The 455,304-nt window shown below is 66.4% G+C and carries 404 protein-coding genes, 1 tRNA gene and 2 riboswitches (2 of these 407 running past the window's edge); of the genes, 171 read left to right on the plus strand and 234 right to left on the minus strand.

Annotated features, from left to right (window positions below):
• On the minus strand, positions 1-471 hold the 5' end (the start) of the coding sequence (locus AC3ITW_RS18220) for an efflux RND transporter permease subunit (RefSeq protein WP_489389819.1). The gene continues 2,691 nt to the left of window position 1, outside the view; only the first 471 of its 3,162 coding nucleotides appear in the window; its start codon is at positions 469-471; its stop codon lies off the left edge, out of view.
• A 3-nt stretch (positions 472-474) separates the two neighbouring features.
• Positions 475-1,614 carry an efflux RND transporter periplasmic adaptor subunit gene (locus AC3ITW_RS18225; protein WP_012512046.1) on the minus strand — a complete coding sequence of 380 codons (1,140 nt, stop codon included), beginning with the start codon at positions 1,612-1,614 and terminating at the stop codon, positions 475-477.
• A gap of 123 nt (positions 1,615-1,737) precedes the next feature.
• On the opposite strand from AC3ITW_RS18225, the gene AC3ITW_RS18230 reads away from it, so the two are divergent.
• The 3 genes from AC3ITW_RS18230 to AC3ITW_RS18240 all read left to right on the plus strand — a co-directional run bounded on the left by AC3ITW_RS18230 (position 1,738) and on the right by AC3ITW_RS18240 (position 4,577).
• A complete protein-coding gene (locus AC3ITW_RS18230; RefSeq protein WP_006390982.1) occupies positions 1,738-2,418 on the plus strand; it encodes a TetR/AcrR family transcriptional regulator in 681 nt (226 codons plus the stop codon).
• Positions 2,419-2,554: 136 nt separating this feature from the next.
• Positions 2,555-3,202, plus strand: a complete 648-nt coding sequence (locus AC3ITW_RS18235; RefSeq protein WP_006390984.1) for a protein-L-isoaspartate O-methyltransferase family protein — start codon at positions 2,555-2,557, stop codon at positions 3,200-3,202.
• A 16-nt stretch (positions 3,203-3,218) separates the two neighbouring features.
• Complete coding sequence (locus AC3ITW_RS18240; RefSeq protein ID WP_006390986.1) at positions 3,219-4,577, plus strand: TolC family outer membrane protein; 1,359 nt, start codon at positions 3,219-3,221, stop codon at positions 4,575-4,577.
• Positions 4,578-4,677: 100 nt separating this feature from the next.
• Here AC3ITW_RS18240 and AC3ITW_RS18245 read toward each other — a convergent pair whose 3' ends face one another.
• Together AC3ITW_RS18245 and waaA are read right to left on the minus strand one after the other, a co-directional pair.
• A complete protein-coding gene (locus AC3ITW_RS18245; RefSeq protein ID WP_489389820.1) occupies positions 4,678-5,928 on the minus strand; it encodes an amino acid transporter in 1,251 nt (416 codons plus the stop codon).
• A 213-nt stretch (positions 5,929-6,141) separates the two neighbouring features.
• Positions 6,142-7,440 (minus strand): lipid IV(A) 3-deoxy-D-manno-octulosonic acid transferase, encoded by a 1,299-nt coding sequence (waaA, locus tag AC3ITW_RS18250; protein ID WP_012512050.1) that lies wholly within the window; start codon positions 7,438-7,440, stop codon positions 6,142-6,144.
• Between the two features lie 60 nt (positions 7,441-7,500).
• Here waaA and AC3ITW_RS18255 point away from each other — a divergent pair, with 60 nt between their 5' ends.
• Complete coding sequence (locus tag AC3ITW_RS18255; RefSeq protein WP_006390992.1) at positions 7,501-8,418, plus strand: LpxL/LpxP family Kdo(2)-lipid IV(A) lauroyl/palmitoleoyl acyltransferase; 918 nt, start codon at positions 7,501-7,503, stop codon at positions 8,416-8,418.
• A gap of 100 nt (positions 8,419-8,518) precedes the next feature.
• Here AC3ITW_RS18255 and AC3ITW_RS18260 read toward each other — a convergent pair whose 3' ends face one another.
• From AC3ITW_RS18260 to AC3ITW_RS18270, 3 genes are read right to left on the minus strand one after another with little or no spacing between them, the layout of a single operon-like run.
• Positions 8,519-9,850 carry an O-antigen ligase family protein gene (locus AC3ITW_RS18260; protein WP_100435225.1) on the minus strand — a complete coding sequence of 444 codons (1,332 nt, stop codon included), beginning with the start codon at positions 9,848-9,850 and terminating at the stop codon, positions 8,519-8,521.
• A complete protein-coding gene (locus AC3ITW_RS18265; protein WP_489389821.1) occupies positions 9,831-10,946 on the minus strand; it encodes a glycosyltransferase in 1,116 nt (371 codons plus the stop codon). Before AC3ITW_RS18265 ends, AC3ITW_RS18260 begins: the two co-directional genes overlap by 20 nt.
• A 15-nt stretch (positions 10,947-10,961) precedes the next feature.
• Positions 10,962-11,159, minus strand: coding sequence for a zinc-finger domain-containing protein (locus tag AC3ITW_RS18270; protein WP_012512052.1), 198 nt, complete (start codon positions 11,157-11,159; stop codon positions 10,962-10,964).
• Positions 11,160-11,579: 420 nt separating this feature from the next.
• On the opposite strand from AC3ITW_RS18270, the gene AC3ITW_RS18275 reads away from it, so the two are divergent.
• Positions 11,580-14,924: a GH92 family glycosyl hydrolase gene (locus tag AC3ITW_RS18275; RefSeq protein ID WP_489389822.1), complete on the plus strand. Its 3,345-nt coding sequence runs from the start codon at positions 11,580-11,582 to the stop codon at positions 14,922-14,924.
• Entirely contained in the window at positions 14,921-15,658 is a 738-nt protein-coding gene (locus AC3ITW_RS18280; RefSeq protein ID WP_154354826.1) for a basic secretory protein-like protein, read from the plus strand. Before AC3ITW_RS18275 ends, AC3ITW_RS18280 begins: the two co-directional genes overlap by 4 nt.
• 459 nt (positions 15,659-16,117) lie before the next feature.
• Here the strand turns inward: AC3ITW_RS18280 and AC3ITW_RS18285 are convergent, their stop codons facing one another.
• Positions 16,118-18,409: an NADP-dependent malic enzyme gene (locus tag AC3ITW_RS18285; protein ID WP_012512055.1), complete on the minus strand. Its 2,292-nt coding sequence runs from the start codon at positions 18,407-18,409 to the stop codon at positions 16,118-16,120.
• A gap of 230 nt (positions 18,410-18,639) precedes the next feature.
• Complete coding sequence (locus AC3ITW_RS18290; protein WP_489389823.1) at positions 18,640-19,983, minus strand: dicarboxylate/amino acid:cation symporter; 1,344 nt, start codon at positions 19,981-19,983, stop codon at positions 18,640-18,642.
• 332 nt (positions 19,984-20,315) lie between these two features.
• Here AC3ITW_RS18290 and AC3ITW_RS18295 point away from each other — a divergent pair, with 332 nt between their 5' ends.
• The 3 genes from AC3ITW_RS18295 (at position 20,316) to AC3ITW_RS18305 (ending at position 25,662) form a co-directional block, all read left to right on the plus strand.
• A complete protein-coding gene (locus AC3ITW_RS18295) occupies positions 20,316-21,485 on the plus strand; it encodes an OprO/OprP family phosphate-selective porin (protein WP_049421782.1) in 1,170 nt (389 codons plus the stop codon).
• 66 nt (positions 21,486-21,551) lie between these two features.
• Complete coding sequence (locus AC3ITW_RS18300; protein WP_153676083.1) at positions 21,552-24,194, plus strand: hybrid sensor histidine kinase/response regulator; 2,643 nt, start codon at positions 21,552-21,554, stop codon at positions 24,192-24,194.
• Between the two features lie 502 nt (positions 24,195-24,696).
• Positions 24,697-25,662 carry an IS110-like element ISStma4 family transposase gene (locus AC3ITW_RS18305; protein ID WP_012510657.1) on the plus strand — a complete coding sequence of 322 codons (966 nt, stop codon included), beginning with the start codon at positions 24,697-24,699 and terminating at the stop codon, positions 25,660-25,662.
• A 274-nt stretch (positions 25,663-25,936) separates the two neighbouring features.
• Here AC3ITW_RS18305 and AC3ITW_RS18310 read toward each other — a convergent pair whose 3' ends face one another.
• From AC3ITW_RS18310 to AC3ITW_RS18330, 5 genes are all read right to left on the minus strand, one after another.
• Positions 25,937-26,587, minus strand: a complete 651-nt coding sequence (locus AC3ITW_RS18310) for a response regulator (protein ID WP_489389824.1) — start codon at positions 26,585-26,587, stop codon at positions 25,937-25,939.
• Complete coding sequence (locus AC3ITW_RS18315; protein ID WP_157804792.1) at positions 26,556-27,140, minus strand: hypothetical protein; 585 nt, start codon at positions 27,138-27,140, stop codon at positions 26,556-26,558. The genes AC3ITW_RS18310 and AC3ITW_RS18315 overlap by 32 nt, the downstream gene beginning before the upstream one ends.
• A 180-nt stretch (positions 27,141-27,320) precedes the next feature.
• A complete protein-coding gene (locus AC3ITW_RS18320) occupies positions 27,321-28,376 on the minus strand; it encodes an ABC transporter substrate-binding protein (protein WP_100435264.1) in 1,056 nt (351 codons plus the stop codon).
• Positions 28,373-29,764 (minus strand): sensor histidine kinase, encoded by a 1,392-nt coding sequence (locus AC3ITW_RS18325; RefSeq protein WP_100435263.1) that lies wholly within the window; start codon positions 29,762-29,764, stop codon positions 28,373-28,375. Before AC3ITW_RS18325 ends, AC3ITW_RS18320 begins: the two co-directional genes overlap by 4 nt.
• Positions 29,757-30,452: a response regulator transcription factor gene (locus AC3ITW_RS18330; protein ID WP_012512060.1), complete on the minus strand. Its 696-nt coding sequence runs from the start codon at positions 30,450-30,452 to the stop codon at positions 29,757-29,759. The genes AC3ITW_RS18325 and AC3ITW_RS18330 overlap by 8 nt, the downstream gene beginning before the upstream one ends.
• A gap of 276 nt (positions 30,453-30,728) precedes the next feature.
• On the opposite strand from AC3ITW_RS18330, the gene AC3ITW_RS18335 reads away from it, so the two are divergent.
• From AC3ITW_RS18335 to AC3ITW_RS18360, 6 genes are all read left to right on the plus strand, one after another.
• Complete coding sequence (locus AC3ITW_RS18335) at positions 30,729-31,868, plus strand: OprO/OprP family phosphate-selective porin (protein ID WP_032972851.1); 1,140 nt, start codon at positions 30,729-30,731, stop codon at positions 31,866-31,868.
• Between the two features lie 75 nt (positions 31,869-31,943).
• Positions 31,944-33,272, plus strand: a complete 1,329-nt coding sequence (locus AC3ITW_RS18340) for a CitMHS family transporter (RefSeq protein ID WP_100435267.1) — start codon at positions 31,944-31,946, stop codon at positions 33,270-33,272.
• A gap of 24 nt (positions 33,273-33,296) precedes the next feature.
• Positions 33,297-34,037 (plus strand): acetoacetyl-CoA reductase, encoded by a 741-nt coding sequence (gene phbB, locus AC3ITW_RS18345; protein ID WP_100435262.1) that lies wholly within the window; start codon positions 33,297-33,299, stop codon positions 34,035-34,037.
• Between the two features lie 148 nt (positions 34,038-34,185).
• Positions 34,186-34,722, plus strand: a complete 537-nt coding sequence (locus AC3ITW_RS18350; protein WP_100435261.1) for a hypothetical protein — start codon at positions 34,186-34,188, stop codon at positions 34,720-34,722.
• A gap of 137 nt (positions 34,723-34,859) precedes the next feature.
• Positions 34,860-37,157 (plus strand): TonB-dependent receptor, encoded by a 2,298-nt coding sequence (locus tag AC3ITW_RS18355; RefSeq protein WP_489389825.1) that lies wholly within the window; start codon positions 34,860-34,862, stop codon positions 37,155-37,157.
• Between the two features lie 584 nt (positions 37,158-37,741).
• On the plus strand, positions 37,742-38,656 hold the full coding sequence (locus AC3ITW_RS18360; protein ID WP_489389826.1) for an IS110 family RNA-guided transposase: 915 nt from the start codon (positions 37,742-37,744) through the stop codon (positions 38,654-38,656).
• 188 nt (positions 38,657-38,844) lie between these two features.
• On the opposite strand, the gene AC3ITW_RS18365 is transcribed toward AC3ITW_RS18360, so the two are convergent.
• Both AC3ITW_RS18365 and rsgA read right to left on the minus strand, forming a co-directional pair.
• Positions 38,845-40,098, minus strand: coding sequence for a flavohemoglobin expression-modulating QEGLA motif protein (locus AC3ITW_RS18365; RefSeq protein ID WP_012512063.1), 1,254 nt, complete (start codon positions 40,096-40,098; stop codon positions 38,845-38,847).
• Positions 40,099-40,326: 228 nt separating this feature from the next.
• The gene (gene rsgA, locus AC3ITW_RS18370; protein ID WP_489390372.1) at positions 40,327-41,436 is read right to left on the minus strand and encodes a ribosome small subunit-dependent GTPase A; all 1,110 of its coding nucleotides are present in this window, start codon (positions 41,434-41,436) and stop codon (positions 40,327-40,329) included.
• A gap of 114 nt (positions 41,437-41,550) precedes the next feature.
• Between rsgA and AC3ITW_RS18375 the strand changes: the two genes are divergently transcribed.
• The 3 genes from AC3ITW_RS18375 to AC3ITW_RS18385 are packed head-to-tail and all read left to right on the plus strand — an operon-like array spanning position 41,551 to position 44,170.
• A complete protein-coding gene (locus AC3ITW_RS18375; RefSeq protein WP_489389827.1) occupies positions 41,551-42,825 on the plus strand; it encodes a pyridoxal phosphate-dependent aminotransferase in 1,275 nt (424 codons plus the stop codon).
• A 3-nt stretch (positions 42,826-42,828) separates the two neighbouring features.
• On the plus strand, positions 42,829-43,446 hold the full coding sequence (locus AC3ITW_RS18380; protein WP_489389828.1) for an SGNH/GDSL hydrolase family protein: 618 nt from the start codon (positions 42,829-42,831) through the stop codon (positions 43,444-43,446).
• 4 nt (positions 43,447-43,450) lie between these two features.
• A complete protein-coding gene (locus AC3ITW_RS18385; RefSeq protein ID WP_489389829.1) occupies positions 43,451-44,170 on the plus strand; it encodes a methyltransferase domain-containing protein in 720 nt (239 codons plus the stop codon).
• Between the two features lie 145 nt (positions 44,171-44,315).
• Here the strand turns inward: AC3ITW_RS18385 and AC3ITW_RS18390 are convergent, their stop codons facing one another.
• Positions 44,316-45,095: a polysaccharide deacetylase family protein gene (locus AC3ITW_RS18390; RefSeq protein WP_489389830.1), complete on the minus strand. Its 780-nt coding sequence runs from the start codon at positions 45,093-45,095 to the stop codon at positions 44,316-44,318.
• A 59-nt stretch (positions 45,096-45,154) separates the two neighbouring features.
• Between AC3ITW_RS18390 and grxD the strand changes: the two genes are divergently transcribed.
• Positions 45,155-46,081, plus strand: coding sequence for a Grx4 family monothiol glutaredoxin (gene grxD, locus AC3ITW_RS18395; RefSeq protein WP_012512068.1), 927 nt, complete (start codon positions 45,155-45,157; stop codon positions 46,079-46,081).
• A 77-nt stretch (positions 46,082-46,158) separates the two neighbouring features.
• On the opposite strand, the gene AC3ITW_RS18400 is transcribed toward grxD, so the two are convergent.
• Entirely contained in the window at positions 46,159-46,698 is a 540-nt protein-coding gene (locus AC3ITW_RS18400; RefSeq protein ID WP_006384394.1) for a DUF924 family protein, read from the minus strand.
• 43 nt (positions 46,699-46,741) lie between these two features.
• Positions 46,742-47,518, minus strand: a complete 777-nt coding sequence (locus tag AC3ITW_RS18405) for an AMP nucleosidase (protein ID WP_005414446.1) — start codon at positions 47,516-47,518, stop codon at positions 46,742-46,744.
• Between the two features lie 153 nt (positions 47,519-47,671).
• Between AC3ITW_RS18405 and AC3ITW_RS18410 the strand changes: the two genes are divergently transcribed.
• The 5 genes from AC3ITW_RS18410 to AC3ITW_RS18430 all read left to right on the plus strand — a co-directional run bounded on the left by AC3ITW_RS18410 (position 47,672) and on the right by AC3ITW_RS18430 (position 52,449).
• Positions 47,672-49,081, plus strand: coding sequence for an amidohydrolase (locus tag AC3ITW_RS18410; RefSeq protein ID WP_100435257.1), 1,410 nt, complete (start codon positions 47,672-47,674; stop codon positions 49,079-49,081).
• Positions 49,081-50,343: an amidohydrolase family protein gene (locus AC3ITW_RS18415; RefSeq protein ID WP_100435256.1), complete on the plus strand. Its 1,263-nt coding sequence runs from the start codon at positions 49,081-49,083 to the stop codon at positions 50,341-50,343. Before AC3ITW_RS18410 ends, AC3ITW_RS18415 begins: the two co-directional genes overlap by 1 nt.
• 20 nt (positions 50,344-50,363) lie before the next feature.
• Positions 50,364-50,996: a 2-hydroxychromene-2-carboxylate isomerase gene (locus AC3ITW_RS18420; protein WP_100435255.1), complete on the plus strand. Its 633-nt coding sequence runs from the start codon at positions 50,364-50,366 to the stop codon at positions 50,994-50,996.
• A gap of 95 nt (positions 50,997-51,091) precedes the next feature.
• A complete protein-coding gene (locus tag AC3ITW_RS18425; RefSeq protein WP_006384416.1) occupies positions 51,092-52,033 on the plus strand; it encodes a DegV family protein in 942 nt (313 codons plus the stop codon).
• A 77-nt stretch (positions 52,034-52,110) separates the two neighbouring features.
• Entirely contained in the window at positions 52,111-52,449 is a 339-nt protein-coding gene (locus AC3ITW_RS18430) for a hypothetical protein (protein ID WP_012512073.1), read from the plus strand.
• 210 nt (positions 52,450-52,659) lie between these two features.
• On the opposite strand, the gene AC3ITW_RS18435 is transcribed toward AC3ITW_RS18430, so the two are convergent.
• The 4 genes from AC3ITW_RS18435 to AC3ITW_RS18450 form a co-directional block, all read right to left on the minus strand.
• Positions 52,660-54,072, minus strand: coding sequence for an efflux transporter outer membrane subunit (locus tag AC3ITW_RS18435; protein ID WP_100435254.1), 1,413 nt, complete (start codon positions 54,070-54,072; stop codon positions 52,660-52,662).
• Positions 54,069-55,151 (minus strand): HlyD family secretion protein, encoded by a 1,083-nt coding sequence (locus AC3ITW_RS18440; protein ID WP_100435253.1) that lies wholly within the window; start codon positions 55,149-55,151, stop codon positions 54,069-54,071. The genes AC3ITW_RS18435 and AC3ITW_RS18440 overlap by 4 nt, the downstream gene beginning before the upstream one ends.
• 21 nt (positions 55,152-55,172) lie before the next feature.
• A complete protein-coding gene (locus AC3ITW_RS18445; protein WP_100435252.1) occupies positions 55,173-56,702 on the minus strand; it encodes an MFS transporter in 1,530 nt (509 codons plus the stop codon).
• Positions 56,703-56,856: 154 nt separating this feature from the next.
• Entirely contained in the window at positions 56,857-57,774 is a 918-nt protein-coding gene (locus tag AC3ITW_RS18450) for a LysR family transcriptional regulator (RefSeq protein WP_012512076.1), read from the minus strand.
• Positions 57,775-57,915: 141 nt separating this feature from the next.
• On the opposite strand from AC3ITW_RS18450, the gene AC3ITW_RS18455 reads away from it, so the two are divergent.
• Together AC3ITW_RS18455 and AC3ITW_RS18460 are read left to right on the plus strand one after the other, a co-directional pair.
• Positions 57,916-58,362 (plus strand): universal stress protein, encoded by a 447-nt coding sequence (locus tag AC3ITW_RS18455; RefSeq protein WP_088027082.1) that lies wholly within the window; start codon positions 57,916-57,918, stop codon positions 58,360-58,362.
• A 5-nt stretch (positions 58,363-58,367) separates the two neighbouring features.
• On the plus strand, positions 58,368-58,838 hold the full coding sequence (locus AC3ITW_RS18460; RefSeq protein WP_489389831.1) for a hypothetical protein: 471 nt from the start codon (positions 58,368-58,370) through the stop codon (positions 58,836-58,838).
• A gap of 54 nt (positions 58,839-58,892) precedes the next feature.
• On the opposite strand, the gene AC3ITW_RS18465 is transcribed toward AC3ITW_RS18460, so the two are convergent.
• The 5 genes from AC3ITW_RS18465 to frmR form a co-directional block, all read right to left on the minus strand.
• Entirely contained in the window at positions 58,893-60,338 is a 1,446-nt protein-coding gene (locus AC3ITW_RS18465) for a GGDEF domain-containing protein (RefSeq protein WP_012512079.1), read from the minus strand.
• 186 nt (positions 60,339-60,524) lie between these two features.
• Positions 60,525-61,355: an S-formylglutathione hydrolase gene (gene fghA / locus AC3ITW_RS18470; RefSeq protein WP_006384580.1), complete on the minus strand. Its 831-nt coding sequence runs from the start codon at positions 61,353-61,355 to the stop codon at positions 60,525-60,527.
• Between the two features lie 63 nt (positions 61,356-61,418).
• The gene (locus tag AC3ITW_RS18475) at positions 61,419-61,778 is read right to left on the minus strand and encodes a YqcC family protein (protein ID WP_032972183.1); all 360 of its coding nucleotides are present in this window, start codon (positions 61,776-61,778) and stop codon (positions 61,419-61,421) included.
• 8 nt (positions 61,779-61,786) lie between these two features.
• A complete protein-coding gene (locus AC3ITW_RS18480) occupies positions 61,787-62,896 on the minus strand; it encodes an S-(hydroxymethyl)glutathione dehydrogenase/class III alcohol dehydrogenase (protein WP_100435250.1) in 1,110 nt (369 codons plus the stop codon).
• Between the two features lie 57 nt (positions 62,897-62,953).
• Entirely contained in the window at positions 62,954-63,229 is a 276-nt protein-coding gene (gene frmR, locus AC3ITW_RS18485; protein WP_005411009.1) for a formaldehyde-responsive transcriptional repressor FrmR, read from the minus strand.
• Between the two features lie 208 nt (positions 63,230-63,437).
• On the opposite strand from frmR, the gene AC3ITW_RS18490 reads away from it, so the two are divergent.
• Positions 63,438-66,533, plus strand: a complete 3,096-nt coding sequence (locus AC3ITW_RS18490) for a TonB-dependent receptor domain-containing protein (protein WP_006384675.1) — start codon at positions 63,438-63,440, stop codon at positions 66,531-66,533.
• Positions 66,534-66,580: 47 nt separating this feature from the next.
• Here the strand turns inward: AC3ITW_RS18490 and AC3ITW_RS18495 are convergent, their stop codons facing one another.
• A complete protein-coding gene (locus tag AC3ITW_RS18495) occupies positions 66,581-67,486 on the minus strand; it encodes a LysR family transcriptional regulator (protein WP_006384676.1) in 906 nt (301 codons plus the stop codon).
• Between the two features lie 128 nt (positions 67,487-67,614).
• Between AC3ITW_RS18495 and AC3ITW_RS18500 the strand changes: the two genes are divergently transcribed.
• Positions 67,615-68,718: an alkene reductase gene (locus tag AC3ITW_RS18500; protein ID WP_100435266.1), complete on the plus strand. Its 1,104-nt coding sequence runs from the start codon at positions 67,615-67,617 to the stop codon at positions 68,716-68,718.
• Between the two features lie 74 nt (positions 68,719-68,792).
• A complete protein-coding gene (locus AC3ITW_RS18505; protein ID WP_032972188.1) occupies positions 68,793-69,209 on the plus strand; it encodes a VOC family protein in 417 nt (138 codons plus the stop codon).
• 12 nt (positions 69,210-69,221) lie between these two features.
• On the opposite strand, the gene AC3ITW_RS18510 is transcribed toward AC3ITW_RS18505, so the two are convergent.
• Positions 69,222-69,917 (minus strand): DAPG hydrolase family protein, encoded by a 696-nt coding sequence (locus tag AC3ITW_RS18510; RefSeq protein ID WP_006384679.1) that lies wholly within the window; start codon positions 69,915-69,917, stop codon positions 69,222-69,224.
• A gap of 75 nt (positions 69,918-69,992) precedes the next feature.
• Here AC3ITW_RS18510 and AC3ITW_RS18515 point away from each other — a divergent pair, with 75 nt between their 5' ends.
• Complete coding sequence (locus AC3ITW_RS18515) at positions 69,993-70,655, plus strand: TetR/AcrR family transcriptional regulator (RefSeq protein ID WP_032972190.1); 663 nt, start codon at positions 69,993-69,995, stop codon at positions 70,653-70,655.
• Between the two features lie 72 nt (positions 70,656-70,727).
• Here the strand turns inward: AC3ITW_RS18515 and AC3ITW_RS18520 are convergent, their stop codons facing one another.
• Positions 70,728-71,612: a LysR family transcriptional regulator gene (locus tag AC3ITW_RS18520; RefSeq protein WP_006384681.1), complete on the minus strand. Its 885-nt coding sequence runs from the start codon at positions 71,610-71,612 to the stop codon at positions 70,728-70,730.
• 106 nt (positions 71,613-71,718) lie between these two features.
• Between AC3ITW_RS18520 and AC3ITW_RS18525 the strand changes: the two genes are divergently transcribed.
• The 3 genes from AC3ITW_RS18525 (at position 71,719) to AC3ITW_RS18535 (ending at position 74,778) form a co-directional block, all read left to right on the plus strand.
• Positions 71,719-72,777, plus strand: a complete 1,059-nt coding sequence (locus tag AC3ITW_RS18525; protein ID WP_006384682.1) for an NAD(P)-dependent alcohol dehydrogenase — start codon at positions 71,719-71,721, stop codon at positions 72,775-72,777.
• A gap of 116 nt (positions 72,778-72,893) precedes the next feature.
• A complete protein-coding gene (locus AC3ITW_RS18530; protein WP_006384683.1) occupies positions 72,894-74,150 on the plus strand; it encodes an NnrS family protein in 1,257 nt (418 codons plus the stop codon).
• 31 nt (positions 74,151-74,181) lie between these two features.
• A complete protein-coding gene (locus tag AC3ITW_RS18535; RefSeq protein ID WP_032972196.1) occupies positions 74,182-74,778 on the plus strand; it encodes a GrpB family protein in 597 nt (198 codons plus the stop codon).
• A 45-nt stretch (positions 74,779-74,823) separates the two neighbouring features.
• On the opposite strand, the gene AC3ITW_RS18540 is transcribed toward AC3ITW_RS18535, so the two are convergent.
• Complete coding sequence (locus tag AC3ITW_RS18540; protein WP_032972191.1) at positions 74,824-76,188, minus strand: glutamate--cysteine ligase; 1,365 nt, start codon at positions 76,186-76,188, stop codon at positions 74,824-74,826.
• A gap of 152 nt (positions 76,189-76,340) precedes the next feature.
• Between AC3ITW_RS18540 and AC3ITW_RS18545 the strand changes: the two genes are divergently transcribed.
• The 3 genes from AC3ITW_RS18545 to AC3ITW_RS18555 all read left to right on the plus strand — a co-directional run bounded on the left by AC3ITW_RS18545 (position 76,341) and on the right by AC3ITW_RS18555 (position 79,494).
• The gene (locus tag AC3ITW_RS18545; protein ID WP_006384686.1) at positions 76,341-77,045 is read left to right on the plus strand and encodes a VIT1/CCC1 transporter family protein; all 705 of its coding nucleotides are present in this window, start codon (positions 76,341-76,343) and stop codon (positions 77,043-77,045) included.
• Positions 77,042-77,866 (plus strand): helix-turn-helix transcriptional regulator, encoded by an 825-nt coding sequence (locus AC3ITW_RS18550; protein ID WP_006384687.1) that lies wholly within the window; start codon positions 77,042-77,044, stop codon positions 77,864-77,866. The genes AC3ITW_RS18545 and AC3ITW_RS18550 overlap by 4 nt, the downstream gene beginning before the upstream one ends.
• Before the next feature lie 653 nt (positions 77,867-78,519).
• The gene (locus tag AC3ITW_RS18555; protein ID WP_100435249.1) at positions 78,520-79,494 is read left to right on the plus strand and encodes an MBL fold metallo-hydrolase; all 975 of its coding nucleotides are present in this window, start codon (positions 78,520-78,522) and stop codon (positions 79,492-79,494) included.
• A 97-nt stretch (positions 79,495-79,591) separates the two neighbouring features.
• On the opposite strand, the gene yihA is transcribed toward AC3ITW_RS18555, so the two are convergent.
• Positions 79,592-80,194 (minus strand): ribosome biogenesis GTP-binding protein YihA/YsxC, encoded by a 603-nt coding sequence (yihA, locus tag AC3ITW_RS18560; RefSeq protein ID WP_041864681.1) that lies wholly within the window; start codon positions 80,192-80,194, stop codon positions 79,592-79,594.
• A 155-nt stretch (positions 80,195-80,349) separates the two neighbouring features.
• Here yihA and AC3ITW_RS18565 point away from each other — a divergent pair, with 155 nt between their 5' ends.
• The 4 genes from AC3ITW_RS18565 to AC3ITW_RS18580 all read left to right on the plus strand — a co-directional run bounded on the left by AC3ITW_RS18565 (position 80,350) and on the right by AC3ITW_RS18580 (position 83,635).
• The gene (locus tag AC3ITW_RS18565) at positions 80,350-81,150 is read left to right on the plus strand and encodes a c-type cytochrome (protein ID WP_012512095.1); all 801 of its coding nucleotides are present in this window, start codon (positions 80,350-80,352) and stop codon (positions 81,148-81,150) included.
• Positions 81,151-81,256: 106 nt separating this feature from the next.
• Complete coding sequence (locus AC3ITW_RS18570; RefSeq protein WP_100435248.1) at positions 81,257-81,907, plus strand: thiol:disulfide interchange protein DsbA/DsbL; 651 nt, start codon at positions 81,257-81,259, stop codon at positions 81,905-81,907.
• A gap of 106 nt (positions 81,908-82,013) precedes the next feature.
• On the plus strand, positions 82,014-82,844 hold the full coding sequence (locus tag AC3ITW_RS18575; protein WP_100435247.1) for a thiol:disulfide interchange protein DsbA/DsbL: 831 nt from the start codon (positions 82,014-82,016) through the stop codon (positions 82,842-82,844).
• 53 nt (positions 82,845-82,897) lie between these two features.
• The gene (locus tag AC3ITW_RS18580; RefSeq protein WP_012512097.1) at positions 82,898-83,635 is read left to right on the plus strand and encodes an endonuclease/exonuclease/phosphatase family protein; all 738 of its coding nucleotides are present in this window, start codon (positions 82,898-82,900) and stop codon (positions 83,633-83,635) included.
• Positions 83,636-83,821: 186 nt separating this feature from the next.
• On the opposite strand, the gene AC3ITW_RS18585 is transcribed toward AC3ITW_RS18580, so the two are convergent.
• On the minus strand, positions 83,822-84,697 hold the full coding sequence (locus AC3ITW_RS18585; protein ID WP_012512098.1) for an EamA family transporter: 876 nt from the start codon (positions 84,695-84,697) through the stop codon (positions 83,822-83,824).
• Between the two features lie 72 nt (positions 84,698-84,769).
• Between AC3ITW_RS18585 and AC3ITW_RS18590 the strand changes: the two genes are divergently transcribed.
• The 4 genes from AC3ITW_RS18590 (at position 84,770) to AC3ITW_RS18605 (ending at position 88,818) form a co-directional block, all read left to right on the plus strand.
• The gene (locus AC3ITW_RS18590) at positions 84,770-85,252 is read left to right on the plus strand and encodes an Lrp/AsnC family transcriptional regulator (RefSeq protein ID WP_006391525.1); all 483 of its coding nucleotides are present in this window, start codon (positions 84,770-84,772) and stop codon (positions 85,250-85,252) included.
• A 77-nt stretch (positions 85,253-85,329) separates the two neighbouring features.
• The gene (locus AC3ITW_RS18595) at positions 85,330-85,881 is read left to right on the plus strand and encodes a M23 family metallopeptidase (RefSeq protein ID WP_100435246.1); all 552 of its coding nucleotides are present in this window, start codon (positions 85,330-85,332) and stop codon (positions 85,879-85,881) included.
• A gap of 173 nt (positions 85,882-86,054) precedes the next feature.
• On the plus strand, positions 86,055-88,196 hold the full coding sequence (fhuE, locus tag AC3ITW_RS18600; protein ID WP_448672847.1) for a ferric-rhodotorulic acid/ferric-coprogen receptor FhuE: 2,142 nt from the start codon (positions 86,055-86,057) through the stop codon (positions 88,194-88,196).
• Positions 88,197-88,368: 172 nt separating this feature from the next.
• A complete protein-coding gene (locus AC3ITW_RS18605) occupies positions 88,369-88,818 on the plus strand; it encodes a hypothetical protein (protein ID WP_100435244.1) in 450 nt (149 codons plus the stop codon).
• Positions 88,819-88,921: 103 nt separating this feature from the next.
• On the opposite strand, the gene AC3ITW_RS18610 is transcribed toward AC3ITW_RS18605, so the two are convergent.
• Positions 88,922-91,783 carry a TonB-dependent receptor plug domain-containing protein gene (locus AC3ITW_RS18610; RefSeq protein ID WP_012512101.1) on the minus strand — a complete coding sequence of 954 codons (2,862 nt, stop codon included), beginning with the start codon at positions 91,781-91,783 and terminating at the stop codon, positions 88,922-88,924.
• A gap of 98 nt (positions 91,784-91,881) precedes the next feature.
• On the opposite strand from AC3ITW_RS18610, the gene AC3ITW_RS18615 reads away from it, so the two are divergent.
• Positions 91,882-92,487 (plus strand): hypothetical protein, encoded by a 606-nt coding sequence (locus AC3ITW_RS18615; protein ID WP_489389832.1) that lies wholly within the window; start codon positions 91,882-91,884, stop codon positions 92,485-92,487.
• A gap of 9 nt (positions 92,488-92,496) precedes the next feature.
• Here the strand turns inward: AC3ITW_RS18615 and AC3ITW_RS18620 are convergent, their stop codons facing one another.
• Complete coding sequence (locus tag AC3ITW_RS18620) at positions 92,497-92,904, minus strand: ExbD/TolR family protein (RefSeq protein ID WP_489389833.1); 408 nt, start codon at positions 92,902-92,904, stop codon at positions 92,497-92,499.
• Between the two features lie 151 nt (positions 92,905-93,055).
• On the opposite strand from AC3ITW_RS18620, the gene AC3ITW_RS18625 reads away from it, so the two are divergent.
• The 3 genes from AC3ITW_RS18625 to AC3ITW_RS18635 all read left to right on the plus strand — a co-directional run bounded on the left by AC3ITW_RS18625 (position 93,056) and on the right by AC3ITW_RS18635 (position 96,718).
• Positions 93,056-95,041: a transglycosylase SLT domain-containing protein gene (locus AC3ITW_RS18625; RefSeq protein ID WP_100435242.1), complete on the plus strand. Its 1,986-nt coding sequence runs from the start codon at positions 93,056-93,058 to the stop codon at positions 95,039-95,041.
• 105 nt (positions 95,042-95,146) lie between these two features.
• Positions 95,147-95,383 (plus strand): hypothetical protein, encoded by a 237-nt coding sequence (locus AC3ITW_RS18630; RefSeq protein ID WP_006391668.1) that lies wholly within the window; start codon positions 95,147-95,149, stop codon positions 95,381-95,383.
• Between the two features lie 114 nt (positions 95,384-95,497).
• Entirely contained in the window at positions 95,498-96,718 is a 1,221-nt protein-coding gene (locus tag AC3ITW_RS18635) for a multifunctional CCA addition/repair protein (protein WP_485618386.1), read from the plus strand.
• A 69-nt stretch (positions 96,719-96,787) separates the two neighbouring features.
• Here the strand turns inward: AC3ITW_RS18635 and AC3ITW_RS18640 are convergent, their stop codons facing one another.
• The 9 genes from AC3ITW_RS18640 to AC3ITW_RS18680 all read right to left on the minus strand — a co-directional run bounded on the left by AC3ITW_RS18640 (position 96,788) and on the right by AC3ITW_RS18680 (position 107,913).
• Complete coding sequence (locus AC3ITW_RS18640) at positions 96,788-97,222, minus strand: SseB family protein (protein WP_012512104.1); 435 nt, start codon at positions 97,220-97,222, stop codon at positions 96,788-96,790.
• 49 nt (positions 97,223-97,271) lie between these two features.
• Positions 97,272-97,607 carry a hypothetical protein gene (locus tag AC3ITW_RS18645; protein ID WP_012512105.1) on the minus strand — a complete coding sequence of 112 codons (336 nt, stop codon included), beginning with the start codon at positions 97,605-97,607 and terminating at the stop codon, positions 97,272-97,274.
• Positions 97,608-97,610: 3 nt separating this feature from the next.
• Positions 97,611-98,774, minus strand: coding sequence for a S41 family peptidase (locus AC3ITW_RS18650; protein ID WP_079993556.1), 1,164 nt, complete (start codon positions 98,772-98,774; stop codon positions 97,611-97,613).
• Positions 98,775-98,926: 152 nt separating this feature from the next.
• A complete protein-coding gene (locus AC3ITW_RS18655; RefSeq protein ID WP_100435239.1) occupies positions 98,927-101,956 on the minus strand; it encodes an autotransporter family protein in 3,030 nt (1,009 codons plus the stop codon).
• Between the two features lie 309 nt (positions 101,957-102,265).
• A complete protein-coding gene (locus tag AC3ITW_RS18660) occupies positions 102,266-103,333 on the minus strand; it encodes an acyltransferase family protein (protein WP_100469554.1) in 1,068 nt (355 codons plus the stop codon).
• Complete coding sequence (nagA, locus tag AC3ITW_RS18665) at positions 103,333-104,481, minus strand: N-acetylglucosamine-6-phosphate deacetylase (protein WP_489389834.1); 1,149 nt, start codon at positions 104,479-104,481, stop codon at positions 103,333-103,335. The genes AC3ITW_RS18660 and nagA overlap by 1 nt, the downstream gene beginning before the upstream one ends.
• Positions 104,481-105,509 carry an SIS domain-containing protein gene (locus AC3ITW_RS18670; protein ID WP_012512110.1) on the minus strand — a complete coding sequence of 343 codons (1,029 nt, stop codon included), beginning with the start codon at positions 105,507-105,509 and terminating at the stop codon, positions 104,481-104,483. The genes nagA and AC3ITW_RS18670 overlap by 1 nt, the downstream gene beginning before the upstream one ends.
• Positions 105,510-105,516: 7 nt before the next feature.
• A complete protein-coding gene (locus AC3ITW_RS18675; RefSeq protein ID WP_006391719.1) occupies positions 105,517-106,584 on the minus strand; it encodes a LacI family DNA-binding transcriptional regulator in 1,068 nt (355 codons plus the stop codon).
• 39 nt (positions 106,585-106,623) lie between these two features.
• Positions 106,624-107,913 (minus strand): sugar MFS transporter, encoded by a 1,290-nt coding sequence (locus AC3ITW_RS18680; RefSeq protein ID WP_006391721.1) that lies wholly within the window; start codon positions 107,911-107,913, stop codon positions 106,624-106,626.
• 376 nt (positions 107,914-108,289) lie between these two features.
• Between AC3ITW_RS18680 and AC3ITW_RS18685 the strand changes: the two genes are divergently transcribed.
• From AC3ITW_RS18685 to AC3ITW_RS18695, 3 genes are all read left to right on the plus strand, one after another.
• On the plus strand, positions 108,290-109,309 hold the full coding sequence (locus AC3ITW_RS18685; protein WP_012512112.1) for a glucokinase family protein: 1,020 nt from the start codon (positions 108,290-108,292) through the stop codon (positions 109,307-109,309).
• A gap of 143 nt (positions 109,310-109,452) precedes the next feature.
• Positions 109,453-112,161: a TonB-dependent receptor gene (locus tag AC3ITW_RS18690; protein WP_012512113.1), complete on the plus strand. Its 2,709-nt coding sequence runs from the start codon at positions 109,453-109,455 to the stop codon at positions 112,159-112,161.
• 111 nt (positions 112,162-112,272) lie between these two features.
• Positions 112,273-114,630 carry a beta-N-acetylhexosaminidase gene (locus AC3ITW_RS18695; RefSeq protein ID WP_006391724.1) on the plus strand — a complete coding sequence of 786 codons (2,358 nt, stop codon included), beginning with the start codon at positions 112,273-112,275 and terminating at the stop codon, positions 114,628-114,630.
• Between the two features lie 212 nt (positions 114,631-114,842).
• Here the strand turns inward: AC3ITW_RS18695 and AC3ITW_RS18700 are convergent, their stop codons facing one another.
• The gene (locus tag AC3ITW_RS18700; protein WP_012512115.1) at positions 114,843-115,235 is read right to left on the minus strand and encodes a VanZ family protein; all 393 of its coding nucleotides are present in this window, start codon (positions 115,233-115,235) and stop codon (positions 114,843-114,845) included.
• Entirely contained in the window at positions 115,232-116,416 is a 1,185-nt protein-coding gene (locus tag AC3ITW_RS18705) for a class I SAM-dependent methyltransferase (protein ID WP_012512116.1), read from the minus strand. Before AC3ITW_RS18705 ends, AC3ITW_RS18700 begins: the two co-directional genes overlap by 4 nt.
• A 59-nt stretch (positions 116,417-116,475) precedes the next feature.
• Between AC3ITW_RS18705 and AC3ITW_RS18710 the strand changes: the two genes are divergently transcribed.
• A complete protein-coding gene (locus tag AC3ITW_RS18710; protein WP_006391894.1) occupies positions 116,476-117,213 on the plus strand; it encodes a pteridine reductase in 738 nt (245 codons plus the stop codon).
• 80 nt (positions 117,214-117,293) lie between these two features.
• On the opposite strand, the gene folK is transcribed toward AC3ITW_RS18710, so the two are convergent.
• The gene (folK, locus tag AC3ITW_RS18715) at positions 117,294-117,779 is read right to left on the minus strand and encodes a 2-amino-4-hydroxy-6-hydroxymethyldihydropteridine diphosphokinase (RefSeq protein WP_065724673.1); all 486 of its coding nucleotides are present in this window, start codon (positions 117,777-117,779) and stop codon (positions 117,294-117,296) included.
• A 91-nt stretch (positions 117,780-117,870) separates the two neighbouring features.
• Here folK and AC3ITW_RS18720 point away from each other — a divergent pair, with 91 nt between their 5' ends.
• On the plus strand, positions 117,871-118,620 hold the full coding sequence (locus AC3ITW_RS18720) for a proteasome-type protease (RefSeq protein ID WP_489389835.1): 750 nt from the start codon (positions 117,871-117,873) through the stop codon (positions 118,618-118,620).
• Positions 118,621-118,691: 71 nt separating this feature from the next.
• Here the strand turns inward: AC3ITW_RS18720 and AC3ITW_RS18725 are convergent, their stop codons facing one another.
• The 4 genes from AC3ITW_RS18725 to AC3ITW_RS18740 all read right to left on the minus strand — a co-directional run bounded on the left by AC3ITW_RS18725 (position 118,692) and on the right by AC3ITW_RS18740 (position 123,045).
• Positions 118,692-120,203, minus strand: a complete 1,512-nt coding sequence (locus AC3ITW_RS18725) for an ATP-binding response regulator (protein ID WP_012512119.1) — start codon at positions 120,201-120,203, stop codon at positions 118,692-118,694.
• A 4-nt stretch (positions 120,204-120,207) separates the two neighbouring features.
• A complete protein-coding gene (locus AC3ITW_RS18730; RefSeq protein WP_005411057.1) occupies positions 120,208-120,648 on the minus strand; it encodes a response regulator in 441 nt (146 codons plus the stop codon).
• Positions 120,645-122,462 carry a sensor histidine kinase gene (locus tag AC3ITW_RS18735; RefSeq protein WP_006392039.1) on the minus strand — a complete coding sequence of 606 codons (1,818 nt, stop codon included), beginning with the start codon at positions 122,460-122,462 and terminating at the stop codon, positions 120,645-120,647. The genes AC3ITW_RS18730 and AC3ITW_RS18735 overlap by 4 nt, the downstream gene beginning before the upstream one ends.
• Before the next feature lie 199 nt (positions 122,463-122,661).
• Positions 122,662-123,045 carry a BON domain-containing protein gene (locus tag AC3ITW_RS18740; RefSeq protein ID WP_012512120.1) on the minus strand — a complete coding sequence of 128 codons (384 nt, stop codon included), beginning with the start codon at positions 123,043-123,045 and terminating at the stop codon, positions 122,662-122,664.
• Positions 123,046-123,216: 171 nt separating this feature from the next.
• On the opposite strand from AC3ITW_RS18740, the gene AC3ITW_RS18745 reads away from it, so the two are divergent.
• Positions 123,217-124,260: an oxidoreductase gene (locus AC3ITW_RS18745; protein ID WP_012512121.1), complete on the plus strand. Its 1,044-nt coding sequence runs from the start codon at positions 123,217-123,219 to the stop codon at positions 124,258-124,260.
• Positions 124,261-124,595: 335 nt separating this feature from the next.
• Here AC3ITW_RS18745 and gnd read toward each other — a convergent pair whose 3' ends face one another.
• From gnd to AC3ITW_RS18780, 7 genes are all read right to left on the minus strand, one after another.
• Entirely contained in the window at positions 124,596-125,501 is a 906-nt protein-coding gene (gene gnd / locus AC3ITW_RS18750) for a phosphogluconate dehydrogenase (NAD(+)-dependent, decarboxylating) (RefSeq protein ID WP_006470430.1), read from the minus strand.
• A gap of 10 nt (positions 125,502-125,511) precedes the next feature.
• Entirely contained in the window at positions 125,512-126,750 is a 1,239-nt protein-coding gene (locus tag AC3ITW_RS18755; RefSeq protein ID WP_012512122.1) for a hypothetical protein, read from the minus strand.
• Between the two features lie 17 nt (positions 126,751-126,767).
• Positions 126,768-127,370: a DUF2242 domain-containing protein gene (locus tag AC3ITW_RS18760; RefSeq protein WP_006392232.1), complete on the minus strand. Its 603-nt coding sequence runs from the start codon at positions 127,368-127,370 to the stop codon at positions 126,768-126,770.
• 245 nt (positions 127,371-127,615) lie between these two features.
• On the minus strand, positions 127,616-129,793 hold the full coding sequence (locus AC3ITW_RS18765; RefSeq protein ID WP_012512123.1) for a carboxy terminal-processing peptidase: 2,178 nt from the start codon (positions 129,791-129,793) through the stop codon (positions 127,616-127,618).
• 291 nt (positions 129,794-130,084) lie between these two features.
• The gene (gene lipA / locus AC3ITW_RS18770) at positions 130,085-131,095 is read right to left on the minus strand and encodes a lipoyl synthase (RefSeq protein ID WP_006392304.1); all 1,011 of its coding nucleotides are present in this window, start codon (positions 131,093-131,095) and stop codon (positions 130,085-130,087) included.
• Positions 131,096-131,113: 18 nt separating this feature from the next.
• Positions 131,114-131,824, minus strand: coding sequence for a lipoyl(octanoyl) transferase LipB (gene lipB, locus AC3ITW_RS18775; protein WP_012512124.1), 711 nt, complete (start codon positions 131,822-131,824; stop codon positions 131,114-131,116).
• Positions 131,812-132,090: a YbeD family protein gene (locus tag AC3ITW_RS18780; protein WP_012512125.1), complete on the minus strand. Its 279-nt coding sequence runs from the start codon at positions 132,088-132,090 to the stop codon at positions 131,812-131,814. The genes lipB and AC3ITW_RS18780 overlap by 13 nt, the downstream gene beginning before the upstream one ends.
• A 261-nt stretch (positions 132,091-132,351) precedes the next feature.
• Here AC3ITW_RS18780 and AC3ITW_RS18785 point away from each other — a divergent pair, with 261 nt between their 5' ends.
• Complete coding sequence (locus AC3ITW_RS18785) at positions 132,352-133,425, plus strand: lipid A deacylase LpxR family protein (protein WP_012512126.1); 1,074 nt, start codon at positions 132,352-132,354, stop codon at positions 133,423-133,425.
• A gap of 174 nt (positions 133,426-133,599) precedes the next feature.
• On the opposite strand, the gene AC3ITW_RS18790 is transcribed toward AC3ITW_RS18785, so the two are convergent.
• From AC3ITW_RS18790 to AC3ITW_RS18830, 9 genes are all read right to left on the minus strand, one after another.
• The gene (locus AC3ITW_RS18790) at positions 133,600-134,820 is read right to left on the minus strand and encodes a D-alanyl-D-alanine carboxypeptidase family protein (RefSeq protein ID WP_006392399.1); all 1,221 of its coding nucleotides are present in this window, start codon (positions 134,818-134,820) and stop codon (positions 133,600-133,602) included.
• Between the two features lie 100 nt (positions 134,821-134,920).
• Positions 134,921-136,192, minus strand: a complete 1,272-nt coding sequence (locus tag AC3ITW_RS18795; RefSeq protein WP_100435234.1) for a septal ring lytic transglycosylase RlpA family protein — start codon at positions 136,190-136,192, stop codon at positions 134,921-134,923.
• Positions 136,189-137,334: a lytic murein transglycosylase B gene (gene mltB / locus AC3ITW_RS18800; RefSeq protein ID WP_006392401.1), complete on the minus strand. Its 1,146-nt coding sequence runs from the start codon at positions 137,332-137,334 to the stop codon at positions 136,189-136,191. The genes AC3ITW_RS18795 and mltB overlap by 4 nt, the downstream gene beginning before the upstream one ends.
• A 1,068-nt stretch (positions 137,335-138,402) precedes the next feature.
• Positions 138,403-139,458 carry a rod shape-determining protein RodA gene (rodA, locus tag AC3ITW_RS18805; protein WP_232053977.1) on the minus strand — a complete coding sequence of 352 codons (1,056 nt, stop codon included), beginning with the start codon at positions 139,456-139,458 and terminating at the stop codon, positions 138,403-138,405.
• 269 nt (positions 139,459-139,727) lie between these two features.
• On the minus strand, positions 139,728-140,840 hold the full coding sequence (gene rodA / locus AC3ITW_RS18810; RefSeq protein WP_012512130.1) for a rod shape-determining protein RodA: 1,113 nt from the start codon (positions 140,838-140,840) through the stop codon (positions 139,728-139,730).
• Entirely contained in the window at positions 140,837-142,912 is a 2,076-nt protein-coding gene (gene mrdA / locus AC3ITW_RS18815) for a penicillin-binding protein 2 (RefSeq protein WP_012512131.1), read from the minus strand. The genes rodA (AC3ITW_RS18810) and mrdA overlap by 4 nt, the downstream gene beginning before the upstream one ends.
• 3 nt (positions 142,913-142,915) lie before the next feature.
• A complete protein-coding gene (gene mreD / locus AC3ITW_RS18820) occupies positions 142,916-143,401 on the minus strand; it encodes a rod shape-determining protein MreD (protein WP_006392642.1) in 486 nt (161 codons plus the stop codon).
• On the minus strand, positions 143,398-144,621 hold the full coding sequence (gene mreC, locus AC3ITW_RS18825) for a rod shape-determining protein MreC (protein ID WP_012512132.1): 1,224 nt from the start codon (positions 144,619-144,621) through the stop codon (positions 143,398-143,400). The genes mreD and mreC overlap by 4 nt, the downstream gene beginning before the upstream one ends.
• Positions 144,622-144,742: 121 nt before the next feature.
• Complete coding sequence (locus AC3ITW_RS18830) at positions 144,743-145,789, minus strand: rod shape-determining protein (RefSeq protein ID WP_005419402.1); 1,047 nt, start codon at positions 145,787-145,789, stop codon at positions 144,743-144,745.
• Positions 145,790-146,072: 283 nt separating this feature from the next.
• Here AC3ITW_RS18830 and AC3ITW_RS18835 point away from each other — a divergent pair, with 283 nt between their 5' ends.
• Positions 146,073-147,011, plus strand: a complete 939-nt coding sequence (locus AC3ITW_RS18835) for a carbohydrate kinase family protein (protein ID WP_006392776.1) — start codon at positions 146,073-146,075, stop codon at positions 147,009-147,011.
• A 129-nt stretch (positions 147,012-147,140) separates the two neighbouring features.
• Here AC3ITW_RS18835 and AC3ITW_RS18840 read toward each other — a convergent pair whose 3' ends face one another.
• The 5 genes from AC3ITW_RS18840 to ubiE form a co-directional block, all read right to left on the minus strand.
• Positions 147,141-149,114, minus strand: a complete 1,974-nt coding sequence (locus tag AC3ITW_RS18840) for an LTA synthase family protein (RefSeq protein ID WP_012512133.1) — start codon at positions 149,112-149,114, stop codon at positions 147,141-147,143.
• A 285-nt stretch (positions 149,115-149,399) separates the two neighbouring features.
• On the minus strand, positions 149,400-150,032 hold the full coding sequence (locus AC3ITW_RS18845; RefSeq protein ID WP_006392943.1) for an HAD family hydrolase: 633 nt from the start codon (positions 150,030-150,032) through the stop codon (positions 149,400-149,402).
• On the minus strand, positions 150,029-150,760 hold the full coding sequence (locus AC3ITW_RS18850) for a lipoprotein (RefSeq protein ID WP_032972976.1): 732 nt from the start codon (positions 150,758-150,760) through the stop codon (positions 150,029-150,031). The genes AC3ITW_RS18845 and AC3ITW_RS18850 overlap by 4 nt, the downstream gene beginning before the upstream one ends.
• A gap of 124 nt (positions 150,761-150,884) precedes the next feature.
• Positions 150,885-152,813, minus strand: coding sequence for a M1 family metallopeptidase (locus AC3ITW_RS18855; RefSeq protein ID WP_489389836.1), 1,929 nt, complete (start codon positions 152,811-152,813; stop codon positions 150,885-150,887).
• Positions 152,814-152,992: 179 nt separating this feature from the next.
• Positions 152,993-153,754, minus strand: coding sequence for a bifunctional demethylmenaquinone methyltransferase/2-methoxy-6-polyprenyl-1,4-benzoquinol methylase UbiE (gene ubiE, locus AC3ITW_RS18860; protein WP_012512137.1), 762 nt, complete (start codon positions 153,752-153,754; stop codon positions 152,993-152,995).
• 79 nt (positions 153,755-153,833) lie between these two features.
• On the opposite strand from ubiE, the gene AC3ITW_RS18865 reads away from it, so the two are divergent.
• The 4 genes from AC3ITW_RS18865 (at position 153,834) to AC3ITW_RS18880 (ending at position 155,639) form a co-directional block, all read left to right on the plus strand.
• The gene (locus tag AC3ITW_RS18865; RefSeq protein WP_012512138.1) at positions 153,834-154,286 is read left to right on the plus strand and encodes a nucleoside deaminase; all 453 of its coding nucleotides are present in this window, start codon (positions 153,834-153,836) and stop codon (positions 154,284-154,286) included.
• Positions 154,287-154,484: 198 nt separating this feature from the next.
• Positions 154,485-154,742, plus strand: a complete 258-nt coding sequence (locus AC3ITW_RS18870; protein ID WP_006393103.1) for a hypothetical protein — start codon at positions 154,485-154,487, stop codon at positions 154,740-154,742.
• Positions 154,743-154,816: 74 nt separating this feature from the next.
• Entirely contained in the window at positions 154,817-155,143 is a 327-nt protein-coding gene (locus AC3ITW_RS18875; protein WP_006393104.1) for a hypothetical protein, read from the plus strand.
• Positions 155,144-155,216: 73 nt separating this feature from the next.
• Positions 155,217-155,639 carry a low affinity iron permease family protein gene (locus AC3ITW_RS18880; protein ID WP_006393106.1) on the plus strand — a complete coding sequence of 141 codons (423 nt, stop codon included), beginning with the start codon at positions 155,217-155,219 and terminating at the stop codon, positions 155,637-155,639.
• Positions 155,640-155,722: 83 nt separating this feature from the next.
• On the opposite strand, the gene smeF is transcribed toward AC3ITW_RS18880, so the two are convergent.
• From smeF to smeD, 3 genes are all read right to left on the minus strand, one after another.
• Positions 155,723-157,123 carry a multidrug efflux RND transporter outer membrane subunit SmeF gene (gene smeF / locus AC3ITW_RS18885; protein WP_141651044.1) on the minus strand — a complete coding sequence of 467 codons (1,401 nt, stop codon included), beginning with the start codon at positions 157,121-157,123 and terminating at the stop codon, positions 155,723-155,725.
• A gap of 110 nt (positions 157,124-157,233) precedes the next feature.
• On the minus strand, positions 157,234-160,356 hold the full coding sequence (gene smeE / locus AC3ITW_RS18890) for a multidrug efflux RND transporter permease subunit SmeE (RefSeq protein ID WP_100435270.1): 3,123 nt from the start codon (positions 160,354-160,356) through the stop codon (positions 157,234-157,236).
• 12 nt (positions 160,357-160,368) lie between these two features.
• Positions 160,369-161,550, minus strand: a complete 1,182-nt coding sequence (gene smeD / locus AC3ITW_RS18895; protein ID WP_006393237.1) for a multidrug efflux RND transporter periplasmic adaptor subunit SmeD — start codon at positions 161,548-161,550, stop codon at positions 160,369-160,371.
• Between the two features lie 226 nt (positions 161,551-161,776).
• Between smeD and smeT the strand changes: the two genes are divergently transcribed.
• Together smeT and AC3ITW_RS18905 are read left to right on the plus strand one after the other, a co-directional pair.
• Positions 161,777-162,436, plus strand: a complete 660-nt coding sequence (smeT, locus tag AC3ITW_RS18900; RefSeq protein WP_012512143.1) for an efflux transporter SmeDEF transcriptional repressor SmeT — start codon at positions 161,777-161,779, stop codon at positions 162,434-162,436.
• A gap of 45 nt (positions 162,437-162,481) precedes the next feature.
• Complete coding sequence (locus AC3ITW_RS18905) at positions 162,482-163,468, plus strand: Gfo/Idh/MocA family protein (protein WP_012512144.1); 987 nt, start codon at positions 162,482-162,484, stop codon at positions 163,466-163,468.
• Between the two features lie 229 nt (positions 163,469-163,697).
• Here the strand turns inward: AC3ITW_RS18905 and hslU are convergent, their stop codons facing one another.
• The 9 genes from hslU to AC3ITW_RS18950 form a co-directional block, all read right to left on the minus strand.
• On the minus strand, positions 163,698-165,071 hold the full coding sequence (gene hslU, locus AC3ITW_RS18910) for an ATP-dependent protease ATPase subunit HslU (RefSeq protein WP_012512145.1): 1,374 nt from the start codon (positions 165,069-165,071) through the stop codon (positions 163,698-163,700).
• A 106-nt stretch (positions 165,072-165,177) separates the two neighbouring features.
• Complete coding sequence (gene hslV, locus AC3ITW_RS18915; RefSeq protein ID WP_005411093.1) at positions 165,178-165,729, minus strand: ATP-dependent protease subunit HslV; 552 nt, start codon at positions 165,727-165,729, stop codon at positions 165,178-165,180.
• Between the two features lie 173 nt (positions 165,730-165,902).
• Positions 165,903-166,103, minus strand: a complete 201-nt coding sequence (locus AC3ITW_RS18920; RefSeq protein WP_006393300.1) for a DUF3079 domain-containing protein — start codon at positions 166,101-166,103, stop codon at positions 165,903-165,905.
• Between the two features lie 177 nt (positions 166,104-166,280).
• A complete protein-coding gene (gene xerC, locus AC3ITW_RS18925) occupies positions 166,281-167,171 on the minus strand; it encodes a tyrosine recombinase XerC (RefSeq protein WP_012512146.1) in 891 nt (296 codons plus the stop codon).
• Between the two features lie 13 nt (positions 167,172-167,184).
• Positions 167,185-167,859: a DUF484 family protein gene (locus AC3ITW_RS18930; protein WP_006393359.1), complete on the minus strand. Its 675-nt coding sequence runs from the start codon at positions 167,857-167,859 to the stop codon at positions 167,185-167,187.
• Entirely contained in the window at positions 167,856-168,707 is an 852-nt protein-coding gene (dapF, locus tag AC3ITW_RS18935) for a diaminopimelate epimerase (protein WP_006393360.1), read from the minus strand. Before dapF ends, AC3ITW_RS18930 begins: the two co-directional genes overlap by 4 nt.
• Positions 168,700-168,972 carry an LPS translocon maturation chaperone LptM gene (gene lptM, locus AC3ITW_RS18940; RefSeq protein ID WP_012512147.1) on the minus strand — a complete coding sequence of 91 codons (273 nt, stop codon included), beginning with the start codon at positions 168,970-168,972 and terminating at the stop codon, positions 168,700-168,702. Before lptM ends, dapF begins: the two co-directional genes overlap by 8 nt.
• A 128-nt stretch (positions 168,973-169,100) precedes the next feature.
• Positions 169,101-169,523 carry a YbaN family protein gene (locus AC3ITW_RS18945; RefSeq protein ID WP_012512148.1) on the minus strand — a complete coding sequence of 141 codons (423 nt, stop codon included), beginning with the start codon at positions 169,521-169,523 and terminating at the stop codon, positions 169,101-169,103.
• A gap of 55 nt (positions 169,524-169,578) precedes the next feature.
• The gene (locus AC3ITW_RS18950; protein WP_012512149.1) at positions 169,579-171,711 is read right to left on the minus strand and encodes a S9 family peptidase; all 2,133 of its coding nucleotides are present in this window, start codon (positions 171,709-171,711) and stop codon (positions 169,579-169,581) included.
• Positions 171,712-171,908: 197 nt separating this feature from the next.
• Between AC3ITW_RS18950 and AC3ITW_RS18955 the strand changes: the two genes are divergently transcribed.
• On the plus strand, positions 171,909-173,093 hold the full coding sequence (locus AC3ITW_RS18955; RefSeq protein ID WP_100469579.1) for a pyridoxal phosphate-dependent aminotransferase: 1,185 nt from the start codon (positions 171,909-171,911) through the stop codon (positions 173,091-173,093).
• A 119-nt stretch (positions 173,094-173,212) separates the two neighbouring features.
• Here AC3ITW_RS18955 and AC3ITW_RS18960 read toward each other — a convergent pair whose 3' ends face one another.
• Positions 173,213-175,309, minus strand: a complete 2,097-nt coding sequence (locus AC3ITW_RS18960) for a prolyl oligopeptidase family serine peptidase (protein WP_489389837.1) — start codon at positions 175,307-175,309, stop codon at positions 173,213-173,215.
• A 69-nt stretch (positions 175,310-175,378) separates the two neighbouring features.
• On the minus strand, positions 175,379-175,705 hold the full coding sequence (locus AC3ITW_RS18965) for a hypothetical protein (protein WP_006393450.1): 327 nt from the start codon (positions 175,703-175,705) through the stop codon (positions 175,379-175,381).
• Positions 175,706-175,832: 127 nt separating this feature from the next.
• Here AC3ITW_RS18965 and AC3ITW_RS18970 point away from each other — a divergent pair, with 127 nt between their 5' ends.
• The gene (locus AC3ITW_RS18970) at positions 175,833-176,435 is read left to right on the plus strand and encodes a lipocalin family protein (protein ID WP_100469584.1); all 603 of its coding nucleotides are present in this window, start codon (positions 175,833-175,835) and stop codon (positions 176,433-176,435) included.
• Between the two features lie 83 nt (positions 176,436-176,518).
• Here AC3ITW_RS18970 and AC3ITW_RS18975 read toward each other — a convergent pair whose 3' ends face one another.
• From AC3ITW_RS18975 to AC3ITW_RS18985, 3 genes are all read right to left on the minus strand, one after another.
• A complete protein-coding gene (locus AC3ITW_RS18975; protein ID WP_012512152.1) occupies positions 176,519-177,208 on the minus strand; it encodes a methionine ABC transporter permease in 690 nt (229 codons plus the stop codon).
• Complete coding sequence (locus AC3ITW_RS18980) at positions 177,205-178,212, minus strand: methionine ABC transporter ATP-binding protein (protein ID WP_006393468.1); 1,008 nt, start codon at positions 178,210-178,212, stop codon at positions 177,205-177,207. Before AC3ITW_RS18980 ends, AC3ITW_RS18975 begins: the two co-directional genes overlap by 4 nt.
• Before the next feature lie 210 nt (positions 178,213-178,422).
• Positions 178,423-179,319 (minus strand): DMT family transporter, encoded by an 897-nt coding sequence (locus AC3ITW_RS18985; protein ID WP_489389838.1) that lies wholly within the window; start codon positions 179,317-179,319, stop codon positions 178,423-178,425.
• A 151-nt stretch (positions 179,320-179,470) separates the two neighbouring features.
• On the opposite strand from AC3ITW_RS18985, the gene AC3ITW_RS18990 reads away from it, so the two are divergent.
• A complete protein-coding gene (locus tag AC3ITW_RS18990; RefSeq protein ID WP_006393629.1) occupies positions 179,471-179,953 on the plus strand; it encodes a YajQ family cyclic di-GMP-binding protein in 483 nt (160 codons plus the stop codon).
• A 108-nt stretch (positions 179,954-180,061) separates the two neighbouring features.
• On the opposite strand, the gene AC3ITW_RS18995 is transcribed toward AC3ITW_RS18990, so the two are convergent.
• The 3 genes from AC3ITW_RS18995 to AC3ITW_RS19005 form a co-directional block, all read right to left on the minus strand.
• On the minus strand, positions 180,062-181,156 hold the full coding sequence (locus AC3ITW_RS18995; protein WP_238380140.1) for a helix-turn-helix domain-containing protein: 1,095 nt from the start codon (positions 181,154-181,156) through the stop codon (positions 180,062-180,064).
• 209 nt (positions 181,157-181,365) lie between these two features.
• Positions 181,366-182,493 carry an NAD(P)-dependent alcohol dehydrogenase gene (locus AC3ITW_RS19000; RefSeq protein ID WP_006393723.1) on the minus strand — a complete coding sequence of 376 codons (1,128 nt, stop codon included), beginning with the start codon at positions 182,491-182,493 and terminating at the stop codon, positions 181,366-181,368.
• A 17-nt stretch (positions 182,494-182,510) separates the two neighbouring features.
• The gene (locus tag AC3ITW_RS19005; protein WP_154354838.1) at positions 182,511-183,977 is read right to left on the minus strand and encodes a benzaldehyde dehydrogenase; all 1,467 of its coding nucleotides are present in this window, start codon (positions 183,975-183,977) and stop codon (positions 182,511-182,513) included.
• Between the two features lie 194 nt (positions 183,978-184,171).
• Here AC3ITW_RS19005 and AC3ITW_RS19010 point away from each other — a divergent pair, with 194 nt between their 5' ends.
• Positions 184,172-184,738 (plus strand): DUF1415 domain-containing protein, encoded by a 567-nt coding sequence (locus AC3ITW_RS19010; protein ID WP_012512157.1) that lies wholly within the window; start codon positions 184,172-184,174, stop codon positions 184,736-184,738.
• Positions 184,735-185,538 carry an SDR family oxidoreductase gene (locus AC3ITW_RS19015; RefSeq protein ID WP_006394009.1) on the plus strand — a complete coding sequence of 268 codons (804 nt, stop codon included), beginning with the start codon at positions 184,735-184,737 and terminating at the stop codon, positions 185,536-185,538. Before AC3ITW_RS19010 ends, AC3ITW_RS19015 begins: the two co-directional genes overlap by 4 nt.
• 71 nt (positions 185,539-185,609) lie before the next feature.
• Here the strand turns inward: AC3ITW_RS19015 and AC3ITW_RS19020 are convergent, their stop codons facing one another.
• The gene (locus AC3ITW_RS19020) at positions 185,610-187,640 is read right to left on the minus strand and encodes a M3 family metallopeptidase (RefSeq protein ID WP_489389839.1); all 2,031 of its coding nucleotides are present in this window, start codon (positions 187,638-187,640) and stop codon (positions 185,610-185,612) included.
• 170 nt (positions 187,641-187,810) lie between these two features.
• Here AC3ITW_RS19020 and AC3ITW_RS19025 point away from each other — a divergent pair, with 170 nt between their 5' ends.
• Positions 187,811-188,215 (plus strand): hypothetical protein, encoded by a 405-nt coding sequence (locus AC3ITW_RS19025; protein WP_006394184.1) that lies wholly within the window; start codon positions 187,811-187,813, stop codon positions 188,213-188,215.
• Between the two features lie 101 nt (positions 188,216-188,316).
• On the opposite strand, the gene AC3ITW_RS19030 is transcribed toward AC3ITW_RS19025, so the two are convergent.
• Entirely contained in the window at positions 188,317-189,429 is a 1,113-nt protein-coding gene (locus tag AC3ITW_RS19030) for a PLP-dependent cysteine synthase family protein (protein WP_012512159.1), read from the minus strand.
• A gap of 125 nt (positions 189,430-189,554) precedes the next feature.
• Here AC3ITW_RS19030 and gloA point away from each other — a divergent pair, with 125 nt between their 5' ends.
• Together gloA and AC3ITW_RS19040 are read left to right on the plus strand one after the other, a co-directional pair.
• On the plus strand, positions 189,555-190,070 hold the full coding sequence (gloA, locus tag AC3ITW_RS19035) for a lactoylglutathione lyase (RefSeq protein ID WP_006394246.1): 516 nt from the start codon (positions 189,555-189,557) through the stop codon (positions 190,068-190,070).
• 90 nt (positions 190,071-190,160) lie between these two features.
• Positions 190,161-190,589, plus strand: coding sequence for a VOC family protein (locus AC3ITW_RS19040; RefSeq protein ID WP_012512160.1), 429 nt, complete (start codon positions 190,161-190,163; stop codon positions 190,587-190,589).
• Between the two features lie 67 nt (positions 190,590-190,656).
• Here the strand turns inward: AC3ITW_RS19040 and AC3ITW_RS19045 are convergent, their stop codons facing one another.
• Complete coding sequence (locus tag AC3ITW_RS19045) at positions 190,657-191,088, minus strand: CBS domain-containing protein (RefSeq protein WP_012512161.1); 432 nt, start codon at positions 191,086-191,088, stop codon at positions 190,657-190,659.
• A 445-nt stretch (positions 191,089-191,533) separates the two neighbouring features.
• Positions 191,534-193,372, minus strand: coding sequence for a glutamine--fructose-6-phosphate transaminase (isomerizing) (glmS, locus tag AC3ITW_RS19050; RefSeq protein ID WP_012512162.1), 1,839 nt, complete (start codon positions 193,370-193,372; stop codon positions 191,534-191,536).
• A gap of 212 nt (positions 193,373-193,584) precedes the next feature.
• Between glmS and AC3ITW_RS19055 the strand changes: the two genes are divergently transcribed.
• The 7 genes from AC3ITW_RS19055 to AC3ITW_RS19085 all read left to right on the plus strand — a co-directional run bounded on the left by AC3ITW_RS19055 (position 193,585) and on the right by AC3ITW_RS19085 (position 201,374).
• On the plus strand, positions 193,585-194,862 hold the full coding sequence (locus AC3ITW_RS19055; protein ID WP_012512163.1) for an efflux RND transporter periplasmic adaptor subunit: 1,278 nt from the start codon (positions 193,585-193,587) through the stop codon (positions 194,860-194,862).
• 35 nt (positions 194,863-194,897) lie between these two features.
• On the plus strand, positions 194,898-195,623 hold the full coding sequence (locus tag AC3ITW_RS19060) for an ABC transporter ATP-binding protein (protein ID WP_006394322.1): 726 nt from the start codon (positions 194,898-194,900) through the stop codon (positions 195,621-195,623).
• Between the two features lie 10 nt (positions 195,624-195,633).
• Positions 195,634-196,932: an ABC transporter permease gene (locus AC3ITW_RS19065; protein WP_012512164.1), complete on the plus strand. Its 1,299-nt coding sequence runs from the start codon at positions 195,634-195,636 to the stop codon at positions 196,930-196,932.
• A 20-nt stretch (positions 196,933-196,952) separates the two neighbouring features.
• The gene (locus tag AC3ITW_RS19070; RefSeq protein ID WP_012512165.1) at positions 196,953-198,170 is read left to right on the plus strand and encodes an ABC transporter permease; all 1,218 of its coding nucleotides are present in this window, start codon (positions 196,953-196,955) and stop codon (positions 198,168-198,170) included.
• A 1-nt stretch (position 198,171) separates the two neighbouring features.
• Entirely contained in the window at positions 198,172-198,558 is a 387-nt protein-coding gene (locus AC3ITW_RS19075; RefSeq protein ID WP_012512166.1) for a PDZ domain-containing protein, read from the plus strand.
• 120 nt (positions 198,559-198,678) lie between these two features.
• Positions 198,679-200,025 carry a sigma-54-dependent transcriptional regulator gene (locus AC3ITW_RS19080; protein ID WP_012512167.1) on the plus strand — a complete coding sequence of 449 codons (1,347 nt, stop codon included), beginning with the start codon at positions 198,679-198,681 and terminating at the stop codon, positions 200,023-200,025.
• Entirely contained in the window at positions 200,022-201,374 is a 1,353-nt protein-coding gene (locus tag AC3ITW_RS19085) for a sensor histidine kinase (RefSeq protein ID WP_006394396.1), read from the plus strand. Before AC3ITW_RS19080 ends, AC3ITW_RS19085 begins: the two co-directional genes overlap by 4 nt.
• A gap of 47 nt (positions 201,375-201,421) precedes the next feature.
• Here the strand turns inward: AC3ITW_RS19085 and AC3ITW_RS19090 are convergent, their stop codons facing one another.
• Entirely contained in the window at positions 201,422-201,955 is a 534-nt protein-coding gene (locus tag AC3ITW_RS19090) for a GNAT family N-acetyltransferase (protein ID WP_006394398.1), read from the minus strand.
• Positions 201,924-203,291 (minus strand): bifunctional UDP-N-acetylglucosamine diphosphorylase/glucosamine-1-phosphate N-acetyltransferase GlmU, encoded by a 1,368-nt coding sequence (gene glmU / locus AC3ITW_RS19095; RefSeq protein WP_006394399.1) that lies wholly within the window; start codon positions 203,289-203,291, stop codon positions 201,924-201,926. Before glmU ends, AC3ITW_RS19090 begins: the two co-directional genes overlap by 32 nt.
• An 83-nt stretch (positions 203,292-203,374) precedes the next feature.
• Here glmU and AC3ITW_RS19100 point away from each other — a divergent pair, with 83 nt between their 5' ends.
• The gene (locus AC3ITW_RS19100; RefSeq protein ID WP_006394401.1) at positions 203,375-203,758 is read left to right on the plus strand and encodes a GtrA family protein; all 384 of its coding nucleotides are present in this window, start codon (positions 203,375-203,377) and stop codon (positions 203,756-203,758) included.
• Positions 203,759-203,945: 187 nt separating this feature from the next.
• On the opposite strand, the gene AC3ITW_RS19105 is transcribed toward AC3ITW_RS19100, so the two are convergent.
• From AC3ITW_RS19105 to AC3ITW_RS19145, 9 genes are all read right to left on the minus strand, one after another.
• A complete protein-coding gene (locus tag AC3ITW_RS19105; RefSeq protein WP_005411127.1) occupies positions 203,946-204,368 on the minus strand; it encodes a F0F1 ATP synthase subunit epsilon in 423 nt (140 codons plus the stop codon).
• A gap of 113 nt (positions 204,369-204,481) precedes the next feature.
• Positions 204,482-205,888, minus strand: coding sequence for a F0F1 ATP synthase subunit beta (gene atpD, locus AC3ITW_RS19110; RefSeq protein ID WP_006394537.1), 1,407 nt, complete (start codon positions 205,886-205,888; stop codon positions 204,482-204,484).
• 38 nt (positions 205,889-205,926) lie between these two features.
• Positions 205,927-206,790, minus strand: coding sequence for a F0F1 ATP synthase subunit gamma (atpG, locus tag AC3ITW_RS19115; protein WP_006394538.1), 864 nt, complete (start codon positions 206,788-206,790; stop codon positions 205,927-205,929).
• Between the two features lie 78 nt (positions 206,791-206,868).
• Positions 206,869-208,416: a F0F1 ATP synthase subunit alpha gene (gene atpA / locus AC3ITW_RS19120; protein WP_012512168.1), complete on the minus strand. Its 1,548-nt coding sequence runs from the start codon at positions 208,414-208,416 to the stop codon at positions 206,869-206,871.
• 44 nt (positions 208,417-208,460) lie between these two features.
• Complete coding sequence (locus AC3ITW_RS19125; RefSeq protein ID WP_012512169.1) at positions 208,461-208,988, minus strand: F0F1 ATP synthase subunit delta; 528 nt, start codon at positions 208,986-208,988, stop codon at positions 208,461-208,463.
• Between the two features lie 2 nt (positions 208,989-208,990).
• Positions 208,991-209,461 (minus strand): F0F1 ATP synthase subunit B, encoded by a 471-nt coding sequence (locus tag AC3ITW_RS19130; protein WP_012512170.1) that lies wholly within the window; start codon positions 209,459-209,461, stop codon positions 208,991-208,993.
• A gap of 106 nt (positions 209,462-209,567) precedes the next feature.
• Positions 209,568-209,873, minus strand: coding sequence for a F0F1 ATP synthase subunit C (gene atpE / locus AC3ITW_RS19135; RefSeq protein ID WP_005411133.1), 306 nt, complete (start codon positions 209,871-209,873; stop codon positions 209,568-209,570).
• A gap of 73 nt (positions 209,874-209,946) precedes the next feature.
• Entirely contained in the window at positions 209,947-210,747 is an 801-nt protein-coding gene (gene atpB / locus AC3ITW_RS19140) for a F0F1 ATP synthase subunit A (protein WP_006394651.1), read from the minus strand.
• Positions 210,748-210,777: 30 nt separating this feature from the next.
• Complete coding sequence (locus AC3ITW_RS19145; RefSeq protein ID WP_006394654.1) at positions 210,778-211,143, minus strand: hypothetical protein; 366 nt, start codon at positions 211,141-211,143, stop codon at positions 210,778-210,780.
• Between the two features lie 462 nt (positions 211,144-211,605).
• On the opposite strand from AC3ITW_RS19145, the gene AC3ITW_RS19150 reads away from it, so the two are divergent.
• Positions 211,606-212,424, plus strand: a complete 819-nt coding sequence (locus AC3ITW_RS19150) for a hypothetical protein (RefSeq protein WP_012512171.1) — start codon at positions 211,606-211,608, stop codon at positions 212,422-212,424.
• 704 nt (positions 212,425-213,128) lie between these two features.
• On the opposite strand, the gene AC3ITW_RS19155 is transcribed toward AC3ITW_RS19150, so the two are convergent.
• From AC3ITW_RS19155 to AC3ITW_RS19215, 13 genes are read right to left on the minus strand one after another with little or no spacing between them, the layout of a single operon-like run.
• Positions 213,129-213,374, minus strand: a complete 246-nt coding sequence (locus tag AC3ITW_RS19155) for a DUF2274 domain-containing protein (protein ID WP_006378741.1) — start codon at positions 213,372-213,374, stop codon at positions 213,129-213,131.
• The gene (locus tag AC3ITW_RS19160; protein ID WP_016487820.1) at positions 213,371-214,654 is read right to left on the minus strand and encodes a TraB/TrbI/VirB10 family type IV secretion system protein; all 1,284 of its coding nucleotides are present in this window, start codon (positions 214,652-214,654) and stop codon (positions 213,371-213,373) included. Before AC3ITW_RS19160 ends, AC3ITW_RS19155 begins: the two co-directional genes overlap by 4 nt.
• 2 nt (positions 214,655-214,656) lie before the next feature.
• Positions 214,657-215,649, minus strand: a complete 993-nt coding sequence (gene trbG / locus AC3ITW_RS19165; RefSeq protein ID WP_016487821.1) for a P-type conjugative transfer protein TrbG — start codon at positions 215,647-215,649, stop codon at positions 214,657-214,659.
• On the minus strand, positions 215,646-216,350 hold the full coding sequence (gene trbF, locus AC3ITW_RS19170; RefSeq protein ID WP_006378793.1) for a conjugal transfer protein TrbF: 705 nt from the start codon (positions 216,348-216,350) through the stop codon (positions 215,646-215,648). The genes trbG and trbF overlap by 4 nt, the downstream gene beginning before the upstream one ends.
• Before the next feature lie 18 nt (positions 216,351-216,368).
• Positions 216,369-217,736: a P-type conjugative transfer protein TrbL gene (gene trbL / locus AC3ITW_RS19175; RefSeq protein WP_006378795.1), complete on the minus strand. Its 1,368-nt coding sequence runs from the start codon at positions 217,734-217,736 to the stop codon at positions 216,369-216,371.
• The gene (locus tag AC3ITW_RS19180; RefSeq protein ID WP_006378798.1) at positions 217,733-218,059 is read right to left on the minus strand and encodes a hypothetical protein; all 327 of its coding nucleotides are present in this window, start codon (positions 218,057-218,059) and stop codon (positions 217,733-217,735) included. The genes trbL and AC3ITW_RS19180 overlap by 4 nt, the downstream gene beginning before the upstream one ends.
• A gap of 12 nt (positions 218,060-218,071) precedes the next feature.
• Positions 218,072-218,815, minus strand: a complete 744-nt coding sequence (trbJ, locus tag AC3ITW_RS19185) for a P-type conjugative transfer protein TrbJ (protein ID WP_006378800.1) — start codon at positions 218,813-218,815, stop codon at positions 218,072-218,074.
• The gene (trbE, locus tag AC3ITW_RS19190) at positions 218,812-221,262 is read right to left on the minus strand and encodes a conjugal transfer protein TrbE (RefSeq protein ID WP_006378801.1); all 2,451 of its coding nucleotides are present in this window, start codon (positions 221,260-221,262) and stop codon (positions 218,812-218,814) included. The genes trbJ and trbE overlap by 4 nt, the downstream gene beginning before the upstream one ends.
• 12 nt (positions 221,263-221,274) lie before the next feature.
• Positions 221,275-221,544 carry a VirB3 family type IV secretion system protein gene (locus AC3ITW_RS19195; RefSeq protein ID WP_006378802.1) on the minus strand — a complete coding sequence of 90 codons (270 nt, stop codon included), beginning with the start codon at positions 221,542-221,544 and terminating at the stop codon, positions 221,275-221,277.
• Positions 221,541-221,927, minus strand: a complete 387-nt coding sequence (locus AC3ITW_RS19200) for a TrbC/VirB2 family type IV secretion system protein (RefSeq protein WP_006378803.1) — start codon at positions 221,925-221,927, stop codon at positions 221,541-221,543. The genes AC3ITW_RS19195 and AC3ITW_RS19200 overlap by 4 nt, the downstream gene beginning before the upstream one ends.
• Positions 221,914-222,993 carry a P-type conjugative transfer ATPase TrbB gene (trbB, locus tag AC3ITW_RS19205; protein ID WP_022652184.1) on the minus strand — a complete coding sequence of 360 codons (1,080 nt, stop codon included), beginning with the start codon at positions 222,991-222,993 and terminating at the stop codon, positions 221,914-221,916. The genes AC3ITW_RS19200 and trbB overlap by 14 nt, the downstream gene beginning before the upstream one ends.
• Positions 222,990-223,466, minus strand: a complete 477-nt coding sequence (locus AC3ITW_RS19210; protein WP_006378865.1) for a CopG family transcriptional regulator — start codon at positions 223,464-223,466, stop codon at positions 222,990-222,992. The genes trbB and AC3ITW_RS19210 overlap by 4 nt, the downstream gene beginning before the upstream one ends.
• Positions 223,463-225,460, minus strand: coding sequence for a conjugal transfer protein TraG (locus tag AC3ITW_RS19215; protein ID WP_016487822.1), 1,998 nt, complete (start codon positions 225,458-225,460; stop codon positions 223,463-223,465). The genes AC3ITW_RS19210 and AC3ITW_RS19215 overlap by 4 nt, the downstream gene beginning before the upstream one ends.
• Positions 225,461-225,766: 306 nt before the next feature.
• Between AC3ITW_RS19215 and AC3ITW_RS19220 the strand changes: the two genes are divergently transcribed.
• The 3 genes from AC3ITW_RS19220 (at position 225,767) to AC3ITW_RS19230 (ending at position 228,034) form a co-directional block, all read left to right on the plus strand.
• Complete coding sequence (locus tag AC3ITW_RS19220; RefSeq protein ID WP_006378991.1) at positions 225,767-226,672, plus strand: LysR family transcriptional regulator; 906 nt, start codon at positions 225,767-225,769, stop codon at positions 226,670-226,672.
• A 280-nt stretch (positions 226,673-226,952) separates the two neighbouring features.
• Complete coding sequence (locus tag AC3ITW_RS19225) at positions 226,953-227,483, plus strand: SRPBCC family protein (protein WP_016487823.1); 531 nt, start codon at positions 226,953-226,955, stop codon at positions 227,481-227,483.
• A gap of 44 nt (positions 227,484-227,527) precedes the next feature.
• The gene (locus tag AC3ITW_RS19230; RefSeq protein ID WP_006378996.1) at positions 227,528-228,034 is read left to right on the plus strand and encodes a type 1 glutamine amidotransferase family protein; all 507 of its coding nucleotides are present in this window, start codon (positions 227,528-227,530) and stop codon (positions 228,032-228,034) included.
• 335 nt (positions 228,035-228,369) lie between these two features.
• Here AC3ITW_RS19230 and AC3ITW_RS19235 read toward each other — a convergent pair whose 3' ends face one another.
• The 4 genes from AC3ITW_RS19235 to AC3ITW_RS19250 all read right to left on the minus strand — a co-directional run bounded on the left by AC3ITW_RS19235 (position 228,370) and on the right by AC3ITW_RS19250 (position 231,440).
• Positions 228,370-228,687 (minus strand): DMT family transporter, encoded by a 318-nt coding sequence (locus AC3ITW_RS19235; RefSeq protein WP_000539741.1) that lies wholly within the window; start codon positions 228,685-228,687, stop codon positions 228,370-228,372.
• A 58-nt stretch (positions 228,688-228,745) separates the two neighbouring features.
• Positions 228,746-229,009 (minus strand): EexN family lipoprotein, encoded by a 264-nt coding sequence (locus AC3ITW_RS19240; RefSeq protein ID WP_016487824.1) that lies wholly within the window; start codon positions 229,007-229,009, stop codon positions 228,746-228,748.
• A 32-nt stretch (positions 229,010-229,041) separates the two neighbouring features.
• On the minus strand, positions 229,042-229,947 hold the full coding sequence (locus tag AC3ITW_RS19245) for a LysR family transcriptional regulator (protein WP_489389840.1): 906 nt from the start codon (positions 229,945-229,947) through the stop codon (positions 229,042-229,044).
• 89 nt (positions 229,948-230,036) lie between these two features.
• Positions 230,037-231,440: an efflux transporter outer membrane subunit gene (locus tag AC3ITW_RS19250; protein WP_016487825.1), complete on the minus strand. Its 1,404-nt coding sequence runs from the start codon at positions 231,438-231,440 to the stop codon at positions 230,037-230,039.
• Positions 231,441-231,541: 101 nt separating this feature from the next.
• Here AC3ITW_RS19250 and AC3ITW_RS19255 point away from each other — a divergent pair, with 101 nt between their 5' ends.
• The 9 genes from AC3ITW_RS19255 (at position 231,542) to AC3ITW_RS19295 (ending at position 241,230) form a co-directional block, all read left to right on the plus strand.
• Positions 231,542-232,183: a TetR/AcrR family transcriptional regulator gene (locus AC3ITW_RS19255; RefSeq protein ID WP_016487826.1), complete on the plus strand. Its 642-nt coding sequence runs from the start codon at positions 231,542-231,544 to the stop codon at positions 232,181-232,183.
• Between the two features lie 131 nt (positions 232,184-232,314).
• Positions 232,315-233,346, plus strand: coding sequence for an efflux RND transporter periplasmic adaptor subunit (locus AC3ITW_RS19260; RefSeq protein WP_223231736.1), 1,032 nt, complete (start codon positions 232,315-232,317; stop codon positions 233,344-233,346).
• A 24-nt stretch (positions 233,347-233,370) separates the two neighbouring features.
• Positions 233,371-236,475, plus strand: coding sequence for an efflux RND transporter permease subunit (locus tag AC3ITW_RS19265; protein ID WP_016487828.1), 3,105 nt, complete (start codon positions 233,371-233,373; stop codon positions 236,473-236,475).
• 80 nt (positions 236,476-236,555) lie between these two features.
• Entirely contained in the window at positions 236,556-236,903 is a 348-nt protein-coding gene (locus tag AC3ITW_RS19270; RefSeq protein WP_032665245.1) for a DMT family transporter, read from the plus strand.
• A 15-nt stretch (positions 236,904-236,918) separates the two neighbouring features.
• A complete protein-coding gene (locus tag AC3ITW_RS19275) occupies positions 236,919-237,539 on the plus strand; it encodes a DUF3313 family protein (RefSeq protein WP_016487830.1) in 621 nt (206 codons plus the stop codon).
• On the plus strand, positions 237,536-238,693 hold the full coding sequence (locus AC3ITW_RS19280) for an MlaE family ABC transporter permease (protein ID WP_016487831.1): 1,158 nt from the start codon (positions 237,536-237,538) through the stop codon (positions 238,691-238,693). The genes AC3ITW_RS19275 and AC3ITW_RS19280 overlap by 4 nt, the downstream gene beginning before the upstream one ends.
• Entirely contained in the window at positions 238,687-239,511 is an 825-nt protein-coding gene (locus AC3ITW_RS19285) for an ABC transporter ATP-binding protein (protein ID WP_153190658.1), read from the plus strand. Before AC3ITW_RS19280 ends, AC3ITW_RS19285 begins: the two co-directional genes overlap by 7 nt.
• Before the next feature lie 91 nt (positions 239,512-239,602).
• The gene (locus AC3ITW_RS19290) at positions 239,603-240,532 is read left to right on the plus strand and encodes an MlaD family protein (RefSeq protein ID WP_016487833.1); all 930 of its coding nucleotides are present in this window, start codon (positions 239,603-239,605) and stop codon (positions 240,530-240,532) included.
• A 92-nt stretch (positions 240,533-240,624) separates the two neighbouring features.
• On the plus strand, positions 240,625-241,230 hold the full coding sequence (locus AC3ITW_RS19295) for an ABC-type transport auxiliary lipoprotein family protein (protein WP_223231737.1): 606 nt from the start codon (positions 240,625-240,627) through the stop codon (positions 241,228-241,230).
• A 75-nt stretch (positions 241,231-241,305) separates the two neighbouring features.
• Here AC3ITW_RS19295 and AC3ITW_RS19300 read toward each other — a convergent pair whose 3' ends face one another.
• The 9 genes from AC3ITW_RS19300 to AC3ITW_RS19340 all read right to left on the minus strand — a co-directional run bounded on the left by AC3ITW_RS19300 (position 241,306) and on the right by AC3ITW_RS19340 (position 248,755).
• Positions 241,306-243,300 carry a relaxase/mobilization nuclease and DUF3363 domain-containing protein gene (locus AC3ITW_RS19300; RefSeq protein ID WP_016487835.1) on the minus strand — a complete coding sequence of 665 codons (1,995 nt, stop codon included), beginning with the start codon at positions 243,298-243,300 and terminating at the stop codon, positions 241,306-241,308.
• Between the two features lie 448 nt (positions 243,301-243,748).
• On the minus strand, positions 243,749-244,336 hold the full coding sequence (locus AC3ITW_RS19305; protein WP_006379345.1) for a S26 family signal peptidase: 588 nt from the start codon (positions 244,334-244,336) through the stop codon (positions 243,749-243,751).
• A complete protein-coding gene (locus AC3ITW_RS19310; protein WP_006379346.1) occupies positions 244,333-244,890 on the minus strand; it encodes a DUF2840 domain-containing protein in 558 nt (185 codons plus the stop codon). The genes AC3ITW_RS19305 and AC3ITW_RS19310 overlap by 4 nt, the downstream gene beginning before the upstream one ends.
• On the minus strand, positions 244,887-245,150 hold the full coding sequence (locus tag AC3ITW_RS19315) for a hypothetical protein (protein ID WP_022652187.1): 264 nt from the start codon (positions 245,148-245,150) through the stop codon (positions 244,887-244,889). The genes AC3ITW_RS19310 and AC3ITW_RS19315 overlap by 4 nt, the downstream gene beginning before the upstream one ends.
• Positions 245,147-245,785 carry a ParA family partition ATPase gene (gene parA / locus AC3ITW_RS19320; protein WP_003092312.1) on the minus strand — a complete coding sequence of 213 codons (639 nt, stop codon included), beginning with the start codon at positions 245,783-245,785 and terminating at the stop codon, positions 245,147-245,149. Before parA ends, AC3ITW_RS19315 begins: the two co-directional genes overlap by 4 nt.
• Positions 245,786-246,026: 241 nt before the next feature.
• The gene (locus AC3ITW_RS19325; RefSeq protein WP_003092315.1) at positions 246,027-246,884 is read right to left on the minus strand and encodes a replication initiator protein A; all 858 of its coding nucleotides are present in this window, start codon (positions 246,882-246,884) and stop codon (positions 246,027-246,029) included.
• A gap of 14 nt (positions 246,885-246,898) precedes the next feature.
• Positions 246,899-247,183, minus strand: coding sequence for a helix-turn-helix transcriptional regulator (locus AC3ITW_RS19330; RefSeq protein ID WP_001247107.1), 285 nt, complete (start codon positions 247,181-247,183; stop codon positions 246,899-246,901).
• 111 nt (positions 247,184-247,294) lie between these two features.
• Positions 247,295-248,065 carry a DUF2285 domain-containing protein gene (locus AC3ITW_RS19335; RefSeq protein ID WP_006379424.1) on the minus strand — a complete coding sequence of 257 codons (771 nt, stop codon included), beginning with the start codon at positions 248,063-248,065 and terminating at the stop codon, positions 247,295-247,297.
• A 342-nt stretch (positions 248,066-248,407) separates the two neighbouring features.
• Positions 248,408-248,755: a DUF2958 domain-containing protein gene (locus AC3ITW_RS19340; protein WP_016487838.1), complete on the minus strand. Its 348-nt coding sequence runs from the start codon at positions 248,753-248,755 to the stop codon at positions 248,408-248,410.
• A 287-nt stretch (positions 248,756-249,042) separates the two neighbouring features.
• On the opposite strand from AC3ITW_RS19340, the gene AC3ITW_RS19345 reads away from it, so the two are divergent.
• A complete protein-coding gene (locus tag AC3ITW_RS19345) occupies positions 249,043-249,336 on the plus strand; it encodes a helix-turn-helix domain-containing protein (RefSeq protein WP_006379425.1) in 294 nt (97 codons plus the stop codon).
• A gap of 312 nt (positions 249,337-249,648) precedes the next feature.
• Here the strand turns inward: AC3ITW_RS19345 and AC3ITW_RS19350 are convergent, their stop codons facing one another.
• The 4 genes from AC3ITW_RS19350 to AC3ITW_RS19365 all read right to left on the minus strand — a co-directional run bounded on the left by AC3ITW_RS19350 (position 249,649) and on the right by AC3ITW_RS19365 (position 253,982).
• Positions 249,649-249,963, minus strand: coding sequence for a DUF736 domain-containing protein (locus AC3ITW_RS19350; protein ID WP_001273857.1), 315 nt, complete (start codon positions 249,961-249,963; stop codon positions 249,649-249,651).
• Between the two features lie 770 nt (positions 249,964-250,733).
• The gene (locus AC3ITW_RS19355; protein ID WP_016487839.1) at positions 250,734-250,943 is read right to left on the minus strand and encodes a hypothetical protein; all 210 of its coding nucleotides are present in this window, start codon (positions 250,941-250,943) and stop codon (positions 250,734-250,736) included.
• A gap of 61 nt (positions 250,944-251,004) precedes the next feature.
• The gene (locus AC3ITW_RS19360) at positions 251,005-253,074 is read right to left on the minus strand and encodes a ParB/RepB/Spo0J family partition protein (RefSeq protein ID WP_006379606.1); all 2,070 of its coding nucleotides are present in this window, start codon (positions 253,072-253,074) and stop codon (positions 251,005-251,007) included.
• An 80-nt stretch (positions 253,075-253,154) separates the two neighbouring features.
• Positions 253,155-253,982, minus strand: a complete 828-nt coding sequence (locus tag AC3ITW_RS19365; RefSeq protein WP_003092327.1) for a DUF932 domain-containing protein — start codon at positions 253,980-253,982, stop codon at positions 253,155-253,157.
• A 392-nt stretch (positions 253,983-254,374) separates the two neighbouring features.
• Here AC3ITW_RS19365 and AC3ITW_RS19370 point away from each other — a divergent pair, with 392 nt between their 5' ends.
• A complete protein-coding gene (locus AC3ITW_RS19370; protein WP_016487840.1) occupies positions 254,375-256,831 on the plus strand; it encodes an ATP-binding protein in 2,457 nt (818 codons plus the stop codon).
• A gap of 66 nt (positions 256,832-256,897) precedes the next feature.
• Here the strand turns inward: AC3ITW_RS19370 and radC are convergent, their stop codons facing one another.
• The 6 genes from radC to AC3ITW_RS19400 all read right to left on the minus strand — a co-directional run bounded on the left by radC (position 256,898) and on the right by AC3ITW_RS19400 (position 264,561).
• Positions 256,898-257,407: a RadC family protein gene (radC, locus tag AC3ITW_RS19375; protein ID WP_016487841.1), complete on the minus strand. Its 510-nt coding sequence runs from the start codon at positions 257,405-257,407 to the stop codon at positions 256,898-256,900.
• Between the two features lie 351 nt (positions 257,408-257,758).
• The gene (locus tag AC3ITW_RS19380) at positions 257,759-258,823 is read right to left on the minus strand and encodes a PDDEXK nuclease domain-containing protein (protein WP_016487843.1); all 1,065 of its coding nucleotides are present in this window, start codon (positions 258,821-258,823) and stop codon (positions 257,759-257,761) included.
• Positions 258,820-260,019 (minus strand): tyrosine-type recombinase/integrase, encoded by a 1,200-nt coding sequence (locus AC3ITW_RS19385; protein ID WP_014603550.1) that lies wholly within the window; start codon positions 260,017-260,019, stop codon positions 258,820-258,822. Before AC3ITW_RS19385 ends, AC3ITW_RS19380 begins: the two co-directional genes overlap by 4 nt.
• A 229-nt stretch (positions 260,020-260,248) precedes the next feature.
• The gene (gene lpdA, locus AC3ITW_RS19390; RefSeq protein WP_012512172.1) at positions 260,249-262,057 is read right to left on the minus strand and encodes a dihydrolipoyl dehydrogenase; all 1,809 of its coding nucleotides are present in this window, start codon (positions 262,055-262,057) and stop codon (positions 260,249-260,251) included.
• Between the two features lie 108 nt (positions 262,058-262,165).
• Complete coding sequence (gene aceF, locus AC3ITW_RS19395; protein ID WP_012512173.1) at positions 262,166-263,878, minus strand: dihydrolipoyllysine-residue acetyltransferase; 1,713 nt, start codon at positions 263,876-263,878, stop codon at positions 262,166-262,168.
• 167 nt (positions 263,879-264,045) lie between these two features.
• Positions 264,046-264,561, minus strand: coding sequence for a DNA-deoxyinosine glycosylase (locus tag AC3ITW_RS19400; protein ID WP_006394728.1), 516 nt, complete (start codon positions 264,559-264,561; stop codon positions 264,046-264,048).
• A 186-nt stretch (positions 264,562-264,747) separates the two neighbouring features.
• Here AC3ITW_RS19400 and AC3ITW_RS19405 point away from each other — a divergent pair, with 186 nt between their 5' ends.
• The 3 genes from AC3ITW_RS19405 to glpK all read left to right on the plus strand — a co-directional run bounded on the left by AC3ITW_RS19405 (position 264,748) and on the right by glpK (position 268,645).
• On the plus strand, positions 264,748-265,383 hold the full coding sequence (locus AC3ITW_RS19405) for an OmpW/AlkL family protein (RefSeq protein ID WP_012512174.1): 636 nt from the start codon (positions 264,748-264,750) through the stop codon (positions 265,381-265,383).
• Between the two features lie 187 nt (positions 265,384-265,570).
• Complete coding sequence (glpD, locus tag AC3ITW_RS19410) at positions 265,571-267,052, plus strand: glycerol-3-phosphate dehydrogenase (RefSeq protein WP_012512175.1); 1,482 nt, start codon at positions 265,571-265,573, stop codon at positions 267,050-267,052.
• 93 nt (positions 267,053-267,145) lie between these two features.
• A complete protein-coding gene (gene glpK, locus AC3ITW_RS19415; RefSeq protein ID WP_006394869.1) occupies positions 267,146-268,645 on the plus strand; it encodes a glycerol kinase GlpK in 1,500 nt (499 codons plus the stop codon).
• A 69-nt stretch (positions 268,646-268,714) separates the two neighbouring features.
• Here the strand turns inward: glpK and AC3ITW_RS19420 are convergent, their stop codons facing one another.
• Both AC3ITW_RS19420 and AC3ITW_RS19425 read right to left on the minus strand, forming a co-directional pair.
• Positions 268,715-269,509: a MetQ/NlpA family ABC transporter substrate-binding protein gene (locus AC3ITW_RS19420; RefSeq protein ID WP_006394939.1), complete on the minus strand. Its 795-nt coding sequence runs from the start codon at positions 269,507-269,509 to the stop codon at positions 268,715-268,717.
• Positions 269,510-269,535: 26 nt separating this feature from the next.
• On the minus strand, positions 269,536-270,507 hold the full coding sequence (locus tag AC3ITW_RS19425; protein WP_012512177.1) for a helix-turn-helix transcriptional regulator: 972 nt from the start codon (positions 270,505-270,507) through the stop codon (positions 269,536-269,538).
• Positions 270,508-270,586: 79 nt separating this feature from the next.
• On the opposite strand from AC3ITW_RS19425, the gene AC3ITW_RS19430 reads away from it, so the two are divergent.
• Positions 270,587-271,201: a LolA-like protein gene (locus AC3ITW_RS19430; RefSeq protein ID WP_012512178.1), complete on the plus strand. Its 615-nt coding sequence runs from the start codon at positions 270,587-270,589 to the stop codon at positions 271,199-271,201.
• 106 nt (positions 271,202-271,307) lie between these two features.
• Entirely contained in the window at positions 271,308-272,084 is a 777-nt protein-coding gene (locus AC3ITW_RS19435; protein ID WP_012512179.1) for a DUF481 domain-containing protein, read from the plus strand.
• A 115-nt stretch (positions 272,085-272,199) separates the two neighbouring features.
• Here AC3ITW_RS19435 and hemC read toward each other — a convergent pair whose 3' ends face one another.
• The 5 genes from hemC to mdoH all read right to left on the minus strand — a co-directional run bounded on the left by hemC (position 272,200) and on the right by mdoH (position 278,121).
• Positions 272,200-273,111, minus strand: a complete 912-nt coding sequence (gene hemC, locus AC3ITW_RS19440) for a hydroxymethylbilane synthase (RefSeq protein WP_012512180.1) — start codon at positions 273,109-273,111, stop codon at positions 272,200-272,202.
• A gap of 585 nt (positions 273,112-273,696) precedes the next feature.
• Positions 273,697-274,428 carry a LytR/AlgR family response regulator transcription factor gene (locus tag AC3ITW_RS19445; protein ID WP_006395075.1) on the minus strand — a complete coding sequence of 244 codons (732 nt, stop codon included), beginning with the start codon at positions 274,426-274,428 and terminating at the stop codon, positions 273,697-273,699.
• A 10-nt stretch (positions 274,429-274,438) separates the two neighbouring features.
• Positions 274,439-275,482 (minus strand): sensor histidine kinase, encoded by a 1,044-nt coding sequence (locus tag AC3ITW_RS19450; RefSeq protein WP_489389841.1) that lies wholly within the window; start codon positions 275,480-275,482, stop codon positions 274,439-274,441.
• A 3-nt stretch (positions 275,483-275,485) separates the two neighbouring features.
• Positions 275,486-276,145 carry an alpha/beta hydrolase gene (locus tag AC3ITW_RS19455; protein WP_006395138.1) on the minus strand — a complete coding sequence of 220 codons (660 nt, stop codon included), beginning with the start codon at positions 276,143-276,145 and terminating at the stop codon, positions 275,486-275,488.
• Between the two features lie 50 nt (positions 276,146-276,195).
• Entirely contained in the window at positions 276,196-278,121 is a 1,926-nt protein-coding gene (gene mdoH / locus AC3ITW_RS19460; protein ID WP_065724628.1) for a glucans biosynthesis glucosyltransferase MdoH, read from the minus strand.
• Positions 278,122-278,614: 493 nt separating this feature from the next.
• Here mdoH and AC3ITW_RS19465 point away from each other — a divergent pair, with 493 nt between their 5' ends.
• Positions 278,615-280,660 (plus strand): TonB-dependent receptor domain-containing protein, encoded by a 2,046-nt coding sequence (locus tag AC3ITW_RS19465; protein ID WP_065724627.1) that lies wholly within the window; start codon positions 278,615-278,617, stop codon positions 280,658-280,660.
• Between the two features lie 60 nt (positions 280,661-280,720).
• Here AC3ITW_RS19465 and AC3ITW_RS19470 read toward each other — a convergent pair whose 3' ends face one another.
• Positions 280,721-280,891, minus strand: coding sequence for a hypothetical protein (locus tag AC3ITW_RS19470; protein ID WP_169050326.1), 171 nt, complete (start codon positions 280,889-280,891; stop codon positions 280,721-280,723).
• A 217-nt stretch (positions 280,892-281,108) separates the two neighbouring features.
• On the opposite strand from AC3ITW_RS19470, the gene AC3ITW_RS19475 reads away from it, so the two are divergent.
• Positions 281,109-281,495 (plus strand): DUF2628 domain-containing protein, encoded by a 387-nt coding sequence (locus tag AC3ITW_RS19475; protein ID WP_489389842.1) that lies wholly within the window; start codon positions 281,109-281,111, stop codon positions 281,493-281,495.
• Between the two features lie 96 nt (positions 281,496-281,591).
• Here AC3ITW_RS19475 and AC3ITW_RS19480 read toward each other — a convergent pair whose 3' ends face one another.
• The 3 genes from AC3ITW_RS19480 to AC3ITW_RS19490 all read right to left on the minus strand — a co-directional run bounded on the left by AC3ITW_RS19480 (position 281,592) and on the right by AC3ITW_RS19490 (position 286,236).
• Complete coding sequence (locus AC3ITW_RS19480) at positions 281,592-284,123, minus strand: methyl-accepting chemotaxis protein (RefSeq protein ID WP_100435284.1); 2,532 nt, start codon at positions 284,121-284,123, stop codon at positions 281,592-281,594.
• A gap of 209 nt (positions 284,124-284,332) precedes the next feature.
• The gene (locus AC3ITW_RS19485; RefSeq protein WP_006395443.1) at positions 284,333-285,226 is read right to left on the minus strand and encodes an NAD-dependent epimerase/dehydratase family protein; all 894 of its coding nucleotides are present in this window, start codon (positions 285,224-285,226) and stop codon (positions 284,333-284,335) included.
• Between the two features lie 98 nt (positions 285,227-285,324).
• The gene (locus AC3ITW_RS19490; RefSeq protein ID WP_100435285.1) at positions 285,325-286,236 is read right to left on the minus strand and encodes a S41 family peptidase; all 912 of its coding nucleotides are present in this window, start codon (positions 286,234-286,236) and stop codon (positions 285,325-285,327) included.
• A gap of 49 nt (positions 286,237-286,285) precedes the next feature.
• Here AC3ITW_RS19490 and AC3ITW_RS19495 point away from each other — a divergent pair, with 49 nt between their 5' ends.
• Positions 286,286-286,750, plus strand: a complete 465-nt coding sequence (locus tag AC3ITW_RS19495; RefSeq protein WP_006395482.1) for a MarR family winged helix-turn-helix transcriptional regulator — start codon at positions 286,286-286,288, stop codon at positions 286,748-286,750.
• Positions 286,751-286,755: 5 nt separating this feature from the next.
• On the opposite strand, the gene AC3ITW_RS19500 is transcribed toward AC3ITW_RS19495, so the two are convergent.
• Positions 286,756-288,174, minus strand: coding sequence for a DUF4434 domain-containing protein (locus AC3ITW_RS19500; protein WP_229298158.1), 1,419 nt, complete (start codon positions 288,172-288,174; stop codon positions 286,756-286,758).
• Positions 288,175-288,448: 274 nt separating this feature from the next.
• On the opposite strand from AC3ITW_RS19500, the gene AC3ITW_RS19505 reads away from it, so the two are divergent.
• From AC3ITW_RS19505 to AC3ITW_RS19515, 3 genes are all read left to right on the plus strand, one after another.
• On the plus strand, positions 288,449-289,705 hold the full coding sequence (locus tag AC3ITW_RS19505; RefSeq protein ID WP_100435286.1) for a M24 family metallopeptidase: 1,257 nt from the start codon (positions 288,449-288,451) through the stop codon (positions 289,703-289,705).
• Entirely contained in the window at positions 289,698-290,372 is a 675-nt protein-coding gene (locus tag AC3ITW_RS19510; RefSeq protein ID WP_006395489.1) for a CerR family C-terminal domain-containing protein, read from the plus strand. The genes AC3ITW_RS19505 and AC3ITW_RS19510 overlap by 8 nt, the downstream gene beginning before the upstream one ends.
• 136 nt (positions 290,373-290,508) lie before the next feature.
• A complete protein-coding gene (locus AC3ITW_RS19515) occupies positions 290,509-290,808 on the plus strand; it encodes a KGG domain-containing protein (RefSeq protein ID WP_006395495.1) in 300 nt (99 codons plus the stop codon).
• A gap of 11 nt (positions 290,809-290,819) precedes the next feature.
• Here AC3ITW_RS19515 and AC3ITW_RS19520 read toward each other — a convergent pair whose 3' ends face one another.
• Complete coding sequence (locus AC3ITW_RS19520; RefSeq protein ID WP_100435287.1) at positions 290,820-292,292, minus strand: MFS transporter; 1,473 nt, start codon at positions 292,290-292,292, stop codon at positions 290,820-290,822.
• A gap of 125 nt (positions 292,293-292,417) precedes the next feature.
• On the opposite strand from AC3ITW_RS19520, the gene AC3ITW_RS19525 reads away from it, so the two are divergent.
• Positions 292,418-293,038, plus strand: coding sequence for a TetR/AcrR family transcriptional regulator (locus tag AC3ITW_RS19525; RefSeq protein ID WP_100435288.1), 621 nt, complete (start codon positions 292,418-292,420; stop codon positions 293,036-293,038).
• Positions 293,039-293,053: 15 nt separating this feature from the next.
• Here AC3ITW_RS19525 and AC3ITW_RS19530 read toward each other — a convergent pair whose 3' ends face one another.
• Positions 293,054-293,404 (minus strand): VOC family protein, encoded by a 351-nt coding sequence (locus AC3ITW_RS19530; protein ID WP_006395500.1) that lies wholly within the window; start codon positions 293,402-293,404, stop codon positions 293,054-293,056.
• A 105-nt stretch (positions 293,405-293,509) separates the two neighbouring features.
• The gene (locus AC3ITW_RS19535) at positions 293,510-293,710 is read right to left on the minus strand and encodes a hypothetical protein (protein ID WP_006395502.1); all 201 of its coding nucleotides are present in this window, start codon (positions 293,708-293,710) and stop codon (positions 293,510-293,512) included.
• 188 nt (positions 293,711-293,898) lie between these two features.
• Between AC3ITW_RS19535 and AC3ITW_RS19540 the strand changes: the two genes are divergently transcribed.
• The gene (locus AC3ITW_RS19540; RefSeq protein ID WP_489389843.1) at positions 293,899-297,276 is read left to right on the plus strand and encodes an autotransporter domain-containing protein; all 3,378 of its coding nucleotides are present in this window, start codon (positions 293,899-293,901) and stop codon (positions 297,274-297,276) included.
• Between the two features lie 71 nt (positions 297,277-297,347).
• Here AC3ITW_RS19540 and cml read toward each other — a convergent pair whose 3' ends face one another.
• Both cml and AC3ITW_RS19550 read right to left on the minus strand, forming a co-directional pair.
• On the minus strand, positions 297,348-298,535 hold the full coding sequence (gene cml, locus AC3ITW_RS19545) for a CmlA/FloR family chloramphenicol efflux MFS transporter (protein WP_489389844.1): 1,188 nt from the start codon (positions 298,533-298,535) through the stop codon (positions 297,348-297,350).
• 198 nt (positions 298,536-298,733) lie between these two features.
• Positions 298,734-299,639 (minus strand): LysR substrate-binding domain-containing protein, encoded by a 906-nt coding sequence (locus AC3ITW_RS19550; RefSeq protein ID WP_153676092.1) that lies wholly within the window; start codon positions 299,637-299,639, stop codon positions 298,734-298,736.
• 107 nt (positions 299,640-299,746) lie between these two features.
• Here AC3ITW_RS19550 and AC3ITW_RS19555 point away from each other — a divergent pair, with 107 nt between their 5' ends.
• The 3 genes from AC3ITW_RS19555 to AC3ITW_RS19565 are packed head-to-tail and all read left to right on the plus strand — an operon-like array spanning position 299,747 to position 303,422.
• On the plus strand, positions 299,747-301,282 hold the full coding sequence (locus AC3ITW_RS19555; protein WP_238378284.1) for an MFS transporter: 1,536 nt from the start codon (positions 299,747-299,749) through the stop codon (positions 301,280-301,282).
• A complete protein-coding gene (locus tag AC3ITW_RS19560) occupies positions 301,273-301,701 on the plus strand; it encodes a hypothetical protein (protein WP_032973152.1) in 429 nt (142 codons plus the stop codon). The genes AC3ITW_RS19555 and AC3ITW_RS19560 overlap by 10 nt, the downstream gene beginning before the upstream one ends.
• A gap of 11 nt (positions 301,702-301,712) precedes the next feature.
• On the plus strand, positions 301,713-303,422 hold the full coding sequence (locus AC3ITW_RS19565) for a peptidoglycan D,D-transpeptidase FtsI family protein (protein ID WP_489389845.1): 1,710 nt from the start codon (positions 301,713-301,715) through the stop codon (positions 303,420-303,422).
• Between the two features lie 79 nt (positions 303,423-303,501).
• Here AC3ITW_RS19565 and AC3ITW_RS19570 read toward each other — a convergent pair whose 3' ends face one another.
• The gene (locus tag AC3ITW_RS19570) at positions 303,502-303,954 is read right to left on the minus strand and encodes a PA2169 family four-helix-bundle protein (protein ID WP_489389846.1); all 453 of its coding nucleotides are present in this window, start codon (positions 303,952-303,954) and stop codon (positions 303,502-303,504) included.
• A gap of 555 nt (positions 303,955-304,509) precedes the next feature.
• Here AC3ITW_RS19570 and AC3ITW_RS19575 point away from each other — a divergent pair.
• On the plus strand, positions 304,510-307,344 hold the full coding sequence (locus AC3ITW_RS19575) for a TonB-dependent receptor plug domain-containing protein (RefSeq protein WP_489389847.1): 2,835 nt from the start codon (positions 304,510-304,512) through the stop codon (positions 307,342-307,344).
• A 257-nt stretch (positions 307,345-307,601) separates the two neighbouring features.
• Positions 307,602-308,630 (plus strand): helix-turn-helix domain-containing protein, encoded by a 1,029-nt coding sequence (locus tag AC3ITW_RS19580; RefSeq protein ID WP_489389848.1) that lies wholly within the window; start codon positions 307,602-307,604, stop codon positions 308,628-308,630.
• Positions 308,631-308,638: 8 nt separating this feature from the next.
• Here the strand turns inward: AC3ITW_RS19580 and AC3ITW_RS19585 are convergent, their stop codons facing one another.
• Complete coding sequence (locus AC3ITW_RS19585) at positions 308,639-309,574, minus strand: DMT family transporter (protein WP_489389849.1); 936 nt, start codon at positions 309,572-309,574, stop codon at positions 308,639-308,641.
• 7 nt (positions 309,575-309,581) lie between these two features.
• Between AC3ITW_RS19585 and AC3ITW_RS19590 the strand changes: the two genes are divergently transcribed.
• The gene (locus AC3ITW_RS19590; protein ID WP_012512199.1) at positions 309,582-310,385 is read left to right on the plus strand and encodes an AraC family transcriptional regulator; all 804 of its coding nucleotides are present in this window, start codon (positions 309,582-309,584) and stop codon (positions 310,383-310,385) included.
• 86 nt (positions 310,386-310,471) lie between these two features.
• Positions 310,472-311,113 carry a glutathione S-transferase family protein gene (locus AC3ITW_RS19595; RefSeq protein WP_489389850.1) on the plus strand — a complete coding sequence of 214 codons (642 nt, stop codon included), beginning with the start codon at positions 310,472-310,474 and terminating at the stop codon, positions 311,111-311,113.
• 21 nt (positions 311,114-311,134) lie between these two features.
• On the opposite strand, the gene AC3ITW_RS19600 is transcribed toward AC3ITW_RS19595, so the two are convergent.
• Together AC3ITW_RS19600 and AC3ITW_RS19605 are read right to left on the minus strand one after the other, a co-directional pair.
• The gene (locus tag AC3ITW_RS19600) at positions 311,135-311,542 is read right to left on the minus strand and encodes a hypothetical protein (RefSeq protein WP_489389851.1); all 408 of its coding nucleotides are present in this window, start codon (positions 311,540-311,542) and stop codon (positions 311,135-311,137) included.
• 49 nt (positions 311,543-311,591) lie between these two features.
• A complete protein-coding gene (locus tag AC3ITW_RS19605; protein WP_006395620.1) occupies positions 311,592-312,011 on the minus strand; it encodes an H-NS histone family protein in 420 nt (139 codons plus the stop codon).
• Positions 312,012-312,127: 116 nt separating this feature from the next.
• On the opposite strand from AC3ITW_RS19605, the gene AC3ITW_RS19610 reads away from it, so the two are divergent.
• Entirely contained in the window at positions 312,128-312,520 is a 393-nt protein-coding gene (locus AC3ITW_RS19610; RefSeq protein ID WP_489389852.1) for a DoxX family protein, read from the plus strand.
• 24 nt (positions 312,521-312,544) lie between these two features.
• On the opposite strand, the gene AC3ITW_RS19615 is transcribed toward AC3ITW_RS19610, so the two are convergent.
• From AC3ITW_RS19615 to dtd, 6 genes are all read right to left on the minus strand, one after another.
• Positions 312,545-313,231, minus strand: coding sequence for a hypothetical protein (locus AC3ITW_RS19615; RefSeq protein WP_489389853.1), 687 nt, complete (start codon positions 313,229-313,231; stop codon positions 312,545-312,547).
• A gap of 60 nt (positions 313,232-313,291) precedes the next feature.
• Positions 313,292-313,939, minus strand: coding sequence for a hypothetical protein (locus AC3ITW_RS19620; protein ID WP_489389854.1), 648 nt, complete (start codon positions 313,937-313,939; stop codon positions 313,292-313,294).
• An 88-nt stretch (positions 313,940-314,027) separates the two neighbouring features.
• Positions 314,028-314,103: transfer RNA gene (locus AC3ITW_RS19625), tRNA-Ile, on the minus strand.
• Between the two features lie 124 nt (positions 314,104-314,227).
• Positions 314,228-315,628 (minus strand): type II toxin-antitoxin system HipA family toxin YjjJ, encoded by a 1,401-nt coding sequence (gene yjjJ, locus AC3ITW_RS19630; protein ID WP_489389855.1) that lies wholly within the window; start codon positions 315,626-315,628, stop codon positions 314,228-314,230.
• A 257-nt stretch (positions 315,629-315,885) separates the two neighbouring features.
• On the minus strand, positions 315,886-317,742 hold the full coding sequence (gene rpoD / locus AC3ITW_RS19635; RefSeq protein ID WP_065724608.1) for an RNA polymerase sigma factor RpoD: 1,857 nt from the start codon (positions 317,740-317,742) through the stop codon (positions 315,886-315,888).
• A gap of 90 nt (positions 317,743-317,832) precedes the next feature.
• A complete protein-coding gene (gene dtd, locus AC3ITW_RS19640) occupies positions 317,833-318,273 on the minus strand; it encodes a D-aminoacyl-tRNA deacylase (protein ID WP_012512212.1) in 441 nt (146 codons plus the stop codon).
• Positions 318,274-318,334: 61 nt separating this feature from the next.
• Here dtd and AC3ITW_RS19645 point away from each other — a divergent pair, with 61 nt between their 5' ends.
• The 4 genes from AC3ITW_RS19645 to AC3ITW_RS19660 all read left to right on the plus strand — a co-directional run bounded on the left by AC3ITW_RS19645 (position 318,335) and on the right by AC3ITW_RS19660 (position 322,575).
• On the plus strand, positions 318,335-319,255 hold the full coding sequence (locus AC3ITW_RS19645; RefSeq protein ID WP_489389856.1) for a lauroyl acyltransferase: 921 nt from the start codon (positions 318,335-318,337) through the stop codon (positions 319,253-319,255).
• A gap of 75 nt (positions 319,256-319,330) precedes the next feature.
• A complete protein-coding gene (ribA, locus tag AC3ITW_RS19650; RefSeq protein WP_012512214.1) occupies positions 319,331-320,464 on the plus strand; it encodes a GTP cyclohydrolase II RibA in 1,134 nt (377 codons plus the stop codon).
• Between the two features lie 27 nt (positions 320,465-320,491).
• Entirely contained in the window at positions 320,492-321,040 is a 549-nt protein-coding gene (locus tag AC3ITW_RS19655; RefSeq protein WP_489389857.1) for a PH domain-containing protein, read from the plus strand.
• Entirely contained in the window at positions 321,037-322,575 is a 1,539-nt protein-coding gene (locus AC3ITW_RS19660; RefSeq protein ID WP_489389858.1) for a PH domain-containing protein, read from the plus strand. Before AC3ITW_RS19655 ends, AC3ITW_RS19660 begins: the two co-directional genes overlap by 4 nt.
• A 76-nt stretch (positions 322,576-322,651) precedes the next feature.
• Here AC3ITW_RS19660 and AC3ITW_RS19665 read toward each other — a convergent pair whose 3' ends face one another.
• Positions 322,652-323,710, minus strand: a complete 1,059-nt coding sequence (locus AC3ITW_RS19665; RefSeq protein WP_032973195.1) for a CDP-glycerol glycerophosphotransferase family protein — start codon at positions 323,708-323,710, stop codon at positions 322,652-322,654.
• Between AC3ITW_RS19665 and AC3ITW_RS19670 the strand changes: the two genes are divergently transcribed.
• The gene (locus AC3ITW_RS19670; protein WP_489389859.1) at positions 323,709-324,527 is read left to right on the plus strand and encodes a glycosyltransferase family 2 protein; all 819 of its coding nucleotides are present in this window, start codon (positions 323,709-323,711) and stop codon (positions 324,525-324,527) included. The two genes, AC3ITW_RS19665 and AC3ITW_RS19670, sit on opposite strands and share 2 nt — an antisense overlap.
• Before the next feature lie 44 nt (positions 324,528-324,571).
• A complete protein-coding gene (locus AC3ITW_RS19675; RefSeq protein WP_012512219.1) occupies positions 324,572-325,693 on the plus strand; it encodes a glycosyltransferase family 4 protein in 1,122 nt (373 codons plus the stop codon).
• On the opposite strand, the gene AC3ITW_RS19680 is transcribed toward AC3ITW_RS19675, so the two are convergent.
• From AC3ITW_RS19680 to def, 5 genes are all read right to left on the minus strand, one after another.
• Complete coding sequence (locus tag AC3ITW_RS19680; RefSeq protein WP_006395824.1) at positions 325,666-326,955, minus strand: O-antigen ligase family protein; 1,290 nt, start codon at positions 326,953-326,955, stop codon at positions 325,666-325,668. The two genes, AC3ITW_RS19675 and AC3ITW_RS19680, sit on opposite strands and share 28 nt — an antisense overlap.
• Before the next feature lie 117 nt (positions 326,956-327,072).
• Positions 327,073-328,794: a glycosyltransferase family 39 protein gene (locus AC3ITW_RS19685; RefSeq protein ID WP_489389860.1), complete on the minus strand. Its 1,722-nt coding sequence runs from the start codon at positions 328,792-328,794 to the stop codon at positions 327,073-327,075.
• Between the two features lie 23 nt (positions 328,795-328,817).
• Entirely contained in the window at positions 328,818-330,149 is a 1,332-nt protein-coding gene (gene rsmB, locus AC3ITW_RS19690) for a 16S rRNA (cytosine(967)-C(5))-methyltransferase RsmB (protein WP_489389861.1), read from the minus strand.
• 3 nt (positions 330,150-330,152) lie between these two features.
• Positions 330,153-331,076, minus strand: a complete 924-nt coding sequence (gene fmt / locus AC3ITW_RS19695; RefSeq protein WP_006395830.1) for a methionyl-tRNA formyltransferase — start codon at positions 331,074-331,076, stop codon at positions 330,153-330,155.
• 121 nt (positions 331,077-331,197) lie between these two features.
• Positions 331,198-331,710 carry a peptide deformylase gene (gene def, locus AC3ITW_RS19700; protein WP_006395832.1) on the minus strand — a complete coding sequence of 171 codons (513 nt, stop codon included), beginning with the start codon at positions 331,708-331,710 and terminating at the stop codon, positions 331,198-331,200.
• A gap of 126 nt (positions 331,711-331,836) precedes the next feature.
• Between def and AC3ITW_RS19705 the strand changes: the two genes are divergently transcribed.
• The 9 genes from AC3ITW_RS19705 (at position 331,837) to AC3ITW_RS19745 (ending at position 341,423) form a co-directional block, all read left to right on the plus strand.
• Positions 331,837-332,970: a LysM peptidoglycan-binding domain-containing protein gene (locus tag AC3ITW_RS19705; RefSeq protein ID WP_006395834.1), complete on the plus strand. Its 1,134-nt coding sequence runs from the start codon at positions 331,837-331,839 to the stop codon at positions 332,968-332,970.
• Positions 332,971-333,100: 130 nt separating this feature from the next.
• Positions 333,101-334,228: a DNA-processing protein DprA gene (gene dprA, locus AC3ITW_RS19710; RefSeq protein ID WP_012512222.1), complete on the plus strand. Its 1,128-nt coding sequence runs from the start codon at positions 333,101-333,103 to the stop codon at positions 334,226-334,228.
• 43 nt (positions 334,229-334,271) lie between these two features.
• Positions 334,272-334,745, plus strand: coding sequence for a DUF494 family protein (locus AC3ITW_RS19715; protein ID WP_489389862.1), 474 nt, complete (start codon positions 334,272-334,274; stop codon positions 334,743-334,745).
• Positions 334,746-334,784: 39 nt separating this feature from the next.
• Positions 334,785-335,543, plus strand: a complete 759-nt coding sequence (locus tag AC3ITW_RS19720; RefSeq protein WP_100435301.1) for a pilin — start codon at positions 334,785-334,787, stop codon at positions 335,541-335,543.
• A 49-nt stretch (positions 335,544-335,592) separates the two neighbouring features.
• Positions 335,593-336,525 carry an RDD family protein gene (locus tag AC3ITW_RS19725; RefSeq protein WP_489389863.1) on the plus strand — a complete coding sequence of 311 codons (933 nt, stop codon included), beginning with the start codon at positions 335,593-335,595 and terminating at the stop codon, positions 336,523-336,525.
• 192 nt (positions 336,526-336,717) lie between these two features.
• Positions 336,718-339,192 carry a DNA topoisomerase I gene (locus AC3ITW_RS19730; protein ID WP_100435302.1) on the plus strand — a complete coding sequence of 825 codons (2,475 nt, stop codon included), beginning with the start codon at positions 336,718-336,720 and terminating at the stop codon, positions 339,190-339,192.
• Positions 339,193-339,323: 131 nt separating this feature from the next.
• The gene (gene tsaC / locus AC3ITW_RS19735; RefSeq protein ID WP_080103106.1) at positions 339,324-339,914 is read left to right on the plus strand and encodes an L-threonylcarbamoyladenylate synthase type 1 TsaC; all 591 of its coding nucleotides are present in this window, start codon (positions 339,324-339,326) and stop codon (positions 339,912-339,914) included.
• A 43-nt stretch (positions 339,915-339,957) separates the two neighbouring features.
• Positions 339,958-340,647, plus strand: coding sequence for a DUF4124 domain-containing protein (locus AC3ITW_RS19740; protein ID WP_448123463.1), 690 nt, complete (start codon positions 339,958-339,960; stop codon positions 340,645-340,647).
• 35 nt (positions 340,648-340,682) lie between these two features.
• The gene (locus AC3ITW_RS19745) at positions 340,683-341,423 is read left to right on the plus strand and encodes a hypothetical protein (protein WP_100435304.1); all 741 of its coding nucleotides are present in this window, start codon (positions 340,683-340,685) and stop codon (positions 341,421-341,423) included.
• Positions 341,424-341,516: 93 nt separating this feature from the next.
• Here the strand turns inward: AC3ITW_RS19745 and AC3ITW_RS19750 are convergent, their stop codons facing one another.
• Positions 341,517-342,293, minus strand: a complete 777-nt coding sequence (locus AC3ITW_RS19750) for an SDR family oxidoreductase (RefSeq protein ID WP_012512228.1) — start codon at positions 342,291-342,293, stop codon at positions 341,517-341,519.
• Positions 342,294-342,404: 111 nt separating this feature from the next.
• On the opposite strand from AC3ITW_RS19750, the gene AC3ITW_RS19755 reads away from it, so the two are divergent.
• Positions 342,405-342,617: a hypothetical protein gene (locus AC3ITW_RS19755; RefSeq protein ID WP_100435305.1), complete on the plus strand. Its 213-nt coding sequence runs from the start codon at positions 342,405-342,407 to the stop codon at positions 342,615-342,617.
• Between the two features lie 113 nt (positions 342,618-342,730).
• On the opposite strand, the gene sppA is transcribed toward AC3ITW_RS19755, so the two are convergent.
• The 4 genes from sppA to AC3ITW_RS19775 form a co-directional block, all read right to left on the minus strand.
• Positions 342,731-344,653: a signal peptide peptidase SppA gene (gene sppA / locus AC3ITW_RS19760; protein ID WP_100435306.1), complete on the minus strand. Its 1,923-nt coding sequence runs from the start codon at positions 344,651-344,653 to the stop codon at positions 342,731-342,733.
• 116 nt (positions 344,654-344,769) lie between these two features.
• Entirely contained in the window at positions 344,770-346,134 is a 1,365-nt protein-coding gene (locus AC3ITW_RS19765; RefSeq protein WP_006396212.1) for an MATE family efflux transporter, read from the minus strand.
• A gap of 238 nt (positions 346,135-346,372) precedes the next feature.
• Positions 346,373-346,948 carry a DUF3106 domain-containing protein gene (locus tag AC3ITW_RS19770; RefSeq protein ID WP_100435307.1) on the minus strand — a complete coding sequence of 192 codons (576 nt, stop codon included), beginning with the start codon at positions 346,946-346,948 and terminating at the stop codon, positions 346,373-346,375.
• Positions 346,941-347,945 carry a hypothetical protein gene (locus tag AC3ITW_RS19775; RefSeq protein WP_100435308.1) on the minus strand — a complete coding sequence of 335 codons (1,005 nt, stop codon included), beginning with the start codon at positions 347,943-347,945 and terminating at the stop codon, positions 346,941-346,943. Before AC3ITW_RS19775 ends, AC3ITW_RS19770 begins: the two co-directional genes overlap by 8 nt.
• Before the next feature lie 413 nt (positions 347,946-348,358).
• Between AC3ITW_RS19775 and AC3ITW_RS19780 the strand changes: the two genes are divergently transcribed.
• Positions 348,359-350,536 (plus strand): primosomal protein N', encoded by a 2,178-nt coding sequence (locus AC3ITW_RS19780; protein ID WP_100469679.1) that lies wholly within the window; start codon positions 348,359-348,361, stop codon positions 350,534-350,536.
• A gap of 94 nt (positions 350,537-350,630) precedes the next feature.
• On the opposite strand, the gene AC3ITW_RS19785 is transcribed toward AC3ITW_RS19780, so the two are convergent.
• Together AC3ITW_RS19785 and AC3ITW_RS19790 are read right to left on the minus strand one after the other, a co-directional pair.
• Positions 350,631-351,251, minus strand: coding sequence for a glutathione S-transferase family protein (locus AC3ITW_RS19785; protein ID WP_012512234.1), 621 nt, complete (start codon positions 351,249-351,251; stop codon positions 350,631-350,633).
• A 143-nt stretch (positions 351,252-351,394) separates the two neighbouring features.
• Positions 351,395-352,174 (minus strand): NYN domain-containing protein, encoded by a 780-nt coding sequence (locus AC3ITW_RS19790; RefSeq protein WP_012512235.1) that lies wholly within the window; start codon positions 352,172-352,174, stop codon positions 351,395-351,397.
• A 122-nt stretch (positions 352,175-352,296) separates the two neighbouring features.
• Here AC3ITW_RS19790 and AC3ITW_RS19795 point away from each other — a divergent pair, with 122 nt between their 5' ends.
• Positions 352,297-353,577, plus strand: coding sequence for an NAD(P)/FAD-dependent oxidoreductase (locus AC3ITW_RS19795; RefSeq protein WP_100435309.1), 1,281 nt, complete (start codon positions 352,297-352,299; stop codon positions 353,575-353,577).
• 91 nt (positions 353,578-353,668) lie between these two features.
• On the opposite strand, the gene AC3ITW_RS19800 is transcribed toward AC3ITW_RS19795, so the two are convergent.
• The 4 genes from AC3ITW_RS19800 to AC3ITW_RS19815 all read right to left on the minus strand — a co-directional run bounded on the left by AC3ITW_RS19800 (position 353,669) and on the right by AC3ITW_RS19815 (position 355,385).
• Positions 353,669-354,121: a hypothetical protein gene (locus AC3ITW_RS19800; RefSeq protein WP_100469671.1), complete on the minus strand. Its 453-nt coding sequence runs from the start codon at positions 354,119-354,121 to the stop codon at positions 353,669-353,671.
• Positions 354,122-354,125: 4 nt separating this feature from the next.
• Entirely contained in the window at positions 354,126-354,557 is a 432-nt protein-coding gene (locus tag AC3ITW_RS19805) for a nuclear transport factor 2 family protein (RefSeq protein WP_006396224.1), read from the minus strand.
• Positions 354,558-354,626: 69 nt separating this feature from the next.
• Complete coding sequence (locus AC3ITW_RS19810; protein ID WP_006396225.1) at positions 354,627-355,046, minus strand: hypothetical protein; 420 nt, start codon at positions 355,044-355,046, stop codon at positions 354,627-354,629.
• Between the two features lie 72 nt (positions 355,047-355,118).
• Positions 355,119-355,385: a GIY-YIG nuclease family protein gene (locus tag AC3ITW_RS19815; protein WP_012512237.1), complete on the minus strand. Its 267-nt coding sequence runs from the start codon at positions 355,383-355,385 to the stop codon at positions 355,119-355,121.
• Positions 355,386-355,425: 40 nt separating this feature from the next.
• Positions 355,426-355,515, plus strand: a riboswitch (glycine riboswitch).
• Positions 355,516-355,528: 13 nt separating this feature from the next.
• Positions 355,529-355,634: riboswitch (glycine riboswitch) on the plus strand.
• An 82-nt stretch (positions 355,635-355,716) separates the two neighbouring features.
• Between AC3ITW_RS19815 and AC3ITW_RS19820 the strand changes: the two genes are divergently transcribed.
• The 4 genes from AC3ITW_RS19820 (at position 355,717) to AC3ITW_RS19835 (ending at position 363,921) form a co-directional block, all read left to right on the plus strand.
• Positions 355,717-356,334, plus strand: coding sequence for a trimeric intracellular cation channel family protein (locus AC3ITW_RS19820; RefSeq protein WP_012512238.1), 618 nt, complete (start codon positions 355,717-355,719; stop codon positions 356,332-356,334).
• A gap of 284 nt (positions 356,335-356,618) precedes the next feature.
• Positions 356,619-357,785 (plus strand): MdtA/MuxA family multidrug efflux RND transporter periplasmic adaptor subunit, encoded by a 1,167-nt coding sequence (locus AC3ITW_RS19825; protein WP_006396352.1) that lies wholly within the window; start codon positions 356,619-356,621, stop codon positions 357,783-357,785.
• Positions 357,782-360,859 (plus strand): multidrug efflux RND transporter permease subunit, encoded by a 3,078-nt coding sequence (locus AC3ITW_RS19830; protein ID WP_006396355.1) that lies wholly within the window; start codon positions 357,782-357,784, stop codon positions 360,857-360,859. Before AC3ITW_RS19825 ends, AC3ITW_RS19830 begins: the two co-directional genes overlap by 4 nt.
• A complete protein-coding gene (locus tag AC3ITW_RS19835; protein ID WP_180889302.1) occupies positions 360,856-363,921 on the plus strand; it encodes an efflux RND transporter permease subunit in 3,066 nt (1,021 codons plus the stop codon). The genes AC3ITW_RS19830 and AC3ITW_RS19835 overlap by 4 nt, the downstream gene beginning before the upstream one ends.
• A 187-nt stretch (positions 363,922-364,108) precedes the next feature.
• Here AC3ITW_RS19835 and AC3ITW_RS19840 read toward each other — a convergent pair whose 3' ends face one another.
• From AC3ITW_RS19840 to AC3ITW_RS19870, 7 genes are all read right to left on the minus strand, one after another.
• Positions 364,109-365,182: a 3-deoxy-7-phosphoheptulonate synthase gene (locus tag AC3ITW_RS19840; protein WP_489389864.1), complete on the minus strand. Its 1,074-nt coding sequence runs from the start codon at positions 365,180-365,182 to the stop codon at positions 364,109-364,111.
• A gap of 295 nt (positions 365,183-365,477) precedes the next feature.
• Positions 365,478-365,735 carry a hypothetical protein gene (locus AC3ITW_RS19845; RefSeq protein WP_006396514.1) on the minus strand — a complete coding sequence of 86 codons (258 nt, stop codon included), beginning with the start codon at positions 365,733-365,735 and terminating at the stop codon, positions 365,478-365,480.
• A 112-nt stretch (positions 365,736-365,847) separates the two neighbouring features.
• Positions 365,848-366,186 carry a DUF6616 family protein gene (locus tag AC3ITW_RS19850; RefSeq protein ID WP_489389865.1) on the minus strand — a complete coding sequence of 113 codons (339 nt, stop codon included), beginning with the start codon at positions 366,184-366,186 and terminating at the stop codon, positions 365,848-365,850.
• Between the two features lie 62 nt (positions 366,187-366,248).
• On the minus strand, positions 366,249-366,989 hold the full coding sequence (locus AC3ITW_RS19855) for a DNA alkylation repair protein (RefSeq protein WP_489389866.1): 741 nt from the start codon (positions 366,987-366,989) through the stop codon (positions 366,249-366,251).
• Entirely contained in the window at positions 366,986-367,486 is a 501-nt protein-coding gene (locus AC3ITW_RS19860) for a MarR family winged helix-turn-helix transcriptional regulator (protein ID WP_032973275.1), read from the minus strand. The genes AC3ITW_RS19855 and AC3ITW_RS19860 overlap by 4 nt, the downstream gene beginning before the upstream one ends.
• Positions 367,487-367,558: 72 nt before the next feature.
• Positions 367,559-368,857: a sensor histidine kinase gene (locus AC3ITW_RS19865; protein WP_489389867.1), complete on the minus strand. Its 1,299-nt coding sequence runs from the start codon at positions 368,855-368,857 to the stop codon at positions 367,559-367,561.
• 32 nt (positions 368,858-368,889) lie between these two features.
• A complete protein-coding gene (locus AC3ITW_RS19870; RefSeq protein ID WP_065723538.1) occupies positions 368,890-369,597 on the minus strand; it encodes a response regulator transcription factor in 708 nt (235 codons plus the stop codon).
• Positions 369,598-369,671: 74 nt separating this feature from the next.
• On the opposite strand from AC3ITW_RS19870, the gene AC3ITW_RS19875 reads away from it, so the two are divergent.
• Entirely contained in the window at positions 369,672-370,631 is a 960-nt protein-coding gene (locus AC3ITW_RS19875; protein WP_489389868.1) for a retropepsin-like aspartic protease, read from the plus strand.
• A 27-nt stretch (positions 370,632-370,658) separates the two neighbouring features.
• On the opposite strand, the gene AC3ITW_RS19880 is transcribed toward AC3ITW_RS19875, so the two are convergent.
• Both AC3ITW_RS19880 and AC3ITW_RS19885 read right to left on the minus strand, forming a co-directional pair.
• On the minus strand, positions 370,659-371,687 hold the full coding sequence (locus AC3ITW_RS19880; RefSeq protein WP_489389869.1) for an LLM class oxidoreductase: 1,029 nt from the start codon (positions 371,685-371,687) through the stop codon (positions 370,659-370,661).
• A 13-nt stretch (positions 371,688-371,700) separates the two neighbouring features.
• Positions 371,701-372,336 carry a glutathione S-transferase family protein gene (locus AC3ITW_RS19885; protein ID WP_006396593.1) on the minus strand — a complete coding sequence of 212 codons (636 nt, stop codon included), beginning with the start codon at positions 372,334-372,336 and terminating at the stop codon, positions 371,701-371,703.
• 248 nt (positions 372,337-372,584) lie between these two features.
• On the opposite strand from AC3ITW_RS19885, the gene AC3ITW_RS19890 reads away from it, so the two are divergent.
• The gene (locus tag AC3ITW_RS19890) at positions 372,585-373,472 is read left to right on the plus strand and encodes a LysR substrate-binding domain-containing protein (RefSeq protein WP_065723542.1); all 888 of its coding nucleotides are present in this window, start codon (positions 372,585-372,587) and stop codon (positions 373,470-373,472) included.
• Positions 373,473-373,502: 30 nt separating this feature from the next.
• On the opposite strand, the gene AC3ITW_RS19895 is transcribed toward AC3ITW_RS19890, so the two are convergent.
• The 3 genes from AC3ITW_RS19895 to AC3ITW_RS19905 form a co-directional block, all read right to left on the minus strand.
• The gene (locus tag AC3ITW_RS19895) at positions 373,503-374,114 is read right to left on the minus strand and encodes a DUF6445 family protein (RefSeq protein WP_485617926.1); all 612 of its coding nucleotides are present in this window, start codon (positions 374,112-374,114) and stop codon (positions 373,503-373,505) included.
• A gap of 133 nt (positions 374,115-374,247) precedes the next feature.
• Complete coding sequence (groL, locus tag AC3ITW_RS19900) at positions 374,248-375,897, minus strand: chaperonin GroEL (RefSeq protein WP_012512251.1); 1,650 nt, start codon at positions 375,895-375,897, stop codon at positions 374,248-374,250.
• A gap of 81 nt (positions 375,898-375,978) precedes the next feature.
• Positions 375,979-376,266, minus strand: coding sequence for a co-chaperone GroES (locus tag AC3ITW_RS19905; RefSeq protein ID WP_006396661.1), 288 nt, complete (start codon positions 376,264-376,266; stop codon positions 375,979-375,981).
• A 351-nt stretch (positions 376,267-376,617) separates the two neighbouring features.
• Here AC3ITW_RS19905 and AC3ITW_RS19910 point away from each other — a divergent pair, with 351 nt between their 5' ends.
• The 5 genes from AC3ITW_RS19910 (at position 376,618) to AC3ITW_RS19930 (ending at position 384,959) form a co-directional block, all read left to right on the plus strand.
• Positions 376,618-378,408 carry an endonuclease gene (locus AC3ITW_RS19910; RefSeq protein WP_012512252.1) on the plus strand — a complete coding sequence of 597 codons (1,791 nt, stop codon included), beginning with the start codon at positions 376,618-376,620 and terminating at the stop codon, positions 378,406-378,408.
• Between the two features lie 68 nt (positions 378,409-378,476).
• Positions 378,477-378,815: a divalent-cation tolerance protein CutA gene (gene cutA / locus AC3ITW_RS19915; protein ID WP_006396762.1), complete on the plus strand. Its 339-nt coding sequence runs from the start codon at positions 378,477-378,479 to the stop codon at positions 378,813-378,815.
• Positions 378,812-381,196, plus strand: coding sequence for a protein-disulfide reductase DsbD family protein (locus tag AC3ITW_RS19920; RefSeq protein ID WP_489389870.1), 2,385 nt, complete (start codon positions 378,812-378,814; stop codon positions 381,194-381,196). The genes cutA and AC3ITW_RS19920 overlap by 4 nt, the downstream gene beginning before the upstream one ends.
• Complete coding sequence (locus tag AC3ITW_RS19925) at positions 381,193-381,756, plus strand: TlpA family protein disulfide reductase (protein ID WP_012512254.1); 564 nt, start codon at positions 381,193-381,195, stop codon at positions 381,754-381,756. The genes AC3ITW_RS19920 and AC3ITW_RS19925 overlap by 4 nt, the downstream gene beginning before the upstream one ends.
• 680 nt (positions 381,757-382,436) lie before the next feature.
• A complete protein-coding gene (locus AC3ITW_RS19930; protein ID WP_489389871.1) occupies positions 382,437-384,959 on the plus strand; it encodes a PepSY domain-containing protein in 2,523 nt (840 codons plus the stop codon).
• A 78-nt stretch (positions 384,960-385,037) separates the two neighbouring features.
• On the opposite strand, the gene AC3ITW_RS19935 is transcribed toward AC3ITW_RS19930, so the two are convergent.
• Positions 385,038-387,575, minus strand: a complete 2,538-nt coding sequence (locus tag AC3ITW_RS19935) for a methyl-accepting chemotaxis protein (protein WP_489389872.1) — start codon at positions 387,573-387,575, stop codon at positions 385,038-385,040.
• A 203-nt stretch (positions 387,576-387,778) separates the two neighbouring features.
• Here AC3ITW_RS19935 and AC3ITW_RS19940 point away from each other — a divergent pair, with 203 nt between their 5' ends.
• Positions 387,779-388,618, plus strand: coding sequence for an arylamine N-acetyltransferase family protein (locus AC3ITW_RS19940; RefSeq protein WP_489389873.1), 840 nt, complete (start codon positions 387,779-387,781; stop codon positions 388,616-388,618).
• 66 nt (positions 388,619-388,684) lie between these two features.
• Here the strand turns inward: AC3ITW_RS19940 and AC3ITW_RS19945 are convergent, their stop codons facing one another.
• Complete coding sequence (locus AC3ITW_RS19945) at positions 388,685-389,056, minus strand: VOC family protein (protein WP_012512258.1); 372 nt, start codon at positions 389,054-389,056, stop codon at positions 388,685-388,687.
• Positions 389,057-389,138: 82 nt separating this feature from the next.
• Between AC3ITW_RS19945 and AC3ITW_RS19950 the strand changes: the two genes are divergently transcribed.
• A complete protein-coding gene (locus AC3ITW_RS19950; protein WP_100435330.1) occupies positions 389,139-389,855 on the plus strand; it encodes a transporter substrate-binding domain-containing protein in 717 nt (238 codons plus the stop codon).
• Between the two features lie 34 nt (positions 389,856-389,889).
• On the opposite strand, the gene AC3ITW_RS19955 is transcribed toward AC3ITW_RS19950, so the two are convergent.
• Positions 389,890-390,789 carry a LysR substrate-binding domain-containing protein gene (locus tag AC3ITW_RS19955; protein ID WP_006397123.1) on the minus strand — a complete coding sequence of 300 codons (900 nt, stop codon included), beginning with the start codon at positions 390,787-390,789 and terminating at the stop codon, positions 389,890-389,892.
• Positions 390,790-390,887: 98 nt separating this feature from the next.
• On the opposite strand from AC3ITW_RS19955, the gene AC3ITW_RS19960 reads away from it, so the two are divergent.
• Positions 390,888-391,067 carry a hypothetical protein gene (locus AC3ITW_RS19960; RefSeq protein WP_100435331.1) on the plus strand — a complete coding sequence of 60 codons (180 nt, stop codon included), beginning with the start codon at positions 390,888-390,890 and terminating at the stop codon, positions 391,065-391,067.
• Here the strand turns inward: AC3ITW_RS19960 and AC3ITW_RS19965 are convergent.
• A complete protein-coding gene (locus AC3ITW_RS19965) occupies positions 391,064-392,611 on the minus strand; it encodes an alkaline phosphatase (protein WP_100435332.1) in 1,548 nt (515 codons plus the stop codon). The genes AC3ITW_RS19960 and AC3ITW_RS19965 overlap by 4 nt on opposite strands.
• Positions 392,612-392,747: 136 nt before the next feature.
• Positions 392,748-393,497, minus strand: coding sequence for a hypothetical protein (locus tag AC3ITW_RS19970; protein ID WP_012512261.1), 750 nt, complete (start codon positions 393,495-393,497; stop codon positions 392,748-392,750).
• A gap of 175 nt (positions 393,498-393,672) precedes the next feature.
• Between AC3ITW_RS19970 and AC3ITW_RS19975 the strand changes: the two genes are divergently transcribed.
• Entirely contained in the window at positions 393,673-394,410 is a 738-nt protein-coding gene (locus AC3ITW_RS19975; protein ID WP_100435474.1) for a D-alanyl-D-alanine carboxypeptidase family protein, read from the plus strand.
• Between the two features lie 49 nt (positions 394,411-394,459).
• On the opposite strand, the gene AC3ITW_RS19980 is transcribed toward AC3ITW_RS19975, so the two are convergent.
• Together AC3ITW_RS19980 and AC3ITW_RS19985 are read right to left on the minus strand one after the other, a co-directional pair.
• On the minus strand, positions 394,460-395,053 hold the full coding sequence (locus AC3ITW_RS19980) for a TetR/AcrR family transcriptional regulator (RefSeq protein ID WP_100435333.1): 594 nt from the start codon (positions 395,051-395,053) through the stop codon (positions 394,460-394,462).
• 16 nt (positions 395,054-395,069) lie between these two features.
• Positions 395,070-395,666 carry an NAD(P)H-dependent oxidoreductase gene (locus tag AC3ITW_RS19985; RefSeq protein WP_100435334.1) on the minus strand — a complete coding sequence of 199 codons (597 nt, stop codon included), beginning with the start codon at positions 395,664-395,666 and terminating at the stop codon, positions 395,070-395,072.
• Positions 395,667-395,792: 126 nt separating this feature from the next.
• Between AC3ITW_RS19985 and AC3ITW_RS19990 the strand changes: the two genes are divergently transcribed.
• Complete coding sequence (locus AC3ITW_RS19990) at positions 395,793-396,323, plus strand: hypothetical protein (protein ID WP_012512265.1); 531 nt, start codon at positions 395,793-395,795, stop codon at positions 396,321-396,323.
• A 74-nt stretch (positions 396,324-396,397) separates the two neighbouring features.
• Here AC3ITW_RS19990 and AC3ITW_RS19995 read toward each other — a convergent pair whose 3' ends face one another.
• Positions 396,398-397,228: an isocitrate lyase/PEP mutase family protein gene (locus AC3ITW_RS19995; protein ID WP_100435335.1), complete on the minus strand. Its 831-nt coding sequence runs from the start codon at positions 397,226-397,228 to the stop codon at positions 396,398-396,400.
• A 168-nt stretch (positions 397,229-397,396) separates the two neighbouring features.
• Between AC3ITW_RS19995 and AC3ITW_RS20000 the strand changes: the two genes are divergently transcribed.
• The 5 genes from AC3ITW_RS20000 to accC all read left to right on the plus strand — a co-directional run bounded on the left by AC3ITW_RS20000 (position 397,397) and on the right by accC (position 401,234).
• Positions 397,397-398,137 (plus strand): DOPA 4,5-dioxygenase family protein, encoded by a 741-nt coding sequence (locus AC3ITW_RS20000; protein ID WP_012512267.1) that lies wholly within the window; start codon positions 397,397-397,399, stop codon positions 398,135-398,137.
• A 314-nt stretch (positions 398,138-398,451) separates the two neighbouring features.
• Positions 398,452-398,901, plus strand: a complete 450-nt coding sequence (gene aroQ / locus AC3ITW_RS20005; protein ID WP_012512268.1) for a type II 3-dehydroquinate dehydratase — start codon at positions 398,452-398,454, stop codon at positions 398,899-398,901.
• Positions 398,901-399,323, plus strand: a complete 423-nt coding sequence (locus tag AC3ITW_RS20010) for a lysozyme inhibitor LprI family protein (protein WP_012512269.1) — start codon at positions 398,901-398,903, stop codon at positions 399,321-399,323. The genes aroQ and AC3ITW_RS20010 overlap by 1 nt, the downstream gene beginning before the upstream one ends.
• Positions 399,324-399,376: 53 nt before the next feature.
• Positions 399,377-399,856, plus strand: coding sequence for an acetyl-CoA carboxylase biotin carboxyl carrier protein (gene accB, locus AC3ITW_RS20015; RefSeq protein ID WP_006397184.1), 480 nt, complete (start codon positions 399,377-399,379; stop codon positions 399,854-399,856).
• A gap of 10 nt (positions 399,857-399,866) precedes the next feature.
• Positions 399,867-401,234 carry an acetyl-CoA carboxylase biotin carboxylase subunit gene (gene accC, locus AC3ITW_RS20020; RefSeq protein WP_006397186.1) on the plus strand — a complete coding sequence of 456 codons (1,368 nt, stop codon included), beginning with the start codon at positions 399,867-399,869 and terminating at the stop codon, positions 401,232-401,234.
• A gap of 135 nt (positions 401,235-401,369) precedes the next feature.
• Here accC and AC3ITW_RS20025 read toward each other — a convergent pair whose 3' ends face one another.
• Both AC3ITW_RS20025 and AC3ITW_RS20030 read right to left on the minus strand, forming a co-directional pair.
• Complete coding sequence (locus AC3ITW_RS20025; RefSeq protein WP_012512270.1) at positions 401,370-401,744, minus strand: hypothetical protein; 375 nt, start codon at positions 401,742-401,744, stop codon at positions 401,370-401,372.
• Positions 401,741-402,703 carry a hypothetical protein gene (locus tag AC3ITW_RS20030; RefSeq protein ID WP_006397195.1) on the minus strand — a complete coding sequence of 321 codons (963 nt, stop codon included), beginning with the start codon at positions 402,701-402,703 and terminating at the stop codon, positions 401,741-401,743. The genes AC3ITW_RS20025 and AC3ITW_RS20030 overlap by 4 nt, the downstream gene beginning before the upstream one ends.
• Before the next feature lie 164 nt (positions 402,704-402,867).
• On the opposite strand from AC3ITW_RS20030, the gene prmA reads away from it, so the two are divergent.
• The 3 genes from prmA to fis all read left to right on the plus strand — a co-directional run bounded on the left by prmA (position 402,868) and on the right by fis (position 404,989).
• Positions 402,868-403,788, plus strand: a complete 921-nt coding sequence (prmA, locus tag AC3ITW_RS20035) for a 50S ribosomal protein L11 methyltransferase (RefSeq protein WP_012512271.1) — start codon at positions 402,868-402,870, stop codon at positions 403,786-403,788.
• Positions 403,789-403,830: 42 nt separating this feature from the next.
• Positions 403,831-404,598, plus strand: a complete 768-nt coding sequence (locus AC3ITW_RS20040) for a DUF3426 domain-containing protein (RefSeq protein ID WP_489389874.1) — start codon at positions 403,831-403,833, stop codon at positions 404,596-404,598.
• A gap of 115 nt (positions 404,599-404,713) precedes the next feature.
• Positions 404,714-404,989: a DNA-binding transcriptional regulator Fis gene (fis, locus tag AC3ITW_RS20045; protein WP_006397198.1), complete on the plus strand. Its 276-nt coding sequence runs from the start codon at positions 404,714-404,716 to the stop codon at positions 404,987-404,989.
• A 128-nt stretch (positions 404,990-405,117) separates the two neighbouring features.
• On the opposite strand, the gene AC3ITW_RS20050 is transcribed toward fis, so the two are convergent.
• Genes AC3ITW_RS20050 through AC3ITW_RS20080 form a run of 7 tightly spaced genes read right to left on the minus strand, consistent with a single transcriptional unit; the run spans position 405,118 to position 411,593 of the window.
• A complete protein-coding gene (locus tag AC3ITW_RS20050) occupies positions 405,118-406,113 on the minus strand; it encodes a phosphatidate cytidylyltransferase (RefSeq protein ID WP_012512273.1) in 996 nt (331 codons plus the stop codon).
• Positions 406,110-406,739: a lysophospholipid acyltransferase family protein gene (locus AC3ITW_RS20055; protein ID WP_100435475.1), complete on the minus strand. Its 630-nt coding sequence runs from the start codon at positions 406,737-406,739 to the stop codon at positions 406,110-406,112. The genes AC3ITW_RS20050 and AC3ITW_RS20055 overlap by 4 nt, the downstream gene beginning before the upstream one ends.
• A gap of 12 nt (positions 406,740-406,751) precedes the next feature.
• Positions 406,752-407,189, minus strand: coding sequence for a hypothetical protein (locus AC3ITW_RS20060; protein WP_006397202.1), 438 nt, complete (start codon positions 407,187-407,189; stop codon positions 406,752-406,754).
• The gene (locus AC3ITW_RS20065; RefSeq protein ID WP_100435336.1) at positions 407,186-408,520 is read right to left on the minus strand and encodes a phosphatase PAP2/dual specificity phosphatase family protein; all 1,335 of its coding nucleotides are present in this window, start codon (positions 408,518-408,520) and stop codon (positions 407,186-407,188) included. Before AC3ITW_RS20065 ends, AC3ITW_RS20060 begins: the two co-directional genes overlap by 4 nt.
• Positions 408,520-410,271, minus strand: a complete 1,752-nt coding sequence (locus AC3ITW_RS20070; RefSeq protein WP_489389875.1) for a bifunctional alpha/beta hydrolase/class I SAM-dependent methyltransferase — start codon at positions 410,269-410,271, stop codon at positions 408,520-408,522. Before AC3ITW_RS20070 ends, AC3ITW_RS20065 begins: the two co-directional genes overlap by 1 nt.
• 34 nt (positions 410,272-410,305) lie before the next feature.
• Complete coding sequence (locus AC3ITW_RS20075; RefSeq protein WP_012512277.1) at positions 410,306-410,923, minus strand: CDP-alcohol phosphatidyltransferase family protein; 618 nt, start codon at positions 410,921-410,923, stop codon at positions 410,306-410,308.
• Positions 410,924-410,969: 46 nt separating this feature from the next.
• The gene (locus tag AC3ITW_RS20080) at positions 410,970-411,593 is read right to left on the minus strand and encodes a hypothetical protein (RefSeq protein WP_489389876.1); all 624 of its coding nucleotides are present in this window, start codon (positions 411,591-411,593) and stop codon (positions 410,970-410,972) included.
• A 184-nt stretch (positions 411,594-411,777) separates the two neighbouring features.
• Between AC3ITW_RS20080 and purH the strand changes: the two genes are divergently transcribed.
• The 4 genes from purH to purD are packed head-to-tail and all read left to right on the plus strand — an operon-like array spanning position 411,778 to position 416,639.
• Entirely contained in the window at positions 411,778-413,361 is a 1,584-nt protein-coding gene (gene purH / locus AC3ITW_RS20085) for a bifunctional phosphoribosylaminoimidazolecarboxamide formyltransferase/IMP cyclohydrolase (protein ID WP_006397445.1), read from the plus strand.
• Between the two features lie 16 nt (positions 413,362-413,377).
• Positions 413,378-414,247, plus strand: coding sequence for a hypothetical protein (locus tag AC3ITW_RS20090; RefSeq protein WP_006397450.1), 870 nt, complete (start codon positions 413,378-413,380; stop codon positions 414,245-414,247).
• A gap of 14 nt (positions 414,248-414,261) precedes the next feature.
• Positions 414,262-415,293 (plus strand): RhuM family protein, encoded by a 1,032-nt coding sequence (rhuM, locus tag AC3ITW_RS20095; RefSeq protein WP_006397453.1) that lies wholly within the window; start codon positions 414,262-414,264, stop codon positions 415,291-415,293.
• Positions 415,294-415,352: 59 nt separating this feature from the next.
• A complete protein-coding gene (purD, locus tag AC3ITW_RS20100; protein WP_100469742.1) occupies positions 415,353-416,639 on the plus strand; it encodes a phosphoribosylamine--glycine ligase in 1,287 nt (428 codons plus the stop codon).
• Between the two features lie 140 nt (positions 416,640-416,779).
• On the opposite strand, the gene rpoH is transcribed toward purD, so the two are convergent.
• Positions 416,780-417,655, minus strand: a complete 876-nt coding sequence (gene rpoH / locus AC3ITW_RS20105) for an RNA polymerase sigma factor RpoH (protein ID WP_006397457.1) — start codon at positions 417,653-417,655, stop codon at positions 416,780-416,782.
• A gap of 357 nt (positions 417,656-418,012) precedes the next feature.
• On the opposite strand from rpoH, the gene AC3ITW_RS20110 reads away from it, so the two are divergent.
• The 3 genes from AC3ITW_RS20110 to AC3ITW_RS20120 all read left to right on the plus strand — a co-directional run bounded on the left by AC3ITW_RS20110 (position 418,013) and on the right by AC3ITW_RS20120 (position 421,582).
• Positions 418,013-418,405: a BlaI/MecI/CopY family transcriptional regulator gene (locus tag AC3ITW_RS20110; RefSeq protein ID WP_006397459.1), complete on the plus strand. Its 393-nt coding sequence runs from the start codon at positions 418,013-418,015 to the stop codon at positions 418,403-418,405.
• Positions 418,402-419,931, plus strand: a complete 1,530-nt coding sequence (locus AC3ITW_RS20115) for a M56 family metallopeptidase (protein ID WP_489389877.1) — start codon at positions 418,402-418,404, stop codon at positions 419,929-419,931. The genes AC3ITW_RS20110 and AC3ITW_RS20115 overlap by 4 nt, the downstream gene beginning before the upstream one ends.
• Before the next feature lie 130 nt (positions 419,932-420,061).
• Positions 420,062-421,582 (plus strand): serine hydrolase domain-containing protein, encoded by a 1,521-nt coding sequence (locus tag AC3ITW_RS20120; protein ID WP_489389878.1) that lies wholly within the window; start codon positions 420,062-420,064, stop codon positions 421,580-421,582.
• Between the two features lie 52 nt (positions 421,583-421,634).
• On the opposite strand, the gene ung is transcribed toward AC3ITW_RS20120, so the two are convergent.
• From ung to rhlB, 5 genes are all read right to left on the minus strand, one after another.
• On the minus strand, positions 421,635-422,348 hold the full coding sequence (gene ung, locus AC3ITW_RS20125; protein WP_006397704.1) for a uracil-DNA glycosylase: 714 nt from the start codon (positions 422,346-422,348) through the stop codon (positions 421,635-421,637).
• Positions 422,345-423,187, minus strand: a complete 843-nt coding sequence (locus AC3ITW_RS20130; RefSeq protein WP_100469745.1) for a response regulator — start codon at positions 423,185-423,187, stop codon at positions 422,345-422,347. The genes ung and AC3ITW_RS20130 overlap by 4 nt, the downstream gene beginning before the upstream one ends.
• Before the next feature lie 7 nt (positions 423,188-423,194).
• A complete protein-coding gene (gene ftsX / locus AC3ITW_RS20135; RefSeq protein ID WP_012512287.1) occupies positions 423,195-424,142 on the minus strand; it encodes a permease-like cell division protein FtsX in 948 nt (315 codons plus the stop codon).
• Between the two features lie 3 nt (positions 424,143-424,145).
• Positions 424,146-424,832: a cell division ATP-binding protein FtsE gene (gene ftsE / locus AC3ITW_RS20140; RefSeq protein WP_019338976.1), complete on the minus strand. Its 687-nt coding sequence runs from the start codon at positions 424,830-424,832 to the stop codon at positions 424,146-424,148.
• 196 nt (positions 424,833-425,028) lie between these two features.
• Positions 425,029-426,753, minus strand: a complete 1,725-nt coding sequence (gene rhlB, locus AC3ITW_RS20145) for an ATP-dependent RNA helicase RhlB (RefSeq protein ID WP_100435346.1) — start codon at positions 426,751-426,753, stop codon at positions 425,029-425,031.
• Positions 426,754-427,263: 510 nt separating this feature from the next.
• On the opposite strand from rhlB, the gene trxA reads away from it, so the two are divergent.
• The 3 genes from trxA to AC3ITW_RS20160 all read left to right on the plus strand — a co-directional run bounded on the left by trxA (position 427,264) and on the right by AC3ITW_RS20160 (position 431,366).
• On the plus strand, positions 427,264-427,593 hold the full coding sequence (gene trxA / locus AC3ITW_RS20150; RefSeq protein WP_005411275.1) for a thioredoxin: 330 nt from the start codon (positions 427,264-427,266) through the stop codon (positions 427,591-427,593).
• Between the two features lie 232 nt (positions 427,594-427,825).
• Positions 427,826-429,577, plus strand: a complete 1,752-nt coding sequence (rho, locus tag AC3ITW_RS20155; RefSeq protein WP_065723569.1) for a transcription termination factor Rho — start codon at positions 427,826-427,828, stop codon at positions 429,575-429,577.
• A gap of 214 nt (positions 429,578-429,791) precedes the next feature.
• Positions 429,792-431,366 carry a sensor domain-containing diguanylate cyclase gene (locus tag AC3ITW_RS20160; RefSeq protein ID WP_012512290.1) on the plus strand — a complete coding sequence of 525 codons (1,575 nt, stop codon included), beginning with the start codon at positions 429,792-429,794 and terminating at the stop codon, positions 431,364-431,366.
• 34 nt (positions 431,367-431,400) lie between these two features.
• Here AC3ITW_RS20160 and AC3ITW_RS20165 read toward each other — a convergent pair whose 3' ends face one another.
• The 11 genes from AC3ITW_RS20165 to AC3ITW_RS20215 all read right to left on the minus strand — a co-directional run bounded on the left by AC3ITW_RS20165 (position 431,401) and on the right by AC3ITW_RS20215 (position 443,301).
• Positions 431,401-432,288, minus strand: a complete 888-nt coding sequence (locus AC3ITW_RS20165) for an energy transducer TonB (RefSeq protein ID WP_006398039.1) — start codon at positions 432,286-432,288, stop codon at positions 431,401-431,403.
• Between the two features lie 66 nt (positions 432,289-432,354).
• The gene (aceK, locus tag AC3ITW_RS20170) at positions 432,355-434,085 is read right to left on the minus strand and encodes a bifunctional isocitrate dehydrogenase kinase/phosphatase (RefSeq protein WP_032973371.1); all 1,731 of its coding nucleotides are present in this window, start codon (positions 434,083-434,085) and stop codon (positions 432,355-432,357) included.
• A 146-nt stretch (positions 434,086-434,231) separates the two neighbouring features.
• Entirely contained in the window at positions 434,232-434,591 is a 360-nt protein-coding gene (locus AC3ITW_RS20175; protein WP_012512293.1) for a hypothetical protein, read from the minus strand.
• A gap of 53 nt (positions 434,592-434,644) precedes the next feature.
• Positions 434,645-435,061, minus strand: coding sequence for a roadblock/LC7 domain-containing protein (locus AC3ITW_RS20180; protein ID WP_006398057.1), 417 nt, complete (start codon positions 435,059-435,061; stop codon positions 434,645-434,647).
• On the minus strand, positions 435,054-435,602 hold the full coding sequence (locus AC3ITW_RS20185) for a GTP-binding protein (RefSeq protein WP_006398059.1): 549 nt from the start codon (positions 435,600-435,602) through the stop codon (positions 435,054-435,056). The genes AC3ITW_RS20180 and AC3ITW_RS20185 overlap by 8 nt, the downstream gene beginning before the upstream one ends.
• Complete coding sequence (locus AC3ITW_RS20190) at positions 435,595-436,560, minus strand: hypothetical protein (RefSeq protein WP_489389879.1); 966 nt, start codon at positions 436,558-436,560, stop codon at positions 435,595-435,597. Before AC3ITW_RS20190 ends, AC3ITW_RS20185 begins: the two co-directional genes overlap by 8 nt.
• A 315-nt stretch (positions 436,561-436,875) precedes the next feature.
• The gene (locus AC3ITW_RS20195; RefSeq protein WP_489389880.1) at positions 436,876-439,098 is read right to left on the minus strand and encodes an NADP-dependent isocitrate dehydrogenase; all 2,223 of its coding nucleotides are present in this window, start codon (positions 439,096-439,098) and stop codon (positions 436,876-436,878) included.
• 373 nt (positions 439,099-439,471) lie between these two features.
• The gene (locus tag AC3ITW_RS20200) at positions 439,472-439,981 is read right to left on the minus strand and encodes a hypothetical protein (protein ID WP_006398268.1); all 510 of its coding nucleotides are present in this window, start codon (positions 439,979-439,981) and stop codon (positions 439,472-439,474) included.
• Between the two features lie 42 nt (positions 439,982-440,023).
• Positions 440,024-440,317: a LysM peptidoglycan-binding domain-containing protein gene (locus AC3ITW_RS20205; RefSeq protein ID WP_005419771.1), complete on the minus strand. Its 294-nt coding sequence runs from the start codon at positions 440,315-440,317 to the stop codon at positions 440,024-440,026.
• 296 nt (positions 440,318-440,613) lie between these two features.
• Positions 440,614-441,432 (minus strand): NADPH-dependent 7-cyano-7-deazaguanine reductase QueF, encoded by an 819-nt coding sequence (gene queF, locus AC3ITW_RS20210; RefSeq protein WP_100435350.1) that lies wholly within the window; start codon positions 441,430-441,432, stop codon positions 440,614-440,616.
• A 543-nt stretch (positions 441,433-441,975) separates the two neighbouring features.
• Positions 441,976-443,301 carry a M20 family metallopeptidase gene (locus tag AC3ITW_RS20215; protein ID WP_489389881.1) on the minus strand — a complete coding sequence of 442 codons (1,326 nt, stop codon included), beginning with the start codon at positions 443,299-443,301 and terminating at the stop codon, positions 441,976-441,978.
• A 186-nt stretch (positions 443,302-443,487) separates the two neighbouring features.
• Between AC3ITW_RS20215 and AC3ITW_RS20220 the strand changes: the two genes are divergently transcribed.
• The 5 genes from AC3ITW_RS20220 to yccS form a co-directional block, all read left to right on the plus strand.
• Complete coding sequence (locus AC3ITW_RS20220) at positions 443,488-444,732, plus strand: efflux RND transporter periplasmic adaptor subunit (protein ID WP_100435351.1); 1,245 nt, start codon at positions 443,488-443,490, stop codon at positions 444,730-444,732.
• A 74-nt stretch (positions 444,733-444,806) separates the two neighbouring features.
• Entirely contained in the window at positions 444,807-448,040 is a 3,234-nt protein-coding gene (locus AC3ITW_RS20225) for an efflux RND transporter permease subunit (RefSeq protein ID WP_006398468.1), read from the plus strand.
• Positions 448,041-448,071: 31 nt separating this feature from the next.
• Positions 448,072-451,194 (plus strand): efflux RND transporter permease subunit, encoded by a 3,123-nt coding sequence (locus AC3ITW_RS20230; protein WP_100435352.1) that lies wholly within the window; start codon positions 448,072-448,074, stop codon positions 451,192-451,194.
• A 285-nt stretch (positions 451,195-451,479) separates the two neighbouring features.
• Complete coding sequence (locus tag AC3ITW_RS20235) at positions 451,480-453,537, plus strand: TonB-dependent siderophore receptor (protein WP_489389882.1); 2,058 nt, start codon at positions 451,480-451,482, stop codon at positions 453,535-453,537.
• A gap of 162 nt (positions 453,538-453,699) precedes the next feature.
• Positions 453,700-455,304, plus strand: partial view of a YccS family putative transporter gene (gene yccS, locus AC3ITW_RS20240; RefSeq protein ID WP_012512300.1) — the 5' portion only. 573 nt of this gene lie beyond the right edge of the window; only the first 1,605 of its 2,178 coding nucleotides appear in the window; it begins with the start codon at positions 453,700-453,702; its stop codon lies beyond the right edge, outside the window.

Genomic DNA, 455,304 nt, shown 5'->3' on the forward strand with positions numbered 1-455,304 from the left:
CACCGCGTAATCGAAGCCTTCGCCGGTCAGCGCATAGATGTTGCCGAAGGTATCGCCGAACTCATCGTTGTAGAACGGCCCGACGATCTCGCGCGGCAGCGTCGCCTTGATGTCACCCACGCGCTTGCGCACCTGGTACCAGAGGTCGGGAATCTGCTTGGAACGCAGGCTGTCGCGGGCCATGAAGATCACCTGCGACTCGCCCGGGCGCGAGTACGAGCGGATGAACTCGTACTCGCCGGTGTTCATCAGCGCCTTCTCGATCGGCTCGGTCACCTGCCGCGAGACCTGCTCGGCGGTGGCGCCAGGCCACATCGTGCGTACCACCATCGCCTTGAAGGTGAAGGGTGGATCTTCAGACTGGCCCAGGTGCTTGTAGGACCAGGCGCCGATGACGGCGAAGGCCAGCATCGCAAACAGCACCAGCGGGCGATTGCCCAGCGCCCATTCGGAGAGGTTGAAGCGGCGCACGGATCAGTGCCCCTTGCCTGCGGCCGGCGCAGCGGCCGGCGTGGCCGCCGGTGCCAGCACCGGACGATTCTGGCGGTCGACCGGCGTCACCACCTGGCCTTCGCGCAGCAGATGGCCACCGGCAGCCACCACCCAGTCACCCGCGGCCACGCCGGACAGCACCGGCACCGCCTGCGCACCATAGGCACCGACCGTCACCGGGGTGGCCTTCAACGCACCATTGGACGGATTGACCACCCACACGCTGGCCTTGCCATCACTGCCGCGCAGCACCGAGCCGAGCGGCAGCTGCAGGGTACCATTGCGGCCAGCGGCGGCGAACACCCGCGCGCTCTGGCCCAGTTCCACTTCGCTCAAGGCTTCCGGCGCCAGGCTGACCCGCGTGGCATAGGTGCGTGCCTGCGCATCGGCGGCCGGCGCGATCTCGCGCAGGGTGCCCGGCAGCAGCTGGCCCGGGCGGTTCCACAGTTCCACCTGCACCGGCTGCCCGACCTTGTAATCACGGATGTTGCTTTCCGGCAGCGCGATCAGCACTTCGCGGCCACCATCTGCGGCCAGGGTGAACACCGTCTGCCCGGCACTGACCACCTGCCCGGCTTCGGCCTGGCGGCTGGCGATCACGCCGTCGGCCGGCGCGCGCAGCTGCGCGTACTCGGCCTGGTTGCGGGCCACCGCCAGGTTGGCGCGGGCGGCATTGGCCTGGCCCTGCGCGGCCTTGAACGCAGCGGTCTGCTGGTCCAGCGCCGAGCGGCTGACCAGCTGGTCCTCGGCCAGCTTGGCGTAGCGCTTCTGGTCATCGCGGGCGCGTACCAGGTCGGCTTCCGCCGCCGCCAGCTGCGCCTGCGAGGCGGCTGCCTGCGAGGCGTAGTCGGCCACGTCCAGCTCGGCCAGCAGCTGGCCCTTCTTCACGCGTTGCCCAGCGTCGACATGACGCTTGATCAGGTTGCCGCCGACCCGGAACGACAGCGGGCTCTCCTGGCGGGCGCGTACCTCGCCGGGGTAGGCCGCCGGCGCCTGTCCGTCCTGCGTGGTGGGATGTACCACCAGCACCGGAATGGCCGCCACCGGCTCGGCGGCCTGCCTGCCACAAGCCGCCACTACCACCGCCAGCACGCCAACACCCAACCAACGCATGTTCTTCATGAGGTACAAGACCTGAAAAGGGGATCCGGGGGAACGCGCCGGCAACATACTGTTGCGACACGGACATTAGTGAACCAGTCGGTATAGTATAAATATCGAACCGCTTGGTCTAGTATTGTCGTGATGAGTTCTCCCACTTCCCGCAAGCCGTCGGCCAAGCCCGCTGCCAAGGCCGCCGGACCCGGGCGCCCCAAGGACCTCGGCAAGCGCGCGGCGATCCTTGAAGCAGCCAAGGCACTGTTCATCGAACAGGGCTATACCGGCGTGAGCATGGACACCATCGCCGCTCAGGCCGGCGTCTCGAAGCTGACCGTGTACAGCCACTTCGGCGACAAGGAGACCCTGTTCTCCGAGGCCGTGCAGTCAAAATGCATTGAAATGCTGCCTGACGCGCTGTTCGTGGCCGACGCGGACGGACCGTTGCGCGACCAGCTGATCGGCATCGGCCTGGCCTTCTTCGAGTTGATCACCTCCGACGCGGCGATCTCCATCCAGCGCATGATGATGGCGCCGGAAACCGATGAGCGCCTGCGCGAGCTGTTCTGGCAGGCCGGCCCGGAGCGCACCTGCGAGGCCCTGGCCGACTTCCTGCGCGCGCGCGGCGCGCGCGGCGAACTGGACATCCCCGACTATTACCTGGCTGGCCAGCAGTTCCTGACCCTGGTCAAGGGCGAAGTGCACATGCATATGATGTGCGGCATGCCACTGTCACCGGTGGAATGCGACCCTCTCACCCACGTGACCGCCAGCATCGACTTCTTCCTGCGCGCCTACGCGCCAAGAGGGCCCGGGACGGCCGGATAACCAAAACTGAACGAACCGGAGGTCGCGATGACTTCCGGCACTGCGACCCCGGCCACCCGGCAGCTGATGCTCTGGGCGCGCCGCCGGCCTCCGGCACCGGTAAAATGGCCGGCCCACTGCGCTGGATTTGAACCTCATGACGATTGATTACGCCCACGCCCGCGAACTGATGGTGGAACAGCAGATCCGTCCCTGGGACGTGCTGGACATCAAGGTGCTCGACGTCCTGGCCCGCCTGCCGCGCGAGGCCTTCGTCGCCGACGCGCACCGGGCGCTGGCCTACGCCGATGTTGAACTGCCGATCGGCCATGGCCAGAAGATGATGAAGCCGGTCATCGAGGGCCGTACCCTGCAGGCACTGGACCTGCAGCCGGGTGACGAAGTGCTGGAAATCGGCACCGGCAGCGGCTTCCTGTCGGCCTGCATCGGCGCGCTGGCGCGCGACGTGCTGAGCCTGGAGATCGACCCGGAGCTGGCTGCCGCCGCACGTGCGCGCCTGGATGCTTCCGGCCTGGGCACCAACGTCCGCGTGGAAGTGGCCGACGCCCTGGCCTGGCAGACCGAACGCCGCTTTGACGTGATCTGTGTCACTGGTGCCGTCGACGTGGTGCCGTCACAGTTCGCATCGTGGCTGCGTCCAGGTGGTCGCCTGTTCGTGATCCATGGCCGTTCGCCGGCAATGGAGGCCCTGCTGGTCAAGGCCGACGGCAGCAGCGAGTCCCTGTTCGAGACCGATATCGATTACCTGCGCGGTGCCGCCCCGGCACCCCAGTTCCACCTCTGAGTCCAAGGAAGCCGCAATGATCCGCCGATCCCTCGCTGTTGCGCTGGCCACTGCCCTGCTGCCGTTGTCCGCCCATGCCGCCGACCTGCTGCAGGTCTATGAAATGGCGCGCAACGGCGATCCGCAGCTGTCCGCCGCCGAATCGACCCGGCTGGTCGACAAGGAAGGCGCCGTGCAGGCACGTGCCGCCCTGCTGCCGCAGCTCACCGGCCAGGCCCAGCTGACCCGTTCGCGTTCGGAGGCCAATGCCGATGCCAACTCCGGCACGGTCTCCAGCAGGCGCCGCAATTACACGGTCGAGGGCAGCCAGACGCTGTTCAACTGGACCCAGATCAACAACCTGCGTTCGCAGCGCGAACTGAGCAAGGCGGCGGATTTCACCCTGGATTCGGCCAACGACAGCCTGATCGTGCGCACCTCGGCGGCCTACTTCAACGTGCTGGTGGCGATCGAATCGCTGAACGCCGCGCAGACCAATGAAGCGGCCGCGAAGAAGCAGTTCGACTTCGCCGACAAGCGCCTGGAAGTGGGCCTGGCGCCGATCACCGACGTGCACGAAGCACGTGCCCAGTACGACCAGGCACGTGCCAACAGCATCGTTGCGCAGAACACCCTGGCCGATAACTACCAGGCGCTGACCGAACTGACCGGCCAGCCGGTGGTAAACCTGCGCGGCCTGCCGGCGGACTTCCGCCCGGAAGTGCCGGCCAACCGCGGCAACATCGATGAGCTGGTGCACCAGGCCACCACCGGGAATCCGGCACTGAAGGCACAGGAACTGAAGGTCAGCGCTGCCGAGGCCGGCGTGCAGGCCGCACGTGGTGGCCACTACCCGACCCTGTCGCTGGGCGGCAGCTGGGGCAAGAGCGCGACCTGGGGTGACAGCACCGGTGCAGGCTCGTTGTCGCCGGATGCACGCACCAACAGCATCGGGCTGACCCTGAGCGTGCCGATCTTCGCCGGTGGTGCCACCCAGTCCGGCGTGCGCCAGGCGCTGGCCCAGCGCGACATCGCCCAGGACGGCTACGAGCAGCAGAAGCGCGCCCTGGACCGCAACACCCGCAATGCCTACCAGACCCTGGTGCAGGGCATCAGCGAAGTGGAAGCCCGCCGCCTGGCGGTGGTCTCGGCGCAGAGCGCGTACGACGCGTCGCAGGTCGGCCTGGAAGTCGGTACCCGTACCGTGCTGGACGTGATCCAGAACCAGCGCATCCTGTTCTCGGCGCAGCTGGACTATGCGCAGGCCCGCTACACCTTCCTGCAGAACCGCCTGCTGCTGAGCCAGTCGCTGGGCGCGCTGGACGTGGCCGAGCTGCAGGACGTCAACCGTCTGCTGACCCAGGACGCAGGCAACCCGGCAACGACCACGAACTGAGTCGTCGTCCTGCCGGCAACGAAGAAGCCACCCACGAGGGTGGCTTTTTTGTGGACGCCGCATGCGCACGCAATCACGCATGACGCAGAACTACCGCGCATCAGCCGGGCCATGCGCGCAGCTGCAGCACCGCCGACAGCAGGCACAGTGCCGCCGCCAAGGGCGCCAGCACCGGCATCGTCAACGACCATCGTGAGCCGTGCGACACCTCCACGCATTCCCGCGTGCGCAGTGCCCCAAGGCACAGCGCTGCCGTCACCAGCAGGGCGGCCGGGCCAGGCAGCACCGGCAGCCACCCCATCGGCACGCATAGCGCCAACAAGGCCGAGAGCAGAACAACGACCACGGTCGCCAGCGTTTTCCTGGGCCCATGCTTCTCTTTGCATGCCACGGACCACATCCCCATTGCCAGATGTGCGGCCAGCAACACCAGCACCAGTAGCAGCGCCGCCAATCCGGCCATGCCGGCCAAAGGCAGCAGCGGCAGCAGCCACTGCAGTTCCGGATGGCCTTGCAGTGCCACCGACAACGGACGCGGGCTGGCCAGCGCCGGGAATGCGACCAGCCCCGCCTGCAGCGCAGCCAGCAGGATCAACAGCAGCATGGCCAGCAACACCATCGCTGCCAGCACCCTGGATTGCTGCGATACCGTTCGCAGGCGCAGGCCGGGAAAGCCCAGCGCCAGCCCTGCGCTGGCAAACACGCCCAGCAACGACACGCTCGCGGCAAGTACGCCGCCCAGCCCGAAGTGATAGGGCGCGGTTGCCTCTGGCAACCACGGAATCCAATGGGCGTAGTCCACATGCCGCGCCGCCAGCGCCAGCAGCAGCACGCCGATACCGATCTTCACCGTCAGCAGTGCGCAGACCAGCAGTGCGGCACGCCGCGGCGGCAACACCGCGAACATTCCCAACAGCAGCAGGCCTGCTGCCGCCAGCAACGGGCCCGGCAGCCAGCTGTCCGCGCTGATGCCGCGGCTGGCCAGCACCGCATGTAGATGCAGGGCAGCGGACTGCGCGACGCCTGCTGCCGTCGCCACCAGTTCCAGCAGCAGTACGGCGCCCAGCAAGCCGGCGAGGCCCCTGCCCCAGCTTGCAACCAGCAGCCCGTGCAGGCCATCCACGCCTGGCCATTGCTGGCGCACGACCTGCACGCAGCACAGCACCAGTCCGGCAGCCAACGCGGCCAGCAGCAGACTGAGCACGATGGCTGGACCGGCCTGGACAGCGGTGTACTGGCCGACCCGCGCCACCACATTTCCTCCCAGCAGCAGCGTCAGCGCAACCACCGCCAGATGTTCCTTCCCGGGATGCAGTCCGCCGACGCCATCCCTGCTGCTGCCGCCATCCATCGCAAGTCCTCTTGATATGCGCCCACATGCGGGCGACCGCAGGCTGGCAGCCCACGCCAAGAGGCGGTATCAGATTCCGTGCGATCTATGCCGCGATGTGATCGCAGGCACGCTGCCTTCTACGCAAACGGTCCGGCGACGACAGGAATCTGGCCGCTAAGCAGAATTGATGCAGTCGTTCGCGACAGCGAGACCGCGGGCGTAGGCACAACCCTAGCGACGAGGCGGCGGCAGGTGCGGCGCAACCAGCGCCAGCGTGCGCTGCAATGCGCCGCGACCGTTGCTGACCAACGTGCACCCTGCACGCGCCATGTCTTCGCGCGCCTGCGCGCTGTCGAGCAGATGCAGCAGCAGATCACCGACCGCCTGCACGTCCTCGCCGATCAGCAACGCACCGGCCTCGCGCATGCGTCGCGAGATCTCGGCGAAGTTGTGCAGGTGCGGACCGGTTACCGCTGCGGTGCCCATCGCCGCTGGTTCCAGCAGGTTGTGGCCGCCGATCGGCTGCAGGCTGCCGCCGACGAACGCGACCTGTGCGCAGGCATAGAACGGCATCAGCTCGCCCAGGGTGTCGATGACGAACACATCGGTATCGGCATCGGGCCACTGCTTCGCGCGACGGGTCGCCACGTTCCAGCCCTGTTCGCGCGCCAGCGCCTCCACCTTCGGGAAGCGCTCGGGATGCCGTGGCGCCCACAGCAGCAACAGGCCGGGGTGCTGCTGGCGCAGGCGTCGGTGCAGGTCGATCACCGCCTGTTCTTCGCCGTCATGGGTGCTGGCCGCGATCCACACCGGGCGCCCGGCCGCAACCCGCGCATGGAACTGTTCGACAAAGCCCTGTACGTCCGGCGTGGCGATATCGAACTTCAGATTGCCCAGCGCCTGCACCTGTTCCGGCACGGCACCCAGCTGCACGAAGCGCTCGGCATCGTCCTGCGACTGTGCGGCAACGCAGGTGACGGTGCGCAGCGCGCGGCGGATCAGTGCGGCCAGCAAGCGGTAGCCTCGCAACGAGCGCGCGGACAGGCGGGCATTGAGGATATAGACCGGGATGCGACGGTCGCGGCAGCCGAACAGCATGTTCGGCCACAGCTCGGTTTCCAGGATCAGTGCCAGGCTGGGCTGGAAATGGCCGAGGAAGCGGTTGACGCTGCCCGGTACGTCGTACGGCAGGTAGACGTGGTCCAGCGCGTCTCCCCACAGTGCGCGCACGCGCTCCGAACCGGTCGGGGTGATGGTGGTGATGACCCAGCGGATGTCCGGGCGCTGCTGGCGCAGGGCGTTCACCAACGGGGCGGCAGCGTTGACCTCGCCCACCGAGACTGCGTGCAGCCAGACCCTCGGCTGGCCGGTCGGCTGCGGATACGAGGCATAACGCTCGTCCCAGCGCCGGAAGTATTCACGGACCCGGAAACCGCGCCAGACCAGGTGGTACACGGTGATCGGCAGCAGGATGTAGAGCACGGCCGAGTACAGGCCGCGCAGGATCCATTCGACAGGGTCTTTACGCATGCGGCAAGGATACGGGAGCCCCCCGGGAAAGACACGCAGCCGGGTTGGTAGAATGGCGCCATGTCCGATGCCACCACCGCCGTCCGCCCGTCGCTGCGCGATCCCCGCAACTGGCCGATGTTCGCCGCCATGCTCGGCGCCTTCGCCATCGCCCGCCTGCCGTGGATGCTGCAGCGTGCGCTGGGCCGTGGCGTCGGCTGGATCAGCTGGCGCCTGCTCGGCAGCCGCCGCCGCGCCGCCGAAGTCAACCTCAAACTGTGCTTCCCGGAAAAGGACGAGGCCTGGCGACAGCGCCTGGTCCGCGACAGCTTCGACGCACTGGGCGTGGGCGTACTCGAGTGCATCCGCGCCTGGTGGGGCAGCATCGACCGCATCCGCCCGCAGGTGCAGATCGAGGGTCTGGAACATCTGCGGCAGATGCAGGCCGAGGGCCGTGGCGTGCTGCTGGTCTCCGGCCACTTCATGACGCTGGAGATGTGCGGCCGCCTGCTGTGCGACTACGTTGACCTGTCGGGCATGTACCGCAAGCACAAGAATCCGGTATACGAGTGGGCGGTGAAGTTCGGTCGCCTGCGCTATGCCAAGGCGATGTACGCCAACGAGGACATCCGCGCCACGGTGCGCCACCTGAAGAAGGGCGGCTTCCTCTGGTACGCGCCGGACCAGGACATGCGCGGCAAGGACACCGTGTTCGTGCCGTTCTTCGGCCATACCGCATCCACCATTACCGCCACCCACCAGCTGGCACGGATGACCGGCTGTGCGGTGATCCCGTATTTCCACCGCCGCGAAGGCGGGAAGTACTTCCTGAAGATCGGCGCGCCGCTGGAGAATTTTCCCAGCGAGGATGTGGAAGCCGATACCACGCGGGTCAACCAGGCCATCGAAGCGATGGTGCGCGAAGCCCCCGACCAGTACCTGTGGATCCATCGGCGGTTCAAGCGCCAGCCTGGCGGGCGGAGCGATTTCTACAAATAACCGGATGCCGTGGAAGGGCCGGCGTGCTCATGGTAGTCGCCAACCTTGGTTGGCGCCGATGAACCGAGGCCGGTCCCGAAGAGCCAACCAAGGTTGGCAACTACTGCATCGGCGGAGATTCATCCGATTCGCGGGCCAGCAGGCTGCCGGCGAACAATGCGGCCAACAACACGGTCAGTCCACCCCAGAACGCGGAATAGAACGCGAGGTGGGTGTTGAGCGGAAACACCGTGACCGCCAGCGCCAGCATTGCCGGGCGCGCTCGCTCGCGGGCGGCGGTGGGCGCGAAGCGCCACGCACGCCAGGCCTGGGCGACCGCGGCCAACCACAGCAGCAGGCCGAGAACGCCGGTTTCAGCAAGGATTTCCAGCACGATCTGGTGGGCATGCAAGGCCGGAGCATTGCCCCACACCGCAGGGCCCTCCTCAGCCACGCAGTCCGGATAGGCATCGCGGAAGCCACGCGCGCCGACTCCGTTGATCGGATGCGCCTCGATCATGCAGGCGGCGGCTTCCCAGATCCTTGCACGCCCGGACAGCGCTTCGTCGACGCCACGCTCGCCTCCATCCCAGGCCATCGCGGTACGCGCGAAGCGTTCGCGAAGCTGTGGCACGCTGGCGGTCAGCGCGCCCGCTCCGAGAACCGCGAGCAGCGCGAGCAAAGCCAACCGCTTCCAGCCGAACTGGCGCACGCCGCTGTAGGCCAGCACCAGCGCGAAAGTGATCCATGACGCGCGAGAGCCGGCCAGCAGCAGCACGCTGCCCAGCGCCGCCGCTGCCAACACCCAGCCCAGGTTACCGAAGCGGCGCGCTACCGGCAGCAACAGGAACGGCGACAGGCTGGCCAGCACCTGGCCGAACTTCAGGTTGCACGGACCCAGTGCGCCACTGAGGCGGTCAGCCAGCGCGGCCTCGTCGGCCGGACACAACGCGTGGCCGCTCACGGCCAGCTTCAGGTGTTCCAGCGACCAGAACCACGGGCTGGTGCCGGCGGCTGCCTGCACCAGCGCATCCAGCGTCCAGGCAGCGGTGATCAGCGCCAGCCCGCCGAAGGTCAGCCGTCGCCGCTCCGGCGTGGCCACGGCAATCGCCACCAGCCACATGAAGGGCAAATAGCGCAGGCCGGCGGCGGCCTTGGTCCACGACGCCCCCGGATCGATGGCATCGAACGCGGAAAACGCCTGCGGCAGCCAATAGCCGAGGAACAGGATCGAGGTCAGCGCCCACGCCGCCGTGCTCAACAGGTGCGGGCGGCGCTGCAGCCGACGCATGACCATGCGCGCGGCAGCATAGAGCGCGCCAAGTCCGAGCACGGTTTCGGCGATGCCCGGCAACGGCCACATCGCCACGTACGCCAGCACCCACCAGGGCGCCCAGCGCCCGGCGCGGTCGTCGCGCACGATGACGGCAGGATCAGCCAGCGAGGTCGGCATAGAGGCGGAGGGTATCGCGCTGCATGGCCTGCAGGGTAAACGGGATGCGGGTCGGCAAGGACGGCGGCTGCGCCAGCAGGGCCAGCGCGCGTTCACCCAGTGCGCGCGCATCACCGAGCGGCACCGCGCCGCTGGGCTGCAGCTGACGCAGCAGTTCGCCGACGCCGCCATGGTCCCAGCCCAGTACCGCGCGACCGACCGACAACGCCTCGACCACGGTGCGGCCGAATGCTTCGGGCTTGTCCGACAGCTGCAGCACCAGGTCGCTGGCGGCATAGGCCTGGGCGATGCGCGCGGTCGGCGTGCTGATCTGCACCGCGTCGGCGATGCCCAGCGCCGCCGCCTGCCTGCGCAGATCAGCCACGTAGGCTTCGCGGCCGGGTTCGTCGGTGCCCAGCATCCACAGCTGCGCTGCCACACCGGTGGCGCGCACGTCAGCCAGCAGCTGCAGCGCGTGTGCGTGGCCCTTCAGGCGGGTGCCCCGCCCCGGCAGCAGCAGCAGCGGCCCTTCAACCTGGGCCAGCCACGGGTAATCCGCGGCCAGCGCCAGCCGCGGACGGCGATCAGCACGCGCCACGCGCGGGAACTGGCCGACATCGACGCCGCGCGGAATCACCTGCAGCCTCGCTTCGGGAACCGTCGGATAGTGCCGATGCACATAGTCGCGCACAGTGTTGGACACGCAGATCACGCGTTCACCGCTGGTCATCACCGCGCTGTAGCGACTGGGCGAATTCAGGCCGTGCACGGTAGTCACCCAGTGCGGGCGCTGCGCGGCAGGCATGGCACGGATCGCGTACAGGCCCAGCCAGGCCGGCAACCGCGAACGGGCATGCACGATATCCGCACCGACCTCGGTGAACAGGCGACGCAGGGTCGGCAGGTGACGCAGGGTCAGCAGCGACTTGCGGCCGATATCGAGGGTGAGATGCTCGGCACCACTATCGAGCAGCGGCTGTACCAGGCGACCGCCAGCGGACACCACCAGCGCGCGATGGCCGGCAGCCACCAGCGCCGCAGCAATTTCAAGGGTCGAGCGCTCGACACCGCCGGAGTGCAGCGCCGGCAGCAACTGCACCACGGTCAATCGGCGCATCGATCGAAGGCCTGCTTAGTCGGCCAGCACGAACACGGAGCCGCAGTACGCGCACTTCGCTTCGCCGTTGGGCTCGTCTTCGATCGGCAGGTACACGCGCGGATGCGAGTTCCACAGCGCCATTTCCGGCGTCGGGCAGCTCAGCGGCAGATCGCTGCGGTGCACGGTGTAGCGCTTTTCGGCGTTGGCGGGCGCGGTGGCGGTATGGCTCATGGCGGATGTCGATGAACGGGTTGCGAGGCCTGCGATTCTAGCATCCGGGCTGCCCTGACATTGCGCCGCAACAGGTCTTTGCGCGTACCGGGCCGATTCCCTGCGGCCTTGCATGCCGCCTCGGGACGGGGTGCCGGTGGAAATTCCCGACCGATCCTGCAGGTTCATGCCGAAAATCGGCCGACAGCGATATTTCCCGCATTTGGATCGAACTAAATGGCACTTGTCAGGCCGCGATGGCTGTTGCAGGATCGGGCCAGGTCGTAACCCGACCTGCTCAATCCGACCCGATCGCATGGCCCGCCCCCACCGGACCAGCATCGCCTCTACCACTGCCAGCCTGGCGGGCGGAGCGATGCTGCCTGTGGTGTCTGCCGATGCGGGTTCTGCCTGCCGCCTGCCCCTCCGGGAGACCCTTGCATGACCCTGTCCGATCCGCGCCGCGCCCTGCTTCCGCTCGCCCTGGCCCTGGCCTGTGCGACCACTGCGATGCCGGTGCTGGCACAGGGGCTGCAGACCTCGTTCGAGCCCGGTGAGCCAGCTCCGACCCAGACCGCGGGCGCACTGCAGGTCACGATCGGCAACGGCCCTGCAGCGCCCTACACCGCCAAGCGCAACGCCGGCTACAGCGGCCTGCATGCACTGCGCTACAGCAGCGCTGGCGGTAACGCGCGGCGCGAACTGTTCAAGACAGACCTGGCCATCGAGGCCGATACCACGCTGTCGTGGTTGGTGCTGCCGGAAATCGTCGGCAAGGACAGCGTGGCCTCGACCTATGTCTCGCTGGACCTGCTGCTGGACGATGGCAGCAGGGTTTCGGCCGGCACTGCCCGCGACCAGCATGGCGTGGCCATCAGCGCGCGCGCGCAGGGCGATTCGAAGACGCTGTATCCGCAGCAGTGGGCGCGCAAAGCGGTACGCCTGGGCGACGTGGCCGCGCTGAAGGGCCGCCGCGTGGTGGCGATCGAACTGGAAGTGGCCAGTGCCGACGGCGCACCGGTATCCGGCTGGATCGACGATGTGCGCCTCGACGCGCAGCCACACCAGCGACCGCAGCGCGTCTCCGACTGGGTGCTGACCACCCGTGGCACCCAGGCCAACGGCACCTTCTCGCGCGGCAACAATTTCCCGGCCACCGCTGTGCCGCACGGATTCAACTTCTGGACCCCGGTGACCGATGCCGGTGCGCTGAACTGGCTGTACCGCTGGAACGAACAGAACGACGCACAGAACCGGCCGCAGCTGCAGGCGCTTGCGCTGAGCCACCAGCCCAGCCCGTGGATGGGCGACCGCCAGACCTTCCAGGTGATGCCCTCGGCCAGTCGTGGTGTGCCGGAGGCAGACCGCCGCAAGCGCGCACTGTCGTTCGATCGCAGCCATGAAAGCGCGCGCCCGTATCGCTACGACGTGCGCTTCGACAATGGCATCGCGGCCTCGATCGCACCGACCGACCATGCCGCAGTGTTCCGCTTCGACTTCCCCGCAGACGGCAACGCCAACCTGCTGTTCGACAACGTCGATGCACGTGGCGGCCTGACCCTGGACGCTGCGACGCAGACGCTGTCCGGCTACACCGATACCCGCAGCGGCCTGTCCAACGGCGCCAGCCGCATGTACGTGGTGGCCAGCTTCGACAAGCCTTGGCGCAGCAGCGGCCGTCTCGATACAGGCCGCCCCACCGGCTACATCACGTTCGACACCGGCAGCGAGCGCCGGGTGACCATGCGCATCGCCACCTCGCTGATGTCGGTGGAACAGGCGCGGCACAACCTCGCACTGGAAATCGCCACCACCGACACGCTGGAAAGCGTGGCCGGTCGCGCCCAGGATGCATGGGACGCCCGCCTGGCCCGCTTCGATATCGGCAATGCCAGCGACGACCAGAAGACCACGCTGTATTCCAGCCTGTACCGTCTCTACCTGTACCCCAACTCCGGCCACGAGAACGTGGGCAGCGCGGCGGCGCCGGACTGGCGCTACGCCAACCAGGCCAGCGCCAGTGACGACAACACCGACGGCAGCGCGACCCGCAGCTTTGCCGCCGTGCGCGATGGCAAGGTGTTCGTCAACAACGGCTTCTGGGACACCTTCCGCACCACCTGGCCGGCCTATGCGCTGTTCACTCCGGAGGATGCCGGGCAGCTGGTGCAGGGTTTCATCGAGCAGTACCGTGCCGGCGGCTGGATCGCACGCTGGTCGTCGCCGGGCTACGCCGATCTGATGGTCGGCACCAGCTCGGACGTGGCGTTTGCAGATGCGTGGCTGAAAGGCATCGGTGGCTTTGACCCGGCCGAGGCCTATGCCGCCGCACTGAAGAACGCCACGGTGGTACCGCCGGACCGCCATGTCGGCCGCAAGGGCATGGAGCGCTCGACCTTCCGTGGCTACGCCAGCGCTGACGTGCATGAAGGCATGTCGTGGACGATGGAAGGTGCGCTCAACGATTTCGGCATCGCCAACATGGCCGAGGCCCTGGCCAAGCGCGCCACCACGCCCGCCGCACGCGAGCGCTACAGCACCGAGGCCGACTACTTCCGTCACCGCGCCGCCAGCTACGCGACGATGTTCGACCCGGCCGCAGGCTTCTTCCAGGGCCGCAGGGCCGATGGCCGCTGGCGGGTGGACGCCAAGCACTACGACCCGCGCGTGTGGGGCCACGATTACACCGAATCCAATGGCTGGACGTTCGCCTTCACCGCCGCACACGACGGCGAAGGCCTGGCCGCGCTGTACGGTGGCCGCGACAGGCTGGCCGCCAAGCTGGACACCTTCTTCGCCACGCCGGAAACCGCCGACGCGGCGTTCGCCGGCTCCTACGGCGGCACCATCCATGAAATGACCGAAGCACGCGATGTGCGCATGGGCATGTACGCGCACAGCAACCAGCCGGCGCATCACATCCCGTGGATGTACCTGTATGCCGGGCAGCCGTGGAAGACCCAGCAGCACGTGCGCGAGATCCTGTCGCGGCTGTATGTCGGCAGCGAGATCGGCCAGGGTTATCCGGGAGACGAGGACAACGGCGAGACCTCGGCATGGTATGTGCTGGCGTCGCTGGGCCTGTACCCGCTGCGCATGGGCGCGCCGGAGTACGTGATCGGCTCGCCGGCGTTCCAGCATGCGCGGGTGGAACTGCAGGGCGGCGCGGTGCTGACCGTGAACGCGGCCAACAACTCGCGCGAGAACGTCTACGTGCAGTCGCTGAAGATCAACGGCACGCCGTGGACGAAGACCTGGGTGCCGCACGAAGTGATCGCCAAGGGCGCGACCCTGGACTTCGTGATGGGCCCGCAGCCGTCGCGCTGGGGCAGTGGCGTGGACGATGTTCCGCGCTCGTTGACCGCGCGTGGCCAGCGCCCGCAGCTGCTGCACGACCTGCTCGGCAGCGGTACGAAAGCAACGCTGGCCGATGGCCGCGCCCTGCCCGCACTGGTCGATGACGATGCCACCACCACGGTGGGCCTGGGCGGTGGCGCAACCATCGCGCTGAGCGGCCTGACCGACGGCACCCCGACGATGTACACGTTGACCAGTGGCGACGGCAGCATCCGTGGCGGCGAATGGGCACTGGAGGCACGCAACGGCAATGGCGGCTGGACCGTGCTCGACCAGCGTAGTGGTGAGGACTTCGCGTCCGCCCGCCAGACCCGTCCGTTCCGCATCGCCAAGCCTGGCCGCTACAGCGAGTATCGCCTGCGCCTGCTGGCACCGGGTCGGCTGCCGTTGGCGGAGATCGAACTGTTGGCAGCCAGCACCGTACAATGAGTCCTATGCGCTACCGTCTGCTGCCTCTGGCCCTTGTTGCCCTGTCCTTCTCCAGCTTCGGCCAGACCCAGGCGTTCGATACGCAGCTGACCCGCGATGGCGTGACGCTGAACTACCAGGACGCCCGTGGCGCCCTGGCCGCGCCGCAGCGCAAGCGGGTGATCGATACGTTCTTCTTCGCCTATCTGCGCGAACGCGCGGACTTCCATCCGGCGGCGCCGTCGATGGTGCGCATCGTGATCGATCCGGCCTACACCGGCATCGCCTTCGTTGGCGACAAGGAACAGGCGGCGACGATCACCATCAATCCGGGTTGGCTGGCGCAACACCCGAACGACATCGACCTGGTTACCCATGAGGCGATGCACATCGTGCAGGGGTATCCCGGCTACGGCGATGCACGGGTACCGGGCTGGCTGGTGGAAGGCATCGCCGACTACGCCCGCGACCGCTATGGCATGGATAACGCCGCCGCCGGCTGGGCATTGCCGGTCAAGGTCGAGAAGGGGCAGAACGTCGACAGCGGCTACCGGGTCACCGGCGCCTTCCTGAAGTGGGCCGAGACCGAGCATCCGGGCCTGGTACTGGCGCTGGACAAGGCCCTGCGCGATGGTCGCTACACGCCTGCGCTGTGGCAGAAGCAGACCGGCAAGGCGTTGCCGGCACTGTGGGCGCAGTACGCCAAGCCGCGTTCGGATGCGCCGCCGGCGCCAGCACGCCGCGGCAAGCGCTGACGGGTAGCGCCGGGCCATGCCCGGCGGAATGCAGAGCGCCGCGCTGCGCGCTCGCCGGGCATGGCCCGGCGCTACCACATCGCTGCCTCAGCGCGACCGCACGAAGCCGGCGTACAGCGCGAACAGCTGCCGGAAATAACGACGCGTCACTCGATTGCGCATGGCACCCTCGCCGATGGAAAGTTGGTCGGGCCCAGGGCAGGAAGGCCGGTCCGGTCCCTTCCCGCGGCCGGGCCACGTGGGCGTATTGGGCCGCAAAGGCGTTGCAGGGACATGACCGGGCGGCGTAGCGCGTGTGGCACAGGCCGGCGGGCGGTAGAGCCGGCCGCTGGCCGGCTGCAGTGGCGGTGGACATGATTGCGGTTGCCGGCCAGCGGCAGGCACTACCCGTTTCCGCTTTGCGGAAACAGAAACGCGCCCCGCGGGGCGCGTTTCTGCAGCTGTCGCTGGAAAGAAGGCTTACGCCTTCTTTTCCGCTTCCAGCTGCTTGCGGATCTGCGCATCCACCGCGGCAATCGCGGTCATGTTCAGGATCCGGCGCGAGGTCGCGCTGGTGGTCAGGATGTGCACCGGCTTGTTCACGCCCATCAGGATCGGGCCGATCGCCACGCCGTCGGTGAACACGCGCACCAGGTTGTAGGCGATGTTGGCCGCTTCCAGGTTCGGCAGCACGAACAGGTTGGCACGGCCCTGCAGGGTCGAACCCGGCAGCAGTTTCTGGCGCAGCGCTTCATCCCATGCGGTGTCGCCCTGCATCTCGCCATCCACGTTCAGACGCGGGTTGCGCTTGAGCAGCAGCTCGCGCACCTGGCGCATCTTCAGCGCATCCTTCGAGTCGTGGCTGCCGAAGTTGGAGTGCGACAGCAGCGCCACCTTCGGTTCCACGCCGAACAGCTTCATGCGGTAGGCGGCCTGCAGGGTCGCTTCGCACAGCTGCTCGGCGGTCGGATCTTCCTGCACGTGCGTATCGACGAAGAAGAACACGCCCTGCTGGTTGATCACACCGGTCATCGCCGAGGTCGAGGTGACCTTCGATTCCAGCGGCAGCACGCTGCGCACGTAACCCAGCTTCTTGTGGAAACGCCCGACGATGCCGGTCAGCATCGCATCGGCTTCACCACGGGCCACCATCACCGCCGCGATCAGGGTCGGACGCGAACGCATCAGGTTCTTCGCCGCGGCGACGGTCACGCCACGACGGCCGGTCAGGCCGTGGTAGTACTGCCAGTATTCGTTGAAGCGCGGGTCGTCATTGATGTTGGTGACTTCAATGTTCTCGCCGATCTTCAGGCGCAGGCCGAGGCGCTCGATGCGCGACTCGATCACTTCCGGGCGACCGATCAGGATCGGATGCGCCAGGCCGTCGTCGACCACGTTCTGCACCGCCTGCAGCACCACTTCCTCTTCGCCTTCGGCGTAGACCACGCGCTGCTTGTCACTGCGTGCGCGATCGTAGACCGGCTTCATCATCAGGCTGGTGCGATAGACGAACTGGGCCAGCTTGTCGCGGTAGGCGCCCATGTCGGCGATCGGACGGGCGGCCACGCCCGAATCCATCGCAGCCTGCGCCACCGCAGCCGACAGCTCCACCAGCAGGCGGCGGTCGAACGGGCGCGGAATCAGGTATTCGCGGCCGAAGCTCGGGGTCTCGCCGCCATAGGCCGAACCCATGTCGGTGGCCGCACGACGCGCCAGCGCGGCGATCGCGCGCACGCAGGCGATCTTCATTTCCTCGTTGATCGCGGTCGCGCCCACGTCCAGCGCACCACGGAACAGGTACGGGAAGCACAGCACGTTGTTGACCTGGTTCGGGTAGTCCGAACGGCCGGTGCCGATGATCGCGTCCGGGCGCGCCGCGCGCGCCAGCTCCGGCATGATTTCCGGGGTCGGGTTGGCCAGCGCGAAGATCACCGGGTCCGGCGCCATCGTCTTGACCATCTCGGCAGTCAGGATGCCCGGCGCCGACAGGCCCAGGAAGATATCCGCACCGTCGACGATCTCGGCCAGGCTGCGCTTGTCGGTATCGCGCGCATAGCGCTGCTTTTCCGGGTCCAGATCGGTACGGCCGGTGTGGATCACGCCCTCGCGGTCGAAGGCCAGGATGTTTTCCGGCTTCAGGCCCAGCTGTACCAGCATGTTCACGCAGGAAATGCCGGCCGCGCCCATGCCCGTGGTCGCCAGCTTCACTTCCTCGATCTTCTTGCCGGTGATCGCCATGGCGTTGAGCACCGCCGCACCGACGATGATCGCGGTGCCGTGCTGGTCGTCATGGAACACCGGGATCTTCATGCGCTCGCGCAGCTTGCGCTCGACAATGAAGCACTCCGGTGCCTTGATGTCTTCCAGATTGATGCCGCCGAAGGTCGGTTCCAGCGAGGCGATGATGTCGACCAGCTTGTCCGGGTCGGTTTCATCCACTTCGATGTCGAACACATCGATGCCGGCGAACTTCTGGAACAGCACACCCTTGCCTTCCATCACCGGCTTGCCGGCCAGCGCGCCGATGTTGCCCAGGCCCAGCACCGCGGTGCCGTTGGAGATCACCGCCACCAGGTTGCCACGGGCGGTCAGCTCGCTGGCCTGCTGCGGGTCGGCCTTGATCGCTTCACAGGCGTACGCCACGCCCGGCGAATACGCCAGCGACAGGTCGCGCTGGGTCAGCATGGGCTTGGTAGCGGAAACCTTGATCTTTCCCGGCGGGGACATCCGGTGGTAATCGAGGGCGGCCTGTTTGAAATCTTCGTTGGACATCGATGTGGGTTACATGAATGGGCAGAAGGGACAGGGGATGATACCCCCGTTGGAGCGTCTGGACCTGTCGCTATCCTGTCGCAGGCATGCTGCGACCGCACAATTCCGTGCCGTATGCGACGGTACCGCGACACCAGCTTCGGTGCGTCCCATGACAGCCATGGGACGCCTTGAAACGCCGCGGGGCCGTACCACTGTCGTGATCGGCCCCGCGGTACCACACACCTGGATCAGCCCCTGGCCGGCAGCGCCTCGGGCACGGCATCGATCAGCGGCGGCAGTTCGCTTTCGCGGCCATCCAGCGCCAGCTTCAGGCGGTTGCGGTCCAGCGCCCCCTCCCAGCGCGAGACCACCACGGTGGCCACGGCATTGCCGATGAAGTTGGTCAGCGAGCGGCATTCGCTCATGAAGCGGTCCACGCCCAGGATCAGCGCCATGCCGGCCACCGGCACCTCCGGCACCACGGCCAGGGTGGCGGCCAGGGTGATGAAGCCGGCGCCGGTGACGCCGGCCGCGCCCTTGGAGCTGAGCATGGCGACCAGCAGCAGGGCAATCTGATGGCCCAGGGTCAGTTCGGTGTTGGTGGCCTGGGCGATGAACAGCGCGGCCAGGGTCATGTAGATGTTGGTGCCGTCCAGGTTGAACGAGTAGCCGGTCGGGACCACCAGGCCCACCACCGACTTGCTGCAGCCGGCGCGTTCCATCTTCTCCATCAGCGACGGCAGCGCCGACTCCGACGAGGAGGTGCCCAGCACCAGCAGCAGTTCGGCCTTCAGGTAGCGCGCCAGCTTGAACACCGAGAAGCCGCACAGGCGGCAGACCAGGCCCAGGATGACCGCCACGAACAGGAAGGCGGTGAGGTAGAACGAACCCACCAGCCAGGCCAGGTTGATCAGCGAGCCAACGCCGTACTTGCCGATGGTGAAGGCGATTGCGCCGAAGGCACCGATCGGCGCGGCCTTCATCAGGATGTGGACCAGCTTGAACACCGGGGCGACCAGCGCCTCCAGGAAGTTCACGATCGGCTTGCCCTTCTCGCCCACCGATGCCAGCGCGATGCCGAACAGCACGGCCACGAACAGCACCTGCAGGATGTTGCCATCGACGAACGCGCTGAGCAGCGTCTTCGGGATGATGTCCATCAGGAAGCCGACCAGGGTCAGGTCATGCGACTTCTCGACGTAGCTGTGCACCGCGGTCTGGTCCAGCTCGGCCGGGTTGATGTTCATGCCGGCGCCGGGCTGCACCACGTGCGCCACGATCATGCCGACGATCAGCGCCAGCGTGGAGAAGAACAGGAAGTACGCCATCGCCTTGGCGAATACGCGGCCCACCGTGCGCAGGTGGGTCATGCCGGCGATGCCGGTGACGATGGTCAGGAAGATCACCGGTGCGATGATCATCTTCACCAGGTTGATGAAGGCATCGCCGAGCGGCTTCATCTTCTCGCCGATCAACGGTTCGTAGTGGCCGAGGATGGCGCCCAGGACGATCGCCACGATCACCTGGAAGTACAGCTGGCGATAGATCGGCAACGGCTTTGCAGGCACCAGTGCTGCGGTCGGGATGTGCATGGCGGACTCCGGAAGGGGCGTTTTCAGGCACGTACGGCCCCGGGACTGCACGGGAACCGTTACCGTGGAAACTGACCGCAGGCCCTGTGCAGCACGCGCAGGGGGTGCGACCAATGGACGCCTTTGTACGCGCCGGGCACGCTGGCGCAGATAACCTATTGGTACTAGCCCCCCGGTTCAGGTGGCCGCGATGCCTACACTGGCGCCGCACCGCCCGATCACGGGGAGGCCGGTGGCCCGAGCTGAACGGCCGGGCGCGTCATTGCGAAAGTTCCGGCCCTTGCGGCCGTTGTTGTCCTGTCCACACGCAATCTGAGAGAGCCGCACCCAACATGCGCCCGATTCCCACCTTGCTGGCCCTGTCGCTGGCCGCGCTTCCCGCCTTCGCTTCGGCTGCCGATTTCGACAACTGGCCGACCAAGTACGCCTTCGGCGACGGCACCGAGCTGGCCGCTACCGCCAACATCGCCTACGACTACAACGATTTCTCCTCGGGCAGTGGCCTTGAGGACGACGACGCCGTGCGCCGCAAGGAGTTCGGTGCGACGCTGAAGAAGAAGGGCGTCTACGACGCGATGGTCTATTACGACTTCCAGTCCGATACCTGGCTGGACGTGTTCGTGCGCTTCGAAAGCAAGGCCTTCTTCGGCCGCGACATCGGCCGCTTCCGCTTCGGCTACATGAAGACCCCGGTCGGCCTGGACGCGAACACGTCCTCGCGCGCCGGCAGCTTCCTGGAAACCGCGCTGCCGGTGCAGGCCTTCTACGCTGGCCGCCGCACGGGTGTGGAATGGGTGCTTGAGCGCCCGCAGTACCTGCTGCAGGCCGGCGCCTATGGCGGCAAGGACCTGCAGGGTGACAACCCGGGCACCACCCAGGCCGTGCGTGCGGTGTGGACCCCGGTGAAGGCGCCGGGTGACGTGATCCACCTGGGCCTGGCCTACTCGCAGGAAAATCCGCGCGGTTACAGCGATGGCCGCGACGTGCACCACGAGGCCAGCGCGCGCCTGCGCGCACGTCCGGAAGCAGGCCTGACCGACATCCGCTATGTCGATTCCGGCGCGCTGGTCACCGCCGACCAGATCCGCCGCACCGGCCTGGAAGGCATCTGGATCCGCGGCCCGTTCTCGCTGCAGGCCGAAGCCCTGCGCGCCACGGTCACCCGCAATGACGGCAAGCCCGACTACACCGGCAGCGGCCAGTACGCGATGGCCAGCTGGGTGCTGACCGGCGAATCGCGCCCGTACAACGCCGGTGCGGTGGCCAACATCAAGCCGGCCCACGACTACGGCGCAGTGGAACTGGTGGCCCGCTACAGCCGCCTCGACCTCGACGATGGCAGCATCCTCGGCGGCCGCCAGCACGACCTCACTCTGGGTGCGAACTGGTACCTGACCAGCCACTTCAAGTTCCAGGCCAACTACGTCAAGGTCGACGCCAGCCGTCGCGGCGTGCACAGCACGCCGGAGATCTTCGAACTGCGCGCGCAGATGCACTTCTGACCCCTTCCACGTCAGATCCCGGCGGGCGTGCACGCCACGCCCGCCGGCCCTGCGTAGACTGCCGCCATGTACTGGCTCAGCCGCCACCGGATGCTGTTGCTGACCATCGCGGTGATGGTCGGCGGCACCGTGCTGTGTGCGGTCGCCGCCGGCCACTACGCCTGGCGGCGCGCCCTCGGCGAGGAAAGCAGCCAGGTACAACGCCAGCTGCAGTTGTATGGCCAGGGCCTGCAGCAGCGCATCGACCGCTTCGGCACCTTGCCGCAGGTACTGGCACTGGATCCGGATCTGCTGCACGCGCTGCGCGTACCGCCCTCGCCCACCGAACGGCAGCGGCTGAACCTCAAGCTGCAACGCGCCAATGAAGTCACCCGTGCCTCGACCCTGACCCTGGTCGGCCACGATGGCGTGGCGGTGGCGGCGAGCAACTGGGACCAGCCGACCACCAACGTCGGTGAGAACTACAGCTATCGTCCCTATTACCGCCAGGCGCTGGCCCAGGGCCGCGGCCGCTTCTACGGCATCGGCATGACCACCGGTGTGCCCGGCTACTACCTGTCGCAGGCCATCGAGGAAGACGGTAAGCGGCTCGGCGTGGTGGTGATCAAGGTCGAGCTGTCGGCACTGGAGCAGGAGTGGCTGAGCAGCCCTGACGTGGTGCTGGCCAGTGACGACCACGACGTGGTGTTCCTGGCCAACCGTGACAGCTGGCGCTACCGCCTGCTGCGACCGCTGGGCGCCGATGAGCGCCGCGAGATGCTGGACGCCCGCCAGTACGCCGATCGCACCCTGCAGCCACTGCGCGCACGTACCGAGGATGTACTGGCCGATGGCGGCCGCATGGTGCGCCTGCTGGATCCGGCATTGCCGCAGCCGATGCTGTGGCAGAGCCTTGCGCTGCGGGCCGAAGACTGGAACCTGCACCTGCTGCACGACGCCAGTGCCGCCACCGCCGCCGGCCGTGCGGCCGCGCTTACCGGAGGTGCCGCATGGCTGGCGCTGGGCTTCCTGGTGCTGTTCATACAGCAGCGCCGGCGCCTGGCCAAGCATCGCCTGCGCAGCCGCCGCGAGCTGGAAACCCTGCTCAAGCAGCATGCACAGGAACTGCGCACCGCACAGGATGGCCTGCTGCAGGCCGCCACCGATGCCGACAGCGGCCTCAGCCGCAGCCTCGAACACCTGCCGCAGGGCGTGGTGGTGATCGACCGGGACCTGCGTCTGGTCGCATGGAATTCGCGCTACCTGGAACTGTTCCGTTTCCCGCTGGACCTGGTGCGCGTGGGGCGGCCCATCGAGGAACTGTTCCGCTTCAACGCACGCCGTGGCCTGCTCGGTCCCGGCCCGGTCGACGAGGCCATCGAGCGTCGCCTCAACCACCTGCGCAGCGGCCGTCCACACATGCGCGAAAGTGAGAAGGACGACGGTACGGTGCTGGAAATCCGCGGCAACCCGCTGCCCGACGGCGGTTTCGTCACCAGCTACGCCGACATCACCAGCTACAAGAATGCTGCACGCGAACTGCGCTCGCTGGCCGATGCACTGGAACACCGCATCGCCGAACGTACCCACGACCTGGACGAAGCACGCCGCGAGGCCGAACAGGCCAACCGCTACAAGACCCGCTTCGTCGCCTCGGCGGTGCACGACCTGCTGCAACCGCTGAATGCCGCGCGCATGTTCGTCTCGGTGCTGCGCGGCAAGCTGAGCGACCCGGCGCAGCAGCAGACCAGCGACCATATCGATGCCGCGTTGGCGGCGCAGGACGCGATCCTCAACAGCCTGCTGGACATCGCGCGGCTGGAATCGGGCAGCCTGCCGACGCGTGTACAGGCCTTCCGGCTGGGACCGCTGCTGCAGACGCTGGCACGCGAATTCGGCATCGCCGCGCAGTCGCGCGGCCTGGTGGTCGACTGGGTAGATACTGATGCCGTAGTGGTCAGCGATGAGGCACTGCTGCGCCGCATCCTGCAGAACTTCCTGTCCAATGCGCTGCGCTACAGCGAGCGCGGCCGCGTGCTGCTGGGCTGCCGTCGCCGCGAAGGGCTGCTGTGGATCGAAGTGCACGACCAGGGCCCTGGCATTCCCGATGCGCTGCAGGGCGAGATCTTCGAGGAATTCCGCCGCCTGCATGATGGCCAGCAACGCGGTGCCGGCCTCGGCCTGGCGATCGTCGACCGCATCGGCCGCCTGCTCGGCCATCCGATCCGGTTGCGCTCGCAGCTGGGCCAGGGCAGCGTGTTCGCCGTGGGCGTGCCATTCGGCGAGGCCAGCGCGATTCCAGCCACTGCACCACCACCGGTGCTGGTGCAGGAGCCTGCTGCGGACAATCCCCTGCGAGGGCGCCGGGTGTGGGTGATCGACGACGATCCGCACGTGTGCGCGGCCAGCCGCGCGCTGCTGGAGCGCTGGGGCTGCGAGGTGCTGCTGGCCGATGGCCCGCAGGCAGCGCTGCAGTTGGCCACGACGGCAACCGTGCCGGAGCTGGTGCTGCTGGATGTGCGCATGGGTGACCACCACGGCCCGGTGCTGTACGAGACATTGGCAGAGCTGTGGCGGGCCCGCCCGCCGGTGGTGCTGGTCACTGCCGAGCGCGATGCGGGATTGCGTGAGATGGCTGCCGAGCGTGGCTGGGGAATGATGGCCAAGCCGGTGAAACCGCCGGCGCTGCGGGCGCTGATGAGTCAGTTGCTGATCCGGCATCGCGGGTGATTCCAGCCAACGGCGCAGCCCCTCGTGGGTGGAGGCGTAACGCGGTTCATGGGTGAGGCCGGGTAGATGGGCTGCGCAGGGGTCGCTGCAAGTACGTCCCTGTAAGCTCGGTCGCCGCATCCATGCGGCTCACGCCCCTGCGCAGCCCATCTACCCGACCACGGACAAGTTCCGTGCGCGTCCACCCACGGAGAAGAAAAAGAAGATCAAAAGCGGATCGCGCGCTGCGCTTGCTCGTGTAAAGCCGAACCCATGCTCGGCTCTTGTGTCTTGGATCGTGCCCTGATCAGGCACAATCCCCCGGTGACCCGGGAGGCTCCGATGACGCTGCCTCGGCTCTTAAGCCTTCGAGCTTGCAAAGTAGATTCAGCGCGTCGGCGGCCTGACACCGCCATGGAACTTGAACGGTATCTTAGGCCCGCCATCGGGTGAGAGCCTGTACTCACAAGGGCAAGTCTGGCGGCTTCCGATCACGATCGTAAGTTCAAGCTGGAGCGAAATCATGCAATTTATCGGCATCGACGCAGCCAAGGCGACTTTTGACATCGCCCTGCCTCTATCTCACGGCAAGTATCGAACCAAGGCCAAACTCCCCAATACGCCAAAGGGTTTTGATGAGCTTCTGGCCTGGCGCGCCAAACATGCGCCGAACGCGGCGGTAGGTATGGAGGCTACAGGCATCTATCACGAGGCCTTGGCTCAAGCACTGGTGGAAGCGGGGGTAGTGGTTCATGTGGCCAATCCCGCCCGAGTAAAGGCGTTTGGGCAGGCGGAGGGGATGCGGACCAAGACTGACCGCAGCGACGCCAAGCTGATTGCCCGGTTTTTTGAGGCACAACGCTCGGAAAAGCTGTATCCCTACGTTCCACCGACGCCCTCGGAGGTGAAGCTGCGCGCCTTGGTACGGCGTCGAGATGACCTCCAGGAAATGCTGCAGATGGAGCACAACCGCCTGGACGTTGCCGATATCTCGGTCCAGCAAGGGATCAAGGATGTGATCCGGACGTTGGAAGAGCAGATCAAGCAGGTCCAGAAGGCGATTGAGGACCATATCGATAACGATCCGGACCTGCGCCGGCGTCATCAACTGCTTACCAGCATCCCCGGTGTAGGCAACACCAGCAGTGCCCAGCTGTTGGCCATGCTGGGGGATCTAAGCAAATACAGCGACGTGCGCCAGGTGGTTGCCCACGCGGGCCTGAATCCGGCCCAGCGTCAATCAGGAAACTACGAAGGCAAATGCCGGATATCACGCGTCGGCGACGCCAATTTCCGCAAAAAGCTGTACATGCCGGCGCTGACCGGGAAGACCCACAACCCCACACTGAAGTCCTTTGCAGACCGGCTCAGCGCGAAAGGCAAGCCCTTCAAGGTCGTCATGTGCGCAGTGATGCGCAAGCTCATCCATCTGATTTGGGGCGTACTGAGAAGTGGCCGACCCTTTGAGCCTGACGTCGCCCTTGCCTAGGCGAGGGCGACACGGTATCTACAAAAGGCGGCCTGACAGCCTGCTTTTGCTTTTGATCTTTTTTCTTCTCCGTGGGTGGCAGGCCACCGAAATCTGTCAGAGGCCGGTCGGGTTGGGTGCGCGGGGGTGTCAGCCGCATGGATGCGGCTGCCAAGCCTCCAGGGACGGATTCACGGCGTCCCCCGCGCACCCGACCCGACCGGCCCACTCGCGGCTTCTGCTTTCAGCGACCAACCCAAACCCACCCACGAGGGGCTGCGCCGTTGGCTGGAAACTACAACCCGATGCCGGCGTCGCCTTCCGGCTCCAGCGCCTTCACCAGCACTGCGGCCTGTGTGCGGCTGTGGCATTCGAGCTTCTTCAGGATCGCGGTGACATGCACCTTCACCGTGTTTTCCGCCAGCCCCAGCGTGTAGGCGATCTGTTTGTTGAGCAGCCCGTCGGCCAGGCACAGCAGCACGCGGAACTGCTGCGGGGTCAGCTGGGCCAGGCGGCTGGCCAGCAGCGCGTCGGCCTCGGAGCGTTCGGCAGCCATCGCCGGGAACCACAGTCCGCCGTCCAGCACCGCCCGCACGGCCTCACCGATGGTCTCGGCCGGGGCCGACTTCGGGATGAAACCAGCCGCACCGAACTGCTGCGCGCGGCGGATCACACGGGGGTGATCGTTGGACGAGAGGATCACCACCGGGATGTCCGGATGCGAGCCGCGCACGTGCAGCAGCGCGGAAAAGCCGTGCGCGCCGGGCATGGTCAGGTCGAGCAGCACCAGGTCCACGTCCTGATGCGCATCCAGTGCCTCGGCCAACGCGTCGGCACTGGCGACCTCACGCACCTGCGCCAGCGGCAGGCTCTGCCGCAATGACTGCACCACCGCCGAACGCAGCAGCGGGCGGTCATCGGCGATCAGGATGGTGTATTCGCTCATGGGGCAAGTTTGGCATGTCACCAAAGGGAATGCCTTCTTCATTTGCTTCGCCGGCCAGTCGATGCCCCAGAAAGGGCTGCCGCGACTGCTGTGTAGACTCTCTGTAATTAAGAAAATGCGGCATCAACCAGATCGTCAGATACAGGACACCGATCAGTAGGGCTGTTCCAACTTTGCCATACGTACTGCGCATCACCTCGTACAGATCCTCACGCAGGGTTGAAGGAACGCTACCAATGCGCTGAAGATCCAACAATCGCTGCGCCGACCGGACGTCAATCCGCATCCGAGGGTAGTCACCTCTCTCCAGAACCTCTTTTCGATTTACCACAGCCGATCCCCGCTGGACCTCGGAGTACTTCAGGTCCGCTGCCCTGCAGGCAAATCCCGCCAGCGCAGCATTACGTGGAGCCAGGCATTCATCGATCAGGTCCAGCAACTCCGCATATTGAATCGCGTCATAGTCCTGGCTAGCCGCTTTGGCTCGATAGTCACTTCGCTCCAATTGATACGAGATCAGATGATTGATTAGCAAAAGGTACAGGCCGACCATAACCACCGAGGAGCCTATAACTAGAAGGACTCGCCTTACCGCCGTTGTACGGGCCCAGTGAATGCTACGCATGACCCCTGAGCCAATCATTTCCACGTCTTCGAAGTTGTCCTTCAGCCTTCCCAATGATCATTCCTCACACGACTGGAAACAGGATATCGGCGGGAATGGCACCTAGGTTTAGCGCCCTGCCGGCTCCACGCTGCTGCGCCAGGCATCGAGGAACTGGCGGCGCTTGAGCGCGTCCAGGTACACCAGCAGGCCGGGGCCGAGCTGGATCGGGCGGCGGCTGCGGCCGGGTGCATTCGCGCTGCGTGCATTGCCGGTCACGATCGGCATCAGCCGCGCCTCGCGCGACAGCACCTGCTGGCCGCGTGGCGACAGCAGGTAATCGAGGAAGCGCCGCGCTTCTTCCGGGTGCGGGCCGGTACGCGGAATCACCGCGGTACGCAGCACCACCAGCGTGTAATCCTCGGGCTCGACAATGGCCAGCGGTGCGCCGGCATCGACACGTGCCTGCGCGTAGGAGCCGAGCACGTTGTAGACCAGCGACAGCTGGCCGCTGGCCACCTGGTCCAGCAGCACGCCGGTACGTTCCTCGCGCACAACGTCGTTGTCACCGAGCGCGCCCAGCAACGCACCGGCGATGCTGCCACGCTGCGCGTCCTGGGTCGCCAGCAGGTACCCGACGCTGCTGCGCTCGATGTCATAGGTGCCGACCTTTCCGCGCAGCGGCGCGCCCTCCGCGCGTAGCCGGTCCAACAGCTGGCGGCGCGTATGCGGCACCTTCCCCACCGGCAGCGCGCGGGTGTTGTAGACCATCACCACCGGCTCGTAGCTGATCCCGAACGCCTCGTTGCGCCACTGCGCCCAGGCCGGCAGCGCGGCGGTCTGCGCCGAACGGTGCGGCAGTGCATGGCCATCGTTGACCAGCTTGGTCTGCAGGTCCATGCCGCTGGAGATCAGCAGGTCCGGCGACGCAGGTCCAGCGCGGTCATGCAGGTAACGCGCGTACAGGTCCTGGGTGATGATGTCCTCGTACACCACTTCGGTGCCGGGGTGCAGGCGCTGGTAGTCAGCGATGACCACCGCGAACACTTCGATGTCGGTAGTGCCGTGGATGCGCAGCTGCGCAGCAGCGTTTCCCTGCGCGGGGAAACGGCGCACGTCGCCCGGCGCGGCCAGTACCGGCACGGCCAGCAGCAGGGCAACAGCGGCGGCGAACAGGCGGATCATGAACTGCTCCGGGGCAGGCGGATGGTAGCGATCAAGCCGCCCTGCGGACGGTTGCTGAGGTCGATGCGGCCGCCATGGCTGTCGACCACGCGCTTGACGATGGCCAGCCCCAGGCCGGCGCCGCCGGACGGTGCGCCTTCGCCACGGGCAAAACGTTCGAAGACGCGCTCTGCGTCTGCTGCGGCAATGCCGGCGCCATGGTCGGCAATGGTCAGCACCGCCTGCCCGCCTTCCACCGTCAGTGCGATCTGCAAGGGACCATCGCCACCGTACTTCAGCGCGTTGTCGACCAGGTTCTTGATCGCCTCGCGCAGCAACAGCGCATCGCCATGCACCTGCACCGGCTCGGCGGTCATCGCCAGCTGCACACGCGGCGCCGGGCCGGCTTGCGGCAGCGCTTCATGCAGGGCCTGGTGCACGGTCTCGGCCAGGTCCACCGTGGCGAAGCGCTGCAGGTGCGAACGATGGATCACGCTGGCGTCGCTGAGCAGCTGGTTGAGCAGCCGGCTCATATGGGTGGCATTGCGCTCGATCGCCTGCAGGCTGCGGCGCATGTCTTCCGGATCGTCGTCGTCCAACGCCAGCTGCGCCTGTGCACGCAACGCGGCCAGCGGCGTGCGCATCTGGTGCGCGGCCTCGGCCATGAACGCACGCAGTGTCTCGTTGCTGCTGGACAGGCGCTCCATGAAGCGGTTCAAGGCGGCCACCATCTGGTCCATCTCACGCGGCACGCGCGCATCCAGCGGTTTCAGGTCGGACGGCTCGCGGCGCGACAGCTCGCGTTCCACCCGCACCAGCGGCCGGAACGCGCGGTGCACGCCAAACGCCACCAGCGCCAGCAGCAGCCCCGACAGCACGCCGATGGCCAGCAATGCGCGATTGACCAGGTCCTGCGCCACGGCTTCGCGGGCGCGCCGGGTCTGGCCGACCTGGACCTGCACCTCGCCCTGCGCCGAGGCGGCCGCGAAACTGCGGCCGACCACCACGAACCGCACGGTCTCGCCGCTGTAGGCGGCATCGAACAACTGCGGTTGCGTGCCGGGCCGGCGCGGCGGCGCCGGCAGGTCGCCGTAGCCGGTGATCAGGTTGCCGCGGCTGTCGGCGACCCGATAGAACACGCGGTCCTCCGGCGCCATCGCCAGCAGGTCCAGCGCCGCATAAGGCAGGTCGACCTGCCATTGGCCATCAACCAGCGCCACCGAGTCGGCGATGGACAGCGCCGAGGACAGCAGCAGGTGGTCGTAGGAACGATTGGCGGCGCGTTGGCCATAGTCACGCGCGGCGAACAGCAGGGCCACCGCGAACACCGCCAGCAATGCACCGAGATACAGCAGCAACGTGCGCCGCAGCGAGCCTGGTGCGGCGTTCGCGGCGCGCGCGTCAGCCATCGGCGTCGGCGTCGGTGCTGCCGTCACTGGCTTCCAGCAGGTAGCCGACACCGCGCACCGTAGTGATGCGCAACGGCGCAGCAGCCAGTTTTTTTCTCAGGCGACCGATGTACAGCTCGATCGCATTCGGGCCGGCCTCGTCATCGAAGCCGAACAGGCCATTGCCGATTTCGTCCTTGCCAACCACCTGGCCGAGGCGGCCGACCAGAATCTCCAGCAACCGGTACTCGCGGTTGGGCAGTTCGATCGGTTCGCCATCGAGGCTGACGCGGTGCGCGGCATTGTCGAACTGGAACCCGCCGATCTGCACCACCTCACTGGCCTGGCCACGCGCGCGCCGCAGCAGCACGCGGCAACGCGCTTCAAACTCGCGAAAATCGAATGGCTTGCCCAGGTAATCGTCGGCACCGACATCCAGCGCCTGCACCCGATCTTCGATGCCATCGCGCGCGGTCAGCATCAGCACCGGCGTGCTGTCGCCGCGCTCGCGCATGCCGGAAAGCACGCGCAGGCCATCCAGCTTGGGCAGCCCGATATCCAGCACCACCAGGTCGAAGCTCTGGTAGCGCAGCACGCTGGCAGCGGCCAGGCCATCGGCCTGCCAGTCCACGGCGTGCCCACTGCGGCGCATGCGGCGGATGATGGCATCGGCCAGATCCGGATTGTCTTCGACCAGCAGCAGGCGCATGGGCACGGGGGTGGGAGGGGAAACGAATGCTACCGCATGACGCCGGGGCCGCCCGCCGGTCATGGACCGGCGCTACCGGGATACACCGCATGGGTAGCGCCGGGCCGTGCCCGGCGGTCTTTTACGCTGCACCGCACAATCCGTTGACAGGACGATGACAGCTTGCCCGACCCAGACTGCGGCCGCGCACCGTCCGGTGCCCACGATTGCCGCGCGCCTGGCGTGCACCTGGGAGGGTTTGTGGAATTCACGTTTGCCTGGCGGCGTCCTGCCGCCATGATGGCTTTGGCTGCCCTGTCGGCGCCGGCCTTTGCCGCCGAAGACGACCGTCCGGTCACCGCCAGCCTGGGCGGCCGTCTGCACCTGGACTTCGCCACCTTCGACAACGACAACCGCGGCACGCCGAACAAGGACGATACCGAGATCCGCCGCGCCTGGCTGGACGTGTCCGGCAAGTTCTTCGTGGTCGACTACAAGCTGGAAGCCGACTTCTCCGGCGATCGCGTCGAGGCCAAGGACGTGTACCTGGCACGCAGCTTCGGCAAGGCCGGCAAGCTGACCGTCGGCCAGTTCAAGCAGTATTTCTCGCTGGATGACCGCACCAGCTCCAACTACGGCAGCTTCCTGGAGCGCGGCAACGCCGGCACCACGCTGGCGCCGCTGTACCGCCTGGGTGCGTCGTGGCAGGCCAATCCGGGTGACTTCACCTGGGCGGCCAGCATCTACAGCCTGGAAAGCATCGATGCCTGGCAGGTGAAGGGCCGCGCCGCCGGTGGCCGCGTCACCTGGGCCCCCTCGCCCAGCGAGGGCGACGTGCTGCACCTGGGCCTGTCGCTGGCCCGCGAGGCCTACGACAACCCCGGCGCCAACGGCACCCCGGGCCTGAGCATCCGCCCGCGTCCGGCCGGCCATCTCTCTGATGAAAGCCGCCTGACCCTGGTCAACTTCTCCGCCGGCCGCGATACCGACGTCAACAAGTGGTCGCTGGAATACGCGCAGGTGCGCGGCCCGCTGTCATGGCAGGGCGAATTCAGTGGCGCCACCTTCGATGACGGTGCCCAGCGCGGTGACGTGATGGCCGCCTACGGCATGCTCAGCTGGTTCGTCACCGGCGAGAGCCGCGCCTACGACCGCAAGACCGGCCGCTTCGCGCGGGTGAAGGATATCCGCCACAAGGCCGGTGCCTTCGAAGTGGCATTGCGCTACGACCAGATGTGGGGCGCGCAGCACCTCGACGGTGCGCCGGACCTGCGCCGCGGCAGCACCGAAGCCTGGACGCTGGGTGGCAACTGGTACCTGCGCGACAACCTGCGCTTCATGCTCAACGTGATCGAAAGCCGCAACCGCGACCGCCTGGCCGGGGTCACGGTGGACCGCACGCGTGCGGTCACCGGCCGCCTGCAGTACGACTTCTAAGCCCGACATTCCGGGCATGCCGCCCGGGCCCCTTCCACTCCCCCACGTCCTGTTTTCGCAAGGAGTCCGCAGATGATGCTGAGCATCCTCGGCTTTGGCATGGTCATTACGTTCATGTACTTGATCATGAGCAAACGCCTGTCGCCGCTCGTCGCCCTGATCACCATCCCCATCCTGTTCGCGCTGATCGGCGGCTTCGGCGCCGGCCTCGACGAGATGATGCTGGAGGGCATCAAGAAGATCGCGCCGACCGGCGTGATGCTGATGTTCGCCATCCTCTACTTCGGCGTGATGATCGATGCGGGCCTGTTCGATCCGCTGGTGCGGATCATCCTGCGCTTCGTGAAGGGCGATCCGATGAAGATCGTGCTCGGCACCGCGGTGCTGGCGATGCTGATCTCGCTCGATGGTGATGGCTCGACCACCTACATGATCACCGTCTCGGCGATGCTGCCGCTGTACCAGCGGCTGGGCATGAACGCGCTGAACATGACCTGCGTGACCATCCTTGCCGGCGGCGTGATGAACCTGACGCCGTGGGGCGGCCCGACCGCCCGCGCGGCCACCGCGCTGCACGTGGACCCGGCCGATGTGTTCGTGCCGCTGATCCCGTCGATGGTGATCGCCTGCGCCGGCGTGCTGCTGCTGGCCTGGTACCTGGGCCTGAAGGAACGCCGCCGGCTGGGTGTGGTGACCCTGCCCAAGGGTGGCAGCTGGATGGACAACAGCGTTTCCGATGACAGCAATGCGCTGCCGACGGTGGAAGACGCCGAGGACATCAAGCGTCCGAAGCTGCTGTGGGTGAACCTGGCCCTGACCGTGGCGCTGATGACCGCGCTGATCATCGGCATCCTGCCGATGCCGGTACTGTTCATGGTCGGCTTCGCCATCGCCCTGGTGATCAACTACCCGAACCTGGCCGAGCAGCGTCGCCGCGTGGTCAACCACGCCGGCAACGTGCTGTCGGTGGTATCGCTGATCTTCGCCGCAGGCATCTTCACCGGCATCCTCAACAACACCGGCATGGTCGAGGCAATGTCGCACAGCTTCCTGGCGGTGATCCCGGAATCGTGGGGCCCGTACCTGGCGGTGATCACGGCGGTGGCGTCGATGCCGTTCACCTTCTTCATGTCCAACGACGCGTTCTACTTCGGCGTGCTGCCGATCCTGTCCGAGGCCGCCAGCAACTACGGCATCACCCCGGTGGAAATGGCGCGCGCCTCGCTGGCCGGCCAGCCGGTGCACCTGCTCAGCCCGCTGGTGCCGTCCACCTACCTGCTGGTAGGCCTGGCCAAAGTCGAATTCGCCGACCACCAGAAGTTCACCCTGAAGTGGGCCATCGCCATCTCGATGCTGCTGATGATCGGCAGCCTGCTGTTCGGCCTGTACCCGCTCGCTGCCTGACCCTCTACCAAGGAGCCTTCTGCAATGACGCTTCGAATCGCTTACGTCACCAGCGGCATGGGCAGTGTCGGCACTGCCATCTGCCAGAGCCTGGCCCGTGCCGGCCACACTGTGGTTGCTGGCTGTGCACCGAACTCGCCGCGCAAGGCCAACTGGCTGCGCGAGCAGCGCGAACAGGGCTTCGACTTCATCGCCTCCGAAGGCAACGCCACCGACTGGGCCTCGACCAGCGCCGCGTTCGCCAAGGTCCGCGCTGAAGTCGGCGAGGTCGACGTGCTGGTCAACAATTCCGGTGGCAGCCGCGACCTGCTGTTCCGGCAGATGACGGTGGAGGACTGGAATGCGGTGATCGTCTCCAACCTCAACTCGCTGTTCAACCTGACCAAGCAGGTCGTCGACGGCATGGCCACGCGGGGTTGGGGCCGCATCATCAACATCGGCTCGGTCAGCGCCCACAAGGGCCAGATCGGCCAGGTGAACTACGCCACCGCCAAGGCCGCGATGCACGGCTTCAGCCGTGCACTGGCCGCCGAAGTGGCCTCGCGTGGTGTCACCGTCAACACCTTGTCGCCGGGCTATATCGCCAGCCAGGCCATCAGCAGTTTCCCGCCGGACGTGCTGGACCGGCTGGCCGCCTCGGTGCCGGTGCGGCGCCTGGGCCGTCCGGAGGAAGTGGCCGGCCTGTGTGCGTGGCTGGCCTCGGATGAAGCCTCGTACGTGACCGGCGCCGATTATCCGGTCAACGGTGGCCTGTACATGGGCTAAGCCCTCGTCCACGCAGTACGTGGACCGCCTCCCCCACGGAGTGCGCGGGGCCGGTGAACCTTCGCTTGCGAGGGTGATCCGGCCCCTTTTTTCTACCTGTACCCGGTGCGTGCTATACCGACAGCATCCGCGTACCGGGAGTTCGCCCATGCAGCACCTGTGGTGGGGAAGCCTTGCGATCGTGCTGCCTGCACTGTGTGCGGCCGCCGCACCCGACCAGTTGCCGATGGCTGACGACGTGCAGGCTGATCGTCTGCTCGAACTGACCCTCAGCTGGGGCAAACCGTTGCCCCGCGCGGCGCAACTGGAAGACCTTCGCGCCATGCTGCCGGCGACAGCGGCCGTCATCGAAACACCTTATGCATTGCCGGGCATCACGCTGCCACCGGTGGCCCTGTCGCCACCGCTCCAGATCACCGGCGGCGTGGTCCTGCTGCAGGCCGATCACCAGCACGTGCACTCCGTGCGCCTGGATGTCGGGGGCGCCTGCGTTACGCGTCGGCAGATCGTCCAGCGCCAGATCGCGCCAGCGCTCGTGCTTCCTCCTTCAGGCCATGCCCCCGAACAGGCATTGACGCTGAGCTACCCGTCCCCGGACCGATGGATGAGCTACCTCTTCCCCGGATTGCATCACGCGTGCGTCGCGCAGGTGATCCTCAAACCGGCAGATGCACCGCCGCCGTGACAGGAATGTTGCAGGACACGCACCACTGCCCTGCACTGTTCGTTGGTTTTTCGTAAAGAAGGTTTCATGTTCCGTTCGCATAGTGGCCATGCGCCGCGCATCCGTGCCGGTGACCACCCCCAATGCAACGGACCACCATGCAGACCCGACACCTGACGATCGCCGTGACGATCGCGCTCTCCGCCGCCGCCAGCGCCCATGCCGCCTCTGCCGCCGATACCGGCGCCAGCACCGATGCCGCGCTGAGCGCACAGACGTTGGATACTGTCTCCGTGATCGGCCAGGGCGAGACCCGCCAGGTACAGCGCATCACCACGGTGGACAAGCAGGTACTGCCGCCGGGCACGAGCGGCCAGAAGATTCTCGACCGCCTGCCAGGTGTGTCGGTGCAGTCCAACGATGCCTTCGGTGCCAACGAGGAGTCGCAGACCATCAGCCTGCGCGGCTTCGACAAGAGTCGCCTCGGCTACACGCTGGACGGCATCCCGCTGGGTGACAACAGCTACGGCAACTACAACGGCCTGAGCATCGCCCGTGCACTGATCGCCGAGAACCTGGCCGGCGCCGAGCTGTCGCAGGGCATCGGCTCGCTGGGTGTGGCCTCGACCAGCAACCTGGGCGGCACCATCCAGTACTTCTCGATGGACCCCTCCACCGAGTTCGGCGGTCGCGCCAGCGTCACCGTTGGCGACAACAGCCAGCGCCGTGGCTACCTGCGCGTGGATACCGGCGACATCAACGGCTTCTCGGCCTATGTGTCCGGCGTGCACCAGGACCAGGACATGTGGGCCGCGCCGTACCAGAACCAGACCACCCGCCAGTTCAACGCAAAGGCGGTGTGGAACGTCGGCGACCATCGTTTCGGTGCATTCGTCGCGACATCGCGTGCCAGCCAGGCCAACTACGCTTACCTGTCCAAGGACATGCTGGCGCGCGGCCTGGGCTATGACTGGAACATCTACGCGCCGGACTGGGACCGCGCAGTGGCTGCCGCGTACTGCGCGCCGGGCACGCTGGACCGCAGCAAGTGCAAGTTCAGCGGTGGCGTCAACAGCATCGACGATGCGTACTACCAGAGCCGTGCACTGCGTGACGACAACCTGTACTCGATCGATGCCGACCTGCGTCTGGGCGAGCAGGGCCGCCTGAAGCTGCTGGCCTACCACCACGACAACCGTGGCCAGGGCCACTGGTGGGCACCGGGCCAGCCGTCCTACCCCGGCACCGACAAGATGCTGCCGATCTCGATCCGCAGCACCAACTACACGATCAACCGCGACGGCCTGACCGCCGCGCTGTCGTGGACGGTGGGCATCCACGAACTGGAAGCCGGCCTGTGGTACGAGCAGAACGACCATAACGTCTCGCGCAACTTCTACTACATCAGCGGTCCGTTCCTGGACGACCTGTACTTGAAGAACCCGGACCGCCTGCTGTTCAACCAGGACTTCGACATCCGCACGCGCCAGTTCTACGTGCAGGACCGCATGCGCTTCCTGGACCAGCGCCTGACCGTGGACGTGGGCATCAAGAGCCCGAACACCCGCATGCGCGCCACCGCCAACCCGGGCGTGGAAACCAGCATCGCCTCAGGCACGCTGACTGCCAAGGAATCGGTGCTGCCGCAGCTGGGCCTGGGCTTCAAGCTCAACGCCAACAACGAGCTGTTCGCCTCGTATGCCGAAAACATCGCTGCCTTCGTCGGCGGTGGCAGCGGCGGCCCGCTGCAGGTGTCGCCGGAATCGTTCGCGGCCAGCGCCGGCCTGGAGCCGGAGAAGTCGAAGAGCCTGGAAGCCGGTTTCCGTACTTTCGGTGAGAAGTACCAGGCGTCGATCGCGGCCTACAACGTGAAGTTCGACAACCGCCTGCTGTCGCTGAACCCGTGCTCGAGCATCGAAGTCGGCACGCGTCCGGAGTGCGTGACCCGCTTCATCAACGTCGGTTCGGTGAAGAGCCACGGCGCGGAGCTGACCTTCATCCTCAAGCCGATCGACGGCCTGCAGTGGTACAACGCGCTGTCCTGGAACAAGACCACCTACGAGGACGACTACCTGTCCGGCGGCGCGGTGGTGCCGGTGGCCGGCAAGATCACCGTGGATACGCCGCAGCACATGGCGTCCAGTGAGATCAGCTGGAACCGCGATGGCTTCTTCGCCAGCCTGCGTGCCAAGTACACCGGCAAGCGTTACTACACCTACACCAACGACCAGTCAGTGCCTGGCGTGACCACCTTCGACGCCGGTGCGGGCTACGACTTCGGCCCGGGCCTGGGCCTGCGCAATGTGCGGGTGTCGTTGAACGCGACCAACCTGACCAACAAGCGCTACGCCGGCCAGCTGAGCTCGTTCGCACCGACCGATCCGAAGGGCACGCGCTATGCGATCCATGCGAGTGCGCCGCGGCAGCTGTTCATGACGGTGGCGGCGGAGTTCTAAATCGAAAGCGGGCGCTGCGGCGCGTTGATTGTTCCTGCATGGCGTGGGTAGGCAGGCCCATGCAGGACACGCCGTAAACCCATCCATGGGGGCTCGATCGGCGCATCCATGCGCCTCACGGTCCTGCATGGGCCTGCCTACCCACGCTGGACAGTTCCCCGCGCCGGCGCGGAGGCAATTGAAAGCAAGAGCAAAAGCAAAAGCAAAGAGCCGGGCACTGCCCGGCTCTTTGCTTTTCAAGCTCTTCAAACACAATCCCTCTGGTGGATTGCTGGCCGTCTCGCAGGAAATTGTCTGGAGCGGGGGGCTTGCGCTGGCCAGGACCGTCCACGGCATGGATGCCGTGGCCGAGCCTTATCTGATCGGAATCTGGCAGCGTAGGCGTCGAGAGCCGGCGTGGGCCGCCGTGCGAGCCTAGATCTCGACGATCCGTAACCAGGATCGCGACGATCGCCATGTAGCTTGGCGCCCACGCCGGAATCTCCCTTGATCCGCCCGAACAGTTGCTGGAGCGACCACTCGAAGCGATAAGACTGGGCAAGCGGGGGAGCTCTCGACCCTTCCAGACTATACGGAGTCAGGTGATGAACGGGATCGGGATTGATGTCAGCAAGCGTCAGCTGGATATCGGTACGACGGACGGAGAAACCCTGCAGGTCGGCAACAACCGCTCCGGGTTTTCTGAACTGGATGTTTGGCTGAAGAAGCGTCCGACCAGCCAGATCGTGCTTGAAGCCACAGGTGGCTATGAGCAGCCTGTGCTGGATTTCCTGCACAAGGCCGGTCATCCGGTGGTCCGTGCCAATGCCTTGCGCGCCCGGAAACTGGCTCAGGGTCTGGGTCAGATTGCCAAAACCGACCGTTTGGATGCCTACGCGTTGGCGCAGATGGCCGCCCTGGTGAAGCTGCCTCCCTATCAGCCGCTGCAGTCTTGGCAGCAGAAGATGCGGGAGTTCGTTCGGGCACGTCGGCAGGCGATGGACGCCCTGACCATCGCGCGGCAGCAGCAGGAAATGGTGCTTGATCGTGAACTGCGCCGACTACTGCAAGGCAACATCACCCGCCTACAAACGTTGGTTGAGCGTCTGGGCAAGCAGATCGTCGAGCAGGTTGGTCAGCAGCCTCAACTGAAGATGCTGAAGTCGATGAAGGGCGTAGGGCCTGTGCTGCAGGCAGTTCTAGCCAGCTATCTGCCAGAGCTTGGCAGGATCACTGGCAAGCGCATCGCCAGCCTGGTCGGGGTAGCCCCGATGTCCCACGACAGCGGCACGATGAGAGGAAAACGAAGCATCCACGGTGGAAGAGCCGAAATCCGGCAAGTGCTCTACATGGCGGCAATGTCGGCCATGCGGCATGAACCTCGGCTGCGCGATTTTTACCAGTCGCTACGAGCCCGCGGCAAGGAAGGCAAGGTGGCCATCGTGGCAGTGATGCGGAAGATGCTGGTCATCCTCAACGCCCGTGTGCGCGACGCTGAAAGCGGGCTAGTCCCCGCCTGAGGCGAGCCAGGGCGAAAGACCAAAGGCTGCCGGCCAGCGGCCGGCACTACCGTGCCCGTTTACCTGACGGGCCTGAGACTCTCCAGCAACACAGTTGCTACAGGGACGTACTTGCGGCGTGTCCTGGCCAGCGCAAGCCCCCCGCTCTCTCCGATATCAATCAAGACGCCACAAGCCGCCAACGCATTTCATTCCGGCGCCAGCTGGTCCATCCGTATCCGGTTGGCGAACAGCGAGAACGCCAGCATGCCGGCCAGGCCGTTCGCCCGGCTCACCCAGTGCGGCAGCCAACGCGGTGGCTTCAATACACCGGACTCGAACAACGGCGCGAACGCAATCGCGTCGGTCAGGCTCATCTTGCCGGCAAACAACCAGCGGCAGACCTGCAACCGGTCCTCGGCCAGCATGTGGCGGAAGAACGTGTGCACCGACACCAGGCCGCGCAGGTACACCGTGTCCTTGGTGAACGCCAGGCCGCCACTCGGCGGTACCCCACGGAACACGCGCTGCGCCGAAGCGAAACTTTCTTCAGCGTTCTGCCCGGCATCGCAGAAATAGCGGAACACTTCGATGAAATCGGCGCCTTCGCGTGCCATGGCAATCGCTTCAGTACGCAGGCTGATGCGTTTCAGGCGCTCGATGTCGATGCTGCCGGTGATCTGCTCGGCGAAGGTGGCCAGCCCTTCCTGGGTGGCCGTCACCCGCGGCGAGGACAGTGCCAGGCTCGGCAGCACCGGCTGCTCGCGGCCGTTCAGGGCGGTCAGCGAATGCACCAATGCTTCATGGTGGAACAGCTGTGCGCGGTCGTAGGCGCTGAAGCGTGCACTGGTGCGCAGGCGGATGCGGGTCGGGCCGGCGGCGGCCTTGGACACCAGCTCCGGGTCCAGCTGCACCTGGATGATGCGCGATTCAAAGAACGCGTCCAGATCGTTCTGCAGCTGCAGTTGCAGGGCGATGGCCGAGACCGGCACCTGTTCTTCCGGCGCCAGCAGTTCGTGGTCCAGTTCGGCGGCGATCTGGATGAAGTGGCGTGCAGCCTCACGCGTACTTGGGCCATTTCCCGGCAGCGGCTGCTCGGGCGCACCGAAAAGCTGCACCGAGCAACGGTCGACGGCGGCGGTGCCCAGTCCTTCCAGCAGCTGCGCAGCCAGATCCCAGCTCTGCGCTGACTGCCGCACGTAGTGACCCAGTGGATGGCTGTCGTCGCAGTCGGCGGCAATCGCGGCCAGCGCACGACGTTCCTCGCTGAAATCCAGCTTCGGGTAGTCCACCTTCGGCAGTACCGGCTGGCCGCGTGCCACGCTGGCCAGGAACGGTGCCTGCAGCGTCGCCGGCCAGCTGGTCAGGCCCAGCAGGCGGATGCCTCCCACGGCCTCGACCAGGCGCGCATCGAGCGCTGCATGGTGGGCCACGTCACGGTCCAGCGTCGCAGTCGGTTCCATGCGCGGACTATAGCGCCCTGCCCGCACGTTGGTAGGTGCAATGGATCGGGTAGCTGCCAACCTTGGTTGGCATCCGCCGAAGGCGGGCTTCGGATACATCCGTGCCAACCAAGGTTGGCACCTACCAGGAGCGGGCAGTTGGCATCCACCCGAAGCAGGCAGAGGCGGGTTTCATTGCAGGGGTCAGAGCCCATTGCGGTGCAATGGGATCCGACCCCGCGATACCGATCAGCGCCTGCGCGGCTTGCCGGCCGGGCGGAACTGCTGGCCCTTGCCCTTCTTGCCGCCACGTTCCTGCGCGGTTTCGGCCTGGCGGACCGCCAGCTTGGCGGCGGCGGCGGCCACTTCTTCCTTCAGCTTGAAGTAGTTCAGCAGCCGGCTCTCTTCAATCTCGCCAGCCTCGATCGCTGCACGCACGGCACAGCCCGGCTCCTGCTGGTGCTTGCAGTCGTTGAAACGGCACTGTGCGGCCAGCGCTTCGATGTCCGCGAACCCACCCTCGGACAGCGTTTCTTCGCCGGTCGGCTTCAGCTCGCGCATGCCCGGGGTGTCGATCAGGCAGGCGCCGGTCGGCAGCGGCATCAGCGCGCGGTGCGTGGTGGTGTGGCGTCCGCGCGAATCGTTGGCGCGCACCGCGCTGGTCTTCATCCGCTGCTCGCCCAGCAGGGTGTTGGTCAGCGTGGACTTGCCGGCACCGGAGGAACCGACCAGCACCACCGTGCGGCCCGGGCCCAGCCACGGCTGCAGCACCGCCACGCTGTCGGCATCCAGGCCGTTGATCGCATGCAGCGCGATGCCCTGCATCTCCAGCTCTTCCAGCACCGCCAGCGCATCCTCGCTGTACTCGGTCTGGTCGGCCTTGGTCAGCACCACCACCGGTTCTGCACCGCCACCACCGACCAGCAGCAGGTAGCGTTCGATGCGGCGCGGATTGAAGTCGGCATCCAGGCCACAGACGATGAACACCGTATCGATGTTGGCGGCGATCACCTGCTGGTGGTAATGCTCGCCGGCCGCACCGCGCTTGATCGCGGTACGCCGCGGCAGCAGGGCGACGATGCGGATGCCATCGAGCAGCACCCAGTCACCCACCGCTGGCCGTTCATGGCTGGGGAAGCGCGGGCGCTGCCATTCCGGCAGCGACTCGGCCTTGATCGACGCATCCGGGCCATCGGCCACCACGTAGTGGGTGCGGTGCTGTTCGATCACCCTTGCCGGGCGGGCCTGCGGATGTGCGGCCATCGCGGCCTGCCAGTCGGCCTGCTGCGCCGGGCCCGGCCAGGGCCAGCCAATGGTCTGCAGGGCGATGAAATCGGGGGTCTGGGTCATCGCCGCCATTCTACCTGTGCCGGCGCCCTGCCAGCCCAGCAATGACGGGCCCGGAGCCCTTGCCATGCATTGCAGCAATTCCGGTAGGATGGAAGCCCCATGCCTTTTGACGGCCCAGCTCCCATGTCCACCAACTCGCCCAAGCCCCTGGTCATCCGCGAGCGCCTCTCCGAAGTGCGCTACGAAATCCGCGGAGAACTGGCACGGCGAGCGCGGGAGCTGGAAGCGCAGGGCCGCAAGCTGATCAAGCTCAACATCGGCAACCCCGGTGCGTTCGGCTTCCGTGCACCGGAACACCTTCAGCGCGCCATCGCCGATGACATGGGCCGCACCGACCCCTATACCCACCAGCAGGGCCTGCCGGTGGCGCGCGAAGCCATCGCCGCCTACTACGCCCGTCGCGGTGCGCCCGATGCACATCCGGACCGCGTGTTCGTCGGCAACGGCGTCAGCGAGCTGATCGACCTGTCGCTGCGGGCGTTGCTCAATCCGGGCGACGAGGTGCTGGTGCCCTCGCCGGACTACCCGCTGTGGTCGGCCTCGACCATCCTCAACGACGGCCGCCCGGTGTACTACCGCTGCGCCGCCGAGAACGGCTTCCAGCCGGACCCGAGCGAGATCGAGACGCTGGTGTCCTCGCGCACCCGCGCCATCGTGCTGATCAACCCGAACAATCCCAGCGGCGCCAGCTACCCGCGCGAGCTGCTGGAACGCGTGGTCGAGATCGCGCGCCGCCACAACCTGCTGCTGCTGGTCGACGAGATCTACGACCAGATCCTGTACGACGACGCGGTGTTCCAGCCGGTCGCGCCGCTGGCCGGCGACCACCCGTGCCTGACCTTCAGTGGCTTGAGCAAGGTGCACCGCGCCTGCGGCTGGCGCGTGGGCTGGGCCCACCTCAGCGGCGACGATGCGCGCTTGGGTGACTTCCGCGCCGCACTGGACCTGCTCGGTGCGCTGCGCCTGTGCGCCAACGTGCCGGGCCAGTACGCCATCGATGCCGCGGTGAATGGCCCGGACACCATATCCGAGCTGTGCACCCCGGGTGGCCGCCTGTATGAAACCCGCCGCGCGGTGATCGAAGCCTGCGAAGCCAGCGAGCACCTGTCGCTGGTCGCCCCGGCCGGTGCGCTCTATGCGTTCCCGGCCGTGGTCGGCGCCGCCGCCAAGGGCTTCGACGACCACAATTTCGCGCTGGACCTGATGAACAACGAAGGCGTGCTGGTGGTGCCTGGCTCCAGTTTCAACGTGCCCTACCGCCATCATTTCCGCGTGACCCTGCTGCCGGAAGCCTCGGTGATGCGCGATGTGTTCGCGCGCATCGACCGCGTGCTGGCCCGCCGTGCCGAGGACGCGACCAAGGTCGTGCCACTGAAGCCACGCCGCTCGGTCGCCTGAGCCGTGGCGCTGTCCTACCTGGCGCTGGGCGATTCGTACACGATCGGTGAAGCGGTGGCGGTCGAAGGCCGCTGGCCGCACCAGCTGGCCGCCGCCCTGCGCGCGCAGGGCGTGGACCTGGCCGAGCCACAGACCATCGCCACCACCGGCTGGACCACCGATGAGCTCGACGCCGGCATCGACGCAGCCGCGCCGCAGGGCCCGTTCGATTTCGTCAGCCTGCTGATCGGCGTCAACAACCAGTACCGCGGCCGACCGCTGGACGAATACCGCGTCCAGTTCCAGGCGCTGCTGCAACGTGCGATCGGCTTTGCCGGTGGTCTCCCCGAGCGTGTATTGGTGCTGTCCTTCCCCGACTGGGGCGCAACCCCGTTCGGCGCCGGTAGTGGCCGTGACCTGGCCGCGATCGAGATCGAGACCGACGAGTTCAACGCGGCCGCCGAGGTGATCAGCACCCGGCTGGGCGTGGCCTTCGTCGATATCACCGATATCAGCCGCGCGCAGGGCGAAGACCCGACGATGATTGCCGAGGACGGCCTGCATCCTTCGGCGCGGATGTACGCGCTGTGGAGCGCGCGCGCCCTGCCGGTGGTGGCGCACCTGCTTGGCGGCACGGACTGAGGCGATGGACGGCACGCCACGGAACGGCCCGCCCCTGCCCTGCACGCCCCTGACCGCCCCGCAGGCCCGCGCGATCGCCGAGGCGTTCCGCCCAGCACAGGCCTGGGGCAGCCGCCGCGACTACTACTACACCCGCGGCAAGCTCGGCAGCGACCCGTTGTACGACGGCGTGCTGCAGCATCTGCCTGACGACGGGCAGCCGCTGCTGGACCTCGGTTGCGGGCTGGGCCTGTTCGCCCATGTGCTGCGCCAGCGCGGCGGCAGCCAGCGCTATCTGGGGGTGGACGTGGATGCCGGCAAGATCACCCGCGCGCAACGCGCCGCCGCCCACCTGCACGATGTGCACTTCGACTGCCTGGATGTACAGGCGCCGCTGCCGGCGCAGGCCGGGCACGTCCTGCTGCTGGATGTGCTTCAGTACCTGGATGCGGGCCCACAGCAGGCCCTGCTGCGCGCGGCCAGCGCGCAGGTGGCCCACGGCGGCTGCCTGCTGCTGCGTACACCGCTGGCCACCGGCGATGGCCGCGACCGCACCACGCGGGTGGCGGACAGGCTGGCCTGGCTGGTCGGCTGGATGGGCACGCGACCGCGCCACTATCCGGATCCGCAGGTGCTGCAGGCGACATTGATCGAGGCCGGATTGCAGGTGACGTCGCCCCGGCCGCTGCACGGGCGTACCCCCTTCAACAGCTGGCTGCTGGTCGCCAAACGCCCTGCGTTGTAGAGCCGAGCCCATGCTCGGCTGCCCTGCGACGTCTTCCGGTGCTGCGCACCGCCGCCCGAGCATCGGCTCGGGCGCTACAGGATGATCGCCAGCCCTTGTAGAGCCGAGCCCATGCTCGGCTCCCTCAAGCGACCAGAACCCGCGGTTACAGGGTCGGCAGCTGCGCCTTCAACCCACGCTCATCCAGCGCCTGCAGCACGCGCTCGATGATCTCCAGGTTGTGGCCGTGCGCAGCACCTTCATGCAGCAGCACGATGGCACCCGGGCGCAGGTCAGGCAGCAGCCGTGCCAGCACGCCGTCCGGCGTGCAGCCGACCCCGTCGAAGCCGCGCGCGCTCCAGCCCACCCGGACCAGCCCCAATCGCTGCAGCACCGGCGCCACGAACGGATTGGTCATGCCCACCACCGAGCGGTACCAGCGCACCGGCTGGCCACCCAGCGCCTGCAATGCGTGCTGGCAGCCCTCGATCTCGGCGCGCATTGCGGCCGGGCCCAGCCGCCAGAAGCGCGCCTGCGGGTGGCTGTGGCTGTGATTGCCGAGGTCGTGGCCACGTCGCAGGATCTCGGTCACCAGTTCCGGCTGCGCCAGCGCTCGTTCCCCCACCAGGAAGAAGGTTGCACGTGCCTGGTGGCGGTCCAGCAGGTCAAGCACGGCACGGGTTTCCGGGCCAGGACCGTCATCAATGGTGAGCCAGACCGTGTTGCCAGCATCCGGAACCCGGCTCAGCACCGGCGCATAGAAGCGGCTGTTGGGCAGGAACACCGGCACCATGAACAGCGCATGGCTGGCCACCATCAGCGGCAGGCCCCAATACCAACCGGCCAGCCCCCATACCAGGATCACGACCAGCTGCGACGCCACCAGCCAAGGCAGCCAGCGCCAGGGGCGGGCCGGGATGCGATGCAATGTTCCTGTGTTGCTCATCCCCCATGATGCCATGGGGGTTAGAATTGGCGATTCGAATTCCCGGAACCCCGACGTCCATGTCCCTCGATCCCGCCCTGCGTTCGCGCATCGAAACCATCCTCAACGACAACCGCGTCGTGCTGTTCATGAAGGGCCAGCCGTCGATGCCGCAGTGTGGTTTCTCGGCCAAGGCCGTGGGCGCCCTGCAGGACCTCGGCGTCGAGTTCGCCCATGTCAACGTGCTGGCCGACCAGGAAATCCGTGAGGGCATCAAGGCCTATGGCGACTGGCCGACGATCCCGCAGCTGTACATCGACGGCGAACTGGTCGGCGGCAGCGACATCGTGCTGCAGATGGCCGCCAGTGGCGAGCTGAGCAGCGTGCTCGGCCTGGCCGCACCGGACCGCACCCCGCCGAGCATCACCGTCACTCCGGCCGCCGTGGAAATGCTCAAGGGCGCGTTGGCCGACGCCCCGGGCGCCGCCCTGCAGCTGAGCATCGACGCCGGCTTCCAGCCGAACTTCCAGCTGGCCCCGCACGACGAAGGCGCGATCGCCGCCGAGTCCAACGGCCTGCGCGTGCAGTTCGACCTGGCCAGCGCCCGTCGCGCCAATGGCATCACCATCGACTGGGTGGACGACATCCGCGGCAAGGGCCTGGCGATCGACAACCCGAACGCGCCCAAGCCGGTACAGGAAATCAGCGTGCGTGATGCCGACGACCTGGTGCGTGCCGGCAACATCACCCTGGTGGACGTGCGCCCGGCCGACGAGCGCGCCATCGCCGCGGTCGGCGTGCCGTTCAAGAGCTTCGACGGCAACGGCCGCGCCGAGCTGGAAGCCCTGCCCAAGGACACTGCGCTGGCCTTCATGTGCCACCACGGCGGCCGCAGCGCGCAGGCCGCCGAGCAGTTCCGCGCCCTGGGCTTCACCAAGGTGTTCAACGTCACCGGCGGCATCAACGCCTGGTCGGAAGACGTGGACAACGGCGTGCCGAAGTACTGATCGGCACTGAAAAAGGGGACGGAGGGGATTAAGTCGTTTGTGCCTCAAACGACTTAATCCCCTCCGTCCCCTTTTTCTTAGCCGGCGAACCCGCCTTCGGCCAGGTAATCCAGTTCTTCCGGCGTGGGGATGCGGCCCAGCACGGCGTTGCGATGCGGGAAGCGACCGAAGCGGCGGATGATGTCGCGGTGCAGTTCGGCGTACTGCAGGTATTCCTTGTCACCCAGCACGTCGAACATCGCCACCGAGCGGTCCTGGTCCAGCGGATCCTCGGAGTGCTCGAACGGCAGGTAGATGAAGGCGCGCAGCTTGGGCACCAGCTGCAGGTCCAGGCCTTCCTCGATGGCACGCATGGCGTAATGCCGCGCCAGGCCGTCGGTCGCATAGGAATGCGCGGTACCACGGAAGCAGTTGCGCGGGAACTGGTCCAGCAGCAGCATCAGGGCCAGCGCCCCTTCGGCACTGCCCAACCAATGCTCGCGCCCGCGCGAAGCCGCTGCGAAATGCTCATCCAGAAACAACTGGCGGAACTGCGCGTCGAACGCGTCGTCGCGGGCGAACCACTTCGCAGGGCCCGCCTCCTTCCAGAATTCCACCACTTGCGCGGCAACGTCCATTACCTACTCCCAGGCCCGGACGCCCCGCGTCCGGCCTTCATCATCATTCGTCGAAGCGCAGGTGGCGGACCGACTTGCCGTTGCGCCGGATAAGCTTAAGCGCCTCGATGCCGATCTGGATATGGTTTTCCACGAACTGGGAGCTGACCTTGGCATCGGAGGCCTCGGTCTTGACCCCGTCCGGGATCATCGGCTGGTCCGAAACCAGCAGCAGCGCGCCGCTGGGGATGTGGTTGGCGAAGCCGGCGGCGAACACCGTAGCCGTTTCCATGTCGATGGCCATGCAGCGCATTGCCCGCAGCCGCTCCTTGAAGGCCTCGTCGTGCTCCCAGACCCGGCGGTTGGTGGTGTAGACGGTGCCGGTCCAGTAATCGTGGCCGAGGTCGCGGATCATGGTCGAAACCGCACGCTGCAGCGCGAAGGCCGGCAGCGCCGGTACTTCCGGTGGCAGGTAGTCGCCCGAGGTGCCCTCGCCGCGGATCGCCGCGATCGGGAGCACCAGGTCGCCCAGCTGGTTCTTGCGCTTGAGGCCGCCGCACTTGCCCAGGAACAACACCGCCTTGGGCATCACCGCCGACAGCAGGTCCATGATGATCGCGGCATTGGGACTGCCCATGCCGAAGTTGATCATGGTGATGCCATCGATGGTGGCACTGGCCATCGGCCGGTCCAGGCCGATGACCGGCGCACCGGTCAGCTCCGAGAACGTATGCAGGTAGCCGCCGAAGTTGGTCAGCAGGATGTGCTGGCCGAACTGGTCCAGCGGTACGCCGGTATAGCGCGGCAGCCAGTTGTCGACGATTTCCTGCTTGCTCTTCATGGACGGTCCGGTACGGCGGGGGACCGGCTATTTTCGGCCAGCCGGGCGATGCCGTCGAGCAGCCGCACGCCACCATGTGAAGAAGGTCACTTGGCAAGCACGCCACCGCCCGGCTAGCGTCGGCGGCTTGGACTACGCCGCGAGGGGAACTGCATGGCATCGACGTTGTTGCGCGCCGGGGTGGCACTGGCGCTGCTTTCATTGAGCACGGCACCGGCAGTGGGCGCCTCGCGCTTCGTCGCCGATCCCTATCCCAGCACCTACCAGGCGCATCCCGATGCGCCAGTGCTGATCCAGAACGCTACCGTGCTGACTGGCACCGGCCAGCGGCTGGACAACGCCGACGTGCTGCTGCGCGATGGTCGCATCGTCGCGGTCGGCCGCCAGCTGCAGGCCGACCCCGGCATCACCCGCATCGACGCGCAGGGCAAGTGGGTGACCCCGGGCCTGATCGACGTGCACTCGCATCTGGGCGTGTACCCCAGCCCCGGTGTTGGCGCGCACAGCGACGGCAACGAGATGACCGCACCGGTCACCGCCAATGTCTGGGCCGAACACTCGGTGTGGCCGCAGGACCCGGGCTTCGCCACCGCGCTGGCCGGCGGCGTGACCAGCATGCAGGTGCTGCCGGGCTCGGCCAACCTGGTGGGGGGCCGCGGCGTGACCCTCAAGAACGTACCCGCGGTGACCTACCAGGCGATGAAGTTCCCCGGTGCGCCCTGGGGCCTGAAAATGGCCTGCGGTGAGAATCCCAAGCGGGTCTACGGCGAAGGCAAGGGTGTGACCCCGGCCACGCGCATGGGCAACGTGGCCGGCTATCGCGCGGCCTTCATCGATGCCGCCGACTACATCGCCAAGAACAAGCCGAAGCCGGCCAAGCGCAAGGGCTGGTTCGGCAGCGACAAGGGCGACAGCGCCGGTGATGCCGGCGGCAAGCGCGATCTCAAGCTGGACACCCTGGCCGGTGCGATCGAAGGCGACATCCGCGTGCACATCCACTGCTACCGCGCCGACGAGATGGCCACCATGCTCGACCTGGCCAAGGAGTTCGGCTTCAAGGTCGCTGCGTTCCACCATGGCGTGGAGGCCTACAAGCTGGCCGACCGGCTGGCCGCCGACGGCGTCTGCGGCGCGTTGTGGGCCGACTGGTGGGGCTTCAAGATGGAAGCCTTCGACGGTATCCCGGAGAACATCGCGCTGGTCGACCGCCCGAAGAACAGCTGCGCCATCGTCCACTCCGATTCACCCGAGGGCATCCAGCGCCTGAACCAGGAAGCCGCCAAGGTGATGGCCTCCGCGCGACGCGCACGCATGCCGGAGATCACGCCCGAACATGCCATCACCTGGATGACCGCCAACGCCGCCAAGGCGCTGGGCATCGAAGGCCAGACCGGCACCCTGGAGGCCGGCAAGATGGCCGACGTGGTGGTGTGGAATGGCAATCCCTTCAGTTCGTATGCACTGGCCGAACAGGTCTTCGTCGATGGACGGCGCCTGTACGACCGCAGCACGCCGCAAGCGACGCCGCGTTCCGATTTCCAGCTTGGCCAGGAGGTGCGCTGATGGGCGTGTTGAACAAGCGTCGCCGGGCATGGCCCGGCGCTACCTTGGTTGCGCTGTTGTTGATGACAACCGCAGCCTCGGCGCAGGACCTGCTGGTGCGCAACGCGACCGTGCATACGGCCAGCACGCGTGGCAGCCTGCAGAACGCCGATGTGCTGGTGCAGGGCGGCATCATCCGCGCGGTGGGCAACGGCCTGTCGGCGCCGGCCGGCGCCACCGTGGTCGAGGCCAGTGGCCGTCCCCTGACACCGGCACTGTTCGGTGGCATCACCGAGACTGGCATCGAAGAAGTTTCCGGTGAATCGAGCACGGTGGACAGTTCTCTGAAGATCGGCGAGCAACCGCTGCGGCCGGAATTCGAGGTCACCCTCGCCTACAACCCGGCTTCAGTGCTGATTCCGGTAACGCGGCTGGAAGGCATCGGCTTCACTGCATTGGGGGCAGCCACCGGCGGTGGCTTCGTGGCCGGCCAGGGCGGTGTGATGCGACTCGATGGCAGCATCGACCCGATCGGCCCGCGTGCCCTGTTCCTGCGCATCGGCGCGGCAGCCTCCGAACTGACCGGGCATTCGCGCGCCGCGCAATGGATGCTGTTGCAGCAGATGATCGACGAAGCACGCGGACAGGTGGCCGCGGACTCGCCGCACGCGCTGCTGACGCCAGCCGGACGCCGCACGCTCAGTCGCTACCTGGCCGGCCAGGGCCGCATCGTGGTGGAAGTGGACCGTGCCGCCGACATCCGCCAGCTGCTGCGCTGGGCCGCCCGCGAGAAAGTGAAGATTGCCATCGCCGGCGCCAGCGAAGCCTGGCAGGTGGCCCCGGAACTGGCCGCTGCGCACGTGCCGGTGTTCGTCGACGTGCTGGCCAATCTGCCCGCCAGCTTCGACCAGATCGGTGCCACCCTGGAAAACGCTGCGCGCCTGCAGCGTGCCGGCGTAGCGGTCTCCTTCGTGCAGCGCGGCGACGCCACCCACAACGCGCGCAAGATGCGCCAGCTGGCCGGCAACGCGGTGGCCAACGGCCTGCCGTGGGCCGATGGCCTGGCCGGGCTGACCCGGGTGCCTGCACAGGCGTTCGGGGTGGCCGACCAGATCGGCAGCATCGAGCCCGGCAAGCGCGCCGACCTGGTGCTGTGGGAAGGCGATCCGCTGGACGTGGCGCACTATGCCGAGCAGGTCTGGCTGGGCGGCCGTGCGATGCCGATGCGCTCACGGCAGACCGAACTGCGTGACCGCTACCTGCAGCGCAACGCGCAGCCCTGACCGCACACGAGGACACACCGATGGCGACACTGCGCTGGTACTTCGACTTCATCTCTCCGTACTCCTACCTGCACTGGCAGAAGCTGAAGCAGCTGCCGCAGTTCGCGCAGATCCAGACCGTGCCGATCGCCTTCGGTGCGGTGCTGCATCACCTTGGCAATCTCGGTCCGGCGGAGATTCCGGCCAAGCGGCGCTTCATCTACCGCCAGCTGCTGTGGACCGCGCAGGCCGAGGGCACGCCGCTGCGCTTCCCACCGGGCCATCCGTTCAACCCGTTGTCCGCCCTGCGCCTGTGCCTGGCCGCCGGTGCCAGCACGCAGGCGGTGGACGCGCTGTTCGACTGGATCTGGCGCGACGGCAATGCCGCCGACAGCGCCGAGGCGCTGCGCGAGCCCGGCGCCCGGCTGGGCATCGATGATGTCGCCACGGCCATCGCCGAACCGGCGGTCAAGGAGCAGTTGCGGCGCAATACCGAAGCCGCGATCAGCGCCGGCGTGTTCGGTGTGCCGACCCTGGCCATCGACGGGGAGCTGTTCTGGGGCAACGACGCCCACCCGCTGATGGCGGCGGTGCTGGCCGATCCGGGCCTGCTGCGGCAGCCCGAATGGCAGCGACTGGCCACCCTGCCGGTGGCGGTGCAGCGCAGTCGCTGAACAGGGCGTGGCGCGTTTCCCTCGCGCGCCTGCCTGGGATTTGAGATAGATTTCACGTTTCCGAACCTACAACCGCCCTGGAGGGGGAGCCGCGGATGCGCATCGGAATCGTCGTCGACTCGGCCTGCGACCTGCCGCAGGCCTTCATTGCCGAACACAACATCGTGCTGCTGCCGATCACCGTACGCATCGGCGAAGCGGTGCTGGCCGATCATCGCGATGAGCAGGCCACGCTGAGCTTCCTGCACGCGCACGTTGCCGAACACGGTGCTGAAGCGGAAACCATTGCCTTCAGCGTCAACCAGATCCGCGACCTGTTCCTGCAGCAGCTGGTGATCGATTACGACCACGTGTTCTGCATGACCATCACCAAGACCCGCAGCCCGATCCACGACAACGCGCTGCAGGCCAGTTTCGCCATCCTCAACGACTACAAGCCGGTGCGGCAGGCAGCGGGCTACAACTCGCCGTTCGCGCTGCGCGTGCTCGACACCCAGAACCTGTTCGCCGCGCAGGCAGTGACCGCGGTGGAAGCGGTGCGCCTGCGCGACAGCAACGCCAGCGTGCAGCAGATCCGCGAGCGGCTGGAAGAACTGGCCGGCAACGTACACGGCTACATGGTCACCCGCGACCTGTACTACATGCGTGCGCGCGCACGGCACAAGGGCGATCGCAGCGTCGGCCTGCTCAGCGCCGCACTGGGCAGTGCGCTGGACATCAAGCCGGTGCTGCACGGTTACCGCGGCGAGACCGGGCCGGTGGCCAAGATCAAGGGCTTCGACAACGCCGTGCAGAAGCTGTTCGCGGTGGTTGGCCAGCGCGTGCGCGCCGGGCTGATGACACCGACGGTGTGCGTCAGCTACGGCGGTGAGCTGGACGAGCTGCGCACCCTGCCCGGCTATGCACAGCTGAAAGAGGTCTGCGCCACCCATGGCGTGACCGTGTACGAATCGGTGATGAGCCTGACCGGCATGGTCAATGTCGGCAAGGGCGCGGTCACCGTGGGCTTCGCCGATGGGCCGCATCGGTTCGAGTGAGGCCCCAACGCGGCGCGGATCTGCACATCGATTCCACCGCGGTTGTGCCAGTCTTCCCGCACTTCAAGGAGAACTCCATGCCTGCGCAGTACCACATCAGCCTGCCCGACCCGTCCAAGGCCCGCGGCAATGACCCTGACCTGTCCTTCCATTCGCAGGGCGCCGCCGGTTTCGCCGAAGAGCTGCAGGATGCGCTGCGCAATGGCAGCCTGTTCGAGCGCTGGAAGGCCAAGCAGCCTGACCCGGACGCGGTGGAACCGCAGTGGGGCGTGACCGATCCGGATGCCACCGTGACCGGCGAGCAGAAGGACCTGCGCATCAACCTGGTGGCCACCACCCGCATCGACAGTGACGTGTTCAAGCAGCGCCTGCGCCTGCTGGCCGGCAGCCATTGGGAGCTGCGCGACGTACGTTGAGGCAACCGCCCGCCGGGCATGGCCCGGCGCTACCGCCCGCACGTCGTGATCGGCCCGGCGCCGATGGGCGTGCTCTGGTAGATGCCAACCTTGGTTGGCGCTTGCACAAACGGCTGCCAACCAAGGTTGGCAACTACCAAGCCGCAGGGCATGGCCCGGCGCTACCGACACGATGGATAGCGCCGGGCCATGCCCGGCGTTTCCATTTCCCTACCAGCCACCGCCCAGCGCGCGGTACAGCTCCACCCGCGCGATCGCAGCCGTGGCCTGGCTGTTGGCCAGTGCAGCCTGGTTGTCCAGCGCGATGCGCTGGGTGGTCAGCACATCCAGCATGTCGACCACGCCAGCCTGGTACTGCCGGCGCGCCGCGCCCAGTGCGCTCTCGCTCTCTTCCACCGCCACATGCAGCTGCACCGTGCGCTGCTGCTCGGCGGCATAGCCATCGATGGCGTCGTCCACTTCATGCCAGGCCTGCAGCACGGTACGGCGGAACTGCAGCGCCGACTGTTGCTGCTGCAGCCTGCTCAGCGCGAGGTTGGCCTTCAGCCGCCCGCCCTGGAAGATCGGTACGCTGATCGACGGGCCGATGCTGAAGCGGTGCGCGTTCCAGCCATCCAAATCATCCAGCTGCTTGGCCTGGAACCCAGCGTCGCCATTCAAGGTGATGCGCGGCAGGAAACTGGCCTTGGCCACGCCGATGCCGGCCGTTGCCGCGTGCAGTGCCGCTTCGGCACGACGGATGTCCGGGCGACGCTCGGCCAGTTCACTGGGCAACCCCACCACTACGGCCGGCAACGCCGGCCAGTCACGGCGTGCATCCTGCAGCTGCGCGTCCAGCGCCTGCGGCGGCTGCGCCAGCAGGAACGCCAGCGCATTGCGCAGCTGCGATTCACGATGCCGCAGCGGCGCGATGCGTGCCTGCAGCGATGCCACCTGCGCGGACGCGCTGGACACCTGCAGCGTGCTGGCCACGCCCTGTTGCTGGCGTGCCTCGGTCAGGCGCTTCATGTCGAGAGCGATGCTGAGGTTGTCCTCGGTGATCGCCAGCAGCTGCCGCGTCGCGCGCAGCTGCAGGTAATCACGCGCGGTTTCCGCCAGCAGCGCGATGCGCACCGCGTGTGCATCCTCCTCGGCCATCTGCACGCGTGCGTCGGCCGCTTCCACCTGGCGGCGCACACGCCCCCACAGGTCCAGTTCCCAGCTCAGGCCGATGCCGGCCTGGAACAGCCCGTAGTCATCACGGCCGCCGTTGCCGGACGGATCATTCAGGCCCACCTCGCTGTTGCGTGCACGCACGCCACTGGCGCTCGCGCTGACGCTGGGCAGGCGATCGGCGGCGGTGATGCCACGTGCGGCGCGGCTCTGCTGCACGCGGTTGGCGGCCAGCTGCAGGTCCAGGTTGGCCGCGAGCACCTGGCCGGCAAGCTGCGCCAGCAGTGGATCGTCGAAGCCGGCCCACCAGGCCGCGTCCTGGTCGATGGCGTTGCCGGCGACCGCCTCACCCTGCCAGTGGCTGGGCAGTTCCGCCTGCGGGCGTACGAAGTCCGGACCCATCGTGCAGGCAGCCAGGGCCGTGCACAGGCTGGCCGCAACGAAGGTGCGGAACAGGGTGACTGCGCTCATGCACCCTCCCCGCTCTTGTGGCCCGGACTGTGCTGCACGCTCTGCGCGCGGGCGCGGCTGCCCAGGTCAACACTGGCTTCCACCGACATGCCGGCACGCAGCTGGTCCAGCAGTGGCTGGCCCGGTTCCAGCACGATCTTCACCGGAATGCGCTGCACCACCTTGGTGAAGTTGCCGGTGGCGTTTTCCGGTGCGACGGCGGCGAAGGTGACGCCGGTGGCCGGTGCGATGCTGTCGATGTGCCCGCGCAGTGGCTTGCCCGGGAACACGTCCACCTTCAGCTCGACCTGCTGGCCGGCCTGCATGCGGGTCATCTGCGTTTCCTGGAAGTTGGCGACCACGAAGGCGCGCTTCAGCGGTACCACCGCAGCCACCGGCGTACCAGGTGTCAGGTAGGCGCCCACGCGCACGGCGCGGCGGCCGACCATGCCGTCGATCGGCGCGCGCAGCACGGTGTGCGACAGATCCAGTTCGGCGCGCGCCTGCGCCGCTTCTGCACGCTGTACCGCCGCCTGCGCGGCCTGCACGCCAGCGCTGAGGATGTCGGTGCGCTGGCGTGCGGTCGACAGTGCGGCCTGGCCCTGCAGCAGATGCGCACTGGCCACGGCCTGCTTCGACTGCGCCTGCTGGGCGTTCTGCACGGTGCCGGCGCCATCACGGGCCAGTTCGCGGTAACGCTGCTGGTCGGCGCTGGCCAGGGTCAGTTCGGAACGGCTGACATCGACACTGGCCCTGGCCTGTTCAATCAGCGAGTCCTGCTGGGCCAGTGCGGCCTGCGCGTTGGCCAGCTGTGCGCGGGCATTGGCGAGGTCGGCACGGGCCGCCTGCAGGGCCACCTGGTAGTCGCGGTCGTCGATGCGGGCAAGCACGTCGCCCGCCTTCACCGACTGGTTGTCCTCTACTTCCACGGCACTGACGAAGCCGGGAATCTTCGGCGCAACCAGCGTGTAGTCGGCAACGACATAGGCATTGTTGGTGGTCTGGTGACCGCCGTCGCGCAGCAGCAGCCAGGCACCGATGGCCAGGGCCAGCACGCCCAGGCCCAGGCCGGTATTGAGAGTGGTTCGATTGATCGTCATGAGGGGGTTCCTGCGAAAGGTTCAGGCCACGGCACGTGGCGGATGGATGCGGGTGGGCATCCAGGCAATGAGGGGAATGAAGGCCAGCGCCACCAGCGCGACCAGCCAGTACAGGTCGGCCGAGGTCAGCGCCTGCACCTGCGCATGCAGGCGCGCCCCCAGCTGCGGGCCCTCGGCCAGCCACGGCTGCTCGCCAAGGCGGTCGACCAGCACGGTGGAATGGAAATGACGGCGGCCCTGGGCGACGGCATCCAGCACGCCGCTGGCGAGCACGGCAGCAAAGCCCTTGACCGTGTTGAACCACGCCGAGGCGAACGGACCGTCCTGCGGTGCCAGCCCGCCAGTGGCCAGCATCAGCAGCGGCAACACCGCCATCGGCTGGGCGAATACCTGCAGCAGCTGTACCCACAGGAAGTTGTCGCGGATCCAGGCCACATCCAGATGCGAGCCCAGCCAGCAGGCCAAGGCCAGCATCGCCAGGCCGGTGGCCTGCACCCAGCGGCAATCCACTGCACGGATGTTCAGCAACGCCGCCACCAACGGCAGTGCGATCGCTTGTGGCAGCGCCACCCACAGCAGCATCGGTGCGGTCTGCAATGGCCGGTAGCCCTGAACGCTGGCCAGGAAACCGGAGGGAATCGAGATCACCGCCAGCAGCACGAACAGCACGCCGCCCAGGGTCACCAGCGAGTAGCTGAGGTTGCGGTTGGCCAGCAGCTGCAGCTTGAAGAATGGCAGCGGGTGGAACCATTCATTGATCATGAACAGCACCATCAGGCCGGCGCCGCCACCGATCATCAGGGTGATCATCGGCGAGTCGAACCAGTTCAGGCGCGGGCCCTGCACCAGGCCCAGCACCAGCAGCACCAGCGCCGGCAGGCCCAGCGCCAGGCCCACGCCATCGAACTGGGCAAAACGCTCCAGCCGCAGCGGGTCCTGTGGCAGGCCCCAGCTGACCATCGCCATGGCGGCCAGGCAGTACGGCACGATCTGCCAGAACGCCCAGTGCCAGCCCACCTGCTCGACCCAGAACGCGGCCAGCGGCGTGCCCATGCTCGGGCCGAAGGTGGCGGTCAACGCGTAACCCGCCAGGCCATACAGCTTGATGCCCGGCGGCAGGAAGCGCAGTGCCACGCTCATCAGCAGCGGCGGCAGCGCACCACCACACAGCCCCTGCAGCGCGCGCAGCAGCAGGAACACCTGCAGGTTCGGGGCAAGCGGGCAGAGCACGCCCAGCACCATGAAGCCACCAATCATCACCAGCGCGAAGCGGCGCAGCGAGAAGGTGGCGGCACACCACGGGGCGAAGGCCATCGCGCTGACCGACATCGCGCTGTAGAGGGCGACGATCCAGCTGCCGTCGTCGACGCTGAAACCCATCGCACCGCGGATGTCAGCCAGGGCGACCTTGGTGATGTTCTCGTTGAAGCCCGACACCAGCACCGCCAGCAGCACGCCACACAGGCCGACCAGAACGCGGCGGTCGAGCCCGGGGGCGGCGGCAGGACGGGGCGCTGCAGCGGCCGGGACAGCGGCGGCCGGCGTACTCATCGCCGGGCACCGATCCGTGCAGTGCACGGCATATTGGGGGTCATTGGAATGCGCTCAGTGAAACTCCGGGGAGCGCAGTCTAGGGAGACGGTACCCTGCGAAAAATGGCGCGGCCGGCATCCCAGGCGTGCGTCCGGCGCACGCCTGCCGCCAATCAGTGGCGAGCCGCCTCGACCGAATCGCACATGCTCTTGATCGCCCGCCGCAGCCACTGGTGGGCCGGATCGTTGTCCATCCGCGGGTGCCAGGCCTGCACCAGCGCAACGGTACGCACCGGTACCGGCAACGGGAACATGCGCAGCGGCAGGCCCATGTGGGCGATGCGGTCGAGCATCACACTCGGCATCTGCGGCAGCACCAGGTCCGAATCGGCAGCGGCGAAGATCGCACCATGGAAGGTGGGAATCACCACCGCCACCCGCCGCTGCAGGCCCAGCGCTGCCAGCTCCTCGTCGATCGGTCCGTGCGCCAGGCCGCGCCGGGACACCGCGATGTGATCGCAGGCAGCGAAACGTTCGGCGCTGATATCGCCATCGAACAAGGGATGGTCGGCGCGCGCCGCACCCAGCAGCGAGGTGGTGAACAGGTGCTGCACCTTGGTTTCCGGGCTGTGCTTGCCAGCGGTGCTGATGTACAGGTCGATCCGCCCCTGCACCATCGCATCATCATCGGTATCGCCCTCGGGTACGAAGCGCAGCATGCAGCCCGGTGCCTGCTGGCGGAACACCTCGCGCAGCCGCCCACCGTAGCTGCCGATGAACACATCGTTGGCGCGCACGCTGAAGGTCCGTTCCAGGGTTGCCATGTCCACTTCACGGCCGGCATTGAACACGCGGTGCGCCTGCTCGATGACGTCGCGGACCTGCTCGCGCAGTTCCAGCGCGCGCGGGGTGGGGGCCAGGCCGCGGCCGGCGCGCACCAGCACCGGGTCGCCAAGCGCGGTCCGGATCCGGCCGAGGGTACGGCTCATCGCCGGCGCGCTCAGGTTCATCCGCCGCGCGGCGGCGGCCACGCTGCATTCGTCGATCAGCACGTCCAGTGCCAACAACAGGTTCAGGTCCGGCAGGGGCATGACAGTCTCCAGTAAATCAGATGACTCTACGACACTCGTTACCGGCATGGAGTGCGTTTGACGCATTCATTGACTGCCGCGCACGGCATGGGTGCGCGCGGTGACATCGGCGACCATCCCCGTCCTGCAAAGGAGACATCCATGTTCACTACCCTGCTGGTCGCCCTCGACGGTGGCCCCCAGCACGCACGCGTGCTGGACCTGGCCGCCGCCATTGCCGGCCCCCGCAGCCGCCTGCACCTGCTGTGCGTGCTCGACCCCGAATTCGCGCTGGCGGCCGATGCCAGCGACGCCGACCGCATCGAGTACCCGGAAGCCGCCCGCCAGCGCTCGCGGGCCGAAGCGGTGCTGGCCGAAGCCCTGGCCGAGCTGCGCGAGCGCGGCGTCGACGCCATCGCGCAGATTCCCTCGGGTGACCCGGGCGAAGTGATCAGCGAGCAGGCCCGGCGCCTGAAGTGCGATCTGATCGTCATCGGCCACCGCCACCTGTCCCGCCTGGAACGCCTGTTCGAACCCTCGATCGGGCAATGGACCATCGACCACGCGCCCTGTCCCGTGCTGGTGGAAACCCGCGACCCACAACCCTAGCAACCATGGCCTCCCGTTCCCCGTTGTTTCCCACCCGCGTCAACTACCGCGCCTTCGGCCGCCAGTTCGGCCGCGGCGAACAGGCACTGCTGGCGGCGATACGCCAGCTGCACGATCCTGATCAACAGGCCGATGGACTCGCCCAGCTGAGCAGCCTCGGTATTGATCCCGAAGGCTGCGACGCGTTCGTCGGCCTGCTGCCGCTGCTGGCCACGCCTGCCGCTCCGATCGATCTGCTGCCGGCCGGCTCTCCGTTCATTGCCGCCAGCGAACTGGACCTGCTGGTCTGCCTCCTGCGCATCGCACAATGGCGGCATGCCCGCCCGCGCGAAGATGACACGCTGGCACCGCTGCGCCAGCAGCTGGCGCGCTGTGCGATGGCCGTGCAGGCGGCAAACCTGCCGTTGCGCCAGCGCTCGTTGTCACCGGTCGGGCTGAGGTTGCTCGATCCCACTGGCTGGTTGCGGCAGCGCTGACCCGGCCGCGCCGCCCGTGCGCAATCACGCACGGGGACCGGGCACCCGGCGCGCTCAGCAATCCATCCTGCCGTGCGCACTGCCTTCGTCGTCGAGCACGTGCGCATGCAGGATCACCTGGTTGCGACCGGCACGCTTGGCGGCGTACAGGCCGGCATCGGCATCCGCCAGCAACTGATCGGCGCTGGCCAGAGCCGGCGGGTGCAGGTAGCCCACGCCGATGCTGATACTGACCGACCCTTCGGGCAGTGGCAGCGCCGCCACCGCCTCACGCAGGCGCTCGGCCAGCGCCAGCACGCCCGACAGCGGGCTTCCGGGCACGATCACCGCAAATTCCTCGCCGCCGTAACGGGCAACACTGTCACCGGCACGGCCGGCACTGATCTTCAGGACCGTGGCCACGGCCTGCAGGCAGCGGTCCCCGGCCGGATGTCCGTGGCGGTCGTTGAAGACCTTGAAATGGTCGATGTCCAGCAACAGCAGCCCCAGCTCGCTGCCGCTGCGCCGCGCACGGTTCCATTCCGCCAGCAGCAGTGCATCGAACTCGCGCCGGTTGGCCACACCAGTCAGGCCATCCTGCCGAGCGAGCTGGTCCAGCGATGCCTGCCGTTCCATCAGGTCCACCTGCAGCAGGATGCTGCGCACGCCGAAGCCCAGCGTTGCCACCACGAAGCCAGTGACCGCCAGCGGCCGCGCATGGTCGACCACCAGGGTACCGACCACCAGCAGCAGCAATGGCAGGATCATCGGCCCCGCCGCCTGCACCGTTCTGCCCAGCCTCGGGTGCATCACGAACGTCGGCGCAGGCGCCTGGCTCATCGCCAGCAACGCCAGCAGCAGGAACGGCAGGTCGATCAGCAGATCGTTGTAGGCACCGAAGGACTGTTCCGAGGTGTAGTGGTTGATGTAGTACGCCACCATCAGGTAGCCCACCGCGTAGATCGCCAGCGCGCGGAAGAAGTTGCGCCGCTCCGGAACGTCGCCCACCAGCCAGCGCACCACCGCAAACCCGGCAATGCACAGATTCTGGATATCGAACATGCGCTGCATGTTGGACAACGCGTGGTCGTCGATGTCGACGCGCGCGGCGAACGACTGCGCATGCACGAAGAACAGCACGCCCAGCAATGCCGCCATCGCCGCGTCGATCAGGCTGATGCTCAGCCGCTCGCGGCGTGCACGGGCCAGGATGAACACCAGCGGCACGCCGTACAGCACATACAGGAACAGGCTGGCCTGCGGCGTGACATCGGCACGGCCGGCACCGAGCGCATCGATCATGTTGACGGCCATGCCACCCGCCCAGAGCAGCAGCGCCAGGGCGGTGGCGCGCCAGCCGAGCGCGGCACGGTCGCGGCGCGCCCGCCACAGGCAGGCCGCCGCCGCCAGCAACGGGGCGCCCGTGAGGAACCCGAAGGAACCCGCACCGGCCGGACCCGGCCACAGGGCCACGACCAGGCCGTGGCACAGCACATACAGCAGCGCCAGCACTACCGGCATGCATCCCCCGATCCGCAAGGCCGTATGGGCGCACGATAGCCCCGCCCGCGCCACGGCCACGTGATCCAATACGGCAATACGACACTTCGCGTGCCCCGCCATGGGAGTGCCGGCCGCTGGCCGGCAATCCCGGGGAATCACAGGGCTGCAGGTTGCCGGCCAGCGGCCGGCACTACCGGAAAGCCGTCAGCCGTGCAGGGCGCGGGCGTGGTGGGCGATGTGCTCGCCGATGAAACTGGCGATGAAGTAGTAGCTGTGGTCGTAGCCCGGCTGCAGGCGCAGGGTCAGCGGATGGCCGGCGGCATCACAGGCCTGCTGCAGGCGCTGCGGTTGCAGCTGGGTCTGCAGGAATTCATCCGCCTCGCCCTGGTCGACCAGCAACGGCAGGCGCTCAGTGGCCACCGCGACCAGTTCGCTGGCATCCCACTGCGCCCAGTCCGCCGGGTTGTCGCCCAGGTAGGCGTGGAAGGCCTTCTGCCCCCACGGCACGTGGCTGGGCGCAACGATCGGCGAGAACGCCGACACGCTGCGGTAGCGCCCCGGGTTGCGCAGCGCGATCACCAGCGCACCGTGACCGCCCATCGAGTGGCCGCTGATGCCGCGCGCATCGGTGACCGGGAAATTCGCCTCGATCAGTGCCGGCAGTTCCTGCGCCACGTAGTCGTGCATGCGGTAGTGCTTCGCCCACGGTGCACGCGTGGCATTGAGGTAGAACCCCGCCCCCTTGCCCAGGTCATAGCCCTCGGCATCGGCCACGTCATCGCCGCGTGGGCTGGTATCGGGCGCGACGATGATCACGCCATGCTCGGCCGCGTAGCGCTGCGCGCCCGCCTTGGTGATGACGTTCTGCTCGGTGCAGGTCAGCCCGCTCAGCCAGTAAAGCACCGGCAGTTTCTGCGTTTCCGCCTGCGGCGGCAGGTACACGGCGAACTGCATGTCGCAGCCCAGCGTGGTGGAATGATGCCGGTAGACGTCCTGCCAGCCGCCGAAACAGGCGCGGTGTTCAATGCGTTCCATGGTGCTCTCCTGCGCGGCGCGTCAGCGCACGCGTGCTTCTGGTAGATGCCGACCTTGGTCGGCTTATCCACGCGCGGCGTGGATGCCTTTGTTGATCCGTTCATCCAGCTGCGCCAGCAGGCGCAGCAACGATTCGACGCCAGGCTGGCCATCAAGATTGCGCCAGGCCGCCACGGCCACATCGCTGCGCGGCGGCCACTGTCCGGCTGCGCGCGCCTCATGAAGGCGCGGCAGGAATACCTGCGCAAGCCACTGCTCGAACGGCATGCCATCGTCGCTGCCGAAGGCCGAGGTCACCGCACGCGGTGGCCCCACCTCCCCCACTACCCAGCCCAGCGCACGCAACGCCTGCTCGATCGGAGCCACCAGGGCCGCGCGCGGGTCTTCCGCACGCGGCTGGCGCACAGCATCCAGCCAGCCCATGACGCGGCTCAGTAGTGGACCACCGAACGGATCGACTTGCCTTCGTGCATCAGGTCGAACGCTTCGTTGATCTTGTCTAGGTTCATGGTGTGGGTGACGAACGGTGCCAATTCGATATCGCCCTTCATCGCGTCCTCCACCATGCCCGGCAACTGGCTGCGGCCCTTCACGCCGCCGAAGGCAGTGCCCATCCACTTGCGCCCGGTCACCAGCTGGAACGGACGGGTGGAGATCTCCTGGCCGGAACCGGCCACGCCGATCACCACGCTCTGGCCCCAGCCACGGTGCGCGCATTCCAGCGCCGCGCGCATCACGTTGACGTTGCCGATGCACTCGAAGCTGTGGTCCACGCCCCAGGTGGTCATCTCGACGATGACCTGCTGGATCGGCTTGTCGTAGTCCTTCGGGTTGATGCAGTCGGTGGCGCCGAATTCGCGGGCCAGCTCGAACTTGGACGGGTTGGTGTCCACCGCGATGATGCGGCCGGCCTTGGCCTGGCGCGCACCCTGGATCACTGCCAGGCCGATGCCACCCAGGCCGAACACCGCCACGCTGTCGCCTTCCTGCACCTTGGCGGTGTTGTGCACCGCGCCGATGCCGGTGGTGACGCCACAACCGAGCAGGCAGACGTGCTCCGGGTTCGCGTCCGGATTGATCTTCGCCAGCGAGACTTCGGCCACCACGGTGTACTCGCTGAAGGTCGAGCAACCCATGTAGTGGTACAGCGGCTCGCCGTTGTAGCTGAAGCGGCTGGTGCCGTCGGGCATCACGCCCTTGCCCTGGGTGGCACGTACCGACACGCACAGGTTGGTCTTGCCGCTCTTGCAGAACAGGCACTCGCCGCACTCGGCGGTGTACAGCGGAATGACGTGGTCGCCCGGCTTGACGCTGGTCACGCCCTCGCCCACTTCCACCACGATGCCGGCACCTTCATGGCCGAGCACCGCCGGGAACAGGCCTTCCGGATCATCGCCGGACAGGGTGAATGCATCGGTGTGGCAGACACCGGTATGGGTGATCCTGACCAGCACTTCGCCCGCCTTCGGCGGGGCGACGTCGATCTCGACGATCTGCAGCGGCTGGCCGGGACCAAAGGCGACGGCGGCACGGGACTTCATGGTGGACTCTCCAGACATAGGGAAAACGGGATGCACGGCGCGGTGATGCGCCATCGCTTACTTCAGGTACGAGCGGATCAACGCGCTCATGTCGCGCACGCGTTCGGCGCGCTGTTCATCGGAGGCCGCGGGTTGGCCGAACTCCTCGCGCAGATGGGCCTCCATCACTTCGGACATCAGGCCGTTGACCGCACCACGGATGGCGGCGATCTGCTGCAGCACCGGCCCGCAGTCGGCACCGGCTTCCAGCGCGCGGTCCAGCGCATCGCACTGGCCGCGGATGCGGCGCACGCGGGCCAGGACCTTCTTCTTCTCTTCGGGGGAGTGCGGCATGGCGTGCCACCTGGAAACTATACTGGGGGATAGTATACACGCCCTTCCAAACGAGCCCCTCCCCTGCCAGCCCGCGTGCCTGACAACAGGCGTCGCTTAAAGTGAATGAATCGTAAATAGATTCAAATGTTACTTTTTCGTGGCATAGGGTGTCGATTTCGATCCCACGTTAACCCTCCAGTCACATTGGCGTGACCGAGGAGAGATCATGCATCGACCGTTGTTCGTCCGCAGCCCCTTGTCCGTTGCCCTGGGTTCTGCACTGCTGCTGGCCGCCGCTTCGCCAGCCATTGCACAGCAGGCCGCCGCGCAGGAAGAGAAGGCCAATGCCGCCAGCGGCGCCAAAACGCCCGTACAACTGGACCGGATCACGGTCACCGGTTCGCGCATCTACCGCGCAGGCTTCGACACGCTGGAACCGGCGGCGGTGGTCAGCCGCGAATCGATCGAGAACTACGGCGATACCAACCTCATCGATGCGGTGACCCGGATTCCCGGCGTCAGCGCGGGCGTCAGTTCGCGGGGCGACCAGGCCGGCTTCGGTGCCGGCGTCAACTTCGCCAGCAAGTTCGGCCTCGGCAGCAATCGCCTGCTGACCCTGGTCAACGGACGCCGCTTCGTGACCTCCACCCCGCCCACCATCTTTGGTGCCGGCGGCGGCTCCGGCATCCAGGTCGACATGAACGCCATTCCCAGCGTCATGGTGCAACGCATTGAAAGCCTGAGCGTGGGCGGTGCCCCCACCTATGGCTCGGACGCAATCTCCGGCGTCAACAACATCATCCTGCGCGACAAGTTCGATGGCGCCGAAGTCGAGCTCGGCTACGGCAGGACCAGCAAGAACGACAACGAGCGCTACTCCTGGTCGGCCATCTTCGGTACCGACTTCGCTGATGGGCGCGGCCACATCGTGGTGGCCGCCGAGCTGGACAACGCCGACGGCGTGAACGCGCTGCAACGTGATTTCTACCGCCAGGGTTACAGCCTGCAGGCTAACCCGACCGCCGCCAACGCCCGTAACTTCCAGCCTTGGCGCCAGCCGGGCAATGACGGTCGCATCGACGGCAGCATTCCGTTCAACACCGGGCCGGCCGACGGCATTCCCGACCAGGTCTGGATCCGCAACCGGCGCATTGCCAGCATGACCTTCGGTGGCCTGGTGATGCCGGCCACCGGCAGCTACACGCGCAACGGCCTGGGTGACATCCTTGGCTTCGGCCCGAACAAAGACAAACTGTGGCAGTTCAACAACGAGGGCAAGCTGGTCGAGTTCAACCCGGGCATCAGCTACGCGGGCGGCAATGCTTCCGGCGGTGACGGCCTGAACCTGTTCGAGACGGTGCCGTTGATCGCCGACCTCGAACGACGCTCGGTGTTCTCCACCGGCAGCTTCGACTTCACCGACAATGTGCGCGGCTTCTTCGAGCTTTCGCGATACGAAGCGACCGCCCGCGAAACCCTGGATCAGAATGTCTACAACGCCGTCTCCTTCGGCAATGCGCGCCTGGACGGTGGCGGTACAGCCAGCGGCGCGCTGACCTTCAGTGCCAGCAATCCGTTCCTCAGTGCGGAAACCCGCAAGATCCTCGCCGACAACGGTATCACCTCGTTCCGGCTGTCGCGTTCTTCGCGCGACCTGTCGATGAACAACGCCAGCACCGAAACCCGCCTGACCCGTGCGGTGCTTGGCCTGAGCGGTGCGTTCAATGTTGGACAACGCAACTTCAACTGGGAAGCCAGCGTCACCCACGGCCGTGGTGACTTCGACTACCTCGGCACCGGCCTGATCCAGCAGAACTTCATCAATGCGATCAATGTGACCACCGATGCCAGCGGCCGCATCATATGCGATGCCACCCGCCCAGGCACCACGGCCGATGCGAACTGCCGCCCGCTGAACCTGTTCGGCGAAAACCAGGCATCGCGCGAAGCCCTGGACTATGTCTCCACCCGAACCGTGGCCAAGGCGCAGACCCGTCAGACCGTGATCAACACTTCGCTGTCCGGCGGTCTGTTCGATCTTCCCGGTGGTGAGCTTTCCGTTGCAGCCGGCTTCGAACACCGCCGCGAAGAAGGCTCCTTCACCCCCAGCGAGTACCAGCGCCTGGGCCAGGGCCGCTCGGTGCCGACCCAGGCGGCCGAGGGCAAGTACCACACCAACGAAGTGTTCGCCGAAGTGCTGGCGCCACTGTTCAATCCCGACTGGGACCTCCCGGGCCTGCATCGCCTGGACCTGACCGCCAAGTTCCGCCGCGTCGACAATTCCGTCGCCGGCGCGTTCAATGCGTTCACCTACGGCATCCAGTACGAACCGATCGCCGGCCTGCAGCTGCGCGGCAACAAGACCCAGTCACTGCGCGCGCCCTCCATCGCCGAGCTCTACACCACACAACAGCCGGCCTACTACAACATCCCGGAAGTGTGCTCGCTGGACAACATCAGCGGCGGCTCCAATCCGGCGGTGCGTCGCCGCAACTGCCAGGCGTTCTTCGCCGCTTACCCGGGCGCCGATCCGAACACCTTCCGCCAGCAGCCGACCAACACGCTGGGTTCGACCAACGGCAGCACCCGTCTGCAGAACGAAACGGCGAAGTCGTGGACGGCCGGCATCGTGTTCGCACCCGAGTGGATCCCCGGCCTGCGCGTCGCTGCCGACTGGTACGACATCAAGATCAGCAACGTGATCACCTCGCTGAGCGCCAACGACATCATCACCGGTTGCTTCGACAACGCCGACTTCAATGCCGCCAACGTGCCCAATGCCAACCGCTTCTGCGGCCTGGTGACGCGTGATCCGAACACCGGCGTGGCCACCGACATCAAGACCGAGTATGGCAACGGCCCGGTGCTGATGTTCCGCGGCTGGACTGCCGAAGTCGGCTACCGCTGGGACCTGTCGCGCTTCGGCGTGCTGGACCTGGACTTCTACGGCTACATGCCGAAGAACCGTGGCCAGGCCGCGAACCGGGACGTGCCGTTCGTCGAACAGGCGGGCAGCTTCAACGAGCCCAAGCGCCAGTTCCGCTGGACCGCACAGCACCGCATCGGCAACTGGAACTACGGCGTGGCCTCCAACTACACCAGCCGCGCCCAGTACACCATGACCGATACCCCGGAAAGCCGTCAGTACTTCTATCGAGACAGCTGGACCACCTGGGACGCCAACGTCACCTACCGCATCACCGATGCCGCTCGCGTGACGTTGTCGGTGATCAACGTAGGCGACGACATCGGGCCGTTCCCGTATGTGCTGGATTCACTGGGCCGTCGCTACATGGCCAGCCTGCGCTACAACTTCAAGTAGTCCAGGCGCAGCGGTTCCACAGGCGGGGCCCGGTTTCCGGGCCCCGCTCAATCGAACAATCCCTCACCCGCCAGCCGGGTCAGCTCATCCACCACATAGCGCACCTTGGGCCGCAGGTGGCGCGTCGGTGGCCACAGCGCATGGATGTCGATGTGCCGCTGCATGTGCTCGTCCAGCACCGATTGCAGCGCGCCGGAGTCCATATGGCGACGCACCAGTGAAACCGGCATCTGGCAGATACCGAGCCCGGCGATGGCCGCTTCGATCACCGCGTCGCCATCATTGAGTTGATAGGGCGCACTGGGAATGAACGTGCCCTCGTCCTCCTCGCTGCCGATCCGCCACCAGATCGGTTGCCCGTGGCGGAAGCCGACGATGCTGCGGTGCTGCGCCAGTTCCTCCACCGCGCGCGGCACGCCATGCGCCTGCAGGTACGCCGGCGATGCGCAGGTGACCAGGCGCTGGCGCCCCAACCGGCGCGCGACCAGGTGCTCTGCCTGGTGCAGGCCCCCAAAACGGATCAGCAGGTCGATGCCCTCTTCGACCGGATCTACGAAGTGATCGGTGAAGGTCAACGTCAACTGCAGGTCCGGGTACTGCCGGCACAACCGCAGCAGCACCGGCAGCACCACCAGCCGCCCGAACGAGGACGGCATGTCGATGCGCAGCCGCCCGCTGGGCAGGCCGGCCGACCCCAGGCAGGCCTCGGCCGCGGAGATTTCTTCCAGCGCGGCCGCACAGGAGGCGTAGTACGCCTCGCCATCGGTGGTCAGTGCGATGCGCCGCGTAGTGCGATGGAACAGGCGCACCCCCAGCCGCGCTTCCAGCCGGGCGATGGCCTTGCCCACCGCCGAGCGCGAGATGCCCAGCGCGTCTGCCGCCTCGGTGAAGCTGCCCGAGCGTGCGGTAGTGACGAACGTGACCAGGCCATTCAAGGATTCCAGAGGCAGCATCGCTCTCACTCCATTGGGGACAAATAGTCCCGAACCAAGGGAGATCGAAGCGCTTTATGCGCTCGCATGTCAACTCCATCCTGTGTGCATCGCGCCGCTGGCGCCTCCCCCGCACCGAGATGACCGACATGACCGCCGCCCTCTTCCGCCCCTTCAACCTGTCAGGAACCGCTCTGCGCAACCGCATCGCGATGGCCCCGATGACCCGCGCCCGCAACCCCGGCGTCGTAGCCAACGAACTGACCGCGCAGTACTACCGGCAGCGTGCCAGCGCCGGCCTGATCATCAGTGAAGGCACGCCGGTCTCGCCGCAGGGCCAGGGCTACATCGACGTGCCGGGCATCTGGTCGGCCGAACAGGTGGCCGGCTGGAAGCTCGTCACCGAGGCGGTGCATGTCGCGCAGGGCACGATCTTCGCCCAGCTCTGGCACGTCGGCCGCATGTCGCATGCCTCGCTGCAGCCCGGGGGTGGGCAACCGGTCAGCGCCGGTACCCGCCCGGTCGCCAGCGCACCGAAGAACACCTCGTTCGTGTATCTGGACGATGGCAGCCGTGGCCATGCTGATCCCACCCCGGCGCGTGCGCTGGCCACCGAAGAGATCCCGGGCATCATTGCCGACTTCGCACGGGGCGCCGATAACGCGATCGCCGCCGGCTTCGACGGTATCGAACTGCATGCGGCCAACGGCTACCTGTTCGAACAGTTCCTCAACCCGCTCATCAACCAGCGCGAGGACCGCTTCGGTGGCTCGCTGCCCAACCGCGCACGGCTGATCCTGGAGACCGTCGACGCGATGGCCCAGCGCATCGGCGCCCACCGCATCGGCGTGCGCCTGGCACCGAACAACCTCACCTTCGACATGCCGTTCTACCCCGACAACGAAGCCACCTATCTGTACCTGGCCGAGGAACTGGGCAAGCGCGGCCTGGCCTATGTGCACCTCAATGACAACCTGCAGGGCGGCCAGTCAGTGCTGGGCGACGCCTTCCTTCAGCAGTTCAAGCAGGCCTACGCTGGCACGTTGATCCTGGCCGGCGGCATGACCCGCGAGCGTGCCCTGCAACTGGTCGAGGCCGGCATCATCGACCTGGCGGCGTTTGGTCAACCGTTCATCGCCAACCCGGATCTGGTCGAGCGCCTGCAACGCGATGTTGCACTCGCCACGCCCGACCGCAACACCTATTACGGTGGTGGCGAAGCAGGCTACCTCGATTACCCGCGCGCACAGTAGATCCATGCTGCGTGGATGCGGCCGTACCCGCACGGCGGGCGTACACTGCCCGCCCGGATTCGCTGGATGCGCCCATGGATACGCCCACCGCATCATTCATCGTCAATCTCGACGTTCCCGATCTTGCAGTGGCTGAAGGCTTCTACACCGAAGCCTTCGGCCTACGGATCGGCCGCCGCCTCGGCCCGGGCGCCGTGGAACTGCTCGGTGGACCAACGCCGTTGTACCTGCTGCAGAACGAGGCCGGCAGCGCCGCCACCGAGGACGGCGACGTGCGCGATTACGAGCGCCATTGGACGCCGCTGCACCTGGACTGGGTGGTGGATGACATCGAGACCGCACTGGCGCGTGCGGTTTCCGCGGGAGCGACACTCGAGCAGTCCGTGCGCGAGCGACGCTGGGGGCGCATCGCCGTGCTGGCCGATCCGTTCGGCCACGGCTTCTGCCTGATCCAGTTCAGTGGCGAAGGCTACGACGCGCTGGTCGAATGACCGATGCGCCTCTCACCACGGCAACGGCACCGCCTCGCCGTTGGCGCGCTCGCCGTAGTACAGCGATGGCAGCAGACGCGAGAGGAAACTGAACTCGGTGTAGCAGTGCTTGAGCAGGCCCAGGCCAACCGCATCGCTGGCATCATGCTGCGGATCGGTGCTGTCCAGGCCAAGCACGAAGCGGCTGCGCAGCACGCAGCCGAACGGCGTATCGCGTGCCACATGCAGCATCTGCCCGTCACAGGGATCACCGTGCGCATCCAGTCGCACGTGATCACCGAAGCCGATGCGCGCGGCGATCACCGCCGATACATCGCCTGCATCCAGTGCCGCCTGCAGGCGCTCTGGCACCAGCAGCGTGTGCGGGTCATGGAACTTCAAACGCGCCGCCACCGGCGGAATGTCGGCCAGCGATTCCACCGCATGGATGCTGGCGCCGTGGTAGCTGCGTCCGCGCTGCCAGGCCTCGTCCCAGCCGCGGTGCTCGACATGGTCGACCGGATGCCACCAGCGGATGTGCTGGGTGGTCTCGAAGAAGGTGAACCACCAGTCCAGCATGCGGCCCTTGCAACCGTGCAGGTCAGTGCGCACCGCCACCAGCAAGGTGCCGTCTTCGCGGCGCTGGATGCCGGTTTCCAGATGCATCGGCGCCGGGTCGAGCAGATCGTGGTGGTCCAGCCAGGCGCGGGCGTTCACAGCGGTATCCATCGGCGTCTCCTTTGGGTTGGGAGCTTCGACAATACGGAAACGCTATTCGTTTCGCAATTACGCGTATGCGGTAAGATGGGCGCAATGAACAGCACCACCCTGCCCGAGCCCTCAACGCCGACCCGCCGCCGCGGCCGTCCAGCGCGACCAGAAGCCGAGGTCCGCCATGCGGTGCTGCAGGCCACCCTGGAACTGCTGCTGGTCCAGGGGTACGAGGCCACCACCATCGAGGCCGTAGCGGCGCACGCCGGGGTGGCGAAGAAGACTGTGTACCGCCATGCCAGCAACCGCGAAGCGCTGGTCGGGCTGGCGGTGCGCGAGTGGACGGACGGCTTCGCGCCGCAGCTGCAGCGGGACGCGCACGACAGTGACGAGGTACTGCCGCTGCTGCAGGTCATCCTGCAGGCAGTGTGTGCACAGGCGCTTTCGCCGCAGGCGGTGCAGGTGTTCCGCCTGCTGGCGACCGACTTTCCCGGCAAGGACGCGCTGCTGCAGGCCTACCTGGACAACGGCATCGAGCGCTGCCGGGCGCTGCTGGCCGACTGGCTGGCGCGGCAGCAGCAACGTGGGCTGCTGCGCGAGGGAGATGCCGCGTGCATGGCACGGCTGATCCTGGCGATGGCGGTGGCCGAGCCACTACGCGAACGTGTGATCGGCGTGGTGGCCGAGGATGCGCCGGTAGAGGTGCATCTGCGTGAGTGCATGGCGTTGTTGGCGCCGGTGTTGCAGGCGCCGTAGCAGAACCCATCCGCGCATGGCCGATACTGGTGGGTGCCGACCGTTGGCCGGCACTGCATCAGCTACTGCAACTCACTCCCGCAACATATCCACGAACGCGCGCAACGCTGCCGGCATCTGCCGCTGCTTCGGGTAGTACAGCGCGAAACCGGCGAACGGTTCGCTCCAGTCTTCCAGCACCGCCACCATCTGCCCGGAGTCGATGTACGGCCGCGCGGTATCTTCCAGCACATAGGCCAGGCCGATGCCATCGAGCACGGCACTGACCACGGTGCCCTGCTCGCCCAGGGTCAGCCGCCCCGGCACATCGATCTCCAGCGCCTGCCCCTCGCGCTCGAACTGCCACTTGTACAGATGGCCGCTGGCGAAGCGGAAGCGGATGCATTCATGCGCGGCCAGATCGCGCGGGTGCCGGGGCGCGGGGTGTCGCCGCAGGTAGTCCGGCGCGCCGACGATCAGACCACGCAGTGGTGGCCCCATCGGCACCGCCACCATGTCCTCGGGCACGAACTCGTGCAGGCGCACGCCGGCGTCGTAGCCTTCGGCGACGATGTCGACCAGGCCGTCGTTTTCGGTCAGCTCCACCCGAATGTCCGGATGCGCGTGCAGGAAGCGCGCCAGCCGCGGTCCCAGCTGGGTCGGTACCGCCGCGCGGGTGGCGTTGATGCGCAGCAGTCCCGCCGGTGCGGCACGGAACTGGTTCATCTCCTCCAGCGCGTCATGCACCTGGCCCAGCGCCGGCTGCAGGCGCTCCAGCAGGCGCTGGCCGGCCTCGGTCAGGGCCACGCTGCGGGTGGTGCGGTGGAACAGCCCCACGCCCAGCCGCTCTTCCAGCGCGCGGATCGCATAGCTCACCGCCGAAGTCGACAGGGCCAGCTCGGCGCCGGCGCGGCGGAAGCTTCGGTGACGGGCAACCGCCGCGAACGCGGCCAGGTGCGAGAGATTGTCAGTGGCCATGATTGTGCAGTCTGCCTTGATGAATCATGCCGATATCCGGGCTTCTTACCCCGGGTTACGCCGCGTATTGTAAAACGCCTTTCGACAAACCCGCCAAGGATTCCCCATGTCCCTCGCCCGTGGTTACGCCGCCCATACCCATACCGACCCGCTGGTGCCGTTCGAATTCGAGCGCCGCGCCGTCGGCCCGAACGACGTGCGCATCGAGATCCTCTACAGCGGCATCTGCCATTCGGACCTGCACCAGGCCCGTGACGACTGGGGTGGTTCGATCTACCCGATGGTGCCGGGCCACGAGATCATCGGCCGGGTCACCGAAGTCGGCAGCGAGGTCACCCGTTTCAAGGTGGGCGACCACGCCGGCGTCGGCTGCATGGTCGATTCCTGCCGCCATTGCGATGCCTGCGAACACGACCTGGAACAGTACTGCGCCGAAGGCGCGACCTGGACCTACAACGGCCGCGAGCGCGCGGACGGTGCGCCGACCTACGGTGGCTATTCCGACCACGTGGTGGTCGAGCAGCGCTTCGTGGTGAAGGTGTCCGACACCCTTGACCTGAAGGCGGCCGCGCCGCTGCTGTGCGCCGGCATTACCACCTGGTCGCCGCTGCGTCACTGGAAGGTCGGCCCGGGCCAGAAGGTCGGCGTAATCGGCCTCGGTGGCCTCGGCCACATGGGCGTGAAGTTCGCCAAGGCGCTCGGCGCGCACGTGGTGATGATCACCACCACGCCGGAAAAGGGTGCCGATGCCAAGCGCCTGGGCGCCGATGAAGTACTGGTCTCGCGCGATGCCGCGCAGATGAAGGCACACGCCGGCAGCTTCGACTTCCTGCTCAACACCATCCCGGTCGGCCATGACACCAATCCGTACATGGGCCTGCTCAAGCGCGAAGCCACCATGTGCCTGGTCGGCGTGTTGACCGAACTGGACCCGCCGCTGACCGGTGGAAGCGTGATCTTCGGCCGCAAGCACCTGACCGGTTCGGCAATCGGCGGCATGGCCGAAACCCAGGAAATGATGGACTTCTGTGCCGAGCACGGCATCGTCAGCGACGTCGAAGTGATCGACATGAAGGACGTCAACGAAGCCTGGGAGCGCATGGCGAAGAACGATGTGCGCTATCGCTTCGTGATCGACATGGCGACGATGAAGAACGCCGCCTGATCGATCGGCGACTGTGAACGAAGAACCCCGGCACTGCCGGGGTTTCTTGTTTGCGTTGCACGGCCCGTCCGCCGGGCCATGCCCGGCGAGCGAAGCGGTTGCCTGCCTCCTTGGGCATGACGAAGGTCAAGGCCCCCGCCACACGCGGGGCGCAGACTCACTGCATGGCCCGCCTACCCTCCCCTGCGATGCTGATGCGTGCACCGCATCGGCTGCTGTTCTTCATCGGTGCCAGCAACCTGTTGCTGGCGATGCTGTGGTGGACGCTGTGGCTGGGTGCGCTGCGTGGCCTGTGGACGCCACAGCCACCATCGCTGCCACCAGCCTGGCTGCACGCGCTGCTGATGCAGTACCTGGTGCTGCCCAGTTTCATCTTCGGCTTCCTGCTTACCGTGTTTCCGCGCTGGATGAACCAGCCCGAGCTGCCGCGCAGCCGCTATGCACCGGTGGGGCTCGGCCTGTTCGGCGGGCAGGCGCTGCTGATTGCCGCCGCCTGCGGATGGACACCCGGGCTCTGGCCCGGCCTGCTGCTGGCACTGGCCGGCTGGAGCGCCGGATTGATCGTGCTCGGCCACGTACTCAAGGCCGCCGGCCCCAACCGTAACTGGCATGCACGTGCCTGCTTCGCGGCGTTGCTGCTCGGCTGGCTGGGCCTGCTCGCGTTCATGGCCGTAGCCTGCGGCCGTGCCACGCTGATGCCTGTGCATGTGGCGTTGGGAACGTTTGGTTTGTTGCTGCCGATCTATCTCACCGTCGCCCACCGCATGATTCCGTTCTTCGCCAACAACGTGGTGACCGGCTACGTGCCGTGGCGGCCGCTGCGCTGGCTGGCCGTGATGTGGGCGCTGATGCTGTTGCGCCTGTTGTTGATGATCCTGCAGGCCGAGGCCTGGCTATGGCTGGCCGACGCACCGCTGTTGGCGCTGTCGATCCAGGCGCTGTGGCACTGGTGGCCGCGCGGGCCGATGCCCGGCCTGCTTGCCGCGCTGTTCCTGGCGCTGGCGTGGCTGCCGATCAGCTTCGCGTTGTATCTGCTGCAGGACATCGGCCAGATGCTGGGCCATCCGCAACTGCTCGGCCGCGCGCCGCTGCATGCCCTCGCCGTGGGCCTGTTCGGCAGCCTGCTGGTGGCGATGGTGACCCGGGTCACCCAGGGCCATTCCGGCCGACCGCTGGTGATGCCGGCAGTGGCCTGGTTTGCGTTCGTCGCGCTGCAGGCGGTGGCGATCATGCGCATCGCTGCCGAACTGATGCCCGACGCCTATGCGTGGCATTTCGCCGCAGCCATCGGCTGGTTGCTGGCCTTGGCACCGTGGGTGGCGCGGCTGGGCTGGATCTATCTGAGCCCGCGGCGGGATGGCAAGCCGGGCTGACATCACCGCCGGGCATGGCACCATGGTGGGCATGTCCGATATCCCGCTCGATCCCACCGCAATCACCACCTTCGCCGATGGCGACCCTGAGGAGAATCCCTGGGTTCTCGGCGCGCCGCAGCCGGAAGCGCTGCAGGTGGTGCCCTGGTCCACGCTGTGGGCCGACCAGTTCGAGCAGCAGCGCACGCAGCTGCAGGCGACACTCGGCAACACCGCGCTGGGCATTGAACATGTCGGCTCCACCGCGGTGCCGGGCCTGCCGGCCAAACCGGTACTGGACATCGACCTGCTGGTTGCCGATCCCGCCGACGAAGCGGCCTGGCTGCCAGCGCTGCAGGCACTGGGCTACGTGCTGACCATCCGCGAACCCTCGTGGTACCAGCACCGCATGCTGCGACTGGACGTGCCGCGCGTGAACCTGCACGTGTTCGCACCTGGTTGCGCCGAGCACCTCCGCCACTGCTTGTTCCGCGATTGGCTGCGCAGCCATGAAGATGACCGCAGGCGCTATGCACAGGCCAAGCAGGCAGCACTGCAGGGCAATGCCAACGTGCAGGCCTACAACCGCAGCAAGCAGGATGTGGTTCGCGGCATCTACGCGCGCCTGTTCGCAGCGCGCGGGTGGTGACGCAACGGCAGGTGCCGGCCCCGGTTGGCACCCGCCGGAACAGTGTCAGTACGCGAACTCGCGGAACACCGGATCGACGTCGCCGTGCCAGCGGCCATGGAACAGCGCCAGCTTGCGTTCGGCCGGGGTCAGGCCGGACTCGACGATCTCCTGCAGCACGTCCAGAAACTTGCTCTCGTCCTGGCCGTCGGCATTGCGCGCCGCGCGGCGCTTGAGGCCTTCCACGGAAATCTTCACCGCCTCGCGGGCCAGGTCACGCACGCTGCCATTGCGGAACGGCAGGTTCATCGCATGCTTCGGCACGCCGTCACGCAGCGCATGACGCTCGGCCAGGGTGAAGTCACGCACCAGGTCCCAGGCGGCATCCAGAGCGGTGTCGTCGTACAGCAGGCCGACCCAGAACGCCGGCAGCGCGCACAGGCGGCTCCACGGGCCACCATCGGCGCCGCGCATTTCCAGGTACTTCTTCAGGCGCACTTCCGGGAACGCGGTGGTCATATGGTCCGACCAGTCGCGCATGGTCGGCAGCGCGCCCGGCAGCACCGGCAGCTTGGCCTGCATGAAATCGCGGAAGCTCTGCCCGCTGGCGTCGTGGTAGATGCCATCGCGGTAGGAGAAATACATCGGCACGTCGAGCAGGTAATCGACATAGCGCTCGTAACCGAAGCCATCCTCGAACACGAAGTCGAGCATGCCGGTGCGGTCGGCGTCGGTGTCGGTCCAGATGTGCGAGCGGTAGCTCAGGTAGCCGTTGGGCTTGCCTTCGGTGAACGGCGAATCGGCGAACAGCGCGGTGGCGATCGGCTGCAGCGCCAGCGACACGCGGAACTTCTTCACCATGTCCGCTTCGGTGGCGTAATCCAGGTTCACCTGCACCGTGCAGGTGCGGGTCATCATGTCCAGGCCCAGCGAGCCGACCTTGGGCATGTACGAACGCATGATCTTGTAGCGGCCCTTCGGCATCCACGGCATCTCGTCGCGCTTCCACTTCGGCTGGAAGCCCATACCGAGGAAGCCCAGCTGCAGTTCACCGGCCACCTGCGCCACCTCGTTGAGGTGGGTGCCGGTTTCCACGCAGGTCTGGTGGATGGTCTCCAGCGCCGCGCCGGACAGTTCCAGCTGGCCGGCCGGTTCCAGCGTCACCGAGGCGCCATCGCGCAGCAGGGCGATGGTATTGCCGTTCTCCTGCACAGGTGCCCAGCCGAACCGCACCAGGCCATTGAGCAGCGCTTCGATCCCGCGCTCGCCTTCGAAGGTCGGTGGACGCAGGTCATCCAGGCGGAACCCGAACTTCTCGTGCTCGGTACCGATGCGCCACTGCGCGCGGGGCTTCTCGCCGGAGGCGATCTCCGCCACCAGCTGCGAGCGGTCGGTAATGGGCGTATCGGCGACGTGGCTGGGGCTCGACAAGGGGAGGACTCGCTGGACAGTGGCAGGGGATGTGGGGCTGGGAGCCTTGCATCGCAAGGGCGCACTATAGCGTGGCGGCCCGTTGCGTCATGCGACGGTGACGGGTTTCAGCATCCTACCGACGCCCTCTTGACCCTCGTACACTCGAAGCCATGAGCCGCCATTCACGACACCCTGAGCTGCACCGCGCCGACCGTGTCGGCTGGCTGCGTGCCGCCGTGCTGGGGGCAAACGACGGCATCGTATCAGTGGCCGGCCTGGTCGTCGGCGTGGCCGCCAGCGGCGCTTCGGCCAGCACGATCCTCGCCACCGGCATAGCCGGCACCGTAGCGGGTGCGATGTCGATGGCTGCCGGTGAGTATGTCTCCGTGCAGACCCAGGCCGACACCGAAAACGCCGACCTGGCCATGGAGAAGCGTGAACTGCACGAAGACCCGCACAGCGAGCTGGAAGAGCTGGCGGCGATCTACCGTCACCGCGGACTGGAACCGGCGCTTGCGCGGCAGGTTGCCGAGCAGCTTACCGCCCACGATGCACTGGGCGCTCACGCCCGCGACGAGCTGGGCATCACCGAAGAACTGCGCGCACGCCCGCTGCAGGCGGCGATGGCCTCGGCCGGCGCCTTCACCTGCGGCGCCGCGCTGCCGGTGCTGACCGCGCTGCTGGCACCGGCCAACAAGGTGGCGATGATGACCACGGCCAGCACCCTGCTCGGCCTGTGCCTGACCGGCGCAATGGCCGCCCGGGCCGGCGGTGCTTCGCCTGCACGCGGTGCGATCCGGGTAATGTTCTGGGGCGCGCTGGCAATGGCCGCCGCTGCCGGTGTCGGCAGACTGCTGGGAGCCCACGTGTCATGACCGCGATGCTGCCACCGGCCGTCGCCCTGCTGGCGGAGATGGCCAGCCTGGCCGGCTGCGACCGCGCCGAAGGCTATGCCTGCATCACTGCGCGCCGCGAACACGGCGCCAGTTCGGTGGAAATCCCACAGCCGCAGTTCGCAATCCTGCTGGAAGGCCGCAAGCAGGTACGCACCGCGCACCAGTCGCTGGACTTCATCCCCGGCGACATCCTGCTGCTGACCCAGCGCTGCCGCATCGATGTGGTCAACACACCCGACCCGGGGACCGGCCGCTACCTCAGTGCCATCGTACCGCTGTGTGCCGAAGTACTGGCCGCGGCGCGCACGCTGTGGAGCGAAGCGCTGCCCAGCGCCGGCCCGGTGATGGGGCGGTTGCCATTGACCGAGCATGGCGCGGTGCTGCGACAGTGGCGGCAATCGCTGCAGGACGGCCGTTACAGCGACGCACGGCTGGCCCTGGCCTCGCTGGTACTGACCCTGTGCCGGCAGGGCCATGGCAACCTGCTGCTGCCGCAGGCACCGAGCCTGGGTGAACAGATCCGCGATCGCATCGCCGCCGAACCGGCCCGCGACTGGCAATCACGCGATGTGGAAGAGCAGTTCGCGCTGAGCGGCGCGACCCTGCGCCGTCGGCTGGCGGCCGAGCGCACCAGCCTGCGGCAGTTGTTGACCGAGGCGCGGCTGGCACATGGAATGACGTTGCTGTACACGACGGATCTGCCGCTGAAGACCGTGGCCGCACGCGCGGGCTACCGGTCTGCGGCGAGCTTCAGCAAGCGCTTCGCCGAGCAGTACGGGCTGGCTCCTACAGACATTTGAGGGTGTTCGGCAGGGCTGCGCCCTGCACCCGCAGAGGCAACGGCAACGGCCGAAGCAACAGCAACAGCATGCATTCCGTGGGATAGGGGGGCGGTATCGGAGTGCGGGGACGCCGCAAGTACGTCCCTGTAGGCTTGGCAGCCGCATCCATGCGGCTGACACCCCGCACTCCGATACCGCCCCACCTTCGACAGGTTCACTCGGCTGTTGGTAGGTGTCGACCTTGGTCGACACATCTGTCAGATATCGAATGAAATTCTGGGGTCATATCCGTTTTCCTGCGGAAAACGGATATGACCCCCAAGAGCATTTCCAACAGATCGCAGAAAACTGTCGAAGGCGGGGTGGGTCCGGTTGCGGGAGTGTCCGCGGCATGGATGCCGCGGCCAAGCCCCCATGGACGGGTTTACGGCGTCTCCCGCAACCGGACCCACCCCGCCATCCCACGGATAGCCCGCTGTTGCTTCGGCCGTTGCTGTTGCTTCGGCCGTTGCTGTTGCTTCGGTCGTTGCCGTTGCCTCTGCGGGTGCAGGGCGCAGCCCTGCAGACACCCCTTCCATGAGCATTCCGCGTAGTGGTTTGAGCGCCGCGCACACACCGGCCACGGCACGCTATGCAGCAACGGAATTGCCCGTCATCCACCGAGAACCGCCATGACCCTGCGTCCCCTGCCGCTGCACCACGCCCTGCTGTTGGCCCTGTCATCCCTGCCACTGGCCGCGCTGGCCGAAACCACGTCGCCTGCCCCCACCCAGCAGGTCCCAGGCGTCTACCACCAGCGCGTCGGGGCGCTGCAGGTCACCGCCCTGTTCGATGGCGTGGTCGCGCTGGGTCGGCAGGAAGTGGTGGACGTGCCGCCGACGCTGGTCAGCCGCTTGCTGGAAGGCCGTTACGTGCCCGAAGACAAGAAAGGCCTGCAGACCGCGATCAACGCTTTCCTGGTGCGCCAGGGCAATCACCTGACCCTGGTCGATACCGGTACCGCACAGTGCTTCGGCCCCGGACTGGGCCAGGTGCTGGGCAATCTGCGTGCTTCCGGCGTCGACCCGGCCGAGGTGGATGACGTGCTGCTGACCCATGCCCATCCGGATCACCTGTGTGGCGTACTCGACGCGCAGGGCAAGCCGGCCTACCCGAACGCCACGGTGTGGCTGTCCAAGGCCGATGCCGGTTACTGGCTCAACCCGGCCAGCGAGGCCAGTGCACCGCAAGGCGTACGCTTCGCCTTCCCACTGGCACGCAACGCGGTGGCGCCGTACCAGGCCAGCGGCCACCTGCGCACGTTCAGCCCCGGCGATGCCCTGCCCGGTGGCGCGGTGGCGATGGATACCCATGGCCATACCCCGGGCCATGTCTCCTACCGGTTCGACAGCCTGGGCCAGTCGCTACTGGTGTGGGGCGATGTGCTGCACTTCCACGCGGTGCAGTTCGCGCACCCGGAGGCCGCGTTCGAGGCCGATTCGGACCGCAAGGCGGCCATCGCCAGCCGCCGCAGCCTGCTGCAGCAGGCCACCGCCAACGGCTGGTGGGTGGCAGGTGCGCACCTGCCGTTCCCCGGCCTGGGCCATGTGCGTGGCGAGGGCAAGGCCTATGCGTGGGTGCCGGCGGAGTATTCGCCGTTGAAATGAGGTGCCACCGGGCCTGGTGGCGTTGCCGGCCAGCGGCCGGCACTACCGGGCATCAGAGCGGTAGCGCCCGGCCGCCAGCCGGGCGACCGAAAATGCCTTATTCCAGCCCCAACCAGCCGCCGATGATGCCGCGGGCTTCGTCCACACCGGTGCGGGCGGCGCCGGAGAACACCTGCACGCTGACCGTATCACCGAAGGAGGAGTGCAGTTCCTTGCGCACCTTCTGCAGGGTCTGCATCTGCTGGCTGCGGCTCAGCTTGTCGGCCTTGGTCAGCAACGCATGCGCCGGCAGGCCACGCTGCACGGCATAGGCCAGCATCTGCCGGTCGTAGTCCTTCAGCGGGTGGCGGATATCCATCACCACCACCAGGCCCCTCAGCGCATTGCGGGTGCGGAAGTAGCGGTCGATGAAGGCCTGCCAGTGCGCCTGCAGGTCCAGCGGCACCTTGGCGTAGCCGTAACCGGGCAGATCGACCAGATGGGCTTCCGGGGTCACCTGGAAGAACACCAGCTGCTGGGTGCGGCCAGGGGTCTTGGAGACACGGGCCAGGCTGTTCTGCCGGGTCAATGCGTTGAGGGCACTGGACTTGCCGGCGTTGGAGCGGCCCGCAAAGGCCACTTCGGCCCCCTCATCGGGCGGCAGCTGCCCCATGTTGTGGGCAGAGAGGTGGTATTGGGCGCGTTCGATGAGCAATGACATGTGCATAGGATCGCATGTTGCGGCACCGCGCGCCCGGCCCAGGGCCCTCCGCCGGGAAAATGCTGCACTGCTGCGTTGACCGTGCGCGGAAACGGCGTTGATAATCCGGGCGATGCCGTGGCTGCCGCCCGGCCCGGTCCATACGGAGCTTTAGCATGCGCCACGCTCGCGTTCTTGCCGTATCCGCCCTTGCCACTGCCGTAGTCGTTGCCGCCGCTGCGTTCGCGCAGACCACGTTGACCCCGCTGCCCGACAACGGGCCGATCAACACCGCCTCGCTGGAGGTCGATTTCAGCAAGACCCACTGGGGCGATGCCAAGGCCGGCCAGACCAAGGCCTCGGCCTGCGCGGCCTGCCATGGCGCCGACGGCAACTCCACGGTGGAGATGTACCCGTCCATCGCCGGCCAGAGCGAACGCTACGTGGCCCAGCAGATGGCCCTGATCGCCAACGGCCAGCGCAGTTCCGGTGCGGCGGTGGCGATGGTGCCGTTCGTGCAGAACCTCACCCCGCAGGACATGCGCGACATCGGCGCGTTCTTCGCCACGCAGAAAGCCACCGCCGGCATCGCCGACGACACGGCGGTTACCGAAGGCCCCTACAAGGGCATGAAGTTCTACGAGATCGGCCAGCAGCTGTACCGCGGCGGCGACGCCAAGCGTGGCCTGCCGGCCTGCATGGCCTGCCACGGCCCCAGCGGCGCTGGCAATCCGGGCCCGGCCTACCCGCATATCGGTGGCCAGCACGCCAGCTATGTCGCGCGGCGCCTGCAGGAATACCAGGCCGGGCAGACCCACGAAACCGACAAGGCGCACTTCCAGATCATGGCCACGGTCGCGCAGAAGCTGAGCGAGCAGGAGGTGCAGGCGCTGTCCAGCTACCTGCAGGGCCTGCACAACAAGGCCGATGACGTGGCTGCCGCGCCTGTACCGGCACAACCGGTCGCCGCCCCCTGACCACCATTGGTCGGCCCGGGCCGCCACCACGGCCTGCGCCTGCGGTATGTTTCCTTCACGCCGGCGACCGCGCCGGCGTTGCTTTTTTCAACGGAGATGCGTGTCGATGAGGTTGATTTCCCGCCTGCTGTTGTCTTTGCTGGTGCTGCTGCCGCTGGTAGCCTGCGCCGCCACCCCCGCCAATGCCCCGCTGGTTGAAGGCAAGGATTACGAGCGCATCGCCCAGCCGGGCCCGTTCCAGCCGCTGGCCGGCAAGATCGAGGTGGTCGAAGTCTTTGGCTACACCTGCCCACACTGCGCCCATTTCGAGCCGCAGCTGGAAGCCTGGGCGGCCAAGCTGCCGGCCGACGTGCGCTTCACCCCGGTCCCGGCCGCATTCGGTGGCGCCTGGGATGCCTGGGCGCTGGCCTACTACGCCGCCGACCAGGTAGGCGTGGCCAAGCGCAGCCACGCGGCCGTGTTCAAGGCCCTGCATCAGGATGGCTCGCTGCCGATGCAGAACGTCTCGGCCGATGAGCTCGCCAACTTCTACAAGGCCTATGGCGTGACCCCGGACCGCTACATCCAGGCCCTGCGCAGCGATGCGGTGCAGAAGAAGGTCGACGCGGCCCGCGCCTTCGCCCAGCGCACCAAGATTCCGGGCACCCCGGCGATCATCATCAACGGCCAGTACCTGGTGCGTGGCAACAGTTTCGACGACCAGCTGCGCATCGCCTCGGCGCTGATCGCCCAGGCCCGCGCCGCCCGCGGCCGCTGAACCAATACACACCATCGACACGGCGCTGTCGCCGCCGCATGTCATCATTTCCCTCTGGCCGGCACTGGTTGCCGGCCCCACCTATCCAGATGCTGGAGACGTTTCCATGAAGATCCGTTACGCCCTCGCACTCGCAGCGCTGCTGCCGATCCTGGCCGCCTGCAAGGCCGACGATGGCAGCACCAACACCACCGCCGCCCCGGCTGAGCCGACCGCCGCTCCGGCCACCACCGAGCCGGCTGCGCCTGCCGCTGGCGCCGAAGGCGCCGCCCCGGCCGCTGCCGAAGGCGAGAAGGCCGCGGCTGAAGCCGCCCCTGCCGCTGCACCGGCCCCGACCACCACCGCACTGACCGGCCCGGCCCCGGTGGAAGGCGCCGACTACCAGGTGATCCCGAACGGCCAGCCGTTCCAGCCGGCCGCCGGCAAGATCGAAGTGACCGAAATCTTCGGCTACGTCTGCCCGGCCTGCGCCGCGTTCCAGCCGCTGGTCGGCCCGTGGAAGGCCGGCCTGCCGAGCGACGTGAACTTCGTCTACGTGCCGGCCATGTTCGGCGGCACCTGGGATGACTACGCCCGTGCCTTCTACGCCGCGCAGACCCTGGCCGTGCAGGAAAAGACCCACGAGGCGCTGTACGCCGCCATCCACTCGCAGAAGACCCTGAAGGGCGAGCGCGGCCGTGACTCGGTGGACGACATCGCCAAGTTCTACGGCGCCTACGGCGTGGATCCGAAGCAGTTCGCCGCCACCATGGGCAGCTTCGCGGTGAATGCCAAGACCAACTCGGCCAAGCAGTTCGCCCAGCGCAGCCAGATCAGCGGCACCCCGTCGATCATCGTCAACGGCAAGTACCTGGTGAAGGGCAAGAGCTTCCCGGACATGCTGCGCATCGCCGACCACCTGATCGCCCGCGAGCGCGGCGCGGCCCAGGCTCACTGATCCAAGAGAAGCTGTTCCCGGCCGTGACTTCCCCCCACACACGGACCCTGCGCTTGCTGACGGCCAACATCCAGGCCGGCTCAAGTACCCGCCGCTACAGTGACTATGTGACCCGCAGCTGGTCACATGCGCTGCCGGCGGGTCGCAAGCGCAGCAGTCTTGACGCGATCGCCACCTTGGCGCGCGAACACGACATCGTCGGCCTGCAGGAGGCCGACCCGGGCAGCCTGCGCTCGGGCTTCACCAACCAGACCCACTACCTGGCCCAGCGCGCCGGCTTCAACTACTGGAGCCACCAGCCGAACCGGCGCATGGGCGGGGTCGCCTCCAGCGCCAATGGCCTGCTGAGCAAACTGGAACCGGTGGAAGTACAGGACCACGCCCTGCCCGGCCGTATCGGCGGGCGCGGCGTACTGCTGGCCAAGTTCGGGGATGGCGAGGATGGCCTGGCGGTGGCGGTGGCCCATCTGTCGCTGGGGGCGGGTTCGCGGATGTCGCAGCTGGGCTTCATCGCCGAGCTGCTGTCCGACCACCCCAATGCCGTACTGATGGGCGACTTCAACTGCCTGGCCGAACGCCCGGAAATGCAGGTGCTGTACCAGAAGACCCGGCTGCAGCCACCCGGCTGCATCGTGCCGACCTTCCCCAGCTGGCGCCCCGACCGCGCCATCGACCACATCCTGGTCAGCAGCGGACTGCAGACCCGCACCGTGGAAGCCGTACCGGCGGCGTTCTCCGATCACCTCGCGCTGGCGATGGCGATCGACGTACCGGCCAACGCCCTGCGCTGACGCGCTGCCGCTGCGCTCGCCGGGCATGGCCCGGCGCTACCGACCCTGGTAGGGGCCAACCTTGGTTGGCGCGCCGCTCTGGTGGGTGCGGACCACTGCCCTGGTGGGTGCCAACCTTGGTTGGCACGCTGCCCTGGTGGGTGCGGACCGTTGGTCCGCACGCTCTCCGCCGGGCATGGCCCGGCGCTATCCCGCCTGCACCACCGGCACCTTCAGCCGCCGCGCGGTCATCGTGCTGCCCACCGAGGCCAGCACCGTGCAGCCGATCGCCAGCCACTGCAGCCCATGCAGGTGCTCGTGCAGCAGCAGCATCGCCCACAGCGCGGCCACCGCCGGCTCCATGCTGATCAGGATGCCGAAGGTCTCCTTCGGCAGGCGCTTGAGCGCCATCATCTCCAGCGACATCGGGATCGCGCTGGACACCAACGCCACCAGCAGGCCAGCAGCCAGGATCTTCGGATCAAGCAGCGCGGCACCAGCATGCACCACGCCCACCGGTACCACCACCAGCGACGCGGCCAGCAGGCCCAGCGACACCGAATGCCCGGCGTGCAGGTGGCCGGCACGCTTGCCGAACACGATGTACAGGCCCCAGCACGCCGCCGCACCCATGGCATACAGCACGCCTGCCGGATCCAGCGCCGGGCCGCCACCGATCGGCAACAGCAACAGCAGCCCCACCGCCGCGCAGCCCACCCACAGGAAGTCGATCGGTCGTCGTGATGACAGCATCGCCACCGTCAGCGGGCCGGTGAACTCGATGGCCACCGCGATGCCGAAGGGGATCGTGCGCAGGGCCATGTAGAACAGCAGGTTCATCAGGCCCAGGGTGAGCCCGTAGCGCAGGATGGTGATCGCATCCACGCGGCTGGTCTTCCAGCGCCACGGCCGCCAGAACAGCAGCAGCAACAGCGCCGAGAAGCCCACCCGCAGTGCGCTGGTGCCCTGCGCGCCGATCAGCGGGAACAGGTGTTTGGCGTAAGACGTGCCGATGGCCAGCGAAGTAACCGAACCCAGCACTGCCAGCGCCGGCAACATCGGCGCGAATCGTGAAGTCTGCATGCGCAAAGTCTATTGCGCCGGCGCCGAGCACTTGGCTCAATTGACAGCCCGTTCGTGCAACTTCTGCTCGCCATGGCCACCGCCCCCGTGCTCGACAGCTTCGACCGCGCCATCCTCGACCTGCTACAGCGGGACAACACCCTACCGCAACGCGAAATCGCCGAGGCCGTGCACCTGTCCACTCCAGCGGTGCAGCGCCGGATCAAGCGCCTGCAGGACAGCGGTGTGATCGCGGCCAATGTGGCCGTGGTCGCTGCGGCGAAGGTCGGACGACCGCTGACCATCATCGTCGAGGTGCGCGTGGTCAGCGAGCAGCGCGAACGCGTGGCGCCGTTCAAGCGTCGCGTGCAGGACGACCCGGCCGTGCAGCAGTGCTATTCGATCACCGGTGACGGCGATTTCCTGCTGCTGCTTTCGGCGGCGTCGATGGAAGAATACGAAGCGATTACCGAGCGCTTGTTCGGCGGCGACGACAATATCGAGCGCTTCCGCACCTCGGTGGCACTGGGCACGTTGAAGCGGAGTTTCGAGGTTCCGCTGGTACCGGTTCTGTAGAGCCGAGCCAGACTCGACTGCCTTTTGACCGCAAAGCTGAAGCAGTCGAGCATGGCTCGACTCTACACTCCGAAACCATGAGTACCCCCCCCTCTCCTGCCCACCGCCTGCGCCGCTGGCTGCTGCGCGGCCTGTGGCTGGCCATTGCCGTTGTTGCCGCGATGGCGCTGTGGAACAGCCCGTGGGCGGCCACGCCGCGAATGCTCTGGTCGCTGACACGGATGCCGGCTGCCACCGAACTGCCGGTGCCGGTGGAGGGTGTACGCCCCCGGCAGATTGCCGACACCTTCGGCGCGCCGCGAGGCCGTGACCGCTCCCACGCCGGTATCGACATCTTCGCCAAGCGCGGCACGCCGGTGCGCAGCGTCACTGCCGGCGTCATCGCGGATGTCAGCGAACGCGGCCTCGGTGGCCGCCAGGTCTGGGTGATCGGGCCCGGGCGCGAGCGCTACTACTACGCGCATCTGGAAGACTGGGCAGAGGGCCTGGCGCGCGGCCAGGTGGTCCAGGCCGGTGACCTTCTAGGCCACGTCGGCGACAGCGGCAACGCCAAGGGCACGCCGCCGCACCTGCACTGGGGCATCTACGGCACGAACGGCCCCCGCGACCCGTTGCCGCTGCTGCGCTGACCGCCATTGCGCCCCCGCGGATCGATCCGTTCATGATTTGTAAATAGGAATTGTTCGTATTACCATTTCTTTCGTTTCCGGTGGTGCCAGGACGGCCTGCCCGCCCTTCCCCTACCCGTAGCGCCTCGCCTTCTGGATGCCGGCCGAACGCGCGTGCTCGTCCAGGATCCCCCATGAACCGTCCCGCCTTCCGTACCCTGCAGCCGCAGCGGCTGTCCATTGCCGTGTTCGCTGCTCTCTGCTCCGTGGCCCCGACCGCCTTCGCCGACACCACCGCCGACCCGACCACGCTCGACAAGGTGGTGGTCAAGGGCGAACGCGCCGAAGGCTACTCGGTACGCCGCACCTCGGCTGGCACCCGCTTCGATCTGGCACCGCGTGAGATCCCGCAGTCGGTCAGCATCATCAGCCACCAGCGCATCGAAGATCAGAAGCTGGACGACATCATCGACGTGCTGGCCAACACCACCGGCGTGACCAGCACCCAGTCCGACAGCGAGCGCACCGAGTTCTATGCGCGCGGCTTCTACATCGATGCCTACCAGTTCGACGGCCTGCCGACGCAGATGGTGCAGAACTGGAGCTACGGCGATTCCGGCCTGGACCTGGCGCTGTATGACCGCGTGGAGGTGGTTCGCGGCGCCACCGGCCTGCTCAGCGGCGCCGGCAATCCATCCGCATCGGTGAACCTGATCCGCAAGCACGCCGACAGCGCCGAACTGGCCGGCAGTGTGTCGATGAACGTCGGCAGCTGGGGCCGCACCCGCACCACCGTCGACGTGGGCAGCGCGCTCAATGCCAGCGGCACCGTCCGTGGCCGCGTGATCGGCAGCTATCTGGATACCGATTCGCAGGTCGACCGCTACAACCAGCGCAAGAGGCTGGGCTATGCCGTCATCGATGCCGACCTCACTCCGGACACGCAGCTGAGCGTGGGCTACGACTACCAGCACAAGAAGGCCACCGCACCAACCTGGGGCGGCTTCCCCATGTGGTTCTCCGATGGCACCCCCACCAACTATCCGACCTCGTTCAATCCGTCGCCGGACTGGACCTTCTGGGACACCACCAGCAAGCGCGCGTTCGCCACCCTGCAGCACGCCTTCGGCAACGGCTGGAAGTTCAAGATCGGCGCGACCCATGACCGGACCGATGCCGACGACAAGCTGTTCTACCCGTTCTACGGCGGCGGCTTCAACAAGACCACCGGAGCCGGCGTACTGCCGATGGCCGGCTACTACAAGACCCACCGCAAGGTGGACGGCGTCGATGGTTACGTCGACGGTCCGTTCCAGCTGCTTGGCCGCGAGCACCAGTTCATGGCGGGCCTGAGCTACAACAAGCGCGAGTACGTGAACACCGGCGATTTCCAGTCGGCCTGGGCGCCGCTGGACAACTACCTCAGCTGGACCGGGAGTTTCCCGGAACCGAACTGGGCGGCAACGCTGCCGACGCAGAGCCAGGGCACCATCAAGCAGAAGGCCGCCTACGCCGCCACGCGCCTGTCGTTGGCCGATCCGCTCAAGCTGATCCTCGGCGCGCGCTACACCGACTGGAGCCTTGACGGCACCGAAGGTGCAACCATCAGCCGCTTCAGCCACAAGGTGACCACGCCCTATGCCGGCCTGGTGTTCGACATCAATGACACCTGGTCGACCTACGCCAGCTACACCGAGATCTTCCAGCCGCAGACCTATCGCAACCAGCAGGGCCGCTACCTCGATCCGGTGGACGGCAAAAGCTACGAAGTGGGCGTCAAGGGCGCATGGTTCGACAACCGCCTGAACGCCTCGCTGGCGGTGTTCCGTATCGAGCAGGACAATGTCGCCCAGCAGACCGGTGGCTTCGTCGATGGTTCGGCCAACGAGTACGCCTACGTTGCCGCGCGCGGCACGGTCAGCCGCGGCGTGGAGTTCGAACTGAACGGTGAACTGGCACCGGGCTGGAATGCCACCTTCGGCGCCTCCCGCTACGTGGCCAAGGACATCAATGGCAACGACATCAACACCCAGCTGCCGCAGACCGCGATCAAGGCCTACACCAGCTACACCCCGCAGTCGCTGGACGCGCTGACCTTCGGCGGCGGCGTGAACTGGCAGAACGGCATCTACTACACCGACCCGGTGTACGGCCGCTTCAACCAGGATGCCTACGCCTTGGTCGGCGCCTTCGTGCGCTACCGCATCGCGCCGCAGTTCAGCGTGCAGGCCAACCTCAACAACCTGCTGGACAAGAAGTACTACGCGCAGATCTACGGCTACGGCGGCTATGGCGAGGGCCGCAACGGCTCGCTGACGTTCACCTGGTCGTTCTGATCCAACCGGGTTCTGTAGAGTCGAGCCATGCTCGACTCGATCACACGGGGTAGTCGAGCACGGCTCGACGCCACAACGGGGGCGCTCAGCGCCCCCGTTGTGGCGCTGCCCTTGCAGGTGTAGCGTCGCGCAGACGGATACCTCGCGCCTTCCCCCTCAAGGACGACCGGCCATGAGCACCCGCACGAAACTCGGTCTCTCGCTCGTGGCCCTGTTCTCTTCGCTGCCGCTGATGGTCGCTACAGGCAATGGCTACTTCATCCTGCTTCTGCTGATCGGCCTGCCCGCAGCGATCCTGTTCTGGTTCGATCTGGGCCGTGAACTGCGCGCCATCCCCACTCCCAGCCGAACCCAGCGCACGCTTGGCTTGGCGATGGGCGTTCCACAGGTGCTTTTCGGGCTGTTGTGCGCGGGTATCGGCATGGTCCTGGTGATCTGGATCCTGTACAACCTGCTGGTCCAAACGCTGCCACAGTTCCGCATTCCCTCACTGCCCGCCTTCGCGGTCGGGCCGATGATGATCGTGGTCGGATTGGGATGGGCGCGCACCGCCTTCCGCCGAGCAACCCTTGAGCAGGATGGCTTCGAACAGGATGACCCGGAACAGGACATTCCGGATTGATCACCCTTGTAGAGTCGAGCCATGCTCGACTCCATCACACAGGACAATCGAGCATGGCTCGACCGTGCAACGGCGCCGGGCAGAGCCCGGCGCCGCTCTCACATCAGAAACGCAGGTCCGCGCGCAGATACCAGTAGCGGCCACGCGGGATGTCATAGGTCGAAGCGTCGTAGCCGTTCAACGAGCACGACAGGCAGATCGGCGGATCCTTGTCGAACACGTTGTTCAGGCCAGCGGTCAGCTGCAGCCCCTTCATCCAGTCGATCTTGTAGCCCACCTGCATGTCGTGGAAGGTGGTGGCCGAGAGCGTATTGGTACCGGCGGCCTGGTTGCTGCACACCGGGAACGCAGCGGCATCTCCACAGTTCTCGGTCAGCTCGGAGATGTGGCGCACCGTCCAGTTGGCGCTCCAGCGGTCCAGCGTCCAGCCGATGCTGGCATTGCTGGTCCATTCCGGAATCGAGCTGTCGGCCACTTCCACGCCCGGCTTCTGCGGCTGCTTCTGGCCAGCCGCGCCGGTGGCCTCATAGCGGCCGACGAAGGTGTTCTTCCAGCCCAGCTTGAACTGGCCGATGGACGACTGCGGCAACGTCCAGAACAGATCCACGTCCCAGCCGTCGGTCTTGATGGAACCGAGGTTGGTCAGGCGATTGTTGAAGCTGCTGACCGCACCGGTATTGGCACGGGTGATGCCCTCGCAGTAAATCGGGTCCAACGTATCCACGCACAGGTCCAGCTGGGTCTGTGCGTTGATTGCCTGGATCGCACCGTCGATGGCATGACGGTAGAAGGTCACTTCCACGTCGAAGCGTTCCGACCACGAGGTGTTGTTGCCGAACCACGGGCTCCAGACGAAGCCGGCACTGAAGCTGCGCGAACGCTCCGGGTCCAGCTCGCGGTTGCCGCCGGTGGTCACCGAGATCTGCGAGTTGGCCTGCTGGAAGCCGGCCGGCACGCCCAGCGCAGCGCAGTTGGCCGCACTGCCGCGCGGCGGCGTACCGCCCAGGCCCACCGAGCATGGATCGAACAGCTGCAGGTCGGCACGCGCCGCCGAGCCATACAGTTCGCCGATCGACGGCGCGCGGAAGCCTTCCGCATAGGTCGTGCGCAGCACGAAGTCGTCGGTCACCTGCCAGCGCAGGCCGTACTTGGGCGTGAACTCGCCGCCAAAAGTGGAATAGTCCGAATAGCGCCCGGCCAGGCTCAGGTCCAGCTTCTTGCCGAACGAGGAGTCGGCGAAGATCGGTACGCTCAGTTCCAGGTAAGCCTCGTTGACGTCATACGAACCCGAGGTCGGCTGCGATGGCACGCCGTTGTAATGGCCGGCCACGGTCAATGGATCCGGCTGGTACGAACCCTCGTACTTGCGGTACTCGAAACCGGTGGCGAACGACACTGGGCCGGCCGGCAGCGAGAACAGTTCGCTGGACAGGTTGGCGGTGAACAGGCTCAGTTCGTTCTGGCTGCGGTCACGCACCACCGGCTGGATCCACTTCAGCATGTCCGGCGTGATCGAACCGACGCCGCCGAAGATGTTCAGCGGCACGCACCCCGGCGTCGCCGCACAGATAGCAGGATCGCCCAGCGCCATGTTGACGTTGTAGATGTTGTAGCTGCCGTAGTTGGTCTGTTCGGCCTTGTTCTTGCTGTACATGCCGTTGACGTCCCAGTACCAGCTGCGATCAGCGGCATGGAAGTCACCGACCAGACCGGTGGCGAAGTACGTGGTATCCACCTTCTGCTCGAACACGCGCGCACCGCCTTCCACCGGGCGGCGACCGATCAGTGCCATGTTGCCCGAGGACACCAGATCGAAGCCGAACGGGTTGTACGGATTCAAGCGCGAGACCACGATGTTGTCGGCCAGCGGATTGCCGGTGGCGCCATCAGGACCGAAGAACAGTGGCTCCGGCCCGGCCTGATTGGTCGACTCGCGGCGGTTGCCCAGTGCCTTGACGTACCACTGCACGTTGTCGGTGATGTCGAAGCGGAACTGACCGAACAGGCCCTTCCGTTCCGACGGTGTCAGCACCATGTTGTATTCGGCGAAATTGAAGCGGTCGGCACTGGTGAAGCAGTGGTAGTCATCGCTGCGATTGCAGCCAGCACTACCGTCATAGCGCGGATTGCTGGCGCCGGTGTTCGGCACGATGTCCTGCACCGCTCCCGTGTTGGGATCGGTGAAGCGGAAGCGCCCCTGCGGAATGCCGCCGCTGCCGAATGCCAGGCCGGTGCCCGGAATCGGGAAGCGCGACTGCTCGCGATCCTTGGCGAACACCGGGTCCTGCTTGGTCCAGCTGGCGCCGAGGAACAGGCTGTAGCGGTCACCGCTCTTGCCCCAGGCCAGGTCAACGCCCTTCTGCGTGCCGTCGCCCTTGCTGTACTCACCGTAGTTCAAGGTCACCTGGCCACCGTCGAAATCGCGGCGGGTGATGATGTTGACTACGCCGGCGATGGCGTCGGAACCGTACAGCGATGAAGCGCCATCTTCCAGCACTTCGATGCGTTCGACGATGGCCAGCGGAATGGTATTGAGGTCGGTGGCCGAGCCCACGCCGGACGCGGACGACTCATTGACCCAACGGATGCCATCGACCAGCACGAGTACGCGCTTGGCACCGAGGTGGCGCAGATCGACCTGCGCCGAGCCGGCGCCTACACCGCTGCCATCGGGCGGGAAGCCGAAGTTGCCGGACGAATTGAACTTGGCATTGAGCGCCGAACCAGAGCCGGTGAGCTGCTGCAGCACTTCGCCGATCGAGGTCAGGCCGGTGCGTTCGATGTCGCCGCGGGTCAGGGTCTGGATCGGTACCTGGCCTTCGACTTCAGCGCGCTTGATGCGGGTACCGGTCACTTCCACCGCATCGAGGTTGGTGGTGGATTGTGCAGCGGCACCCAGTGGTGCCAGGGCCGTCACGCACAGCGCGACGGCAACCGCCAACGGGCGGTGATGCAGGTGAATCATTCGCTCTCTCTCCAAAGGAATGTCGGGACATGGACTGCCGCGCTCCCCCCTGCATGGCGGCAGCGTCTCCTTTGTAAACAAGTGGTAAAAGTCGCGGCGTGATGATCGACACTCTTTCACGCGGATTTGACGCATTTAGCGGCGGATTACGTCAGATAGCTGCAGGTTATGACCGGGCGATACTGTTCACAACAGGCAGCCTTGATGCCGGCTGCGACAGCGCGCGCCGACAGCTGCCGCATTCATGGAAAAGGTCTTTGCCGGACCGTTTCAGGAATAGTTTGAAATTCCTTCTTTCAGAAGGCGCCGCTAATCGATCCAGCGCAGACTCGCACCTCCAGCCATTCGCGGGAGGGTCGATCATGAAAGCGGTGAGTGCGGTGCTGGGTGTCACGACGGTGATGACGCTGCTTCTTTCCCCGGCAGGTGAATCGAGAGCAGGCGGCCTGATCGAGTGCAACAACTGCCCCTCTCCCAGCGATGCGGCCTTGGCCTCGGGAGAAGGATTGACGGTTGTGGTGGATTTCGAAAGAGCCGAGCTGACTGCTTTCGACGTTGAACATGAGCCCAAGGCCAAAAAGTGGCGAGCACATCCAACCCCTGTTCCAGCGCAGATTGAAACGGCCTTTCTGCGGATTCTGGATGCGACGCTGTCAGCAGGGGAAGCGCCGCTCATGCAGCAATCACCGCATGAGCGGCAGTGAGACAACGCCCTATCGCACGAACGCGATGCGCTCCACGCCAGTGGTTTCGGCCGCAGCCAATATCCGGGCCATGCCTTCGTACTCGGCCGCCGGATCGGTGGCGATGCGCAGCTCCGGCAGGTTGCCGGCATGCTCGCCCGCCTGCACCTGCAGGCGCGCCTGCAGATCGCCGATGGCCATTGGCTGGCCATTCCAGCTGAGCTGGTTGGACGCATCCAGGCGCAGCTCGATCGGCGGTGGCGGTTCGGGACGGTCGACCACGCGATCGGTGGCCTGCGGCAACTGCACGGCAATCGGCCGAGCCACGATCGGCGCGGTCACGATGAAGATGATCAACAGCACCAGCATCACATCCACCAGTGGCGTGACATTGATCTCCGCCAGCGGGCCGCTTCTTCCTGCGCTACTGAACGCCATGTGCCGCTCCCTGCAGCCGGGCCGTTCGCCCAAGCCCGACACTACGTCGCCCGCAGACCCGCGAGGCAGTGCCCGCAGCATGAGCATTCAGCTGCCGTTGCCGGCCCACCGCGTGCACGCGATGCGAACCTGAATTCAGCCACTGCCCGCTATGCTGGTCGCCATGACCCGACGCTCTTCAACTGCCCTGTCCCTGCTGCCCTTGGCCACCACGCTGCTGATCGGCTGCGCCAATGCCCAGTCCCTCGACGCCCAGAACGCGCAGCTGAAGGCCGCGATCGCTGCCGCCGAACGCGGCCAGTTCGATCCCGGCCAAGCCGCCGCACTCAGCCGCCATCCGGCATACGGCTGGCTGGAGTACGCCAACCTGCGCCGCAACATCGACACCGTCGATACCGCGCAGGCGCAGGCCTTCCTCAAGCGCTATGACGGCCAAGCCGTGGCCAATACCTTCCGCAGTGTGTGGCTGCCCTCGGTCGCACGCCGCCAGGATTGGCCGACCCTGCTGGCCAACTGGACGCCCACCGACAACGCCGGCCTGCGCTGTGCGCAGCTGACCGCACGCCAGGTGACAGGCAAGGTCGATCCACAGTGGATCAGTGAAGCGCAGGACCTGTGGCGCAAGAACGGCAAGTCGCTGCCGGACGGCTGTGATGCCGTTTTCGCCGTGCTGCAGGCGCAGGGTGGTCTGAGCGACGCTCTGCGCTGGGAACGCATCGATGCCGCCGCCGACGCGCAACAGCCGGCCGTGATGCGCAGCGCCGCACGCGGCCTGCCCGCCACCGACCTGGCACTGGCCAGCAATTACGCTGCTTTTGTCGACAAGCCCAATGCCAGCGCGTTGAACTGGCCGCGCAACGAGCGCAGCCGGCGCATCGCTACCGACGGCTTGGCCAAGCTGGCCAAGGCCGACCCCGGCGCCACCGAACAGCAACTGCCGCAGTACGCCCAGGCGCTGGGCCTGAGTGCCGAGCAACGCGGCCAGGTGCTGTACCAGATCGCGCTGTGGACGGTGGCCTCCTACCTGCCCGATTCGGCGCGCCGCCTCAACGCGGTACCCGAATCGGCGTACGACGAACGCCTGCACGAATGGCGCGTGCGCGAAGCGATGTCGCGCGGTGACTGGCCGGCGGCGCTGACCGCGATCCGCAAGATGGCCAGCAAGCAGCGCAGTGATCCGCGCTGGCGCTACTTCGAAGGGCGCATGCTGGAGAAGACCGGCCAGGCGCAGCAGGCGCAGGCGCTGTTCCGCGAAGCTGCTCGCGCACCAACCTTCCACGGTTTCCTCGCGGCCGACAAGCTGCAGCAGGGATACACGCTGTGCCCCTGGAAGCCGAACGACAGCGCGCAGGCACAAGCCACGATCGCACGCGATCCGGCCATCCAGCGCGCGATGGCGCTGTACCAGATCGACCGCGCCGGCTGGGCCGTGGCCGAGTGGAACAGCGCGCTGTCGCGCTTCGATGACACCCAGCGCCGCCTTGCCGTGCGCGTGGCGCAGGACAACGGCTGGTTCGACCGCGCCGTGTTCGCACTCGGCAAGCAGCCGCAGGAACAGCGCCTGTACGACCTGCGTTTCCCGCTGCACCACGACGCCACCATCCGCCGCGAATCGGCACGCAACGCGATCGATCCGGCCTGGGTGGCGGCGGAGATCCGCGCCGAGAGCACCTTCACCCCGCGTGCGCGCTCGCCTGCCAATGCCATGGGCCTGATGCAGGTGCTGCCGGCCACCGGTGCCGGCGTGGCCAAGTCGATCGGCCTGACCGGCTACGGCGGTGCCGACAGCCTGTATGACCCGGACACCAACATCGCCATCGGTACCGCCTACCTGCGCCAGTTGATGAACAAGTACGACGGCCTGCCCTACGTGACCATCGCCGCCTACAACGCCGGCCCGACCCCGACCGCGCGTTGGCAGAGCCAGCGCCCGGGTTACGACCCCGACCTGTGGATCGAGACCATCAGCTACAAGGAAACCCGCGAGTATGTGGCACGCGTGCTGGCCTTCAGCGTGATCTACGACTGGCGCCTCAATGGCGATGCATTGCCGCTGAGCGACCGCCTGATGGGCCGCCTGGTGGACAAGCGCAAGAGCTTCAGCTGCGCCGCCAACGCTGACCAGGGCGGCGACTGATTGCAACACGGTCGTGCCGGCCGCTGGCCGGCATCCGCCATTGCCCAAGAGTTGCCGGCCAGCGGCCGGCACTACCCGACATCCATTTCCCGGGGAGGGGAAACGATGAGCCTGCTGGTCTGGATCGGGATGTTCACCGCCTGGAGCCTGTTTGCCACCTGGGTACTACGCTGGGGTGGCGCGGCCTGGATGGAAGGCTGGAAGTCGCTGGCCTTCGTCGACAGCTGGGGCAGCCTGTGGGACGAAGCGCAGATCAAGCTGTACTTCCTCTGCCTGTGGATCGTCTACGGCCTGTGGTTCGTGGCCGGCCTGTTCGTGCCGGAGTGGCGCGGCCTGCCGTGATGCCGCTGCGTCGGTAGTGCCGGCCGCTGGCCGGCAACCGCTATTTGCCCAGGGGTTGCCGGCCAGCGGCCGGCACTACCGATGCTCATGCTCCTACCATGCGATCATCCCCCCATGAAGATCTATCTTGTCGGCGGCGCCGTACGCGACCGCCTGCTGCAACGCCCTGCCGGTGACCGTGACTGGGTGGTGGTCGGTGCCACGCCCGCGCAGATGGAAGTGCAGGGCTTTACTGCGGTGGGCCGCGATTTCCCGGTGTTCCTGCACCCGAAGACCGGCGAGGAGTACGCGCTGGCACGCACCGAGCGCAAATCCGGCCGCGGCTATCGCGGCTTCGTGGTCGACGCCGATCCGGCGGTGACGCTGGAAGAAGACCTGCAGCGCCGCGACTTCACCATCAACGCGATTGCCTGCGACGAAGACACCGGCACGCTGGTCGACCCCTATGGCGGCGTGCGCGATATTGAACAGCGCGTGCTGCGCCACGTCGGTCCTGCGTTCGTGGAAGATCCGCTGCGCGTGCTGCGCGCGGCGCGCTTCATGGCGCGCTTCGCGCCACTGGGCTTCACGGTCGCGCCGGAGACAATGGACCTGATGCGCAATGTTGCTGCCAGCGGCGAGCTGGATGCGCTGGTGCCCGAGCGCGTCTGGCAGGAGCTGCGCAAGGCGCTGGTCAGCGCACAGCCCTCGGCCTTCCTGCGCACGCTGCACGACGCGCATGCACTGGGCCCGATCCTGCCCGAACTGGAAGCGCTGTATGGCGTACCGCAGCGTGCCGAATTCCACCCGGAAGTCGACACCGGCATCCACCAGGAAATGGTCAGCGACATGGCCGCGAAGCTGGCACCGGGCGACGACCTGGTCGGCTTCGCCGCGCTGACCCACGATCTTGGCAAGGGCCTGACTCCGCCGGAAGAATGGCCGCGCCACATCATGCACGAGCAGCGTGGCATCAAGCCGTTGAAGGAACTGTGCGCACGGCTGAGGGTTCCCACCGAGCACCAGCAGCTGGCCGAGGCCGTCTGTCGCGAGCATTTGAACGTGCACCGCATCGACGAACTGCGCGACGCCACCGTGCTGGAGCTGTTGGGACGATGCGATGCGCTGCGCCGACCGGAGCGCGTGGCCCGCATCGCGCTGTGCTGCGAAGCCGACAAGCGCGGTCGGCTTGGATTCGAGGACAGCGACTACCCGCAGGGCGAGACGCTCAAGCGCCTGCATCAGGCGGCGCTGTCAGTGCAGGCACGGGATCTGGATACGACGCACCTTAAGGGTCCCGCCATCGGCGAAGCGCTGGCCAAGGCACGGGTGAAAGCCATCGCCGCCGCCCGTTGATCCGCAGCGGCTGCGCGCACTGCCATGGGTAGTGCCGGCCGCTGGCCGGCACTCAGACAACCCCTGTATTCAGTGCGCCATGCCGCGGGTGATCGCCGCCGCACGCTGCTTCAGCTGGGCCACGGCATCGGGAATCATCTCCATGCCCACGTCCAGGCCCGGGTTCAGCACCAGGCCGACGCCGTCGCCGATACCGGCCAGCAGCGCGTGCACCGCGATCGGCATTGCATGAGCAAACTGCGGCAGCTGCTCATGCCATAGGCCAGCACGCTCGGGCGCGGTGAACACCGCGAACATCGCCTCGCCGCTCTCGCTGGTCAGCACCAGCGGCGAGATGCTCTCATCCCAGGCACCGTCTTCGCCGATGGCCTTGTCCAGCAACACGAACGCCGTCGAGGTCAGCAGGCCATCGAGGAACTGCGACGCGGTCAGCGTGCCGTCCTGGGCCTGCAGCAGGCGCACCTCGAGGTCGTTGAGGGGTTCGAACGGGGTGTCGTGGTCCATGGTCGGTTCCGGTACGTGATTGCAGGACAGACTTTAACAGCCCCGGCCCTCAACCGATGAACCCGTGCCGCCACAGCCAGCCCGAGAGGGCCAGACCGACCACCACCACCAGCATCAGTGGCAGGCCGAAGCGATGCCGCCACGGGATCGGTACCCCGCCCAGCTGCTGGTCCATGGTGTCGGTGTCCAGCACCCAGCCGTACCCGCACCGGCTGCAGGCCAGCTCGTAACGGCGCTGGTAGGTGAAACCGAACAGCAGGTCGATGCGCGCCATCCTGTAGCGCAGCTGGGGCGCGAACTCGGTTTCCGTCTGGCAACGCAGGCAGTGATGGGCTTCGGTTGGGCCGACGGTCACCACCCGTTCGTGCTGGCCGATCAGGATCATCGATCAGCTGCCCTGGCAGGCGGGTTGGGCCAGCAGCCAGGCTTGGGCGGCGGCAAGGGTGGCCGGTCCGCTGGGGGTAGCCTGATCCGGCTGCATCCTGCCACCGTCGCCCTGGCCGTTACGGTCGGTCATGACGTTGTGGGTCAACAGCAAGGTGGTACCGTCCACCAGCGTCGTCGGTCGATTGCCGGTAGAAAAGCCCGCGCTCGGCTGGCCGAAACTACGACTCCCTGGTTGCCCTCGAAACGCGAGTGCCACTGCTTCGCCGGAGCTGGCAGTGCCTGCCCCCATCACCACCGCCACCGGTGCCGTGCCCACACGCAGCCGATACGCGCCCTGTCGTGAACGCAGCATCGATGCATTGCCTTGCACGACTTCACCTTCCGCCTGCCGCCACCACAGCAATCCATTGGCACTACGGAAAGCGCCGATCAACGCCCCCTGCGTATCCGGTGTTCCATGCAGCAATGGCAACAAACCAAACAACATCGGCCACATGTTGCCGCCACCATTGCTGCTTACATCCACTACCCAGCCGCACCGCGTGCCGTCATCCAGGCCAGCGATACGCTCCTGCAACGCCAGCGCGTAGACCTTGCGTGCTTCATAACGTTCCGGTTCGCTGCGCTGCTGGTCTTCCACGAAGGGGCTCACCCGCAGCACGCCGATGCGGGGATTGGCGTGCCTGGGCGCAGCGAGGGCGGTCGCCTGACCGGCATTCAAGCGCTGGGCACGTTCGGAGCGCTGACGCTGCTCGCTGGGCGAAAACCAGCGGCCGTGGCCTCCGCTGCTACGTGCGGCGGTCTCATCCAGAACACGGCGCTGTTGCGCGCGGTCATCGCCTGCGGCGGTCAGGCGCGCGCGCACGTCATTCCAATCTACGCGGTCGCGGTACAGGGACTGGGTTTCCAGCAGCTGCAGCATCTGTTCACGTGCTTCGGGCGAGGGCAACTCCACCGTTTCCTCTGCGACTGCGACAGAAGATGAAAGCAACAGCGTGGCAAGCAGGGGGGCGCGCACGCTCATGAGATCCAGCATCGACGACTCCTTGTCATGTATCGAAGTCGCAGGATAGCCGGGGCGGGACCGATCTCGCCACGCGCCAGTGTGCTGTAGAGCCGAGCCCATGCTCGGGTTGGGGGGATTGCGACTGAAGCAGCCGAGCATGGCTCGGCTCTACAGATGTCCCCGACCGGCAGGGTTCGTGTCGACCAAGGTCGACACCTACCAGAGCAGGTTCATGGCGTCGGCGGAATAGGTGCCGACCAAGGTCGGCACCTACCAGAGCGCGGGGAGGCGCCGCCGGGCGTGGCCCGGCGCTACCAGTCCGCGCGCAGGCCGATGTTGCCTTCGATGATGCGGCGCTTCTCGTTGCGGTCGCCGCCCAGTTCGCGCGCGTAATCGGCCACGGCATAGGCGCTGATGGTGCGGTTGAAGCGCCCGACCACGCCTACACCGGCTTCCAGCGAACGCGAGCGCTGCGAATTGATGATCACGTCATCATCGAAGCGGATGCGATCCTCACCGGAACGGCCATGCCAGTAGTTGAGCTTGAAATACGGCTGCCAGCCGTTGTCGGCCAACTGGTAATCGCCGGCCAGGCGCAGGCCAACACGACCGGTCCAGGCATTGTCATTGTCGAAGCGCACGCTCGATACATCATCACGCCGGTCATCCAGCGAGGTGCGTTGCCAGATCACCTGTACCTGCGGTTCCAGCCACCATGCGGACTGACCGAAGTGCAGCAACGGCTTGCCCGCTTCCACCGACACGCTGGTGCCATCGCCCTTGATCCCGAAGCCGAGCCCACGCGATGAGCGAGCGCGCCCGTCGTAGCGGCTCTGCATCGCCACCGCATCGATGTAGCCACCACTGCTGTCGGTGAACGTCCAGTACAGGCCCACGTGTTTGTCATCCAGGCGGTTCTGCCCCACCTGTACGTTCTCCCAGCCCAGCGCCAGGCCGGTGGTCTTGCCCTGCGCGCGGGTGCGGCCGACGAACACGCCGATCTGATTGCGATGGCTGTCATTGGCCGCGGCCCACACATCGAGGCCTGCCTGCAGGCCCATCACATCGCCATCAAAGCCCGGCTGCGCATCACCCTTCCAGTGGATCTCGCTGCTCTGCCCCACCAGACGGCCCCAGGCAGTGCGGAATGCGCCCTGGTTGTACAGCAGGCGTTGTTCGCCTTGCCGCTCGTGGAACGTGCCGAGGCTGGCCAGCGAGGTCTCGCGCAGCAGCGGCGGCACCACGGCATAGGTGGCGGTCTCCACGCGGTACAGCGGTACCACTGTGCCCTCGGCGGGGCGTGCACCCGGCGTCGGCGGCGTCCCGATACCCGGCAGGCTGCCACCCGCAACCGGCACGTCCGGCACCGCCGGATCGCTGGGCGGGGCGACAGGCGCCGGTTCAGGCGGTGGCGGTGGTGGCGCGGTCTCGCCGGCGGTCAGATCGGGATCAGTGGCACCCTCGGGTGGCGGTGGCGGCGCAGGGGTAATGGGTGGCGGCGGTGCCACCGGGGGTGTCGGTGGCGGTGGCGTGGTGTTGACACCGATTCCGTTGGGCGCCGGTGCCGGCCCGGCCACCACGGTCGAGCGCAGGTACCAGTTCTCGCCGCTGCCGGAACTGACACCGCCCTTGAACAGGAAATACTCATAGGCACCAGCAGCCACTGGCGCGAACAGCGAGAAAGCACCGGGTGAGGTCGTCGCACCATTCAGGGCCTGCACCACCAGGATGCCGTCGGCCAGCGTGGCCGCTCCACTGCCTCCAGCATTGAGGACACCGATGCCCGTCGTGCCAGTGGCGGTACCGCCATCGATCACCAGTCGATCACTGGTGGAATTATCCGCCCCCAACACCGTACGCAGGTACAGCCCGCCACCGTCACCGCGGTAGTTGCCGCGGACGGTAAATACATCACCGGCGCCGGTACCTGTCAGATCGATGCGCCCGGCATTGACCATCTCCACCAGTGCGCCACTGTTGAACGGACGGACGGCATGGCCGCCACTGCCCGCGTAGACAGTGCTGGTGTCATCCACCGTGAGCGTGCCGGTGCCGGTTCCGCTGTCACCCAGCACCAGATCGCCATCGAAGGTCAGCTCGGTGCTGTTGGCCAGACTGATCGTCTCCCAGTTCTGGAAGCGCCCCACGCCAGCGGTTTTGACGTTGTTGAAGTTGAGCTGATCGATGCCGCTGCCACCGTCGAACAGCGGCACCGCACCAAGGTTGGCGTGATTGAGGCTGCCGAGATTGGCCACGTCATTGTCCGGGCCCATGTCGATCGCGCCGTAGACGATGCCGCCACCTCTCCAGTTGAAGATGTCGTTGCCGGTGCTGAGCAGTACCTGGCCGCGCACGGTGCCATCGGTGATGGTCACGCTGTCGGCACCACCACTGACACTGATATTGCCGCCGATGTAGGCCGTACCCGAGATGATGATGGTGTCGGTGTCGAAGCCGGTGACCACGTTGCCCTCAACGATGCCGCCGGACTGATCCCACAGATTCTTGTCCAGCTTCATGTTGACGCGGCCGACGCGGCCAGCGGTCATCCAGGCCTGGTCGCCATCCTCGAACGCACCGATGATGCGGCCACCGCTCATGCGGAAGGTATCGATGTTGTCGCCCTGCTGCAGCGCGCCGATCGTGCCGCCACTCATGACGAAATCATCGCGGCCGCTGCCCTGCACCACCACACCGGTGACGGTGCCGCCGGTGACGGTCACCTGGTCATCACCGGTGCCCTGGTCGACGCTGTCGATCGTACCGTCGCTGAGCTGCAGCACATCGTTGCCATCACCCTGCAGGACACCTCCGGCGATGCTGCCGGCCTGCATCTCGAGGCGATCGTTGCCGGCATCGAACTGCACGCCTGTGCGGCCACTGATGGTTCCGCGGTTGATCAACACGCTGTTACCGCCACCGACGAACTGCAGGGCGATGGTGTTGCCGGTGCTGATGCTGCCAAGGTTCTCGACGCGGCTGCCGCCCCCAAGCTGCACGGCCACACCGCCCACTGAACTGATCGCGCCCTGGTTTGACAGCAGGTGCCCGCCGGCACCGACCAGCGCGATGGCCGATCCACCACCATTCTGCTGCAACTGGGCACCATTGGCGACGTTGACGGTGATTCCGGCCACGCCACTGGCAGTGATGGGAACGGTCTGCGGATTCGGTGCGTTGGCATCACAGGTGACCGTCTGGCCGGCGGTCGGTGCCGGGTTGTTGCAGCCCGCCCAGGCGACGCTGGCGGTCGTCAGAAGCAGGGACGGAACGGCGAGGGCCTGCAACACGGAAACAGCAAGGCGGCGCGGGCGGAACGCACGCGGAACGGCACGGGACATGGGGCACTCCTGGTCGGGAAATCAGGAATTGCGTATGTGCGGCACTGCGCTTGCAGTCTGCCGTGTGGTGAACCGTTTGGCAGGTGAACTTTCGTGCGGGAAATCACAGTTCAGATGTGAAATCGCCCGCCCCTCACGCCGATGTGATGTGGCTGAAATCGTTCATTCTTTCGGCATTCGGTAATCGCGTGCAAAGCATCCACGCATGGCGTGGATCTACTGATCCATCGCGCCCTGCCCGATTGATCCACGCCACGTGCAATGAAGCGCATCGCCAGTAGTTCCACGCCATGCGTGGATTAGGCGCCATCAGATCTTCAGATAGATCTTCCGCCGGTCCAGCCACCACGCCACGCCCCACCACAGTGCGACGAACACCAGCGCCTGCAGCATCGACGCCAGCTCCAGCGTCTGCGGCATCGCGGTGGCCAACTGCTGCCAGATCCAGCCCCAGGCGCCGGTGGCCATCAACACCACCGACATCACCGATGCCCCGAGATACGCGGTGATCGCATTGACCCCGAAGCGCCGGCCGAGTGCCGGCCAGCCCTTCTGGTCAATCAGTACGTAGCCCAGCCACAGCGCCAGCGCCGCAAGGCCGCCGGTCCACAGCACGTAGCTGGGCGTCCACAGCTGCTTGTTCAACGGCAGTACCACGGCCAGCAGCAAGCCCAGCACGGCAGCAACCGCGCCCAGCCCAGCCAACGCAGCAGTGCGCCGGTTGCGCAGCAGGCCACCCGCCAGCAGGCCAAGCACCGTGCTGGCCAACGCGCCCAGCGTGCTCAGCAGCCCTTCCGGGTCATGGCCGAGCCCGGTATCGGCGTGCCATTGATAGATCCACGGTGCGAACAGCGCGGTATCCAGACGACTGGCCGGATTGGTCCACGGCGCAAGGTCACCGATGCCGAGCAGCAGTACGGTGTACCCCACCAACAGCACGATCAGCGCACCGACCTGCACGCGCGGCAGCGCATACACCGCGAGCACGCCCACCAGCGCCGCGCATACCGCGATCCGCTGCAGTACGCCCCATATGCGGAAGTGATGGGTATCCAGCGCCCACCAGATCAGCAGGTGCAGCAGCGCACCGGCCACCAGGATGCGCAGTGCGCGCTCCAGAACGCCGCGCGCCAGCGCGGGTCGTAAGGCCACGTCCAGCGCGCGTGGCGCCACGCTGAACGCCATCGACACGCCGACCAGGAACAGGAAGAACGGGAACACCAGGTCGGTGGGCGTGCAGCCGTGCCATTCCGAATGACGCAGCGGCGCGAACACCGCACTCCAATCACCCGGGTTGTTGACCAGCAGCATTGCCGCCACGGTGATGCCGCGCAGGGCATCGATCGAGCCCAGCCGGCGTGGCGGCGAACTGTTCATCAGGCGGCCTCGTACTGTCCGGCAATCCAGGTGCCACGTACCCGCAGGGCATCGTCCAGCAGCACCAGGTCGGCCTGGTAGCCCTCGGCGATATGACCCAGGCGATCGTCAACGTTGAGGAACTGCGCCGGATAGGTCGAGGCCATGCGCGCGGCTTCGGCCAGCGGCTGGCCGAGGAGCTGCACGGTGTTGCGCACGGCAGTGGCCATGTCCAGCGCCGAACCGGCCAGCGAACCGGCCGCATTGCGCACCACGCCATCGATGGCGGTGATGGTTTCGCCGTACAGCACGTAACTGGGATCGTCGGCACCGACCGGCGGCATCGCATCGGTGACCAGCAGCAGGCGGCCGCGCGGCTTGGCCGCCAGCGCCACGCGCAGGCTGGCCGGATGCACATGCACACCATCAACGATGATGCCGATCCAGCTGTCGCGGTCTTCCAGCGCAGCGCCGACCGCGCCGGGCTCACGGCCCTGCAACGGCGACATCGCGTTGTACAGGTGGGTGAAGCCGCGCACGCCGGCATCCAGGCCGGCGCGGATCTCTTCATAGGTGCCTGCGGTGTGGCCGGCGGCAACGATCACGCCGCGCTCGACCAGCGCGCGAATGGTCTCCAGCGGCACGCGTTCCGGTGCCAGCGTCAGCAGGGTCACGCCGTTGTCCAGCGATGCGGCCAGCGCGATCTCTGCTTCGTCGGGCAAGCGGAACTTGCTGGCATCGTGCGTGCCCTTGCGGGCCGGCGCGATGTACGGTCCTTCCAGATGGATGCCGATCACCCCTGGTACACCCTGCGCGATCGCCTCGCGCATCGCATCGATGGCTTCACGCATCACGCCCACGTCATCGCTGATCAGCGTCGGCAGCATCGCGGTGGTACCGAAGCGGCGGTGCGCCTGCGCGATGGTCCGCAGCGACGCCACGTCCGGCGTGTTGTTGAACAGCGCGCCGCCGCCACCATTGACCTGCACATCGATGAAGCCAGGCAGCAGCCAGCCACCGCCCAGATCAACCTGCTCGGCGGCCTGGCCCAGCTGCGGCGCTGCATCGGGCAGCAACGCGCTGATGCGGCCGTGCTCGATCACCACCGCCAGATCATCGCGGAATTCGTCGCCGGCAAGGACGCGGGCATTGCGCAGGACCGTTGCCATCACACCGTCTCCGTGACCTTGTTCAGGTGCGGCGGCAAGTCCGGGTTGAAGCCACGACGCAGCGCCAGCGCGTTGATCGCGCGGTAGAAGCTCTGCACGGTCAGCAGCGGTGCGCACAGCGGATGCGGCGCGGCCGCTACCGGCAGGTTGCCACCGGCACCGGCCATCCACACCTGTGCACCGCGCGCGGTGAATTCCTCGACGACGGCACGGGTGCCGGCGCCGGTTTCATCCGGCTGGGCAAAGGCCAGCACCGGGAAACCGCGGTCGACCAGCGCCATCGGGCCATGCTTCACTTCAGCCGAGCTGTAGGCTTCGGCATGCAGGCTGCAGGTTTCCTTGAACTTCAGTGCGGCTTCCTGCGCCGCGCCCAGGCCCAGGCCACGGCCGAGCACGAACAGGTTGGTCGCCTCGACCAGGCCCTCGGTCACCGGCGTCCAGTCGCACTGCCAGGCCTCGCGCATCGCATCCGGCAGCAGATCCAGCGCATTACGCAGGCTGCTGTCCTGCTTCCAGTACGCGGCCAGCTGCAGCAATGCGGCCAGCGAAGCCAGGTAGCTCTTGGTCGCCGCCACACTCTTCTCGGCACCGGCATGCAGCGGAATGACCGTATCGGCCAGCTGCGCCAGCGGCGAATCCTCGACGTTGACCAGTGCGATCACGCGCGCGCCGGCGGCCTTGGCAGCTTCCGCGTTGCGCAGCAGGTCCGGGCTCTTGCCCGACTGCGAGATGACGATGAACAGCGCGCCACGCAGCTGCAGCGGTGCGGCATAGACCGAACCCACCGACGGCGAAGCCGATGCGACCACCAGGCCCAGCTGGGTTTCCAGCAGGTACTTGCCATAGGTGGCGGCATGGTCGGAGCTGCCGCGTGCGCAGGTGACCACGAACGGCGGCGGCGCGGCGCGCAGGCTGGCAGCCAGGGTTTCCATGGTGGCGTGGTTGCGCGAGAACTGGCGCGCGACCACGTCGGCCGCTTCAGCGGCTTCGGCGAACATCAGGGTGGACGTGGGGTCTGACAGCGACATGGCAGGCTCAGGCAGGATCGGAAGGAAGGGGGCGTGCGCCGGCCGGGCGCATTGGCGCGGTCGAACCGCGCACCACCAGCTGCGGCACGAAGCCCTGGTTGTGCAGCGGTGCCGGCGCGTCGTCGTAGGCGTCGCTGCGCAGCTGTGCGATCAGCAGGCGCGCGGCATGGCGGGCGATGTCTTCGGTGGCCTGCTTGGCGGTGGTCAGCGGCGGCCACGACTGGCGCGAGAACGGGCTGTCCTCGAAACCGGCAATCGACAGGTCGTAGGGCACGTTCATGCCGGCCGACTTCGCGGCGGCCAGCACGCCGGCGGCGATTTCGTCGTTGGAACCGAAGATGGCCGTGGGCGGTTCGCGCAGCGCCAGCAGGCGGCGCGCACCACGGAAACCATCGTCGAAGGTGTAGTCGCCCTGCACCACCAGGTGCTTGTCCACGGTCATGCCGTAGTCCTTCAGCGCAGCTTCGTAACCGGCGTAGCGCTCACCCGAGGAACGGTGCGAGATGCCGCCCCAGAGGAAGCCGATGCGCTGGTGGCCCAGCTGGATCAGGTGCTCGGTGATCTCATAGGCGGCCTCGCGGTCGTCCACGAACACGCAGGCGCCGTCGGCCGGGTCTTCGGTGGCCGCGATGATCCGCACCAGTTTGATGCCGCGCGCGGTCAGCGCCTGGATCAGGTCACGACGCTCGGACATCGGCGCGGTCAGTACCAGACCGGCCAGGCGCGAACGCTGCACCCAATCGGCCAGCTCGTCGGCCAGCAGCGGCGAGCTGGAATCGCAGGGATGGATCTGCAGGCCGAAACCGGTCTCGCGGCACGCGGCCAGCACGCCGTTCTGCACGCCGATGATGTGGTACGGGTTCGGGTTGTCGTAGACCAGCCCGATCACGAAGGTGGTGCCACTGCGCAGGTTGCGCGCCGACGGATCGGGCTCGTAGTCCAGCTCGGCGATGGCACGCAGTACCCGCGCGCGGGTGGCCTGCATCACCGAAGGTTCGTTGTTGATCACCCGCGAGACCGTCTTCAACGAGACCTTGGCCTTCTCCGCAACGTCCTTGATGGTCGCTCTGCGCATCGGTTTCCCCTGGGGTTGGCTGCCGTCCATCATCGCCGATCAGACCTTGTCCTGCGGCAGGCCGGCGCGATGGCCGATCACCGAATAGAACAGGATGTACAGGTAGCAGGGCACCATCAGCAGCACGAACACCAGCTGGAAGTCGATGTGCTGCTTGAGCACGGCGAACAGCTGCGGAATGATCGCGCCACCGGCAATGCCCATCACCAGCAGCGCCGAGCCGGTCTCGGTGAAACGGCCCAGGCCGCGAATCGCCAGCGGGAAGATTGCCGGCCACATCATGGCGTTGGCGAAGCCCAGCAGGGCCACGAAGGCCACCGACACATAACCGTGGGTGGCCCAGGCACCGAGGCAGAACACCACGCCCAGCACCGCCGAAATGGTCAGGTAGCGCGACTGCGACACGACCTTGGGGATCAGCAGCAGGCCGACCACGTAGCCCACCAGCATCGCGCCGAGGGTGAGCGAGGTGAACATCTTGGTCTGGTCCAGCGGCAGGTCGAAACCATGGCCGTAGGTGCCGATCGCATCACCGGCCATCACCTCAACGCCCACGTAGACGAACAGGCACAGTACGCCCAGCCACAGGTGCGGGAACTGGAAGATGCTGCGGCGCTCGGCGGCACCGGCAGCCACCGGCGTGGCGTTGGCCTCGGAGGACTTGATTTCCGGCAGCGGCGAGAACAGCACGGCCACCGCCAGCACCACCAGCAGGCCGGCCATGGCCAGGTACGGCGCGTGGATCTTGGCGGCGAATTCGTTGAGCAGCTGCGCCTTGGTGGCTTCGTCCGCAGCGGCCACCGTGGCCGACAGGTCACCGATGCCATGCAGCACCACGGTACCGATCAACACCGGAGCGAGCATGCCGGCGATCTTGTTGCAGATGCCCATCAGCGCGATGCGCCGCGCCGCGGTCTCGATCGGGCCGAGGATGGAGATGTAGGGATTGATCGCGGTCTGCAGCAGGGCCAGGCCACTGCCGATCACGAACAGGCCGCCGAGCGCACCCGGGTACCAGCGCTGGGTGGCGAATTCACCGAACAACGCGGCACCACCGGCCATCACCAGCAGGCTCAGGCTCAGGCCCTTCTTCATGCCGGTACGGCGCAGGATCCACGACGCCGGCAGGGCTAGGAAGAAGTAGGACAGGTAGAACACCATCAGCACCAGGAAGGCGCCGACCTCGCTGAGTTCGAAGGCCAACTTGACGAAGGTGATCAGCGGGCCGTTGAGCCAGGTGAAGAAGCCGATCAGGAAGAACAACACGCCAACGATGGCGATGGAGGTGGCCACGTTCGGGCGCGCGCTTGCAGCGGGGACGGCGGACATCAGGAGGGCTCCTGCGGCGACGGCCGCAGAACGCGGCGTCGGAGAGTGGCTGGGAACAACGTTGTCACATTCTTTCGATGGACAGCTGCGGTTTGTCAACTTCCACGCACGCCTCCGCAAACCTCGTGCTGCACTGCGCAACCCCTCAACAGCGACCCGCGCTGAATGCGCACCAGCCCTTGAGCCCCATGCTGCAACGGTTCCCGCGTGAAAGCAGCACTCACGCCATGTAAACGTTTACTGCATGTCGCATTCGTTGCGACGCAGCAACGAAAGTGTCACGAACTCGTTGACATCGTTGTCAACGCGGTTACAGACTCCGCCCCAATCGCCGCCCCCGATCCTGGGTCCGGCCCCACCTGCTGCAGGAGCCCGCGTGACCGCCAGCCACCCCGCCCCGGCCCATGTCCTGTCCCGAGTCGCGCCCTCGTTCCTGGCCGCCGACGTCGGTGGCACCCATGTGCGCGTTGCCCGGGTCCAGGCCAGCGGTGACGCTGCCCATCCGGTGCAGGTGCTGGAGTACCGCAAGTACCGCAACGCCGACCATGCCGGCCTCAGCGCGATCCTGTCCGACTTCCTCGGCGAAGGCTCGCGGCCCACGCACTGCGTGGTCGCCAGCGCCGGCTATGCCCGCGAGGATGGCACGGTGATCACTGCCAACCTGCCATGGCCGCTGTCGGCGCGCCAGGTGGAGGCCGACGTCGGCCTGCAGCGGGTCTACATCGTCAACGACTTCGAAGCCGTGGCCTACGCCGCCGCGCAGGTTGACGCCAGTGGCGTGCTGCACCTGTGCGGGCCGGACACCGCCGCCCGAGGCCCGACCCTGGTGGTCGGCCCCGGCACGGGTCTGGGTGCCGCGCTGTGGATTCCCACCGCGCACGGACCGGTTGTGCTGCCCACCGAAGCCGGCCAGCCCACCCTGGCGGCCAGCACCGAACTGGAAATGGCCATCGTCCGCCACATGCAGCGCGACCGCGCGCACGTGTCGATCGAACATGCGATCTCCGGCCCGGGCCTGATGAACCTGTACCGCGCGGTGTGTGCGCTGCAGGACCAGGCGCCGACCCTGGCCAGCCCCGACGCGGTCACAGCCGCGGCCATGGCCGATACCGATGCGCACGCGCGCCAGGCGCTGGATGTGTTCTGCGGCCTGCTCGGCAGCACCATCGGCGACATGGCCCTGTTCTACGGCGCCCATGGCGGCGTCTACCTGGCCGGCGGCATCCTGCCGCAGATCCGCGAATACCTGCGCGGCAGCACTTTCGTCGAACGCTACCTGCAGAAGGGGCCGATGGGCGAAGCGCTGGCACGCATCCCGGTGAAGGTGGTCGAACACGGCCAGCTGGGCGTGGTCGGCGCTGCCAGCTGGTACCTGCAGCAGCAGTCCGCCGCCTGACACCGCAACAGGCTTCAACGCAATCGCAGCACGCAGTACGTGGCACGCCAACGCACGGGACTTCGCCGCCGCCCCGCGCATGTCATCGCAACCGTAATCGAACACCGCCGCCGGCATCCATTCGAGTGATGAGGAGAGACATCATGAACACCCGCAAGACCCTGCTTTCGGCCGCCATCGTCAGCTGCATCGCCTTCAGTGCGCATGCGCAGCAAGCCGCCCAGAACGCCACCGACCTGGACACCGTGCAGGTCACCGGTATCCGTGGTTCGATGGAAAAGTCGCTGGACACCAAGCGCGAATCCAATGCGCGCGTGGAAGTGGTCACTGCCGAGGACGTGGGCAAGCTGCCCGCGCACAACGTCGCCGACACCCTGCAGCGCCTGCCCGGCGTCAACATCAGCTCGTCCAGCGCCGATGAAGGCGGCTTCGACGAAGCCGACCGTGTCAGCCTGCGTGGTACCAGCCCGAGCCTGACCCAGACCCTGATCAACGGCCACACCGTCGGTTCGGCCGACTGGTTCGTGCTCAGCCAGGGCAACAACGTCGGCCGCAGCGTCAGCTACTCGCTGCTGCCGTCGGAACTGGTGCGCTCGGTGGAAGTGAACAAGTCCTCGCAGGCCAAGCTGCAGGACGGCGGCACCACCGGTACCGTCAACATCCTCACCCGCAAGCCGCTGGAATTCTCCAAGCAGTTCACTGCGGAAGGCTCGATCGGCATGGTGCGTTCGGACCAGGCCAAGTCGAATGACCCGCAGCTGTCGGCGCTGTTCAACTACAAGAATGACGAAGGCAACTTCGGCGTGATGGTGCAGGCCTTCAGCCAGAAGCGCGAACTGCGCCGCGAAGCGCAGGAAGTGCCGGGCGGCTTCTTCCAGATCGATCCCAACGGCACCGTTGCCAAGTCCAACCCGGACCTGGCGGGCGTGTACGCGCCGGGCCTGCTCGGCTCGACCCTGTTCGAACAGACCCGCGAGCGCAAGGGCGGCCTGGTCTCGCTGCAGTTCAAGCCGTTGGACAACCTGACCCTGGGCCTGGAAGGTTTCAGCTCGGAACTGAAGGCCAACAACTACAACCGCAACTTCATGCTGTGGGGCGGCCGCATCCTCAACGACCGCACTGTTGAAGATGCCAACGGCAACAAGACTCTGATCCCCGGCCAGGCACCGAATCCGGGTTACGTGGTCAAGGATGGCGTGCTGACCAATGCCACTTTTGCCGGCCAGGCCGATCGCGATTACGCGGTCTACGACATGATCTACCGCGAGTCGAAGGCCAAGACCAACTACATCACCTTCGATGCCGACTGGCAGATCAACGACAACCTGGGCATGAAGTTCCAGGCCGGCAACACCAAGGGCACTGGCGATACGCCGCGCCAGTACATCGCCGAGGTCAACCTGGCCCGCGGTGGCGGTGCCAACTGGTCGACCCACGGCAACGGCTCGCCGATCGACTGGAACGTTGGTGGCAACATCAGCCCGGGCGGGGTGACCGATTTCGGTACCTGGGGCAACCAGCAGGTCACCGCGATCGACAAGGAGAAGTGGGCCACGGTCGACTTCAACCAGTACTTCAGCAATGCCGGCGTCCTCAACTCGCTCGACTTCGGTGCCCGTTTCGGCGACCACAAGCGTGAAGCGAAGTCGCCGGAAGGCGCAACCCCCGGCGCAATCTGGAATGCCCTGAAGAACGGCGCGACCGCCAACTTCCCGGGTGGCTTCGCCAACGGCATCGGTGGCAGCTTCCCGCGCGACCTGTGGTACTTCACGCCGGGCGCGTTGAAGGATGCGGTGACCAACAACTCCACCTGGCTGTCCGGCAATGACGGTCCGACCGGCCGCCACAATTACGGCGCCGAGTGGAAGGTGTCGGAGAAGAACTTCGCCGCCTACGTGCAGGCCAACCTCAGCGGCGACCGCTGGAGCGGCAATGTCGGCCTGCGCTACGTCAACATCAAGCAGGACATCGACACCTACGCCGCAGCCACCGGTTCGACCGTGCCGGACGTGAGCAGCCTGTTCGGTGCCTGGACCCGCCAGGCCTTCGACAACAAGCACAACCGCGTGCTGCCCAGCGCCAACCTGAAGTTCGACCTGCGCGATGACCTGGTGCTGCGCTTCGCTGCGTCGCAGACCCAGACCCTGCCCGACTTCTCGGCGCTGGGCGCCTCGTCCTACGGTTCGGACCTGAACCGGACCGGCGGCGGCGGCAACCCGAAGCTGAAGCCGGTGGTGTCGACCAACTTCGACGCCAACCTGGAGTGGTACTTCATGCCGCGCGGCATGCTGTCGGTCGGTGCCTACTCCATGCGCCTGAAGGACTACGTGGCCTTCAGCACCGAGAAGGAAATGCTGTTCAGCGAGCTGACCAACCGCCTCGAGGAATACAACATTTCGCGGCCGAGGAACGCCGACGGCAAGGTACGCGGCATCGAAGTGGCCTATGAGCAGCCGATCGGCGAGTACTTCGGCGTCAATGCCAACTACACCTACGCCGATGGCAGCACCGAACATACCTGGGCCGACGGCAGCGACAACCTGCTGGGCACTTCGAAGAACACCTACAACGTGGGTGCCTACTTCGAGAACGACACCTTCGGTGCACGCCTCAGCTACACCCGCCGTTCGTCGTTCCTGATCGGCCTGTCCGGTGCCAACCCGTACTACCAGGATGACTTCGGCACGCTGTCGGCATCGCTGAGCTACAAGGCCACCGACTGGCTGAGCATCAGCCTGGATGGCCTGAACCTCAACAACCCGACCTACAAGTACTACCAGACCGCGGCCATCCCGACCTCGTTCTACAGCAACGGTCGCCAGTACTACCTCAACTTCCGCTTCAAGTACTGATCCAGCGGCGGCAACATCGCCGAGTCGTGCACGCACGCCGGGCCTGGGTCATTCCGGGCCCGGCGTTTTTCATGTATAGCGTTCATCGCACCGTTCCAAGGAGTCGTTCCGATGGTCAAGCCTTCCCGCGCCCGGATGCGCAGCGCAGTGCTGCTGGGCAGCCTGCTCGCTCTGCTGCCGGCACTGCCGGCACTCGCCGCCGATCCCACGCCTGCCGCTGAAGCACCCGGCCCGCAGCTGCGCGCCGGCAGCCTGATGCTGATTCCCGCCCCCAGCAATGTGCAGGCCGGCCAGGGCAGCGGCATCACCGTTCGCGCCGATACCGTGCTGCAGGCCGAAGGCGAAGTCGCGCAGCGCGTCGCCGCCCAGTTCGCCGACCTGCTGGCCCGCAGTGGTGGCCCGCGCCTGGTCCTGGCCAAGGGCAAGGCTGCAGCCAAGACCGGCAGCATCCGCTTCCAGATCGTGCCCACCTTCCGCGACAGCGGCGAAAGCTACACGCTGGAGAGCACCGCGCAGGGCGTGGTGATCCAGGCCGGCAACGAGACAGGTCTTTTCTACGGCGCGACCACCCTGGCCCAGCTCGCCACCGGCGGCAGCAACGGCGTGCTGCCGGCAGTGCAGATCCAGGACGCGCCGCGCTTCAGCTGGCGCGGCTTCATGCTCGACTCGGCGCGGCATTTCCAGAGCCTGGACGAGATCAAGCGCGTGCTCGATGCAATGGCCGCGCACAAGCTCAATACCTTCCATTGGCATCTCACCGATGACCAGGGCTGGCGCATGGAGATCAAGCGCTACCCGAAGCTGACCGAAGTGGGCAGCTGCCGCCTGCCGGCCGGCGACGGTGGCATCGATCCGGTCAGTGGCCAGGAACATCCGTACTGCGGCTTCTACACGCAGGAGCAGATCCGCGAGGTGATCGCCTACGCCGCCAAACTGCATATCCAGGTGATTCCGGAAATCGACGTGCCCGGCCATGCGACCGCTGCGATCGCCGCTTATCCCGAACTGGGCACCATCGATACACCACTGAAGCCGCTCAGCGAATGGGGCGTGTTCCCCAACCTGTTCAACGTCGAAGACAGCACGGTGACCTTCCTCGAGAACGTGCTGGAAGAAGTGATCGAACTGTTCCCCGCCAAGTACGTGCACGTGGGTGGCGACGAGGCGGTCAAGGACCAGTGGGAAGCTTCGAAGCAGGTGCAGCAGCGCATGCATGCGCTGGGCATCAAGGATGAAATGGCCATGCAGAGCCACATCATCAAGCGCCTGGAGACGTTCCTGGAGGAGCACGACCGGCGCCTGATCGGCTGGGACGAGATCCTCGAAGGCGGGCTGCCGCCGCAGGCCACGGTGATGTCATGGCAGGGCACCGAAGGTGGTCTGGCTGCAGCCAGTGCCGGCCATGACGTGATCATGTCGCCGGTCGGCTACCTGTACCTGGACTACCTGCAGACCGCCTCGCCGAACGAGCCGCCGGGTCGTCCGACCCAGGTCAACCTCGGCAAACTCTACAACTTCGAACCGGTACCGACCGAGCTGGCGGCCGACAAGCGCGGGCACATCCTCGGCCTGCAGGCCAACATGTTCACCGAGCACACGCGCAGCTATGCGCGCCTGCAGCACAACCTGTTCCCGCGCCTGGCCGCTGTGGCCGAGACCGGTTGGAGCACGCCGGAGCGTCGTGATTTCCGCGATTTCCTCGCACGCCTGCCGGCACAGCTGCAGCGCTACCGTGCCTGGGGCCTGGCCTACGCGCAGACCCCGTTCGAAGTGGGCGTGGACTACACCGACAGCCGCGCGGCCAACACGGTGACTCTGTCGCTGGCCAACCCGCTGGGCTATGAAGTGCGCTACAGCACCGACGGACAGCCAGTGACCGCGCAGTCGCCGCTGTACCAGCAGCCGCTGACCACGCAGCTGCCCGCCAACGTGCAGGCCGCCGCGTTCTACCAGGGCCAGATTCTGGCCGCGAGGCCGACGGTCGCGGACTTCAGCGCACAATCGCTGCTCAGCCGCCGCAGCGATGAACTGCTCAGCTGCGTGGGCAAGAAGGGGTTGGTGCTGCGCCTGGAAGACGATGGCCCGCGCGAAGGCAACCGTGCGGTATTCAACGTCGACATCTTCCAGCCGTGCTGGCGCTGGCCGCAGGCGCAGCTGGACGGCATCGGCAGCGTGGAAGTGCGTGCCGGCCGCATTCCGTACTACTTCCAGCTGGCCCACGACGAGCCCAAGCGCCGCTTCGAGAAGGCCAAGCGTGCGCACGGCGAGATGCAGGTGCGTCGCGGAGACTGCAGCGGCAGGGTGCTGGCCGAAGTCCCATTGCCGGCCAAGCCGGATGCCGATGGCTTCGTGACCCTGCGCGCCACGCTGCCGAAGGGGACCCAGGGCAGCGCTGACCTGTGCATCAACTTCACCGGCGATACGCGCCCGGCGATGTGGGTGCTGGATGAGGTCACGCTGGGGAAGTAACGGCAGGTCTGTCCTGGTGGGTGCCGACCTTGGTCGGCACCTCAGGCAGTTCATCCACGCGCGGCGTGGATCTACTGAAATCCCATCCACGCGCGGCGTGGATCTACTGAAATTCCATCCAGGCGCGGCGTGGATCTACTGTAGAGCCGAGCCCATGCTCGGCTGCTTTTCAACCGGAAAGCCGAGCATGGGCTCGGCTCTACAGCACGCCTTTACCCGCGCCAGCGCAGCAGCAGGTCGCGCAGCGGGGTCAGCGCGGTGACCATACCGGCCAACACGCCGATCGTATTGGCGATGGCATCCATCGGGTCGGCCATGCGATTGCTGGTCAGCGCGCCCTGCGCGAACTCGATACCGATGCCCATCAGTACCAGGCCCACGCCCACCCACAGCAGCGGGCGGCCGCGACGGAACAGCTGCACCGCGCTGCCGGCGAGGATGAAATAGGCGAGGAAGTGCTCGCCCTTGTCGCTGTTTTCCGGCAGCGGAATCGGCGGCGGCGGGATCAGGCAGACCACGATCACCAACAGCACCGCCAGCGCCCACAGCACGGCCCACAGGCGCGGCCGCTGCAGCGGCTTGATCACTGGCAACGCGTGGCTCACAGGCGCCAGCTCAGGTCACCCAGCTCGAACGCCGGCTCGAAATCGACGTCGCGCTGCAGGCCGATGGCCTGGAAGCGCTCGCCCATCTCGGTCGGCAGGGTCAGCTTCTTCACCTGGTCACGCAGCTGGATGCGCCCCACTTCATCGGTGCGTTCCTCGGCCAGCAGCAGCACCTGGTCCAGGCCGTTGCCAAGCAGGAAACTGGCCTGGCTGCAGTAACCGGCCAGCTCGAAACCGGCGTGCATGCCGGCCTCGGCCATCGCGGTGAAATCCACCGACGCCGTGATGTCCTGCAGGCCCGGCCAGCGGTAGATCTCGTTGTGCACGTGCTGGCGATAGAACGCGCGCACGGTGCCGTCATCGCGATCTTCCATGTAGAACTCGCCACGGTTGTAGCCGTAGTCGACGAACAGCATCGCGCCACGCTGCAGGCCACCGGCCACCGCCTGCAGCCAGTACGGCAGCTGCGGCAGCACTTCGGAGCGGTAGCCCTCGGCAAAAGGCTTTTCCAGGTAGCGTTCAAGATGGCGCACCGCACCGTTGAGCAGGACGTCGGCCGGCTGCGCACCGCGGATGAAGTTGCCATCGCCATCGAGCTCGACGGTTTCCTCGTAGACCTCGCCGTCCCTGATCAGGAAGCGTGGGGTCGGCAGCGCGTCGATCACCTCGTTGGCGAACACCACGCCCTCCCAATCCTCTTCAAACGGGCGGTCGACCCAGTCCACGCGCGCGGCCAGCTCCGCCGGCAGGTTCTGCTGCAGGCGCTGCTGCTGGCGCTCGCGCAGGTCCGCACTGGGTTCGAGGATGGCGTAGCGCGCCGGCAGTGCGTCCAGCTCGGCCAGGCGCAGCAGCACCGCTTCGGCGAAGGCGCCGGTGCCGCCGCCCAGCTCCAGCATGCGCGCCTGAGCGCCCAACTGGGCGAACACCGGGGCCAGCGCATTGGCCACGCTGCCGGCGAACAGGCTGCCGAGCTCGGGCGCGGTGGTGAAATCGCCGCTGCCGCCGAACTTGCTGGCGCCGGCGCTGTAATAGCCCCAGCCGGGGGCATACAGGCACAGCTCCATGAACCGCGAGAACGGCATCGCCCCGCCCTGCGCAAGGATTTCAGCGCGCAGGGCGGCGGCCAGCTGGTCGCTGTGGGCCAGGGCATCGGCTTCGGGCAGAGGGAACGTGGGCTGCATGGCGTCTTCGAATGCGGTGACAATGGTGCACAGGATAGCCGAGCCTTGGAGGACCCTCGATGAGCGACACCACCCCCGTGGTCCTGATCACCGGCAGCGCGCGCCGGATCGGTGCGGCCATTGCCCGCCAGTTCCATGCCTGTGGCTGGTCGGTGGTGCTGCATGCCAACACCTCCAGCGCCGAGCTGCAGCAGGCCGCGTTCGATTTCGACAACGTGCGCCCCGGCAGCGTGCTGGCGCTGCAGGCCGACCTGCGTGACGCCGATGCCCTGACCGATCTGGTGGAACAGGCCGTGACCCACTTCGGCCGCCTGGATGCGCTGGTCAACAACGCCTCCAACTTCTTCCCTACCCCGCTGGGCCAGGTCACCGCCGAGGCGATGGACGAGCTGTATGCAGTCAACGCACGGGCACCACTGCTGCTGTCACAGGCGGCAGCTCCGTACCTGCGCCGCCAGCACGGCTGCATCGTCAACCTGACCGACCTGCACGGCACCGACCCCATGCGCGACCACATCGCCTACACGATGGCCAAGGCCGCGCTGGAGATGGCCACCCGCTCGCTGGCGCTGGAACTGGCGCCGAAGGTGCGGGTCAACGCAGTGGCCCCCGGCGCGATCCTGTGGCCGGAACAGGGCAAGGACGATTTCGCCCGCGAGGCGCTGCTGGCGCGCACGCCGCTGGCGCGGATCGGCACCGTGGAAGAGATCGCCGAGGCGGTGTACTGGCTGGTGGCCGATGCCAGCTTCGTCACCGGCCATACCCTGCGCGTGGATGGCGGGCGTACGGTCAGCTGACGATCCGCCGGGCATGGCCCGGCGCTACCGGGTCACGTAGATCCGTAGCGCCGGGCCATGCCCGGCGAGCCCAGCGGCCATCATTCGAGGTCCACGACCTCGAACGCTTCGCCAAACTGCCTGTGCGCACGCCACAGCGTGGCCAGGTCCTGGCCGCTGACCGGGTCGATGAAGTCCGGCGCAATGTCGGCCAGCGGCTTCAGTACGAAGGCGTGCTTCAGCTCCGGACGCGGGATGCGCAGGTGGCCAGGGCCCTCCACCACCAGGTCGCCGTAGAACACCACATCGATGTCCAGGGTCCGGTCGGAGAAGCGCGGGCCACTGCGGTCACGCCCGTGCGCGTCTTCCAGCGCATGCAGCCAGTCGTCCAGTTCCTGCAGCGGCAGCTCGGTCTCGATCGCCACCGCATTGTTGAGGAAGGCCGGGCCATCGAAGCCGACCGCAGCGGTACGGTAGGCGGGTGACACCTGCAGCGCGCCGAAGCGCTCGCGCAGGGCCGTCACCGCGGCGTGGAGGTAGCGGCGGGGCTGGACGTTGCTGCCCAGGCTCAGGAGCACGGTGGTCATGCGGTTCAGGTGACGGCACTTGGGGGGCGTGGACATGCCGTCGTCACGGCGGCCTGCCTACAATCCGGGACGCACATGATAGGGCACCGACATGACCTATTGCGTTGGAATCGAGGTGGACGAGGGCCTGGTCTTCGCCGCCGACACCCGGACCAATGCCTCGCTGGACGATGTGCGCGTGCACCGCAAGCTGCACGTGTTCGATTACCCCGGCCAGGCAGCCTACGTACTGATGGCGGCTGGCAACCTGGCCACCACCCAGCTGCTGGTGTCGCGCCTGGTCCGCGACGCCGACGAGCGGCGTACGCCCAACCTGCGTGACATGGCCCACCTGTTCGAGGCCGCAGCCTACGTTGGCCAGTTGCTGGTCGACAGCCAGGTCAAGACCGAGCACAGCGAGCACGGCCATGACGGGGTCAACACCCAGGCCACGCTGATCTTCGGCGGCCAGGTTGCCGGTGAACGCCCAGGGTTGTACATGGTCTACCCGTTGGGCAACGCCATCGCCGCCTCGCCGGAGACGCCCTACCTGCAGATCGGCGAATCCAAGTACGGCAAGCCGATCCTCGACCGCATCCTCAGCCCGGCAACACGTCTGGAAGATGCCGCACGCACGGCCATCGTCTCGCTGGACTCCACCATCCGCTCCAACCTGTCGGTGGGCCTGCCGATCGACCTGGCGCTGCTGCGCGATGGCGAACTGCGCATCGGCCAGCAGCTGCGGCTGGGTGCGGATTCAGCGCTGTATGCCGACATCCACCAGAACTGGTCGCGACGGCTGGAGCAGGCGGTGGACAGCCTGCCGCGGTTTCCGTGGGAAACCACGGATCGCCCGGTCTGACCTGCCGCCGGGCATGGCCCGGCGCTACCCACAACCTTCGGTAGCGCCGGGCCATGCCCGGCGAGGCGCAGTCAGCCCAGCGCTTCGGCCACCGCGCGGAACACCTGCTGCATCTGCAGCGGCTTGCGCAGCACGTGCACTTCCACGCCAGCGGGGAATGCATCGGCCGATACATCCACCGTTGCGTCTTCCAGCACCAGCGCCGGGCCGCGATAGCCCAGTACAGCCATCTCGCCCAGCAGCTGGCTGGCCGGCAGCAGCTTGGAACCGGCGTCGGCGATCACCAGTGCCGGCAACGCCTCCTGCTGCATCCAGCGCAGCGCCGCCGGACCATCGGATGCCAACTGCAGCTGATAGCCCTGGCTGGACAGCGCATTACCGAGCAGCGACAGGCGGGTGGCTTCGCCATCGACCACCAGGATCGACTGGCCACTGCCCAGCGCCACCAGCTGCTCGATCGGCTCGCTGCCATCAATGGCCTCGTGCATCGGCAGTCGCAGTTCAAAACACGTTCCCTGCCCCGGCTGGCTGCTGACGTGGATGCTGCCGCCGGCACCTTCAACGATGCGCTTGCAGGAAATCAGGCCCAGGCCGGTGCCATCGGCCTTGGTGGTGAAGAACGGGTTGAACAGGTGCGAGAGCGTGTCCGCATCCATGCCGATGCCCTCATCGACCACACGGATCTGCATCCAGTCCACGCCATCGCGCTGGCCGGCATGGCTGGCGGTCAGGCTCAGCCGGCCACCGTTGGGCATCGCCTGGATCGCGTTGAGCGCCAGATTCAACATCACCTGCTGCAACTCGGTGTAATTGGCATCGACCACCAGGCCCTGGTCCTGCACCTGCAGTTCCAGACGCACGGCATCGGGCACGTTGCTGCGCAACAGCAGTGCCACCGCATCGAACAGGCCATCGATCTCGATGCGTTCACTCGGCTTGCGCGAGCCACGCACGAACGACAGCATGGATTCGGCCATCTCGTGGCCACGACGGCCGCACTCGGCGATGACATCGGCCAGGTGGTGCAGCTGTGGATCGTCGGTACGGGCCTTCAGTAGGTCCGGCATGATCAGCAGCGGCTGCAGGATGTTGCGCAGGTCATGGCTGAGGCCGGCGGCGAGCAGCGACAGGCTCTCCAGCCGCTGCGCGCGCATCAGCTCGGTTTCCACGCGTGCGCGTTCAACCGCACTGCGCGCCTCGCGGATCGCGCGCGCCACCGCCGACGGCAGGCGCGCCGGCAGGTGCTTGATGATGTAGTCGTTGGCACCCTTCTGCAGCGCCGCCACCGCGTTCTCCTCACCCATGGTGCCGGAGACGAAGATGAAGGGCACTTCCGGTGAGGTCTCGCGCACGATGCGCAGTGCATCGTCACCGGAGAATCCCGGCATGCTCAGGTCGGACAGCACGATGTCCGGCACGAACGCAGCCAGCGCCTGGCGCAGCTCGACCTCGCTCTCGACACGCTCGAAACGGGCTTCCAGGCCCGCATCGAGCATCTGTTCGGACATCAGCTCGGCATCTTCCGGGGAATCTTCCACCAGCAGGATGCGCAGCGCCCCCAGGGCGGGACCGGTCAGGGGCATGGGCTCACTCGAGTTCCGGTGCCTGGTTGATCAACGCCCAGAACTTGCCCAGGGTCTGCACCGCGCCAAAGAACTGGTCCACGTCCACCGGCTTGACCACGTAGGCGTTCACGCCCATGTCCCAGCTGCGGGCGAGGTCGCTTTCCTCGCGCGAGGACGACAGGATCACCACCGGCAGGCGCTTGAGTTCTTCGTGCTCGCGGATCTGCCGCAGCACTTCCAGGCCATCCATGCGCGGCATCTTGATGTCCAGCAGCAACACCGCCGGCAGGCCTTCCTCACGGTTGGCGAAGGCGCCGCGGCGCAGCAGGTAATCCATCACTTCCACGCCGTCTTCGACGTGCACGATGGGATTGGCCAGACGCGCCTCTTCCAGAGCGTCGATTGCCATTTCGGCATCGGCCGGGCTGTCTTCGGCGAGAAGGATGGTGCGCAGAGTCGTCATGCAGAGGGACCTTGTTTGTCCGCGTCGATCGCGGGAGGCAGGTAGAAGTGGAAGGTGGCGCCGACGTCAGGCTCGGCTTCTGCCCAGATACGGCCGCCATGGCGGGTCAGCACGCGGCGCACGCTGGCCAGGCCGATGCCGGTACCCGGGTAGTCGCTGGCCTTGTGCAGGCGCTGGAACACACCGAACAGTTTGGCGGCGTACGCCATGTCAAAGCCTGCACCATTGTCGCTGACCGTGAACTGATGGCCACCGTCGGGCTGCAGCTGGTAGTCAACGCGGATCTTTGCCGGCTCGCGGTTGCCCGAGTACTTCACCGCGTTGCCGAGCAGGTTCAGCCAGACCTGGCGGATCATGTTTTCATCGCCGACCACGATCGGCAGCGGTGCGATGCTCCACTCCACCTGATGCGCATGGCCGCTGTTTTCGGCCTCGGCCTGCAGGTTGGAATCGAGCATGGCACGGGTATCGGCCACCAGCGACTGCATGTCCACCGCCTGCTGGCGCATCGCCACGCGCCCCAGGCGCGAGTAGACCAGCAGGTCGTCGATCAGGGCTGCCATGCGCCGCGCCGAACTGGAGATCACTTCAAGGTAATGGCGGCTCTTGTCGTCGGCCTGTTCACCCAGATGGCGCGACAGCTTGTCGGAGAAACCGGCAACATGGCGCAGCGGCGCACGCAGGTCATGCGAGACCGAATAGCTGAACGCCTCCAGTTCGCGATTGACCTCAGATACCTGTGCCACCTTGCCTTCCAGCTGGCGGTTCAGCTCTTCCACGCGCAGCTGCACGGCCCGCTGCACGGTAACGTCACTGACGGTCATCAGCACCACTTCGTCATCGGTATCGGGCAGTGGCATGCGCCGGGCGTTGAGCAGCATGTAGCGCACCATGCCATCGGCGGCGCGCTGTTCGTGCTCGAAGTCCCACAGTTCGCGGCCACGCAGCAGCACATCGGACAGGCGCTGGCGCATGACCGGATCCCGCCAGGCGCCATCACCGACCGATTCCAGCAGCAGGCCATCGGCCCGCTCATCCTGCAACCCGTACAGCTCAGCGAATGCAGGATTGTGCAGCTGTACGCGCAACTCACGATCCAGCAGCACGATCGGCTCACGCACGGTCTGCAGTACCGACGCAGCGCGCGCGGCCGAGCGCTGCGATTGCCGTTCGGCGTGCAGGCGGCGGCCGATCTGACGCTGCAACAACCACAGCACCAGGCCCAGCAGGGCCAGCTGCACCACCAGCGAGCTCCAGGAAACAAACTCGGTCTGCCTGCGCTGGCGTGCGGCCTGCTCGGCGCGAAGTGCCAGCAACTTTTCCTCGCTGGCCTGCAGTTCCTCAACCAGGCCACGGATCGGGTAACGCGTGCTCAGGTCCTGCACCAGTTCGCGCTGGTCGCTGTTCGGTTCGGACTTGGCCAGTTCGCGCGCCACCGCCAGGCGCCCGTCCAGCATCGACTCGATGCGGCCAATGCGGATCAGCTGTTCGGGATTATCGCGGGTCATGCGGCCGAGCTGGGCCAGGCGGCCCGGTATTTCATTCGCTTTGGCCATGCGTTCACGCAGGCCCGGTGCGTCCACACCCTTGGACAGCGTCAGCGCAGCCGATTCGACATCGCGGACATCGGCCTGCAGCTGTTGCAGGGCCACGCCCACGGCCTGGGTGTGGTTGACCCAGGCCATCGCTTGTTCGTTGTCCTGCTGCAGTTTGCGCAGGGTCAACCACGGCACCACGATGATCGCGGCAGCCGCCAGCGCCAGGGCCGGCAATCGCCAGCGATCCCAGACGTCGTCACTGAAAACCTGCGCCATAGTTCCTCGTCAGCACGGCCGCGGAGCATAGGCCGATACCGGCCCGGCTGCGGCGGAACGGGCAATATAGCGCAGGCGGTCACAACTCTGGAGTTTCCAGCCGGGTTGGCTGAACGGGTTCGGAATCCGGTGCTGTAGAGCCGAGCATGGGCTCGGCTCTACATAGCAGCGGGCGCCCCACGCGGGGCGCCCACCGGGTTCAGCGCTTGGCGGCCGCGCTGACCTTCAATGCGGCGGCATCGACGCGGGTCACGCCCTTGATGCCCTTGGCGGTGGTGACCGCCTTGTCTTTCTCGGCCTGGGTGGCCACGGCACCGCTCAGGCTGACCACGCCATTCACCGTTTCCACCTTGATTTCGGTGCCCGGGACGTTGCTGCTGGCCAGCAGGTCGGCCTTCACCTTGGTGGTGATCCAGCTGTCGGTCACCGGCTCGTTGGAATCATGGCGGTCGGCGTGGGTGGCCGGATGGGTGCTGGTCGGCGGGCTCTTCGCGGCCGGATCCTTGGCGAATGCAGCCGAGGAGGACAGCGCCAGGCCCAGCGTCAGGGCGGAAGCGATCAGCGTGCGGGTGGTATTGCTCATCGTGTCGTACTCCTTCGGGATGTGCTGCCAGTCTGGACACACCGGCGTAGAGCAGGCGTGGCGTTACGGTCATGCCGCCGTGAATCGAAGCGTTTCCAACGGCAACGGTTCAGTTTTGGCCTGCCATGCCCCGTCGTTTACCCTGCCCTTCCCCACTGCCGGAGCTCTGCCATGCGCCCCGACCTGCAACTGGCCCTGATCGGCTACGGCCTCGCCGGCCGTGTCTTCCATGCGCCACTGATCCAGCACACGCCCGGCCTGGTGCTGCACAGCATCGTCAGTTCGCAGCGCGACACCCTGTTGCGCGCGTTCAGCGACGTGCACGTGCGTGCCACGCCGCAGGAAGTGTTCGACGATCCTGCAGTGGATGCGGTAGTGATTGCCACACCGAACGAACAGCACGCGCCGCTGGCCATCGCGGCGTTGGCCGCGGGCAAGCACGTGCTGGTCGACAAGCCGTTCGCGCTGGATGTCGCTGAAGCCGAAGCGGTGCTGGCTGCGGCACGTGATGCCGGACGCATCGCCACCGTGTTCCAGAACCGGCGCTTCGATGCCGATTTCCTCACCCTGCAGGCGCTGCTGGCCGAAGGTACGCTCGGCGACGTGGCCGAGTGCCATGCGCACTTCGACCGCTACCGGCCACAGGTGCGCGAGCGCTGGCGCGAGCAGGATGGCCCCGGCAGTGGCCTGTGGTACGACCTCGGCCCGCACCTGCTGGACCAGATGCTGGAGCTGTTCGGCTGGCCACAGTCGATCGATGCCGATCTGGCCGTGCAGCGCGAAGGTGGCAGCGGCATCGATTACTTCCACGCGGTGCTGCACTACCCGCGGCATCGCGCGATCGTGCATGCCGGTTCGCTGGTTGCGGCGCAGACACCACACTTCAGCGTGCATGGCAGCAAAGCCAGTTGGATCAAGCACGGCCTGGACGTGCAGGAAGCGCAGCTGCGGCGTGGGGTTGCGCCGGGGGCGCCAGGCTGGGGCATCGATCCGCGGCATGGTGAGCTGGTGCACTGCGATGCGGAGGACAACGTACAGCGCAGTACCGTCGACAACCTGCCCGGTGACTACCGGCGGCTGTATGCGCAGTTCGCTGCGGCGATGCACGGTGACGGCGAAGCGACGGTCAGTCCGATGCAGGCGCTGCAGCTGATGCGGTTGCTGCAGGCGGGGATGGACAGCGCGCGCGAAGGGCGGCGGGTTCAGTTGGGGTGACCGGCAGGGCTGCGCCCTGCACCTGCCGAATCAACGGCAACGGCAACGTCAAAAGCGGGCATTCCGTGGGATGGCGGGGTGGGTCCGGTTGCGGGGGACGCCGTGAATCCGTCCATGGAGGCTCGGTCGCCGCATCCATGCGGCTCACGCCCCCGCAACCGGACCCACCCCGCCTTCGACAGTTTCAAGCCGCTGTTGGTAGGTGTCGACCTTGGTCGACACATCGACGTGGAAACCATCGGAGACGGCTTTTGTAGAGTCGAGCCATGCTCGACTGGCTTCATGGGGTCGGACCCCTTCGGCAACGCCGAAGGGGTCCGACCCCACCGCGGTGCTTACGATTTCTTGATGGCGTGGCCGCCGAACTCGTTGCGCATCGCCGACAGCAGGCGGTCGGTGAACGAATTCGATTCGCGCGAGCGCAGGCGTTCCAGCAGCGACAGGGTGATCACCGGTGCCGGTACATCCAGTGCGATCGCTTCGGCAACCGTCCAGCGGCCTTCGCCGGAGTCTTCCACGTACGGTGCAATGCCATCCAACGACGGATTGCGCTTTAGGGCTTCGGTGCTCAGGTCCAGCAGCCACGAGCGCACCACGCTGCCGTGGCGCCACACCTCGGCCACCTGGGCCAGGTCCAGCTCCATTTCCTGCTTGCGCTCCATCAGTGCGAAGCCTTCGGCGTAGGCCTGCATCATTCCGTACTCGATGCCGTTGTGGACCATCTTGGTGAAGTGGCCGGCGCCAGACGGGCCGACACGCGCCCAGCCGCGATCCTCGGCCGGGGCCAGGGTGCGCAGCAGCGGCGCGATCTGCTCGACCACCGAGGCCTCGCCACCGACCATCAGGCTGTAGCCTTCCTGCAGGCCCCACACGCCACCGCTGGTGCCGCAGTCGACATAGCCCAGGTCGTCCTCGGCCAGCGCCTTCGCGCGGCGGATCGAGTCCTGGTAGTTGGAGTTGCCGCCATCAATGACGATGTCACCCTCGGCCAGGTGCGGGGTCAGCTGGCCCAGGGTCTGGTCGACGGTTTCGCCGGCCGGCACCATCAGCCACACCACGCGCGGCACCGGCAGCGCGGCAACTGCGGCGGCCAGCGAATCAACCACCTCCAGGCCGGCCTCGGCGGCGCGCTGTCGGGCGCCTTCGCCCGGGTCGTAGCCGACCACGCGGTGGCCGCCGCGATGCAGGCGCTGGGCCATGTTGGCGCCCATGCGGCCGAGGCCGATCATTGCAATATCCATTGTTTCACCTTCAGTTGGGGTCTAGGGTCAGGCTGCCTGGCCTGCCGGTAGCCGCGCAGTGGCGCAGCTGCGCCTCGCGCCAACGCCGGTAGAGCGTGGTATGCAGATTGTGCACCGCCAGGTCGATCGAAAACGGCGTTCGCGGGTTGCGATCGAGCAGGCGGGCGATGTGGTAGCCGATGGGACGTATACCGCGTGGATGCACATAGATCACGAACTGCTGGTAGAACGGATCGTCCAGCAGCTGGTCCATGCGTGCCAGCGTGGCGTGGTAGCGCGGTTCCAGCCGTGCACGAAGGTCCGGGTCGCGCTCGAACAACAGACGCTCGAAGTAGCGCCGGCCGACGCGCGGAATGCGCTGGGCCAGCGTCCAAAGTTCAACATTGCGCTGGTCGTACCAGGCCAGGCCGCCATGCTCAGCCAGTGCCTGCGCGGCGCCCTCGCCCACCTCGACCACGACGAAGTTCTCGGCCTGGTTGCTCAGGTCATCCAGCGTGCCCTTGTCGTACACGTGCTCGATGAAACCGGGCACGCCGACGAAGGCCTGCCGTCCCATCGCCGAGGTGCGCACCGCCTTGCCATCAGCGAAGAAATCACCCGCGTGGGCACCGAGCAGGATGCTGTCGGTCTCGTGCAGGGCGAGGAAGGTGCCGATCGACAGTTCATCTGCTGCGAACTCAGTATCGAACGCGGCATCACCATAAAGCTCTCGTTGCGTGGCCAGCTGCGCGACCTGGCGGCCGACCCCGCATTCGGCACGCACGGCACCGCCGTAGAAGGCCTGCAGTGCATGGCTGTTGCCCGCCTCGGGAACATAGCCGCGGCCGAAACTGCGCGTGCGCTGCCAGCCTTGGGCGCGTGGGCCCTGCAGGCCGAAGCCGATCCAGCCCAGCTGCGGGCCGGAAAATCGGAAGCGGGTATTGGCCTGCAATGCCGAGGTCGCACGTTGTGTGGCTGCGCCCAGCTGGAACGCATAGGCACAGACCGTGGCCGGATCATCCAGCAGCCGCTGCAGCAAGGCCTGGCGCGTTGCAGCGGGCATGTCTGCCGGCCAGCGCACGCGCAGATCGCCGGCGGCCTGCGCCTCGGCCAGCGACGCGCGCGTACACACCGCGCCGCCGTGCTCCTGCGGCGTACTGAGCGCGACTTCATCGAAACGCCAGCCCAGCCGCTGCAGCAGCCCCTGCGTGCAGTCGGCGGCTGTGGCCGCCATGCCCAGCACAGGCGCAAGCATCAGGGCCGCGCCCATCAACCCGCCGTGCACGTTCAGCCCTGGTCCGTGCGGGCCGGTGCGGGCTCGGGAGCTGCAGCGGGTGGTGGCGGCGGCAACGGCGATGGCGTGCCCGCAGCCGCCGGCAGGTACTGTTGCAGGCGCTGGAAGAAGCGGCGATAGAACTCGGCATCGGTGACCGTGCTGCTGGCCACTTTCACCAGCGAGTCGTCATTGCTGCCGAACGGCAGCGACACCGAGCCCAGCGCACCGACACCAACACTGGCCGAGGTTGGGCTCTTCTTCAACGCATAGCGGTCCTGCACCGCGCTGACGAACACCAACGCCTGGCTGCCGCGTGGCGCGCAGGAGATGCGCAGCACCAGCTGTTCGTGGTCATCCTCGCGCGGCTGGAAGTTCTTGTTGCCTTCCACCTGCGTATCGTCGGAACGGGCGATTGCATAGCCTTGGCTGAGCAGGGTGCGCCGCGCCGCTTCGCAGGCATCAGCCGGCCGACCATCGACCGTGCGCGAGAAGGTATCGCCGGAATCAAAGGATTCGCGCAGCACGGTGCTGTCGGCGGCACGACCACCGCAGGCCGACAGGACCAGAGCGCTGGCGAGGGCTACGGCAGCACTGGAAAAACGAGAGGCCCGCATGGGTACTCCTGCGAGGACAGTACCGCCAAGGGTAGTCCCGCGCCCGTGTGCAGCAGGTCGAAAGTGCGCCCGCCAGCCCCCGTCGTTGCAGCCTGTTCATGCGCCGGTAGCGCCGGGCCATGCCCGGCGGAAGCGCGCGATCCACTTCGCTCGCCGGGCACGGCCCGGCGCTACCGTGAACGAGGTCCCCAGACAGAAAGGGGCCGGCAATGCCGGCCCCTCGGCTATCACATGCCGTCGCCGGCTCAGTCCGCCCAGCGACCAGCGCCGGTGGACTGCGGCAGCACCTGCGCCGACAGCGGGCGGTCATTGGCCAGCAGGTTCACCGCATCGGCCAGGATCGAGGCCGACTCGCGCAGCAGCGGATCCGGACGCTTCTCGGCAGCCTTCTCGCGGGCGGCATCCTTCACGATGTCGCGCTCGTTGCCAGTCAGGCCGTCGTCGTTGCTGTCATCGGCCAGCGGGTCCAGGGCCAGGCCCAGTTCCTTGCGCATCGCCTGGCGCTCCTTGCGCTGGGTGTCCTGGCGCTCACGCTCGGCGCGGCGGGTGGCCTCGTTGAGCGAGATGTACTTCTTCGCGGCCTCGGTGCGGAACTGCTGCACGTCCTCGTTCCACCACTGGAATTCCTTGTCGGCGGCAATGCGCGCGTCATGGCGGGTTTCCAGCTTCGGCAGCAGCGGCGCGAAGTTGCCGTACTGGGTGTGCGGCACGGCAGCAATGCGGGTCCACGGCAGGGCGTTGTCGTAGGTGCTCTCGCCGAATTCGGTGGCATCGACGCTGGCCGGGAACGCCAGGTCGGGCACCACACCCTTGTGCTGGGTGCTGCTGCCGCTGATGCGGAAGAACTGGGCGATGGTCAGCTTGACCTGGCCGAAGCGCTGGGTTTCGCCACTCGGCCAACGGTCGAGATCGACGATGTTCTGCACGGTGCCCTTGCCGAAGCTGGTTTCACCGATCACCAGGCCACGACCGTAGTCCTGGATGGCGCCGGCGAAAATCTCGGAGGCCGAGGCCGAGCCACGGTTGATCAACACCGCCAGCGGACCGTCCCAGGCCACGCCCTGGTTGCGGTCACTGTTGACGGTGATGCGGCCACCGGATTCACGCACCTGCACCACCGGGCCCTGCTCGATGAACAGACCGGTCAGTTCAATTGCTTCGTCCAGCGAACCACCGCCGTTGTTGCGCAGGTCCAGTACCACGCCGTCCAGCTTGTCGTTCTTGAAGCCGGCCAGCAGCTTGGCCACGTCACGGGTCGCCGAAGCGTAGTCGGCGGCGTTGCGACGACGACCTTCGAAGTCCTGGTAGAAGGTCGGCAGCTTGATCACGCCGACCTTGCGTGCCGGCTCGCCGTTGGCAGCCGGGATGCTCATGGTCTCGCCCTTGGCGGCCTGTTCGGCCAGGCGCACCTTCTGCCGGGTCAGCACCAGGGTGTGATGCTTGCCGTCGGCACCTTCGGCCGCCGGAATGAATTCCAGCTTGACCTCGGTGTCCTTGGCGCCGCGGATCTTGGCCACGACATCGTCGATGCGCCAGCCGATCACGTCCTCGATCAGGCCGGACTTGCCCTGGCCGACGCCAACGATGCGGTCACCCGGCTTCAGCGTGCCGTCCACCGCCGCCGGACCACCGGCGATGATCTCGCGAATCACCACCACGTCGTCCTGGCGCTGCAGCTGCGCGCCAATGCCTTCCAGCGACAGCGACATCGCCTGGTTGAAGTTCTCGGCGGTGCGCGGGGTGAAGTAGTCGGTATGCGGATCGACCGCGCTGGTGTACGAATTCATGAAGAACTGGAAGACGTCTTCGCCCTTCAGTTCGTTGACCGATTTCTGCAGCGTCGCATAGCGCTTGTCCAGCGTCTTGCGGATGTCGTCGGGCTTCTTGCCGGCCAACTTCAGGCGCAGCCAATCGTTCTTGACCGACTTGCGCCACAGCTCGTCCAGTTCGGCGCTGCTGGCCGCCCACGGCACCTTCTTGCGGTCGTATTCGAAGCGCTCGTCGGCGGTGAAGTCCGGTTCCTGCTTGAGCAGCTTGCGCGCATAGGCCACGCGTTCGCCGACCCGCTGCTTGTACACGGCGAATACCTGGAACGCCGGCTCCAGCTCGCCGCCACGTATGGCCGAAGAAATGTTGGCTTCGAACGGCGCGAAGCGCGCCACGTCGGCCTGGGTGAAGTACTGCTTGCCGCCGTCCAGCGTTTCCAGATAGCGCTTGAACACGTCCTTGGAGGTGGCCTCGTCCAGCGCGCGCGGGCGGTAGGCATAACGACTGTCGGACAACAGGCCGTACACCAGCTTGGAGGTGGTCACCTGATCGGCGGTGGCCGCAGCAGGCAATGCGGGCGAGTCGGCCTTGGCCGCCAACGCCAGCGGCGCGACCAGCGCCAGGGCCATCAGGAATGCGGGGGCTTTGAATTTCATTGACGTGCTCGAAGGCGCCTTGCCAAGGGGGAGACTGCGGGGTGTTCAGACACCGCGACAGTGCCGAAAGTTGCCGGGTTTGTCATCCGGCCGCGTTCGGTGGAAAACCAGCCTAGCGGGGCCGGTGTAGCAAATTGTGAATGCAGGCGAAGGCGTGCGGACCAACGGTCCGCACCCACCACCAACGGTGGGCGCGCCCATCGGTAGCGGTGGGCCACCGATCGGTAGCGCCGGGCCATGCCCGGCGGCTCTTTCCCGCTGCGCTCGCCGGGCATGGCCCGGCGCTACCGATCAGGAGACGCCGGCGCCCTTGGCCTGCACGTCGGCGTGGTACGACGAGCGCACCATCGGGCCGGAGGCCACGTGGCTGAAGCCCAGCTCGTAGCCGTAGTCTTCCAGCGCCTTGTAGTCCTCGGGGGTCCAGTACTTCAGCACCGGGTGGTGGTGCGCGGTCGGCTGCAGGTACTGGCCGATGGTGATCATGTCCACGTCGTGCGCGCGCAGGTCGCGCATGGTGGCCTTGATCTGTTCGAACTCTTCGCCCAGGCCCAGCATGATGCCGCTCTTGGTCGGCACCTCCGGGTGCTGCGCCTTGAAGTTCTTCAGCAGGTTCAGCGACCACTGGTAGTCCGCGCCCGGGCGTACGTTGCGGTACAGGTCCGGCACGGTCTCGATGTTGTGGTTGAACACATCCGGCGGGTTCTGCGCCAGGATCTCCAGCGCGCGCTCCATGCGGCCCTTGCCACGGAAATCCGGGGTCAGCACTTCGATGCGGGTGCCCGGCGACTTCTCGCGGATGGCGCTGATGCAGTCGACGAAGTGCTGGGCACCGCCGTCGCGCAGGTCATCGCGGTCGACGCTGGTCACCACCACGTACTTCAGGCCCATGTCGGCCACGGTCTGGCCGAGGCTGGCCGGTTCGTTGGCATCCGGCGGCTTCGGGCGGCCATGGGCGACGTCGCAGAACGAGCAGCGACGGGTGCAGACTTCGCCGAGGATCATGAACGTTGCCGTGCCGTGGCCGAAGCACTCGTGGATGTTCGGGCAACTGGCTTCCTCGCACACCGTCACCAGGCGGTTCTCGCGCAGCTTGGCCTTCAGGTTCTGCACCGCATTGCCCGAGGGAATGCGCACGCGGATCCACGACGGCTTGCGCAGCACCGGCGCGTCGGCGAACTGCACCGGCGAGCGGTTGATCTTGTCACCGCCCAGCTGCTTGACTCCGGCCTGCAACGGCGCGGCGGACGGAGAATCGCCCTGCACGATCTGCAGGGGAATGGAACGGGCGGTGGATTCAGTCATGGCAGTTCCGGGTGGCGGTCAGGCGGCCGCAGAAAAATCAGGCAGTTCGGGCGTGTGCTGCAGCAGCAGGCCGAACTGGCGGGCCAGGTGGTCCAGCAGCACCGGCTTGACGGCATCCATCCCGGAGGGGCCACCCAAGTCTACCACCGAGGTCACCTGCAACCCCTGATAGCCACAGGGGTTGATACGGTGGAAGGGTTCCAGGTCCATGGCCACGTTGAAGGCCAGGCCATGGAAGGTGCAGCCACGGCGCACGCGGATGCCGAGCGCGGCGATCTTGGCGTTACCGACATAGACGCCGGGGGCGCCCTCGCGGCGCTCAGCGCCGATGTTCCATTCGGCGAGCGTGTCGATGATCGCCTGTTCGATGCGGCACACGTAGTCGCGCACGCCGATGCCCAGCCGCGGCAGGCGCAGCAGCGGGTAGACCACGATCTGGCCGGGGCCGTGGTAGGTCACCTGGCCACCACGATCCACGTGCAGCACCGGGATCTCACCGGGCGCCAGCACGTGCTCATCCTTGCCAGCCTGGCCGAGAGTGAACACCGGATCGTGCTCGACCACCCACAGCTCGTCGGCATCGGCGTCGCTGCGCTGGTCGGTGAAGCGCTGCATGGCACGCCACACCGGCTCATAGGGCTGGCGACCGAGATCACGGACCACCGCCGGGCGCGGCGCGCGGTGTTCCGGGGCGGCTTCGGCCGGGCAGCTGTCGGCTACAGCGTCCACTTCACTTCCGGGTGGTCGCGCAGTGCCTGGTGCGCCAGATCGTACTGTTCGCGGCTCTCGGCCTTGAACACCATGCGCACAGACACGTACTTGCCGTTGGTCGAATGCTTCCAGCTGATGCGTTCATTGACCACATCGATACCGGCAGCCAGCAGCAGGCGGGGAAGCTCATGTTCCAGGCCGCGGTTGGCCGGGCCCATCGCGCTGAGCTCGAACTGGCCGGGGAACTGGAAGCCGTGGTCGGGGTTGTCGGACTTGATTTCCATGCCCCCATTATCGGGCCGCAAGGCAACAAACCCAAGAGTATTCATCGAAGTCAGCAGACCCACCAATGAGTCGCTGCGTTGCACCTGAACAGGCGTTCAGCATTGGCCATTGCCCGCGCAGGCGCCGCAGGGCAGTACAGGATTGTCTTCACGAGACAATGTCGTTTTCGGAACAGACAAGTGATTCGAACGCGCTCGTTCCATCACGCCCGCACGAGTACCGTGTCGCGGCAGATAACGACAGACAGAAAAAACCTCCTCATGAGCCCCCCTTCCCAACGCCGCCTCACGGCCCTCGGGCTGTCCGGCCTGCTGGCCGCTGCCCTCCCCCTTGCCGCCCAGGCGGCCGAACAATGTGGCCCGGACGCGATGCGCGACCACCCGCCGCAGATCAATTTCCGCGTCGACAACGACCTGTTCGGTGGCCGCCACCAGGACCAGGGCTATACCAACGGTGCGCTGTTGACCCTGGTCTCGCCCAACCTGGTCGATTACACCGATGACCCGTGCCTGCCGCGCATGGCGCGCTGGGTGAACCAGTACCTGGAAGGACTGCATCCGGGCAAGTTCGAACAGCAGAACATGATCTTCAGCATCGGCCAGGGCATTTTCACCCCGACTGATTTCAGCCGCAGGGACCTGATCGAGGACGACCGCCCTTACGCCGGCGTACTGATCGCAAACTTCGGTTTCAATGCGCGCAGCGGCGACCGTCTGCAGACCACCCAGCTGACGCTGGGCGTGGTCGGCCCGTGGGCACAGGGCAAGCAGGTGCAGAATGCGGTGCACGAAGTACTGGGCGACGAGAAATTCAAGGGCTGGGACAACCAGCTGCACAACGAACCGCTGTTCATGCTGACCCATGAGCGCATGCGCCGCTGGCCGGGCGATGCCAGCATCAATGCCGACGGTTGGGGTTGGGACGCGATCAGCCACTACGGCGGGTCGATCGGCAACCTGGAAACCAAGGCCAACCTCGGCGGTGAAGTGCGCTTCGGCTGGAAGCTGCCGGACGACTTCGGCAGCACGCCGCTGCGCCCGGCCGGTGAGAATACTGCGCCGACCCGCAGCGGCCGTCCCAATGGCTGGTCCTGGCACCTGTTCGCGACCTCGGACGCTGCCTGGGTGATCCGCGACATCACGCTGGATGGCAACACGTTCCGCAGCAGTCACAGCGTGGACAAGCGTCATGTGGTGGCCTACGGCGGCTACGGCGTGGCCGTGATGTACGGACGCTGGAAGTTCGCCGCAGCGCGCTATCACAGCACGCGCGAGTTCAACGGCCAGCGCGAGGCGCCCGTGTTCGGCAGCTTCACCATCAGCCGCTCGCTGTAAGTAGGTGCCGACCGTTGGTCGGCACACCGGGGCCGGCATATCCGGATGGGTTCATGAGGAACCGGCCAGCGGCCGGCACTACCCACATCCGGCAGGATTCATGCGCAAGCGGCATCCCGAAACGGAAAAGGCCGGCATTTGCCGGCCTTTTCCTTCACCACGCCGGGGCGTGGATCATTCCGATTCCCACCACATCCAGAAGCTGTCCCACAGGCGCTTGAAGAAGCCGGCCTGTTCGACGGCAGCCACCGCCACCAGCGGCGCTTCGGCCACCAGCTTGCCATCCAGCATCACCTTCACGGTGCCGATCTGCTGGCCGGCGGTGAACGGCGCTTCCAGCGTCTTGGGCACGTCGATGCTCGGCTTCAGGTCGTTGTAGCGACCGCGCGGCACGCTCACCAGCATCGGCTGGGCCACGCCCAGCTGCACCTTGTCGGTGGTGCCCTTCCAGACCTTGTGCTCGGCCACGGCCTTGCCCGGCTCGTACAGGCGATGGGTCTCGAAGAAGCGGAAGCCCCAGTTCAACAGGGCCAGGCTGTCATCGGCACGCTGCTTTTCCGACTGGCCGCCCAGCACCACGGCCACCAGGCGCTGGTCACCACGCTGGGCAGAACTCATCAGGCAGTAACCGGCTTCCGAGGTGTGGCCGGTCTTGATGCCGTCCACGCTGCCATCGCGCCACAGCAGCAGGTTGCGGTTCGGCTGCTTGATGTTGCCGACCTGGAATTCCTTGATCTTGTTGTACGCGTAGGTTTCCGGGTAATCGCGCACCATCGCGCGGCCCAGCAGTGCCAGATCGTAGGCGCTGCTGTGGTGGCCCGGGGCGGTCAGGCCATGGGCATTCACGAAGTGCGAATTCTTCATGCCGATCTTGGCCGCGTAGCTGTTCATCAGCGAAGCAAAAGCTTCTTCGCTGCCTGCCACGTGCTCGGCCAGGGCGATCGCGGCGTCGTTGCCGGACTGGATCGCCATGCCCTTTTCCATGTCTTCCAGGCGTGCAGTCTGGTTGACCGGGAAGCCGCTGTAGCTGCCATCGGTACCCGCGCCACCTTCGCGCCAGGCGCGCTCGCTCATCATCACCTGGTCGTCCGGACGGACCTTGCCGTTCTTGACCTCGGCGGCGATCACGTAGGACGTCATCACCTTGGTGATGCTGGCCGGGGCCAGCTGTTCGTTGATGTTTTCACCAGCCAGCACCTGGCCGGTGGCGTAATCCATCAGCACCCAGGCTTTGGACACGCTGGGCGCGGGTGCCGGCGGGGTGGCGACGGTGGCCGGGGCAGCAGCGGCGGCGGCAGGCGTCGGCGTGGCCGGGGTCGGCAGCGGCGTCTGGGCGGAGGCCAGGCCCACCACCAGGGTGGCGGCCAGGGCGGTGGCGGCGGAACGGAAATTCATTGGACAGCAGGCTCCAGGGGACGGCCGGGAATGGAGGGTGGAACGTAACGGCCATTGTAAGGCCGGGGGAGCATGGGCCGGCAGCACCGGCCCGGGCGGATCAATCCTTGACGATCTGCGGCGAACCCAGGCCCAGACCGGCGATACGGCCGGCAAGTTCCGCGGCACTGGCATGGTCGCTGGCGGGAACGCGCAGGCGGAACAGGGTGCGGCCACCGGCGGCGATGTCGCTGATGGTCGCGCCGACGATACCGGCGGCGTTGAGCTGGCCCATCGCGCGGTTGGCATTGTCGCGGCTGGAGAAACTGGCGACCTGCACCATCACCGCGCCCACTACCTGCTGCGACAGGCTGGGTGCCGCTGGCGTGGTGCGGACCGGCGCCGGCGCAACAGCGCGCGGCGTGGTGCTGGCAGCGACCGCCTGTGCCGGCGCGGTGCCGCGCACCGGCGGCGCACTCGGCGGCAGGCTGCTGACCGCCACGTCCGGCACGGTGCTGGCCACGCCCTGGGTGGTGGCCGGCTGGCCACGCGCCGGCATGCCATCGGCAGGCAGGCCCTTGACCAGGCGATCGATGTCGCTGTCGGCGGCGGCACGTGCGGCCGGTACCGGCCGCGCACTGGCCACCGCAGTTGCCGCAGCGGCCGCTTCCGCAGCACGACGTTCGCGACGCGACGGTTTCTGCGCCATCAGGTTGCTTTCGCCCGGCTGCAGCGCGCGCACTTCGACGTTGCCGGTGCCGCGCTGGGTGATGCCCAGGCGCACGGCGGCGGCATAACTGAGATCGACCACGCGACCATCATGGAACGGACCACGATCGTTGACGCGCACGATCACCGATTCGCCGTTGTCCAGGTTGGTCACTCGGGCGAAGCTGGGCAGCGGCAGCGTCTTGTGCGCGGCGGTGAACTGGTACATGTCGTAGACCTCGCGGTTGGAGGTCAGGCGGCCATGGAACTTGGCACCGTAGTACGACGCGGTACCGCGTTCGACATAGTTGCGGGTATCGTCGAGCACCTTGTAGGACTTGCCCAGCACCACGTACGGGGTCTTGTTGCCGATCGCCGAGCGATCTTCCGCGGTCACTTCCGGCTCGGGGATGCAGGCCACGTTGGGAATGTAGTCCGGCGTGCTGTCACGCACGCCCGGCTTGTACAGGCCGCCGGCAGTGTAGTTGCCGCGGGTATTGAGGTCTTCCTTGGCGGCCGCATACGGCGAGCCCTCCGGGCAATGCGCCGGGCGTGAGCCACGGCCCTGCACCAGCGTACCGCCGGACTTGCCGCCATGGCCGGCCGTGGCCGGCTTCTTCGGCGCGCTGCTGCAGGCAGCCAGCGCGAGGACGATCAAGCCTGGGACCAGCCATCTGATGTTCATGCCGGGGGCAGCTCCTGTCCGGCGATGGCCTGGGACAACTGGAACACGGCCATCGCATACATCTTCGAGAGGTTGTAGCGGGTGATCGCATAGTAGTTCTGGAAGCCCAGCCAGTACTGCTTGCCGGTGCTGCCTTCCAGGGTGATCGGGGTGGCGGTGGCACCCGGCTGCACCGGTGCATTCGGCTGGTAGCCGCGCTGCGCCAGATCGGCCAGCGACCAGGTGGGCATCCACTCGGTCGGGTTGAATTCCTCGCGCCCAGCGGCCAGCGTTGCGGGCACGGCGACCTGGCCGCCACGCACCCAGCCGCCCTTCTTCACGAAGTAATTGGCGATGGACGAGAACACGTCGTCATAGCTGGTGAACAGGTCGCGGCGGCCATCACCGTTTCCGTCCACGGCGTAATCCAGATAGCTGGACGGCATGAACTGGCCCATGCCCATCGCGCCGGCATAGCTGCCCTTGAGCGTGGTGATGTCCAGTTTCTCTTCGCGGCCCAGTTCGAACAGTTTGGCCAGTTCATCGCGGAAGAACAGTTCGCGGCGCACTTCGCGCTCCAGCTTGGCCGGATCACCACTGCGCGGGTAATAGAACGCCAGCGTGTACAGCGCATCGAGCACGCGATGGTTGCCGGCATTCTTTCCGTAGCTGGTTTCCACGCCGATGATTGCCACGATCACTTCGGCCGGCACCCCGGTGCGCTGCTGCACGCGATCCAGTTCGGCACGGTGCTGGGCCAGGAACGCGCGGCCGCCATCGATGCGCGCCTTGCTGATGAACATCGGCCGATATTCGTTCCACGGCTTGACCCGTTCGGCCGGGCGCGACATGGCGGCGATGATCGGCTGGCGCACCTGAGCCTGGTCGAGCACGTTGCTGATCTGCTCCGGTTTCAGGCCATAGCGCTTGGCGGTATCGGCAACGAAGCGGGCACGCGCGACCTCGAACGGGACCGGGGTGAGGTCGACCGGCGGCGCGGTAGCAGCGGCGGCCTCAGGCGCGGCCTCGGCCGGGCCATGGGCCTTGGCGGCAGGCTGGCGCGGCGTACTGCTGGCCTGGGGCGAAGACGGTGGGGACTTCGGCTGGGTCGCGCAGGCGACCAGGCCGAGGGTGAGCATGCAGGCCAGAGTGCGTCGAATCATCGTCGCAGGTTAGCAGGTCATGGATGAATTAAAACCCCTAACACCATGAATCACAACGATTTGCATGCGAGCAGCGGGAAATGTGAAGGCCTCGTGATCCCGTTTCCCCATTCAGATAGAGGTTGCCGGTTGCGTCCCCATCCCCGCAGACGCAACCGGCGACCGGATCCGGTCGGTACCTGCGCGGCTGCCGCTCCCCAGTGGCAGTACCCCGCGCTCCCTGTACCCGTTGGACCAGTACTGCTTTCCCGCCCGACGCCCCCTCGCGCTGCAACGATTGACGGCGCGCCGTGCCGAACGGGCCGTCATTGTGCAGGCCGATTACGACAAGTCCATTGATCAGGATCAACGCGCTGTAAAAGTGTGAACCAGCTAACGCTTTTTACGGACTTTGGTCGTCGGGCGTGCTGTCGTGCATCGTGGTGAGAACGCTTCCACAACGAGCGTTGCGCAGAGTCAGGAAGTTTCCGGCCAACGGCGCGGCCCCTCGTGTGTGGTCGCGAAAAGCGGCTCATGTAATTGGGGCGGGCGCGGTGGGTTCGCGGGACACGCCGTAAACCCGTCCCTGGGGGCTCGATGGCGCCATCCATGGCGCCAACGGTCCCGCGAACCCACCGCGCCCGCCCCCTGACAGTTTCCGTGCGCGTCCACCCACGGAGAAGAAAGAGAAGATCAAAAGCAAAAGCGGCCTGGCGGGGCGCTTCATTGCCTTGTGTGGAGCCGAAGGCAGCGGCAGGAGCCGCTGCCAACGTCGCCCACGGCGACGGCCCGAAGGGTGCCGGTCAGGACGACCGGCATAGCCATGCTCGGTTCACGAGCAAGCGCAGCGCCGCGACCCGCTTTTGATCTTCTCTTTCTTCTCCGTGGGTGGCAGACCGCCAAAATCTGTCAGAGGCCGGTCGGGTTGGGTACGCGGGGGTGTCAGCCGCATGGATGCGGCTGCCAAGCCTCCAGGGACGGATTCACGGCGTCCCCCGCGTACCCAACCCGACCGGCCCACCCGCGGCTTCTGCTTTCCGCGACCACCCAGACACCACCCACGAGGGGCTGCGCCGTTCGCTGGAAACCCTATCCCCCGTGCACGGGCCGGTGCCCACGTACCGCCATCACCAGGCCGATGCCGGCCAGCAGCGAGACCGCTGATGTCCCGCCATAACTGATCAACGGCATCGGAATGCCCACCACCGGCAGCAGGCCGGAAATCATTCCACCGTTCACCAGCACGTAGACGAAGAACGCCAGCCCCAGGCTGCCGGCCAACAACCGTGCATGGGTGTCGCGCGCCTGCACCGCGATCCACAGGCAGCGCCCGACCACAAATAGATAGAGTGCGAACACTGTCGCCACGCCGATCCAACCGAACTCCTCGGCGAGCACTGAAAATGCGAAGTCGGTCGTGTACTCGGGCAGGAAATCCAGTGTGGCCTGGGTGCCCTGCCCCCAGCCGCGCCCCTGCCAGCCACCCGAACCGATCGCGATGCGCGACTGCAGGATGTTCCAGCCGGTGCCGAGCGGGTCCGCCGTCGGGTCGAGGAAGGTCAGCACGCGATCCTTCTGGTACTGCCGCAGCAGTCCGAACCACGCCAGCGGCGCGGCCACCGCCAGCCCCGCCACACCCGCCGCCACCCAGCCCCAATGCAAGCCGGCCAGCAATAACGCGAATACGCCGCTGGCGGTCACCAGCGTGGCGGTGCCGAGGTTGGGCTGCATCAGGATCAGAACCGCTGGCACGCCAATCAGCACCGCGGCGGTGAGTACCGTGCGTGGCGAGGGCGGCAACGGCTGCCGATGCAGGTACCAGGCCATCATCAACGGCAGGCTGAGCTTGAGCAGTTCGGACGGCTGCAGATAGAACACGCCCAGGTTGAGCCAGCGCTGCCCGTACTTGCCGGTGCCAATCACATATACCGCCATCAGCGGCAGCATCGACAGCGCGTACAGCGCCGGCGTCCATGCGCGCAGGCGCAGCAGCGAGACCCGCGACAGCAACCACATCGCCACCAGGCCACCGGCAAAGCGCGCCGCCTGCCCCGTTACCGGACCGGACACGCTGTGCAGCACTGCCAGGCCGGCGGCCATCAGGATCAACAGCGCGATCAGCAACGGCAGATCGATCGTGCGCATCGCCTCACGGCAGCCGCCAAGCATTCGTTTCCATTCCACGCGGGCCACGGTAGCAACGCGCCCTTGCGTGAAGCTGTCAGGCTGCTTCTGTATTTGTAGAGTCGAGCCATGCTCGACTGCCTTTCGTACAGTGTATGCAGGCCCTGAGCCGAGCATGGCTCGGCTCTACAGAAATCAGAAGCGGTCGAGCAAGCTCGACTCTACGGGAAGGCGAAGGCAGGTAGCGCCGGGCCATGCCCGGCGGCGGCTCGCGAAGCGCGCAGCCGGTGTTACCCGTAGCCGCCGTGTACCGGATTGTGGCTGCGTACCGCCATCACCAAGCCGAAGCCGGCCAGCAGCGAAACCGCCGACGTACCGCCGTAGCTGATCAGCGGCATCGGCACGCCCACCACCGGCAGCAGTCCGGAAATCATCCCGCCGTTGACCAGCACGTAGACGAAGAACGCCAGCCCGGTGGCACCGGCCAGCAGCCGCGAATAGGAATCGCGCGACTGGCTGGCGATCCACAGGCAGCGACCGATCACCACCAGGTACAGCGCCAGCACGGTGGCCACGCCGATCCAGCCGAATTCCTCGCTCAGTACCGAGAACGCGAAGTCGGTGGTCTGCTCGGGAATGAAGTTCAGGTGCGACTGCGAGCCCTCGCCCCAGCCCTTGCCATCGAAGCCGCCAGAACCGATCGCGATCTTCGACTGGATGATGTTCCAGCCAGCACCCAGCGCATCCATCTCCGGGTCCAGGAACATCATGATGCGGTCCTTCTGGTAGGGCCGCAGCAGCCAGAACCAGGCCACCGGTGCGACCGCGGCCACACCACCCACACCCAGGCCAACCCACCACCACGGCAAGCCGGCCAGCAGCAGCACGAACACGCCGCTGGCAGCGATCAGCACGCCGGTGCCGAAGTCGGGCTGCAGCATCACCAGGCCGGTCGGCACACCTATGATGACCAGGGACACGAGCACGGTATTGAAGCGCGGCGGCAGCGGCATCTTGTGCAGGTACCAGGCCACCATCATCGGCAGGCTGACCTTCAGCAGTTCGGCCGGCTGCAGATAGAAGAATTTCAGGTCCAGCCACTGCCGACCGTACTTGCCTGTGCCAAGCACGAACACTGCCAGCAGCGGAATCATCGAGATCGCATAGATCATCGGCGTGGCCGAGCGGATACGCAGTATCGGTACCCGCGAGATGCCCCACAGCGCGGCCATGCCCACCGCGAAACGCGCGCCCTGGGCCATCACCAGGCTGTCGCCGCCCGCGCTCTTGAGTGTCGCCAGACCGATCACCATCAACGCGCCCAGCGCCAGGCACAACACCCAGTCCAGCGTGCTGAAGAAGCGGCGCAGCATGTCGCCGGCCCAGCGCAGGAATACTTTCATCGCGCGGGCTCCGCGGCGGTCGGGCGTGGTGTGACCGGCAGTGCGGCGGCAGCCGGCGTACCCGGCTGTGGTGCAGGTACCGGCTCCGGCGCAGGCACGCCGACCAGCACCTGGTGTTCACCCACCTGTGCGGCGGCGAGGTCGCCCGCCTGGCGCGCGCCCACATCTTCGTTGTCGAATGCGGTCGCACCGATGGCAGTGGTGCCACGTTCGCTGTCCAGCGGCTGCATGCCTTCAGGCATCTTGCCCAGCAGATAGGCATCAAACACCTTGCGGGCGATTGGTGCGGCCGCCGCACCGCCGTAACCACCACCTTCCACCGCGATCGCCAGCGCGATCACCGGCTGATCGACCGGCGCGAAACCGACAAACAGCGCGCGGTGGCGCAGGTGCATCGGCAGGCTCTTCGGGTTCACTGCGGCGGTGCCCTTGCGGCTGACGACCTGCGCGGTACCGGTCTTGCCTGCCATCGTATAGGGTGCGCCGGCCGCCATCCGCGCAGCGCTGCCGCCGGGCAGCATGGTGGCCATCATGCCTTCGCGCACCGCCTGCAGATTGTTCGGGTTCGGGCTGACCGGCTTGCTCTCGCCCGGGTCGGTGGCCATCCAGTCATGGTCGAAACCTGCACGTTGCTGGATCACCAGGTGCGGCGTGCGCAGCTGCCCGTTGGCCAGCCCACTGACACCCCGTGCCAGCTGCAACGGAGTGACCTTCCAGTCGCCCTGGCCGATGCTGATGTTGACCGTGTCGCCGGGGTACCACGCTTCCTTGCGGCTCTTCCGCTTGTACGCCGGAGACGGCAGGATGCCCCCGATCTCGCCGGTCAGGTCGATGCCGGTCGGCTGGCCGAAGCCGTAGTACTCCATGTAATGGTCGAAGCGCTCGATGCCCAGGTCCAGCGCCAGCTTGTAGTAGTAGGTGTTGACCGACTGCGCGATGGACTTGCGCAGGTCGGTCCAGCCATGGCCGCCGCGGTGCGAGTCACCCCAGCCACGCGAGGTGCCGGGCAGGTAGAACATGCCGGTGGACAGCACTTTGTCTTCGGGCCGGCGCACGCCCGAATCGAGGCCGGCCAGGCCGATCAGCGGCTTCAGGGTAGAACCGGGAGCGACGCCACCCAGCACCAGGCGGTTGAACTGAGGCCGTGATGGGTTGTCGTTCAGCGCCTTGAAGTCGGCATGGGAAATACCGTTGACGAACAGGTTGGGGTCGTAGGACGGCAGGCTGACCATTGCCAGCACCTCTCCGGTGCGCGGGTCCATCGCCACGGCCGAGCCTTCCTGTTCGCCGAAGGCGGCCACCATTGCGCGCTGCAGGTCGGCATCGATCGACAACCGCAGGTCGGCGCCGGACTGCGCGGCGACGCGGCCGATGGTACGGATCGCACGGCCCTGTACGTTGGTCTCGACCTGTTCGTAGCCGACCTTGCCGCGCAGCTGCTGCTCGTAATAGCGCTCCAACCCGGACTTGCCGATGTGGGTCAGGGCTGCATTGCCCTCGCCGAGGATTTCCAGATCCTTTTCATCGACGCGGCCGACGTAGCCGATGATGTGCGCGAACAGGTCACCGTACGGGTAGCGCCGGGTCAGATAGGGTTCCAGCTCGACGCCGGGGAAACGCCAGCGATCGACCGCGAAGCGCGCCATCTCCTCGTCGCTCATGCGCAGCTTCAGCGTGACCGGCAGGAACTTGCGGCGCGCCTTGCGCGACTTGTCGAATGCTTCCAGCTCTTCCGGGCTGATGCTGATGATCTTCGCCAGCCCTTCCAGGGTGGCATCCATGTCCTTGACCTTGTCCGGGGTCACGTCCAGGCGGAAGGCCGGCACGTTCTCGGCCAGCAGGCGGCCGTTGCGGTCGTAGATCATGCCGCGCCCGGGCACTACCGGCCGTGGCTTGATGCGGTTGGCTTCCGAGCGGGTGGCGTAGACGTCGTGGTCCAGCACCTGCAGCTTGAAGTACCAGCCGCCCAGGCCCAGCAGGCAGACCAGCACGCCAAGGAAACCCAGCGCCGCGCGGCGGCGGAACTGCTCGGCTTCGGCGTGCGGGTTCTTGACCTGGCGGCGCGGAATCATGGCTCAGCGCCCGCGCTTGCCGAAACGCACCGCGTCCAGCAGCACGAACACCAGCGGCCACAGGCCCATGCCCAGCAGCGGCGCCCACCAGTACGACCACGGCAGGGTCGGCTCATCCACCACGATGTGGACCAGCGCGCTGACGATGCGGTCGTTGAACAGCAGGCCGCCAATGGCGAGCATCTGCTGCGACATCGGGAAGAAGCGGATGCGGGCGCGGAAGCGCTGGAGGATGAAGGCCAGCATCACCAGCCGCAGCGCCTGTTCTCCCAGCACGCCGCCGTACAGCAGATCGGCGATGACGCCACTGGCGAAGGCGATGCCCAGGCCGACGCGCTCGGGCGCTTCGATCACCCAGTACGCCAGCACCAGCGCCAGCCAGTACGGACGCAGCGGCTGCAGCAGCGCCGGCAACGGCAGCAGGCCCAGCAGCAGGGCCACTACCAGGCTGGCCGGCAGCACCCAGGGGTTGTCGCGCAGGCGGCTCATCGCTGGGCCTCCGGCGTGGTCGGTTGCCGGCCAGCGGCCGGCACTACCGGAGCGCTGGCTGGAGTGGAGCCCCCTTGTTGTTCAAGGGGGCGCGCCGCAGGCGCGGGGTTAAGGAAAGATGCGGGGGCAGCATTCCTCGTCGCAGACGGGGATTGCTGCCGGCCAGCGGCCGGCACTACCGTGGAGCTGGCTGGAGATGCCGGGGCCACCGTCGGCGACGCGGACGGAGCCGGTGACCGGCCCACAGTCGGTGCAGGCGTTGCAGGTGCGGGTGCCGGCGTGGTGGTGGCCGGTGCGGTTGCCGCCGGCACAGTTCCGCCCGCCGCCGGGCCACCCGGGGCGGTCTCTTCCAGCTGCAGGCGCAGTTCCGGCGGAATGCGGATCGCCGCACCCGGGCGCAGCAGCAGCACGTCGCGGCCACGGTCGAGCTGTGCCGCCGGCTTCAGTTCGCCGACCAGGAAGGCATGGGTGTCGTCCGGGCGCAGGCCGGTGATGGTGCCGACCGGGAAGCCTGCCGGGAAACGGCCGCCGAGGCCGGAGGTGACGATCTCGTCGCCCACTTCCACGCCGGCGCTGAGCGGGATGTCGCGCAGTTCCAGCTTGTCACCGCGGCCATAGACGATCAGGCGAACGCCGTTGCGGGCCACGGTGACCGGTACCGCATGGTCGGGGTCGGTCAGCAGCAGCACCGTTGAGGTGCTGCCGGTGACGCTGATCACCTGGCCCATCAGGCCCCCGACATCGATCACGGCCTGGCCGACGTGCACGCCTTCGCGGCTGCCCGCATCCAGCACCAGGCGCTGCTTCACCGGGTCCAGGTCGATGTCCAGGATCGGCGCCAGCTGCACGTCCAGGCCACTGCGCTCGGCTACGTTCAGCAGCTCGCGCAGCTGGGCGTTGTCCAGCGCGGCGGTCTGCAACCGGGTCAGGCGGGCGTTGGCCAGCAGCAGCTGGTTGCGCAGTTCGCGGTTCTCGGTCACCAACTGGCTGTGGCTGGCTGCAGAGTCCTTGACCTGGTTGCCGAGCTTGCCGGGCAGGCCGGCCAGTGCCCACACCGGCTGCACCAGACTGTTGGCCTGCCCGCGCAGGCGCGCCAGCCAGCCGGCCTGGTCGTCAAGCACGATCAGGGTGATGGCCAGCGCGAGGTAAGCCAGCAGCCGCAGCGGGCTGGCGGCATCACCGGATCGGGAAGCGACGGGAGGTCCGGCGTAGGGCGGCACGGCAACGATTCAACTGGCAGAAGGCGGAGGGGAAACACGCGGACGCCCCGCCGGTGCCGACCCACCATCATGGCGGGCCGCACCCCGGTGGGGCGCTGCGGGCGCAGGCAGCCGGGACGGCTTACTCCGGCGCAAAGAACTCGTTGCCGTGCATGTCGACCAGCTCCAGTGCACGGCCACCACCGCGGGCCACGCAGGTCAGCGGGTCATCGGCCACCTGCACGTGCAGGCCGGTTTCCTCGGAGATCAGGCGGTCCAGGTCACGCAGCAGGGCGCCACCACCGGTCAGCACGATGCCGCGCTCGGCGACGTCGGCGCACAGTTCCGGCGGGGTCTGCTCCAGCGCCAGCTTGACCGCGCTGACGATGCCCGAAAGCGGTTCGTGCAGGGCTTCGAGCACTTCGTTGGAGCTGATCTTGATCATCTTCGGCACGCCCTCGGCGAGGTTGCGGCCGGAGATTTCCATCTCGATCACTTCCGCCTGCGGGTAGGCGCAGCCCAGTTCGACCTTGATGCGCTCGGCGGTGGCTTCACCGATCAGCATGCCGTGGTTGCGGCGCACGTAGTTGGTGATCGACTCGTCGAAGCGGTCGCCGCCGATACGGACCGAGGCCGAGTAGACGATGCCGTTGAGCGAGATCACCGCCACTTCGGTGGTGCCGCCGCCGATGTCGATGACCATCGAGCCACGGGCTTCGGTGACCGGCATGCCGGCGCCGATCGCGGCGGCCATCGGCTCTTCGATCAGGAACACGTCACGGGCGCCGGCTTCCTCGGCCGATTCCTTGATCGCGCGGCGCTCGACCTGGGTCGAGCCGGCCGGCACGCAGACCAGCACGCGCGGGCTCGGGCGCAGCACGCGCGACTTGTGCACCTTCTTGATGAAGTGCTTGAGCATCGCCTCGGTATAGGTGAAGTCGGCGATGACGCCGTCCTTCATCGGGCGGATGGTGGTGATGTGGCCCGGGGTACGGCCCAGCATCTGCTTGGCCTCGGCGCCGACGGCTGCCACCGAGCGTGTACCACCGATGGCGCGATCCTGACGCACTGCGACCACCGACGGCTCGTTCAGCACGATCCCCTGCCCGCGCACGTAGATGAGGGTGTTGGCCGTGCCCAGGTCGATGGACAGGTCGTTGGAGAACATGCCACGGAGTTTCTTGAACATCTGAGGAAGGAGTCCTGAGGGGTGTCGTGCCCGCCGCGGGATGGCGAAAAAATGGGCAGAAATCGAGGCCGACAAGCCTAGCAACCCGCCTGCCGCCGAGCAAGGAAAAAACTAGCTGAACCCGCGCCTTGACAGGCTTTCGGCCCGATCGGGCATCACCCGGTTCTGGCCCTGAGCGGCACCAGCGGGTAACCTTTGCGCCGTCGGGCGCCCAAGGGCGCCGTTTGCTTGCCTGCTGAACCGGGCCGGCCCACCCCAAAATTCACCGCATAGGCTTACATCGATGTCCGCTCTGATCTGTGGTTCTCTTGCCTTCGACACCATCATGGTGTTCCCGGACCAGTTCAAGAATCACATCCTGCCGGACAAGGTGCACATCCTGAACGTGTCCTTCCTGGTGCCGCGCATGCGCCGCGAGTTCGGTGGCTGCGCCGGCAACATCGCCTACAACCTGCACCTGCTGGGCGGCCAGCCGATCCCGATGGGCACCGTCGGTTCGGACTTCGGCCCGTACCGCGAGTATTTCGAAGGCCTGGGCATCGACCTGACCCGCGTGCGCGTGATCGATGAGCTGTTCACCCCGCAGGCGTTCATCACCACCGACCATGACAACAACCAGATCACCGCCTTCCATCCAGGCGCGATGATGCGTTCCTACGAGAACCACGTGCGTGGCGTGCCCGGCGTGACCCTCGGCCTGGTCGGCCCGGACGGTCGCGAAGGCATGATCCAGAACGCGCAGGAATTCCACGAAGACGGCATCCCGTTCATCTTCGACCCGGGCCAGGCCATGCCGCTGTTCAACGGACCGGAGCTGCGCGCCTTCATCGACCAGGCCGACTACGTGGTGGTCAACGACTACGAGTCGAACCTGCTGCAGGAACGCACCGGTTGGGACGAGAAGGAGATCGTCAGCCGGGTCAAGGCCTACATCACCACCCGTGGCCCGAAGGGCGCGGTCATCCACACCCCGGAAAAGAGCTACGACATCCCGCCGGCGCACGAGCGCCGCGTGGTCGACCCGACCGGTTGTGGCGACGCCTTCCGCGCCGGCCTGATCTACGGCATCCAGAAGGGCTACGACTGGCTGACCATCGGCCGCATGGGCAACCTGATGGGCGCGCTGAAGGTGGAGCACCCGGGCACCCAGAACCAGCGTTTCACCTTCGAAGAGTTCAACGAGCAGTTCAAGCAGCAGTTCGGTTACGCGTTGAACGCGTAAGCGAATTGCCCGCGCGACAGCGGAGATTCCGGTAGCGCCGGGCCATGCCCGGCGGCTTTCCAATCAGATATTGCCGGACGTCGCCCGCGCTGTGCGCTCGCCGGGCATGGCCCGGCGCTACCTTCCGGCTCAGGGCTTGGCTTTCTCCGGCAACCGGTACAGCTCTTTCTCGTAAGCCAGCGTGCCCCACATGGCATAGGCATGTGCGCGCCGTGCCAGCTCCGGCCGCAGTGGGTGTGGCTGCAGCTGATCGGTCGCCGGGTCGTAGCGGAATCCCTGCGCCGGCTTGTCCGGCTGCAGGATGGCGACGTCGTTGCCCTCCATCCATGCCAGGTTGCGGTCGTACTGCATCAGCGCGCGGCCCGGTTGCAGCCGCCGCATGTCGGTCAGGTCCTGGCCCACCAGCGGCGTGGGGTCGGCGATGCCCAGCAGCGACAGCAGCGTCGGCGCCAGATCGATCTGGCTGACGATGCGGGTATCCCGCCGCGGTTCGATGCCGCCGCCAAGGATCAAGCCCGGGATATGGAAGTTGGCGATGGGCACCATGTCCTTGCCGAACACGCGCGAGTCATGGTCGGCCACCACCAGGAACACGGTGTTTTCCCAGTACGGTGAGGCCATCGCCTTGCGGAAGAATTCTCCCAGCGCGTGATCGGCGTACTTGGCTGCATTGTCGCGGGTCTGCTTGGGCTGCTCGTACAGTTCGATGCGGCCGTCCGGGAACTCGAACGGATCATGGTTGCTGGAGGTGAACACCAGGCCGAAGAACGGCTTGCCCTGCGCATTCAACTGCTGGAACTGCTCATCGGCGCGGTTGAACAGATCCTCGTCCGATGCCCCCCATGATCCGACGAACGTCGGCGTGCGGTAGTCCTTGCGATCCACGATGCGGGTGAAGCCATTGGCGAGGAAGAACTCGCGCATGTTGTCGAAGTGACTTTCGCCGCCGTAGTAGAAGCCGGTGTCGTAGCCATGCCGGCCCAGTACATCGGCCAGGGTGAAGAAGCGTTGGCGGCTGGCCGGCAACTTGACTACCGATTCGGCCGGGGTCGGCGGGAAGCCGGTCAGCACCGCTTCGATCCCGCGCACCGAACGCGTACCGGTGGCATACAGCCGCTCGAACGCCCAGCCCTGCTTGCTCAGGCGGTCGTAATGCGGCGACAGCGGCCTCCCGCCAAGGCTGCCGATGAACTGTGCACCGAGGCTTTCTTCCAGCACGATCACCAGGTTGCGCGGCTTGCCCTGGTGCAGCGGTGGACGCAATGCCAGGCTCGGCAGCGCCTCGGACACGTACGCCGTGGCAGGCAGGCCACTGGTCGCGTGCAGCTCGTCGACCACCTGCGCCAGCGGCAGCTCGCCATAGATGCGCGAGGTCTCGCTGCGGGCGGCCAGCTGGCGCGCCGCATAGCCGACGGTGTACAGCGAGTTGAGTGGCAGCACGTTGACGGTGGGGTCGGTGGAGAACGCCACCAGCGCCGGATTCAACGGCCGATGGCCGAGGCTCGAACGCACACCCATCGCCGCCAGCAGCAGCACCAGCACCGCCAGCGGCAATCGCCACAGCCACCCGGCTTCGGCCACGGCCGCCGGGCGGGTTTCCACCCAGCGACGCGAGCCACGCAACAGCGCCCAGCACAGCACGATCACGGCGACCACTTCGATCACCACCGCCAGCAGATGCCCCCGCAGCAGCGTCATTCCGACTTCTTCGGGGTAGATCAGATACTCAAGGAACAAGCGATTGGGCCGCAGGCCGTACTCGGCCATGAAGCTTGGCGTGGCCAGTTCCATGAACACCAGCAGCACGCTTGCCACGATCAGCCACCCGCGCAGGACATGCCTCCAGGCGCGGCCCAACCGTCCTTCGACCGGCAACAGCAGCGACAGCACTGCCGGGATGCCAAAGAGCAGGCACAGCGTGGACACGTCCACACGCAGTCCCTGCAGGAAAATCGTGGACCAACCGTCGGCAGCACTGACCCGCGCGGCATGCCACAGCGCCAGCCCCAGCCGCGACAGCGACAGGGCCACCAGGCCAAACAGGAAGAAGGCGGCGATCGGACACAGACGCCGGTACAACGACAGCAGCACAGCTCGAGGCATGAAAGGAATCCTGGAATGGAACAACGGAGACCCTCGCCGCGTCCCTGGCAGCGGGCTACATCGACCAACGTGTTACCTGACACCATCGCCAGCGCCCGATCAGGCCACGACAGTCGTCGGCAGCGGTTCCCCAACCGCCCCCGGCCTCAGCTCCGGCCGGGCATCCCGCCAGACACAGTCCAGCGCAGTGATCGCGCACAATACACTGTGATGACCGTCTACTTCGACGGCTTTCGACATCTGAACCCTTTCCCCCTGCCCGCCATGGCGCGCAGAGGGCGCCCCCTAGCGCTGCCAGTGCTCCAGCACCGCCGCACAATCGGCCAGGTGCCAGCAGGCCATGTCCGGCCACGGGTTGTCCGGGGCATTGACCAGCAGGGTGCGCGTGCCCGCGGCGCGGCCGCATTCCAGGTCGAAGCGGTAATCGCCCACCATCACCACCTGCGCCGGATCCACCTGCCAGCGCTGCAGGAAGTACTGCAGGCCGTCCGGCGAGGGCTTGGGCTCGGCTTCGTCGCGGCCGATGATGTCCTCTTCGGCAAACACATCGCCCAGCCCGATCGCCTGCAGCGTGACCTGGGCCAGGTTGCGCACGTTGCGGGTGAGGATGCCCAGCCGGCAACCGGCGCCCTGCAGCGCACGCACCAGCGCCACCGCGCCCGTCGCCGGCACGGAGGCCGCGGCCAGTTCACGCTCGTGGGCCAGCAGCCAGGCATGCTTGGCACTGGCCTCTGCAGCGGGCAGAGCAGCCAGGTGGGTGAGGATGTCGTCCCGCGCCGGAATCGCCAGTTCGCGCTTGATCCGCGCGAAATCATGCATCGCCACGGTCAACGTGCCATCCATGTCGAACACCCAGTGCCGGATTGCCGACAACGCCGGTACTGCCCTGGCGTCCACCACGGGTACCGCCAGGGTCATCGCCACCACGCCGGCATGCGGCTGGCGTCGATGCCACCGGTCTCGAACACCGCAGTACGGGTGCCACCGGCCTTGACCGGGAACTCGATGCTGATCGACTTGCCCTTGGCTGCCAGCTTCCACAGCGCTTTCTGGTCAGTGATGAACAGGGCGATGGCTTCATCGGTCTTCGGCCGCCAGGCGGCCATGGAAATCGGCTTGCCGTCGTCCACGGTCACCTTCACCGTGCACTGCGGGCAACGGAAATCGCCGGCCTGCAGCACCAGGTAGGCATGCCGCTTCCACTCCGGATGATCGCGGAACACCAACTGCACCGGCTTGGCACCGCTGCCATCCACGTCCACCCGTTCCTTGCTGTAAATCTGTGCCGAGACCTGGTTGCCCTTGCTGCCGACCGGGATCTGGTTGTACTGCCACAGCCCCTGCATGCGGCGCAGGTCGCGCGCGGCATCGCCCTTGGCCTTTACTTCGTCGAAGCCAGCCGCGATGCGTTCGGCGGCGGCGGTGTCCTTGTACTGGTCCAGCAGCGAGGCACCATGTAGGCGCGCACGCTCCCAGTCCTGCGCGGCCACGGCCATGTCGTACTGCTTGGCCACGTCCTCGGCCTTGGCTTCCTTCTGTGCCTGCACGGCGGCCGCGGCGGCTTCCTGCGCCTTGCGCTCTTCCTCGGGGTTGCTGCAGGCAGCCAGAGCCAGGGTGCAGGCGGTGAGCAGGATCAGTCGTTTCATGGCGGAGGTCCTTCGTGTTTTCGCATTTCTGTAGAGTCGAGCCATGCTCGACTGGCGCTTCAACAGCAGTCGAGCATGGCTCGACTCTACAAAAAAAGCGCCGGGGGTTGCCCGGCGCTTCTGCTTACTTGGCTTCAGCCTTGGACAGCATGTCCTGCACCGAGCCGGTGGTGATCGGGTGGTAACCCGGCTTGGCCTTCTCGAAGGCCTGCTTGGCCAGCTCCAGACCCTTCGGGGTCTTCACCAGTTCGGCGTAGATCGGCAGGATCAGCTTGCGACGGCCGACGCGCTCGATGAATGCTGCGGCGCCTTCATTGGCCTGCTCGTAGCCGCTGCGGATCGCCAGCGGATACCAGCGCATGGCGATCTCGCCATTCGGGGTACCGGTGAAGTGGAACGCCTTGTCCAGCGTGGCCAGCTTGTCCAGCGGCTGGGTCGCGCCCAGGCCGTCGATGAAGCGCACCCATTCCTGCGTGCTCCAGTCGGCGATGACCTGGCTGCTCGGCACGGTGCCGGCGCTGGCAAAGGCGATGCCTGCGGTATCGACGCTGCTGAAGTTGCGCGACTGCGCCTTGGCCGCGAACGCCGGGATGCCCGGCTCGTCCAGCCACGCCTTCAGTTCGGCATCGGTCACTGCCGACGGATTCTTCGGCAGCAGGTTCTTCTTCAGATACTCCACGAACTGGTCGGTGTTCGCGCTCTGGAAGGCGTGGTCATCGAACCAGCCACGCAGGAACGGATCGAAGGTCTCGCGGCCGAAGCGCTGTTCCAGGAACTCCAGGAACCACGAACCCTTGACGTAGGCGACCTGGCTCAGGGCTTCGTCAGGGTCACGCTCGTTCAGCGGCGGCAGCGCCAGCGCCTGGTCGGCCGGGCTCATGTCCTTCACTTCGGCCAGCAGATCGGTCTGGTCGATCTGCTTCTCCATCTCGGCCATCTCCTTGCCGTACAGGGCTTCGGTGATGCGGCCCTGGACGTAGGTGGTGAAGCCTTCATTGAGCCAGATGTCCTTCCAGCTGGCGTTGGTCACCAGGTTGCCCGACCAGCTGTGCGCCAGTTCGTGGGCCACCAGCGAGACCAGCGACTTGTCGCCGACGATCACGGTCGGGGTGGCGAAGGTCAGGCGCGGGTTCTCCATGCCGCCGAACGGGAACGACGGCGGCAGCACCAGCATGTCGTAGCGGCCCCAGCGGTATTCGCCGTACAGCTTCTCGGCGGCACCGATCATCTTCTCGGTGTCTTCGAATTCCTTGGCGGCCTTGTTGACCATGGTCGGCTCGGCCCAGACGCCGGAGCGGCCGGAGATCGGCTCGAACACCAGGTCACCGGCAGCGATGGCCAGCAGGTAGGACGGAATCGGCTGCGGCATCTTGAAGGTGTAGTCACCGTCACGCGCGGCCTTCGGATCGTTGTCAGCGCTCATCAGCACCATCACGTCCGGGCGCGAGACCACGTGCGCGCTGTAGGTGAAGCGCACGCTCGGGGTGTCCTGCAGCGGCACCCAGGAACGGGCGTGGATGGCCTGCGACTGGCTGAACATGAAGGGCAGCTTCTTGCCCTCGGTCATCGACGGCGCCAGCCACTGCAGGCCCGAGGCGGTCGGTGCGGTGTGGTAGGTCACTTCCACCTTGGCCGGCTGCGCCGGGGTCTCGATGGTCAGCTTGCTGCCGAACACCTTGTCGACCGGGGCGAGCACGAACTGCAGCGGGCTGCGCGCGCCATCGGCGGCGATCGCCTCGACCTTGGACACGCTCAGCTCGCGGGTGTCGAGCACCAGCTGCTTGGCGTCCTTCTGTTTCCACTCCAGGGTGTAAGTGGCGGTGCCGCCGATCTGCTTCTGGTCGAAGTCCAGCTTCAGGTCCAGCGCGATGTCCTTGATGACGACCTTGTCCGGCTCGGCATAGGAGCTTTCGTCGTGGCTGCGGTTTTCGGCGTTCACGGGAGCGGCGGGGGCCTTTTCGGCAGTCGGGGCGGCGGCGGGCGCGGCCGCCTCCTGGGAGCAGCCGGCGGCCAGGGCCACGGCCAGCGGAAGGAGCATCAGCGGATTACGCATGAATCGGGACCGTTACGGGGATCAGACCCCCAATGGTACCTCCCTCCGGCCCCGCAGGCGTTGCGCGGTGCGGGGTAATGGCGGGCGGGGCCGCCTGCTCGCCGGGCATGGCCCGGCGCTACCGGGGGTGCCGGGACGTTGCGTGGTAGCGCCGGGCCATGCCCGGCGACCTTCAAGGCTTAAAGCTTGTAGCCGGAATGGATCGAGACGATGCCGCCGGTCAGGTTCTTGTAGTGGCAACGCTCGAAACCGGCCTGCCCCATCATCGCCTTCAGCTCTTCCTGCGGCGGGTGCTTGCGGATGCTCTCGGCCAGGTACTGGTAGCTGTCCGAATCGTTGGCGAACAGCTTGCCCAGCTTCGGCAGGATCTTGAACGAATGGAAGTCGTAGATCGGCTTGAACCAGTCGGCGGTGACTTCGGAGAACTCCAGCACGCGGGCCTGGCCGCCGACCTTCAGCACGCGGTACATCTCGCGCAGGCCGGCGTCCTTGTCGGTCACGTTGCGCAGGCCAAAGGCAATGGTCACCAGGTCGAAGCTGTTGTCCGGGAACGGCAGGGCTTCGGCGTTGCACTGCACGTAGTCCAGGCCGAGCACCAGGCCGCGGTTGGTCAGGCGGTCGCGGCCGACCGACAGCATGCCGGCGTTGATGTCGCCCAGCACCACCGAACCTTCGACGCCGACGCGCTCTTTCAGCAGCGCGGCGATGTCACCGGTGCCGCCGGCCAGATCGAGCACGCGGTCACCCGGCTTCACCTGCGCAGTGGCGACGTAGTAGCGCTTCCACGCCCGGTGCACGCCCATGCTCATCAGGTCGTTCATCAGGTCGTAGTTGCGCGCGACCGACGTGAACACCTGGCCGACCAGCTTCTGCTTGTCCTTGGCGGCGACGTCGCGGAACCCGAAATGGGTGGTACCGGATTTGTAGGGGGATTCGCTCATGCCCCGATTATCGCACCGCCGGGGGCCATCGGCACCCCCTGCCCGTATCATGGCGGGCCATGACTTACCGGAGCCCCGCATGATCACCACGCCCGACTACCAGGCCCTGCTGCAGACCGCCATCGCCGAAGCCCGCCAGGGCCTGGCCGAGGGTGGCGTGCCGATCGGCGCGGCGCTGTACCACAACGACGGCCGTCTGCTTGGCTGCGGCCACAACCGCCGCGTGCAGGAAAGCGACCCGTCAGTGCATGGCGAGACCGATGCCTTCCGCAAGGCCGGCCGCCAGCGCCGTTACCAGGACACCATCATGGTCACCACCCTGGCGCCGTGCTGGTACTGCTCGGGCCTGGTGCGCCAGTTCAACATCGGCACCGTGGTGGTCGGCGAATCGCGCACCTTCCAGGGCGGCATCGACTGGCTGCGCGAAAACGGCGTCAAGGTGATCGACCTGGACAGCCAGGAATGCGTGGACCTGCTGGGCGGCTTCATTGCGCAGCACCCGGAGATCTGGAACGAAGACATCGGTGAATGAACACCGCGCAGCCTCCTGTTGAACCCGCTTAATGAACGCTTCAGTGCCGGCACATCCTTGTGCCGGCAGCGTTTGCGGCAATCGCCGTGAACCGGTGCACAGTCAGTTGCCCTGCATGCACACGCGCCGGTAACACCCCAGCCCGCCATCGCACCTAGGGTGGAATGACCGGGGCCCCTTTCCCCGGCGGAGCCAGCCATGTGCGCGCTCGCCCTACGCTCCACGCCCGACCCGGCCCTTGCCGGCATCCGCGACCGATTGACGCAGCAGTTCGCGCTGCATCGACGCACCGCGCCGTTCTGGACCGCTTACCAGGGATTGCAGCAGGAAGTGATCCACGCCCACCCGCGTGATCATGTCCGGCTGTGCAACGCCATGGCCGACATCGCCGAAGACCTCGGTGCAGTGACCCACGCGCAGCTGCTCGATGGCAACACCGGCTGCACGCCGCGCTGACGCGGCATGCACCGGCGCATACGCCACACTGCGATGAACCCCCACTCCCGTCCACCTCAACCGATTGGATCGACATGCACGCTGAAGTTCCCACCATTCCCCCGGTCATCAATGTCGATGCCGAGCTTGATCACTGGCGCCGCCAGCATGCCGACGGCGCACTACCGCACAACTCGTTCGGTTCGTACGTGCCGTGGATCAAGTTCGCCTGCGATTCGCTGATCACCCAGCCGCGCGCAAGCAATGCCCAGCGCGACGAGATGTTCCAGACCCAGTACGCGCTGCAGATCATGCCGCGGCTGAGCGAGTCCCAGGCCCGCGAGTTCGTCGACCGCTGCTGGCAGCATGTCTACCAGACCAGCCCGGTGCGGCTGCAGGACGCTCCGCGCCTGCGCGCCTGAGCCGATCCACGGCTGCACGGCCCCTGCACGGGCCACTGCCGATCATCCTCGTCATCTGAGTAGGACGACGACGATGAAAGCAAGAAACCTGTTCAATACGATCGCCAAGAAGGCTGCGGCCGCCACCGGTTCGCCGTGGACCTTCCTGGCTGCGGTGATGATCGTGGTGATATGGGGCATCAGCGGGCCCGTGTTTGGATTCAACGACACCTGGCAGCTGGTGATCAACACCGGCACCACGATCATCACCTTCCTGATGGTGTTCCTGATCCAGCACACGCAGAACGCCGATACCGCGGCGATGCAGATCAAGCTGGACGAACTGATCCGGGCGACGGCCGAAGCCAACAACGAGCTTCTGGACCTGGAGGAATTGGACGAAGAGCGCCTGGAGGAGATCCGCGCCGAATACGAGCAGATGGCGCGCGAGGCCGGTGACGCACTGGCGCGCGTACGCGCCTGCCATGCAGCGCGGCGCGACGATGAAGCGGTGTAGCAGGTCCTGAAATGACAATGCCGGCCAGCGGCCGGCACTACCATCGATCATCAAGGTAGAGCCGGCCGCTGGCCGGCTGTCCTTCAGCTGCGTTCGTGCCAGCCGCCGCCCAGCACCTTGTACAGGGTGATGCGGTTGGACTGCTGGGCCAGCTGCGCCTGCAGCTGCGTCTGCTGCGCGTTGTAGGCGGTACGACGCGCGTCGAGCAGGGTCACGAAGCTGTCCAGGCCAGCGTCATAGCGTGCCTGCGACAGGCGGTTGGCCTGCTCGGCAGCCTCGACCAGGCGCTGCTGCGAAGCGACCTGTTCATCCAGGCTGACATTCAGCGCCAGTGCGTCGGCGGTCTCGCGGAAGCCCACCTGGATCGCTTTCTCGTACTGCGCCAGCGCAATGTCACGATCGGCATTGGCGATGGCCAGGTTCGCGCGCAGCTTGCCGCCCTGGAAGATCGGCAGCGTGATCTTCGGCAGGAAGCTCCATACACGGGTGCCACTGTCGAACAGGTTGGACAGTTCGTTCGAACCGCTGCCGATGCTGCCGGTCAGCGAGATGCTCGGGAAGAACGCCGCGCGCGCCGCACCGATGCTGGCGTTGGCGGCCAGCAGCTGATGCTCGGCGGACATGATGTCCGGGCGTTGCAGCAGCACGTCGCTGGGCAGCCCGGCCGGCGGCGGCGCCAGTGCCAGCAGGCTCGGCGCGACAGCGTCGGGCAGCAGCGCCGGGTCGAGCTGGCCACCGGCCAGCAGCGCCAGCGCGTTGCGGTCCTGGGCCAGCTGGCCACGCAGGCGCGCGGCATCGGTGCGTGCGGTTTCGACCAGGGTGCGGGTCTGGGTCAGCTCCAGTGCCGAACTGCCACCGCGTTCGTGGCGGGCCTCGGCCAGGCGCAGCGAATCCTCGTAGGTCTTCAGCGTCGCTTCGGCGATCTTCAACCGCTGCGCGTCCGCCCCGTAGGTCAACCACGCGGTGGCGGTCTCGGCCACCAGGCTCAGCTGCGCGTTGCGACGGTTCGCAGCCACGGCGAAGTACTGCTGCAGGGCGGCCTCGCTGAGATTGCGCACGCGACCGAACAGGTCCAGCTCGAACTCGGCTACGCCAACACCGGCAGTGAACTGCTCGGTGACGCCAGCGTCCGTACCACGGCGATCCATCTGGCCGGTAACGGCCACGCCCGGCACGCGATCAGCGCGCTGCACGCGGTACTGGCCACGCGCACGTTCAACATTGAGCACCGCCACACGCAGGTCGCGGTTGTTCTGCAGGGACTGGTCGATCACCTGCTGCAGGCGCGCATCGGTGAAGAAGTCGCGCCAGCCGACGGCGGCGACGTCAGCCACCTGGCCCTGCGCGGCCTCGGCCGGCCACTGCGCCGGAATGGCAGGCGCAACGGCGGTGTCCTTCGGCACCAGGGTGGAGCAGCCGGCGAGCGCGAGCACGGCGGCAATGGAAAGAAACAGGGATGCACTTTTCATGGGAATGACTTCCATCGGTACTGCCGGATGGCAGGAGGTAGTGCCGGCCGCTGGCCGGCAACCTCGTTGGATTCACATCACGCGAGCAGTAGGTGCCGGCCAGCGGCCGGCACTACCGTTTCAGGTCACGTCGTGGACTTGCGCTTGAACACGCGCTGCACCACGACGAAGAACAGCGGCACGAAGAACACGCCGAGCACGGTGCCGACGACCATGCCGCCGAGCACGCCGGTGCCGATCGCCTGCTTGGCGCCGGAACCGGCACCGGTGGAGATCGCCAGCGGCAACACGCCCATGCCGAAGGCCAGCGAGGTCATGATGATCGGACGCAGGCGGTCACGGACCGCATGCATCGTCGCTTCGATCAGCCCCGCGCCCTTCTCCAGATGCTCCTTGGCGAATTCGACGATCAGGATCGCGTTCTTGCTGGTCAGGCCCACCGTGGTCAGCATCGCCACCTGGAAGTAGATGTCGCGCTCCATGCCGCGGAAGGTATTGGCCAGCACTGCACCGAGGATGCCCAGCGGCGCCACCAGCAGCACCGAAGTCGGCACGCTCCAGCTTTCATACAGGGCGGCAAGGCACAGGAACACGATCATCAGCGACAGCGTGTACAGCAGCGGCGTCTGCGAACCGGCCTGGCGTTCCTGGTAGGACATCGCCGTCCACTCGACACCGAAGCCCTGCGGCAGCTGCTTGGCCAGCTGTTCGATCTCGGCCATCGCATCACCCGAGGCCACGCCCGGCGCCGGCTCACCCTGGATCTCGGTGGCCGACACGCCGTTGTAGCGCTCCAGGCGCGGCGAACCGTAGTCCCAGCGCTTGCTGGCGAAGGCGCTGAACGGAACCATCTCGCCCTTGTCGTTCTTCACCGACCAGAGATCAAAGTCCTCCGGCACCATGCGGAACGCCTGGTCGGCCTGCACGAACACGCGCTTGACGCGGCCGCGATCGACGAAGTCATCGATGTACGAGCTGCCCCACGCGGTGGCCAGGGTGGTGTTGATCTGGTCGATCGACAGCCCCAGCGACGTCGCCTTGGCCACATCGATATCGATGCGGAACTGCGGCGTGTCTTCCTGGCCGTTCGGACGCACGTTGGCCAGCTTGCTGCTCTGGGCGGCCAGGCCCAGCAGCTGGTTGCGCGCCGCCACCAGGGCTTCATGGCCCTGGCCGCTGTTGTCCTTCAGGAAGAAGGTGTAACCCGAGGCGGTGCCCAGTTCTGGAATGGCCGGCGGCGGGAAGGCGAAGATGAAGGCATCCTTGATCTGGCCCAGTGCTGCCATCGCGCGGCCGGTGATCGGCATCACGCCGTTGTCGGCATCACGGTCCTTCCAGTCCTTCAGCTTGACGAAGGCCATGCCCGCGTTCTGGCCCATGCCGGCGAAGCTGAAGCCCTGCACCGAGAACACCGACTCGACCGCGTCCTTCTCGTTTTCCATGAAGTGCTTTTCAAGCGCGGCGATCGACTCCAGCGTGCGCTCCTGGGTGGCACCGACCGGTGCCTGCACCAGCGCCATCAGCACGCCCTGGTCTTCATTGGGCAGGAACGAGCTGGGCAGGCGCACGAACAGCACGCCCATCAGCAGGAACAGTGCGGCGACGATGCCCATGAACCGCCACGGGCGATGCAGGATGCCGCGCACGCCACGCTGGTAGCTCTCGCTGGTGCGGTCGAAGCCACGGTTGAAGCCATTGAAGAAGCGGCCCGACCAGCCCTTGTGTGCAACGTGGTGCTCGCCCTTCTTCAGCGGCTTGAGCATGGTGGCGCACAGTGCCGGGGTCAGCACGATCGCGACCAGCACGGACAATGCCATCGCCGAAACGATCGTGGCCGAGAACTGCCGGTAGATCACACCGGTGGAGCCGCTCATGAAGGCCATCGGCACGAACACCGCCGACAACACCAGACCGATACCCACCAGTGCGCCGGTGATCTGGCCCATCGACTTGCGGGTGGCCTCCAGCGGCGATAGTCCTTCTTCGGACATGATGCGCTCGACGTTCTCCACCACCACGATGGCATCGTCCACCAGCAGGCCAATGGCCAGCACCATCGCGAACATGGTCAGCATGTTCACCGAGAAGCCCAGCACCGACAGCACGCCGAAGGTACCCAGCAGCACCACCGGCACGGCGATGGTCGGGATCAGGGTGGCGCGGAAGTTCTGCAGGAACAGGTACATCACCACGAACACCAGCACGATCGCTTCAAGCAGGGTCTGCACCACGCCCTTGATCGACACGCGCACGAACGGAGTGGTGTCGTACGGGATCTCGGCCTTCAGGCCGGCCGGGAAGAAACCTTCCAGTTCCTTCAGGGTTGCATCGACACCGGCAGCGGTATCCAGCGCGTTGGCGCCGGTGGCCAGGGTAACGGCCAGGCCGCTGGCCGGCTGGCCGTTGTAGCGGGTGACGAAATCGTAGGACTCGGCGCCCAGCTCGACGCGGGCGACATCGCCCAGGCGCAGTTCGGCACCGTCCTGCGCGCCGCGCACGATGATGTTGCGGAACTGTTCCGGGGTCTGCAGGCGCGACTGCGCATTGATGGTGGCGTTGAGCTGCTGGCCCTTCACCGACGGCGCACCGCCCAGCTGGCCAATGGCCACCTGCGCGTTCTGGGCCTTGATCGCGGCAGTCACTTCCGGCACCGACAGGCCATAGGTATGCAGCTTGTTCGGGTCCAGCCAGATGCGCATGGCGTACTTGCCACCGAAGACCTGGATGTTGCCCACGCCCGGCACGCGGCTCAGACGGTCAACGACGTTGGAACCGACGTAGTCGGCGATGTCGTTGGCATCCATGCTGCCGTCTTCGGACACGAAGGCGATGACGTTCAGGAAGCCCGAGCTGGACTTGGCCACGTTGATGCCCTGCCGCTGCACTTCCTGCGGCAGCAGCGGCATGGCCAGCTGCAGCTTGTTCTGCACCTGCACCTGGGCGATGTCCGGGTTGGTTCCGCTCTCGAAGGTCAGGGTGATGGTGGCCTGGCCATTGGACGAGCTGTTGGAGGAGAAGTAGATCAGGCCATCCAGGCCCTTCATGTTCTGCTCGATGATCTGCGTCACCGAGTCTTCGACCACCTTGGCCGAAGCACCCGGATAGCTGGCGCTGATTTCCACCGCCGGCGGTGCGACGTTGGGGTACATCGAGATCGGCAGCTTGAACAGGGCCAGGCCGCCGGCGAGCATGATGATGATCGCGATGACCCACGCGAAGATGGGTCGATCGATGAAGAAACGTGCCATGGGGTTCTCCGCTTACTTCGCGCCTGCGGCCGCAGCTGCAGGTTGGGCGGCAGCCGGCTTGGCCGGAGCGGCACCCTGTTCGGTGACGTTCACGGGCATGCCCGGGCCGATCTTCTGCAGGCCTTCGACGATGACCTTGTCGCCGGCCTTCAGGCCGTCCTCGACCAGCCATTTGTCGCCAACCGTGCGGCTGACCTTGACCGGGCGCGCTTCGACCTTGTTGTCCTTGCCGACCACCATGGCGCTGGTGTCGCCCTTCGGATCACGGGCGATGCCCTGCATCGGCACCAGCACCGCATCACTGCGCACGCCGCCGCCGATCACGGCGCGCACGTACATGCCGGGCATCAGCAGGCCATCGGGATTGTCGACCTTGACCCGCAGCCCGAAGCTGCCGGTGGCCGGATCGACGCTGACTTCGGAGAACTCCAGCGTGCCCTTGTGGGCGAATTCGCTGCCGTCTTCCATCAGGATGCTGACCGGGGTCTGCTGGTTGTCCTGCAGGCGGCCGGCGGCCAGTTCGCGGCGCAGCTGCAGCAGCTCGGCCGAGGACTGGGTGAGGTCGACGTAGATCGGGTCCAGCTGCTGCACGGTGGCCAGCGCGGTGGCCTGGCCGGCGCTGACCAGCGCGCCCTGGGTGACGCTGGACTTGCCGATGCGGCCGCTGATCGGCGCGGTGATGCGCGCGTAGCCGAGGGTGACGTTGGCCGCATCCAGCGATGCCTTGGCGGCACCGACGTCTGCTTCGGCCTGCTTCTGCGCAGCCACGGCGTTTTCCAGATCCTGCTGGCTGACCGCGTCGACCTTGGCCAGCTCGGTGATGCGCTTGGCGCTCAGGCGGGCGGCATTGGCAGTGGCTTCGGCACGGGCCAGCTGCGCGCGGGCGCTGTTGGCCTGGGCGCGATAGCTGGCGTCCTCGATCTGGTACAGCGGCTCGCCGGCCTTGACCATTCCGCCTTCGGTGAACAAGCGCTTGGCGACGATGCCATTGACCTGCGGGCGCACTTCGGCGACCAGGAACGCATTGGTACGACCCGGCAGTTCGCGGGTCAGGCCCACGGTTTCGGACTTCAGCGTTACCACGGTGACATCGCCCGGGCCCTGCTCGGGGGCCTGGGGTTGGCCGCCACAGGCAGCCACGGTCGCGGCGATCGCCAGCGACAGTGCAAAGGGTCGGATTCGGCTCAGCAACATGACGGAAAGGCTCTTGAAGGAAAGGGTCTCAGCCAGCGCTGATACGGCGGACCCTCCACCAGAACTAGTGAAGACCGTGCGAACAGCGCCCACCCGATGCGGCGTGGGGGCCGGACTGGCCTGCCACGCACACGACGGCAATGATGGGAACGAAATATACATACATGCGTGTTTGTTTGTAAACAGGTACAATTCAGCCACGTTTCACCCGCACTCGTACCTACCCATGGCCCGCAAGACCAAAGAGGACACCCAGGCAACCCGGGAAGGCATCCTTGACGCCGCCGAAGCCTGCTTCCATGAACACGGCGTGGCCCGTACCACGCTGGAGATGATCGGTGCCCGTGCCGGCTATACCCGTGGCGCGGTCTACTGGCACTTCAAGAACAAGAGCGAGGTGCTGACCGCGATCGTCGAGCGCGTGCACCTGCCTTTCATGCAGGAACTGGAGCGCACCTCCACCGACCAGCGCGACACCCCGGTGCACGACCTGCGCGCGGTGATGATCCATTCGTTCATCGAGCTGTCCGAGGACGAGCGCCTGCGCAAGACCATGGAGATCATGCTGCGCAGCGATGCCTCCGCCGATACCAAGGTACTGACCGAACTGCAGCAGGCTGGCTTCCGCGATGCGCTGGACCGGATGGAGCGCGCCCTGCGCCGTGCGCAGGACCTGGGCCAGCTGCGCGAAGGTGCCGACCCGAAGATCGCCGCACGCATGCTGCATGCCACGGTACTGGGCGTGCTGCACGGGGCGATGGTCGAACCGGACCTGATGGACCTCAAGCGCGATGGCATGCTGGCACTGGACATGACCCTGGCCGCCTACGTGAAGGAAGGCGTGTTCGTGCCGGGCACGGTGCCCGAACCCCTGCCGGAAGCGTGAGCGGCGTTGCTGCCGCCACTACGGCCCCCATCTGAGGACGGCCCCATGATCCTGGACAATGTGGTGTGGGGTTTCATCGGTTGCGGCAGCGTCACCGAGAAGAAGAGCGGCCCCGCTCTGGCCGGCACGCCCGGCTCACGGGTGGCCGCGGTGATGCGCCGCAATGCGGCACTGGCCGAAGACTACGCACGGCGCCATGCGATTCCCTGCTGGTACACGGAGGCCGATGCGCTCATCGCCGATCCGGAAGTGAACGCGGTGTACGTCGCAACGCCACCCTCGACGCACATGCAGTACGCGTTGCAGGCGATTGCCGCGGGCAAGCCGGTCTACATCGAGAAGCCGATGGCCATGGACCATGACCAGTGCCAACGCATCATGGAGGCCAGCGCACGCAGCAGCGTGCCGGTGTTCGTGGCCTATTACCGCCGCGCCCTGCCCCGCTTCGAGAAGGTGAAGCAGCTGCTGGACAGCGGCGCGATCGGTGAACCGCGCAGCGTGCGCGCCACCCTGCATCGACCGCATTCGGCGAACGCTGCGTCGCCGGACTTCTGGCGGACCAATCCAGCAATCTCCGGCGGCGGCCTGTTCGTTGATCTGGGCTCGCACACCCTGGACCTGCTCGATCATCTGCTCGGGCCTTTGACCGATGTGCGTGGCCTGGCCAGTTCGCAGGCAGGCGCGTATGCCGCCGAGGACAGCGTCTCGATGTGCTTCCGTGCCGGTCGCGGGGTGCATGGCATCGCGCAGTGGAGTTTCTGCGCGTTCCGCCGCCAGGATGAGGTCGAGATCACCGGCGACCAAGGTCAGCTGCGCTTTGCCACCTTCGAGGATGTTCCGGTAGTGCTGGAGACCGGGGCCGGCGTGCAGGCGTTCGACATCCCGAACCCGCCGTCGATCCAGCAGCCGTTGATCGCCACTCTGGTGGATGAGCTGCGCGGCAACGGCCACTCGCCGTCGAACGGCGCCAGCGCCGCCCGTACCAATGCGGTGATGGACCAGGTGCTGCAGGCCTACCGAACGCAACGGTAGCGCCGGGTTGACCGCGCCCAGGTAGCGACGGGCCATGCCCGGCGAGCACGCAGCGCGACCTGCGTCGGGTAACACCAACATCGGGCCGAACAGCCGCCGGGCATGGCCCGGCGCTACCGGAAGCCCAACGAAAAGGCCGCCTTGCGGCGGCCTTCTGTGTTGCAGCGGCCGGGGTCAGAGCCCTCGCCACGGCGAGGGATCCGACCCCATCGGATAGCGGCCTTCTGCGTTACAGGATGTAGCGGCTCAGGTCCGGATCCTGCACCAGCTCGCCCAGGTGCGTATCGACGTAGGCGCTGTCGATCACCAGGGTCTCGCCATCACGGTCCGGCGCTTCGTAGCTGAGCGAATCCAGCAGCCGCTCCAGCACGGTGTGCAGGCGGCGGGCACCGATGTTCTCCTGGCGTTCGTTCACCTGGAAAGCGATCTCGGCCAGGCGATCGATGGCATCGGCGGTGAAACTGACCTTGACGCCCTCGGTGGCCAGCAGCGCTTCGTACTGCTTGGTCAGCGCGGCCTTCGGCTCGGTCAGGATGCGCACGAAGTCGTTCTTGCTCAGCGCACCCAGCTCGACGCGGATCGGGAAACGACCCTGCAGCTCGGGAATCAGGTCGCTGGGCTTGGCCAGATGGAATGCGCCGGAGGCAATGAACAGGATGTGGTCGGTCTTGATCGTGCCGTACTTGGTGGACACGTTGGAACCTTCCACCAGTGGCAGCAGGTCGCGCTGCACGCCTTCGCGCGAGACGTCGCCACCACCCACGTTGTCACCACGCTTGGCGACCTTGTCGATCTCGTCGATGAAGACGATGCCGTGCTGCTCGCAGGCTTCGATCGCCGCGGTACGGATGTCGTCCTCGTTGACCAGCTTGCCGGCTTCTTCTTCGATCAGCAGCGGACGCGCGGCCTTGATGGCCAGCGTGCGCTTGTGCGCCTTGGCGCCGCCGCCGAGGTTGGCGAACATCGACTTCAGCTGCTGGCCCATTTCCTCCATGCCCGGCGGGGTCATGATGTCCATGCTGACGTTGGCGGCCAGGTCCAGCTCGATCTCGCGATCGTCCAACTCGCCATTGCGCAGCATCTTGCGGAACTTGATGCGGGTCTCGTTGTCCTGTGCCGACGGCTCGTTGCGCGCCACTTCCGGATCGAAACCGATGCCGCCACTACGACGCGGCAGCAGCGCATCGAGGATGCGGTCTTCGGCGCGTTCTTCGGCCTGGGTACGCACGCGCACCTTGGCCTGTTCGCGGTAAAGCTTCACTGCGGTATCGGCCAGGTCACGGATGATCTGCTCGACGTCCTTGCCGACGTAGCCGACTTCGGTGAAGCGGGTTGCTTCGACCTTGACGAACGGCGCGTTGGCCAGCGTGGCCAGGCGGCGTGCGATCTCGGTCTTGCCGACGCCGGTCGGGCCGATCATCAGGATGTTCTTCGGCATCACTTCATTGCGCAGCTCAGGCACCAGCTGCATGCGGCGCCAGCGGTTGCGCAGGGCGATGGCCACCGCACGCTTGGCGTCGTGCTGGCCCACGATATGCCGGTCCAGCTCCTGCACGATCTCGCGCGGGGTCATGGTGGCGGAGGAAACTTCGATCTTCGACATGGATGTGCTCACGAATTCGTTGTCTACGATGCCGGAACCGAACGGCCCCGGACGGTAGCGCCGGGCCATGCCCGGCGAATCTGGAATGTCTGTGACGGGTTCCCCGTCACAACTCCTCGACCACCACGTTGCGGTTGGTATAGATGCAGATGTCGCCGGCAATGCCGATCGCTTCACTGGCGATGGTGCGCGCATCCAGTTCGGTGTGCGCCATCAGCGCGCGGGCGGCCGACAGTGCATAGGAACCACCGGAACCGATGGCGATGATGCCGTCCTCCGGCTCGATCACATCACCGGTGCCGCTGATGATCAGCGAGGTTTCCTTGTCGGCCACCGCCAGCAGGGCTTCGAGCTTGCCCAGACGGCGCTCGGTGCGCCAATCCTTGGCCAGCTCGACCGCAGCGCGCTGCAGCTGGCCGTGCTTTTCCAGCTTGGCCTCGAACAGCTCGAACAGGGTGAAGGCATCGGCGGCGGCACCGGCGAAGCCGGCCAGCACCTGGCCGTCACGGCCAAGGCGGCGCACCTTGCGCGCATTGCCCTTCATCACGGTGTGGCCCAGCGTGACCTGGCCGTCGCCGGCAATGGCCACATGCTCGCCGCGACGGACGCAGACGATGGTGGTGGCGTGGAAAACGTTGGGATTCTGACTGGGGTCCATGCGGCCTCCGATAGCTGTTCACGGGAGATGGGGACAGCGCCGGGTGCGATCAAGCCTGTGCGGATGGCTGCCGTTCAGCGCTTGGCCGCGCCCCATCGACAGGAGGGCGCCTTTCTGACGAGCGCATCGCAATGCGCGCGGATCCCACCGCCCGAACGTGGAACACCTGCCGTTCAGCGTTTTGCCTGCGACGGCCGATCCGGATTCGGCTCGATGCCCCAGGCGATGTACCAGTCCTCGCCCTGCGTCTCGATCGGATGCTGGGTGCGGCCGGAACCATTGCCGCAGGCCAGCGCATCAGCCGCGCAGTAGCGGTCGCAGCCCCAGCAGATGCGCTCGGGGTGTTTGGGGTGCAGCGGGATGGGCTTCGCCATGGCAGGCGGTTTCCTCGTGGCCTGCGGCCACGGTGCGCCGGTTGCGCCCGCCCTGCCCTGATCCAGATCAAGGGCGGTCTATTCCGGTAGCGCCGGGCCGTGCCCGGCGAGCACGCAGCGCGGACCGCGTCGCATGCACGGGAAATGGATCACACAGCCGCCGGGCATGGCCCGGCGCTACCCCTCCTTGTCGTCCTTGCTGCGGCGCTTGGCGCGTGGATGCGCGGCGTCGTAGACCTTGGCCAGGTGCTGGAAATCAAGGTGGGTATAGATCTGGGTGGTGGCGATGTCGGCGTGGCCGAGCAGCTCCTGCACGCCGCGCAGGTCGCCGGAGGATTCCAGGATATGGCTGGCGAAACTGTGCCGCAGCATGTGCGGATGCACGTGCTTGAACAGGCCCTGGCGCTGCGCCAGCTGGCGGATGCGGATCTGTACCGCGCGTTGGCTGATCGGCCCGTTGCGGCCGGGAAACACCGGCATTGCCGGGCCACCACCACTTTCCGCACGCCATGCCTGCAGCGCTTCGCGCGCCGGCCGGCCGAACGGCACCCGGCGCTGGCGATTGCCCTTGCCCATCACGTTGACCAGGCCGCTGGCAAAATCCAGGTCGCGCCAGGTCAACGCACACACTTCGCTCAGGCGCAGGCCGGAGGAATAGAACAGTTCCAGCAACGCACGATCACGACGGCCGAGTTCACCCTCGGGCTCCAGTTCAACCAGCTGCACGGCTTCATCGGCATCGAGCACCTGCGGCAGCCGGCGTGGCGCGCGTGGCGCCTTCAGCGTCGCCGCCGGATTGACCTCGATACGGCCGTGCTTGAGCAGCCAGGCATAGAAGCTGCGGCAGGCGGACAAGCGGCGCTGCAGGCTCTTGGCCGACAGTCCGCGGCGGTGTTCGTCGGCAACGAACTGGCGCAGCGTTTCGGCATCGAGTGCTTCCACCGCCATGCCACGCGGCTCGGCCCACACCGACAGCGCGTCCAGGTCACGGCGGTAGGCATCGAGCGTATGCGCCGACATCCGCCGCTCCACCTGCAGGTGCTGCAGGAAGGCCTGTACCGCGCTCATCGTCGTGCCCTGCTCAGCCCGGGAAGCGCTTCAGGCCGGTGACCAGCGCATCGCCCATCATGCGCAGGAACAGCGTGCCCATGCCCGGGTAGAAGCGGTTCGGGTCATGACTGCCGACCGCGATCAGGCCTACGCCCGGCAGTGGCAGCAATGCGGTGGTCTGCACTTCTTCGCTGCGTACGCCATACAGCACGGCGTTCTTTTCCGGCTGCAGGCGGCCACAGATCGGCTCGCCGTCCTTCAGGCAATCGCGGAACGGACCGAGCTGCGCATCATCGGCGGCGATCACCTGCAGCCAGTCGGCCTGTTCCAGTCCTGCCACCGGCGTGTGCACCACCAACCGCACCAGGTCGCCGGCGAAGTCTTCCTGCAGCGAGGCGGCCATCGCACGCAGGGTGTCGGCGGCGTTGTCCTGCTTCATCAGCGCCAGGGTCAGCTGGTGCGTACGCACCGCCAGACGCTCGTTGACCTGTGCGGTTGCGCCCAGATCGGCCAAGCGTCGCGCCAGCTCGCGGTTCTTCTCGCGCAGCACTTCCAGCTGGTAGCTGGCCAGCGACGCGGTCGGGCCGTCATCGCGGGGCACCACCAGGGTCAGGGCCAGGTCCGGGAACTGCTTGAGGAAGCCGGGATGACGCCGCAACCAGGCAGCAACTTCGTGGGCCCCGAGCTTGTCGACGGTTTCGGTCATGCGATCCACTCCCCTTCGAAGACGAATGCGGTCGGGCCGGCCATTACCACCGGCTGGCCATCGCCCGGCCACTGGATGCGGAGGTCACCACCGGGCAGGCTGATGCGCGCATCGCGCTGCAGGCGGCCACGCTGCATCAGGGTCACCGCAGCGGCACAGGCACCGCTGCCGCAGGCCAGGGTTTCGCCAACGCCGCGCTCGAACACGCGCAGGCGTGCATGCGCGGGGTTCATCACCTGGGCGAAGCCCACGTTCACCGAACGCGGGAACGACGCATGCTGCTGCAGCAGCGAACCGACGCGCTCGACCGGTGCGGCATCGATCAGGCCGACTTCAATCACCGCGTGCGGATTGCCCATCGACACGGCGGCAAAACGCACGGTCTCGCCCTGCAGCGGCAGCAGGTATTCCTCGCGCGGATGGGCGAAACCCACCAACGGCACGTTGGCCGGCTCGAACGCGGGCACACCCATGGTCACCGCGTAGTGGCCATCGCCCAGCACCTTCACTTGGTGGCTGGCCAGCGGGCTGTCGATGACGAACGCATCGCCCTGTGCACTGCCCTCGCGCACCAGCCAGGCGGCGATGCAGCGCGCGCCGTTGCCACACTGTTCGGAATTGGAACCATCGGCATTCCAGATCCGGTACGAAGCCACCGAGCCTTCCGCACGCGGCGCTTCGATGGTCAGGATCTGATCGCAGCCGACACCGGTGTGGCGATCGGCCAGGCGCGCGGCCAGCTCGGGCGTAGGTGGCACGGTGCCGTCACGCAGGTCGATCACTACGAAATCATTGCCTGCGCCATGCATCTTGCTGAAGCGCAGGGCCTTGGAACCGGCCTTACTCATTCCCGCTGCCCACCTTCTTCGCGGGCGCAGGCGCCGGCTGGGTCGTCGGCGCGGCCGGGTCCACGGTCGTGGCCGGGGTGCCGGTGCCCTGGGTCTCCGCCGGAGTCGCCTCGTTGGCGGGCTCGGCAACCGGTTCGACCAGTTCTTCCACCGGCACCGGCTTCTGCGGCAGTACCAGCGGGCCCTTGTTGCCGCAGGCGGCGAGGAGCAGCAGCGAAGCCGCTGCCAGCGGAATCAGGATGGCGTTTCGATGGGGGATCTTCATGCCCCGAGTATAGCCATTGGCGGCTGAGCGGTTGGTGCAGGGTGCCGTGCCGCGCATCCGCCGGGCATGGCCCGGCGCTACCGCAACCGGGCCCGCTGGTAGCGCCGGGTCATGCCCGGCGAGGGACGCTATTCGGGTGGTGGCAGCGGCCGGGTCCACAACCAGATCGCCACCACGGTCATGCTGCCGATCGAGAACCACTTCACCCAGGCGATCGGCACGCACCACAGCATGATGCCGGCGCACACCGCCATGGTGATCGTGGCCATCCACTTGCCATAGCGGCTGACCGCGCCATGCGCCTGCCAGTTGGCGATGGCCGGGCCGAAGCGCGGATGTTGCAGCAACCAGTTGTGCAGGCGCTCGGAACCACGCGAGGCAGCCCAGGCCGAGATCAGGATGAATACGGTGGTCGGCAGGCCTGGCACGAAGATGCCGACGATGCCGGTGCCGAGGCTGACGTACGCCAGCAGCCACCAGGCCCAGCGGAAACGTACCGGCCGGACCGGCGCGGACGATGCTTTGGCAACAGGTGGGTCGGGCTGGCTCATCGCACAAGGATACCCAGAGCGGTGGCGGCGGCGATATCACCGCCGCCACCGTGCGTCATTCCGCCGCAGCGGCGCCGGCCGGGCCCTGGATACCCAGCTGCTGCAGCACGAAAGCGTATGACTCGGACAGCTCACGGTAGCGCTGGAAGCGCCCCGACTTGCCACCGTGACCGGCTTCCATGTTGGTGCGGAACAGGATCGGAAGATGGCCGGTGTTGTCGTCACGCAGCTTGGCCACCCACTTGGCCGGCTCCCAGTACTGCACCTGCGAATCCCACAGGCCGGTGCCCACGAACAGCGCCGGGTAGGCCTGCTTCTTCACGTTGTCATAGGGCGAGTAGGACAGCATGTAGTCGTAGTACGGCTTCTGCTCCGGGTTGCCCCACTCGTCGTACTCGTTGGTGGTCAGCGGAATGGTCGGGTCGAGCATGGTGGTGACCACGTCGACGAACGGCACCTGCGCCACCATCACCCGGTAGTCCTGCGGCGCCTGGTTGGCCACCGCGCCCATCAGCAGGCCTCCGGCACTGCCACCGGAGGCGGCCACGCGATCTTTCGCCGCCCAACCCTGTGCCACCAGGCCACGGGTGACGTCGATGAAATCGTTGAAGGTGTTCTGCTTGTGCAGCAGCTTGCCGGTCTCGTACCAGTCACGGCCCATTTCCTGGCCGCCGCGGATATGCGCAATGGCATACACCACGCCGCGATCGAGCAGGCTCACCGCGGTCTGGTTGAAGTACGGGTCCATCGACATGCCGTAGCTGCCGTAGGCGTACTGGAACAGCGCGCCCTTGCCATCCTTCTGGTAGCCCTTGCGGTAGACCAGCGACACCGGCACCTTGACCCCGTCACGTGCGGTGATCCACACACGGTCGGTTTCGTACTTCGATACGTCATAGCCGATCACCGGCTGCTGCTTCAGCTGACGGCGCTCGCCTGTGGCAGTGTTCAGCTCGAACACCGTGGTCGGGGTGGTCATCGAGGTGTAGACGTAACGAAGCCACGGTGTATCGGCCTCGGTGTTGTCGCCCAGGCCCATGGAATACGCCGGCTCATCAGCCTTCACGTAATCGCTGCGGCCATCCTTGAACAGCAGGCGGATGCGCTCCAGGCCTTCGGAACGTTCGGCGATGGCGGTGTAGGTATCGAACAGTTCGAAGCCTTCGATGAACACCGCGGCGTCGTGCGCGATCCAGTCCTGCCACTGCGAACGCGAGGTCGCATCGGTGGGCGCGGTGACCAGCTTGAAGTTCTTCGCACCGTCGTTGGTGCGGATCACCCAGCGGCCATCGTAGTGGTCGGCGTCATACTCGACATCGCGCTGGCGCGGCGCAAGCACGGTGAAGGTGGTCGGATCACCGGCCGGTGCGTAGCGCTCTTCCGAGGACACGGTGCTGTGCACGCCGATGGTGATGAAGCGGTCGTCGCGGGTGCGGCCGAGGCCCATGTAGAAACTGTCGTCCTTCTCTTCGTAGACGACGGTGTCGGCGCTGGCCGGGGTGCCCAGCACGTGCTTCTTCACGCGCACGGTCAACAGCGTTTCCGGATCATTTTCGACGTACAGCACGGTGCGGTTGTCGTCGGCCCAGACCAGATCACCGGAGCTGCCGCTGATCACATCGGGCAGCACCTGGCCGGTGCGCAGGTCCTTGAAGCGAATGGTGTACTGGCGGCGGCCGACGTCATCATCGGCCCAGGCCAACAGCTGGTTGTCCTGGCTGACCTCCATCGAGCCGACACTGAAGTAACCCTTGCCGGCGGCCAGTGCATTGACGTCGAGCAGGATCTCTTCGGGCGCTTCCATCGCACCCTTGCGGCGCGCATGGATGGGGTAGTCCTGGCCGGTCTCGTAGCGGCTGTAGTACCAGTAGCCGCGCTCACGCGCCGGCACGCTGGAATCGTCCTGCTTGATGCGGCCGACGATCTCCTTGTACAGGGAGTCTTCCAGTGGCTTCAGCGGTGCCAGCAGCTGGTCGGCATAGGCATTCTCGGCCTGCAGGTAGGCCAGCATGTCCTTGTTCTCGCGCTTGTCGTCGCGCAGCCAGTAATAGTCGTCGTTGCGGGTCGCGCCGAACGGCGCCTTGACCACGTGCGGATGCTTGGCGGCATCCGGCGGAACGGGCGGAGTGGCTGCGGTAGCGGTGGTGGTCATCAGGCTGGCAAGCAACAGGCAGAGGGTGGATTTCATGAGATAAGGCTCCTGGTGCATCAATGCAATGGTCTTCGACGGGGTCAGATCCCTTTTCCCGAAAAGGGATCTGACCCCAATACCGGCAATGCGGCAACCCTGCGGATCGTCATGGGTCGCGCGCGGCCCTCCTCCGGGCCAGAGCCCTTTTGCACGCAAAAGGGATCCGACCCCGGCACGCGGCGTACCATGGCGGCATGAGTACCCTGCCCCACACGCCGGGCTACAGCCGGCGCAGCCATGAAATCGCCCCGTTCCACGTGATGTCCCTGCTGGCCCGCGCACAGGCGCTGGAACAGGCCGGCCATGATGTGATCCACCTGGAGATCGGCGAACCGGACTTCACCACCGCCGAACCGGTCGTACGCGCCGGCCAGGCCGCACTGGCCGCCGGCCACACCCGCTATACCGCCGCGCGCGGCCTGCCGGCCCTGCGCCAGGCGATCAGCGGCTTCTATCGCAGCCACTATGGGCTGGACATCGATCCCGAACGCATCCTGGTCACGCCCGGCGGTTCCGGGGCGCTGCTGCTGGCCAGCAGCCTGCTGGTCGATCCCGGCCGCCACTGGCTGCTGGCCGACCCCGGCTACCCCTGCAACCGCCACTTCCTGCGCCTGGTGGAAGGCGGCGCGCAGCTGGTGCCGGTCGGCCCGGACACCGCCTACCAGCTCACTCCATCGCTGGTGGAACAGCACTGGAATGCCGACAGTGTCGGCGCGCTGGTGGCCTCACCCGCCAACCCGACCGGCACCGTACTCTCCGCCGACGAACTGGCGGCGCTGTCGAAGGCCCTGCAGGCGCGTGGCGGCCATCTGGTAGTGGACGAGATCTACCACGGCCTGACCTACGGCCTGGATGCGCCCAGCGTGCTGCAGGTGGATGACAACGCGTTCGTGTTGAACAGCTTCTCCAAGTATTTCGGCATGACCGGTTGGCGACTGGGCTGGCTGGTGGCGCCGCCGGCGGCGGTGCCCGATCTGGAGAAGCTGGCGCAGAACCTGTACATCAGCGCGTCCAGCATCGCCCAGCACGCTGCGCTGGCCTGCTTCAGCGCGGAATCGATGGCGATCTTCGAGCAGCGCCGGCAGGCCTTCCAGCAGCGCCGCGACTTCCTGCTGCCGGCCCTGCGCGAGCTCGGCTTCCGCATCGACGTGGAGCCGCAGGGCGCGTTCTACCTGTACGCCGACGTCAGTGCATTCACCGATGACGCGCAGGCGTTCTGCAACCACTTCCTGGAAACCGAGCACGTGGCGTTCACCCCGGGCCTGGATTTCGGCTTCCACCGTGCCAACCAGCATGTGCGGCTGGCCTACACCCAGGAAGTGCCGCGGTTGCAGGAAGCGGTGGCGCGGATTGCGCGCGGGTTGAAACGATTCCGGTAGCGCCGGGCCATGCCCGGCGGCATATTGCCGCGCTCCGCGCTCGCCGGGCATGGCTCGGCGCTACCGTTCAACGAACGCCCAAAGAAAAACGCCGCCCGAAGGCGGCGTTTTTCATTCCATCACTTACCGCCCAACCGCTCCCACAGGAAGCTGTAGGCCAGCGCCGACATGTGCGCTGCCTGCGCATTGTTGGCCGCACCGCCGTGGCCACCTTCGATGTTCTCGTAGTAGGTCACGTCCTTGCCGGCGTCGATCATCTTCGCTGCCATCTTGCGGGCGTGGCCCGGGTGCACGCGATCATCGCGGGTGGAGGTGGTGAACAGCACCGGCGGGTAGGTCTTCTTCGCGTCGAACAGATGGTACGGCGAGAAGGTCTTGATGAACTCCCAGTCGCTGGTGTCCGGGTTGCCGTACTCGGCCATCCACGAGGCACCCGCCAGCAGGTGGCTGTAGCGCTTCATGTCCAGCAGCGGTACCTGCACCACCACCGCACCGAACAGCTCCGGGTACTGGGTCAGCATGTTGCCGGTGAGCAGGCCACCGTTGCTGCCACCCTGCACACCCAGGTGCTTGGCCGAGGTGATCTTGCGGGTGACCAGGTCCTGCGCCACGGCGGCCATGTCTTCATAAGCCTTGTGACGGTTCTGCTTCAGCGCCGCCTGGTGCCAGCGCGGGCCGTACTCGCCACCGCCACGGATGTTGGCGACCACGTACACGCCGCCCTTCTCCAGCCAGGCGCGGCCCATGCCACCGGAGTAGTTCGGGGTCAGCGAGATCTCGAAGCCACCGTAGCCGTACAGCAGGGTCGGGTTGGAACCGTCCAGCTTCATCGCCTTGTCGTGCACCACGAAGTACGGCACGCGGGTGCCATCCTTGCTGGTAGCGAAGTGCTGTTCGATCACCTTGTCCTTGGCATCGAAGAAGGCCGGCATGGTCTTGAGCACTTCCGGTGCCTTGCCGATCTCGGCCAGTGCCAGCGTGGTCGGGGTCAGGTAGTCGGTGGCGGTCAACCACACCGCATCACTGTCGTTGCTGTCCACTGCTGCCACGCCGAGGGTACCGAACGCCGGTGCACCGACGAACGCGCTCTTCTGCCAGCCCTTCGCGCCCGGAGTCAACACCGACAAGCGGTTCTTGACGTCGTCCAGCACGTTCAGTACCAGGTGGTTCCGGGTCCACGAAGCGCTGGCCAGCGAAGTGGTCGCGGTCGGAGTGAACAGCACCTCGAAATCGCGTTTGCCGGCCAGGAAGTCATCCAGCTTGGTCGCCAGCAGCGAACCGGAGGCATAAGTCTTGCCGCCCACGGTCCAAGCGTCACGCAGCTCCAGGGTCAGCCATTGCTTGTGCAGGCCCTTCTCGGCCGAGTTCGGCGCGTCGATCTTGGTCAGCGTGCCGTCGTCGCTGCGCAGGTAGATCTCGTTGTTGTAGAAGGCCAGCGTGCGGCTGACCAGGTTGCGCTCGAAGCCCGGGGTGTCATCGTGCATCGCCGCGATGTACATGTCTTCCGGCTTGCCTTCGTACACCACGCTGGCCGAAGCCATCGGCGTGCCGCGCTTCCACAGCTTGGCCACGCGCGGGTAGCCGGAGGTGGTCATCGAGCCGGCACCGAAGTCGGTGTAGACGAACACGGTGTCGCGATCGATCCAGTTCAGGCCGCCCTTCGATTCCGGACGGAAGAAGCCGTCCTTGATCCAGGACTTGTTGGACAGGTCGAACTCACGGGTGACATCGGCATCGGCGCCGCCGCGCGACAGCGCGATCAGGCAGCGGCTGTAGTCCGGGCGCAGGCAGTCGGCACCGTGCCAGACCCAGTTCTCACCCTCGGCCTTGTTCAACGCGTCCAGGTCGAGCACGGTTTCCCACAGCGGCGAGGCCTTGCGGTATTCGGCCAGCGTGGTGCGCCGCCACAGGCCGCGCTCGTGCTGCTTGTCCTTCCAGAAGTTGTAGTAGTAGTCGCCGATCTTCTGCACGCCGGGGATCTTGGCGTCGGAGTCGAGCACCTCGCGGATGCTGGTTTCCATCTGCTTGAAGGCAGGGGTCTGTGCCAGGCGCCCTTCGGACTTGGCGTTCTGTTCCTTGACCCAGGACAGCGGCTTGTCGCCGGTCACGTCCTCCAGCCAGGCGTAGCGATCGGTTTCTTCAGCGGCCACGGCGGTCCCCACCGAGGCAGCGGTCATCATGCCGGCCAGCAGGCAGGCGGAAGCGAGTCGTGACATTGCAGCTCCAGGCAGTCATAAGCCCAGGAACGCTAGCACGGAACATCGCGGCCGCCCCCGTGTCGAAGGTCAGGCCGTGGCCGTCGAGCCGCGCCGGCCTCGAGGCGTCCCGCCGCTGCGACGTCGCGCCTGTCCACCGGTACGACGTGCCAGCCGCAGCCACGACAGGCGTGGCAACGGGAAGCGCAGCAGTGCCCACCAGGCCACCAGCGGCATGCCTACCAGCCACATCGGCAGCCAGCCCAGCCAGGCGCTGCTGCCGCGCGCGGCCGGCCAGACCAGTACCAGCGCCAGGCCGGCCAGGGCCAACTGCTGCACGCTGCGCAGCAGGCGCGGGTCGGCACGCTCGAGGATGACGCGTTCAGTTGCAGGGCGACGGACGGAACGTGCGTTCATGGGGCTTCTCCGGTAGACAATGCAACACAGCTTGGGCAAGCCCCTTCTCACAGGTTGCGACACCATTGACGGATCGCGTGCACACAGTCGACCATGCGCGTGCAAGCCCACTGGAGCACGCTCCCGCATGACCTCGATCCGCCCGCTCTGCGCCGTGCTGCTGGCCCTGTCCCTGGCGGGCCCCGCCATGGCCACCAGTGAGCCGCCGTCGCCCCGTGCCAGCGCAGCGCGCGCTTCCGCCCTGGACGAACCGATCGACCTGAAGCGTTTCATGGGCACCTGGTACGTGATCGGCCGCGTGCCGAACTTCATCGAACGCGGCCATGTCGCCAGCGTCAACCAGTACGAATTGCGCGACGAACACAAGGTCGGCATCACCTACCGCTACCGCGATGGCTTCGGCGAACCCCTGCAGGAAGTCCGCGCCCGTGCCAGCGTCGACCCGGACAGCGGCAACCACGGCTGGCGCACCTGGTTCTATCGCGTGGTGCCTACCCATTCGCGCGTGCTGGAAGTCGCCCAGGACTACTCATGGGCGCTGATCGGCTACCCGGGCCGCGAGATGGCCTGGATCTTCTCGCGTACGCCGGACATGGACAAAGCCCTGTACAAGGAGCTGGCCGAGCGCCTGCGTGACGAGTACGGGGTGAACACCGACAAGCTCAAGCGCGTGCCGCAGCATCCCGAGCAGGTCGGCAAGCTGGGCTACGAAGTGCCGAACGAGCGTTGAGATGGCGCCGCTGGGCATGGCCCGGCGCTACCTGCCACATGACCCTTCCGGTAGCGCCGGGCCATGCCCGGCGGATTCACCGATTATTTGCGGCTGTAATGCGTGACCAGGCGGTCGCCGAGCATCTGCAGCAGCTGCACCAGCACCAACAGCACCACCACGGTGACCAGGGCCACGTCGGTACGGTTGCGCTGGTAGCCTTCGCGCAGCGCCAGGTCGCCCAGGCCGCCCGAACCGATCGCGCCGCCCATGGCGGTGAAGCCGACCAGGGCGACGGTGGTGACCGTGGCGGCGGCAATCAGGCCCGGCCGCGCTTCGGGCAGCAGTACCCGGCTGACCAGTTGCCAGGTGGTGGCGCCCATCGACTGTGCTGCCTCGACCACGCCGCGGTCTACTTCACGCAGCGCGGTCTCGACCAGCCGCGCATAGAACGGTGCCGCACCGATGACCAGTGCGGGCAGCGTGCCGAGCACACCGATCGACTGGCCCATCAGCCACAGCGACACCGGGATCAGCACCACCATCAGGATGATGAACGGTACCGAGCGCAGCAAGTTCACCACCAACGCCAGCACGCCGTAGGCAAAGGGCCGGCGCTTCAGCTGCGGCGCCCCGAACACATACAACAACACGCCCATCGGCAACCCAATGGCCAGAGTCAGCGGCAGAGAACCGGCCATCATCAGCAGCGTCTCGATGGTCGCCTTGCCGATATCCACCCATTTGTCCGCATCCAGGTGGCGGAAGAAACCTTCAGCAGTGGCGGCGATCATCGACGCAGTTCCTCAACGTGCACGCCGGCGGCCACGAATGCGGCCTGCGCGGCGGACTGGTCACCGCCCACCAGGGCGACCACCAGCTGGCCATACGGGGTGTCCTTGATCCGGTCGATACGGCCGGACAGGATGTTGTAATCGACCCCGGTCTGGCGCGCGACGCTGCCGAGCAGGGGTTCATAGGTGTCGCCGCCGAGGAAGGTCAGACGCACGATGCGACCGCCGACGACGTCGAAATCGCGGTGCAGCGCGCCTTCATCCACATGCTCCGATTCGCTGACGAAACGGCGCGTGGTCGGGTGCTGCGGATGCAGGAACACCCGGGTGACCGGCCCGGTCTCGACCATCTGACCGGCATCAAGCACGGCCACGCGATCGCAGACACGGCGGATCACGTCCATCTCGTGGGTGATCAGCACGATGGTGAGGCCCAGCTCTCGGTTGATCTTCGACAGCAGTGACAACACCGAAGCGGTGGTCTGCGGGTCGAGCGCACTGGTCGCCTCGTCGCACAGCAGGATCTGCGGGCGGGTCGCCAGCGCACGGGCGATACCGACGCGCTGCTTCTGGCCACCGGACAACTGAGCCGGGTATTTCTGCGCATGCGCTTCCAGGCCGACGGTCTGCAGCAGCTCGGCCACGCGCGCGTCGATCTCCGCCTTCGGCGTACCGGCCAGTTCCAGCGGGAAGGCGACGTTGCCCGCCACCGTGCGCGAAGACAGCAGGTTGAAGTGCTGGAAGATCATGCCGATGCGCCTGCGCAGCGCGCGCAGGCCGTCCGGGTCCAGCGCGGTGACATCCTCGCCGCCGATCAACAGCCGTCCACCGCTGGGCTCTTCCAGGCGGTTGATCATGCGGATCAGGGTCGACTTGCCGGCACCGGAATGGCCAATGATGCCGAACACCTCACCGGCCTCGATGGTCAGGTCCAGCGGTTGCAGCGCGCTGACCTCGCGGCCGGCAACGGCATAGGATTTGTGCAGGCGCTGGAACTCGATCACGGGCGTGACTCACCGGCTGGGTGGCGGAAGGGGGCGTGCAGCCTACCAGCGTGGGGGCTTGCGCGCCCGCGCCATGGGCCAGAATGTTATTCCTTTTGGTTCTAAGGCGTAATTGCCGGCGATGACGTTGGGGTCAGAGCCCCTGCGGGGATCCGACCCCGGGGTCGGATCCCCGCAGGGGCTCTGACCCCATTCCCCGGCCCAACGGACTCAGGGATGATCCAGCGGCTTCGGCGGCTCCTGTCGGTTCACCCGCTCGCGATGCAGCAGGTAAAGGCCGGAGGCGACAATGATCGCCGCTCCCACCCAGGTATAGCCATCCGGCAGCTGGCCCCAGAAGGCCAGATCCCAGCCGATCACCCAGACCAGGCCGCTGTACTCCAGCGGCGCGATCATCGAGGCCTCGCCCAGCTGGAACGCCTTGGTCAGGGCAATCTGGCCCAGCGCCCCAGCCAGTCCCATGCCGGCGATCAGCGGCGCATGCGCCAGCTGCAGTGGCACCCAGCCCGGAATCGCCAGTAAGCCGGCGCCGATGGCCATGATCACCAGGAACCAGACCACCATCGACTGCGAGGTATCGGTGCGGGTGAGCAGGCTGACCGTGATCGCCGCCACGGCATACGCGGTGGCCGCGGCCAGCACCATCAGACCCGGCACCGAAATGAAGCCGTCCACGCCCGGCCGCAGCACCACCAGCACGCCGACCAGGCCGATGCCGATGGCCACCCAGCGCCGCGGGCCAACCCGCTCACCCAGCAACGGCACCGACAGCGCGGCGATCAGCAGTGGGGCAACGAAATAGATGGTGTAGGCGGTGGACAGCGGCAGGTCACGCAGGGCGAACACGAAGCAGCCGATCATCGCCATGCCCAGCCCACCACGCAGCAGGTGCAGGCCCCAGCGGCGCGGGATCAGCGAGCGCGGGCCGGCGCTGACCAGCACCCAGACCAGCACGAACGGCAGCGAGGCCGCGCCACGCAGGAAGGTCACTTCCAGAGTCGGATAGCTGGCCGACAGCTGTTTCATGCCAGCATCCATCAGCGAGAAACAGGCGACCGCCGCAACCATCCAGGTCACCGCGCGCGAGGGAGAGCGTTGCAGGTTCATGGCCCATTATCGCCCGCCCGTTGCTCTTATGTAGCGCCGAGCCATGCTCGGCGGCTTTGTGTAGAGCATTCGAGCATGGCTCGACCCTACAAAACGGGCATGCAGCCGGCGCGATAGAATGGCCGCCACTGAATTCTGCGGAGCCTCGCCCATGCCTTCCTTCGACGTCGTGTCCGAAGTCGACACCCACGAGCTGACCAACGCCATCGACCAGGCCAACCGCGAGCTCGCCACCCGCTTCGATTTCAAGGGTGTGGATGCCAAGTTCGAGCGCGAGGGCGATGTGATCAACCAGACTGCGCCGACCGAGTTCCAGCTCAAGCAGATGAACGACATCCTGCGCGCGCGCCTGGCCGCGCGCGGCATCGACGTGCTCAGCCTGGAATTCGGCGATATCGAAACCAACCTGGCGCAGGCCCGGCAGAAGATCACCGTCAAGCAGGGCATCGAGCAGAAGATCGCCAAGAAGATCGCTGCGGCACTGAAGGATGCCAAGCTGAAGGTGGAAAGCCAGATCAACGGCGACAAGCTGCGCGTGCAGGGCAAGAAGCGCGACGACCTGCAGGACGCCATCGCGGTGCTGAAGGCCGGCAAGTTCGAGCTGCCGCTGCAGTTCAACAACTTCCGCGATTGATGGATTTCGCCGGGCTGGGCCCGGCGCTACCGGGTGGCGCGCGACTGATGACCCGGCGCGCCCCGGGCTGCAACGGTAGCGCCGGGCCATGCCCGGCGGACTGCGCGATCAATCGCGCAGCAGCTTGTACAGCGTGGTGCGCGAGATACCCAGCTGGCGTGCGGCCAGGCTGAGATTGCCGTCTGTGGCCTGTGCCGCACGGCGTGCCGCCTCGCGCTGCTGGTCACGCAGCAGCAGCGCCCCCGGGTTTGTCGGCGCACTCCGCTGCGCGCCGCGCCGCAATGCACCTCGCGGTGCCTGCAGATGCTGCAGGTAGACCGCACTGCCCTCGCCCAGCCGGACCCGATGCGGCGCACCTGGTTGCAGCAGGCGACGTCGTTGCGCCGCACTGGCACCGGCAAACAGCACCTCCAGGCTCAGCAACGGCAGCAGCCCGCGCCGTGGCAGACCCAACAGGCGCCTTGCAACGCGGTTGGCCGCGCGCAGCTGGCCGTCCTCCTGCACCGCCAGCAGCCCCTGCAGCGGTGACACCAGCCAGCGTGGATCATGCTGCACGGCCAGCAGGTGCACGTCGGTGAGGGCATGGAACAGGCGGTTCTCGCTGGCCAGCGCGGCCTGCCGGAAATAGCCCTGCAGCAAGGACGGATCGCGCTCGCCCAGGCCGGTGATGTCGATCACCCCGAAGATCTTGCCGTCGAGATCGTGCAGCGGCTCGCTCAGGCAGAACACCGGGGCGAAACGCTGCAGGTAGTGCTCGTTGCCACGCACCAGCGCCGGCAGGTCGTCGGCCAGGCTGACCGCCGGTGCCGTGGTGCCGATTTCGCTCTCGCCCAGCCGCCGCCCAACCTGGATCGGCCTTAACAGTGGCGCGTCTTCCAGGCCGTGCGCCTGCTGCGCGACCACCATGCCGTCGCGGTTGGCGCAGAACATCGTCCAGCCCCGTCCGCCGAACGCGGCCCAGAGTTGTTCCAGCTCCGGCTGCACGCAACGCGCCAGGCGTCGGTCATCGGGATGGGACAAATGGCGGCCATCGCCCAGCAGCGGCCGGTAGTCCGGCTCCTGCCCCGGCCGCAGGCCGGCCGCACGCGAGCGCTGCCAGGACTGCTGCAACGGCAAGGGCAGCACGCCCAGTGACTGTGCATCGCCCTCGGCGAAGGCCGCCCGGGCGGCCACCAACTGCTGTTGTCCCAGTGCGGAAGCCATCATGGATGCAGAGTACACCCGCGCTCGCCATGCCCGCGTTACGCCACGGCAACGGAACGTTTCCGCCAGGAACTCATGCCCCAATCAAACACGGGGGGTCAGAGCCGTTTTCCTCTGGAAATCGGATCCGACCCCATCGCATGTCCAACAGTTCGCGGAGACCTGTCCAAGGCCGGGTGCCGGGCGCAACCGTGCACCCCACCCTGACCTTACGCCGCGATTCGCAGGATCGGCTTCAGCGTAATACCCCGGGTGCTGTCTTCGGCGGCCTGGTTGATCTGTTCCAGCGGATAGAACTTCACCAGCTTGTCGAACGGGAAACGGCCCTGCTGGAACAGTGTCACCAGCTGCGGAATGAACACCTGCGGCACGCTGTCGCCCTCGACGATGCCGCGGATGCTGCGACCGCCGAGCAGCAGGTTGTTCACATCGAAGCTGGCGGTGGTGCCCAGCTTCGGCGCACCGACCACGCCCATCATGCCAAGCCCGCCGAGCGCTTCGATGCCGGCGGAGAGCACTTCCGGGCGACCGGTCGATTCCAGCGCAAAATCAGCGCCGCCGCCGGTGATCGCACGCACGGCCTCGACCACATCGGTCTCGCGGCTGTTGATCACGTGGGTGGCCCCCAGTTCCAGCGCCAACTCCAGGCGCGACGGCACCACATCGATGGCGATGATGGTGGTGGCGCCAGCCACCTTGGCCGCCATCACCGCGCTCAGGCCGACTGCACCGGCACCGTAACTGGCGAAGCTGCTGCCGGACCGCACCTGCAGCGAGTTGAGCACCGCACCCGCGCCGGTCTGGATGCCGCAGCCCAACGGACCGAGCAGTTCCAGCGGTGCATCGTCCGGCACCTTGATCGCATTGATCTCGCGTGCAAGTGCGTAGGTGGCGAACGAGGACTGTGCGAAGAAGTGGTCGTGCAGCGACTGGCCCTGCGCATCGGTGATCGCGGTATGGCCGTGGCCATCGTCGCCACCGAAGTTGAGCGCAAAGAAGTCACGGCAATACGCGCCGTGGCCACCGCGGCAGGGATTGCAGTGACCACAGGCACCGTAGGTCAGCACCACATGATCTCCGGCCTTCAGTTCCTTGACGTTGGGCCCGACCGCTTCAACGATGCCGGCACCTTCGTGGCCAAGTACCGCCGGCAACGGCACCGGGTAGTACTGGTCGCGCACGATCAGGTCGGTATGGCACAGGCCCGTGGCCACCACCTTCACCAGCACCTCGTCGTCCTGCGGGCCGCGCAGCGTGGCCTGCTCGATGACGAAAGGCTGTTCCTTGCCGCGCACCACGGCGGCGGTGATCTCACGGGTTGCAGTGTCGATGTTCATACGTGGATCCTCCTGGATCAGATCGGGTAGGCGGGCGCTTCGCCCTTGACGGTCAGCCACTGCCACTGGGTGAATTCTTCGCCGTTGGCCGGGCCACCGATGCTGGTGCCGTTGCCGGACGCACCCACGCCACCAAAGGGATTGATCACTTCGTCGTTCACGGTCTGATCGTTGATGTGCAGCAGGCCGGTGCGCAGGCGTTCGCCGATCTTCAGCGCGCGGCCGACATTGCTGGAGATGATCGCCATCGACAGTCCGTACTCGCTGTCGTTTGCCAGGCGCACGGCTTCGTTGTCATCGTCGAACGGCACCACCACCGCTACCGGTGCGAAGATTTCTTCGTTGAATGCCGGATTGTCGGCCGCGACGTTGCCAAGCACGGTCGGTGCAAAGAACAGGTCCCGGTGCGTACCGCCCGCTTCCAGCGTGGCGCCGGCCTGTACCGCCTGCTCGACCACGCGCAAGGCGTGGTCGCGCTGGCCGGCGTTGATCAGCGGGCCTATTGCTACGTCCTCGCGTGCAGGATCGCCCACCTTGAGCGCGTTGGCCTTGGCCACCAGCTTCTGCAGGAACGCGCCGTGGATCTTCCGGTGCACCAGCACGCGGCCGGTCGCCATGCAGATCTGGCCCTGGTGCAGGTAGACGCCCCACGCGGTGTTGGCCACTGCCAGATCGAGGTCGGCATCGTCCAGAATGATCAGCGAGTTCTTCCCACCCAGTTCCAGCGAGACCTTCTTCAGGTGCTTGCCCGCGGCCTCGCCCACCTTGCGCCCGGCCGCCGTGGAGCCAGTGAACTGGATCATCGCCACGTTCGGATCGCTGGTCAGTGCAGCACCGGCCGCACCGTCACCCGGCAGCATGTGCAGCACGCCCGCCGGCAGGCCGGCCTGCTCGAACAAGCGCGCGATCACCGCGCCACCACACACCGCCGTGCGCGGATCGGGCTTGAGTACCACGGCATTGCCGAGTGCAATCGCCGGGGCCACCGCGCGCATCGCCAGGTACAGCGGGAAATTGAACGGCGAAATGATCCCCACCACGCCCAGCGGCCGGCGCCGTGCCAGGTTCAGCCGGCCCGGTTCGGAGGGCAGGATCTCGCCGACGCTGCGCGACGGCAGTGCGGCGGCTTCATGCAGCGCCTTGATCGTCACCTTGGCCTCGAAGCCGGCCTTGAGGCGGGTCGAGCCGCTTTCGCGGACCAACCAGTCGATGAGGGTGTCGATGTTCTCCTCGGCCAGCCGCGCAGCCTTGCGCAGCACCTCGGCGCGCTGTTCATAGGGTGCGGCGGCCCACGCCTGTTGTGCCTGCGCAGCGGTAGCCGCCGAACGCGCCACCTGCGCCGGGTCCGCCAGACCGATCTCACCGAGCGACTGACCGGTAGCCGGTTCGATCACCGGCTGCCGCTGCACAGCGGCCTGCCAGTGCCCATCGAAGAAGGCGCCGGCCCAGAGGGCGTCCGGCAGCCACGGGGAAGGTGCAGTCATGTGGAGTCCTCCTGTGTCGTGCGTCCATTCCACGCCCGTAGGCCGTGACGGGCAATCGGCCATCCGCCGGTAGCCTGCAAGGGATTGAATCAACGGGGATTTACAGCATCGCCACTGTCCAGTTCCTGCACAGTGAACAGCGCGGCAGCGGCACACTGCCTACAATGTCCGCCCCGCCAGCCGACGTGCCCGCCATGACCGATACCTCCCTGCCCACCGATGACCCGATCGCCGCCACCCGCCTGTGGCTGGAGCGCATCGTCATCGGCCTGAACCTGTGCCCGTTCGCCAAAGCGGTGTACGTGAAGGACCAGGTGCGCATCGTGCTCAGCGACGCCACCACGCCCGAGGCGCTGGTGGAACAGCTGGCCGAGGAGCTGGTGCTGTTGCGCGATACCCCGGCCGAGCAGATCGACACCACCCTGATCGTGCATCCGCAGGTGCTGACCGACTTCCTCGACTACAACGACTTCCTCGACAACGCCGACGCAGCGATCGAGGCACTGGACCTGCAGGGCATCCTGCAGGTGGCCAGCTTCCATCCGGACTATCAGTTCGATGGCGTGGCCGCTGACGACGCCAGCAACTACACCAACCGCGCGCCCTTCCCTACCCTGCACCTGCTGCGCGAAGACAGCGTGGCACGCGCGGTGGAGGTCTATCCGGATCCGGACGTGATCGTCGAACGCAACATCCAGACCCTGGACCGCATCGGCGTGGAAGGCTGGCACCGTCGCCTGCGCGGTGACGACCTGTCGTGAGCACGGTACCGCCGATTGCCGCATGGCCGGCCGCGCCGCTGTCGGGCAAGGTAGTGCTGGTCACCGGCGGTGCCAACGGCATCGGCCGCGGTATTGCCCAGGCCGTGCTCGGTGCCGGTGGCCGCGTGCTGATCGGCGACCTGGACACCGAGGCCGGCGAAGCGTGCCTGGCGGAATGGCAGCGTGGCGACGATGCCGCGTTCCAACCGTTGGACATCACAGATGAAGCCAGCGTGCGCGCTTTCATCGCCGTGGCCCTGCAGCATTTCGGTCGCATCGATGGGCTGGTCAACAACGCTGGCATCGCCGGCCCGCACGGTACGTTGCTGCAGGACATGGACTGGGACGAATGGCAGCGCCGCCTTTCGTCGCTGCATGGTGCGTTCCTGTGCAGCAAGCATGCGCTGCCGGCACTGTCGGCGAATGCTGCCGGCACAATCATCAACATCGCCTCGACCCGCGCGTGGCAATCCGAATCACATAGCGAAGCCTATGCCGCAGCCAAGGGTGGACTGGTCGCCTTCACCCACGCGCTGGCGATCAGCAGCGGGCCGGCGGTGCGGGTGAACAGCATCAGCCCCGGCTGGATCGGCACCTCTGACTGGCAGGCGCCCTCACGCCGACACGCGCCGCAGTACTCGGCCGAAGACCATGCACAGCATCCAGTGGGGCGTGTTGGACGCCCCGGGGACATCGGCGCCCTGGCGGTGTACCTGCTGTCGTCGTTGTCCGGTTTCACTACTGGCCAGGACTTCGTCGTGGACGGCGGCATGACCCGGAAGATGATCTACGCCGAATAGAAAAAGGGGACGGAGGGGATTAAGTCGTTTGTGCACAAACGACTTAATCCCCTCCGTCCCCTTTTTTGCGCTTACGCCATGCCCGAATGGCGCAGCAGCGCGTCGATCTGCGGTGCGCGGCCACGGAAGGCCTTGAAGTTCTCCGCCGCCGGGCGGCTGCCACCACGCGACAGGATCTCATCGCGGAAGCGCGCGCCGGTTTCAGCCAGCGCCTGCGGCTCCTCCTCGAACGCCGCATAGGCATCGGCGCTCAGCACCTCGGCCCACTTGTAGCTGTAGTAACCGGCTCCGTAGCCGCCGGCGAAGATGTGGCTGAACTGATGCGGGAAGCGGTTCCAGACCGGCGGGTGGTTCACCGCCACTTCCGCGCGCACACGATCGAGCAGTGCCAGAACGCTGTCCTGCGCCGGCTCGAACTGGCTGTGCAGCAGCATGTCGAACAGGCCGAACTCCAGCTGGCGAACGGTCGCCATGCCGCTATGGAAATTGCGCGCGGCCAGCATGCGCTCGTACAGCGCGCGCGGCAGCGGCTCACCCGTTTCCACATGCGCGGTCATGCCCTGCAGGTGGTCCCATTCCCAGCAGAAGTTCTCCATGAACTGGCTGGGCAGCTCCACCGCGTCCCATTCCACGCCGTTGATGCCAGCCACACCCAGTTCGCCGATGCGGGTCAGCAGCTGATGCAGGCCGTGGCCCATTTCATGGAACAGGGTGGTCACTTCGTTGTGGCTGAAGGTGGCCGGCTTGCCATTGGCACCACGGCCGAAGTTGCACACCAGGTAGACCAGCGGCGTCTGTACGCTGCCGTCGGCACGCTCGCGACGGTTGCGGCAATCATCCATCCACGCGCCACCGCGCTTGCCTTCGCGCGCGTACAGATCCAGGTAGAACTGGCCCACCAGCGCGCCCTGCGCATCGACCAGGCGGAAGAAGCGCACATCCTCGTGCCAGACCGGCGCGCTGTCTTCCTGTACGCGCAGGCCGTACAGCTGTTCGATCACCGAGAACAGGCCGCCCAGCACCTTGGGCTCGGTGAAGTACTGCTTCACTTCCTGCTCGGAATAGCTGTAGCGCGCCTGCTTGAGGCGGTCGGCGGCGAATGCCAGGTCCCAGGCCTGCAGGCTGTCGATGCCGAGCTGTTCGCGTGCGAACTGCTCCAGTTCGGCGCGGTCCTTGGCCGCGAACGGCTTGGCGCGTGTAGCCAGGTCACGCAGGAAACCAAGCACCTCGGCCGGGTCCTGCGCCATCTTGGTCGCTACCGAATAATCACCATACGAGCCGAAACCGAGCAGCGCGGCCAGTTCAGCGCGCAGGGCCAGGATCCGGTCGATGTTGCCGCTGTTGTCCAATGCATCGTCGCCGAACTCGGACGCACGCTGCGCGCTGGCGCGATACAGGATCTCGCGCAGATCGCGATCTTCAGCCCAGGTCTGCACCGGCTGGTAGCACGGCATCTGCAGAGTCAGTTTCCAGCCGGTCTTGCCGTCTTTCTCTGCTGCGGCATGCGCGGCGGCCTTCACGTCAGCGGGTACGCCGGCCAGACGGTTTTCATCCTCGACGATCAGCGACCACGCATCGGTGGCGTCGAGCACGTTCTGCGAGAACTTCGCCGACAGCGCCGACAGCTCTTCCTTGATCGCGGCGAAACGCTGCTGCGCCTCGGGTGCCAGCTCAGCGCCACCCAGGCGGAAATCGCGCAGCGTGTTGTCCAGCACCTTGCGCTGGGCCTCGTCAAAGTGCGCCGCCTCGGCGCTGGCAGCCAGGGTCTGGTACTGCCGGTACAACGCCAGGTTCTGGCCCAGCGCACTGGCGAAACGGGTCACCCGTGGCAGGTTGCTGTTGTAGGCCTCGCGCAGTTCCGGGGTGTTGACCACGCCCTGCAGGTGGCCGACCAGGCCCCAGGCACGCCACAGGCGCTCGGTGGCATCGTCCAGCGGGGCAACGAAGGTCTCCCAGCGCACCGGCTGCACCTGCTCGGCCGTGCTGACGGCGGCTTCGGCCTCGGCCAGCAGCACGTCCAGCGCCGGCGCCACGTGCTCGGGGCGGATCGCCTCGAAGCGCGGCAGGCCGGAAAAATCGAGCAGGGGGTTGGCAACGGTCACGGCAGATCTCCAGGGTACGGGCCCGACAGGCGGGCAGCACGGTAGATATGGCGCTGCCGGGCGTGGCTGACAAGGGGGCGCCGCCCGGTATTCACGTCGGCCTTACGGTCGCGGTTCGAAGCTCTGGCTGCGGGGGAGTCCGCAGCAGTAGGTACCCAACGAGGCCCCACATGGAAGGTCTGGCTGCAGTTGCATCCGCCTCATCGGCGCGGTCGCTGGCGTTGTCCGCCAGCGCGGCCGAGCTGTCCTGGATCGCCGCGCTGTGCGATGCCGGCGACGACGCCCCGCGCCACCTGCAACAGCTGCAGGCCGTGCTGCAGCAGGGTGGCACCTTCAACGATGCCCAGGAGTGGTACCCGTTCGAGGTGATCGAACGCGGCGCCAGCCAGCTGCGGCTGGGCCATGAGCGCGAGTTCGTGATCTGCGTGCTGCTGTGGCTGCAGGCACTGGCCCAGGGCCGGGCCAGCGGCCTGGACCCAAGCCTGCACCTGGATGATCGCGCGATGGACATCGAGGCATTGCCCGATGCGCTGCGCGATGCAGTGCTGGATGCGTTCACCGCAGCGGGGTACTGATCGGGGTGCGACACACCGCCGCGCTCGCCGGGCATGGCCCGGCGCTACCCTTTCAGCACGATCGGTAGCGCCGGGCCATGCCCGGCGGAAATGCCGACCGGCTACAGTGCTTCCAAGCTGCACCACGGCAGTTGCGGCAGGCCCTGCCCGGCTACCGCAGCAGCCAGCTGCGCGTCGGCCCCCTGCACATCGATACCCTGCCGTGCATACCACGCCGGGTCGTAGTAGCTCTGCGCATAGCGCTCGCCGCTGTCGCACAGGATGCTGACGATGCTGCCCTGGTGGCCGGCCTCGCGCATCCACTGCGCGGCCTGCAGCACGCCGATGAAATTGGTACCGGTGGAGCCACCCACGCGTCGACCGAGCTGGCGACTGACATGGCGCATCGCGGCCAGGCTCAGTGCATCGGGCACCTTCACCATCGCATCCACACTGGTCGGAATGAAGCTCGGTTCCACCCGCGGCCGGCCGATGCCTTCCACGCGCGAACCGCCGCTGCAGGTCAGGCCACGCCAGTCCTGCTGGCCGGCCACGGCAGCCTGATAGCCATCGAAGAACACCGACACTTCCGGGTCCGCGCAGAGGATGCGGGTGTCATGCCGGCGGTAGCTGACATAGCGGCCCAGCGTGGCCGCGGTACCGCCGGTGCCGGGGCTGCACACGATCCACTCCGGAACCGGGCTGGGCTCTTCGGCCATCTGCTTGAAGATGGATTCGGCGATGTTGTTGTTGGCGCGCCAGTCGGTGGCACGCTCGGCGTAGGTGAACTGGTCCATGAAGTGGCCGCCGGTGTCGCGGGCGAGCTTTTCCGAATCACAGTTGAGGTCACAGGCACGCTCGACCAGATGGCAGCGGCCACCATGGAACTCGATCGCGGCAATCTTCTCCGGCGAGGTCGTGGCCGGAATCACCGCGATGAATGGCAGGCCCAGCAGGCGCGCGAAATAGGCTTCGGACACCGCGGTCGAGCCGCTGGATGCCTCGATCACCGGCCGCCCCTCGCGCAACCAGCCGTTGGTCAACGCATACAGGAACAGCGAGCGGGCCAGCCGGTGCTTGAGGCTGCCGGTGGGATGGCTCGATTCATCCTTCAGGTACACATCGATGCCATCGAACCCGGGCAGCGCCAACGGGATCAGGTGGGTATCGGCGGAACGGTTGAAATCGGCTTCGATCTTGCGGATGGCGGCGGCCACCCATTCACGCTGCGACATGGCGGGCAATGGTCATCAGGACGGAACGGTGCGATCCAGCCATTGTACGTCGCGGTGCCGTCAGGTGGCGGCCGGTAGAATAAGCACATCCGGCCGGCAACGGCCCTGTCTGAAGGACCTCCCCCATGACCATTCCCGCCCTGCGCGATGTCCCCGGCGTCGCCGCCCAGGCTCCGGCCGAAACCACCGGCTTCGTGTTCAACCACACCATGCTGCGGGTGAAGGACATCACCGCCTCGCTGGACTTCTACACGCGCGTGCTGGGCTACCAGCTGATCGACAAGCGCGACTTCGCCGAAGCCCAGTTCAGCCTGTACTTCCTGGCCTACGTACCGGCCGGCGCCGTGGTACCCGAGGATGACGACGCCCGCCGCGTGTGGATGGCCGGCCTGCCGGGCGTGCTGGAGCTGACCCACAACCACGGTACCGAGAGCCAGGACGGCGCGGTCTACCACGACGGCAACAGCGACCCGCGCGGCTTCGGCCACATCTGCGTGTCGGTGCCGGACATCGAGGCCGCCTGCCAGCGCTTCGAGGATCTGGGCGTGACCTTCCAGAAGCGCCTGACCGACGGTCGCATGAAGAACCTGGCCTTCATCAAGGACCCGGACGGCTACTGGGTCGAGATCATCGCCAACTGATAAAAAGGGGACGGAGGGGATTAAGTCGTTTCTGGCACTATTAGCCGGAAGCGACTTAATCCCCTCCGTCCCCTTTTTTGCGAGGTTGGTATGGAAACGATGGAACTGCACCGCGGGCGACTGATCGACCACATCCAGCTGGTCGTACGCGACCTGGCCGCCAGCCGGCGCTTCTACCAGGCGGTGTTCGATACGATCGGCATCCCGATCGCCGGCGAAGGCGATGATTACTTCTGGGCCGACGAGCTGTTCATTTCCAGCGCCAGCAGCGAAGCCGCCGCCGGCCAGCTGACCGGCCGCCACCACCTGGCGTTCCAGGCGCGCGACAGCGCCACCGTCGATGCCTTCCACACGGCGGCCATCGCCGCCGGAGGCAAGGACAACGGCGCACCCGGCGAGCGCCCTTACCATCCCGGCTACTACGGCGCCTTTGTGCTCGATCCGGATGGCAACAACATCGAAGTGGTCTATCACGGTCCGGCGAACTACAGCGCCGATTCGGTGAAGGTCACTTTCTGATATCACCAAAGCCGTGAACGAAGAAGCCGGGCAATGCCCGGCTTCTCTGCATCCAAGGGTCCAGCCCTCAGTGGGCGGCCATGTAGATGTCCTGCAGCACGGCCTTTTCCAGTTCCAGCTCACCCAGCAGGTTCTTCACGATGTCGCCCAGGCTGAGGATGCCCACCAGCAGGGTACCTTCGGTGACCATCAGATGACGGCGCCGCGAGTACGTCATCAACGACATGGCCTGCTTCAGGGTGGCCTCCGGCGCAATGCCTTCCAGACCGGTGGACGGCAGGCTGGAGATCACCCGTCGGCCGGCCTGCGGGCCGTCGTCGGCCAGGGTACGCACGATGTCCTTCTCGGAAATGATGCCAACCGGGGCATCGTCCTTCGTCACCACCAGCGCAGCGATCTTGTTCGCGCTCATCTTGTGGGCGGCGGCACCGATGGTGTCTTCGGCGTCGATGGTGATGACAGCTTCTTTCTTGGATTGCAGGAGTTCGCGGACGTTCATTCTTGTTTCCTGGTGCAGGTCACTAAGTCAAAAAGTGTGCTCTTCCGATGCGCCCCCTCCCCGGGAACAGACCTTTCAGTGCACGTCTGGCGCACCCGGCTGCCGCTTGGAATGGATCGGCAGACATCGTGCTGCAACGCGAACGAGGTGGGTTCAACGGCTCAACCCGACCCTCGGTCAAAGTGATTCTACGACTGCGACCATCGGTCACTACCGGCATCGATAGGACAGTTCATCGTGGGAACCAACTGACGATCCAGAGAATGGCACCGCGGCTGAAACCGCCGCTGAATACAGGCGATGTCGCGCATTAAAGATTGATTGCCGGCTGCCGACAGCGGACAGAACACCCGGCGGCTGTCCCACTTGGCACGCCCCCCCGGCGCAAACGAAAGGGGCCCACGTGGGGCCCCTTCGCATGCAGCATCCAATGGACCCGACGGGGTTATTCCACCGTCACGCTCTTGGCCAGGTTGCGCGGCTTGTCCACGTCGGTGCCACGCGCCAGTGCGGTGTGATATGCCAGCAGCTGCACCGGGATGGTGTGCACGATCGGGCTGAGCACGCCGGCATGGCGCGGCGTGCGGATCACATGCACGCCCTCGGACTCGTTGAAGTTGCTGTCCTGGTCGGCAAACACAAACAGTTCGCCGCCACGGGCGCGCACTTCCTGCATGTTCGACTTCACCTTTTCCAGCAGGCTGTCGTTGGGCGCGATCACCACCACCGGCATGTCCTCGTCCACCAGCGCCAGCGGGCCATGCTTCAGCTCACCCGCCGGATAGGCCTCGGCGTGGATATAGGAGATTTCCTTGAGCTTGAGCGCGCCTTCCAGCGCGATCGGGTAATGCAGGCCACGGCCCAGGAACAGCGCACTGCTCTTGCGCGCGAAACGCTCGGCCCAGGCAGCGATCTGCGGCTCCATGTTCAGCGCGTGCTGCACGCTGCCCGGCAGGAAGCGCAACTGCTCCAGGTAGTCCGCTTCCTGCGCCGCGTCGATGCGGCCATGCAGCTTGCCCAGCACTACGGTCAGCTGGAACAGCGCGGCCAGCTGGGTGGTGAAGGCCTTGGTCGAGGCCACGCCGATCTCGGCGCCGGCGCGGGTGTAGCAGACCAGTTCGCTGGCGCGCGGGATCGCACTCTCCGGCACGTTGCAGATCGACAGCGTGTGCTTGTGGCCCAGCGACTTGGCGTACTTCAGCGCCTCCATCGTATCCAGCGTTTCGCCGGACTGGGAAATGGTGACGATCAGGTGCTTCGGGTTCGCATAGGCGGCGCGGTAGCGGTACTCGCTGGCAATCTCCACGCTGCACGGCAGGCCGGCAATGGCTTCGATCCAGTAACGCGCGGTCAGGCCGGCGTAGTAGCTGGTGCCGCAGGCGATGATCTGCACGCCTTCGATGCCCGACAGCACGGCCTCGGCATTCTTGCCGAACAGCTCGGCCGGGAAACCACCGGCGTCGATTGCCGCCTCGATGGTATCGCCCAGTGCGCGCGGCTGTTCGTGGATTTCCTTCTGCATGAAGTGGCGGTACGGGCCCAGCTCCAGCGACGCCAGCGACACGTCGGACAGGTGCACGTCACGCTCGACCGGCTGGTCATGCTCATCGAAGATGCGCACGCCGTCGCGGCGGATTTCGGCGGTGTCGCCCTCTTCCAGGAAGATCACCTTGCGGGTGGCCGACAGCACCGCCGAAACGTCGGACGCGACGAAGTTCTCACCCTCGCCCAGACCGATCAGCAGCGGGCAGCCCATCCGCGCGCACACGAAGCGTTCCGGCTCGGCGCGGCTGACCACGGCTAGCGCGTAGGCGCCGGTCAGTTCCTTCACGGTGCGCTGCAGCGCCACCAGCAGGTCATCGCCATCCTTCAGGTGATGGTGGATCAGGTGCGCGATGACTTCGGTATCGGTCTGCGATTCGAAGCTGTAGCCCAGCGCACGCAGCTTCTCGCGCTGCTCCTCGTGGTTCTCGATGATGCCGTTGTGGACCAGCGCCACGCCGTGGCTGATGTGCGGATGCGCATTGGCCTCGGTGACACCGCCATGGGTCGCCCAGCGGGTGTGGCCGATGCCCAGCACTGCATTGAAGCCCTCGGCCTCGGCCGCAGTGGCCATTTCCGAAACGCGACCGGTGCGGCGCACGCGGCGTACATCCCGGTGCTCACCCTGGTCGATCACCGCTATACCGGAGGAATCGTAACCACGGTACTCAAGCCGCTTCAGGCCTTCGATCAGCACCGGCACTACGTCGCGATCAGCGATCGCACCTACGATTCCACACATGTCAGGCGTTTCCTTGAAGACGATCGGCGCATTCTAGCCTGCGCGTCCAGCGTCGCCCTCCTGTCCGCTTAATGAAAGTGTCCGGAAAGGTGTCCGCGGACACGCGGACACTTTTCGCACCCATCCAAACCATTGAACTGAAAGGAAATAAAGTTGGCATGCATCGTGCTTGTATCGGGTACCACCCAGGCACCACCGACAGGCACGCATCGATGATCCGCGACACCTCCGCACAGGACCAGATCGTTTCCTCCGCCCCGGCAGGCACCACCCGCGCCTCCTGGCAGCGCTACCGCTGGCCGGCGCTGGGCGCCATCGCACTGCTGGCCGGCATTGGCTGGGCGGTACATGCCTGGTCCAATGCCAGCCGCTCCTTCGACAGCAGCCGCGTGCGCATCGCCGAAGTGAAGCGTGGCGACCTGGTCCGCGACATTGCTGCCGACGGCCGCGTGATCGCCGCCAACAGCCCGATCCTGTATGCCATCTCGGCCGGTACCGTGGACCTGAAGGTGGTCGCCGGCGACGTGGTCAAGAAGGGCCAGGAACTGGCAGTCATCGACAGCCCGGAACTGCGCAGCAAGCTGGCCCAGGAACAGGCCACCCTGGCCGGCCTGGAGGCGGAGTCGAGCCGCGCCGCACTGGACGCCACCCTGGCCCGCGCCAAGTCGCGCAAGGAAACCGATCAGGCCACCATTGAACGGCAGGCCGCCGACCGTGATCTGCAGCGCTACCAGCGCGGCTATGACGGCGGCGCGGTGCCGCAGATCGACCTGGCCAAGGCCAAGGACTCGCTGAAGAAGGCCGACATCACCCTGGCCAACGCCACCACCGATGCACACCTGCAGAGCCAGGGCGCGGACCTGGACGCCCGCAACAAGCGTCTGCTGGCCGATCGCCAGAAGGCCGTGGTGGCCGAGGTGCAGCGCCAGGTCGATGCGCTGACCCTGCGCGCACCGTTCGACGGCCAGGTCGGCCAGGTGCAGGCCATCCAGTCCACCAACCTGGCCGCCAACGCGCCGGTGCTGGGCGTGGTCGACCTGTCCAAGTTCGAAGTCGAGATCAAGGTGCCGGAGAGCTTCGCCCGCGACCTGGCGATCGGCATGCCGGCGCAGCTGACCGGCGGCAACGGCAAGCCGTTCCCGGGCGAGATCAGCGCGGTGTCGCCGGAAGTGGTCAACGGCGAGGTCAATGCCCGCGTGCGCTTCGCCAGCGCGCAGCCGGAAGGCCTGCGCCAGAGCCAGCGGATGTCGGTGCGCGTGCTGCTCGATACCCGCAAGGACGTGCTGAAGGTCGAGCGCGGCCCGTTCGTCGAACAGGGCAACGGCATCGCCTACGTGATGGATGGCCGCACCGCAGTGCGCCGCCCGGTGGAACTGGGCGTCAGCAGCCTGGGCGAAGTGGAAATCAAGTCGGGCGTGCAGCCGGGCGACCGCATCGTGGTCTCCGGCAGCGACCTGTTCAAGGACGCCGAACGCGTCTCCGTCAACTGATACCTGATACCTGAATCCTGGAGAGAGGACACCCCATGTACATGCTCGAAATGCGTTCGGTCGCCAAAGTCTTCCGCACCGAACAGGTGGAAACCCACGCACTGCGCTCACTGGAACTGCAGGTCAAGGAAGGCGAGTTCGTCGCCGTCACCGGCCCGTCCGGCTCCGGCAAGACCACCTTCCTCAACATCGCCGGCCTGCTGGAAACCTTCACCAGCGGCACCTACATGCTCGACGGCCAGGATGTGAGCAAGCTCGGCGACGATGCGCGCAGCCGCCTGCGCAACCAGAAGATCGGCTTCATCTTCCAGGGCTTCAACCTGATCCCCGACCTGAACCTGTTCGACAACGTCGACGTGCCGCTGCGCTATCGGAAGATGAGTGCCAACGAGCGCCGCGAGCGCATCGAGAAGGCACTGAGCCAGGTCGGCCTCGGCTCGCGCATGAAGCACTACCCGAACGAATTGTCCGGCGGCCAGCAGCAGCGCGCGGCCATCGCCCGTGCACTGGCCGGCAGCCCGCGCCTGCTGCTGGCCGACGAACCGACCGGCAACCTGGACACGCAGATGGCTCGCGGCGTGATGGAACTGCTGGAGGAGATCAACGCTGCCGGCACCACCATCGTGATGGTCACGCACGATCCGGAACTGGCCGCACGCGCGCAGCGCAACGTGCACATCGTCGACGGCCAGGTGACCGACCTGGTGCGGGAGCCGGTGCTGGCCACCCCCCCGCGCCACATCGTCGCCGTCAACGAGTGAGGGCCCGACCATGTTCGCCTACTACGCCCGATTGGCGGTGCGCAGCTTCCGCCGCAACAAGATACTGACCGCGCTGATGGTGGTTGCCATCGCGCTGGGCATCGGCGCCTCGATGACCACCCTGACCGTGTTCCATGTGCTGTCGGGCGACCCGATTCCCGGCAAGAGCGACCGCCTGTTCTATGTCCAGCTGGATGCGGCGACCGGTGCCTATGTCGCTGGCGAGGAACCGGAAACCCAACTGACCCGATTCGATGGTGAAGCGCTGCTGCGCGAAGCCAAGGGTGAACGCCAAGCGCTGATGAGCGGCGGCGGCGGCACCATCGAACCCGACAGCAGCACCCTCAAGCCCTTCAGCATTGATACCCGCTGGACGTCGGCCGACTTCTTCCCGATGTTCGAAGTGCCGATGCAGTACGGCCGCCCGTGGAGCCGCGAGGACGACGAAGCCAGGGCGCGCGTGGTGGTCATCTCCAAGGCGCTCAACGACAAGCTGTTCCAGGGCGCCAACAGCGTGGGCCGCGATCTGCGCATGGAAGGCCAGAGCTACCGCATCGTCGGTGTGATGAAGGAGTGGAGTCCCGAGCCGCACTTCTACGACCTGACCACCGGCAGCTACGGCAAGGACGAAGACCTGCTGCTGCCGATCTCCACCTCCTTCGACCTCAAGCTGGGCAACAACGGCAACATGAACTGCTTCGGCGAAAACCCCGACGGCAACAGCTACTCGCTCAATGCACCGTGCGCCTGGCTGCAGTACTGGGTGGAACTGGACCCGGCCAAGGCCGCCGACTATCGCCGCTACCTGGAAAACTACTCGACCCAGCAGCGAGAAGCCGGCCGTTTCAAGCACCCGCCGAACGTGCGCCTGCGCACGGTGATGGAATGGCTGGACTTCAACGGTGCGGTGCCCAGCGACGTGCGTCTGCAGCTGTGGCTGGCCCTGGGCTTCCTTGGCGTCTGCCTGGTCAACACGGTGGGCCTGCTGCTGGCCAAGTTCCTGCGCCGCAGCGGTGAGATCGGTGTGCGCCGTGCCCTCGGTGCCAGTCGTGGCCAGATCTTCCTGCAGTGCCTGGTGGAAGCCGGCGCGGTCGGCGTGGTCGGTGGCCTGCTTGGCATCGGACTGGCCCTGCTCGGCCTGTTCGCGGTGCGCCAGCAACCGGTGGAGTACGCCAAGCTGGCCCATCTGGACGGCAACATGCTGCTGCTCGCACTGGGCCTGACCCTGTTCGCCAGCCTCGCCGCCGGATTCCTGCCCGCCTGGCGCGCCATGCAGGTCACTCCGGCCATCCAGCTCAAGTCGCAGTAAGTACGAGAACGAGGACTCCCATGGACATCCGCCCCATCCTCAGCACCCTGCGCCGGCACAAGACCGCGGCCGCCCTGATCGTGCTGGAAGTCGCGCTGACCTGCGCCATCGTCTGCAACGCGCTGTTCCTGGTCAGCCAGCGCGTCGACAAGATCAGCATGCCCAGTGGCATCGCCGAGAACGAACTGGTGATGCTGCGGGTCAGCGGCATCGGCGAGCAGACCAACGCCATGGCCCGCACCCGCGAAGACCTGGCCTCGCTGCGCGCCATTCCCGGCGTCACCAGCGCCACCATCATCAACCAGGTTCCGTTCCGCAATGGGTCCTCCAGCAGCAGCATCTCGCGTGTGCTCGACCAGGAGCGCCCGACCACGAATGCCTCGATGTACACCCTGTCCGAAGGTGGATTGGGAACCATGGGCATCAACCTGATCGCGGGTCGTGACTTCCTGCCCAGCGAGTACAAGGACATGAAGGAGGCGACCAAGGGCGGCGCCAAGGAACAGGCGATTCCGGTGATCTTCACCCAGGCCACGGCCGCCAAGATGGAACCCAACGGCAGCGCGCTGAACAAGACCTACTACATGGGCAAGCAGCCCCTGAATGTGGTCGGCATCGTCGACACCCTCAGCACGCCCAATGGGTGGAGTGACAACTGGACCAACTCGATGCTGCTGCCGCTGCGCCGCAGCTTCGATGAAGGTGGCACCTATGTGCTGCGCACCGACCCTGCGCGCCGCGAGGAAGTGCTCAACGCCGGCGCCACTGCACTGGAGCGCAATGATCCCAACAGGCTGATGCGCGACAAGCTGACCTATGAAGACCAGCGCAAGGACTTCTTCAAGAACGACCGCGCGATGGTTGGCCTCCTGATCACGGTCAGCATCTCGTTGCTGGTGGTCACTGCACTGGGCATCATCGGCTTGGCCAGCTTCTGGGTGCAGCAGCGCAGCAAGCAGATCGGCATCCGCCGCGCACTGGGCGCCACCCGTGGGCAGATTCTGCGCTACTTCCAGACCGAGAACTTCCTGCTGGCCACGCTGGGCATCGTGCTGGGCATGCTCGCCGCCTATGCGATCAACCTTGCACTGATGAACATGTACGAGCTGCCACGCATGCCGCTGTACTACCTGCCGCTGGGCGCGCTGCTGCTGTGGGTGCTGGGCCAGATCGCGGTGTTCGGGCCGGCCCGGCGTGCTGCAGCCGTCCCGCCGGCGGTCGCCACCCGGGGCGCGTGAGATGCGCGCCCGCTGGATGCTGCTGGTGATGCTCCTGCCGCTGCCGGCTCTGGCTGGCGGTGGCAACTCGCAGACGCTGGAATGGCGCCAGGATGATGCACGGCTGGCACTGCGCTCGACCGAGGGCCAGGTGCATGTGGACGCCGCCAGCCCAGAGGCCCGCTTCGGCGTGCGCAGCGGCGATCGCATCCTGCGCGTGGACGACACTGCGGTGCGCCGGGTCGAGCACCTTGCCGGCGCCCTGCGCCACGCCACCGGCCCCACCGTCTATCTGTTGCTGCGCCGCGACAGGCGCGAAATGACAGTCCCGGTGAATGCGGCTGCCTGGCGCCTGGCGCTGGTCGCTCCGCCTCCACCGGCACCACCCCCTCCGCCAGCGCGGCGCTGACCCCGCCTGCCCCTGCGGCCACGGGTTTGGCTATGCTTGATGGGTGGCGCCGGGCTCTCCCGGTGCGTGGACACGATCGGCTCCATCGGCGCCGCCCATCCCTTTCTGCAGAACCGCTTGATGCCTTCGATCCTGATCATCGACGACAACGCCAGTGTAGGCACCGCACTGGATGTGCTGTTCTCCCTGCACGACATCGACACCCTGCAGGCGCAGAGCCCGACCGAGGGGCTGGCGCTGCTGGAATCGCAGGCGGTCGACCTGGTCATCCAGGACATGAACTTCAGCGAGGACACAACCTCCGGGGAAGAAGGTGAGGCCTTGTTCGCGCAGATCCGCGCACGCCATCCGGACCTGCCGGTGATCCTGCTCACCGCCTGGACCCACCTGAGCAGCGCGGTGGACCTGGTCAAGGCCGGTGCCGCCGACTACCTGGCCAAGCCGTGGGACGACCGCAAGCTGCTGACCACCGTCAACAACCTGCTGGAACTGTCCGAGGCGCGTCGCGAACTGGACCGGCGCCGCAGCCGTGAACTGCGTCAGCGCAATGCGCTGGAAGAGAAGTACGACCTGTGCGGCGCGGTCTTTGCCGATCCGGCCAGCGAGCGCGTCATTGCCCTGGCCTGCCAGGTCGCGCGCTCGGAACTGCCGGTGCTGATCACCGGCCCCAATGGTGCGGGCAAGGAAAAGATCGCGCAGATCATCCAGGCCAATTCGCTGGTGGCCAAAGGACCGTTCATCACGGTCAACTGCGGTGCGCTGCCGTCGGAACTGATCGAGGCCGAACTGTTCGGTGCCGAGGCCGGTGCCTACACCGGCGCCAACAAGGCACGCGAAGGCAAGTTCGAAGCCGCCGATGGTGGCACCCTGTTCCTGGATGAGATCGGCAACCTGTCGCTGGGCGGGCAGATGAAACTGCTGCGCGTGCTCGAAACCGGCCGCTTCGAGCGGCTGGGCTCCAACCGCGAACGCCAGGTCAAGGTACGCGTGGTCAGTGCGACCAACGCCGACCTGCCAGCGATGATCCGCGAGGGCAGCTTCCGCGAAGACCTCTATTACCGCCTCAATACGGTGGAACTGGTGCTGCCGCCGCTGGCCGAGCGCGCGGGCGACATCGTGCCGCTGGCCGAGCGCTTCCTGACCGCTGGCAAGCCGCTGTCCAGTGCTGCCACCGCTGCCCTGCAGCGGCACCCCTGGCCGGGCAACGTGCGCGAGCTGCGCAACGTGATCCAGCGCGCCGAACTGCTGGCCACCGGCAACCGCATCGAAGTAGCTGATCTCAACCTGCCGCGTGCAGCCGCCGCTCCGCGCCCGGCGCCCAGCGTGGGCAATGATCCCGACCGCGCGCGCATCGAAGACGTACTGGCGCGCAACCACGGCGTCATCGCGCAGGCCGCCGCCGAACTCGGCCTGAGCCGGCAGGCGCTGTACCGGCGGATGGATCGCCACGGCATCCCACGCGAATGAAACGGCGCTCGTTCACCTTCCGCCTGTTCCTGCGCCTGCTGCCGGTGCTGGCGCTGGCCGCCGCCTTGCCATGGCTGCTGGCGTACTGGATGGACCATGGCTGGGTGGTTACCACGGTGTCGGCGCTGGTCCTGCTGTCGCTGATGTGGTGGACCCTGCGTCGCGCCACCGCGCCGGTACGTTCGCTGATGCGCGCCCTGTCCGGCACCACCAGCAGCTACCGCGATGGCGAGTACAACTTCGGCGTGTACTGGCCCGGCAACGATGAACTGGGTGACCTGGTAGAAGCCCACCGCGAGCTGGGTGATGTGCTGCGCGCGCAGCGACAGGGCCTGGTGCAGCGCGAGCTGCTGCTGGACACCATGGTGCAGAACACGCCGGTGGCAATGCTGCTGATCGCTTCCGGTGGCGATGGCATCGCCCGCGTGGTGTTTTCCAACCTGGCCGCGCGCAAGCTGCTGCACGGCGGCTGGAAGCTGGAAGGCCAGCGCCTGGAAGAGGTGCTGGAACAGGTGCCGGTGGAGCTGCGCGATGCCATCGCCCGTGGCGGCGACAGCCTGTTCGCAGTACACGCCGAGGGAGAGGATGGTGATGAGGACGACGAGCAGGTCTACCACCTGTCGCGGCGCGCCTTCCAGCTCAACGGCCGACCGCATGACCTGCTGCTGGTGCGTCTGCTGACCGCCGAGCTGCGGCGCCAGGAAGTGCAGACCTGGAAGAAGGTGATCCGGGTGATCAGCCACGAGCTCAACAACTCGCTGGCGCCGATCGCATCGCTGGCCCATTCCGGCGGTGTGCTGGTGCAGCGCGAACGCTTTGATCGGCTGCCGGAGATCTTCACCACCATCGAAGACCGTGCGCGCCACCTGGAAGGTTTCATCCGCGGCTATGCGCGCTTTGCCAAGCTGCCGCAACCGCAGTTGCAGACCGTGCACTGGGCACCGTTCCTGTCCAGCATGCGCCAACAGATTCCGTTCGGCATGGAGCACGAGCCGGACGAGGAACTGAGCAGCCGCATCGACATCGCACAGTTCGGGCAGGCGCTGTTGAACCTGCTGAAGAACGCACATGAAGCCTGCGCCGAGGCTGATCCGCCGAACGACGATGTGCAGGTGCAGCTGACGCGGTTGCCGCAGTGGCTGCGCCTGGACGTACTCGACCGTGGCAAGGGCATGAACGAGCAGGTGCTGCAGAACGCGTTGATGCCGTTCTATTCGACCAAGCGCAACGGCACCGGATTGGGCCTGGCCTTGACCCGCGAGATCGTGGAAGCGCATGGCGGCCGGGTATCACTGCAGAATCGCGGCGATGGCGGGTTGTGCGTGTCGATCCTGTTGCCGGTGGGTTGAGCGGGAAGATCCACGCCATGCGCGGATGTGCCGACCAAGGCCGGCAGCTACCAGACGCGCCGCATCACCACCCGCAGGTTCATCGGGAACCCCAGCGCGGCCTCTTCGGCCATCACCGCGCGCAGGCCATCGTTCCACTCCGCCTGCGGCACTACCGCGAACCCTTCGCTGGCATAGAAGGCCGCATTCCACGGCACGTCGGACAGCGTGGTCAGCACCGCGGCTGCGTAGCCCCCGCCCCTCGCCTGCGCCATTGCGTGGCGCAGCAATGCACGGCCGTGGCCACGCCGCGCGTGCGTGGGATCCACGTCCATCTGCAGCACATGGAACTCACCGCACAGTTCGCCGGCCAGCAGGTAACCCGCAACGCCACCATCAGCTGCATCGACCACCCACAACTGACCGCGCTGCAAGCCCTCCTGCAGGGTCTGCAGGTCCAGCCCATGGCCGGCGAACACCGTGTAGGCCGGATGACCTTTCAGCAGTTCGCCGGCACGTTGCTCAATGGCAGGCAGCGCACCGAGCTCTTCGGCGCGCGCTGCACGTGGCTCAGGACTTCTTGAGCGGGCGCTTCCAGCCATCGATGGTTTCCTGTCGTGCACGTGCCAGGGTCAGCTTGCCATCCGGGGCGTCGCGGGTGATGACCGAACCGGCGGCAATCGTCGCGCTGTCGCCAATGGTCACCGGTGCTACCAGCGAACTGTTGGAACCGATGAAAGCGTTGTCGCCGATGGTGGTGGTCGACTTGTTGACGCCGTCGTAGTTGCAGGTGATGGTGCCGGCACCAATGTTCACCTTGCTGCCGATCACCGCGTCGCCCAGGTAGGTCAGGTGGTTGGCCTTGCTGCCCACTCCCAGGGTGACCTTCTTGGTCTCGACGAAGTTGCCCACGTGCACGCCGTCGGCCAGCACGGTACCGGGGCGCAGGCGGGCGAACGGCCCTACCTGCGCAGCACCTTCGGTGATCACGCCTTCCAGGTCGCAGTGCGCACGCACTTCGGTGCCCGGGCCGAGATTGACGTCCTTCAGCCGGTTGAACGGTCCAATGGTCACGCCATCGCCCAGCACGATGTTGCCCTCGAGCACGACGTCAACATCGATCAGCACGTCGTTGCCGACACTGACAGTACCGCGGATGTCCAGGCGCGCCGGATCACGCACGCGCGCACCCTGCGCGCACAAAGCGCGCACGGCGCGGCGCTGCCAGGCGCGCTCCAGCTGCGACAGCTGCCAGGGATCGTTTGCACCTTCGGCTTCCTGTGCATCAGCCACCAGCGCCATCTCGGCCGGGGTGTACTCATGCGCGGCGAAGGCGAACACGTCGGTGAGGTAGTACTCGCCCTGTGCATTGCTGTTCGACAGCTGCGACAGCCAACGGCGCAGCGCGGTGGATTCGGCGGCGATGATGCCGGTATTGATCGTGCGTACGCGCAGCTGGTCGTCGTTGGCGTCCTTCTGCTCGACGATCGAGCCGACCTTGCCCTCGGCGTCGCGCAGCACGCGGCCATATCCGGTCGGATCATCCATCTCGGCCACCAGCACGGCCAGCCGACCGGGCTGCGCCAACAGGTCACGCAGGGTCTGTGCGCGGATCAGCGGCACGTCGCCGTACAGCACCAGCACCTGTGCGGCATCGGGCACCTGCGGCATCGCCTGGGCGACCGCATGGCCGGTGCCCAGCTGCTGCGCCTGCTCGGCCCACTGCAGGTCGGGCTGGCCGGCGAAGTGCTGGCGCACCGCTTCACCACCATGGCCATAGACCACATGGATCGCCGCCGGTTCCAGTTCGCGGGCGGCCGCGATCACGTGCGCCAGCATCGGCTGGCCGGCGATCGGCTGCAGCACCTTCGGCAGCACCGATTTCATGCGCTTGCCGGCGCCGGCGGCGAGGATGATGACGTGCAGGGGTTGGGTCATGGGAGCGGCAATCCGTGGTTCGTTGCCCGTGATTCTAGAGCGTAGGCCGTTAACATGGATGTCCTCCTGCCTTCACCACGCCCATGACCCTCGTCCGCCAGGGAAGCACCTACCTCGTCATCGGGCTCATGCAGCTGCTGGTTGACTGGCTGGTGTTCGTTGTCACCACCGCGCTGGGGTTGCCGATAGTACCGGCCAACGTCGCCGGACGCCTGGCCGGGATGCTGCTGGGCTTCTGGCTCAACGGCCGTTACACCTTTGCCGAGGCAGGCACGCACAAACTGGGCTGGAGGCGCTTCGCGCGCTTCTTCGGGCTGTGGCTGCTGTTGACCGTGGCCAGCACACTGCTGGTAAGCCTGGTCGACCACACACTGGGCCTGCAGTACACCTGGCTGGCCAAGCCACTGGTGGAAGGCGGGCTGGCCGGCGCGTCCTTCCTGCTGATGCGCTACGTGGTGTATCGCTGACGCGGCGCAGGGATCGGGATCGGTAGAGTCGACTGTCAGTCGACTGCTCTTCCATCAGACCGCGAAAATCCCGCGCTGCGCGCGATAGTCGACTGACAGTCGACTCTACCCAGTCGGCCCTGCCCCACCAGCCAAACAAAAACGCCGGCGCAGGGCCGGCGTTCTCGTGGATGCAGCGCGAGAAACCTCAGTGCTTGAGGGTCTTGCGCAGGCGCTCCAGCGCCTGCAGCTGGACAACAGCTTCAGCCAGCTTCTGCTGGGCTTCGGCCACTTCCATCGCTTCGCCGCGATTGGCCAGGATGCGCTCGGCTTCTTCCTTGGCCTTGCGGACCGAGGCTTCGTCGATGTCCTGTGCGCGGATCGCGGTGTCGGCCAGCACGGTCACGACCTGCGGCTGCACTTCCAGGATGCCGCCGGAAATGGCGAAATCCAGCTGCTCGCCGTTCGGCGTGGTCACCACCACCTTGCCCGGCTTCAGGCGGGTGATCAGCGGCGCGTGCTTGGGCGCGATGCCCAGTTCGCCCAGCTCACCGGTGGCCACGACCAGGGTCGCTTCACCACGGAAGATTTCCTGCTCGGCGCTGACGATGTCGCAACGGATGGTGCTCATGGAACTCTCTTCGCTAGGGGGCGGGTGTTACCAACCGCAGGGGTTTCCGCAGCGGTGGGCGCAGGCCCACCCCGTGTCACGGATGGGACAGGCCGAAGCCTGTCCCCGCCGCATCAGGCCTTCTCGGCCATCTTCTTGGCCTTCTCGACCGCTTCTTCGATGCTGCCGACCATGTAGAACGCCTGCTCCGGCAGGTGGTCGTACTCGCCATCGACGATGGCCTTGAAGCCACGGATGGTGTCCTTCAGCGACACGTACTTGCCCGGCGAGCCGGTGAACACTTCGGCCACGTGGAACGGCTGGCTGAAGAAGCGTTCGATCTTGCGTGCGCGCGACACGGCCTGCTTGTCTTCTTCGGACAGTTCGTCCATGCCCAGGATGGCGATGATGTCCTTCAGTTCCTTGTACTTCTGCAGGGTCTGCTGGACGCGCTGGGCGGTGTCGTAGTGCTCGTGGCCGATGACCAGCGGGTCCATCTGGCGGCTGGTGGAATCCAGCGGGTCGACTGCCGGGTAGATACCCAGCGAGGCGATCGAACGCGACAGGGTCACGGTCGAATCCAGGTGGGCGAAGGTGGTCGCCGGCGACGGATCGGTCAAGTCATCCGCGGGAACGTAGACGGCCTGGATCGAGGTGATCGAACCGTTCTTGGTCGAGGTGATGCGCTCCTGCAGGACGCCCATTTCCTCGGCCAGGGTCGGCTGGTAACCCACTGCCGACGGCATGCGGCCCAGCAGTGCCGACACTTCGGTACCGGCCAGGGTGTAGCGGTAGATGTTGTCGACGAACAGCAGCACGTCCTTGCCCTTGCCGTTCTCGTCCTTCTCGTCGCGGAAGTACTCGGCCATGGTCAGGCCGGTCAGCGCAACGCGCAGACGGTTGCCCGGCGGCTCGTTCATCTGGCCGTACACCATCGCGACCTTGTCCAGGACGTTGGAGTCCTTCATCTCGTGGTAGAAGTCGTTGCCCTCACGGGTACGCTCACCCACGCCGGCGAACACGGACAGACCGCTGTGCGCCTTGGCGATGTTGTTGATCAGTTCCATCATGTTGACGGTCTTGCCGACGCCGGCGCCGCCGAACAGGCCGACCTTGCCGCCCTTGGCGAACGGGCACATCAGGTCGATGACCTTGATGCCGGTTTCCAGCAGCTCGGTGGCCGGGGACTGGTCTTCGTACGACGGCGCGTCGCGGTGGATTTCCCAGCTGTCGCTGGCGGCCACCGGGCCGGCTTCGTCGATCGGACGGCCAAGCACGTCCATGATGCGGCCCAGGGTACCGGCGCCGACCGGCACCGAGATGCCACGGCCGGTGTTGACCGCAACCAGGTTGCGCTTCAGGCCATCGGTGGAACCCAGCGCGATGCAACGGACCACGCCGTCGCCCAGCTGCTGCTGGACTTCAAGGGTGATCTCGGTGTTTTCCACCTTCAGTGCGTCATACACCTTCGGCACCGACTCACGCGGGAATTCGACGTCGACGACGGCGCCGATGATCTGAACGATCTTGCCCTGACTCATTGCTGCATCCTCTAAATGTGTGCTTTGAACGAACGCGGTCAGACTGCTGCCGCGCCGCCGACGATTTCGGAAATTTCCTGGGTGATCGCTGCCTGGCGCGCCTTGTTGTAGACGAGCTGCAGATCGCCGATCAGCTTGTTGGCGTTGTCGCTGGCCGACTTCATCGCGACCATGCGTGCGGCATGTTCGGACGCGACGTTCTCCAGCAGCGCCTGGTACACCAGCGATTCGATGTAACGCGTCATCACGTGCTCGAGCACGGTCGCGGCATCGGGTTCGTACAGGTAGTCCCAGTCGTGATGGGCGACCTGCTTCTCGGCGGCCGGCAACGGCAACAGCTGATCGAAGCTGGCCTTCTGCGTCATCGTATTGATGAAGCGGTTGTAGACCAGGTACACGCGATCGATCTTGCCTTCGGTGAAGGCATCGAGCATGACCTTGATCACGCCGATCAGCGATTCCAGCTTCGGCACGTCACCGATGTGGGTCACGCTGCCGACCATGTTGACCTTGACCCGGCGGAAGAAGGTCGACGCCTTCTGGCCGATCGTCACCATGTCCACTTCGGCACCCTTGTCCTGCCAGGCCTTGGCTTCACCCAGGAGCTTGCGGAACAGGTTGTTGTTGAGGCCGCCAGCCAGGCCGCGATCGGAAGAGATCACGATGAAACCGACCCGCTTGACCTGCTCGCGCTCGACCAGGAACGGATGCTGGTAGTCGGTACTGGCCTGCGCCAGGTGGCCGATCACCTGCTTCATCGCCTGCGCGTACGGACGCGAGGTCTTCATCCGATCCTGCGCCTTGCGGATCTTGGAGGCCGAGACCATTTCCAGGGCGCGCGTCACCTTGCGGGTGTTCTGCACGCTCTTGATCTTGGTTTTGATTTCGCGTCCGCTTGCCATCTTTGATTCCCGTAGAGCGGGGCTCTGCCCCACTGCATTCAACGGTGTGGCGGGGCCAGGCCCCGCCACACGTTCGTCTTACCAGCTGCCGGTGGTCTTGAACTCGGCGATGCCCTTCTTGAAGGCACCTTCGATGTCGTTGTCCCAACCGCCGGTGGCGTTGACCTTGTTGATCAGCTCGCCCTGGGTGTTGGCGAAGTGGGCGTGCAGGCCTTCTTCGAACGCCAGCAGCTTGTTGACCGGCACGTCGTCGAGGTAGCCCTCGTTGACGGCGTAGATCGACAGCGCCTGGTTGGCGATCGACATCGGCGCGTACTGCTTCTGCTTCATCAGCTCGGTGACGCGCTGGCCACGCTCCAGCTGCTTGCGGGTCGCTTCGTCCAGGTCCGAGGCGAACTGCGCGAACGCAGCCAGCTCACGGTACTGGGCCAGCGAGATGCGGATGCCGCCCGACAGCTTCTTGATGATCTTGGTCTGGGCCGAGCCACCGACGCGCGACACCGAGATACCGGCGTTCACGGCCGGGCGGATGCCGGCGTTGAACAGGTCGGTTTCCAGGAAGATCTGGCCGTCGGTGATCGAGATCACGTTGGTCGGAACGAACGCGGAAACGTCGCCCGCCTGGGTTTCGATGATCGGCAGCGCGGTCAGCGAACCGGTCTTGCCGGTGACCTTGCCTTCGGTGAACTTCTCGACGTACTCCTCGGACACGCGGGCAGCGCGCTCGAGCAGACGGGAGTGCAGGTAGAACACGTCACCCGGGTAGGCTTCACGGCCCGGCGGGCGCTTCAGCAGCAGCGAGATCTGGCGGTAGGCAACGGCCTGCTTGGACAGATCGTCGTACACGATCAGCGCGTCTTCGCCGCGGTCCATGAAGTACTCACCCATGGTGCAGCCCGAGTAGGCGCTGATGTACTGCATGGCAGCCGATTCGGAAGCAGTGGCGGCAACCACGACGGTGTGTGCCAGCGCGCCGTTCTCTTCAAGCTTGCGCACGATGTTGGCGATGGTCGAAGCCTTCTGGCCGATCGCAACGTACACGCACTTGATGCCGGTGCCCTTCTGGTTGATCACCGCATCGATGGCCATCGCGGTCTTGCCGGTCTGGCGGTCGCCGATGATCAGCTCACGCTGGCCACGGCCGATCGGGATCATCGAGTCGACCGACTTGTAACCGGTCTGCACCGGCTGGTCGACCGACTTGCGCCAGATCACGCCCGGTGCAACGCGCTCCACCGGAGCGGTCAGGTCGGTACCCAGCGGGCCCTTGCCATCGATCGGCTCGCCCAGGGCATTGACGACGCGGCCCAGCAGTTCCGGACCAACCGGCACTTCCAGGATGCGGCCGGTGGTCTTGGCAACGTCGCCTTCGCGCAGGTGCTCGTAGCCGCCCAGGACCACGGCGCCGACCGAGTCGCGCTCCAGGTTCAGGGCCAGGGCGAAGCTGTTGTTCGGCAGTTCGATCATTTCGCCCTGCATCACGTCGGCCAGACCGAAGATGCGCACGATGCCGTCGGACACGCTGGTCACGGTGCCTTCGTTGCGCGATTCCGCGGCCAGCTTGACCTTCTCGATGCGGTTCTTGATCAGTTCGCTGATTTCGGAGGGGTTGAGCGTGGTTGCCATCGTCAAGTCCTAGTGCCGGCAGCGGGGCCGGACGTTAAATGAATTCAGTTAGCGAGCGCGGTCTGCAGACGGGCCAGCTTGCCCTTCAGCGAACCATCGATGACCACGTCACCGGCGTCGATCACGGCGCCACCGATCAGCGAGGCGTCGACCGCGGTGGTCACTTCGACCTCGCGGTTGAAGCGCTTGCGCAGCGCGGTCTTGATCGCGTCCAGTTCACCGGCCGAGAGTTCGGCGGCAGAGGTCACGTTGGCCTTGACCACGTGCTCGGCATCGGCGCGCAGGGCGTCGAACATGCCGGAGATTTCCGGCAGCAGCGGCAGACGATGCGATTCGGCCAGGATGGCCAGGAAGCGCGAGTAGGTCTCGCCGTGGGTCACCGGCGCCAGCAGGGCGACGGCGTCGTCACGGCCCAGCTCCGGGTTGGCGAGCAGGGCCGCCACGCGCGGGTCGGCGGCGACGTGGGCGGAGAACGCGAGGGCGTCCGACCACGGCGCGAACGCGCCTTCGTCGCGCGCGGTCGCGAACGCGGCGCGGGCGTACGGGCGGGCAAGCGTGAGGGCCTGGCTCATACTTAGATCTCCGAGGCCAGCTCGTCGAGCAGCGCCTTGTGGGCGTTGGCGTCGATTTCGCGCTTGAGCAGCTTTTCGGCACCGGTCACGGCCAGCGCGGACACCTGCTTGCGCAGATCTTCACGGGCACGATTGGCGGCGGCGTCGATCTCAGCCTGGGCCAGATCCTTCTGACGGGTGGCTTCGGTGATCGCTTCGGTACGGGCAGCATCAACGATCTGGTTGGCACGCGCGTGGGCCTGATCGATGATCTCGTTGGCCTTGGTGCGGGCTTCCTTCAGCGCTTCGTTGACCTTCTCCTGCGCCTGGGCCAGATCTTTCTGGCTGCGGTCGGCAGCAGCGAGGCCTTCAGCAATCTTCTGCTGGCGCTCTTCGATCGCGTTCATCAGCGGCGGCCAGATCTTGGTCGCGATGATCCAGATGAGACCAGCGAAGGCGAGCGCCTGCGCAAGAAGGGTGAAATTGATATTCATGGTTAGCTCGATCGCTGGTTTCGGGGTGGACGCGCCGCCGAAGCGGCGCATCCGGCCTTCATCCGAAACCGGGTGCATCAGCACCCGGTCGTCTCAAACCGCTGTATCAGCCGGCCAGAGCCTTGGTGACGGCGCCAGCAAAGGCAGCCGACAGCGGGTTGGCGAAGGCCAGCAGCAGGCCGACGGCGACCGAGATGATGAACGCGGCGTCGATCAGGCCAGCGGTGATGAACATGCGCACCTGCAGGACCGGGATCAGTTCCGGCTGGCGGGCGGCCGACTCCAGGAACTTACCAGCCATGATGGCCAGACCCAGACCGGCGCCCAGCGCGGCCAGGCCGATCATGATGCCGACGGCAAGGGCGGTGGAGCTCTGAATCTGCGCGAAGTTGGTCAGGACGGCGAAGTACATGGTTATCTCCAGGAACTTAAGTTGCTAAGGGTGATGAAACGGATGAAGGTTGAAACGCGTTGAAGCTTGAAACTCAGTGAGCGTCTTCCGACAGGCTCAGGTACACGATCGACAGCATCATGAAGATGAAGGCCTGCAGCGGGATCACCAGCAGGTGGAACAGCATCCAGCCGAGGCCGAACGCACCACCGGCAATGGCACCGAAGAAACCGGCACCACCCAGCACCCAGATCAGCAGGAACACGATTTCGCCGCCGAACATGTTGCCGAACAGTCGCATCGCCAGAGAAATCGGCTTGCTCAGCCACTCGACGATGTTGAGGATCAGGTTGAACGGCATCATCCACTTGCCGAACGGCGCCGTCAGGAATTCCTTGATGAAGCCGAGCAGGCCCTTGGACTTCAGCGCGAAGAACAGCATCAGGAAGAACACGCTGAAGGCCATGCCCAGGGTGGCATTGACGTCAGCGGTCGGCACCGGCTTCCAGTAGTGGACGCCCGCCCATTCCAGCGGCTTGGCGATGAAATCGGCCGGGATCATCTTCAGCAGATTCATCATCAGGATCCAGAAGAAGATCGTGATGGCGATCGGCGTCACCAGCTTGCTCTTGCCGTGGTAGGTGTCCTTGGCCTGGCGGTCGACGAACTCCAGGCAGATCTCGACGAAAGCCTGCCACTTGCCCGGCACGCCGGCGGTGGCCTTGCGGGTTCCCAGCCAGAACGCGACAACAATCACCAGGCCCATCAGGACCGCGGTGAGGAAGGTGTCGACGTGGATGTGCCAGAACATACCCTCACCCTTGCCGACCGGCGCGGTCAGGTTGTGCAGGTGATGCTGGATGTAGCTGGTAGGGGTTAGAGCCTCGCCCGCCATGTGTCCGGAACCTTAGTTAATTGAATTCTGTCAACGCCTGGCCATGGCCAGGACCTGGAACATCAGACCGACGGCGATACCGGCCAACAGCGCCAATGCAGGCAGCTTGAAGACCAGGAACCCCACCAGCAGGACGCCGAATACCACCACCCACTTGGCGACGATCGCAATGATCAGGCGAGCCATCGCCGATCCTGCGGCCAGTGCCCCACCGCCCAGTGCCATCCGTGCCGCAACCCAGCCACCGGCCGAAATGGCCACACCGGACGCCAGCGCGCCGAGGGCATACTTCGGACCAACCAGCAGGAAGGCCAGGGCCAGGACAGCCACTGCGGCCAGCGGGTAGACCGCGGCGCGCAGCATCAGTCGCCGACCCGCATCAACGGAGTTCAGCACAGGACGTCCCGCGTGGTTGCAAGTGGAAGGCTGAGGCGACTACAGCAAGGGGGGCCTCATCGAGCCGCCAAATTATAGCAATGGGACAATTTGCGAGACAACCGCTGCCTGTTCATCCCGGGAAGCCGCAAGTTGCGGTAGCGCTTACATTTTTGCGTGCCACCCGGGGGACAATGACGTCCGCGCGATGTTGCAGCGCAGCATTGAACTTTGGTCGCAGGCCACGGAACTTTCGCCGCAGCGTGCCGGTCCGATCTTTCGACCTGCCTGCAGCAACCTCGTCGACGCTTCGCCCCGCAGGTCCCACGATGGCCCCGAAGCCCCGCTCCGGGGCCATCTTTTTTGCATCGTCGCGACAGCGCTGAACCGTGCACATGCCGTGGACCATACGTTCACGGATGGTGGACGGCGCCGTCCGGCACAGTGGTCTTCATTCTGATGAACCACTGCAAGGACTCTTCGATGCGCCCCGTACCCACCCTGCTCGCCCTTTCTCTGCTCGCCGCCGGCGCTTCGTTCGCCACAGCCGCCCACGCCGCTGAAGGCGATGACCGCTTCGCCCTGCGCCTGGGTGCGATGAACATCGACTCGGACAACACCCTTCGCGGCAAGACCAACGTCGCCGGCCAGGACATCGGTTTCTCCGAGGACTTCAAGCTGGGGGGCAAGGAATGGGAGCCGCGCATCGACGGCATGTTCCGCATCAGCAACCGCCAGCGCCTGCTGTTCAACTACTTCAAGTACGACAAGGACCGCCGCGAGACCCTTGGCCAGGACATTTCCTTCGGTGACGTCAACGTGCCGTCCGGCAGCTTCGTCAAGGGCGAGCTGAAGTACCAGGTCGCCAGCCTGGTCTATGACTACTCGGTGGTGGACACCGATACCTTCGACCTCGGCCTGCAGCTGGGTGCCGAGTACGCCAAGGTCAGCAGCAAGGCCTACGCCGATCTGGGTACCGTCTATGAGGGACAGTTCCTCAACGAGAAGACCGACGGCGTCGCTCCGGTGGTTGGTGCGCGCCTGAGCTTCACGCCGTCGGAGAAGTGGATGATCACGCTGCAGGGCCAGTACCTCAACACCCGCTGGGGCAGCTTCGATGACTACAAGGGCGACTTGAGCCGCGCCAACGCCATCGTCGATTACCGCTTCACGAAGAACTTCGGTGTGTTCGCTGGCTACGACTGGTTCAAGCTCGACGCGGACAAGAAGGGCAGCGACGGCACCATCGGCCTGAAGCAGGAGTTCAAGGGCCCTGTGGCCGGCGTCAGCTTCGTGTTCTGATCCCCCGCCCCTTCCACGGCACTCTCTCTCCTGGCGCGGCCTCCGGAACATCGGGGCCGCGCTTTTTCTTTGCATCGTCGAGCAGAGAAGTAGGTTGGTCGAGCGCTGGGGGGAGAGGGGCTTGCGTGCGAATGTCCCCCGGCGCCGGCCTGCGGCCGTCACCTCCTCCTTTACTTCGCACGCAAGCCCCTCTCCCCCCGCGTGTCAGGCATCCACGCGGCCTTTGCAGTGGCAGTGGCTCTACTTTCCGCAAGCCGAGCCGCTGCGCGGGTGGCAGGCATTTCGACAAAGTAAAGGAGGAGGCGACCGCCGCAGGCGGGCGACGGGGGACATTTGTCGAAATGCCTGCCACCCGCGCAGTGGCCCGGACCCTCGCGATGACAACAGCCGAAGACCTCCCCGCAGCCAACAAAAAAGTGCCGGTGTCAAGTCTTTCGCGCAAATCAAGAAGGACTTGAAACCGTATATGGGACAGTAGGTTAGCTCCTTTCGGGGCCGCTTAGAAGAAGAGCGGCGTTGTCGGCTAGGAGCGACATAGGAGCGTTGGGAGAGAAAGCCGCATCGCACTGTGTAGTGCTGGATTGCCGAGGAACGGCGGGCCTGTCGCATCATCATAGCCCAACAGGCTCGGCGGCATCCAGAATGAAGAACGCGCAGCCTGGGCTGCGCGTTCGATGGATGCCGTTGAATAGCATGCGGTGCAATCATGGCGGCTTCGGTGGTGTGCTGCGGGTCGCCGTGCCCTTCCTGAATCCTCGATCCCCCGCCATGAACGCTTCCAGCATATGCGGGATCAGCGTCGCCGCATCAACGGCCTCGCCATACGCCTGCGCGTGTAGCGCGGCGTAGCGGTCGAGGTCGGCTTTCAAGCTGGTCGGGCAAACGAAAGTCAGCTTGGTGCTCTCGGTCTTCGGCAGCGGGCCGAGCCGCAGCTTCTTGGTCGTGCTCATCGTGAAGTCCCCCGGTTGAAGAACAGCGGCTGGTACCGCCGCAGCACCAGATCCCGGTTGACGATGATGCGAACCGGCAGGCCCGGCCGTTGCGTTAAGGTCGGCTGGATGTTGAGGTTGCGCCGGGTCATCTCCTGGCCGACCTGATTGATGCTGTCCTGCGCGCTGTCGCGCCCAGCGATGATGACGCGATCACCATCCTGCCGGTTCTCCGGCGCGGCCAGCTCGGCACCGACGCCCAGCAGCGTGGTGAGTGCCGCACCGGCAAAGATGCGGCCCCAGTGGTAGTCCACATCGTCCTCCAGCCCGGCATAGCCGGCTGGGTCGGTGCCGGCCAGGTTGTCGAGCGTGAGCGAAGACGTGTCCGGCAGGATGATCCGGTTCCAGACGACTTGAACGCGGCTCTGCCCGTAGCTGACCTGGCTGTTGTATTTGCCCAGGATGCGCGAACCCTGCGGAATCAGCAGGAAGCGCCCGGAGGCTGTGTCATAGACCGGCTCCGTCACCGTGGCGATCACGTCGCCGGGCAAGTCCGACTTAATCCCCGTCACCAAGGCACCTGCGACCACCGTTCCGGCCATGACCTGATACGGCGAAGTTGGCAGGGTCAGATTGCCGGAATTACGGGTTTCAGTGGAGCCACCTTTCAAGAAAGCCTCTTTATGGTCTTGCCGGTTTTGCACCGCTGTCGGGTCAGCAGGCTGGGCCGCCGTGGAGACCGGCCCGGCCGCCAGCGGGTCAAACACCGCATTGGCGGCGAAGCCCGGCGCAGCGGCCACCTGTGTCTGCGCCACCGGCGCCGCATTCTGCCCTCCCGAGCGGAAGAACACGGACGAGGCCGCGGCCGCTTCGGCTTCTTTGCGCAGAGCATCGTTCGGGTCGTGGCCGGGGGCCGCGTAGGCGGCCGTCGCCGGCTGCTGCGACTTCACGATGGCCGGGCCAAGATCGCCCGGCAGCGGCGGCCCCAGTTCGGGAACGGCAGGCGGCAACGCCGGCGGCAGCTTGGAGTAGTCCGTCGGCAGCGCATCCAGTCCTTCAGACTTCGAGACACGATCGACGTTGTAAAGCTCGGTCTGCTCGCCCGCACCGCGCCGCTGAGGTTGCAGCGACCACATCACCGCGCCGAGCACGGCCACCGCCAGGACGCCGGCGAGGATGGCCAGCGTGCGCCGATTCAGGCGCGTGACCGGGCGCGGCTGGGCGCGAAGCGCGACCGCCTCGGGAGCGATCTTGCCCGCCGCCTGCGGCGCGGCAAGGTCGGGAGTGTCATCCTGGCTCATGGTCAGTTCCTCCGCGCAACGCCATCGGTGCGCTCGATCCGCACCACGTCGCCGCCGTCGCCGCCCAGCCGCAGTTCGGCCGCGCCGAACAGGCGATCCACGACGTAGTACGGCGCGCGGAAACGGTAGTTCACCAATTGCCCGTCGCCCTGCGCGCCGATGACAAACAGCGGCGGCAACTCGCCCTGGGCGATGCCCGCCGGAAACTGGATATAGACCTTCTCTCCATCATCGAAGGCGCGTAGCGGCTTCCACGGCGGGTTGCTGCCCGATACCGCGTAGCGGAAGCGGATCTTGTCCAGCGACAGGCCCGTATCGACAGGCGTTGTCGCCTGCGCAGCCTGCGCCTGGCGCTGCAACGCGAGCATCCGGTCTTTCGGGTAGTCCCAGGATACCGACGCCATCCATGCCTTCTCGGTCGAGGTCAGCTCCAGCAGGTAGGTGCGCCGACTGGTGGTGATGACGAGATTGGTTTTCAGGCCGGAACGGATGGGCTTGACCAGCACATTGACGCGCAGATCGGCCCCGCCGCCGCTGGACGTGTCGCCCACGATCCAGCGCACGGTATCGCCGGCGGCGACCGTCACCAGTTCCTCGCCCGGTTGAAGCGAAACCACCGTCACGCGCCCCGGCGACGCATAGACCTGATAAAGCGCGCCATCGGTGAACGGCCACACCTGAATCGCGTTGACGTAGCCCTCACGGGTAGGCGCGATACGCGCTTCTGCATTGGCACGGGAAACGCGCACCTTTTCGTCGGCCGGCTCCGGCGCAACGGGGGCCTCATCGAGTTCCGGCAGCGGCTTCAACTGCGCCGGCAGCGCCAGCGGTTCAGGGACGGCGACGACTTCGACGGGCTTGGGCGGTTCGGGCAATGGCTGGGCCAGCACCGGCTCGTCGAGCGAGATGGACGGCGGCGGCTTGCCCTGCGAGGCGCAGCCCGCGAGGGCCAGCAGCGTCAAAGGAAAAACGTAAAGGCAGAAACGAAGTTTCATGGTTTGGCTCCTTCGGAAGAATCCAGTTCGCGGCTCCATGACAGGCCGTTGACGTAGATACCCAATGGGTTCTTGCGCAAGCGCTGTTCAGTACGCGGGGTTTGCAGGACGGTCGAAAGCACGGCGTTCCAGCGTTCGGTGCCGGCGGGCGCACCGTTGACATAGCGCTGCTCTGTCCAGCGCACGTTGAAAGACGTGTCGCTGGCGCGAACCACGCTGGTGATTTGCACCGTTACCGATTCCTTGCCGATGCGGGCGAATGGGTCATTGGTGCGGGCGTAGTCGTTGAGCACCGCCGCGCCCTTGTCGGTGGTGTAGTCGTAGGCATCGAGCCAGTTCTGCCGCACCACGATGGGGTCGATGGACAGCGAGCGAACCAGCGTCACGAAGCGCGCCAGGTGGTGCGCGATCTGCGCGTCGCCGGGCCGATACGGCGTAGCGGCCTTACCTACAGCGCGCACCTGCCCGGCCTGATCGACCTCGATGACATAGGGCGTCACGATGGACTGCGCCGAGCGCCACACCAGGCCGCCGGCCATCAACAGCGCGAGCACTAGGCAGCCGAAGGCCATCAGGCGCCAATTCTTCGCCTGCACGCGGGCGGAGCCGATACGGTCGTCCCACACCTGGGCGGCGGCTTGATACGGGGTGGCAGGCTGCGGCGTATCGGCGTAGCGCACCTGCGGTCGTTTGAATCGCATGGGTGTTCTCCTTGAAGGTTAGGTATCGGAATCCCGCAGGCTCGGGCCTTGCCCGGAGCCGCCGCCGTCGCCCCCGCGCAGCGTGTGGGCGGCAGTGGTCGCGGCATGGGTAGCCTGCTGGCGGCGGTGCATCCGCTTGGCCCAGGCCGGTTGCTCTTGCTTCTGCGAGCCTGCGGTGCCGTCTGCGGTCTGGCCGCGGCCAGCACCGTCGCTGCCGGCTTCTGTGCCGTTCCAGCCAGCGCGGAAGGAGTCGGCCACCTTCTGCCCAACAGCGGAAGCACCAGAGGTGACGCTGCGGCCTGCGGCTTGTGCGCCGGTCTTGGCGACATTGCCGAGGCCAGCCGCCGCGCCCTTGGCACCGCCGCCGGCCGCAGCGGAACCGGCCTGGAACGCCGATCGGGCACTGCCGGCCGCCGAAGTCGCGGCACGCGCGCCGGCACCGGCCAGCTTTGCGGCCGCCGGGGCCATTCGTGCCCCAGCCATGACGGCGCCGCCCACTCCCGTTGCGGCGGCTCCGATGGCAACGCCGGTGCCGACAGCCCCGACCGCAGCACCAGCCATCGCGCCCGCACCAAGCTGTGGCGCACCGGACACCAGGCCGGTGGCGATACCGGGGCCGAAAATGCCCAGCGCCAGCAGCGCGAGCGAGGCCAGCATCACGACCAGCGCGTGGTCGATTGATGGTTCGTCGGGATGTACCTGGAACTCGGCAAACAGCCCGGAACCAATGCCGACGATGACGGCCAGCACCAAGACCTTGATGCCTGACGACACCACGTTGCCTAGCACCTTTTCCGCGAGGAACGAGGTCTTGTTCCAGAGTGCAAACGGGATCAAGACGAAGCCGGCGAGCGTAGTCAGTTTGAACTCGATCAGCGTGATGAAAAGCTGTACGGCCAGCACGAAGAAGCAGAGGATCACCACCAGCCAGGCGATGAACAGAACCACGATAGGGTCGATGTTCACGAACACCTCGGGGAACCCAGCCATGTCCCCGATCTGTTCCAGAATCGGCGCGGCTGCGTCGATGCCGGTCTTCGCCAGCCGGCCCGGCTGAAGAAAGTTCTCCATCGTGATGGCCGAGCCGGTAGCGGTGATTCCCAAGCCGGCGAACGAGCGGAACACGATGCTCGCCAGCCAGTTGAAGTTGCCGATGATGTAGGCGAACGCGCCGACATAGAGCACCTTGCGCAGCAGCTTGGCGATCACGTCGTCGCCCTGGCCGGTGGCGTGGCTCATGGCCCAATACAGGCCAGCGATCGTCATGTCGATGACGATGAGCGTGGCGGTGAGAAATGCCACTTCGCCCTGCAATAAGCCGAAGCCCGAGTCGATGTAGCGCGAGAACGTATCGAGGAAACGGTCGATGATGGTCACGTCGTTCATGGCGAATCCTCGGGCGGAGTGAGCGGAACGGCGCCCTCTGGCAATTCATCTGCGGGCGTATCGAAGCTCGGCGGAATCGGCGGGAGTTCAGCCAGCGAGTTGTATTCATCCGGCCCGGTATGGCCGGCGAAGAAGCGCCGCCGGAAGGCTTCGGCGGCGGCGCGGCAGGCATCCTCGCCCATGGCCTGCCGGTCGACCGCGCATTGCCCGCGCAACGCCTTGAGCCGCACCGGATCTGCGGCCAGGGCGTCGGCCAGGTTCTCGGCCGGCTGCTGGCCGCACGCGGTCAGCAGCACGGCCAGCAGGACGGAAGCGCATCGCATGGCCGCCTCCGGTCAGTTGTTGTAGAAGTTGACGGACTGCGGCGTGTACGGCGTGCCGGTGCCGAGGAAGCGCCGCCGCACTTCGCGGGCGCGCTCCATAGCCGCCGCTTGCCGCGCCAGTTCCAGCGAAGCGGCCCGGTCTTGCGTGATCTGGAGCTGCTGCGCCTGGATCGACTGCTTGGCCTGCAAAGCCAGGAGCTGGTTCGTCGCCTGCATCGCTTGCAGCGCGCCGGTGGCCGACTGGCTCTGGCTCACGAGGTCGGCCAGCGCGCTTTCGTCTTGGGCGAGGTTCTGCGACACCTGCGCCTGCATCCGCATCGCGGTGTGCAGGCCGTTCAAGGTGTTCTGCCAGCGTTCGCGGGCATCCTGTGCCATGCGGTCGCCGCTGATGGTGGAGGCGTACTGTTCCGGGTACAGGCGGGCGAACGTGGCATCCATGCTCTGCACGTCGTAGGCCAAGCCGCGCGCCTCGGCGATCAGGCGCTCGGTGGTGGCGAGCGTCGAGCGCAGGCGGTTGACGATGTTGAAGTCGAGATTTGCCAGGTTCCTGGCCTGGTTCATCAACATCTGCGCCTCGTTCTGGAGCTGGTTGATCTGGTTGTTGATCTGTTCCAGCGTGCGCACGGCGGTCAGCGTGTTCTGCACGAAGTTGGACGGGTCGAACACCGTCAGCGCGGATGCGGGCTGCACGGCCAACAGCGATACCGACAGCACAGCAGCGAGTGAGACAGAGAGCAAACGGGGCTTGGTCATCATGGCGAAACCTCCAGCGGTTGAGAAGCGAGAAAGGAAGCTGCCGCCGGAGCGGACGGCAGCAGGTCGGCGGCCCAGCCGAGGCCGCGATGGCGCAGCCACGCGCCGGCGAAGCCGGGAGCGCCGGCCTGCGTCAGCACGCGGTCAATGTCGCGTTGGTCTTGAGGGGTGGATGCGCTCGCGAATGCGAGCGCGACAGGCCCCAGGTCGAGGTCGAACAGGCGATTGCCGAGGCGCGACTGGTAGTAGTAATCGCGCTTGGGCTGGGCGGTCGCCACGATCTCAATCTGGCGGCTGCTCAAGCCGAAGCCTTCGTAGATCGTGCGAATCTGCGGCTCGGTGGCCTGCGGGTTAGGTAAGAAGATCCTGCTCGCGCAGCTTTCGATGATGGCTGGCGCGATGGTCGAGTCCTTGATGTCGGCCAGCGACTGCGTGGCGAAGATGACGCTGACGTTCTTTTTTCTGAGCGTCTTGAGCCATTGCCGGATGCGGGCCGCGAAGGACGGCTCATTGAGGAACAGCCACGCTTCATCGAGGATCAACAGCGTGGGCGCGCCGTCGAAACGTTCGTCGAAGCGGGCGAACAGGTAGCGCAGCACCGCTTGCACGGCGGCCGGGCTGTGCATCAGTTCTTCCATCTCGAAGCCCTGCACGTCGGCCATGCCCAGCCGGTCGTGGTCAGCGTCCAGCAGCTTGCCGTGTGCGCCGCCCAGCACATAGGGCGCGAGCGCTTGGCGCAGCGCGTTAAACTGCAATAACACCGACAAGCCGGTCATGGTGCGCTGCTCCACCGGCGCACCGGCAAGGCTTCTCAGCGCCGACCAGATGGCAGCCTTCTCGTCCGGGCCGACCGTCACGCCTTCGTGCAGCAGCCGGCCCTCCACCCATTCGGCGGCCCAGGTGCGGTAGCCCTCGTGGGCAATTCGCGCGAGTGGCTGGAAGGCGATGCCGCCATCGGCGCCGAGGTCATAGTGCTCACCGCCAAGGCCGAAGATGGTGGCGCGCATCGAGCGGCCCATGTCGAAGGCGAAGATCCGCGAGCCGAAGTAGCGCCGGAACTGCATGGCCAAGATGGCGAGCAGCACCGACTTGCCCATGCCGGTCGGCCCGGCGACAAGGGTGTGCCCCACGTCGCCGATGTGCGTCACCAGCCGGAACGGCGTCGCGCCATCGGTGCGGGTGACGATCAGCGGCGGGCCATCGAGGTGTTCGTTCTTCTCCGGCCCAGCCCATACCGCTGACATCGGCATCATGTGCGCCAGGTTCAGCGTCGAAACGATGGGCTGACGCACGTTCGCGTATGCGTTGCCGGGGACGGACGACAGCCAGGCATCGACTGCGTTGAGGGTTTCGGGGATGGTCACGAAACCCCGGCCCTGGATGACGCGCTCCACCATGCGCAGCTTCTCGTCGGCCACGGCCGGGTCGGCGTCGAGCACCGTCACCGTGGCGGTGAGGTAGCCGAAGGCGACTTGATCGCTGCCCAGCTCCTGCAAGGCGGCATCGGCGTCGGCGGCCTTGTTGCTGGCATCGGTATCGACCAGCGGGCTTTCCTGCTGAAAGATCGTTTCGCGCAGCAGCGCGATGACGTTCTTGCGCTTGGCGAACCATTGGCGCCGCAAGCGCCCCAATTCCCGTTCCGCCTCGGCTTTGTCCAGGCACAGGAAGCGCGTACTCCAGCGATACGCAAAGCCCAGGCGGTTGAGGTCGTCCAAGATCCCCGGCCAGGTCGAGGTCGGGAAGCCTCGTACCGACACCACGCGCAGGTGCTGATCGCCCAGCATGGGCGCCAGGCCGCCGACCAGCGCGGCATCGGCAAGCAGTGCGTCGATATGGAACGGCACGTCGGGCACGCCGACGCGATAGCGCCGGGTGGAGACTGTGGCATGCAGGTAGGTCAGCGTCTGGCTATCGTCCAGCCAGGCAATCTCCGGCATCACACCATCGAGCAGGTCGAACACGCGATCGGTCTCTGCCACGAAGGAATCAAGCCGACCACGCCAGTCCACACCCTCAGTGGGCCGGTTCTCGTACAGCATCCCAGCCGCACGGGCGCGAGACTCTTGCGGCGGTAGGTGTTGCAACGTGAAGTGATAGACGCTCTCGAAATGGCCATCCGACTCCTCGAACGCCGCGCGTCGCTCCTCATCCACCAGCCAGGACAGTGGTTCGGGAAAGGAGGATTGCGGATAGCTCGATGCCCGCATCCGCTCGGCCTCGATATAGAAGGCCCAGCCAGACCCGGTACGGCGAAGCGCGTTGTTCTGCCGCGCCGACGTGGCAATCAGCTCGCCCTGTGTCGCACTGTCCAAGTCGGGGCCGCGAAACTGGAACGTGCGTTGAAACGAACCATCTTTGTTCAGCACAACGCCCGGCGCGACCAGCCCGGCCCAGGGCAGCCAGTCGGCAAGCAAGGCCGGGCGCTGACGATATTCGGCAAGGTTCAGCATGGCGTCCTCCCCTCACACGTCCAGAAGCGGGCGGTGTTTGATATGCCGCGCGAAGACCTGCATGAACTGCGGATCGACGCGCGCACCCCATACGGCCAGCGAGTGGCCGACGATCCAGAGCACCACGCCGGGAATCCACAGTTGCAGGCCCAGCCCGACGGCGGCGGCCAGCGTGCCGTTGGCAATTGCCACGGTGCGCGGCGCGCCGCCCAGCAGGATTGGCTCGGTCAGCGAGCGATGCAGCGGCACCTCGAAGCCTGGAAGGTCGCTGGCCGTACTCATACGACGGCCCCGCCGGAGAACGAGAAGAACGACAGGAAGAACGAGGAAGCGGCGAACGCGATGCTCAACCCGAACACGATCTGGATCAGCTTGCGAAAGCCGCCGCTGGTGTCGCCGAAGGCCAGCGCCAGGCCCGTGGCGATGATGATGATGACCGCGACGATGCGTGCCACCGGCCCCTGGATCGACTCCAGAATCGACTGCAAGGGCCCCTCCCACGGCATCGAGGAACCGGCGGCTTGCGCCGTTCCGGCCAGCAACAGCAGCAGCGCGGCCAGCAGCAGCCCCTGCCTCGCAGGGCGGGTGAGGCTGCGCAGCCGCGCCAGGCCGGACAGGCGAGGAAGCGGATTTACGGAAAAGCGGAAAGAATCAACGTGCGTCATGGCAGTTCTCCAAGTTGGTTGGGGGACGGGAATGTGCAGCGGCGTCGGCTGCGAGAGGAACCGGCGTCAGCTCGGGAAACGGCGTTTCCAGTGCGTCCGCCAGGCGATAGCCGGTGCCGTCGAAGCCGACGACACGGGCGATGGTTTCGACGTGGCGCTTGCGGCCGCGTCCGGCGATGTTGATGACGACGTTGACCGCCTCGGCGATCAGCGCCCGCGGCGGATTCACAGCGACTTCGAGAATCAACTGTTCGAGGCGCAGCAACGCGCCCAGCGCGGAGCCGGCATGGATGGTCGCAATGCCGCCGGGGTGGCCGGTGCCCCACACTTTGATGAGGTCGAGGGCTTCGCCGCCGCGCACCTCGCCGACGATCACGCGGTCAGGCCGCAGGCGCATCGTGGCCCGCACCAGCTCGGTCATGGTGACGACGCCGGCGCGGGTGCGCAGCGGCACATGGTCGCGGGCCGCGCATTGCAGCTCGATGGTGTCTTCGAGCACCAGCACGCGGTCGCCTGTGGCGGCGATCTCGGCCAGCAGCGCGTTCGCCAGCGTGGTCTTGCCGGTGCTGGTGCCGCCGGCGATTAGGATGTTCTGCCGCTCGCGCACGGCGCGGCGCAGGAACTCGGCCTGCCCGGCGGTCAGGATGCCGTCGGCCACGTAGCGATCCAGGCCGATGATGCTCACGGCCCGCTTGCGTAGCGCGAAGGCTGGCCCCGGGGCGGCCGGAGGCAGGATGCCCTCGAAACGCTCGCCGGTTTCCGGCAACTCGGCGGTCAAGAGCGGCTGGCCGCGATGCACCTCCGCGCCGACATGCGCGGCGACCAGGCGGATGATGCGTTCACCATCGGCCTCGGGCATCTCCACGCCCAGCGGCGAGCGACCCGACGACAGCCGATCCACCCACAGGGTGCGATCGGGGTTGAGCATGATTTCCACCACATCCGGGTCTTCGAGCGCAGCGGCGATCAGCGGCCCCATTGCAGTGCGCAGCATCTGGATGCGGCGATCCTGGGACGCTGCTGCGGATGAGCGAGGTTCGGGCTGGATCTGTGGAACGGCACTCATGACGCACGCTCCGCAGTTCGTTCATGGGCGGAGGCCATCGCTGCTGCGTCATCCATCTGCATCGGATCGGGGTGCAGTTCCTCCACCACGTCGCGCACCAGACTGCGGCCACGCAGAAGGTGGCGACCCAACTGTTCGACGAACTGCTCGAAGCGCACCTTGCCCTGGGCGCGTGCCGCATCCTGATGGGCTTCGGGCACCGGCGTGCTGACGGTCAGGAAGTAGCGGATGAACAGCGCCAGCGTTTCGATCTGGATGTTCTGGTCGCGCTCCAGGCGTTCGGTCTGCCGCGACAGTCGATCCAACCGCTTGGCAATGGCGGCCTCGCGCTGGTCGCCAGCATCGGGCGACAGCCAGGACGCCAAGGCCGCTGCGACGATGGACGACTTGGACACGCCTTTCTTGGCGGCCAGTTCGTCCAGGCGCTGGGCGTGCTCGGGCTGGATGAAAAGATTGAGGCGGTATTGGCTCATAGGTCGATTCCGTCGTTGGGGTCGAGGGAAGCCAGCCGGGCCGTGCGCTGCATGGCCGGGTCGAGCTGGCCGGGAAGCGGCAGCGCCAGGTCGTCGTCATCGAGCAGCGCCAGGTCGTTCGCATGTGCGTCCGGCTCGGGGTCGTAGGCGACGGTTTCGGAGAGTTCGGGCTGGCGGCGTGGGCCGCCGTCATCGGTGCCGCCCAGGCCATCGGCGGATGCCGAGGCCGGCGCCGCAGGTACGGCCGGGATCGCCAAGCCGCTCCAGTCGTCGGGGCGGGCTGGCGGCGCGTCGGCGTACCTCCCGGCTACGAGCGCGGGCGGTGGCAGGACGCGATTCTTGAAATTGGCGTCGGCGTAGTAGCGCAGCTTCTTCGCGCGGATCGGGGCGACGCTGGACACCATGACCACGGCGTCATCAGGTGGAAGCTGCATCACCTCGCCGGGCGTCAACAGCGGCCGTGCAGTTTCCTGACGCGACACCATCAGGTGCCCCAGCCACGGAGCGAGCCGGTGGCCGGCGTAGTTGCGCTGCGCGCGAAGCTCGGTGGCGGTGCCGAGGGTTTCTGAAATCCTTTTCGCCGTCCTTTCGTCGTTGGTGGCGAAAGTCACCCGGACATGGCAGTTGTCGAGGATGGAATGGTTCTGCCCATACGCCTTGTCGATCTGGTTCAGGCTTTGAGCGATGAGAAAGCTGCGGATGCCGTACCCGGCCATGAAGGCAAGCGCGGACTCGAAAAAATCGAGGCGGCCCAGCGCCGGAAACTCGTCCAGCATCAGCAGCAGCTTGTGCCGGCGCGCGATGCCATCGCTGCCGTCGAGCGATTCGGTCAGCCGCCGCCCGATCTGGTTCAAGATGAGCCGGATCAGCGGCTTGGTGCGGCTTATGTCGGAGGGCGGCACCACCAGATAGAGCGATACCGGGTGCTCGGCGGAAATCAGGTCGGCGATGCGCCAATCGCAGCGCGATGTGACTTCGGCCACGGTCGGGTCGCGGTACAGGCCGAGAAACGACATGGCGGTGGAGAGCACGCCCGATCGCTCGTTGTCCGACTTGTTAAGCACTTCGCGGGCAGCGGATGCGACAACCGGGTGAGGCGCATCGCCCAGGTGCTTCGTCGTCATCATCCGGTGCAGCGTCAGCTCGAACGGACACGCCGGGTCGCTGAGGAAGTTGGCGACGCCGCGCAGCGTCTTGTCCTCGCCTGCGTACAGCACATGCAGGATGGCGCCGACCAACAGCGCGTGACTGGTCTTTTCCCAATGGTTCCGGCGTTCGAGTGCGCCATCGGGATCGACAAGAATGTCGGCCACGTTCTGCACGTCGCGCACTTCGTGCGCGCCGCGCCTCACTTCCAGCAGCGGGTTGTAGGCTGCCGACTGCGCATCCGTGGGGTTGAACAGGAGGCAGTGGCTAAACCGCGAACGCCAGCCTGCGGTGAGCGTCCAGTTCTCGCCTTTGATGTCGTGAACGACGACGGATGCGGGCCAACTCAACAAGGTGGGAACGACCAGGCCCACACCCTTGCCCGAGCGCGTTGGTGCGAAGGTCAGGACGTGTTCCGGGCCTTCATGGCGGAGGTACTGGCCGCGATGCAGCCCGAGGAAAACCCCGTCGGGCTGGATCAGCCCAGCTTTGCGTATGTCTTCCGCATCGGCCCAGCGTGCCGAACCGTAGGTGGTGACAAGGCGCGCTTGCCGCGAGCGCCACACCGACATGGCGATGGCGACCACCACGGCCACCAGACCACTTCCACCCGCGATGGCCCCGCCGATATCGAAGACGTGCGGCGCGTAGGCATCAAAGAAGAACCACCACTCGAACAGCCGCCAAGGGTGATAGACCGGGGTTCCAAAGAAGTCGAACCATGGCGAGCCAAGGCGTAGTTGATAGCCCAGGGCGGCGGCTGTCCATTGCGTTGCACCCCACACGCCGGCGATCACGATGCCGAATACGGCGGCGATCTGCCCGAACAGTACGCCCTGAGCTTGCATTGACTGGCCTCCGATTTCCCTGCACTGATTCCTCGTTCAAAAGCGGCACAGGAACGTGCCGCATAGAGCGAGGATCGGTGCCGCGTGGGTGCCCGTCAAAGACCGTTTTGAGCACAACGGTCGAGGGAAAAGAAAGAATGAGCGGCGGGGCGAGTCGAAGACAAACGCCGCAAACTAAAGCACCCTATGGCGCATTTGGAGTTTCCAAGAGGTTGCCCAGAAAAAAATTCTCGCTGGGTCTCGCTCCCCTCATGAGCAGAATCTAGATATCATGGGAAAGAATTATTTATTGAAATCTGGATAAGAATGAAAGATATCAAGAGCATGGATCTCAACTTACTCAAGGCGCTGGACGTATTGTTGGACGAACGCAACGTGACACGGGCGGCAGCACGTCTTGGACTAACCCAACCGGCCTTGAGCGGCATGCTTGCGCGGCTGCGTGAAAGCTTCGGCGACCCGCTGTTCGCGCGTGCGCAGCGGGGCATCGTTCCGACGCAGCGGGCGCTAGACATAGGGATATCTGTCAAACAGGTGCTAGCGGAAATCGACGCGCTGCTCCAGCCACCTTCTTTCGACCCGGCCACCGCACAACTGACCTTCTCCATCGCCGCGACGGACTATGCGCTGCGTGCCATTGCTGTCCCATTTCTATCGGCACTCAAACAGCACGCACCGCGCGTTCGAGTCTCATTAGTGCCAGTCGAGAGCGGACTGCTACAGAACCAGCTTGAGCGCGGTCAAATCGATCTAGCCCTCCTGACGCCAGAGATCACTCCGCCAAATCTGCATGCCCGAGAGCTATTCAAGGAGCACTACGTGTGTGTCCTGCGGGAAGACCATCCAGCGGCTATGGGGCGCAAGCTGACAGTTAAGCAGTTCTGTGCTCTCGACCATGCGCTTGTTTCCTACGATGGTGGAGGTTTCCGCGGCGTCACCGACGATGCGCTAGAACAGTTGGGCAAACAACGAAGCGTCACACTGTCGGTCAAGAGCTTTCTGATCTTGCCAGACATCCTGCGTGCCAGTGACATGGTCGCGATCTTGCCGAGCCGCTTGGTCGCCGGTATGGACAAGCTGGCTATCTCCCTGCCGCCGATGAAGATACCGGGGTTCACCAAGACGGCTGCTTGGCACGAACGCACCCATCACGATCCAGCACATCGCTGGATACGAGCACTGCTGTTCACTTCCTGTGCTAACAACAAGTAGGCAAGATGGCTCTCATCGTCATGCTCAGCACAACTCTGCCTCGCACTACAAATATGCAATCAGCCGGCTCAATTGGAGACGGACCCTTTCGTAGCACCGCTGCGAGATAGCCTTGTCGGCGGATGGCAGAACCTAGACGCTGATATCAAATTATATGATTTCAAAAATAAAAAATTAGGATTTCACTTATTTCACAGGGAGGCTCATGATTGCTCTATGACCACTTGAATGACGCAGCCACCCCTGTTGCGTCATTGACATTTTGTGAAGGAGCTTCGATATGAGCAAGCAACAGAACGCCATCCTCTGGCCCGAAGGCTACACGCCGGGCTTTACTGAGAATTTCGCCTCTAATGAGATCATCGCCGCCGGCTTGAGCGCGGCCGACGTATGGCCGCTACTCGTCACACCATCGCTGTGGCCAAGCTACTACGCCAACTCGGCTAACGTGCGCTTTCATGGCGGCAAAGGCCCGGTACTGGCCGACGGCGATCGATTTTATTTCGAGACCTTCGGCTTCCCGGTAGAGGGGCAGTGCAACGAGTACGTGGCACCTGCGGATGGGCAACCCGGCCGCGTGGCCTGGCACGGCTGGTCCGGCGAGGAAGGCACAGATACGCGCCTGGATGTGCATCACGCCTGGCTGGTCGAGAACCTGGACGGCGGGCGCGTGCGCATCCTCACGCAGGAAACGCAGAAGGGCAAGCCGGCCGAGGAGCTGCACAACGCCAAACCCAACCCGATGATCAACGGCCATCAGGACTGGCTCGACAGCTTGGTCGAGACAGCGCGCAAAGCCAAGCAGGCGTAATGGTCGCTGGCCGCTTGATCCCAAGCGTCTGAACTGAGAAAACCATGATGGGAACTCCCCTCGAGATTCTGCTGGTTTTGACTTCGCAGGCAACGATGGGCGACGACCCGCGCCTGACCGGCGTGTGGTTCGAGGAACAGTCCACCCCGTACTACGCCTTGGTCGATGCAGGTGCCAATGTGGATATTGCGTCAATCGCCGGCGGCGAGATTCCGGTGGATCCTCATTCCATAGCGAGCGAAGGCATGAACCCGCCGAGCGTGGAATGCTTCCTCGATGACAAGGTGTCGATGGACAAGCTCGAAGGCTCGCTGAAGATCGACAGCATCGCCCCGGAAGGGGGTGCGGTGATGTTCCTGCCCGGCGGCCATGGCACCATGTGGGACTTACCCGGAGCGGGGCGCTCGTCAATCTGCTGTCGGGCGCTTGGGCTGACGGCAGGGTGGTCGCGGCGGCCTGCCACGGCCGAGCCGGACTGGTTAATGTCAAGGAAGCGAATGGCCAGCCGCTGGTTGCCGGCCGTCGCGTCAGCCCCTTTGCCAAACGCATGAGCCGCGAGACTGGGCTACCTGTGGCAGTGAGTTGGGGCATCGACGATCCGCGAATGGCCGAGCACGTGATCGCTGGCAGGTAGATGGGTTTGGTGATTCTTGGCCGCGCCATGCTAGCCAACCCACACTCTTTCTCCACCTTTGCAGGAGCTGAAGGTGGAGCACCCGGAATGGCTGCTCCACCGCCTTACGCGCACTGGCTCGAACTCTCCCGAGGCTGCGGCAAGCTCACCACATATAACGACTAGGAGGAGGTGACCGTGCGAGTTCCCAGAACCCGATCCAGTCTGTGTCGCAGGGTGTCCCAGTGACTACGCTATCAAAGGAGCTAGTACTCAACTCGATAACTTGAGCGTGATAACGCCCAGGATGATCAGCGCCACGCCAAGGTATCGCATCAGGGAGGTTGGGTCGCCATAGAAATGAATTCCGACTAAGAACGTTCCCGCCGCTCCGATACCCGTCCACACCGCATAAGCAGTCCCAATCGGTATCTGACGCTGAGCAAGCCATAGGAAGGCGCCGCTAATTGTCATGAAAGAGACGGCTACTGCGACCCCACTCCAACGCGATGTTGGCTCTTGCGCCATTTTCAGCCCGACCGGCCATCCGATTTCAAACAATCCAGCCAAAACAAGATAGATCCAGCCCATTGCAATTCTCCTTCAAGTTTTTCATATCCGGCATACATACTCCAGCGTGACCACCAGCTTAGAACTTCGGCGGCTCTTTAGGTGTGGTGTAGGGCACATCGCCATCTTCGTAAAAGCGCTTTCGCGTAGCCTCGGCAACCCGGTTACATAGTTGGTCGCCCAGCATAGGACGATCCAACTTGCATTGCTGGCGCAACTTTTTCAGCCGCTCAGGATTGAGCGCTAATTCATCGACCGTCGGAAGGTTGCCTTTATCTGGTTTCCCGGATGGGCTGCAGGCTGCCAGTGTCGAGGAAAGCAATATGAGAGCAATCTTCTTCATGGTTAAGTTTCCTTGGGAGATTGTGTGATGGTTTACCGCCGACTTTTGGCGTCTGGAGATTTGATCGAATGAACGCGTTCCATGAAGCGAGTCAGTATTTCTGACGGCTCGCTGGCCGGTCGTAGCAGATAGGTCGTGAGCATGGGCGAACCTCCAGTCAGCGGCCGTGCGACCACACCCTGTTCCCTGCTGGCAGTAATATGCGCACCTCCTGTGAGGCCTAGTGCAAGTCCCGCCGAAACCAGGACCATCATTAGATCGCTGGAAGTCACGCGTTCGGCAATTAGAGGCTCAATGTCCACGCGACGTAGCACCCGTTCAACTTGCCGAGCATGGCCCTCACACGCCACCGCGTCGCAGAGCACCAGCGGATACCGCAACAGCTCTTCCAGGGGAATCTGTTTGTGGGATAGCAAGGGGTGCCGTGCGGGCACAGCTACCATCAGAGGGTCACTCCACACCGGCACGGCGATGATGCCTTCGCCGACTTCATCCGATTGAGCGAAGCCGAGATCGTACAGTTCGCCACACAATCCCTTGATTTGCTGTGACAAAGGCACTTCGAAGAAGCGAACTTCCACTTCCGGCTCTTCCTGCCGGCAGAGCGCCAACAACGCAGGCAGGCGCGATGGCGTGATTCCATCAGACAATGCAAAACGTAGCTGGCAATGAAAGCCATTGGCTGCGGCGTTCACACTGTCGCGCGCCTGCTGCAAAGCTGCGAAGACACGGGGTACGCTCTCAAAGAAGAGTCTGCCTGCACGAGTCAAGCGGGTGCTCCGAGTGGTTCTCGCAAATAGCGCTACGCCCAACTCCTCTTCAAGCTCTTTGATGGCGCGCGACAGCGGCGATGTCTCGATGTGGAGGCGCTCTGCGGCTCGGGCAAAGTGCAGTTCCTCTGCCACCGCTAGAAAGTAGCGCAGATGCCGAATTTCCATGTTCGCATTCCTCCTCACTTAGGCCTCACCACCTTCGCCTTGCGCCACGCTATCTAGCCTTCGCAAGCTGCTCCAGCAAGCTTCCCCGATCAAACAGGTGGGCCGGATAGTGCTTTTGCCAGCACACCCCATTGCACGGCTGTCTCGGCCCGCGTGCGGATCAGCGAAGCCTGCGCTGACATCACCCCCGCCTCAGCCTCGGCCACCACCGTGGCGTCCACTTGTCCCGCCTCAAACAGACGGCGGCTGCGATCGAGCTGACGCTCCGCGACTGCGACCCCCTCGGTCTGATGCTCCAGTGCGGCGTGCTGCGTATGCCAACCGAGGTATGCGTTCTCTACGTCCTGCAATGCACTCAACAAAGTGCGCTCGAACTCCGCGCGCGCAGCTCGGCTGCGCGCCTCTCCGGTCTCGATGCCGGCACGGATCGCGCCACCATCGAAGATCGGCAACGAAACCCCGGCCCCAAGTGAAAAAATGTTGCCGGTAATGCGCGTCCCCGCACTCTCAACGCGCTGCCGTCCGCCGCTCAGGTCCAACACCAGCTTAGGGAAGCGTTCGCCTTCGGCTGCGTTCCAGCGCGCGGTTTCGGCTGCGAACTTCGCTTCGGCGGCGCGCACGTCGGGCCGCTCACTCAGCAGGTCCGCAGGTATGCGTGTCGGTGTCCAATTGGGGGCGGCGAGTGAAGCAAGAGTCGGAGAAGCTGCAGACGCTCCGGGCGTTTGTCCCGCTAGTACATCAAGTGCATGCGTCGCCTCGCCGCGCGCACGCCGAAGTTGCTCTTGCTCCACACGCAGTGCGACGACGCCGGAGCGGGTTCGCTCGATGTCGAAGCCGGTAGCTTGTCCGGCCTCGAACTTCCGTTGTGTCAGCAAGACGAGTCGCTCGGCGGATGCCAGCCGCGCCGTGGCGAGCGCTTCGAGTTCACTGGCTTGGCGCTGCTGCACAGCCGCCGACACTGTTTCAAACGCGACCTGCCAACGCGTGGCAACCCACGCTTGTTCGGCTGCCACCGCATCCAGGCGCGCACCTTCTGCTGCCTGCGAAAGCCGCCCCGACAGGTCTGCCTCCCACGATGCAGACAACGTGGCGCGGCCATCATTGCCGATCGCAACGTTCTCTGAATAGTCGCGTCCTCGAGTTGCCTGCGTGCCCGCGGACAACGAGGGGAGCAGGGAGGCCCGTGCTCGCCGCGTGGCGGCCGAGGCCTCGTCGACGCGCGCGCGCGCAATCGACAGTTCGGTGTTGCGCTCCAGCGCCGCCCGGACTAGGACATTGAGCTGTGGATCGCCGTAGGCCGTCCACCAGTCGACGGGAAGAGTACGGCGGGATGATTTGTCCAGGATGCCTTCACCTCCCTCTTCATTTGAGAAATGGGCCGGTACATCCAGGCGAGGCGGATCGGCAGAGTGCGGAGCATGGCTGCAAGCCGCAAGAAGCATTAGCGGCGAAATCATGGCCATGAGGCGATAGCGTTCAAGAATTTGAGACATGGCAGGTCCTTGCATTCCGAAAAAGTCTTGACGGACTGTTTTACGCCTTCTACTATACCGTCTGGACTGTATATGACTCAAGCTTTTTTTGGAGCACGACCATGCCGCCTCGCGCGAAAACAAAGTTGCCCCCCCCGTCCACCGCCCATAGCAGCACCGATGCGCAGCCCGTTCTCCAGCAAGGAGCCCAGCTAACTCGCGAGCGCATCCTGCAGGCCGCTCGCGAACTGGTGCTGGAGGAAGGCGCCAGTCGTCTGACGCTGGACGCCGTCGTCGTGCGGGCCGGGTTGAGCAAAGGGGCGTTTCTCTATCATTTCAAGACCAAACGCGATTTGTTCGTGACACTGATCGACGAGATGATCCGGGCGTTCGACGCGGTACAAGCCAATCACGAGCGCAGGTTTGCCGGAGACCCGGACCCCTGGCTGTCGAGCCAGGTGGAAGCGATACCCGACGACGAGATGCAGAAGATGGGCGCAGCGCTGCTCGCGGCAGCTGCGGAAGATCCAACACTTCTCGACCCACTGCGCGAGTGGTATCGCGTGCAGTACGAACGCGTGCGTCGATCCCCGCGTGGCACCGAGACCGCGGCACTCATCATGCTGGCATTGGATGGCGCCCTGTTCGCCGATCTCCTGGGTCTGCCGATACTCGCACCCGCAGAGCGGCGGCATTTCTTTCGGGCGCTCCAGGATCTCGCCTCGGGCCATCTCGAACTGATCCCTGCGAAAGGACACCCATGAGTCGCGTCCGTAGAGCTTTCATGACCGCGTGCGCACTGCGCTCCTTGACGGTTGCTTGCACACTATTCATTTCGACCCTGGTCTCAGGGTGCGGAAACTCGCAATCCACCGTATCCGAGCCTCCGCGCGCAGTGAAGCTCGCCGCCGCGCAGTCGGATCTTCCGCATAGCTCCCGCATCGAATTGACTGGCTCGGCGCGAGCAACCGAGCGCAGCATCCTAGGATTTGAAACAGGAGGACGGATCGCCAAGTTGAACGTCGACGTGGGTGAACGGTTCGCCCGCGGTCAAGTCATGGCAGAACTTGATGCGGAACCTGACCGGCTTCGCGTGACGCAAGCGCAAGCATCCCTGGCGGCCGCCGAAGCCGGCCTGATGGATCGACGTGTACAGACAGATCAACAGCGCCGGTTGCTCGAAAGCGAAGTCATCTCCCCTGCTGCGTTCGAGAGCGCCAAGGCGCAGCTAGCGGTCGCAGAGGGCCAAGCGCGCACTGCCAAGGCAGCGCTTGGCCTGGCCGAACGAGCACAACGTGGCACGATGATCGTCGCTCCTTTCGATGGTGTCGTGGCGGAAAAGCTGGCTTTGGCGTTCACCGACATTGCTGCTGGTGCGCCGGTATTTCAGGTCGACGGTGTGCGCAGTGGCACTGAGATCATCGCGAACGCGTCTACTACACAGGCACCTCACATAGATGTCGGCCAACGCGCAGAACTGTTCTGGAGCGGAGCCGAACAACCAATCCGAGCGGTGGTACGTCGTGTCGGTCTGCGCGCCGAAAATGGCTCGCTCCTACCCGTGGTGCTAGTGCCTGAAGATAACGCGCAAGCGCGCGCACTTCGGCCAGGTATTCCCGTACAGGTCGTGCTCGACGCACCTGCGGCGACCTCCAAGACCTCTCGGCCCGAGACTGTATCCGTCCCTTATGCCTCGCTGGTGCTCGGCACGAAGCCGGGTGAGGCTTCCGTCTTCGTCTACACCCCTGCAGATAAGAAGGTGCACCGTCGCGCGGTGCGCTTCACGCCGGCACAGGAAGGAGACAGCGCGCGCGTCCTCGCTGGACTTAAGCCCGGCGAGACGGTGGTTGCCGCCGGAGGCGGATGGCTCACCGATGGACAGCCAGTGACACCACTGGAAGCCACCACTCAATTGACCAAGCGCTAACGCGATCCACCAGGTTACTTCATCATGAAGATCACCGAGATGGCGCTGCGCGCCAGTCGACTTACCTACTTTGTAGCGCTTATCATTTTCGTCGCCGGCATCGCGACCTTCCTGAATTTTCCTTCTCAGGAGGAGCCGACTGTCACGGTCCGCGATGCGATGGTCACGGCGTTGAACCCGGGGCTGCCCGCCGAACGCGTTGAGCAACTCATTGCCCGGCCGATCGAGGAGCGCTTGCGCGAACTGGCAGAGGTCAAGCGCGTGACGAGCACCGTGCGCGCAGGCAGCGCCATGATCCAGGTCACGATCTGGGACCGCTACACCGACTTGGCACCGATCTGGCAGCGCGTCCGGGCCAAGGTCGCCGATTCGAAGGATGCCTTACCACAGGGCACGATGGGGCCTTTCGTCGACGAAGACTTCGGCCGCGTCGCGGTTGCCTCGATTGCGGTCACTGCACCAGGTTACTCCATGAGCGAGATGCGCGTCGCGCTCAAGCAGATGCGCGACCGCCTGTACACCGTGCCTGGTATTGAGCGCATCACTTTCTACGGCCTGCAGGAAGAGCGCGTCTATCTCGAGTTCGATCGGCCTAGGCTTGCGCGATTGGAGCTGACACCACAGGGGGTGATCGACCAACTCGTCAAACAGAACGTCGTCGCTTCGGGTGGACAAATTGTCGTCGGCGGCATCAATGCAACCTTGGCGGTCAGTGGCGAAGTGAGTGACGCTCCCTCCCTGCGAGCAATGCCGATCGCGCTGCCGCGACCGCAAAGTAGTACGGCGCCCATGCCGACGATCGCATTGGGTGAACTGGCGCAGGTGAGTGTGCGGCCAGCCGATCCGCCGGAGTCTGCCGCCATCTACAAAGGCCAGCCCGCGGTCGTCATGGCGGTTTCGATGGCCTCTGGTCAAAACGTGGAGCAGTTCGGAAAAGCGCTCAAAGCACGGGTTGCAGACCAGGAGAAGCTGCTGCCGGCGGGTTTCGATCTGTCATACGTCACTTTCCAGGCCGATGTCGTCAAGCACGAGATGGGCAAAATGAACCACGTCATGATGGAGACGATCATCGTCGTCCTCGGTGTCGTCGTGCTATTCCTCGGTTGGCGAACCGGGATCATCGTGGGCATGATCGTGCCGTTGACGATCCTCAGTGCACTCATCGTCATGCGCGCGATGAACATCGAGCTTCAGAACGTCTCGATGGGCGCCATCATCATTGCGCTCGGCTTGTTGGTGGACAACGGCATTGTGATTGCCGAAGACATCGAACGCCGCCTAGCCGGTGGCGAAGATCGTAAGCATGCCTGCCTCGAGGCGGGCCGCACGCTCGCCATTCCGCTGCTCACGTCCTCGCTCGTGATCGTGATCGTGTTCTCGCCGTTCTTTTTTGGCCAGAACGCCACGAGCGAGTATCTGCACAATCTCGTGGTCGTGCTGGCACTGACGTTGTTCGCATCGTGGCTGCTGTGCCTGACTGTCACGCCCCTGTTGTGCTACCACTTCGCCAAACCCCACCACAAGCAGGAGCATGGCGACGCGTATGACACCCGCTTCTACCGTGGCTACCGGCGCGTACTGGAGTGGGTTCTCCACCATAAGGCGGTCTATGTAGCGTCGATGATCGCGGCGCTTGCCATTGCGCTGTATGGCTTCACCACCCTGCCTTACGATTTCATGCCCAAGTCCGACCGGCTTCAGTTCCAGATTCCGGTGCAGCTCGCCCCAGGTACGGATTCGCGCGAAACGCTCGCACGCGTGAAGCAGATCAGTAGTTGGCTGGGCGACAAGAACATCAATCCAGAAGTCTCCGATCACATCGGCTACGTCGCCGATGGTGGACCTCGCTTCATCCTTAGCCTGAATCCACCGCTGCCGGCATCGAACATCGCGTACTTCGTTGTCACACTGAAGCCGAAGAGCGACATCGACGCTGTCCTCGCCCGAACCCGCAGCTACTTTGCGCACGCACATGGCGACGTGCGCGCCGAGCCCAAGCGCTTCTCGCTCGGTGCGACCGAATCAGGGACCGCCATCTATCGTGTCAGCGGTCCGGATGAGGAGGTATTGTTGGAGGCTGCGTCCAAAATCGAAGCAGCACTGCGCAAGCTGCCCGGAACCATCAACGTCAAGAACGATTGGGATACGCGCATTGGCCGCATCGACGTAAAGGTTGACCAGGACCGCGCGCGTCGGGCGGGCGTAACGACTGAAGACATCGCTGGCGGGCTGGATGTCCGCTACAGCGGCCGATCGATCTCGGTGATTCGCGACGGTGACACCTCCGTTCCGATCGTCCTGCGCAGCATCGTAAGCGAGCGTCGCAGCACGGCAGACGTAGGCGCGACGCTCATCTATCCCAGCAACGGCGGTCCGGCGGTGACGCTGGCCCAGGTCGCAGACGTATCGCTCGCGAGCGAGCCATCGGTCATCCAACGGCGCAATCTCATCCGCACGATCACCGTGCAAGGACAGAACACCTCCTACACCGCCCAGGAGATCGTCAACCGCCTGGTGCCTAGCGTCGCTGCCTTGGACCTGCCCGCGGGCTACTCGGTCGAACTTGGCGGCGAGATCGAGGAAGCTGCCGAATCGAACGCCGCGCTGTCGACCTACATGCCCCTCGCATTTCTGGCGATGCTGATGCTGTTCGTATGGCAGTTCAATTCCTTCCGCAAGCTCGGTGTGATCCTCGCGACGATCCCTTTCACGCTTATCGGCGTGGTATTGGCTCTGAAGCTAACCGGCACACCTTTCAGCTTCATGGCGACCTTCGGCGTACTGGCCTTGTTCGGGATCATTGTCAACAACGCCGTGCTGTTGCTGGAACGCATCGACCAGGGCTTAGCGGAAGGCCTGCCGCGCCATGAAGCCTTGGTTGGGGCCGCGATACAACGACTTCGTCCAATCGTGATGACCAAGGTCACCTGCATTTCGGGACTGGTGCCACTCATGCTCTTCTCCGGACCGTTATGGACAGGGATGGCGATCGCGATGATCGGTGGGCTGGCGCTCGGAACGCTGGTGACGTTGGGCTTGATTCCGTTGCTTTACGAAGTCCTGTTTGGAATCAAGCGAATTGGGCCGTGGAGCCTGAGTGCCGCCACCGCGCATGGAGATCGCTCATGAGTCTCTTGCGGACCGCCTCGTGCTGCGCATTCTCAGAATTCGTATGTACCCACGCTTCATCCGTATGTCTCGCTAGGCTTATGCGATTCAGCATCCATCCGCTGATCTGGAAATCCTGGTCGATTGTCATTGCCGCAGGGGTTCTAGGAGCGGGCTATCCATTGGGCCTGCGGGCCATCACGGCGGGCGGTCCGACGCGCTGGGTCGGCCTCTGTGTGGCAGTGACGTGCATGGCGGCCAGCGGCGCACTTTTGTGGCTCGCGCTCAAGCGGATTCCGATCAGCGCGGCCTCTGCAGCCTGGGCAGGAATCGGGCTACTTGGAAACTTGGGTATCGGCGCCCTCTTGCTAGGCGATCTCGCATCAGTGACGCGCTGGTCTGGCACCGCCCTCATCGCAGCAGGCATTGCCTGTCTTAGTTTCGTTTGATCAAGGAGACCCATTATGAAGAGCAAAACTGCATTGATCCGCGGCGGCATTTTTTTTTGCGTAGCAGCCGCGCTCTCTGGATGCGCGACCAACAGCATGACGCGCTCCGGATTTCTCGGCGACTACGAGAAGTTATCGCCGACACGATACGAGAACGTACTGATGTACCGCGCAGCGGGATTCGAGCCCAAGCGTTATGCCGCTGTCGTGGTGGAAGATGCGCAGATCAAGACCGCCTCGGGTCGCATCGATGGGCTCGATGACGCGCAGCAGCGTGAAGTGCTAGACCATGTGACGAGCGAACTGAAACGCCAGGAAGGCAAAAGTCCCGCCACCCCAGGTGGCACGGGACAGGTTCGGGTGCGTGTAGCGGTCACCGAACTGCAGACACCGAATCGGGCAGTCAATGCAATGACGACCCTGCTGGTTGGACCCGTGACGACGGGCGGTGCCAGCCTAGAGTTCGAAGCAGTCGATGTAAGTACGGGACGACGCGTTGCTGCCGCCAGTTGCTTCGAGCGCGGCAACGTCATTAAAGAGTTCGCCGGTTCGTACACATTGCTGGGTCATGCCAAAGCGGCGATCACGAACTGCATCGAGCGCATCGACAGCGCTTGGCGGGACACGCAGCCATGAGCAACGCTTCACAGGCTTGGCTCCGGCAGGATGCCATGGTCGGCGGTGATCACAAATGGCTGGCGGGTGGCGACTGGACGATAGAGCACTACGCCAGTCTGGCAAAATCCGTGTCCGCCGCCCGCATCAGCCATGCCGAGGGGTACGCCACTCCCTTGCTCGACTGGACGCAAGTCCAGAGACTGGACACCGCCGGCGCGGCTCTGCTGGTGGAAATTCTCGGGCCAGACTCGATACTCGACCGGCCGGAGGCAGCTCCAAATCTGTCCCCGGATCGCCTCGCCCTAATGAAAGCGCTTGCCGCCGCTGCTACCGCTCAGCAGAAGACGGACAAAGCAGCGGTGAGCGGGAATCCTCTGCTCCGCGGTCTGGGACGCATAGGCCTGACCGTGGAACAGGGCTGTCGTGCGTGTCTTGGTCTGGCCGGGTTCGTGGGTCAGATCATCGAAACATGGAGCCGTACCGTTCGTCACCCGCGTCGCTGGCGCACGACCTCGGTGATCGCTCAAATCCAGCGGTCAGCGGTGGACGCCATTCCCATCGTGGCGCTACTGAGCTTCATGGTAGGAATGGTGGTGGCGTTCCTGGGCGCAACGGTGCTGGCCAACTTCGGTGCGAGCATCTTCTCGGTGCATCTGGTCGCCTTCTCGTTCATGCGCGAGTTCGGAGTGCTGCTCCCGGCCATATTGATTGCAGGCCGTACCGCAAGCGCGTATACCGCCCAAATCGGTTCGATGAAGGCAAATGAAGAGATCGATGCGCTTCGCTCCAACGCGCTCGACCCCATCGAGTTGCTGGTGCTGCCACGCGTGCTGGCGCTTCTTGTGTCCTTGCCACTGCTCACATTAGTAGGCATCTTGGCTGGCATTGTGGGCGGCGCCACTGTATGCGCACTGAGCTTGGAGATTCCTCCTGCACAGTTCCTTGCCATCGTGCAGGAAAAAATCGAGGTGCGCCATTTTCTTGTCGGAATGAGCAAGTCCCCGCTCTTCGCGGTGATGATCGCCGCTATCGGCTGCCATGAAGGGTTCAAGGTCGCCGGTAGCGCTGAGTCGGTAGGCGACCACACGACTTCTAGTGTTGTGCAATCAATCTTCATGGTGATCCTGATCGATGCCATCGCTGCACTGTTCTTCATGGAGATGGGCTGGTGAGCGCGGTGAAGGAAGACACCGACAACGGTGTGCGACACGCTATTGAAGTGCGCGGCCTAGACAACAGGTTTGGAACCCAGCAGGTCCATCAGGACCTGGACCTGGACGTGCGACGCGGGGAAATCCTTGGCGTGGTGGGAGGATCAGGCACCGGGAAATCCGTGCTCTTGCGTAGCATCGTCGGGCTGCAGAAGCCGCATTCGGGCGTGGTCCGTATCGGGGGGCGCGACCTACTGCGAGCCCAATGGCTTGCACGCGCGCGTATGGAGCGAAGGTTCGGCATTCTGTTCCAGAAGGGCGCGTTGTATTCATCGCTGACCGTCTTGGAGAACGTCGCTCTTCCTTTAATCGAGCATGTCGGTCTGGCGCGGCCTCTTGCCGAGCGTTTGGCAAGAAGCAAGCTGGGCTTGGTGGGGTTGCCTGCCGGAGCGGGAGACAAATATCCGGCCTCGTTGTCCGGAGGCATGGTGAAACGAGCAGCACTGGCGAGAGCCTTGGCGCTTGATGCGAACATCCTGTTTCTTGACGAACCCACCGCAGGACTGGATCCAATCGGGGCTGCATCTTTCGACCAATTGATTCTGACCCTGCGCAATGCACTGGGTCTCACGGTGTTTCTGGTAACCCACGACCTCGATACGCTGTACACCATATGCGACCGTGTCGCGGTCCTGGCGAACCAGAAGGTACTCATCAACGACGGCATCGAGGCAGTCGAGCGATTCAAGCACCCGTGGATACAGGAATACTTTCACGGCCCCCGTGGCCGTGCGGCCGCACAGGCCACTGGTGCTTCCAGCCAAGAGACGCAGCCATGAAACCCTTCCGCATCTGCATCATTCTTCCGTCGCGCACGCATTGGGCTGGGCGCACGCAATATTTACACTCTGAAAACGAGGTGGTCTGATCATGGAGCCACGTGCCCATCATGTATTCATTGGTCTGTTCGTCGTGCTGCTCGGTGCGATTGGTATCGGCTTCGCGCTCTGGCTCAGCGACACACGTTCCGACCACGATTACCAGTATTACCGGATCATGTTCGATGAGCCAGTGACCGGGCTTACGCCCGGCAGCCAGGTTCAGTACAGCGGAATCACGATTGGCGAAGTCGTTGCACTTTCTCTTTCGCCGCCTGACCCAAGGCGGGCGATAGCGCGCGTGCGTATCAATGCCACCATCCCGGTCCGGCAGGATACCCGCGCTGAATTGGTCATCACGGGAATTACCGGCAACGCGGTGATCGAGTTGAGCGACGGTGGGCCAAACGTGCCATTGCTGGATCGGAAAGAGGACGAGGAACCGTTGATCCTCGCGCCACGTTCGGCGATGGCATCCCTGGTCTCCGGCGAGGGTAACAGCATGACGACACTCAACGGCATCTTGCTGCGCACGCAGGAGTTACTGTCGAAGGAGAATTTGGCTCTTGTGCACCGCAGTCTAGTGAATCTCGAACAGACTACGGGCGCGGTCGCTGACCAGAGGGCCGAGATCGCGACGTTAATCAGCAATCTGACCGAAGCAAGCAGAGAATCGACAGCTGCCGTGCGCCAAGCAAATAGCACTCTTCGCGATGCCAACCTGCTACTAAATAACGATGGTAAGCAAATCATGGTGAACACGCGTGATGCAACGGCATCCCTCGAACGCGCCGCTTTCAGGGTTGAGACGCTACTGCAAAACAATCAGGAATCGCTGAACCAAGGCATGGCCGCCACAGGCCCTGCCATGCACGAACTCCAGCAGGCGCTGGCCAATCTAAACACCGTGCTGCGCCGACTGGATCGCAATCCGGCGCAATACCTGCTCGGTGGAGAGAACATTGAGGAAACCAAGCCGTGAACACTTCCGCCAGGATGATTCCCGTCGCTGCCGCGACTATGACGCTAGTACTCGGCTTGTCCGCGTGCAGTGTGCTTCCCAAAACAGCTCCAATGGTCACCTACAAACTGCCCGACTATCACATCGCCCAGGCGGAGAGTACGCCACGCGCCGTTCCTGGACCTGGGGCGCTGCGCGTCTACGCCCCTGAGAGTAGTCGCGTCCTGGATTCGGAGCGGCTTTTCATTGCGCAGCCCGATGGTCGCTTGTCGGCTTGGCAAGGAGTGCGTTGGGCCGACCCCGCACCGGTGCTGCTACGCGACCGAATCGTCGAAGCCTTCATGCGCGATGGGCGGTCGACTTCGGTGATTACCGATAGCACGCCAATGAGCGCCGATATGGAGTTGCGCAGTACGCTACGGGCGTTCCAGCTCGAATACCGCGGCACTGAAGCGATCGCCGCGGTTCGGGTTCGGCTCGATGTGCAACTGGTCGATCCGGCCAAACGGACTGCTATTGCCAGTAGACGCTTCGAAGCAATCCAAGCTACAGGCAGCAAGCGAGAGGCAGATGTGGTGAGCGCGTTCGGTGTCGCGACGGACGTGTTGGCCGGGCAGATCGTTGAATGGGCAGTTCAGGTCGGGGCAGCGCGTTTGCGAGTTGCACCGGAATCGGCAAGCAACCATGCACCCACAGCGTCGGCGATAAGCACAGACTAGTCGCCTTAACGGAGCACAGAAGCTAGGGCCAGAACGCTGCTCGACACCTTAACTCGGTACGACAGCCTACGGCCCCTATCCAATCCCAGGACCTCGTTGCCGTCCAACCTCCCATGACACACCGCCGCCGCGTACAGTCGCGGCGATCTGCTGCCCCAGTCGTGGCTCGATTATCGGCCGCCAAGGCACCAGACTGAACCCCATGCCGTCATCGAGCAGCGCATAGCGACCGCTGGCGAGAATGACCGAGCGCCGGTAGATGCCGGCTACGCGCTGCCCGTCTGTGACGTGCCGATGCTCCAACCCACTATCGGCGGCAATGTGCTGGGCGGCCTGCGCCAGCTCCCGATTGCGCAGCGTTTCCAGCAGATTCCGGGAGAGAATCACCCGCTGCCCACGCCGCTGGGCCAGCCCCTGTTCTTCGAGGAAGTCGGCGCGCTGCTGCAAGGCTTGCTTGGCATCGCCACCAAAGCCCAGGTCGCCCAATCCCCGGCCGCCGCCGATCAGTTGCTGGTCGAGCCAGGTGGCGCCGATCACGCGGGCCTGCCGCTCGATCGGCAGGTGAGATTTCAGGTCCACGGCCACGCCGCCCAGTCGCTGCGCATCGTACTGGCGCCCACGCTCGGATAGGTCGTCCGGCACTTTCCATAGCCCTTCCGCCACGCGCTCCACGATGCCGGCCCGGCGCAGGGCTTCCAGCCGTCGGACGTGGGCCGCGACGACTTCCTGCGGGTCGCGGCCGGGCTTGGCTCGGCCTTGCTCGATCGCCAGGTGATGATCGGTACGGTACAGGCCATCGCTCGCCAGTGCGGCGATGTTCTTGTCCGCCGCCCGTACCTCGGCGGAACCACGCACCTCCACCACCGCGCCGGTGGGGTAGCTCGCCAGTTCGTCGCGGGCGTTCAAAGCGACGTAGTGGGCCTTGCCGTCCACGCCGTCGATGACCAGATAGCCGCGGTCGTGCAGCTCGTCGGCCAGCCCCTTGGCGGCCACGCGGCCGACGAGGGTACGGCCGTCGTCGGCCGGCTCGAATACCGCCAGCTCGCGCGGCTGGCCGCTCATGGCGCGCTGCATGGTGCGGATGATGTCGCCACGCTCGCCCAGGGCACGCAGGGTCTTCTCAGCGTCGGCATGGATGGCCCAGGTGCTGGGCTGCACCTCGTCGGCCAGGCCGAGCCGCTGCAAGCGTTGCAGCCGGCCGATCAGTAGCAGGCGCTGGCGTTGCAACGTCGGTTCGTTGAAGCGTTCGATCCGCACCCGGTCATCCTCGCCGACCTCGCGCTGCAACGTGCGGTCGAGGCTCGTCCACCGCTCTTGCTTCACCTCGCGCTGCCAGGTCTGCTGGATCTCCAGTTCGGTGCGCGGCCCCAGCCATTCCGTCGCCAGCTCGGCGGCGCGATGGCGGAAGCCGTGGGCGATGTAGTCGCCCGCGATGACGAGGTCTCTGCCGGTATCGTCGCGTCCGCGCACGATCAGGTGCGTGTGCGGGTTGTCGGTGTTCCAGTGATCGACCGCCACCCAATCCAGCCGCGTTCCCAGGTCGGCCTCCATGCGGTTCATCAGGTGCCGGGTGTAGGTGCGCAGGTCGTCCAGCTCGGCTCCGTCTTCCGGGGAAACAATGAAACGGAAATGGTGTCGGTCGTCCTGGCAGCGTTCCTTGAAGGCATCGAGGTCGGCATGGTCGGTCTGCGGCCCGTAGGCACGGCCCGGCTCGCCGTCCCGGCCGGCACCGTCGCGCTCGATGTAGCGCAGGTGCTTGGCGAGCGACTGCGGGCTGGCGTTGCGCTGGTTGACCAGCAGCGTCTTGACGGTCACGCGCCGTGACATGGGTGTCAGCTTTGCACCTGCGAAGCGCGCTGCCGTATGGCCGCGCCCAAGCCGTGAGCCGGGCCGCTGGCCCGCGTGCTGGCCGCTCCCGCCAGCGACAGGACGGCGCACCGCCGACTTGCCGCCGCTGGCTTTGCCAGCCCGCTTGAGCACCTTGGAAACGAAGCTCTGGCCCTGGCCTTTGCCTCGGTTCTTCGGCGCGCCAGGGCGCACCCGGAAATCGTCGTCGCGGCGGTCGGTCATGGCAGCGCCCCTGGCAAGCTCCGGCGTCTCCGGGCGTGCGAAGCACGCGGACATGCCTGCATTGGCGCGGGCCTCGCGCCCCACGCGGCACGGCGGCAAAGCCGCTCCGTGCCGCGCCACCCCCATGTGCAGACAGGCCTTCGACGCGGCCCGGTGCCGCGTCCTTTTGTCTTGCCTTCCGCCTTTGCCCCTCGCTCCCGCTCCGGGCATCGGCGGCCCGGCGGCGCTGCTGCACCAGCAGCCAGCCCGCCGGCGAACACGCCAATGGCCGCAGGCCAGGCGCGTTCGAGGCAAGACGCCTGCACGTTGGACGGCTGCGCCGAAGGCAGCGCGAAGTGCGGTGCGAATGCACCCGCACTGCACGTGCGATGACAAGGCGACGAACAGTAGAACGACATGCCCGATGGCACGATGAGAGGCGCGGCAAAGTGCAGCGAATCGGCGGCCATCATGGACGTGTCTCCAGCCAGATCGGATGCGCAACGCCGATCGCGGTGGATGCACTGACCGGCCCGAAATAGCGGCTGTCGAACGACGCTGGGTTGGTCACGCTCAAGAGGAACAGTTCGCCCGGTTCGAGACGGCGGCAAAGCTGCAAGGATGGCAGCGGTCGGCCCTGCCGGTCGGCAGGCAGGGCGGCGGCCACCGGCACGCCGTCGATGCGAACCTGGCCGGCGACGATGCAGACGTGTTGTGGCGCGACTGCGCCCACACGTTTGAGCAGCGGAACGCGGGTCGGTAGGTAACTGCGCTGCGCAGCCAGCATGGCGGCCCTGTCGGGCAGCGGCACCAGCACGATGCTGTCCACGGACAGCGGACGTGGCCGCGAGGCGGTGCGCGGGTCGAACGGTTCGATGCGATACCAACCGACCGCCACGCTGTCGGACGGGTTGTAGGCCATTCGCGGCAGGGGCTGCACGAACGCAGCCCAGGCCAGCGCAGCGAGGCCGACGGTGGCGAAGCCTGCCAGCACGAGGCGAGTGCGCAGGCGCGAGCGAGGATGCGGCACGGGGCCGGTCGTGGAAATCGTGGTCATGGCAATGCCCTCCCTGCCAGCCAGGCGGCGTGCCGTTCTGTGGTGTATGTGGGTAACGCCGAGCGCGCTGCGAGCCGGTTCGCGAGCGTGCGCCAGTACGCGGGCGATGTGTCTGCGGCTGCGATGCCCAGCGCCTCGATGTCGTCGATGCGTTCCAGCACGGCGCGAACGTTGGCATCGCCTTCGGCGTGCAACAGCAGACGCGCGCCCGGCTGCACGCCGGGGATGCGTTGCACGGCGTCCAGCGGCGTGGCGGTCTGCATCACCATGAGCTGCCAGCGGATCGTGCCGTAGTCGTTGGCCTGCCAACGGATGCGGCACAGAACCGCGTTCGGCAGGAACACGGCGCAGCGCCGCCAGCGGTCGAGCTGGAGCGTGCGCGCCGGTTCGCCGAAGCGCAGGTAGAGCTTGAAGCGGGGTTCGATGTAGGTCAGCGCCACGCGCGTCAGCGGCACGTTGCCGGCCTGGCCGGCGAGTGTCGAAGGCGCCGGCGGCGGTGCAGCCGTGGGCGCACTTGCTTTGGGGGTGTGGGCGGTCGAAGCGGATGCGTTCACGGCGTGCCCTCCGGGGGAAACTCCCGCTCCAGCAGGCTGCGCAGCAGTTCGGCTACGGTCACGCCTCGCGTGAAGGCCGACACCTTGATGCGCGCCCGCATGGCGGGCGTGATGTCAAGCGTCAGTCGAGCGGTGTAGAGGTCGCCTTTCTGCAAGGCATCTGCGTCGCCCTGGCGAATCCACGCTTCGGCGTGCGGATTCGCTGGGGGACGTACACCGATGCCGACGCGCTTGCTGCGTGGTGATGGCTTTCCAGTCATGTCGGCCACCGCAGCAGTTCGTCGGTGAGCGCGGCGATCTCGCGGGCAGCGGCGCTGTCGGGCGCGGTTTCGCGGGCGAGCCGGCCAGCGGCTACGCTGTCGGCAAAGACGATGCGCTGGTGGATCTCCGAGCGCAGCGCGGGCAGCGGCTGTTCGGCCAGCGATTGCCGTGCCTCCCTGCCGATGATGGTGGTGCTGACGCGCCGGTTGATGACGAAGGCCGCGCGTAGCGCTGGCCGGAACACCTGTGCTTCGCGGATCAGTGCGACCATCTCGGCAGAAGCCCATACGTCGTAGGGGCTGGGCTGCACGGGGATCAGCACGCGCTCGGCCGCCAGCAGCGCGGAGCGCGCGAGGGCGGCGATGCGCGGCGGGCCGTCGATGATGATGTGATCGGCCCGCCTGGCGAGTTCTGGCGCTTCCTGATGCAGCGTTTCGCGGGCAAGGCCCACGGCGCTGAACAGACGGGGCAGGCCCTGCTGGCTACGCCGCTGCGTCCAGTCGAGCGATGACCCCTGCGGGTCGGCATCCAGCAGGATGACATGCAGGCCGCGCATCGCCAGTTCGCCGGCGATGTGCGTGGCGAGCGTGGTCTTGCCGACGCCGCCTTTCTGGTTGAGAAACGCGAAGATCATGGCGCGGCCCTCCGAGCTGGAAAGCCGGCCTGGGCGTGCCATTTCGTGGTTGTCCACCGAAACGGCGCGCTTCTACTAAAAGTTATGTATTTCTTGTTAGGTAAGTTAGAGGGAACGCAAACCCGCGCCGTTGTTGGCTTTCCGGCGTTTTCGTACTCCTGATAGCACGAGGGTCGTACTCCTGATAGCACGATACCCGGTACTCCTGATAGCACGAGGCCGTCCACAGGTTCTCCCGCAGTTATCCCCGTGCCGCGTGCGGCACGGGCCGGAAGGTCAGCAGCTCGGTGTTGTCGTCCGGCATCCGCTCGATGCCGAGGACGTAGCCGGGCAACGACTGCCGCGCCACCAGGGCGCGCACGTCGTAGGCGAAGTCCGAGAAGCGGGCCGCGCTGCCGGATTTGCGGTACAGGTGTCGGAAGTCGAATTGCCAGCCGTGCTCCTGCCGCCCGCCATGCTTGCGCACCAGGCGGTACAGCCAGCGTTCGATACCGCCTTTCAAGCGGAAATAGGCCGGGTCGATGGTCAGCACCAGGGCGGCGTCGAGCACGCCGGCATAGAACCAGTCCGGCAAGATCAGCTCGATGCCCAGCGGGGTGCCGCTGGCGTCGGCGAGTTCCTTCCACTCGTTGATCCACGAGAAGCGATGCAAGCGCCTTCCCGTGGTTTCGCGGATGGACGTGGCCACCGTGGTCGATTGCAGCCGGTCGAGGGCGGCCTTCAGGCGCTGGTAGTCGTTGAGGGACGTGCCGCGCCCGATGAAGCGCAAAATCTCGTAAGGCGTGGCGCGTATCCAGCGCGACGGGCGCAGGCCCGCGTCGCGCGCCTCCACGATCTGCGAGGCGGCCCATATCAGCACGTCGGCATCCCATATCGTTGCGATGCCGTGCTCCTGCGTGCCTTCCACGCGAATGGTGACGTTCCCGCTGCGGAAGTCGATCGGCGCCGTGCGCCGCGACTTGGCAAGCGAGAAGAACGGAAAGGCCATCAAGTCCTGGGAATCGCGTGGCGCCATGTCGCCCGGCAGCGCTCGGAACAGATCGAGCTGTTCGCGCTGCGGCAAGGCTTGCCCTGGCGGGCTGGACATGGCGAAGGCCACCCACGCGCCGACGATCAGCGGCCATCACGGTAGTCGCCCGCGTGGCGCTCGGCGTATTCGGGATCGGACGTGGCCTCGTAGCTGCGCTGGTCGGCCCAGGCATCGAGGTCGGACACCGCGTACATGACGCGGCGGCCGAACTTGCGGAACTTGGGGCCGCCGCCGATCACCCGCTGCTTCTCCAGCGTGCGCGGCGACAGCCGCAGGTAGTCGGCGGCTTCGTCGTTTGTCAGGTAGCGTTGAGGCTGCGAGGTCGCAGTGACGGCAGCGGCGGCAGGCCGCGAGGGAGCAGGTCGCATGGGATGTACCTCCATCAAGCCCGGCCACACCACGCGGCCGGATAGAGGCACTCTCAAGAAAGCAAGGCTTCTTGCTAAGGGACGATTCGCACGGGTCGAGAAACGTCCCCCCTAATGCGACGGGAACATTGGAAGCTGCGCTAGTCGGCGGTAGCCGCCGTGCATCAGCTCATCGCCGCGGCGTACCAGCCGCCGCACGCGGGCACGCAATGCACTGTCTTTGTGCCAGTCGGCCGCGACGGCATCCGCGCCGAACAGACCTTCGGCCACTTCGCGCAAAGAGGCTCCCGCGAGGGTCGCGTCGAGCGCTTGCAAGGTATGCAGTTCCAGCAGCGCGGCGGGCGTGGGGCGAGAGCGGGCTGTTGCCACAGGCGCGGCCACGGTTGCGGCAGATAGCGCATCCAGCTTCGCAGCGAGCGTGCGGTAGCGCGCACAGGGCGTGGCGCAGGCGCGTGTGGCGTAGAGATAGGCCGAGCCATCTTCTAGGTCGGGTGCGAGTGCGAGCCGAACGCAGCAGCCTGGCCAATGCGATACAAGCACCAGGCGCTTGCCGTCGTGGGTCAGTTGCTTGCGCCCAGGAATGCGCCAGAACTCGAAGGTATGCGCATCGGGTGGTGGGTCGGCGTCGGGGTATAGCTGCACCACGCCGTCGTGATCGGGGAACCAAGCAGGATGTGCATCGCGCGCATCCAGGCCGGGATCTTCCAGCAGGCGCAGGCCCCAGGCCTGCGCCGCATCTGGCTTGCGACGCCGGCGTAGCCAGTCGCGCCGGTAGCTTGCATTCCTGCGCAAATACTCCCAAGCCAGCGCTGGGCCATCGAGGTGCAGCGTGTAGAGATACGCGGCCGTGGGATACCAGTGTTGGCTGCTGCGGTCAGTCATGGCGAAACCTCCCTGTTTCTGGGAACGTCGCCACAATTCCGCTGTGCGGGAGCTATCGAATCGCCATCAAGTGGTCATCAAACTCGGGTTACGCTTTAACTGCTGGTGTCAAGACAGATTCGCTCCAGTGCATTGCCGAAATCGTCTAAATGCGACGACTGCACCGCCCGGAAATGGGGTGCAGCATTGAACACCGTGCCGAATCTCGCGCCTGGCATCATGACTGTTTTGGTCAGGAGCGCACCACCCTGGTGCAAGCATGCGGATCAAGACTTGCCAGGTCTTGGCTAAGACCGAAATAGTCACAATGCGATACTTTTTGCCTGGTCGCGCTGGAATGCGTCAATCGGTGATCGAACCGTTTTCCTGAGCCAGTCGAACGTATTCCGACAGCGGCCGCGTCGGCTGGAAGTACCGATCTCGTATCACGGGCTGCTTGAGCGGCCCGACGATGGACGCCAGATCGGACAGCTTCACCGTCGCCAGGGCAGGCATCCCGATCCCGAGGTCGATCAGGCCGTAGGCCGTATCGCCATCGGTCGGATCGAGCGCGGCCAATAGCCAGGTCGCATGTGCGTCCGGTGTGAACAGGCGCACCACGGGCAGCGGGTCACATTCCTGGCCTGCGGCGCGGGTGAGGCCGTGGGCCAGTAGGTGCACCCGGTCTTCCTCGGTGACAAGCGTGGTCAAGGCCGCGCCCCTTCCACGAACACACGCAATCGCCGAGGCGCATCTGTGCCTGCGGACGGATGCACGTATGCGCAAGCGCACGAAGCCGCAAAAGCGGAGAGGCACGAAGGCGTATTGGTGGAAGTCAGGAAAGACACGGACGCGGTTCCCTGGGTCTGAGGAAATCCGCAGATGCGGATCTCCGTAAAAGCACGGAAAAGGAAAACATCACCACCAAATGAACACTATAGATTGTAGTCCTATAGGGCGCAATGGGCTGTCATCTTGGTTTTTTGGGGAAACCATAGGTGGCAGCGAAGAACTCATTGGCAGCGGCGATTCGGACGGTAAGGAAGGCGCGTGGTTTGAGCCAGGAAGCGTTCTCCAACGTGTCCAGTCGCACCTACATGAGCACGCTGGAGCGCGACCTGAAAAGCCCAACCATCCAGAAGCTGGCCGATCTGTGCGAGGTCATGGAAGTGCATCCGCTCACGCTGCTCACATTGGCTTATGCCGGTGACAGCACCCGCGAAGCTGATGAATTGCTGGCACAGGTGCGCCAGGAACTCAGGGCGATATTGGAAGAGCCCGACACGCCGTAGCGCGTTGGCGTGTGGTACTGAATTGCAGCAAGCGGAGCGCGCAGCGCCGCAGGCGCGAAGGCGTGAGGGATTGAAGCCGGATGGCCGTGACGGCTTGCCGGCACGGGGCGAAGCCCGAAAGCCCGGCGGCGCTTACAGCGCCGACACGCCACACACCGCTCGTTGACACGGATTGCGAGCCACAAGGCACGCATGCAGGCCCGCGGTGACGGGCGTATCCAGCACGCGGCAGCAGCAGAAATCCTGCGCGTGCGGTGCTGCGATCAGCAGCATCGCGCCCCGCCGCAGTGGGCGGGACGCGGTAAGCGGCTGTCAGGCCGCCTTCGGCTTGTTGCGCGACCAGATCAGGTCGTGCGTGCCGTCCTCGTTCTCGATCAGGCGGGCATAGACCGTCGCCGGGAACGAAGGGTCGTCGATGGATACGGACAGGTATTCCCGCCCGGCCTCGCTGGTCTTCTTCCACGCTGCGCCGACTTCGTGGCCAGCCGCTTGCAGGTGGAAGTCGGGGGCGTTCTCGGTGTCGCCCTTGTCGTTGGGAACCAGCTTGACCTTGACGTTGAGCGTCAGGGTGCGAAGCGTGCCGGTGAAGCCGTCTTTCTCTGCGGTGAAGGTGCCGATGTTAGCCATGATGTTTCTCCTTTCGGGTTGAACAAGGTCGCGCCAGTGCGTCCTTGTTGTGATCCGGCCGGCGGGGGATGGGCTGGTCGCACCGCGCAGCGGTCGCAACAACGTGGAGAACCTGGAAGCGAAAAGAATTTGTCCCGCGAGGAATGCGCGCAGCGCAGGGGAAATTGTTTTCGCTGCAAGGTTGCGGCCATGAAGCCCAAGGCGCAGCCGCGCCACCGCCAGGATTCACAACAAGACAAGGACGCACAGGCCGCCCGCTCCCGAATGGAGACGTGGCCAACTCGGCATCCCCGCGTGACGGCTGCACCGGCTTGCGCCCTGACGCGGGCCAGGTCAATGCCCCGACGACAAGGCCAGAGCGCCCCTGCCGCAGCTCACGGCCACATACTGAGGCGTGGTGTGGAAGCTCCATAGAAGCGAGGCTGGGCGGCGTGTCGGTGAACCGTCTTTCGTGACGTACAGACAACGAACCGCCAGCGTCGGGGACGGCACGCTTTCGTGCAACCTGCCGCAGCAAGCCGGGGCGTAGCCACACCAGCCCCGCCCATTGCGGCGGGGCTCGGTCGAATCGTTGGCGGCGCGATGCGCCGCCACACTTGCTGGCTTCGTGGATTTCGCGCACGAGCGCCCTTGTGCGTGGCCCCATCGCCGCCGACCGAAGGCGGCGATGGGGCTTTTTTTTAGCAGTGAAACCGGGCGCGGCCACCGCCGCGCCCGGAGTTTTCGACCACCGGCCCCAAGGCGGCACGGCTTGGGGCCGGTGCGGCTCGTTATTTCTTGGTTTCGATGATCCACCACACGGCGCGCGGCAAGGCGCGGCCCGTGAGGGGATGCAGATCGGTCAGGTCGGCGCGGGCCGTCCAGCCACGCGGCGGACGGTAGCCGCGCACGTCGCCGTCGCCGTGCCAGCGGCGGGCGCGCACCGTGCCGGAGGCATAGGTCGCAGCCATACGGGGGCGGTTTGCGGGTTGGTGGGTCATGGCAGGCATCCTCAATATGAAGCGCCCCGGCCGGAACCGGGGCGCTATCTACGGTGCGAAGTCACGCGGCCAAAGCCTCGGCCTGCGGCTGGACATCCGCCACGGCGGCCGCTTCTTCCTGTGCTTCGGCTTCGCCATCCGCCGGCGCGTCCTGCCCGGCCTGCTGCGGGCCTTCGGTGCGGAAGATGGCGGGCATCCAGCCGGTGCCAGCGGCGAGCCGTTCGGCTTCGCTGGCAATGTCGCCCTTCTTCAACTTCGCCAGTCGGGTGACGTGCGAGGGCGCGAACCCGCCAACGGCTTCCAGAATCGCGGCCTTCGGCACATGCCGGAAGTAACCCTCATTGGTGGGCTGCCACCACGCGGCCATATCCAGCCCCACGGCCTGCGCCAGTTCCGCGCCGGGCTGGTGCGGCGTGGCGCGAGGCGTCACCACGTCCACCGTGGAAGCTAAGCACACGGCCAGCAGCCGCACCAGTTCATCCTGTGATTTCGCCAGCAGCGCGGCGAACAGTTCGGCGCTGTCCTCCGGCAAGGTTTCGCCTGCCACCTGTTGCAGTTCGCGCAGCGCCACGGCGGCGGGTGATTCCGGCCAGTCCGGGGCCATGCCTTCCAGCCGGTCTTGCACCGTGAGGCGCACGCCCAGCGGCAGGTCGTGGCCGTAGTGGCTTTCCTGCAAGACGGTCTGCACCATGCCATGCACCACGGCGGCCAGCGCGGCTTGCGGATGCCGGGCCACTTCGATTTGCAGCGCGGCGGTACGGTGCGCGCTCAACCGCTGCGCCAGTCGGTCGGACATGGTGGCGGTCTTGGGCTGCTCGTCGTCCTCGCCTTCGTCCTCGTTTGCGGCTTCGCCTTCGCTGCCGAAACCCTGCCGCAGTCGTTCCAGCGTGCGCAGCGCCTTGGCTTCGGCTTCGCGCAGCAGCCCGCGATGAATCGCGGCCTGCCCGTCGCGGTCGATGGTGACGATGGCACCGGCTGCGGCCTTCACATTGGCCGCATAGTCCAGCAAGCCTTCTTCCAGCGCCTGCAACTGCTCGCCCAGGCGTTCGCCTTCTTCCTGCAAGGCATCGGCCTTTTCTTCGTCTTCGTCGTCCAGCGCGGCATCCACGGCTTCGGCCAGTTCGTGCAGCTTGGTTTGCAGCTTCTCGATGCGCTGCGCGTCGCGCTTGTTCGGACTGCGGCGTTCCCTTGGCGCACGCTGGAAGGCTTGCAGATCGGCATGGGTCATGCCCGGCGTGGCATCCACCCACGCCCAGCCCTCGGCCTGCACCTTGGCGGCGATACCTGCCAGCTTGTCCTGCGCCAGCCGTTCCAGCAGTGCGGCATCGGTCAGATACACGCCTTTGTCGCCCTCCGCGAACAGGTCGCGGCGGATGCCACCGCCTTCCTGCTCGTAGCCGTCCAGCCCGACAAAGCGCACCAGCGGATGCCGGTAGGCGTCGATTTCGCGTTCGGTCAGACGGTCGCGCAGGTTGTGCGGGCTGCGCTGCCATGTCGGCGCATCGTAGAACGCGGCTTCCTGCGCGGCGTGGTCGTCGGTGATGGCAAGGGCCATCAACTGGTCAAGGCTCACGGCCTCGGCGCGATAGTCGGCCAGCAGGCGCGGCGAGACGTTGGCGAGTTTCAAGCGGCGCTGCACCACCAGCGGCGTGACGGAAAAATCCGCTGCGATATCCTCGATGCTGCGGCCTTCGGCCACCAGCGCGGCGAACGCCTCGAACTGGTCGGCGGGGTGCATGGCTTCGCGCTGCACGTTCTCGGTCAGGCTGGCCGTGCGTGCGGTGCCATCGGCCACCTGCAGGCAAGGCACCTCCCATTCCTTGCTGATGCGGTGCTTCTTCGCCAGCAGCTTCAACGCTGCGAGGCGACGGCCACCGGCCACGACTTCGTAATGCTCGCCGTCGGCGGCGGCAATCACGATGAGGTTTTGCAGCAGGCCGACACGCTGGATGCTGGCGGCGAGTTCGGGAATGGACATGCGCGGGGTCTTGCGCACGTTGCGGCCAGTGGGGCGCGACACCAGCCGCGACAGCGGAACCAGAATCAGGTTCTTGGTCGGGTCAGCGGCTTCCAGCGGGATAGCGGCGGCGGTGTTGATGGCGCGGGCTTCGGTTTGGGTAACGGCGTTCATGGTGATAACTCCTATCGGTTCAGGAATGCAGCAGCGAAGAAAGCGACAAGGGCTGCTGCCTGCCCCTGCCGCGTGGGGATTCAGGCTTTCAACTGGCGCATGCCATCGGCCAGCAGCCAGAGGGCGCGATTCAGTCGGATGTTTTGGTCGATGCCCTGCACCGGGCGGGTTTGCTGTCGGCGCCCGTTGGCGCTGCGGCCACGCAGCCCGCCTTGGGTCAGGTTTTCTTGGGTGCGGTTGAACACGCTCCACAGGTCGGGGCGGCGGTCGTCGAAGCGGCGCGGCATCAGGATTTGCGATTCCGTGATGGGCGCGGGCTTGTCGGGGTCGTCGTACTTGAGGGCGAGCGCGGCGCGGGCGAACACTTCGGATTCGCCATCGTCCAAGGTGATGCCGCGCATGGCATCGCGCGATTCCTTCACCCGATCGAAACCGCTCAAGACTTCGTAAGCGCCCTCAATGACCAGACCGGCCACGTCGCCTTTATGGGGCACTCGCACATCGGCCACGGTGTTGCCGCAAACAAGGCCATTGCTGCACACGAACCGGAACATTCCGGCCAGCATCTGATAGCTGCTGGTGCCGTCGTGCGAGTTCAGCAGCACGATTTCGTTGGCCTCCGCGCCGTTGATCTGGCTGGCATGGCGCAAGCGAATCATGTGTTTGGTGTGCTCGCGCTTGCCTTCGTCGCGCACGCGGGTTTGCGTCACCATGAAAGGCTGGAAGCCTTCTTTGCGAAGCTCGGTCAGCACGGCGGCGGTGGGGATATAGGCGTACCGCTGCGAACGGCTCTCGTGCGGGGCATCCGCGAAGATGGACGGGGCCACGCGGTGAATCTGGTCGTCGGACAGCGGGTAATCGCTGCGCAGCGAGGGGGAGCGGAAAGCGAAACGGGATGCGAGTTGCATGGTCTTTCTCCTGACAAAAGAGGTTTGCTGTTCACACCGCACACCGGATTTCTAGATTCGGAGCCCAGCCTTTCGGCTGTTTGGTGCGGTCGGCACGAGGAACCCGGTTGGCCCTGTTGCCACCGTCTTTCCTGAGTTCATCGCCCGCGGCCAAAGGAGCGCGCGGACGGGGGCCGTCAAGGAGCCAAGCGCAGGGTGGGTGCGGCCCGCAGGCGCAGCCGAGGACACGGCCCTGCGCGCCTTGACGGCACACGGGCGCGGGCTACGGTCGCGGGTAAGGTGATGAAGTCAGGGGAGACGGCTGGACAAGGCAACGGCCATCCCTTTGTGCTGACCGCACGCAAGCGAAGCGCGCAGGCCCGAAGCTGGAAGCCGGGCCGTAGGCGTCAGCGATGCGGAAGGCTGGCGAAGCCAGTCCCGCCAGGGATGAGCGACTAGCGAACCTGGAGCAGCGCGATCCGCGAAGCGGAGACGCAAGAGGACTCTTCGTTTACCATTTGTTTCGCAAGCTAATGATGGGAAAGCAAGAACACGGAGATCTAGAGATGATTGTCTGCATCAACCGCCTCAAACAGTTCGGAATCTTCAGCGACTTCAATGGAACGAAGATCCAAAAGTTCGGCCGGTACAACCTGGTCTATGGTTGGAATGGAACAGGCAAGTCAACGTTATCGAATCTATTCTCTTGCTTTGAGCTTCGCTCGATGGTTCCCCGCTTCAGCACGGGCCAATTTTCAGTAGTTCTGGAGGATGGCTCAACGATCACGGAATCCACACTCCACTCATCCCAATTGAATATTCATGTTTTCAATCAACGCTTCGTGCATGAGAACATTGATTGGGACAAATCCGTAAAGAGCATCCTTCTTATTGCGAAAGAGAAGATTGATGACTTGCAGAAGCTGGAGAAGCTGAAGAGCGAGCTTCAGTCGAAAAAGAAGGCTCACGACGACAAGCAAAGCGATATCAAGAAGCAGCGTGAGGCATTAGAGAAGTTCCTGACCAATGCTGCCAAGAAAATGAAGCTTGGACTTCAGGCGATTGATACGAGCGACAGTTATTACTTGAATTACGACCGCCGCAAGCTCTCCAACTTCATACAGAATAACGGCGAGACAATTATCAAGGCGGAGTCGGTTCTTCCAGATGAGAGGGTTATCGACCTTACGAATGCCGCCAAGCCAGATCAGCTTCCAAGCATTGCTTTCGCCTCAACGGCCATTGAGCCGGACTACTTTAAGAAAGCGGCGGGCCGCATCAGAGATTTGATTGGGACTACGGCGGTCAATCAAGCAATCCAGCGGCTTACCGATAACCCGGACATCCGCGAATGGGTTCAAGCAGGCTTGGAAATCCATAAAAACCACGACTCGCAATCCTGCGAGTTCTGCGGCTCTCCGTTCGCCCAGCTTCGTGCCGAGGCGCTTGCTGCCCACTTCAGCAAGGAGTTCACGGAGTTTCAGAGCCGACTTCAGAATGCGGCGACATGGATTGAATCTCAAGGCGCTCCAGCTAATCAGTTTCCCGCATCGACCGAGTTTTATAAAGAACTATCGGCCGAGGCAGAAAAGCTTCAAAAGGACTACGCAACTGCTGCTGAAAAGATCGACCAGCAAATGGACGCCTGGCGGGAAGCCCTGAAGGCCAAGATCACAGACCCTGGGAAGACAGACATTCAGATCTCGGATGTGGTTGAAGACGATGTCACCAATTTCAATGACATCCTGAAGTCGATTGTTGCTCTCGTTGGAAAGCACAACAATAAGACTTCAAATTTCAAATCTGAGACCTCAAAAAGCAAGGTGGCACTGGAGCTTCACTTTGCTGCGGCTGAGGTGCAAGAGTTTGACTATGCTGGAAGTGAGAAGAAGTGCAATGACCTTGAGTCAGAAGCAAAGAACGACCATAAGGAAATTGAAAAAATTAGTCTAGAGGTCGGAGCCATAGAAGCGGCGCTCTCGAATGAAACGGTCGGGGCAAAGGAGTTCAATGACATCCTGCATCGCTTCATTGGCCGCTCTGAGCTTTGCCTGAACTTCAATCAGAAGAAGAAAGGCTATGAGATCATCAGAAACGGGGTTGGTGAGCACGATGGGAATTTGAGCGAAGGTGAGAAGACTGCGATTGCATTTGTCTATTTCATCACGAAGCTCAAAGAAAATGGAAATAACATCAAGGATACGATCGTCGTCGTTGACGATCCGGTCTCAAGCTTTGATTCTAATCACTTGTTTCACGCCTACTCGTTTTTGAGAACGCAATGCACTGAAGCCAAGCAACTTTTTGTGCTGACTCACAACTTCACTTACTTTAAGCTAGTGAGAGACTGGTTCACTGGCACCAATAGGAATCGAGTCAAAAAAGGCAACGCCGAGAATTGCTTCTTTTATCGCCTGGATGCGCCACCTGGCTCCCCTCGTCACTCCCTACTTGTGGATGCCGACGACTCACTCAAGAACTACGGTTCCGAGTACCACTATATCTTCAAGAAGCTTTACGAATATAGGGCGCACACGACACTCAATCGAGATGAGGCGTTCTTGACCGCCAACCTCGCCCGAAAGCTTGTTGAATCGTTTTTTACCTTCAAATATCCAAGGCGGCGAAGCGACATTAGTCAATTGATGGAGGCTGGCCTAAAAGATTGCACCATCACGACACCAGAGCTTAAAGAAAAAATCTACCGCTTTATCAATAAGTATTCACATAGCGACGTTATTGAGATAACAGAGGAATCCGCAGAAAACTTGGCAGGCGAAAGCCACAGCGTCATCGGGAACATCTTCCAGTGGCTGGAAGAGGTGGACAAGAAACATTACGACGAGATGATTCAGGTTGCGACGGCCTGAGCATCAGGCCGCGAGGGCCATAGCTATGCCACCAGGCGCAGCAAAAAGGGGCCGAAGCCCCTTGGGCTAGATCAGCCCATGCTCGGCGAACGATGCCGTTTCGTTGCCCGCAACGATGATGTGATCGAGCACGCGCACGTCCACCAGACCCAACGCTTCCTTGAGCCGCTGGGTCAGCGCCCGGTCAGCCGCGCTCGGCTCGGGGTTTCCGCTCGGATGGTTGTGCGAAACGACGACCGCCGCCGCATTGAGCCGCAGCGCCTCCTTGACCACTTCGCGCGGATACACCGACGCACCGTCAATAGTGCCGTGGAACATCTCCCTGTATTCGATCAGACGATGGCGCGTATCCATGAACAGCACTACGAACACCTCATGCTCGAAGCTGGCCAACTTTGTACGCAAGTATTCCTTGACCGCCGCCGGCGAAGTGAACTCTGCTCCGCGCTGCATTTTCCGGTCAATGACCTGGCGCGCAGCTTCCAGAATGTCGTCGGCCGATGCCGGTAGATAGCGCCCGTGCGCGTCGCGCACCAGCAGACAGGAATCGAACGAGGGAAAGGACAGTTGCGACATGATCGTGCTCCGGTTGCTCGGGCGGAATTGCCCGGAACCGGCGGCAGCACGGCGCAGCGCAAGCAGTCAGGGGTCGCAGACGGCCGCCAGGACGCAAGCGCGCATGGCGCGCGCCGCCCTTGACGGCGAGAACGCCGTGATACGGTGAAGGGAACAGCAAGACCGCCCACACCCGCCCACTGCACAGAGTCGATTTTTGGCAAGCGGAGCGCGCAGGCCCGGATCAACGAGCCGGGACGGAGGCGTCAGTGATGGAAGCCCGACAGGGGCGAGACTCGCGCAGCGAAGCTCGATGCGCAGCACGACAGCGCGACGGCGGCACGCCGGGACGCCCGACTGCTTGGGACAGGACTACTCGTTGTCCGTCTTGCGCTGCTCGATTTGCAACTGCGCCCGTTGCGTTGCCTGTTGCAGCCGCTCCACCAGCACGCCCCTCGGCGGCAAGGCGGTCAGATACTCGGCAACGTGGATGCCGGACTTGTCCAGCTCCAGCAATTCGATCTGCTCGCGCTTCTTGCCGGTGCAAAGGATGATCCCGAGCGGCGAGGCTTCCTCCGGCTCCCGTTCGTGCTTGTCTAGCCACCGAAGGTAAAGCTCCATCTGCCCTTTGTAGGCCGCCTTGAAGTCACCTACCTTCAACTCCACCGCAACCAGCCGCCGCAGCTTGCGGTTGTAGAACAGAAGGTCAAGGTGGAAATCCTCGTCGTCGATCGGAATGCGCTTCTGCCGGGCGACGAATGAGAAGCCCGCGCCCAGCTCCAGCAGGAAGGACTCCATTTCACGGATGATCGCCGCTTCCAAGTCGCCTTCCTGCCAAGTGTCCCGCAGGCCCAGGAAGTCGAGGATGTACGGGTCGCGCATGACCAGGGCCGGCGACATGCGCTGCGCATCGCGCAGGGTCGCCAACTCCTGCGCTATGGTTTCTTCCGGCTTTTGGGAAAGCGCCGTGCGCTCGTACAGCATCGAGTCGATACGCTCGCGCAGCGTCCGCACGCTCCAGCGTTGGGTGCTGGCCATCTGTGCGTAGTAGTCCCGCTGGAGCGGGTCTTTCAGCGGCATCAGGGCGATGAAGTGCGTCCAGCTCAATTCTCGTATCAGTGATACGAGAATTCGCTCGTCGGGGAAGGTGGCGGCGAACTGCACCATGCGGCGCAAGTTCTGCTCTGCAAAGCTGCTGCCGTACTCCTCCACCAACTGCGCAGCCAAGGTGGGCAGAACTTCCTTGCCGTAGGCGCCCCGGCGCCTGTCCAAGACCTGCGTGTGGATGCGTTGGCCGATGCGCCAGTAGAGCATCGTAAGCTCGCTATTCACCGTCGAGGCGGCGCGCTTGCGCGCCGCCTCGATCAGTGCCCGAATGTCGCCCAGCAGCGCCGCGGGCGCTGCGAGCGATGCTGCTGATGGCCGGCGCCCGTTCATGCCACCGCCTCCGCAAGCTGCCGCGCGCCCGTGATGGCTTGGCGGCGGCTGGCCACCAGCTCGGCCGCCTCGCGCACCGGCTTGTCCTCGGTGTGGACGTAGTGCATGAACATCGCCACGGTCTTGTGGCCCGTCAGCTTCATTCCCACTTTGGTCGGCACACCGGAATTGGCAATGTCGGTGGTCGAGCGATGACGGATGCCGTGCGTGCCTACGTGCGGCACGCTGGCGGCCTTGAGCGTCCGGCACCAGCCGCCATAGTGCTCGCCAAAGGTCAGGTGCTTGGCCGGGTCGTTCGGCGACGGCAGGACGTAAGGGCAGCCTTCCAGACGCGGCGCCGTCGAAAGCAGCCGATAGGCTTCCTCGCTCATGGGCTTGGAAATGCCGCCAACCTTGCTGTCGGGCCACACCACGCGCCGGTTCTCGAAGTCCAGCCAGCTCCATTCGAGCGGGCAGATTTCGGAGCGCCGCGCCGCAAACTCGAATTGCAGCCGGATCGCCAACGGGATGACGTAGTTCTCCAGCCCCTCCGCCTCCAGTTTCTCCAACTGGCGGAAGATCCGCACCATTTCCTCGTCCACGATGAGCCGGGTTTCCTTGCCCGGCGGGTACATCGGGACGTGGCGGCACGGATTCGTACCGTCCGGGCGGAAGCCCCAGACTTCGGCCAAGTTGAACATCTTGCGCAGCACGCCGAAGGTCTTGTTGGCCTCGGTCGGCTTGTAGGCCAGCTTTTCCATGAGCCCCGCAATGTCGGGCCGCTTCACGTCATGCACCTTCTTGCGGCCCAGCAGCGGGATGATGTTGCGGTCGATGACGCCCTGGTAGCCGTCCTGCGTGCTGACCTTGTTGCGCTTCTTGGAGTAGTCCTCCATGAACTTTTTGCACAACTCGGCCATCGTGGGCGCCTTGCGCGCCTCGGCCTTGGCACCGCCGGGATCACCACCCCGGCGAACCTCGGCCAGCCAGTCCTGCGCTTTGACCCGCGCCTGTTCGACGGTTAGCTCCCCGTAGAGTCCCAGCGAGGGCTTGCGGGGCTGGCCAGAGTTCGTGCGGTACTGGAGCATGAACACCCGGCGTCCCGTCGGGGTAATCTTGCAAAGGAAGCCGGGCACGACGGTATCCCGTAGTTCGATGTCCTTCGCCTGGGGTTGCGCCGACTCTACGGCGGTCTTGGTGAGCTTGATCTTTGCCATGATGACTCCTTGGAACGACCCGGATTCCAGGAGCCAGATAGGAGCGGCGCGAGGGAGAACCGGGTCAAGTTTCAGAAAGCACCGGCATATGATGGACGCGCGTAAGCTATTGATAAACCTGTTGTATCGGGCTACGTCGCAGTCCAGCGAACTACCGGGCTGGAGTCATCGTGAAACAAAAAAACCCCGGCAGAGGCCGGGGCTTTTCGTTCGGAACGGCGCGGGCGCCTTACTTCTTCTTCGGCATGTACAGATCGGTGATCGTGCCGTCGTAGATTTCCGAGGCCATCGCCACCGATTCGCTCAGCGTCGGGTGGGCATGGATGGTGTGGCCGATGTCTTCGGCTTCGGCACCCATCTCGATGGCCAAGCCGATTTCGGCCAGCAGGTCACCGGCATGCACGCCAACGATGGCACCACCGATGATGCGGTGGGACTCTTCGTCGAAGATCAGCTTGGTAAAGCCCTCGGTGCGGCCGATGCCGATAGCGCGGCCGCTGGCGGCCCACGGGAACTTGGCCACGCCGACCTTCAGGCCCTTGGCCTTGGCTTCGGTCTCGGTCACGCCGACCCAGGCGATTTCCGGGTTGGTGTAGGCCACCGACGGGATCACGCGGGCCACCCATTCCTTCTTGTGGCCGGCAGCCACTTCGGCGGCCAGCTTGCCCTCGTGCGTGGCCTTGTGGGCCAGCATCGGGTTGCCGACGATATCGCCGATGGCAAAGATATGCGGCACGTTGGTGCGCATCTGGCGATCCACCGGGATGAAGCCACGGTCGGTGACCTGCACGCCGGCCTTCTCGGCATCGATCTTCTTGCCGTTCGGCGAGCGGCCAACAGCCACCAGCACGCGGTCGAAGGTGCCCTGCGCCAGCGCGGGCGACTGGCCTTCCTCGGCGGCTTCGAAGGTCACGGTGATGCCCTTGGCATCGGCGCTGACGCCGGAGGCCTTGGTCTTCAGGTGCACGTCGATGCCCTGCTTCTTCAGGCGGTCAGCCAGCGGCTTGACCAGGTCCTTGTCGGCGCCCGGCATCAGCTGGTCCATGAACTCGACCACGGTGACCTTGCTGCCCAGCGCGCCATACACGGTGGCCATTTCCAGGCCGATGATGCCGCCGCCGACAACCAGCAGCGAACCCGGCACTTCGGCCAGTTCCAGCGCGTCGGTGGAATCCATCACGCGCTTGTCGTCCCACGGGAAGTTCGGCAGCTTCACTGCCTGCGAACCGGCGGCGATGATGCACTTCTGGAAGCGCAGCAGCTGGGTGCTGCCGTCAGCCGCGGTGATTTCCAGCTCGTTGGCAGAGACAAACTTGCCGACGCCCTGCACGCTGCGGACCTTGCGCTGCTTGGCCATGCCGGCCAGGCCCTTGGTCAGCTGGTTGACGACCTTTTCCTTGTACTGGCGCAGCTTGTCCAGGGTGATGGTCGGCTTGCCGAACTCGACACCGAAATCACCGGCGTGGGCCACTTCGTCGATGACCGCTGCAGCGTGCAGCAGCGCCTTGGACGGAATGCAGCCCACGTTGAGGCAGACGCCGCCGAGGCTGGCGTAGCGCTCGACCAGCACCGTATCCAGGCCGACGTCGGCGGCGCGGAAGGCAGCGGTGTAGCCGCCCGGGCCGGAGCCCAGCACGACCATTTCGCATTCGATGTCGGCCTGCTTGCCGCTGGACAGCGCCGGCTTCGGCGCAGCAGGTTCAGCCGGGGCGCGGTGCGACGGGGTCACCGGCGGCTTGCTGGCCGGAGCGGCCGCTGCCGGGGCCGGCGCGGCGGCCTTGGCCGGGGCTTCGGCGGCACCTTCGGCGTCCAGCACCACGACCACGGCGCCTTCGGACAGGGTGTCGCCCAGCTTGACCTTGATTTCCTTGACCACGCCGGTGGCCGAGGACGGCACTTCCAGGGTGGCCTTGTCCGACTCCAGGGTCACCAGACCCTGATCCTTCTTCACCGTGTCGCCGACGGCGACCAACACTTCGATCACCGGCACATCACTGTAATCGCCGATGTCGGGAACCTTGACTTCAATCGTGGCCATGGTGGGTTTTCCTCGTGCCCGCCCGGCGGCGCCGGCGGGCTGTGTCACTGCATCTGTTCACGCGGCCGCGCAGGGGCGGCGGCCGCACGGTGGGGGCGAAGCGGTGCCTTACAGCAGCACGCGGCGCATGTCGGCCAGTACCTGCGACAGGTACGTGGTGAAGCGTGCGGCCAGGGCGCCGTCGATGACGCGGTGGTCGTAGCTCAGCGACAGCGGCAGCATCAGCTTCGGTGCGAATTCCTTGCCGTTCCAGACCGGCTGGATGGACGACTTGGAGACGCCGAGGATGGCCACTTCCGGTGCATTGACGATCGGGGTGAACGCGGTGCCGCCGATGCCGCCCAGCGAGCTGATCGAGAAGCAGCCGCCGCTCATGTCGGCCGGGCCCAGCTTGCCGTCGCGCGCCTTCTTGGCCAGTTCGCCGGTTTCCTGCGCGATCTGCACCACGCCCTTCTTGTCCACGTCGCGGATGACCGGCACGACCAGACCGTTCGGGGTGTCGGCGGCGAAGCCGATGTTGAAGTACTTCTTCAGGGTCAGGTTCTCGCCGCTGGCATCGAGCGAGGCGTTGAACTCCGGGAACTTCTTCAGCGCCGCGGCACTGGCCTTGATCAGGAAGGCGAGCATGGTCAGCTTGATGCCGGCCTTCTCGTTTTCCTTGTTCAGCGCCACGCGCAGGCCTTCCAGGTCGGTGATGTCGGCCTGTTCGAACTGGGTGACGTGCGGGATCATCGCCCAGTTGCGGGCCAGGTTCGCGCCGGAAATCTTCTTGATGCGCGACAACGGCTGCACTTCAACGTCGCCGAACTTGCTGAAGTCGACCTTCGGCCACGGCAGCAGGTTCAGGCCACCCCCGGCAGCGACAGCAGCACCGCCGGCAGCCGGCACGCCGCCGCTGAGTGCGGCCTTGACGAACTTCTGCACGTCACCCTTGGTGATGCGGCCACCCTTCTCAGTGCCGTTGATCTGCAGCAGGTCCACGCCCAGTTCGCGGGCGAACACACGCACCGCCGGGGTGGCATACGGCACCTTGGCCGGCAGCACGCCATCGGCGTTGAACTGCACCGGCGGGCTGGTCGGGGTACCGGCCGAGGCGATCTCGCGGGCCGCCAGCTTGTCCGGCTGCGCCGGCACAGCGACCGGCTCGACCTTGGTGGCGGTCTCGGCGGCAGCCGGAGCGGCAGCAGCGGCTGCCTTGGTCGGCGCCGGCACGGCAGCGCCCTCGGCCTCGATGATGGCGACCACATTGCCCTGCGACAGATTGTCGCCGACCTTGACCTTCAGTTCCTTGACCACGCCAGCCACCGACGACGGCACTTCCATGGTGGCCTTGTCGCTTTCCAGCGTGACCAGGCCCTGGTCCTTCTTGACCGTGTCGCCGACGGCGACCAGCACTTCAATGACCGGAATGCCGGAATAGTCGCCGATATCCGGCACCAGCGCTTCAACCGCACCACCGCTGGCAGCCGGAGCGGCCGGCGCAGCTGCGGCCGGGGCCGGCGTGCTCTGGGTGGCAGCGGCCGGCGCTGCGGCCTTGGCCGGTGCCGGGGCGGCAGCAGCCGGCTTGGCAGCCTCGCCTTCAGCCACTTCGATCAGCGCCACGACCTTGCCCTCGGACAGGGTGTCACCGACCTTGACCTTGATCTCCTTGACCACGCCGGCCACGGCCGACGGCACTTCCATGGTCGCCTTGTCGCTTTCCAGCGTCACCAGGCCCTGGTCCTTCTTGACCGTGTCGCCGACGGCGACAAGCACCTCGATTACCGGGATATCGCTGTAGTCACCGATATCGGGGACAAGTGCTTCCTTGATTTCGGCCATGGGGATAACTCCGGCAATCTGGTGTAGGGAAACGTCTATTGTGCGGCCAGCGGGGGCCAGCGCCAACCGTTACAGGTGTTTTCAGTACGCACGCAGCCGGGACACGCTGTTGCCCATGGGTTGCGGCTGCATCCAGTCGGTAGCGTATTGTCCGGACGATGTCCGCTTCATGTCGCCAGTGCGTCGGCCACCGGCTGCCAGGCCAGGCGCAGGCGCGGCAACGACCACGCGGCATTGGCCGGGCTGGTGGATGGCAGCGCCAGCAGCGTCGGCGGGGCTTCCAGGCGGGGCAACACCCAGCGCTGGAATGCCTGCAGCGACGCACCACCGTTGCAGCCGATCAGCTCCAGCTCAGGAAGCGAAGCGATCAGTGCCGGCAGCGCATTGGGCACTTCCGTGCCGCGCACGATATCCGCATCCAGGCTGCCGCGCCGCTCGCACTGGCCGATCACATCCCACAGGCCGACCTTTGCCGCCGCCAGGGCCTGCAGCCGTTGTGGGTAGGCCAGTCCTGCGTCAAAGCCGCAGATATCGGCCAGCAGCGGCCAGAAACGATTGCGTGGATGGGCGTAGTAGCGCTGCTCCTGCAATGACGCAACGCCGGGCATCGAGCCCAGCAGCAGCACCCTGCAATCCGCCTTCACCTGCGCTTGCAGGCCGATGCACAACGTTGCTTCGCTCACATCTTCTCCAACTGCATGAATGCCACTGATGGTCGGAAAGCCCATGAAAACAGGCTTTCCGCTCCAGTCGCTGAACAAGGAAAACTATTTTTTAACGCGCGTCGGATTCGATTCATGTTGGGGCGACTACGGTGTGCTCGCCCCGCAACCGGGGGCCCAAAACAAGAAACATTAGGAGATACCCCCATGCGCTCCATCCGTATCCTGAGTCTCGCCCTGCTGACCTCCGCCGCATTCGCGCCGGCCGCTTTCGCCCAGGACAGCAGCACCACCGATACCGCTTCGGGCAAGCATTTTGCCGTGGTTGGCGGCGTCGCGCTGCTGCAGCCGAAGAACGATCCGATCGACGGCATCAAGAAGGTCGATGGCGGCCCGGCGCCGACCGTCAGCTTCAGCTACTACATCAACGACAACTGGGCCGTTGAACTGTGGGGCGCCGCCGACAAGTTCGACCACAAGGTGAAGGGCCCGAACAACGCCCGCCTGGGCAACGTCGAGCAGCAGCCGGTCGCACTGAGCGGTCAGTACCACTTCGGCCAGGCCGACAACGTGTTCCGTCCGTTCGTGGGCGTGGGCTACTACCAGTCCAGCTTCAGCAATGAAACGCTGGCTGACGGCAGCAGCTCCGACATCCGCCTCAAGGATGCGAAGGGCGTGATCGGCACCATCGGCGTGGACATGAACATCAATTCCACCTGGTTCGCCCGTGCCGACGCCCGCTACATGCGCTCGCGCCCGGACGTGAAGGTCGGCGGCGAGAAGATCGGCGAAGCCAAGATGGATCCGTGGACCGTCGGCTTCGGCATCGGCGCCCGCTTCTGATCCAGGCAGTAACTGCTTCATTGATGTAACGCGACGGGCCCTGCGGGGCCCGTCGTCGTTTCCGTCACCCGCGTTCTGTAGAGTCGACTGTCAGTCGACTGCTTTTTCGATAGCCGAGCATGGCTCGGCTCTACAAGAGCAGTCGACTGACAGTCGACTCTACATACACACAGGATGCGGAGGCGCGATGCACGACGTCGACCTGCTGGTGATCGGTGGTGGCATCAACGGTGCCGGCATCGCCCGTGATGCCAGCGGTCGTGGCCTGCGCGTGCTGCTGTGCGAGCAGCACGACCTCGCTGCGCATACCTCCAGCGCCAGCAGCAAGCTGATCCACGGTGGCCTGCGCTACCTGGAACAGCGCGAGTTCGGCTTGGTACGCAAGGCCTTGGGCGAACGCGAGGTTGTTCGCCGACAGGCTCCTTACCTGGTCCGGCCACTGCGTTTCGTGCTGCCCTGGGAACCGCACCTGCGCCCACGCTGGCTGCTGCGCATGGGCTTGTGGCTGTACGACCACCTGGGGCCGCGCAGCCCGGCCTTCCCCGCATCGGGCGCACTGGATCTGCATCAGGACCCGCTGGGCGCACAGCTCTCGCCATCGCTGCGACAGGCGTTCAGCTATGCCGACGCACAGGTCGATGATGCGCGCCTGGTCGTCCTCAATGCGCTGGATGCCGCGCAACGCGGTGCACAGGTACGGGTCCACAGCCGCTGCGTCGACCTGCGCGCCGAACAAGGCCGCTGGCACGTGACGCTGGAAACAGCCGACGGCCAGCAGCAGGCGGTGATCGCCCGTGCCGTGGTCAATGCCGCCGGTCCGTGGGCAGGCGGCCTGTTGGATCGGATGCAGCCGCGCAGCGCCGGCCCTGCCCTGCGCCTGGTGCAGGGCAGCCACATCGTGCTGCGCCGCGCCTGGCCTGACGACAGTGCCTGCCTGCTGCAGCAGCCCGATGGCCGCGTAGTGTTCCTGCTGCCGTTCGCCCACGACCACCTGCTGGTGGGTACCACCGACACCGACTACCGCGGCGACCCGGCGCGCTGCAACGTGCTGCCTTCCGAGGTCGCCTACCTGTGCGAGGCGGCCAACCGCTATCTGCGCGAACCGATCAGCGCGGCAGATGTGGTCTGGCAGTTCGCCGGCGTGCGTCCGCTGCTGGCCGACCCCGACCCGCGCGCGGCGAAGCTGAGCCGCGACTACCGCCTGCAGCTGCAGGTGGATCCGGCACCGGCTTTGCACATACTGGGAGGGAAACTGACAACCTACCGGGTGCTGGCCGAGGAAGCGCTGGAGCTGCTGCGCCCTGCCCTGTCACAGATGGGAGCGGCATGGACCGCAACGGGAGAACCGCTACCGGGCAGTGACTGGGGTGACGCCGGGCAGGCATGCTCGCGACTGATCGCTTTGGCGCCGTGGTTGCCAGCGGACATCGCGCGGCGCTGGGCCGAAGCCTACGGCAGCCGCAGCGTGGCGTTGCTGGAGGGTGCGCAGAGCATGGCCGATCTGGGCGAGGCATTCGGTGCTGGCCTGCATGCACGCGAAGTGGCGTTCCTGCGCGAGCATGAGTGGGCGCATAGCGCCGAGGATGTCCTGTGGCGGCGGAGCAAGCTGGGCCTGCGGCTGGATGCCGCGCAGGCGGCGCGGCTGCAGGCGTGGATGACGCAACGGTAGCGCCGGGCCATGCCCGGCGGATCACGGTGACGCCGGGCATGGCCCGGCGCTACCGATGCATTAGGATTTCCCAATCGCTACCGGAGACGCTGCATGACGCCCCGCTACGTGCTGGCCATCGACCAGGGCACCACCAGTTCGCGCGCGATCCTGTTCGACCGTGCCGGCGACATCGTCGGCAGCGCGCAGCGCGAGTTCGCGCAGATCTTCCCGCAGCCGGGCTGGGTCGAACATGACCCGCGCGAGATCCTCACCAGCGTCTATGCCACGCTGACCGAACTGCTCAGCCGCGGGCAGATCGACCCGCGCCACATCGCCGCACTGGGCATCACCAACCAGCGCGAAACCACCGTGGTCTGGGACCGCGCGACCGGCCAGCCGATCCACAACGCCATCGTCTGGCAGTCGCGGCAGAGCCACGCCATCTGCGAACGGCTGAAGTCCGAAGGACATGAGGCGCTGGTCCGTGAGCGCACCGGCCTGCTGATCGATGCCTATTTCTCCGCCACCAAAGTGCGGTGGATCCTCGACCACGTAGAGGGCGCGCAGCAGCGTGCCGAGCGCGGCGAGCTGCTGTTCGGCACCATCGACAGCTGGCTGGTCTGGAACCTGAGCGGTGGCCAGGCGCACGTGACCGACTACAGCAATGCCGCGCGCACCCTGCTGTTCAACATCCACACGCTGGACTGGGACGACGACCTGCTGGCGCTTCTGGACATCCCGCGCGCGATGCTGCCGCAGGTACGCGACTCCAGTTCGGTGTACGCGCACACCCGGCCGCAGTTCTTCTTCGACCATCCGATTCCGATCGCCGGCATCGCCGGTGACCAGCAGGCGGCGCTGTTCGGCCAGGCCTGCTTCCAGCCGGGCATGGTCAAGAATACCTATGGCACCGGCTGCTTCATGCTGATGCACACCGGCGCGCAGGCGGTACGCTCGCGCAATGGCCTGCTGACCACCATCGCCTGGGGCCTGGACGGGCGCGTGGAGTACGCGTTGGAGGGGTCGATCTTCGTCGCCGGTTCCGTGGTGCAGTGGCTGCGCGATGGACTGCGCATGATCGAGCGCGCCGGCGACAGCCAGGCGCTGGCCGTGCAGGTGCCCGACAGTGGTGGCGTGTACCTGGTGCCGGCGTTTGTCGGCCTGGGTGCACCCTACTGGCGCAGTGACGTACGCGGGGCGATGTTCGGCCTGACCCGTGGCACCCACAAGGCCCACTTCGTGCGCGCGGCACTGGAGGCGATGGCCTACCAGACCCGCGACGTGCTTGATGCGATGCAGTCCGATGCCGGCATCGCGCTGACCGAACTGCGCGCCGACGGCGGTGCGATCGGCAACGACTTCCTGGCCGGGTTCCAGGCCGACATCCTCGGCGTACCGCTGCTGCGGCCGCGGCTGACCGAAACAACCGCCCTGGGTGCGGCCTATCTGGCCGGGCTGGCGGTGGGGTTCTGGACCAGCCGCGAACAGATCGCCGCGCAGTGGGGGCTGGACCGGCGCTTCGAGCCGCAGATGGAAGTGGCCCGGCGCGAGAAACTGTATGCGGGATGGCAGCAGGCCGTGGCGGCCACCCTCGCCTTCCACGTGGATTGAGGGCGGTAGCGCCGGGCCATGCCCGGCGAACACCCATTCCGCCGGGCATGGCCCGGCGCTACCCCAACATCAGAACGCCGGCAGCACCGCGCCCTTGTACTTGGACTCGATGAATGCCTTCACCTGCGGGCTGGTCAGGGCCTTGGCCAGCTTCTGCACGCGGGCGTCGTCCTTGTTGTCCGGGCGTGCGACCAGGAAGTTCACGTACGGCGAATCCTTGCTCTCGATCGCCAGTGCATCCTTGGTCGGGTTGAGGCCGGCATCCAGCGCGTAGTTGGTGTTGATCAGGGCCAGGTCGACCTGGTCCAGCACGCGCGGCAGCATCGCCGAATCCAGCTCACGGAACTTCAGCTTCTTCGGGTTGGCGGTGATGTCGCGCTGGGTCGACAGTGCGTTGGCCGGGTCCTTCAGCTCGATCACACCAGCCTTGTGCAGCAGGATCAGCGCGCGGCTGTTGTTGCTCGGGTCGTTCGGGATCACCACGTCGGCGCCTTCGCGCAGCTCGGCCAGCGACTTGATCTTGCGCGAGTACGCGCCGAACGGCTCGATGTGCACGCCGATCACCTTCACCAGATCGCTCTTGCGATCGCGGTTGTAGGCATCCAGGTACGGCTCGGTCTGGAAGTAGTTGGCATCCACCTGCTTCTGCACCAGCTGGTCGTTGGGCTGCACGTAGTCATTGAACACGCGCACGTCCAGGTCCACGCCTTCCTGCTTGAGGATCGGCTTGACCACCTCAAGGATCTCGGCGTGCGGCACGGCCGTGGCGGCCACCACCAGCTTCTGCGAAGGCTCGCCGGACTTGCCGCAGGCGGTCAGGGCCAAGGCAGCGGCGAGCAGGGGCAGCAACAGGGTCTTCTTCATGGGCAAAAGGGTTCTCGGGGGGAGGGTCAGGAGTTGTCGTAGTTGCTCAGGGCAAGCTCAAGCAGCGCCTTGGCCTGCTCGCGCAGCATCACCGGTTCGACGATCTCGGCATCCGAGCCGTAGTGCAGCACGTCCATCAGCAGTTCGCGGGAGACGCTGTACGGTACCTTCAGCTCATAGCGGCCGTCGGCCAGGAAACGGCCCTGCTGCTTGGAGTGCCAGTGTTCGTCGGCCACCCAGCGAGCGGCCTTGGCGCTGAACAGGATGGTCGCCCAGCCCTTCGGTGCACCGGAGAAGATGCCGTAGCTGGCGCCGAGCTGTTCGTCGAGCTCGCTGTCGGCAACGTCGCGGGCGGTGTTGTCGACTACCCGCGCCTTGTGGATGCGGTCCACGGCGAAGCTGCGCAGGGCCTCGCGGTCGTGGTCCCAGGCATCCAGGTACCAGTTGTCGCGATAGTGGGTCAGGCGCTGCGGCGAAACGGTGCGCTTGGTCGGCTCGTCGGTAGAGCGTGCGCGGTACTCGAACGCCAGCTGGCGGCGCTCCAGCACGGCCGAGGCCACGCTGCGGAAGCTGCCCTCGTCGAACTTGCGGCCACGGTGCGGGATCACCCGCACACGGTCCACCGGCCAGTTGGAGACGCCGGCCTGGGCCGCCAGCAGGCTCTCGATGCGCTGTTGCAGCGGTGCCAGCACCGAGGACAGCACGCCGCCGCCGGTCCGTGCCAGCAGGTGCTGCGAGGCCAGCAGGGCGTGCAGCTCCTCCGAGCTCAGCCACAGGCCGGGCAGCTCGAAGCGGTCACTCTCGTCGGCCTGGTAACGGAAGCCGGCCTCGCCGTCGCCCTCGATCGGTGCCATCAGCGCATCGCGCAGGAAGGCCAGATCGCGGTAGACGGTGGCACGGGAACAACCGAGCTTGTCCTGCAGGGTCGCCACCGTCACCGGATAGCGCGCGGACTTGAGCAGACGATGCAGGGCGGTGATGCGTTCGTATCGGTCCATACCCCCGATTATGTCCGAGTCGCGGGTCTTGTGTGGGACGTTTGGGCTATCGTGGGCGCCCCGCCCCATGGAACACCCGATGCGCCGGTTGCCTGCCCTGCCCCTGCTGGCCTGCCTGCTGCTGGCCGCCTGCGATCGCGCACCGGCTCCGGCCGGCACTGAAGCCGCCGTCCCAGCCGCCGTCCCTGCCTCCGATCCGGCGCAGGCCGTGCTGGCGGCCAGCCAGCGCTTCGCCGCCCTGCGCAGCTTCCATGCCGAACTGGAGGTTCTGGGCGCGCCGCAGCCGGTACGCAGCGCCATGGACTTCGTTGCCCCCGACCGATTCCGGCTGCAGACCGCGGCCGGGCCGCAGACGATCATCGGCGACACCATGTTCCTGCAGGCCGACGGCGGGGTCCGCCAGGTCCCGACCCCGCCGGGCCTGCTCGAGCAATGGCGCAACCCGCTGCCGGCCGATGCCCTGCCCGCCGACCTGCAGGCCGAAGACCTCGGCGGCCAGTCGCTGGATGGAGTCGAAACCCGTCACTACCGGTTGCGCGGCACCCAGCCCGGCGAACGCCTGGAGTACTGGGTGGACGCACAGGGCCTGCCACGGCAGATCGTACGCAGCGGCAGCAGCAACGGCCGCAGTTTCCAGCTGCGCCTGCGCTATTCGCGCTTCAACGACCCGGCATTGCGCGTCGATCTACCCTGAATGGGCGGTGGCAGGAACGTTTCCTGAAGCGGGTTTTGGATCGATTCGGACCGCCATCACGCTTCCAGTATCATCACCGGCTGTCAACCGCTTCGGAGAAGCCCCGATGTCCCTGCGTGTGTCCCTGCTGATCCCCCTGCTGCTGTGCGCGCCGCTTGCGTATGCGCAGGATGCCTCCGAACTGGCGGCGATGTCTTCGCCGTGGAGCGGCAGCGGCGGCGAGCTCGGCTTCGCCTCGGCACGCGGCAACAGCAGCACCGAGAGCTTCAACGGCCGCCTGCGCCTGCGCTATACCGACGGCGACTGGGTGCACAGCATGGACCTGGCTGGCCTGCGTTCCAGCTCCAAGGTGACCGAGACCCGCGACGACGGCTCCACCAGCCGCCGCAACAACACCACCGCCAACCGCTACACCGGCAGTGCCGGCAGTGCGCTGCAGCTGGGCGAGCACCGCCAGCTGACCGCGACGGTGCGTACCGAGCGTGACGACTTCGCCACCTACGACCGCCAGAGTTCGTTCGGTCTGGGTTACGGCACCCGCCTGTGGAACACCGAGCGCTTCTCGTTCGACGCGCAGATCGGCCCTGGTGTGCGCCGCACCCACAGCACCGAGGACGACCGCACCCGCACCGGCATGATCGGCCGCGGCCTGTTCGACATGAAGTACTCGCTGACCGACAACACCGACCTGGTCAACACCCTGCTGGTCGAATCGGGTTCGTACAACACCTTCGGCCAGAACGACTTCGGCGTCTCGGTGAGCATGAACGAACATCTGGCGCTGAAGGCCGGCTGGCAGGCGCGTTACAACAGCGACGTAGCCGCAGACAAGCGCAAGACCGATACGCTGACCACGATGAACGTGGTCTACAAGTTCAAATAAGAAACGGGCGCCAAAGGCGCCCGTTCTTCTTTCGGTAGTGCCGGCCGCTGGCCGGCAACTGCATTCAATCGGGGCACGAGGTTGCCGGCCAGCGGCCGGCACTACCTGCGATGCCTCAGACGTTCAGCAGTTCGCCGGCACCGGCATCCAGCAGCATCTTCGCCACGCGCTGGCCCAGTACTTCCGGGTCACTGGCCGGGCCGACGGCCTCGGCGCGCACCGCGCGGCCATCACTGGCACTGCCCACCAGTCCCTGCAGGTGCAGATCCTGCCCCTGCCACTGCGCGATCGCCGCCACCGGCACGTGGCAGCTGCCATGCAACGCACGGTTCATCGCCCGCTCGGCTTCGACGCAGGCACGGGTCGCCGCGTCATCCAGGCCGGCGAACAGCGCCATCAAGCGCGCATTGCTGCCATCACATTCCACCGCAACCGCGCCCTGTGCCGGCGCCGGCAGCCACTGCGGCGGTTGCAGGCGGGCAACGATGCGCTCGCCCAGCCCCAGCCGTTCCAGCCCGGCCACGGCCAGCACGATGGCGTCGTAGCCGCCGTTGTCGAGCTTGGCCAGGCGGGTGTTGACGTTGCCACGCAGGTCCAGCAGCTGCAGGTCCGGTCGCAGCGCGCGCAGCTGCGCCTGCCGACGCAGCGACGATGTGCCAACCCGCGCACCGATCGGCAGCGCATCCAGCGAGGCGTACAGGTTGGAAACGAAGCCATCGGCCGGATCGTGGCGGGTCAGCATCGCCGGCAGCGCGAAGGGTTCGTCCAGCTCCATCGGCACGTCCTTCAGCGAATGCACGGCGCAGTCGGCCTCGCCACGCAGCATCGCCAGCTCCAGCTCCTTCAGGAACAGGCCCTTGCCACCGATGGCGGCCAGCGAACGATCGAGCACCTCGTCACCGCGGGTGCTCATCGGCACCAGTTCCACATGCAGGCCGGGGTGGGCCTGGCGCAGGCGATCGGCGACGTGTTCGCTCTGCCAGAGGGCGAGCGGGCTCTTGCGGGTGGCGATGCGGACGGTTTCCATCCGGTCATTATCGCGCCTTCGGCGCGGATACGGCCAACGGCGGAGCCCCTCGTGGATGACCGTCGTGAAAGCAACAGCCGCGCTTGGCCGGGTGGGTGGGTCGCGCAGGGGACGCTGCAAGTACGTCCTTGTAAGCTCGTAGGCGCCATCCATGGCGCCTGCGCCCCTGCGCAACCCACCCACCCGGCCCCTGACAGTTTCCGTGTGCGCCAGCCACGGAAGATCAAAAAAAAGAGCAGAAGCAGAAGCAACTGCCGACGGCTTCCGGGGTCAGATCCCTTTTCCGCAGGAAAAGGGATCTGACCCCTCTTCCCAAGCCGATAACAACAATGCTTTTGCTGTCCGATGCAGTGGAGAACGAGAGGGTGGGGCCGGGGTGGGGTTGCGGGACCGTTGGCGCCATGGATGGCGCCATCGAGCCCCCATGGATGGGTTTACGGCGTGTCCCGCCACCCCACCCCGGCCCGACCCAGCACGTAAGAACAACGAGCCGACCAACCTGCTGTTGATGTTGATGTTGCTGTTGATGTTGATGTTGCTTCAGACGTTGCTCGTCAGCAGTCGCGGCCGCAGGCCGCGCGGAACCTACAAATGCCGCAGTTCTTGCTTCAGCGTCGCCACGCAGCGGCGGCTGACTTCCAGCGGTTGCTTGCCATGCCGCAGCACCGCCTGCACCTGCCCACCCGTGCCACGGCGCAGCTCGACCAGTTCGTGGCGCGCCACCAGGCAGTTGCGATGGATGCGGATGAAGCGGCTGGCGAACTCTTCTTCCAGCGACTTCAACGACTCCTCGATCAGGTCCTCGCCGCGCGCGTGGTGCACCACCACGTACTTCTCTTCGGCCTGCAGGTAATGGATGTCGTCCAGCGGAATCAAGCGCAGGCTGCCGCGCAGGCGCGCGCACAGCATGCTGCGGGCCTGCTGCCCGCGGTGGTCCTGCGGCTGGCCATCACGGCCGGCCAGGAACGTGCGTGCACGTGCGATCGCTGCCGCCAACCGCTCGGCACGAACCGGCTTCATCAGGTAATCAATCGCGGCCGCCTCGAACGCCGACAGCGCATGCGCATCGTAAGCAGTGCAGAACACCACCGCCGGGCGCGGCTCGAAGCTGGCCAGGTGGCGGGCGGCTTCCAGGCCATCCAGCCCGGGCATCGCGATATCCAGCAGGACCAGGTCCGGCTGCAGTTCCGCGCACGCGTGCAGGGCCTGCTCGCCGTTGCCGGCCTCGGCCACCACATCCACGCCGTCCTGCGCTGCCAGCAGGCTGCGCAGGCGCTCGCGTGCCAGCGGTTCGTCATCGGCGATGACTACCCTCACGGTCGTCCCCTCACTGGATCGGCACTGTCACCTGGCAGGCATAGTAGCCCTCGCTCCAGCCGGCCGTCATCCGCGCGGTGCTGCCGAAGCGCCAGGCAAGGCGATGGCCGATGCTGTGCTGGGCATGACCCGCGCCCCGCGCCAGGGCCAGTCCCGGGGCCTGCGGGTCGGGCGCCGGATTGCGCACACGGATCTGCAGCTCATTGCCCTCGCGGACGAGCTGCAGTTCGATGGTGCCGCCCTCGGGCAGGCGCGAGATGCCGTGCAGCACGGCATTCTCCACCAGCGGCTGCAGTACCAGCCTCGGCAATGGCAGGTCCCAGGGCAGCGGCTCGTCGCGCTGCCAGTGCACCTGCAGGCGTTCGCCCAGGCGCAGCGATTCAATCGACAGGTAGCGCTCGGCCAGCTCACATTCGTCGCGCAGGGTGGAATCGCCTTCGCCCGCACCCAAGGCTGCGCGGAACAGATCGGACAGGTCGAGCACCGCGCGCTCGGCCACTTCCGGGTCGCGATGCAGCAGGCTGGCGATCAGGTTCATGCTGTTGAACAGGAAATGCGGGCGGATCCGTGCCTGCAGCGCATCGGCCTGCGCGCGCGCGTTGGCCTGCACCTGTGCGGCCCAGCGATCACTCACATAGAAGTAGCGCAGGGCCAGCGCGGTAATCAGTGCGGTGGTTGCGGCACTGCCGAGGGTGAAGCGCCAGAAGCTGATGCCGCTGGCGAAGTTGTCCCCCAGCACCGCATACAGGGCGTGGACGATGCCGGCACAGACCACCGCGATCAGCGCCGCCAACGCAATCGCCGCGACCGCGCCCAGCATCTGCGGCAGCTTCGACAGCGCCTGCCGCAGCAGGCACAGGCTGGCGGTTACCGCCAGCGCCAGCCACAGCGCGAAGCCACTGGCCGACAGCAGTTCGCCAAAGGTCCAGTGGCGGCTGCCGTCGGGCGCCAGGGCCAGCACCACCACCACCAGCTCGGCCAAGCCGAGCATCGCCGCCAGCCGTGGCAGGCGGCACAGTTCCGGCATCCACGGCGGTGTGCTGGCCGGAGGCATGGCTCAGGCGGCGCCCAGGCGTTCCTGCAGCCAGTCACCCAGCGCCTGGATTTCTTCGGCGCAGACCTGGTGGGCCATCGGGTAGCTATGCCATTCCACCACCAGGCCCAGCGACTGCAGTGCCTGCGCGCTGTGCGCAGCCACTGCCTGCGGAATCACCGGATCGGCGCTGCCGTGGGCCATGAACACCGGCACCTGCACGGCACCTTCAATACGCTTGGCGGTCTCGGCTTCGGGCAGGTAGGTGGAGAGCGCGATCAGGCCGGCCAGCGGCGCGGTACGTGACAGCGCGGCGGTGAGGATGACGGCACCGCCCTGCGAGAAACCGGCCAGGAAGATCTTCTCCGGTGCGATGCCGCGTTCGATCTCACGGGCGATCAGCGCATCGAGCTGCAGCACCGATTCCTGCACGCCGGTCATGTCGGCACGCGATCGGAAATCCATGCCGACGATGTCGTACCAGCCGCGCATCGGCACGCCGTTGTTGATCGTGATCGGCCGCACCGGTGCATGCGGGAACACGAAACGCAGCGCCGGCCAGTGCGGGCGTACCAGTTCCGGCACGATCGGCGCGAAGTCATGGCCATCGGCACCAAGGCCATGCAGCCAGATCACCGACCACTGCGGCGAAGCGCCGGTTTCCTGTTCCACCGATTGCAGCATGATGCGGCTCCTCCAAGTTCGAGCCGCATTATGCCGCTGCCGCGGGGCGATCAGTACAGCGGCGGTTGCTCGGCCGCTTCCCGGCGCAACTGGGCAGCGCGCACCAGTACCGGCGGCGGGATGTTCTCTTCGGGGATGTCGAGCAGGCCGAGGCGATGCAGGAAGGCACCCGGGCCACGCGAGGACGTAAGTGCCACCACCGGAATGGCCAGCACCATGCCGATCACCACCGGTGCCATCCACGCCGCCAGCGACGGCGACACCGCCCACGCCAGCACGCCCATGAAGGCACCGAACACGCCCAGGCCACCGTAGCCGCGGATCAGCGCCATCCAGGATATGCCGCCGTCGTCGCGCTGCTGGGCGTCCCAGCCCGAATCGCGACCGGACAGCACTTCGGCCACGCCACGCGACTGCACGTACATCACCACCGGCGCCATCAGTGCGGCCAACACGGTCTCCACCAGCATCGACACGAATGCACGGATCGCGCCGCCGCAGCCGCGCCGGTCGACCGGGTCCAGCAGCATCGCCAGGTACCCCAGCACCTTGGGCATCAGCAGCACCGCCATGGTCGCGGCGAACAGGCGTACCACCTGTTCCTCGTCCTGGGCGCGCCAGTACACGCTGGGCGACAGGTGCAGCAGGGCGTTGAAGTCGATGCCCTCCTGGAACAACGGGATGGCGATGCCGATCAGCATCAGCATCGCCCACATCGGCGCGGTGAAGTAATGGCCGATGCCGATCAGCATGTGCACGCGGCTGATCCAGTGCAGGCCGCGGCTGCCCACCACCTTGCCGTGCTGCAGGTTGCCCTGGCACCAGCGGCGGTCGCGCACCAGCATGTCGGTCAGGGTCGGCGGACCTTCCTCATAGCTGCCGCCCAGGTACGGCACCATGTGCGCAGCCCAGCCACCCCGACGCATCAGCGCCGCTTCGACGAAGTCGTGGCTGAGCACATGGCCCCCGAACGGCTTGCGTCCCGGCAGCGCCGGCAGGCCGGCCTGATCGGCGAAGGCGCGCGTGCGGATGATCGCGTTGTGGCCCCAGTAGTTGCTCTCGGCGCCGTGCCACCAGGCCACGCCGCGGGCGATCACCGGACCGTACACGCGGCCGCCGAACTGCTGCATGCGGGCAAACAGGGTGCGGCCACCGATCACCGAGGGCAGGGTCTGGATCAGGCCAACGTCGGCGTTGTGTTCCATGCCGGCCACCAGGCGCACGATGCTGTCGCCGGTCATCAGGCTGTCGGCATCCAGGATCAGCATCTGCGGGTAGGCGCCGCCAAAGCGGCGCACCCAGTCGGCGATGTTGCCGGCCTTGCGCGCGCCGTTGTCACTGCGGCGACGATAGAACAGCCGCCGCTGGCCGTCGGGCACGCGCTCACGCAGCTCGGCGAACACCTGCTCCTCGGCCCGTGCAATGTCCTCGCGGCGGGTATCGCTGAGCACGAAGAAGTCGAAACGTTCCAGCTGCCCGGTGGCCGCCACCGATTCGTAGATCGCCTGCAGGCCGGCCAGCAGCCGGCGCGGATCTTCGTTGTAGGTCGGCATCAGCAGCGCGGTGCGGCTGTGCACGGTCGGCAGCGGTTTGTCCGGGTCGATGCCGAGGCGGTAGCCACGGTCGAACACGGCGGTCAGGAAGCCGGCCACGGCGCTGGCGAAGGACAGCGCGATCCAGGCGAACAGGCCTACGAACAGCACCAGCAGGCACGCTTCCAGCACGCTGATGCCGTTGCCCGACAACACCCGCCACATCATGCGCGTGGCCACGGTGGTCATCACCGCGGTGCCGCCGAGGATGTACAGCCGGCGCAGGCCGATCATGCGCGGCGAGGTGCGATGCCTGCGGACTTTCAGCTCGCCTTCGCGCAGGGTCTGCTCGGGCATCTGCAGCGGCGATTCAGCAGGCAGCAGCGCCCAGCCGGCGTCAAGCCGGGGCGTATCCGCTTCCGCGTGGATGGTCTGCACCCCCATCGCCGCCTACTCCGCGCAGTCGGCACGGCCGGCCATCCCGGCCGGGCTGCATGCACGAAGGTTCCCGGCGCGCCTTCCCGGCGCCCGCACTTGTCCTGGCTGTGCCGGCCTGTGGCCGCACAGTCGATGTCTGTCACTACCGGAACCCACACGATCTCCAACGGGGCGGAATCGAAAATGCGGCGCCAGTCTAGGGCGCTGGATGTAAGCCGCGCGCGAAGGTGTACGCCGGGATTTACCCCCATTCAGCAAACAGCAGGCGATCTCCGGGCGGGACAGCCGGATGTCGCTTGATCGCCCCAGGTACTGGATCGTAACAAACGCGAACGGTTATCATTTCATTAACCAGGCAGGTCACCGTCCTCACACGGTCGAGACCCACCCAGCTGCGCCGGTCCAATCCGCGCGCCCAACGACCCATGGAAGGGGGCTGCCTGCTGTCTGCGTGCGCCTGCTGCTTCCACCGGGTCTCCCTCCTCCGATGGAAGCCGTCATGTCCCTGTCGTCCCACCTCCGTAGCGCGCGCCTGTCGCGTACCCGCCTGGCCACTGCCCTGTCTGCCGCCTGCCTGCTAGCCCTGCCCGGCCTGGCCGCCGCCGAAGCCAGCGCCGATGCCTCCACCAAGGACCTGGATACCGTGGTGGTCACCGCCTCGGGCAACCAGCAATGGATCAAGGATGCCCCGGCCAGCATCAGCGTGATCAGCCGCGAGGACATCGCGCGCCAGCCGGTGCATGACCTGGCCACCCTGCTCAGCCGCGTTCCGGGCGTGACCGGTGGCCTCAGCGCCGTTGGCGAGCAGTCCAAGATCAAGCTGCGCGGCATGCCGTCCAACTACACGCTGGTGCTGGTGGACGGCAAGCGGATGGGCAGTTCGGCCTCGACCAACTATCGCCCCGATCTGGGCCGCCAGGATCTGAACTGGATCTCGCCCGACCAGATCGAGCGCATCGAAGTGGTCCGCGGGCCGATGTCGTCGCTGTACGGCTCCGACGCCATGGGCGGCGTGATCAACATCATCACCCGCCGCATCGGCGACGAATGGAACGGCAGCGCCACCCACAGCTACACCCGCCCGGGTGACGGCAAGCGCGGCGACACCCAGCAGATCGGCGCGACCTTCTCCGGCCCGCTCGGCGAGCGTTTCGGCCTGCGCATCGGTGCAAACAGCATGCGCCGCGATTCGGACCAGTCCAATGGCGGCGTCTACGGCAATGCCTATGCCGGCGAGAAGGACCGCAATGTCGACGCACTGCTGCAGTGGAAGCTCAGCGACGCGCAGGAACTGTCGCTGGAAGCCGGCCACGGCGTGCAGCAGTCCTTCATCGATGCCTCGCTGGAAAAGCAGGACGAAGGCGCCTGGGGTGCCAGTGAACTCAAGCGCAGTTCGCTGGCGCTCAACCACGATGGCAAGTGGAGCTTCGGCAACTCGAAGATCAGCGCGTACTGGACCGAGTACAAGAATGACATCGGCGCCACCGGCCGCTCCGAGGCGACCGACACGATCATCGAAGGCAGCCTGACCACACCGTTCACCCTGGGCGTTGAACACCAGTTCGCCGTGGGTGGCCAGTGGAAGCGCCAGGAACTGACCAACACCGATACCATCGGCCGCGCGCCGATCGACTACGCCGGCAACGCGGTCAACGGCTCCGACCTGCAGGTGGATACCTGGGCGCTGTTCGTCGAGGACGAGCTGAAGCTGCACCGCACGCTGGCCCTGACCCTGGGCGCGCGCCTGGACCACCATGAGAAGTTCGGCGGCCACGTCAGCCCACGTGCGTACCTGGTCTGGCATCCGGCCGAACAGTGGACGATCCGCGGTGGCGTCTCCAAGGGCTTCCGTGCGCCCAGCCTGACCGAGAACTCGCCCAGCGCTGCCACCCAGTCCGGCGGCCGTGGCTGCACCTCGCTGATCCCGCTGGGCTATACCCGCGGCGGCTGCTACATGGCCGGCAACCCGGACCTGGATCCGGAAACCAGCACCAACCGCGAGATCGGCATCAGCTTCGACAACGACCTGGTCGATGCCGGCCTGACCTACTTCCATACTGACTTCAGGAACAAGATCGAATACGCACCGCTGGGCAAGTTCAACGGCATCTGGTGGACGCGCATGAGCAACGTGCAGCGCGCGCGTACCAGCGGCATGGAAGGCAACCTGAACTTCCGCTTCGGCGAGCACTGGCGCTGGCGCACCTCGGCGACCTGGATGAAGGAAGCCAAGAACCTGACCACCGGCAGGAACCTGATCGATACCCCGGAGTTCTCGGGCTACTCGTCGCTGGACTGGACGCCCAACACGACGTTCTCCAGCAGCCTGTCGGCGCAGTACACCGGCAAGCAGACCGGCACGGCGACGACCTTCCTCAAGGCCTACACCCTGTATGACCTGACCGCCGCCTGGAACGTCAACGAGGTACTGACCCTGCGTGGTGGCGTCAGCAACCTGGCCGACAAGAAGCTGTACGCGGAGGGCTCCACCGACTACTTCGTGGCCGGGCGCAGCTACTTCCTGAGCATGACCGCGCGCTTCTGACCGGCGACGCGCGCCGCGATCGCGCTGGCGGCTGGCCAGCGCGATCGGCGGTGTTGCGGGTTACTCGCTTTCCAGCGCGGCCGGTGCCGCGTTCTGCGTGGCCGCCGTGCGCGCACGGTCCATTGCCACCGCCAGTTGCTGGCGTGCGAGCAGTTGTTGTGCCTGCACCACTTCAGGTGTCGGCAGGAGCACCGGTCCCGGTGCGTTTTCCGGTGTAGCAGGTGTGGTCATGCAACCTCCATGGACATCCCGCCGATGCCCGGATCCAGCTGGGGCGGCGGCGGAACTGCGCACCCTATCCTAAAAACAAGGCGGGTGGGTGACGGTGCGGCGCCCCGCCGCAGGCCCATACATGCCGGACGCGTCACATTTTTGACGGCCAAGGGTAGTTTCCTGAACCGGCGGCCTCGTATCATGTAATCGTTTTCCTACAAGGACGTAATCGTCAATGAACGCAGTCGACCTCACCCGCTTCAGCCCGAAGTGGCAGTTCCGCTTCAACTTCTTCCAGCGGCACGGCGCTCCCAAAGAGCCGGGATTCAAGCAGGCCTGGAAGGCGCTCTCCTTCGGCGACCGCCTGAAGATCAACATCAATTTCTTCGCGTTCTTCTTCGGCTTCATCTACCTGCTCATCCTGGGCATGTGGCGCAAGGCGCTGGTGGTGATCGGCATCGGCATCGTGCTGGGCATCGTCTCCCTGTTCCTGCCGGACGTCGTCGCGCGTCCACTGTTCATTGCCATGAACTTCCTGGTCGCCGCCAGCACCAACTACAGCTACTACCTGGAGCAGGTGAAGGGCAAAGCCAGCTGGAACCCCTTCGAAGGCATGTTCTGAGCGATTGCGGTTGCCGGACCCGGTTCCGGCATGCCAGCAAGCTGAAACAAGGACGCCCGGCCTTTGCCGGGCGTCCTCATTTGTGCGGGCTGTGGCTCAGGCCGCGTAGCGTGCCACGGCTACCGGCTCGGCCTGCAGACGGAAGCGCGATACTGCCACCGCCAGCTGTTCGGCCTGCTCTTCCATCGCGCGTGCAGCAGCACTGGCTTCCTCCACCAGCGCAGCGTTCTGCTGGGTGGTCTCGTCCATCTGCACTACGGTCTGGTTGACCTGCTCGATGCCCGCCGACTGCTCGCGTGACGCCGCCGAGATCTCGGCCATGATCTCGTTCACTCGACCGACCTGGCCGACGATTTCCTGCATGGTGCGGCCCGCACCGTGCACCAGCTGCGCACCGGCACCGACCTGTGCCACCGAGACGTCGATCAGCTCCTTGATCTCCTTGGCCGCGCCTGCCGAGCGCTGGGCCAACGCACGCACTTCGCTGGCGACCACGGCGAAGCCACGGCCCTGCTCACCGGCGCGCGCCGCTTCCACTGCCGCGTTCAGTGCCAGGATATTGGTCTGGAACGCGATGCCATCGATCACCGAAATGATCTCGGCAATGCGCTGCGAGGAGGCCTCGATCTGTTCCATGGTCTGCACCACCTGGCTGACCACCTGCCCACCCTCACTGGCGACACCTGCTGCGGAGCCGGCCAGGGTGTTGGCCTGAAGCGCGTGGTCGGCATTTTGGCGCACGGTGGAGGTCAGTTCTTCCATCGAAGCGGCGGTTTCTTCCAGGTTGGCGGCCTGCTGCTCGGTGCGACGCGACAGGTCACTGTTGCCGGCGGCAATCTCACCGGCGGCCAGGCGGATGCTGGCGGCCGACTGCTGGATCTGGCCGACGATCCGGGTCAGCTGCTGCACGGTACTGTTGGCATCGTCGCGCATCACTGCGAACACGCCGTGGAAGTCGCCCTGCATGCGCGCGCTGAGGTCACCAGCGGCGATCGCGCGCAGCAGCGTCGACAGCTCGGCCAGGTTGTGGTCGCTGACCTCCATCATGGTGTTGAGGGTTTCGACCATGCGGCGGAAATCGTGGTCGAAGCGCAGGGCGTCGCCGCGCACCGCGAAGTCACCGGCAGCGGCTGCAGCAGCCAGCTGCTGGATCTGATCGTTGATCGCCGCCAGATTGCTCTTGGTGGTGGCCATCGCGGCGCTGAACACTGACTTCTCGCCCGGCAATGCTTCCATGTCCACGCTGAGGTCGCCCACTGCGTAGCGCTGCATCACCTCGACCAGGCGCTGGGTGACCGCATTGCTGGAGGCCACCAGCTGGTTGCTGTCGGCCACCATGCGGCCGTACTCGCCCGGGAACGCAGAAGCGTCCATGCGGTAGCTGAGCTCGCCGGCATCGTGGCGACGCGCCATTTCGGACTGCGCGGCCATCACCGACTGCAGCTGGCCGCGCATGCCCTGCATCGCCTCCAGCAGGCGCCCCACTTCGTCATTGCTGCGCGTGGGCAGCGCACTGTCCAGCTTGCCGGCGGCGACGTCAGAGGCCACGCGCACCGCTTCGGCCAGCGGGCGGATCGCCAACCGGCGCAGCAGGACGTAGACACCTGCGCTAAGGGTCAATGCGGCCACCACACCGACCAGCAGGGTCAGCCACAGCAGCTGGCGCGCCTCTGCCACGATCACCGCATGCGGCATCACCACGCCCAGCGCGAAGCGCTGCGGGGCATCGCCCACGCGCAGCGGCACGTACACACGCACGTTGCCGGCCGCGTCCGGGGTGAAAGCTTCGAAGCGACGGTCGGCGGCGATGTCGGCCAGCATGCTGCGGGTCAGTGCATCGCTGCGCGGCTTGCCGATTTCAGCGGCATTGGCCGAGGCCAGCACCACGCCATGGGGTGAGAGCAGCTCGACGCGGCCGGCGCCCATCGGCGTCAGCGTGGCGAGGTGCTTCTGCAGCGCGGCCAGCGAGAAGTCGACGGTAAACACGCCGAGGAACGTACCGTTTTCGACGATCGGCGTGCTCAGCGTGCTCATCAGCACCTGCTGGCCGCCGATGTCATAGGCATAAGGCTCGCTCACCTTCGCCAGCTTGTCGCGGCTGGGCACCATGTACCAGTCGCCGGAGCCGCTGGCGGTCTCGGTGTAGTCGGTCATCGTCGACTGCTGCGGCTTGCCATCGTGCCAGGCCCAGTAGCTCATGTAACGACCGGTGGCATCGTGCGCCTCGGTGTCGACGAATTCGGCATCCTTGCCATCAAACGCATCGGCTTCCCACATGGTGCTCTTGCCCAGCCATTCAGGATGGGTACGCAGCTGTTCGCCGAGCACGGCGGCCAGGCTGGCGCGGTCGGGCGCGTCACCACGCGCACGCTGGGCCAGCACGGCCTCGACCATGGCATCGTTGCTGGCGAAAGCCGTGCCAAGGTCGGCCGCGACCTGGCGTGCCTCGGCGGTGGCTTCGCTGGCCATGGTCTGGCGCGAGGCATTGACCAGGCTGGCGCTGGCCTGGCGATAGATCAGGAACGCGGTCAGGCCGAAGCACAGCAGCGCGATCACGGCGGTGCCGAGCATCAGCTTGTGGGCGATGCTGCCCGGGCGGCGGGCGGCGACGGAGCGGGAAGAAGGCATGGAAGGATCCGCAAGGCAGTTCAGGACGACCGGCACCGCGAGGGCACCGCGCAGGCGCGCGATCCATCGCGCAGGCCACCGGTCGCCGGGCCGGACCCAGCGCAGGAAGCGCACCGGGTTAGCGGCCGCCCGCCAACGAGGTTGAGGTGGCCCGCCCGCACATTCCTGAACGCACTCAGGAACAGCTCAGCAAGCTGTCAGCTGCCGCCTCACTCGGCCACGCGGTCCTTGATCCACTGCGCCCTCGGCAACACCTCGATGCTGCCGACGGCATACTGCTGCAGCACGTCATCGGGGCCGAAGCGCGGTTGCCAGCCCAGCAGGCTGCGGATGCGGGCGCTGTCGTAGACGCGGTCGATGCTCAGCGGCAACGGCCAGCCGCGGCGTTCGAACTCGGCCAGCAACTGCGGCGCACGCCGGGCCAGCACCCTGCGCGGTTGGGTCGCCAGCTCAAGGCAATCCTCGCGCAGGAACGGTGTGGGTGCGCAGGCAATGTAGCGCGCGAAGGCAGCGCCCTCATCGTGCAGCAGCGCGGCATGCGCACTGGCGACATCCCGTGCGTCGATGCCGCGATGCAGGCGGAACATCGCCATACGCTCGGGCGGCTCCGGAAAGCAGCGACCCATGCGCAGTACACGCACACTGAAGTCCGCGCTCGCCGCCGCTTCGGCCAGCGCCTCAGCCTGCAGCTTGCTGCGGTGGTAGATGGTGCGTGGCAGCGGCTCGGTGTCTTCATCGATCCAGCGGCACCCACCAGCCACCACCGCATGGCCGTACAGCGCGGTGGTACTGGTCAGCACGAAGCGACGGGCACCGGCCTCCCGGGCCGCCGCCAACAGGTGCCGGGTCGCATCCACGTTGATCTGCTGGAACACTGCATCCGGCACCAGGCCCACGTGCGGCGCATGCAGGGCGGCGGTGTGGATCACCGCGTCGACACCCTGCACCGCGCGTACGACCGCCTGATGATCGGTGACATCGGCGATGATGCGCGTCGTTGCGAACGGGCTGCGATCCAGCCCCACCACTTCATGGGCAGCGGCCAGGGCGCCGAAGATCGCACGCCCGATCCGCCCGGAACTGCCGGTCAACAGAATCTTCATTGAGTCCATTCACTCGAAGCGCCCGGGAACTACCGGGATGTTTCGATTCTAGGCACGCCGCATGTCGTCTGCGATAGGGCACGGTTGCAATTGTGCGTTCATCTTGACGATGTCGACGTGGCCAGCAACTGCCGTGCGACGAACAGTGGATCGTCTCCGCCGGCGACATCAGGCGTGACCCCGGCGCGTTCCCAGTTGCCGCCGGTACGGAGATTGATTGGTTGCCGGTCCGGAATGCTGATCTGATAGCCATCCGGCAGCAGCACAGGATCATCGAACATATGTGCGGCACCGCCACTGCGGCTGCCAACAATGCGCGCGCGACCCAGCGCCTGCAACGAATAGGCGACGTATTCGGCAGCCGAGCCGGTACGGCGGTCGATCAGTACCACCAGCGGCTTCAGGTACGCCGGCAGGCTCGCCGGTGGCAACGGCACCGGCGTACGTCGGCCACGCTGATCCAGTGCCTGCACCTGGGTGATGTTCGCCTCCAGCAAGGTACGCACCAGCAGGTCGGCGCTGCCGTCATCACCACCGCCGTTCTGGCGCAGGTCCAGCACCAGGCCATCGGTGTCGGCCAGCAGGGTGAAGGCAGCCTCCAGCTTCGGACGGGCCAGATCGAGCGGATAGAAGGTACTCAGCCGCAGGTAACCGATATTGCCCTCCAGCACCTTCACCTCGCGCACGCCGGCACCGTTGGCGCGGGCGTCGGCGCGCCAGGCCATCAGCCAGTCGTCCTGTCCGGCGTGGGCATCCACCCGCTCGACGTGGAAATGGCCATCGAATACGTCCAGGTCCTGGTTCAGGCGCGCGCTGAAGGCCTTCGGATCCGCACAGGTATCGGCGTAGCGCTGTTCGTTCGACCAACCACGCAGGGCATCGGCGATGCGGGCACCTTCCACCGCGTCCAGGTACTGCGCCTGTATCGCCGTGGCCGCCGCCTGCAGCACCGCATCCTGTGCCGGGCAGGAGGCTGCAAGCAGTGCGCCAAGCATCCACGAAACCGCCATGCCCCACCCCGCATTGATGATATGTAAGTGCTTATATATCATCGCGACCATGGATCTCCAACATGCCACCCTGGGCACCCTGCTGCGTGCCCTGCTCGATCAGCTTGACCCGGCCGTCGAGCAGGCCTATCGCGATCTGCAACTGGACTACCGACCCCGCTACACCCCGGTACTGCGCACGCTGGTGGCGCAGGGGCCCTGCCGGATCAAGGACCTGGCACTGGCCTGCGGGCTCAGCCATTCCGCACTCAGCCAGACGGTTTCAGCGATGGTGCGCGACGGCTGGCTGCACTCCGCCGTTGGCGAAGACAGCCGCGAGCGCATCCTGCAGCTGAGCCCGCATGCACTGCAGGCGCTGCCGGCGCTGCAGGCGCAGTGGCAGGCGACGGCGCGCGCGGCACGCAGCCTGGACATCGATCTCGGGCAGTCGTTGGAGCAGGTGCTCCGCGACACACTGCAAGCGCTTGAGCAGCGGCCCTTCGCGCAGCGCCTGCGCGATGGGCGCGTGCGCTGACGCGCTTACTGCTCCGCCGCCATCTCGATCTCACTGAGGAAGGTCCAGCTGCCATTGGCCCACCGAAGCTCCAGCGTGCGGCACTGCGCGGCCAGCGGCGCAGCGTTGCCCAGCACGTATTCCTCTTCGGTCGAACCGCTCAGCCCGGCCTGGGTGAATGGCGCCGACAGCATGCCGATCTTCACGGCGGCGGCGCCCGGCTCGGCACACATCACCTCCACGGCTGTCGGCGTGACGATGCCCCACCCCGGGCGGGTCATCGTATGCAGGCCGATCCAGTCCACCCGCCGGCGCTGGCCAAGATCGATGGTGATGGCGACGTTGCCATGCACGCCCACCCAGCCGGCATCCATCGGATTGCGCGGGTCGCCAACCCGGCGATCGAACAGCTCGTGGCCTGTGCTGTCGGGATAGTTCGCATCCGGCGCCACGCTGTAGCTGTAGGTGGTATGCACCGGATCGACGACGTATGAGGCACCCAGGCCGTACAACCCGCGGTAAGTGTTCATCATCCGTGGCGCTTCGGCATGGCCCTGGCCAGGGCCAACCACCTCGGACATGTGGAACTGGCTGAGCCAGGCAACGCGCTTGCCAGCCGAACGTGCACTCCACAACTGCTGGTTGATGCGCTGCACCGAGGCAGACCGGTAGGCGCCGGACAGCCCGTTGCCGGTATCCAGGAACAACGGACTGCCATGGTTGAACAGTTCGATGTCAGCCCACAGACCGCTGGCACCCAGCGCCGCCGACAGCGCCTGGTAATACGCCTCGGTGGAATGTCCCGGACGATCCCACTGGAACAACCTGGCATGCGAGGCCGCACCGATGCCGTCCTGCCATATCTGCACGTCCACGCCGGTGGCCGTGCGGAACTTCGCCGCAGCGCTGGCCACATTGGCCGGATCGATGCTGGATGACGCCAGGTAGGGCGCGACCATCACTGGCCTGGATGGCGTACTGGCTTTGAGGGCAGCAACGATCGCGCGGTAGAAGGACGCGCGGTCGGCAGGTACCTGTGCAGGCTCATCGGTGATGTACCAACCCGCGAAGGCCGGATGCGAACCGTACTGCTGGCCCAGCTGGGCCAGCGACTGCGCTGCATCCTGCGCCACCGCCGTCGCGTTCTGGCCCTGCCAGAAGGTGGCGCATTGCCCCGAGCTGTAGGTGGTGCCGACCACGACCTCCATGCCGCGCGCCGCCGCAGCATCGAGCACTGTGCCGAGTTTGCCGGGGAATCCAGCGATCCATTCGAAATCCTGCGCGCCGCTGGCGCATCCCACGCCAGCGCGCGTGGCACGGGTCTGGCCGAGGATGATCGTGTCGTTGCCCAGGTCCTGCAGCTCGTCCAGGAACAGCGGCAACTGCGCGGCCGGCAGCTGCTCATCGCTGGCCGAATAGCCAACGTGGACGAAGCTGCCGGTCAAAAGGTTACTGCCTGCATGGGCCGGCGCGGCACATGCGAGCAATACGATCAATCCAATCCTGTTCATTCTGTACGTCCCTGTCGTGGCCAAGTGAGTGGCGTCGTTGCCCATCCTAGCAACAGCGGCCGGCACCCCGCCGCGATCACCGGCACGGCTGCGCAATCGCCTACTTCCGCTGCGCCCGCGGCAGCGCGCGCCCAACGCCATTTCAAGCGGTTGATTCATTCAGCTGCGTGATCGAGCCTGCGCGCACCTTCCCCTTGGAGTTCCTCTCATGCGCACGCCACCGGCACCACTGAGCCTGGACGAACGCAACCGCCGCTGGGCCCTGGCCCGCGACATCATGGCCAGTGAGCAGCTCGATGCGCTGGTCGTGCATGGCGATCGGGAAGCCGCCGCCCCCGCCGGCTTTTCCCCGGACTGCTATTTCACCAACGATCGCCCAGGCTCGATCGTGGTATTCGTCGGCGACGAGCCGCCACGGGTATTCACCTTCGCCTCGTTGATGATCGCCGACCACCTCCAGGCCGGCCTGCGCGGCGACCTGCAATGGATCGCGCCCGAGCAGCTGTGGGTAGGAAAGTCCGGTCAGGAAGTCGGCCGCTGGCTGCAGCACTGTGGCCTGCACAACGCCCGTATCGGCGTGCTCGGGCTGGAACCATACCCGCCGTTCTACTTCGATGGTGCCATGCCTGCCCGCACCCTGCAGGGCATGCAGGCCGCAGTACCGGCGGCGCAGTTCGTACCGGTCTACCGTGCGTTCTTCCAGCGCGCCTCGGTGAAGAGCCAGGAAGAACTGGCACTGATCGCTCATGCTGCCTGGATCGGCGAATCCATGAGCGAGGCACTACGCGCCACCGCCCGCCCGGGGGCCTCCGAAGCCGAGCTGGTCGCCGCAGTCACCGCCACCTGCTTCGCGCTGGGCGGCTACACCGCCGAAGTACTGCTTGGCTCCGGGCCCGAGTATGTCGGCTGGGGGCCGCCCGCCTGGCAGTACCGTGCACAGGCGCCGCGCGTGCTGCGCGATGGCGACCTGGTGCTGTCGGAGATCTTCGCGCTGTATGGGCTGATGGAAACGCAGCATCAGGCTGCCGTCGCGATCGGCGAAGTACACGATGACATCCATCGCGCCGCTTCCGTGGCACGGACCAGCTATGAAGCCGGCCTGTCCACACTGCGTGTGGGCAACACCTTCGGCGATGTCGTCGATGCGATGGAAGCACCGCTGCTGGAAGCAGGAGGCTGGCATGTGCACCCGCTGGTCCACAGCCTCAATCCCTACGGGCCCGTTGGCTTCGGCCGTGCGCCAGGCATCGAGGTGTTGCCGGAGGCCGCGCGCTATGCGCACATCACGCCACTGCCGACGGTGGGGCGCGAGCTCCCGTTGCAGGCCGGCATGTGCTTCGCCTTCGAACCCAACTGCGCGTTCGGCCGGCACATGGCCAACATCGGCGGCACGGTCATCGTCGGCGAGCACGCCGGCGTAGCCCTCAACGACAACTCCACCTGGTTGATGCAGGCCGATGCCTGAGTTCATCGCGCACCTGCAGACACCGGCGCGACGGCGGGCGGCTGAGACACGCAGCGAACAGACCCGGACCCGGTTGCTGCAGGCTGGACTGCAGTTGTTCAGTGCACTGGGAGTGGAAGGCGTGCGCACCCGTCAACTGGTGGATATTGCAGGCTGCAGCCAATCCGCCATTCCCTACCACTTCGGCGGCAAGCTGGAACTGTATGCCGCCGTACTCAGGCGCGCCGCACAGGCCATCGCTGAACAGCTGCCGCTGCCCGCGGTACCACCCGCCGGTCCACGCCAGGCCGCACAGCAGCTGCAGCGGCTGATGCGGGCATTCGTGCACGCGCTGCTGGCTGCACCCGATGCAAGTGCGCGGACCCTGTTGCTGGCCCGCGAGCAGATCCAGCCGACGGCCGCGTTCGCCCGTGTCCACCATGAGCTGTTCGGGCCTCTGCATGCGGCATTGGCCGAATGCGTCGCTCATCTTCGAGGCGCCGATGCATCCAGCATGGAGACGGTGCTGCGTACCCACGCACTGCTCGGCCAGGCGATCGTCTTTGCTGTCTCGCACGGCGCCCTGCAGGCGCGGCTTGGAGAAACGGCAGCGGCAGCCGACGTGGAGACAATTGCAGCCATCGTCGGCGGTATGGCTCTGGCCGCAGCCCGGGCGGCGCCAGCCTGAATGGCCATCGCCGTCAACCGGATGCGCAGGCCAGGTGAAGGTGGCCTCGAGAATGGCGACCTGGACTTAGCGTGCCATGCCCAAGGATGGGCACCGTCGCCGACTGCGGCGACGCCCACGCAACGGGAGACGTCACATGGCTGACCAGCAACACGGCACCTCCAGTCGGGGTTTCGCCTCGATGGACCAGGGCAAGCAGCGTGAGATCGCTGCCAAGGGTGGACGCGCTGCGCATGCGTCCGGCAACGCACATGAGTTCAGTCCCGCTGAAGCGCGCGTCGCAGGTCGCAAAGGCGGCGAAGCGATCAGCCGTGATCGACAGCACATGGCTGCGATCGGTCGCGAAGGCGGGCATGCGCGCCACGCCAATACGCGGCAGCAGCAGCAAAGCGAGTCCACGACAACGGCAGATGACCCGAAGCGTCAGCAAGGATGAGTAGCCCGTAGTCAGGCCTGCAACCGCCGCCGATGCAGGCCGATGGCCGCCAGCAGCGCCATGGCACCCGCCACGGCCATCGCCCAGCCGAAGCCACTGGCCATCGCGCTGCGGTACCAGGCCAGTATCTGCGGCGTGGACACCATCGAGGTGGGCCGCAGGATCAGCGCGCGCGCCTGCTCGGCTACCCCTGACTGCCCTGCGGCTCGCGCGGAGCTGGCGAACTGCTGCACCGCGCGCACACTCATCAGGCTGCCCAGCAAAGCGATTCCCAGGCTCATGCCAGCTTGGCGCAATGCGTTCATCGTGGCCGAGGCAATACCCGCGCGCTCGGGCGGTACGCTGGCCATGACCGCCATGCCGGTGGCCGGCACCGCCAGGCCCATTCCAACCCCAAGCAGCATCAGCAGCGCATTGGCGCGCCCCTGCGACGTATCCGGTTCGAACGTCGTCATCGCCAACAGCGCCACCCCGGTCAGGACATAGCCCAACACCAGTGCGGTGGCCAGGCCGATATGGGTGACCAGCCGGCCGAACAGCAGCGACACCGCGCCCATCAGCAGGAACTGCGGGACCAGCTGCGTCCCCGCCAGCACCGCCTCATGGCCCTGTGCCTGCTGGAAGAACAGCGAGAGGAAGAACAGGCTGGCATAGGCGGTGAAGCCCAGCACGAACGAAGCCAGGTTGAGCATGCCGAAGCGCCGGCTGGCGAACAGGTCCAAGGGCAGCAGAGGGCGCGCCACACGACGTTCGACGACGCCAAACGCCATCAGCCCGGCAATGGCGATACCCAGGGCCAGCAGTGTCCCTGGCACCATCAGTCCGTGTTCGCCGATCGCGATCAGGCCGTAGCTGAGCGCGCCCAGGGCAACGATGCTGAGCATCTGCCCGGCCGGATCCAGTGCAGCGTGCTGCGGATGCCGCCGTTCTGGAATGGCCCAGGCCCCCAGCACGAGCGCCAGCAGGCCCAGCGGCAGGTTGATCAGGAAGATGCTCGGCCAACCGGCACGCTGCACCAGCACGCCACCGAGCATGGGTCCCAGTACCAGGGCCAGCGCACTGAACGCCGACCAGCCACCGATCGCGCGCGCGCGCTGGCGCGGATCAGGAAATGCATGACTGAGGATCGGCATCGCGCTGGGAATCAACAGCGCACCCGCGACGCCCTGCACCGCGCGCCCGACCACCAGCATCGACAGGCTGCCGGCGCAGGCGCAGAGCAACGAGCCCAGGGTGAAGGTCGCCACGCTGAGCAGCCACATCCGCCGATGGCCATAGCGGTCACCGAGCGGACCGGCCGACAGCATCAGCGCTGACAGCGCGATCGCATAGGCGTTGATCACCCACTGCAGGCCGGCCATGTCGGTCCGCAATGCCAGCTGCAGGGTCGGCAGGGCGACGTTGACGATGCTGATGTCCAGCGAGGCGAGGAACGTGCCGAGATAGGCCGCCAGCACCAGGGCCGGCCGTTGGAAGCGATGCATGTACGGATCCCGCGGAGGATGTGCGCGCATCGTAGCCACTGACTGACCGTCGGTCAATGACTGACGGTCAGTCGCCTGCACAGGGCAGCTAGAATGGTGGCCGCCGCACCCGGATCACGCCCACCATGCAGACCCCAGCTGTCGCCAGGCCCCGCACCAAGCCCGCCGAAACCCGCCAGGAAGAACTGATGGACGCCGCGCAGGCGCTGTTCCTGTCGCAGGGCGTGGAAGCAACCACCATCAGCGACATCGTCGCTGCCGCCGACGTGGCCAAGGGCACCTTCTACACCTACTTCGCCTCGCGCACCGAAATCCTGCAGGCGCTGGCGCAGCGCTATACGCGGCAGTTCATGGAGGAGGTCGACCTGGCCGTGCAGCAGCAGCCCGCCAATGATGGCGTGGCGCGCCTGCGTGCCTGGATCCGCGCCAACATCGAGCTCTACGTGCGTACCCACGCGCTGCATGATGTGGTGTTCGCCAACCACCACCATCACCAGCGCGGCAATGCCGAACGCAATGCGATCCAGCTGCAGCTGCGGGAGATCCTCGAAGCGGGCATCACCAACGGCCTGTGGCAGTTGCCGGCACCGCAGGTCACCGCATCGTTGATCTATGCCGGCGTGCACGGCGCCACCGACGACCTGATCGCTGCACCGGCACCGGATGCCGATGCCTTCATCGCCGCCGTGCAGGCCGATTGCCTGCGCATGGTCGGCGTGCAACCGACCGGTGCCAAACGGCGCTGACGGACTTTCTGCCGCTCAGGTGTGGGCGAGGATGTTCAACAACCGCCCGAACGGGTCGCGGACGAAGAAGCGGCGCACGCCCCAGGGTTCATCGGCGGGGCCGTACTCCAGCGCAATGCCGGCCGCGTGCATGCGATCCAGCACCTCCTGCAGGTTGTCCACTTCGATCGACAGGTCCGGCACCGGGGTTCCGGCGCCGCCTTCGCTGGCGAAGCTGACCTGTGCCAGCGCACTGCCCTGGCCGCCATGGGTGATGATCCAGCCGTGGTCCATCAGCACCGGCATCCCAAGCAACTCGCCATAGAAAGCGGCCGCGCGCGATGGATCGGGCGTGGCAATGTTTGCGACGACGCGTTTGACGGCCATGACACGCTTCCGTTGGAAAGGACGCGTCGAGACTGCCCGACCTTGCACCCAAACAGAAGAGCCCCGTCGGTGACGGGGCCCCACGCACGGCTCAAACGGCGCGACTCACACGCCCATGCACAGGTCGACCACGCAGGTGTTGTACGCCTGCTGGCATTCACCGGCGTCGGCACCACTGGCCAGGCACATCTGATACGCCCGCCAGCACGGCTTGTCGCAGGGCTCGACCGGTCCTGCCACCGCCACCGAACCGGTACATGCCAGCGCGAACACCGCTACTGCGATCATTTTCCTGAAAGCACGCATCGACATCACTCCTTGATAAGCCTGGTGAGCCCAGGCCGGCTCACGGTAGCGAGGCGGCCGAGAGATGGAGTGAACGCTCACGTCACGAAACATTAATCTGTTCATTAAATTTCCTTCACATCACTGGGGGTGATCGTCGCACTGCGGGGTTAACGGCCTTGTTGTCCGTCAATCAAGGAAGTTGTCTGATGAATCACCCGCTGTATGGCCGTTCGTCCCACTCCCGTTCCCCGCGCAGCCGCTTGGCGCTGGCAGTTGCCAGTTGCCTGTTGTTGGCTGCTGCCACGCCCGCCACCGCCAGCGCATCACTCGACACCTGGCAGCAACAGCGCCAGTTGCAGGCAGCTTGGGCGCAACCGGCCACTTCGGCGATCCCTTCCTCAACGGCTCAGTTTCCGGTTGCAGCACCCACAGCGGCAACCAGCACCACGGCGACCCTCGGCAATCCGGGCGACCCGGCCAGTTGGCGCACGGACGAATTCAACGCCGACTGGGGTTTGGCTGCGACCAACGCCGACCATGCCTATGCGCGTGGCCTGACCGGTACCGGCATCCGCCTGGGCGTTTTCGACAGTGGCACAGGCCTGGACCACCCGGAGTTCGCCGGCAAGAACCATCGCAGCCTGCCTCTGGCCGATGTGCTTGCCGATGGCAGCCTGTGCGACCGCGAGGTACTCGACGGCCCGGATGCCTGCTTCACCAGCGACGGCAACCAGGTTGCTATCGATTACACCCTGATTGATCCGGCCTACAGAGACCTGCTCAATCGAAACGGCTACTTCGAGGGTCCGGGCTACAACGTGCACGGCACCCATGTATCCGGAACCATCGCCGCCAACCGCGATGGCAATGGAATGCACGGCGTCGCGTTCGGCGCTGACCTCACCGTAGCCCGCCTGTTTGCCAACAGCGTGAACTACCTGACCGTCGTCGAGCGGGATGGCGGACTGTACCTGGACAGTAAGTCGGTTGCCGCGCTGGGAGCCTCCGATTCGATCTTCCCGCAGCTGTACGCACAGCTCAACGAACAGCACGTACGCGCAGTCAACCATAGTTGGGGCCTGACCAACGAACCGGACACCGCCGAGAAACTCGACTTCTATCTGTCGCATCCGGATCTTGCGGACAGCCTCGGCGCGATAGCAGAAGGCTCACGTGCCCGCGGCCTGATCCAGGTATGGGCTGCGGGAAACACCGACTCGGTCAATCCCTCACCAGAGCAGGCACCGATAGCAGGCATGTATGCATCGATGCCACGCGCCTTCACTGACATCGAGCCGTACTGGTTGGCCGTAGTCAACGTCAACCAGGCCCTGGAGCTGAGCAATCGCTCGATGCGCTGCGGCCTGGCCGCAAACTGGTGCCTGGCCGCGCCGGGTTCGAACATCAATTCGACCGTCTATGGCGAAGACTCGGTCATTGATGCCATCCCCCGCGAGGACAATGGCAATGTGATCCTCGAGGTCTCCGGTCAGGCCCCAACTTATGCCTACGGGAACCTGAGCGGCACCTCCATGGCGGCACCCCATGTAACCGGCGCGCTGGGCCTGCTGTTCGAGCGCTTCCCCTATCTGGACAGCGCGCAGGTCCGCGACGTGCTGTTGACCACCGCGCGCGATCTTGGCGCACCAGGCATCGATGAGATCTATGGCTGGGGCCTGATGGACCTGCGCAAGGCCATCGAAGGCTACGGCTCGCTGCGCGTGGATACCAACGTGGTGATGAACCAGAAGGCCGGTGGCCTGAAGGTGTGGGAAGGCGACGCCTGGGATGACTGGACCAACGACATCGGCGGCGCTGGCAAGCTGACCAAGTCCGGCATCGGCTGGCTGCGCCTGAGTGGCGACAACAGCTTCAACGGCGCGGTGCTGCAGGACGGCACGTTGGAATTGAACGGCACCAACACACTCACGTCAGCGGTCGAGGTCCAGGGTGGCCAGTTCCTGCTCAACGGTTCGCTGGTTTCCACCGCCTTGAACACCACTGGAGGCGTGAGCACGGTCAGCAGCAGCGGCCTGCTGAAGGACAGCAACCTGACCGTCGATGGCGGCGTGGTGTCCTTCAACGGCACGCAGACCGGCGGCACCACCACGGTCGGTTCGAACGGCCTGTTGAAGGGCATCGGCACACTGGGCAACACCCGTGTGGACGGCATCATCGCGCCCGGCAATTCGATCGGCACGCTGACCATCAACGGCAACTACGTGCAGGGTGCAACCGGCGTCTATGCCGCCGAACTTGCCCCGGGCGGCCGCAGTGACCAGTTGCACGTAACCGGCACCGCCACTCTCGGCGGTACCCTGGTCGCACTGCCGGAGCCGGGTACCTACTACCTCGGCGAGCAGTTCAATTTCATCCGCGCCGACGGCGGTGTCAGCGGCCAGTTCGCGAAAACCGATTTCAGCGCGTTCTCGCCGTTCCTGCAGTTCAGCCTGGCCTACGGTGCCAATGGCACCCGCATCGACGTGGCACGCGGCGCCTCTCTGGCCAGTGCTGCTGCCACGCCGAACCAACGCGCAGTGGCCACCAGCGCCGATGGACTGGCGATCAACCAGGGCCTGCCCAAGCCGCTGACCCAACTGTTCCCGCAACAGGTAGGTGGCGTGCTCGACGGTCTCAGCGGCGAACTGCATCCGGCCACGGCACTGGCCCTGGTCGAGGGCAGCCGCTACGTGCGTGATGCCGCGCTGTCGCGCCGTGCCGGTACCACCGCGCCAGGTGCCGACGCGGGCGATGCCACCGGCGCCTGGGTGCAGGCACTCGGCGGCAACAGCAAGCTGGATGGCAACAGCAACACCGCCCGCACCGAAGCCAACAGCAACGGCCTGTTGATCGGCATCGACCGCGAGTTCTCCGGCTGGCAGGTCGGCGTGCTGGCCGGTACCGGCCGTACCGACGTGAAGCAGCAGGAGCGTCGTGCCAAGTCGAAGATCGACAACACACACTTCGGCGCCTACGCCAGCCACAACTGGGGCGGCTTCGGCCTGCGCGGCGGTGTGGCCTGGAGCAAGCACGAGGTGAAGAGCACGCGCGACGTGACGTTCGCTGGCTTCAGCGACAGCCTGAGCGCACGCTACGACGCCCGCACCCGCCAGGCCTTCATCGAAGCCGGTTACCGCTTCGGTGGTCCGGAAGCCGGGCTGGAACCGTACCTGCAGGTTGCGCGCGTGGAAGTGGACCTCAAGCGCATCAACGAACGCGGTGGTGCGGCCGCCCTGCAGGGCAAGGTGGACGACACCGCAACCACGATCGCTACCGCTGGCCTGCGCTTCGACAAGGGCCTGAAGGCCTCGTTCCAGCAGGACAGCTGGCTGCACCTGCGCGGTGGCGTGGGCTATCGTCGCGCCTCTGGCGACCGCAGCCAGGTGGCCAACCTGGCTTTCGCCAACAGCAGCAGCACCTTCGCGGTCGAGGGCGCACCAATTGCCGACAACGCCGTGGTGGCCGAGCTGGGCCTGTCGGCATGGCTGACCCCGCGGCAGCAGTTGGAGCTGGGTTACAGCGGCCAGTTCGGCAGTGAAAGCCGCGACCATGGTGCCAATGCACGCTGGTCGGTCCGCTTCTAGTTCAAGGCACGTGTTCTCTTGATGGATTGGGGCGGCCTTGCGGCCGCCCCTTTTTTGTCCGCCGCCGGCCGCTATGCGCCACGTGGCAGGCAGCTTGCGGCCAGCAGGCTGGCCAGCGGCAACAGCAGCCCATAGGCCACCAGCGGCCACACCGTGTCTCCCGGCAGCAGCACGGTGGCCAACGTCCCCACGCCGGCAACGATCACGCTCTGCAGGGCGTAGTAGAGCGCCACCGCCATCCCCGAGGCATCGGCGAAATCACGCAATGCACCGTTGGCAGCCACCGATACCACCATCACCAGGCCCACTGCGATGCCCCACATCGGCAGCACCACGCTGGCGAACGACGGTGGCGACAGCGTCGCCAGCGCCATCAACAGCGCGCCGCCGATCATCACCCACAGCCCACGCAGGAAGGTCCCGCGCACCTGCCAGCGGGCGATGAAGCGCTTCGCCAGCCGCGCGCTGAGAATCATCACCAGCGCCACCGTTGCGAACGCCAGACTGAAGGACAGCGGCGAGTACTGCATGCGTCCGACCAGGATGCGCGGGGCGATCGAGAAGAACACGAAGAAGGTGCCCATGCCCGCACTGAACCCCAGCGTGTACACCCAGAAGCTGGCGCTGCGGAGGATGCGCTGCAGCACCGGGCCTGGCGCGTCGCTGCGCGGCGAGCGGGTCTCCTGCCAATGGCGTTGCGCGCGCAGGCCGGCGATCAGGCCGAGCACGCCCAGCAATGCGAAGATTGCACGCCAGCCGAATGCGCCTGCCACCAACGCACCAAGGATCGGACCGAGCGCGGGCACGAAGGCCAGCATCGAGGCAAACAGCCCATACAGCGAAGCACCCTCCGGCGTATCGGCATAGACATCACGCACGGTGGCGAAGGTCGCCACCAGCGCCGCCGATGCACCGATCGCCTGCACGGTACGCCAGGCCAGGAACGCCGCACCGCTGCTGGACGCCGCCAGCGCCAACGACGCGGCGGTGAACAGCAACGCCCCCAGCAACAGCACCGGCCGTCGCCCGATGCGGTCGGACAGTGGGCCGAACACCAACTGGCCCACGCCGAGCGCCAGCAGGTAGGCACTGAGCGTCAGTTGCACCAGCACCGGCGAGGTGCCCAGCGCGCGTGGCATTGCAGGAACCACAGGCAGGTAGATATCCATGGCCAGCGAGGCCAGGAGATCGAAGGGGGCCATCAGCGCGATGGCCGACGGCAGGGAATGGGCCCAACGTGGGGCCTGTCGATTGAACATGGGGAGCCTCCGCCCAGAGTGAATCCGGCGGTGATCCATCCACTTCGCGTGCATCGCAGGGATGATCACCGCAACAACGTCTGCATCGTTGTTGCGGCTCAGCGAACTGTCTGCGGACCGTTCCCGTTGTTCATGGCGCCATCGAATACCTGTACAGGTGGCGCAAGTGTAGCAACCACCGGCAAGCGGCCGCAGCGGTCAGCCCAGCGGCAGCATGTCGATGCGCCTGCATGGCGTCTGTTTCACCTGTTCGATCAGGCGCCGCACCACCGACGAGGTCTCGGCCTGGCGGTACTGCACGGCAATGGTCGAAACGATGGTCGGCCCGGCCAGCGGCAGATAGACCATGCCCGGCAGCACCAGCGTGCGTTGCAGCACCGATGGCACGATCGCCACCGAACCGACACCGACGGAAACCTCGGCCAGCACCGCTGCCAGATGGCCGGGCTGCGAACGGATGCGTGGAATGAAGCCGCCCCGTCGCGCGACCTCCATCGCGCCGGCCGGCTGTTCCGGCATCACGAACCCTTCCCTGGCCAGCGCCGCCGGTTGCACCGGACTCCGCGCCTGCGCCAGCGGATGGGTTTCCGGCAAGGCCACGCAGAACTGGTCCTCGACCAGGGTGTGTTCACCGAAACTGTCGGGCACATCCATCGGCGGCCGGCAGAACACCACGTCCACCCGGCCTTGCTGCAGCAGCTCCGGCAGCACGCCCATCGGCCATTCGCTCACCTGCAGGTCAACGCCGGGATAGCGGTCGCGGAACCGGCTCAGCTGGTCCTGCAGCGCGCCGGCATACAACGCCGAGCCCACATAACCGATCTCGATCTTGCCGATCTCGCCGCGGCCAGCCCGCCGGCCCACGGTTTCGGCCTGCTCGAACCGGCGCAGCACGTCACGTGCTTCGGCCAGGAACACCTCGCCGGCCGAGGTCAGCGCCGCCTCCCGACGTCCGCGCTCGAACAGGCGGGTCCCGAGCCGGCGCTCGATGTCCTGGATCTGCACGCTCAGGGTCGGCGTGGCGATCCCCAGGCGCAGCGCTGCACGACCGAAGTGCAACTCCTCGGCCAAGGTGACGAAGTACTCCAGGTGACGGCGTTCCATGGGCGGCGCTTTGTTAGGCAAAACCTAACGTACTGGGAAAACACCGAGAATGAAACAAACACCGATCGCTGCTGGAATGCCTGTCCTCTCCCTCTTGCGAGCGACCGGTGCCGCCCTCCCCCACCCCTTCCCCCGTGCCACGCAGGCTGCCCGACCGGGTCCTGCTGGTGGCCTCGCTGGGCTGCACGATGACCGTGCTCGAGACCAATGCAGTGGCGGTAGCCCTGCCCGGCATCGCGCGTGACCTGCATGCCGGGTTCGCGGATATCGAGTGGGTGATCAGCGCCTACATCCTGTCATTCACTTCGCTGCTGCTGCCGGCCGGTGCCATCGCCGACCGTTGCGGCCGCCGCCGCGTGCTGCTGATCGGCATCACCGTGTTCGCCCTCACCTCTTTGCTGTGCGCGTTGGCGCCGACCGCAGCATCGCTCTACCTCGCACGGGCGCTGCAGGGCGTGGGTGCCGCATTCCTGCTGGCGCCGTCGCTGTCGATCATCGGCCACACCTTCCACGAGGGGGCCGCCAAGGACAACGCGTGGGCATTCTGGGGCACGGCGATGGGCATGATGATGGTGCTCTCGCCGTTGATCGGTGGCGCGCTTTCCACACTGTGGGGCTGGCGCGCGGTGTTCATCGCAATCCTGCCGTTCCTCGCCCTGCTCGGCTACGGCGCGCTGCGCTGGATACCGGAATCCTCCGACAGCGTGCTCCGCCCGCTCGACCCGCCCGGCATCGCCACCTTCAGCCTGGCGATCTTCGGCATCGTGCTGTTCCTGGTGGAAGGCCTGGCGCAGGGCTGGGGCGCTGCAACGGCGTTGACCGGGCTGGCCCTGGCCTTCGTCATGGCGACCGCCTTCGTCATCGTTGAGCGGGCACGGCCGCATCCCATGGTGGATCTCGGACTGCTGGCCAGCCCGCGCTTTGTCGGCGCGCTCATCGCCATGGTCGGCTACTCGGTAAGCGCCCAGGTGATGGCCTCGATGCTGCCGCAGTATCTGCAGAATGGCATGGGGCTGGGCGCGTTGGCCGCCGGTGTCGGCATGCTGCCGTTTGCTGCGGCGATGCTGCTGTTCCCTGCGATCGGCCGGCGGCTGGGCCGCCACCTGACGAGCCCAGCCGTGCTGGCCATCGGCCTGTCGATCACCGCCGCCGGCAACGCCGTGGCCGGCCTCGCCGCGTGGCAGCAACGGCCATGGCTGGCATTGCTCGCGATGGTTGTGATCGGTGCCGGTGGCGGCATCCTCAATGGCGAGACCTCCAAGGCCATCATTGGTGCGGCACCGCGCGACCGCGCCGGCATGGCCTCCGGCATCAGCGCCACCACGCGCTTCGTCGGCATCCTGCTGGGCTTCACCATCCTTTCCAGCGCACTGAGCCTGGGCATCCGCGAGGCGTTGGCCGCGGCGGTGCCACCCGACGACGTGCGGCCGATGGCCGATGCGATCGCCACCGGTACATTCGCCGGCACTCACACCGCGACGTTCGCACAGGCGATCTACAGCCACGGGTTCGCCAGCGCCCTGTGGACCTCGGCCATCGCCGCAACGCTGGCCAGCCTGGCGGTGGCACTGCTGGGACGCCCACAGCAGAGCCCCGCAGCACGCGCCTCTGCTTCACGCCGGGAGCCACACACATGCGACTGAACCTTCCACTGATCCTGCTTCTGATCGCACTGCCGGCCACCGATGCGCTGGCGGTGCCAGCCCCGCCCCTCGGTACACCGCCGCGCGATGCACTGCTCAAGCAGATCGACATGGGCATGGCCAATGCCGTGGCGTGGGAATACGCGTTCAATGCCGTTGCGTCCTGCGATGTCGCTCGGCTGGACCACGCGCTGCGCGAGCTGCATGGCAACCACCCCGTGCAGATCCAACCGATGCTGGACGCCGGCTACACCGCAACCTATCGCTCGGCCGAGCCCTATCCCCGCCTGCAGGACCGGCTGGCAGCACTGCGCGATGCCGAAATCACCTGCATGGCCATTGCCAACAGTCGCAGCCATGCCAGCGTCGTCGACAGCGCCGCTGCGCTGCTGGCGTACATCGCCGATCAGCCGCTGTAGCGACGCGATCGATGTCCAGCGGTGTACGCAACAGGAGCCTTTCCCCACGTGCAGCACGCGGCCATGATTTCCGCCGCCGCTACCGCCTGACCTGCGCAGCACTGGTCGCGATGGGCGGCCTGCTGCTGGCACGCGCGGCCGATGTACAGATCATCCACCATCGTTTCTACCTGCGGCAAGCCGAAGCGCGGATGCTTCGGCACCATCCCCTGCGTGCCCATCGCGGCACGCTCTACGATCGCCATGGCACCGTCATCGCCGGGTCAGCGCCGGTGGCTTCGCTGTGGATCGACCCCAGGGAATTCTTCGATGCATCCGGGGCGGTCGAAGCACTGGCAACGGCACTGGACGCTGATGCCACCGCGCTGGCCCGCCTGCTCGCGCGCGACCGAAAGCGGCGCTTCGTCTACCTGCCCGGCTTCCGCCGGGGTGATCCAACGAGCTTCGAAGCTCTGCTCGCCAGGGCTCCCGCCGGAGTGCACCTGCAGCGGGAGTTCAAGCGCTTTTACCCGCAGTCGGATCTGTTCGCGCAGGTCATCGGCATCACCGATATCGAAGGCCGTGGTGTGGAAGGACTGGAACGGATGTTCGAGGCGCGATTGGCGGGCCGGGCGGGCTACCGCGACGTCATCATCGACCGCAAGGGCCGCCCGGTGGAGCTGCGCGACCGCGGCCGTCCTGCGCGCGCCGGCGAGGACATCGTGTTGTCGCTCGACAGCCGCATGCAGTACACCCTCCATGCAGGCCTGGGGCCGGCGGCCCAACGCCACGGCGCTGCGGCCGCCAGCGTGGTCGTGCTGGAAGTCGGTAGTGGCCAGGTCCTGGCGATGGTCAACTGGCCCACGTACAACAGCAACAATCCCGGCGCGGGGCCGATCGACGCCCACCGCAACCGCGCCGTCACCGATGTATTCGAGCCCGGCAGCACGGTGAAGCCATTCACGGTGGCTGCGGCGCTCGATGCCGGCGTGATCACCACAACCAGCACGTTCAACACCCACCCCGGCTGGATCCGCAACGGACGCTTCACCACTCGCGACTACCGGGACCTGGGTGTACTGGATACCACCGAGGTACTGAAAAAAAGTTCAAACGTCGGCATTTCGTTGATCTCACGTCGCCTCAGCAGCGACCAGCTTCACGACATGTTCGCGGCCTTGGGGGCCGGGCACCCGACCGGTAGCGGCTTTCCCGGAGAGCGCAGCGGTACGCTGGCCGATACGCACGCCTGGAGCGGCACCAGCAAGCAGACCATGGCCTATGGCTACGGCCTGTCGATGACCACGCTGCAGCTGGCCAATGCCTACGCCACACTGGCCAACCACGGCATGCGCGTACAACCAACGTTCGAGCTCGGGCCCTCACCGGTCCGCACACGGGCGATGCCTGCACATGTTGCCGAGCAGGTACTGTCGATGTTGGCAACCACCTCTGGGCCGGGCGGCACTGCGACCCGTGCGCGCATCATCGGCTACCCGATCGCGGGGAAAACCGGCACCGCGCGCAAGGCCAGTGCCGGCGGCTATGCACGCCGCTACACATCGCTGTTCGCCGGCCTCGTTCCCGCAGACCATCCGCGCTATGCGGTCGCCGTGGTTGTTGACGATCCGGATGCGCGGCTGGGGGGCTATGGCGGCGGCACCGTCGCTGCACCGATCTTCAGCGAGCTGATCGGCCGCGTGCTGCATTTGACGGACATCGCACCTGAAACGCGGGATTGAGCCGCCTGCTGCAAAGATGGCCGGAGCGGCAATGCCGCCCCGGCCGTGACGGCCCCGGGGAGAAGGCCGCCAGTGAGCGTCAGGCCACCTTCATGGCGTGCTTGCGGGCGCGCATGACGTTGTGGCATTCCTGCACTTCCGGAAGTAGCTGGGTCACTTCCTGGCGCACGGCCGGCGGCAGCTCGTTGTCCTTCAGCACGTCCTTGAACGCGCCAAGCAGGCGATCTTCGGATTCTTCCAGTTCGGCCACATAGCCGTAATTGGTGTCGCCAAACGCGGCACGCACCTTGCCGTAGAACTGCTGCATCGAACCGACCATGGTGCCGTGCTCGGCCGGCTTGCCGCCGCTGGCAGCAACCGAGCTGCTCAACGCCGAGACGATACGACCCTTGACGCCGGCGATGCGGGTGAACAATGCCGACAGCTCGGCATCCTTCACCTTGGTCGCGGCTTCTTCATAGAACGACTTGCCGTCGCGGGCGATCTCGATCAGGTCGTTGAGGCGATGTTCAATGGTGGACTGGGTGCTCATGGAGTCGCTCCTGTGTGCTCGAAAGTCTGTGGGGAATGGCAGCGCGATTGCGTTGCCTTCGACCCCACTGTGGCGGGTGTGCCGTGGCTGTCGGGTGAGTACGGATTGATGTGCACATCACCACATTCAACGCGCGCTGACTTCTTCATGCGCAGGCTCATTTCCATTCACGGTGAATGAGCGAATCGACGTCGATTCACCAGGGCGCGATGATGATGATCAACGCGACCAGCAGCACGATCGCCAGTACAAGCAGCAGTACATGCCTCTGCCGCCAACTGGGTTTTGGCTTTCCAGGGGTATTCACTACGCGTCTCCTTCGATCTGCAAAAGGTGCGCAGACACACTGATGCAAAGCAGCATGTGGACGCGTAGAGATTTCGTGCAGGGCCCGTGCATGAATGCAGGATCCCGCGCGCGACGATAACGCGTCCATAACGTAATCAGGATGTAAACGGAGTGTTAGGTTCCTTCCGATTCCGCACAGCGGAGTTTCAGATCGGTTTCCACGCAGCCATGCACGAAACCCATTCAACTGGATTTGGAGAGAGCCAAATGCATTACAAGTACACCCTGCTTTCACTGGCAGTGGGCACCGCCCTGGCGGCCACCTGGTCGCCGGCCGCACATGCCCAGGATGGCAGCGAGAAAACACCGAAGAACCTCGATCGCATCCAGGTCACCGGCTCGGCCATCCGCAGCGTCGACATCGAGACGCAGCAGCCCATCATCGCCATCACCCGCGCGATGATCGAACAGCAGGGCTTCACCACCATTGCCGACCTGCTGCAGAACCTCACCTCCACTGGCGCCCCGACCATTTCGCGTGCGCGCGCACTGGCTTCCGGCGAGAACGTCGGTGGCTACTACGTGAACATCCGCAACCTGGGCGCCACCCGCTCGCTGGTACTGGTCAACGGCAAGCGCCTGGGCGCCACCACCGGCGGCTACCAGGATCTCAGCCAGATCCCGATGAGCGCGGTAGAGCGCATCGACGTACTGAAGGACGGCGCCTCTGCGCTGTACGGCTCGGATGCGATCGCCGGCGTGGTCAACATCATCACCCGCAAGAACTACGAAGGCCTGGAAGTGTCCATGCAGCATGGACAGTTCAGCCAGGGCGACGGCAAGGACAGCACCTTCTCGCTGGTCACCGGTGCACGTGGTGAACGCGGCGGTTACACGCTCGCGCTGGAGTACCAGAAGTCGGACCCGGTGTTTGCCCGCGACCGTGAGTTCTCCCGGTACGGTGGTGCTGGCCCCAACTACCCCGGCGCGGACTGGAGCAACATCAGCCAGAACGGTTCGTGGTGCGATCCGGCCCTGTACAAGTGCAACACCGGTGATGCGGTGTTCAAGACGCTCAATCGTGGCGGCAACCCGAAGAACCCGAACGACTACCATCCGATCACGCCGGCCGAGTTCGCCAACGGCAGCGAGCAGATGCACCTGCAGACCGGCATCGAGCGTCGCTCGCTGTTCCTCAGCACGGACTACGCGCTGACCGAGCAGATCAAGTTCACTGCCGATATCGGCTACAACGAACGCACCACCGACCAGCAGATTGCAGGTTACCCGTACCAGTCGACCAAGTTCGGTACGCCGCTGGATGCGGCCAGCGTGTTCAATCCCATCGACCACAGCATCGCGTTCAATCGCCGCCTGTGGGAGGTGCCTCGCACCACCGAAAGCAAGCTGAAGTCCCTGCGCGTCGCGCCCAGCCTGTCCGGCTACTTCGAGCTGGGAAGCAAGGCGTACGACTGGGAAGTCGGCGCGCTGTTCAACCGCAATGAAGTTACTAAAACGGGCCGTGGCGACATGAGCCTGATCGCTTCCCGGCAGGCGTTGGGGCCCTCCTACCTCGACGCCAATGGTGTGGCCCGCTGTGGTACGGCGGCATCGCCGGTCTCGGGCTGCCTGGCTTGGAATCCTCTGCTGCCGTTCGGGGTCGCGGGGGCTGGCTCTCTCTCCGATCCCGAGCTGCAGCGCTTCCTGTTCCCGACGTTCAACGATACCGGCATCACCAAGACCCGCAGCTACTTCGCCAACATCTCAGGACCGGTGATCGAACTTCCCGCCGGCGACCTGTCCGTCGCCCTGGGCTACCAGTACCGCAAGGAAGAGGGCCGCTTCGTGCCCGACGCCTTCGCGCAGTCGCGGCAGAGCACGGCGCTGGGTGCCTCCACCACCGCCGGTGATTACAGCCTCAACGAGTTCTTCGCCGAAGTAAACGTGCCGGTGCTGCGTGACCTGCCGTTCGCCAGGGAGCTGACCGTGAACCTGGCCACGCGCTATTCCGACTACAGCAACTTCGGCAGCACCACCAATTCCAAAGCCAGCTTCGCCTGGCGCCCGATCGAAGAGCTGATGATCCGCGGTACCTTCGCCGAAGGCTTCCGCGCACCGAGCATCTCCGATCTGTACGGCGGCCTGGGCACCAGCTTCGAGACGTATGTCGATCCCTGCGGTACCGGCGCCACCAACAGTGTCAACGGCAATGCCGCCTGCAACGCGGCGGGCGTACCGCTGGGCTACCAGCAGCTGAACCAGAGCCTGAAGCCCTGTGCCAGCTATCCCTGTGCCACCCCCGACGAGTTCACCACCGGCTCCAATCCGAAGCTGCGCCCGGAGGAGTCCAAGAGCAAGACGGTGGGCGTGGTCTGGAGCCCGCGCTGGGTCGATGGCCTGGACATCAACCTCGACTGGTACAGCTACAAGATCACCAACATGATCATCCAGGACAGCGTCGACCGCATCCTGCGTGACTGCTACGTGCTGGGTAATGCCTCGCGCTGCGGAAGCGTAAAGCGCGCCGGTGATGGCCACATCACCAGCATGTTCTACGGCCTCGCCAACCTGGGCTCGATGGAGACCGAAGGCTGGGATCTGGGCATCCGCTATCGCCTGCCCGAGTTCTCCTTTGGCCGGTTCACCATCGACCTGCAGAACAGCTACGTCTCCAAGTACGACGAGCAGAACCAGAACTCGGCTGGCGACACGATCATGATGGGCCGGATCGGCCAGCCGGGCATTTCCCGACTGCGCTCGAACCTGGGCGTGAATTGGCAGCTCGGCAACTTCAGCACCCAGTACACCGTGCGCTACTTCTCCGGCATGGTTGAAAACTGCGTGCCGAACCGGCCCTGCACCCTGCCCGACCGCTACGCTTACGGCGAGCCGGATGCGCTGCGCAAGGTGGGTTCGAACACCTTCCACGACATCCAGGTCAGCTACAAGCTGCCGTGGGATGGCACGGTGGCCTTGGGCTCGAACAACGTATTCAACCACCAGGGCCCGATCATGTTCTCCAAGCCCTCCAGCTCGTTCCCCTACTACGGCGGCTTCGACATCGGCCGCACCGTGTACGTGAAGTACTCGCAGCGCTTCTGATCGACAGGTACGTGCTCGTGGCCGGCGGAGGGGGAGTCCGCCGGCCACGATGCACACAACCTCCACTCGATCTCCATCGTTCTTCGACGGAATCTCCAAGGTTCCCGGCAACACTGATGTCATGACGGCATGGGAGCAGGACCGCATGGATCGCCACGCGCCTCGACACTGCACGCCCGTCTCCAGGTTCACCACTGAACGCGACGGTGTGGCCCGGTCCCGATCCTCCGGACGTGCCGCCGCAAGGGAAGTACGAGATGACGACGGCAGTTCGCACTGGCCTGACCGACCTGGTCACTGACGCGCAGCGGTACCTGCGCAGGATTCTCCCCGGGCTCGCCTCTGCGGTGCACCCGCTTGCCTCATCACATGCCATTCCACGCGCGATGTCCTCGCGCTACCACCTTGCCGAGCTGATGCTGTATGGGGAAACCCCTGCGATGCTTGCCGTGGCCCGCGAGCCCAGCGAGTCCAGCAGCCGCGTCATCCAGGACGTCCGCTGCCTGCGCGCTGCGGCAAATGCACTGGTCCTGTATGTCTCTCCCTATCTCACCCCGACCCAGCGGCGGTTCCTGGTGGAGGCCCATATCGACTTCGTGGTTCCGCATGCCCAGCTGTTCGCGCCCAGCCTGGCCATTGAGTTCCGCGACGCGCCCGATCACGAGAAGAAGGCCATCTCGCTGCTGCCCTCGGCACAGGCCGTGTTGATCCACGCGTTGTTGTCGGGGCAGCCGCGATGGTGGTCTCCCCGCGAGATCAGTGCGGCCGCCGGCTACACCTCCATGACAGCATCGCGCCTCTCTGCCGAACTGGTCGAACGCGGCCTGGTCGAACGCTCCACCGGTGGCCGCGAGCGCTTCCTGAAGCTGGCCGGCAACCGCGACGAGGTCTGGGCCCGGGCACAGCCATTCCTGCGTTCACCGGTGCTGAAAGAGGTGGATGTCTGTTGGGAACAGACCGCCGATGTGCTCCGCGGTGCCGGCCATCCGGCACCCGTGGCCGGTACCGATGCCCTCCTTGCCGATCCCACGCAGGCGGCCAGCACCACCCGTGCCCTGCACATCGAAACCTGGAGGGTACTGGGCGCACTGCCGGCGCCGGGGCCCACCTGCGCACAGAATGCCCGGTTGCAGATCTGGGCATATCCGCCCGCGTTCACCAGCATCGACGATGCGGTTGACCCGTTGTCGCTGTATCTCAGCCTGCAGGGCAAACGAGGCCACGATGTGGATGCGCTGGAGTTGCGGGTGCAGCAGGCGCTGTGCGGATCGGTGCACGTTGCGTGATCACGGCGCTACGCCTGCGCCGCCGCGCGCTTGGCAGCGTACTCAGCGAACACCACGCCGGACACCGCCAGCAGGCCACCGCCCAGTACCCAACCACTGAGCGATTCGCCCAGCAGCATCACCGCCAACGCTGCGGTGACGATCGGCACCAAATTGAAGAAGCCGGAAACACGCGCTGCGCCCAGCCGGGAAAGGCCGGTCATCCAGGTAAGCGGCGCGAGAATGGATGCACAGACCGCCGCGAAGCCGATACAGCCGACCGCCGTCAGGTTGTCCACCCCGGTCCCGATCAGCAGCTGCAACGGTAGCAGGATCAGCGACGCCGCCGTGGCCTGCAGGAACAGTGACTCCAGCACCGACAGCGGGATCTTCCAGCGTTGCATCAGCACGTTGTAGGCGGCGAAGGCCAACGCGCCGACCAGCATGATCGCATCACCGCGGTTCAGGCCCTGCGTAGCCAACCGCGCCAGGTCGCCCTGGGACACCACCGCAACCACGCCGATGCTGGAGATCACCGCTCCGAGGATGGAGGTGCCACGTACCGGATGGCCCATGAACACGCGTGACAGCGCCAACGCGATCAGCGGGATCAGGGCCTGGATCACCCCCATGTTGGTAGCCGAGGTGAAGTGTGCCGCGTAGTAGGCCAGGCACTGGTACATCACGCCGCCCAGGCACCCCAGCACCAGGAAGCGGCCGAGGTTTGCACGTACGGTCGGCAGATTCTGGCGCAGGCGTGGCAGGGCAAACGGCAGCAGCAGGATGGCGGCCACCAGCCAGCGGAAGAAGCCGATGTCGATCGGGCCCACTGAACCGGAGGCAAGCTTGGTGACGATGGTGTTCGCGCCCCATAGCAGGCACGCAAGGATCGGGAAGAGATAGTTCAAGACGGCAGCTGTACGCAGGGGAATGGCCAGCGTACGCTTGGCGCATATCGAGGACATCCCGAAAATGCGCCATTCCGCCTCTCGCTTGCGGCAACCGCTTGAGCCGATCCCCACCTTCAGCCAGCTGCCCGGCCCGATCTACTTCCGGCAGGGCGCAATGGAGCCCACCAACTGGGGCACGCACAGTCATCCGTGGGGACAGTTCAACTTCGTCGCACAGGGCGTCATGGAGATGAAGATCGATGGTGAGTGGATGGTATCTCCGCCCCATTACGCCATCTGGATTCCACCCGGCATGGCCCACTACTCACGCAACCGGTCGGCACTGGCCTATCGTTCGGCCTACCTTTCACCCGCGTTGTCACGCAGGTTGCCCGTGCGTTGCCATGCGTTGGAGGTGAGTCCATTGCTGCGTGAGCTGCTGCACGAACTGGCGCAACAGGGCGTGACTGATCCGAAGACACCCGCGCAGAAGCGCATGGCCGCGGTGGTGATCGATCAGATCGTCAATGCCGCGGTGCTGCCCAGCTTCCTGCCGGTCGCCAGCAGTGATGTGCTGAAGCAGGTGATGGTGCATGTGGAGAAGCACCTGAGCGCCGCCGAATCGGTGGCCGATATTGCGCGCCGGCACCACATGAGTGTGCGCAAGCTGGAGCGCCTGGCACGCAGTGAACTGGGCATGTCGCTTGGCGACTGGCGTGGGCGGGTGAAGTTCGTGCGCGCCACCGAGGCGCTGTGCACGCGCCGACCGATCAGCCGGATCGCCGAAGAGCTGGGCTATTCAGGAGTCAGTGCGTTTGCAGAAATGTTCAAGCGGCACGCGCAGTGCACGCCGGATCAGTACCGGAAGCTGCATCGGGTTGGGTGAGGGCTCGAATCGGGCGATGTCGATTTCCCGCCCCGTCGTTCGTCGGAACAGGAAAGGCAGGCCCTTCGACCTGCAGGAGTGCCACGATGTGCCCGATCCTCACCGCCTTCGCCACTTCCCCGGACCGCGGCCAGGGCCTGGCCCGTGACATGCGCGTGCGCTGGGCGCTGGAGGAGCTGGGCGTGCCCTACGACGTGCAGCTGCTCGGCTTTGCCGAGCTGAAGCAGCCCGCGCACCTGGCCCGCAACCCCTTCGGGCAGATCCCCACCTGGCAGGACGGCGGCCAGATCCTTTTCGAATCCGGCGCGATCGCCCTGCACCTGGCTGAGCAGCATCCCGGTCTGTTGCCGACCGATCCGGATGCGCGCATGCGCGCGATCATGTGGGTGTTCGCTGCATTGAATACGGTGGAGCCGCCCATCGTCGAGCGCTCGATGGCCTGGGTGCTGGAGCGCGAACAGCCCTGGTATGCACAGCGCCTGCCGATGCTCGATGAGCGTGTGCGTATGCGGCTGGCGCAGCTGTCGGCGTGGCTGGGCAAAGCCCTGTGGCTTGACGACGACTTCAGCGTGGGCGACCTGATGATGGTCTCGGTGCTGCTGCGCCTGAAGAGCAGCGGCCTGCTCGACGAATACCCGCAGGTGGTGGCCTATGTGGGCTGTGCAACGCAGCGCCCCGCCTACCAGCGTGCGTTCGCTGCGCAGCTGGCGGTGTTCCAGAACGCCTGACGCTACGCCCGTGGGCAGCCCTCAGTGCAGACTGCGCCGGCATGCGGCCTGCACCAGCATCAGCTGCGCCACCAGGATCAGCATCGCGCAACCTGACAGCAGCCACGGGTCGATATACCACTGCGCGTTGAAGCTGAAATCTCCGGCGGAAATGCGCTTCCAGCCGTTGAAGTGCTGCATCGCCGCGACCACGAACGCGAAGCCCCCTGCGGTGTACGACAACCAGGGCACGATGAGACCGCCCGGTCGCGCGAACAGCATCAGCATGCCCAGCACGCCGATGACCGTGCGCTGCACGCGGCAGTACGGGCAGACATAGGCCATCCCAGTCCATTCCACCGCCCAGGCCAGCAGGCTGACCAGCACGGCCGCGCCTGCGGCTGTGTACAGGACTTTCGGCGTGATCGTCATGCCACCCTCGTGTGCCATCCCGTGCTCCTTGGTTGAAAGACCCGGGCAGGGTAGCAGTGCCGCAGCCTCATCCCTTCTTGATGACGGTCCGCTTGCCGATGGTGCTGGTCTTGCCAGCGGTCGGCCTGGCCAAGCCAGGAATCAGGAAATCGGTGGCCTTGTGGCCCATCGACACCTTGGACGCCAACCAGCGCGGCATGCGCCCGCGACCGGTCCAGGTCAGGCGCTTGTATTCCGGGTCGCGATACTTGGGCGCGACTTTGCCGGATTTACGGCGGGCGGATTTGCGGGCGGGCGCAGGTGTTTCCGAGGCTTCGCCACCGAAGAGTTCTTCGAGGGTGTAACCGGCTTCGGCCGCGGCGGCCTTCAACATCCGCCGTACCGCACTGGCCGGACGGCGGCTGGAAATCAGCTGTTTCCGCTGTTCAGCGGCAACCACCAAGGCGCCCAGCTCCCGAAGGCTGAGCGATTCAATATCAATCGTCATGGGAGAAAGGTCTCCTGCGGACGGCCAGCTGTCAAGGCGTTGCCCTTGGCGTAGACACGGGCTTCACTGCCGGTGGGCTCCGATCGCCTTCGCCGGCCATCTCCGAGGACACCGACGTGAGCCACTCATCCCATTCGCTCGCTTACCTGCTTGCACGCATCCTGCTGATGGCGCTGTTCCTCATCTCCGGCCTGGGCAAGCTCGGTGATCTCAGCGGCACCCAGGGCTACATGGAAGCGATGGGCGTGCCCGGCATCCTGCTCTGGCCCACCATCGCCTTCGAGATCGGCAGCGGACTGTGCATCCTGTTCGGCTTCCAGACCCGGCTGGTGTCGATCGTGCTGGTGGGTTTCAGCCTGGTCACCGCTTTCATCTTCCATCACAACTTCGCCGACCAGACCCAACAGATCATGTTCCTGAAGAACCTGGGGCTGGCCGGTGGCTTCCTGCTGCTGGCCTGCACCGGGGCCGGGCGGTACAGCATTGATGGCAAGGGGCGGCGCGGGTAAGCGCCGATCGGCGACCCGCACGTGCTAGCGCCGAAGTTCAGCCTCCGGCGCCAATGTGTGGATCACCTTGCCCTGCGCATCGAGGAACTCGATCGCGCCGTAGCCTTCCGCAGTGACAGTCAGCCGCAGTCGCGTGCGGTCTGCCTTGTCGTTCAAGGCAATGGCCGGCGTGCCGTCAGGCCCGACCACCAGACCGATGCGGGTCGGTGCTTGCACCCCAGGAATCAGCTTGTTGCCCAATGCAGGCTCACGGATCAGTTTCGGCGCCTGGTTGATCGAAAAACTCACCGCACCATCGGGTGATACCCGCCAGCCGATCGCATCCATCGCCGGATGGTCCAGCGCAAGCACCGCCATGCCGCCGTCGACATCGGCGGTGCCGAAGCCACCGCGTTCGCTGCCTTGGTCGTCGTACAGCACCATGCCGGCCACATTGAAGGCGCGCTTGTACTGCAGGCCATCGATGATCGGTGCCGGTGTCTTTCCGGACAGCGTCATGCGGATCACCCCCGTGTCATCGACGATATCGATGCGCCGTGCGGTGATGCGCTCGTGGTCCGGTGTTTGCACGCGCGTCTGTGGTGCCTTGTCGACGATCAGGCGCTGCAGGGTTTCAACGGAAGGGCGCTTGGGAGATTCGGAAGGCTCTGCAGCGGCAGGCAATGCAGCGACGGCGGTCAGGGCGACGAACATGCGGGCACTGGGTTTCATGCGGGCTCCTGAACGTGCGGATCGGTGGAAGCCGCATCATGCCACCCTTGCAGCGCCCTCTCATGAGGGAGGCGGAGTTTCCGGCAGCTGAAACCCCTGTGCCAGGGCGAATGCACGTGACGCGCGCCAGTACGCCTCAGGCGGCCTCTGCAGTTCGGGCCGGCTCCAGTAGTCATTGATGTGCAGCACGCTCATCACGTCGACCCATGCAGCGCGCGCATCGTGAACGCACATGCGCCAGCGATGATGCGGCGGAAAGTACGCGTAGTACTCAAGCGCCTGCCGCTGTGCCTGCTCTTCGTCAATCCCTGCCTGATGGATCAACGTCCACGCATGCATATGGCGCGCGTGCGCAAGCGCACCGAGATACTCATCCTCATCCAGCAAGGGAATCGGCTCGCCGCGCGCCAGGCACAGCGCGTCCGATTCGGTGTCGTACTCCAGCGACGGCTGCAACAGTTCCGGGTTCTGGTGCCAGTACCCTTCGCCCAGCACATGCAGCATCGCCCAATGCCAGGGCTCGTCGTGGAAGAGCAGTTCGTGCTCGTATTCGTGGCCGGCGGTCTGGTCGGGATAACGTTCGCGTGCCTGTTCGATTGCCAGCGCTTCGGGAATCTGGCCGTAGCGCACCAGGCACCAGGCGAACAGATGCCGGCTGTCTTCGATTTCAGTGGTGAAGTCTTCCACCGGGGCGCGGGTGTCGGGCATGTTCGATCCTTGCGTGTGGATCAGATGTTGCCTTGAAGGCAGTGCGCGCGGGGAAGAGGAGACCAGCAGCCGATCATGCACGCTGAATTGGTGGGCCCACCAGGATTCGAACCTGGAACCAAGGGATTATGAGTCCCCTGCTCTAACCGTTGAGCTATAGGCCCGGCGCAGCGTCACAGTGTAGTGGAGCCTGCGCTCAACCGGCTACCCGCCGGCGCCAAGACACACTGAAAAACCCTCAGCCATCGCTGCGCAACGCCACGCGCCTAGGCTTGCGCAACAGCTGGCTCACCCAAACCGCTCGCCCATCTCCCGCACCCGCTCGGCGTTCGCCCCCGCCAATGACCGCATTGCTGGCGACTGGATCCGCCCGTCAACAGCCACACACTGCCAGAATGCTTCAGCCACCGGTGCCGCCCAGCGCAGATGCTGCAGATCACCACTGCCCAGCGGCGCGACCGGCGACAGCGGCTCGTCCGCGCGCAACACGCCCAGCTTTGACGGCGCCAGCGACATCGGCAGCATGTCGTAGACCGGCGCCAATGGCAGCGGGCCGCGATCAATGAAGTGGAAGGCGATGTTGCCGTGGTGCATGTCGCTGTTGCCGATCAGCCGCCCGAACGCGTGGCGTCGGCCCATCGCCTGCACGGTGTCGGCCGTCAGCCAGCCTTGATCACGCAGTTCGGCGCCTGCAACCGGCCACGCTGGGGTGACCTCGCCGGTGAACGCTGACGATAGCGACAGCAGCGAGACCAGGCCTCGCCGCCCCAGCAGATCGGGCGTGCGGTCGAAGCGCTCGATTTCCAGGAAGGTGTGCGTGGGCGACTGCAGCAGTTCGCTGGACGCCGCGGCTTGTCCGGACTCGCGCAGGGCCTCAAGCGCCAGATGTTCGCAGACCAGCAGATCGCTCCAACGCTGGGCGGCGGCGCCTTCATCGGGTTGCGCGAACTTGACCAGGACCGAGCGGCGCCTGCCGTAGGCCTCTACGGTGGCGGTGAACTTGGGTTGCTCGCCACCCGGCGAGGAGCCCACGTCCTCTCCGTCCAGCGCAGCACGCGCACGCTCGCGATAATGTGCAAGACGATCGTCGGCCGCAACCCGATCGATCGGCACCTGCAACGTCTCCATCGCCGCCTCCACGGCGGCGGTACCGAGCAGCAGATCGCCCGCTTCAGTCCCGCCAGCGGTTACCAGGACCATCAACACATCGTCCGGTTGCCAGCTCTTGAGGTCCTTCGGCAGGCCGAGCGCCTGCGCACGGCCATGGGCGAAGCTGCGACCAAGAAAGCCCTGCGGTCGCAGGTCATCCAGGTACCACGGCAAGTCAGGAAAGAAGGCGGCAACGTCACCTTCGGGCGCGCGTCGCAGGTTCGGACAGTCAGGCCCGGCATCGACGTGGAAGCCGCCTCCTACCAGCGCAATTACCCGCCCCAGCTCCTCCAGCGTCGCATCTTCGCGCAGCCGGTACAGCGGCCATTCGCTGCCGACCCGGGTGGGCCGCCGCAGCGCATAGGCGGTTGCCCGGGTGCTGCCCATGCGCACCACCTGCGGGCCACTGGCGGCCACCAGCCGGCTGAGCGCCATCCGGTCCACCCCCAGACGCTCGGCCAGCGCCGCGGCAGGTAGCGGCTGGCCGGGGGCCAGCTGAGCGATCAGATCCGGTACCTGTGGGCGTTGAGCGCGTGGCATGTGCATTACGTAATACGAAATTTGTTACGTAATTAGCATCAAAAAAGCGGGACTGCAAGCGCGGCCGTGCACCTATGAGCTTGAAAATAATGGGCATATTCACGAAGAGCCAGCTTCGACGCGGGCCTTTGTTACATTATTTGTTACGTAATTATAAGTCTCAGCCAAGCAAAGGCTCGGCTTTACAGGGATGTGGTGGGCAAAGAAAAACCCCGCCGAAGCGGGGTTTCTCTCAAGGCTTCAACAGTCGCTGGAAATCAGTCGATATCCAGGAAGCTGCGCAGCTGCTCCGAGCGGCTCGGGTGACGCAGCTTGCGCAGGGCCTTCGCTTCGATCTGGCGGATGCGCTCGCGGGTCACGTCGAACTGCTTGCCGACTTCCTCGAGGGTGTGGTCGGTGTTCATGTCGATGCCGAAGCGCATGCGCAGCACCTTGGCTTCACGCGGGGTGAGGCCGGCCAGCACGTCGCGCACGGTTTCAGACAGATTGATGTTGGTGGTGTTCTCGATCGGGGACTCCACGTTGGTGTCCTCGATGAAGTCGCCCAGATGGGAATCCTCGTCGTCGCCGATCGGGGTTTCCATCGAGATCGGCTCCTTGGCGATCTTCATCACCTTGCGGATCTTGTCTTCCGGCATGTCCATTTCCTTGGCCAGCTCCTCCGGCGTAGCCTCGCGGCCGTACTGCTGGAGCATCTGGCGGGAAATGCGGTTCAACTTGTTGATCGTTTCGATCATGTGCACCGGGATACGGATGGTGCGCGCCTGATCGGCGATCGAACGGGTGATGGCCTGGCGGATCCACCAGGTCGCATACGTGGAGAACTTGTAGCCACGACGGTATTCGAACTTGTCCACCGCCTTCATCAGGCCGATGTTGCCTTCCTGGATCAGGTCGAGGAACTGCAGGCCGCGGTTGGTGTACTTCTTGGCGATCGAGATCACCAGGCGCAGGTTGGCCTCGACCATTTCCTTCTTGGCCTTGCGCGCCTTGGCTTCGCCGTAGGCCATGGCACGGCTGAGTTCCTTCAGATCGTCCAGGTCCAGCTGGGTCAGCTTCTCGATGTCGATCGTCGCCTGCTGTTCGGCGATGATCTGGTCCTTCACTTCGCGCAGGGCCGAAGACCACTTCTGCTTGCGCTTCAGTGCGTCTTCCACCCACTCCAGGTTGGTCTGGTTGCCTTCCCAGGAGCGGATGAAGTCCTTGCGCGGCATGCGTGCGGTGACGGTCGCCAGGTTCAGCACGCGGCGCTCATGGGCCTTGATGCCGGCCATGGTGTCGCGCAGCTGCTTGGTCAGCACGTCGGTCAGCGGCAGCGGCAGCTTCAGAGTGACGAACACCGCCGACATCTCCTCGCGGAGCTTCAGCAGGCTCTTCTTGTCGCCCTTGGCCACAGCCTTCTTGAACGCATTGAAGGCATCGCTCAGCGCCTGCATGCGCGCGGCGACTTCCTCCGGGTCCGGACCGGTCGGTGCGGCTTCTTCATCGCCGCCGTCGACATCATCGTCCTCTTCCTCTTCCTCGTCAGCGTCGGCGTCGTCACCGTCATCGGAGGCAGCGGGCGCGGCCGGGGCGGCCACTTCTTCAGCCAGGTCGTTGAAGCCGACGATCACTTCGGCCAGGCGCTTCTTGCCTTCCTTGTGGGCTTCGTAATCGTTCAACAGCGATTCGACCGACACCGGGAACTGGCCCAGTGCGGCCTGCACCTGCGAAAGGCCTTCCTCGATGCGCTTGGCGATGGCGATTTCGCCTTCGCGGGTCAGCAGCTCGACGGTGCCCATTTCGCGCATGTACATGCGCACCGGGTCGGTGGTACGGCCACCTTCGGTGTCGAGTGCGCTCAGCGCGGCGGCAGCTTCTTCGGCCGCGGTGTCATCGACTTCGCGGTTACCGGTGTTGCCGTCATTGAGAAGCAGGGTTTCCACATCCGGCGCAACTTCATGGACATCAATGCCCATGCCGTTGATCATGCCGATGATGTCTTCGATCTGTTCCGGGTCGACCATATCGTCCGGCAGATGGTCATTGACTTCGGCGTAGGTCAGGTAGCCCTGTTCCAGGCCCTTGCTGATCAGTTGCTTGATTTCGGATTGGGCAGGACGTTCGTTGGCCATGTAGTGCTCGCGCCACCGGCTAGGGAGAAATAGGGAACGTAGCATTATACCAGCCCGGGGCCCCGCCTGCCGGGCGGTGGTCCCGCAGGCTCAGGGCCTGAGAAGGAAGGTCACGGGACCGTCATTGACCAGGCTGACGACCATATGGGCACCAAATCGGCCCGTTTCCACCCCCGGCGCGTGATTTTCACGACAGATCTCGACAAATCGATTGAACCCCTGTTCAGCCTCTGCCGGCGGAGCGGCGCTGGTGAAACTCGGGCGCATGCCCGAACGGGTATCTGCGGCCAGGGTGAACTGACTGACCAGCAGCAGCCCGCCACCGGTGTCGCGCAATGATCTGTTCATCTTTCCGGCCTCGTCGGCGAACACCCGATAGCCCAGCAGGCGCTCGGCCATCCGCTGCAGCTGGGCCTCGGTATCGCCCGGCTCCATCCCCACCAGCGCCAGCAGGCCGGGGCCGATCTGCCCCACCACTTCATCATCCACATGGACGGCGGCCTGGCTGGCACGTTGGATCAGGACGAGCATCTGCGGGCTTCCAATGAACGGGCGGGCCACGATAGCAGCGCCCTTGGCTAAACTGGCACCGATGAATCCGCAACGCAAAGCCCGGCTGGTCTACCGCGCCACCACCCTGTTCGCCCGCCTGCCCTGGCCACTGCTGCGGGGATTCGCGCGCGCCCTGGCGTGGGCGTGGATCAATCTCAACGCCCGCGAGAGCCGCGTCACCCGGCGCAACCTGGAACTGGCCTATCCGGAACTGGACCGCACCGCGCGCGACCAGCTGCACCGCGAGCTGCTGCGCTCCACCGCCCTGCAGGCCATCGAGACCCTGCGCCTGTGGAGCCAGGAACCCGCCGACAACCTGCGCCTGCACCTGAAACAGCGCCATGGCGAGGCCCTGTACGACGCAGCGCTGGCCAGTGGCAAGGGCGTGATCGTGGCCGCGCCGCACTTCGGCAACTGGGAGCTGCTGAACCAGTGGCTGGCCTCGCGCGGGCAGATCGCCATCGTCTACAAGCCGCCGGAGGACGAGGCCAGCGACGCCTTCCTGCAGATCGTTCGCGGCGGCCAGAACGTGCAGCAGGTGCGCGCCGAAGGCCCGGCCGTGCGCCAGCTGTTCAAGGTACTCAAGGACGGCGGTGCCACCGGCATCCTGCCCGACCAGCAGCCCAAGGCCGGCGATGGCGTGTTCGTGCCGTTCTTCGGTGTGCAGGCACTGACCATGACCCTGGTCAACCGCCTGGCCGAGCGCACCGGGGCCACCGTGCTGTACGGCTGGTGCGAGCGGATCGGCCCGGACATGGAATTCGCCCTGCACATCGAGCCGACCGACCCGGCCGTGGCCGACCCGGACCCGCAGGTGGCCGCCACCGCGCTCAACGCCGGCATCGAGCGGATCGCCCGCCGGGACCCGGCGCAGTACCAGTGGACCTACAAGCGCTATACCCTGCGACCACCGGGCAGCGACGAGGAAGACCCGTATGCGACCGAAGAGCATCCGCACTGAAAGCAGCTCCCGCCGGCCTGCGACAGACCGCCGCAGCACGTTGAATACGACGCTGGCGCCCCCATAGAGACACCGATGTCTGCCTCCCCCGGTCCTGCCATGTCTGCTTCTTCCCTGTTCGGCGATCCGGCCGCGATCCGCTGCGAGCGCGCGGTGGCCGAACTGCGTGCCGGTCGCCCGGTCCTGCTCCACGATGGCCAGGGCCAGCGCCTGGCGGTAATCGCCTTGGACAGCGCCACGGCCAGCAGCTTCGCCGCCTTCGCCAGTGCCGCCCGCGAGCGGCATTACCTGTTCCTGACCGCCACCCGCGCCCGCGTGCTTGGCGTGGAGGCCCCGCAAGGTGCGCGCCTGCCGCTGGCCGGTGTTGCCTTCGACGCCCTGCCCTCGTTGGGCTACCTGCGCGAGCCGGGCCCGATGCCGGACGGCTGGAGCGCCGGTGACGCCTTCGATGCCGGCGCTGTTGAACTGGCCCGGCTTGGCCTGCTGCTGCCGGCGATGGTGGCGGTGCGCCTGGACGCCGATGACCGCACCTTCGATGGCGCGGCCGAAGTCGCGCTGTGCGACCTGGCTGAAGGCGCGGCGCATGCCGCCCACGATTACGAACTGGTGGCACGTTCACCGGTGCCGCTGCGCGACGTCGGCATGACCACCTTCGCGGTGTTCCGCGGCGGCGTGGCCCAGCGCGACCAGGTGGCGATCATCGTCGGCGAACCGGACCTGTCAGCCGTGGTCCCGGTGCGGGTGCATTCCTCTTGCCTGACCGGCGACCTGTTCGGTTCACTCAAGTGCGACTGCGGCGACCAGCTGCGGCGTGGCCTGCGCAAGCTGAAGGAACTGGGCGGCGGCGTGCTGCTGTACCTGGACCAGGAAGGCCGTGGCACCGGCATCGCCGCGAAGATGCGTGCTTACGGCTACCAGCACGACGGCCTGGACACCATCGACGCCGATGCACAGCTGGGCTTTGGTGCCGACGAACGCCGCTACGGCAGCGCGGTGGCAATGCTGCGGGGCCTGGGCATCGCGCGCGTGGCCCTGCTCAGCAACAACCCGACCAAGGCGCAGCGCCTGCGCAACGCCGGCATCGAGGTGCTGGACTGTATCCCGGTCACCGGCGAGATCACCGCCGAGAACGAACACTACCTGCGTACCAAGGCCGATCGTGCCGGCCACATGCTGGATGTCGACGCGCTGATCCAGGCTGCCCAGTAATACGGCCGACCTGCTACCGTCTGCGCGATGCGGCCGTCGCCGCCATCGCCTGCCCTGCTGCCTGACGGAGCCCGCGTGACCGAAGCCTCGATACCTGCACTGCTCACCTCTGACTGGCAGGCGCTGCCAGCACGCGCCGCGCGCCTGGCAGCACTGGAAGGCGCGTTCGGCGGCCTGTTCGTGCCAGGCCTTCCGCTCGCAGCGGCCTGGTGGTTCTTCGATCTGCCCGCCGGCCTGTGGGGCGCTGCGGCCGGGCTGCTGGTGGGCATCGTGTTCGGCGCCTGGCTCGGCCGCCGGCGCCTGACCCGCACCCGCTGGCGCCTGGATGCGCAGGGACTGGGCCTGCGCCGCGATCTGATGTGGCAGCTGGAAACGCGCATTCCCATTTCGCGCGTACAGCACCTGGACCTGCGCCGTGGTCCGCTGGAGCGCCGTGCCGGGTTGGCCACGCTGATCGTGCACACCGCCGGCACCCGCATGAGCGCGGTCACGGTGAGCGGCCTGGACGAGGCCGATGCCGAGCGCCTGCGCGACACCCTCTCGCACCAGCTCGACCAGGACGCCGACGCCCTGTGAGCCAGCCGCCCCCCCTGCCCGCGTCGCTGCCCAACGGTGGCGAGGATCATCGCCTGCACCCGTGGTCGTGGCTGTTCGTGCTGCTGATGCAGCTGCGCCACTACTTCCTGCCGCTGGTGGCGCTGCTGGTGTTCGGCCAGCGCGGTGACCGCGATCCGATGTGGGCCCAGCTCATTCCGCTGTCGGCGATTGCCGTGCTGGTGCTGGTGTCGGTGCTGCAGTACCTCAGCTACCGCTACCGCATCGGCAGCGATGCGATCACCGTGCGCAGCGGCCTGCTCGCGCGCAACCGGCGCGAGATTCCGTTCGCCCGCATTCACAACGTGGAAGTGCGGCAGAACCCGCTGCACCGCCTGTTCGGCGTGGCCGAGCTGCGCCTGGAATCGGCCGGCGGCGTGCGTCCGGAAGCGGAGATGCGGGTACTGAAGCTGGACCAGGCACTGGCCTTGGAACGGCTGGTGCGCCAACGCGGGCAGGCGCCACAGGCTGACGACATGGCCACATCAGGGCAGGTGGCCGACGCTGACAGCGAACACGTGTTGCTGCGCCTGTCGAGCTGGGACGTGGTGCGCATGGGGCTGCTCTCCAACCGCGGTTGGGCGCTGGCGATCGCCGCGTTCGGCGTGCTGTTCCAGACCGTGCCGCGGCCGGTGATGGACGACGCCCTCCAGCGCGGCGGCCGCGAGGCCTTCGGCTATGCCAGCCACCTGCACCCCGGCGTGGCCGGCGCCTTCCTGCTGCTGGCCGCGGCCTTGCTGCTGGGGTGGCTGGCACTGCGTGCGCTGTCGGTGGTGCTGACCCTGCTGCGCTACCACGGCTTCACCCTCAGTGAGCAGGAGCGCCGCCTGACCGTATCGGCCGGCCTGCTCAGCCGCACCCGCAGCAGCGTGGCGCGGCGCCGCATCCAGGCCTGGACACTGCGCGAAAGCACCCTGCATCGCTGGTTCGGCCTGCGCCAGCTGCGCATCGACAGCGCCGCTGGCGGGCCCTCGCGCGATGAGGACCGCGCCCTGCGCGAACTGGCGCCGCTGGCGTCCCGTACGCGTTGCGAGCAGCTGGTGCAGCACCTGCTGCCGCAGCTGCAGTGGCCGCCGCTGCAGTGGCAGGCCATTCCGCAGCGTGGCTGGTGGCGGTTGTGCCTGGGCGCGCTGCTGGTGGTGCCCCTGCTGGCCGTGGCCGGGTACTGGCGCTGGGGGCCCTGGGGCCTGGTAGTGCTGGCCTGGCTGCCGGTGGCACTGCTGGTCGCGCACCGGCAGATGGCGCGCATGGGCTGGTACCTGGACGATCATTACGTCGCGGTGCGCGGCGGCTGGTGGAAGCGCTGGTGGCGCTGGGCCGAACTGGACAAGGTGCAGGGCCTGCGCCTGCAGCGTTCGCCGCTGGACAAGCTGCTGGGCACCAGCAGCCTGCAACTGGACACCGCCGGTGCGCATGGCGACGTGGCGCTGACCCTGCACCACCTGCCGCGCGCGCAGGCGCAGCAGGTGATGGAGCAGTTGGCTGCGGCGCTGGCACGGCGCAAGCTGCGCTGGTAAGCACTACAGGTAGTGCCGGCCGCTGGCCGGCAACTGCAGACATTTCCCGGGTTGCCGGCCAGCGGCCGGCACTACCTCAACGCTGCGACGGGCCCCAATACCCCAGGTCCTTGCGGATCTGCAGATCGCGCAGCCAGGTGCCGAACGGCTTGCGCCGCAGCGCGCCCATTTCGCCGGACAGGAAATCCTCGGTAGCGGTGATCACCCGCTCGCTGGACAGGCCATCGCGATACGGGTGGATGGCATCGGCGTAGCGCACGATCTCCGCCTGCAGCGCGGCGTCCGGATGCAGCGCGCGCTGCAGCATTGCCGGCAGCTGCGCCGCATCGTCGAAGTCAATCATGTGCGGTTTGGGCACGCGGTTGCGGAAGGTCACCACCGGCTTGTGCTGGACGATGAACTCCGAAACGATCGACGAGGTATCCGACACCAGCACATCGGCAGCACGCTGCGCGGCCATCACCTGCTCAGGCTCGATGAAACGGGCATTGGCACCGGCCAGCGCGCGGTAGCGCTCGAACAGCTCCGGCGGGCACTTCGGGTGCAGGGTCAGCAGCCAGTAGCGCTCACCGGCGGCGATGTCGGCGGCAATGTGAGCATGCAGGTGCGGGGCCGCGCTGAGCCGCTCGGTGAAGGTCGAACCGAACAGGATCACCGGGCGCTCGCCCGCCGGCGCGCGCAGCGCAGCGCTCTCGCCGCCATCGTCGCGGAACAGCGGGTCCAGCTTCGGCCAACCGGTCTCTGCTACCGCGAAATGGCCCTGCAGGGCGGCGATCTCGCGGAACGGCGCGGTGGTGGCCGGGCCCTGGGTGCAGTACAGGTCAAACATGCCGCGCACCCGGAAGTGGCCGCGCGCACTGTCCCGCTTCTCCACATTGAACCCATGGAACAGCTGCACCTTGGCCCCCGAAAGGAAGGTCGGCACCCAGTTGGCGGCGCTGAATACCGCCCGCGGGCGCATCGCCAGGGCCTGCTTCAAGCCGACGTTCGGCACGCCCGGCAGGGCACCGCCCGCGGCGCCGCCTTCGAACCAGGCTGCCACCTCCTGCCCGGAGGCGTGCAAGGCCTGCGCCAACGGGGCGAGAATAGGCAGCGCATAACGCTCCGTCGCAAACAACAGGTACCCGGCCATCATGTCCTCCACGACCGCTCCCACCGAACGGCCTCGCATCTCGGCCTGCATTATCGCGTTCAACGAGGCCGGGCGCATCGGCGACTGCCTGGCCTCGCTGTCCTTCTGCGATGAGATCGTGGTGGTGGACTCGTATTCCAGCGACGCCACCGTGGCCATCGCCGAGGCCGCCGGCGCCCGCGTGCTGCAGCGCACGTTCGAGGGCTTCCGCAGCCAGAAGGCGTTCTGCGTCGAGCAGGCCAGCCACGACTGGGTGCTGTGCCTGGATGCCGACGAACGCATCAGCCCGGAACTGCGTGCGGCCATCGAACAGGCCCGTGACGGTGGCTTCAGCGGCCATACCGGCTATCGCTTCGCCCGCCTGTCGGAATACTTCGGCAGGTTCCTGCGCCATGGCAACGCCTACCCGGACCGGGTAATGCGCCTGTTCGACCGCCGCCAGGGCGGCTGGCGCGGCAAGCGCGAGATCCACGAGGCGGCCAGCGTCGACGGCAGCGTCGCTACCCTGCAGGGCGACCTGATCCACTACCCCTACCGCTCATTGCAGCAGCAGCTGGCCAAGACCGAGAAGTACGCGCGGATGATGGCCGAGCACGAATTCGCGCGCGGCAAGCGGGCCACCTTGAGCAAGCTGGTGCTGGCGCCGGCCTGGCGGTTCTGGCGCGGCTTCCTGTTCCGCGGCGGCTTCCGCGACGGCTGGCATGGCCTGGTCTACGCCTATGTTCGCGCCAATTACGTGCGACAGAAGACCATCATGCTGTGGATGCTGGGCAACGGTCAGGCGGTGGCCGACCCCGTGGTCCGTCCGGACCGGCCCTGAGCCGGCTGTGTCACACTGCCCGCGCGTTGCCTGAAGATTCCCCCATGAAAATCCTGTACACCAACTTCCACTATGGCGACGGTGGCGGCCACACCACGTACATCGTGTCGCTTGCGCGTGCCCTGCATGGCCAGCACACGCTCCACGTCGCCGCGCCCGCCGACAGCCGCCTGCTGCGTACCGTTGCCGAGGAAGGCATCGCCACCGCCGTGCCGATGGCCTTCGGCAGCGGCCTGCCAACCCTGCCGCAGCAGCTGGCCGAACAGCGCGCGCTGCGCCGGCGGGTCCGCGACGAAGGCATCGATCTGGTCCACGTCAACGGCGCGCGCGATCATCGCTTCGTGATGCAGGGCCTGCTCGGCATGCGTCGCCCGCCGATCGTGCTGACCAAGCACAACAGCAAGCCCACCAATACGCTGGGCAATGCCTTCCGTGCGCGCTGGGCCACCGACCGCGTGATCGCGGTGTCAGCCGACACCAAACGCCTGCTGGAACAGGGGCCGTACCGGCGCTGCCCGATCGACGTGGTCCGCAACGGTGTCGATCTGGAGCGCTACTCGCCGCTGCCCGCCGGAAGCGGCCACGCACTTCGCCAGCAATGGACGCGGGACCCGCTGGCGCTGGTGCTGGTCAGCAACGCCGGTACCGACGACTACAAAGGCTGGATCGACCTGGCTCAGGCCATCGTCCTGCTCCCCGACGCGGTCCGGCCCCATGTGCACATGGCGGTTGCCGGCCATCTGCCCAGCGCACAGCAGCGCGAACAGGTGCAGGCCCTGGGTGAGGTCGCCGCGCAGGTGCACTTCACCGGCCTGCTGGGTGATACCCGCGCGCTGATCGCCGCCGGTGATGCTGGCTTCGTGCTGTCCAACGACATCGAGACGATTTCCTTCGCCTGCCGCGAGATGATGGCCAGCGGCAAGCCGATGCTGGTCAGTGACTACGCCGGCCTGCCGGAGAACATCGAGCAGGGCGTGGACGGCTGGGTCGTACCCACCCGCGATGTCGCTGCGATCGCAGCGCAGGTGCAGGCAATGTACGAACAGCGGCACGCCCTGCCGACGATGGGCATGGCCGCGCGTCGCCATGCGCAGGCCGAATTCGGCCTGCAGACCTTCGCCGAGGCCACATTGGCCAGCTACGAGGCGGTGCTGGCGGCGTCCTGAGTTCCACTGCGCGGTTCGGACAGGGCCAGCAGCAGGGCCACCCAGGCGGCGTAGAACGAGGCGGTGCGCATGTCACGCAGCATCATCTCGGTGACGCCGAAGACGGCAAACGCCACGCAGATGCTCAGGCCCGCCGCAGCATGCAACCGCGATCGTTCATCACCACGCCACAGGCGTGGCAGGAACACCAGGGCGGGCGCCAGGTACACCAGCACCAGGCCCAGCCCACCCAGCACACCGTAGGTGGCCAGGAAGTACAGCAGGTCGTTGTGGGTCTCGCCGAAGTCACGCGCGACCATCGCCGAGACCTTGCCCTCGGCGGCCAGCCGCTCCAGCTCCCTGCGGAAACGATCGCCGCCACCGACACCGAACACGGGCTGCTCGCGGATCATGTAACCCGCCGCGGTCCACAGCTGCAGGCGGATGCAGACCGAGGTGTCGGCCAGATGGTCGGCACTGCAGTCGCCATACTCGTTGACACCGGCATCGATGCGATCACGCAGCGCGCCATCATGGGTGGCCATGACCCCCACGCCGGCCGCCAGCACCAGGCCCAGCAGGATCTTCATGCGGCCCAGCCGACGGCCCATCACCAGCAGCCCGATCAGCAGGAAGCAGGGAATCGCCAGCAGGCCGCCACGGGTCTGGGTCCACAGGAATGCGATCAGGCCGAGGATACCGGTAAGCAGCTTCAGCGTTGCCTCGATCCTGGTGAAACGGGTCACCGGCAGGCCCAGCGACAACAGGCTCAGCACACCGAACAGCAGGGTCAGATCGCCGTAGGTCACCGCGTTGAACTGCTGGGTCGCAGGCCGCACGCCGGTTTCCAGCGCCAGCCAGCCGATGATCGCCGCTGCCGACCACACCGCCGGCAAGGTTCCCAGCAAAGCGCGGGAGAGAATCGCGCGCGGCACCCGCAATGCAGCGAACAGGATCATCAGCATCGACAGCAGCCGCGCCGCCTTCTCCACTTCCGAGCCCTTCCAGATGCCGTGAACCGCCAGGCTGGTCAACACGCCGATCAACATCACCGCCATGCCCGCAGCCATCCAGCCATAACGCCTGGCTGAGCCGGGCAGCAGGGCCGGCGATGCCGAAGGCGTCAACAGCAGGATGATCGACAACAGGATCGCCAGGTAGAAGCCGGCGCTGCCGCCCTCCATGGTGATCATCAACAGCGTCGGCAACGCACCCAGCACCAAGGTGTAGGCGCCAGCCAGAAGGCCGGTGGTGCGGGTGTTGGGCGGGGAAAGCGGGATCACGTGATGCGGTCGGCGGGTCGGTAGCGGAAAACCGGCACGGTGCCGGGAGCGGTGCCCATTCTAGGCCAGAGCGCCCTGCCGGTTGCCGCATTCCCGCCCTGTTTATGCTTCATTCGTTCAGTCCTCATCGGGCGGGCCCTGCAGGCGATACTCACGCGCCAGCTCCGCCCTCGTCGGCGTGCACGAGCCAACCACCGCCCCGGCGGGGACCAGCCACCAGCGGCGACGATTGGAGATACCGGCCACCGCGGCCCGCGAACGGTCGACGCACCCCTGCAGCGCGTCTTCATTCACCAGCAGCCAGCGACGATGCGGCGCCAGTCGCTGCCAGCGCACGGCGGCCTGCAACTGCGCGTGCCAGCGGTCCTCGAAGCCGAAGGTCGCCGCCGGGCGATCGGCCATCAGCAGATTCTGCTCCTTCCAGGCCACCAGCCCCAGTTGCGCCTCCGGACCGATGCGCACACCGACCTCGCGCATCAGACCGCGCGCGGAGCTTGAATCGTTCAGCAGCGGGTAGCCGATCAGGCTGTACAGCACCCAAGCCACGGTCAGGGTCGAAACCAGAGCGAGATGGGCACGACGTCGCCCGAACACCCACACGCTCAGTGCCGCCCAGATCCCCATCGCCAGCACCGCCCATGCCAGCGCATCGGTGGTACCGGTCAGCAGCCCGCGATCCAGGGCCAGGCGCAGCTCGTAGCCCGGCCCGCCCAGCAGCGCCAGCGCCCCGACCAGCGCCAGGCCTGCCGCCAACAACACGGTGAACACGCCAAGCACGGCCTGCACATCGCGCCGTCTCAGCAGCCCGGGCAGCAACGGCGCCAGCGCCAGGCAGAACATCGGCAATGCCGGCAGGATGTAGACATCGCGCTTGCCATGGGGAATCGAGAAGAACAGCACGACCAGCAACCACCAGGCCAGCGGCAGCAGGTAACGTGGATCACGCCGCCGCAGGCGCCGGCGCCAGGCGGGAATCGCCCATGGCAGCGCCAGGAATGCCGGGATCCACATCGACGGCATCACACCGAAGAAGTACCACCATGGCTGGTGATGGTCCCAGGACTGCGTGTAGCGACGCGCCGTCTGCCGGAACAGGATGTCGTCAATGTAGGCACGGTACTCGTCCGAGCCGGTGCCCAGCCCGGCCAGCAGCATCGGCACCAGCCACAACGACACCGCCAGCAGGAAGGCCAGCGGCGCCAGCCAGAAGCGCCCATCGCGCGCGTGCAGGGACACACGGGGCCAATGCAGGGCCGAGGCAATGGCGGCCGGCACGATCATCAGCAACGCCAACACACCCACGCCCTTGGTGATCACCCCGATGCCGGCGAAGAACCAGCCCAGCCACCACCAGCGCCAGGCCGGGCCCAGCAGCAGGTGGCGCAGCAGGCCATAGTTGGCCAGGGTGATGAACAGCATCACCAGCGGATCGATCTGCGCCTTCTTCGCCTGGAAGGTGAAGTGCAGTGCGAACAGCAGGGCCCAGCCCGCGTACAGCCCGACCTGCCGCGTCCACAGGCGGCGGCCGAGATCGACCACGCACCACAGCGTGCCCAGCGCGGCCAGCAGCGAAGGCAGCAGGAACGCCACCCGCCAGTGGCCGACCAGGCCGTACAGCGTGGCCTGCCACCACATCAGCATCGGCGGCTTGTCCGCGTACAGTTCGGTGCCGCGATGCGGGAACAACCAGTCACCACTGTCGACCATCTGCCTGGCCACCAGCGCGAAACGTGGCTCATCCGATGGCCACGGATCACGGAGGCCCAGGCCAGCCCCCAGCACCAGCAGGGCCATCACCACCAACAACCACGTCTGGCGCGACGCGTGGGTTTTCAGCATGGGACTCGAAACGGCAGCGGGGGTCAGGCTGTTTTTAGCAGACGCGCGTAGAAGAAACCGTCAGCGTCGTTTTCACCCGGCAGCCGCTGGCGTGCAACCCCTTCGCAATCCACGCCGAACGCGTCGCCGAGCGGCTGCGCCACGGCATCCGGATGCCACTTCAGGAACGCGCGCACCTGATCGATGTTCTCGGCGCGCAGGATCGAACAGGTGGCATACAGCAGCACGCCGCCCGGGCGCAGCATCGACCAGCAGGCTTCCAGCAAGCGCGCCTGCACGCCGACCAGCGCGTCGATGTCCTCGGCACGGCGGTGGAACATCACATCCGGCTGGCGGCGGATCACGCCGGTGGCCGAGCACGGCGCATCCAGCAGGATCGCGTCGAACGGCACGCCATCCCACCATGAACCGGGATCACTGGCATCTGCGGCCAGGGTCTGTACGTGCTCACCCACGCCGGTGCGGATGTAGGTATCGCGTGCGCGCGCCAGGCGGCGGGCATCGATATCCAGTGCCAGCAGGCGCAGGCTCGGATCGCGTTCAAGCAGATGCGCGGACTTGCCGCCGGGTGCCGCGCAGGCATCCAGCACGCGCGCACCAGACGCCGGCGCCAGGGCATCGGCCGCGCATTGCGCCGACAGGTCCTGCACCGACAACGCGCCTTCGGCGAACCCCGGCAGCTGGTTCACCGCAACGGGAACCGCCAGCCGCAACGCATCTGTACTGAGCGTACTTGCTTCGGCAGCGATGCCGGCTTCGGCCAGCGCTGCCAGTGCCTTGTCACGGCCGCCCTGCTGGCGGTTGGCGCGCAGCCACAGGGGCGCCGGTTGCAGGCTGGCGCTGAAGATCGCGTCGGCCTGTGCCGGCCAATCGCGTTCCACCGCATCGGCCAACCATTCCGGGAAGGCGTCGCGTGCGGGCTGCTCCGGGAAACCCTCGCGCTGTGCGCGGCGCAGGATTGCGTTGACCAGGCCGGCCTGGCGCTCGCGGCCCAGCGCGCGCGCGGCATCGACCGTGGCCGACAGTGCCGCATGCGCAGGCAGCTCCAGCACGTCCAGCTGGGCGAACCCGACCATCAGCAGCGTGCGCAGGTCGGCATCGCGGGCCGACAGCGGCTTCTGCATCCAGCCCTGCAGGGCAGCGTCATAGGTGCTGCGACGGCGCAGGACCGCGAAACACAGCGCTTCCAGCAGTGCGCGGTCGCGGCTGTCAGCCAGCTTGGGCAGCGCCCAGGCCAGTTCGGCCTTCAGCGAACGGCCACGGGTGAACACCTGTGCCAGCACGCGTGCGGCCAGCATGCGCGTGGCCGCGCCCGGCGCCGCCTTGGCGACGGAGAAATCGTTCTGCTTCGACACCGCTTATGCCCCCACGCGCAGGTCGCGGCGGGCGTTGAGGTAGTCGGCGGCGGTGATCGCCTTGCCACCCTCACGCTGCAGCACGCGCAGGCGCAGCGCGCCCTGGCCGCAGGCGATGTCGATACCGTCGCGGCTGGCCGCCAGCACCGTGCCCGGCGCCTGGCCATGGGCCAGATCCAGCGCCACTGCGCCATGGATGCGCACGCGTTCGCCAGCCAGGCTCGCCTCGGCGATCGGCCACGGGTTGAACGCGCGCACGGTGCGCGCCAGCGCGCCGGCATCCAGTACCCAGTCCAGCCGGGCCTCGGCCTTGTCCAGCTTGTGCGCGTAGGTCACGCCCTGCTCCGGCTGCGGCCGCGCGACCGGCTTGATGCCCGCGCGCAGCAGGCCCAGGCCATCAGACAGCACCTGCGCGCCGAGTTCGGCCAGCTTGTCGTGCAGCTGCCCACCGGTATCGGTGGTGGCGATCGGGAGCTCCTGGTGCAGCAGCACCGGGCCGGTATCCAGGCCAGCCTCCATCTGCATCAGGCACACGCCGGTCTTCGTATCGCCGGCCTGGATCGCACGCTGGATCGGCGCGGCACCGCGCCAGCGCGGCAGCAGCGAGGCATGCACGTTCCAGCAGCCATGGGTCGGAATGGCCAGCACCGCCTTGGGCAGGATCAGGCCGTAGGCCACCACCACCATCAGATCCGGTTGCAGGTCGCGCAGCTGCTGCTGGGCGGCCTCGTCCTTCAACGACTCGGGCTGGTAGACCGGAATGCCACGGGCCACGGCTTCAAGCTTGACCGGCGACGGCGCCAGGCCACGGCCACGGCCGGCGGGGCGATCAGGCTGGGTGTAGACAGCGACGACCTCGTGATGGCGCGCGGCCGCGCGCAGCGACGACACCGCGAATTCCGGCGTACCGGCAAAGACAATCCTCATGGCTACCCCACTTGCAGGATGGATTCGTGCAGGAAAGAAAAACGGCGCCGTCGGCCGGCGCCGTACAGCCCGCGCGTGCCGCGCAGGCACGGGCCACCCCAAGGGCGGCCCGGATTGGCGATCACGCCACGTGCTTGCGCTGCTTGGCCAGCTTCTTGCGCACCATCTCGCGCTTGAGCGGCGACAGATAGTCGATGAACAGCTTGCCGTCCAGGTGGTCCATCTCGTGCTGGATGCAGGTGGCCAGCACTTCGCCGGCCTCCAGCTCCTGCTGCTGGCCATCACGGTCCAGGTACTTCACGGTGATGGTGTCGGCGCGGGTCACGTCGGCGAAGATGCCCGGCACCGACAGGCAGCCTTCCTGGTACACCCGGCCCCCGTCCTTGGCGACGATTTCCGGGTTGATGAACACATGCGGTTCATTCTTTTCTTCACTGACATCGATGACCATGAAGCGCTTGTGCACGTCCACCTGGGTGGCGGCCAGGCCGATGCCCGGTGCGTCGTACATGGTCTGGAACATGTTGTCGACCAGTTCCTGGAAGGCCGGCGTGGTGACTTCGGCAGCGTCGATCAACGCAGCCTTGGTACGCAGGCGCGGATCGGGGAACTCGAGAATGGGGAGAAGAGCCATGGCAGTTTCCGGATTGGGGGCCGGCACGCCGGCATACGTCGCAGATTCTAGCTGCAACGCTTGCCTTGCGCCCCGGTTTCTGGACTATAGTGCGCGGACCTGTTGGGGAATCAGGGCTTCACACCTATGTTGCTTCGTTTTCGTACGGTCGTCGCCGCGGCGATGCTGACCGTGGCTGCCTATGCTACCGCCGTGGAAGTGAATGGCGGGCACCCGGACACCTATGTGGTCCGAAAAGGGGATACGTTGTGGGATATCGCCGCACGTTTCCTGCAGAAGCCGTGGCTGTGGCCGGAGATCTGGCAGGCCAATCCGCAGATCGCCAATCCGCACCTGATCTATCCCGGTGACGTGCTCAGCCTGGCCTATCTGGACCGGGTGACCGTGGCAGCCCAGCCCGGCCCGCGCCAGGAGGCTCCGATCGACGCCATTCCGCTGGCCCAGGTCGAGCCGTTCCTGAAGCAGCTGAGCGTGGTCGACAGCATCGAGCAGCTGCCCCAGGTGGTCAGCCTGGAAGACAGCCGCCTGCGCGTTTCCGGCGGCGATACCGCCTACGTGCGGCTGGCTGACGCCCAGCTGGGCCAGCGCTGGGCCGTGGTCCGCCCGACGGTACGCTATGCACAGCCCAAGCCGACCGAGGACCTGTCTGCCAATGGCGACGTCACCCCGGGCAGCGGCAACCTGTGGAAAGCCTACAGCGCACCGAACGCGCGTCGCGGCGTGCTCGGCTACGAGCTGGCCCAGCTTGCCACCGGCACCATCACCCGGGTTGCCGACGGCAAGGTCGAGGCCTCCACCCTGGTGCTGGACAAGAACGTGGGCGGCCGCGAAGTGCGTGTCGGCGACCGACTGGTCCCGATCGAGGCGAAACCGTACGACCTGCAGTTCGTGCCGCATGTACCGGCTGCGGGTGTCGAAGGCGTCGATGTGCGCGTGCTGGCTGTCACCGACATGTTCACCGCCGGGGGCCCGCGCGACGTGATCGCGATTTCGGCCGGTCGTGCCCAGGGCGTGGACAACGGCACGGTGTTCTCGCTGTGGCGGCCGGGCCGCCATGTGGCGCACCGCATGAAGTACCCGACCTCGTCACGCATGGACGACTCGCTCAGCAGCGGCGCCGGCCGGGTCTCGCTGCCAGACGAATATGCTGCGCACGCGATGGTGTTCCGTACCTTCGACAACGTCAGCTACGCGCTGGTGATGCAGGGTGTGAAGCCGGTGCGCGTGGGTTACAACGCCCTGCACCCGGACGCGAAGTAACCAGTCCCGGGTTGCCCGGCCACTGCAGGTAGTGCCGGCCGCTGGCCGGCAGACACCTCCGGCAAAGTCTGACAGCCACATGCGAAGGCGCCCTAGGGCGCCTTTGTTGTATGCACTCGATAGTGGGGGGATGACCAACCAAGCTGACGAGGCGCTGCTGCGCCTGTTGATGGCAGGCGGCGCGCTGGCGCCACGGCGGGCCCTGCTGCAGGCCGCAGGCAGCGCGGAGATTGCGATCGCGCAGGGCGCCGCGAACTGGCGCGCGCACGGCTGCACGCCGGAACAGTGCGCGGCACTGGAGCGCCCCGATACGCGGACCTGGGCGACGGGCCTGCGCTGGCTGCAGGGCGACAGCCAGCATCTGCTGGCCTTCAGCGATCCGGCCTTTCCTCCGTCCCTGCTGGACGTCCCCAACCCGCCGCTGGCACTGTTCGTGGCCGGCGACCCCAGCCTGGCCTGGCGCCCGTCGGTGGCGCTGGTCGGCAGCCGCTCGCCGACACCGGGCGGACGCGCGCTGGCAGCCCGGTTTGCCGGCTGCTTCGTCGAAGCCGGGCTGGCGGTGACCAGCGGGCTGGCCGCGGGTATCGACGCCGCCGCCCACCTGGCCGCGCTGGAGGCCGGCGGTTGCACCGTGGCAGTGATCGGCACCGGCCCCGACCGGGCCTACCCGGACAGCCATGCCCGGCTGCAGGCGCGGATCGCCGCCGAAGGCGCGGTGCTCAGCGAGTACCTGCCAGGCACACCGGCTCGTCCAGGCCACTTCCCTGCGCGCAACCGGCTGGTGGCCGGGCTGGCGCTGGCCACGGTGGTGGTCGAAGCAGCGCAACGCTCCGGCGCACTGATCACGGCCCGCCTGGCCGCCGAGGCCGGACGCGAGGTCTGCGCCCTGCCCGGCTCGGTGCTCAACCCACGCGCGGCGGGTTGCCACCGCCTCATCCGTGAAGGTGCCGCGCTGGTCGAGCGCCCCGAGGAAGTGCTGGAGCTGCTGGCCCCGGCCCTGCGCCAACAGCTGCCGGGCTTGCAATCGCGGCTGGCCACCCCCACTGAACAGGCACCGCCGGCGCTCCTGCCGGCGCGCTGGGCCGACGACCCTGACTACCAGTGCTTGTGGCGGGCCCTGGACCACAACCCAAGCGGTATGGATTCACTGATCACGCGCTGTGGATTGACGGCGTCACAGGTGTCCTCCATGCTGCTGGCCATGGAACTGGCGGGAATCGTGGTGTGCGTACACGGCCGCTACTGTCGAACTCCCTAGTTTCTTCACCTCCACAGCGTCGCGCGACGCAGGCCGAGGGGCAATGAAAGAGAGCATCCTGGACGTACTGCTGTACCTGTTTGAACACTATTTCAGCGAAGATGCGGACCTGATCCGTGACCGCGATTCGCTGCAGAACGGCCTGATCCAGGCCGGTTTCAGCCCAACCGAGATCAACAAGGCGTTCGACTGGCTCGACGCCCTGGCCGCGCAGCGGCCGAGCGTGGCCCAGGCGAGGATCGATGGCCCCGTGCGCGTCTATCACGGTCCCGAGCTGGACAAGCTGGACGTGGAATGCCGTGGTTTCCTGCTGTACCTGGAACAGCACGGCATCCTCGACGCCGACCAGCGCGAGCTGGTGCTGGACCGGGCCATGGCCCTGGACCAGGACGAACTGGACCTGGATGACCTGAAATGGGTCGTGCTGATGGTGCTGTTCAACCAGCCCGGTTCCGAAGCGGCCTATGCCTGGATGGAAACGCAGATGTTCATGGACGAGCCAGAACCCCTGCACTGACCGTACACTTGGGGGCATAGCGCATTCAGGAGCGTCCCCGTGAGCGAGTGGTTCCACGCAGAAGGCAACCGGCAGCAAGGCCCGCTGCCGGCGGAACAGTTGGTCGAGTTGTTCCGCAACAACCAGATCTCCCTGGACACCCTGGTCTGGCGCGACGGGCTGCCGCAATGGCAGCCGTTGCGCACGGTCGTCGACGAACTCGGCCTGATCGTACCGGCACTGGATGTCGCTGCGGCCGCCGCCGAACCCGAGCCGGAAGCGGAGGCGACAGCGCCGCCTCCGCCGCAGCCGCCCGTGCTGCCGCCGTCCACACCCTATGCCACCAGCACGGCGACGACGGCCCTGCCGCCTCCGAAAAAGAAACTCTCCGGCTGCGCGCTCACCGCCATCATCGGCGGCGGCCTGCTGCTGGTCCTTGTGCCGATCATTGCGATCCTTGCCGCGATCGCCCTGCCGGCCTACAACGACTACACCCTGCGTGCCAAGGTCGCTGGCGCGGTGACCGTGCTGCAACCGCTGAAGGACCAGGTCCAGCATTTCGCCGATGACGAAGGTCGTTGCCCGGGCGCCAACGACGCCGGCTTCCCGGCACCTGGCGACTTCGCCCATGCCGGCCTGTCGGCGGTGAACATCGGCCGCTTCAACAACGGCCATTGCGGTATCGAAGCCACCCTGGCCGTGCCCGGCAAGAGCATCGACGGCGACCTGCTGTGGCTGGAATACGACCGCGACAGCGGCCGCTGGGAATGCACCGGCGAAAGCGACGACAAGTACCTGCCGCCGTCGTGCCGCGGTTGAGCCGCACGCACGCCAGCCCCTCCAAGGACGACCCAACAGGGAACATGCAATGACTGAGTGGTATTACGCCGAAGGACAGCAACGCCAGGGCCCTCTGCCGGTCCAGGAGATCCGCCAGCGCTTCCAGCGCGGCCAACTGAACCTGGAAACCCTGGTCTGGCATGAAGGCATGGCGCAGTGGGCTGCGCTGCGCCAGGTGGTCGACGAGCTCGGACTGCAGACGCTGGCCGATGCCAGCACTGCCACCGGCAGTGGCGGTTTCGACCTGCGCGGCGACTATGCCGCCATCGACAACGGCACCGCGCCGCTGCCCGGCACCGGCGCCATCAGCAGCTCGCCGTACAACGCGCCGGCCGCCGCCGGTACCGCCGGCCATGTACAGCCAGTGATGGGCGGCGAAGTGATCTACGCCGGTTTCTGGAAGCGCGTAGCGGCCTACATGATCGACTACTTCGTGCTGGTCATCCCGGGCAGCATCATCGGTGCCATCCTCGGCGTGGTCCTCGGCGCCAGCATGGGTGCGGTCGGCAGTGGCGAATCGTCCATCGAAATCGTCGCGCAGCTGGCCAGTGCGTTGATCAACCTCGGCATCGGCATGGCCTACTACACCTGGTTCCATGCCTCGCGGGGCGGTGCCACACTGGGCAAGATGGCGGTCGGCATCAAGGTCGTGCGCGGCAACGGCGAGCGCCTGACCAAGGCCCGCGCCTTCGGTCGCTACTGGGCCATGCTGCTGAGCAGCTTCACCCTCGGCATCGGCTTCCTGATGGCAGCGTTCACCGAGCGCAAGCAGGGCCTGCACGACATGATCTGCGACACCCTGGTGGTCGACCGCTGGGCCTATACCGACCAGCCGCAGCTGCAGCGTCGGGAACTGGGCACGGTCACCATCCTGGTCCTGGTCCTGACCGCCCTGCTGTCGCTGGCGGGCCTGGTCCTGCTGGTGGCAGCGGTCGGCTTCATCGCCAAGATGGCCTCATGAACGACCATCCTCACGCCTCGCTGCTTGACATGGGCTGGCCGGGCGTGATTCCTCTAATAAGGTGAAACCTGAACGCCCGGCACACTACCGGGCGTTCAGTTTATGGATTTGCCCGTGGCCGCTTCACTAATGCGGCCGTTTGCTCCACCCTAGCGGCCCCTTCCCCCGGTCCGCCCACAGACCTTTCCTGACATGCCCAAGCACCTGCTCATCGTCGAATCGCCGGCCAAGGCCAAGACGATCAACAAATACCTCGGCAAGGACTACACCGTCCTGGCCTCGTATGGGCATGTGCGTGACCTGATTCCGAAGGAAGGCGCAGTCGACCCGGACAACGGGTTCGCCATGCACTACGACGTGATCGACAAGAACGAAAAGCATGTCGATGCGATCGCCAAGGCCGCCAAGAGCGCCGACGACATCCTGCTGGCGACCGACCCGGATCGCGAGGGTGAGGCGATCAGCTGGCACATCGCCGAGATCCTGAAGGAACGCGGGCTGGTCAAGGACAAGCCGATGCAGCGCGTGGTCTTCACCGAGATCACCCCGCGCGCCATCAAGGAAGCGATCAGCCAGCCGCGCGCGATCGCCAGCGACCTGGTCGATGCCCAGCAGGCGCGCCGCGCGCTGGATTACCTGGTCGGTTTCAACCTGTCGCCGGTGCTGTGGCGCAAGGTACAGCGCGGTTTGTCCGCCGGCCGCGTGCAGAGCCCGGCGCTGCGCATGATCGTCGAGCGCGAGGAGGAGATCGAAGCCTTCATCGCCCGCGAGTACTGGTCGATCGCCGCCGAGTGCGCGCATCCCTCGCAGCACTTCAACGCCAAGCTGATCAAGCTGGACGGGCAGAAGTTCGAGCAGTTCACCGTCACCGATGGCGACACCGCCGAGGCGGCCCGCCTGCGCATCCAGCAGGCCGCGCAGGGTGCGCTGCACGTCACCGACGTGGCCAGCAAGGAGCGCAAGCGTCGCCCGGCACCGCCGTTCACCACCTCCACGCTGCAGCAGGAAGCCTCGCGCAAGCTCGGCTTCACCACCCGCAAGACCATGCAGGTGGCGCAGAAGCTGTACGAAGGCGTGGCCATCGGTGACGAAGGCACCGTCGGCCTGATCTCGTACATGCGTACCGACTCGGTGAACCTGTCGCAGGATGCACTGACCGAGATCCGCGACGTGATCGCCCGTGACTACGGCATCGCCTCGCTGCCGGATCAGCCCAACACCTACCAGACCAAGTCGAAGAACGCCCAGGAAGCGCACGAAGCGGTGCGCCCGACCTCGGCACTGCGCACCCCTGCGCAGGTCGCGCGCTACCTGACCGATGACGAGCGCAAGCTGTACGAACTGATCTGGAAGCGTGCGGTGGCCTGCCAGATGATCCCGGCCACGCTCAACACCGTCAGCGTCGATCTGTCGGCCGGCAGCGAGCACGTGTTCCGCGCCAGCGGCACCACCGTGGTGGTGCCCGGCTTCCTGGCCGTGTACGAAGAAGGCAAGGACAACAAGAGCGCCGAGGACGAGGACGAAGGCCGCAAGCTGCCGGCGATGAAGCCCGGCGACCGCGTGCCGCTGGAGCGCATCCTGGCCGACCAGCACTTCACCCAGCCGCCGCCGCGCTTCACCGAAGCGGCGCTGGTGAAGGCGCTGGAAGAGTACGGCATCGGTCGTCCCTCGACCTACGCTTCGATCATCCAGACCCTGCTGTTCCGCAAGTACGTGGAAATGGAAGGCCGCAGCTTCCGCCCGTCCGATGTCGGCCGCGCGGTATCCAAGTTCCTGTCCAGCCACTTCACCCAGTACGTCGACTACGACTTCACCGCCAAGCTCGAGGACGAGCTCGATGCCGTCTCGCGTGGCGAGGAAGAGTGGATTCCGCTGATGTCGCGCTTCTGGGGACCGTTCAAGGAACTGGTCGAAGACAAGAAGGAATCGGTCGACCGCGCCGAGGCCAGCGGCGCACGCGAACTGGGCACCGACCCGAAGACCGGCAAGCCGGTCAGCGTGCGCCTGGGCCGTTTCGGGCCGTACGCGGCCATCGGCAGCACCGCCGAGGACGCCGAGGAGAAGCCCAAGTTCGCCTCGCTTCGTCCGGGCCAGTCGATGCACACCATCACCCTGGAAGACGCGCTGGAGCTGTTCCTGATGCCGCGCGCACTGGGTGAGGACAAGGGCGAAGACGTCAGCGTCGGCATCGGTCGTTTCGGCCCGTTCGCCAAGCGCGGCAGCACCTATGCCTCGCTGAAGAAGGAAGATGACCCGTACACCATTGACCTGGCCCGCGCCGTGTTCCTGATCGAAGAGAAGGAAGAGATCGCGCGCAACCGGATCATCAAGGAGTTCGAGGGCAGCGACATCCAGGTGCTGAACGGCCGCTTCGGCCCGTACATCAGCGACGGCAGGATGAACGGCAAGATCCCCAAGGATCGCGAACCGGCGTCGCTGACCCTGACCGAAGTACAGCAGCTGATGGAAGAAACCGGCAAGCCGGTGCGCAAGGGCTTCGGCAAGAAGGCCGCGGCCAAGAAGGCACCTGCGAAGAAGGCAGCGGTGAAGAAGGAGGCGGCACCGAAGAAGGCCGCCGCCAAGAAGGCCCCCGCCAAGAAAGCGGTGAAGAAGGCTGCTGCGAAGAAGGCGCCGGCCAAGAAGGCCGTCAAGAAGGCCGCGAAGTAGATCCACGCCCTGCGTGGATGAGGGATAGTGCCGGCCGCTGGCCGGCAACCCCCAGAAGCATCAGATGCCGGCCAGCGGCCGGCACTACCAGGGTGCCTGGTTCCACCCTATCTGCACGCAGCGGGGGGATAATGAAGGCCCACGCCGGGCCGGTCGCCGCCATGAAAGAACTCACCCTGGACTCCGCTGTCGCCTCGCTCCGCGCAGGCGGCGTGATTGCCTATCCGACCGAAGCGGTCTGGGGCCTGGGCTGCGATCCCTCGCACGAAGCCGCCGTGCACATGGTGCTGCGGCTGAAGCAGCGCCCGATCGAGAAAGGCATGATCCTGGTCGCCGCCGAGCTGGCGCAGCTGGAAGGCTGGGTGCGCCTGCAGGCATTGCCCGATGCCCGCCAGCGCGCGGTGCTGGCCAGCTGGCCCGGCGCCAACACCTGGATCCTGCCTGCCGGCCCACGCGCCCAACCGTGGATTACCGGCGAGCACAGCGGCATTGCCGTGCGCATCAGTGCCCACCCGCTGGTGGCCGCGCTATGCCGCGCCTGGGGTGGCCCGCTGGTGTCCACCAGCGCCAACCTGGCCGGCGAGCCACCGGCACGCAGCCGCGAGGAGCTCGACCCACGCCTGCTGCGCCTGCTCGACGGCATCCTCGATGGCGAGACCGGCGGCCTGGCCCAGCCGACGCCGATCCGCGACGCGCTCAGCGGCAACGTGCTGCGCTCCTGAGCCGGCGATTGCACAGCCACCGACAATCGCGCACCCTGCCGCCATGAACCTGCTGCGAGCCACCTTGGGCCTGTGCCTGCTGCTGCCTTGGACCGCGCCGGCCGCCGAGGACGTGCGCGTATACCGCTGCGTGGCCAGCAACGGTGCCGTGGCGCTGCAGGACACGCCCTGCAACAGCGGCCGCCAGGAAGTGCGCGACCTTCAGCGTCCGCGCGATCCTGCGCCGCGTGTGGTGCGCAGTGACGCCACGCCATTGCCGCCCAGCGAAACCCCGGTCATCCGCGAGCGCGAAGTACGCCACGTCTACATCCAGCCGCCGCAGCCGATGTACGAGTGCGTGGCCGAGGATGGCCGGCGCTATACCAGCGACAACAACGACGGCAATCCGCGCTGGGTCCCGTTGTGGACCAGTGTCTGGCTGCCGCATGGGCATCGTGGCCCGGCCTATCCCGGACCGCGCCCGGCCTTCGGTACACCGGTCGGGACCCCCATCGGTGAAGGCGCGGGTTATCGTCCGCCCTCGGTGGGCATGGGGGTACAGGTTCCGGCCGGCAGCGTCCTGGTGCGCGACAGCTGCCATGCGCTGCCACCGCAGGAAGTCTGCGCGCGCCTGCGTGACCGCCGCTGGGAACTGGACCGCCGCTACAACAGCGCGCTGCAGAGCGAGCGTACGGCCATCAGCAACGAACAGCGCGGCATCGACGCACGCGTGTCGCGCGACTGCCGGCGCTGAGCGCCAACCACCCTCGCAGCCTGTACGCTGTGTGCATGAAAAGAGTGATCTGGCTGGCCCTGGTGCTGCTGCCCGGCAGCGCACTGGCCGAAGAAGGCGTGATCTACCGTTGCACTTCCGGCAGCAGTGACGTCCCTACCCTGCAACGCACCCCCTGCCCCGCCGGCAGCAAACAGCAGGTGCTGCGCGTGCCCGATCCGTCCAGCACGCAACCGGCGGCGGTTGCAGCGTCCCCTGCACCTGCACCGGCCCTCATCGAAGCGCCCACGCTCGCAGCGTCCGACCCCATCGCGGCGCCTGAGGCCACAGCAGCCCCGCGGCGCGCCGACGAAGGGCGCACGATCATGGAAGCGGGCATGGTCGAACGCGAAGGCGGCGACCTGATTCTCGACAGCGCCACCTTGCGCCGCGATGCTGATGCCCAGGCCGCCAAGGACGCGTCATCCAAACCACCACCGCCATCGATCTTCCAGTGCAACGACAACCAGGGAAGTGGCTACCTGCATGAGTATGAGGCTTCACCCGGGCGTTGCGAACTGTTGACGGTGCAGGGTCTTGGCGGCGTCACGCCGGTGAATGCGGCCAGCTGCGAAGTGGTACGCGACCGCTGCGAGGAACTGCCTGAAGCGCAGCGTTGCGGTGGCTGGCAGCAGCGCTTCCGCGATGCGCGAGGCCGCGAGCGTTTCGCCGCACCGGAGAACCGCGACGGTGCACGCAGCGAGCGCGAGCGGCTGCAGGGCGTGCTGGAGGCCAGCAACTGTCCTGTGCCGGGGTGACGGCCACCCGGTAGTGCCGGCCGCTGGCCGGCAACTGCAATCATCTGAAGATCCTGCGGTTGCCGGCCAGCGGCCGGCACTACCACCTCATGATCAGAACCCGTAGCGCAGGAAACCACCATCCACCGCGATGCACTCGCCGGTGACATAGCTGGCGGCCGGCAGGCACAGGAAGCCCACGGCCGCAGCCACTTCCTCCGGCTCCCCGATGCGGCGCATCGGCGTACGGTTGATCACTTCCTCGTAGTAATCCGGGTCCGACAGCGGGCCGGACGTACGCCGCGTGCGGATGTACCAAGGCGCCACCGCATTGACCCGGATGCCATCCTCGGCCCACTCGACGGCCAGGTTGCGGGTCATCTGGTGCATCGCCGCCTTGCTCATGCCGTAGACCACGCCGCTGCGCACATGGGTCAGGCCGGACACGCTGCCGACGTTGACGATGGATGACGAGGCATGGCGTGCCAGCAGCGGGTGCGCGTAGCGCGACAGTTCGAACGCAGAGAACAGGTTGGTCTCGAAGATGTTGCGCCACTCGTCCTCGGAATACTCGGTAGCCGCTTTGCTGATGTTGCCGCCGGCGTTGTTGACCAGGATGTGCAGGCCATCGCTATGGTCTTCCACCCAGTCCAGGATCTGCCGGCGGTCTTCGTCATCGGAAACATCGGCAGCCAGCGCGTGCACCTGCATCTGCGGATACACATCCAGCAGCTCGTCGCGCGCGGTCTCCAGCATGTCAATATCGCGCCCGACGATCATCAGGTCGGCACCGAAGCCAGCCAGTTCATGCGCGATCGCAAGGCCGATGCCGGCGCTGGCGCCGGTGATCAGGGCGGTCTGGCCGTCCAGGCGCCACCGTTGCTGGGTCATGTGTCCTCCGGGGCCGCGCCCGCTGTGTTTCGATGCGGCAAGGATACGCGCTCACGGCAGCTCCCTGCCCGGAATGCGACACTGCACGCACGCCCACTGCGGAGAGCCGCCATGCGCATCCTGATCGTGTCCACGTCCCTGCTGGCCGCCGTGCTGCTGGCGGCGTGCCAACGGCCGCCGACGCCCAACCCGGAGAAGCCACCGGCTCCGCAGGCAATAACCCGTGCGATGCATGAGCCGCTGGACCGCGCCAAGAGCGCGCATAAGGCCGTGGAGGATGCTGCAGCACGCGAGCAGAAGGCCGAGGCCGACGCGACGCAATGACCTGTGGGGTCAGAGCCCTTTGCGGAGCAAAGGGATCCGACCCCATGAACGAGAACGCCCGGCCAGGGCCGGGCGTACTCAGTAGATCCACACCATGCGTGGATGGCTTCCGATCAGAACCCGCAGAAGCAGTACGCCAGTGCCTTCACCGGCGCACCGTTGCCCTTGTCGCGGGCCGCGTTCTCGACGAAGCGCAGCTGCGTATCCACTTCCGGCATCGCACGCGCCAGCATCATCCGCGCCATGCCCGAGTCGGACAGCATCCAGGCACCGGCACGGCTGCCAGCGAAGCCGCTGACGAACTGCGCGAACGGCGTTGCCGCCTTCTCGATGTAACGTACGCGATAGGCATCGGCCTTGCCCAGCTTGGCACGGCTGGCGGCATCGGCCACCGCATCCTTCAGGCCACCGAAGGCGTCGACCAGGCCACGTTCCTTGGCCTGCGCACCGCTCCACACGCGGCCACGGGCCACTTCGTCGACCGCCTCGACCGGCTTCTTGCGGGCGTCGGCAACGCGACCGGTGAAGTCGGCGTAACCCTTGTTGATCACCGACTGGATGACCTGGCCCACCGCCGGGTCCATCGGGCGGGTGACGTCGAAGGCACCGGCGAAGCGGGTCGTGCCGACGCCGTCGGTGTGCACGCCGATCTTGTCCAGCGCGCGGCTGAAGTTCGGCACCATGCCGAAGATGCCGATCGAACCGGTGATGGTCGACGGATCGGCGTAGATGCGGTCGGCATTCATGCTGATCCAGTAACCACCGGAGGCGGCCAGGTCGCCCATCGACACCACCACCGGCTTGCCGGCAGCCTGCAGGGCCACCACTTCGCGACGGATCTGCTCGGAGGCGAACACCTCACCACCCGGCGAATTGACGCGCAGCACCACGGACTTCACGTTCTCATCGTCACGCGCGGCACGCAGCAGTGCCGAGGTCGACTCGCCACCGATGCGGCCGGCCGGCAGGTCGCCACCGCTGATCTCGCCGGCGGCCACCACCACCGCCACCTGCGGACGCGAGTCCACCGGGTTGCGGCGCGCATCGAGCTGGCCCAGGTAGCTGCCGAAGTCGACGTTGCGGAAACCACCGTCGGCATCGTCGTCAGCCACGCCGCGCTCGATCATCAGATCCTCGAACTCCTCGCGGGTCTTCAGCGAGGTCACCAGCTTCTGCTGCAGGGCGAACTTGGCCAGGTCGCCACCGGCGGCGGAGATGCCTTCCGGCAGCGTGTCGATGCCGGCGGCCAGCTGTGCCGGATCCAGGCGGCGGGCCTTGGCGATGTCGCCCAGGTAGCGCTGCCACACGTCGTTCATCCAGAACAGATCGGCTTCCTTGGATGCCGGCGAAGCGGCGTCGAGCACGTACGGCTCGGCGGCGGACTTGTACTCGCCCACCTTGAACAGGTGCACGTCCACGCCCAGCTTGTCCTGCAGGCCGGTGCGGAAGTACTGGCGGTAGCGGCCCAGGCCCTCGAGCACCACCGACCCCATCGGGTCCAGGTAGACCTCATCGGCCTGCGCGGCCAGCAGGTACTGCGCCTGGCCCATGCTCTCGCTGTAAGCCACCAGCTGCTTGCCGGATGCACGCAGGTCCTGCAGCGCAGCGGCCACTTCACGCAGCGACGCGAAGCCCGACGGCTGCAGCTTGTCCAGCTCCAGCACCACGCGCTCGATCTTCTTGTCTTCCTTGGCCGACTCGATCACCCGCAGCAGGTCACGCAGCTGGATCTCTTCGGCACCGTTGTCGCCCACCGCTTTGGCCAGTGCGCGGCTGACCGGGTCAGCGCTGAACTGCTCGACCAGGCGGCCTTCCGGCGCGATCACCAGGGTGGTGCGGTCCTGCAGCGATTTGCTGGCACCGGCACCCATGCCGGCGGCGATGACGAACATCACCAGCAGCAGGAACAGCAGGCCGAAGAACACCAGGTTGAGGATCAACCGGCGGGTGAAATTCATGACGTCCCACAGCCCGATGAAGAAACTGGCGACGGGGTTGCGACGCGCCGGGGGCAGCGGGGGCACGGGTTGATTCATGGAACGCTCCGGGAGGCTTCTTGCCGTAGTGCCAGCATAGCCGGTGCCGCGTGATGCGGCATCGGACACAAGTCAGGGGATCGCCCGCCACGGGTCGCCGGGGCGGGCGGGACGGATCAGGACAGGCTGGACTGGCCGATGCGCAGGCTGCTGCGGCGCAGGCGCCAGCCCATCAGGATCGCCGCCGCGGTGAGACCGACGATCAGGCCGATCCACATGCCCTGCGGGCCCATGCCCAGCCCCAGGCCAAGCCCGGCGCCGAGCGGCATGCCCAGACCCCAGTACGCGAACATGGCGATGAACATCGGCACGCGGGTGTCCTTCAGGCCGCGCAGCGCACCCGCCGACAGCACCTGGATGCCATCCGGGAACTGGAAGGTAGCCGCGTACAGCAGCAGGGTCGAAGCCAGCCCGGCCACTGCCAGGTCGTTGGTGTAGACACCGACGATGGCGTCATGGCCGAACAGCAGCACCGCCGCCGACAGGGTCTGCGTACCCATGATGATCGCGTAGCCGGCCCAGGCCGCACGGCGTACGCCGAAGCCATCGCCACGGCCGACCGCATGGCCGACACGCACGGTGGTGGCCTCGGCCACGCCCATCGGGATCATGAAGCACAGCTGCGCGACGTTGATCGCGATCTGGTGTGCGGCCGCTTCATTGGCACCCAGACGGCCGATCAGCAGCGCGGTGACGATGAACAGACCACCTTCCATCAGCACGGTGATGCCGATCGGCAGGCCGGTGCGCAGCAGGTCCCAGATCGCCGGCCAGCGCGGCCCTTCGAAGTGCGAGAACAGCTGCAGGTGGGCGAAGCGCTTGGTGAACCACAGGTAGGTGGCGAAGGCGATCGCCTGCAGCCACATCATCACCGCCGAGGCGATGCCGAGGCCTTCGGCACCCATTTCCGGGAAGCCGAGCTTGCCGTTGGCCAGCACGTAACCCATTGGTGCCAGCACCAGCAGGCCGCCGAAGCCGATCAGCATGGTCGGCAGGGTCCAGTGCATGCCCTCGCTGAGGTAGCGCATGCAGAAGTACAGGGTCAGTGCCGGGCCACCCCAGCGCACCGCATGCAGGAACGCGGTCGCCCCCGGCACGATGTCCGGCGCGATGCCGAACGCAGGCAGCAACGGCGGCACTACGGTGAGGAAGGTGAACATGATCAGGCCCAGGCCCAGCGCCAACCACAGCGCCTGGCGGAACAGCGGGCCGATCTCGCGTTCACGGCCAGCGCCATGCAGCTGCGACACCGAGGCGGTGAGCGAGATCAGGGTACCGATCGGGATCAACATCGGCAGCCACAAGAGCGCCGTGCCGATGGTCACCGCGGCCAGGGTCGCTGTGGCGTGGTGGCCGGCAATGACGTTGTCGACGAAGGAGATCAGACCGGTGGAGACATGCCCGAGCACAAGCGGCAGGGCGAGCAGACCGGTGGCGCCGACTTCCTTGCTGAAGCGCGGCGTGGAGGTTGCAGTAGACATAAGGTGCTTGACGCGAACTGCGGTTGCGCGCGAAGGGCACAGGCACCGGGTTGCGGCCGGTCATCTTACGCGCGCAGCGCGCGCATTCCCATGACATGGCGTGAATGCTGGGTTCCGGCAGGCCCCGGCATCACGCGTTGCGATCGCGTTACGAACAGAAAAAGGGGACGGAGGGAATTAAGTCGTTTCAAGCCCGACTGTGCCGAATACGACTTAATCCCCTCCGTCCCTTTTCTTTCTACTGCCCAGCCTGGCGCTTGAGCCAGGTGTCGCGCTCGGCGGTTGGCACGGCGAGGAAGGCGCTGCGCACCGCGTCGCGTTCCTGCGGCGGCGTGCGCTGCGCGACCAGGGTCAGCTGGGCCAGCTGCGCCGGGCTGAGCTGGCGCAGCACGGCCAGCGCGGCCTCGCGCTGTTCCGGCGGCACGAAGCCAAACAGACCATGCAGCTTGGGGAATTCCAGGCCCAGCTGCGGGCCCAGCCGCCAGCCTTCGCGGAATGCCTGGTCCTGCGCCTGGAACTGCTGGCGCAGGCGCTGCTGCTGATCGGCCGGCAGCGCACTGAAACGCGCCGCAGCCTGGCGGATACGCTCACGCTCACCTTCCGGCAACGCCCGCCACGCCGCGTAGTCGGCACGGCGCTGGCGCTGCTGCTGGGCATCCAGGTGGGCAAACGTCGACGGTGCCGCGGCGGGCGTCGGCGCCACCGTCGGAATCCCAGGCGACGGCGGTGGCAGCGGCACGTTGACGGTCTGCGGCGTGGCCGACAGCGACAGCGGCAGGGCCAGCAGCAGGCTGGCGAACACGGTCTTATTCATCGGCAGCAGCGGTTTCCAGCGTGGCGCTGGCCGGCTCCGGCCGGCTCGGCTTGGATTGCGATTCGTCCACCGGCAGCGGGCCGCCAGCGGCCGTCCACGCATACAGGTCGGCATCGGCCACCAGCGGATAGTCGCGGTCGGCCAACATCGTGGCGTCGTCGGCAGCCTGGGCCGGGGGCGCATCCGGCGCGGCGTTGACCTTGCTCGGCGGCAGCGCCTCCACCGTGACCGGACCGGCATCGCCCACCACGCCTTCCGGCAGCGGTGCATCGCTACCCAGCGCACGGCCCTGCCAATGGCGCCAGCCCAGCGCGGCGGCCAGCAGCACCGACACGGTCAGCAACAGGATCAGCGGACCGCGCCAGCGCGGCTTGGCGTTCGCACGGCGGCGCTTTCCATTGGTGGCGGCACGCTCGTCCCGCTGCGGTGCGCGCCAGCTGGAGGCCGGAGTTTCATTGTTGGCGGCCGGTGCGGCCGGTTGTTGCAGCTGCTGCAGGCGCTTGGCCGGCAGGTCGCGGATGCGCAGCTGTACCTGCTCGGCCAGCTGCCGCCAGGCCGAGGCATCGGGCTGGCCGTGGGCATCGCGCGGACAGGCATCGGCCAGCAACTGCTGGTAACCGGCCTCGTCCTGGTCGAGCACGCGCATGGCAATGCCCTCCTCCAGGCTGCCGCCCACCCGCAGCAACAGCGCCAGCCGCGGCAGCGGCCCCATCTCACCCAGCGCGGCCAACGGTGGCGCCCACTGTCCGCCCAGCGGTTCGCGCAGCGCCTGACGCTGGCCCAGCAGGGTCCAGAAGCGGGTCGGCCACTGCGCCATCGGCAGGTCGCTGGCGACGGCGGCAAAGGCGCGCATCACCGCCACCAGGGTCTGTTCGGCACGGGCGGCTTCGCCGCACTGCAGTTCAGCCACCACCAGGGCACGGCGTTCGACGCCACGCAGGAACGCCGACAGCGCGCCGGCCGCGGTCGAGGAAACAGGGGCGGGCACAGCCGTCATCGGTCACTCCAAAGGTCTGCCGGCATGATAGCGGCAGGCCATCGACGCCCGGCAGGACTTGCGCCCGCAGGTACTTCGTGCTGCAGGTTGTGCACAGCACCACGGCCCTCGCACGGGAAACTGCGGCATCCAGCTGAATTCACTCTGTTTCAGCAATGTTTCACACTTAAGTTATTGATTTTGATTGCTTTTGAAGTGTGGCGATTTTTTGACCAACCCAAGCGTGAGGCCGTCGCCATCGGCCTCCTGCGCGCCCGCCGACCGTTAACGCACAGTCTTATCCACAGAACATGTGGATAAGACTGAATCTCCAATGGACACCGATATTTAGGTGACATTTATGATTCAACGGGCGTCGCCCGGTCGCCCTCGCGCCTGCCATCCGCGTGCGCATGGCCCGTTACACTGCCCCGATGCTTTCACCGATTCCGACCCTGCAGGTCGCCCTGCCCGTCCCGTTGCCCCGCCTGTTCGACTACCTGTCGCCGGAGGGCGAGGCCCCCGCGGTGGCGGTCGGCTGCCGCCTGAGGGTGCCATTCGGCAACCGCGAGCTGGTCGGCGTGGTGGCCGGCCACGGCCAGACCGACGACGGCCAGGGCCTGCGCCAGGCGCTGGCCTGGTGCGACCCGCAGCCGCTGCTGCAGGGCGAGCTGTGGCAGAGCCTGCAATGGCTGGCGCGCTATACCCACGCGCCGCTGGGCGAGGTGCTGAGCACCGCCCTGCCCGGCCCGCTGCGCCATGGTGAAGCCCTGCCCGACACCCACCACTGGGGCTGGCAGCTGACCGCCGAAGGACGCCTGCAGCGCGGCAAGCTGCGCGCTGGCAGCCGCCCGCGGCAACTGGCCGAACTGCTGGCCGAGGCCACCGTGGACGAAGACGTGCTGGGTGAACGCATGCAGGACTGGCGCACCGTCGCGCGCAGCCTGGCCAAGCGTGAGCTGGCCGAGCGCGTCGCCCTGAGTGTGGCCCCGCAGCACGCGCAACCGCTGCCCGGCCCCACCCTCAACCCGGACCAGGCCGAAGCCGTGGCCGCGATCAACGCCGTCGAGGGTTTCCAGCCGTTCCTGCTGGATGGCGTGACCGGCAGCGGCAAGACCGAGGTCTACCTGCGGGCGATCATCCATTGCCTGGCACAGGGCAGGCAGGCGCTGGTGCTGGTGCCGGAAATCGGCCTGACCCCGCAGACCCTGGCACGCTTCCGCGGCCGCCTCGGCATCGCCGTGCATGCGTTGCATTCGGGCTTGAACGACAACGAGCGCGCACGCGTCTGGGCGGCCGCCTCACGTGGTGAAGCACGGGTCATCGTCGGCACCCGCTCGGCAGTGTTCACGCCGCTGCCGCAGGCCGGTCTGTTGATCGTCGACGAGGAACACGACGGCAGCTACAAGCAGCAGGATGGCATCCGCTACCACGCGCGCGATTTCGCTCTGGTGCGGGCCAAGGCATTGGGCATCCCGGTGCTGCTGGGCAGCGCCACGCCGTCGCTGGAAACCCTGCACAACGCCTATGCCGGGCGCTACACCCACCTGCGCCTGAAGCAGCGTGCCGGCGATGCGCGGCCACCGCGCGTGCGCATCCTGGATGTACGCAAGCGGCCGCTGCATGACGGTCTGTCGGCCGACGTACTGGCCGGCATCGGCGAACACCTGCAGCGTGGCCAGCAGGTGCTGGTGTTCAAGAACCGCCGTGGCTACGCGCCGGTGCTGCTGTGCCACGACTGCGGCTGGACCGCGCCCTGCAACCGCTGCGATGCACCGATGACCGTGCATGGCGGCGGCCGTCGCCTGCAGTGCCATCACTGCGGTGCGCGGCAACCGGCACCGCTGGCCTGCCCGGCCTGCGGCAGCCTGGCGCTGCAGCCGCAGGGTATCGGCACCGAACGCCTGGAAGAGCACCTCACCGCGGCCTTCGCCGATTTCCCGGTGGTGCGCATCGACCGCGGCACCACCTCGCGACGCGACGCGCTGGAACAGCAGCTGGCGAAACTGGGTGACCAGCCCGGCATCCTGGTCGGCACGCAGATCCTGGCCAAGGGCCACGATCTACCCAAGCTCACCTTGGTCGTGGTGGTGGGCATCGACGAAGGGCTGTTCTCGGCTGACTTCCGTGCCAGTGAAAAACTGGCGCAGCAGTTGATCCAGGTGGCCGGACGCGCGGGACGCGCGCGTGATCCCGGCGAAGTCTGGCTGCAGACCCACCATCCCGGGCATCCGTTGCTGGAAACGCTGGTGAGCGGCGGCTACCACCCGTTCGCGCAGGCCGAGTTGAACCAGCGCGAAGCGGCCGGATTCCCCCCGTTCGCGCACCTGGCGTTGATGCGTGCCGAAGCCCAGCAGGTCGAGCATGCCAATGCCTTCCTGCTGGCCGCGCGGCAGTTGTTGGGTGAACAGAACGCGGTCGAGGCCTACGGGCCGATGCCGGCGCCGATGCCGCGGCGTGCCGGCTACCAGCGCACCCAGCTGCTGCTTTCGGCGCTGCAGCGGCCGCCGTTGCATGGGGTGCTTTCGCAGTTGGTGCCGCAGCTGTACGCGCTGCCGGAAGCACGCAAGGTGCGCTGGTCGCTGGATGTGGATCCGACGGACCTGTATTAAGGGCACGCGCAGAACCCGCCGGGGGGGCCGACCCCGATGGCCTGGGGTCGGATCCCTTTTCGCAGAAAAGGGCTCTGACCCCGAACGCCTTCGCTTACGTCAGCGGCGACATCACGCCGCGCTGGTAGGCCGGCCGCTCGCGCAGGCGGGCGTACCAGTCGGCCAGGTGTGGCAGTTCCGGGCGCTGGATCGGCAGTTCGAACCAGGCATAGATCAGCGAGCCCAGCGGGATGTCACCCATCGCGAACGTCTCGCCCGACAGCCACGGCTGTTTGGCCAACGTGGCGTCGGCCATCGCCAGGTAGTCGCCGGCGCGCACGATGGCGGCATTGATCCGCGCTTCGTCGCGGTCAGCCGGGGCGGTGCGCATGATGCCCCAGATCAGGTCACTGTAGATCGGCGCCATCCGCGAAGTGCTCCAGTCCATCCACTTCTCGGCCTGGGCGCGTTCCATCGGGTCCTCGGCGTACAGCGTGCCCAGCGCGTAACGCGCGCTCAGGTAGCGCACGATGGCGTTCGATTCCCACAGCGGCAGGCCATGGTCCTCGATCACCGGCACCAGGCTGTTGGGATTCATCGCCTGGTACTCCGGTGTCTGCGTGCCGCCATGGCTGCCACCGACTTCGATGGATTCATACGGCAGGCCGATCTCCTCGGCACACCACAGCACCTTGCGGACGTTGCTGGAATTGCGACGGCCCCAGATCTTCAACATGCGGGTTTTCCTTGCTGGCAATGCGAGCGGCAACGATACGCCTGATCGGAGTGGGTATGTGGGTGGCGGATGTGGAATCGGGCATCTGGGGCTTGCCGGCCAGCGGCCGGCACTACCGGTTCTTCTTTGGCCAGCAGCCGGAGCTACCTGTTCTTTTTCGGCAGCGCGCGCACGTAGGAGGACTTGCCGTCCTTCTTCAGCTCGAACAGGCCAATCGCTGCCAGCAGGTCACTGAGCTTGCCGTAGCCATAGTTGCGCGGGTCGAACGAGGCCTGGTTGCCGATCTGGCTGCCGACCGGGCCCAGGTGCGACCAGCCATCCTCGCCCTCGGCCGAGGACACCGCACGCCGCAGCATCTTCACCAGCCGCGTATCGCTGCGCATTTCCGCGCCGCTCTTGCGCGGTCGGGCATCGTCATTGGCCACCGGTTCGTTCGGTGCCTGCTCGTTCGATGATTGCTCGACGTCCTGCACGCTGGCATGGGTCTGGCCCAGCGCTTCCAGATAGGTGAACTTCGAGCAGGCGTTGACGAACGGTTCCGGCGTTTTCTTTTCACCGAAGCCATAGACCTTCACGCCATCGGTCAGCAGGCGCATCACCATCGGGGTGAAATCGGCATCGCTGGACACAATGGCAAAACCATCGAGGTTGCGCGCGTACAACAGGTCCATGGCATCGATCACCATCGCCATGTCCGAGGCGTTCTTGCCCTTGCTGTAGGCGAACTGCTGGATCGGGCGGATCGCGTACTCGTGCAGCACCGCCTCCCATCCCTTCAACCGTGGGCTCTTCCAGTTGCCATAGGCGCGGCGCACGTTGGCCACGCCGTAGCGGGCGACTTCAGCCAGGACCTCGTCGATCTTCGAGGCCGGCGCGTTGTCGGCATCGATCAACAGGGCGATGCGCTTTTCCGGTTCGCTCATGGATTCCTCGCGGGCGGTTGCCTGAACCCGAGTATCGCCGATCCGCGCGGGCGCTGACGTGACAACCGCCTGCCGTGCGAAGATGCCAAGCGCTTCCCCCATGCCCCCACTGGAGTGAGTCGATGAGTCGCGAGCGCGTTCCCCACCTGGTTGTTGTCGGCGGCGGTTTTGCCGGTCTCTGGGCCACCCGTGCCCTGGCCCGCGAGCGCATACGCATCACCCTGGTCGACCGCCGCAACCACCATCTGTTCCAGCCGCTGCTCTACCAGGTGGCCACCGCCGGCCTGTCCGCCCCGGATATCGCCGCACCGCTGCGCCACATCCTTGGCCACCAGCGCAATGTGGAAGTGCGCCTCGGCGAAGTGGTCACCATCGACAAGCAGGCCCGGCAGATCCGCATGGCCGATGGCAGCACGCTGGACTACGACACTCTGCTGCTGGCCACGGGTGCCACCCACGCCTACTTCGGCAACGACCAGTGGGCCGATGATGCCCCCGGCCTGAAGACGCTGGACGATGCCATCGCGCTGCGCCGCAAGCTGCTGCTGGCGTTCGAACGTGCCGAGGCCGAACCGGACCCGGCGAAGAAGGCCGCGTGGCTGAGCTTCGCCGTGGTCGGCGGCGGCCCCACCGGTGTCGAACTGGCCGGCACCCTGGCCGAAATCGCGCGGCATACGCTGCGCAACGAGTTCCGCCATATCGATCCGGCCAGCGCCAAGGTGCGGCTGGTCGAAGCCGGCCCGCGCGTGTTGTCTTCGTTCCCGGAAGTGCTTTCGCTGAAGGCACGGCGGCAGCTGGAAAAGCTGGGCGTGGAAGTGTTGACCGGTACCCCGGTGAGCGACATCGACAGCCAGGGTTTCAAGCTCGGTGATCAGTTCGTGCCGGCCCGCACCGTGGTCTGGGCCGCCGGCGTGGCCGCTTCACCGCTGGCGCGCACACTGGACGTGCCGCTGGACCGCGCCGGACGCGTGCAGGTGCAACCCGACCTCACCCTGCCTGACCACCCGGAACTGTTCGTGGCCGGCGATCTGGCCGCGCTGAACCAGGCCAACGGCAAGCCGGTGCCTGGCGTGGCACCCGCCGCCAAGCAGATGGGCAAGTACGTGGCCGAGGTGATCCGCGCGCGCCTGCACGGCAAGGCCGCACCGGGGCCGTTCAAGTACGCCGACTTCGGCAACCTGGCCACCATCGGCCGCATGGCCGCGATCGTGCACCTGGGCAGGCTGCAACTCTCGGGCGTCCTCGCCTGGTGGTTCTGGCTGGCCGCACACGTGTTCTTCCTGATCGGTTTCCGCAACCGCGTCGTGGTGCTGCTGAACTGGGCGGTGGCGTACTGGAGCTACCAGCGCAGCGCGCGCATCATCTTCGGTGACGACCAGGAAGACCGGCGACCCCGACGGTAGTGCCGGCCGCTGGCCGGCTGCTGCGCGGTCGGATCCCTTTCCGCAGGAAAGGGCTCTGACTCCGTCAACATCATCCACGCATGGCGTGGATCTACCGGTTCATCGGGCCGCCCGGCACCCGCTGTTTCGACCAGGTGCGGCAGAAATCCTCCTTCCTCGCGGTGTCGGCAATCTGCGTGCTACTCCAATGCCGGGTGATCCAGATTGTCAGTGCGGTACTGCTGAGATGCCAGCGCAGCATGTCGTGCCTTGGCTGCCGCATCAGGTGGCGGCGTGCAACCCAGAACGCTTCGCGCTCGACATCAGTCGCCTTCTTCAACGCCTCAGGATCGAAGAACCGCGTCGTGAAGCTCCATGGATTCATCGGCTGGAATCCCGTGCGCTGCTCACTGCTGCATGCAGCCACACCACTGGGCGCACGGTCTGCCGGCTGCGGCCGGCCTTCCACCAGCGCCAGCCCGAGCAGGTACAGCAGGCCAGGCAGCAGCGCGATACCGGCGACCAGTACGACGACGGAGATCCATGCTTTGCCGGCGGCACGCATCGCTCTACAGCGCCTTCGGCTTCGGATACCACAGTGCGTTGACGATGACCCAGCGCTGGTCGAAGCGCCCCATGTGGAAGTAGTCGACGAACCACGGGGTTTCCAGCCGCACCGAGGCCGCGTTGCCGGTCACGTCCAGCACCGTGCAGCGGCGGTTCCATTGATCCTTCGGGGTCTTCAGCGCGCCCTGCTTCGTCAACGAGACCAGCTCTTCCTTCGACATGCGGCGCAGGCCCAGTCGTTCGTCGGGTGTATCGCCGAGGACCGCGCGCTTGGCCAGGTCCGGGTGCAGGGAGCGGGCGACGCGTTGCGGGTCGGCCTCCAGCTGGCCGTCGACGTAATCGTGGCAGGTGGCTTCGATGGCCGCGATCGTGGCCGGGTCGGCGGCGGGGCTTGTCGCACCAGCAACAGCGAGCAACATGGCAAGCGTGGACATCCTGGTCTCCAAGGCTGGGGCGGGATGATCATGGCATGGGCGGCGTACTTACCCACGCGTGGCGCGGATCTATTGCATCAGGCCCATTTCGTCGACGCCCAGCTGCATGTACATGAACGCGGCCGCTTCGTCGGTCATCGGCTGGCCCTTCGGGAAACTGTCGAGCCAGGCGGTGATGCGCGCATGCCGATGCTTCAGTGCATCGGCCATCGCGCGCTTTTCCGCGTCGGTGGCACGTTCCTGCATCTCGTCGCGCAGCAGGTCATCGCCGATGCCCCATTTTTCGGCCAGCGGAATCAGGTCGACCAGATCGGGCGGCACCCGGTCACGGCGCAGGTGGATGGGGTCAGCAGTGGCCGGGCCACGCTGCGCGGCCAGCTCTGCGGCGGTTCCGATCTGCCCGTGCTGCAGTGGCGGCGAGGTCGGCGCCTGGGCGCAGGCCGGCAAGGTCATGCAGGTGGTGAACAGCAGCATCCAGCAGGTCTTCATCGGACCAATCCTATGTCCATGGCTGTGGCGATCATGGCATGGGCGGCGTCTCCATCCACGCAAGGCGTGGATCTACAGGACCGGTGCCTGCAGCCAGGCCAGTTTGCGTTCGCGCGGCTGCTGCTTGAGCTGCCATTCGGCGCGCGAGGCGGCGGCCCGGTCCGGGTACTCGCGCACGGCCAGTACGCGCAGCGGCGGCCGCGCCCGGGTGTAACGCGCACCCTTCCCGGCCTGGTGGGCAGCGAAACGCGCGTCCACGTCGGTGCTGATGCCGGCGTAATAGCTGCCATCGCGGCATTCGAGCAGGTACAGGAACCACGGGCGCAGGGACGAGGCCATGGCCGGATTATGCCGTGTTGCACTGCAGCGGATATACTGGCGCCCGAATGCAGGAGAGAGGCGCCGCGCTGGCGCCCGCCGAAGGCGCAGGCTCCCATGATCGCTCAGGCCGGTGGGCTGGAATCCCACCAACCATGCATTCGACTCGCCGAGCTGGAGAGAGGTCACCGGGCATGCCCGGCACGATCCGCCGAAGGGGCACGCGGCCCATGCCGCTGAACTCTCAGGCAAAAGGACAGCGGGAGCGGCACCGGTCATCGTCATCCCGTCATTGCGCAGGCAGTGGCGGTACACGCGCATGGCCGGCCCCACCGCGCCCGGAGCCTGTCCCATGCTGCTGTCCATCATCTACCTGATCGCCATTTCCGCCGAAGCCATGACCGGCGCGCTGTCCGCCGGCCGCCGCCGCATGGACCTGTTCGGTGTGATCATGATCGCCTGCGTTACCGCCCTCGGCGGCGGATCACTGCGCGACATCCTGCTCGGTCACTATCCGCTGGGCTGGGTGAAGCATCCCGAGTACCTGGGCTTCACCGTGTGTGCGGCGCTGATCGCCACCTGGGTCGCACGCTGGATGCACCACTTCCGACGCACCTTCCTGGTGCTCGATGGACTGGGCCTGATCGCCTTCACCCTGATCGGCTGTTCGATCGCACGTGAGGCCGGCCATGCCATGCCGATCGTGCTGATTGCCGGCATGCTGACCGGCGCCTTCGGCGGCGTGCTGCGCGACATCCTCTGCAACGAGGTGCCGCTGATCTTCCAGAAGGAGCTGTACGCGATCATCGCGCTGCTGACCGGCGCGGCCTACCTGTTGCTGCTGCACTGGGGTGTGGCCGACGCTACCGCGATCCTGTGCTGCCTGGGCGGCGGCTTCGCGCTGCGCCTGCTGGCGATCCATTACCGCTGGGAAATGCCGAAGTTCGTGTACCACGACGAAGTGCATTGATTGTTTGACGGTAGTGCCGGCCGCTGGCCGGCAACACGGCACACGCCCTCAGATTCCAGCAGGTTGCCGGCCAGCGGCCGGCACTACCGAATGCGTTGCATGACCATGGTCATGCGGCATTGACCGGGGTGATTGGCTACCATTGTCGCCCCGTCGCTGCTGCGACGGCATCCAGCCACGCCGCGCCCGCGGCCCCGCCAGACACTCCCTCCCCGCTGCCCGTGATGCCGTGAACGCACCGACGGGCCCGCATGTCCCTGCGCGCGCAGGGCGCAGGATGCCCCATGTCTGTCGCCGAAAATTCCCGTTTCCGTCGTGCCCGCCTGTTGTGGGCGGTGCTGGCCATTGCCCTCGCCGCCCTTCTGGCGTGGTGGCTGTGGCCCCGGAATGGCGCCGGCAGCAGCGACGATGCGCCGGGCAAGACGGTGCCGGTACGCGTGGCGCGTGCCAGCGCCGAGCCGCTGGTGCTGCGCCTGAAGGCGGTCGGTACGGTCACCCCGCTGCACAGCGTGGTGGTACGCAGCCGCGTGGATGGCGAACTGCTGCGGCTGCATTTCCAGGAAGGCCAGCAGGTGAAGGCCGGCGATCTGCTGGCGCAGATCGACCCGCGCCCGTATGAAGTGAAGCTGGCACAGGCCCAGGGTACCCAGCAGCAGAATCTGGCCGAGCTGGAGAACGCCGAACGCCAGCTGCAGCGCTACCGCGAACTGCAGAAGCAGAACTACGTGTCCGGGCAGGAATTGAGCGACCAGCAGAGCAAGGTGCGCCAGCTGCAGGGCCGCCGCCTCAGCGATCAGGCGTCTGTTGACGAGGCACGCCTGCAGCTGCAGTACACCCGCATTACCGCACCGGTCAGTGGCCGCGTCGGCTTGCGCCGGCTGGATGTGGGCAACCTGGTGCGTGCCAGCGATGCCGAAGGCTTGGTGACGCTGGCACAGACCGCACCGATCAGCGTGCTGTTCACCGTGCCCGAACCCGAGCTGCCGGCGCTGCTCGATGCCGTGCAGGCGCAACCGGCACTGGCGGTGGAAACCTGGGACCGCGAAGAACGCCGGCAGCTGGCCCGCGGCTCGCTGTCCAGCGTCGACAACCGCATCGATACCACCACCGGCACGTTGAAACTGCGTGCGCACTTCGACAACCACGATCTGGCGCTGTTCCCCAACCAGTTCGTCAACGTCCGCCTGCAGCTGGGCGAGCAGCCCGCGCTGCTGATTCCCGATGCCGCCGTGCAGTTCGGCAGCCAGGGCAACTACGTGCATATCGTCGACAAGGACAGCAAGGCACAACGCCGCACCGTGGTGCTCGGTCCGGCCGATGATGGACGCGTGGCCGTGCGCTCCGGGCTGGCCGCAGGGGACAAGGTGGTGATCGAAGGCATCGACGGGCTGGAAGACGGCACGGCGGTGGAGATCATCACCGAGGAGGCCGCGACCAAGGCCGGCGCATGAACCTCTCGCGCTCGTTCATCCTGCGCCCGGTCGCAACGACTCTCCTGATGGTGGCGCTGCTGCTGTCCGGCGTGCTGGCCTATCGCCTGCTGCCGGTGGCGGCGCTGCCGCAGGTCGATTACCCGATCATCCAGATCACCACGCTGTATCCGGGGGCCAGCCCCGAACTGACCACACGCACCATCACCGCACCGCTGGAGCGCCAGCTCGGCCAGATTCCCGGCCTGAAACAACTGTCGTCGACCAGTTCCGGTGGCGCCTCGGTCATTACCCTGCAGTTCGGGCTGGAGGTGTCGCTGGGTGTGGCCGAGCAGGACGTGCAGGCCGCCATCAACGCGGCGGGCAGCTTCCTGCCCGGGGACCTGCCGGTGCCGCCGGTGTACCGCAAGGTCAACCCGGCCGACACCCCCATCCTGACCTTGGCGGTGACCTCGCAAGGCCTGTCGCTGCCGCAGGTGCACGATCTGGTGGATACGCGCATCGCCCAGCGCCTGGCGCAGTTGCCCGGCGTCGGCCTGGTCAGCCTGGCCGGTGGCCAGCGCCCGGCGGTGCGCATCCAGGTCAATCCAGCGGCGCTGGCCGCCAACAACCTGGGCATGGACCACATCCGCACCGCCATCGCCGCCGCCAACGTCAACCTGCCCAAGGGCAGTTTCGATGGCCCGATCCGCGCGGTGATGCTCGATGCCAACGATCAGATGCGCAGCGTGGATGAGTACCGTGCCCTGATACTGGCCTGGCGCGACGGCGCGCCGCTGCGGCTGGGCGATGTAGCCACCATTACCGATGGCGCCGAGAACCGCCAGTTGGCTGCGTGGAGCGGTACCACGCCGGCAGTGCTGGTGAACATCCAGCGCCAGCCCGGCGCCAACGTGATCGCCGTGGTCGAGCAGGTGCGTACGCTGCTGCCGCAGCTGCAGGCCACGCTGCCCGCCGGCGTGCAGATGAATGTACTGAGCGACCGCACCGAATCGATCCGCGCGTCGGTGCGCGGCGTGCAGAAAGAACTGGTACTGGCCATCGGCCTGGTGGTGCTGGTCACCTGGGTGTTCCTGCGCAATCTGCCGGCCACACTGATTCCCAGCGTTGCAGTGCCGCTGTCGCTGGTCGGCACCTTCGCGGTGATGCTGCTGGCCGGCTATTCGCTCAACAACCTCACGCTGATGGCGCTGACCATCGCCACCGGCTTCGTGGTGGACGATGCCATCGTGATGCTGGAGAACATCGCCCGCCATCTGGAGGAAGGCGAAAGCCCCCGCGATGCAGCGCTGAAAGGCGCAGCCGAGATCGGCTTCACCCTGGTGTCGCTGACTGTTTCGCTGATCGCGGTGCTGATCCCGCTGCTGTTCATGGCCGACCTGGTGGGTGCACTGTTCCATGAGTTCGCAGTGACACTGGCTGTAGCCATCGGCATTTCGCTGGTGGTCTCGCTGACGCTGACGCCGATGCTATGCGCGCGGTTCCTGAAGCCGCACGCGAAGACTGCACATGCGCCCGATGTCTTCGACCGCGTCATCGGCCTCTACGACCGCCAGCTGCGCTGGGTGCTGCAGCGCCAGCCGCTGATGTTGCTGGCCACCGTTGCCACCCTCGCACTGACCGTGGCGCTGTACTTCGCCGTGCCCAAGGGTTTCTTCCCGGTGCAGGATGCCGGCCTGGTGCAGGGCATCAGCGAAGCGCCGCAGGCGATCTCGTTCCAGGCCATGCGCGAGCGCCAGCAGGCGCTGGCGGCGGCCATCGAAGCCGACGAGGCGGTGGCCAGCGTCTCGTCCTACATCGGCGTGGACGGCAACAATGCCACGCTCAATACCGGCCGCCTGCTGATCGAGCTGAAACCGCACGGCGACCGCGATGGCGCCGCCGTGGTGATGGCGCGCCTGCAACAGCGCGTGTCGAAGATCCCCGGCATCACCCTGTACCTGCAGCCGGTACAGGAGCTGGGCATCGAGGACCGCATCAGCCGCACCCAGTACCAGTTCACCCTGACCACGCCGGATCTTGAAACACTGGAACGCTGGACCCCGAAGCTGCTGCAGGCGCTACGCCAGCAACCTGCACTGCGCGATGTCGCCAGCGATCTGCAGATGCAGGGCCGGCAGGCGCGCGTGGCGATCGACCGCGATGCGGCGGCGCGCCTGGGCGTGAGCGTGGAAGCAGTAGCCGATGCGCTGTACGACGCCTATGGGCAGCGCCAGATTTCGACCATCTTCACCCAGGCCAGCCAGTACCGGGTGGTGCTGGAGGCCGATCCTTCACGACAGCCCGGGCCGGAGGCGATCACGGGCCTGCGTGTGCGCAGCAGCAGTGGGCAGACCGTGCCGCTGGGTGCGGTGGCGCGGGTAGAGGTGGGTCCGTCCGCACTGCTACGCAATCACGTGGGCCAGTTCCCGGCGGCCACGCTGTCGTTCAACCTTGCCCCGGGCGCTTCGCTGGGCGAAGCGGTGGAGGCTGTGCACGCCGCGCGCGCACAGGTGAACCTGCCGCAGAGCATCGAACTTCGCCTGCAGGGTGCCGCAGCGGCCTTCAGCAGCTCGCTGTCGTCCACACTGTGGCTGATCCTGGCTGCGGTGGTGGTGATGTACATCGTGCTGGGCGTGCTCTACGAGAGCTTCATCCACCCCATCACCATCCTCTCCACCCTGCCCTCGGCCACCGTCGGTGCGCTGGCGGCACTGTGGGTAAGCGGACGCAGCCTGGACCTGATCGCGGTGATCGGCATCGTGCTGCTGATCGGCCTGGTGAAGAAGAACGCGATCATGATGATCGACTTCGCGCTGGACGCGCAGCGCACACGCGGCATGTCACCGCGCGAGGCGATCCATCAGGCCGCGCTGCTGCGTTTCCGGCCGATCCTGATGACCACGCTGGCCGCGCTGTTCGGCGCAGTGCCGCTGATGCTGGCCAGTGGTTCCGGCGCGGAGCTGCGGCAACCACTCGGCTGGGTGATGGTGGGCGGGCTGCTGGTCAGCCAGGTACTGACCCTGTTCACCACGCCGGTGATCTACCTGGCCTTTGATCGCCTGCAGCGTGGCCGTGCGACGTCCCCGGTGGCCGTTGACGAGGCGCGCGCGTGACCCCCATCGCGCGCCTGGCGCAGGCCTGCGTGCAGCGCCCGGTAGCGACGATCCTGCTGGCGGTGGCGCTGGTGCTGGCCGGCCTGCTGGCATTGCGCCTGTTGCCGGTGGCGCCGCTGCCACAGGTCGATTACCCGGCCATTGAAGTCAGTGCCAGCCTGCCCGGCGCCTCGCCCGAGTCGATGGCAGCCACCGTCGCCACGCCGCTGGAGCGCGCACTGGGCAGCCTGCCCGGCATCTCACGCATCGACTCGGCCAGCACCCAGGGCCAGACCCAGATCGAACTGAAGTTCGTACTCGGCCGCGACATCGATGAGGCAGCGCGTGAAGTGCAGGCCGCCATCAATCTTGCACGCGGGCAGTTGCCCAGTGGCATGCCCGGCATGCCGCAGTACCGCAAGGTCAATCCCTCACAGGCACCGATCCTGGCGCTGGCACTGACCTCGGACACGCGTTCGCCAGGCCAGCTGTATGACCTGGCCTCCACCGTGCTGGCGCAGAAGCTGTCGCAGGTGCCGGGCGTGGGCGAAGTGCAGGTGGGCGGCAGCGCCTTGCCCGCCGTGCGTGTATCGCTGGACCCGAATGCACTGAACCATGCAGGCCTGGCGCTGGAGGACGTGGCCCAGGCCATCGGCCGCGCCAACGCCATGCGCCCGCTGGGTGCCGTGGGCGATGACCGCCAGCAGTGGCAGCTGGAAGCGCCGCTGCAGCTGCGCCAGGCCGCGCAGTACCGCGAACTGGCATTGAAGGTCAGCGACGACCGCACGCTGCGGCTGGGCGATGTCGCCGCCGTTGCCGATGGCGTGGAAGACCGTTACGCCAGCGGCTTCCACAACGAACGCCCCGCCGTGCTGCTGATCGTCAGCCGCCAACCCGGCGCCAACATCATCGCCACCGTTGATGCCATCCAGGCGCAGCTACCGCAACTGCATGCGCTGTTGCCCTCCAGCGTGGACATGCGGCTGGTGATGGACCGCTCGCCGGTGATCCGCGCCACCCTGCACGAAGCAGAGCTCACGCTGGTGCTGGCGATCGTGCTGGTGGTGCTGGTGGTGCTCGGCTTCCTCGGCCACTGGCGTGCAGCGTTGGTGCCCAGCGTGGCGATTCCGGTGGTGCTGTTCGGCACGCTGGCGCTGATAGCGCTGATGGGCTTCTCACTCAATACGCTTTCATTGATGGCGCTGATCGTCGCCGCCGTGCTGGTGGTGGACGATGCCATCGTGGTGCTGGAGAACATCGCCCGCCATCGCGAACTGGGCGCCGACCGCTGGCAGGCGGCAGTACGGGGTGCATCGGAAGTCGGTGCCACGCTGCTGTCGATGAACGTTGCACTGGCCGTGGTGTTCGTCTCCATCCTGTTCCTGGACGACTTCGTCGAACGCCTGTTCCGCGAATTCTCGTTGACCCTGGTGGCGGCCATGACGGTCTCCGTGCTGGTCGCGCTGAGCCTGGTGCCGATGCTGTGTGCACGATTGTTCGTGGATGCCGCGCAGCAACCCTCGCGCTGGCAGCGGGGCAGCAATGCGCTATTCGAACGTGTGCGCAGCGCCTACCTGCGCACGCTTCAGGCCAGCCTGCGCCGGCTGCGCTGGCCGTTGCTGGCCTTCGTTGCAGTCATCGCGCTTAACACGTGGCTGTTCCAGCAGGTGCCCAAGGGCATCGTGCCCAAGCAGGACACCGCGCAGCTGCGCGGCTTCGCGCGCGGCGATGACGGCCTGTCCTTCCAGGCCATGCAACCGAAGATCGATGCGTACAGGAAGCTGTTGCTGTCCGATCCGGCCATCGAGGACATCATCGGCTACATCGGTGGCAGCAACGGGGTCAACAACGCCTTCATCATGATCAAGATGAAGCCGCTGGCCGAGCGCAAGGTGTCCAGCCAGCAGGTGATCGACCGCCTGCGCGCGCGGCTGCCCAAGCTGCCCGGCGGCAATCTCTATCTGTGGGTGGACCAGGACATCCGCCTGGAGGGCGCAGGCAGCAGTGGCAAGTACGAGTTCCAGCTGCTGTCGGCCGATACCGCGCCGCTGCGCGAATGGGCGCCAAAGGTGGCGGCCGCGCTGCGTGGCCTGCCCGAACTGGTGGACGTGGAAGCACAGGGCGAAGCAGGCATGCGCCAGGTGATGCTGGACATCGACCGCGAAGCAGCCGCGCGCCACGGCGTCGACCTGCGCACGGTGGCCAACATGCTCAACAACTCCTTCAGCCAGCGCCAGGTCGCCACGCTGTACGACAGCCTCAACCAGTACCGCGTGGTGATGGAGCTGGACCCGAAGCACACCCAGGACCCGGGCACGCTGTCACGACTGCAGGTGATCGATGGCAACGGCCAGCGCATTCCGCTGTCGAGCATCGCCAGCTGGCGCTATGGCATGGCACCGGACCGGGTGTACCACAGCGAGCAGTTCGCCTCGATCTGGATCGAGTTCGCGCTGGCACCCGGGGTGGGCCTGGAACAGGCCACGCAGGCGATCGATGGTGCGATGTCGAAACTGATGCTGCCACGTTCGGTACAGGGAAAACTGTCCGGCGAAGCCGGCGGCCTGGAGCAGCTGCGCTCGCGCCAGCTGTGGCTGGTGCTGGGCGCCACGCTGGCGGTCTACCTGGTGCTGGGCATCCTCTACGAGAGCTTCCTGCAGCCGCTGGTGATCCTGTCCACGCTGCCCTCGGCCGGCATCGGCGCACTGCTGGCGCTGTGGCTGTTCGGCAACGAACTGAACCTGATCGCGTTGCTGGGGTTGTTCCTGCTGGTGGGCGTGGTGATGAAGAACACCATCCTGCTGGTGGACTTCGCGCTGGCCGGCGAGCGGCGCGGGCTGAGCGCGCAGGATTCAGTGATGGAAGCCGCGCGGTTGCGCCTGCGGCCGATCCTGATGACCTCGCTGGCGGCGCTGCTGGGCACGCTGCCGCTGATGCTGGCCAACGGCGAAGGCTGGGAACTCCGGCAACCGCTGGGGATCGCCATTGTGGGCGGGTTGCTGGTCAGCCAGTGGCTGACGCTGTACACCACCCCGGCGATGTATCTGGCGTTGGCGAGGCTGCGCGCGAAAAAGGCCATGTAGCGTCAATCGAGCATGGCTCGACGCTACAAAAGCCGGCATCACCACCCCGGCGATGTACCTGGCGCTGTCGCTCATGCGCAGCGCCAGGCGCATCGCCGGTGCGGACGGGCCGGTCTCCAACTCCGACCGGCCCTGATCGCGGCCGCACCCCCGCAGGCGCTGGCCGCCATCCACACACGTGCCGCACTCAGGCGGCTTCGGACACCTTTACGTCGCGACGGGCGCGCGCGGCCGCAGCCAGTCGCTCCAGCACCGTCACGGTGGTGTCCCAGTCGATGCAGCCATCGGTGATGCTCTGCCCATAGACCAGCGGCTGGCCTTCCACCAGTTCCTGGCGGCCACCGACCAGATGGCTCTCGATCATCACGCCAACGATGCGCTGTTCACCGTCTTCCAGCTGAACGGCGATGTCGTCGATCACCTTCGGCTGGTTCTCCGGGTTCTTCAGGCTGTTGGCATGGCTGGCGTCGATCATCAGACGCGTCGGCAGCTTGGACTTGGCCAGCACCTGGCAAGCCTCGGCAACGCTGCCCGCGTCGTAGTTCGGCTGCTTGCCGCCGCGCAGGATCACATGGCAATCCGGGTTGCCGGTGGTCGACACGATGGCGGTGCCACCCTGCTTGGTGACCGACAGGAAGTGATGCGGGTTGGACGCCGCACCCACGGCATCGGCCGCAATCTTCACGTTGCCATCGGTGCCGTTCTTGAAGCCGACCGGGCACGACAGCCCCGAGGCCAGCTCGCGATGCACCTGGCTTTCGGTGGTGCGTGCGCCGATCGCGCCCCATGCCACCAGGTCGGCGATGTACTGCGGCGAGATCACGTCAAGGAACTCGACACCGGCAGGCAGGCCAAGCTTGTTGATGTCGCGCAGCAGGCCGCGGGCGATGCGCAGGCCCTTGTCGATCTTGAAGCTGCCGTCCAGGTCCGGATCGTTGATCAAGCCCTTCCAGCCCACCGTGGTGCGCGGCTTCTCGAAGTACACGCGCATGACGATTTCCAGTTCGCCGGCCAGTGCGTCGCGCAGCGGCTTCAGGCGCTGGGCGTATTCAATGGCAGCGTTCGGGTCATGGATCGAGCACGGGCCCACCACCACTGCCAGGCGGTCGTCGCGGCCGTGCAGGATCTGGTGCAGGGCCGCGCGCGAGGCGCTGACGGTGTCGGAGGCTTCATCGTCACAGGGCAGCATCGCCAGCAGCTGGGCAGGCGGTGTCAGCGGTTCGATGGTGCGGATACGCAGGTCGTCGGTGTGCGGGGGCATTGCAGGAGATCTCCGGAACGTTGGGGGTCCCCAGCGTGGCGGCATGAAAAAAGCCGCCAGGTTCGCTGGCGGCTTTCGGGAATGCGTCTGAAGCTTTCTTCAGGGTGAGCGCAGTCCTTCCTCCGCCAGTGGCTTCGGAAAGTAATACCAGTAAAAGCTGGTGGGGGCTGCGTTCATGGGATCTATTGATAGCACAGCTTTTGCGCAGTGCAAAATGTTTCATCCGCAACTGGGGATGCGGTTCAGCGATGGGCCCGCCTGGGACGACTACGCGGCGGAACGCATGCAAAGTCGCTCATCTGCCATGCACTTCCACGTCCAGCAGCAGGCCTTCATGGATGTCCGCCCAGCGCTCCAGCACGCGGTCCAGCTCCTGCCTGGCTTCGTCCAGCTGCTCGGGGTTGAGCAGGGAGCGCGCGGTGTAGAGATCGGAGACCAGCTGCCGCAGGGTCGCTTCCGGAATGGCCACCGACGGCCCCTCCTGCCCCGGCAACTGCAACGCCGGGCTGTCACCAAGAGGGCCGAACAGCGTGACCTGGAGCTTGCTCTGCATGATCAACTTCCCTGCGGACGGACATGGGCAATGCACTGTTTACCGTGTCTGGGTGACAGGCGCATGTGCCATCCATGCCGTGGGCTGGGCTATGCGAGCGCTCTTCGCGCCGCTACAACGCAGCCAGATCAGCCAGATGCTGGGCCATGTCGTCCACCGCGCCCACCGCCTGGGTGGTGGTGAAGTAGTCGTGCCAGCCGGTGGCGGCGATGCCCGCCACCAGCGCGTCGGTCTCCTCGCGGCTGGCGCAGCACCAGACTGCATAGAACTGCTCACCACTGCCGTGCGGTACGCCCGTGGCAATGCGGCCCATCGCCAGCGGCGTGATGCGGGCTGGATCGAACTGCTGCATACCGGCGCCGATGCGGGCGAAGAAGGCATTCCGCTGCTCGGGCGGGAGTGTGGTCCAGGCAGGTGTGGCGGTATAGAGCTCAATGAAGGTGTGGGACATGAGGTTCTTCCTTGAGGTTTACGAGGTTGCGGGGTTGCGGGGTTGCCGGCCAGCGGCCGGCACTACCGGAACGAGCGCAGTGCGCGCTTGCGGATGTAGGCGTTGGCGGCGCTGTCGTGTTCGCGCTGCCAGCGTGTGCAGAGATCACGCAGCCACTGTGGCTGCGTCTTGCCAGCATCGTTGAGCCAGTTGCCAACCGAATCCTGCACATAGCGTTCGGGATCGTCGGCGAGTGCTTCCAGCACCGGCAACGCATGTTCCGGATGCTGCTTGAACAGCGCGATATGCGTGGCCCAGACGCCACGCGGGCGCAGCGCCTCGCAGGCAAAGCGACGCAGGTACGGCGATGCGTCCAGCGTCCACGGCTGGAGGTGCTCAAGCGCCTGCATCGGCGCAGCAACGATGTCGGCACGCAATGCCAGCCACGCCCATTCGCGCACGCCGAAGTGCGGGTCATCGGCCAGCGGTCGCATCGCCTGCAGCTTCGTTGCCAGCGTTGTAGAGGCATCGCTGCCGATCAGATAGCAGGCCCAGCCACGCACGGTGTCGGAGCTGTGAGCCTGCCAGAGCGCAGGCGCGCCCTGCCCCGCCCCGCGCAGCAGCTGTGCGGCCAAATCCATGCGCTGGGTGATGCCCTTGTCCGCAGCGTCGCGCATGCGTTGCAGCACCTCCGGTGCAAGCGCGGGGGCTACCACCTGCAGCAGCGCAGCGAAGTCCACTGCAAGGCACTCGGCCAGATGGGTCGTCGCGACGCTGCCACTGTTGAGCGCACACAGGCGCTCTGCGGCGATGGCACCGCTCATGCCGCAGTCTGACGCCCGGCGTCGGTGTGCTGCCAGACCTTGTGCAGCAACTGCGAAAGCTGCCGCTGTTCACTCGCCTCCAGGCCATTGAACAGTCCACCGATCCATTGCGTGTGCTGGTCGAACAATGACTCGGCCAGGCGCGCGCCCTTTGCGGTCAGCACGATCTGCAGGCGGCGACCATCCTCGGCATCGCTGCGACGCTGCAGCAGGCCTTCGCGCTGCAGGCCATCGAGCAGGCCGCTGATGGTGGCGCGGGTGACGCCTGCACGCTCGGCAAGTTCATGCGGCGGCAGCGTGCCACCGGCACCGTGCAGCAGGAACAGCACGATGAAGCGCCCCTCGCTGAGACCCTGTGGCGCCAGACGTGTGGCGCAGTCGCGATCGATCGACGATGACAGCGACAGCAGCTGGAAGCACAGGTGCAGCTGCGCGACGTTGGCATGGCCTCGTCGCTGTGCCTCGTCCAGCAAGGCATGGTGCTTGGCTTCGATCATCATTCATATCCATATACTTAGGCGCCTAATTATAAATCAGGAAGATGATGTCCAGTCAATCGACATGCGATGTCAGGAGGCCGATCCCAGCACCAGGCGTGCGATCAATCCCCCTCCGTCACGCTGCAGCAGCTGCAGTTCACCCGCATGCCGTCGTGCCACGTTGGCGGCGACGGCCAGACCGAGGCCGGTCCCGCCGGTGGCACGACTGCGCGAGCTTTCGCTGCGCTGGAAGGGTTGCAGCAGGCGCACGCGATCGGCCTCGGCGATGCCCGGTCCGCGATCCATCACGTCCAGCTGCACGCGATTACCTACCATGGCAACCCGCAGGTGCACGGCACCGGCATAGCGAGCGGCGTTGTCGATGAGGTTGTCGATGGCCCGCCGCAGCAGGAGCGCATCCCCCTGCCACGGCAGCACGTCCGGTCCCTCTGCAGAGATATCGACACCGCGCAGCAAGGCGCTCTGCACGCATTCCTCCAGCAACGCGGCCACGTCCAGTGCTCGCAACTCCAGCGGTTGCAGCTCCCCGCGCGCGTAATCGAGCACCTGCTCGATCATCGTGTCCATGCGCTCGATGTCGGCCACCATCCGCGCTGCCTGTGGCGGCGGTGCAAACTCCGCACGCAGGCGCAGGCCGGTCAGCGGCGTGCGCAGGTCGTGCGCCACGGCCGCCAGCATGCGGGTCATGTCCTGCGCCTGGTCGCGCAGGCGCTCACGACCGCTGCTGATCGCTGCGGCCAGCACCTGCACCTCGCGTGGGCCATCGTCCGGCAGCGGCGTCCCGTCCTGCAGGTCAACCCGCGCACTGGCTTCGGCCAGCCGGCGCAGGGGCCGTCCGATGCGGAGCGACGCCCAGGCCGCCAGCGGTGCCAACAGCACCGTGCCGGCCAACAGTGCAAGCAGAACCTGACCGCGCCAGGCCGCCAGATCACTGTGATCGCTGCCGACCACCTGCCAGCGATCATCGGCCTGGCGCACACCCAGCTCGAACGGCGGCCACTGCATGGCGGTCAGCAGGGCAGCCTGTGACGTCAGCACCCCGGCACGCCCTGAAGCATCCAGCACCGTGCCGCCCTCGATGACCTGCACATCGGGGGCCTTGCCCTGCCCGGTCCAGACCAGGCGCACGTGATCCACCGGTACACCCAGCTGCAAGGCGGCCAGCTCCGTCAGCCAATCGCTGCTGCGGCCTTCCGGTGCCGAACTGACGACGGATAGATGCAGCCCCAGCGGCGCCGCCGCCTGTTCCCCCCGCAGCACCTGCAGGGCCTGGTCCAGGCGCATCGGCGGCGGCGCCGGTCGTGGCATCCAGCCCACCACCGCGACGCTGACCAGGGTGGCCAGCAGCAGGCTGGTGAGGGCCAGCATCGCGATCCAGCGCGCAGTGGACCAACGGGCACTCACAGCACCTGGACCTCGGCATCGAAGCGATAGCCCTCGCCACGCAATGTCTGTACCAGGGCTTCAGCGCCGGGCGCGGCCTGCCCCAGCTTGCGACGCAGGCGGCTGATTGCCAGGTCGATGGCACGATCCACGCTGTCGCTCGGCTCGCTGCGGCTCAGCTGCAGCAGCTGCTCGCGCGCCAACACCCGCCCTGGACGTTCGGCCAGCACCAGCAGAAGAGAGAACTCACCACGGCTCAGTACCAGCTCCGCTCCATCCGGTGCGATCAGGCGGCGCTGTTCGGGCAGCAGCCGCCAGCCGGCGAAGCGCAGCTCACTCGCCACCTGGGTGCGCAGCTTGTCCTGCCGACGCAGCAGCGCACGCACCCTTGCCAGCAGCTCACGCGGATCGAACGGCTTGGCCAGGTAATCATCCGCGCCCATTTCCAGACCGATCACCCGGTCCGGGGCACTGCCCATCGCCGACAGCATCAGGATCGGGATGGCCCGTGCCTGCAGCCGGCGGCAGACCGACAGGCCATCCTCGCCGGGCATCATCCAGTCGAGGATGATCACGTCCGGACGTTCGGCCTGCAGCAGCATATCCAACGCCATGGCACCGGCCGCCACGCGCACCTGGTAGCCATGCAGCAGCAGGCAGTCGGCGATGGCGTCTCGGATGCTGGCGTCGTCATCGACGACGATGACCCGGGCGGGAGCGTTCATGTGCTCAGTATCAGCCAGCTGTGTATCAGGACGGTATCAACGCCGATATTCCCGCGATACGCCCGTGCCCGCCAATGGTCTCTCCACCCTCACTGCGGAGACATCCCGTGCGCCTCACCCTGCTTCCCCTGCTTGCTGCCTCGCTGCCTGCGCTGGCGGCCGATGCTCCCGAACACGTACTGCCGATGTGGATGCAGGGGGGGCATCCAGCCGTGGCTGTCTCGCTGGACGGGCGTGCCGAACCACTGCGTTTCGTGGTCGACAGTGCGGCCGGTGCAACCCTGGTGGATGACCGTGTGGCCCGGCGCTATGGCCTGGAAGACACCGATGCGGCGGTTTCGCATGCCCAGGGTGCCAGCGCAAACGCGGCCGCGCTGCGGAGGATGCGCGCCACGTCCTGGCGGCTGGGCAGCTGGCAGCTGCAGGCCAGCGGCACGCAGGCCGACCTGTCCTCGTTGGCGAAGGATGATGAAGCGGCCATTGATGGCCTGGTCGGCAACGACCTGACCGGGCGCTGGGACACGCGTTGGGACTTCGGCCGTGGCGAGCTTGCCTTGTGGACGCCGGGGCGTCTCGCGCTGGATGGAAACGGCTGCCAGGCCAATGCCCTGCCCGATCGCAGTGCCGGCCTGCGCCAGTTCGGCTTCATCACGCTGGCGCTGGGCGAGACCGGTGTGGAAGCCATCGCCGTGGTCGATACCGGCGCGGCGCAGACCGTGCTCAATGCCGAAGCCGCCCGTGCGCTGGGCGTGCGCACCGACGGCAGCGACATCCGCGTGCGGGTACGAGAGAAGGGCACCGAGGGCCTGGGCGGCGGGAAGCAGGCCACCTGGCTGTACACCCTGCCGAGCATGACCAGCGCTGGCTGGCGGCATCCACCGATGGAAGTCCGGATCAGTGAACTGCCCGTGTTCAAGGCGATCGGCCTCGAGACACGACCCGCGCTGATTCTCGGCGCCGACGCCATGCAGGGTGGACAGGTGGACATCAGCGCCGGGGCGTCACGCATCTGCCTGCGCCGGCCGGACCGCTGAGCGCCGGCCGACGCCATTCCTACTGTGCTACCAGTCCATCACCCGCGGCGCCGGCCCCGGGTGCGACGGGAACAATGGCAGCACCTCTTCGGCCAGTTCCTGCAGCACCTCATCTGCGGGCCGCTCGGCGAACTGGATGCCCAGCGCGGCGTGGTTGACGCCTGCCCGCTGCCAGGCCTGCAGCAGGTCGATCAGGCCCTTGCGGCCGGTGCGCAGAGTATAGCCCCCCTGCAGCGGCGTGCGTGGATGATCCGGGTCATCCACCAGGTCGATCCATTCGTTGGTCACGTGCGGGCGGAAGCCGCCGTCCGGGATCAGCGCGCGCCACGCGCGGATCTTCGCGGCCAGCCGTTGCGGACCGGCATCGTCATGGGTGGCCTCGGGATAGGTCAACCAGCCATCGGCATGCTGGCCGATCCACTCCAGCGGCTGGCGTGCGCCACCGGTGACAACCAGCGGAATGCGGCCACTGACCGTGGGCGGCAGCAACTGCACGCCCTGCTCGGCCCAGGCATGCGTCATCCGCCCGTCCGCGCCCGGCTGCAGCCAACGCCGCATCTCACCCATCGCGCTGGCGAAGCGCTCACCGCGCGCCGCGTGCTCCAGTCCGTAGGCGGGAAACTCCAGCGGACGATCACCGGAAGCAACGCCCATCACCAGGCGCCCACCGGACAGCTGATCGATCGACGCTGCGGCCTTGGCCAGATCGATCGGGTGGCGCAGCGGCAACACCACGCTGCCGGTGGCCAGCGCTACGCGCTGCGTGCGCGCCGCCAGCCATGCAAGGTAAGTGAACGGGTCGAACAGCTGCCCCGCATCTCCGAACATCGGGTCGTACAGCGGCACATCACGCACCCACACCGCAGCAAAGCCGTGGCGGTCGATGTCCTCCACCAGCCGCGCCTGGCCCTGCAGCACGGCCATGTCACCCTGATAGAAGCGCAATGGCAGGTAGATGCCCAGGGTCAGTGCATCGGCGCGGAACATGCGCTGGTAGCCCGGGTGCGTGGCAAAGGCCGGGGCCGACGCACCCGGCATCACGATGGCGTCGTTCATGAGCGTCGTCTCCTTACGGGCCGGTGGCCGGTTCGGGCAGCTGCACGCCGCGCTGTACCGCAGGGCGTGCGGCAACGCGCGCGTACCACGCGCTCAGATGGCGATGCTGCGAGATATCGATATCGATGATGTGGGCGATATGCAGCCAGCCGAAGTGGGCGATGTCGGCGATCGAGTACTGGTCACCGGCCAGCCACTCGCGCCCGTGCAGGCGCTGGTCGAGCACGGCGAACAGATCGTCGCTCAACCTTCGATAGCGTTCGATTGCGGCCATGTCGGGCCGTTGTGCGAAGTACTCGAAGTGCACGCGCTGGCCGAGGATCGGGCCGACGCTGGCGGCATGGAACATCAACCAGGTCAATGCCTGCCAGCGTGCAGACGGCTCGGAAGGCAACAACGCGTTGCCCTGCTCAGCCAGGTACATCAGGATCGCCGCGGATTCGAAAATGACGATGCCACGCGCGCGATCCTCCAGCACCGGGATGCGGCCATGCGGATTGAGCCGCAGGAATTCGGGATGTCGGTGCTCGCCTTCGTCGATGCGGACGTGATGCAGGCGATACGGCAGGCCCAGTTCTTCCAGCGCGATGGTGGCCTTGAAGCCATTGGGCGAGCTGTCGGTGTACAGGTGCAGCGAAGGTTCGTTCATGGGGTTCCTGGACGGCAGGGAGCGACGGCACGCGCCAGCCTTCGATGCACGAGGGCCGACGATGCGGAAACAGGCGCTGCAGCAGCCGTGCAGGCAGTCTAGGAAAAGCCGGCGTGGCGTGGAAACGATGTCTTCTGCACGGGGAGTTGAGCCTGGCTCAACTTGCGAGGCAGGTGCGCGACAGCCTGCGCCACGGCCGATATGCTGTCGCCGCGCGGTGGATGCCGGCGAAGCAACGGGAGAATGGAATGGGTGCGGTCTTGCCGCTGCTGGGCCTGCGGGCCTTTGTTGAAACCGGCCGCCACGGCAGCCTGACCGCTGCCGCCGAAGCGATGGGTGTGACACCCGGCGCAATCAGCCAGCAGCTGCGGCAGCTGCAGGAACGCCTGGGCGTGAACCTGTTCGATCGCACCCGTCATGGCGTGGTGCTCAGCGCGGCGGGCGCGCGCGTGTACCCGGAACTGCTGCTGGCTTTCGAGCAGATCGCACAGAGCCTGCAGACACTCGAACGCTGGGAAACGCGGCGCACGCTGCGTATCAGCGCCGCACCCAGTTTCGCCGCGCAATGGCTGGCGCCACGCCTGGGCGAATTCAGCGCGCTGCAACCGCAGGTGGACGTGCAGCTCGATGCCAGCCCGGCGCTGGCCGACCTGCGCCGCGATGGCGTGGACATCGCGATCCGCCACGGGCTGGGGCGCTACCCCGGCCTGCATGCCGAGCATCTGCTGGCGCCGGTGCTGCTGCCAGTGGCCAGCCCTGCGCTGCTTTCCAGCGCCCCCGCCGTGGGCACCGTGCAGGATTGCCTGCAGCTGCCGCTGCTGCAGGATGCCGATCGCAGCGACTGGCGACTGTGGTTCCAGGCACTGGGTCTGGCAACCGATGATCGACTTGAGCGCGGCCCTGCTTTTGACGACGACCTGTTGCTGATCCGTGCGGCGGTGGCCGGGCAAGGCATCGCGCTGGTACGCGACATCCATGCGGCCGAAGAACTGGCCAATGGGCACCTGCAGGTGGTGATCGACCAGCCATGGCCGCAGGCCTTCGCCTACTACGCAGTGACGCGCGCCGATGCAGATGGCAATCCGGCGCTGCCTGCCTTCCTGGCGTGGTTGCGCGCAGCGCTGCAGGGCCACTAGATCCACGCCATGCGTGGATGATTCCCCCGCTTACCGCGCCTGCTCGAAGAACATCAGGTACACCAGCCGGCCGTTGTCCGGACGGTCACCGAATGCCGGACCGGCGGTGTGCCAGAACCAGGGCCGCAGCAGCACCAGGCGGTTGAAGCGCATCGGGATGCGCATCGTCATCTCCCACTGGCTGTCGTGGCTGCTGTCGCGCTCGATGATGTCGCGGTGCATGTCGCCGCCACTGGCATAGCCCAACGCGGCCAGCTCGCTGGCGTCCAGGGCCATCCGTTCGGTGTTGGTGCGGCGATGACGGAAGAACTCGGTGCCGCCCTCGCAGTGCTCTGGTGCGCTCAGGTAGAGAATGCCGGACCAGTGCGAGTGATCGGTGTGCACTTTCGCGCGGCCGACATCCCCGGCCAGGGTCAGACGGAATTTGCCATGCGACTGCAGTGGGTTGACCGGTCGCAACGGTTCATTGACCAGCCGCGACGCAGCTTCGGACAGGCCGTCCAGCTCCAGCCGCTCCAGTGAGTTGCGACCGGGGAATGCACCTTCCTGCGCCGGGTAGGTCAGGCCCAGTGCCGCCTGGCGCAGCCCCTGCGCATCGGCCGGGGAGAGGAAGTCGTCAACGACAATGAACGAGGTAGGCATGGTCACCGAGCGTAGCGATGCGCTGCCGTGGCGGCAACCTGGCAACGAAAAACCCCGCCTTGCGGCGGGGTTCTTCAGTGCAGCAGGGAAGCGTGCCGACCAGGGTCGGCAGCTACCGGTGCAGGCGCGGACCTTAGAAGTCCATGCCGCCCATGCCACCCATGCCGCCCATGCCACCGGCGCCACCCATGGCCGGCTCGTCCTTCTTCGGAGCTTCGGCAACCATGGCTTCGGTGGTGATCATCAGGCCAGCGATCGAAGCTGCGTTCTGCAGCGCCGAACGGGTCACCTTGGTCGGGTCCAGGATGCCGAACTGCAGCATGTCACCGAACTCGCCGGTGGCGGCGTTGTAGCCGAAGCTGCCGGTGCCTTCCTTGACCTTGTTGACGATGACCGACGGCTCTTCGCCGGCGTTGGCGACGATCTCGCGCAGCGGGGCTTCCATCGCGCGCAGGGCGATCTGGATGCCGTGGTTCTGGTCTTCGTTGGCACCCTTCAGACCAGCCAGCGCGGAGACCGCACGGACCAGGGCAACGCCGCCGCCCGGGACCACGCCTTCTTCAACGGCTGCACGGGTGGCGTGCAGGGCGTCGTCGACGCGGTCCTTCTTTTCCTTCATTTCGATTTCGGTCGAGGCACCGACCTTGATCACGGCAACGCCGCCGGCCAGCTTGGCCACGCGTTCCTGCAGCTTCTCGCGGTCGTAATCCGAGGAGGTGTCCTGGATCTGGGTCTTGATCTGCGCAACGCGCGAATCGACCGCAGCCTTGTCACCCACGCCATCGATGATGGTGGTGTTTTCCTTGGAGACCTGCACCTTCTTGGCGCGGCCGAGATCCTTGATGGTGGCCTTTTCCAGCGACAGGCCCACTTCTTCGGAGATCACGGTGCCGCCGGTCAGCACGGCCATGTCTTCCAGCATCGCCTTGCGACGGTCGCCGAAGCCCGGAGCCTTGACGGCCACGACCTTGACGATGCCACGGATGGTGTTGACCACCAGGGTCGCCAGCGCTTCGCCTTCGACTTCTTCAGCGACGATCAGCAGCGGCTTGCCGGCCTTGGCGACGCCTTCCAGCACCGGCAGCAGGTCACGGACGTTGGAGATCTTCTTGTCGTGCAGCAGGATGAACGGGTCATCCAGATCAGCGGTCTGCGACTGCTGGTTGTTGATGAAGTACGGGGACAGGTAGCCGCGGTCGAACTGCATGCCCTTGACCACGTCCAGCTCGTTGTCCAGGCCCGAGCCCTCTTCAACGGTGATCACGCCTTCCTTGCCGACTTCCTTCATCGCGTCAGCGATGATCTGGCCGATCGACTCGTCCGAGTTGGCCGAGATGGTGCCGACCTGGGCGATCGCCTTGTCGTCAGCGGTCGGCTTGGAGATGCTCTTCAGCTCGTTGACGGCGGCCACGACGGCCTTGTCGATACCGCGCTTGAGGTCCATCGGGTTCATGCCGGCGGCAACAGCCTTGGCACCTTCGCGGATCAGGGCCTGGGCCAGCACGGTGGCGGTGGTGGTGCCGTCGCCAGCGTCGTCGTTGGTGCGGGAAGCAACTTCCTTCACCATCTGCGCGCCCATGTTCTCGAACTTGTCAGCCAGTTCGATTTCCTTGGCGACGGAGACGCCGTCCTTGGTGATGGTCGGAGCGCCGAAGCTCTTTTCCAGCACGACGTTGCGGCCCTTCGGGCCCAGGGTGGCCTTGACGGCATTGGCGAGAACGTTGACGCCGCGCACCATGCGCGAACGGGCGTCTTCACCGAAACGAATATCCTTGGCAGCCATTGCGATTACCTCGATGTTTGCGCCGGGCCGGGCCCGGCGACGAAAAGGGATGTCTTACAGAAAAGCAGGTCGCGCCGAGGCTCAGCCGATGACGGCGAGCACGTCGTCTTCGCGCAGGACCTTGTACTCGACGCCTTCGCTCTTGTACGAGCTGCCGGCGTACTGGCCGTAGATGACCTTGTCACCAACCTTCAGGGACGGCGCACGCACGCTGCCGTTGTCCAGCGGCTTGCCCGGGCCCACGGCCACGACTTCACCCTTGGTGGACTTTTCCTTGGCCGAATCCGGAATGACGATGCCACCGGCGGAGATTTCGTCGGCTTCGATCGGCTTGACCACAACGCGGTCGTGCAGCGGCTTGATGCTCATGAGAGACCTCTTAAGTTATTGATTGGTCTAAAAAAGTCCGGCGATGTTAGCAGTCACACCAGGCGAGTGCCAGCAACGCGCGTGAAAAAGCCCGACAAGTCGGGAGCACGACAGAGATGGAGACCTCCACAGGCCTTTCAAGGGCCGATCCCGAAATTTTTCTCCGGGCCCGGAAACCTCCTTCCCTGCGTGGACGCCTGTATAGGGATGCAGCGCCGCAAGCCAAGGGGGGAATAGGTGACATTTGGTGACCAATGTCCCACTGTCAGATATCTGACGTTCATTTACGACAAAGTGTCACTGGATCGGCCTTAGGCTCGGCCGCGCATTCCCAATCACAAGGAGTAGTCGATGCGATTGCTGTCCCCGCTTGCCGCTGCCTGCCTGCTTGCACTGGCCGCCGCGCCGGCCCAGGCCGAGGTCTTCATCAACGAACTGCACTACGACGACAGCACCGCCGCCGGCGACGTCGGCGAAGCGATCGAGGTCGTGGCCACAGCCGGTGAGGATCTGTCCGGCTACCGCCTGTACCTCTACAACGGCAGCAATCCGTCGGCGGCCGTGGTCTACGCCAACAACCCCGTGCCTGCCGGTACCGCTGCAGGCTGCGGCAGCGCCAGCATCGCCGTGGTCACCTACCCGACCAACGGCCTGCAGAACGGCCCGAACGATGGCATTGCCCTGGTCGACGCCAGCGGCAAGGTGGTCCAGTTCCTCAGCTACGAGGGCGCCATCACCGCGTCCGGCGGCCCCGCGGCCGGCATGACCAGCCAGAACATTCCGGTGGCCGAGACCAACAGCACGGCCCCGGGCACCTCGCTGCAGCTGACCGGCAGTGGCAGCCAGTACGCCCACTTCACCTGGGCCGAGTCGGCCAGGCAGACCTTCGGCAGCTGCAACAACGGCCAGACCTTCAGCGGTGGCGGCACCCCGGGCCCGAACACGCCGCCGTCGGTGTCCACCACCACCCCGGCCCAGGGCAGCAGCACCTTCCCCGCCGCCGCCGACCTGGAAGTGGTGTTCAGCGAGACCGTGAACCTGGCCAGCGGCGCGTTCGCCCTGAGCTGCGGCACTTCCGGCAGCGTGCCGCTGACCTTCCCGTCCAGCGGCCGCAGCGTGAAGCTGTCCACCAACACTGCACTGGTGGCCGGTGAAGCCTGCCGCTTCGACATCCGCGCCGCGCGCATCACCGACCTGCAGGGCGCACACCCGGCCGCCGACAGCCGCATCGCCTTCACCGTGGCCAGCACCGGTGGCAATCCGGACCCGGGCAACCCGGGCGTGCCGGCCGGTTACTACTCCAAGGTCAACACCAGCAGCCCCAGCCAGCTGCGCTGCTCGCTGCACGCCACCATCAAGGGCCACACCGCCTACCCGTACAGCGGCTCGGGCACCAGCACCTGGACCATCCTGGAGATCGCCGACGAGGATCCGAACAACAGCGGCAGGATCCTGGATGCGTACCGCAACCGCAGCTACGCCAAGGTGACCGATCGCGCCGGCAGCGGCGGCGGCCTGAAGTACAACCGTGAGCATACCTGGCCGAACTCGCTGGGCTTTGCCAGCACCACCGGCGACAAGGGCCTGCCGTACGCCCCGTACACCGACACCCACATGCTGTACCTGACTGACGCACAGTGGAACGCCGACCGCGGCAACAAGCCGTTCGGCAAGTGCGACGCCAACTGCGGCGAGCGTGCCACCGAGGCCAACAACGGCCAGGGCGGCGGCAGCGGTGGCTATCCGGGCAACTCGAACTGGGTACGCACCCCGGACGGCAACGGCGGCACCTTTGAAGTATGGGGTGCACGCAAGGGCGACATGGCGCGTGCGGTGCTGTACATGGCCATCCGCTACGAAGGCGGCAAGGATGCGGCCACCGGCCAGTCCGAGCCGGACCTGGAGCTGACCGACGACCGCAGCAAGATCGTCAAGACCAGCAGCTCGCCGGCCTACATGGGCCTGCTGTCGACGCTGATCGACTGGCACCTGGCCGACCCGCCGAGTGCTGCGGAACGCGCCCGCAACGACGTGGTCTACAGCTTCCAGGGCAACCGCAACCCGTTCATCGACCACCCCGAGTGGGCCACCCCGGCCCTGTTCACCTCGGCCAAGCCGGCCACCTGCCAGCTGGCCAACTGACCGCGCAACGCAGCGGTCCACTGCCGCCGCCGGGCCCTGACCCGGCGGCGGCCCTATACTCGACGGTCATGTCGACCGTCGATCCCGTCCTGCTGCTGTTGACCACCTGCCCGGACCGGGCCAGTGCCGAGCGCATCGCGCACGCGCTGGTTGGCGAGCGCCTGGCCGCGTGCGTCACACGACTGGAGGGCGCGCAGTCGACCTACCGCTGGCAGGGCGAAGTCACCACCGACACCGAACTGCAGCTGCTGGTGAAGACCACCGCGAGCCGCGTCGATGACGCAATCGCCCGGATCGTCGAACTGCATCCGTATGAACTCCCGGAGTGCATCGCGGTCGAAACCCGGGCCGGCCTGCCGGCGTATCTGGACTGGATCCGGGCACAGACCCGGGAGGACACTGATTGAAGACTTTGTTTGCGCGTGGCGCCGCCCTGTGCGCCCTGTTGTGGCTCTCGCTGCCGGCCTTCGCGCTGGATGAGAAGGACCTGCTGCCGGTGGACCAGGCGTTCGCGCTGACCGCGACCGCCCCCGAACGCGGCCAGGTGCAGCTGCAGTTCAAGATCGCGCCGGGCTACTACCTGTATCGCCACCGCACCAGCGTCAAGGCCGACCCGGCCTTCAACGCCGGCGCGCTGCAGATGCCCAAGGGCGACAAGCACCACGACGATTTCTTCGGCGAGGTTGAAACCTATCGCGAGCGGCTGCAGGCCACCCTGCCCGGCGCACCGACCGATGCAGCCGGCACCATCAGCCTGGAAGTGCGTTACCAGGGCTGCGCCGACGCCGGTGTCTGCTATCCGCCGCAGAAGCGCGTGGTGCAGGTCACCCTGCCCGGCGGCGGTGCACAGGCGGCGGCCCCGGCCGCACGCCCCGGTGCGGCCAGCCCGTTCAACAACCCGCTGGCCGGTGCCGGCAACAGCGGCGGCCTGCGCCTGCCGGGTGCAGCCAGCAACAGCCAGGCGCTGCCACTGCCGTCGGAGCAGGCATTCGGCTTCGATGCCATTGCCAGCGATGGCAACACCCTGCTGCTGCGCTTCAGCCCGGCGCCGGGCTACTACCTGTATCGCGACCGCACCTCGCTGAAACTCGAAGGCAGCGCCGGCGTGCTGGCCGACAAGCCGCGATGGCCGGCCGCACAGTCGCATCGCGACGAGCACTTCGGCGATGTCTCGGTGTACTTCAACCAGGTGGAGGTGCCGCTGCCGCTGCGCCGTTCTGTCGCCGACGCGGTCGACAGCACCCTGGTAGTGACCTTCCAGGGTTGCCAGACCGATGGCATCTGCTACCCGCCGATGACGCGCCGGGTGAAGCTGTCGATCCCGGCCGGCAGGATCAACGCCAGCGCCGACCAAGCGCCGCCGCGCAGCGAGGTGATCAGCCCGTTGCCGACCGCTACCAATGCTCCGCGCGAGGCTGCCAATGGCGCGCCGCTGCGCCTGCTGCCGACCGTGCCCAATACGGATGCAACGGCCCCGGTCGCAGCAGGTGACGGCGCTGCCAGCAGTGAATTCGCCGCCGATGCACAGGGTGACAACGCACTGCGCACGCGCCCGCCGGCGACCACGCCGAACCCGGACCGCTCGTTCCTGTGGGTCCTGCTGCTGGCCCTGGCCGGCGGCCTAGTGCTGAACCTGATGCCGTGTGTGCTGCCGATCCTGTCGCTGAAGGTGCTCGGCCTGGCACAGAGCGGTGAAAGCCCGCAGCGCGCGCGCAGCCATGCGCTCTGGTACACGCTGGGCGTGCTGGTCGCGTTCGCGGTGATCGGTGCGTTGATGGTCGGCCTGCGCGCGATCGGCAACGCGGTCGGCATCGGCTTCCAGCTGCAGCACCCGGGCGTGGTGGCCGCACTGGCCTACGTCATGTTCGCAGTGGGCCTGAGCCTGTCCGGGGTGTTCACCCTCGGCGGTGGCCTCGGCAACCTCGGCCAGTCGCTGGCCAGCCGCAGCGGCCCGGCCGGAGACTTCTTCACCGGTGCGCTGGCCTGCGTGGTCGGCAGCGCCTGCGTCGGCCCGTTCATGGGCGGCGCGGTGGCCTATGCATTCATCGCAACGCCGCTGCAGGCGATGACTGTGTTCCTGTTCCTCGGCCTCGGCCTGGCCCTGCCGTTCCTGCTGATCGGCTTCGTGCCGGCGCTGGCACGCCGCCTGCCCAAGCCGGGCCCGTGGATGGAAACGCTCAAGCACGTGCTGGCTTTCCCGATGTATGCCACCGCGCTGTGGCTGCTGTGGGTGCTGGGCAAGCAGCGCGGCGTGGACGGCATGTCGCTGGTGCTGGGTGGCCTGCTGCTGTTCGCTTTCGGCCTGTGGCTGTTCGAACGCAACCGTTGGACCGGCCCGCGTGCCGTTGCCCTGCTGGGCGTGCTGCTGGCCATCGCCGCACTGGTGCCGGCCTGGGGCGTCACCCAGTTGGCGCCGCCAGCGCGCGCCGCACAGGCGGCCACCGACAACGTGGTCGAGTACTCGCCGCAGCTGCTGGACCGCCTGCGCGCCGACAAGCGCGTGGTGTTCGTCAACATGACCGCCGACTGGTGCGTGAGCTGCAAGGCCAACGAGCGCGCGGTGCTGTCGCGGCCGGAGTTCAAGGAACTGCTCAAGCGCACCAATGCGGTGTACATGCGCGGTGACTACACCAATGTCGATCCGCAGATCACCACCTTCCTGGAAGAGCACAAGGCCGTGGGCGTGCCGCTGTACGTGGTGTATGGCCCCGGCGCGCCGCCGACCGTGCTGCCGACCCTGCTGACCCAGGCGGTGGTCGAGGAAGCGCTGCTGCGCACCGCACGATGAAATGGCAACGGCCAGCGCTGCTGTGGACAGCGGTGCTGGCCGCCGGCCTCGGCCTGTGGGCCGGGTACCGGCTGGCACCAACGCCGACTGCACCTGCCGCAGCGCCGGTCGCTTCCCCTGCCGCCCCCGCGACGCCTGCGCTGCAGGTGGGTGACCCACTGCCTGTTCTGACGCTGCCGGATCTCGAGGGCCGACCGCTCGACCTGCACCAGCACTTCGCCGGTCGCCCGCTGCTGATCAATGTCTGGGCCAGCTGGTGCGCCCCCTGCGTGGAAGAGATGCCGGAGCTGGCACGCTTTGCCCATACCCAGGGCAGCGAAGGCGTGCAGGTGCTGGGCCTGGCATTGGATACGCCGGAAGACGTGCGCCGCTTCCTGCAGCAGGTACCGGTGGACTACCCGATCGTGATCGAGACCCCGGGCCCGCGCGACGCCAGCGTGCAGCTGGGCAATACGCAGGGACTGCTGCCCTACAGCGTGCTGTTCGATGCGCAGGGGCGATTGCAGAAGGCGAAGCTGGGACCGTTCGCCCACGGCGAGATCGACAGCTGGGTGAAGTGAGGGTTCGGCAGGGTTGCACCCTGCACCTGCCGAGGCCACAGCAACAGCCAAAGCGGCCCTGCAGTGCTGAGAATTGGGCGGGGCGGTGTGAGGCTGCAGGACACGCCGTAAACCCGTCCATGGGGGCTCGATGGCGCCATCCATGGCGCCAACGGTCCTGCAGCCCCACACCGCCCCACCCCCGACAGATTCCCGGTGCTTTTCGGTAGGTGTCGACCTTGGTCGACACATCCGTCAGATATCGAATGAAATTCTGGGGTCAGATCCCCAAGAGCATTTCCAACAGATCGCGGAAATCTGTCGAAGGCGGGGTGGGTCCGGTTGTGGGGGCGTGAGCCGCATGGGCCCGAGGCATGCCTCGGGCGGGTTGGGCAGGACGCCCAACCCCGGTCTTGTCGTGTGCGCAGGACAGCGCACACGAGCAAGCGGCGACCGAGCTTACATGGACGTACTTGCAGCGGCCCCCGCAACCGGCCCCACCCCGGCCTCCCCCAGGAAACCCGCTTCTGCTTCGGCTGTTGCACTTGCCGTGGCTTGAAGGCCTCTGCAGGTGCCGGGCGCCGCCCGGCCGATACCCCCCTGCTTGACCACAGCCGGAGCGCCACGGAGAATTCCGCGACTAATTCTCATTTGCTGTTGCGCAGGATGCGGGCGGCAGCCTTCCAGGCCCTCCTCCTTCGATGTTCAAGAACGTCCTGTTCCAACTGCACTGGCTGCTGGGCATCACCGCTGGTGCCGTACTGGCCGTGATGGGCCTCAGCGGCGCCGTGCTGTCCTTCGAGGACGAACTGCTGCGTGCCGCCAATCCCGGCTTCGCCGCGATCGCCGAGCACCATGCCGATGGCCAGCCACCGCTGGCGTTGAGCGAGCTGATGCCTTTGCTCCAGGCCGGCAGTGAGCGTCCCCTGCAGCGCCTGCGGATCGACGCCACCGGCCAGCGGCCCTCGGTGGCGCGGTTTGCCGGAGGCAAGGAACACTGGGTGTACTTCGATCCGTACAGCGGTGAGCGCTTCAGTGCCCTGCGCGGTCAGGCCTTCTTCGACTTCATCGAAGACCTGCATCGGCACCTCGCTGCCGGCGAGCGGGGCAAATGGATCACCGGCAGCTGTGCGATCGCGCTACTGTTCTTCACCCTCTCCGGTCTCTACCTGCGCTGGCCCCGGCGCTGGTGGCACTGGCGCAGCTGGTTGGCGGTGGAGTGGAAGCGCAGCGGCCGTGGCTTCCTGTGGAGCCTGCACTCGGTGGTCGGCACCTGGGTGCTGCTGATCTACCTGATGAGTGCGTTGACCGGCCTGTGGTGGTCGTTCGACTGGTACCGCAGTGCCGCCAACACGCTGCTGGGCGTGACTCCGGCTGCGAAGCTCAAGGTTGCCGCCGACGCGGCACTGGACCTGGATCGCATCGAGGCCACGCTGTATGCATTACCGGGCGCGCGCAACGGGTACATCGACCTGCGCCTGCCGGAGAAGCCCGGGCAACCGCTCAATGTGCGCGTGATGGCCGGTGATCCGGCGCAGCGCGGCGGCCACCACGATCGCGCACATGACCTGCTGCAGCTGGACCCGGCCAGCGGTGCGATCCTCGATGCCCGCCCGTATGCAGGCCAGGGCGCCGGTGGACAGCTGGCCACCAGCGTGTTCGCGCTGCACTCGGGCAGCTACTTCGGCGTGCCCGGGCGCGTGGTGGTGATGCTCAGCAGCCTGGGCATGAGCCTGTTCTTCATCACCGGCTGGATGCTCTACCTGGACCGCCGCCGCAGCCAACGCACCGCGCGTGGGCTTCGCCAGTCGCTGCCGGTAACCACTGGCGATGGCAGCAACACACCCTGGCTTGTGGCGCACGCCAGCCAGAGCGGGCTGGGCGAGCAGCTGGCCTGGCGCGCAGCCGCGCAGCTGCAGGCCGCCGGGCACACGGTGCAGGTGTTGCCATTGGCTCGCGTTGACGCCACGCAGCTGGGGCGTACTGCGCATGCCCTGCTCGTGCTGAGCACTTTCGGCGACGGCGAACCACCGGATGCGGCGCGACGCGCTTCGCGGCTGCTGCTCGCACAGCGCGTGGACCTGTCGGGCCTGCAGTTCGGCCTGCTCGCATTGGGTGATCGCCAGTACCCGCACTACTGCGGTTTCGGCCGCCAGGTCGATGCCTGGCTGATCGGCAACGGCGCGCGCCCGCTGTTCGAGCGCATCGATGTCGATGCCGCCTCGGTACCGTCCCTGCGCCAGTGGCAGCAGCAGCTGGGCGCGTTGACCGGCATCACCACCGATGACAGCGTGCTGCCGGCTGCCACGCAGATGCATGACTGGCGCCTGCTCAGCCGCGACCGTCTCAATCCTGGCAGTATCGGTGGCGCGATCTGGCGTATCCGTCTTGCCGCGCCCACCGAGGTGCAGTGGCAGGCCGGTGACATTCTGCATCTCGCACCCCGCCACCATGCAGGGCACGCCAGTGCGGTGCTGAAGGCGCATGGGCTGGATCCACTGCAACCGCTGCTGGTGGAGGGCAACCCGCGCACGCTGTTGGCCCTGGCCAGCGAGCGCGAGCTGCCCGATGCGGACGCCGCGCTGGCGGTGCAGGATGCCTGCTTGTGGCTGCGCGGACTGCCGTTGCTGCCGGGCCGCGAGTATTCGATCGCCTCGTGCACCGATGACGGCGCAGTGGAACTGGTGGTGCGCCTGGTACATGACGCAGCCGGTCGTGCCGGACTGGGTTCGGGGTGGCTGTCACTGCATGCACCGATCGGCGCCAGCATCATCGCCCGCGTGCACCGCAATCCCGGATTCCATCGCGTGCCGGGCGCGCCGATGCTGCTGATCGGCAACGGCACCGGCATCGCTGGCCTGCGCAGCCTGTTGCGCGAAGCCTCGCATGCCGGCGAGCACGGGCATTGGCTGCTGTTTGGCGAACGCCAGCGCGCGCATGACTTCCTGTTTTCCGAGGAAATCGAGGCCTGGCAGGCCGATGGCCATCTGTCGCGGGTGGACCTGGCGTTCTCGCGCGATGGCGACGGTGGCTACGTGCAGGACCGACTGCACGCCGCAGCCGATGCGCTGCGCGACTGGATGCAACGTGGCGCGGTGATCCATGTCTGCGGTTCGCTGCAGGGCATGGCCGAAGGCGTGGACCAGGTACTGCGCGCTGCGCTGGGTGATGAGGCAGTGGAGACGCTGTTGGAAAGCGGGCGCTACCGGCGCGACGTGTATTGAGCCATCTCGCCGGGCATGGCCCGGCGCTACCGTTTCAATCTGCCTCGGGTAGCGCCGGGCCATGCCCGGCGACCGCGGTCATGCCGCGCGCGCTGTCTGCCGCACCGGCTGCAGCTGGAACGCCCCCACCGCCTCGGCCAAGGCATGCACCTGCGCCTGCATCTGTGCGGTCGAAGCGCCGGCCTCTTCCACCAGGCTGGCGTTGCGCTGGGTGCTGGCCTCCATCTGCACGATGGTCTGGTTCACCTGCGCGATGCCGGCATGCTGGTCCTGCGACGCGTTGCGGATGCCGGCCAGCAGGTCAGCCAGCTGCTGCACGCTGCCGACAATCTCGCCCATCGTGGTGCCAGCCTGTTCAGCCTGCTGGTTGCCTTGCCCGACACGCGCCACCGAATCCTCGATCAGCCCCTTGATCTGCTTGGCCGCCTCGGCGCTGCGCTGTGCCAGCAGGCGCACTTCGGCGGCCACTACAGCGAAGCTGCGACCCTGCTCTCCGGCGCGCGCCGCTTCCACCGCCGCATTGAGCGCAAGGATATTGGTCTGGAAGGCGATGCCATCGATCAACTGGGTGATGTCACCGATGCGTCGCGAGGCTTCGCTGATGCCGTGCATGGTCGCCACCACCTGGCCGACGGCCTCACCACCTCGTCGTGCCACCGTCGCTGCGCCCTGCACCAGTGCATCGGCGCGGCCTGCGGCGTCGGCGTTGCGGCCGACCGTGTCGGTCAGCTCATGCATCGACGCTGCGGTCTCTTCAAGGTTGGCCGCCTGCTGCTCGGTGCGCTGTGACAGATCGTGGTGACCGGCAACAATCTCGCCAACACCCGTATCCAGACTGGACGTAGCCTGCTGGATGCGGGTGACAATGCGGCCCAGCTGCGCCACGGTGGCATTGGCATCGTCGCGCATGCGTGCGAACACGCCCTGCAGATCGCCCTCCATGCGCACGCTGAGGTCACCGCGTGCCAGCGCGGCCAGCAATGCCTGCAGATCGCCGAGGTTGGTTTCGAAGGTCGCCAGAAGCCGGTTGATGCTGGTCGACAGCGTACGCACGAAGCCTTGCTTGCCGTCCAGCGCGATGCGCCCGTGCAGGTCACCATGTGCAGCGGCATCGACCAGTGCCGCGACCTCGGTTTCCAGCAGGGTTTCCAGCGCCCGGCTGCGCCATTCCACCGCAACACCGAGGAAATGGCCCTCGTCGATGATGGCGTTGGCGATCAACTGGTAGCGCACGCCGGCGTGGCCGATCTCGCGCTCCTCGCGCTGGCGCACGCCGGCCAGGCTGGCCAACGCCGGATGCAGGCGCACCGCATCGCTGCCCACCAGCTCCTCGGCCTGCAGATCCAGCAGCTGCAGCAGCGCAGGGTTGGCATAAGCCACCTGGCCTTCGGCATCGACCACCATCAGGCCGGTCTGTGCGCTGTCCAATGCCTGTCGCACGCGGGTATTGCCGCGCGCTACCGCACGCTCGGTTTCGATACGCGCGCGCAGGCGCTGCTGCATGTCGACCAGGCGCTGGGCCAGCTGGCCGATTTCATCGTTGGCGTTGTAGACGCGCAGTGTGGTGTCCAAGCGGTCGTCGGCAATGTCGCTGGCGAAGCGCAGGGTGTCCTGGATCGGCTGGCGTACCGCGCGCAGCACCAGTACCAGACTGGTGATCAGCACACCGGCAACCAGCAGCAGGGTCAGTGCGAACAGCACGCTCATGGTGCGTGCCCCGGACTGCTGGCGCGCCTGTGCCTTTCCCAGCGCGGCGACCTGGGCCTGCTGGAAGGCGGCCAGCGCCGGTGCGACGCTGGCCGCAGTGTCCAGCAGCGACTGCGCTTCCACATCCAGGCCGACGCGGGCCGCGGTGTAGCCCAGCAGCGCGACCTGATAGTTGTCCATGCCGGTGCGCACGGCTTCCTGCACATCGGTGGGCAGGCCCACCAGTGCGAGGTCGAACGGCAGCTTCTCCTCGCTGGCACGGTCGGCATGCACGGAATCGCCATCAAGCAGCAGCAGTGCTTCCTGTCGGCGCATCTTCTGCAGGGACAGCGCCAACGACGGCCGCTGCAGCGCATCCACCTGCGCCTGCAGGGTGTCAGCGGCCTGCTGCAGCTGCGCAGCGAGGCCGGCATCGCCACGACCCATCTCATCGACGCGCTCGAACAGGGCGGCCACACCCTGCGAGAAGGCGCCGGCGGCTTCGGTCAGCGCCTGCAGCGCCTTGCGCCGTCCGGCATCCATCGGTATCGCGCGCAGCGCCTGCAGATCGGCCTGCAGCGCCTTCTGCGTCGCCAGCAACTGCGCGCGGTCGGCATCGTCGAAACTGCGTGCATACTGAGTCTGCAGACGACGCGCCTCGGCCACCCGCGTGGCAAGGCTCGCGGCCAGATCGCTGCCGTGCTGGTAGCTGGCCTGGCTGTGCGCTGCCTGCGTGCTGGCATGGCCGGTCCAGGCGTAGACGGCGGCGATCGCGATCAGGCCCAGGCCACAGACCCACAGGGTCGCCTTGAGCTTGTTGGCCACGCTGAGCCGGTGCGGCTGCAGCCACAGCAGCAGGCCGGGGGACGCCGAGCGCAACGCGGCAAGCCGCATGCGCAGGGACCGGAGGTGGGGAACAACGGCCGACATGACAGACTCCAGGCGGAAGGACGCACCTATATCGGCTGGATATGGAGCAACTTTAGGGCTTTTTTGGTTCAGTCCCACCGATTGCTGGCGGACGCGGCCTTTGTACCCGGCATAGGCGACGGGGGGATGACACCCGCGCAGTGCTTGACCTCAACCCCGGTTGGGGGAGCACAGTGGACCTCCCTCCCCCGACTGGTGCCCGCATGACGACGCTCGATGTCACCCGCTACCTGCAGCGGCTTCAGCTGGATGCGCCACCGCCGTTGACACTGGCCGGCCTGACCCTGCTGCAGCAGCGCCACAACGCACTGCTGCCGTTCGAGACCCTCAGCTGCCTGCTGCGCGATGCCGTGCCGATCGACCTGGACAGCGTGCAGCGCAAGCTGCTGGACGAACGCCGCGGCGGCTATTGCTTCGAGTTGAATGGCGGCCTGCTGGCGCTGCTGCAAGCGCTGGGCTTCGATGCGCGGCCACTGAGCGCGCGCGTGCTGCTGGCGGCAAAGGACGGCGAGCTGACGGCGCGCACCCACCTGCTGCTGCGCGTGCAGGTGGAGGGGGATGACTGGCTGGTGGACGCCGGCTTCGGCAGCCTGACCCCGACCATACCTCTGCGCCTGCACGATGCGCAGCCACAGGCCACACCGCACGAGCGCTATCTGCTGCAGCGGCTGCCCAACGACGGAGATTTCGTGCTCTCTGCCGAATCCAACGAGGGCTGGCGGGCGATGTATCGCTTCGACCTGCAGGCGCCGGCGCCGATCGACAACGTGGTGGGCAACTGGTACGTGTGCACCCATCCGGATTCGAGCTTCCCCGGCCAGCTGCGCGCGTCGCTGACCGGACCGGACTGGCGCCGCACCATCGGTAGCGGCAACTACACCGAATACCGGCCCGGGCAGGCACCGGACAAGCGTCCGCTGCATGATGTTGGCGACGTGCGCGAGGTGTTGCAGCAGCGCTTTAGCATGCAGCTGCCGGACGACCCGCGGCTGGACCCGGCGATCAACGATTGGTTGCAGCGCTCGCGTGCCGCGACGCTGTAGAGCCGAGCCTACGCTCGGCTGAGGCCTTTTCGCGATTGCCAACAGCAGCCGAGCATAGGCTCGGCTCTACAGAATCCTGTGCGCCTGCAACGCAATGCGGTTGCCTTCGCTGTCGCGGATCTCGGCCACGCGCCAGTCGCCGGCATCGGCGGGGCCGAAACGTAGTTCGGCTCCAGCCTGCAATGCTCGCTCGAGGCTGGCATCAAGGTCATCGACCCCGATGTAGATGCGCGCGCCCTGTTCTGACGGCCGGTAGTCCGCCCCCTGCACCAGCGCCATGCTGGCCCCTGCCGCTTCATCGGCGAATGGCAGGTAGGCCATCCGGCAATCGTGCAGCAGGATCGGTTCGTCCACCTGCACCTGCAACCACTGCTGGTAGAAGGTGATGGCACGGGCCAGGTCACTGGACGGGATCTCGACATGCAGGATCGGGTTCATCCGCGCAGGATAACCGGACGCTGACATCGCCTGCGCAGCAGCACTGGCATGCTGGACGCCCCCCTGTTCCGCGGAGCCCTGCATGTCCCTGGCCGATCATCGAAGCACACTGGCACCGCAGGGTTTCCTGCGCGTGGCGATCAACCTGGGCAATCCGGTGCTGGCGCAGGGCGATGCACGCTCACCGCGCGGCCCCTCGCTGGAACTGGCCACAGCGTTGGCGCAGCGGATCGGCGTGCAGGCACGTTTCACCTGCCACGACGCAGCGGCGTCGGTAGTCGCCGCAGCAACCGAAGATGCCTGGGACCTGGCCTTCCTGGCCATTGATCCGGCGCGGGCCGACCGCATCGCCTTCAGTGCCCCATACGTGGAGATCGAAGGCACCTACCTGGTGCGCGAGGACAGCCCTGCGCAACAGGTGGCCGACCTGGACCGCGACGGCCTGCGCATCGCGGTGGGGCGTGGTGCGGCCTACGACCTGTTCCTCAGCCGCGAGCTGCGCCACGCCATGATCGAGCGAGCGGACACTTCGGCGGCCGCCATCACCCTGTTCGATCAGCAGCGTCTGGATGCCGCCGCCGGTGTACGCCAACCGCTGCAAGCATGGGTGCAGATGCATCCCGACCACCGCGTGCTGGCCGACCGTTTCACCGCGATCCAGCAGGCGGTGGCGGCGCCAGCCTCACGCCCCGCCGACGCGCTGCAGGCGTTGTTCGAGGAGGTGGAAGCGATCAAGGCAGGCCCATTGCTGGCTGAAGCATTCGCCCGCGCCGGACAGGCGGTCACGCTGGTGCGATGACTGTAGAGCACAAGCAGTCGAACATGGCTCGACGCTACAAATGCGCGTCTGCCATGTGCCGCACGTGCTCGGCGGCCTGCGCATGCAACCAGTCGCGGAAGGCGAGAAAACCACGATGACTGGCAGAGCGCTGCGGGTACACCAGCCAGTGCGGCCAGGCGGTCTTCAGGCGCTGGCTGGACAGCGCGACCAGCTGGCCGGAGTCGAGCAGCAAGCGCGCCCGGGTCACACGTCCCAGCGCCACGCCCACGCCATCCAGTGCGGCGCGATGATGCGCTTCCGAATCATCCAGCACCGCTACGAAGCGCGGCGGTGGGCTCTGCCCGCTCAAGGCGAACCACGCGCCCCACGCGCCGTCGGGATCACCCAGCAGTGGCCACTGGGTCAGCGGCACACGGTCGATACCGCCCATGCGTTCGATCAGCGCCGGGCTGGCCATCGGCAGCAGCCACTCGTCAAACAAGGGCTCCACCACCAGCCCCGGCCAGTGCCCGCTGCCCAGCCGCAACGCCGCATCGAACTGCCGCTGCCGCTCGAAATCGATCAGGCGTTCACTCGACTGCAGGTTGATCTCGATCTGCGGGTGCGCAGCGACGAAATGTCCCAGCCGCGGCACCAGCCACGCCGAGGCCATGGATGGCACCGCGCTGATCGTCAGCACGTGCTCGGCACGCGCCGCATAGGGCTGGAAGGCGTCATTGATCGCATCCAGATGCGGACCGACCTGGTCGAGCAGGCGCTGCCCTTCCAGGGTGAGGGTGACGCCACGTGGCTGGCGGATCAGCAGCGGCTGCCCGAGTCGCTCCTCCAGCTGGCGCATCTGGTGGCTGAGTGCGCTGACGGTCAGGTTCATCGACGCCGCGGCACGCGACAGGTTGCCCAGCCGGGCGGCAGCCACGAAACCCTGCAGGGCATGGAGGGGTGGGCGGGACATCAGGCTTGAATTCCTCTCAAGGCAAGCTTGCGGAAATGTCGCTTTTTGCCCGCCCATGCTGCCCGTATCGTGCAATCCACTCAAGTGGAGGTACGCACATGAACATCTTCAGCGGCCTGTTGTTCCTGCATGGCCACGTGACCAACGCCGAGCTGGCGCGGCAGCTGGCCTGCCCACCCCCGTCCCCCAGCACCACCCCCGGTAGTGCCGGCCGCTGGCCGGCAACCTCGTCGACCGGGAAACCTGCAGCTGCCAGCCAGCGGCCGGCGCACCCCTAGCGCTGCAGCGCTTCCTGCACCGCCGCAGCCACGTCGGTGTTGTCGATGTAACTGCCGTCATTCCAGCGCACATGCTGGCGGTAGCCCGCATCGACACCACGCACGCGCTTGCCCAGCAGTTCCGCACCTGCGCCCTTGGCCCAGAGCGGCACCAGTGCATTGGAGTGGTTGCCGGTGGGCCGGAAGCTCATTCCTGGCATGTGCCCGCGGCCGTTGTTGCGCACCGGTTCGAAGGCCACGCTCTGTGCATCCGGGCCCATCGGCATGCTGTTGTCGTGGTCGGTGGTGACGATCAGCAGGGTGTGTTCCCAGCCACCGTTGCGTTCGATCCACTCGATCACTGCCGTCACCGCGTCGTTGAACTCTACGGTTTCTTCGATCAGCCGGCCGTTCTGCGGCTGGTCGCTGCACTGCCCGTAATGCCATTCGGTGCCACAGGCGCTGGTGTGCGCGGCCCAGTCGGTAGCGCCACCTTCAACCATCAGGAACAGGCCCTTGGATGAACGCTGCTGCAGGAACCGCAACGCACCGCGGGTCATGCTCGCAAGATCCGGCACGCTGTCGATCTTCCTCACACCGGAAGGCGTGGTCGCATCCTTGCCCACCACCTGCAGCTGCCGCGCCTGCTGCAGCGTGTTGGCCACGCGCGGCACGCCGATCAGCGGCCGGTCAGCCGGCAGCCGTCCCTGCGCCAGTGCAGCGAATTCCTCCTTGCTGCGGATCAGGCGCCACGGTCCCGCCGGATTGCCGCCAATGGAGGTGCCGGCTTGCAGCTGCTGCCAATCCTGCTGCGACACCCATTCCCACGGGTTCGCGCAGCCCTCGGCCTTCGCCGCACCCGCATCCCCGCCGCAGGCACGGCCATCAACGCTGTAGCCGGGACCACCGGTGCCCATCACCAGGTCCATGTGGCCCTGCGCCAGCATCTGATGGGCGATGGCGTGGTAGTTGTTGCGCGACTCGTTCTGCGCAGCGAACGCGGCCGGCGTGGCATGTGCGAACGGCACCGAGGTGACCACGCCGGTGGCCATGCCCAGGCGCTTGGCACGCAGCGTGTTGAACTCGACCGCGTTGCCGTCATTGTTGTAGTTGATGGCGTTGTTGTAGGTCTTGATGCCCGAGGACAACGCCGTGCCCGCCGCTGCACTGTCGGTGGCGACCGCGGCCAAGTAGTGGTAGCCGGAGAACGGCAGGTCCTGCGCCGGCACCGGGGAGTCATCCCACGCTTTGGCCGCGTCGTAGCCCAGGGTCTGTGCGTTGTCGCGGGTCGGCTGGCTGCTGGCGTTCAACGGGAAGGTCGCCACCGCCAGGCGCTGCGGAAAGTCCGCATACGGTGCGCCTTCGCGGCTGCCGTACTGCCAGTAGGCCGCCGCATCCCAGGTACCCCAGCCGGCACCGTCATTGATCATCACGATCACGTTGTGCGGGCGGGCTTCGGCAGGGGGAACAGCATCGGCGCGCAGATTCGGCTGGCAGCCGCTCAGGGTGGCCAGTACGGCCAGGATCGACGGGCACAGCCAACGTCGCGCAACGGGTCGGGTCATGGTCTCCTGCAGACGGATCAGCGACGGATCGCGCCGCTTTTGTAACGTTATAGCATTGCTATGTTGCAGGAGTATGCGGGTGCCACCGCGGCAGCGCCCAAGGGGCCGGACCCGCCGTCGGATCCGGCCGACGGCCTCAGGATGCCGTGTCCTGCGGCAACGTCAGCGAGCTGCCATCAACGAACACCACGGCTTCCGGCGTCCATACCACCGTGTACTTGCTCTCGTCCAGGCTGGCCAGCTTGCGGTCATTGCTCTTGGTCTGCGCGAAGCGCACCGAACGGCTGCCCTGCCAGATCACGCTCTGGCCGGCCGGAATGGTCACGTCATTGGTGATGGCGAATCCGGAAATTTCCTCGCCGAACAAGTCGCGTACCGACACATAGCCCTTCACGCCGGCGATGTCCTTGCCGGTGTTGTTCTGATACCCGAAATCCACGACCAGCAGTTCGTCAGTGGTGATGCCGTGCGAACGCTGCACTTCGATGTCCTTGGACACCACGGTGACGGTGACCGCCTCGCGCAGCGGCTTCATCGCGGCTTCGCGACGCGCTTCAAGTTCCGCCTTCAACGCGGCCTGGCGCGCTTCCTCGGCCTTGCGCTCTTCGATGAAGCGGCGCTGCTCTTCCACGGCCTTGCCCAGCGTCATGCCCGCTGGAATACCCTGGCCTTCCTTGCCGCCGAACACACCGGCCATCTTCGAGGTCAGGGTCACACGCACGATGTAGGCGGCGGCCAACTGCTGTTCTTCAGGGGTGAGCTTCTCCAGCTCGGGCTTGATCGTGGCCAACTGGTCCACGTCCTGCGGAATCACCGTGTTCTTCGGGTTGGCGCATGCCACCAGCATCAGGCAGGCCAGGCCGGTGACGATCAGACGCTTCTTCATGGATGTCCCTTCGCTACTGAAAAATCGGGCTTTCCGGCCCGGCGGAGGCGCAACGTTACCGTACTTGCTGGCACATTCGTACGGGTCGACGCACAGGCAAGATTCATGCCGGAAGCCGATCCACACACCCGTGATCCGCTATCCTCGTGCGGCGTTCCCGTACAGCCCTCCCGACATGCCAGCACCGCCGACCGCGCTCTCCTCCATCACCATCGAAGCCAGTACCTTCGAGGTGATCCATCAGGACAACGCCGGGGTCGCACGGCAGCCGGCGTCGCTGACCAAGCTGATGACCGCCTACGCAGCGTATGCGTGCCTCGAAGAAGGGGGTCGCACGTGGGACGAGGCGGTCACCATTGCCGCCGATGACGTGCACGCGGTGGCCGATGATGAAACGCGGATGGGCCTGGTGCCCGGCGAAAAGGTCAGCCTGGCACGCTTGCTGGAGGGGTTGATGATCGTCTCCGGCAATGATGCGGCGCTGGCCATCGCGCGCCATCTGGATGGATCACAGTCTGCATTCCTGGACCGCATGAACCGGCACGCACGCCAGCTCGGCCTGCGCAGCACCTGGTTCGCCAGCGTCTCCGGCATCACCACGCCGCACCATGCGTCCAGTGCGCGCGACATGGCAGTGCTGGCGGCCTGCCTGCTGAACGATCATCCGCAGATACTGTCGATCACCGCGCAGCGCGCGTTCGCGCACGGCAGCTTCAACCGCAACAACCAGAACGCGTTGCTTGGCGAAGACGGCGTGGATGGATTGAAGACCGGTTACACCCAGGCCGCAGGCTTCTGCCTGGCCGCCACCGCATGCCGGGCAGTGCCGGGGCGGGACCAGCCGGTACGCCTGATTACCGTGGTGTTGGGGTCTGGAAGCCGCGACGCACGCGACGCACTGGTGCGCGATTAGTTGGCGGCAGGATTCGCCGCGCTGGCCGACGGCTGACCGCTCGCGCGGCTCAGCGCCGCTTGACCGTCGCCACGATCAGCCGCTGAAGCTCGGCCTCGGCACCGGCCTTGTCCAGCGCGCCGGCAGCCACGCCCTCTGAAAGAGTTTCAGCCGCACCGAGAATCGCCCAGCGTCCCGCTACCGGTACGCTGCCATCGGCGGCGAACGGGCCCAGCCAGGCGTCGCAGTTGTCAATGAAGTCCTGCTGGTAACGCCGCCGCACCTCGTGCAGTTCCGGTGCGCCGACCAGCGCTGCAAGGATGCCCTGCACTTCACTGCCCTGGCTGAGGATGCAGTCGATGTAGCCCGAGGCGATGGCCGCCGCACGATCGGTGAGTTGCGCCCTGGCGCGGCCGATGCGCTCGTTGAACACCACCGTCTGCCGGCCGTCGTAGTCGTCATAGAGCGCGGCCAGCAGACCATTGCGGGTCACGAAGTGATCGTAGGCCACCGGCTTGGTCACGCCTGCGGTCTCGGCCAGCCGCCCCAGCGTCAGCGCGTCGGTACCTTCGTCGCCAACCAGCGCCCAGGCCACATCCAGCAACTGGCGGGCGCGTTGCTCGCGGGTCAATCGGCGGCGCGTGGGAGCGGCGTTGGCAGGCATCGGCGGAACACAGCGATCAGTGCATCGGAGTGCCGATTTTACGGCCGATCTCCCCTGCCGACTGCAGGTGCGCTTCGGCCGCACCAGAATCGGCGTCCAGCAGCAGGTCAGACGACAGCACGCGCGCGCCGCAGTAGTCGAAGATGCCCATGTCGATCTGCGCCTTCATCGCCGCGTCGTAGCCGCGCCGTTCGATCATGTCCGCGCCCGCGCCGCCGATGCCGACCAGGTGCACGCGCAACCGCTGCAGCTTCTTCTGTACCTTACCGTCGGCACCGTCCTGGTAGGCCCAGCCCTGGGTGAACACACGATCGATCCATCCCTTCAGCAGCGCGGGGAATGACCACCAGTACAGCGGGTAGACCAGTACCAGTGTGTCGGTGGCGTCCAGCCGCGCCTGCTCGGAGGCGACGTCGGCCGGAACTGCGCCGGTGCCACGGAACAGCGCCTGGTCCTGTGGGTTGAAGCGTGGATCGAAACCTTCGGCCATCAGGTCGGCGTGGGTCACGGTGTTGGCGGCATCCGCCGCGGTGATGGCTTCGCCGATGCGCTTGGCGATGGCATGGGTCAACGAGCCGGATTCAGGATGGGCGGTAACGATGAGGCTGTGCATGGGGGATGTCCGGAATTCACTAACTACCAATAGTAAGTAGTGGCGGCCGGGATACCAGCGCCATGCGTGGGACGCTGTTTCCGCATCCGCCGTATAGTGCGGCGCTTCCCCCAGAGACAGCCGAGAATGGATCGACGCCTGCTTCTCCCTCTGCTGGCCCTGCTGCTGTCGGTCGTGCTGCCATCGGCCTTCGCAGGCGAACTCAGCCCCAGTGATTCAAAGGCATTGCGTCAGGACGTGCAGGCGATGCTGGATGCGTTCGGCCGCGGCGATGCGGAGCTGATCATCGCGCGCACCCACCCCAGCCTGAAGCAGCTGGCCGGCGGCGATGACGCCTATGCACGGATGACCCGCGATACCGTGAAGGAACTGCGCAAGTCGGTCACCGTCATCAGCGACGAAGCCGGCATGCCCGGCCGCACCTACGCCGCTGGCGACGAAGAGGTCAGCTTCGTGCCACGCCAGTCACTGTTGCGCGTGCGCGAGTCGCCGATACGCAGCACCTCGTTCATGGTCGCTGTACGCCGCGTGGGAACTGCGGACTGGCGTTATCTCGATGGCACCGCGCTGCTGGACAACCCCGGGCTGCTGCGGCAACTGCTGCCGGCGCTGGAGCCGGAAGTGTCCATGCCCAAGGGCGGGATGGAGGCGCTGTAGTCACGGCCTCATCCGTCCACGCATGGCGTGAATCTACTGCCAGTCAGTTCACCTGGGCCTGCACCGGGGTGCCGTCAGCGGCGGAACAACGCGTTCAACGCCGCGCCCGAGGCCGCCTGCTGCAGGCCATCGAAGCGGCCGTCCTGCACGATCGGCTGGGTGGCCTGCATCAAGCCACCCCACGCCGCACGCGCCAGCGCACCGCCGAGGCTGACCCGGCGCACGCCAAGTGCGGCGATGTCCTGCAGGCTCAGCGGCGTCGGCCCACCGACCAGCAGGTTCACCGGCTTCGAGCCCGCAGCGGCGACCACCGTACTGATCTGTTCGCGCGTACTGATGCCTGGTGCATACAGCACATCGGCACCCGCTTCGGCATAGGCGCGCAGCCGCTGCAGTGTGTCCTGCAGATCGGGCACGCCGACGAAGAAGTTCTCCGCCCGGCCGACCAGCAGCACCTCGCCGCCGGCACGGTCGATGGCCGCGCGCGCTGCACGCAGGCGCTGGACCGCCTCGTCGATCGGCCTCAACGGCGCATCGGCCACGCCACTGGCGTCCTCGATCGACAACGCGGCGACGCCGGTATCGATTGCCGCCGCCACGGCCTCCTCCACCGCGCGCGGTGTGGCGCCAAAGCCATCACCGAAATCGGCGTTCAACGGCAATGGCGTCGCCGCCACCATCAGCCGCAGATGTTCCAGCGTGGCCTGCAGCGAAACCGCGCCGTCCGACCGCCCCTCGCTCCAGGCACAGCCGGCGCTGGTCGTGGCCAGCGCCTGGAAGCCCTGCCGCTGCAGGTAGCGGGCGCTGCCCACATCCCACGGATTGGGCAGCACGAAACAACCCTGTGCATGCAGTTGGCGGAAGGTCGCGCGCTTGCGCCGGGTGTCGGCATCGGGCGAGGTCATGACGGGCTCCAGGGCGGCAGACCTGCACCCTAGCCCGCCGATCGGCCGCGCTCAATGACATCGCGGGTGAACGGGCATGAGGTGATGCTGCCTGCTTATTGGACGCTGCCGAGGCAGGTGCCTGAGCGTGCTTGCCTGCCCCCGCCGCACGCTGCCATGGAGCCCTTCATGCACCCGGACCCACAGACTTCCGCTACCGACGCCTTGTTCGATGCCGACGACGACGCCCAGTGGGCCGACCTGCTCTCGCCCACGCGCCGGCGGCTGATCGCCTCGGCCGGGCTGGCCGCCGGTGGCCTGGCCAGCGCTACCGCTGCCGCCGCGCCGCCGCGCGCCGAGGCCGCTGTGAACACGACCGAGCCGGGCCGCCCCGGTTTCCGCGCCCTTGTTCCGCCCGCGCCCCAGGGCCGCAGCCCCTGGGGCGAGGCCACGGCCAGCGAGCCGACGCCGCGTCCGGCCAGCGTGCGCCCCGGCGAGGCCACCCTGCCGGCCACCCCGCGTGCCTACACCGACATCAAGAGCTATCACGCGCATATCTACTTCGATGAAGACAGTTTCGAGAAAGCCGCACTGCTGCGACGCTGGGCCGCCGAACGCTTCCCGGTGGAGCTGGGCAACTGGAACCTGGAGCCGCGCGGCCCGCACGTCACGCCCTCGTTCTACTTCGGCTTCACCAACGACCTGCTGCCGGTACTGGTGCCGTGGCTGCAGCTCAACAGCCTGGGCCTGACGATCCTGATCCATCCCAATACTGGCGATGGCCGCGCTGACCACCTCCATTACGCGTTGTGGGTGAACCGCGCACAGCCGGTGAACGCCTACAACTGGCCGGCGCCGAAGCCGGGCGAGCAGGAGCCGCTGGAAGAAGTGTTTCCGAACGTGGTGCCGACGGTGCCGCTGGAGACGTGAGGGGTGCCAGATGGCTCAGTGATGGGCGCGTAGCTTGATGCACACGGAACTCCCACATCCACGCATGGCGTGGATCTACGGCATCACAGCCCATCGCAGCGTCAGCCATCGCCCACCCTGACGCCATCGTCGGTCTACGTGCACGCATCCCCCGCCTGCACGGCGTTCAGCGCGCCTTGATCCAGCGCCCGCCATACGGCCACAAGCCCTTCGGCAGATTTCAAACGTTAGATTGAAACGCGCCAAACTTCGCCGAACTGGACAGCATCCGCCGGTTCCGCCAGACTGCCGCCCTTTCCCGTCTTCCGGATCCCATGGCGAAGCTGCTGGTCCTGCACGGCCCCAACCTCAACCTGCTCGGCACCCGCGAGCCGGAGGTCTACGGCCACACCACGCTGGCCGACATCGACCAGGCGCTGGCCGCCCAGGCGTCCACTGCCGGGCACGCGGTGGAGAGCCTGCAGTCCAACGCCGAGCACGTCCTGGTGGACCGCGTGCAGGCCGCGCGCAATGACGGAACCGCTTTCATCCTGATCAATCCGGCCGCCTTCACCCACACCTCGGTGGCCCTGCGCGATGCGCTGGCAGCGGTGGCGGTGCCGTTCATCGAGATCCACCTGTCCAACCCGCATACCCGCGAACCGTTCCGCCAGCACAGCTACTTCAGTGACAAGGCCGTGGGCGTGGTCTGTGGCTTCGGTGCCGACAGCTATCGCTATGCGATGGATGCAGCGCTGGCACGCGTGCGGGTGGCCGGCGCGTGATGATGCTGCCGCGCGTGCTTGCCAGCGTCGTGCTGTGGGCCGGCATCTGCGGCGCGGCCACGGCGTTCGACCGCAAGGACGAAGGCATCGACTGTGCGCACCCGACCACCACGATGGAGAGCGACCTGTGCGCCTCGGACGTAGCGGCGGCTGCAGACGCTGAACTCAATACCGTGTACGCCCAGGCGCGCCAGCAGCTGCGCACGCCGGACCACGGTGGCAGCTGCAGCTACTGCGGCGAGGCCGAACAGCAGCTGGTGCTGGCCCAGCGTGCCTGGATGCAGCTGCGCGACCACGACTGCAACGCCGTCTATGCACTCAATTCCGATGGCACGGCGCGCAACGGCGCACAGATGCGCTGCCTGACCACCCTCGCGCGCGACCGTACGCGGCAGCTGCGCGAGTTCTACGAACTGCTTTGACCCGAGCGCGACGCGCTTCCCACCACACTGACATCAAGAGCAAAGAGGCCACCATGGATCTCCGCAAAATCAAGAAGCTGATCGACCTGCTGGAAGAGTCGAACCTGGCCGAAATCGAAATCAAGGAAGGCGAAGAGTCGGTGCGCCTGTCGCGTGCCCCGGTGGCCGGCTATGCCGCACCTATGCCGGCACCGGTGTATGCCGCCCCGGCCGCCCCCGCACCGCAGGCGATGCCGATGCAGTCGCCGACCGAAGCCTCCACCGGCGGCACCGCCAAGCCGGGCCCGGCGCTGCCGGAAGGCCACGTGCTGCGCTCGCCGATGGTCGGCACCTTCTATGCCTCGGCCGCCCCGGACAAGCCGGCCTTCGTCAGCGTTGGCCAGCAGGTCAAGGAAGGCGAAACCCTGGCCATCATCGAAGCGATGAAGATGTTCAACCCGATCGAGGCCGACAAGTCCGGCACCATCGTCGCCATCCTCGGCGAGAACGGCCAGCCGGTGGAGTTCGACCAGCCGCTGTTCGTGATCGGCTGAGGGGCACGCCATGCTCGACAAAGTCGTCATTGCCAACCGAGGGGAAATCGCGCTGCGCATCCTGCGCGCGTGCCATACCCTGGGCATCCGCACGGTGGCCGTGCATTCCACGGTCGACCGCAACCTCAAGCACGTGGCCATGGCCGACGAGTCGGTCTGCATCGGCCCGGCGCCGTCGCCGCAGAGCTACCTCAACATCCCGGCGCTGATCGCCGCGGCTGAAGTCACCGACGCCCAGGCCATCCACCCGGGCTACGGCTTCCTGTCGGAGAACGCCGACTTCGCCGAGCGCGTGGAAGAGTCAGGCTTCATCTTCATCGGCCCCAAGGCGGACACCATCCGCATGATGGGCGACAAGGTCGAAGCCATCCGCGCAATGAAGTCCGCCGGCGTGCCGTGCGTGCCCGGCTCGGGCGGCCCGCTGGGCGATGACATCGTCGCCAACACCAAGATCGCCCGTGAGATCGGCTACCCGGTCATCATCAAGGCGGCCGGTGGCGGTGGTGGCCGCGGCATGCGCGTGGTGCACGCCGAAGCCTCGCTGAAGACCTCCATCGAAACCACCAAGAGCGAGGCCAAGGCCGCGTTCGGCAATGGTGAGGTCTACATGGAGAAGTTCCTGGAGAACCCGCGCCACGTGGAGATCCAGGTGCTGGCCGACGGCCAGGGCAATGCCATCCACCTGGGTGAGCGCGACTGCTCGATGCAGCGCCGCCACCAGAAGGTGGTGGAAGAAGCACCGGCGCCGGGTATCAGCGCCGAACAGCGCGAGCAGATCGGCAAGGTGTGTACCGAGGCCTGCGTGCGCATCGGCTACCGCGGCGCCGGCACGTTCGAGTTCCTGTACGAGGACGGCCGCTTCTACTTCATCGAAATGAACACCCGCATCCAGGTGGAGCATCCGGTCACCGAAATGGTCACCGGCATCGACCTGGTGGCTGAGCAGCTGAAGATCGCCGCCGGCCAGAAGCTGTCGATCAAGCAGAGCGACGTGGTGCTGACCGGCCATGCCATCGAGTGCCGCATCAACGCCGAAGATGCTGAAACCTTCGTGCCGAGCCCGGGCACCATCACCGGCTTCCATCCGCCGGGCGGCCCCGGCGTGCGCGTGGACACCCACATCTACAGTGGCTACCGCGTGCCGTCGAACTACGACTCGATGATCGGCAAGCTGATCGTGCACGGCCCGGACCGCGAGACCGCCATCGCCCGCATGCGGGTGGCACTGAGCGAAATGGTGGTGGACGGCATCAAGACCAACATCGCGCTGCAGCAGCGGATCATGCGCGACAAGGGCTTCCAGGCCGGTGGGCAGAACATCCACTACCTGGAAAAGCGCCTTGCCGAACGCAAGAACAAGCCGATCGCGTTGACCTGATCGGCGCCAGGTGCTGGACATGAAAAGGGCGGGGATATCCCCGCCCTTTTCTGTTTCTCTTCCGGTAGCGCCGGGGCCATGCCCGGCGAAATGGCAACGAAGCGCGAGGCCGCCGGGCATGGCCCGGCGCTACCTTCAGTGCGCGTCGGCCGCCGTCGCCGGAATCTGCGATTTCGCCAACGGGCGGACACCATTGGGCGAGGTCGGGTCGACGATCACCATGGTCTCGGTCGAGCCGTCGGGCCACACCACCTGGAAGGTGCTGCCGGCCGGCAGCGAGGCGAACGGCATGCCGCTCTGCGCGCGATACACCGCTGCGACCTGGCTGGCGCCCGCGCGGCGCACGTCTTCCTGCGCCTTCACCGTGGTCAGCTCCACCTTTGATAGATGCCGGTAACGATCTTCATAGGTGTCGATCATCAACAGGCCAACCGCACCGGCCGAATAGGCCACGAACAGCGCCACCCAGAACCAGAATTTGGCCCCATGCAGGAATCGACGGTAATTCATTGCCCGTCCCTCTTTCCAACCAATCGCTTGATCCATTGCCTCATCTTCCCCGCACCTTGCCGCGAAACCGCAGCGTCATACACGAAATCCCGGAAATCCTGCGTTCCATCCTGCGAACAGATCCCTCCGTTCGCACAAAAGCTGTTGACCAGCACGCTGTCTGCTCCACACGGTAGACCGAGTTCGCAGGCCGCAAGCCGCCATGCCAGTTCACTGAGCTGTTCGCCGGCCACCAGGCCGTTCAGCGCGCGATCGCCCGAGGCGCGCACGCCCATGCCCGGCGCGATGGCCATGAATGCCTCCGGATCGCGCGAAGTGCGCACCCGCTCGACCAGGTCGCGGCGGTACTCGGGGCTGTCCTGCAGCGGCTCGCCTTCGGCGAACAATGCTGCCTCGGCCGCAAGGTTGCCCTGCACAGCCGCCTTGCGGCGCTCGGCCAGCACCAGCGGCGGCCCCAGCTTGTCGCCGGGCACGAAGCCACCGCAGCGCTGCGCGACACGTTCGCGTGCCTGCACCATCGCCGGCGCGGCGGTCAGCCCCGATCCGGCCAGCACGTTGTTGTCCAGGCGGTAGCCGCCCGGGTCGACCGCATACTGTGCGCAGTAGTCATAGACCCTGCTGAGCATCCAGCGCGCCTCGTGGTTGCCTTCATCGGCCTGCACGCGCAGGCGCTGCGCGTAGGCATACAGATCGGTGGCATCTTCGATATCGGCACGGAGATCCAGTGGCAGGCCTGAAGGCAGCGCGTTGCCGCGCTCGAAGGCCGCCAGCCGGCGCGCCAGTGCTTCCGGCATCACCTGCAACGCTGCTGCGCTGCCATCGGCGACCGCGACGCCCGGCAGGTCTGCCTCCACCGTGGACGGCGCCACATGGCCGCTGGCCCGATACCCGGCCACGCCCAGCACGGCCACCGCCGGCAGCACGAGCAACCAGGTTTTCAGGGTCGGAGCAAAGGCCATTGGCGGCGGTGGAGCATCACGGCGCACAGGAAAGCACGGAGTTTAGCAAGGCCCAGCAGGCCTGTCTGAACCGGCGTCGTTCATCCCAGGTCGGCATCTCAGGCAATACGGAGACGCCCCGATGGTCTAGCATGGCCCCCTTTCCCGCGATTGCCCCCACTGCCATGCCGTTCCTGGAACTGACCCTGCGCTGCACCGAAGCGACCCAGCCCCGCTATGAAAACGCGCTGGAGGACGTCGGCGCACTGGCCGTGACCCTGCTTGATGCCGAGGCCGATACCAGCAACGAGCAGGCCATTCTCGAGCCGGGCGTGGGCGAAACGCCTCTGTGGGACACCCTGGTGCTGAGCGCGTTGTTCCCCGCCGACAGCAATGCGCTGTTGCTGCTGGCTGCACTGGAAGCGTTCGATCCGGAACTGGACTGGAGCGGCGGCAGCTTCCGCGCGGTCGAGGACGAGGACTGGGAACGCGCCTGGCTGGACCAGTTCCAGCCGATGGATTTCGGCAGCCGGACCTGGATCGTGCCATGGAACCATGAACTTCCGGAGGCCGCGCAGGCCGCCGATGCCGCCGTGGTGCGACTGGATCCGGGCCTGGCGTTCGGTTCGGGCACCCACCCGACCACCGCGCTGTGCCTGCGCTGGCTGGACCAGTTGGCCGTGGATGGCCTGCTGCAGGGCCAGCGCGTGCTCGACTTCGGCTGTGGCTCGGGCATCCTCGCGCTGGCCGCACTGAAGCTGGGCGCGGCTGAGGCGATCGGCGTCGACAACGACCCGCAGGCACTGGTGGCGACCGCCGACAACGCCGAGCGCAATGGCGAACAGGCACGCATGCACGTGTACCTGCCACAGGACGAACCCGTCGCGACCTATCCGGTCGTGGTCGCCAACATTCTTGCGTCGGCGCTGGATGCGCTGGCCGAACTGCTGGCCGCGCGCGTCGCTGCCGGCGGTCGCATCGCCCTGTCGGGCATCCTGCACGGCCAGGAAGGCGAACTGCTGCAGCGCTATGCGCCGTGGTTCGACGACCTGCAGGCGACCCAGGATGGCGACTGGATGCGCATCACCGGCGTGCGCCGCGCCTGATCGTGGTTGAATGACCGCTGGATCCGAGCCCGCGCCCTGAGCATGTCCGAGCCGAACCCACCGCGCCGTCCGCTGGCCACCTTCCTGCGTCCCACGTCGGAAGGTAATGCCGCGCCTGCGACCGAAGCGCACACGCCGGACGCAGCCGCGCCGGTGCCCATTGCTGCAGCACCGGCTGAATCTATCGACCCTGTATCGCAACAGGCAGCGATGAAGCACCACCACGATGACACTGTCATTGCCGATGAGGCAGTGCGCATCGAGCCCGTACCGGCCGCGGTACAGGCAACCGCCGTTGCCAGCGACGCGCCCAGCTTCCTCGGTGCCGCACGCGCGCGCAGGCTGCCGACGCCGCGCTGGCACTGGCTGCTGGTCGCCGGGCTGGCCCTGCTGCTGGTCCTGCAAAGCGTGCTTGCCGATCGCGCGCGACTGGCCGCCGACGCCGGCAATCGTGCGTGGCTCGGGGCGCTGTGTGGCGTCCTGCGCTGCACCCTGCCCGCCTGGCATGAACCGACCGCGTTCACCATGACCAGCCGCGAGATCCGGCCGCTGCCCAACCAGGCGGGTGTCCTGCAGGTGCAGGCCAGCATCCGCAACGATGCACGCTGGGCGCAGGCCTGGCCGGCACTGCGCCTGTCGCTGTCCGATGCGGATGGCCGGGTGATCGGCAGCGCAGTGTTCACGCCGGCGCAGTATCTGGGTGAAGACCCCGGTGCCGCCCTGCTGGAACCGGGACAGAGCGCGCGTATTGCCTTCCGTGTACAGGAGCCGGCTGCATCCACCGTCGCATTCACCTTCGACTTCCTGTGACCAGGATGGACACGACTGGCCGTGGCAGGTCGGGCACGCTCGCGCTAGACTGACCGCCACCACCTCGTCCGGCCGCGCGCTCCGCGCGCACGGGCCAACCGAATCGGGAACCCCCTTGAACGCTGTCCTTTCTCGTCCTGACAACAGTCGTGGCGCTGCCCGGCCACCGCTGCGTGAACATGTCGCCCAGTCCGTGCGCCGTTACCTGCGTGACCTTGATGGCTGCGACGCGGACGATGTCTACGAGATCGTGCTGCGCGAGATGGAGATCCCGCTGTTCGTGGAAGTGCTCAACCACTGCGAAGGCAACCAGAGCCGGGCTGCAGCGATGCTGGGCATCCACCGCGCCACCCTGCGCAAGAAGCTGAAGGAATACGGCATCAGCGCGTAAGCGCGCACGAGGGTCGTGCCGGCCGCTGGCCGGCAACCCCATGAACGATGGCAGGATGTTGCAGTTGCCGGCCAGCGGCCGGCACTACCGGTAGATCCACGTCATGCGTGGATGACGGCCCAGCGGCATCAACCGCCGCCGCCCGCCTTCCAGTAGTACCGCACCACGTGGAAGAACACCGGCGCCGCGAAGCACACTGAATCCAGCCGGTCGAGCATGCCACCATGGCCCTCGATCATGTGGCCCCAGTCCTTGATGCCACGGTCGCGCTTGATTGCCGACATCACCAGGCCGCCCCAGAATCCCATCAGGTTGATCAGCAGCGACAGGCCGAACGCCTGCAGCGGCGTGAACGGGGTGATCCACCACAGCGCCGCGCCCAGCGCGCTGGCACTCAGCACGCCGCCCACGAAGCCCTCCACCGTCTTCGACGGCGACAGTTTCGGTGCAATCAGGCGCCTGCCCAGCAGCTTGCCCCAGATGTACTGCAGCACGTCCGAGGACTGCACCACGATCACCAGGAAGGCGAACAGCAGCACGTTGCGCGCCGGGTCGTAACCGGGCACACGCAGGTTCAGCAGCAACGGCACGTGCGAAATGCAGAACACGCAGATCATCAGGCCCCACTGCACCTTGGAGGTACGTTCCAGGTAGTGGGTGGTGTCGCCGCCGATGGTGGCCAGGATCGGCAGGAACAGGAACGCGTAGACCGGGATCAGCAGCGTGTACATGCCGTACCAGTCGATCCACACCAGGTAGTACTGCCACGGCAGCACGATGTAGAAGGCGGCAAGCAACGCGTAATAGTCACCTGACCGCGTGGGTGCCAGGGTAATGAACTCGCGCAGTGCGAACAGCGAGATGATCGCGAACAGCACGATCACCCCGGCACGCCCGAAGAACAGCGCCAGCCCGACCACGATCGCCATCACCCACCACGCGCGGATACGCGAGACCAGGTTGGCGATCACCGCGCTGGGCGCGCCGCGCTGGCGCCACCGCAATGTCTCGGCCACCAGCGTGGCCAACACCAGCACCGCACCGACGCCAGCGAACAGCAGACTGGTTTGCTGGCCGACGCTCTGCGTAGCCAGGTCACCAGACACATCGATCAGGAAGCTCATGCCCTGCCCCCGTTCGGCGCCAGGTCCAGCAGCGCCTGCCTGCTGCGTGCCAGGAAGGCGGCCTTGTCCTCATCGGCCCGCAGCCGTAGCGGCGTACCGAAGGTGGCCGTACACAGCAATGGCAGCGGCAGGAAACGGCCCTTGGGCATCACCCGCTTCAGGTTGTCGATCCACACCGGTACGAACTCCAGCTCCGGCCGTTGCCGTGCCAGGTGATAGATGCCGCTCTTGAACGGCAGCAGCGGCTCGTCGCCGATGTTGCGCGTACCTTCTGGAAACAGGATCAACGAACAGCCCTCGTCCACCGCATCACGCAGTACCTGCAGCGGATCCTGATGGCGGTTGCCCGCCTCGCGTTCCACCAGTACGCCATTGAACACCGCATCGATCAGGTACCTGCGCAGGCCATCGCGCTGCCAGTACTCGGCGGCAGCCACCGGCCGCACCTGCCGCCGCAGTGCCGGCGGCATCGACGACCAGATCAGCACGAAGTCGCCGTGGCTGGCATGGTTGCCGTAGTACACGCGATGCTCGCTGGACGGCGCACAGCCGACCCACAGCGCGCGTGCACCGGTCACCACATGGATGGCCGCACTGCAGGCCCGGGCGATCAACTCAGCAAACATCATCGTCTCCCCTCAGGTCTGCGGCCACAGCACGGCCAGCAGCAGCGCGGCAAACTGCAGCAGCGTTGCCGCGAACTGGCGTACCAGCAGACGGCGCATGCCCATCCAGCGTGCGTCCCAGCCGCGTAGCGGCGCCTGCGCGTCCAGCCTGCGCAGGCCGGCCGTGTGCAGCGCCTGATCCACCCGTTGCGCGGCCTGCTCACCCTGCAGCGCTTCCTGCTGCAACAGCCGCAACAGGCTGGCATCGAGCTGCACACGCACCGCGTAGTACGCCTGCAGTACGCCGGCAACCACACTCAGCAACAGCAGGCCGGCAGCGACCATCGCCAGCCCAGGCTCGATGCCCAACAGCAGAAGCGCCACCAGCAGCAGGCCCAGCGACAATGCCGCAGGCAGGCGTCCCTGGCGCAGCAGCAGGTGCATCATCGGCAGATCGGGTCCGGCACTCATGCTGTTCTCTCCTGCGTGGCGGCGGCCGCGATTGCCTGCAGATGAACCTCGTGCAGCACGATGGACGGCCGCACCGCGCGCACCATCGCCACGGCATCGACCACGTTGCACGCACGACCACTGCGCAGCAACCAGGTCGCCACGCTGGCCGCACTGCGCGAATAACCCAACGCACAGCAGACCAGCACCGGCCCGTGCGTGCGCAGGCGCTCGATGGCATCGGCAGCGTCGCGCAGCTGCGCGGGGGTCGCCACCACCAGGTCCAGCATCGGCACGCCGGCATACGCTGCACCCGGCGCGCAGCAGGAAAGCTCGGCACAGGTATCGACCACGCCCCGCAGCGGCGCCGGCAGCGCGGTACACGGCAGGCGTCCCAGCCAGACCTCATCGGTCACCTGGACCGGCTGCGGCGCGCGTCGCGTCCACAGCCGTGAATTGATCCAGGCGGCGGCAAGATACGGCGCCAGCAACCAGCGCGCAGCCATCGTCAGCCGGCCATCGCTGCGCTTCTGGAAAACGGCCGTGCCCAGCCCCGCAAAGGCCAGCGCGACCAGCAACAGTGACACTACCGGCCACAACAGCCAGAGCGCGGCACCGCGCAGCATCACCACCGGCACCAGCAGCAGGCCGGCGCCAATCGCGTAGAGCGCTGCCAATCGCCAACGCCGGGGGTCGCGAGCGGTCTGCCAGGCGCGCAGCGGCGGCGTGCCCTGCTCCGGCCACAGCCACACGCACAGCCAGCCGGCCAGCAGCCCGGTGGGAATATCGATGAAGTGATGCTGGAAGGTGGTCAGCACCGAGATGCCGATCAGCAGTGCCCAGACGTGCAGCACCCCGCGCCAGGCGCCATGCAGGTACTGCGCGAACTTCACCCACAGCACGATCAGCAGCACGATGTGCAGCGAGGGCGCCTGGTTGAACGGCTTGTCAAAGCCCAGCAGCACATCGAACAACCAGCCGAACACACCATCGATCTCGGGCCGCTGGAAGCTGAAGCGCAGCGGCCACAGCAGGAAGCAGGCCACGGCGATCAGCTGCGCACTGAGCAGGCGCAGCGCATGCCGGTCCAGTTCCAGCCGGCGCCTGCACAGGAAGAACGAGACCGCATAGAACAGGTCGATCGACCAGTACGGCACGATCGTCCACGGCACGAACGGAATCTGCGTTTCCCAGCCGAACGCCATCACCGGCAGTTCGGCATGGCGCCCGGCCATCCAGTTGGCAAAACCATAGCTGGCGAAGAAGAACGGCCCCAGCAGGGCCAGCCACAGCAGGGCGCGTCGCCAGGGACGCGCCTCGCTGGCCAGTGGGGTCGCTGCCAGCGTCGCCATCACGCGATCCGGCGCGCCAGCGACACGGTGAAGATGCCGAAGTCGTCGATGCGCTGTGCAACCTTCTGGAAGCCGGCCAGGCGCACCAGCTCATCCATCTCGTGCTGGGTGCGACGGCGCATCACCCATGCCACGCCATCGCGATGGCTGGTCAGCGCGCGCGCGATGAACTCCAGCTGCGGATGCCACGGCTGGCCGGTGTAGGCCAGGTAGCCGCCGACCGGCACCGTCGCGGCAATCCCCTGCAGCGATCGCAGCACCGCATCGTTGTCCGGGAACAATTCATACAGCCCCGAAACCACCGCCAGCGTGGGTGCGGGGTCCACGGTCGCCAGCTGCGCGGGATCGAACGCATCGCCCTGTTCGAAGCGGGCAATGTCGGTCGCGCCGAGGCGCTCGATCAGCGCCTTGCCCTGGGTCACGTTCAGATCGCTGAAATCGCGCAGCACGATGCGGTCCGCACGCTGCTCGCCCGTTCCCAGCGCTTCCAGCACATAGCGGCCATGGCCGGCGGCCACGTCCAGCACGCGTACCGGCGCGCCCTGCCCGCGCAGGCGCTGGGCGGCATCGCGCAGCAGCTCCTGCAGGTGCTTGCCACGCACGCGGATGCCGCGCCAGCCGATCGCATCCAGGTAGTTGCGGTCGACCATGCGCCCCAGCGGGCCCTTGCCGCGCGCTTCGTCGCGGTAGATGTAGTCGAGCGTGCTGCCCGAATCGAAACCGGTCTCCAGGCCCAGCGCGATGCCTTCAGACAGCGTGCCACCGAAGCGCAGGCCACCACGCACCACACGCCAGCGCAGGTCGGCCAGGCTGTTGCGCTCTGGCGGCCAGGCCAGGATCTCCGATTCCTCGAAGGTCGGCCCATGCCGATGCGCATCACGCCGTGACAGTTCGCGCAGCGGCTCGGCAAAGCGCGCCTGGATGAAGCTGCGGATGCGCGCCAGTGCCGGCGCGCGATCACGTTCGCCCAGCGTGTCATGGAAGAAGCCCGGTAGGTGCACGCGCTCCTTGATCGGGCTGGACAGGCGCTCGTAGAAGCGGTCCTGCTGGCCACGGTGCACCACGAAATCCGAGCCGGAGACCAGCAGCTGCACCGGCACGCTGATCGCCTGCGCATCGGACACGATGCGGTCGGCCGCCTCGTACAGGCCCAGCAGCACACGCACCGAGATCGGCCGGGTGATCAGCGGATCGGTGCGGTAGCTTTCCACCCGTGCCGGATCGTGCGTGAGCCACTGCGGCTTGACGTAGCTGTTGACGAAGAAGTTGCCGCGCAGCTTCTGCATCAGCGTCAGCCCAGCACGAGCGAACGGCACGTACAGCTTCACCTTGAACGCCGGCGATGCCATCACCAGCGCACGCAGGCGCGGTGCGTAATCGTGCACCCAGGTCGCGGCGACCACCGCACCCACGCTCTGCGCGATCACCACGATGTCCTCCACCGCGATGCCGTGCTCAGCGCCGATGTGGGCAATGAAGCTGTCCAGATCACGCACCAGCGCCGGGAAGCCCGGTGCATCGCCACGCGCGCCGGGCGAACGGCCATTACCGCGTGCATCCCAGGCGAAGAAGGCGGTGTCGGGCAGATCCAGCTCATCGACCAGGTGGGTGACCCGCCCGGAGTGCTCGTGGCCGCGGTGCAGCAGCACGATGGCCTTGGTGGCCGGCGTTGCAGTGGTGCCCGCCCAGTACCGGTAGAACAGCGGTACCTGGTCGAAGCTGTGGAATTCCCGTTCCTGCGCCTGACGCATGCAATCTCCTGATTGTCTTCTTGTATCTGCTTGATTAGTTCGGCGAAACCGCCGCTTCCCGCAGTCCGCGACGGACGCGATTGATCATCGTCAGCACGCACAGCACCGCCATGGCCGCGGCCACGCCAGTGACCGTCATCGCGCCAACCCACTCAAACGCCAGCAGCAGGCCCAGCACGCCGATGACGAACGCGCGGTCGCTCTTGCCCATCGGGCCGTCATAGCGGCGGTTGGCACCGACCATCAGCCCCAGCACGCCGGCGTACTCGCTCAGGGCCGCCGTCCAGGCCAGCAGCCACAGCGCTTCCGGGCGCACGCCCGGCACGCTGAGCAGGCTCAGGTACAGCGCCGCGTCGGCGATAACGTCACACAGCTCGTTCAGATAGGCGCCCAGCCGCGACTGCTGGCCGAACTCGCGGGCCAGCATGCCATCCACGGCGTTGAGTGCCATGCGCAGGAGCATCCACAGCGGCAGCAGCAGGTACAGCAGGGGCTGGGCCGGCGCGCAGCACCACACGGCGGCAGCCACCAGCAGCGAGACCACGGCGGCGGCCACGGTCACCGTATTGGCGGTGATCCCCATGCGGTACAAACCGCGTACGGCTGGACGCAACAGGTCCTGGAAACGTCCTTTCAATGCATAGATCGACATGATCCGTACCCGCTGATCCTTGGCAGTGCGGGCACAGCCTACCCCATCAAATACGGGTACCGGCAAGTTCCGCCGGGCCCAGCCAGTCCTGCCATGGCAGCTGCGGATCGATATGGCAGCGCGACCAGACCGCGTCATGGCTGCGCTGCATGGCATTGCGCACCGCCTGCACGGCCCGCTCCCGCGCCCCAACATCGGCGAACCCCGCCTGCAGCGCCAGCAGCCGGTACACACCGCCGGGCGAGCGCTGGAAGTGGATGATGCCGCCGGCAGGCAGCACGATGGCGCCCTCATCCAGGTCATCGGCGTACAGATACAGCTCGAACGGGTCCAGCCAGCACTGCGCGTGCATTGCCTGCAGCAGTTCGGCCACGCCCGGCGCGCGCCGGTAGGGCGCGATGGCATCGCCATACCAGCACTTGTTGTCGTCCAGGTAGACCTTGAACTCCAGCCGCCGCCAGCGCCGGCGTTCACGGCGCTGCACGTCCCAGGACAGGATCTCAGCCTGCTCACCCCAGCGCTCGGCGGCTTCAGCCTGCAGCGTCGGTACATCGGCCGAGCCGCACCAGCCCGCGACCTGGCCACAACGCGCGTGGCGCACATAGCGGGCCAGGAACAGCAGCGCCCCTTCGGCATCGAGGGCGGCCTGCAGGCGCTTGGCGACGGTCATGGGACGGCATCCTGCACACGGGGACAGGCGGCACCGTGCCGTGCCCGGCGGTGGCTGACAAGCCCGCGAATCGTGCCCATCACGGTCAAGCCGGCCTTGAACGCGGCGAATCTGCTCCTGCGGCACCCGCCACCGGCCCCCACCGCCTACAATATCGGCCCCGCTCCGCTGCCGATTCTGTCCCATGACTGCTGATCTGTTGCCCGTCCGCCGGGCCCTCCTCTCCGTTTCCGACAAGACCGGTCTGGTCGAGCTGGCCACTGCGCTGGCGGCACGCGGCGTGGAGCTGCTGTCCACCGGCGGCACCGCCAAGGCGATCCGCGATGCGGGCCTGGCCGTGAAGGACGTGGCCGACGTCACCGGCTTCCCGGAAATGATGGACGGCCGGGTCAAGACTCTGCACCCGATGGTGCATGGCGGCCTGCTGGGCCGTTCGGGCCTGGATGATGCGGTCATGGCCGAGCACGGCATCGGTGCCATCGACCTGCTGGTGCTGAACCTGTACCCGTTCGAGTCGGTCACCGCCAAGGCCGACTGCAGCCTGGCCGACGCGGTCGAGAACATCGACATCGGCGGCCCGGCCATGCTGCGTTCGGCGGCCAAGAACTTCGCCCGCGTGGCAGTGGCCACCGACCCATCGCAGTACGCCGAACTGCTGGCCTCGCTGGAGGCCAACAACGGCCAGCTGACGGCCGCCACCCGCTTCGCGTTCTCGGTGGCCGCGTTCAACCGCGTCGCCCAGTACGACGCCGCGATCAGCAACTACCTGTCGGCCGTCACCGCCACCGACGACGCCGTGCCGGTGCGTGCCGAGTACCCGGCGCAGATGAATTCCACCTTCGTGAAGGTGATGGACCTGCGCTACGGCGAAAATCCGCACCAGAGCGGCGCGTTCTACCGCGACCTGTACCCGGTGCCGGGCACGCTGGCCACCTTCCAGCAGCTGCAGGGCAAGGAGCTGAGCTACAACAACCTGGCCGATGCCGATGCGGCGTGGGAATGCGTGCGCCAGTTCGACGCGCCGGCCTGTGTCATCGTCAAGCACGCCAACCCGTGCGGCGTGGCCGTCGGTGCCGGCAACGGCGATGCCTATGAGCTGGCCTACGCCACCGACCCCACCAGTGCCTTCGGCGGCATCATCGCCTTCAACAAGCCGCTGGATGCAGCTACCGCCAAGGTGATCCTGGACCGCCAGTTCGTCGAAGTGCTGATCGCCCCGGACTACGAGCCGGCCGCGCTGGAATACGCGCAGAAGAAGGCCAACGTGCGCGTGCTGCGCATCCCGCACGGCGACGGCCTGAACAACTTCGACAACAAGCGCGTGGGTTCCGGCCTGCTGCTGCAGTCCTCGGACAACCGCGGCATGACCCGCGACGAACTGAAGGTGGTCAGCAAGCTGGCGCCGACCGACAAGCAGTTCACCGATCTGCTGTTTGCCTGGAAGGTCGCCAAGTTCGTGAAGTCCAACGCGATCGTCTATGCCAAGGACAACCGCACCATCGGTGTCGGCGCCGGCCAGATGAGCCGCGTGTATTCGGCCCGCATCGCCGGCATCAAGGCAGCCGACGCGAACCTGGTGGTGGAAGGTTCGGTGATGGCCTCCGATGCGTTCTTCCCGTTCCGCGACGGCATCGATGCCGCGGCTGCTGCCGGCATCAAGGCGGTGATCCAGCCGGGCGGTTCGATGCGCGATGCCGAAGTGATCGCCGCCGCCGACGAACATGGCCTAGCCATGGTGTTCACCGGCGTGCGCCACTTCCGCCATTGATCCTGGAGCGACACGGATGTCCACAGTTTCGATGAAATCGCTGGCCGCCCTCGCCCTCGCGGGTGCGGCCATGCTGGCCGGCTGCAAGCCTGCTGCCGAGCCCGGCGCGGGCCCGAAGGCAGATGCGCCGGCGGCGGCCCCCGCCTCACCGGCGCAGCATGTCAGCCGCACCGCACGACTGCAGGCTTTCCTGGTCCAGCGCTACGGCAGCAACGCCACGCTCTCCGCTGAATGGCGCGGCCGCTGGACCGACGATGGCGACACCCATGCGGTGGACTGGCAGGTCTGCGCGGAACAACCGGTGGTGAGCGGGGACAGCTGGCGGCAGTTGTTGGCCGTGTGCGGTGCGCTGGTTGATGGCGCGCATATCGACCCGGGAACCATCGAGTTCTTCGTGCTGCGCCCCAAAGGCGATGGCTTCGAGGTGACCAGCGAACTGACCGGCGGGCGCTTCGGCAGCGGCGGCCAGCCCGGCACCGCCAGCGTCATTCGCGCCGGCAGCGACTTCTATGGTTTCCGCGTCGAGGACGGCTGGTTCGGGCAGGGTTTCTCGCTGCTCTCGCAGTCGCTGATCCTGCCGGGCCCGAACGGCCTGGTTGCCAGTGGCAGCGTGCGCAGCCATATCGACAATGATGCCCAGTACGAGTGCGACGCCAGCACCGACCCCGACACGGCCAACGACTGCCGCACCCGCCGTTTCAGCATCGATTTCGCACTGCGTTTCGACGACAGCGACCGCAGCGCGCGGGTCTGGCCGCTGCTGATCGAAGAAACCGGCACCACCTGCGGTGGCAAGCAGGTCCGGCAGGAACACCGCTTCACCCTGGACCCGAAGACCTGGGCCTATTCCTTCCCCGAAGCGCTGCGACGCGAAGGCTGCGAGTGAGGTAATCGACCAGCATGAATAGCTTCCTCGGCGAACTGATCCTCTACCGCACCGACGACGGTCGGACGGAGGTCCACCTGCGCGCTGCGGAGGGGACGGTGTGGATGACCCAGGGCGAGATGGCCGAACTGTTTGATACGACCAAACAGAACATCAGCCTGCATGTGCGGAGAATCCTGGAGGAAGGCGAGCTTGCCGCCGATTCAGTTGTCAAGTTTGACTTGACTACTGCTGCCGATGGCAAGCGATACAGGACGCAGCTTTATCGACTTGAACTGATCCTGGCAGTCGGATTCCGGGTGCGGTCACCACGCGGTCGCCAGTTCCGACGCTGGGCAGGCTCAGCACTGGCCGAGTACCTGCTCAAGGGCTTCCTGCTCAACGATGAAAGGCTGAAGGATGCCGAGCGCGCTGACTACTTCAAGGAACTGCTGCGTCGCATCCGCGATATCCGCAGCTCCGAGAAGCGCTTCTACCAGACGCTGCGCGACCTGTTCAAAGCTACCAGCAGCGACTATGACGGTACGGCACAGACGGCCAAAGCGTTCTTCGCCACGATCCAGAACAAGCTTGTCTACGCTGTCACCGGTCGCACCGCCGCGCAGTTGATCGTCGAACGTGCCGATCCGGACTCGGCGACCCTCGGCCTGACCCACTGGAGTGGTGACCGCATCAGGAAGTCCGATGCCTTGGTCTCCAAGAACTATCTGGCGCAACCAGAGCTGGAACAACTCAACCGCTTGGTAACCATGTTCCTGGATTTCGCCGAGGACCGCGCCGAGCGTCGCGTCGAGATGCGGATGTCGGACTGGATTGCTCAGACGGATCGGTTCCTGGACTTCAATGAGCGCGCAATTCTGGAGGGCGCGGGGCAGGTCTCGCACCAACAGATGGCGACAGTCATTGCCGAGCGCTACCGCCAGTTCGACGAACAGCGCCGCAGTGGTGACCGAATCGTGTCCGAGCAGGAAGTAGATGAGGATCTCCGCCAGCTCGAAGCAGAAGCAAAAGCACTCATCGCTGCAGCACCGAAGCGCGAGGATTGAGCAGTACCCCTCCCCCACCACCGTTTTCCTTCCTGATTCCCAGTTCGGATACTTCCCAAATGAAGAAGATTCTTGTCATCGGCTCTGGCGGCCGCGAACACGCCCTGGCATGGAAGCTGGCCCAGTCCTCCCGTGTCACCGAAGTGATCGTGGCGCCCGGCAACGCCGGCACCGCCAGCGAAGACAAGTGCCGCAACGCGGCAGTGAAGGTGACCGATATCGACGGCCTCCTGGCGTTGGCGCAGGCCGAAGGCGTAGCGCTGACCGTGGTCGGCCCGGAAGTGCCGCTGGTGGCCGGCGTGGTCGACCGCTTCCGCGCTGCCGGCCTGCGCATCTTCGGGCCGACGGCTGCCGCCGCGCAGCTGGAAGGCAGCAAGGCCTACGCCAAGGACTTCCTGGCCCGCCACAACATCCCCACCGCGTTCTACGCCGTGCATACCGAGGTAGACGCCGCGCTGGCCTACATCCGCGAGAAGGGCGCACCGATCGTGGTCAAGGCCGATGGCCTGGCCGCCGGCAAGGGCGTGATCGTGGCGATGACCCAGGTCGAAGCCGAAGACGCTGTGCGTGACATGCTCTCGGGCAACGCATTCGGCGATGCCGGTGCCCGCGTGGTGATCGAGGAATTCCTCGACGGCGAGGAGGCCAGCTTCATTTCGATGGTGGACGGCGTGCATGCGCTGCCGATGGCCACCTCACAGGACCACAAGCGCGTCGGCGACGGCGACACCGGCCCGAACACCGGCGGCATGGGCGCCTATTCGCCGGCCCCGGTGGTCACGCCGGAGGTGCACGCCCGTGTGATGCGCGAGGTGGTGAACCCGACCGTGCAGGGCATGATTGCCGACGGTATCCCGTTCACCGGTTTCCTCTACGCCGGCCTGATGATCGATGCCAGCGGCGCGCCGAAGGTGATCGAATTCAACGTGCGCTTCGGCGACCCGGAAACCCAGCCGGTGATGCTGCGCCTGCAGTCGGATCTGGTGGAGCTGGTGGAAGCCGCCATCGATGGCCGGCTGGACCAGGTGGAAGCGCAGTGGGACCCGCGGCCGTCGCTCGGCGTGGTGCTGGCCGCGAAGCCGTACCCGGAATCTCCGATCACCGGTGATGTGATCTCCGGCCTGGACGACGTACCTGCCAGTGCCAAGGTGTTCCATGCCGGCACCACGCTGGACGCGCAGGGCCAGGTAGTCAGTGCGGGCGGTCGCGTGCTGTGCGTGGCCGCACTGGGCAACAGCGTGCGCGATGCGCAGGCCAACGCCTATGCCGGCGTGGCCAAGGTCAGCTGGGCCAACGAATTCCACCGCAACGACATCGGTTGGCGCGCGATCGCACGCGAGGGGTGAGGCCCACGCGATATCAGAGCAGCCACGCATGGCGTGGCTCTACTGGAATCAGCAGTAGATCCACGCCATGCGTGGATGAGCCCAACAAACGAGAAAGGCCCAGCGCTGCCGGGCCTTTCTTCGTTCCAACGCCACCCCGCTTACGCGGTGAACAGCGCCTTCATCTTCTTCAGCGCATTGGCTTCAACCTGGCGGATACGCTCGGCCGACACACCGTACTCGTCGGCCAGCTCCTGCAGCGTCACCTTGCTGTCGGCATCCAGCCAGCGGCGGCGGATGATGTCACGCGAACGCGCATCCAGCTCGGCCAAGCCTTCGCGCAGCAGCTGCATCTGGTTGTCTTCGCTGTCGGCACGCTCGTAGGCCATCGACGGGTCTTCGTCATTGGCCACGAGATAAGCGGCCGGCGACGGCGGCGCGTGCTCGTTGTCCTCGTCGGTCGGCGCATCGAAACCGATATCGCGACCGGACAGGCGCGACTCCATTTCCATGACCTCGCGCTCGGACACGTTCAGATCCTTGGCCACCGCGCTGACTTCGGCCGCGTTCATCCAGCCCAGGCGCGTCTTCGACTTGCGCAGGTTGAAGAACAGCTTGCGCTGCGCCTTGGTGGTAGCGACCTTGACGATGCGCCAGTTCTTCAGGATGAACTCGTGCATCTCGGCACGGATCCAGTGCACCGCGAAGGAGACCAGGCGCACGCCCATTTCCGGGTCGAAGCGCTTGACCGCCTTCATCAGGCCGATGTTGCCTTCCTGGATCAGGTCGCCCAGCGCAAGGCCGTAGCCGTTGTAACCGCGGGCCACGTGCACCACGAAGCGCAGGTGCGAATGCACCAGCTCGCGGGCGGCGTCCAGATCGTTGCCGTCGCGGAAGCGACGGGCCAGGTCCTGTTCGTCATCGACCGACAACACCGGGATCTGGTGCACGGCACCGATGTAGGCGTCCAGCGAACCGAGCGCACTGGGAATCGGGAGATTGTTTGCCACAAGGGCAGTAGAGGTGTTCTGGCTCATAGGCACCCATCTTAGCAGTCCGGGATTTGGACTGCTAAAGGAGGAAAAAGTTCCAGCATCCTATTGATGCAACACTGGTCCCAAACAGAGCCCTACCGTAGCGCGATTTGATGACAGTGGCGAGCACGCTTTTCGGGATTCACAATCCCTTGGAATTCAATCAATTACCCATCGGAAACCGGCGATTTCCGGTCAAGCGGAGCTGAACGGGCCGTCCTGGAGGTCCATTCAGGCCAGGAGACGTTGCCGGGTGTTCAGGCCCGAAGGCTGAGGGTCGCTCCTTTACTACTAAGAAACCCGTTGACAGCCACCCGGCGACATGCTCCGATGCATCAACTAATTCATACGTAGAAGCGCATGGCCCGCCCTGTCTCGCAGAATCCCACCCCCGCCGAGCAGGCCATCCTGGACATCCTCTGGGACAAGGGCGAAGCGTCCGTGCGCGATGTGGCGGATGTGCTCGGCCAACACAAGCCGGTCGCGTACACCACGGTGCTGACCATGTTCAACGTGCTGGCGAAGAAAGGCTTTGTCAGTCATCGCCAGGAAGGTCGCGCCTACATCTATCACGCCACGCTCAGCCGCGAGCAGGCCCGCCGGCAAGCGCTCGACCATCTGCTGCATCAGTTCTTCGACGGCTCACCGAACGTGTTGGCACAGCACCTGGTGGACGAACGCGAAATCGACCGCAACGAACTGCAGGCACTGCAGCAGCGCGTCAGCGATGCCAGGGCCGGGAGGAAGGAATGAACCTCATCGACCTGGCGATGGCATTGGGCGTACGACAGTTGCTGTTGTCCGCAATCGTGCTGCTGCCCGCGCTGTGGCTGGCACGGCGGCGGGCCCTCAGTGCCGAACAACGTTCCTGGCTGCTGACCGCAGCGATGGCAGCGGCCTTGCTGCTGCCGCTCAGCGCCTTCCTGCCAGGCTGGTCGACCACCCTGCCCGTACCGGCACCGCCCGCGGCCGCGTTCCACCCCATGCCCGGCGAAGGGGCAACAGCGGAAGAAGCCATCTTCGAAGCCGGACGACAGCCCGACATCTACTACGTCGAACTGCCGAAGACCCTGCCGACACTGCTTGCACTGCTGTGGCTGCTGGGCACCCTGTGGCTGGGCATGCGCCTGCTGGACGCGATGCTGCACGCACGCCGGCTGCGGCGGCTGGCGCAACCGGCGACCGCCGGACTGCGCGCGGTCCTGGCCGACATCGTGCCCGCCCACGTGACGATCGCCACCTGCGCCGTCGACGGGCCGATGGTCGTCGGCCTGTGGCACCCGCAGATCCTCCTGCCCCGCCCCTTGCTGGCACGCCTGGACAACAACGTGCTGCGCGACATCGTCCGCCACGAGGTTGCACACCTGCAACGGCGCGACCTGTGGACAAGCACGCTGCTGCGGGCGGGAACAGCGCTGTTCTGGTGGAATCCGCTCCTGCACCTTGCCCAGGCACGCCTGGCGGTACTGCGCGAGATGGCCTGTGATGCACGCGCTGCGATGCAGGCACGCGAACCGCTGGACTATGCAGGTTCGCTGCTGGCCAGCGTCGAACAGCTGCAGGCCCTGCGCGAGGAGGCGCCGACGCTTGCACTGGGTATGTTCAGTGCGCGCAGCCAGCTGGCGCAGCGCATTGATCAGCTGGTGGACGCCGGGCCACCCACACCCCGGCACCGCAGCCTGTTGGTGCTGGGCCTGCTGCTTCTGCTGGCCTGCACCGGCACCGCCGTGGCTATCTCACCACGGCTCGCCCCATCACCGGCTGCGAGCGCCTCCGATACGCGCGTCATCAAGCTGTTCCAGGCCGCCAGCACGCATGACGTCGCGCAGGTCCGTCTGTTGGCGGCGGCCGGCGTCGATCTTGATGCACGCGTGCTCGGTGATGGCACGGCGCTGATCCAGGCCATCCGTGCACGCGATCCGGCGATGGTCGACACGCTGCTGCAACTGGGCGCCGACCCTGATCGTGCCGCACTGGGCGAAGGCAATCCGTTGATCGTCGCTTCCGCGCTGGGCCTGCAACCCATCGTCGAGCAACTTGTGCAGGCTGGTGCCGACGTCAACCGGGTCGTGACCTATGACGAGACGCCACTGATAAATGCCTCGCGCGAAGGGCACCTGGTCACCGTGCAGTTCCTGCTCGCGCACGGCGCCGACATCAACCTGGGCGTGGAAGCCGACGGCTGGCTGGGGCGCTGGCGGACACCGCTGAACCAGGCTGGCAACGCGGCCGTGCGCGATTACCTGCTGGCGCAGGGCGCCCGCCGCGAACGACGCTGACGCCTCCGCCGCATCACCTCCTGCACTGCGGCGGTAACCCGTTCCACCCGCAACGACCGGACGCGACAGGCGTGCGTGGCAACGCGTGCGCCGATCCCGCCCCTCTTCCACTCCTGCAAGGATGTCGATGATGAACCGCCTGTTGCTGTGTTCACTGCTGGTCTGCCTGACCCCGTTCCACGTGATGGCCACTGACGCCAGCGCTGAAGACGCTGCGCGCTTTGCGCAGGCAATGGCCCATGGCCTGCGCCCCAGCACCGCGCAGCTGGGCGCCGCGCTGCCGCAGTGGTCGATCGAAGAACGCCTGACCCACTACAAGGTACCGGGTGCCGCCATTGCGGTGATCCGCGATGGCAAGGTGGTGTACGCCGCCGGATACGGCCTGCGCCAGGCCGGCACGCGCGACGCGGTGGATGCCGATACCGTGTTCTCGGTCGGCTCGGTCAGCAAAATGGGCACTGCGGCAACCACCCTGAAGCTGGTTGCTGCCGGCAAGGTCTCGCTGGAGGAGAACATCGACCATCGCCTGCGCCGCTGGCACCTGCCTGCCGATTCGCAGGGACAGCACCCGCCGATCAACCTGCGCATGCTGCTCTCGCACACTGCCGGCTTCAACGTGCATGGCTTCCAGGACTACCAGCCCGCCGAACGCCTTCCGACCTTGCTGCAGACACTGGATGGACTGGCGCCTGCAAAGAATGAGCCGGTACGCCTGATCCACGCACCCGGCCAGCAGGTCGACTATTCCGGTGGCGGCTACACGGTGGTGCAGCTGGCGATCGAAGATCTGACCGGCAGAGCATTCGCTGAGGTCGCACAACGCGAGATGTTCTCGCCACTGGGCATGTCGCGCAGCACGTATCAGAATCCCTTGCCTGCCGGCTACGGCAACGTTGCCCATGCGCACGACAACAAGGGCCTGCCGGAGGCCCTGCCACGCGGCTGGCAGAGCTTTCCAGAACAGGCGGCGTCGGGGCTGTGGACCAGCGCCAATGACATGGGCCTGTTCGTTGCGGCCTTGCTGCGCAGCATCCGTACCGAGGATGGATGGCTGCCGCAGTCGTTGGCCCTGCAGATGGTCAGCGAAGTGGCACCGGCCGGCCGGGGACTGGGGCCGGAGCTGGCCGGCTACGGCGCCGCCCGGCGCTTCTTCCATAACGGCAGCAACGACAGCTACCACGCCGGTATCGAGGGATATCCGGAAAGCGGCGACGGCTTCGTCATCCTGACCAATGGTGACAACGGGCCAGCGCTTCGCGCAGAAATCCGCAACGCCCTGTCCGATGTGCTCGGCCACAACGCCAAACCACTCATCCGCACATTGGACCCAGCGTTTCTGCGGGACAGCTATCCTCGCTTCAGCGGCCGGTTTGTCCTCGACGATGCGTTGCCGATGGATGTCCGCGGCGGACTGGCCGACTGGTTCGAGGCCCAGACGCTGGACGTGCAGGCGAATGAAGGTGGGCTGGAACTGCGCCTGCCAGGGCGAGACAAGGCCATCGCACTTCAGCCCGTGACGCCGGTGCGCTTCCTGGCCGGCAGCGCAGGTGCGGAACTGCTGTTCCATCGCGGAGGCGACGGTACGGTACAGGCCCTCAGCGTGCTGGCCGATGGTGCGCGTGCGTACTACCGCCGCGACAAAACCCACTGAATCTGCACCGCTCCTCCCTGTGGCATAGGCCGGGCGCGGGCCCGGCTTACGCTCAGAGCGCCGAACGCGGCGGCAGCGACCAGTCGATCGGGGCCTGCCCGCGACGCTGCAGGTACTCGTTGGCCATCGAGAAATGGCGGCAGCCGAGGAAGCCGCGATGGGCCGACAGCGGCGACGGGTGCGGCGACTTCAGCACGCGATGGCGGCGGGTATCGATGACCTTGCCCTTCTGCTGCGCATAGGCGCCCCACAGCATGAACACCAGCCCTTCGCGCTCACGGTTGAGCACGTCCACCACGTGGTCGGTGAAGCCTTCCCAGCCGCGCCCCTGATGGGCGCCGGCCTTGCCCTCTTCCACCGTCAGCACGGCATTGAGCAGCAGTACGCCACGCTGCGCCCACGGAATCAGGCAGCCATGGTCCGGGCGCGGGATACCGAGATCGCTCTCGATCTCCTTGTAGATGTTCAGCAGCGACGGCGGCACCGGCACGCCCGGCGGCACCGAGAAGCTCAACCCATGGGCCTGGCCACGGCCGTGGTACGGGTCCTGGCCGAGGATGACCACCTTCGCCTGTTCGAACGGCGTGGCATCGAACGCGGCGAAGATCTGCGGGCCGGGCGGGAACACCGCCGCGCCACTGGCCTTGCGCTGGCGCAGGAAGCTGGACAGCTCGCGCATCTGCGGCTGCAGCAGGTAATCGCCGACATGCTGCTTCCAGCTCGGTTCCAGCTGGATCGTCGGGGTGTCGGCTACTTCATCCATCATCGAATCAGGGGTCCATCGTTCAATCGGGCCAGCCGCAGCTGGAACAGCACCTTGGTGACCAGCAGCCGTTCTTCGATCGGCTTGAGCACCAGGTCGTTGGCGCCGGACTGCAGCAGCCCGGTCTGGTTGTGCGGATTGCCATCGCCGGTCATCACCAGCACCGGCAGGCGGCGCTTGCCGTAGCCGAAGTCCACGCGCACGCGCTGCACCACGTCGCGGCCGCTCAGTTCACCCTTCAGGGTGACGTCGGTCAGCACCAGGTCGATGCGGTGGCGGCTGCGGCCCAGCGACTCGGCGGTGAGCAGGGTGAACGCCTCTTCGGCGCTGACCACGTGCAGCACATTCAACTGCTGGCGCTCCAGCATGCGCTTGGTGGCCTCGGCCACCACGCGGCTGTCCTCGATATAGAGGATGGTGGCGCCGGGAATGGTCTGCGGCTGCACATAGCCGCGGATGAAGGTCGCCAGTGCCTCATGGCCGAGCGATTTGTCGAAATAGTCGGTGACGTACTCGGTGAAGCGGCGCTGCTCCAGGTGCTGCTGGGCGTCGCCGGAGACCACGATCACCGGTACATAGGCCTGGCCAGCCGCTTCGCGGATCATCCGCGCCAATGCCAGGCCGTCGCCATCACGCAGGGTCAGCGAGGTGGTCACCAGGTCCACCGGACCCTGCGCCAGCGCCTGCTGCGATTCCTCGATGCTGTCGCAGCCGATCACCTCCACGCCGGGCAGGTCACGCCTCAGCACGTCGGCGATCAGCTTGCGTACCAGCTTCGAGCCATCGACCACCATCACCCGCGTCGCGGGCCCCTCAAGGTGCTTCAACGCTTGCGGTTGCATGCCGGCCTCAGGTGTCGGTCGGTCGGGTCTGGCGCAGGAAATGGCCGGTCACCAGCCACGCTCCCAGCCAGCCCAGCAGCAGCGTGCCGAGCAGGACCAGGCCGCCATGCAGCAGGTCCAGGCCGTGCAGCACGAACGGGCTGCCGTAGCTGCGCGAGAGTTCGGCCAGCGGCATGCGCAGCGCAGCACCGGCGGCGGCGATCAGGGCCAGCGCCACCGCGCCGGCGCCCAGGCCATACCAGGCGCCCAGGTACAGGAACGGACGGCGGATGAAGCCATCGCTGGCACCCAGCAGCTGCAGCACGCCGATCTCTTCACGGCGGGCCTGGATGTCCAGGCGCACGGTGTTGCCGACCACCAATGCGGCACCGACGCCAAGCAGCACCGACAGCACCTGCACCAGCCGCGCGCCAAAGGCGAGCCAGGCATCCAGGCGCTGGCGCCACAGCGCGTCGTGTTGCACCAGGTCGGCCTCGGGCAGGCTTTCCAGCGCGCGCGCCAGGCGCGCATCGTCCTTGCCCTGGCCGGGAGTGATCACCAGCAGCGACGGCAGCGGGTTGTCGTTGAGCGCATCGATCGCCTCGCCGAGGCCGGCATCGCGCAGTTCCTGCAGGCCCTGCTCGGGCGTACGCACGTTCACTTCGGCAACGTCGTCGCGGTCGCGCAGCTGCCCGGCCAGGCGCAGCGCGCCGGGGCCATCGACATTGCCCTTCAGGAATACGTTGATGTCGCGCGACTGCTGCACGCTGCCGGCGAACTGCTTGAGGTTGTCCAGCGCGATCGACAGGCCCAGCGGCAGGGCCAGCGCCAGTGCCATGACCATCACCGTCAGCAGGGTCGCCCACGGCTTGCGGCAGGCGCGGCCGAGGCTGAACACCACGCTGTGCACGTGGTGCTGGAACCAGACGCCCACACGCGACGGGGCGGCGGCTTCGCTGTTTTCGTTCTTCGCCATCGATTACTCCGCCAGGTCCTGCGGCGAGATGTCATCCACCAGCCGGCCGTGGTCAAGGATCAGCACGCGCTTGCGCATGCGGCGCAGCAGCGGCAGGTCGTGACTGACCACCAGCACGCTGGTGCCGCGCGCGGGCAGCTCGGCGAACAGGGCCATGATCTCCGCCGCCAGGGTCGGGTCGAGGTTGCCGGTCGGCTCGTCGGCCACCAGCAGCTTGGGCTCGCCGACGATGGCGCGGGCGATGCCGACGCGCTGCTGCTCGCCGGCGGACAGCTGCGAGGGCAGCGCCTTCTCGCGATGGCCCAGGCCCATTCGTTCCAGTACCGAGCGCACCCGCTTGTTGATGTCGCCACGGCGGGTGCCGCGCAGTATCAGCGGCAGTGCCACGTTCTCGGCAATCGAGCGGTCCATCAGCAGGCGGTGGTCCTGGTAGACCGCGCCGACCGCGCGACGGTGGCGGGGCACATCGCCGCCGCGCACCTTCAGCAGGTTGCGCTCGTCGAACACCACCGCGCCACGGCTGGGCCGCTCGTCCAGGTGGATCAACTTGAGCAGGGTGCTCTTGCCCGCACCGGAATGGCCGGTGACGAACAGCATCTCGCCCGGCGCGACCTCGAAGCTGACATCGGTCAGCGCCTCGTGGCCACCGGCGTACTGTTTGCTGACATTGTCGAAGCGCAGGACACTCATGCCCCGATTATGCAGGAGCCGCGCGACGGATCGGTAGCGCCGGGCCATGCCCGGCGGATTTTTCGATCTGCCGCTGCGCTCGCCGGGCATGGCCCGGCGCTACCTGCTGCATCGGTGGGTGCCGACCGTTGGTCGGCACACCGGTCAAGGTCACCCGACCAACGGTCGGGTGCTACCCGCTGATCGGCAGCGCCGATCAGCTGCCCGACAGCATCCGGCGGATCTTGCGGCCGATGCGGGTCAGGAACGAATCACCGGTATCGGCGGCGGTGCGCACCGGCTTGGCCACCACCTGCACCGGGGTAACCGGGCCGGCACCATTACCGGCATTGGCCTGCACGCCTTCGGCGCCTTCGACCGGACGGCCGTGGCGACGACGACGACGCTTGCGCGGCTTGTGCTCGCCATCCACTGCCATATCCGGTGCACCTTCGGCACGCGGCGGGCGCGGCGGACGCGGGGCCTGGGCCGCGGCAGCCTCGGCGCCAGCAACCGGGGCGGCGGCAGCCTGCTCGCCTTCCACGCGCGGCTTGCGCGGGCCACGCGGGCGGCGTTCGCCGCTGCGCTCGCCGTCACGACCACTGCGGCCACCGCCACTGCCAGAGCGGCCGCCACTACGGCCGCCGCCACGACGCTCTTCTTCGGCGGCGCGGGCTTCGCGCGCTTCACGGAAGATCTGGCCGACGCTCTCGTTGTCCTCGCCGTCCTCGCCTGCCGCCGGGGCCGGGCGTTCCGGGCGCGGCAGCGGGGTCAGCAGTTCCTTGGTGACCGGCTCGGACGGAATCTTCTGCTCGATGTAGGCCTCGATGTCCGGCAGGCCCATCGCGTAGCGCTCGCAGGCGAAGCTGATCGCATCGCCCTCTTCGCCCAGGCGCGCGGTACGGCCGATGCGGTGCACGTAATCTTCAGCGTCGAACGGCAGGTCGTAGTTGTAGACGTACTTGATGCCATCGATGTGCAGGCCGCGCGCGGCCACGTCGGTGGCGACCAGGATTTCCAGCTGGCCCTTCTGGAAGCGGTTGAGCAGGCTCTCGCGCTTCTTCTGCGGCACGTCGCCGGACAGCACGCCGACGCGGTAGCCGGCCTTTTCCAGCGAACGGGCCACGCGCTCGACGAACACCTTGGTGTTGACGAAGACCATGGTGCGGGCGCCTTCGCTGCGCGACAGCAGGCCCAGCAGCAGCGGGATCTTCTCGTCGTCGGCCGGGAAGTAGATGCGCTGGCGCACGCGGGCGGCGGTGATGGTCTCGGCTTCGACCACCAGCTTCTGCGGCTCGTTCATGTGCTCGTAGGCCAGCTCCAGCACGCGGTGGCTGAGGGTGGCACTGAACAGCAGGGTCTGGCGGGTGGTGCGCTCGGGCATGCGGCGCAGCAGGAAGCGGATGTCCTTGATGAAGCCCAGGTCGAACATGCGGTCGGCTTCGTCCAGCACGCAGATCTCGCAGGCGTGCAGCGAGACCACCTTGTGCTGCTTGACGTAGTCGATCAGGCGGCCCGGGGTGGCGATGATCACGTCCACGCCCTGCTGCAGGATCTCGCGCTGCTTGTCGTAGTCGACGCCGCCGTAGACCAGCGCGAAGCGCAGGCCCAGGTCGGAACCGAACTTCACCGCATCCTTGTGGATCTGGATGGCCAGTTCGCGGGTCGGCGCCAGGATCAGCGCACGCGGGTCTTCCGGCTTGCGGTCGGCCAGGGCCGGGCGGGTCAGCAGGCGGTTCACGACAGCGACCAGGAAGGCCAGCGTCTTGCCGGTACCGGTCTGCGCCTGGCCGGCAACATCACCGCCGGGCAGCGCGACCGGCAGGGTCAACGCCTGGATCGGGGTGCAGCGGGTGAATCCGGCTCCTTCAAGGCCAGCCTGCAGGGCCGGATGCAGCTCGAAGGAGGAAAAGGTCAAATCGGTCAGCGGTTTGTCGCTCATGAGTCCGTCTTGGTATGGCCACCGGCCAGCGGGCGGGCGGCACTGCATCGTCTGGGGGCACCGTCGCAAACTGCGGCCCCTGCGGCGGGTCGGCGGGCCGGGACCACCGGGTCCGCGCGCCGCTCAATGTCCCAGTTTAACGCACTCGGGCCGACAAACCGGAATGGCCTGTCTCATGAAACAGAGAGACGCAGGCCCTTCACCCAGCAACACCAGGCTTGAACGGCCCTGCCGGGAGCGCTGGTGTCGCCCGCTGCCAGCCCCATGTACAGGAAGACAGTGAAATCCGACACATATCAGGCTTCGAAGCGATCACGATACGCTGGGTTCCAGCCGGCGCCTGTCCCTGCCCTGCGATAGGGGTACACTGCCGGCCGTGAGCGTCCAGGCATCCCGCCGAACGCACCGCGGCAGTGCGCCGCGAGGCAACGACGAGGGTCGCGCCACCGGGCATGGCCCAGTTCACCCACCTCCGGCATGGCCGGGTGCAATCCAAGACGAGAAACCAAGATGAGCGACAAGGTTGTACATGTCGGCGACGCCGACTTTGATAGCGCAGTGCTGAATTCCAAGGAACCGGTGCTGGTCGATTTCTGGGCCGAGTGGTGTGGCCCGTGCAAGATGATCGCCCCGGCGCTGGACGAACTGGCCGATGCCTACCAGGGCCGCGCCAAGATCGCCAAGGTCAACGTCGACCACAACCGTGCGCTGGCCGCCAAGTACCACGTGCGCTCGATCCCGTACCTGGTCGTGTTCAAGGACGGCGAGAAGGTCGGCGAGCAGATCGGTGCGGTGGGCAAGGCCCAGCTGGCCGGCCTGCTGGACAAGGCGCTGGCCTGATCCTGCGTGACCACACCGGCGGCCGCCACCTGCGGCTGCCGGTGGGCGCATACCGCGCCAGCATGAATGCAGTTCCCGGTGACCCTTGCACGGCGCCGCGGGCCGATGATAGTGTCGGCATATCCGGCCGCGTTCGCGTGCCGCACCCTCTGGACGCAGTTTCTTCCAGACCCATTCCCAACGTTCGCCGCCCCAGCCGGGCGCTCGCACCTTCAAGCGAGGAATAACGCTCTTGTCCGATAACACTCCCGAAACCGGCAGCGCCGAAGCGCCCGCCGAAAAGCGCGTGCGCAAGCCCCGCGTAGCCAAGGCTGCCGCTCCGGCCGCCGCCGAAACCAGCGCCGCACCGGCGCAGCCCACCCTGCCACTGGCAGCCGCGCCCGAAGCGCCGGCACCGGCCGCAGCTGCCCCCGCGCCGAGCGCGCCCGCCGCCGAGGCCCCTGCCAGCAGTGGCGGCGGTGACGGTGGTGAGGGCCGCGAATCCGGCCAGCCGCGGCAGCAGAACCACCAGGGCGGTGGCCAGAACCAGAACCCGTACAACCAGAACCAGCAGGGTCAGGGTCAGGGCAATCGCCGCGACCGTTTCCGCAACCGCCGCGATCGTGATCGCAATGGCGGCGGCGGCGGTGGTCGCTTCCGCGATGACGGCATGCCCAACGACAACGGCGAGCAGCAGCCCTTCGTGCCGCGTCCGCATGCCAGCGTGCCGGAAGGTTTCCCGGTCTACTCGCTGAGCGACCTCAAGCGCATGCCGGCACAGAAGCTGCTGGAGATCGCCGAACAGCTGCAGATCTCCGAAGGCGTGGCGCGCGCGCGCAAGCAGGACGTGATCTTCGCCCTGCTGAAGGTGCTGACCCGCCATGGTGACGGCGTTGCCGCCGACGGCGTGCTGGAAATCCTGCCGGACGGCTTCGGCTTCCTGCGCGCGGCCGAAGCCAGCTACCTGGCCGGCCCGGACGACACGTACATCTCGCCCAGCCAGATCCGTCGCTTCAACCTGCGCACCGGCGACCACCTGTCCGGCCGCATCCGCTTCCCCAAGGACGGCGAACGCTACTTCGCGCTGTCGATCGTGGACACCATCAACGGTGAGCCGCTGGAAGCATCGAAGAACAAGGTGCTGTTCGAGAACCTGACCGCGCTGTTCCCGCGCCGCCGCTTCACCCTGGAGCGTGGCAACGGTTCGTCGGAAGACATCACCGGCCGCATCCTCGACCTGATGGCGCCGCAGGGCAAGGGCCAGCGCTCGCTCATCGTTTCCCAGCCGAAGGCGGGTAAAACGATGATGATGCAGCAGGTGGCCACGGCCATCACCACCAACCATCCGGACGTGCACCTGATCGTGCTGCTGATCGACGAGCGCCCGGAAGAAGTGACCGAAATGCAGCGCACGGTGCGCGGCGAGGTCATCAGCTCGACCTTCGACGAGCCGGCCGCGCGCCACGTGCAGGTGGCCGAAATGGTCATCGAGCGCGCCAAGCGCCTGGTCGAGCACAAGAAGGACGTGGTGATCCTGCTCGACTCGATCACCCGCCTGGCCCGTGCCTACAACAACGTGGTGCCGAGCTCGGGCAAGGTGCTGACCGGTGGTGTGGACGCCAACGCCCTGCACCGTCCGAAGCGCTTCTTCGGTGCCGCGCGTAATGTGGAAGAAGGCGGCAGCCTGACCATCATCGCCACCGCGCTGGTCGACACCGGCTCGAAGATGGACGAGGTGATCTACGAAGAGTTCAAGGGCACCGGCAACAGCGAAGTGCACCTGAGCCGCCGTATCGCTGAAAAGCGCGTGTTCCCGGCCATCGACATCAACCGTTCCGGCACCCGCCGCGAAGACCTGCTGATCGAGCCGGAACTGCTGCAGAAGATCTGGATCCTGCGCAAGCTGCTGCATCCGATGGATGAAATGGCCGCGATGGAGTTCCTGCTCGACAAGATGAAGAACACCAAGTCCAACGACGAGTTCTTCGGTTCGATGAAGCGCTGAGCCCCGGCCCGGTCCTGCATTGGAAGGAAACCTGCCGCTCACTGCGGCAGGTTTTTTTTTGCCTGCAGGGCGACCCACTTCACTTCGCCGCCGCCGACTTTTGGCGATAATCCGCCAGCCCCCTGCCCGGCCATGCCGGCCTGGCCACCGATTCCCGCTGTCGCCCCTTCCGGAGAACCGGTCGGGTCCAGCCTCCTGCCGGATCCGTCGACGCATGCCAACGCTGTCCCCCCGCCTCAACCTGGGCAAGCTGATCCTCGCCCTGGCCCTGCTCAGCGCCATCATCGCCCTGGCCAATACCCTGCTGGCCAGCTATCGGGTGCAGCGCGACCAGCTGGTCGGCAACACCCTGGAAGCCAACCGCGTCTACGCCACCAAGCTGGCCGAGACCACCCAGAACTTCCTGCTGGCCGCGCAGCAGGAGCTGGCCTATGCCGCCACCCGCCTCGGCCAGGGCGACCTCGATCCGACGCAGGCCCAGGATGAAGCCAGCCGCCTGCAGCTGCAGACCAACAGCTTCAACTCATCGCTGGTGGTGGACGCCGATGGGCTGGTGATCGCCACCTCGCCGCAGACCCTGCAGCTGCAGGGCGAGATACTGCACAGCGTCGGCAACAACGCGGCACTGGCAGCGCGCCAGCCGATGATCAGCGACCCGTACCAGTCGGCCACCGGCAAGCTGCTGGTCTCGCTGTCGCACCCGATCTTCGACCGCCAGGGCCACTATCGCGGTTACGTCAGCGGCACCCTGTACCTGCGCCAGCGCAGCGCGCTGCATACGCTGCTGGGCAAGCACTACTACCGCGACGGCTCCTATCTGTACGTGGTCGACCGCCACGGCCGCCTGCTGTACCACGCCGATGGCGATCGGGTGGGCGACTACGTGGTCGGCAACCCGGCAGTGAAGGCGGTGGTGCGCGGCGAACGCGGTGCGCAGCAGGTACGCAACAACCGTGGCGTGTCGATGCTGGCCGGTTATGCGCCGGTGCCGGCCACCGGCTGGGGCATCATCGCCCAGCGCCCGACCGAATCCACCCTGCAGCCGCTGTCGCGGTTGATGACGGCGGTGATCTGGAACGCGATTCCGCTGGGCCTGCTGTCGCTGCTGGTCACCTGGTGGTTCGCCCGTCGCATCTCGCTGCCGCTATGGCAGCTGGCGCGCAACGTGCAGGGCGGCGAGGACACCGGCAACGCGATCAACCACGTCAGCGGCATCCGCGCCTGGTACTTCGAGGTCGCCCAGCTCAAGCAGGCGGTGCTGCACAGCTTCAACGCGCTGCAGGACCGGATCGGCACGCTCAACCGTGCCAGCCGCACCGATCCGCTGACCGGCCTGCTCAACCGCCGCGGCCTGCAGCAGGCGCTGGATGCGCTGCAGGTGCAGGGCATCCCGTTCGCGATCCTGGCGCTGGACATCGATCGCTTCAAGACGATCAACGATGCCCATGGCCATGACGTCGGTGACGCCGCCATCGTCCACATCGCCGACCAGATGCGCCGCTACTCGCGTGACAGCGACATCCTCTGCCGCGCCGGTGGCGAGGAGTTCCTGCTGTTGCTGCCGGGCATCGGCACCGAATCGGCGCGACAGGCCGGCGAGCGCCTGCGCCAGCACATTGCCGACCATCCGTTCGAGCCAGTTGGCACCATCACCGTGTCGCTGGGCGTGGCGCATTTCCCCAGCTTCCATGTCGACGCCGAGCAGGCGCTGCGGCTGGCCGACAAGGCGCTGTACCTGGCCAAGGAACAGGGTCGCAACCGGGTGGTGGTGTACCCGTACGCGGATTGACGCGGAGCCGGGCTGGCCGGCTCCGCAGTGATCGTCAGCCCTGCTCCAGCGGGGTCAGCAGGCGCAGGCCGCGCCTGGCGCCGTCCACCATGTAGATGCCGCCCTCGGGCAGCAGGTCGCTGCCGGCCTGCTCGATCGGGTCCGCCTTGCGCCACGGCACGGTCTGCCGCGGGCCAGGAATGAAGGCACGCCAGCGGCCATAGCGCTCCGCTCCATTGGGATCATCGTTCAGGCCGAAATTCACCGGTATGCGTACCGTCCAGCTGTCGCGGGTGCTGGCCTCGCCGGTGGTCGGTGGGTTGAACGTCCACTTGCGGGCACTGCTGACGGCGGCCTTGGCCAGGATCTCGCGCATCTTGGCGAGGGTGCGCTCGCGTCCGACCACGGTCATGTTCACCTGCTCGGCAACGACATCGGCCACCCTGCCGTCACGCGCGATCTTGACCACCAGCAACACTTCACCCTGCCCACCGCTCCGATAGACCTCTTCCGGATAACGAGGGGGTGTCATGCGCCCTTGGGTCACCGAATCGGTGGCTTTCTCATCGTACTCGCTGAAATTGACGCTGGTCATGCTGACTTCGTAGCCACCATCGGCCATGGCCTTGCCCCGCAGGCGCACCCGCAATGGTGCACGCGCCGCCACCGCCTTGCCATCGCGCAGGGTGGGTTCGAAGCGCCAGCCACCAATGGTGCCCTCCACGAAGGACGCGATGCTCGGAGACAGCATCGACTTCTGGTCCAGTACCAGCGAACTGACCGCGCCCTCGGGCGTGACCTCGATATGGCCAGAGAGCACCATGCTCATCTCCGCGGTGGCACGCACCGCGCGCGTGGTCTGCGCGCTGGCGTCGCCAGCAAGCAGGGGAGCGCCGGCACCAACGGCCAACGCGAGAGCGAGGAACAGGGGGGGACGCATCATTGCCGGATCCTTGGTGATGAGCGCTGAGCGTAGCGCAGTCTTCACACCCGGGACAGCTCGGCCCGGCTACGCCAGCCGGTGCGCGCCAGCATAGGGTGGCGTATCCGGATAATCCGCGCGGGCGAAGCGTTCCTGCAGACCCTGCCACCACGCCGGATCGAACAGATGCCGGTAGTGCTCGCGTACCGCCGCCAGCTCGCCGGCAGGCAGGCCCATGAACGGGCCGAAGCGCTCGGGAAACACATCGCGCGGCCCCACATGGAACCAGGGCTCGTCGGCCATGGCCTCCTCCGGCGTGCGCGGCTGCGGCCAGGCACGGAACACGCAGTCACTGACCAGGCAGAGCTCGTCGTAGTCGTAGAACACCGCACGGCCATGCCGCGAGACGCCGAAGTTCTTCGGCAGCATGTCGCCGGGGAAGATGTTGTTGCGCGCCATGTCGGTGATTGCCTGCGCGTAGTCGAGCACCGCCGCGCGCACCGCCTCACCGCCCTGCTCACGCAGGTAGAGATTCAACGGGCGGAAGCGGCGCTGCACGTAGCACAGGTTGATCTCGACCTCGTCGCCATCCAGCCGCACGCTCTGCGCGCACTGCTGCAGCAGTTCCTCCAGCAATGCCGGAGCGAAGCGGTCACGTGGGAAACGCAGGTGGCGATACGGTTGTGCGTCCAGCAGGCGGCCGACACGGTCCAGGTTGAACACCAGCGCATACTTTTCTTCCACCTGCTGCCGCGACATCGCCTTGGGCCAGGCGAAGCGATCGCGGATCAGCTTGAACACCAGCGGGTAGCTGGGCAGGGTGAACACCGCCATGACCATGCCCGGCGTGCCTTCGGCATGCACCAGGCGTTCCTGCGGATGCTCGTTGAAGTGGCGGAAGAAGGTTCGGTAGCGCTCGGTCTTGCCCTGCTTGGCCCGGCCCAGCACTGTGTAGATCTCGTCGATCGGCTTGCCCGGCAGCAGGCTGCGCAGGAACACCACGGCATCGCCGACCGTGGCCAGATCGGCCTGGAAATAACTGCGTGACACGCCGAACAGGTGGGCGACATCGCGGCGCCGGGTCAGTACCGCATCGGCACGCAGGCCACGCTCGTCATTGACCAGGGCGATCACGCACGGCGAGAAGCGATGCTCGCCGAACACCCGGCCGACCAGATAAGCACGGCGCTCGCGGTAGAACACGGTATCCAATAGCTCGATGCTGCGCACCGGCGTGTCGCCCCAATGCGTGAGGTCATCCTGCAGGCGTACGGCGATCGCTGCCGCACAGCGCAGCTGGTGAGCATAGGGAATATCGAAGCGGTAATCGGCCAGTACCCTCTGCAGCGCCTCCACCGGTCGCGTCGGCGAGACGGCATAGGTATGCCGGGCGACCGGATGGGTGATGGCATCGGACGGTTCGACATCAAAAGCAATGAACTCCAGCGCCGGATCCACGCCACGAGTGGCGAACAGCCGCCGCGACAACGTGTTGTAGAAGGTCTTGTACAGCTCAGCGTCGATCAGCCCCTGCAGCAGCGCGCTGTACTCCGCGTGCACCTGCAGCCACAGCGCGCGCTCGCCGATCACCTCACCGGCCAGGCGACGCAGCGCGTCCATCTGTTCGGCGATGCACAGGTCGTACAGGGCAATGCGCTCGACCGCATCCTGGCGGGCACCAGCCCAGTCGCGCTGCTCGAAACGCAGGCGGGCGCGAACGGTGATCGCCGCGAAGCGGGCGTGGTAATCCTCGAAACCATCGCGGATGGCGCCGGCGATGCGCGGCGCCAGTACGGTTGCGATGACAGGCTGGGACATGCACGGCTCGGCAGGGAGACGGGTATCCACCATACGCCGGCGTGTGTGATGCCGTCGAGCGCAGAGGTAGTGCCGGCCGCTGGCCGGCAGCCCCTGGACCGCCGGTGGATCCATGCAGATGCCGGCCAGCGGCCGGCACTACCGGCTCAGATCGCCAGTTCGGCCTCCACGTCCTGCACCTTGCGCCGGGCCAGCGCCAGGTTGGATTTGGTCCGGTCCAGCACGATGTAGAAGAACAGGCCCTGCTTCTTCGCCACCGGACGCATGATGTGGTACGCCTTGCCCAGCGAGATCAGGATGTCCTCGATGCTGTCGTTGAGGTTCAGCGACGCGGCGGTCTTCATCTTGGCGCGGATCACTTCGGTGTTGCCGGCGGCGGCCACTTCCATGTCCATGCCGGCACCGGCCTCGCCCAGCAGCATGCCGCTCTCGTAGTCGACCAACGCTACTGCCTGCGCGCCGTCGATGCCCATCAGTGCGTTCAACGATTCATTCAATCCAGCCACGTCGCACCCCTTGTCGATGTTGGTTCGAGCCCCTCGTTCCCCTGCGGCCGGGCTCACGATCCGCCGAGTTCGGCCAGGATCGCCTGGCCACATTCCCTGCTCTGCCACAGCACCTGGCCGATCACGCTGCGCTGGTCGCAGGCCGCCATCAGCAGCAGCGGTGCGCGCCCTTCAGCCTGGATCGCCAGCATCAGCACCTTGCCGCCCGCCGCTTCCAGCATCAGCGTCTGCAGATCGCCCAGCAGCAGTTCGCGGCCAACTGCCGCGGCCAGCGCCAGCATCGCGCTGGTCATCGCCGCCAGCCGCTCGCCGCGCCCTTCGGCACCGGCACTCACCAGCGCAAAACCATCGACGCTGGCCAGCACGACCGTGCGCACGCCTTCAACACGCTGCAGCAGATCCTGCAGCAAGGGCTGCAGGCGCTCTCGCTGGCCGGCATCAGGCAGTACCGCCGCCTGCCCGTCAGCCATGCGCAACCACCAGCGCGTGCGCTTCCATTTCGCTCATCAGCACATCCATCAGCAGCAATCCCTGTTCGCGGTCGCGGGCATCCACCGCCAGCAGCGGCAGCGGTTGGTCGTCCAGGCTGGCGCGGGCACTCCAATCGTCCAGCAACGCATCCGGCATCTGGTCGAGGTGAGTCACTGCCACCACCAGCGCCAGCCCACCTGCGAAGGGCCGCAGCACCTGCAGGTAGGCGTCCAGCTCGGCCGCCACGCCCGCGCGGCGCGCATCCAGCAGCAGCACCGCACCACGCGCGCCCTGCAACAGGATCGGCCACAGGAAATCAAAACGTTGCTGCCCAGGCGTTCCGTACAGTCGCAGGCGCTCGCCGTTGGGCAGGTCGATATCGGCATAGTCCAGCGCTACGGTGGTCGAGGCCTTGTCCGCACCCATACGGTCACTGTTGGCAACGTCGGTGTCGATCACCGCACCGGCGGCAATACTGCGCACCAGGGTCGACTTGCCGCTGCCCATCCCGCCCAGCACCACCACCTTGTGCTCACGCATTGCGCTCGCCCCCGCGCAGGTGCCGCCACAAGCGGGCCAACAGGCCGCTATCGGTTCCGTTGCTGCGCATCGACATTACCGGTGCGGCCGGCGCCAGCTGCAGCTGTGCATAGCCGCACAGGTAGGCGGCATGGATGAAATCGCGCACCGCCGCAGCCGGCAGCTCGAGCAGCATCGCGCACTCTTCAACCGTGCACGCGCGCTTGAGCAGCAACGAGCACAGGCGGAAGCCATCGTGGTCGTGCCCCAGCACGCGGAAATCCGGCCAGCGCAGCAGCTTCACCGACGCGCTGCGCAGGCGTTCATCCAGCACCTGCCAATGGCGGCTGCGCTGCGCCCATTGCCACAACAGCGGCCGCAGCGGTTGGCGCGGCCGCTCGCCGGCCAGCGCCTGCAGGCGCGCCGGCGTCAACGCATCCAGCTGCAGGCGTTCGAAGCCATCGGCAAGACGTTCCACGAGGGCGGCCGCCGGCTCCTGCAGCAGCACCGCCTGGTCGTGTTCCAGATCCATCAGCAGCAAGGGCTCGCCGGCATCGCCGAGCAAGGCCTGTCCCTGCCGCAGCGGCAAGCGTTCGCGCAGCAGGCGGGTGATGGCATGCGCGCCATCGGCCAGGCGGATCGGTGCAGGTGCGTGCATGGCCGGGGGCTCCACTGCCAACTGCATGCCGCGCAATGCGCGGCCGATGGCACCGTCATCAAGTACATCCTGGTGGCCATCGCCGTCACGCAGCTGGCCACCCAGGTCCTCGATCCAGCACTGCAGTCGCGGGCGTTGCTGGCGCATGCGCTGGGCCGCATTGCGCAGCGCCGGGGTATCGCGGATGACCAGCAGGTCGCAGTCGTCCAGGTCCTGGCTGCGGCGGATCTGGCCATCGGGCAAGGCCGAGGCCAACCGCAGCCGCTGCAACAGGGCGTGCTCACCCTGGATGTCGGTTCCCACTACCAGCACGCGTGCCATCGGTGTTCCCCGTGCGACCACCTCCCCGGTGGTCTCGCGTCGCCAAGGCTAGGGCAACACCTGCGGTGGCCGTCGTGATCGACTGCTCAGATCGAAGGCGGTTGCAGATTCACTCTTATCGGTTCTGCGACGGCCATCGTGGGCAAGTTTCATGCCCCTTTGACGGTATTCCGACGGCCGACGAATGTCGCGCTTTTCGGCTGGGGTCAGAGCCCTGCGGTGCAGAGGGATCTGACCCCAGAGCCCACCGCGGCCTGCAAAAAAGAAACCCGCGCCGAGGCGCGGGTTCCGGTATCACCACCGAGCGGCGATGGATCAGCCGCGCAGCTGCTCCAGCGCAGCGTTGAAGGTCGCGCTCGGGCGCATCGCCTTGCTGGCCTTGGCCACGTCCGGGCGGTAGTAGCCGCCGATGTCCACGGCCTTGCCCTGCACGGCGATCAGCTCTTCGACGATCTTCTGCTCGTTGTCGGTCAGCGCCTTGGCCAGCGGTGCGAAGCGGGCCTGCAGTGCAGCGTCTTCGGTCTGCGCGGCCAGGGCCTGCGCCCAGTACAGCGCGATGTAGAAGTGGCTGCCGCGGTTGTCGATGCCACCCAGCTTGCGCGACGGCGACTTGTCGTTGTCCAGGAACTGGCCGTTGGCTTCATCCAGCGCCTTGGCCAGCACGCGGGCGGCAGCGTTGTCGTAGCGGTTGCCCAGGTGTTCCAGCGACGCGGCCAGGGCCAGGAACTCACCCAGCGAATCCCAGCGCAGGTAGTCCTCTTCAACGAACTGCTGCACGTGCTTCGGGGCCGAACCACCGGCGCCGGTCTCGAACAGGCCGCCACCGGCCATCAGCGGCACGATCGACAGCATCTTGGCGCTGGTGCCCAGCTCCATGATCGGGAACAGGTCGGTGAGGTAATCGCGCAGCACGTTGCCGGTCACCGAGATGGTGTCCTCGCCCTTGCGGATGCGGTCCAGCGAGAACGCGGTGGCTTCCACCGGCGGCAGGATGCGGATGTCCAGGCCGGCGGTGTCGTGGTTCTTCAGGTACTGCTCGACCTTGGCGATGACCTGCGCGTCGTGGGCGCGGGCGGCATCCAGCCAGAACACGGCCGGGGTGCTGCTCAGGCGGGCGCGTTCGACGGCCAGCTTGACCCAGTCCTGGATCGGCGCGTCCTTGGTCTGGCACATGCGCCAGATGTCACCGGCTTCCACGGCGTGCTCGAACACCACGGTGCCGGCATCGTCGGTGACCTTGACCACGCCATCGGCAGCGATCTGGAAGGTCTTGTCGTGCGAGCCGTACTCTTCGGCCTTCTGCGCCATCAGGCCGACGTTCGGCACCGAACCCATGGTGCCCGGGTCGAAGGCGCCGTGCGCCTTGCAGTCGTCGATGACGGCCTGGTACACACCGGCGTAGCAGCGATCCGGAATGACCGCCTTGGTGTCCTGCAGCTTGCCTTCGGCGTTCCACATCTTGCCGGAGTCGCGGATCATCGCCGGCATCGAGGCGTCGACGATCACGTCGCTCGGCACGTGCAGGTTGGTGATGCCCTTGTCCGAGTTGACCATGGCCACGCCCGGACGCTGTGCGTACTCGGCAGCCAGGTCGGCTTCGATCGCAGCGCGGGTGGCTTCCGGCAGCGACGGCAGGCGTGCGGCCAGGTCACCGATGCCGTTGTTCGCATCGAAACCGGCCTGCTTGAGCACGTCGGCGTGCTTGGCCAGCACGTCCTTGTAGAACTCGTTGACCGCCACGCCGAACATGATCGGATCGGAGACCTTCATCATGGTCGCCTTCAGGTGCAGCGAGAACAGCACGCCCTGGGCCTTGGCATCGGCGATCTGCTCGCCGATGAAGGCGGCCAGTGCCTTGCGGCTCATGACGGCGGCGTCGACGATTTCACCGGCCTTGACCGCGGTCTTTTCCTTCAGCACGACGGTGCTGCCGTCCTTGCCGTGGAAGGTGATCTTCAGCGAACCGGCGTTGGCCAGGGTGGCCGACTTTTCGCTGCCGTAGAAATCACCGGCGGCCATGTGCGCGACGTGCGACTTCGAATCCGAGGCCCAGGCGCCCATGCGGTGCGGGTGTTTGCGCGCATAGTTCTTCACCGACAGCGGTGCGCGGCGGTCGGAGTTGCCTTCGCGCAGCACCGGGTTCACCGCGCTGCCCTTGACCTTGTCATAGCGCGCCTTGTAGTCGCGCTGCTGGTCGTCAGCCGGGGTTTCCGGGTAATCCGGCAGCGGATAGCCCTGGTCCTGCAGTTCCTTGATGGCCGCCTTCAGCTGCGGTACCGAGGCGGAGATGTTCGGCAGCTTGATGATGTTGGCGTCCGGGGTGGTCGCCAGCTGGCCCAGCTCGGCCAGGTCGTCGCTGACCTTCTGCGCGTCGCTCAGCAGTTCCGGGAACAGCGACAGGATGCGGCCGGACAGCGAGATGTCACGGGTTTCCACCGCGATGCCGGCGGTGGAGGTATAGGCGTCGACGATCGGCAGCAGCGACTGGGTGGCCAGGAACGGTGCTTCGTCGGTCAGCGTGTAGAGGATCTTGGACATGGGGGACTTGGACTCTGTAGCAATGCTCAGGGGAAGGCCGGCGCCAGCGCCGGGCCACGTGCAACCGTGTCACTTCCCCCGCCGCCGTCAGGGTGGGCGCGCGGCGGGGAAACCCCTGCATTGTCGCGTTTTCAGCCGCGCGGGGCAAAGCAGCGCCATACGCGCCGGTACTGCAACGCAGTGATTCGTTCGGCCGGGCTTGTGCGGCGATGATGCGTTCCCATCAGACCCACGTCATGCGTGGATGAGAAAGAACCCGCCGTTTCAGTAGATCCACGCCACGCGTGGATGAGACTCCGCCATCGCGCAAAAAAAAGACGCAGCCTCGCGGCTGCGTCCATCGTGAGCCCTGCCGGGAGAGAGTCGGCAGGACTTACTTGACCTCGAACTCCTGCGGCGTTCCGGCCGCCTTGCCATCGACGGTGACTTCGGCGCGGTACTTGCCGGCCGGCCAGCCCTTTGCATTCTTGAAGGTGACGTTGGTGGTTTCCGCACCGCTGGTGTTCAGGGTCGCGTTCTGTTCGCCGGCCACCTGGCCGTCCTGGAAGGTCAGCTTGGCGCCGACATTCACGTTGTTGGCGGCACCGTCGGTCTTGACCGAGACGATGACGTCATCCTTCGGAGCGAACAGTGCCGCCGTTGCAACCGACTTGTCGGCGGCAGCGGTCTTGCCCACGGTGACCGCCGAGACGCTGACAGCAGCGGCCTCAGCCATCGGCGGCGGTGCGCCGGTCATCGGCGCCGGTGCCGGCTCGGCCGGAGCGGTTGCGGCGGGCGCGGCATTGCTGTCGGTCGACTCTTCTTTCTTCTTGCAACCAACCAAGGCAACGCTGCCCAGCAGGGCGGCGATCAGGGCGGTCTGGAGCGGGGTGGTCTTGATCATTCGGGGTTCCTCCCAGGGATTGTCGGACGGCGTTCGGCCGGCTTACTTCGGCGGCAGTTTCAGGGTCTGGCCCGGGAAGATCTTGTCCGGGTCATCAAGCACATCGCGATTGGCTTCGAAGATCTTCTTCCAGGCATTGGCGTCGCCCAGATGCTGCTTGGCGATCTTCGACAACGAGTCACCCTTCTGCACGGTGTAGGTGCCGCCGCTGACGACGTCTGCGGTGCTGTCCACCGAAGCGCTGACGCCAGAGAAGTCCGCCTTCGGCACCTGCTCGGCGGTACTGTCGACACTGCCACTGACGCCGGAGAAATCGGCTTTCTTCTCGGTACTCATCCACAACTCCCGTCTGCATGACTACGTGGTTCGCACGGTGCCATGGAGGTTGTTAAATGGGGATGGTGCAGATGTGAAGCCGCCCCCGGGACGGCTGAACAATCGGGTCTCAAGCGGTAGGCCGGGCCAGGCCCGGCGGCTTTGGCTCTGGCCGCTGCGCTCGCCGGGCATGGCCCGGCGCTACCCGTGACAGAGCGGCCCCACGGTAGTGCCGGCCGCTGGCCGGCTTGGCCTCCACGCGGGTTCCACGCGGTTGCCGGCCAGCGGCCGGCGCTACCCGTAACCGCCTGCGGCGGTTACTGGCGCAGTTCGCGGTAGGTCGCAGCCGGGGCGGCGATGCCAGGGCTGGCGCGCCAGGGGTTGATGTCCAGGCCACCACGACGGGTATAGCGGGCCTCCACCTCCAGCCATTGCGGCTGGCAGCGCGCGGACACTTCGCTGAAGATCCGCTCAACGCACTGCTCGTGGAACTCGGCGTGTTCGCGGTAGCTGACCAGATAGCGCAGCAGGCCCGCGCGATCGATCTTCGGCCCGCAGTAACGCAGGCTGACCGTGGCCCAGTCCGGCTGGCCGGTCACCGGGCAGTTCGACTTGAGCAGTGCCGAGACCAGCGTCTCCTCCACCACCTGGCTGGTATCAGCCGCAAGGAAGTCCGCCTGCGGCGGGCCGTAGCAGTCGATGTCCACCTCCAGCCCGTCGATGGATTCGCCCAGCGGCGTCTCGCGCAGGCCCGGCAAACCGAACGCGACCTGGACCGGCGCACCGGCACACGCCGACAGATCGGTCACCAGGCGTTCGCGCAGTGCTTCGGCGCTGTCGATGCGGGTGCTGTTGAGGGAGTTGAGGTACAGCTTGAACGACTTCGATTCGATCAGCCGCGGCGAGATGCACGGCACCTGCACGGTAGCGACGGCGACCTGCGGCTTGCCACGCGGGTCGAGCCAGCTCAGCTCGAAGGCATGCCAGCGGTCATGGCCGACGAACGGCAGCGCGGCGTCATCGAGGCCGATCTCGGCGCGGGCACCGCTGCGCGGGATGGGAAACAGCAGGCCGGGATCGTACTGCGACGGGTAACTGACCTCGCGACCGAGGCTGGAATCCTGGGGGGTATTCATGCTGCTTATTGTATCGCGCGGAAGGCGGGCCTTCGGCCTGCTCGGCCAACGGCGGAGCCCCTCCGTGGTGGTTGTGTTGGATGGTCGCGAAAGGCGGTCTATCGGCCTGGCCGGGTGGGCAGGCGGGTCGGGGGACGCCGTTAACCCGTCCTTGGGGGCTTGGCCGCGGCATCCATGCCGCGGACACCCCCGCCCCGCCTACCCACCCGGCCCCTGACAGTTCCCTGCACGCGGCCACCACCACGGGAAAGATCAGAAAAATCAAAATCAAAAGCCAATCCTTCAGACATTCCGGATGTCTGCCCGTGTCGACCAAGGTCGACACCCACCAACAGCCGCGTGAACCTGTCGGGGGCGGGGCGGTGTGGGCCTGCAGGACCGTTGGCGCCATGGATGGCGCCATCGAGCCCCCATGGACGGGTTTACGGCGTGTCCTGCAGGCCCACACCGCCCTGCCCAACCAGCAGAAATCCAGCACCGCTTTTGCCGCTGACGTTGCCGTTGCTTCGGCGGGTGCAGGGCTGCAAGCCCTGCCGGAAACCCTCACCCCGCAGGAGTGCCGGCACCGTTCAAGTAATCCAGGCTCACCTGCAGCAACGCCCGCAACCCGACATCCAACGCCTTCTCGTCCAACAGGAACTTCGGTGAATGGTTCGCCGGTGCCGTCGCCGGATCGATGCCCACGCTGGTCGAACCGACGAAGAAGAACATCCCCGGCACTTCCTTCGCGTACAGCGAGAAATCCTCCGCGCCCATCTGCAGCGGCGGCTCGTACACGTTGTCCTTGCCCACCACCGCCTGCAGGCTCGGCAGCATCTTCGCGGTCAGCGCCGGGTCGTTCACCGTGGCCGGGTTGCCTTCAGACTCGTAGATGTCGGTCACCGCCTTGGCACCGTGCGCGGCGGCAGTGTGCTCGGCCACGTTGCGCAGGTCGGCGAAGATCTGCTGGCGCATGCCTTCATCGAAGGTGCGGATGGTGCCGACCATCTCCACTTCATCGGGAATGATGTTGTAGCGGATGCCGCCGTTGATCGCGCCGAAGGTCAGTACCGCCGGCTGCTTGGACAGGTTGGCGCGGCGGCTGACGATGGTCTGCGCGGTGCCGACCAGGTCGGCGGTGGCCACGATCGGATCAACACCATTCCACGGCGCCGAGCCATGCGTCTGCCGACCGATCACCTTAATCCCGAAACGATCCGAAGCCGCCATCAACGGGCCACCACGCACGGCGATCTGCCCAGCCTGCACGCTTGAGAAGACGTGCAGGCCGAACACGGCTTCCGGCTTGAAGTCGGCGAACAGGCCTTCCTTCAGCATCAGGGCAGCACCACCCTCTTCCGGCGGCGGCGCGCCTTCCTCGGCCGGCTGGAAGATCAGCATCACCTGGCCCGGCAGGTCTTTCTTCATCGACACCAACGCTTCGGCCACGCCGAGCAGGGTGGCGGTGTGCGCATCATGGCCACAGGCATGCATCACGCCAACGGTCTGCCCGCGGTACTGGTCGGTGGCCTTGGAGGCGAACGGCAGGCCGGTCTGTTCGGTCACCGGCAGCGCGTCCATGTCCGCACGCAGGGCGATCTTCGGCCCGGGCTTGCCACCTTCAATGATCGCCACCACGCCGTGGTGGGCGATGCCGGTCTTCGGCTTCAGGCCCATCGCACGGAGGCGCTTGGCGACCTCGGCCGAGGTGCGCACCTCACGGTTGGACAGCTCCGGGTGCTGGTGGAAGTCGCGCCGCCACTCCACCACCTTGGCCTGCAGCCGCTGGGCGGCGGCGGTCACTTCCGGGCGCTGCGCGTCCTGGGCGTGGGCGAGGGCGAGGGCCGGCAAGGCCAGCAGCAGGGCGGACAGCAGCAACGAACGGCGCATCACGATCTCCACGGCAGGGGGTTCCAGCTGAATGTAGGGCAACGCCGCCGTCACGGGAACCTCCGCGGCCGGATCCGGTCTTAGCGCCCGTCCCATCCGTCATGCAGGAAACGTGATGTGGCGCAGGTATGCTTTGCGCATTGCCAACCGGGGCCGTGCCCCGTCCAGCCCTCTTGGAGTCCTTGAATGTCACGTGTTTGGAAGATCGTGCTGCTGGTCGTGGCGGTACTGGTGCTGGCCGTGGTCGGCCTGCGCGTACTCGGCGGGGGCAAGGACAAGGCCGGTGGCCCGGCGGCAGCTGCGCGCCAGGGCGGTGAAGACCCGAATGCCGGCCCGGTGCCGGTGACCGTGGTGGATGCGGCACGCCAGGACGTGCCGGTCTATGCCAGCGCGCTGGGTACGGTGACCGCAATGAACACCGTCACCGTCAGTCCGCAGGTTGGCGGCCAGCTGATGAGCCTGAATTTCCGCGAAGGCCAGGAAGTGAAGAAGGGCGATGTGCTGGCGGTGATCGACCCGCGCACCGCCCAGGCCAGCTATGACCAGGCCGTGGCATCCAAGCGCCAGAACGAGGCGCTGCTGGCCACCGCGCGTTCCAACTACCAGCGCTCGAACGCGCCGGAGTATCGCCAGTTCGTCGCCAAGACCGATCTGGATACACAGCGAAACCAAGTGGCACAGTACGAAAGCGCAGTCGCGGCGAACGAGGCCAGCATGCGCTCGGCGCAGGTGCAGCTGCAGTACACCAAGGTCACCGCGCCGATCACCGGCATCGCCGGCATCCGTGCGGTCGACGCCGGCAACGTGGTCAACGCCGGCACCGCGCTGGTCACGCTGACCCAGATCCATCCGATCCACGTGCTGTTCAACCTGCCCGAGCGCCAGCTCGGCGATGTGCGCCAGGCGCAGGCCGCCGGTGCGGTACCTGTCGCGGCACTGGACCGCGCCGATTCGCATGTGCTGTCCGGCGACGGCAAGCTCGACGTGGTCGACAACCTGATCAGTGCCGACAGCGGCACGTTCAAGGCGCGCGCGATCTTCGACAACACCGACAACGGCCTGTGGCCGGGCCAGTTCGTCAACGTGCGCATGCAGCTGCGCACGATTGCCGGTGGCGTGGTCATTCCGACCCAGGCGGTGCTGCGTGGCCCGGACGGCGAGTACGTCTATGTGGTGCAGGGCGACAACACGGTGAAGATGCAGACCGTGCGCAGCGGCGTGGAAGTGGGCGACAGCCAGGTGCAGATCGCCGAAGGCCTGAAGGGCGGCGAGCGGGTGGTCAGTGAAGGCCAGTTCCGCTTGAAGCCGGGCAGCAAGGTCACCGCGCTGAAGCCGGGCGAAACCCCGGCGGTGCCGACCGAAGCCGAGCTGAAGGCGGCCGAGCAGAAGAACGCTGGCGGTGGTGGCCGTCGTGGCGGCGGCCCGCGCTGAGCGCAGGCTACCGACCTCCCTCGCGCCGGCAAGCCTGCCGGCGCCGACATTGAAGTGCCAGCAAGGATCAGTCCGTGGGCTTTTCGACGATCTTCATCCGCCGTCCCATCGCCACCTCGCTGCTGATGGCGGGCCTGTTGCTGCTGGGCATCCTGGGTTACCGCAAGCTGCCGGTGTCGGCGCTGCCGGAAATCGATGCGCCCAGCCTGGTGGTCACCACCCAGTACCCCGGTGCCAACGCCACCACCATGGCCTCGCTGGTCACCACGCCGCTGGAGCGCCAGTTCGGGCAGATCTCCGGGCTGGAGCTGATGACCTCCGACTCGTCGGCCGGGTTGTCGACGATCATCCTGCAGTTCTCGATGGACCGCGACATCGACATCGCCGCGCAGGACGTGCAGGCGGCGATCCGCCAGGCCACCCTGCCCTCGTCGCTGCCCTACCAGCCGGTCTACAACCGGGTGAATCCGGCTGACGCTGCCATCGTCACCTTGAAGCTGACCTCGGACACGCGCCCGCTGCGCGACGTCAACAACTACGCCGACTCGATCCTCGCCCAGCGCCTGTCGCAGGTGCAGGGCGTGGGCCTGGTCTCGATCGCCGGCAACGTGCGCCCGGCCGTGCGCATCCAGGTCAATCCGGCGCAGCTGTCGAACATGGGCCTGACCCTGGAGCAGCTGCGCAGTGCGCTGACCCAGGCCAACGTCAACGCACCGAAGGGTTCGTTGAACGGCAAGACCCAGTCCTACAGCATCGGCACCAACGACCAGCTGTCCAGCGCCGCCGAGTACCGCGACACCATCATCAGCTACAAGAACGGACGTCCGGTGCGCCTGTCGGATGTAGCCCAGGTGATCGATGGCGTTGAGAACGATCAGCTGGCCGCCTGGGCCGATGGCAAGCCGGCGGTGCTGCTGGAAGTGCGTCGCCAGCCCGGCGCCAACATCGTGCAGACCGTCGAGCGCATCCGCGCCCTGCTGCCGCAGCTGCAGGGCGTGCTGCCGGCCGACGTGCACCTGGAGATCTTCAACGACCGCACCGAGACCATCCGCGCCTCGGTGCATGAAGTGCAGTTCACCCTGATCCTGACCATCGGCCTGGTGGTGGCGGTGATCTTCGTGTTCCTGCGCCGGCTGTGGGCCACGATCATTCCCTCGGTGGCGGTGCCGCTGTCGCTGGCCGGCACCTTCGCGGTGATGGCCTTTGCCGGCATGTCGCTGGACAACCTGTCGCTGATGGCGCTGGTGGTGGCCACCGGCTTCGTGGTCGACGATGCGATCGTGATGATCGAGAACATCGTGCGTTACATCGAGCAGGGCAAGAGTGGCAAGGAAGCGGCCGAGATCGGTGCACGCCAGATCGGCTTCACCGTGCTGTCGCTGACGGTCTCGCTGGTGGCGGTGTTCCTGCCGCTGCTGCTGATGCCCGGCGTTACCGGCCGCCTGTTCCACGAGTTCGCGTGGGTGCTGAGCATCGCGGTGGTGCTGTCGATGCTGATCTCGCTGACGCTCACCCCGATGATGTGCGCCTACCTGCTCAAGCCCGACGCACTGCCCGAGGGCGAGGACGCGCATGAGCGTGCGGCGGCGGCCGGCAAGCAGAACCTGTGGACGCGCACCGTGGGCCTGTACGAGCGCAGCCTGGACTGGGTGCTGGACCACCAGCGCCTGACCCTGGCCGTGGCCGGCGGCGCACTGGTGCTGACCGTGCTGCTGTACGTGCTGATTCCCAAGGGCCTGCTGCCCGAACAGGACACCGGCCTGATCACCGGCGTGGTCCAGGCTGACCAGAACATCGCCTTCCCGCAGATGGAGCAGCGCACCAAGCAGGTGGCCGAAGCGCTGCGCCAGGACCCGGACGTGACCGGCGTGTCGGCGTTCATCGGCGCAGGCAGCATGAACCCCACGCTCAACCAGGGCCAGCTGTCGATCGTGCTGAAGGAACGCGGCGAGCGAGACGGCCTGGACAAGATCCTGCCGCGCCTGCAGAAGGCCGTCGCCGGCATTCCAGGTGTCGCGCTGTACCTGAAGCCGGTGCAGGACGTGACCCTGGATACCCGCGTGGCCGCCACCGAGTACCAGTACTCGCTGTCGGACGTGGATTCGGCCACGGTGGCCACCCAGGCCACGCGCCTGACCGAAGCGCTGCGCAAACGCCCGGAACTGGCCGACGTCGACAACAACCTGTCCAACCAGGGCCGTGCGCTTGAGCTGAACATCGACCGCGACAAGGCCAGCGTGCTGGGCGTGCCGATGCAGACCATCGACGACACCCTCTACGACGCGTTCGGCCAGCGCCAGATCTCGACCATCTTCACCGAGCTCAACCAGTATCGCGTTGTGCTGGAAGTGGCGCCGGAGTTCCGCACCAGCACCGCGCTGATGGAGCAGCTGGCGGTAGCGTCCAACGGCGCCGGCGCGCTGACCGGCACCAATGCCACCAGCTTCGGCCAGGTCACCTCGTCGAACTCGTCGACCGCTACCGGCATCGGTGCGCAGAACACCGGCATCACCGTCGGCGCCGGTAACATCATCCCGCTGTCGGCGCTGGCCGAAGGCAAGGTCAGCAGCGCGCCGCTGCTGGTCAGCCATCAGCAGCAGCTGCCGGCAGTGACGGTCTCGTTCAATGTGGCACCGGGCTATTCGCTGTCCGAAGCGGTGCGGGCGATCCAGGAAACCAAGGACAGCCTGGACATGCCCACCCACCTGCATGCCGAGTTCATCGGCAAGGCTGCCGAATTCACCGGCAGCCAGACCGATGTGGTGTGGCTGCTGCTGGCGTCGCTGGTGGTGATCTACATCGTGCTGGGCGTGCTGTACGAGAGCTACATCCACCCGATCACGATCATCTCCACGCTGCCGCCGGCCGGTGTCGGTGCGCTGCTGGCGCTGATGCTGTGCGGGCTGAGCCTGTCGGTGGATGGCATCGTCGGCATCGTGCTGCTGATCGGCATCGTCAAGAAGAACGGCATCATGATGGTGGACTTCGCGATCGAGGCACGCCGCGCCGGTGCCAACGCGCACGAAGCGATCCGCCGTGCCTGCCTGCTGCGCTTCCGCCCGATCATGATGACCACCGCCGCGGCCATGCTCGGCGCGCTGCCGCTGGCGCTGGGTACCGGCATCGGTTCGGAGCTGCGCCGCCCGCTGGGCATCGCCATCGTCGGCGGCCTGCTGCTGTCGCAGCTGGTGACCCTGTACACCACGCCGGTGATCTACCTGTACATGGAACGCTTCTCCGAGTGGCTGGCGCGCCGCCGCGAACAGCGCGCACTGCGCGATGGTTCGCTGCAGGAGCCGCAGGCATGATCCACGCCCCGCTGCCGTGGCGGCCCGCACGATGAACCTGTCCGGTCCCTTCATCCGCCGTCCGATCGGCACCGCGCTGCTGGCCATCGGCCTGTTCATGGTAGGCCTGATCTGCTACCTGCGGCTGGGCGTGTCGGCGCTGCCGAACATCGAGATCCCGGTGATCTTCGTGCACGCCAGCCAGTCCGGTGCCGACGCAGCGACCATGGCATCGACGGTCACCGCACCGCTGGAACGCCACCTCGGCCAGCTGCCCGGCATCGACCGCATGCGCTCGTCGAGTTCGGAAGGCAGCTCGCTGGTGTTCATGATCTTCCAGAGCGGCCACAACATCGATTCGGCCGCGCTGGACGTACAGACCGCGATCAATTCGGCGCAGGCCGACCTGCCCTCGGGCATGGGCTCGCCGATGTACCAGAAGGCGAACCCGAATGACGACCCAGTGATCGCCATCGCGCTGACTTCGCAGACGCAGTCGGCCGACGAGCTGTACAACGTCGCCGATTCGCTGCTGGCGCAGCGCATCCGCCAGATCAGCGGCGTGGCCTCGGTCGACATCGCCGGTGCCTCGACGCCGGCGGTGCGTGTGGACGTCAACCTGCGCCTGATGAACGCACTCGGCCTGACCGCCGATGACCTGCGCAACGCGGTGCGTGCGGCCAACGTGACCTCACCCACCGGCTTCCTCAGCGATGGCAACACCACCACCGCGATCATCGCCAACGATTCGGTCGCACGCGCTGCCGATTTTGCCGAGCTGGTGGTGAAGACCCAGGGCGATGGCCGGGTGATCCGCCTGAAGGACATCGCCAACGTCTACGACGGCCAGCAGGACGCCTACCAGGCGGCGTGGTTCGACCACAAGCCGGCGGTGGTGATGTACGTGTTCACCCGCGCCGGCGCCAACATCGTGGAGACCGTGGACCGGGTCAAGGCACAGATCCCGACCCTGCGCGACTACCTGCAGCCCGGCACCACGATGACGCCGTACTTCGATCGTACGCCGACCATCCGCTCGTCGCTGCACGAAGTGCAGATCACCCTGTTGATCAGCCTGGCGATGGTGGTGCTGACCATGGCGCTGTTCCTGCGCCGGCTGGCACCGACGCTGATCGCCGCCGTGACCGTGCCGCTGTCGCTGGCCGGTGCCGCGCTGGTGATGTACGTGATGGGTTTCACCCTGAACAACCTGAGCCTGCTGGCGCTGGTGATCGCGATCGGCTTCGTGGTAGACGACGCGATCGTGGTGATCGAAAACATCATGCGCCACCTCGACGAGGGCATGCCACGCATGCAGGCGGCGCTGACCGGTGCACGCGAGATCGGATTCACCATCGTCTCGATCACCGCCTCGCTGGTGGCGGTGTTCATCCCGCTGCTGTTCGCCAGCGGCATGATGGGTGCGTTCTTCCGTGAGTTCACCGTTACCCTGGTCGCGGCCATCGTGGTGTCGATGGTCGTCTCGCTGACGCTGACCCCGGCACTGTGCAGCCGCTTCCTCAGTGCCCACGACCACAAGGCGGCGCCATCGCGCTTCGGCCGTTGGCTGGATGCCGGCCACGAGCGCATGCTGCGCATCTACACCGTGTTCCTCGACTTCTCGCTGCGCCACGCGTTGCTGATGTCGCTCACTCCGCTGATCCTGATCGGCGTCACCATCTTCCTGTTCGGCGCGGTGAAGAAGGGCGCGTTCCCGCCGCAGGACACCGGCCTGATCTGGGGCCGCGCCAACTCCAGCGCCACCGTCTCCTTCGAGGACATGGTCGCCCGCCAGCGCCGCATCACCGACATGCTGATGGCCGACCCGGCGGTGAAGACCGTGGGCGTGCGCCTGGGCAGCGGTCGCCAGGGCTCCAGCGCGCAGTTCAACGTCGAGCTGAAATCGCGCAAGGAAGGCCGACGCGAAACCACCGCGCATGCACTGGCACGCCTGAGCGCCAAGGCCGACCGTTACCCCGACCTGCAGCTGCGCCTGCGCGCGATCCAGGACCTGCCCAGCAACGATGGCGGCGGCTCCAGCCAAGGTGCGCAGTACCGTATCTCGCTGCAGGGCAATGACCTGGCGTCGCTGCAGGAATGGCTGCCCAAGCTGCAGGCGGAGCTGAAGAAGAACCCGAAGCTGCGCGATGTCGGCACCGACGTCGACAATGCCGGGCTGCGCCAGAACATCGAGATCGACCGCGCCAAGGCCGCGCGCCTGGGCGTTTCGGTCGGCGCCATCGATGGGGCGCTGTACGGCGCGTTCGGCCAGCGCCAGATCTCGACGATCTACTCGGACATCAACCAGTACAGCGTGGTGGTCAACGCCCTGCCCTCGCAGACCGCTACGCCGGCAGCGCTGGACGAGGTGTACGTGCGGGCGCGCAATGGCGAGATGGTGCCGATCACGGCGATGGCCAAGCAGATGCCGGGGCTGGCGCCGTCGCAGATCACCCACGAGAACCAGTACACGACGATGGACCTGAGCTACAACCTGGCGCCGGATGTGAGCATGGGTGAGGCCAAGGCGATCATCGACGCCACCGTGGCCGGCATGCGCATGCCGGGCGACATCCGCCTGGCTGATGACGCCGGCTTCGGCTTCAACTCCGACCCCAGCGACATGCTGATCCTGGTATTCGCGGCGATCCTGACCGTGTACCTGGTGCTGGGCATGCTGTACGAGAGCTTGATCCACCCGGTCACCATCCTGTCCACGCTGCCGGCGGCCGGCGTGGGCGCGCTGCTGGCGCTGTTCGGCACCAACACCGAACTGTCGGTGATCTCGATGATCGCGCTGGTGCTGCTGATCGGCATCGTCAAGAAGAACGCGATCATGATGATCGACTTCGCGCTGGTGGCGCAGCGCGAGCATGGGCTGGCACCACGCGAAGCGGCGCGCGAGGCCAGCATCGTGCGCTTCCGGCCGATCATGATGACCACGATGGTGGCGATCCTGGCCGCGGTTCCGCTGGCGATCGGCCTCGGCGAAGGGTCCGAGCTGCGTCGTCCGCTGGGTATCGCGATGATCGGCGGCCTGCTGTTCTCGCAGAGCCTGACCCTGCTCAGTACGCCGGCGCTGTATGTGATCTTCTCGTGCCTGGCCGAGCGCTGGCGGGCACGTCGCGCACGCAAGCGCGAAGCGAAGCTGCTCAAGCGCGCGCAACGGGCGTAGCTTCGGTAGCGCCGGGCCATGCCCGGCGGCCTTTCGGCAATCCGCGCTGCGCGCTCGCCGGGCATGGCCCGGCGCTACCCGCCCTGGTGCGTACGGGCCGTTGGTCCGCACGCCTCCGGGTTTGACGCGCCGTAACGAAAAGAGAACAATTCTCATCCAGCCATGGTCCTGCGCCCGTTGTGGCGCCCCGCTGCCATCTCCGGCCAGCCTGCGTGATCCCAGCCACTACCCCTTCCCCCACCTGTGGGCGGATGGCCTGTGGCCGTCCGTCGAGGACCACCATCGATGCTGCCTTCCCGTTCCCCCCGCCTGGCCCTGCTGGCCGTCGCCCTTTCCGCCGCCTGTACCGCCCACGCCGAAGCGCCGGCCGGCAGTCGTAGCGCCACCGATCTGGATGCGGTGAAAGTCACTGCCGAACGCACCCATACCGAAGCCGGCGCACTGGGCGACCGTGCGCTGCGCGATACCCCGTTCGCGATCACCGCCGTTGGCCGCGAGCAGATCGAGCAGCGCCAGGTGGTCTCGCTGGGCGAAGCCTTCCTGCTCGACCCTTCGGTCAGCACCCAGGTCAGCGCCTATGCCAGTGGCTGGAGCTCGCCCATCCGCAACCGCGGTCTGGAGCTGAACTACGACAGCTACCGGGTCAATGGCCTGCAGGTCTCGTCCTGGGGCACCGAATGGCCGCTGGAAGTGATGGAACAGGTCGATCTGCTGAAAGGCCCGGGCGGATTCCTGTATGGCTTCGGCACGCCCGGCGGCATCGTCAACTACATCACCAAGAAGCCGACCGACACGCCCACGTTCTCCGCCCAGCTGGGCTGGCGCGAGCAGGGCATCGTCAGCGGCGGCATCGACGTTGGCGGCCGCTTCGGCAACGAGCAGATGTTCGGCTACCGCTTCAACGCCTTCCAGGAAAAGGGCGAGACCTTCAACGGCGGGCATGTCGATCGCAAGGTGGGTGCACTGTCGCTGGATGCGCGCCTGAGTGATGCGCTGACCTGGACCTTCGATGGCGTGTTCCAGTCGCGCGAGCTGCGCGAGGAATCGCCGCAGTACTACTTCCGTGGCCTGACCTCGTTGCCGCGGCCGATCGCCGGAGATACCGACAACAGCGTACCCGGCACCTACTACGACACACGCTCCAGCCTGCTGTCGACCGGCTTGAACTGGCAGATCAACAGCGACTGGAAGGCCAGCCTGAGTTATGGCGTCACCACTTCATGGAACGACGTCAACAAGATCTTCGCCTACATCGACGATCTCAACGGCGACTACGACGTCAATGTCTACGAGCTGGGTGGCAAGAGCGAGTGGAGGCTGGCCCAGGCGATGTTGCAGGGCAGCTTCCGCACCGGTCCGCTGCAGCATCAGGTGGTGGCGGGTATCAGCCACCAGACCGGGCTGGGCTGGGACCGTCCCTACGAGTGGAACCTGATCGGGCGCGCCAACCTGTACCAGCGCCATGCCATCCGCCACGACGCCGTCGGTTCTCGGGTGATGACCCGCGGCGACGAGACGGTGCAGCAGGCGGTGTTCGCAAGCGATACGGTGAACCTCGGCAGCGGCTGGTCGGTGCTGGCGGGCTGGCGCTACAACGACTTCGAAACCAAGGGGCGATACCACACCTACCCGGTCACCCCGACCTACGCCGTGATGTTCAAGCCCAGCGAGGCGGTCACCCTTTACGCCAGCTACATCGAGTCGCTGGAAGCGGGCAGCCGCGTAGGCAACAGCTACATCAACGCCGGTGACGTGCTCGATCCCACCATCAGCAAGCAGTACGAGATCGGTGCCAAGGTCGAAGCGGCGCGTTGGAATGCGAACGTGGCCGCGTTCCGGCTGGAACGTGGTGCCAACATCGATGAGCTCACGCCGGCCGGCAAGCGCCTGGTGCAGGACGGCATCACGCTGTACGAAGGCATTGAAGCCAGTGCTGACCTGCACCTCAACGATGCACTGACCGTCGGCGGCGGCGTCACCTGGCTGGATCCGACCTACGACAAGCTGTCCCCGGGCAGCGCCGCACAGGAAGGCAACCGTACCGCCGGTGCTGCGCGCTGGAGCGGCGTACTGCACGCCACCTACCAGCTGCCGTGGGTAGACGGCTTGGAAACCTATGCCGCCGTGCGCTACTACGGCGATGTCTGGTACGACGCCGACAACACTCTGAAGCTGCCCGACTACACGCTGGTGAATGCAGGCATCGGCTATCGCCTGCTGGCGTCCGGCCATCCGGTGACCCTGCGTGCCAGCGTCGAGAACCTGGCCAACCGCAGGTACTGGTCCAACGCCGGCGCCGGCCTGCCGCGCACGTTCGCCGTGAGCGTGCGGTTCGACATGTAGTACCCGACAAACCGGTAGTGCCGGCCGCCGGCCGGCTCCTCGCACCTCCGTCCGGGCGCATGAGAGCCGGCCAGCGGCCGGCACTACCGGGTATTCCTTCGCGGGCTGTCCCCTTCACCCCGCACCCGCAATAATGGTGGGAGACCCTTCCACCGAGCCTGCATGCCCGCCCGCCAATCCAGTCTCAGTCGCCTGTGGGCCCACGAGAAGGCCAGTTATGGCCTGCGGGTGTTCATCGCCCTGACCGCAGCTGTCGCCGTGTGCTGGCAGCTGGATGCACTGACCGCGCTGCCCGGCGTGTTCCTGGGCATCATCGCCAGCGCCATCGCCGAGACCGACGACAACTGGTGGGGCCGGACCAAGGCCGTGGCGCTGTCGCTGCTGTGCTTCTGCCTCGCCGCAGCTTCGGTGATCTGGCTGTTCCCCTGGCCATGGATCTTCATCGGCGCGCTGGCGCTGTCCACCTTCGGCCTGACCCTGCTGGGTGCGCTCGGCGAGCGCTATGCGTCCATCGCCCAGGCCACGGTGACGCTGGCGATCTACACCATGATCGGGCTGGAACAGCACGGTGCCAGCGATCTGCACAGCGCGCTGGAAGCGGTCAGCCACCTGCTGGCCGGTGCGGTCTGGTACGGCCTGCTGTCGATCCTGTGGACCACGCTGTTCGCCAACCGACCGGTGCGCGAACGGGTGGCGCGCCTGTATGTGGAACTGGGCCGCTACCTGCAGCTGAAGGCCGCGCTGTTCGAACCGGTGCGTGAGGCCGACCTGCAGCGTCGCCAGCTGGACCTGGCCGAACAGAACCGGCGCGTGGTCGGTGCGCTCAACGAAGCCAAGACCGCGATCCTGGCCCGCTTCGGCCGCTCCGGGCGGCCGGGCGTCAATTCCGGCCTGTACCTGCGCCTGTACTACATGGCGCAGGATTTCCACGAGCGCGCCAGCTCCTCGCATTATCCGTACGGCGCGCTGGTCGATGCGTTCTTCCACAGCGACGTGCTGTACCGCTGCCAGCGCCTGCTCGACCTGCAGGGCCAGGCCTGCGCGCGGCTGGGCGAGGCGATCCGCCTGCGCCGTCCGTTCGTGTATGGCGAAAGCAACCAGCAGGCCGGGCGCGACCTGGCCGATGCGCTGGCCTACCTGCGCGACCAGCAGCGCCCTCAATGGCAGCGCCTGCTCGGATCACTGGACCTGCTGGTGCACAACCTGCGCAGCATCGAGCGCCGCCTGCTCGATGCGGAGCGTTCCGAGGCCAGCCTCGACAACGTTGACACGCGCCTGCGCGACAGCAACCCGCATAGCCTGCGCGAGATGGGCGTGCGTATCCGCCAGCAGCTCACGCCGGGCTCGGTGCTGTTCCGCCATGGACTGCGCATGGCGCTGGCACTGATCGCCGGCTTCGCGGCGATCCGCTTGTTCAATGCACAGAACGGCTCGTGGGTGCTGCTGACCATCGTGTTCGTGTGCCGCCCCAACTTCGGCGCGACCCGCCAGCGCCTTGCACAACGCATCGTCGGCACGCTGTTCGGCCTGGTGCTGACCTGGGCACTGCTGCAGCTGTTCCCACAGCTGCACGTACAGCTGCTGATCGCGCTGCTGTCGGCGCTGCTGTTCTTCTTCACCCGCACCGACCGCTACCTGGTAGCGTCGGCGGCGATCACGGTGATGGCACTGACCTGCTTCAACCTGATCGGCGACGGCTTCGTGCTGATCGTGCCGCGCATGGTCGATACGCTGCTGGGCTGTGCGATCGCCGCCGCGGCCGCCTTC

The sequence above is a fragment of the Stenotrophomonas sp. KH_052 genome (assembly GCF_057838755.1).

Excerpts from the sequence above, each read along its gene's own strand:
- prmA (WP_012512271.1), top strand. The coding sequence starts at position 402,868 with ATGCCGTTCCTGGAACTGACCCTGCGCTGCACCGAAGCGACCCAGCCC.
- AC3ITW_RS20090 (WP_006397450.1), top strand. The coding sequence starts at position 413,378 with ATGTCCACAGTTTCGATGAAATCGCTGGCCGCCCTCGCCCTCGCGGGT.
- AC3ITW_RS19590 (WP_012512199.1), top strand. The coding sequence starts at position 309,582 with ATGCGCCATTCCGCCTCTCGCTTGCGGCAACCGCTTGAGCCGATCCCC.
- AC3ITW_RS19525 (WP_100435288.1), top strand. The coding sequence starts at position 292,418 with ATGCAGACCCCAGCTGTCGCCAGGCCCCGCACCAAGCCCGCCGAAACC.
- AC3ITW_RS19585 (WP_489389849.1), bottom strand. The coding sequence starts at position 309,574 with ATGTCCTCGATATGCGCCAAGCGTACGCTGGCCATTCCCCTGCGTACA.
- AC3ITW_RS18690 (WP_012512113.1), top strand. The coding sequence starts at position 109,453 with ATGAACACCCGCAAGACCCTGCTTTCGGCCGCCATCGTCAGCTGCATC.
- AC3ITW_RS18920 (WP_006393300.1), bottom strand. The coding sequence starts at position 166,103 with ATGGCGAAGCCCATCCCGCTGCACCCCAAACACCCCGAGCGCATCTGC.
- rpoH (WP_006397457.1), bottom strand. The coding sequence starts at position 417,655 with ATGAGCCAGAACACCTCTACTGCCCTTGTGGCAAACAATCTCCCGATT.
- AC3ITW_RS19740 (WP_448123463.1), top strand. The coding sequence starts at position 339,958 with ATGAACCTGCTGCGAGCCACCTTGGGCCTGTGCCTGCTGCTGCCTTGG.
- AC3ITW_RS20190 (WP_489389879.1), bottom strand. The coding sequence starts at position 436,560 with ATGGCACGCGTGCTGGTAGTGGGAACCGACATCCAGGGTGAGCACGCC.
- glmS (WP_012512162.1), bottom strand. The coding sequence starts at position 193,372 with ATGTGTGGAATCGTAGGTGCGATCGCTGATCGCGACGTAGTGCCGGTG.
- AC3ITW_RS18610 (WP_012512101.1), bottom strand. The coding sequence starts at position 91,783 with ATGATTCACCTGCATCACCGCCCGTTGGCGGTTGCCGTCGCGCTGTGC.
- mdoH (WP_065724628.1), bottom strand. The coding sequence starts at position 278,121 with ATGGGGGTGCAGACCATCCACGCGGAAGCGGATACGCCCCGGCTTGAC.
- AC3ITW_RS18640 (WP_012512104.1), bottom strand. The coding sequence starts at position 97,222 with ATGGACCACGACACCCCGTTCGAACCCCTCAACGACCTCGAGGTGCGC.
- rpoD (WP_065724608.1), bottom strand. The coding sequence starts at position 317,742 with ATGGCCAACGAACGTCCTGCCCAATCCGAAATCAAGCAACTGATCAGC.
- AC3ITW_RS19800 (WP_100469671.1), bottom strand. The coding sequence starts at position 354,121 with ATGCGTGCCGCCGGCAAAGCATGGATCTCCGTCGTCGTACTGGTCGCC.
- AC3ITW_RS20075 (WP_012512277.1), bottom strand. The coding sequence starts at position 410,923 with ATGTCGATCTATGCATTGAAAGGACGTTTCCAGGACCTGTTGCGTCCA.
- AC3ITW_RS18760 (WP_006392232.1), bottom strand. The coding sequence starts at position 127,370 with ATGCGGGCCTCTCGTTTTTCCAGTGCTGCCGTAGCCCTCGCCAGCGCT.
- AC3ITW_RS20160 (WP_012512290.1), top strand. The coding sequence starts at position 429,792 with ATGCCAACGCTGTCCCCCCGCCTCAACCTGGGCAAGCTGATCCTCGCC.
- trxA (WP_005411275.1), top strand. The coding sequence starts at position 427,264 with ATGAGCGACAAGGTTGTACATGTCGGCGACGCCGACTTTGATAGCGCA.
- purD (WP_100469742.1), top strand. The coding sequence starts at position 415,353 with ATGAAGAAGATTCTTGTCATCGGCTCTGGCGGCCGCGAACACGCCCTG.
- trbF (WP_006378793.1), bottom strand. The coding sequence starts at position 216,350 with ATGCGATTCAAACGACCGCAGGTGCGCTACGCCGATACGCCGCAGCCT.
- AC3ITW_RS19425 (WP_012512177.1), bottom strand. The coding sequence starts at position 270,507 with ATGGACCGATACGAACGCATCACCGCCCTGCATCGTCTGCTCAAGTCC.
- AC3ITW_RS19025 (WP_006394184.1), top strand. The coding sequence starts at position 187,811 with ATGGAAGGTCTGGCTGCAGTTGCATCCGCCTCATCGGCGCGGTCGCTG.
- glpK (WP_006394869.1), top strand. The coding sequence starts at position 267,146 with ATGACGCCCCGCTACGTGCTGGCCATCGACCAGGGCACCACCAGTTCG.
- AC3ITW_RS18450 (WP_012512076.1), bottom strand. The coding sequence starts at position 57,774 with ATGCCCCTGCCGGACCTGAACCTGTTGTTGGCACTGGACGTGCTGATC.
- AC3ITW_RS19795 (WP_100435309.1), top strand. The coding sequence starts at position 352,297 with ATGAGTCGCGAGCGCGTTCCCCACCTGGTTGTTGTCGGCGGCGGTTTT.
- AC3ITW_RS18520 (WP_006384681.1), bottom strand. The coding sequence starts at position 71,612 with ATGGCCACTGACAATCTCTCGCACCTGGCCGCGTTCGCGGCGGTTGCC.
- AC3ITW_RS19965 (WP_100435332.1), bottom strand. The coding sequence starts at position 392,611 with ATGACCCGACCCGTTGCGCGACGTTGGCTGTGCCCGTCGATCCTGGCC.
- AC3ITW_RS19470 (WP_169050326.1), bottom strand. The coding sequence starts at position 280,891 with ATGACCACACCTGCTACACCGGAAAACGCACCGGGACCGGTGCTCCTG.
- AC3ITW_RS18625 (WP_100435242.1), top strand. The coding sequence starts at position 93,056 with ATGCTGGTCGCCATGACCCGACGCTCTTCAACTGCCCTGTCCCTGCTG.
- AC3ITW_RS18620 (WP_489389833.1), bottom strand. The coding sequence starts at position 92,904 with ATGGCGTTCAGTAGCGCAGGAAGAAGCGGCCCGCTGGCGGAGATCAAT.
- AC3ITW_RS19885 (WP_006396593.1), bottom strand. The coding sequence starts at position 372,336 with ATGAACGAACCTTCGCTGCACCTGTACACCGACAGCTCGCCCAATGGC.
- nagA (WP_489389834.1), bottom strand. The coding sequence starts at position 104,481 with ATGGCAACGGTCCTGCGCAATGCCCGCGTCCTTGCCGGCGACGAATTC.
- AC3ITW_RS19200 (WP_006378803.1), bottom strand. The coding sequence starts at position 221,927 with ATGACGCACGTTGATTCTTTCCGCTTTTCCGTAAATCCGCTTCCTCGC.
- AC3ITW_RS19975 (WP_100435474.1), top strand. The coding sequence starts at position 393,673 with ATGCCAGCACCGCCGACCGCGCTCTCCTCCATCACCATCGAAGCCAGT.
- smeF (WP_141651044.1), bottom strand. The coding sequence starts at position 157,123 with ATGGAAGTCATTCCCATGAAAAGTGCATCCCTGTTTCTTTCCATTGCC.
- AC3ITW_RS19970 (WP_012512261.1), bottom strand. The coding sequence starts at position 393,497 with ATGAAGAAGCGTCTGATCGTCACCGGCCTGGCCTGCCTGATGCTGGTG.
- AC3ITW_RS19745 (WP_100435304.1), top strand. The coding sequence starts at position 340,683 with ATGAAAAGAGTGATCTGGCTGGCCCTGGTGCTGCTGCCCGGCAGCGCA.
- ung (WP_006397704.1), bottom strand. The coding sequence starts at position 422,348 with ATGATGGATGAAGTAGCCGACACCCCGACGATCCAGCTGGAACCGAGC.
- AC3ITW_RS19240 (WP_016487824.1), bottom strand. The coding sequence starts at position 229,009 with ATGAAGAAGATTGCTCTCATATTGCTTTCCTCGACACTGGCAGCCTGC.
- AC3ITW_RS18835 (WP_006392776.1), top strand. The coding sequence starts at position 146,073 with ATGTCCGCTCTGATCTGTGGTTCTCTTGCCTTCGACACCATCATGGTG.
- AC3ITW_RS18475 (WP_032972183.1), bottom strand. The coding sequence starts at position 61,778 with ATGGGCTGGCTGGATGCTGTGCGCCAGCCGCGTGCGGAAGACCCGCGC.
- AC3ITW_RS19875 (WP_489389868.1), top strand. The coding sequence starts at position 369,672 with ATGGTCTCTCCACCCTCACTGCGGAGACATCCCGTGCGCCTCACCCTG.
- AC3ITW_RS19775 (WP_100435308.1), bottom strand. The coding sequence starts at position 347,945 with ATGACGGCTGTGCCCGCCCCTGTTTCCTCGACCGCGGCCGGCGCGCTG.
- AC3ITW_RS19550 (WP_153676092.1), bottom strand. The coding sequence starts at position 299,639 with ATGGAACGCCGTCACCTGGAGTACTTCGTCACCTTGGCCGAGGAGTTG.
- AC3ITW_RS18230 (WP_006390982.1), top strand. The coding sequence starts at position 1,738 with ATGAGTTCTCCCACTTCCCGCAAGCCGTCGGCCAAGCCCGCTGCCAAG.
- AC3ITW_RS20115 (WP_489389877.1), top strand. The coding sequence starts at position 418,402 with ATGAACCTCATCGACCTGGCGATGGCATTGGGCGTACGACAGTTGCTG.
- AC3ITW_RS19825 (WP_006396352.1), top strand. The coding sequence starts at position 356,619 with ATGTCTGTCGCCGAAAATTCCCGTTTCCGTCGTGCCCGCCTGTTGTGG.
- AC3ITW_RS18735 (WP_006392039.1), bottom strand. The coding sequence starts at position 122,462 with ATGGCGCAGGTTTTCAGTGACGACGTCTGGGATCGCTGGCGATTGCCG.
- AC3ITW_RS20180 (WP_006398057.1), bottom strand. The coding sequence starts at position 435,061 with ATGGCTGACGGGCAGGCGGCGGTACTGCCTGATGCCGGCCAGCGAGAG.
- AC3ITW_RS18955 (WP_100469579.1), top strand. The coding sequence starts at position 171,909 with ATGAGTACCCTGCCCCACACGCCGGGCTACAGCCGGCGCAGCCATGAA.
- cutA (WP_006396762.1), top strand. The coding sequence starts at position 378,477 with ATGTCGACCGTCGATCCCGTCCTGCTGCTGTTGACCACCTGCCCGGAC.
- AC3ITW_RS18565 (WP_012512095.1), top strand. The coding sequence starts at position 80,350 with ATGCGCCACGCTCGCGTTCTTGCCGTATCCGCCCTTGCCACTGCCGTA.
- AC3ITW_RS18465 (WP_012512079.1), bottom strand. The coding sequence starts at position 60,338 with ATGCCGGTAGTGCTGGCGCTGCTGTATGTGCTGTGCCACGGCCTGGTC.
- AC3ITW_RS18650 (WP_079993556.1), bottom strand. The coding sequence starts at position 98,774 with ATGCTCGGCTGCTTCAGTCGCAATCCCCCCAACCCGAGCATGGGCTCG.
- AC3ITW_RS19890 (WP_065723542.1), top strand. The coding sequence starts at position 372,585 with ATGGGTGCGGTCTTGCCGCTGCTGGGCCTGCGGGCCTTTGTTGAAACC.
- AC3ITW_RS19530 (WP_006395500.1), bottom strand. The coding sequence starts at position 293,404 with ATGGCCGTCAAACGCGTCGTCGCAAACATTGCCACGCCCGATCCATCG.
- AC3ITW_RS20055 (WP_100435475.1), bottom strand. The coding sequence starts at position 406,739 with ATGTTTGCTGAGTTGATCGCCCGGGCCTGCAGTGCGGCCATCCATGTG.
- AC3ITW_RS19435 (WP_012512179.1), top strand. The coding sequence starts at position 271,308 with ATGTCCCTGCGTGTGTCCCTGCTGATCCCCCTGCTGCTGTGCGCGCCG.
- AC3ITW_RS19990 (WP_012512265.1), top strand. The coding sequence starts at position 395,793 with ATGGATCGACGCCTGCTTCTCCCTCTGCTGGCCCTGCTGCTGTCGGTC.
- atpA (WP_012512168.1), bottom strand. The coding sequence starts at position 208,416 with ATGGCAACCACGCTCAACCCCTCCGAAATCAGCGAACTGATCAAGAAC.
- yjjJ (WP_489389855.1), bottom strand. The coding sequence starts at position 315,628 with ATGCCACGCGCTCAACGCCCACAGGTACCGGATCTGATCGCTCAGCTG.
- dapF (WP_006393360.1), bottom strand. The coding sequence starts at position 168,707 with ATGAGTAAGGCCGGTTCCAAGGCCCTGCGCTTCAGCAAGATGCATGGC.
- AC3ITW_RS19930 (WP_489389871.1), top strand. The coding sequence starts at position 382,437 with ATGTTCAAGAACGTCCTGTTCCAACTGCACTGGCTGCTGGGCATCACC.
- AC3ITW_RS19225 (WP_016487823.1), top strand. The coding sequence starts at position 226,953 with ATGAGCAAGCAACAGAACGCCATCCTCTGGCCCGAAGGCTACACGCCG.
- AC3ITW_RS19490 (WP_100435285.1), bottom strand. The coding sequence starts at position 286,236 with ATGGCGGTTTCGTGGATGCTTGGCGCACTGCTTGCAGCCTCCTGCCCG.
- AC3ITW_RS19030 (WP_012512159.1), bottom strand. The coding sequence starts at position 189,429 with ATGTCGCAGCGTGAATGGGTGGCCGCCGCCATCCGCAAGATCGAAGCC.
- AC3ITW_RS20010 (WP_012512269.1), top strand. The coding sequence starts at position 398,901 with ATGATGCTGCCGCGCGTGCTTGCCAGCGTCGTGCTGTGGGCCGGCATC.
- AC3ITW_RS18240 (WP_006390986.1), top strand. The coding sequence starts at position 3,219 with ATGATCCGCCGATCCCTCGCTGTTGCGCTGGCCACTGCCCTGCTGCCG.
- AC3ITW_RS18780 (WP_012512125.1), bottom strand. The coding sequence starts at position 132,090 with ATGGAAATCAAGTCCGACAACCCCGACCACGGCTTCCAGTTCCCCGGC.
- AC3ITW_RS19155 (WP_006378741.1), bottom strand. The coding sequence starts at position 213,374 with ATGAGCACGACCAAGAAGCTGCGGCTCGGCCCGCTGCCGAAGACCGAG.
- AC3ITW_RS20050 (WP_012512273.1), bottom strand. The coding sequence starts at position 406,113 with ATGAGCTTCCTGATCGATGTGTCTGGTGACCTGGCTACGCAGAGCGTC.
- dprA (WP_012512222.1), top strand. The coding sequence starts at position 333,101 with ATGACCAACCAAGCTGACGAGGCGCTGCTGCGCCTGTTGATGGCAGGC.
- AC3ITW_RS18305 (WP_012510657.1), top strand. The coding sequence starts at position 24,697 with ATGCAATTTATCGGCATCGACGCAGCCAAGGCGACTTTTGACATCGCC.
- AC3ITW_RS19150 (WP_012512171.1), top strand. The coding sequence starts at position 211,606 with ATGCGCCCCGTACCCACCCTGCTCGCCCTTTCTCTGCTCGCCGCCGGC.
- AC3ITW_RS19595 (WP_489389850.1), top strand. The coding sequence starts at position 310,472 with ATGTGCCCGATCCTCACCGCCTTCGCCACTTCCCCGGACCGCGGCCAG.
- cml (WP_489389844.1), bottom strand. The coding sequence starts at position 298,535 with ATGTTCAATCGACAGGCCCCACGTTGGGCCCATTCCCTGCCGTCGGCC.
- AC3ITW_RS19880 (WP_489389869.1), bottom strand. The coding sequence starts at position 371,687 with ATGAACGACGCCATCGTGATGCCGGGTGCGTCGGCCCCGGCCTTTGCC.
- groL (WP_012512251.1), bottom strand. The coding sequence starts at position 375,897 with ATGGCTGCCAAGGATATTCGTTTCGGTGAAGACGCCCGTTCGCGCATG.
- AC3ITW_RS19805 (WP_006396224.1), bottom strand. The coding sequence starts at position 354,557 with ATGTCCACGCTTGCCATGTTGCTCGCTGTTGCTGGTGCGACAAGCCCC.
- AC3ITW_RS19010 (WP_012512157.1), top strand. The coding sequence starts at position 184,172 with ATGACCGATACCTCCCTGCCCACCGATGACCCGATCGCCGCCACCCGC.
- AC3ITW_RS19600 (WP_489389851.1), bottom strand. The coding sequence starts at position 311,542 with ATGGCACACGAGGGTGGCATGACGATCACGCCGAAAGTCCTGTACACA.
- AC3ITW_RS19455 (WP_006395138.1), bottom strand. The coding sequence starts at position 276,145 with ATGCTGCAATCGGTGGAACAGGAAACCGGCGCTTCGCCGCAGTGGTCG.
- AC3ITW_RS19160 (WP_016487820.1), bottom strand. The coding sequence starts at position 214,654 with ATGAGCCAGGATGACACTCCCGACCTTGCCGCGCCGCAGGCGGCGGGC.
- AC3ITW_RS19085 (WP_006394396.1), top strand. The coding sequence starts at position 200,022 with ATGAAACGGCGCTCGTTCACCTTCCGCCTGTTCCTGCGCCTGCTGCCG.
- AC3ITW_RS19755 (WP_100435305.1), top strand. The coding sequence starts at position 342,405 with ATGCGCATCCTGATCGTGTCCACGTCCCTGCTGGCCGCCGTGCTGCTG.
- AC3ITW_RS18855 (WP_489389836.1), bottom strand. The coding sequence starts at position 152,813 with ATGCGTAATCCGCTGATGCTCCTTCCGCTGGCCGTGGCCCTGGCCGCC.
- lipA (WP_006392304.1), bottom strand. The coding sequence starts at position 131,095 with ATGACTGAATCCACCGCCCGTTCCATTCCCCTGCAGATCGTGCAGGGC.
- AC3ITW_RS18630 (WP_006391668.1), top strand. The coding sequence starts at position 95,147 with ATGAGCCTGCTGGTCTGGATCGGGATGTTCACCGCCTGGAGCCTGTTT.
- folK (WP_065724673.1), bottom strand. The coding sequence starts at position 117,779 with ATGACCACCGTGCTCCTGAGCCTGGGCAGCAACGTCCAGCCCCGCCGC.
- AC3ITW_RS19125 (WP_012512169.1), bottom strand. The coding sequence starts at position 208,988 with ATGAGCCAGGCCCTCACGCTTGCCCGCCCGTACGCCCGCGCCGCGTTC.
- AC3ITW_RS19665 (WP_032973195.1), bottom strand. The coding sequence starts at position 323,710 with ATGATGGCCGGGTACCTGTTGTTTGCGACGGAGCGTTATGCGCTGCCT.
- gloA (WP_006394246.1), top strand. The coding sequence starts at position 189,555 with ATGACCATTCCCGCCCTGCGCGATGTCCCCGGCGTCGCCGCCCAGGCT.
- AC3ITW_RS19480 (WP_100435284.1), bottom strand. The coding sequence starts at position 284,123 with ATGCCTTCTTCCCGCTCCGTCGCCGCCCGCCGCCCGGGCAGCATCGCC.
- AC3ITW_RS19705 (WP_006395834.1), top strand. The coding sequence starts at position 331,837 with ATGTTGCTTCGTTTTCGTACGGTCGTCGCCGCGGCGATGCTGACCGTG.
- AC3ITW_RS19870 (WP_065723538.1), bottom strand. The coding sequence starts at position 369,597 with ATGAACGCTCCCGCCCGGGTCATCGTCGTCGATGACGACGCCAGCATC.
- AC3ITW_RS20185 (WP_006398059.1), bottom strand. The coding sequence starts at position 435,602 with ATGCGTGAGCACAAGGTGGTGGTGCTGGGCGGGATGGGCAGCGGCAAG.
- mltB (WP_006392401.1), bottom strand. The coding sequence starts at position 137,334 with ATGATTCGACGCACTCTGGCCTGCATGCTCACCCTCGGCCTGGTCGCC.
- AC3ITW_RS18870 (WP_006393103.1), top strand. The coding sequence starts at position 154,485 with ATGTGCGCGCTCGCCCTACGCTCCACGCCCGACCCGGCCCTTGCCGGC.
- ribA (WP_012512214.1), top strand. The coding sequence starts at position 319,331 with ATGTCTGCCTCCCCCGGTCCTGCCATGTCTGCTTCTTCCCTGTTCGGC.
- AC3ITW_RS19105 (WP_005411127.1), bottom strand. The coding sequence starts at position 204,368 with ATGAGCACCATCCGTTGCGACATCGTCAGCGCCGAGCAGGAAATCTTC.
- AC3ITW_RS20110 (WP_006397459.1), top strand. The coding sequence starts at position 418,013 with ATGGCCCGCCCTGTCTCGCAGAATCCCACCCCCGCCGAGCAGGCCATC.
- AC3ITW_RS19495 (WP_006395482.1), top strand. The coding sequence starts at position 286,286 with ATGGATCTCCAACATGCCACCCTGGGCACCCTGCTGCGTGCCCTGCTC.
- AC3ITW_RS18275 (WP_489389822.1), top strand. The coding sequence starts at position 11,580 with ATGACCCTGTCCGATCCGCGCCGCGCCCTGCTTCCGCTCGCCCTGGCC.
- waaA (WP_012512050.1), bottom strand. The coding sequence starts at position 7,440 with ATGCGTAAAGACCCTGTCGAATGGATCCTGCGCGGCCTGTACTCGGCC.
- AC3ITW_RS18480 (WP_100435250.1), bottom strand. The coding sequence starts at position 62,896 with ATGAAGTCCCGTGCCGCCGTCGCCTTTGGTCCCGGCCAGCCGCTGCAG.
- AC3ITW_RS18840 (WP_012512133.1), bottom strand. The coding sequence starts at position 149,114 with ATGCCTCGAGCTGTGCTGCTGTCGTTGTACCGGCGTCTGTGTCCGATC.
- AC3ITW_RS18310 (WP_489389824.1), bottom strand. The coding sequence starts at position 26,587 with ATGAGCGAATACACCATCCTGATCGCCGATGACCGCCCGCTGCTGCGT.
- radC (WP_016487841.1), bottom strand. The coding sequence starts at position 257,407 with ATGTCGCAACTGTCCTTTCCCTCGTTCGATTCCTGTCTGCTGGTGCGC.
- hslV (WP_005411093.1), bottom strand. The coding sequence starts at position 165,729 with ATGGACCCCAGTCAGAATCCCAACGTTTTCCACGCCACCACCATCGTC.
- AC3ITW_RS19810 (WP_006396225.1), bottom strand. The coding sequence starts at position 355,046 with ATGAAGACCTGCTGGATGCTGCTGTTCACCACCTGCATGACCTTGCCG.
- trbE (WP_006378801.1), bottom strand. The coding sequence starts at position 221,262 with ATGCTGAACCTTGCCGAATATCGTCAGCGCCCGGCCTTGCTTGCCGAC.
- frmR (WP_005411009.1), bottom strand. The coding sequence starts at position 63,229 with ATGCCGCACTCCCCCGAAGAGAAGAAGAAGGTCCTGGCCCGCGTGCGC.
- AC3ITW_RS20195 (WP_489389880.1), bottom strand. The coding sequence starts at position 439,098 with ATGTCCAAGATCCTCTACACGCTGACCGACGAAGCACCGTTCCTGGCC.
- xerC (WP_012512146.1), bottom strand. The coding sequence starts at position 167,171 with ATGAGCGCGGTACAGGCCTTCCTGCAGCACCTGCAGGTGGAGCGGCGG.
- AC3ITW_RS19060 (WP_006394322.1), top strand. The coding sequence starts at position 194,898 with ATGTACATGCTCGAAATGCGTTCGGTCGCCAAAGTCTTCCGCACCGAA.
- AC3ITW_RS18790 (WP_006392399.1), bottom strand. The coding sequence starts at position 134,820 with ATGAATTTCCGTTCCGCCGCCACCGCCCTGGCCGCCACCCTGGTGGTG.
- AC3ITW_RS19290 (WP_016487833.1), top strand. The coding sequence starts at position 239,603 with ATGGAGCCACGTGCCCATCATGTATTCATTGGTCTGTTCGTCGTGCTG.
- AC3ITW_RS19465 (WP_065724627.1), top strand. The coding sequence starts at position 278,615 with ATGTCCCTGTCGTCCCACCTCCGTAGCGCGCGCCTGTCGCGTACCCGC.
- AC3ITW_RS19670 (WP_489389859.1), top strand. The coding sequence starts at position 323,709 with ATGTCCTCCACGACCGCTCCCACCGAACGGCCTCGCATCTCGGCCTGC.
- AC3ITW_RS18880 (WP_006393106.1), top strand. The coding sequence starts at position 155,217 with ATGAAAGCAAGAAACCTGTTCAATACGATCGCCAAGAAGGCTGCGGCC.
- AC3ITW_RS18705 (WP_012512116.1), bottom strand. The coding sequence starts at position 116,416 with ATGCAGCCCACGTTCCCTCTGCCCGAAGCCGATGCCCTGGCCCACAGC.
- AC3ITW_RS18415 (WP_100435256.1), top strand. The coding sequence starts at position 49,081 with ATGGGCGTGTTGAACAAGCGTCGCCGGGCATGGCCCGGCGCTACCTTG.
- AC3ITW_RS18360 (WP_489389826.1), top strand. The coding sequence starts at position 37,742 with ATGAACGGGATCGGGATTGATGTCAGCAAGCGTCAGCTGGATATCGGT.
- AC3ITW_RS18725 (WP_012512119.1), bottom strand. The coding sequence starts at position 120,203 with ATGCCCCTGACCGGTCCCGCCCTGGGGGCGCTGCGCATCCTGCTGGTG.
- AC3ITW_RS18500 (WP_100435266.1), top strand. The coding sequence starts at position 67,615 with ATGACCGCCGCCCTCTTCCGCCCCTTCAACCTGTCAGGAACCGCTCTG.
- AC3ITW_RS18300 (WP_153676083.1), top strand. The coding sequence starts at position 21,552 with ATGTACTGGCTCAGCCGCCACCGGATGCTGTTGCTGACCATCGCGGTG.
- AC3ITW_RS19815 (WP_012512237.1), bottom strand. The coding sequence starts at position 355,385 with ATGGCCTCGTCCCTGCGCCCGTGGTTCCTGTACCTGCTCGAATGCCGC.
- fghA (WP_006384580.1), bottom strand. The coding sequence starts at position 61,355 with ATGGAACGCATTGAACACCGCGCCTGTTTCGGCGGCTGGCAGGACGTC.
- AC3ITW_RS18315 (WP_157804792.1), bottom strand. The coding sequence starts at position 27,140 with ATGGTCGGCCTGTACCTTTTGCTAATCAATCATCTGATCTCGTATCAA.
- AC3ITW_RS18390 (WP_489389830.1), bottom strand. The coding sequence starts at position 45,095 with ATGAGCAACACAGGAACATTGCATCGCATCCCGGCCCGCCCCTGGCGC.
- AC3ITW_RS18850 (WP_032972976.1), bottom strand. The coding sequence starts at position 150,760 with ATGAAACGACTGATCCTGCTCACCGCCTGCACCCTGGCTCTGGCTGCC.
- AC3ITW_RS18425 (WP_006384416.1), top strand. The coding sequence starts at position 51,092 with ATGCGCATCGGAATCGTCGTCGACTCGGCCTGCGACCTGCCGCAGGCC.
- AC3ITW_RS19475 (WP_489389842.1), top strand. The coding sequence starts at position 281,109 with ATGAACGCAGTCGACCTCACCCGCTTCAGCCCGAAGTGGCAGTTCCGC.
- AC3ITW_RS19840 (WP_489389864.1), bottom strand. The coding sequence starts at position 365,182 with ATGCCCCCGCACACCGACGACCTGCGTATCCGCACCATCGAACCGCTG.
- AC3ITW_RS18255 (WP_006390992.1), top strand. The coding sequence starts at position 7,501 with ATGTCCGATGCCACCACCGCCGTCCGCCCGTCGCTGCGCGATCCCCGC.
- AC3ITW_RS20065 (WP_100435336.1), bottom strand. The coding sequence starts at position 408,520 with ATGGCGACGCTGGCAGCGACCCCACTGGCCAGCGAGGCGCGTCCCTGG.
- AC3ITW_RS19485 (WP_006395443.1), bottom strand. The coding sequence starts at position 285,226 with ATGAAGATTCTGTTGACCGGCAGTTCCGGGCGGATCGGGCGTGCGATC.
- AC3ITW_RS19830 (WP_006396355.1), top strand. The coding sequence starts at position 357,782 with ATGAACCTCTCGCGCTCGTTCATCCTGCGCCCGGTCGCAACGACTCTC.
- AC3ITW_RS18740 (WP_012512120.1), bottom strand. The coding sequence starts at position 123,045 with ATGAGCAATACCACCCGCACGCTGATCGCTTCCGCCCTGACGCTGGGC.
- AC3ITW_RS18225 (WP_012512046.1), bottom strand. The coding sequence starts at position 1,614 with ATGAAGAACATGCGTTGGTTGGGTGTTGGCGTGCTGGCGGTGGTAGTG.
- AC3ITW_RS19065 (WP_012512164.1), top strand. The coding sequence starts at position 195,634 with ATGTTCGCCTACTACGCCCGATTGGCGGTGCGCAGCTTCCGCCGCAAC.
- AC3ITW_RS20000 (WP_012512267.1), top strand. The coding sequence starts at position 397,397 with ATGCACCCGGACCCACAGACTTCCGCTACCGACGCCTTGTTCGATGCC.
- AC3ITW_RS19450 (WP_489389841.1), bottom strand. The coding sequence starts at position 275,482 with ATGCCTCCGGCCAGCACACCGCCGTGGATGCCGGAACTGTGCCGCCTG.
- rodA (WP_012512130.1), bottom strand. The coding sequence starts at position 140,840 with ATGAAAGTATTCCTGCGCTGGGCCGGCGACATGCTGCGCCGCTTCTTC.
- AC3ITW_RS19255 (WP_016487826.1), top strand. The coding sequence starts at position 231,542 with ATGCCGCCTCGCGCGAAAACAAAGTTGCCCCCCCCGTCCACCGCCCAT.
- AC3ITW_RS19910 (WP_012512252.1), top strand. The coding sequence starts at position 376,618 with ATGCGATTGCTGTCCCCGCTTGCCGCTGCCTGCCTGCTTGCACTGGCC.
- AC3ITW_RS19430 (WP_012512178.1), top strand. The coding sequence starts at position 270,587 with ATGCGCCGGTTGCCTGCCCTGCCCCTGCTGGCCTGCCTGCTGCTGGCC.
- AC3ITW_RS19820 (WP_012512238.1), top strand. The coding sequence starts at position 355,717 with ATGCTGCTGTCCATCATCTACCTGATCGCCATTTCCGCCGAAGCCATG.
- AC3ITW_RS19315 (WP_022652187.1), bottom strand. The coding sequence starts at position 245,150 with ATGACTGGAAAGCCATCACCACGCAGCAAGCGCGTCGGCATCGGTGTA.
- AC3ITW_RS19365 (WP_003092327.1), bottom strand. The coding sequence starts at position 253,982 with ATGCAACTCGCATCCCGTTTCGCTTTCCGCTCCCCCTCGCTGCGCAGC.
- AC3ITW_RS18495 (WP_006384676.1), bottom strand. The coding sequence starts at position 67,486 with ATGCTGCCTCTGGAATCCTTGAATGGCCTGGTCACGTTCGTCACTACC.
- AC3ITW_RS19715 (WP_489389862.1), top strand. The coding sequence starts at position 334,272 with ATGAAAGAGAGCATCCTGGACGTACTGCTGTACCTGTTTGAACACTAT.
- AC3ITW_RS19985 (WP_100435334.1), bottom strand. The coding sequence starts at position 395,666 with ATGCACAGCCTCATCGTTACCGCCCATCCTGAATCCGGCTCGTTGACC.
- AC3ITW_RS19420 (WP_006394939.1), bottom strand. The coding sequence starts at position 269,509 with ATGAAGAAGACCCTGTTGCTGCCCCTGCTCGCCGCTGCCTTGGCCCTG.
- AC3ITW_RS19245 (WP_489389840.1), bottom strand. The coding sequence starts at position 229,947 with ATGGAAATTCGGCATCTGCGCTACTTTCTAGCGGTGGCAGAGGAACTG.
- AC3ITW_RS18970 (WP_100469584.1), top strand. The coding sequence starts at position 175,833 with ATGACCTCGATCCGCCCGCTCTGCGCCGTGCTGCTGGCCCTGTCCCTG.
- lptM (WP_012512147.1), bottom strand. The coding sequence starts at position 168,972 with ATGAAGATCCCCCATCGAAACGCCATCCTGATTCCGCTGGCAGCGGCT.
- aceF (WP_012512173.1), bottom strand. The coding sequence starts at position 263,878 with ATGGCCGAAATCAAGGAAGCACTTGTCCCCGATATCGGTGACTACAGC.
- AC3ITW_RS19845 (WP_006396514.1), bottom strand. The coding sequence starts at position 365,735 with ATGCAGAGCAAGCTCCAGGTCACGCTGTTCGGCCCTCTTGGTGACAGC.
- AC3ITW_RS19575 (WP_489389847.1), top strand. The coding sequence starts at position 304,510 with ATGCATTACAAGTACACCCTGCTTTCACTGGCAGTGGGCACCGCCCTG.
- trbG (WP_016487821.1), bottom strand. The coding sequence starts at position 215,649 with ATGAAACTTCGTTTCTGCCTTTACGTTTTTCCTTTGACGCTGCTGGCC.
- AC3ITW_RS20120 (WP_489389878.1), top strand. The coding sequence starts at position 420,062 with ATGAACCGCCTGTTGCTGTGTTCACTGCTGGTCTGCCTGACCCCGTTC.
- AC3ITW_RS18670 (WP_012512110.1), bottom strand. The coding sequence starts at position 105,509 with ATGTCGCTGTCAGACCCCACGTCCACCCTGATGTTCGCCGAAGCCGCT.
- AC3ITW_RS19070 (WP_012512165.1), top strand. The coding sequence starts at position 196,953 with ATGGACATCCGCCCCATCCTCAGCACCCTGCGCCGGCACAAGACCGCG.
- AC3ITW_RS19075 (WP_012512166.1), top strand. The coding sequence starts at position 198,172 with ATGCGCGCCCGCTGGATGCTGCTGGTGATGCTCCTGCCGCTGCCGGCT.
- AC3ITW_RS19385 (WP_014603550.1), bottom strand. The coding sequence starts at position 260,019 with ATGGCAAAGATCAAGCTCACCAAGACCGCCGTAGAGTCGGCGCAACCC.
- AC3ITW_RS19995 (WP_100435335.1), bottom strand. The coding sequence starts at position 397,228 with ATGACCTCGCCCGATGCCGACACCCGGCGCAAGCGCGCGACCTTCCGC.
- smeD (WP_006393237.1), bottom strand. The coding sequence starts at position 161,550 with ATGTTGCTGAGCCGAATCCGACCCTTTGCACTGTCGCTGGCGATCGCC.
- AC3ITW_RS18265 (WP_489389821.1), bottom strand. The coding sequence starts at position 10,946 with ATGCGCCGATTGACCGTGGTGCAGTTGCTGCCGGCGCTGCACTCCGGC.
- AC3ITW_RS18320 (WP_100435264.1), bottom strand. The coding sequence starts at position 28,376 with ATGATCCGCCTGTTCGCCGCCGCTGTTGCCCTGCTGCTGGCCGTGCCG.
- AC3ITW_RS19180 (WP_006378798.1), bottom strand. The coding sequence starts at position 218,059 with ATGCGATGCGCTTCCGTCCTGCTGGCCGTGCTGCTGACCGCGTGCGGC.
- AC3ITW_RS18455 (WP_088027082.1), top strand. The coding sequence starts at position 57,916 with ATGTTCACTACCCTGCTGGTCGCCCTCGACGGTGGCCCCCAGCACGCA.
- AC3ITW_RS18435 (WP_100435254.1), bottom strand. The coding sequence starts at position 54,072 with ATGAGCGCAGTCACCCTGTTCCGCACCTTCGTTGCGGCCAGCCTGTGC.
- AC3ITW_RS18340 (WP_100435267.1), top strand. The coding sequence starts at position 31,944 with ATGCTGAGCATCCTCGGCTTTGGCATGGTCATTACGTTCATGTACTTG.
- AC3ITW_RS18515 (WP_032972190.1), top strand. The coding sequence starts at position 69,993 with ATGGGCGCAATGAACAGCACCACCCTGCCCGAGCCCTCAACGCCGACC.
- AC3ITW_RS19540 (WP_489389843.1), top strand. The coding sequence starts at position 293,899 with ATGAATCACCCGCTGTATGGCCGTTCGTCCCACTCCCGTTCCCCGCGC.
- AC3ITW_RS19045 (WP_012512161.1), bottom strand. The coding sequence starts at position 191,088 with ATGAACGTCCGCGAACTCCTGCAATCCAAGAAAGAAGCTGTCATCACC.
- AC3ITW_RS19645 (WP_489389856.1), top strand. The coding sequence starts at position 318,335 with ATGAATCCGCAACGCAAAGCCCGGCTGGTCTACCGCGCCACCACCCTG.
- AC3ITW_RS20030 (WP_006397195.1), bottom strand. The coding sequence starts at position 402,703 with ATGGCCTTTGCTCCGACCCTGAAAACCTGGTTGCTCGTGCTGCCGGCG.
- AC3ITW_RS19925 (WP_012512254.1), top strand. The coding sequence starts at position 381,193 with ATGAAATGGCAACGGCCAGCGCTGCTGTGGACAGCGGTGCTGGCCGCC.
- AC3ITW_RS19195 (WP_006378802.1), bottom strand. The coding sequence starts at position 221,544 with ATGAGTACGGCCAGCGACCTTCCAGGCTTCGAGGTGCCGCTGCATCGC.
- AC3ITW_RS18385 (WP_489389829.1), top strand. The coding sequence starts at position 43,451 with ATGGACGGCACGCCACGGAACGGCCCGCCCCTGCCCTGCACGCCCCTG.
- AC3ITW_RS19895 (WP_485617926.1), bottom strand. The coding sequence starts at position 374,114 with ATGCCTACCTCGTTCATTGTCGTTGACGACTTCCTCTCCCCGGCCGAT.
- AC3ITW_RS18550 (WP_006384687.1), top strand. The coding sequence starts at position 77,042 with ATGACCGCGATGCTGCCACCGGCCGTCGCCCTGCTGGCGGAGATGGCC.
- queF (WP_100435350.1), bottom strand. The coding sequence starts at position 441,432 with ATGAATACCCCCCAGGATTCCAGCCTCGGTCGCGAGGTCAGTTACCCG.
- gnd (WP_006470430.1), bottom strand. The coding sequence starts at position 125,501 with ATGGATATTGCAATGATCGGCCTCGGCCGCATGGGCGCCAACATGGCC.
- AC3ITW_RS20200 (WP_006398268.1), bottom strand. The coding sequence starts at position 439,981 with ATGATCAAGACCACCCCGCTCCAGACCGCCCTGATCGCCGCCCTGCTG.
- AC3ITW_RS18960 (WP_489389837.1), bottom strand. The coding sequence starts at position 175,309 with ATGTCACGACTCGCTTCCGCCTGCCTGCTGGCCGGCATGATGACCGCT.
- trbB (WP_022652184.1), bottom strand. The coding sequence starts at position 222,993 with ATGAGTGCCGTTCCACAGATCCAGCCCGAACCTCGCTCATCCGCAGCA.
- AC3ITW_RS18995 (WP_238380140.1), bottom strand. The coding sequence starts at position 181,156 with ATGGCTTCCGCACTGGGACAACAGCAGTTGGTGGCCGCCCGGGCGGCC.
- AC3ITW_RS18330 (WP_012512060.1), bottom strand. The coding sequence starts at position 30,452 with ATGCGCCTGCTGCTGGTCGAAGACAATCCGGATCTGGCCGATGCCATC.
- AC3ITW_RS19620 (WP_489389854.1), bottom strand. The coding sequence starts at position 313,939 with ATGCCCGACACCCGCGCCCCGGTGGAAGACTTCACCACTGAAATCGAA.
- AC3ITW_RS18245 (WP_489389820.1), bottom strand. The coding sequence starts at position 5,928 with ATGGATGGCGGCAGCAGCAGGGATGGCGTCGGCGGACTGCATCCCGGG.
- AC3ITW_RS19265 (WP_016487828.1), top strand. The coding sequence starts at position 233,371 with ATGAAGATCACCGAGATGGCGCTGCGCGCCAGTCGACTTACCTACTTT.
- AC3ITW_RS18325 (WP_100435263.1), bottom strand. The coding sequence starts at position 29,764 with ATGGCTGACGCGCGCGCCGCGAACGCCGCACCAGGCTCGCTGCGGCGC.
- AC3ITW_RS18280 (WP_154354826.1), top strand. The coding sequence starts at position 14,921 with ATGAGTCCTATGCGCTACCGTCTGCTGCCTCTGGCCCTTGTTGCCCTG.
- atpE (WP_005411133.1), bottom strand. The coding sequence starts at position 209,873 with ATGTACTTCGCCGTCCTGACCAACTTCGCGCAGATTCAGAGCTCCACC.
- AC3ITW_RS19520 (WP_100435287.1), bottom strand. The coding sequence starts at position 292,292 with ATGCATCGCTTCCAACGGCCGGCCCTGGTGCTGGCGGCCTATCTCGGC.
- purH (WP_006397445.1), top strand. The coding sequence starts at position 411,778 with ATGACTGCTGATCTGTTGCCCGTCCGCCGGGCCCTCCTCTCCGTTTCC.
- AC3ITW_RS19865 (WP_489389867.1), bottom strand. The coding sequence starts at position 368,857 with ATGCTGGCCCTCACCAGCCTGCTGCTGGCCACCCTGGTCAGCGTCGCG.
- AC3ITW_RS18510 (WP_006384679.1), bottom strand. The coding sequence starts at position 69,917 with ATGGATACCGCTGTGAACGCCCGCGCCTGGCTGGACCACCACGATCTG.
- glmU (WP_006394399.1), bottom strand. The coding sequence starts at position 203,291 with ATGACCCAACCCCTGCACGTCATCATCCTCGCCGCCGGCGCCGGCAAG.
- AC3ITW_RS18720 (WP_489389835.1), top strand. The coding sequence starts at position 117,871 with ATGACCTATTGCGTTGGAATCGAGGTGGACGAGGGCCTGGTCTTCGCC.
- AC3ITW_RS19275 (WP_016487830.1), top strand. The coding sequence starts at position 236,919 with ATGAAGAGCAAAACTGCATTGATCCGCGGCGGCATTTTTTTTTGCGTA.
- AC3ITW_RS19355 (WP_016487839.1), bottom strand. The coding sequence starts at position 250,943 with ATGACCCACCAACCCGCAAACCGCCCCCGTATGGCTGCGACCTATGCC.
- glpD (WP_012512175.1), top strand. The coding sequence starts at position 265,571 with ATGCACGACGTCGACCTGCTGGTGATCGGTGGTGGCATCAACGGTGCC.
- AC3ITW_RS19655 (WP_489389857.1), top strand. The coding sequence starts at position 320,492 with ATGCGGCCGTCGCCGCCATCGCCTGCCCTGCTGCCTGACGGAGCCCGC.
- grxD (WP_012512068.1), top strand. The coding sequence starts at position 45,155 with ATGTCCCTCGATCCCGCCCTGCGTTCGCGCATCGAAACCATCCTCAAC.
- AC3ITW_RS20060 (WP_006397202.1), bottom strand. The coding sequence starts at position 407,189 with ATGAGTGCCGGACCCGATCTGCCGATGATGCACCTGCTGCTGCGCCAG.
- trbL (WP_006378795.1), bottom strand. The coding sequence starts at position 217,736 with ATGAACGACGTGACCATCATCGACCGTTTCCTCGATACGTTCTCGCGC.
- AC3ITW_RS18605 (WP_100435244.1), top strand. The coding sequence starts at position 88,369 with ATGAGCACCCGCACGAAACTCGGTCTCTCGCTCGTGGCCCTGTTCTCT.
- AC3ITW_RS19770 (WP_100435307.1), bottom strand. The coding sequence starts at position 346,948 with ATGAATAAGACCGTGTTCGCCAGCCTGCTGCTGGCCCTGCCGCTGTCG.
- AC3ITW_RS20080 (WP_489389876.1), bottom strand. The coding sequence starts at position 411,593 with ATGACCGTCGCCAAGCGCCTGCAGGCCGCCCTCGATGCCGAAGGGGCG.
- AC3ITW_RS18830 (WP_005419402.1), bottom strand. The coding sequence starts at position 145,789 with ATGTTCAAGAAACTCCGTGGCATGTTCTCCAACGACCTGTCCATCGAC.
- AC3ITW_RS18535 (WP_032972196.1), top strand. The coding sequence starts at position 74,182 with ATGTCCGATATCCCGCTCGATCCCACCGCAATCACCACCTTCGCCGAT.
- AC3ITW_RS20230 (WP_100435352.1), top strand. The coding sequence starts at position 448,072 with ATGAACCTGTCCGGTCCCTTCATCCGCCGTCCGATCGGCACCGCGCTG.
- AC3ITW_RS18675 (WP_006391719.1), bottom strand. The coding sequence starts at position 106,584 with ATGCGCAGAGCGACCATCAAGGACGTTGCGGAGAAGGCCAAGGTCTCG.
- AC3ITW_RS18260 (WP_100435225.1), bottom strand. The coding sequence starts at position 9,850 with ATGCCGACCTCGCTGGCTGATCCTGCCGTCATCGTGCGCGACGACCGC.
- AC3ITW_RS18660 (WP_100469554.1), bottom strand. The coding sequence starts at position 103,333 with ATGAACAGTTCGCCGCCACGCCGGCTGGGCTCGATCGATGCCCTGCGC.
- AC3ITW_RS19790 (WP_012512235.1), bottom strand. The coding sequence starts at position 352,174 with ATGAGCGAACCGGAAAAGCGCATCGCCCTGTTGATCGATGCCGACAAC.
- AC3ITW_RS18795 (WP_100435234.1), bottom strand. The coding sequence starts at position 136,192 with ATGAACATCAGATGGCTGGTCCCAGGCTTGATCGTCCTCGCGCTGGCT.
- fhuE (WP_448672847.1), top strand. The coding sequence starts at position 86,055 with ATGAACCGTCCCGCCTTCCGTACCCTGCAGCCGCAGCGGCTGTCCATT.
- AC3ITW_RS18420 (WP_100435255.1), top strand. The coding sequence starts at position 50,364 with ATGGCGACACTGCGCTGGTACTTCGACTTCATCTCTCCGTACTCCTAC.
- AC3ITW_RS18570 (WP_100435248.1), top strand. The coding sequence starts at position 81,257 with ATGAGGTTGATTTCCCGCCTGCTGTTGTCTTTGCTGGTGCTGCTGCCG.
- AC3ITW_RS20205 (WP_005419771.1), bottom strand. The coding sequence starts at position 440,317 with ATGAGTACCGAGAAGAAAGCCGATTTCTCCGGCGTCAGTGGCAGTGTC.
- AC3ITW_RS20130 (WP_100469745.1), bottom strand. The coding sequence starts at position 423,187 with ATGCAACCGCAAGCGTTGAAGCACCTTGAGGGGCCCGCGACGCGGGTG.
- AC3ITW_RS18430 (WP_012512073.1), top strand. The coding sequence starts at position 52,111 with ATGCCTGCGCAGTACCACATCAGCCTGCCCGACCCGTCCAAGGCCCGC.
- AC3ITW_RS19250 (WP_016487825.1), bottom strand. The coding sequence starts at position 231,440 with ATGTCTCAAATTCTTGAACGCTATCGCCTCATGGCCATGATTTCGCCG.
- AC3ITW_RS19725 (WP_489389863.1), top strand. The coding sequence starts at position 335,593 with ATGACTGAGTGGTATTACGCCGAAGGACAGCAACGCCAGGGCCCTCTG.
- AC3ITW_RS19850 (WP_489389865.1), bottom strand. The coding sequence starts at position 366,186 with ATGTCCCACACCTTCATTGAGCTCTATACCGCCACACCTGCCTGGACC.
- AC3ITW_RS19605 (WP_006395620.1), bottom strand. The coding sequence starts at position 312,011 with ATGACGATTGATATTGAATCGCTCAGCCTTCGGGAGCTGGGCGCCTTG.
- AC3ITW_RS18235 (WP_006390984.1), top strand. The coding sequence starts at position 2,555 with ATGACGATTGATTACGCCCACGCCCGCGAACTGATGGTGGAACAGCAG.
- AC3ITW_RS18680 (WP_006391721.1), bottom strand. The coding sequence starts at position 107,913 with ATGTCCGCCGTCCCCGCTGCAAGCGCGCGCCCGAACGTGGCCACCTCC.
- AC3ITW_RS18490 (WP_006384675.1), top strand. The coding sequence starts at position 63,438 with ATGCATCGACCGTTGTTCGTCCGCAGCCCCTTGTCCGTTGCCCTGGGT.
- fmt (WP_006395830.1), bottom strand. The coding sequence starts at position 331,076 with ATGAGGATTGTCTTTGCCGGTACGCCGGAATTCGCGGTGTCGTCGCTG.
- AC3ITW_RS19515 (WP_006395495.1), top strand. The coding sequence starts at position 290,509 with ATGGCTGACCAGCAACACGGCACCTCCAGTCGGGGTTTCGCCTCGATG.
- AC3ITW_RS19330 (WP_001247107.1), bottom strand. The coding sequence starts at position 247,183 with ATGCGACCTGCTCCCTCGCGGCCTGCCGCCGCTGCCGTCACTGCGACC.
- rhuM (WP_006397453.1), top strand. The coding sequence starts at position 414,262 with ATGAATAGCTTCCTCGGCGAACTGATCCTCTACCGCACCGACGACGGT.
- AC3ITW_RS19980 (WP_100435333.1), bottom strand. The coding sequence starts at position 395,053 with ATGCCTGCCAACGCCGCTCCCACGCGCCGCCGATTGACCCGCGAGCAA.
- AC3ITW_RS20235 (WP_489389882.1), top strand. The coding sequence starts at position 451,480 with ATGCTGCCTTCCCGTTCCCCCCGCCTGGCCCTGCTGGCCGTCGCCCTT.
- AC3ITW_RS18875 (WP_006393104.1), top strand. The coding sequence starts at position 154,817 with ATGCACGCTGAAGTTCCCACCATTCCCCCGGTCATCAATGTCGATGCC.
- AC3ITW_RS18575 (WP_100435247.1), top strand. The coding sequence starts at position 82,014 with ATGAAGATCCGTTACGCCCTCGCACTCGCAGCGCTGCTGCCGATCCTG.
- AC3ITW_RS19560 (WP_032973152.1), top strand. The coding sequence starts at position 301,273 with ATGCGACTGAACCTTCCACTGATCCTGCTTCTGATCGCACTGCCGGCC.
- AC3ITW_RS19405 (WP_012512174.1), top strand. The coding sequence starts at position 264,748 with ATGCGCTCCATCCGTATCCTGAGTCTCGCCCTGCTGACCTCCGCCGCA.
- AC3ITW_RS19080 (WP_012512167.1), top strand. The coding sequence starts at position 198,679 with ATGCCTTCGATCCTGATCATCGACGACAACGCCAGTGTAGGCACCGCA.
- accC (WP_006397186.1), top strand. The coding sequence starts at position 399,867 with ATGCTCGACAAAGTCGTCATTGCCAACCGAGGGGAAATCGCGCTGCGC.
- AC3ITW_RS19535 (WP_006395502.1), bottom strand. The coding sequence starts at position 293,710 with ATGCGTGCTTTCAGGAAAATGATCGCAGTAGCGGTGTTCGCGCTGGCA.
- AC3ITW_RS19000 (WP_006393723.1), bottom strand. The coding sequence starts at position 182,493 with ATGAACATCGACACTGCAACCCGTGAGATCACCGCCGCCGTGGTGCGC.
- AC3ITW_RS18765 (WP_012512123.1), bottom strand. The coding sequence starts at position 129,793 with ATGAAATTCAAAGCCCCCGCATTCCTGATGGCCCTGGCGCTGGTCGCG.
- AC3ITW_RS18590 (WP_006391525.1), top strand. The coding sequence starts at position 84,770 with ATGGCCACCGCCCCCGTGCTCGACAGCTTCGACCGCGCCATCCTCGAC.
- AC3ITW_RS18400 (WP_006384394.1), bottom strand. The coding sequence starts at position 46,698 with ATGGACGTTGCCGCGCAAGTGGTGGAATTCTGGAAGGAGGCGGGCCCT.
- ubiE (WP_012512137.1), bottom strand. The coding sequence starts at position 153,754 with ATGAGCGAATCCCCCTACAAATCCGGTACCACCCATTTCGGGTTCCGC.
- AC3ITW_RS19685 (WP_489389860.1), bottom strand. The coding sequence starts at position 328,794 with ATGCTGAAAACCCACGCGTCGCGCCAGACGTGGTTGTTGGTGGTGATG.
- AC3ITW_RS18375 (WP_489389827.1), top strand. The coding sequence starts at position 41,551 with ATGTCCACCAACTCGCCCAAGCCCCTGGTCATCCGCGAGCGCCTCTCC.
- AC3ITW_RS19570 (WP_489389846.1), bottom strand. The coding sequence starts at position 303,954 with ATGAGCACCCAGTCCACCATTGAACATCGCCTCAACGACCTGATCGAG.
- AC3ITW_RS18290 (WP_489389823.1), bottom strand. The coding sequence starts at position 19,983 with ATGCACATCCCGACCGCAGCACTGGTGCCTGCAAAGCCGTTGCCGATC.
- AC3ITW_RS19230 (WP_006378996.1), top strand. The coding sequence starts at position 227,528 with ATGATGGGAACTCCCCTCGAGATTCTGCTGGTTTTGACTTCGCAGGCA.
- AC3ITW_RS19280 (WP_016487831.1), top strand. The coding sequence starts at position 237,536 with ATGAGCAACGCTTCACAGGCTTGGCTCCGGCAGGATGCCATGGTCGGC.
- AC3ITW_RS20220 (WP_100435351.1), top strand. The coding sequence starts at position 443,488 with ATGTCACGTGTTTGGAAGATCGTGCTGCTGGTCGTGGCGGTACTGGTG.
- AC3ITW_RS18695 (WP_006391724.1), top strand. The coding sequence starts at position 112,273 with ATGGTCAAGCCTTCCCGCGCCCGGATGCGCAGCGCAGTGCTGCTGGGC.
- AC3ITW_RS19040 (WP_012512160.1), top strand. The coding sequence starts at position 190,161 with ATGGAAACGATGGAACTGCACCGCGGGCGACTGATCGACCACATCCAG.
- AC3ITW_RS18655 (WP_100435239.1), bottom strand. The coding sequence starts at position 101,956 with ATGTCCCGTGCCGTTCCGCGTGCGTTCCGCCCGCGCCGCCTTGCTGTT.
- hslU (WP_012512145.1), bottom strand. The coding sequence starts at position 165,071 with ATGTCGAAGATCGAAGTTTCCTCCGCCACCATGACCCCGCGCGAGATC.
- AC3ITW_RS18530 (WP_006384683.1), top strand. The coding sequence starts at position 72,894 with ATGACGAAGGTCAAGGCCCCCGCCACACGCGGGGCGCAGACTCACTGC.
- AC3ITW_RS19130 (WP_012512170.1), bottom strand. The coding sequence starts at position 209,461 with ATGAATATCAATTTCACCCTTCTTGCGCAGGCGCTCGCCTTCGCTGGT.
- AC3ITW_RS19005 (WP_154354838.1), bottom strand. The coding sequence starts at position 183,977 with ATGACTGCACCTTCCCCGTGGCTGCCGGACGCCCTCTGGGCCGGCGCC.
- AC3ITW_RS19960 (WP_100435331.1), top strand. The coding sequence starts at position 390,888 with ATGAACATCTTCAGCGGCCTGTTGTTCCTGCATGGCCACGTGACCAAC.
- AC3ITW_RS20025 (WP_012512270.1), bottom strand. The coding sequence starts at position 401,744 with ATGAATTACCGTCGATTCCTGCATGGGGCCAAATTCTGGTTCTGGGTG.
- AC3ITW_RS20070 (WP_489389875.1), bottom strand. The coding sequence starts at position 410,271 with ATGCGTCAGGCGCAGGAACGGGAATTCCACAGCTTCGACCAGGTACCG.
- AC3ITW_RS18505 (WP_032972188.1), top strand. The coding sequence starts at position 68,793 with ATGGATACGCCCACCGCATCATTCATCGTCAATCTCGACGTTCCCGAT.
- AC3ITW_RS19675 (WP_012512219.1), top strand. The coding sequence starts at position 324,572 with ATGAAAATCCTGTACACCAACTTCCACTATGGCGACGGTGGCGGCCAC.
- accB (WP_006397184.1), top strand. The coding sequence starts at position 399,377 with ATGGATCTCCGCAAAATCAAGAAGCTGATCGACCTGCTGGAAGAGTCG.
- dtd (WP_012512212.1), bottom strand. The coding sequence starts at position 318,273 with ATGCTCGTCCTGATCCAACGTGCCAGCCAGGCCGCCGTCCATGTGGAT.
- atpD (WP_006394537.1), bottom strand. The coding sequence starts at position 205,888 with ATGAGTCAGGGCAAGATCGTTCAGATCATCGGCGCCGTCGTCGACGTC.
- smeT (WP_012512143.1), top strand. The coding sequence starts at position 161,777 with ATGGCCCGCAAGACCAAAGAGGACACCCAGGCAACCCGGGAAGGCATC.
- AC3ITW_RS18270 (WP_012512052.1), bottom strand. The coding sequence starts at position 11,159 with ATGAGCCATACCGCCACCGCGCCCGCCAACGCCGAAAAGCGCTACACC.
- AC3ITW_RS19940 (WP_489389873.1), top strand. The coding sequence starts at position 387,779 with ATGACGACGCTCGATGTCACCCGCTACCTGCAGCGGCTTCAGCTGGAT.
- mreD (WP_006392642.1), bottom strand. The coding sequence starts at position 143,401 with ATGAGCCGCCTGCGCGACAACCCCTGGGTGCTGCCGGCCAGCCTGGTA.
- AC3ITW_RS18355 (WP_489389825.1), top strand. The coding sequence starts at position 34,860 with ATGCAGACCCGACACCTGACGATCGCCGTGACGATCGCGCTCTCCGCC.
- phbB (WP_100435262.1), top strand. The coding sequence starts at position 33,297 with ATGACGCTTCGAATCGCTTACGTCACCAGCGGCATGGGCAGTGTCGGC.
- rhlB (WP_100435346.1), bottom strand. The coding sequence starts at position 426,753 with ATGAGCGACAAACCGCTGACCGATTTGACCTTTTCCTCCTTCGAGCTG.
- AC3ITW_RS18350 (WP_100435261.1), top strand. The coding sequence starts at position 34,186 with ATGCAGCACCTGTGGTGGGGAAGCCTTGCGATCGTGCTGCCTGCACTG.
- AC3ITW_RS19505 (WP_100435286.1), top strand. The coding sequence starts at position 288,449 with ATGCGCACGCCACCGGCACCACTGAGCCTGGACGAACGCAACCGCCGC.
- AC3ITW_RS19765 (WP_006396212.1), bottom strand. The coding sequence starts at position 346,134 with ATGTCTACTGCAACCTCCACGCCGCGCTTCAGCAAGGAAGTCGGCGCC.
- AC3ITW_RS19220 (WP_006378991.1), top strand. The coding sequence starts at position 225,767 with ATGAAAGATATCAAGAGCATGGATCTCAACTTACTCAAGGCGCTGGAC.
- AC3ITW_RS19100 (WP_006394401.1), top strand. The coding sequence starts at position 203,375 with ATGACCCTCGTCCGCCAGGGAAGCACCTACCTCGTCATCGGGCTCATG.
- AC3ITW_RS18905 (WP_012512144.1), top strand. The coding sequence starts at position 162,482 with ATGATCCTGGACAATGTGGTGTGGGGTTTCATCGGTTGCGGCAGCGTC.
- AC3ITW_RS19055 (WP_012512163.1), top strand. The coding sequence starts at position 193,585 with ATGATCCGCGACACCTCCGCACAGGACCAGATCGTTTCCTCCGCCCCG.
- AC3ITW_RS18950 (WP_012512149.1), bottom strand. The coding sequence starts at position 171,711 with ATGAAATCCACCCTCTGCCTGTTGCTTGCCAGCCTGATGACCACCACC.
- AC3ITW_RS19360 (WP_006379606.1), bottom strand. The coding sequence starts at position 253,074 with ATGAACGCCGTTACCCAAACCGAAGCCCGCGCCATCAACACCGCCGCC.
- AC3ITW_RS19945 (WP_012512258.1), bottom strand. The coding sequence starts at position 389,056 with ATGAACCCGATCCTGCATGTCGAGATCCCGTCCAGTGACCTGGCCCGT.
- AC3ITW_RS19510 (WP_006395489.1), top strand. The coding sequence starts at position 289,698 with ATGCCTGAGTTCATCGCGCACCTGCAGACACCGGCGCGACGGCGGGCG.
- smeE (WP_100435270.1), bottom strand. The coding sequence starts at position 160,356 with ATGGCACGTTTCTTCATCGATCGACCCATCTTCGCGTGGGTCATCGCG.
- tsaC (WP_080103106.1), top strand. The coding sequence starts at position 339,324 with ATGAAGGCCCACGCCGGGCCGGTCGCCGCCATGAAAGAACTCACCCTG.
- rsgA (WP_489390372.1), bottom strand. The coding sequence starts at position 41,436 with ATGGCGGCGATGACCCAGACCCCCGATTTCATCGCCCTGCAGACCATT.
- AC3ITW_RS19905 (WP_006396661.1), bottom strand. The coding sequence starts at position 376,266 with ATGAGCATCAAGCCGCTGCACGACCGCGTTGTGGTCAAGCCGATCGAA.
- aceK (WP_032973371.1), bottom strand. The coding sequence starts at position 434,085 with ATGTCCCAGCCTGTCATCGCAACCGTACTGGCGCCGCGCATCGCCGGC.
- AC3ITW_RS19270 (WP_032665245.1), top strand. The coding sequence starts at position 236,556 with ATGCGATTCAGCATCCATCCGCTGATCTGGAAATCCTGGTCGATTGTC.
- AC3ITW_RS18730 (WP_005411057.1), bottom strand. The coding sequence starts at position 120,648 with ATGACGACTCTGCGCACCATCCTTCTCGCCGAAGACAGCCCGGCCGAT.
- AC3ITW_RS18595 (WP_100435246.1), top strand. The coding sequence starts at position 85,330 with ATGAGTACCCCCCCCTCTCCTGCCCACCGCCTGCGCCGCTGGCTGCTG.
- lpdA (WP_012512172.1), bottom strand. The coding sequence starts at position 262,057 with ATGGCCACGATTGAAGTCAAGGTTCCCGACATCGGCGATTACAGTGAT.
- AC3ITW_RS18295 (WP_049421782.1), top strand. The coding sequence starts at position 20,316 with ATGCGCCCGATTCCCACCTTGCTGGCCCTGTCGCTGGCCGCGCTTCCC.
- AC3ITW_RS19730 (WP_100435302.1), top strand. The coding sequence starts at position 336,718 with ATGCCCAAGCACCTGCTCATCGTCGAATCGCCGGCCAAGGCCAAGACG.
- AC3ITW_RS18965 (WP_006393450.1), bottom strand. The coding sequence starts at position 175,705 with ATGAACGCACGTTCCGTCCGTCGCCCTGCAACTGAACGCGTCATCCTC.
- AC3ITW_RS18785 (WP_012512126.1), top strand. The coding sequence starts at position 132,352 with ATGAGCCCCCCTTCCCAACGCCGCCTCACGGCCCTCGGGCTGTCCGGC.
- AC3ITW_RS18710 (WP_006391894.1), top strand. The coding sequence starts at position 116,476 with ATGAGCGACACCACCCCCGTGGTCCTGATCACCGGCAGCGCGCGCCGG.
- AC3ITW_RS18555 (WP_100435249.1), top strand. The coding sequence starts at position 78,520 with ATGACCCTGCGTCCCCTGCCGCTGCACCACGCCCTGCTGTTGGCCCTG.
- AC3ITW_RS19380 (WP_016487843.1), bottom strand. The coding sequence starts at position 258,823 with ATGAACGGGCGCCGGCCATCAGCAGCATCGCTCGCAGCGCCCGCGGCG.
- mrdA (WP_012512131.1), bottom strand. The coding sequence starts at position 142,912 with ATGATTCCGCGCCGCCAGGTCAAGAACCCGCACGCCGAAGCCGAGCAG.
- AC3ITW_RS19615 (WP_489389853.1), bottom strand. The coding sequence starts at position 313,231 with ATGAAACCCAGTGCCCGCATGTTCGTCGCCCTGACCGCCGTCGCTGCA.
- AC3ITW_RS19780 (WP_100469679.1), top strand. The coding sequence starts at position 348,359 with ATGCTTTCACCGATTCCGACCCTGCAGGTCGCCCTGCCCGTCCCGTTG.
- AC3ITW_RS18545 (WP_006384686.1), top strand. The coding sequence starts at position 76,341 with ATGAGCCGCCATTCACGACACCCTGAGCTGCACCGCGCCGACCGTGTC.
- def (WP_006395832.1), bottom strand. The coding sequence starts at position 331,710 with ATGGCTCTTCTCCCCATTCTCGAGTTCCCCGATCCGCGCCTGCGTACC.
- AC3ITW_RS19565 (WP_489389845.1), top strand. The coding sequence starts at position 301,713 with ATGTCCAGCGGTGTACGCAACAGGAGCCTTTCCCCACGTGCAGCACGC.
- atpB (WP_006394651.1), bottom strand. The coding sequence starts at position 210,747 with ATGGCGGGCGAGGCTCTAACCCCTACCAGCTACATCCAGCATCACCTG.
- AC3ITW_RS20165 (WP_006398039.1), bottom strand. The coding sequence starts at position 432,288 with ATGATGCGTCCCCCCCTGTTCCTCGCTCTCGCGTTGGCCGTTGGTGCC.
- AC3ITW_RS18975 (WP_012512152.1), bottom strand. The coding sequence starts at position 177,208 with ATGATCGCCGCCACTGCTGAAGGTTTCTTCCGCCACCTGGATGCGGAC.
- atpG (WP_006394538.1), bottom strand. The coding sequence starts at position 206,790 with ATGGCAAGCGGACGCGAAATCAAAACCAAGATCAAGAGCGTGCAGAAC.
- sppA (WP_100435306.1), bottom strand. The coding sequence starts at position 344,653 with ATGAATCAACCCGTGCCCCCGCTGCCCCCGGCGCGTCGCAACCCCGTC.
- trbJ (WP_006378800.1), bottom strand. The coding sequence starts at position 218,815 with ATGATGACCAAGCCCCGTTTGCTCTCTGTCTCACTCGCTGCTGTGCTG.
- AC3ITW_RS19785 (WP_012512234.1), bottom strand. The coding sequence starts at position 351,251 with ATGTTGAAGATCTGGGGCCGTCGCAATTCCAGCAACGTCCGCAAGGTG.
- AC3ITW_RS19950 (WP_100435330.1), top strand. The coding sequence starts at position 389,139 with ATGTCCCTGGCCGATCATCGAAGCACACTGGCACCGCAGGGTTTCCTG.
- AC3ITW_RS18410 (WP_100435257.1), top strand. The coding sequence starts at position 47,672 with ATGGCATCGACGTTGTTGCGCGCCGGGGTGGCACTGGCGCTGCTTTCA.
- rodA (WP_232053977.1), bottom strand. The coding sequence starts at position 139,458 with ATGCGCACGATCGATCTGCCGTTGCTGATCGCGCTGTTGATCCTGATG.
- AC3ITW_RS19210 (WP_006378865.1), bottom strand. The coding sequence starts at position 223,466 with ATGAGCCAATACCGCCTCAATCTTTTCATCCAGCCCGAGCACGCCCAG.
- AC3ITW_RS18745 (WP_012512121.1), top strand. The coding sequence starts at position 123,217 with ATGCGCCCCGACCTGCAACTGGCCCTGATCGGCTACGGCCTCGCCGGC.
- AC3ITW_RS19955 (WP_006397123.1), bottom strand. The coding sequence starts at position 390,789 with ATGTCCCGCCCACCCCTCCATGCCCTGCAGGGTTTCGTGGCTGCCGCC.
- AC3ITW_RS19090 (WP_006394398.1), bottom strand. The coding sequence starts at position 201,955 with ATGGCTGGAAGCGCCCGCTCAAGAAGTCCTGAGCCACGTGCAGCGCGC.
- AC3ITW_RS18635 (WP_485618386.1), top strand. The coding sequence starts at position 95,498 with ATGAAGATCTATCTTGTCGGCGGCGCCGTACGCGACCGCCTGCTGCAA.
- parA (WP_003092312.1), bottom strand. The coding sequence starts at position 245,785 with ATGATCTTCGCGTTTCTCAACCAGAAAGGCGGCGTCGGCAAGACCACG.
- AC3ITW_RS19295 (WP_223231737.1), top strand. The coding sequence starts at position 240,625 with ATGGTCACCTACAAACTGCCCGACTATCACATCGCCCAGGCGGAGAGT.
- AC3ITW_RS19300 (WP_016487835.1), bottom strand. The coding sequence starts at position 243,300 with ATGACCGACCGCCGCGACGACGATTTCCGGGTGCGCCCTGGCGCGCCG.
- AC3ITW_RS18990 (WP_006393629.1), top strand. The coding sequence starts at position 179,471 with ATGCCTTCCTTCGACGTCGTGTCCGAAGTCGACACCCACGAGCTGACC.
- ftsX (WP_012512287.1), bottom strand. The coding sequence starts at position 424,142 with ATGGCGAAGAACGAAAACAGCGAAGCCGCCGCCCCGTCGCGTGTGGGC.
- AC3ITW_RS18865 (WP_012512138.1), top strand. The coding sequence starts at position 153,834 with ATGATCACCACGCCCGACTACCAGGCCCTGCTGCAGACCGCCATCGCC.
- AC3ITW_RS19305 (WP_006379345.1), bottom strand. The coding sequence starts at position 244,336 with ATGACCACGATTTCCACGACCGGCCCCGTGCCGCATCCTCGCTCGCGC.
- AC3ITW_RS20040 (WP_489389874.1), top strand. The coding sequence starts at position 403,831 with ATGTCCGAGCCGAACCCACCGCGCCGTCCGCTGGCCACCTTCCTGCGT.
- AC3ITW_RS19350 (WP_001273857.1), bottom strand. The coding sequence starts at position 249,963 with ATGGCTAACATCGGCACCTTCACCGCAGAGAAAGACGGCTTCACCGGC.
- AC3ITW_RS18405 (WP_005414446.1), bottom strand. The coding sequence starts at position 47,518 with ATGAAGAGCAAGCAGGAAATCGTCGACAACTGGCTGCCGCGCTATACC.
- AC3ITW_RS19580 (WP_489389848.1), top strand. The coding sequence starts at position 307,602 with ATGACGACGGCAGTTCGCACTGGCCTGACCGACCTGGTCACTGACGCG.
- AC3ITW_RS19370 (WP_016487840.1), top strand. The coding sequence starts at position 254,375 with ATGCGGAAGGCTGGCGAAGCCAGTCCCGCCAGGGATGAGCGACTAGCG.
- AC3ITW_RS19855 (WP_489389866.1), bottom strand. The coding sequence starts at position 366,989 with ATGAGCGGTGCCATCGCCGCAGAGCGCCTGTGTGCGCTCAACAGTGGC.
- AC3ITW_RS18985 (WP_489389838.1), bottom strand. The coding sequence starts at position 179,319 with ATGAACCTGCAACGCTCTCCCTCGCGCGCGGTGACCTGGATGGTTGCG.
- ftsE (WP_019338976.1), bottom strand. The coding sequence starts at position 424,832 with ATGAGTGTCCTGCGCTTCGACAATGTCAGCAAACAGTACGCCGGTGGC.
- aroQ (WP_012512268.1), top strand. The coding sequence starts at position 398,452 with ATGGCGAAGCTGCTGGTCCTGCACGGCCCCAACCTCAACCTGCTCGGC.
- hemC (WP_012512180.1), bottom strand. The coding sequence starts at position 273,111 with ATGGAAACCGTCCGCATCGCCACCCGCAAGAGCCCGCTCGCCCTCTGG.
- AC3ITW_RS18755 (WP_012512122.1), bottom strand. The coding sequence starts at position 126,750 with ATGGGCGCGGCCCTGATGCTTGCGCCTGTGCTGGGCATGGCGGCCACA.
- AC3ITW_RS18335 (WP_032972851.1), top strand. The coding sequence starts at position 30,729 with ATGATGGCTTTGGCTGCCCTGTCGGCGCCGGCCTTTGCCGCCGAAGAC.
- AC3ITW_RS18525 (WP_006384682.1), top strand. The coding sequence starts at position 71,719 with ATGTCCCTCGCCCGTGGTTACGCCGCCCATACCCATACCGACCCGCTG.
- AC3ITW_RS18845 (WP_006392943.1), bottom strand. The coding sequence starts at position 150,032 with ATGACCCTGGCGGTACCCGTGGTGGACGCCAGGGCAGTACCGGCGTTG.
- AC3ITW_RS19215 (WP_016487822.1), bottom strand. The coding sequence starts at position 225,460 with ATGCAAGCTCAGGGCGTACTGTTCGGGCAGATCGCCGCCGTATTCGGC.
- AC3ITW_RS19935 (WP_489389872.1), bottom strand. The coding sequence starts at position 387,575 with ATGTCGGCCGTTGTTCCCCACCTCCGGTCCCTGCGCATGCGGCTTGCC.
- AC3ITW_RS18585 (WP_012512098.1), bottom strand. The coding sequence starts at position 84,697 with ATGCAGACTTCACGATTCGCGCCGATGTTGCCGGCGCTGGCAGTGCTG.
- yihA (WP_041864681.1), bottom strand. The coding sequence starts at position 80,194 with ATGTCATTGCTCATCGAACGCGCCCAATACCACCTCTCTGCCCACAAC.
- AC3ITW_RS18930 (WP_006393359.1), bottom strand. The coding sequence starts at position 167,859 with ATGACCGAAACCGTCGACAAGCTCGGGGCCCACGAAGTTGCTGCCTGG.
- AC3ITW_RS18440 (WP_100435253.1), bottom strand. The coding sequence starts at position 55,151 with ATGACGATCAATCGAACCACTCTCAATACCGGCCTGGGCCTGGGCGTG.
- AC3ITW_RS20215 (WP_489389881.1), bottom strand. The coding sequence starts at position 443,301 with ATGCGCCGTTCGTTGCTGCTGTCCGCCCTGCTGCTGGCCTTGCCGGCC.
- AC3ITW_RS18645 (WP_012512105.1), bottom strand. The coding sequence starts at position 97,607 with ATGATCCTGATCGGCCAGCACGAACGGGTGGTGACCGTCGGCCCAACC.
- AC3ITW_RS18285 (WP_012512055.1), bottom strand. The coding sequence starts at position 18,409 with ATGTCCAACGAAGATTTCAAACAGGCCGCCCTCGATTACCACCGGATG.
- AC3ITW_RS18365 (WP_012512063.1), bottom strand. The coding sequence starts at position 40,098 with ATGGAACCGACTGCGACGCTGGACCGTGACGTGGCCCACCATGCAGCG.
- AC3ITW_RS19750 (WP_012512228.1), bottom strand. The coding sequence starts at position 342,293 with ATGACCCAGCAACGGTGGCGCCTGGACGGCCAGACCGCCCTGATCACC.
- AC3ITW_RS19860 (WP_032973275.1), bottom strand. The coding sequence starts at position 367,486 with ATGATCGAAGCCAAGCACCATGCCTTGCTGGACGAGGCACAGCGACGA.
- AC3ITW_RS18945 (WP_012512148.1), bottom strand. The coding sequence starts at position 169,523 with ATGAGCCAGCCCGACCCACCTGTTGCCAAAGCATCGTCCGCGCCGGTC.
- AC3ITW_RS19235 (WP_000539741.1), bottom strand. The coding sequence starts at position 228,687 with ATGGGCTGGATCTATCTTGTTTTGGCTGGATTGTTTGAAATCGGATGG.
- AC3ITW_RS18445 (WP_100435252.1), bottom strand. The coding sequence starts at position 56,702 with ATGAGTACGCCGGCCGCCGCTGTCCCGGCCGCTGCAGCGCCCCGTCCT.
- AC3ITW_RS18460 (WP_489389831.1), top strand. The coding sequence starts at position 58,368 with ATGGCCTCCCGTTCCCCGTTGTTTCCCACCCGCGTCAACTACCGCGCC.
- AC3ITW_RS19335 (WP_006379424.1), bottom strand. The coding sequence starts at position 248,065 with ATGACTGACCGCAGCAGCCAACACTGGTATCCCACGGCCGCGTATCTC.